Below are 376,628 nucleotides of genomic sequence, written 5' to 3'. Positions count from 1 at the left end.
ACCTTCTCATCAGCGGGAGGCGCATTCTACAGCGATCAAACTCGCTGTCAACCACCTCGGCGATCTTCTTTTCAGCTCGCTGCCGGAGCAGCTAATGAAGAGCGGCAAGTGAATCACCTGCCTGACCACCACTCTCAACTTCAAATCTCTGTAAGTACTTGATTTTCAAGTTCTTTCAGCGCTTCGTCGCTGGGAGTGGTGCGCATTATAGGGAGTTTAAATCGGCCGTCAACGACTAATTTAAACTTTCTTCAGTTAGCCGCCAGGCGGCCCCGCAGCAGCGGTAGACGCCGGGCCACTGGCGGCATCCGCAAGAGCAGCAGGACCAAGCCTATGGCTGCATAGATCGCCCAGCGCTCCAGATCGGAGCGTACGACCCACAGCATATGCAGTAATCCCAGACCGAGGATGACATATATCAGGCGATGCAGTTTCTTCCAGCCCGCCCCCAGCCTCCGCATGCTGTAGCGGTTGGAAGTGATCGCCAGGGAGAGCAAGCCGAGGAAGGCAACGACCCCGACGATGATATAGGGACGCTTGCGCAGTTCGACGCCCAACTGCGCCCAGTCCAGCCCCAGAATGAAGACGGCATAGGCGCCCAGGTGCAGCACTATATAGGTGAAGCACCACAGCCCCAGTTGTCGACGGACCTGCACCCAGCCTCCCCAGCGGGTGATCTTCTGCAGGGGAGTCATGGTCAGAGTTATGAGCAATAGGATCAGACCGCCCTGCCCCAGCCGGTCTACCAATGCCTTGCCCGGGTCCGGGCCAAGATCGAAGATCCACGCCTGGTACAGCCAATAAAGCGGCGGCAGCATCGCAGCCAGAAACACCCCGGCCCGCCAGAACGGATAGCGCATCAGTAATCCTTCCTCAGGTCCATGCCTGCATAAAGCGAAGCGACCTCATCGGCGTAGCCGTTGAACATGAGGGTAGGACGAACATTGGGGCTGAATAGTCCACTGGGCAGGCGCCGCTCGCGCGCCTGACTCCAGCGAGGATGGTCCACGGTCGGATTGACGTTGGCATAGAAACCGTACTCATCAGCCGCCAGGCTTTGCCAGGTGGTCTTGGGCCGCTCTTCCACGAAGCTGATCCGCACGATGGACTTGGCCCCCTTGAACCCGTACTTCCACGGCACCACCAGGCGAAGCGGTGCTCCGTTCTGGTTCGCCAGCACCCGGCCATACATGCCGACTGCCAATATCGCCAACGGATGCATGGCTTCGTCCATACGCAACCCTTCCACATAGGGCCAGTCGATCAGGGCGAAGTTGGACTGCACACCCGGCATGTCCTTGCGATCCACCAGCGTTTCGAAGCGTACGTATTTCGCCTTGCTGGTCGGCTCCACTCGCTTGATCAGGTCGGATATCGGGAAGCCAATCCAGGGAATGACCATTGACCAGGCTTCGACACAGCGCAGCCGGTAGATTCGCTCCTCCAACTGATAGGGCTTGATGAAGTCTTCGAGCCCATACTTGCCCGGCTTGCCCACCTCCCCATCAATCACCACTGACCACGGCTCGGTGTTCAGCGCGCCGGCATTGGCGGCAGGATCGCCCTTGTCGGGACCGAACTCGTAGAAGTTGTTGTAGGTGGTCGCGTCCTTGAATGGCGTGATGGCTTCATCTTTCACCGTCACGGCATCCCAGCGGGTAGCCGACAGCTTCTCCGCCAACCAGGAAGGAGCAGCCGCTTCAGCCACATCGGCATAGCGACCGCCATCGGCAAGGCTCAGACGAGGCAGTCCGGACAGTGCGGCAGCCGCCATCGCACCACCGAGAAAGTGACGACGGGAAAGATAGAGGGATTCAGGAGTGACTTCCGATTCGTGGCAATCGGAAAGACGGGACGACTTGATCAGCATGACGGGCTCCGCAACGACTGGCTGTATGCGCCAGTAGACTGCGGAGCCCGCTGGAAATTACACGGCAGGCGGCTGCTTGCGACGGCGCAATTGCAACAAGTATTGCACCGGGCCGGAGGTGGCGTAAGCAAGGAACAGCAGGAGCAGGATGCGCGGCGGGTCGGTGAAGACCACGGCGAATGCCAGCACCACCACCAGGATCGCCATGAACGGCACGCGACCACGCAGGTCGAGGTCCTTGAAGCTGTAGTACTTGATGTTGCTGACCATCAGCATGCCGGCGGCAGCGACCATCAGGGCAACCAGCAGGGAAACCTTGGCACCCTGCACGTCGAAGTCGGCGAACGCCCACACCGTACCGGCAACCAGCGCCGCGGCAGCCGGGCTGGCCAGACCGATGAAGTAGCGCTTGTCGGCCTTGCCCACCTGAGTGTTGAAGCGTGCCAGGCGCAGCGCCGCACCCGCGACATAGATGAAGGCAACCATCCAGCCGACCTTGCCCAGGCTGCTCAGCGCCCATTCGAAGGCGACTAGTGCCGGCGCGACACCAAAGGCGACCATGTCGGACAGCGAGTCGTACTCGGCGCCGAAGGCACTCTGGGTATTGGTCAGGCGGGCCACGCGACCGTCGAGGCCGTCAAGGACCATGGCGACGAAGATGGCGATGGCGGCGTTGGAGAAGTCGCCATTCATGGCATTGATGATGGCGTAGAGGCCGGTGAACAGTGCCGCGGTGGTGAACAGGTTGGGCAGCAGGTAGATGCCGCGATGACGAACCTTGCGACCTTCGGCGTCATGCCCCTCTTCGATGTGTTCATCGATGGGCAGCAGACTTTCTTCGGTGTCGGAAGCCTTGTTCGGCTCCTCGTGACCTTCACTCATGGACGATTCCTTGAGAACTCGTTGAGGCTGAGATTCGCCGGGGCACGCTACCGCGCAGACTCACCCGACGCCCCCGCTTTATACCAGATCACCGCCCTTAAACGAAAAAACGCGGCAAGCGCCGCGTTTCTTCGTTCGTCGAATGGACCTTAGTTCTTGGTCTTGTCGACGATCTTGTTGGCAGCGATCCACGGCATCATGGCGCGCAGCTGCTCGCCGATGACTTCGATGCCGTGAGCGGCGTTGTTACGGCGCTTGGCGGTCATCGACGGGTAGTTGGTGGCGCCTTCGGAGATGAACATCTTGGCGTATTCGCCGTCCTGGATGCGCTTCAGAGCGTTGCGCATGGCCTGGCGGGATTCGGCGTTGATGACTTCCGGACCGGTCACGTACTCGCCGTATTCGGCGTTGTTCGAGATCGAGTAGTTCATGTTGGCGATGCCGCCTTCGTACATGAGGTCAACGATCAGCTTCAGTTCGTGCAGGCACTCGAAGTAGGCCATTTCCGGAGCGTAACCGGCTTCGACCAGGGTTTCGAAACCGGCTTTCACCAGCTCGACGCAACCGCCGCACAGAACAGCCTGCTCGCCGAACAGGTCGGTTTCGGTCTCGTCCTTGAAGGTGGTTTCGATGATGCCGGTACGGCCGCCGCCGACGCCGCAGGCGTAGGACAGAGCGACGTTCTTGGCATTGCCCGAAGCGTCCTGGTAGATGGCGATCAGGTCAGGGATGCCGCCGCCCTTGACGAACTCGGAGCGCACGGTGTGGCCCGGGGCTTTCGGCGCGATCATGATCACGTCGAGGTCAGCGCGCGGTACAACCTGGTTGTAGTGGATGGAGAAGCCGTGAGCGAAGGCCAGGGTAGCGCCCTTCTTCAGGTTCGGCTCGATCTCGTCCTTGTACAGGCGGCCCTGGAACTCGTCCGGAGTCAGGATCATGACCAGGTCGGCAGCGGCAACGGCTTCGGCCACTTCGGCGACTTTCAGGCCATGGTTCTGGGCCTTGGCAACGGAGGAAGAACCCGCACGCAGGCCGACGGTGACGTCGACGCCGGAGTCTTTCAGGTTGCAGGCGTGGGCGTGGCCTTGGGATCCGTAACCGATGATGGCAACTTTCTTGCCCTGAACGATGGAGAGGTCACAGTCTTTATCGTAGAAAACGCGCATTTGGGTAATCCCCTGTCAGTTGGCCTCGTGGGCCGTATTTCAAATCAGATGCTGAGAGTCTTGTCGCCACGGGCAATGCCGGTGACGCCACTGCGGACAACTTCGAGGATCGACGCGGTGCCGACGGCCTGGATGAAGCTGTCCAGCTTGTCGCTGGTACCGGCCAGCTGCACGGTGTAGACGCTGCTGGTGACGTCGACGATCTGGCCGCGGAAAATGTCGGTGGTGCGCTTGACCTCGGCGCGCTGGGCGCCGGTGGCCTTCACTTTCACCAACATCAGCTCGCGCTCGATGTGCGCGCTCTCCGAGAGGTTCACCAGTTTTACCACCTCGATGAGCTTGTTGAGGTTTTTGGTGATCTGCTCGATGACCTCATCCTGACCGGCGGTGGTCAGGGTCAGGCGCGACAGCGTCGGGTCCTCGGTCGGGGCGACGGTCAGGCTTTCGATGTTGTAGTTGCGCTGGGAGAACAGGCCAACCACGCGGGAGAGCGCGCCGGGTTCGTTTTCCAGCAGCAGGGAAATGATGTGTCGCATGATCAGGTACGCTCCGTCTTGCTCAGCCACATGTCGCGCATCGCACCACCGCGGATCTGCATCGGGTAGACGTGCTCGCTGGTATCGACCTGGATGTCGAGGAAGACCAGGCGATTCTTCATCGCGAAGGCTTCTTCCATCATCGGTTTCAGGTCCTTCAGGTCGGTGATGCGCATGCCGACGTGGCCATACGCTTCAGCCAGCTTGACGAAGTCCGGCAGCGATTCCATGTAGGAGTGCGAATAACGGCTGTTGTACTGCATGTCCTGCCATTGGCGGACCATGCCCAGCGCACCGTTGTTCAGGTTGACGATCTTCACCGGCAGGTCGTACTGCAGGCAGGTGGACAGCTCCTGGATGTTCATCTGGATGCTGCCCTCACCGGTCACGCAGGCGACGTCGGCTTCGGGGAAGTTCAGCTTCACGCCCATGGCGGCCGGGAAGCCGAAGCCCATGGTGCCCAGGCCACCGGAGTTGATCCAGCGATTGGGTTTGTTGAAGCGGTAGTACTGCGCCGCGAACATCTGGTGCTGGCCCACGTCGGAAGCGACGAAAGCATCACCGTTGGTGACTTCGCAGAGGGTCTCGATCACGGTCTGCGGCTTGATGATGCTGCCGTCGCCCATGTTGTACGGGAACAGGCCGCGGGTGCCGCGCCATTCCTCGATCTGCTTCCACCAGGCAGCCTGGGCTTCCTTGTTCGGGGTCTCGCCGATTTCCTTGAGGATCGCGACCATTTCGGTCAGGACGCTGTCCACCGGGCCGACGATCGGGATGTCGGCCTTGACCGTCTTGGAGATCGAGGCCGGGTCGATGTCGACGTGGATGATCTTGGCGTTCGGGCAGAACTTGGCAGCGGTCTCGCCGTTGATCACGCGGTCGTCGAAGCGTGCGCCGACAGCGAAGATCACGTCAGCGTGGTGCATCGCGAGGTTCGCGGTGTAGCTGCCGTGCATGCCGAGCATGCCGACAAACTGGCGATCGGTACCCGGATAGCCACCCAGACCCATCAGGGTGTTGGTGACCGGCACATTGAGCATGCGCGCGACTTCGGTCAGCGGCTCGGCGGCATTGCCCATGATCACGCCACCACCGGCGTAGATGATCGGGCGCTTGGCAGCCAGCATCATCTCGGCAGCCTTGCGGATCTGGCCGGAGTGGCCACGGACCGCCGGGCTGTAGGAGCGCAGCTTGACCTTCTTCGGGTAGTTGTACTCGAACTTCTGGGTCGGATCGCCCATGTCCTTCGGAATATCGATCACCACCGGGCCGGGACGGCCGGACTGGGCGATGTAGAAGGCCTTCTTGATGACCTCGGGGATTTCCGACGGGTGCTTGATGATGAAGCTGTGCTTCACGATCGGGCGGGAGATACCGACCATGTCGGTTTCCTGGAACGCGTCGGTACCGACCATGTTGCTCGCCACCTGGCCGGAGATCACCACCATCGGGATGGAGTCCATGTAGGCGGTAGCGATGCCGGTGACGGCATTGGTCGCGCCGGGACCGGAGGTCACCAGCACCACGCCCGGCTTGCCGGTGGCGCGCGCATAGCCGTCGGCCATGTGGGTAGCGGCCTGCTCGTGGCGAACCAGGATGTGGGTTACTTCGTTCTCTTTGAAGAGAGCGTCGTAGATATGCAGGAGGGCACCGCCCGGGTACCCGTAGATGTACTTAACGCCTTCGTCACGCAGGGAGCGGACGACCATTTCAGCGCCGGATAAAAGTTCCACGTTGTCACCTCTAGAACGCTATATACGGAAACCCCCAACGTGGGGGACCGACTTGGATGGCTGCCCGGCAGACATGGGCGAATGTAATCGCCGGCTACGTCGACTGCCGATTGAGCAGAACCTGGAGACGCTCCTGTTTGTGTTACGGAGAGCCTCCACCCAGCGCGAGGTAACGCGAAACAGGGTGAAACTTTGCGGCGCGGGTAGCACCTCTTGTCTGCCGAGTAAAACCAGCTTGCGGCCGGCCCACTGCAGCGAACCTTGGATTCTTCTGAAACGAAGCGGCCAAGTCAAGCCATATATGGCTTTGAATGAAGCGGGGATGTGAACTTTCTCAGAGTGAATAAGCGCACGATTTGGTTATAGTTACCGACAGACTCCGCATCCCAAGGATCGACAAAGCATGCGACGGACGATTTTCCTGGGCAGCCTGCTGCTCGCACTGGCCCCGACCGTGATGGCCGCGCAGGTCTACAAGTGGGTCGATGCCCAGGGCATCACCCATTTCGGCGCTCAGCCGCCGGAAGGCACCGATGCCGCCACGGTGAACACCAATACAGCGCCGCCCAAGGCCAGCAGCAATTTCCCGCCGCCTGCCGCCGCCAAGCCGGTGCTGCCGCCCAGCGCAGACGAAAAGCAGAAGGCCGCCGACGAGAAGGTGCGTCAGGAAGTGGCGCAGCAGGAAGCCGAGCGAGTCCAGCAATGCGAGAGGCTGCGCGCCGATGTGGCACAACTGAAGAACAACCCGCGCGTTCGCGTGGACGACGGCAATGGTGACCTGCGCCGGATCACCGAAGAGGAACGTCAGGGACGCATCGCGGCCAGCGAAAAGAGCATTCGCGAGAACTGCAACTGACGCCCGCTCAGGGCGCCGGGCTGATCAGCTGATCGAAGGCGCCGAGCGCATCCAGCAGCGCCGCAACGCGCGCGCCTTCATTGGCATAAGCCATTTCCGCGATGGCGCGGATGCCAGAAGCACTGGGCAGATCCGCGCCGCTCTCGATGATCAGTTTCATCCGCGGCAGGAAAATCCACTGCAGCCACTCCTCCAGCGCCAATGTGTCCACGCAGAAGGGCTCGATGCTGGAAAGCCTGTCCGTCGACGGGCTCTCGGCTCCCCACATCCCGATCGCACGCAGCTCCCGCTCGATCAGCAGCAACTGATCGGCAACGGCCAGCACGCGGGCGTCCATTACAGGGTCACCTTGGCTTTCTGACGCGCTTCGGCAGCGCCGGCAGCGTTGCCCTGCTGGTCACGGCACTTGGCGATCAAATCCCACAGACTGGCCTGCATGGTCGGGCGACCGTTGGCCAGCGACAGGCCACGCAGCGCTACCTGTTCGGCTTGCGCGGCATCGCCCTGGGCCAGGCGAACCTGGGCCAGCTTGTAGAGCACCTGCGGCTCGCGCGGCGCGATGCGCTGGGCACGCTCCAGGCTCGCGGCAGCGCCGTTCAGATCACCACCACCCTGCTGCTGCGAAGCGGAGGTCAGCAGCGCCAGCACCGGACCATCCAGTTGCTCGTCCGCCGACAGGCCGGAGTTGCTCCGCGGAATCCCCGACGGGCCCTGGTAGGTGCTGCCCTGGCTCGACGGCGCGGCCTGCTGGGTCTGGTACGCCGGCTGCTGGTAGGTCTGCGACTGGAAACCACCATTGGAGGTGATACCACCACTGGTGGAAATCGGCTGCTGCGAAGAATAGGTCGAGCCGGCAGCACCCGGAGACGTGGTCATCGGCGCGGTGCTGATCGGCGCGGCGCCGGTCTGTGCCGGGAAGGTCTGGATCGGTGCCATGCCGGCATCCTGCGGGACCATTACGGTAACGCCGGAGTCACCCTGCGGGATGCTCTGGCCGGCTCCGGCACGTACCGGCGCCTGGGTGTTGCCACCGCTGCGACCGACGCGCTCCGAGTTGGAGACGGAGGTACCGGAGTCCTGCACGGGAATTGCGCCGTGCTGCGGGGACGCACAACCGGACAGAAGCGCCAGAGTCGCCGACGCTGCAAACCAAGCTTTTCTCACTTCCAATCCTCTTGCATCAGTTCAACCAGCCGCGCACCCAGTCCATGACTTCGCCGGCCGGCGTCTGGTTTCCGCAACCTGCGCCCAGCGCAGGCTCGCTTCCTCGAATATAAGGCATCTGTACTGCACCGGGGCAGTTGGCGTCAGTGCCCTGCCCGGTATGCGGATCGACCCAGGCCTGCACCACATTGTCCGGCATCGGCATGTCCAGCGGCGCCGGATTGGCCTTGCGCATGAAGCTGGTCCAGATCTGCAACGCACCGGTGGCGCCGGTGAGCGGCGTCTTGCCGTTGTCATCGCGACCGATCCACACCACCGCGAGCAGGTCCTGACCGAAGCCGGAGAACCAGCTATCGCGGGAGTCGTTGGTGGTGCCGGTCTTGCCCGCCAGGGTCAGGGACGCCGGCAGCTGGTTGTAGACGGAGCGGCCGGTGCCCTCGCGCATCACGCGCTGCATGGCGCTCTGCAGCAGGTAGATGGCGCCCGGATCGAAGCGCTGCTGGACCTGGAACGGATAACGCTTGAGCGGCTGCCCGTCGGCCGCCAGCACGCTGCGAATACTGCGCAGCGGCGTGTTGAAGCCGCCGCTGGCGATGGTCTGGTACATGGTCGCCACCTGCATCGGGCTCAGCGCACCGGCGCCCAGCAGCATCGACGGATAGGCCGGCCAGTTCGGCGAAACGCCCAGGCGCTCCAGCGTCTTCAGAACGTTCGGCACGCCCAGGTCAAGACCCAGCCTGGCAGTGGACAGGTTCAGCGAACGAGCCAGCCCCTGGTAGAGGAAGATCGTGCCGTTGGCGGTGCCTTCATAGTTCTTCGGCGTCCAGACCTGACCATCCTTGCCCTTCACCTGGAACGGCTGGTCCTGGATGTAGCTGGTCAGGGTGTACTGGCTCGGCTTTTCCAGCGCGGTCAGATAGACCGCCGGTTTGACCAGCGAACCGATCGGCCGCACCGCATCGACGGCGCGGTTGAAGCCGGCGAAGCGCGGGTCGCGGCTGCCGAGCAACGCCTGGATCTCACCGGTTTCCGGGTTGGTCACGACCATCGCGGTTTCGGTTTCGGCGACGCCCTTGCGGCCTTCGAGACGCTTGAAGGTTTCGCTGACGGCGGACTCGGCCTTCATCTGCAGGATGGGGTCGAAGCTGGTGAAGATGCGCAGACCTTCTTCGGTGAGGTCCTCGTCGCGGTAATCCTCGCGCAGTTGGCGTTTCACCAGGTCAAGGAAGGCCGGGTAGGAACTGTTGGCCATGCTGCCCTGGCGAGTCACGCCGAGCGGCGTCTGCTTGGCGGCAGCGGCTTCGTCGGCAGCGATCACACCCTGCTCGGCGAGCACGTCGAGCACCACGTTGCGGCGCTCCAGCGCACGTTCGGGATTGCGGCGCGGGTTGTAATAGGAGGGCCCTTTCACCATGCCGACCAACAGAGCCACCTGCGGCAGCTTGAGCTCCGACAGCGGCTGGCTGAAGAAGTACTGGCTGGCGAGGCCGAAGCCGTTCACCGAGCGCTGGCCGTCCTGACCGAGGAATACCTCGTTGAGGTAGCCTTCGAGGATTTCACGCTTGTCGTAATGCAACTCAAGCAGCACCGCCATCATGGCTTCGGTGAGCTTGCGCGACAGGCTGCGTTCGTTGGTCAGGAAGAAGTTCTTCACCAACTGCTGAGTCAGCGTACTGCCACCCTGGCGCAACTGGCCGGCGCTGGCGTTAACCCAGACGGCGCGGGCGATGGACTTGATCGAAACCCCGTGGTGGGTCCAGAAGTCACGGTCTTCCACGGCGACCAGGGTATCGATCAGGTACGGCGGCACCTGGTCGAGCTTGATCAGGATGCGGTCTTCATTGTGCGCCGGGTACAGGCCGCCGATCAGCAGCGGCTCCATTCGCGCGACAGCAAGGTCGCCACCGTTGGCGCGACTCAGGCCGGCCACATAGTCGCCGGAGAAGCGCACGCGAATGCGCTGCGCCGGCTCGGCACCTTCATAGAACTGGAAGCCGCGTGTGTTCAGGTCGACGGCATTGCCGGCCACCGACACCGCGCCCGGCCCTGCGACCGAAGTCTCGCGCCGATAGCCCAGGGCATCCAGCTCGCGCAGGAAGTCGTCCTTGCCCAGTTTCAGGCCGACGAACAGTTCCAGCGGCCGGGCATAGACCTTGGCGGGAATGGTCCAGCGTTTGCCGGAGAACTTCTCCTGGACAACCGCATCGAGGTACACGGCAAAACCGGCCAGCACCACCACGCCAACCAGACCGAGCTTGAGAGCCCAGCCCAGCCACTTGCGCATGGCAGGCGACCATTTGCCGCTTTTTTTACGAGGTTTGGAAGATCGGGGACGCGTCATGGCGGCGCATTATACGTACTTTATCCACAGGAGACAGACGCCGCTCCAGCGGGCGTCCGGGCTTGATGCGAACTGCCGCGCATCTCGCGATTACGGCAGTCGCCGAGCTATGACCCCACGATGGCCATTTGGTTGCCGGTCGGCCGCAGAGTTTGCAGCTACCGACCCAGCCGCCATAATGCCTGCCTTCAGATATTCGACCGGAAAGGACATCACGTGAGCCAGACCTTACTCGCAGCCCTGCAGAACCCCACCCTCTTCCCTCATCCGGTCGACGGGTTCCGGGTCATCGAAACCCACATTTCCTGGGTGCTGCTCACTGGCTCCTATGTCTACAAGATCAAGAAGCCGGTGAACTTCGGTTTCCTCGACTTCACCGACCTCGCCCAGCGCAAGCACTTCTGCGAGGAGGAGCTGCGCCTGAACCAGCGCCTGACCGAAGGCCTGTACCTCGACGTGATTGCCATCACCGGCAGCGAGACCGCACCGCAGCTGAACGGTGAAGGCCCGGCCATCGAGTACATGCTCCAGTGCCGCGAATTCCCGCAAACCCAACTGCTCAGCGAAGTGCAGGCCCGCGGCGAACTGGGCGCCGAGCACATCGACGGCCTGGCAAGGCAGATCGCCGACTTCCACCTGCGCACCCCCATCGTGCCTACCGAGCACCCGCTGGGTACCCCGGAAGCCTGCATGGCGCCCGTGCGGCAGAACTTCGAGCAGATTCGCCCGATGCTCTCCGACAAGGTCGACCTGCAACAGCTCGACGCCCTGGAAGCCTGGGCAGAATCCAGCTTCGAACGCCTGCACAGCGTGTTCGAGCAGCGCAAGGCGAACGGTTTCATCCGCGAATGCCATGGCGACATTCACCTGGGTAACGCCGCGATCATCGACGGCAAGGCCGTACTGTTCGACTGCATCGAGTTCAACGAGCCGTTCCGTTTCACCGACGTCACTGCCGACTACGCCTTCCTCGCCATGGACCTGGAAGACCGTGGCCTGAAATGCCTGTCGCGGCGCTTCGTCAGCCAGTACCTGGAATACACCGGCGACTACCAGTCCCTGGCCCTGCTGAACTTCTACAAGGCCTACCGCGCCCTGGTCCGCGCCAAGATCGCGCTGTTCAGCCTGGCGCACCAGACCGACGCCGTGCAGAAGGCCGCGACCCTGCGCCAGTACCGCAACTACGCCAACCTGGCGGAAAGCTACAGCGCCATCCCCTCGCGTTTCCTGGCCGTCACCGTCGGCGTTTCCGCGGTCGGCAAGAGCCAGGTTGCCCTGCGCCTGGTGGAAGCGCTGGGCGCCGTTCGCCTGCGCTCGGACGTGGAGCGCAAGCGCCTGTTCGGTGAACAGAAGACCGATCAGCAGGGCCAGCTCAAGAGCGGCATCTATGACGCCGACTCCACCGCCGCGACCTACCAGCGCCTCAACGAACTGGCCGTGGACATTCTCCGCGCCGGCTACCCGGTCGTGCTGGACGCCACCTTCCTCAAGCGCGAGCAGCGCGCCGCCGCGTGGGAAATCGCCGAGGAAACCGGCGTGCCCTTCCTGATCCTCGACTGTCACGCACCGGAGGCCGTGATCGCCGGCTGGTTGGCCCAGCGCCAGAACGACGGCAACGATCCGTCCGACGCCACCCTGGAAGTCGTCCAGGCGCAACTGGCCAGCCGCGACGACCTCAGCGCCGAGGAGCAGCAGCACAGCAAGCGCGTCAACACCCCGGAAGCCGCCAGCCTCGACGCCCTGGTCGCCAGCATCCGCCAGCGCCTGCCCGGCCTCTGATCCACCGCCTGTCGGCCGGAGAACGCCCCGAGTGGCGTTCTCCGGCTAGCGGCGACGCCGCACGACCAGCCTTCGACGACGACAACGCCCTGCCCCGCATTCATGGCGATGTCACAAAGCCACGTTTTTCCCAGTCACCGCTACACTTCCTTCTGAGTGTCCGGCCGCTACGAGCAGTTCTCGGCCCCTTCAAGACCTGACACCCATCGCGCCCATCGCAAGGACAGACGATGAACGACGAACTGCTGCACCTGAAGAACCTAGGCAAGACCTCCGCCCAATGGCTGCATGCCGTGGGCATTCACAGCGCCAGCGACCTGCGCCGTCTGGGGGCGGTCGGCGCCTATCGGGCCGTGCGCGCAAGGGGCTTCCGCGCCTCGAAAGTGCTGCTCTATGCCATCGAGGGCGCCCTGCTGGATGTGCACTGGAATGACCTGCCACCCGCACACAAGGCTGCTCTTCTTGGCGAGCTTGAGACATTTCCCACACGTAACAAGAGCTAGCTCACAAGCTCTGTGTGAAAATGTTTACGCAAGGTACCTGTCCGCTTATGGTTTCAGGGCCCTTCGTGCGCCCTCGACCGTCGCCATATCAAGGAATTACGGCCATGTACCTACTCGGTGAACAACCCGCCTATGCCGATCGACTGATCAATCGGCTGCAGGGCATTCCGGCGCAATTGCTCGCCGGCCTTGAGCCCGCAGGCGAAGCCATTCGCCTGGAGCGCTCCGACGATCTGGAAGGCGAGCTGCCCGGCAAGCATCTGTTCCTCATCGAGAACGGCCTGGTCCATGCCCTGGTGGATGAACGCCCGCTGTTCTACCTGCAGGAAGGCGACCTGGTCGGCCTGCGCCAGGGCATCGAGCTGCCACCCTGCCGCTATGTCAGCGAAGAGCCGCTGTGCCTGATTCCCTATTCGCGCAGCGAAGTGTTCCGCCATATCCACAGCCACGAGCAGCGTCAGGAGCAGTTCCTGCACTACCTGATCGGCCATACCGCGCTGCTGTCGGATGCCCTGGCGCACCTCAAGCAGCCGGAGATTCGCCCAGCCACCGGCTTCCAGCACTTCGCCGCCGGCGCCCAGCTGATCCAGCAGGGTGACGACGCCGAGCACGTGTTCATCATCATCGAGGGCCACGCCGAAGCCTTCGTCGACGGGCAAAAGGTCGGTGATGTGCAGAAAGACGAGATCTTCGGCGCCATGGCCGTGTTCACCCGCGAGAAACGCAGCGCCTCGGTGATCGCCAGCGAGCCGTGCACCGTGATGGTGATCCCCAAGGACCAGTTCCTCAGCCTGATGCAGAGCAACCCGCGCATCGCCCACAGCCTCATCGAAGGCATGGCGCGGCGCATTGACCTGCTGAACAAGGAAGTCACCCAGCTGCGTCTGCAACGCCAGGCCGACTGATCCGCTTCCACCTGAGAAAGCCCGGCCCAGCGCCGGGCTTTTTCGTTGCGCCGGCGGAATTTCGCGGGCGAGAAAAAATCTGCAGAAAAGAGGTTGACTCTCAAATGATAATGATTATTATTGAGTCATCTGGTCGCGAGGCCAGATCGATAACCTCAAGAGACCACGCAGTCGGACTCTTCAGATTATCTCCTCATCAGGCTAATCACGGTTTCGACCCGGCACTTTGCCGGGTCTTTTTTTTGCCTCGATTTTTTCCTTCGCGCGGCGCATTCACGTCCACCAGAAAAACTTCGGATCGGTCGAAGAAAAGGTGTTGACTCTCAAATGATAATGGTTATTATTACAACCACTGGCTGCGAGGCCAGTTGGATAAGCTCGAGAGACCACGCAGTCGGACTCTTCAGATTATCTCCTCATCAGGCTAATCACGGTTTGGACCCGGCACTTTGCCGGGTCTTTTTTTGCCCGCGATTTCTGCCACGACCATCCTTCATCCACTCATGAAAAAGGGCCTTTTCGGCCCCTTCACATATTGCCGCGCATCTGCGCGCAGTAATCCGTCGGCGGCTGTGCCGGTGTGTACCAGGCGAAGTCCGCCTGAGCCGGCTCCACCACCCTGCCAACTTCCGCCAGCATCACCACCTCCAACCCTTGAGCGGCGTCCAGGTCCTGCAGGTGCAGCGGAACGCCCAGATCACGGCGCGCATGGAAACCACCGGCAATCAGCAGGGAAGGTTCGGGCGCCGCCTTGAAACGTTCGGCCAGGCGCCGATCGCGTTGCTGCTGCACCGCCAGCATCGCCGGCAGCTGACTGTCCGGCAGCAGGCCACAGTGGGACTCGCGGATGTCCTGCAGCAGCGCATCGCGCACCGAGGTCGCCGTGGAGGCTGAACCCTGCAATTCGGGCTTGTTCCGGTAGATGGCCATGATCTCGCTGCGATCCAGGTTGGCCGCCAGCAGCGGCGCCGGCTGTTTCACCAGCCAGGTCACCAGCGGGCCATACTGTGACCAGTCCCAGCCCGGTTGCCAGCGCAGCGCACCGATCAGGTCTTCCGGCGTATCGCCCCTCGCTGCCGAGGACTGGGCAGCGCTCACGGCGCTCTGCTGATCGGAGTTGAGCATCTCCAGCAGCACGCTGCCAGTCGGGCGGCGCTCGGCCAGAGCGCGCGCCAGCCAGAGCTCGAGTGCATGGTGATCGGGGTTGTCGTGCTGCTCGCCGACTATCACCCGCGGTGCAGCAGCCAGTCGGTCGAGCAGTTGCGCTGGCGACAGCTCTTCACCGCTACGCAGATCGCGGATTACCCCCAGTTCGGTGCTGTCGCGCCCTTCCGGGCTCTGCCAGACCGGCAGCGGCGGCACGCTCACCTGAGCCTGGCAGGCGGTGAGCATCGCCAGCAGCGGAACGAGCAGGACTTTCTTCATGGCGACTCCCTTCAGCGCGCGATGATCAGCGGATGACCGCGTTCCGGGTGCTCCCGCACCAGCACATCGAGGCCGAAGACAGTGCGCAGCGGCTCGGCCTGCAGCACTTCGCGAGGGGGGCCGAGCAGATGCGCGCGCGCCTCGTGCAGCAACAACAGGCGATCACAGTAACGCGCCGCGAGATTCAGGTCGTGCAGGATCACCAGCACCGCCGCACCGCGCCCGGCGAAATCGCGCACGGCTTGCAGCGTGGTGTGCTGGTGCAGTGGGTCGAGCGCCGAGGTCGGCTCATCCAGCAGCAGCACCTGTTCCGCCCCGCCCGGCCACAACTGCGCCAGCACTCGGGCAAGGTGCACCCGCTGGCGCTCGCCGCCGGAGAGCGCCAGGTAGCTGCGCCCGGCCAGGTGCGAGGCATCGGCAGCGGCCATGGCTTCGCGGATGATCTCCTCGTCGCGCTGCCGGCCACTGTCGTGGGGCAAGCGTCCGAAGCCAACCACCGCCTCGACGGGGAATGCGAAGTTCAGCGAAGACGATTGCGGCAGCACCGCCAACCGGCGTGCGCGCTCGGTACCTTGCCAGGAGTCCAGCGGGCGGCCGTCGAGACTCACTGATCCACCGGCCAGCGGCAGTTCCCCGTTCATGGCGCCAAGCAGGGTGCTCTTGCCCGCACCGTTGGGGCCGAGAACGCCGAGCACTTCGCCCGGCTGCAGCGCCACGCTCACCTCCTGCAGAACGGTCAGGGCGCCGCGCTTCACCAGCAGCTTGTCTGCGCACAGCATCAGGAACGCCCCCGGATCAGCAGATAAAGGAAGAACGGCGCACCGATCAGCGCGGTAACGATGCCGATCGGCAGTTCCGCCGGCGCCAGCGCCAGCCGCGCGATCAGGTCGGCGAGCAGAAGCAGGATCGCACCGCCGAACATTGAGGCGGGCAGCAGCACGCGGTGATCCGGGCCGACGATCAGGCGCAGCAGGTGCGGCACCACCAGGCCGATGAAACCGATCATCCCGGCGGCAGCCACAGCCGCGCCGACGCCCAGCGCGGTGCAGAGGATCAGTTCGAGTTTCAGCCGCTCCACATTGAAGCCCAGGTGACGCGCTTCGGATTCGCCCAGCAGCAGCGCATTCAAGGCATTCACCCGGCGCGGCAGCCAGCAGGCCACCAGCAGGGTGATCAGCAGCAGCGGCCACAGGCGCGGATAGCTCGCGCCGTTGAGGCTGCCGAGGTTCCAGAACGTCAGGGTGCGCAGCGTGGCGTCATCGGCGAGGTAGGTGAACAGGCCGATCAGCGCGCCCGCCAGCGCGGTCAGCGCGATGCCGGCGAGCAGCATGGTCGCCACACTCGTCTGGCCGTTATGGCGCCCCAGCCGGTAGACCAACGCCGTCACCGACAGGCCGCCGGCAAAAGCGCAGGCGGACAGTAGATAAGGACCGAAGGCCTCGGGCAACCCACCGATGGACGCACCAAAAACGATGGCAATGGCCGCCCCCAGCGCAGCACCGCTGGAAACACCGATCAGGCCGGGATCGGCCAGCGGGTTGCGGAACAGCCCCTGCATGGCCACGCCGGCCAGCGCCAGCACGCCGCCGGTCGCAATGCCCAGCAAGGTCCGCGGCAGGCGAATCTGCCCGACGATCAGTTCGGCCTGGCCGAGGCCATCGGCGGACACCGGCAGCCCGACCATGTGCGCCAGCGCGCGCAGGGTATCGCCCAGCGGCAGGCTCACCGGCCCGAGAGCCAGTGAGAGCCAGACGACCAGCAACAGGAGAAAACCGAGGAGCAGGAACAGCGGTCGAGCGGTAACGATCCGGGTCAAGGACGACTTTCCGTGTTCAGGGCCTGCGCGGAAGGATAAAAGGCCTGGGAGAGGCTAGCCAGCCCGTCCGGGATGCGCGGGCCGAGACCGCCCACCAGCAGGGTCTGATCGAGCACCAGAACACGACCTTCACGCAGCGCGCTGGTCGCGGCGAGTCCGGGGTTCTGCTGGGTCAGTGCGGCGCGGGCCTTGTCGCCATCCAGGGAGCGATCGCTGAGCACCACCACCTGCGGATTCAGCGCAGTGAGGGCTTCGGTCGACAGCGTCTTGTAGCCGGTATGGGTCGCCAGGTTGCGGCCACCGGCGTGCTGGATCAGCCAGTCGCCGGAAGTGTCCTGCCCGGCCACCAGCAGGTTGCCGCCAGCGTGCCCGACCAGCAGGACGACACCGGGCGCGGCTTGCGCGGACTGGGCTTTCTTTACCCACGCGTTCTGCGCGGCGAGACGCGCATCGAAGTCCGCCACGGCATGCCTGGCCTTGTCCGGCGCACCAAGCAGTTCGCCCAGACGCTGAATGGTGTCGCGCACGTTCTTCTCGTCAGCCTTGGCCGAGAGCGTCTCGATCCGCACACCAGCGGCACGCAGTTGCTGCAGTACCGGCGGCGGGCCCATCTCTTCGCTGCCCAGCAGGATGTCCGGCTTCAGCGCGAGGATGCCTTCGGCGGCGAGCTGCCGCTGATAGCCGATCTTCGGCAGCGCGTGGAGCGATGCGGGGTGCAGGCTGGTGGTGTCGACGCCCACCAGCTTGGCCTCGCCGCCCAGGGCGACGACCCATTCGCTCAGCGACCCACCGGCGCTCACCCAGCGCTGCGGCAACGCGTCGGCCAACGCGCTGGTGGCAGTCAGGCAAAGCCCGGCGAACAGCGCGCGTGCAGTCATGGAAATCTTCATGTGTCGTCCCTCAGAGTGCCGGGAAGGATTCGGCGAGTTCGCGCCAGCTCTGCAGTTCCGGAACGCCGGGCTTGCGCGCACCGAACACCTGCAGCACCAACTCGCCATGGGCATCGAAGGCTTCCCAGCTGGTGACCACGCCATCGCTGCTGGGCTTGCGCACGCGCCACAGTTCAACCACGCCCGGGGTCTTCAGGTGCAGGTTGAACAGCGGGTCGAGGACGTTGAACCAGTCGTCCATCCACTTGAGATTCTGCACGGTGCCGGTGTGAATCTGGATGCAGTGGGCGTTGCCGACGAAGATCATGATCGGCAACTGGTTGGCCCCGGCCGCTTCCAGCAGGCGCGGCAGTTCGGCGGTGGCCAGCGGCTCGGCCCACTCGCGGCCGGCAAGGCGCAGCGCCTGGGTGCGCTGGACCTTGTGCTTCTTCAGCAGGGCGAAGAAGTGGTGGGTGTCCTTCAATGCCGACCAGCCTTCGCGCAGGGCGGCGACATCGATTTCGCCGTCGGCCAGCGGCGCGGCCTTGGGCTCCAGCGGAGCCAGGTCAAGCGCTGCGCTCTGCTCGGCGGCGGTGAAGCTGCGCACCAGCGGGTCCCAGGCCGCGAGGTCGCTCTGCTCGGTGAGGAAGACCTTGTGCACGGCGGTGCCCTGGCGGTCGAATACCTGGATGCTGCGCTGGGTGCCGTGGGCGGTCTCCTCGCTGATGGCGAAGGCGCTGGCCCAGCCGCCGAGGAACAGGCGCAGGTCGATGTCCGGAGACACCACCAGGCCCATCAGGCCATTGGCGGAGACGGTGACGTCACGGTACGGCCCCTTGCGCTCATGCACGCAATGCTCGTTGCGGGTCAGCGCCATGATCTGGCCCAGCTCCCCCAGCGCCGGCAGCAGCTCGGCCCAATCGCTGCGCAGGCGCACGGCGTCCACACCCAGGCGACTGGCAGTCAGCTCGGCTTCGCTCACGGCCAGGTGTTGCGCGGCATCGCGGGCGCGCAGGCGCGGTTTCTCGGCGCGCAGGGCTTGCCAGGCGCGGTACAGCTCAGAGGCCGGCGCAGTCAGGGTCGTCATCGCAGAATTCCTCGTTCGAAAGGTGGCCTGCCGCGGCGCGGCAGCATGGACGAACCTTGCCACAGGAAAATTAGGAAATCTATTTGATAATTATTTGCATTAAATATCAGAGAGGCTTAAGGTCGGCGCCGCTTTCGCTGGCAAGGCGCCAGCTCAGCCCTTCTTCAGCACACGGAAGTGCACCCTCTTCCGGTATCGCCCTGCGGGCGCGGATAATGCCCGCCTCGTGATGCCGTACCTGGATGGAAGCCCCGGATGATCCTGCTCTGCGCCCCGCATGACCTGGCCGAAGGCCAGAGCCGGGGCTTCAAGGCCGCTGGCCTGAACCTCTTTGCCGTACGCCGCCAGGGCCGCGTCTACGCCTACCGCAACAGCTGCCCGCACCGGGAAATCCCGCTGGGCTACGACGCCGAGCGGTACCTCGATGCCAGTGGCCGCCTGCTGCAGTGCGGCCACCATGGCGCGCTGTTCCTCATCGAAACCGGCGAGTGCATCCAGGGACCATGCCTGGGGGAGGTGCTGGAGGCGCTGCCCTGCCGGGAGGATGAGCAGGGCATCTGGCTGGAAATGTAGGAGCGGGCCAGGCCGGCGATCGCGCCCATGGGGCGCTCCTACAACAACACCTGCAACGGCCGCTCGAGCCGAATCTCCTGCGTATCAATCTGCGCCCCATACGCCAGCACCTCCACGCCGGCGTTGCGCGCCTCCGCCAGCGCCGCGGCGTAGCCCGGGTCGATTTCCACCGCCGGGCGAACCGCCTCGATACCCGACAGGTTCACCGCGTACAGCAGCACCGCACGCATACCCTCGCGCGCCAGCACCGCCAGCTCGCGCAGGTGCTTGGCACCACGCTGGGTAACGGCATCGGGGAAGGCGGCGACCGTGGTGTCGTCGAAGCCCAGGGTTACGCTCTTCACTTCCACGTACACCGGCTTGCCGGCGTACATCAGGCGAAAGTCCGCGCGGCTGTTCTCCTGCCCGTAGGCCACCTCGCGGCGCAGTTCGTCGAAGCCGGCCAGCTCCGTCACCGTACCGGCCAGCAGCGCCTCTTCCACCAGACGGTTGGCCCGCCCGGTGTTCACGCAGGCCAACCGGCCCTGCGGGGTTTCCACCAGCTCCCAGGTCCCCGGCAGCTTGCGCTTGGGGTCATCGGAGCGGCTGAACCAGAGACGGCAACCTTCGCTCATGCAGTTGAGCATCGAACCGGTGTTCGGGCAGTGGATGGTGAGCCGCTCACCACTGGCGGTCTCGATGTCCGCCAGGAAGCGCTTGTAGCGTTTGATCAGGTGCGCCTGTTCCAGCGCCGGTTCGAAGCGCATCAGGGACGCCAGGTCTTCAAGCCGCGCGCGATGCGCTCCACCGCCTGCTGCAAGCGTTCGACGCTCTGGGTGTAGGCGAAACGCACGTGGTGCGAAGCCTGGTAACGCCCGAAGTCGATGCCGGGCGTGAAGGCCACGTGTTCGGTCTCGATGAAGTGCTGGCAGAAGGCGTAGGCGTCGCCACCGAAGGCGCTGATATCTGCATACAGATAAAAGGCACCCTCCGGCTCCACGGCGATACCGAAGCCCAGTTCGCGCAGCGCCGGCAACAGGTAGTCGCGGCGGCGGCGGAATTCTTCGCGGCGCTCTTCGAGGATCGCCAGGGTCGCTGGCTCGAAACAGGCCAACGCCGCGTGCTGAGCCATGCTCGGCGCACTGATGTAGAGGTTCTGCGCGAGCTTCTCCAGTTCGCCGACCGCTTCGGGCGGCGCCACCAGCCAACCCAGGCGCCAGCCGGTCATGCCGAAATATTTGGAGAAACTGTTGAGGACGAAGGCGTCGTCATCCACTTCCAGGACGCTGGGCGCATCCAGGCCGTACGTCAGGCCGTGGTAGATCTCGTCCACCACCAGATGCCCGCCGCGCGCCTTCAGGGCGCCAGACAGCGCGACGAGTTCGTCCTTGTGCAACAGGGTGCCGGTAGGATTCGCCGGCGATGCGGCCAGAGCGCCTACACTGTCCTGATCCCAGTGCCGTTCGATGAGTTCCGGGGTGAGCTGGTAACGGCTCTCCGGCCCCACCGGCACCAGTTGCGCGGCGCCTTCCACCAGGCGCAGGAAGTGGCGGTTGCACGGGTAGCCCGGATCGGCCAGCAGCCAGTGCTTGCCCGGATCCACCAGCAGGCTGCTGGCGAGCAGCAGGGCACCGGAGCCGCCAGGCGTGACGAGAATGCGTTGCGGGTCGATCGACAGCCCGTAGCGCTGGGCGTAGAAGCCGGCGATGGCTTCGCGCAGGGCCGGCAGGCCACGTGCGGCGGTATAGCGCGTGTGACCATTTGCCAGGGCCTTCTGCCCGGCCTCGACGATGGGCGCGGCGGTGGTGAAGTCCGGCTCGCCGATTTCCAGGTGGATGACGTCGTGACCCGCGGCCTGCAGCTCGTTGGCCCGCGCCAGCAGCGCCATGACGTGAAAGGGTTCGATGGCGCGGCTGCGCGCACTGAAGGTGGTGGCCATGGAATATTCCGAACTTTGCGACAGAGCCGGGATTCTAACAGGCCACTGATGAATTCTGGGCGGCCGCGCCTGTGATGTGCGGCTTCCGGGAACTTGCAGGCTTCGTCTGGCGAACGCCGACGATTCTGCTCAGGTTTGCAGAAAAACCCACTGGCGATGACCGGTGGGTCGCCGACCTGGCGATCAGGTCATGTGCGGGCACTGGCAGGCTCGATAACCGGGAGTAGCATCGCGGTTATCGTTCTGGTAAGTTCGCCCGCTGCGAGCGCGGGGCCGGCGGTGCCGGAGAGGGACCATCCGCGAGAGGATTAGCGAGAGTGAGAGGCGGTCATCCATGCCCACCAAAGCAAAGCAACAGAGCAGCCAACTGATTCGTGGCTTCGAGCCCTACCAGGAAACCAAGGGCGAGGAGTACATGAGTGATCGCATGCGCGCGCACTTCACCTCCATCCTCAACAAGTGGAAAGTTGAGCTGATGGAAGAAGTGGACCGCACCGTGCACCACATGCAGGACGAAGCGGCCAACTTCCCCGACCCGGCCGACCGTGCCAGCCAGGAAGAAGAGTTCAGCCTCGAGCTGCGCGCCCGCGACCGCGAGCGCAAGCTGATCAAGAAGATCGACGAGACCCTGCAGCTGATCGAAGACAACGATTACGGCTGGTGCGACTCCTGCGGCGTCGAGATCGGCATTCGCCGTCTGGAAGCCCGCCCCACCGCCACCCTTTGCATCGACTGCAAGACCCTGGCGGAAATCAAGGAAAAGCAGCTGGGCTCCTGAGCCTGGTTGATCCCGGACGGGGCGCTGCGGCGCCCCGTTTCGTTTCTGCGTTTTATAGATGGTCTTCCAGCAGCAGAGAGTTCCCATGCCCGCCTCCCGCTACGTCGGACGCTTTGCCCCCACGCCCAGCGGCTACCTGCACTTCGGTTCGCTGGTGGCGGCAGTGGCCTCCTACCTGGACGCGCGCGCCGTGGGGGGAAAGTGGCTGGTGCGCATGGAGGACCTCGACCCACCGCGCGAAATGCCCGGCGCCCAGACCGCCATCCTGGAGACCCTCGAGCGCTATGGCTTCGAGTGGGACGGCCCGGTCGAGCGCCAGAGCGAGCGCGGCAACGCCTATGCAGCCCAGGTCGAGCAATGGCTGCGCAGCGGCCTGGCCTACGCCTGCACCTGTTCGCGCAAGCAGCTCGAAGGCAGCCACGGCATCTATCCCGGCACCTGCCGCGACGCCCAGCATGACTGGCACGGCGACGTCGCCATCCGCATCCGCGTGCCGGAGCTGGACTACCGCTTCACCGATCGGCTGCAGGGCGAATTCCACCAGCACCTGGGCCGCGAAGTAGGCGACTTTGTCATCCGCCGCCGCGACGGGCTGTTCGCCTATCAACTGGCGGTAGTGCTGGACGATGCCTGGCAGGGTATTACCGACATCGTTCGCGGCGCCGACCTGCTGGACAACACCCCGCGCCAGCTCTACCTGCAGGAACTGCTGGGCATCGCCGCCCCGCGCTACCTGCATGTGCCGCTGATCATCCAGCCCGACGGCCACAAGCTCGGCAAGTCCTACCGATCGCCACCACTGGAAGCCGACCAGGCCGCCCCGCTGCTGGTGCGCGCCTTGAAGGCACTGGGACAGAAGCCGCCCACTGAGCTGCTGCAGGCCACGCCCCACGAGGTGCTCGCCTGGGGCATCGCGCACTGGGATGCCGATGCGATCCCCCACAGCCTGACGCTGGAAGATGCGCGGCTCTAGACTTGTACCCGTCCCCACCGGCGGCCGGCTTGCCGGCGACTGTGCGCACAGGTAGCCTGCCCGCCGAACCAAGAGAGAGACGACATGTACATCTACCGACTGGTGTTGCTCCTGGTCGTGGGCATCTACCTGTTCTCACCGGCCATCATGGACTGGTGGATCGATCCCCACGGCGCCTGGTACCGCCCGTATCTGCTGTGGCTGATCCTGATCGTCGTCACCTTCATCCTGCAGAGCCAGCGCGATGCTGACGAGCTTTAGCCTCACCCAGCTGATCCTGATCAGCGCCTCCTACCTGATGGTCCTCTTCGGTGTCGCCTGGATCACCGAGCGCGGCTTCATTCCGCGCCGGCTGGTGCGCCATCCGCTGATCTACACCCTGTCGCTGGGCGTGTACGCCAGCGCCTGGGCCTTCTATGGCACGGTCGGGCTGGCCTACCAGTACGGCTACGGCTTCCTGGCGATCTACCTGGGCGTCTCCGGCGCCTTCCTGCTCGCGCCGGTGCTGCTCTACCCGATCCTGCGGATCACCCGGGCCTACCAGCTGTCGTCGCTGGCCGACCTGTTCGCCTTCCGCTTCCGTAGCACCTGGGCCGGCGCGCTGACCACACTGTTCATGCTGATCGGCGTGCTGCCGATGCTGGCCTTGCAGATCCAGGCGGTGACCGACTCGATCAGCATCCTCACCCGCGAATCCGAACCCAACCGCGCGGCGCTGGCGTTCTGCGCGCTGATCACGCTGTTCGCCATCCTCTTCGGCGCGCGCCACATTGCGACCCGCGAGCGTCATGAAGGGCTGGTGATGGCCATCGCCTTCGAGTCGCTGGTGAAGCTGGTGGCGCTCTGCTCCATCGGCCTGTTCGCCCTCTATGGCGTGTTCGGCGGGCCGGACGGCCTGGAAGTGTGGCTGCTGCAGAACCAGGAAGCCCTGAGCACCCTGCACACGCCGCTGGCCGAAGGGCCGTGGCGCACGCTGCTGCTGGTGTTCTTCGCCGCGGCCATCGTGATGCCGCACATGTTCCACATGACCTTCACCGAGAACCTCAACCCGCGCTCACTGCTGAGCGCCAGCTGGGGCCTGCCGTTGTTCCTGCTGCCGATGAGCCTCGCAGTACCACCGATCCTCTGGGCCGGCCTGCACCTGGGCGCCTCGACCAACCCGGAATACTTCACCCTCGGCCTGGGCATCTCGGTGGACAGCCCGGCCCTGGCGCTGACCGCGTTCGTCGGCGGCATCTCCGCCGCCAGCGGCCTGATCATCGTGATGACCCTGGCGCTCTCGGGCATGGTGCTCAACCACCTGGTGCTGCCGCTCTACCAGCCGCCGGCCGAAGGCAACATCTACCGCTGGCTGAAATGGACCCGCCGCGCGCTGATCGCCGCGATCATCATGGCCGGCTATGCCTTCTACCTGCTGCTGGGCGCGGAGCAGGACCTGTCCAACCTGGGCATTGTCTCCTTCGTCGCCACCCTGCAGTTCCTCCCCGGCGCGCTGGCCGTGCTCTACTGGCCGACCGCCAACCGCCGCGGCTTCATCGCAGGTCTCGTGGCGGGCATGCTGGTGTGGGGCGCGACCATGCTCACCCCGCTGGTGGCGAACATGCAGAGCATCTATCTGCCGCTGTTCAACTCGCTCTATGTACTCGACGACACCACCTGGCACCTCGCAGCGCTCGCTTCGCTGGCCGCCAACGTGCTGGTGTTCACCCTGGTCTCGCTGTTCACCGAAGCCAGCGATGAAGAGAAAGGCGCCGCCGAAGCCTGCGCCGTGGACAACGTACGCCGCCCGCAGCGCCGCGAGCTGATCGCCGTCTCCCCGCAGGAATTCGCCAGCCAGCTGGCCAAGCCGCTGGGCGCGAAGACTGCCCAGCGCGAGGTGGAACAGGCCCTGCGCGACCTGCACCTGCCCTTCGACGAACGCCGCCCCTATGCCCTGCGCCGCCTGCGCGACCGCATCGAGGCGAACCTCTCCGGCCTGATGGGCCCGAGCGTGGCGCAGGACATGGTGGAGACCTTCCTGCCCTACAAGGCCAGCAGCGAAGCCTACGTCACCGAGGACATCCACTTCATCGAGAGCCGCCTGGAGGACTACCACTCCCGGCTAACTGGCCTGGCCGCCGAACTCGACACCCTGCGCCGCTACCACCGCCAGACCCTGCAGGATCTGCCGATGGGCGTGTGCTCGCTGGCCAAGGACCAGGAAATCCTCATGTGGAACCGCGCCATCGAAGACCTCACCGGGGTCAGCGCGCAGCGCGTGGTCGGCTCGCGCCTGGCCGCCCTGCCCGATCCGTGGCGCGGCCTGCTGGAAGGCTTCATCGACGCCCCCGACGAGCACCTGCACAAGCAGCGCCTGACCATCGAGGGCCAGACCCGCTGGCTGAACCTGCACAAGGCGGCGATCGAGGAACCCCTTGCGCCCGGTAACAGTGGCCTGGTGCTGCTGGTCGAAGACCTCACCGAAACCCAGTCGCTGGAAGACAAGCTGATCCACTCCGAGCGCCTGGCCTCCATCGGCCGCCTCGCCGCCGGCGTGGCCCACGAGATCGGCAACCCGATCACCGGCATCGCCTGCCTGGCGCAGAACCTGCGCGAAGAGCGTGAAGGCGACGGCGAGCTGACCGAGATCAGCGGGCAGATCCTCGAACAGACCAAGCGCGTCTCGCGCATCGTGCAATCGCTGATGAGCTTCGCCCACGCGGGCGGCAAGCAGGTCGCGGCCGAGCCGGTGTGCCTGGCGGACGTCGCCCAGGAAGCCATCGGCCTGCTGTCGCTCAATAAGCGCAGCGTCGACGTGCAGTTCTTCAACCTGTGCGATCCGGAACACTGGGTGGAAGGCGACTCCCAGCGTCTGGCCCAGGTGCTGATCAACCTGCTGTCCAACGCCCGCGACGCCTCCCCGCCCAACGGCGCGATCCGCGTGCGCAGCGAAGCTTCCGAGCAGACCATCGACCTGATCGTCGAGGACGAAGGCAGCGGAATACCCAAGTCGATCATCGACCGCCTGTTCGAGCCCTTCTTCACCACCAAGGACCCTGGTAAAGGGACCGGCCTGGGGCTCGCTCTGGTCTATTCGATCGTGGAAGAGCATTATGGGCAAATCACCATAGACAGCCCGGCTGACCCCGAACGCGAATGCGGAACCCGCATCAGCGTCACCTTGCCGCGGCATCCTGGCCCGACGGCCGAGCAGTAAACGAGCACGTCGAGAGAGCTGAATACATGGCACATATCCTCATCGTCGAAGACGAAACCATCATCCGTTCCGCCCTGCGACGATTGCTCGAGCGCAACCAGTACCAGGTCAGCGAAGCTGGCTCGGTGCAGGAGGCGCAGGAGCGCTACAGCATCCCGTCGTTCGACATGATCGTCAGCGACCTGCGCCTGCCCGGCGCACCCGGCACCGAACTGATAAAGCTGGCCCAGGGCACTCCGGTGCTGATCATGACCAGCTATGCCAGCCTGCGCTCGGCAGTGGATTCGATGAAGATGGGCGCGGTGGACTACATCGCCAAACCATTCGACCACGACGAGATGCTCCAGGCCGTGGCGCGTATCCTCAAGGATCGCCAGGAGAACCGTAACGCTCCCGCCGAAGCCCGCGGTAACGCCAAGGCCGCCGACCGTAGCAGCGGTAACACCGCCCCCGCGGACGGCGAGATCGGCATCATCGGCTCCTGCGCCCCCATGCAGGAGCTCTACACCAAGATCCGCAAGGTGGCGCCCACCGACTCCAATGTGCTGATCCAGGGTGAATCGGGTACCGGTAAGGAACTGGTCGCCCGCGCGCTGCACAACCTGTCCAAGCGCACCAAGGCGCCGCTGATCTCGGTGAACTGCGCCGCGATCCCGGAAACCCTGATCGAATCCGAACTGTTCGGCCATGAGAAAGGTGCGTTCACCGGTGCCAGCGCCGGCCGTGCGGGCCTGGTGGAAGCGGCCGATGGGGGCACCCTGTTCCTCGACGAGATCGGCGAGCTGCCGCTCGAGGCCCAGGCGCGCCTGCTGCGCGTGCTGCAGGAAGGCGAGATCCGCCGCGTCGGCTCGGTACAGTCGCAGAAGGTCGACGTGCGCCTGATCGCCGCCACCCACCGCGACCTGAAGATGCTGGCCAAGACCGGCCAGTTCCGCGAAGACCTCTACTACCGCCTCCACGTCATCTCGCTGAAACTGCCGCCCCTGCGCGAGCGCGGCCCTGACGTGATGGAGATCGCCCGCTCCTTCCTGGCGCGCCAGTGCTCCCAGATGGGGCGTCCGTCGCTGACCTTCTCCCACGAGGCCGAGCAGGCCATTCGTCACTACCCGTGGCCGGGTAACGTGCGCGAGCTGGAGAACGCCATCGAGCGCGCGGTGATCCTCAGCGAAAGCCAGGAAATCCCTGCCGACCTGCTGGGCATCGACATCGAGCTGGATGATCTGGAAGACGACTTCGGCGATGACGGCGACCTGCGCCCGACCAACGGCAGCGCCAGCAACCACGAGCCCACCGAGGACCTGTCGCTGGAGGACTACTTCCAGCACTTCGTCCTCGAGCACCAGGACCACATGACCGAGACCGAGCTGGCCCGCAAGCTGGGTATCAGCCGCAAATGCCTGTGGGAACGCCGCCAGCGCCTGGGTATCCCGCGCCGCAAATCCGGCGCATCGGCTGACTCGTAAGACGTTTCACACTGTTACCGGAGACAAGCTCCGTAACAAAAGCCGGGTTCATCGGTAACGGGAACCCGGCTTTTTTGTGCCTGCCGCCCGGGGGTGAATCCTCGCAAACCCTTGAAAAATAAGGATTCGCAAAAGTTGGCACGGCATCTGCTTTGTTATTGGTACAACAACAATAACAAGCACGACCACTCACAATAAGAACAAGACGAAACGACTCCAGCACAACAAAAACAAGATCGCGGAGGCGCAGCTAACTGATTCTTTTGGAGAAGGGTAGCCGTCGGGACCAGTCCCGCAACCAGTCAAGAAGAATAAAACTGTCTTGAGACAGCACGCAAAACTGGTTGGATCGAAAGATCATTGCTCACTCAGCGACCAAAGCAATCCGTTTGCTATTGAACACCTTCCAAGTGTGGAAGGTTCCCCGAAGCAGGTAGCTTCGAGGGTCGGGTCTACAAACAAAAACAACAAGCCCGGTAATCATAATAAAAACAAAGCACGCACCTATTTGGGGGGGAGCCTCGGCTCCCCCAGTAGCTTTCGCTACACCCTCCCGCTCTCTCCCCGCAAGTCCCTTTCTTCAGTTTTCTTCATCATCCCACCCCACGATGCTAGAATCGCCGCGGCGCAGACGGCATTCGATTTGCTGCCATTTGTTTCAAGGCAGCGGCAGACACCCGCTATCCTCCAGGAAACGCCGTAATCAGGCGGCTTGCCGAGACCTGCGTATGCCATCCATACACCTATTCCCGATAGTGCACACATGCTGAAAAAGCTGATCCAGTCCATCCGATCCCCACTGCGCCGTCCGCGCGCTGTCCGCACTACTCCGGAAGTCGTTGGCAATCATCAGCACTCGCTGCGGCGGGAACAGTTCAGCAGGAACGCGGTGAACGTCGTGGAGCGCCTGACCAAGGCCGGCTACCAGGCGTACATCGTCGGCGGTGGCGTACGTGACCCGCTGCTGGGCATTCCGCCCAAGGACTTCGACGTGGCCACCAGCGCCACCCCCGAGCAGGTGCGCGCCGAATTCCGCAATGCGCGGGTGATCGGTCGCCGCTTCAAGCTGGTCCATGTCCATTTCGGCCGCGAGATCATCGAGGTCGCCACCTTCCGCGCGAACCATCCGGTCAGCGAAGACGACGACAGCAACAACGCCCACGCCTCCCGCAACGAGGCCGGCCGCATCCTGCGTGACAACGTCTACGGCACCCTGGAAGACGACGCCCAGCGCCGCGACTTCACCATCAACGCTCTGTACTTCGACGTCACCGGCGAGCGCATCCTCGACTACGCCCACGGCGTGCGCGACATCCGCAACCGCCTGATCCGCCTGATCGGCGACCCGGAGCAGCGCTACCTCGAAGACCCGGTCCGGATGCTGCGCGCCGTGCGCTTCGCTGCCAAGCTGGACTTCGAGATCGAGAAGCACAGCGCCGCGCCGATTCGCCGACTGGCGCCGCTGCTCAACGAGATTCCTTCGGCGCGCCTGTTCGACGAAATCCTCAAGCTGTTCCTCAGCGGCAAGGCCGAACGCACCTTCGAACTGCTCAACGAGTACGAGTTGTTCGCCCCGCTGTTCCCGGCGAGCGCCAAGGCGCTGAAGGACGACCCGGAGTACGCCGGCAAGCTGATGCGCCAGGCCCTGGCCAACACCGACGAGCGCATCCGCATGGGCAAGCCGGTCACTCCGGCCTTCCTGTTCGCCGCGCTGCTCTGGCCGGCCCTGCCCGCCCGCGTGCTGAAACTGCAGGACCGCGGCATGCCGCCGATCCCCGCGATGCAGGAAGCCGCCCACGAGCTGATCCTCGAGCAGTGCCGCCGCACCGCGGTGCCCAAGCGCTTCACCATCCCGATCCGCGAGATCTGGGACATGCAGGAGCGCCTGCCGCGCCGCCAGGGCAAGAAGGCCGACCTGCTCCTGGAGAACCCGCGCTTCCGCGCCGGCTACGATTTCCTCCTTCTGCGCGAGAGCGCCGGCGAGGAAACCGGTGGCCTCGGCGACTGGTGGACCGACTACCAGGAAGCCAGCGACGGCGAACGCCGCGGCATGATCCGCAACCTGGCCAGCCAGCAGGAAGAAGGCGGCGCCGCCGCACCGCGCAAACGCCGCCGTGGCGGCAGCAATCGTCGTCGTCGCGGCCCGCGCACCGAAGGCGCCAGCAGCGAATGAGCGAGCGCGTGTACATCGGGCTCGGCAGCAATCTCGCCGAGCCGCGCCAGCAGCTGGAAGCCGCGCTGAAGGCGCTGTCGCAGGTCCCCGCCACCAAGGTGGCGGTGGTCTCCCCGCTCTACGCCAGCGATCCGCTGGGCCCGCCGGACCAGCCGCGCTACGTCAACGCCGTGGCCGCCCTGGATACCGACCTGGAGCCGCTCGCGCTGCTCGACGCCCTGCAGACCATCGAGCTGGAACAAGGCCGCGTACGCAAGGACGAGCGCTGGGGACCGCGTACCCTCGACCTCGATATCCTGCTGTTCGGCGAGCGCCTGATCGACGAGCCGCGCCTGACCGTACCGCACTACCACATGCACGCCCGCGCCTTCGTGCTCTACCCGCTGGCGGACCTCGCTCCGCAACTGCGTTTCCCCGACGGGCGCACCCTGGCCGAGCTGCTCGCCGCCTGTCCGTTCAGCGGCCTCGAGCGCCTGTCCTGATGCATGCTGCGCCCCAGGCGTGGGGCGCACTGGCAGTAACGCCGTAACAGTCCGGTAACACCTGCAATTGACTTAGCCTTTTTCGATCCGGACTATAGGGCCCCGTTTGCCCCTGCCCGGCGCAGAACCGAGGACACTTTCATGCCTGATGTCACCCTGACCACCCTGCAAGGTCTCAAGCAAAGCGGCGAAAAGATCGCGATGCTGACCTCCTACGATGCCACTTTCGCCCATACGGCCAGTCTGGCCGGTGCCGAAATGCTGCTGATCGGTGACTCCCTGGGTATGGTGCTGCAAGGTCACGACAGCACGCTGCCGGTGACCGTAGAGGACATGGCCTACCACACCGCTGCCGTGAAACGCGGTAACAAGGGCGCGCTGATCGTCACCGATCTGCCGTTCGAATCCGGCACCTCGCTGGACCAGCTGCTGCGCGACTCGGTGAAGGTCATGCAGGCCGGCGCCCACATGGTCAAGCTCGAAGGCGGCGCCTGGCTCGCCGAGCCGATCATTCGCCTGGCCCAGATGGGCATCCCGGTGTGCGCGCACCTGGGCCTCACCCCGCAGGCCGTCAACCTGTTCGGCGGTTTCAAGGTCCAGGGCCGCCAGGAAAACCAGGCGCGCCAGCTGCGCGCCGACGCCATCGCCCTGGAGCAGGCCGGCGCTGCCGTGCTGCTGCTGGAGTGCGTGCCGTCCGCGCTGGCGAAGGAAATCACCGAAGCCGTGAAGATCCCGGTCATCGGCATCGGCGCTGGCGCCGGCACCGACGGCCAGGTGCTGGTGATGCACGACATGCTCGGCCTGTCGCTGTCCGGCCGTTCGCCGAAGTTCGTGAAGAACTTCCTCGAAGGCCAGCCCGACATCCAGTCCGCCTTCGCCGCCTACGTGAAGGCAGTGAAGGACGGCACCTTCCCCGGCCCGGAGCACGGTTTCGCCTGATGAATACAGTCAAGACAGTCCGCGAGCTGCGCGCCGCCGTGGCGCGCGCCCGTAGCGAAGGCAAGCGCATTGCGCTGGTCCCGACCATGGGCAACCTGCACGCCGGCCACGCCGCGCTGGTGACCAAGGCCAGCCAGCGTGCCGACTTCGTGGTGGCGAGCATCTTCGTCAACCCGCTGCAGTTCGGCCCCAGCGAAGACCTGGACAAGTACCCGCGCACCCTGGCGGCGGACCAGGAGAAACTGCTCGATGCCGGCTGCCACCTGCTGTTCGCACCCACCGTCGAGGAGATGTATCCCGACGGCATGGAAGGCCAGACCAAACTGCATGTCACCGGAGTCTCCGAGGGCCTGTGCGGCGGCAGCCGTCCGGGTCACTTCGATGGCGTCGCCACGGTGGTCTGCAAGCTGTTCAACATGGTCCAGCCCGATATGGCGCTGTTCGGCGAGAAGGATTTCCAGCAGCTGGCGGTCATCCGCAAGCTGGTGCGCGACCTGAACCTGCCGATCCAGATCTTCGGCGAGCCCACTGTGCGCGCCGAGGACGGCCTGGCCCTGTCATCGCGCAACGGTTACCTCACCGAGGAGCAGCGCGCCCTCGCACCGGTTCTGCAGCGCACCCTGAAGCAACTGGCCGAGCGTATCCGCCAGGGCGAGCGTGACTTCCCCGCGTTGCTGTCCGAAGGCCGCCAGCAGATCGAAGCGGCCGGCCTGCGCATCGACTACCTCGAGGCCCGCGAGTCCGCCGGCCTGCGCACGGCCACGGCGCAAGACCATCAGCTGGTGATCCTGGTCGCCGCCTTCCTGGGCACCACCCGGCTGATCGACAACCTCGCCTTCCACATCGACTGATTCCCCGTCCGATACCCGAATTTTCGCCTCGAAGCCGCGCCACTCGCGGCCTTGAGCGACTTCGGGTGCTCGGGCATACTCGCCCCGCTCTCCTCGACCAGAAGAAAAACAGGAGCCACGCCATGCAGAGCATCATGCTCAAAGCCAAACTGCACCGCGCCGAAGTCACCCACGCCGTGCTCGACTATGAAGGCTCCTGCGCCATCGACGGCGAATGGCTCGATCTCGCCGGCATCCGCGAGTACGAACAGATCCAGATCTACAACGTCGACAATGGCGAACGCTTCACCACCTACGCCATCCGTGGCGAGGAAGGTTCGCGGATGATTTCCGTCAACGGCGCCGCCGCCCACAAGGCCAAGGTGGGTGACCGGGTGATCATCTGCGCGTACGCTCAGTTCAGCGACGCCGAGCTGGAAGGCTACCAGCCGCGCATGCTGTACATGGCGCCCGGCAACGAACTCAGCCACACCAGCAACGCCATCCCGGTTCAGCTCGCCTGAGCCACGGAAAGGCCCGGAACCACCGGGCCTTCCCAGGTTCCAAAGCCTCGTTCAAACACGCCCGTCTTACCCGAAGGTACGTCATGGAACACCACCTCAACCCGCTGGATGCCACCAAACTGGCAAGCTGGCAGGCATTGGCCGCACACCGCCAGGATCTGCAGAACTTCACCATGCGCGAGGCGTTCGCCGAGGACCCGGAGCGCTTCAAGCGTTTCTCCCTCGCCGCCTGCGGCCTGTTCCTCGACTTCTCGAAGAACCTGATCCGCCAGGACACCCTCGATCTGCTGGTGAAGCTCGCCGAGGAAGCCAAGCTGGGCGAGGCAATCGGGTCGATGTTCCGTGGCGAGGTGATCAACGCCTCCGAACGCCGCCCGGTGCTGCATACCGCACTGCGCCGCCCCATCGGCGACAAGGTGCTGGTCGACGGCGTCGACGTGATGCCCGAGGTGCACCGCGTACTGCATCAGATGACCGAACTGGTCGCCGCCGTGCACAACGGCCTGTGGCGCGGCTACACCGAGAAGCCGATCACCGACGTGGTGAACATCGGCATCGGTGGTTCCTTCCTTGGCCCGCAGCTGGTCTCCGAAGCGCTGCTGCCTTTCGCCCAGAAAGGCGTGCGTTGCCACTACCTGGCGAACATCGACGGCAGCGAATTCCGCGAGATGACCGCCAAGCTCAACGCCGAAACCACGCTGTTCATCGTCTCGTCGAAGTCCTTCGGCACCCTGGAAACCCTGAAGAACGCTCAGGCCGCCCGCGCCTGGTACCTGGCCCAGGGCGGCAGCGAGGCAGAGCTGTACCGCCACTTCATCGCCGTTTCCAGCAACAAGGAAGCGGCATCGGCCTTCGGCATCCGTCCGGAAAACGTCTTCCCGATGTGGGACTGGGTCGGCGGTCGTTACTCGCTGTGGTCGGCTATCGGCCTGCCGATCGCCATGTCGGTGGGTATCAACAACTTCAAGGAACTGCTGTCCGGCGCCTACAACATGGACCAGCACTTCCTCACTTCGCCGTTCGAGAAGAACATCCCGGTGCTGCTGGGCCTGCTCGGCGTCTGGTACGGCGACTTCTGGGGCGCACGCAGCCACGCGATCCTGCCCTACGACTACTACCTGCGGAACATCACCGACCACTTGCAGCAGCTGGACATGGAGTCCAACGGCAAGAGCGTGCGCCAGGACGGCACCCCGGTGTCCGCCGGCACCGGCCCGGTGATCTGGGGCGGCGTGGGCTGCAACGGCCAGCACGCGTACCACCAGCTGCTGCACCAGGGCACCCACCTGATCCCGGCCGACTTCATCGTCCCGGTGTCCAGCTACAACCCGGTGGCCGATCACCACCAGTGGCTGTACGCCAACTGCCTGTCGCAGAGCCAGGCTCTGATGGTCGGCAAGAGCCGCGCCGAGGCCGAGGCCGAGCTGCGCGCCAAGGGCGTCGACGAAGCTGAAGTGCAGCGCCTGGCGCCGCACAAGGTGATCCCGGGCAACCGCCCGAGCAACACCCTGGTGATGGAGCGCATCAGCGCCCGCCGCCTGGGCGCGCTGATTGCCATGTACGAGCACAAGGTCTACGTGCAGAGCATCCTCTGGGGCATCAACGCCTTCGACCAGTGGGGCGTGGAACTGGGCAAGGAGCTGGGCAAGGCTGTCTACGGCCGCCTGGTCGGCAGCGAGGAAAGCGCCGCCGAGGACGGTTCCACCCAGGGCCTGATCGACTTCTTCCGCGGCCGTCACCGCGGCTGATGGCGAACGGACGGATGCGCGCCTGCGCATCCGTCCCGCTCCTGGCGGCAGAAGCGCTGTCGATACTCCCCTGGCGTCACGCCCAGCGCCTGCACGAAGGCGCGCCGCAAGTTGTACTCGTTGCCAAATCCTGCGTGCTGTGCCACGCGCTTGAGCGACGATTCTCCCGCCTCCAGCAGTTGGCTCGCTTTCTCCAGACGCAACTCCAACAGCAGCTTCGCCGGCGTCATGCCCATCTCCGCCTGGCAATGCCGATGCAGGGTGCGCGCTGACATGGCCATCTGCGTCGCCATTTCCTCGACATCCAGGGCCTCAGCCAGCCGTTCCCGCAGCCACGCCACCAGACGCTCCATCTGCCCGTCCGGCGGCGCCTGCTGCGCCAGCAGCTCGGCGCTGAACTGACGCTGGCCGCCAGGTCGACGCAGGTACATCACCAGCCCGCGAGCAACCCGCAGCGACAGGTCGCGGCCATGGTCCTCCTCCACCAGGCTCAGGCACAGGTCCATCCCGGCCGACACACCGGCGGAGCTGTAGAACTTCGCGTCGCGCACGAACAGGGCATCGTGCATCACCCGCAAGCCAGGAAACAGCCGCTGTAGCAGTTCGGCGTAACGCCAGTGGGTAACGACCGGGCGCCCCTCCAGAAGCCCAGCCTGCGCCAGCAGAAAGGCCCCGGTACAGACCGACCCGCAGCGCGCGGCGTGGGGTTCAGCCTGCGCCACCCAACGCACTACCTCGCCTTTCTGCAGGGCCGCTTGCACCCCATGGCCGCCCGCGACCAGCAAGGTACAGCCGGCCACCTGCTGCGGCTCCGGCAAGGCTCTAGTCGCCAGCTCCAGCCCGGTGCTGGAGCGAACCAGGCCGCCACCGGGCGATATCGCCTCAAGCTGGTAGGCGGGGCGGGCAGCGACCGGCAGGTGCTCGTCCACTGCCGCGAATACATCGGCCGGCCCGCTGGCATCGAGCAACTGGAAATCCGGGAAGACCAGCAACAGAACGCGGTGAGTAGCATTCATCGGGGCGAATCCCTGGCGGCGATTGGCAGATATTCACTCATCGGCGTCAGAAGCGACAGACGAATCCGCGCCAGGATCGAAATCCCCACCCGGAGACGGCCATGCACGCTTTCCTGCTGTTCCTCATCCTGCTGCTCTGCACCCACGCCGCCCAGGCAGACGACGACGCGCTTGCGCCCTATCAACCGCGCTTCGGCCGCGAGCGCCCGGTCATCGCCCTCGTCGCACAGAATCGCATGACCGAACTCGCGGACTACGTCGTCCCGCTCGGCGTGCTGCGCCGCTCGGGCGCAGCGGAAGTGCTCGCGCTTGCGTCGGAGCCTGGACCGGTGCAACTGATGCCAGCCCTGCGACTTCAGCCGCAGGCCACGCTGGAGGAGTTCACGCAACGTTATCCACAGGGCGCCGACTACCTGATCGTGCCCGCCGTGCATGACAGCCAGGACCCCGCCCTGCTGGCTTTCGTCCAGGCTCAGGCGGCGCGGGGCGCGACTGTCGTCGGCGTCTGCGATGGCGTCCTGGTGCTGGGCAACGCGGGGCTGTTGCACGGTCGACGCGCCACCGGCCATTGGTACTCGCGCAAGCAACGCCTGGAGGAGTACCCCGATGCGCACTGGGAGGAGAATCGTCGCTATGTGGCGGATGGCAGGGTGATCACCACCTCCGGTGTTACCGCTGCGCTACCGCTGTCGCTTGCGCTGGTGGAGGCCATCGCCGGAAAGCCCAGAGCCGCCACGCTCGCTCGGGAGTTCGGCGTGCAGGACTGGTCGCCGCGGCACGACAGCCAGCGCTTCCGCCTCGGCGCCAGTGGCTACCTGACCGCCGCCGGCAACTACCTCGCCCTCTGGAACCACGAGGTCTTCAGCGTCCCGCTGAAGCAGGGTTTCGATGAAGTCAGCCTGGCGCTGGCCGTGGACGCCTGGGCGCGGACCTTCAAAACAGAAGTACAGGGCAACGCCGCACACCCCGTCAGCAGTGCCGGCGGCCTGTTGTTCCTGCCGGACTCGCCCGATGACCACCCAGCATTGCCGGGGGCCGGCACCACGGCGATCGCAACACTCGACAACGCACTCGATGCGATAGCCCGGCGCTACGGCGAATCGACCCGGCGCCTGGTCACCGCCCAGCTGGAATACGCCCCGCCTGAACGATCCGACCGCCTGGCGCGTCGAAACAACATGGACAACCCTTGAACCCGCCTGGCCTTGGATGCACCCTTGGGGGCATCTCGGCTCAACAACAACAAGGACTTCCCATGTACGAGATCAGCCTTCACCCCGTGCCGGAGGCCGTACGCAAGCGTGCCTACCTCGACAACGACGCGTACCAGCGCCTCTACAAGCAGTCGGTAGACGACCCGGAAGCCTTCTGGGGCGAGCAGGCCAAGGCCTTCCTCGACTGGTTCAAGCCCTGGCACTCGGTCCACCACGGCGACCTGGCGAAGGGCCAGGCCACCTGGTTCAAGGGCGGCCAGCTCAACGTCACCTACAACTGCATCGACCGCCACCTGGAACAGCGTGCCGAGCAGGTCGCGATTATCTGGGAAGGCGACAACCCCAGCGAATCCGCCAACATCACCTACCGCAAGCTGCACAGCCATGTCTGCCGCCTGGCCAACGTGCTCAAGAGCCGCGGCGTAGGGAAGGGCGACCGGGTCTGCATCTACATGCCGATGATCCCCGAGGCGGCCTACGCCATGCTCGCCTGCGCGCGGATCGGCGCGATCCACTCGGTGGTGTTCGGCGGCTTCTCCCCGGACGCCCTGCGTGACCGCATCAACGATGCCGACTGCCGGACCGTGATCACCGCCGACGAAGGCGTGCGCGGCGGCAAGTACGTCCCGCTGAAGAAGAACGTGGAAAAGGCCCTGGCCGACTGCCCGAACGTCTCCACCGTGGTGGTGGTCGAGCGCACCCAGGGCGAGATCCCATGGGTCGAAGGCCGTGACATCTGGTACCACGAGGCGCTGGGCGAGGTCAGCGAAGACTGCGCCCCCGAGCCGATGGACTCCGAGGACCCGTTGTTCATCCTCTACACCTCCGGCTCCACCGGCAAACCCAAGGGCGTGCTGCACACCACCGGTGGCTACCTGCTGGGCGCGGCAATGACCCACAAGTACGTGTTCGACTACCACGACGGCGACATCTACTGGTGCACCGCGGACGTGGGCTGGGTCACCGGCCACAGCTACATCGTCTACGGCCCGCTGGCCAACGGCGCCACCACCCTGATGTTCGAGGGCGTGCCGAACTACCCCGACGCCTCGCGCTTCTGGCAGGTGATCGACAAGCACCAGGTGAACATCTTCTACACCGCGCCGACCGCGATCCGCGCCCTGATGCGCGAGGGCGAAGCCCCGGTGCAGAAGACCGACCGCAGCAGCCTGCGCCTGCTCGGCTCGGTTGGCGAGCCGATCAACCCGGAAGCCTGGGAGTGGTACTACAACGTGGTAGGCGAAAAGCGCTGCCCCATCGTCGACACCTGGTGGCAGACCGAAACCGGCAGCATCCTGATCACCCCGCTGCCCGGCGCCACCGACCTCAAGCCCGGCTCCGCCACCCGCCCCTTCTTCGGTGTGCAACCGGTGCTGCTGGATGAGCAGGGCAAGGAAATCGACGGCCCCGGCTCAGGCGTCCTGGCGATCAAGGCCAGCTGGCCGAGCCAGATCCGCAGCGTCTACGGCGACCACCAGCGGATGATCGACACCTACTTCAAGCCCTACCCTGGCTACTACTTCACCGGCGACGGCGCGCGCCGCGACGAGGATGGCTACTACTGGATCACCGGCCGCGTGGACGACGTGATCAACGTCTCCGGCCACCGCATTGGCACCGCCGAGGTGGAGAGTGCGCTGGTACTGCACGACTCCGTCGCCGAGGCCGCCGTCGTCGGCTACCCGCACGACCTCAAGGGCCAGGGCATCTACGCCTTCGTCACCACCATGAACGGCATCGAGCCCAGTGATGCGCTCAAGCAGGAACTGCTGGCCCTGGTGAGCAAGGAGATCGGCAGCTTCGCCAAGCCGGAAATGCTGCAGTGGGCACCGGGCCTGCCCAAGACCCGTTCGGGCAAGATCATGCGACGCATCCTGCGCAAGATCGCCTGCAACGAGCTGGAAAACCTCGGCGATACCTCGACCCTGGCCGATCCCAGTGTGGTCCAGGGACTGATCGACAACCGCCTCAACCATTGATGTGCGCTACAGGCCAAGGGTGCAAAGATGCTAGGTTTAGAGAACAGACCTGTCGTCCTTGCCCCGAGGCCTGTCCGCCACAATGGAAACCGTCCGCCGTCATATCGAAAGCCAGGTACTCAGCCTGACCGGCCTCGCCCTGGGCGGGGTCGATTTCGAGTCGCCCAAGGGCGACCCCGGCCTGTTCGGGCCGGACTCCGTGAGCTGGAAAGTCCACGGTGACTTCAGCTCGATGCTGATTGGCGGCATCAGCGCCCTGCTCCTGCAGATGCTGCATCCGGCCGCCCTCGGCGGCGTCTGGGACCACTCCAACTTCCGCGCCGACATGCTCGGTCGCCTGCGCCGCACCGGGCAGTTCATCTCCGCCACCACCTATGGCTCGCGCGGTGACGCCGAGAAGCTGATCGAACGTGTACGGCGCATTCACGACAACGTGCACGGCACGCTGCCGGACGGCACAGCCTATGCGGCCAGCGACCCGGACCTGCTGACCTGGGTGCACGTCGCCGAAGTCAGCTGCTTCCTCGCCTCACACCTGCGCTACCTGAACCCGGACCTTTCCGGCGAAGATCATGACCGTTACTACGACGAGATCGCCCTGATCGCCGAACGACTCGGCGCGCGGGATGTGCCACGCTCACGCGCGGAAGTAGCCACCTACCTGCAACGCATGCGACCGCAGCTTCGCTACGATGAACGCACCCGCGAGGTGGTCAGCGTACTGTTCAACGCCCCCGCCCCGAGCTTCCTCGCCAAGCCCTTCGGCATGCTGATGATGCGCGCCGGCATCGACCTGCTGCCGGACTGGGCCACGGATCAGCTCGGCCTCAGCCTGGGCAGCCTGCAACGGCAACTGATCCGCTCCAGTGTGAGGCGCAGCGTGCCACTGCTGCGCTGGGCGGTACGCAACGGCTCGTTGCACCGCGCACGCCGCCGCATGGGTTTACCACCTCTGCGCTGAAGCGTGACCACCCGGTTCGGAGGGTGGTGAGCCGGCGGCGGGCATGCAACCATGACCGTTCGCTGCGGCCTCGCCGCTTCCGACAGAGGATTCGTGTCATGCAAGAAGTCGTCATCGTCGCTGCCACCCGTACCGCCATCGGCAGCTTCCAGGGTTCGCTTTCCGCACTGCCGGCCCATGAACTGGGCGCCGCAGTCATTCGCAGCCTGCTGCAACAGACCGGCCTGGACCCTGCCCGGGTCGACGAGGTGATCCTCGGCCAGACCCTGACCGCCGGCGCTGGCCAGAACCCGGCACGCCAGGCCTCCATCGCCGCCGGCCTGCCCAACAGCGTACCGGCGATGACGGTGAACAAGGTCTGCGGCTCGGGCCTCAAGGCACTGCATCTGGCGACCCAGGCGATTCGCTGCGGCGACGCCGACATCATCATTGCCGGCGGCCAGGAAAGCATGAGCCTCGCCCCCTACGTCATGCCCGGAGCCCGCACCGGCCTGCGCATGGGCCACGCGAAGCTGATCGACAGCATGATCCAGGATGGTCTTTGGGACGCTTTCAACGACTACCACATGGGCATCACCGCCGAGAACCTGGTGGAGAAGTACGGTATCAGCCGCGAGGAACAGGACGCCTTCGCCGCCGACTCGCAGCGCAAGGCGACCGCGGCCATCGAAGCAGGCCGTTTCAAGGCCGAGATCACCGCCATCGAGATTCCCCAGCGCAAGGGCGAACCGCTGCGCTTCGAAACCGACGAGCAGCCGCGCGCCGGCACCACCGCCGAGTCCCTAGCCAAGCTCAAGCCGGCGTTCAGGAAGGACGGTAGCGTGACCGCCGGCAACGCTTCGACCCTCAATGACGGCGCCGCCGCCGTCCTGCTGATGAGCGCTGCCAAGGCCGCCGAACTGGGCCTGCCGATCCTGGCCCGCATTGCCGCCTACGCCAACGCGGGTGTCGACCCGGCCATCATGGGTATTGGCCCGGTCTCGGCCACCCGCCGCTGCCTGGAGAAGGCCGGCTGGCAACTCGCCGACCTGGACCTCATCGAAGCCAACGAGGCGTTCGCCGCCCAGGCGCTGTCCGTGGGCAAGGAGCTGGGCTGGGATGCTTCGAAGGTGAATGTGAACGGCGGCGCCATCGCCCTTGGCCATCCCATCGGCGCATCGGGCTGCCGCGTGCTGGTCACCCTGTTGCACGAGATGCTCCGCCGCGACGCGAAAAAAGGCCTCGCGACGCTCTGCATCGGGGGCGGGCAAGGCGTGGCGCTGGCTCTAGCGCGCTGATAGCCACTGACTTGCTGTGCAGAATTCACTCTGCGCAGCAAGTCTCCGCGCACGCTGGCAAGAAATCCCCTCTCAACTTGACTCCCCGCATGCTTTCGGTCCTACGCATAGGAATATTCCGTAGGTGCTTGAACAACTGGTCTATCTTCAAGATCAATGCGCGCAAATCATTTGGACTCAGGGAGTTGACTATGAAAAAGCGTGTGGTGCTGATCGAAGATCACCCCGCGATGCGTCTGGCGATCCGCTCATTGCTCGAGCAGGATTCGCAGTTCGAAGTGGTCCGTGAAGCCGCCGATGGCCATGGCGGGCTGGATGCCGTACGCAAGGAGCGCCCCGACCTGGTGATACTCGATCTCAACCTGCCCGGCATGGATGGCCTCGACCTGCTGGCGCGCATCCATATCTTCGACGAGAACATCCGCCTGCTGGTGTTGAGCTCGCAGGATGAACGCCTGTACTCGAGCAAGGTCGAAGCGGCGGGTGCGCATGGATTCGTCAGCAAGAACAAGGACACCAGCGCCATTCTCAACGCCGCGCGCATGCTGGTTTCGGGCTATCGCTGCTTCCCGGAAAAGGCCCTGAGCATCGACAAGAATACCGACCCGGTGGCCAGCCTCACGCCACGGGAACTGGTCGTGTTGCGCAGCCTGGTGAGAGGCATGAGCAACAAGGACATCGCCGAGGAGCTGTTCCTCAGCCAGAAGACCGTCAGTACCTACAAGACGCGCATTCTTGAGAAGCTGAACCTGGAAAGCCTCGTGGACCTGGTCGAATTCGCCCGCACCCATCGCCTGAATGACTGACAGAGATCACTGAAAACCTCGTCCGAAGGCGACTATCGAATCGAAGAATCACAGCCGTGCCATACTCCTGTGGCACGTCACGACGGAAACGACTCTCGCCATGCCCAAAGGATTGAAACGCGCCATCGGCGCGGTAGTGCTGTTAGTCCTCTTCTATTGCCTGCTGGGTTTTCTCATCCTGCCCGGCGTTGGACTGCGGATAGCCAACCAGCAACTGGCTCACTATTCGACCGTTCCGGCACGCCTGGAACGCATCGAGTTCAACCCGTTCAGTCTCGAACTCACCCTCTGGGGCCTGCATCTGGGTGACGACGGGCAGGAACAGGTCCGCTTCCGTCGACTCTATGCCAACCTCGAACTCGACAGCCTGTGGAAACGCAGGCTGCACCTCGCCGACGTTGAACTGGACGCACCGCACACCGAACTGCTGTTCGCCGAGAACGGCACGCTGAACCTGAGCCAACTGTTCAAGGTACCGCCCAGTGAGCCGGCCCCCGCACAGGAAGAACCCAGCGATCCCTTCCCGCTGCGCATCGACCGCATCCGCCTGGCCGAAGGCAGCCTGCACTTCCTCGACCGCCGCCCCAGCGAGCCGGTGGAATTCGTCTTCGACCCGATGGGCTTCGAGCTGCACAACCTCAGCACCCTACCTGAGGATGGCGCCGAAATGACCCTGGTCGCCACCGGCCCCCACGGCGGCAAGCTCGACTGGAAGGGCGACCTGAGCATCGTACCCTTCACCTCCAAGGGCAGCTTCACCCTTGACGGCGTGCCGCTGAAGGCCTGGTGGCCCTATGTGCGTGACAACGCACCGCTGAACCTGAACAACGGCATCCTCAGCGTGGCCTCCGACTACCATCTGGACCTCTCGAAGGGGACGCAACTCCTGCTGGACAAGGCCGCCATCAAGCTCCGCGACCTGGACCTCAGCTCCCCCGAAGGCAAACCACTGGCCAAGCTCGCCACCCTGGATGTCGCCGAAACCACCCTCGACCTCGTCAAGCAGGAAGTGGTGGTCGGCCAGATCCGCAGCCAGGGCCTGGAGGCCTGGGCGGCGCGGGAGAAGGACGGCCAGCTGGACTGGCAGAAACTCTTCGCCAACTTCAAACCCTACAAGCGCCCCGAGGAGCCCACACCGCAAGCGCAGGCCACTTCCGAGCCAGCGCCTGCCACCGAGACGGCAGCTGCAGCCGGCAAGGAGCAGAAGGCCCCGACTGACCAACCGGAAGCCCAGCCCAGCGCCCCCGCCACAACAGCCCAGGCCGAGCCAGCCAAACCGGCCGCTCCGTCCCAGCCGGAAACCAAGCTGGAAGCCAAGCCCGCCGAGGCTGACAAGCCTGCCCAGACGGCCGAGCAGAGCAAACCGGCCGAGCCGCAGAAGCCATGGCATGTAGTTTTGCGCGACACCCAGCTGCGCGGCTACAAGGCGCACCTTGCCGATCGCGCACCGGGAAAACCGGTGGCCCTGGAAATCGGCCCGCTGGACCTGGACCTGCAAAACGTCGACAGCGGCCTGACCTCGCCACTGCAGCTCAAGCTCAAGACCGGCCTCGGCCCGCGCGGGCAGATCGAAGCCAGCGGCCAGGTCATCCCCAGCCCGGTCAGCGCCAAGCTGAAGGTTTCGACCCGCGACATCGACCTGCGCGTCGCCCAGGCCTACATCGATCCGTTCATTCGTCTGGAGCTGCGCAGCGGCCTGCTGTCCAGCGACCTGGACGTCGACCTCAAGGGCACCGATCCGCTGGCCTTCAGCGTCACCGGCAGCGCTCAAGTCACCCAGCTGCACACCCTGGACACCCTCAAGAGCCGCGACTTCGTCAAATGGACCAAGCTGACCCTCGACGGCCTGGCCTACAAGCATGGCGATAGCCTGGTGATCCAGACCGTTTCGCTGGAAGAGCCCTACGCGCGCTTCATCATCAACGAAGACCGCAGCACCAACGTCAGCGAGCTGATCATTGCGCAACCGGAGTCCGCCTCGTCCACGGCGAGCAAGGGCAGCGCCTCGGGCAGTAACAGCAAGCCGCTGGGCATCCGTATCGGCGGCGTGAAGATCAACAACGGTTCGGCCAACTTCGCCGACCTGACGCTGCGCCCCGACTTCGCCACGGCCATCCAGCAACTGGGCGGTGAGATCGGCACCATCGACAACCGCAATCCGGCGCCGGCCTCGGTGGACGTCAAGGGCAAGGTCGACAAGTACGCGCCGGTCACCATCAAGGGCAGCCTCAACCCGTTCTCGCCGCTGGAGAAGCTGGACATCGCCACCAGCTTCAAACGCGTCGAGCTGACCACCCTGACGCCCTACTCCGGCAAGTTCGCCGGTTACCGCATCCGCAAGGGCCGGCTGAACCTGGACCTGCACTACCAGATCACCCAGGGCAAGCTCAAAGCCGACAACAAGGTACTGGTGGAACATCTGCAACTGGGCGAGAAGGTCGACAGCCCGGACGCCGTGGACCTGCCGGTGAAACTGGCGATCGCCCTGCTCAAGGACGCCAACGGCAACATCGACATCCAGCTACCGGTGGAAGGCGACCTGAACAACCCGCAGTTCAGCGTCATGCCCATCGTCTGGCAGACCCTGCGCAATCTGGTCGTGCGCGCCGTGCAGGCGCCGTTCAACTTCATCGCCGGCCTGGCCGGTGGCGGTGGTGGGCCTGACCTGAGCAACGTGGTGTTCGCCCCCGGTTCCAGCGAGCTGGACGCCAGCGCCCAGGGCAATCTCGACAAGCTGGCCGAAGCCCTCAAGCAGCGTCCGGCGCTGAAGCTGGAAGTCGAAGGCGTCGCCGCCGCCTCGAGTGACGGCCCGCTGCTGGCCGACAAGCGCCTGAAGCAGGAATACCAGAAGAACTACTACAGCATGTTGCAGCGCCGCGGCGACAAAGTGCCCAGCGACGCGAGCCAGTTGGAAGTGCCGGAAGATCTGCAGCCGGTCCTGCTCGAAGGCGTTTACCGCGCACGCCTGAAGAAGCAGCCGCCAGCGGAATGGCAGGACCTGAGCAAGGACGAGCGTTCGGCGAAGATGCGCCAGGCCGTGCTCGATTCCTGGAGCGACAGCCAGTTGCTGCTGCGCAAGCTCGGTCAGGAGCGCGCAACCCAGATCAAGGACTACCTGGTCGCCAAGGGTGGCCTGGGTGACGACCGCATCTACCTCATCGACGTCAGCTTCGGCGAAGCGGAGAATGGTGGCAGTGTGGCCACCCAGCTTCACCTTGATAGCGAATAAGGAGTCGTTCGATGAAAGCCCTGACCTGGATGTCCTGCGCCCTGCTGCTTTGCGCGGCGGGCGCCCAGGCGGAAAGCATGCGTTGCGGAAGCGCCCTGATCAACGCCGGCGACCGCGCCTGGGAAGTCGAGCAGAAGTGCGGTGCGCCGGATCACCGTGACGAAGTCGGTTACACCCTCGGTGGTTACGATCGCCGCGAGTACCGGGTGGAGGAGTGGGTCTACGGCCCGCGCAATGGCACCAGCTACATCCTCACCTTCGAAGCCAACAAGCTCAAAAGCATCGAGTTCAAACGCAATTGAAGACGCCCCTCGTACTGCGCCTGGCAGCCCTGCTGCTGCCCCTCGCCTTCACGCCCCTTGAGGCACAGGCCGCCAGCCTGCGTTGCAGCAGCAAGCTGATCAGCACCGGCGATGTCACCAGCGACGTACTGAGCCGGTGCGGCGAGCCGGTCAGCCGCTCCTTCCTCGGCTACAAGCAGGTACCCGGTCCGCGTTATGGCGAGTCGATGGAAGTAGCCGTAGAGGAATGGATCTACGGCCCCTGGAGCGGCATGCTGTATTTCGTCCGCTTCGAGGGCAACCGCCTGAGCGACATCCAGAGCAAGCGCAGCGGCAACTGACAGCCGTGCTGGCGGGATGCTAGTCTCGCCGCCACTCAAGCACTTACGCCATTCGGGCCAAGGACCGGTCGCCATGGTAATCGTCCCCGCCGAGCACCCGCTGGACTGGAAGAAACCTCCCGTCATCACGCTGCTGCTGATCGTCATCAACGTCCTGATCTACTTCGGCTACCAGGGCAGTGACAGCACCCGGCGCGAAGAAGCCGTGCGCATCTACCTCGAACAGGACCTGCTCAGCCATGAGCGGCCGTTGTTCAGCGCCTCGCTGGAACGCCGCGACCGACTGGAAGCCGACCAGCAGCGCGTCCTCGAAGCCCTTCCCCGCCAGCGATTGGCCTGGCTGGTACTCTCGGACCTGGAGTTCGGCCACGAACTGCGCGCCCTGCCTGCCTTCCAGCAGGACGCCGCCTGGCAGGCCTCGCGTCTCAGGGCCGAAACAGCGCGCGACCAGACCAGCAGCCTGCGCTTCGGCTTCATCCCCGAGCGCTTCACCGTGCAGGGCCTGTTCGGCTCGATGTTCCTGCATGGCAGCTTCTGGCACCTGGCCGGCAACATGGTGTTCCTGTTCATCTTCGGCTTCGCCCTCGAAGCGGCGCTGGGACGGGCCCTTTATCTGGGCCTCTACCTGTTCAGCGGTCTGTGCTCCGGCCTGCTGTGGTGGGCGCTCGATCCTTCCTGGGTTCCTGGCATCGGCGCCTCCGGCGCGATCTCCGGCTTGATGGGCATGTACATCGGCGTGTACGGCCTGAGGCGCATCCAGTTCTTCTACTGGCTCGGCCCCCTGATGGGCTACCTCAAGGCGCCGGCACTGTGGATCCTGCCGCTGTGGCTGGGCAAGGAGCTCTTCGGGCTGGTACGCGCCGCCGACCACGTGAACTACTACGCACACATTGGCGGTCTGGTGTCGGGTTTTCTCGCCGTCTGGCTACCGCGCAAGCTGGGGCGGATGCCGGTGGACGAGGCTTACCTGAGCAAAGAAGACCCGGACGCCCCCTTCAAGCGCGCCCTGGCGTCGCTGGACGAACAGATCGGCCGCTTTGCCCTCGACCAGGCTGCTGCACGCGGCCCGGAGCTGCTGCGGCAGTTTCCCGGCCAGCCGGTACTGGTCGAACGCCTGTACGGCGTCGCCAAGGGGCGGCAGGACCGCGCCCTGATGAGTGAAACCCTCAAGCAATTGTTCGCCCTGCCACCTTCCGCGGCAGCCGATGCGCTACTGCGCCGCCTCGCCGAGGAAAGTGCCGCCGCCGACGCCGGACTGCTGGCCCACCCGGCGATTCAGTTGCACCTGTTGCGCAAGCTGCTCCAGCGCAATGAGTCCTCACAGGCATTGCAATGCTGGCGTCGCCTGTCACGCTCGGGCCAACTGCCCGAACCGCTACCCGGCCTGACCCTGCAACTAGCCAAGCAGATGGGGCAAAAAGGCGACCTGCAGGCCGTGCGCGAACTCTCGCGCTTCCTCCGCCAGCACTACCCGGAAGCTGATCCAACCCGGCAGCTGACGATCTACCAGCAACACCTCGCCCCCTGATCTGCCCATGAAAAAGCCCCGCCGGCGAACCGGCGGGGCTTGGGTCATCCCTTTGCTGGGTGCTACAGACGGCTGCTGAAGTCGCGAACTTCCTCTTCCGCTTTCTCTTTGGTCCAGCCGTAGCGTTCCTGCAGTTTGCCTACCAGGTACTCGGCGTGTCCGTCTGCCGCTTGTACATCGTCGTCGGTCAGCTTGCCCCACTTTTCCTTCATAGTGCCGGACAACTGCTTCCACTTGCCTTTGATCACGTCAGTGTTCATGGCGATCCTCCTATTCGAGGTTGGATGGGGTGAGAAGCTGTGGTTCTTACTCGACCGATTTCAGGCCATCGGCGGAGACAGCGGTCACGCCCTTGATGCCTTTGGTGGTCTGAATGGCCAGTTCCTTCTCGGCGTCGGTCTTGACGTTACCCGAGAGGGAAACCACGCCCTTGTTGGTTTCGACCTTGATGTTGGTGCCGCTGATGTCCTTGTTGGCGATCAGCGAAGACTTCACTTTGCTGGTGATCCAAGTATCGGAAACCGCCTCTTCGGTTTTCTGAACTGTCTCGTTGGCGGCCAGAGTCGTCGGCTGGGCGAACACCGAGTTGGCGAACGAGAAGCTCAGGGCGGTTGCAGTGGCAGCGGCGAGAGCCAGTTTATTGAAACGTTTCATGGCGGTTTCTCCTGAATTATTGGAAAACTGCGGCCCGTGCCTGGCAGCAGTTGCACAAGTACTATCGCAAGCCCTGTGCCAGTTTTTCCTATTCAGTAAAACCCTTAAAAATCAAAACGTTATACAAAAAACACAAACACCCTTCACTTGCAGTTTGCAAAATCCGCCGCTGCGCTTCATGCAGGTTGCACGATCAGGTTCCGGAGCTTCGCCCCAGCTTCGCGAGCACGGCCTCGAGTTGCACCACCTCGCCCATCTGCTCGAACGCCGGATAGCGCTGGCGAATAAAGGCCAGCAGTTGCTGCGCGGGCTCCACCTGCCCCAGCTGTTCGGAGAACGCCCGCGCCGCCATCAGGTAGGCGCGAGGAATCCCGGGGTACTCCGGGAAACGCTTGTGCAGGTTTCGCAGCAGGCTCAGCCCCTCGCGGGCCTTGTGGCGCTCGATCAGGACCTCGGCAATGCGCTCGCACACGCTCGGGTCTTCCGGCAGGTAATCCGCCTGCAACTGCCGGGCATTGAGGAAGGCACTGGCAGCCAGCTGCGGATTGAGCCGGGTGGCCAGACCCAGATAGTGCGGCAGGTGATTCAGGCACTCGGCGCGCTCGTTCAGGGCGAAGAGCAGCTGGTGATAACGCTCGTTCAGCTTGAGGTCCTGGCGGCCTTCGCGCAGGGCCGCGACCAGTATCTCCAGGGCGGCGCCGGTCTGCCCCTCCTTGACCCGCACCTCCGCCTCGGCCAGCGCCTTGCGGCGGTGCCATTCCGGCGCGGCAAAGCCGGCTGGGGCGTCTTCCCCGGCGGAAACGTAGCCCAGCTCACCCTGATACTGGAACACGGCGTAACCCATCATGGCGCACATCACCACGGCGAAATAACCCGTCAGCCCCGCTACCACCGGGACCATCACCACTCGAGGCAAGCCGTTGGAGAGCAGCCAGCCGACATAGGTGGGGGATTGCCAGAGAATGAACAGGAACACGCAGAGAATCAGGTAACGCCAGCCCATGGCTGCAATGACCTGCCCCACTTCACTAGGGCTGAGCGCGGCGCCCAGGCTCTTGTCCAGGGACAACCGGATGATGCTCGCCGGCAGCACCAGCATGAGGCCGATGTTGGCGGCCCAGTAGACGGCCTCACTGTGGAAGTCGGCCGCCAGCCAGAGCAGGACGAGGGCTATCAGGAACACCGCCAGTTGCTGGAAAAAGGTCCGCAGGCTGTCGGCGCTGAAGGCCTCGATCAAGCCTGGGGCGTCCTGGCCACCAAAGCTCGCCGCCTCGATCACGCTGTGCAGGTACTTGGTTGCCACGCTGAGCAACGCAACCCAGAGCACGATCATCGCCGGCATGAACACGCAGGCCAGTGCCAGCAAGGCGCAGAAGGCCAGCGGCCCGGCCTGGAAGCCGTAGGCGAAGAATTTCGGCAGTCGCTCCCAGAAGGGTTGCGCGGTATTGGCCGCGCCGAGGAAGCGCAGATGGCCACGGCACAAAGGGCACGCCGGCGCGTACTCCGGGGCGTCGGCGTTGAGGGGAATACAGCAGTCGCCGTAATGACGCTCGCAGGGCTGGCAATGCCAGGTCGCGGGCTGGGCACTGTGGTAGTGACAGTAACGCTTGTCCATCTCGGGGCATCCTTGGAGCGAGATCGGCGAATAGCGCATTTTCAAGGCAAAAAAAGAGGGCCCGCAAGGGGCCCTCTTTCATTTCGCCGATTGCTTAAACGCCAGAGGCTTCAGCAGCGGCTACGTCCTTGATGGACAGCTTGATGCGGCCGCGGTTGTCCACGTCGAGAACCAGGACTTTGACTTCCTGGCCTTCCTGCAGAACGTCGGTGACCTTGTCGATGCGCTTGTCGCTGATCTGCGAGATGTGCACCAGACCATCCTTGCCCGGCAGGATGTTGACGAAGGCACCGAAGTCCACGATGCGCTCGACCTTGCCGACGTAGATCTTGCCGATCTCGGCTTCCGCGGTGATACCCAGGACGCGCTGCTTGGCGGCCTCGGCAGCTTCCTTGGTTTCGCCGTAGATCTTCACACTGCCGTCGTCCTCGATGTCGATCGAGGCCTTGGTCTCTTCGCAGATGCTGCGAATGGTGGCGCCGCCCTTGCCGATGACGTCGCGGATCTTGTCGGTGTCGATCTTCATCTGGATCATGGTCGGAGCGTTTTCCGACAGCTCGGCGCGCGGAGCGGCGATGATCTGGTTCATCTGGCCGAGGATGTTCAGGCGAGCTTCCAGGGCCTGGCCCAGGGCGATCTCCATGATCTCTTCGGTGATGCCGTTGATCTTGATGTCCATCTGCAGGGCGGTAACGCCCTTGTCGGTACCGGCGACCTTGAAGTCCATGTCGCCCAGGTGGTCTTCGTCACCCAGGATGTCGGTCAGGATGGCGAACTTGTCACCTTCCTTCACCAGGCCCATGGCGATACCGGCAACCGGCGCCTTGACCGGAACACCGGCGTCCATCAGAGCCAGGGAAGCACCGCAAACGGAAGCCATGGAGCTGGAACCGTTGGATTCGGTGATCTCGGAAACGACGCGGATGGTGTAGGGGAACTCGTCCTGGGTCGGCAGCATGGCAGCGACGCTGCGGCGTGCCAGACGGCCGTGGCCGATTTCACGACGGCCCGCGCTGCCCATACGGCCACACTCGCCTACCGAGAACGGCGGGAAGTTGTAGTGCAGCATGAAGGGGTCTTTGCGCTCGCCTTCGAGGGTGTCGAGCAGCTGCGCGTCACGGGCGGTACCGAGGGTGGCAACGACCAGGGCCTGGGTTTCGCCACGGGTGAACAGCGCCGAGCCGTGGGTCTTGCCCAGTACGCCGACTTCGATACGCAGCGGGCGAACGGTGCGGGTGTCGCGGCCGTCGATACGCGGTTTGCCGTTGACGATGTTTTCGCGAACGGTGCGGTATTCCAGCAGGCCGAAGACTTCTTTGACTTCACCTGCGGAGAACTGGCCTTCGCCTTCGCCGGCGAACTTGGCGACGATCTGCTCGCGCAGGGCGTCCAGGGCCGCGTAACGGTCCTGCTTGACGGTAACGGTGTAAGCCTCGGAGATGGCGGCACCGAACTCGGCCTTGATGGTGTTGACCAGGGTAGTGTTCTCGACCGGAGCGGACCAGTTCCAGGTCGGCTTGCCAGCTTCGGTTGCCAGTTCGGCAACGGCGCGGATGACCGCCTGGAATTCTTCGTGGGCGAACAGAACGGCGCCCAGCATCTGGTCTTCGGTCAGCTCGTCGGCTTCGGACTCAACCATCAGCACGGCGTCGGAGGTACCGGCCACGACCATGTCGAGGCTGGAGCTCTGCTGCTGCTCATAGGTCGGGTTGAGGATGTAGCCGATTTCCGGGTGGAAGCCAACACGGGCAGCGCCGATCGGGCCGGCGAACGGAATGCCGGAGATCGCCAGGGCGGCGGAGGTGCCGATCATGGCAGCGATGTCCGGATCGGACTTCTTGTTGGTGGAAACGACGGTGCAGACAACCTGCACTTCGTTCATGAAACCTTCCGGGAACAGCGGACGGATCGGACGGTCGATCAGGCGCGAGGTCAGGGTTTCCTTCTCGGAAGGACGGCCTTCACGCTTGAAGAAACCACCGGGGATACGGCCGGCTGCGTAGGTCTTCTCCTGGTAGTGCACGGAGAGCGGGAAGAAGCTCTTGCTCGGGTCGGCCTGCTTGGCGCCGACAACGGTGCAGAGCACGGTGACGTCGTCCATGGTGACCAGGACGGCACCGGTGGCCTGGCGGGCGATGCGGCCAGTCTCGAGGGTTACGGTCGACTGACCGAACTGGAATTTCTTGGTTACCGGGTTCACGGTTTTTCTACCTTCGCTTTAGTTGCCTTGGGGGAAATTGTGGAAATGCCGGGAGTCGGACCCGATTTCATTCCCTGTAAAAGCGAGAAAGCCGGGAGCCAGAGCCGATGGGCGGTTTACACCGCCCATCGACCCCGGACTCCCAGCTTCCCACTTCAGGCTTGCCGTCTTAGCGACGCAGGCCCAGGCGACCGATCAGGGCGCTGTAACGAGAGGTGTCCTTGCTCTTCAGGTAGTCCAGCAGCTTACGACGCTGGTTAACCATACGGATCAGGCCACGACGGGAGTGGTGGTCTTTGCCGTTGGCCTTGAAGTGGTCCTGCAGCTTGTTGATGTTGGCGGACAGCAGTGCAACCTGCACTTCCGGGGAACCGGTGTCGCCTTCAGCTTGCTTGTACTCGTTAACGATCTGGGCTTTTTCTTGGACGCTCAGTGCCATGATGGGGCTTCCTCTGAGGTAACAGGCCAGGGACTTATCCCTGTGTTCATAGTAAGAGGAGTGACCGTGCCTGCTGACAGCCACCCTCGGTTTCGGTCTTAAGACCGAATCAGTCGACGCGGCGCCAGGCGCCCGTCTTCGACCACTTCACCGATACCGATGAAGCGGCCTTCATGATCCTGCACCCGCAGCATGCCGAACTTCGGCATATCGGGGGCGCGTACCGGCTGACCATGCAGCCAGTAATAGGCGCTGTGCTCCGACAACTGCAGCAGCGGCCAGTGTTCCAGGCCGGCATCCACCGGCAGCAGGAAGCGGTCGAGGGCTTCGTTGCCACCCTCGGCATGGACTTTCTCGAGCTCCTCCAGCGTCACCGACTGGTTCAGCTGAAACGGACCTGCCTGTGTCCGGCGCAGAGCGGCGACGTGTGCGCCACAACCAAGTTCGCGGCCGAGGTCTTCGACCAGGGTGCGAATGTAGGTGCCCTTGCTGCAGGAAACCGCCAGGGTCGCACAGGGCGACTCGAACGCGAGCATTTCCAGGCGCGCAATAGTAACAGAACGCGCCTCGCGCTCCACTACCTCTCCGGCACGGGCCAGCTTGTACAACGGCTGGCCGTCCTTCTTCAGCGCCGAGTACATCGGCGGCACCTGCTCTATGTCGCCACGGAAGCGTGGCAGCAAGGCCTCGATGGCTTCCCGACCAGCGGTCACTTCGCGCTGCTCGACCACCTCACCCTCGGCATCGGCGGTGGTGGTAGTGACGCCGAGCTTGGCAATCGTCTCGTAGGCCTTGTCGGCGTCGAGCAGGTACTGGGAGAACTTGGTCGCCTCGCCGAAACACAGCGGCAGCACGCCAGTGGCCAGCGGATCGAGGCTGCCGGTGTGCCCGGCCTTCTCGGCATTGAGCAGCCAGCGCACCTTCTGCAGCGCCTGGTTGGAGCTCATGCCCAGCGGCTTGTCGAGAATCAGCACACCGTTGACCGCACGGCGAATGCGTTTCACCTGGGCCACGCGTTACTCCTCGGAATCGCCGCCGCGACGATCGGCGGCCACCGCGCGCTCGATCAACGCCGACAGTTCGGCACCGCGACGGATGCTGGCGTCGTAGCTGAAGTGCAGTTGCGGCACGGTGCGCAGCTTCATCGCCTTGCCCAGCTGCATGCGCAGGAAGCCTGCGGCATCGTTGAGGATGCTGGTGTTCTGTTTCACCACTTCGGCGTTGTCATCCTGCCCCATCACGGTGACGTACACCTTGGCATGGGACAGGTCACGGGCCACGTCGACGCCGGTGATGGTCACCAGGCCGAGACGCGGGTCCTTGATTTCACGCTGGATCAGCAGCGCCAGTTCGCGCTGCATCTGGTCGCCGATACGCTGGGTACGGCTGTACTCTTTAGCCATTTTTCTAACCTGCTTACCCGAGCCGCGAGGCTCCGGGTCTGAAAGCGGCAAACGCCCGGGGCAGCAATTCAGCTGGCCCGGGCGCTGCGTTCACGCTCGAATACCCTTACAGAGTACGAGCGACTTCGACCTTCTCGAACACTTCGATCTTGTCGCCGACGCGGACGTCGTTGTAGCTCTTCACGCCAATGCCGCATTCCATGCCGGCACGGACTTCGGAGACGTCATCCTTGAAGCGACGCAGGGATTCCAGCTCGCCTTCGAAGATGACCACGTCGTCGCGCAGTACGCGGATCGGACGGTTGCGGTGCACCAGACCCTCGGTGACCATGCAGCCGGCGACCGCGCCGAACTTCGGCGAACGGAACACGTCACGCACTTCGGCGATACCCAGGATGTTCTCGCGAACATCGCTGCCGAGCATGCCGGTCAGGGCTTTCTTGACATCTTCGATGATGTCGTAGATCACGTTGTAGTAACGCATGTCGAGGCCTTCGGACTCGACGATCTTGCGCGCACCGGCGTCGGCACGGACGTTGAAGCCGAACAGCACCGCGTTGGAGGCCAGCGCCAGGTTGGCATCGGATTCGGTGATACCACCGACGCCGCCACCGACCACGCGAACCTGCACTTCGTCGTTGCCCAGGCCACTGAGCGAGCCCTGCAGGGCTTCCAGCGAACCACGGACATCGGACTTGAGCACGATGTTGAGGGTCTTCTTCTCTTCCTGGCCCATGTTCTCGAAGATGTTTTCCAGCTTGCCGGCATGGGCACGAGCCAGTTTCACTTCGCGGAACTTGCCCTGGCGGAACAGAGCAACTTCGCGGGCCTTCTTCTCGTCGGCAACCACGGTCATCTCGTCGCCGGCGTCCGGGGTACCATCGAGGCCGAGGATCTCGACCGGAATGGACGGGCCCGCTTCCTTGATCGGCTTGCCGTTCTCGTCGAGCATCGCACGGACGCGGCCGTAGTTGACGCCGACCAGGACCATGTCGCCCTGACGCAGGGTACCGTCCTGGACCAGCACGGTGGCTACCGGGCCACGGCCCTTGTCCAGACGGGACTCGACCACCACGCCACGGCCCGGGGCCGACGGAGTGGCTTTGAGTTCGAGTACTTCAGCCTGCAGCAGCACGGCTTCGAGCAGCTCGTCGACACCGGTACCCAGCTTGGCGGAAACGTGAACGTACGGAGCATCGCCGCCCCACTCTTCCGGGATCACGTCCAGAGCGGCCAGGCCATTCTTGATGTTGTCCGGGTTGGCGTCGGGCTTGTCGATCTTGTTCACCGCGACCACGATCGGCACGCCAGCCGCTTTCGCGTGCTGTACGGCTTCCTGGGTCTGCGGCATCACGCCGTCATCCGCTGCCACCACCAGGATGACGATGTCGGTCGCCTGGGCACCACGGGCACGCATCGCGGTGAACGCGGCGTGGCCAGGGGTGTCGAGGAAGGTGACCATGCCGCGGTCGGTTTCCACGTGGTAGGCACCGATGTGCTGGGTGATGCCGCCGGCTTCGCCAGCTGCAACCTTCGCACGACGGATGTAGTCGAGCAGCGAGGTCTTGCCGTGGTCGACGTGGCCCATGACGGTCACGACCGGCGCGCGGGAAACCGCTTCACCTTCGAACTTCAGGGATTCGGCCAGTTGCTCTTCCAGGGCGTTCTCGCTGACCAGCTTGACCTTGTGGCCGAGTTCTTCGGCGATCAGCTGGGCGGTTTCCTGGTCGAGGACCTGGTTGATGGTCACCGGGGTGCCCATCTTGAACATGAACTTGACGACCTCGGCACCCTTCACCGACATCTGGGCAGCGAGATCGCCCACGGTGATGGTCTCGCCGATATTCACTTCACGCACAATCGGTCCTGTCGGGCTCTGGAACCCGTGCTGGTTACGCTTCTTCAGCTTGCCTTTGCCACGGCCACCGCCGCGACGGCCAAAGCTGTCGTCGTCGTCGCCACCACCGCTGCGTACAACGCGCGGGGCAGTGGTCTTTTCCTTTTCCTTGATCGACGGGCGATGCTGGGCATGCTTGCGATCACGGCGCTCGTCCTCTTCGTCGCGCTTGGGCGCGCGGCGCACTTCGTCCTTCTTGCGGTCGTCCGCAGCAGGAGCGGCAGCGGCCGGGGCAGCAGGAGCGACAGCAGGAGCTGCGGCGCGCGGCGCCTCGGCAGCGGCCGGAGCGGTGGCAGCAGGAGCGACATCAGCGGTCTGCCGAGCGGCGTCCGCCTGACGGCGAGCCTCTTCCGCAGCGGCGCGCTGGCGAGCCTCTTCCTCGGCCTTCACACGTACGGCTTCTTCAGCGGCACGCTGCTCTTCCAGCTCGCGCTGGCGCTCGGCCTCAAGCTCTTCAGGATCGCGCTTGACGTAGGTCTTCTTCTTGCGAACCTCGACGCTGACGGTCTTGCTGCCAGCGACCCGAATGGTCGAGGTGGTCTTGCGTTGCAGGGTGATCTTGCGCGGCTCATCCGCGCGATCACCATGGCTGCCTTTCAAGTGGGCCAGCAGCGCCTGTTTCTCGCTGTCGGTCACCACCTGCTCGGCGTTGTTATGCGGCAGACCCGCTTCGCGCATCTGCTGCAGCAGGCGCTCTACCGGCGTATCGACCGTCTTGGCCAGTTCTTTCACCGTGACTTGCGTCATGCACTTCTCTCCTCAGGCCGCGAATGCTTACTCGAACCAATGGGCCCGGGCGGCCATGATCAACTTGCCGGCACGCTCTTCGTCCATGCCGTCGATGTCGAGCAGGTCGTCAATAGACTGCTCGGCAAGATCTTCACGGGTGGTTACGCCACGCAGCGCCAGGTCCACGGCCAGCTCTTTGGTCATACCATCGAGGCTGAGCAGGTCTTCGGCAGGTTGTGCGTCGGCGAGTTTCTCTTCAGTGGCGATGGCTTTGGTCAGCAGGCGGTCCTTGGCACGCGAGCGCAGCTCGTTGACGATGTCTTCGTCGAAGCCGTCGATGCTGAGCATCTCTTCCATCGGTACGTAGGCAATCTCTTCCAGGGTGGTGAAACCTTCTTCAACCAGAACCTGGGCGAGTTCTTCATCGACATCCAGCTCGTCGACGAAGCGCTGCAGGATGTCGCCAGTTTCAGCCTGCTGTTTGGCCTGGATATCGGCCTCGGTCATCACGTTCAGGGTCCAGCCGGTGAGCTGGCTGGCCAGACGGACGTTCTGGCCACTGCGGCCGATGGCCTGTGCCAGGTTGTCCTCGGCGACGGCGATATCCATGGTGTGGGTATCTTCGTCGACGATGATCGCTGCCACTTCGGCCGGGGCCATGGCGTTGATCACGAACTGCGCAGGATTGTCGTCCCAGAGGACGATGTCCACACGCTCGCCGCCCAGTTCGCCGGAGACGGCCTGGACGCGGGAACCACGCATACCGATGCAGGCGCCCTGCGGGTCGATACGCTTGTCCTTGGAGCGAACGGCGATCTTGGCGCGCGAACCCGGGTCACGGGCAGCGGCCATCACGTCGATCAGTTGCTCGGCGATTTCCGGTACTTCGATGCGGAACAGTTCGATCAGCATTTCCGGCGCGGTACGCGACAGGATCAGCTGAGGGCCACGGTTCTCGCTGCGGATTTCCTTCAGCAGGGCACGCACGCGGGTGCCGACGCGGAAGGTTTCACGCGGGATGATCTGGTCGCGGGCCAGCAGCGCTTCGGCGTTGTTGCCCAGATCGACGATGACGTTGTCGCGGGTGACCTTCTTGACGGTGCCGGAGATGATCTCGTTGACCTTCTCGCGGTAGGCGTCGACCACCTGGGCGCGCTCGGCTTCGCGAACCTTCTGCACGATGACCTGCTTGGCGGTCTGTGCGGCGATACGGCCGAACTCGATGGACTCGATCTTCTCTTCAATGACCTCGCCGGCTTTCATGCCGGGGTGCTCTTCCTGCACGTCTTCGACGGTCAGTTCCGATGCCGGATTGGAGTAGTCCTCGTCTTCGACGATGGTCCAGCGACGGAAGGTTTCGTAGTTGCCGTTGGCGCGGTTGATTTCCACGCGCAGGTCAACCTCGTCCTCGAAACGCTTTTTGGTCGCGGTCGCCAGAGCGAGCTCCAGCGCTTCGAAAATCACGCCAGGCGGTACACCCTTCTCGTTGGATACCGACTCAACAACCAGCAGTACTTCTTTGCTCATCGTACGCCTCGCCTTTCAATCCATTGGAATCCGCGCTCTGGCGGCTCACTCAAATCGGGGAATGATGTTGGCCTTGTCGATCGAGTCGACCGGCAGCAGGTATTCATGGTCATCCACCAGGACCACCACATCCTGCTCCTCCACACCACGGAGAATGCCCTGGAAATTGCGACGCCTTTCGAAAGGCGTGCGCAGCTTGATCTTCACCTGCTCGCCGACGTAACGGGCGAACTGTTCGAGTGTGAAGAGCGGCCGATCCATACCGGGCGAAGACACCTCCAGGGTGTACTCGCCACTGATCGGGTCTTCCACGTCGAGGATGCCACTGATCTGACGACTGACAATTTCGCAGTCATCGACCAGGATGCCTTCGGCACGATCGATATAAACCCGGAGCAGGGAATGGCGACCTTGGGAAATGTACTCCAGGCCCCAGCACTCATAGCCGAGCGCTTCTACTACAGGGGCCAACAAGGCCTGCAACTGTTCTAGCTTGCTCGACACCTGATCGCCTCGCGTATGCTGTAGAAACAAAAAATGGGCGAAACGCCCATCCCTTAAGGACCGCCCTGATCTGGCGGCGCGGACTGTCCAGCTAGCAAAAAGCCCCTGAAAAGGGGCTCTGCCAAACTGGTTGCGGGAGCAGGATTTGAACCTACGACCTTCGGGTTATGAGCCCGACGAGCTACCAGACTGCTCCATCCCGCGTCAAAGCTGGTGCGAAATTATACGGTCGAGCCCCTTGAAGGTCAACCGAAACTCCGGAACGACAAGGCCCGCACTGCGGGCCTTTTCGTAATATGGTACCGAGGAGGGGACTCGAACCCCTACAGCCTATGGCCACTACCACCTCAAGGTAGCGTGTCTACCAATTCCACCACCTCGGCAAAAACTCTTGCCTGCTTACTTCTGCTCAGGAGCCGCCGGAACGTCGCCGTTACCGCCTGCAGGGGCTTGAGGTTGCCCTTGCGCGCCCGGCACATCGCTAGCTGCCGGAGCTTGTTCCTGCTTCTGCTCCATCACTGCCGGATCAGGAAGCCCAGCGTGACGAATCATATCAGCTTTTTCTTTAGCAAAATACGCTAAACCCAAGCTGGTAATAAAAAAAACTGCGGCCAGCACAGCAGTGAAGCGACTCAGGAAGGTAGCAGAACCCTGGCTACCGAAAACAGTACCCGAAGCGCCAGCACCAAACGACGCACCTGCGTCGGCACCCTTGCCTTGCTGAAGCAGGACCAGCACAACCAGACCCAGCGCCATCAGCAGGTGAATCACGATTACAACTGTTTCCAGCATCTTCAGTTTCCTGCGGCGCGACAGATCGCACCGAACTCATCTGCATTCAGGGAAGCTCCACCAATGAGCCCCCCATCGATATCCGGCATGCCGAAAAGCTCGACAGCGTTGGCGGCCTTGACACTACCGCCGTACAGGAGACGAAGGCCGCGAGCCACCTCTGCGTTCTCCGCCGAGATCTGCGCGCGAATCGCCGCATGTACTTCCTGGGCTTGCTCGGGAGAAGCGGTCAGCCCCGTCCCAATTGCCCACACCGGCTCGTAAGCCACAACGGCGCGGGAGAAAGCCCCGACACCGAGATCTTCGATCACCGAGCCCAACTGGCGCCCGACAACCTCAAGAGTCTTGCCCGCCTCACGCTGCTCGCGGGTCTCACCCACGCACAGGATCGGAATCAGGCCACACGACTGAACCGCCGCAAACTTGCGACTGATCACGCCATCGCTCTCACCCAGGATCAGGCGACGCTCGGAGTGACCGACCAGCACCAGCGAGCAACTCGCATCCGCCAACTGGCTGGCTGCGATCTCGCCCGTCAAGGCGCCCTGCATCGGCTCAACCGCGCAATTCTGCGCACCGACGGCAACCGCCTTTCCATCCAGGCCTTGTACGACCTGATTGATGTACAGACAGGGCGGAAACACCGCCACATCGACACCCGTGGGAAGAGCCAGTTGACGCAGGCCTTTGATCAGCTCCGTTACGCTGGAGCGGGTACCGTGCATTTTCCAATTACCGGCCACCAAGGGTCGACGCATGCTGTACCTCGCTGAGCAAAGTGGGCGCAGATATTACTCGACGGTTTGGGAACTGACAAGAGAAATCAAGCACATACCTCTGTAACGACTTTTGCCAGCTGCTCGGCATAGCCGCGAACGCGAGCCTCTTCGTCACCCTCGACCATCACCCGAACCAGCGGCTCGGTACCGGACTTGCGCAGCAGAACGCGGCCGCGCCCGGCCATTTCCTCGGTCACCTTGGCGCAAGCTTCCTTGACCGCCGGATGTTCCAGAGGATCGACGCCACCGCCAGCGAAACGCACGTTGATCAGCACCTGCGGGCACTTGCGAATGCCCATGCGCGCCTCGGCCAGGTTCTGCCCGCGGGTCTTGAGCGCCATCAGCACCTGCAGCGCCGCAATGATCGCATCGCCCGTGGTGGTGTGCTGGTAGCACACGACATGGCCGGAATTCTCGCCACCCAGTTGCCAGTTGCGCGACTGCAGCTCGGACATCACGTAACGGTCGCCCACCTTGGCGCGGGCGAAGGGAATATGCAGTTCCTGCAGAGCCAATTCGAGCCCCAGGTTGCTCATCAGGGTCCCGACCACGCCGCCATGCAGCTTGCCGCGATCGAGCATGTCACGGGCGATCAGGTAGAGAATCTCGTCGCCGTCGACGATGGTGCCGGTATGGTCGACCATCATCACCCGGTCGCCGTCGCCGTCGAAGGCGATACCGATATCCGCATGATTAGCCAGAACAGCTTCCTGCAGCGCCCCCATGTGGGTGGAACCGCAATTGTGGTTGATGTTCAGGCCGTTGGGCTCGGCGCCGATGACAAATACCTCGGCACCCAGCTCACGGAATACGTTGGGTGCGATCTTGTAGGTCGCGCCATGGGCGCAATCCAGCGCGATGCGCAGGCCGGCAAAACTGGTGTTCGAAGGCACGCTGCTCTTGCAGAACTCGATGTAGCGGCCGGCCGCGTCATTGATGCGCGAGACCTTGCCCAGACGGGCAGACTCGACCACGGTCATCGGCGCGTCGAGGAGCTCCTCGATGATCAGCTCGACCTCGTCGGGCAGCTTGGTGCCCTGGCCGGAGAAGAACTTGATGCCGTTGTCGTCATGGGGATTGTGCGAGGCACTGATGACGATGCCGGCTTCAGCATGGAAAGTGCGGGTCAGATAGGCGATGCCGGGCGTCGGCATAGGGCCCAGCAGCATCACGTCGGCGCCGGCGGCAGACAAGCCAGCCTCCAGCGCGGATTCGAACATGTAGCCGGAAATCCGCGTGTCCTTGCCGACGAGCACGCGGCATTTACCCTGCTGACGGAAGGCCATGCCCACCGCCCAGCCCAATTTGAGCACGAAGTCCGGCGTGATCGGCGGAGTGCCTACGCGCCCGCGAATTCCATCGGTGCCAAAATACTTCCTGCTCATGCGGGCATCCCCTCTTCCGTTGCACTTTCCACTGCGTGAATCATTCGAACCACATCCACGGTCTCGGCGACATCGTGGACGCGGATAATGCTGGCTCCCCTGGTGACTGCAAGGGCGGCCAGCGCCAGGCTGCCATAGAGACGCTCGCCCACCTCAAGGCCAAGCGCGCGCCCGACCATGCTCTTGCGCGAGACACCGACCAGCATCGGGCACCCCATGTCCATCAACCTGTCCATCTGTCGGAACAGATTCAGGTTGTGGCTCTGGGTCTTGGCGAAACCGAAGCCAGGATCGATGACGATCCGCTCGCGAGCAATGCCCACGGCTTCGCACAGCGCGATGCGTTCCTCAAGGAAGCCACGGACTTCCTGAAGGATATCCGGGTAACGCGGGTCATCCTGCATGTTTCCCGGCTCACCGCGCATGTGCATCAGGCACACCGGGAGCCCGGTATCGACGGCAGCATCCAGGGCGCCGTCGCGCTGCAGTGAGCGCACGTCGTTGATCAGCCCGGCACCAAGGCGCGCGGTCTCGCGCATGACGGCCGGAGTGGAGGTATCCACCGAAATCACCACATCCAGCTCGCGGGCAATGGCCTCGACCACCGGAGCGACACGTTCCAGCTCCTCGGTGGGCGAAACCACGCGAGCGCCCGGACGCGTCGACTCGCCGCCGATATCGATCAGCGTGGCGCCGGCCGCGACCATCTCCGCTGCGTGGCGCAAGGCAGCATCGTGCTGGTTGAAGCGCCCGCCGTCGGAGAAGGAATCAGGGGTGACGTTGAGTATGCCCATGACGTGCGGGCGGCTTAAATCAAGAACCCGGTTGCCGCAAGGCAACCGGGTCGGGTGGTACAACGAACTCATTCAGTGCTCTCAGTGTTCGCCGGCGGGCCCGCCAATCGGGTTTTCCTGGCGACCTTCGTCGCGCGGCGAGGCAGCATTGCCGGAGGAACCGGAGTTGCCACCCTGCCAGTCACGCGGTTCGCGCGGAGTACGACCAGCCATGATGTCGTCGATCTGATCGGCATCGATGGTTTCGTACTTCATCAGCGCGTCGGCCATCATGTCGAGCTTGTCGCGGTTCTCTTCCAGCAGGCGCTTGGCGATGCCGTAGCAGTCGTCGATGATGCGACGCACTTCCTGGTCGATCAGCTTGGCGGTCTCACCCGAGATATTCGAGTGCTGGCCACCAGCGCTGCGGCCGAGGAAGACCTCGCCCTCCTCTTCCGCGTACATCAGCGGACCGAGCTTCTCCGACAGGCCCCACTTGGTCACCATGTTCCGCGCCAGCTGGGTGGCACGCATGATGTCGTTGGAAGCGCCGGTGGTCACACCTTCGAAGCCCAGGGTCATCTCCTCGGCGATACGGCCACCGAACAGCGAGCAGATCTGGCTTTCCAGGGCGCGCTTGGACAGGCTGTAGCGGTCCTCTTCCGGCAGGAACATGGTCACGCCCAGGGCGCGACCGCGCGGAATGATGGAAACCTTGTAGACCGGGTCGTGTTCCGGCACCAGGCGACCAACGATGGCGTGGCCGGCTTCGTGGAACGCGGTGTTCTTCTTCTCCTTCTCGGACATGACCATGGTCTTGCGCTCAGCGCCCATCATGATCTTGTCCTTGGCCAGCTCGAACTCACGCATGTCGACGATGCGCTTGTTGGAGCGGGCGGCGAACAGCGAAGCCTCGTTGACCAGGTTGGCCAGGTCGGCACCGGAGAAGCCGGGGGTACCGCGCGCGATCACGGCGGGGTCGACGTTGTCGCCCAGCGGGACCTTGCGCATGTGCACTTTCAGAATCTGCTCGCGACCACGGATGTCCGGCAAGCCGACCACCACCTGGCGGTCGAAGCGGCCCGGACGCAGCAGCGCGGGGTCGAGCACGTCCGGACGGTTGGTCGCGGCGATGACGATGATGCCGTCATTCATCTCGAAGCCATCCATCTCCACCAGCAACTGGTTGAGGGTCTGTTCGCGCTCGTCGTGACCGCCACCCAGGCCGGCGCCACGATGGCGACCGACGGCGTCGATCTCGTCGATGAAGATGATGCAGGGTGCGTGCTTCTTGGCCTGGTCGAACATGTCGCGAACGCGCGAGGCGCCTACGCCGACGAACATTTCCACGAAGTCCGAACCGGAAATGGTGAAGAACGGCACCTTGGCTTCGCCGGCGATCGCCTTGGCGAGCAGGGTCTTACCGGTACCGGGCGGGCCGACCATCAGCACGCCGCGCGGGATGCGACCGCCCAGGCGCTGGAACTTGCCGGGATCGCGGAGGAACTCCACCAGCTCGCTGACCTCTTCCTTGGCCTCGTCGCAACCGGCGACGTCGGCAAAGGTGGTCTTCACCTGGTCTTCCGACAACAGGCGGGCCTTGCTCTTGCCGAAGCTCATCGGGCCGCCGCGTCCACCGCCGCCGCCCTGCATCTGGCGCATGAAGAACATGAAGACCGCGATGATCACCAGGATCGGGAAGCTCGCGACCAGCAACTGAGTCCAGATGCTCTGCTGCTCGGGCTGCTTGCCCTCAACAACGACATTGTTGTTGACCAGGTCGCCGATCAGGCCATTGTCCTGGATCGCCGGGCGGATGGTCTTGAAGGTGTCACCATCCTGGCGCTTGCCGGTGATGACATAGCCGTCGACGGTCACTCGCTCGACCTTGCCGTCCTTCACCTGCTGGATGAAGTCGGAATAGTTGAGCGTCTGCGGCTCGCTCGGGCTGGAGAAGTTGTTCATCACGGTGACGAGTACCGCCGCAATGATCAGCCACAGAATCAGGTTCTTTGCCATGTCGTTCAATTGACTACCCTCTGAAGCCGGCTCCGCCCTGGAAACCGCTTCTCACGACGGCCAGACTCCTTCCGGCCAAAATTACTACACAACGCCCGCCGCCAGGCAGGCGCCGTCTGTAACCCTTTATGAACCCCGGCTTTCACCGGTACAAGCAAAACCTGCAAGGCATAGACCAGAAGCCTGCCCAATCATTCCAGTCTAGGCGCCGCGAAAGCCCCGTGCGAGCAGATACTGCTCCCGCGAACGGTCGCGGGACGACAGCGGTTTGCGCATCTGCACCTTCTCGAAGTTCTCGCGAACCATCTTGTGGTAAGCGTCGAAACCCTCACCCTGGAAAATCTTGATCAGGAAATCACCGCCCGGACGCAGTACACGGGTGCACAGGTCCAGGGCCAGCTCGCAGAGGAACATCGCACGAGGCATGTCCACGGCGGGCAGTCCACTCATATTGGGGGCCATATCGGAAATCACAAGGTCTACCGGATTTTCTCCGATGGCCTCGAGCAACTGGGCAAAGACCTCGTCCTCGGTGAAGTCACCCTGGATGAAGGTGACGTCCGGGATACTGTCCATCGGCAGGATGTCCGACGCGATCAGGGTGCCCTTGTCGCCAATCACCCGGCTGGTGACCTGCGACCAGCCGCCCGGCGCCGCGCCGAGGTCGACCACGGTCATGCCGGGGCGCAGGATGCGATCCTTCTCCTGGATTTCCAGCAGTTTGTAGCTGGCACGCGAGCGATAGCCGTCGCGCTGTGCCATCTTCACGTAAGGATCGTCGAAATGTTCTTTCAGCCAGCGATGGCTAGTCTTGGAACGGGCCACGTATTACCTCGTCTGAGCGGCATCCCGGTATAACCGAAACTCGGGTAGAATATCCGCCTTTTTTCCCAGGGGTCAGATTATGGCGCTCTCTCAGGAGCAGAAAAAGCAGTTCAAATCTATCGGGCATCACCTGAAACCCGTATTGACCGTTGCTGAAAACGGTCTTTCGGAAGGTGTGATGGCCGAGCTTGAGCGTGCGCTCAACGATCATGAACTGATCAAGGTGCAGTTCCGCATCACCGAACGCGACGATCGTCGTGCGCTGATCGACGAACTCTGCCAGAACGGCAGCTGCGAACTGGTTCAGTCCATCGGCAAGATGGCGCTGATCTATCGTCGCAATCCCAAGCCGAACAAGAACCTGTCGAACATCAGCCGCTTCAGCGGCCTCTGACAGTCAAGACCGGCAACGCGGAGCCGGCAAGGCTCCGCCGCGTCAGTTCCGCTCGTCCCGCCCGGGCGCCGGCTGCAACACCAGCAGCAAGCCACACAGCGCCACCACCAGGTAGTTGAACAGCAGCCAGCGCTGAGCATCCGGCGCTACCTGGCGCACCACGAAATAAGCCGCCGCCATCACCAGCACGGTCAGCAGCAACTGCCCCCGCGCTTCACGGGTGAAGGCAGCGAACCCGCGCGCCTGCCAGAGCACCAGAGCCTGGAGCAGCACGCAGAAACCGGCGAAGCCCAGCAGCAATGGCTTCAGCGCGTCGGCGACGGCTTCCACCAGCAGTGGCGCCAGGCCGATCTTGTCCAGTGCCGGCAACACCACGAACTGAAGCAGCCATAGGCCGCCGACCCAGAATGTCTGGGCCAGCAGCCAACTGATGGTGCCTGCGCTCAGGGATTGCCGATCAGGCGTGGCGGACTTCAACGATCTCGTACTCGACGTCGCCGCCCGGAGTCTTGACCAGAACAGCGTCGCCTTCAGTCTTGCCGATCAGCGCACGGGCGATCGGCGAGTTGACCGAGATCTTGCTGTTCTTGATGTCCGCCTCGTCGTCGCCGACGATCTGGTAGGTCACCGTCTCGTCGGTCTCGACGTTGGCGATATCGACGGTGGTGCCGAAGATCACCTTGCCGCTGTGCGGAATGGTGGTCACGTCGATGATCTGCGCGTTGGACAGCTTGGCCTCGATGTCGCGGATGCGAGCTTCGGACATGCCCTGCTGTTCACGGGCCGCATGGTATTCGGCGTTTTCCTTGAGGTCGCCCAGTTCACGCGCTTCGGCGATGGCCTGGGTGATCTGCGGGCGCAGAACGGTCTTCAGGTACTTCAGTTCTTCTTCCAGGGCGCGAGAGCCCTGGACGGTCATTGGAAATTTGCTCATGCGTTGATTCCTGCATGGAGATCCTGCAGACGGCGAACGGTCTTCTCGGGACCGAACTTGAGCGCCTCACAGATCGCTTGCCCCGCCGCAATGGTGGTGGTGCAGTAGATCTTGTGCTGCAGGGCGTTACGACGGATGGAATAGGAGTCAGCGATGGACTGGCGGCCTTCGGTGGTGTTGATGATCAGGGTGACCTCGTCATTCTTGATCATGTCGACCACGTGAGGACGGCCCTCGGTCACCTTGTTCACGCGACGTACCGGCAGACCGGCAGCCTCGATCACCTTGGCGGTGCCAGCAGTGGCAACCACCTCGAAGCCCAGTGCGACCAGGTCGCGGGCGACCTGAACGGCTTGCGGCTTGTCGTCCTCGCGGACGCTGATGAAGGCGCAACCGGCATTCGGCAGGATTTCACTGGCGCCCAACTGGGCCTTGGCGAATGCCTCACCGAAGCTGTCGCCGACACCCATCACCTCGCCAGTGGATTTCATCTCTGGGCCGAGGATCGGGTCGACGCCGGGGAACTTGGCGAACGGGAACACCGCTTCCTTGACGCTATAGTACGGCGGGATCACCTCCTGGGTGAAGCCGACTTCGGCCAGGGACTTGCCAGCCATGACGCGGGCCGCAACCTTGGCCAGCGATTCGCCGATGCACTTGGAGACGAACGGCACGGTACGCGATGCGCGCGGGTTCACCTCGATCACATAGATGTCTTCGCCCTGCACGGCCATCTGCACGTTCATCAGGCCGACCACGCCGAGCTCCAGGGCCATCTTCTTGACCTGCTCGCGGATCTCGTCCTGGATGTGCTGCGGCAGCGAGTACGGCGGCAGCGAGCAGGCGGAGTCACCGGAGTGCACGCCGGCCTGTTCGATGTGCTGCATGATCGCGCCGATCACCACGGTCTCGCCGTCGCACACCGCATCGATGTCGACCTCGATGGCGCAGTTGAGGAAGCGGTCCAGCAGCACCGGGCTGTCGTTGGAAACCTTCACGGCCTCGCGCATGTAGCGCTTGAGCTCTTCTTCCTGGTAGACGATTTCCATCGCGCGGCCGCCCAGTACGTAGGACGGGCGCACCACCATCGGGTAGCCGATGTTCTTCGACAGCTCCAGGGCCTGGTCTTCGCTGCGCGCGGTGGCGTTGGCCGGCTGGCGCAGGTTCAGGCGCTGCACCATGTGCTGGAAGCGCTCGCGGTCTTCGGCGCGGTCGATGGCGTCCGGGCTGGTGCCGATGATCGGCACGCCGGCTTCTTCCAGGGCGCGGCAGAGTTTCAGCGGGGTCTGGCCGCCGTACTGTACGATCACGCCCTTGGGTTGCTCGACGCGGACGATTTCCAGCACGTCTTCCAGGGTCACCGGCTCGAAGTACAGGCGATCGGACGTGTCGTAGTCGGTGGAGACGGTCTCCGGGTTGCAGTTGACCATGATGGTCTCGTAACCGTCTTCACGCATGGCCAGCGCGGCATGTACGCAGCAGTAGTCGAACTCGATGCCCTGGCCGATACGGTTCGGACCGCCGCCCAGGATCATGATCTTGTCGCGAGTCGACGGATTGGCTTCGCACTCTTCCTCGTAGGTCGAGTACATGTAGGCGGTGTCGGTGGCGAATTCGGCGGCGCAGGTGTCCACGCGCTTGTACACCGGCAGCACCTTCAGCTTGTGGCGATGGTTGCGCAGGTTCTTCTCGGTCACACCCAGCAGGGTGGCCAGGCGGGCGTCAGAGAAGCCCTTGCGCTTGAGCTTGTACATCAGCTCGCGGTCGATGGCGGACAGACCCAGGGTCTTGACGCGCTCTTCATCCTTGACCAGGTCTTCGATCTGCACCAGGAACCACTCGTCGATGCGGGTCAGGTCGAAGACTTCGGCGATGCTCTTGCCAGCACGGAAGGCGTCGGCGACGTACCAGATGCGGTCGGCATTGGGCACGGTCAGCTCGCGCTTGAGGATGCTCTCGGCTTCCGGGTTGCTCAGGTCGAGCTTCGGATCGAAACCGGTGGCGCCGACTTCCAGGCCGCGCAGGGCTTTCTGCACGGACTCCTGGAAGGTACGACCGATGGCCATGACTTCACCCACGGACTTCATCTGGGTGGTCAGGCGGGCGTCGGCTTTCGGGAATTTCTCGAAGGCGAAACGCGGGATCTTGGTGACGACGTAGTCGATCGCCGGCTCGAAGGACGCCGGGGTGCGGCCGCCGGTGATGTCGTTCTGCAGTTCGTCGAGGGTGTAGCCGACCGCCAGCTTGGCGGCGATCTTGGCGATCGGGAAGCCGGTGGCCTTGGAGGCCAGCGCCGAGGAACGCGATACACGCGGGTTCATCTCGATCACGACCATGCGGCCGGTGTTCGGGCAGATGCCGAACTGCACGTTCGAACCGCCGGTTTCCACGCCGATCTCACGCAGCACCGCCAGGGAGGCGTTGCGCATGATCTGGTATTCCTTGTCGGTCAGGGTCTGTGCCGGCGCCACGGTGATCGAGTCACCGGTGTGCACGCCCATCGGGTCGAAGTTCTCGATGGCGCAGACGATGATGCAGTTGTCCTTCTTGTCGCGGACAACCTCCATCTCGTATTCCTTCCAGCCAATCAGCGATTCGTCGATCAGCAGCTCGTTGGTCGGCGACAGGTCCAGACCACGGGTGCAGATTTCCTCGAATTCTTCGCGGTTGTAGGCGATGCCGCCGCCGGTGCCGCCCATGGTGAAGGACGGACGGATGATGCACGGGAAGTTGACCTTCTCCAGCACGCCGTAGGCTTCTTCCATGGTGTGGGCGATGCCCGAGCGCGGGCAGGCCAGGCCGATGTCGCGCATGGCCTTGTCGAAGCGCGAACGGTCTTCGGCCTTGTCGATGGTGTCGGCGTTGGCGCCGATCATTTCCACGCCGAACTGCTCGAGCACACCGTGGCGCTCCAGGTCCAGGGCGCAGTTCAGAGCGGTCTGGCCGCCCATGGTCGGCAGCAGCGCGTCAGGGCGCTCCTTCTCGATGATCTTGGCGACGGTCTGCCACTTGATCGGCTCGATGTAGGTGGCGTCGGCCATGGCCGGGTCGGTCATGATGGTGGCCGGGTTGGAGTTCACCAGGATGACACGGAAGCCTTCTTCCTTCAGGGCCTTGCAGGCCTGTGCGCCGGAGTAGTCGAACTCGCAGGCCTGGCCGATGACGATCGGGCCGGCGCCGAGGATCAGGATGCTCTTGATGTCTGTACGCTTGGGCATGGGACTCTCGTTGCAATATTCAGGAAAGGGTTGCGCTGGCCAGCTTCACGCCAAAGCCGACGAACAGGGCGCCGACGCCACTCGAGGCGCCGGCAGCCAGCCGTTGCCGCCGACGGAACCAGGCCGCCAGACGCACACCGGAGAAAATCAGGAAACTCAGGTACAGGGCGCTGATGATCTCGAGGATCGTACCCAGCACCAGGAACGACAGGCCGGGGTAGGCGTAACCCGGGTCGACGAACTGGATGAAGAAGGAAATGAAGAAGAGGATCGCCTTGGGGTTGGACAGGCTCAGCAGCAGCGCCTTGCGGAACGGCTGGTTGACGTCCACTTCCTTCGCCGGCGCGGCGGCTGCCTCCAGCGGGTGGCGCAGCTTCTGCCAACCACCGCGGAGCATGCCGATCCCCAGATAGAACAGGTACGCGGCGCCGACGTACTTCAGGCCCAGGAACAGCATCGGCTCAGCCTTGAGGACCGAGGCAATACCCAGCGCCGACAGGAACATCAGGATCGCATCACCGAGGAACACCGCACTCGCCGCCCGGTAGCCCGACGCCACGCCGCGCTGGGCGGCGGTGGCGAGGACGAACAGCGAGTTCGGCCCCGGCAGCAGGACAATGAACAACGTACCCAGGACGTAGGTCCAGAGATCGGTGATTCCCAGGGTCGGCATCATCTTCTTCTACCTCTTCGAGCTCGTACTCAGCGGCGCTCGGCCATCGCCGCGATGAAGCGGTCGAACAGCGGAGCCACGTCGTGCGGGCCTGGGCTGGCTTCCGGGTGACCCTGGAAGCTGAAGGCCACCTTGTCGGTGCGCTCGATGCCCTGCAGGGTACCGTCGAACAGCGACTTGTGGGTGGCGCGCAGGTTGGCCGGCATGCTGCCTTCATCGACCGCGAAACCGTGGTTCTGGCTGGTGATCATGACCACGCCCGAGTCCAGATCCTGCACCGGGTGGTTGGCACCGTGGTGGCCGTGGCCCATCTTCAGGGTCTTGGCGCCGGAGGCCAGGGCCAGCAGCTGGTGGCCGAGGCAGATGCCGAAGACCGGGATCTCGGTATCAAGGAACTCGCGGATGGCCTGGATGGCGTAGTCGCACGGCTCGGGGTCGCCAGGGCCGTTGGAGAGGAAGATGCCGTCCGGGTTCAGGGCGAGCACTTCGCTGGCCGGAGTCTGTGCCGGTACCACGGTCAGGCGGCAGCCACGGGCAACCAGCATGCGCAGGATGTTCAGCTTGACGCCGAAATCGTAGGCCACCACGTGGTAAGACAGGTCGGCAGCGGCGATTTCCGGATGACTGTCGGTTTCCAGGTTCCACACGCTGGAGCGCCACTCGTAGCGCTCGGTGGAGGACACGACCTTGGCCAGGTCCATGCCTTTCAGGCCCGGGAAGCCGCGCGCCAGTTCGAGGGCTTTTTCCTCGGTGGCGTCGTCGCCAGCCAGGATGCAGCCGTTCTGCGAACCTTTCTCGCGCAGGATACGGGTCAGACGGCGGGTATCGATGCCGGCGATGGCAACGGTGCCGTTCTCTTTCAGGTAGTCCGGCAGGGACTGCTTGTCGCGCCAGCTGCTGGAGAGCAGCGGCAGGTCACGAATGATCAGGCCGGCGGCCCAGACCTTGTTCGACTCGGCGTCTTCAGGCGTAGTGCCGGTGTTGCCGATGTGCGGGTAGGTCAGGGTGACGATCTGTTGGGCGTAGGAAGGATCGGTGAGGATTTCCTGGTAGCCGGTCATGGCGGTGTTGAACACCACCTCTCCGACGGTCTGGCCGTCGGCGCCGATGGCTTCACCGCGAAAAACGCTGCCGTCGGCAAGTGCAAGTATGGCTGGCTTAGTCAAGAAGACCTCCCGTAGTTCAAGCCTGGCTGGGCGTGCGCAGATTGTAAAAAAGCGGGATGACATCAGAAGAAGTCATCCCGCTTTTTATGTGATCATGCTGCGCTACTTTTAGTGGACACACTAAAGCTGTAGTTTACAGAAATGCGACATCATGGTCCACCTTTTGCACGACGTACGGCCATGCCACTCAGCGCAGGCCGAGAACATCCTGCATGTCGTACAGGCCGTTGGCCTGCCCATCCAGCCACTGCGCAGCACGCACGGCACCACGAGCGAAGGTCATGCGGCTCGAAGCCTTGTGGGTGATTTCCACGCGCTCGCCGTCGGCAGCGAACAGCACGGTGTGATCGCCCACCACGTCGCCGGCACGCACGGTGGCGAAGCCGATGGTCTCGCGCGGACGCGCACCGGTCTGGCCTTCGCGACCATACACGGCCACTTTCTCCAGATCACGACCCAGCGCATTGGCAACTACTTCGCCCATGCGCAGCGCGGTACCGGACGGCGCGTCGACCTTGTGGCGGTGGTGCGCTTCGAGGATCTCGATATCCACGTCATCACCCAGAACACGGGCGGCCGTGTCGAGCAGCTTCAGGCAGAGGTTCACGCCGACGCTGTAGTTGGCCGCAAAGACGATCGGGATGTCCTTCGCCGCCTCGCTCAGCAGCTCCTTCTCCGCCGCTGAGAAACCGGTGGTGCCGATGACCATGGCCTTGCCGGCCTTGCGGCAGACTTCCAGGTTCTTCAGGGTCACGGTCGGATGGGTGAAGTCGATCAGCACGTCGAACTCGTCGACCACCTTGGCCAGGTCGCCCGACAGCGGCACACCGATGCGGCCCAGGCCGGCCAGCTCACCCGCATCGGCGCCCACCAGGGTGCTGTCCGGACGGTCGACCGCCGCAGTCAGGCCGGCACTGCCATTGGTCTGCTGGACCGCTTCGATCAGGGTCTTGCCCATGCGCCCGGCGGCGCCCATTACGGCTATACGTCGCATAAAAACAGCTCCAGGCTGTAGGCCGCAGGCGACAGGCGGGAAGCTCATGGAGCCTGCAGCCTGCGGCCTGCCGCTGAGGTTATAGATCGTCGAAGAAGCGCTTCATGCCTTCGAACCAGCCACTGGCCTTCGGCGAGTGGGAAGAGTTGCCCTGCAGGGTATTGCGGAACTCTTCGAGCAGCTCGCGCTGGCGCTTGTCCAGATTGACCGGAGTCTCGACCACGACGCGGCACATCAGGTCGCCAGCACCACCACCGCGCACCGGGGCAACGCCCTTGCCGCGCAGGCGGAACAGCTTGCCGGTCTGGGTGCCCTCGGGGATCTTCAGCTTCACACGGCCATCCAGGGTCGGCACTTCCAGCTCGCCACCCAGGGCCGCGTCGGCGAAGCTGATCGGCACTTCGCAGTACAGGTGCTTGCCGTCGCGCTGGAAGATGTCGTGCTCGCGCACGTTCACCACCACATACAGGTCGCCCGCCGGGCCACCATGGGCGCCGGCTTCGCCTTCGCCAGTCAGGCGGATGCGGTCACCGGTATCGACGCCCGCCGGCACTTTCACCGACAGGGTCTTGTGCTCTTCCACACGCCCCTGACCGTGGCACGAGCCACAGGGGTCGGTGATCATCTTGCCGCTGCCATGGCAACGCGGACAGGTCTGCTGCACCGAGAAGAAGCCCTGCTGCATGCGCACCTGACCGATACCGCCGCAGGTGGTACAGGTGACCGGCGTGGTGCCGGGCTTGGCGCCGCTGCCGCTGCAGGTCTTGCAACCGACCAGGGTGGGAACGCGGATGGTCACGGTGGTACCGCGAACCGCGTCTTCCAGGTCCAGGTCGAGGGTGTAGCGCAGGTCGGCGCCACGCGCCGGGCCGCCACGGGAGCCGCCACGGCCGCCGCTGCCACCGAAGAAGTCGCTGAAGACATCACCGAAGATGTCCGAGAAGCTCGCGCCACCGAAGCCCGCACCGCCGCCACCCATCTGCGGGTCGACGCCGGCATGGCCGTACTGATCGTAAGCCGCGCGCTTGCTGGCGTCGGACAGGACCTCGTAAGCCTCGTTGGCCTCCTTGAATTTGTCCTCGGCTTCCTTGTCGCCGGGATTGCGGTCCGGGTGGAACTTCATGGCGAGCCGGCGATAGGCCTTCTTCAGGTCCGCTTCGCTGGCGCCGCGCTCGACACCCAGTACCTCGTAAAAATCACGTTTGGCCATAAATTCTTTGCACCTTGAAAACCTTTCCCCCAGACACGCCAACGCGGGAGCAAGCCCCCGCGTGACGTTTCATGCGCACCGACACGCTGGTCGGTGCGCCGGGGCGGAAGTAAGCACGCGGCTTACTTGTTCTCCTTGACCTCTTCGAACTCGGCGTCGACGACATCGTCGCCAGCCTTGTCGTCAGCGGTTTCGCCCTGAGCGGCAGCACCCGGCTGCGGCTGTTCGGCGTACATCTTCTGCGCCAGCGGAGTGGATGCCTGGGACAGCGCATTCATCTTCGCTTCGATCTCGGCCTTGTCGTCGCCCTTCACGGCAACTTCCAGCTCGCCCAGCGCCTTGTCGATGGCAGCCTTCTCTTCGGCAGTGGCCTTGTCGCCAGCCTCGGTGACCATCTTGCGAGTCGCGTGGACCAGCGCATCACCCTGGTTGCGGGCAGCGGCCAGTTCCTCGAACTTGCGGTCTTCCTCGGCATTCGCCTCGGCGTCGCGGACCATCTGCTGGATCTCGTCTTCGGACAGACCCGAAGAAGCCTTGATCACGATGGACTGCTGCTTGCCGGTGGCCTTGTCTTTCGCACCAACGTGCAGGATGCCGTTGGCGTCAATGTCGAAGGTCACTTCGATCTGCGGCACACCGCGCGGAGCCGGCGGGATGTCGGCCAGGTCGAATTTGCCCAGCGACTTGTTCTGGCCGGCTTGCTTGCGCTCGCCTTGCAGCACATGGATGGTCACAGCGCCCTGGTTGTCATCGGCAGTGGAGAACACCTGCGACTTCTTGGTCGGGATGGTGGTGTTCTTGTCGATCAGTGCGGTCATCACGCCACCGAGGGTTTCGATACCCAGGGTCAGCGGGGTGACGTCGAGCAGCAGCACGTCCTTCACGTCACCGGCCAGAACGGCGCCCTGGATCGCAGCACCCATGGCAACGGCTTCGTCCGGGTTGACGTCCTTGCGCGCTTCCTTGCCGAAGAACTCGGCAACGGTCTTCTGCACCAGCGGCATGCGGGTCTGGCCGCCGACCAGGATCACTTCGTCGATCTTCGACACGTCCAGGCCTGCGTCCTTCAGCGCAACGCGGCACGGCTCGATGGTACGGGTGACCAGGTCCTCCACCAGGGACTCCAGCTTGGCGCGGGAAACCTTGACGTTCAGGTGTTTCGGGCCGGAAGCGTCAGCGGTGACGTACGGCAGGTTGACGTCGGTCTGCTGGGTCGAGGACAGCTCGATCTTGGCCTTCTCGGCAGCTTCCTTCAGGCGCTGCATGGCCAGCGGGTCGCCCTTGAGGTCCATGCCGGATTCTTTCTTGAATTCTTCGACGAGGTAGTCGATCAGGCGCAGGTCGAAGTCTTCACCACCCAGGAAGGTGTCACCGTTGGTGGCCAGCACTTCGAACTGGTGCTCGCCATCGACTTCGGCGATTTCGATCACGGAAACGTCGAAGGTGCCGCCGCCCAGGTCGTAGACGATGATGGTGTGGTCGCCCTTGGCCTTGTCCAGGCCATAGGCCAGCGCAGCTGCGGTCGGCTCGTTGATGATGCGCTTGACGTCCAGACCGGCGATGCGACCGGCGTCCTTGGTGGCCTGACGCTGGCTGTCGTTGAAGTAGGCCGGAACGGTGATGACCGCTTCGGTGACCGGCTCGCCCAGGTAGTCCTCGGCGGTCTTCTTCATCTTCTTCAGGACTTCGGCGGAGACCTGCGGCGGAGCCATCTTCTGGCCCTTGGCCTCGACCCACGCATCGCCGTTGTCAGCCTTGACGATCTTGTAAGGCACCATCTTGATGTCTTTCTGCACGACGTCTTCTTCGAAGCGACGGCCGATCAGGCGCTTTACGGCGTACAGGGTGTTGGTCGGGTTGGTCACGGCCTGGCGCTTCGCCGGCTGACCTACCAGGATTTCGCCGTCGTTGGCGTAGCCGATGATCGACGGGGTGGTACGAGCGCCTTCGGCGTTCTCGATGACCTTGACGTTACCGTTCTCCAGGATGGACACACAGGAGTTGGTGGTCCCCAGGTCGATACCAATGATTTTGCCCATATTTCACTCTCCAGAAATTAGATTCCGCGCTGACCCTGTTGCGGGTCTTTGGCTCGGTTGATTACCCAGATGGGGACCGGGTGGTGGATTTCAAGCCTTCTCGTCGATCGAAGGCGGAGTTTGTTCCGGTGCCTTGCTGACCACGACCATGGCCGGACGCAGCAGGCGACCGTTGAGCAGGTAGCCCTTCTGGAACACCTTGACCACGCTGCCCGGCTCGAGACGAATGCTCTCTTCCATGGCCATGGCCTGGTGGTGTTCGGGGTTGAACGGCTCGCCGTGCGGGTCGACCGGCTCGAGGTTGTAGCGCTTCAGCGTGTCGTGGAACATCTTCAGCGTCAGTTCGATGCCTTCACGCATCGGCTTGATCACTTCGTCTTCCGGGTTCGACATCTCCAGCGCGCGCTCGAGGGTATCGACGATCGGCAGCAGGTCGCCGGCGAATTTCTCCAGGGCGAACTTGTGCGCCTTCTCCACGTCCTGCTCGGCACGGCGGCGGACGTTCTGCAGTTCGGCGACGGCGCGCAGGCTCTGGTCCTTCGCCGCGGCTACCTGTTCTTCCAGTTCCAGCACGCGGGCGTTCAGATCCCCGGTAGCGCCGGTGTCCGGCTGCTCGTTGAACTGGGAATCCTGAGTCTGTTGTTCGTCAGACATGCCACTCTCCTAAAAAAGAAAATAAGCCTTTGAAAACAAGGCGAACCCTATGGTCCGCGGCTCTGCCGTGTATATGGGGCGGAAATCCCCGAGTTCAAGGGCACCCACTTCAGGAGCTCCTCCGGGTGACGAGAGAAAATTGCCAGCGCCTGAAAATACTGTATAAATAACCAGACCTTTCTGCGGAGCCGCCGCCATGCTGGTTCATCTGTCCGTGCACAACTACGCCATCGTCGAGCACCTCGATCTCGAGCTCGCCGCCGGCATGACCGTGATCACCGGCGAAACCGGCGCCGGCAAGTCGATCATGCTCGACGCCCTCGGCCTGGCCCTGGGCGACCGCGCCGACAGCGGCGTAGTCCGCCCAGGCTCGGACAAGGCCGACATTCTCGCCAGCTTCGATGTCAGCGCGATTGCCGAAGCCCGTGACTGGCTCGCCGAGCGCGATCTGGAGCAGGACGGCCCGTGCATCCTGCGCCGGGTGATCACCGCCGAAGGCCGCTCCCGCGCCTACATCAATGGCACGCCCTGCCCGCTGGGCGACCTCAAGCACCTGGGCGAGCTGCTGATCGACATCCACAGCCAGCACGAGCACCAGTCACTGCTAAAGGCCGACACCCACCGCCGCCTGCTCGACGAATTCGCCGGCAGCCAGGACCTGGCGCGCCAGGTGCACCTCGCCGCCCAGCGCTGGAAGCAGACCCGCCAGGAGCTGGACCGCCTGTCGCGTAATGGCGACGAGCAACGCGCCCGCCACCAGTTGCTCAGCTACCAGCTGGAAGAGCTGGAAAACCTCGGCCTGGGTGACAACGAACTGGAGTCGCTGGAAGCCGAACACAAGACCCAGAGCAACGCCGGCAGCCTGATCGCCGCCTGCCGCCAGGTCGTCGAGTTGTGCAGCGAAAGCGATGCCGGCAACGTGCTGTCGGCGCTGACCTCCAGCCTCAACCGCCTCACCGCTTTCCCGAGCCAGCCGACCGCACTGGGCGAAGCGGTGAACCTGCTGTCCAGCGCGCAGATCCAGGTGGAAGAAGCCATCGGCGAGCTGAACCGCTTCGTCGACCACTTCGACGCCGACCCGATGCGCCTGCAGCAACTCGAAGAACGCATGGACGCCATCTATAGCCTCGCGCGCAAACACCGCGTGCAGCCCCACGAGCTGCAGGACCTGCAGCAGCGCCTGCTGGACGAACTGGAAGCGCTGAACGCCGACGACGAAGCCGTGGAGCGCCTGGGCGACGAACTGGCCGCCTACGCCCGCCACTATCAGGACAAAGCCGACGAACTCAGCCGCATCCGCCAGGATGCCGCACCGAAGCTGGCCAAGGCCGTGGAAGTGGAGATGCAGCGCCTGGGCATGCCTGGCGGGCGCTTCGCCATCGAACTGCGCCAGTCCAGCTCGGATGAGCCGCAGGCCAGCGGCCTGGAGCAGTTGGAGTTCCTGGTCAGCGCCAACCCCGGCCAGCCGATGAAGGGCTTGGCCAAGGTCGCTTCGGGCGGCGAATTGTCACGCATCAGCCTGGCGATCCAGGTGATCACCGCGCAGACCTCGCGCATTCCCACGCTGGTCTTCGACGAAGTGGACGTCGGCATCGGCGGCCCCACCGCCGAAGTGGTCGGCCAGTTGCTGCGCCGCCTCGGCGATCGCGGCCAGGTGCTGACCGTCACCCACCTGCCGCAGGTTGCTGCCCAGGGTCACCAGCACCTGTTCGTGCACAAGGACCGCGACACCAGCGAAACCCGCACCGCCGTGGCCAACCTGAAGAAGGCCGAGCGCATCGAGGAAATCGCCCGCATGCTCGGTGGTGTCGATCTGACCAAGGAATCCCTGGCCCACGCCCGCAAGATGGTGGATTCGGCCGTACAAGGCTGACGCATGCCCCCTTGAAAGCCGCACAAACGAAAACGGCGACCCGAGGGTCGCCGTTTCTGCATCCACGTACGCTTACTTCTTCTTGCGTACGTAGAGCACCAGGTTGTGATCGACGAGCTCGAAGCCGCGCTCCTTGACGATCTCCTTCTGGCGTTTCTCGATTTCCGAGTCCATGAACTCGATGACTTCGCCGGTATCGACGCAGACCATGTGGTCATGGTGACCGCTGTCGGCCAGTTCGAAGACGGCATGGCCGCCATCGAAGTTGTGGCGCACCACCAGGCCGGCGGCTTCGAACTGGGTCAGGACGCGGTAGACGGTGGCCAGACCGACGTCTTCACCCGCCTCCATCAGCGCTTTGTAAACATCCTCTGCGCTCATGTGGCGCTGCTCGGCGGAATCGAGCATCTGGAGGATCTTGACGCGCGGCAGTGTGACCTTAAGTCCGGCTTTGCGCAGTTCGCTATTTTCAACCATGTGTGCTTTCTCGGCGCGGAATGCTTCGCAGCATCTCTCAATACAGGTATGATCGGGATTTCGTCGCTCAGCCAAGATAGTGGAAGTCACCCCTTGATGCAAAACGCCAAGCTCATGCTGACCAGTCTCGCTTTCGGGCTGGGACTCGCCGCACTCGCCGGTTGCTCGTTCCCGGGGGTCTACAAGATCGACATCCAGCAGGGCAACGTTGTAACGCAGGATATGATAGACCAGTTGAAGCCCGGAATGACCCGGCGCCAAGTGCGGTTTATCATGGGCAACCCCCTGATCGTGGACACCTTCCACCCCAATCGCTGGGACTACCTCTACAGCATCCAGCCCGGCGGCGGTCAGCGCCAGCAGGAGCGCATGAGCCTGTACTTCGGCGAGAACGACCAGCTGGTCGGTCTGAATGGCGACTTCATGCCCGGCGTCAGCCGCGACGAGTCGATCCTCGGCAAGGAAGGCACCCCGGCAACTTCGCCGTCGCAGCCGACCCAGCAGCAGCCCGAACAGCCCAAGGAAGAACCGGCCAAGCCCGGCTCCGTGGAAGAGCAGATCCAGAAGGAAGTCGACCAGGTGGAAACCGTGCCGGTCCCGACTCCGGAACCGCTGGACAAGAATCCGCAGTAAAGGATTCGCGCCAACGAAAAAGCCCGGCCAATGCCGGGCTTTTTGTTGCCTGCGATTTCAGCACACAAGAATCAGCAGCGCAGAAGATTCAGCCGCGCGCTGCCTTGGCCCGCGCAGCCCGCTGCTTGCGTACTTCCTTGGGATCGACGATCAGCGGGCGGTAGATTTCCACTCGCTCGCCCTCCTCCAGCACACGCTCCTCGGGCCGGGCCACCGCCTTGCCGAAGATACCCAGCGGGCAATCCTGTACATCCAGGCCAGGAAATTGCGCAGCGATGCCCGACAACAACACCGCTTCGCGCATCCGCGTGCCGCGCGGAACACTCAGGCGCAGCAGCGCCTGCTTCTCCGGCAACGCGTAGACGACCTCGATGGCGATGCTCGCGGATTCAGCCATGCAGCTGCTTGGCGCGCTGGCAGAAGGCGTCGACCATGGTGTTCGCCGCCTGGGTGAACAGCGGGCCGAGGGTGGCTTTCACCAGGGCGCCGGCGTAGTCGAAGGTCAGGTCGAGGGAAATCTTGCAGGCCTTGTCGCCCAGCGCCTTGAAGGTCCACACGCCGTGCAGCTGGGAAAACGGGCCTTCCTCGAGATTCATCTCGATGCTCTGCCCCGGCACCAGCGCATTACGCGTGGTGAAGCGCTGGGTGATGCTGCCCTTGGCCACGGTCAGCTCAGCGCGCATGGCCGTATCGCTGGCCTCCAGCACGGTGGAGGCGGAACACCAGGGCAGGAACTCCGGGTAGCGCGCCACATCGTTGACCAGGTCGTACAGCGCCTTCGCCGGATAGGGCAGCAGCGCCGAACGCTGGATATGCGTGCTCATAGACGTCTCGCTTGGTTGTGGGGCGTTTCATACGCCCGCTGCTCAAAAAAACAGCGCGCATTGTCCGAGATTAGCCACACACCCTCAAGCTTGCATGCCGTCGCACGTTGTCCCGATAGCGGCGCGGCGAGCGACTCCCTATAATGCGCGGCCTATGGCTAAACAGAAGAAACACCCTTCGGGGACCATCGCGCAGAACAAGAAGGCTCTGCACGACTACTTCATCGAGCAGCGCTTCGAGGCAGGCGTCGCCCTGGCCGGCTGGGAAGTGAAAAGCCTGCGCGCCGGCAAGGCGCAGCTGGTGGACAGCTACGTGCTGCTCAAGGATGGCGAAGCCTGGCTGCTGGGCAGCCACATCACGCCGCTGACCACTGCCAGCACCCACGTCATCGCCGACCCGGTGCGCACGCGCAAGCTGCTGCTGCACAAGCGCGAGCTGGGCAAGCTGTTCGGTGCCGTGCAGCAGAAAGGCTACGCCTGCGTCGCGCTGTCGATGTACTGGAAGAAGCACTTGATCAAGTGCGAGATCGCACTGGCCAAGGGCAAGAAAGAGTACGACAAGCGCGGCACCGAGAAGGAGCGCGACTCCGACCGGGAAATCCAGCGCGCCATTCGTCACGGCAAGGACGACTGAGCCCGTTCGCGCCCTCCTGCGAGGGCGCGTTGCCGGTCAGGCGTCCACCGCGCCCTGGCGTCGCTGTGCCCGTTGCAGGCGCAATTCCTTCGCCTGCACCTCGGCCAGCACTTCCTGCACGTAGTCGATATGCCGCTGGGAAATCTCCCGCGCCGCTTCCGCGTGCCCGCCGATAATCGCCTCGTACAACTCGCGGTGCTGACGCATCAGCTGCTCGCGGGTCTCGTCACGCTGCGCGTACATCCCGCCAATGTTGGTCACCACGTTGCGCTTGAGCAGGTCGAACAGGCCGCGAATGGTGTGCAGCAACACGGCATTGTGGCTGGCCTCGGCGATGGCCAGGTGGAAGGCCGCATCCGCCGCGCCCTCTTCCGCACGACTGACCTTCCCCACCCGCTGATAGCAATCCTGCAGCGCATCGAACGCCTGTTTCAGGCGCTGGTGATCCACCTCGGTCGCGCGTTGCGCCGCGTAGAAGGCGCAGGAGCCTTCCAGGGTATGGCGAAATTCCAGCAGGTCGCGCTGGGCCTCCGGGTTGCTCTCCAGCAGGTGCAGTAGCGGATCGCTGAACATCGAGCCCAACCCCTCGCTGACGTAGTTGCCACCGCCCTGACGACTGACCAGCAGACCCTTGGCGCCGAGCTTCTGGATCGCCTCGCGCAGTGACGGCCGCGAGACGCCGAACTGTTCGGCCAGCACGCGCTCGGCAGGCAGTCGCTCGCCAGCCTTGAGAGTGCCCTCGAGGATCATCGCCTCCAGCCGCTCGACGATATCGTCCGACAGACGGCGCTGCTTGACCTGACCAAAACTCATGCGGGTGAACTCCTTCGCTCTCTCACTCTGGGCCGCGACCTGCGCGGCGCGCGGCAGCCTAACCAGTGCCGCCGCCGGCAACAAGGCCAGCGCAACTTTCCGACCACGCGCGACAAAAGTCGCAGGGCAGCAAATTGACACGCCGCCAGCAGGGCTTTTACCCTGAGCGCTCGGCTTTGTAAATTGGTCATACCAATTTACCGAAAGTCGGATTGCACGACAACACATGCACGAAAAACAACAAGCCGCGATCAGTCGACCGTCTGCCCAACGCGCCACAAGCGCATCGGAATCGCCCGACCGGCAACCAGGCCCTCCACCCAAAAACAATTAGGGAGCCAACCAGATGCAAACCTGGCAGCAGATCTACACCCCGCTCGGCAGCCTCGGCCTGTCCGCGCTGGTCGCCGTCATTCCGATCGTGTTCTTCTTCCTCGCCCTCGCCGTGTTCCGCCTCAAGGGCCACGTCGCCGGCAGCATTACCCTCGCCCTCTCGATCATCATCGCCATCGCCGCCTTCGGCATGCCCGCCGACATGGCCATCGCCGCCGCCGGTTATGGCTTCGCCTACGGCCTGTGGCCAATCGCCTGGATCATCGTCGCGGCGGTGTTCCTCTACAAACTCACGGTCAAGAGCGGCCAGTTCGAGGTGATCCGCAGCTCGGTGCTGTCGATCACCGGCGACCAGCGCCTGCAGGTGCTTCTGATCGGCTTCTCCTTCGGCGCCTTCCTCGAAGGTGCGGCGGGCTTCGGCGCGCCGGTGGCCATCACCGCCGCCCTGCTGGTCGGCCTGGGCTTCAATCCGCTGTATGCCGCGGGCCTGTGCCTGATCGCCAACACCGCGCCGGTCGCCTTCGGCGCCCTGGGCATCCCGATCATCGTGGCGGGCCAGGTCACCGGCATCGACGCGTTCAAGATCGGCGCAATGACCGGCCGCCAGCTGCCGTTCCTGTCGATCCTCGTGCCGTTCTGGCTGGTGTTCATGATGGACGGCCTCAAGGGCGTGAAGGAAACCTGGCCGGCCGCCCTGGTCGCTGGCGGCAGCTTCGCCATCACCCAGTACTTCACCTCCAACTTCATCGGCCCGGAACTGCCGGACATCACCTCCGCCCTGGTCAGCCTGATTTCCCTGACCCTGTTCCTGAAAGTCTGGCAACCCGCCAGCGAGCGCGAAGTGGTCGCCACCGCCGGCGGCGCCGCCGTCATGGGCGGCAACGGCCCGCGCAGCGCCGAGCCCACCCCCTACAGCTTCGGCGAAATCCTCAAGGCCTGGTCGCCCTTCCTGGTGCTGACCGTCCTGGTCACCATCTGGACCCTGAAGCCGTTCAAGGCGCTCTTCGCTCCGGGCGGCGCGCTGTACAACCTGGTGTTCAACTTCGCCATCCCGCACCTCGACCAGCTGGTGGTGAAGACCGCGCCCATCGTCGCCAACCCGACGCCGATCGCCGCCGTGTTCAAACTGGACCCGGTCTCGGCCACCGGCACCGCGATCTTCCTCTCCGCCGTGATCTCGATGTTCGTCCTGCGCATCAGCGCGAAAACTGGTCTGACCACCTTCAAGGAGACCCTGGTCGAGCTGAAGTGGCCGATCCTCTCCATCGGCATGGTCCTGGCCTTCGCCTTCGTCACCAACTACTCGGGCATGTCCACCACCCTGGCGCTGGTCCTGGCCGGCACCGGTGCGGCGTTCCCGTTCTTCTCGCCGTTCCTCGGCTGGCTGGGCGTGTTCCTGACCGGTTCGGATACCTCCTCCAACGCCCTGTTCAGCTCGCTGCAGTCCACCACCGCACACCAGATCGGGGTCAATGACACCCTGCTGGTGGCCGCCAACACCAGCGGCGGCGTGACCGGCAAGATGATCTCGCCGCAATCCATCGCCGTGGCCTGCGCCGCCACCGGCATGGTCGGCAAGGAATCCGATCTGTTCCGCTTCACCCTCAAGCACAGCCTGATGTTCGCCGCCATTGTGGGTCTGATCACCCTGGCCCAGGCCTACATCTTCACTGGCATGCTGGTTCACTAAGGCAAGACCCGACTCCGCGCCTGCGCGCGGAGATCCGTCCAAAGCAGCTAAGGTCTTTCGAGGTCACCCGCGCCAGCGCGGTGGCCTCGACAAGCCCCACAACGATGAGACGCCCATGATCATCTCTGCCTCTACCGACTACCGCGCAGCGGCCCAACGCAAGCTGCCGCCGTTCCTCTTCCACTACGCCGACGGCGGTGCCTACGCCGAGCGCACCTTGCGCAACAACGTCGACGACCTGGCCAACATCGCCCTGCGCCAGCGCGTGCTGAAGAACATGTCCGAGCTGAGCCTTGAGGCGAAGCTGTTCGACGAGACGTTGAGCATGCCCATCGCCCTGGCCCCCGTCGGCCTGACCGGCATGTATGCCCGGCGCGGAGAAGTACAGGCAGCCCGCGCGGCCGCCGCGAAGGGCATCCCCTTCACGATGTCCACGGTCTCGGTCTGCCCCATCGAGGAAGTCGCCCCGGCCATCGACCGGCCCATGTGGTTCCAGCTCTATGTGCTCAAGGATCGCGGCTTCATGCGCAACGCCCTGGAGCGTGCCAAGGCCGCCGGCGTGAAGACCCTGGTGTTCACCGTCGACATGCCGGTGCCCGGCGCCCGCTACCGAGACGCCCACTCCGGCATGAGCGGCCCGAACGCACCGCTGCGCCGCGTCTGGCAGGCCATGACCCACCCGTCCTGGGCCCTCGACGTCGGCCTGCTGGGCAAGCCCCACGACCTGGGCAACATCTCCAAGTACCGCGGCAACCCGACCGGCCTTGCCGATTACATCGGCTGGCTGGGCGCCAACTTCGACCCGTCGATCTCCTGGAAGGACCTGGAGTGGATCCGCGAGTTCTGGGATGGCCCGATGATCATCAAGGGCATCCTCGACCCGGAAGACGCAAAGGATGCAGTGAAATTCGGTGCCGACGGCATCGTCGTCTCCAACCACGGCGGCCGCCAGCTCGACGGCGTGCTCTCCAGCGCCCGCGCCCTGCCGGCCATCGCCGATGCGGTGAAAGGCGACCTGAAGATCCTCGCCGACTCCGGCATCCGCAACGGCCTGGACGTCGTGCGCATGATCGCCCTGGGCGCGGACACCGTGCTCATCGGCCGCGCCTTCCTCTACGCCCTGGCGACCCACGGCGAAGCCGGCGTGAAGAACCTGCTGGACCTGTTCGAGAAGGAAATGCGCGTGGCCATGGTGCTCACCGGCGCCAAGACCATCGGCGAGATCACTCGCGATTCGCTGGTGCGCGAACTGGGCGCGTGATCCATACGCCCACACGAAATACAGCCTGATTGACCGGGGTACGTGGCGCGCCAGACGCCACGGCCCCGCGAGGAGATTGCATGAGCCTGCCCGCCGCGTTCCTCGACACGGTAGAACACCTGATCCCCCGCGAGCGCCGCTTCGACGACGCGCTCTCGACCCTGGCCTTCGGCACCGACGCCAGCTTCTACCGGCTGATCCCCAAGCTGGTGATCCGCGTCGAGAGCGAAGACGAAGTCGCCAGCCTGCTCAAGTCCGCCCACACCAACAAGGTCGCGGTGACCTTCCGCGCCGCCGGTACCAGCCTCTCCGGCCAGGCCGTGAGCGACTCGGTGCTGCTGGTGCTGGGTGACAACTGGAACGGCCGCGACATCCGCGACGGCGGCACGCAGATTCGCCTGCAGCCTGGCGTCATCGGCGCCCAGGCCAACGCCTGGCTGGCTCCGTTCGGCCGCAAGATCGGCCCGGACCCGGCGTCGATCAACGCCTGCAAGATCGGCGGCATCGTCGCCAACAACGCCAGCGGCATGTGCTGCGGCACCGCGCAGAACAGCTACCACACCCTGGCCGGCATGCGCCTGCTGCTGGCCGACGGTACGCTGCTGGACAGCGAGTTGCCCGACAGCCTCGCGGCCTTCCGCGAAAGCCACGGCACACTGCTCGACCAGCTCGCCGAGCTGGGCCGGCAGACCCGTGCCAACACCGAGCTGGCCGCGAAGATTCGCCACAAGTACCGCCTGAAGAACACCACCGGCCTGTCGCTGAATGCGCTGGTCGACTACGACGAGCCGCTGGATATCCTCACCCACCTGATGGTCGGCTCCGAAGGCACCCTGGGCTTCATCAGCGCGGTCACCTACGACACCGTGCCCGACCACCCGAACAAGGCCAGCGCGCTGATCGTCTTCCCCGACGTGGAGACCTGCTGCAAGGCCGTGACCGTGCTCAAGCAGCAACCGGTCTCCGCCGTGGAACTGCTGGACCGCCGCAGCCTGCGCTCGGTGGAGAACATGCAGGGCATGCCGACGTGGGTGAAGAGCCTCTCCGAAGGCGCCTGCGCGCTGCTCATCGAATCCCGCGCAGCGACCCAGTCGCTGCTGCATGAACAACTCGCGCAGATCAGCGCCTCCATCGCCGGTTACCCGGTGGAGAAACAGGTCGACTTCAGCGAAGACCCGGCGGTCTACAACCAGCTCTGGCGCATCCGCAAGGACACCTTCCCGGCCGTCGGCGCAGTGCGCGAGACTGGCACCACAGTGATCATCGAGGACGTCACCTTCCCCGTCGAACAGCTGGCCGAGGGCGTGAACCGCCTGATCGAGCTGTTCGACAAGCACGGCTACGACGAAGCCATCCTGTTCGGCCACGCGCTGGAAGGGAACCTGCACTTCGTCTTCACCCAGGGTTTCGAATCGCCTGAGCAGATCGCGCGCTACTCGGCCTTCATGGACGACGTCGCGCACCTGGTCGCCGTGGAATACGGCGGCTCGCTCAAGGCCGAGCACGGCACCGGGCGCAACATGGCGCCCTTCGTCGAGCTGGAATGGGGCCACGACGCCTACCAACTGATGTGGCAGCTGAAGCGCCTGCTCGACCCCACCGGCATCCTCAGCCCCGGCGTGGTGCTGACCGACGACCCGCAGCTGCACCTGAAGAACCTCAAACCGCTGCCGGCCGCCGACGAGATCGTCGACAAGTGCATCGAGTGCGGCTTCTGCGAGCCGGTCTGCCCGTCCAAGGGGCTGACCCTCAGCCCGCGCCAGCGCATCGTCATGTGGCGCGACATCCAGGCCAAGCGCCGCGCCGGCGTCGACACCACCGAGCTTGAGCGCGACTACCAGTACCAGGGCATCGATACCTGCGCCGCCACCGGCCTGTGCGCCCAACGCTGCCCGGTGAACATCAACACCGGCGAGCTGGTCCGCAAGCTGCGCGGTGAAGAAGCGCACCACGCCGGCACCGCCACCTGGCTGGCACGCAACTTCGCCACCGCACTCAAGGGTGCGAAGTTCATGCTGCACGCTGCCAACGGTGCGCGCATGGTGCTCGGCGCGCCGCGCCTGGCCCGCCTCAGCGCTTCCATCAGTCACGCCAGCAAGGGCCGCGTGCCGCAGTGGACGCCGTCCATGCCGCAGCCCGTGCGCCTGGCTGCCGCTTCGCAGCCTGTGGATAACGGCAAGCCGCGCGTCGTCTACCTCACCGCCTGCGTGTCCCGCGCCATGGGCCCGGCGGCGGCGGACGAAGAACAGATGCCACTGATCGACAAGACCCGCCAGTTGCTGGAGAAGGCCGGCTACCAGGTGGTCTTCCCGGACAACGCCGACAACCTCTGCTGCGGCCAGCCGTTCGCCTCCAAGGGCTACAAGAGCCAAGCCGACGCCAAGCGCGACGAACTGCTCGCCGAATTGCTGCGCGCTAGCCGTGGCGGTCTCGACCCAATCTACTGCGACACCAGCCCCTGCACCCTGCGCCTGGTGCAGGAACTGGCGGACGACCGGCTGAAAATCTACGACCCGGTGAAGTTCATCCGCACCCATCTGGTCGAGCGTCTGGACTTCCAGCCGCAGGACAAGCCGGTGGCCGTGCACGTCACCTGCAGCACCCAGCACCTGGGCGAAAGCCAGGCACTGATCGACCTGGTCAAGCGCTGCACCCGCGAAGTGGTGATCCCCGAGGGCATCCACTGCTGTGGTTTCGCCGGCGACAAGGGCTTCACCACGCCCGAGCTGAACGCGCATTCGCTGCGCACGCTCAAGGACGCGGTGCAGTATTGCGAGGAAGGCGTCTCCACCAGCCGCACCTGCGAGATCGGTCTGTCCGCCCATGGCGGTATCGACTATCGCGGCGTGGTCTATCTGGTGGATCGCGTGACTCGCGCGCGTTCGTCCACTGTCCAGGCGTAGGGCGCACAACGTCTCCAGCGTTATCCGCCGTCCCCACGGGCGGCGGATAATCGGTCCGGATTCTTCGCCCTGCTTTCTCCGTCAACGGCGCAGAAAGCCTTAACACCTCGTTAAGCGAGCGCTGTCACCCTCTGCCCTAACCGGATCACGCCAGCTATCCTGCTGCACAGGCCGGTAGAGGGGACCAAGATGAGAATCCTGTTGGCAGAAGACGACCAGCTGCTGGGCGATGGCATTCGCGCGGGGCTCGGTCTGGAAGGCGACACCGTGGACTGGGTGAGCGATGGCGTGGCCGCCGACCAGGCGCTGGCCACCGATGAGTTCGACCTGCTGGTCCTCGATCTCGGGCTGCCGCGCAAGGACGGCCTGGAAGTGCTGCGCGGCCTGCGCCGCCGCGGTGACCTGACGCCCGTGCTGATCCTCACCGCCCGCGACAAGGTGGCCGACCGCGTCGCCGGCCTGGACGCAGGCGCCGACGACTACCTGACCAAACCCTTCGACCTCGACGAACTGCTCGCCCGCGTCCGCGCCCTGACCCGCCGCCACACCGGCCGCGCCGCGCCGCTGCTGCAACACGGCGAACTGGCACTGGACCCGGCCACCCACAAGGTCAGCCTCAGCGGCGAACCGGTTGACCTGGCACCGCGCGAATACGCCCTGCTGCGCCTGCTACTGGAACAGCGCGGCAAGGTGCTGTCCCGCGCCCGACTGGTGGAAGCCCTCTACGGTTGGGACGGGGACCTGGAAAGCAACGCCATCGAAGTACACATCCACCACCTGCGGCGCAAGCTGGGCAATAGCCTGATCCGCACCGTGCGCGGCATCGGCTACGGCATCGACCGCCCCGACGGCGCCGCGCGAGCTTGAGCGGTACGCCACGCCGCGCAGGCTCCATCAGTCGCCGCCTGCTGCTGACCCTGATCGGCGGCGTCTCCCTGCTCTGGCTGGTCGCCGGTCTGTTCACCTACCACCTGACCCGCCAACAGGTGAACCACCTCTACGACCAGGACATGATCGATTTCGGCCAGGCGGCCCTGAGCCTGGTTGACATCGCCGACTCCATCGATGCCGACCCTACGCCGCCGGGGGAAATCCTCTCGCGCAGCCGCAAGGCCATCGAAGGCCTGCCGCTGATCCACCGCGAAGCGACCCTGGGTTATTCAATCTGGTACCTGGGCGAACCGCTGCTGACTACCGAACGCCCGCCCGCGGGCCTGGACGACCAGCCTCTGGGCTTCTCCGACCTGCAACAGGGCGGCGTGAACTACCGGGTGCTGCAGATCGAATCCTCCGGCGCCGACCAGATCCGCATCTGGGTCTACGAGGACCTGCACTTCCGCTCCAAAACCCTGCGCCTGCTGCTGTTCAGCGCGCTCTTCCCCCTGCTGCTGGCGCTGCCGCTGTTCGCCGTGCTGGTCTGGTTCGGCGTACGCCAGGGCCTCGCGCCGCTGCGCAGCCTGATCGAGCAGGTGCACCACCGCAGCGCCCACAGCCTGCATCCGCTGGCGTTGAACCGGGCCCCCGTGGAAGTGCACAGCCTGGTGAGCGAACTGAACCTGCTGCTGGAGCGCCTGAATACCGCGATGGAGGCCGAGCGCCGCCTGACCAGCGACGCCGCCCATGAAATCCGCACGCCGCTGGCCAGCCTGCGCACCCATGCCCAGGTCGCGCTGCGCTCCTCCGACCCGGCCGCCCATGCCCATGGACTGCAGCAGGTCAGCCGCAGTGTCGAGCGCATCAGTGCACTGATGGAGCAGATCCTGCTGCTGGCGCGCCTGGATGCCGAGGAGCTGCACGAAATATTCCGCCCGGTGAACCTCGGCCTGCTGGCCGAAGACACCATCGCCGAGCTGGCGCCGCAGGCCATCGACAAGGGCATCGACCTGACCTTCGATAGCCAGGGAGGGAGCCTGCAGGGCGTCGCGCCCTGGCTGGAGCTGATGCTGACCAACCTGGTCGGCAACGCCCTGCGCTACACCCCCGAAGGCGGCCGCGTGGCCGTCAGCCTGGAAAGCGCGAGCGACCGACTGATCCTCTGGGTGCGCGACAACGGTCCCGGCGTGGCGGCGGCCGAACAGGCAGCGATCTTCACCCGCTTCTACCGCAGCCCAAGCGTCGCCAGCAGCCACGGCAGCGGGCTGGGCCTGCCCATCGTCAAGCGCATCGTGGAAATCCACCACGGGCGCATTTCCCTGCACGAAGGGCTGGACGGCGCCGGCCTGGGCGTCTGCGTCGAACTCCCGACAACCGCCGGGCCGATTCTCTGAACCCCGCGTGAATCGTGGCAGTCCACCCTGTACGGCCCGCTCGTTCGGTCCGCGACAACGGTCAAGTTGACAGGAGTACTGCCATGAAACGTGCCGCCCTGCTCATTACAGCCGCCCTGCTGGCGTCGCCGGCTTTTGCCGCCGACCTGTGCAGCGACAATCTGCAGAAAGTCGATGACGCGGTGAAAACCGTCACCAACAACACCCAGGCCCAGGAACAGGCCATGCGCCTGCAGGAAAAGGCCGCCCAGGCCCAGGCCGCGGGTGACACCAAGGCCTGCATTGCGCAGACCGAAAAAGCCCTGCAGCTGCTGAAGAAGAACGCCGGCGACGGCGGAGCCAACGGGTGATTCCGCACGCGGTGGCCGGCTCCAGGCCGGTCACCGCTCATAAGGCCCACTAAGCCTGCGCCATTCGCGACGCCGTACTTGATTCCCCACCCTCCTCACCCGCCTAAGATGGTGCGATTGCCGACCACAAGAACCACAACCGGAATCGCCATGCCCGTCACCCGCCTGCTCATCGCCAACCGTGGCGAGATCGCCATCCGCATTGCCCGCGCCGCCGCCGAGCTGGGTATCCAGACGCTGGCGATCTTCGCCGAGGACGACGCCGCCTCGCTGCACACTCGCCAGGCCGACCAGGCCACGGCCCTGAAAGGGCGTGGCGCCAGCGCCTACCTCGACCAGCAGCAGATCATCGACATCGCCCTGGCCCAGGGCTGCGACGCGGTGCATCCGGGCTATGGCTTCCTTTCCGAGAACGCCGGCTTCGCCCGCCGCTGCGAAAGCGCCGGGCTCACCTTCGTCGGCCCCTCAGCGGAGGTGCTCGACGTCTTCGGTGACAAGGCCCGCGCCCGCGACCTCGCCCGCGATCACGGCGTGGCGCTGGCCGCCGGCAGCAACCGCGCGACCTCACTGGAAGACGCCGAACGCTTCTTCCGCGAACTGCCCGCCGGAGCCGGCATGATGATCAAGGCCCTCGCTGGCGGCGGTGGGCGCGGCATGCGCGCGGTGCGCAGCGTCGAGGAGATCGCCGACGCCTACGCCCGCTGCCAGGCAGAGGCCCGCGCGGCCTTCGGCGATGACCGGCTCTACGTCGAACGCCTGATCCAGCGCGCCCGCCACATCGAAGTGCAGGTGATCGGCGACGGCCGCGTCGTCAGCCACCTTGGGGAGCGCGACTGCACCCTGCAGCGGCGCAACCAGAAGCTGCTGGAGATCGCCCCGAGCCCCAACCTGCATCCTCGGCTGCGTGGTGCCATTCTCGCCGCCGCCGTAAGGCTGGCCGAAGCCGTGAACTATCGCGGCCTGGGCACCTTCGAGTTCCTGCTCGACGAGGACAGCGGCGATTTCGTGTTCATGGAAGCCAACCCGCGCCTGCAGGTGGAACACACCATCACCGAAGCAGTGACCGGCGTCGACCTCGTCCAGGCGCAACTGCGCATTGCCGCCGGCGCCAGCCTCGCCGAGCTGAACCTGACCCAGGCGGAGATCCCCGCGCCACGCGGCCACGCCCTGCAACTGCGGATCAACCTGGAAACACTTTCCAGCGACGGCACGCCCCACCTCGCCTGCGGCACCCTCAGCGCCTACGAGCCGCCCAGCGGCCCCGGCCTGCGCGTGGATGGCTACGGCTACGCCGGTTACCGCAACAGTGCCGGCTACGACTCGCTGCTGGCCAAGCTGATCGTCCACGGCATCGGCAGTTATCCACAGCTGGTGCAGCGCGCCTATCGCGCGCTCTGCGAATTCCGTCTCGAAGGCGTGGCGAGCAACATTCCGCTGCTGCTCAATCTGCTGCGCCAGAGCGCGGTGGCGGACAACCAGGTCACCACCCGCTACATCGAAGAACACCTGCCCACGCTGCTGGGCGCACAGGATCACGCGCACCCGCATCGCTTCTTCAGCCATGCCGGTGCCACCGCACAAGCCCAGCGCAGCAGCGAAGTGCCGGCCGGCTGCCTCCCTCTCGCCACGCCCAGCGCGGGTGTGCTGGTCAGCCTGAACGTGGCCGCAGGCGATGCCGTTGCCCAGGGCCAGACCATCGCCGTGGTCGAGGCGATGAAGATGGAATTCGAGGTAAAAGCCAGCGCCAGTGGCATCGTCCACAGTCTCGCCGCCACCCCCGGCGACAGCCTCGGCGAGGGCGACGCATTGCTGTTCGTCGAGCCGGCGGACATCGAAGCGCAGCACCATGAAAGCAGCGCCGCCATCGATCTCGACGCCATCCGCGCCGACCTCGCCGAAGTGCTCGAACGCCACGCCATCGGCTTCGACGAGCGCCGCCCGGACGCCGTCGCCAAGCGCCACAGGATCGGCAAGCGCACCACCCGCGAGAACCTCGCCGATCTGCTCGATGACGGTAGCTTCATCGAGTACGGCGCACTGGCCATCGCGGCCCAGCGCCGTCGCCGCAGCGTCGAGGAACTGATCGCCAGCAGCCCTGCCGACGGCCTGGTCAGCGGGCTGGGCAGCATCAACGCTGCGCAGTTCGGCGACGAGAAGGCACGCTGCCTGGTGCTGGCCTACGACTACACGGTGTTCGCCGGCACCCAGGGCGTGATGAACCACAAGAAGACCGACCGCATGCTGCACCTCGCCGAGCAGTGGCGCATCCCGCTGGTGCTCTACGCGGAAGGCGGCGGCGGGCGGCCGGGCGACACCGATTTCGTCGGCGTGGCCGGGCTGGACAACATGAGCTTTGTCGGCCTCGCGCGGCTCTCCGGGTTGGTGCCGCTGGTGGGCGTGGTCTCCGGCCGCTGCTTCGCCGGAAACGCCGCGCTGCTGGGTTGCTGCGACGTGATTATCGCCACCCGCGATACCAGCCTGGGGATGGCCGGCCCGGCAATGATCGAGGGCGGCGGCCTGGGCAGATTCGCCCCCGAGGAAGTCGGCCCCAGCGACGTGCAGAGCGCCAATGGCGTGATCGACGTACTGGTGGAAGACGAGGCCGAAGCCACCCGCATCGCCCGCCAGTACCTCGCCTACTTCCAGGGCGACAGCACCGACTGGCAGTGCGCCGACCAGCGCCTGTTGCGCCACGCGGTGCCGGAGAATCGCCTTCGGGTCTACGACATCCGCCAGGTCATCGAGCAACTGGCCGACAGCGGCTCGGTGCTGGAACTGCGCCGGCACTTCGCCGCCGGGATGGTCACCGCGCTGGTGCGCATCGAAGGCAAGCCGTTCGGCCTGATCGCCAACAACCCCATGCACCTGGGCGGCGCCATCGACGCCGAGGCCGGCGACAAGGCCGCGCGCTTCATGCAGCTGTGCGACGCCTTCGACCTGCCGATCATTTCGCTGTGCGACACCCCCGGCTTCATGGTCGGCCCGGAAGCGGAGAAGACCGGCACCGTGCGCCACGTCTCGCGCATGTTCGTCACCGCCGCCAGCCTCAGCGTGCCGTTCTTCACCGTGGTCCTGCGCAAGGGTTATGGACTCGGCGCGCAGGCCATGGCCGCCGGCAGCTTCCACGCCGCGCTGTTCACGGTCGCATGGCCCAGCGGCGAGTTCGGCGCGATGGGGCTGGAGGGAGCGATCCGCCTCGGCTACGCCAAGGAGCTTGCCGCGATTGAAGACCCGCAGGAGCGGCAGAAGCTGTTCGACAAACTGGTCGCCGCCGCTTACCGCAACGGCAAGGGGCTGAACATGGCGAGCTACCTGGAAATCGACGACGTCATCGACCCGGCCGATACCCGTCGCTGGTTGTTGCGCGGCCTGGCATCGACGCCGAAGCCCGTACCGCGCCAGGGGAAAAAGCGTCCACTGATCGATACCTGGTAACCCATGGGTTGAGCTGCTCGCCCGATCCGCTAGAATGCGCGGCGTCATTGGGGAGTAGCCGACCGTTCGACGAACGGGGGCGACGTCAACACACTTGGCCCGCAGGCCATGGCGTCGTCAGCAGTTTTGCCTGGCAAGACCTTTGACCACGTGATCTCCGCAACGGCCGGGGAGATGCGTGGTCATGGGTACTTACACCGGCCGGGAGCTTCACCGTGATGCACCACCCCACCCTTCGCTCCATCCCTCTGGAGCTGCGCGCATGCTGACCTTCATCCTCGAACTGCTCGGCATGCTGCTGGTGATCCTGATCGCCGCCGAACTCTTCACCAACGCGCTGGAACATTTCGGCGAGCGCCTGGGCATCTCCGAAGGTGTCACCGGTTCGCTCTTCGCCGCCATCGGCACCGCCCTGCCGGAAACCCTGATCCCGCTACTGGCGCTGTTTGCCGGTACCAGCAACGTCAACCTCAACGAGGAAGTCGGCGTCGGCGCGATCCTCGGCGCACCGCTGATGCTCTCCACCTTGTCCACCTGCCTGATGGCGCTCGCCGCCTGGCGCGCTCGTGGACTGTTCGGACGCATCCGCCCCGAGCGCACGGGCATGCAGCGCGACCTGAACTTCTTCCTGGCCGCCTTCAGCTTCGCCACCATCGCCATGTTCGTCCCGGCTGAACTGCACTCCGTGCGCGTCGCCCTCAGCGTACTGCTGGTGCTCACCTACATCGGCTACATCACGCTGACCATCCGCGCCTCGCAAAGCCTGGTGGAAGACGGCCACGGCACCGAGGCCGACCACCGCATGTACCTGTCGCGCATCGGCCTGCCGACCAACCTCGCCACCATCCTGCTGCAACTGCTGCTGGGCCTGGCGCTGCTGGTGCTGGGCGCCAAGGGCTTCATCCATGGTGTGGAAGGCCTGTCGCACATCCTGGGTATTTCCGCGCTGCTGCTGTCGCTGCTGATCATCCCCATCGCCACCGAACTGCCGGAGAAGATCAACAGCATCCTCTGGGTACGCCGCGGCAAGGATACCCTGGCCTTCGGCAACATCAGCGGCGCCATGGTCTTCCAGGGCACCCTGCTGCCCGCGATCGGCATCCTGCTCACGCCCTGGCAGCCGCGTATCGAAGTGCTCACCGGCGTGCTGGTGACCCTCGGCGCAGCGCTCTGGCTACGAATCAACGCCCAGCGCGGCGGCGGCCTGCCGATCTGGGTACTGATGCTCAACGGCGTGCTGTACGCCGCCTATCTGGCTATCACCCTGTCGCGCTGACGCAGACGGCTCATTGCCTACACTGACAGTCCGGGCTGCCGTTTCGGCGGCAGCCGCACGACTAGCGATACGCCGAAGGAGTGAGCATGAAAATCCTGGTAGTCCTGACCTCCCACGACCAGCTCGGCAGCACCGGCAAGAAAACCGGCTTCTGGCTCGAGGAGTTCGCCGCGCCCTACTACGTGTTCAAGGATGCCGGCGCCAGCCTGACCCTGGCCTCGCCCAAGGGCGGCCAGCCGCCGCTCGACCCCAAGAGCGACGAGGAAGGCGCCCAGACCCCGGCCACCCTGCGCTTCCGCCAGGACAGCGACGCCCAGGCCGCGCTGGCCAGCACCGTGAAGCTCAGCGAAGTGAAGGCCGACGACTACGACGCCGTGTTCTACCCTGGCGGCCACGGCCCGCTCTGGGACCTGGCCGAGGACCGCACCTCCGTGGCGCTGATCGAAGCCTTCCACTCCAGCGGCAAGACCGTCTCCGCGGTCTGCCACGCCCCGGCCGTGTTCCGTCACCCGCGCGGACTCGACGGCCGGCCGCTGGTACAGGGTCGGCACGTCACCGGCTTCTCCAACAGCGAAGAGGACGCTGTCGGCCTCACCGACGTGGTGCCCTTCCTCGTCCAGGACATGCTCAAGGCCAACGGCGCCCGCTACAGCAAGGGCCCGGACTGGCAGAGCCACGTCGAGGTGGACCGCGGCCTGATCACCGGGCAGAACCCCGCGTCCTCCGAGGCCGTGGCCGAAGCCGTGCTGAAATTCCTGAGCTGACAACACCTTGCGCCGCCCCGGGTGGCTATCGGGGCGGCTTTCCCGTACAATCGCCAACGACCTTTCAAGGTTTTGGGGCCGATTAGGATTCGACGCCGGTAACAAAACTCGAGGGGCATGCCGAGTAGGTGACAGTTCTCGTAAATCAGCTGCCACAACTTTATAGTTGCCAACGACGACAACTACGCCCTAGCAGCCTAAGTGCCGCTAGCAGACCCTAGGGGATGCCTGTAAACCCGAAGATTAGGTCTGTCATATAGAACAGGATCGCCGCCAAGTTCGCTGTAGACGTAACGGCTAAAACTCATACAGCTCGCTCCAAGCGCCCTGCCACTCGGGCCGCAAGGAGTTAACCTAATAGAGATGGCTAAGCATGTAGAACCGACAGCGGAGAACTGGCGGACGGGGGTTCAAATCCCCCCGGCTCCACCAAACACAAACGATAAGCCCCTGATTTTCCTAGCGAATTTCAGGGGCTTTTTCGTTTCTGCTGCAAACTGTCGAAGAAGTGTCGAAAATGCCTCAATTGCACCTCTAAGCAGCCACAAACCCTGCTCGGCGGACGATGAATGACTGAACGCAGCCTAAAGGATTAGCCATCTATGAGCGTCAGAGTTTTCTTGAGCCACAATCACCATGACAAACCTTTTGTCCGGAAGCTCGCGGCAGATCTAGAAGCGCACAATGTTACATGCTGGCTGGACGAGGCAGAGATGAAGATCGGAGACTCCCTGATCCAAAAAATTAGAGAGGGGATCGATAACTCTGATTACTTTGCAGTTGTCGTTTCGCCACACTCAGTCATCGCTCCTTGGGTTCAAAATGAGCTTGACGTAGCAATGAGCTTCCAGATAGGCGGAAAGAAAATTAAGGTTCTTCCACTAGTGGTCGCAGAATGCGAATTACCTGGATTACTCCCAGGAAAACTCTATGGCGATTTTAAGGACGAGAACCAATACGAAGCGTCTTTCAAAAAGCTTTTAGCTTCAATGGAAATCGTATACAACGCGAACATCTTAAATCCGAAGAAAACCAAAGATAGCTTGGCCACAGCTACCGATAAGGCTAGTGCTTATAGCCTACGCGTAATGAGTCGACCGTTCCATCGCCCCTTTCAATACATGGGACTAACTATTGAGCGTGCGGAGATAGCCACCGGCGCATCAGTCAACGAATTCGGCAACATTGTAGTTGAAAATGAAGACTGCAAAATGACTCTTCAGACAGAGGGAAATTTTGTTAGCTTCATCGAGGTAGACTTTGTAAGAACAGCACCTCATTCCGAAAATCAGGAATTTGACTCAGAAGCCCTGCTTGGAGCGCTGAGCATCAGCTTATCCGAGCTGGAGTTAATCAGAAAGAAAATTAACTTTCACACGTATTACGACCACAAGAGAAAAATCAAACTAACCGCGAGCTGTCTTTATGATGGAGCGCCACTTTCCATAGCTTTCAGTTCAAAATACTACAACATGTAAGACTCACAGAATTTCGAGCCATACTATCTCTTGAAGATGATCTAGCGAGCGGTGCGGCACATGATTATTATCAGACCAGGAGCTGATTAATGGAACGTCCAAATTACACCGGAAAGCCGACTGTTTATCTAGATCATAACATTCTTGATTTTTTTATAAAATTCCCAAATAACGCACTTGAAAATGAAATTCTAGACAAATACCAAGTCGTTTACTCAGATGAAACCTTGCGAGAAGTAAAGCGAACAGGAGAGCGCGGGCAGCAATTCCTTGATCTTTTGAGAAAACTTTCTGCGATGCACATAAGCATCGAAATCAGCCCATCCTTCGACTCGACAGGCAAAGCGATTGTAAAAGAAATAGATCCAAATACAGCATATCAATCTTACATAGAAAACTTAGAAAGTGTTTATGAGTCTATAATCCACAGCACATCGCAATCACTTCTCAAGTTCTATGGAGGCCGAAAAGAATCAACCTTGGAGCAGATAAGTAATGAGCAATTAGACTCATTCTTTTCACTAATGGATCACATACTGGAACAGGCGACTGAAATACAGGACAGCCACCCATCAATTCACCAAGCAATAATCTCTCAGGTCGAAAACTTCAAGCGCCAATACACAGGAGCACAACGTGAATCACTCAGAGTAATGCAAGAGCACGAAACTGAAGACGGAGCGCCAACTATCCAGACGCTAAGAGACTGCACCGGCTTAGGACCAAAGCAGCTAAACAACATCACCGCACCAAACGTAATTGAGAAAATTTGGAGCCTGCACCAAGTTGCCCCAGGCTACCGAGAATACAACTTTAGCATTGAGCAATTCCTAGGAATATCAAGGACAGACTTTCAGCATCGCGACATGCATTTACACGAAAAAATCACAGCATGCTACAACGTGTTAAATGTCGTCGGCTTTCATCAAGACAGCAACCTTAAAAGTGAGAAGCGATTTACTGCGGCAACGAGTGATGCCGGACATGCAGCGATAGCATCTTTTGCAAACCATGTATTTTCTAACGACAGTGCTTTCATAAAAAAAACGCAAGCAGTGTACGACTATCTAGGCGTAACTACCAAAGTAACAGAAGTCATTATCAACCGAGCACCCAGCTAGAGTTAGCCATTGGACCAAACCTAATTGCGTCCTGAAGATGATCAGGTGATAGATGCGCATATCGCATTGTCATGGTCAGAGTAGAGTGACCAAGGATTTTCTGTAGGGTGAGGATATTGCCGCCATTCATCATGAAGTGACTGGCAAAAGTATGCCGGAGCGCGTGGCTAGCCTGCCCTTGCGGTAGTTGAATCGTGGTGCGCTCCAAAGCACGGCGAAAAGATGTGATGCAGGACGTGAAGGGCCCATGCATGCGCCAATGCACCCTTACCCGGTCAGCCAGCGCTGTTGGAATTGGCACGTGGCGTACTCTGCCGGACTTAGTTTCTGCATAGGTCACGACGTTGCCCTGTAGTCGCTGCGCGGGGAGCTTTTCAGCCTCTGACCATCGAGCACCGGTAGTCAGGCAGAGCAATGTCACCAACTCGGTGTGTGGGTTGTCGCAACGGTTGCGGATGGAGTCGAGAAGCTCGCCGATCTGCTCAGTCGTCAGCCAAGACAATTCCCGTTCTTGTAGCCTCAGCAACTTCACTCCAGCCAGTGGATTGGCGTAATCAATCTCCCCCAAGGCTTTCAACTCGTTGAACACCGCCCTCACGTATCCCAACTCATTGTTGAGCGTCTTCCCCGAGATACCACCCTCCAAGCGTTTCCTACGAAGCTGCGCGTATGACGTCGCATCAAAGGTGGTCGCAATTGGATCGCCCAGCCGAACGGCCATTTGCTGGAGCTTCGAATAACGCCGCTCACCATCTCGCAGAGCGTGCCCGTGAAGGTCGTACCAAAGAGTCACCAGCTCCAGGAGACGACGACGGTCCTTTGGCTTAGCGCTCCATGTTGGGTTATCAATGCACTTCTGCCGCACCGTGGCTTCGAATCGCTGGGCCTCACCCTTGGTGTTGAACCGCTTTCGAAAACGCTTTCCCTTGATCGGTTCGACATCGACTAGCCAACGCCCGTCTTCCAGCTTGGTAATGGACATTAGATCGCGTACCCCCGCCTGATGTACCTATCGGCGATGAGCTTCGAAACGTGCCGCTCGAACTCATGCAAGGTCCAGCCCTTGGCGATGTAGTGGTCTTCCACGACGTGCCAGAATTCGAGCTTACGGGCGGACTGGAGGGCCTTTTTTGGGGGGATTCGCTCACGTGCAATCAGACTCACGAACTGCCCGAGAAACATCTCGCAGTTGCGCCCGGAGAAGCCTTTCGCAGTCTTGTAGTAACGGCGGTATTCGGTGCGTTCAATGAGTGGGTCTGCCTCTACTTGCACCCGCGCGTCCTGAGAAATCAGCGTCCAGAAGGGATCGAATACACCCTCTCGGGACATCACCCGGAAACTCTCACAAGCGTACTGCCAGAGCCCTTGCAGGTGAGGACAAAGACCTTCATAGGTACGGCAGCCGATCACCTCGCCAGAGGACATCTTGGAGCCTTCGGAGAACTGCTGGATAACCGAGTGATGGAAGCGGAATTCGATGCGCCACACCGTTTCCAACGGGTTGTAGGCGGGGTCGCCATCGCCGAAGGGATCGCCGTTGAGCGAGGCCCACACGTTTTCCCAATAGTCGAGCTTGTCCACGCTCCGAGCCTGGAGCGTCTTGTTATAGATCGCCATCTGTAGGCCAGAGGCAGAGCCGAAAAGGTACGACTGCCCCCGCCCGTACACGGTCGCTTCACCATCAAACTCTATACGATCAATGCCACTGATCTGGCGGACACGCCGGGACCGGCAATGCATGCGATCCATCAGGTCAGCAGGAGGCGTCCAGCCCTGCACATCGAGCGCGATATGTACCGCACATTGGTTTACCTCGCAGAGCGATAGCACGCCCGCCGCAAGGTCATCGAGAACGCCCTGAAGCACACTCGGATCGGCTCCATCCAGCGCATGCGGAGATACCTCAATCTTGAGGTGCGGCCCGATGCTTTCGAGCTTCACGTTGTGATTCTTGATCAGCAGGATCAGCCCCATATCGGCGTTCTGTAGGCGGTACTGATAGCCAGAGTCACGGCCGATGCGCCCCTTGACCCACTGGTAGCCGGCGAACTCAACGTGGTCATCCTTTTCCGAGAAAAGCGCCATGACTTCAGGACGGATCATGCCGCTGTAAAGCTGACGGACCGTATCCACGCCGCAACGCAGCAGGCGGACGCCGGAGAGGTCAGTGAACTCGACCGTCTTAGGATCAACAAACAAACGCCCTTCGGGCGACTCGAAAAACTGACCGTCCGGCTGGAGTACTGCGCGGAGCTGGTGGATTGCTTTGCTCTTCATCTGGTCTTCCTAATCTATCCAACGCTAACCAATTGGAAGGGGTGTTATCCGACGTGCTACAGGGTCGTCGGCCGCGCCTTCGGCCTACCGCTCGTGCCTGGCGCTCCCGGCCGGCGGCGCGGCTCGCCGACTCAAAACGGAAACGCCGACACCGGCTGCATCACCTGCAATGCCGTGAGAAAGCCGAGCGCATACGCGAGCGCGAGCAGCCCAAGGGCGTTGATGAGGCCGTGCAAGGTCATTGGGTCCTCCAGGGGCGTGCGGGGTATTCGGAATCGGGGACGATGGTCAGCGTTGGCCCTGGGGGCACTGCTGGGGCGGCTACGAGTTCTACGGGCGTTGCTGCGGGTGGTTGTGCTTGTCTGGGGAAGGCTCCGGCGCACACGATGGTTTCGTGGTACTCGCCGTAGGACAGCTCGGCCACGCATTCCGAGCGGGCCTTCACGCCGTAGCCGGATTCGCCCATCTGCCAGGAATTGAGCATCAGCCGGCGTCCTTCGGAGTCGGTGATGACGAACATGTACATCTCGCGCTGCATGCCCTTCACCAGCCCTTTCACGCGGGCCGCCACGGCGATCTGCCGGCCCGCGAAGGGATGCTCAGCTAGTGGAAGAGTCGGAACACCTGATTGGCCAAAAACAGCACCAGCAGGAAGAGTGCTACGCGCAGCAGCAGGCGCTTGAGCAGGTAGAGCAGCCCCTTGAGGATGAGGCTCGCTAGCTGGCTGAGAATGGGCAGGATTAGGGTTTTGCTGAGCGCCACCGCCGACGACCTTGAGAGGTCCCATATAGCTGACAAAGCCAATAGTGCCGGCCAGCAGTGCCAGTAGAAGAACCAACTTAGGCGACCGGAGCAGGCTTTTCCCTGCCTTGGTGTCCTGGGTTTTGCCGGTGGCGGTGGACTGGTAGAGGCGGAAGGTCTGCTTTTTGATTCGCTTGTATTCGACGATGGTGCCGTCAGCGGGTGGTCGATTGAGCTGGGCGTCATGCTGGGCCTCCTTGTACCGGCCGGGGATGCCGATCACTGCGAGGTTGGAATGCTTGTAGGCCATCTCGCAGGTCATGCGGATGTCGTCGCGGATGTAGCTGATGTTGGGCGTGGTCAGGACGATGTCCCAGTTGAAGTGCCGGTGCCGGGTCCAGGCATCGAGCCAGCCCATGGGCCGGTCAGCTTCATGCGCCGCCTCAGGACCGCCGGGGAAGTCAAACTTCTCCAGATCGCGTTCGCGCCAGGACTTGGGGAACAGCAGCTGGGTTTCGTCGAAGATCAGGAACGCGCCCCGCGGTGCCCACTGAAACCACGTGCGCATCTTTTCGAGGTCGGCCAGCGATTCGAGATCGAGGTTGATGATCTGCGCCGTGTTGGGCAGATCGGGGAAGACGGTGTAGGCCCGCTCGAGGGTGAAGCCCCGGACGTTGGTGATGATGACGCGGCCTTCCTTCAGCGCGGGTACGGCATCGTCTTGAATCGCGCCGGAGGTTTTGTAGGAGCCGTTGGGGCCGTGGTGAATCTTGATCGACACGACTCACCTCCCTATGAACGGCACGAAGCGCATGCAGAAGCGCGTGGCCAGGGCGGAGAACATGATGTTGAGGGCCTGCGGTACGCCGAGAAATTGCAGCGCCGCAGCCAGCGGGCCGGGCAGCGTGGCGTACATGGAGCGGACCATATTGGACACGCCGAGGCTGTCGATCAGCTCGCGTGCCACGGTGTAGCTGACGTCGAGCAGGAACAGGAACGACTGGAGCGCGCTGTACATGGCCCACTGGGTGGCGACCACAAAGCCGTCCTTGATGAAGTCGTAGATACCCTGGGTGAGGAAGTCCCAGATCCACTGAAGGAACAGGACGATCTGGTCAAAGAAGCTGGATAGCCATTCCATGTGATCACTCCTTCAGGATGACGAACGCCGCCAGCACCGATGCCATGAACATCAGCGCGTAGCGCAGGTAGGAGAGTTTTTCTTCGTAGGGGGTGAAGCAGAGGCTGACGGTCTTTTTCCACACCACGAAGGTGTCGCAGGGAAGCTTCCCGCCGCCCTCGCCCAGGTTCAGATCGAACACCCCTTTCAGCTGGTCGGCGTTCTCTTTGATCTTCTCGGAGAACTCTTTCTTGGCTTCTGCGACCTTGGCTTCCCAGGTACTGAGCGCGTCATCCCAGTTACCTTGCTTGGGCTGCGCCAGGGACTCTTTGGGGCCGTCGCCGCCATTGGTGCCGCCATCCCCACCGCCCGTGCCACCACCCGTGGAGCCGCTGCCGTCACCGTTACCCGTGCCGGGGTTACTGCCGCCGTCGCCATTGTTTCCGCCATCGCCGCCACCGGTATTGCCGCCAGGGTTGTCCGGGTTTTCGTTGCCACCACCCGTGGTGGGGAAACAGGCGCTGCCCGACCACGAATAGCCATCGGGGCATTTGTCGTCGGGGTCGATATCAGGAGGGGTGGTTTGCGCCCCGGTGCAGCCGACCGTGCCATTGGCGGTTTTGGTGCACTCGAACTTCTTCGCCAGTTCGTCGAGGTAGTCCTGCAACTGCTGATCCGGGTTTTCGGGGTTATCCGACATGTCGTTGTTACCGACCGGGGTCATATCGACGGTGCAGACGTTGTCGTTGCAGTTCTCCGGCGAGCCCGGCTCGTACACGCAGCCGTCTTTGATTTCTGGATCGAGGTCGAGCACCGCGCCGCCATCGGTGAAGACGAACTGCACGGCCTTGGTGTATTTGTCGCGGGTCTTGCACTCGGCGTCAGAAGGGGGCGTGCAGATACCGGTGTTGGTGTCGTAGCTGCCGGAGCAGGTATCACCACCCCGAGATAGCGGCAGGCGACCATAGTTTTCGCCAAGCTGGTTGTAGAAGTGGCAGCGGAAGGAAATCTTGGTATCCATCGGCAGCACGTAGGCTTCGGCCACCGCGTTACGAAGTCCGGCAGTGGGATAGCCCTTGGCGACATACCCATCGCACGCCGCCTGCGGAGAGGGATATCGATCCCCGTTCACCATGTACCAGTAGTACTCTTCGGCGAAGGCGGACGACGAGAAGCCGGCCAGCAGCGCGAGCAGTAGAAGTGCCTGCCTCATGTGAACTCCAAGCAACAAAAAAGCCCCTGCGGACGAACCGGAGGGGCTTCCGCTTTGGATCAGCGCGTTAGAAGAATTCGCCGCAGCGGTACCCGGTGATGAAGGCGCCGGCGAAGAACGCCCCCAACCACACCGACCAGAGCACTTACGCCTTGCGCAACATGCTGTAGATCAGGCCGGCGACCGCGAGGATGACCAGGGCACCGACGATGTAGCCGCCGATGTTGGACATGTCGGACTTACCGTCGGTGATGGCCTGTTCCACCGCGCTGGTGTCGATGACGCTGGCGGCCCACACCGGCATCGAGGACGCGGCGGTGACGGTGCCAGCGATGCACAGATTGCGGAACGAGCGGACCGGGTTGAACTTGGCGATCTGTTGTTTCATGGCGTTCATGGTGTTTCCTCTCTACTTGGCTTTACGAAGAAGTGACGCGACCCAGCCAGTTAAAAGCCCCGTCACGAATGCCCCGAGAACGCCCGCAGCACCGATGCTGAAGGCCTCCAGGGAGAACCCGCCGTTGACCAGAATTTCAATTGCTCCAGCGGCCTCGGGCGGAATCAGATAGGCCTGTTGCCATTCGATGCGCTGGCACTGCATGAGGCCGTCCGCTGTGGACGCCCAGCTGGTGCAGACCTGAATGGCAACAACGCCTGACATGTCAGCGAGCCTCCTTGCGGGGGCGGTCGCACCAGCTCCAGAAGGAGCGCAGGACGAACCACCACAGGGCGAAGAAGGCGAGCGCAGCCGCGACAACAGCGATCACGGAATCCAGCGGGTAGGGTTCGAGGAATTCGCGCACCGCGCGCACGGCAGGCGATACGGCGCAGAGAATGGCCACGTACAGAACCCAGCCGAAGGCGAAACGGAGCGGCGCTTTCATCTACCTACCCTCCCGTCAGGACTTGCTGCTGTCGGAGGGTTTCTCAGCGGCGGGCTGAGTCGGGCGCTGAGCCTGCGGAGCAGCCGGGCGGGCAGGAACCGGCGCGGCGGCGTCTTTGCCAGTGGCGAGCAGTTCGGTCAGCACCTGGGTGTTCTTGGTGTTGCCGAAGCGGTCTTTGGTCGGGCGCACCACGGTGGCGAACTTGCAGAGCACTGGAGAGCCTTCGAAGACGACGCCATCGAGCAGAGTTGGCTCAATGTCGTACTGGGTGATTTCGAAGCCACGAGCATTGCCGCGAGCGCCGTCCGGGATCGGCGAAATGGCCTGGACGCTGGCGTAGATTTCGCCGGAGGTTTTCGAGGTGAAGGTGTCGGTCTGGATGACCCACAGCTCAACGACTCCGCCAGTGGTTGCAAACATGTTCATCTGAAGCTCCTTTGCCTTTTTCGGGCATGAGTTGGCCCGCTGCTGCAAATTGGGCGCGTTGGTGGCCGTCTTTCAGCGGGTGTGGTGGTGCCTGGGTTTTGCGGTGGTGCATGCGGTGGGAGGTAAGAACACCAAGGGCTCTGCCCTTGTCATCCCGCTCTCGCCGCCGAGGGCTCAGGAGCGCGGGGCGGTGGTGCTGCCCCTCACTCCCGAGCGGAGGCTATTCAGGGAGGGGGACGGTCAAGGGTGCGCTTCGCCCGGCGCTCCGTTTGTCCGAACGGGAAAGCGGGTTCGGACAAGCCGGTGCGGCGGCCCTGGACCGACTTGACCTGGGTGCGGCTGTTGCGGTTAGCCCACTTCGAAATTTCGTGGGCCACGCACATCAGGGGAAAGCCAACACAGGTGAGAAGAGCGAACAGCAAACTTACGCAGAAGGTGGCGTCAGTGGGCATGGCTCAGCCCTCCAGCTCGAAGGGCTCGCGTACGGGGACGAAGGGTGTCGGCCTGCCGCTGTCGTAGATAACGTGCCAGTACTGCGGGGGGCGGCGTCCGGGCTGGTGCTTCTCGCAAGTAAATCCCCGCTCCACACGATAGGTACTGGAGACCTGCCTCCAGGCACCGGATACCAGATTCATGGTCCCAACGACCGTGAACACTCGTGTAGGGCGGCACTCGGTGCAATGTGTGTACCGGCTGGAGACGACCGGAGGTTCCACCGGTAGAGCGTGGGCCACGCATACAGAGCAGGTACACGACTCGGGGTGGAGTTGATGCAGGTACTTCGACAGAACCGACATGGGCTACCCCCAGCTTGCGAGCGGACATCAGATGCTCTCCGACTCAAGCAGGCGCTTATTCAGGAGCGCCACATTGACCATGACGCGGGTGCCAATCTTGATGCGGGGGATATAGCCCTGGCGTATCCAGTTTTGAACGATCCACTCTTTCGTGCCGATCCAAGACGCGAAATCCTTCCACGGCATCAGTATCGGAGCACCTTTGACTGCCTCAATAGAAAGCTTGCTTCCTTCAAGTTCCATGACCCTACCTGCGGTATGATTCAGAGTTAATTGGATAGCGCTGCTAGCAATACAAGGAAGTTATTTCCCTAAGGAAATTATTTCCCCATCGCAGACTGAAAGCAATAGTTTCCTTTTGGCTGGGCAGAATTTTTATCTATATGGAACGGTCGGCAGATAGAACGAGACTATTGATCAAGAAGATCGGGCCCAAGAAATTGAGCACGATGAGCGAGATCGACCACGCAAGATGGCTAAGCGTCAGCAAAGGTGCAGTGCGCGTCAGTAGCGAAGAGATTGACGTAGTGGTGAATATCTTTCCCCAATACGCCCTCTGGATCGCGAGCGGAAAAATCGCACCAGAATCAGGACAGACAAGCCCTGACTACGACGAGGCGGAAGCTCACTTAAGAGACACCCACGCGGGATAGAGCTGACAAGGAAAGCAGCCCTGCGATGGTTCAGAAAAAAGGGATAACGCCTACCTGGCGTGTTGCTGCGTGCACATCATCAAACTCGTATGGGTCAGTAGTGACCTCTCGCCAGAGGCAGCAATCGGCCCCCAGGCTGTGTGAAAACTCTCGCTCAACTTTGAGGTTCGCGTTGCTACGTGAAATCTGCGGAAATTTTCTCTGTTTGTTCGGCAGGATTTCGCGAGAAACCGCTAAATTTGTTCATTTCCTGAGCAGAGCTCATTCTCGAAAACGTTTTCACACAGCCTCGGCCAGAAACGGACATCGATTTGGTTTGGTTCCACTCTCTGGTCTTGGTCCAGCTACCAGCAAGTCGAGCTCATTTAGAGCAAGACACGTAAGAAGCCGCTCTAACGCCGAATAACGCCGATCAGAATCAGCCCTCCCCCTGAGCCCCTTCCCATCCCTCTGCATGCGATCAATCGCAACCTCCCCGATAACGCATCCTCTTCTTCCGTTTGTTGCTCCCATGTTGACCGTACATTACCTACATATTGCAGCGTGTTTACGCACTTAGGTTGTTCAGTTGGGAATCAAGGGATATAAATTACTCAAACTGAACAAAGAAGCATCCAGATACTGAACTTCTAAGAATCCGGCCATGTGCCGGATTTTTTACGCGCAAAAAAATGCCAATCAACTTATTACACATGAGAAAACCATGAACGCCAATTCTCAAAATAAACACACTTATCAATTAAAACTCGGACACACTTATAAAAAACCAATCAAAAGAATCATCCCCTATGCGGTATTAGCGCTATTTTCAGGGAACTCACTCGCAGAAGATTATGCTTGGTTCTATCCCTTTGACCCAAATGCACGAATTCCAGATATGGAATCCGCTTGCATTGCCGCCACTCAGAAATTCTCTACCTTGAATGGTTATACATGGGTTAGCGGTGCGGTCTATGGATACTATCAGTCATATTACCCAACTCCAGTACAGTGCATTTCAACCTGGGTTAACAAGTCCGGGCAAATTGTTACCAGCCATGGATATAACGCATTTATAATCTATCGCACCGGAACAGGATGCTCAGAAGGAAAAACATTCAATCCCTCAACTGGCGCTTGCGGATTCGACGAGCAAAAAGGGGCTCCCTCGCCTATGTCATGCGCAGGAAATCCAGTTAATTTGACAATTGGAAATAAGTACGAGAGGGTCCAAGATTATTCCTCGACCGGTCAGGATCTTGGATTTTCGCGCGTATATAATAGCCTAGATGGATACTGGCGGCACAATTTCTCTACACACTTGAGAATTGTTGGCGAAAAATCCATATCGCTAATTCACGCCGACGGCAAAGAAGAGCACTTCACTTTTATCAACAACATCATCACCCCTGGATTGAACTCTCTCGGCAGCCTCATTAAAACCACATCGGGCTGGGAGTATACTTCCATTGATAATGAGCGACTTAAATTCGACCAATCAGGCAAGCTTTCGGAGCAAACCAGCACAAAGGGATATACATCCCACATCATCTATACCGCTGAAAAAATTACTGTCACTGACAATATTGGCAACTCCCTCAACTTTACGGAGGATTCCCGGAACCAGCCGTTAACAATGAGCTCTCAGGGCTTTTCGATTACCTATGGGTATGACTCAGAAAACCGGCTTCTTACCGTTAGCAGAATTTCGGGTACCACCATCGAACATACCACCATGGTCTATGAAGATTCTCGTGATAGTAAATTATTGACCGGAATAACGGACACGAACGGGGTTCGCATTGCCACTTGGGAATATGACGCTCAGGGTAGAGCTACATCGAGCGCTCACGTCAACGGCACGGACAAGGTCAGCTTGGTATACAACACGGATGGGTCTACTGCTGTAACCAACGAATATGGCAAGAAAACTATTTATAAATTCCAAATCATCCAAGGGATCAAGCGAATTACGGCCATCGAAGGGGAACCCACCCCTAACTGCCCTAGCAGCAACTCGAAGTTCACCTATGACACTCGGGGCCTGCTGAAAACCAAGGCCGACGCCAAGGGCAATCTAACCACCTACGAGTACAACGACCGCGCCTTGGAAACCAGCCGCACCGAAGCATCCGGCAGCGCGCAGGCACGCACCATTACCACCGAATGGCACCCAACACTGTTCCTAAAAACCAAGGTCACCGAACCTAACCGCATCATCACCTATCAGTACGACACCCAGGGCCGCCAGACTGGCCAAACTATCACCCCCCGCTAATACCAAGGAGTCATCAGTAGGTACATCCCATGACAGGCTGGGTGCACTAGTCTCGCCAGCGCCCTCGCTTTCCTCGTGACAACGGTTGCGCGCAGCTCAACCTATAGCCATCAAGACTTTTTGGCGAAACGATGATGTTGAAGTGCATTGCGATCAATTTTCTATTAAATCTTGGGGCCTTCAGCCCAGGAATTGAATAAATGGAATTAAAACTTGCTAATTACACGGGAAACGACATGACTAGAACCAGAAAAACCAATCACAACCACGCAGCCCGCGCGAGTTCAAGTAAAAAAACAACGCTCAAAGAAATTATGCTCTACGTATCCTTATCTATAATTTCCGCGCCTGCCGTTGCTGATGATTATTACTGGCAATACCCATTTGATCAAAGCACTAAATTTCCCGACATGGAATCTGCCTGTTTGGCAGCCACCAAATACTACTCCAGCGCAAACGGCTACACGTGGCTAAGCGGAGGCGTCTACGGATACGTCTATTACCCAGTACAAGCTCAATGTACTTCCACCGTTGTTAATCAGTCGGGCCAGGTGGTTATCAAATATCTACTTAACGCTCTTAAGATCAACCGCTATGGTAACGAATGTGCAACGGGGAAAACTTACGACCCTACAACAGGCACTTGTAGCTTTGGCGAACAAAAAGGCAAGCCTGTACTAAAAACCTGCTCCAGCAGTCAAGTTACGCCATCAATTGGCAATAGATTTTATGAGGTTGCGGAGTATGCTCAAAAAAACTCCAGCATTGACTTCACACATAGCTACAATAGCGTGGACGGCTACTGGCGGCACACTTACTCGTCGCATCTACGCATTCTTAATGGGCAATTAATTACTGTCATTCTCGCAGATGGAAGTGAAGCGTACTTCACTCTTTTCAACAACGTTATAACTCCTATTTCTAGCTCGCGAGGGAGTCTAATAAAAACTTCCGTCGGATGGGAATTCTCAACCCCCAATAACGAATATTTTACATTTAATGAAAATGGAAACCTCCTAGAGCAAAAGAACAGTCTAGGCAAGGTAGTTCATATCACCTACAGCAATGGCCAATTCACAGCAACAGACGAATCTGGCAATAGTCTAATTTTCACTGAGGACAGCAAGCATCAACCATTGACACTGAGAGCACCGGGCCTTTCTGTAACTTACAATTACGACAGCATCAACCGCCTATTGGCGATTAAAAGCACCTCTGGCGAAATTTCTCAGCAGCAACAGATGCTTTATGAGAACTCTAATAACGAGAGACTATTGACGGGCGTTCTGGATCAGAGTGGTAATCGAATAGATAGCTGGACCTATGATGACCAAGGCCGCGCGACTTCAAGCGAAGGAGCCAGTGGATCGAAAAAAATTAGCTATACCTACAACGCTGACGGCTCCACTACTGTCATCAACGAATATGGCAAAGGTAGCACTTACCGATTCCAATTGATCAAGGGAATTCAAAAGGTATCTTCAATTGAAGGCGAGCCGACGCCCAATTGTCCATACAGCAAAACCAGCTTTACATACAATTCCAGTGGCCTACTCCAAACTGATAAGGATGCCAAAGGCAACCTCACCACCTACGACTACAACGACCGCGGCCTCGAAACCAGCCGCACCGAAGCCTCCGGCACCCCGCAGGCACGCACCATCACCACCGAGTGGCACCCAACGCTGTTCCTGAAAACCAAAGTCACCGAACCGGACCGCATCACCACCTACCAGTACGACGCCCAAGGCCGCCAGACCGGTCAGATCGTCACCCCCCGCTAAATATCAAGGAAGTCATCATGCAGGTACATCCCATGTACAGGCTGGGCGCGCTCGCCCTTGCCTGCGGCCTCGCTATGTCCGCGACAGCGGCAGAGCGTAGCTGGAACTACACCTACACCGCCCAAGGACTGATCGAAACAGCCGACGGCCCACGCACCGACGTGCAGGACGTCACCCATTACACCTACGACGCCAAGGGCAACCTCACCAAGGTCACCAATGCTCTGGGTCAGGAAACCCTGCTGGGCAATTACGATGATCGTGGCAACCCCGGCACCATCACCGATGCCAACGGTGTGGTCAGCACCCTGACCTACAACGGCGTCGATCCCAAACTTGCGAGTATCACCACCGCCGGCAGCACCACCAGCTTCGAGCACGATGCCGTCGGGCAACTGACCAAGATCACCCGTGCTGACGGTAGTTGGCTGCAGTACACCTACGACCCGGCGCGTCGACTGACCGCGATCACCAACAACCTTGGCGAGCGAGTGGAATACGACGTCGACGTGGCCGGCAAGCGCACTGCGCAGCGCCTGAAAGACGCCACCGGCACACTGAAGCAGCAACAGAGCTGGGTCTACGACGAACTGGGCCGCCTGCTGCGTTCGGTCGGCGCCGGCGCGCAAACCGATCGCTACCAGTACGACCTGAACGACAACCCCACTGGCCATACCAACCCACGCCAGTTCAGCAACTCCAGCAGCTTCGACGCCCTGGATCGACTGGTTAGCCAGACCGATGCCCTGAATGGCGTCACCCAACTGGGCTATGACGCTCAGGACAACCTGACCAAGGTGCAGGATCCGCGCGGCGTCACCACGCGCTACGAATATGACGGCCTGGGTAACCTGACCAAGCTGATCAGCCCGGACAGCGGTACCAGCACCTTCGAGTACGATGCCGCCGGCAACATCACCAAACAGACAGATGCTCGTGGTGTAGTCGTGACCTTCAGCTACGACGCGCTGAACCGACTGACAGCCCGTCACTATCCGGCCACACCGGCACTGGATGCCACCTACAGCTACGACGCCACAGCGGGTGGCAACGTTGGTATCGGCCGCTTGACCGCGATCCAGGACGGTAGCGGCACCCTCGCCTACCGCTATGACGCTCGCGGCAACCTGATTGAGCAGGCACGTAGCCTGAGCATCAACGGTCAGACGCTGGCAGACACCGTGACCTTCCAGTACGACGCCGCTGACCAACTGGTGGGCATCGGGTATCCAGGCGCTGTGCAAGTGGGTTATCCACGCAACGCGGGCGGACAGGTCGCCAGCGTGACCCTTACCCTCGATGGCGGCAGCACCACCAATGTGGCCAGCGGCATCAGCTACCTGCCCTTCGGCCCGCTACAGCAACTGACCTGGGCCAATGGCATCCAGCTCAACCGCCAGTACGACCAGGACTACCAACTCGCCCGCCAGGACGTCGGCATTTGGCGTAACGACTACCAGCGTGATGCCAACGGCAACATCACTGAAATGGCCACCAACATCTGGGGCACGCTGAGCTACGGCTACGACGCGCTAGATCGCCTGACCAGTGAGAACGCTGCCAGCAAGCAAGGCAGCTACAGCTACGATGGCGTAGGGAACCGCACACAGCGCCAAGTCACCGAGAACGGCGCAACAGCGACCACGGCCTATCAGTACGCCAGCGACAGCAACCGCTTGACCGCCATCGATGGTCAGCCCATCAGCACCGATGCCGCCGGCAACCTGACCCAGGACCGCTCTAGCCGGCTACTGGGTTACGACGCACAGAACCGTCTGGCTACCGTGAAGATCAACGGACAGCAGGTGGCGGAGTATCGTTACAACAGCCTCGGCCAGCGTGTGGCCAAGCTCACCGGGCAGGGCTTCACCACCTACCTGTACGGACCGGACGGTCAACTACTAGCTGAAAACGACCACAGCAGCACCGGAGCCCAACAGCGTAGCCAGGGCTATCTATGGCTGGACACTATGCCGCTGGCCAAGGTTGAAAAACAGGGTAGCGCCGCAGCACGCGTGATTTATCTGCACAGCGACCATCTAGATACCCCGCGACTGGCAACCTCAGAGACTCGGGATCTCGTTTGGCAGTGGCAGTCGGATGTCTTCGGCAACGGCGCACCGAATCAGGATCCGCTGGGGAGTGGGCAGCAAACGGTGTTAAATCTCCGCTTTGCCGGTCAGTACTACGACACCGAGAGCGGACTGCACTACAACTACTTCCGAGACTACGATCCGGAAACCGGCCGGTATGTGCAGAGCGATCCCATTGGCCTTGATGGCGGCCCAAATACCTACGGGTATGTGGAAGGAAATCCAATCAACCGTTTTGACCTACGAGGCCTCAGCTCTCTTATCGCCTGTGCAAACCCCGCGAACGCTGCGGCGTGTGCGACAGCTGGAATCATTCCAGAAGGCTCGGTGGGTGCTTCCGGCCCGGTGAACGCGGTGGGAGTCGCCATTGGAGCGAGTGTTAACCCTCCGGCTGAGATGGCGAAAGGCGGTAAGGAGTCAGGGATAAATTGGGCTACGGAGAACGCCAAGATTGAAGCTCAAGCCCGAAAGGTTGATCCTTGCGATGTGCTGAAGGAGTGGTTAGAGGAAGCGAGGGCGAATCGAGATCGGAAGCAGATCAGAGACATTGAGAAGGCAGAAAAGTACCTCGACTGCCGCAACAAGGCCAAACGTAAAGAAAAATATAGGTGCAAATGATGACCTGGTATGCCGCACATATCGTTATGCAGATAGCCGTGAATGGACGCAAAGACGTCGTTGCTTGGGAGAACATTGTCCTTGTTCAAGCTTCGACAGTTGAGGAGGCCTATGACAAAGCAGACGAAATCGGCCGCGAGGGAGAAGGCGACTCCAATGGGACTCTAGAGCTGGAAGGCGACCCAGCTCGAATGATTTATCGCGGAACTCGACGCCTGGTAACTCTTTCAAGCCCAACAGATAACGAAAACAATCCAACCGACGGGTGCGAAATCACGTACCTTCAAATTAAGCTCGACAGCCAGGATGCGCTTCGGGACTACCTTGAAGGTGACGGGGACGCCAGATTGGTCGAATAGCCCATCTGCTCCCGTCCCTCAAAACGCAAATTTGTGCCAGCACTATTTCCTAGGTTTACCTAGGTCAACTAGGGCTCAATGCACGCGAGGGAGCCACTGATCAGGGGCACAGCTCCCGTGATGGGCGGAGCGAGAACGGACGCCGTAGGCGGACATCCTTTAATCTACTCGTTTTATTTGAACGTGCTGGTGTCCGCTATAGGTCGGCAGCTGCCTCTCACCTGGGGCAGCAATCGGCCAGAAGCGGACGTTCCATTGTGATCGAGTGAGTGAGCTATCGAAACTGCCGACGAGAAGCCCAAATCAACTTCCGCGACAGATGAGTGAAAGCCAGCGCCAAGAGCAGCAAATTCTGCGTCGCCAAAGCCATCTGCGCCCCATAGGCAGTGTCGAAAAAGTGTCGAAATCTCTCACAGACACTCACTAGCGCTAACCACTCCCACACCGCCGGAAGGCCCGAAATCACTGGGGCTCACAAACGCTCACAAGCCGTGACCAATACTTTTAATGGGTTCAAATCCCCCCGGCTCCACCAAACGCAGAAGATAAGCCCCTGATTTTCTCAAAGAATTTCAGGGGCTTTTTCGTTATGGCGCGAAAGATGTCGAGCAGCGAGGACTTCGCGATCGCTGTCGCTCCTGTATTTGCCACATTGACCGGGGCGCGAAGAAAAAACTGCCGGGCCGCGCATGCCCGAGCCAACGCCTAGGCTGGACTACCGCCAACAACCCTACTTGCTCGTCGTCGACCCCACCCGCTTGCGCTCACACGTCGGCCGATGAGCGAGGGATGCGGTTCAAGCCGACGATCATCAAGCTGCTGAGCAAAACCCCCGCCACTTGCAAGCTTTCAGTGAGCGCCCCAATCATCAAGGGGACAGTGCAGAGTGTCAGCGCGAATACCTTCGCTGCGGCGTTCATAGCGATACCTGGCGGCTAATTAATAGCCAAATGATATCAGCCCTACATTTTGGTTCCCTTAAGGCGCCTCTAATCCTGCCCAAGGTGCCGCCTCCATTTACGCTTCGCAGCCGGAGTATCTTGAGTCAGAAGCTTGGGCATGACAGGTTGCCGCGCCCCCGCTGTATCCTCAAAGAAAAAGGCGCGGAGCCTCAAGCCCAGCGCCTTTTTCTTGCCCGCGATTTGCCTAGAGCGTCAGGAATCCCAGCCGCGGCATTAGAGGTTCGGCCTGCTCATTCACCACCCTTTCCACACAAGGTTTGCGCAGGCGCAGGCGTTCGGCGTTGCACAGCAGCGGGCCGTCCTCGTCTGCAACGCCAAAGGGATCGTCGATCAGTACGCCCTTGATCAGCCCTTGGCGGAACAGTTCGCGGATGGCGAAGAGATTGGCTTCGCGGGGGCCGGCAAGATCGCCGATGGATTTGAAGTCGGTTTCCGTGAGCTGGCTGAGCACGGCGCTCAACTGGGCCTGGGAGGGTTTGCGACTCATGGGGTACTCCGGGGTAGAGCGGGGGCAAGCATGACTATCGGGGACAAATGTTAACGCTGTATTAGCAAGCGAGCAGGCCGACCTTGGTCGGCCTGTCGTAGGAATCTTCCGCCTCAGTCTCGGGAGATGCCCATTTCCAGTAGCGCGAGGCGCTCTTCGAGGGCCGCAATACGGCCTTCCAGTTCGACCAGACGGCCCTCGTCATGACCACCGCCGTCGCTGCGCTCGCTGGAGGTGCGGCTGCCGCTGGCGGCGATGGCGGCCTCGCGGTCTTCCTCGGTGCCCAGCAGGTGCATGTAGCGGTCTTCACGCTGGCCGCTCAGGCGCTCCAGCTGAAGGGCCATGCCACGGCCAGCGAGGCGCTCGAGCTGATGGCGGACTTCCTCGGTATCGTCGAAGTCGTGCATCCGCTGGCTGCGGGTGAGCAGTTCGTTGAGCGTCTGCGGGCCGCGCAGGAACAGCAGGCCGAGCAGGATGACCTGCGGCTTGACCAGTTCCAGCGCCTTGTCCAGCCGCTGCTCCCAGCGGTCGGCACGGCTGCCCATGACCAGGCGGGTCATTTCGCGCCCTTCCAGGTGCCGCAGGGACTGGCCGACCTGGCCAGGAGTGAGGTTCATCACCGGGTCGCGGCTGGTCTTCTGGTTGCACGCAGTGACCAGCGCATTGAGGGTCAGCGGGTAGGCTTCGGGGGTGGTGAGCTGCTTTTCGATCAGGCACCCGAGAACGCGGGCATCCGTTGCACTCAGGGGTTCGAAGTCGGAGAGGGTGTCGAGCGACTGGCTCATGGCGGTATCCGTCGATGAGGGAACCGCCCTAGCCTAGCCGTTTACGCAGCGTTTGGCAGCCTCAGGCGGCGCCGGCGAGACGGCGGTTCAGCGGTCGCTCGATGACCGCCCAGTGCGAGAAGGACGCCGCCAGCTCCTGCTCGCGCCCCTGCGCATCACGTCCCAGCGTACGCCGGGCGAGGTCGCCGGTGAACCAGTTGGCGGTATTGGCTGCGACAACTCGCCCCTCGCCATTCACCACCAGGGCTTCGTGGCCCATCTGCATCAGGCTGCCCAGCAGCACGCCCTCGAACTCGTGCAGGGCGATGTCGGCGGCGGCGACGCCGATGAAGCGCCCGTCCACCTGGATCGGCACGGAGAAGGCAAGGATGTACAGGTCGGTGCCGTAAAGGTCGACGAAGGGCCCGACCACCGAGGGCTGGCCGCTGGCGCGCGGGCGGGAGAACCACGGCATGTTGAGGTAGTTGTAGAAGCTCTCGCTGCGCCGGTTGAAGTTCAGGCTCATGGGCACGACCTTGTCGCCGCGGCCGTGATACCACCACTCCAGGTACATCTCCTGGTCGGCCAGCTCGCCCGGCTCGATCACCACGCCGGTGCCGTGCAGGCGCGTGCCGTCATCGGTGAGGTCATGCTGGATGCGCGGGCGCAGCGCACCGAGGTCCTTCGAGGACGGGCGCTTGCCCTCCTCCGCCAGCGTGCGCCAGATTGCCACGACCTCGCCGGCCAGCTCGTCGAGACGCTGGAAAACGTTACGGATGGAAGCGTCGATGCGCTGGGCGCAGCGCTGGAGTTCATCCGAGGGTTGTTCGCTGGACATGACCGGGGCCTCGCTGTTCTTGTTATCGCGCAGGCCAGAGAGGTCTGCGGTGAGTCGTTGCCTGCGCCCTTCCGGACGCGTCGGGAAAGCAGCAAGCGCTGTGCCAGTCAGCCGTCTTCGGCCAGCAGGCTCAGGCGCAGGTTGATCAGGCGCTTGATGCCACGGGTGACGTGGGCCTCGGCCAGCGCACCGGCCAGGTTCGAATCACCGGCACTGATCGCTTCAAGGATCGCGCGGTGCTCCTGCTCGATGGCTGCGGCGCCCGGGAAGCCGTCTACCGGCAGCCACAGCCATTCGCCGATCTCCGCCTGCAGGCGCGTCTCCGCGTGGGTCAGGCGCACGGACTGGGCGGCGACGGCGATCTCGATATGGAAGCGCGCATCGGCGCGGCGCTGTTCCTGCCGGGTGGTGGCGCTCGCCAGCGCATCGAGGTACTGGGCGATGCGCGCCTGCTCATCGGACGTGGAGCGCTGCGCGGCGAGGCGCGCGGCCGCGCCGGCGATGGCGACGTGTTCGTCGCCCAGATCGCGCAGTTCCAGTGCACTCATCTGGCGCAGTTGCCCCAGCAGAGCGTCCTCGGAGGCGTGCTGCGGCGAGCAGACGAAACTGCCACCGTTGCGCCCGCGCCGGGTCTCGATCACGCCGCGTTCGCGCAGCTCCGCCAGCGCATCGCGCAGGGTCACGGTGGCAACGCCGAACTGCATCGCCAGCTCGCTTTCGCTGGGCAGCTGCTCGCCTTCGGCGTAGAGGCCGAGGTCGACCATTTCCATCAGCCGGCGCGCAACCTCCTCGGTGCGCCCTTCCTGGCGCAGGCGCATGAAACTGGCGGGGCGGACTTTCCTGAATTCGTTCATAGGCAGCAGCGCGATGGGCGCGGAATATTCCTGTTCTGGCGTTCTGTTCTGGCGTCGAGGGAGAAGTCTACCGGTAAGCCCGGCTGCGGCTCCGCGCAAAACTATGTCTCCATATTTTTAAATCGCTTTCCGGACTTTCAGCAAGGTCTTTTGCCACAAAAACCCCTTTCAAGTGCTCATTTTTCGACCTGTATTGGCAACCGACAAAACATAAGATATGGTTTCAAATGTATTTGCCAGCGACGGTCCGCAGGCCGTCTCCGCCAACAACAGCAAGAACGAGGAGCGATACGCATGAGCCAGCCAACCCGCGCCGAATGGGAAGCCCGCGCCAAGGCCCTGAAGATCGAGGGCCGCGCCTTCATCCAGGGCGAGTACCTTGCCGCCGCCTCCGGCGAAACCTTCGATTGCATCAGCCCGGTGGACGGCCGCCTGCTGGCCAAGGTCGCCAGCTGCGACGCCGCCGATGCCGAGCGCGCCGTGCAGAGCGCCCGCAACACCTTCGACTCCGGCGTCTGGTCGCGTGAAGCGCCGGCCACCCGCAAGGCTGTGATGATCCGCTTCGCCGCCCTGCTGGAAGAGCACGCCGAGGAGCTGGCGCTGCTGGAAACCCTGGACATGGGCAAGCCCATCGGCGATTCGCTGAACGTCGACCTGCCGGACGCCGCCGACTCCCTGCGCTGGAGCGGCGAGGCCATCGACAAGGTCTACGACGAAGTGGCCGCCACCTCCCACGATCAGCTCGGCCTGGTCACCCGCGAGCCGGTGGGCGTGGTCGCCGCCATCGTGCCGTGGAACTTCCCGCTGATGATGGCCGCCTGGAAACTCGGCCCCGCACTGGCCACCGGCAACTCGGTGATACTCAAGCCCTCCGAGCGCTCGCCGCTGACCGCCATCCGCATCGCCCAGCTGGCCATCGAAGCGGGCATTCCCGCCGGCGTGCTGAACGTGCTGCCGGGCTACGGCCACACCGTCGGCAAGGCCCTGGCGCTGCACATGGACGTGGACACCGCGGTGTTCACAGGCTCTACAAAAATTGCCAAGCAACTGATGGTCTACGCCGGCGAATCGAACATGAAGCGTGTCTGGCTGGAGGCCGGCGGCAAGAGCCCGAACATCGTCTTCGAGGACGCACCGGACCTGCAGGCCGCCGCTGAGTCCGCCGCCGCCGCCATCGCCTTCAACCAGGGCGAAGTGTGCACCGCCGGCTCGCGCCTGCTGGTGCAGAAATCGATCAAGGCGAAGTTCCTGCCGCTGGTGGTCGAGGCCCTCAAGGGCTGGAAAGCCGGCCACCCGCTGGACCCGGAAACCAACGTCGGCGCACTGGTCGACGGCCGCCAGCTGGAGCAGGTACTGGGCTATATCCAGGCCGGCCAGGACGAAGGCGCGAAGATCCTCGCCGGCGGCAAGCGCGTACTGGAGGAAACCGGCGGCACCTATGTCGAGCCGACCCTGTTCGACGGCGTGAGCAACGCGATGAAGATCGCCCGCGAGGAAATCTTCGGCCCGGTGCTCTCGGTCATCGAGTTCGAAGACGCCGAGGAAGCCATCCGCATCGCCAACGACACCCCCTACGGGCTGGCGGCGGCGGTCTGGACCCGCGACATCTCCAAGGCCCACCTCACTGCCCGCGCCCTGCGCGCCGGCAGCGTGTGGGTGAACATGTACGACGGCGGCGACATGACCGCGCCCTTCGGCGGCTTCAAGCAGTCGGGCAACGGCCGTGACAAGTCGCTGCACGCCTTCGACAAGTACACCGAGCTGAAGGCGACCTGGATCAAGCTGTAACGCGATCCGGAAAACGAGAGGTTTGGAGCAAGACGGCGCGTGGCTCAAGCCGCGCGCCGAACAATAACAACAACGCTTTCCGTTGCACCCGATTGGCTGCCGACGCGAAAACCTCAGACAGGACACCCACGATGAACAGCTCGATCCAGCCAGGCGCCGCCCTGGACCGCGACGCGGAGCAACTCCGCGCGCTGGGCTACACCTCCAATTTCGAACGCAGCATGACCCTCTGGCAGAACTTCGCCCTGGGCTTCACCTACCTCTCGCCGGTGGTCGGCGTGTACACCCTGTTCGGCCTGTGCCTGGCCGCCGGCGGCCCGCCGATGTTCTGGTCCTACCTGCTGGTGGGCATCGGGCAGATGCTGGTGTGCCTGATCTTCTGCGAGGTCGTCTCGCAGTTCCCCATTTCCGGCGGCGTCTATCCCTGGGCCCGGCGCCTGGTCGGCAAGCGCTGGGCCTGGATGGTCGGCTGGATCTACTCGGTGTCGCTGTGCGTGACCATCGCCGCCGTCGCCCTGGGCGCCGGCCCGTACATCGCCACCCTGCTCGGCTTCGAGTCGACACCGGTGACCAACACCTTCGTCGCCCTCGCGCTGACGGTGATCGCCACCCTGCTCAACCTGTCCGGCACCAAGTTGCTGGCGCGCGTGGCGATGTTCGGTTTCATCTGCGAGCTGCTCGGCGCGCTGGTAATCGGCACCTACCTGCTGATCTTCGAACGCCACCAGCCGTTCTCGGTGCTGTTCAATACCTTCGACATCCGCATCGACGGCAGCTACTGGCCGGCGTTCCTCACCGCCTCGCTGGCCGGCATGTTCCTCTACTACGGCTTCGAGGCCTGCGGCGACGTCGCCGAGGAAACCCCGAACCCCAGCCGCCGCATTCCTAAGGCCATGCGCATGACCATCTGGATCGGCGGCGGCGCGGCCATCTTCGCTGCCCTGGCGCTGATCCTCGCGGTACCGGACATGGCCGCGGTGATCTCCGGCGCCGACAAGGACCCGATGACCACCATCCTCGACAACGCCTTCGGCGTGACCGGCGCGCGCCTGGTGATGGCGGTGATCATCGTCTCGTTTGTCTCCTGCGTGCTCAGCCTGCAGGCCGCCGCCAGCCGCCTGCTGTACTCCTACGCCCGCGACGAGATGGTGATGGGCAGCGGCCTGCTCAAGCGCCTGTCGCCCAACACCCACGTGCCGGTGGCCGCGCTGATCGCCTGCGGGGTGATCCCGTCCGTGATCGTCTGCGCCGGCTTCTACCTGCAGAACGCCATCGCCATGGTGGTGAGCTTCGCCGCCATCGGTATCTACCTGTCGTTCCAGATGATCGTCGGCGGCGCCCTGTTCGCCCGTCTGCGCGGCTGGAAACCGAGCGGCGCCTTCACCCTGGGCAACTGGGGCTGGATCGTGAACATCCTGGCACTGACCTACGGCGTACTGGCGATCATCAACATGTCCTGGCCGCGCACGCCGGACGCGCCCTGGTACCTGAACTACGGGATCATCCTGGTAGGTGGCATCGTGATCCTGTTGGGCCTGGCCTACATGACCCTGTTCCGCCCGTACGACAAGGGCACCGCTCCCCACGGGGATGCGTGGAAGCTGCGTCAGCAGTAGTCGGCAGTGCGAAACGAAAACGCCCGGCAAGGATGCCGGGCGTTTTTTTCGTAGGGACCGATGGGCGGGGCCCGGAATCTGGCGTGAATGGCCTGTCGGGGTCGACTTGGCCGCTCAACGAACCGGCACGCGCCCGGACAACCTACAGAGGCTGTCCGGGCTCACGTCATCTTGCCTGTGAATTACACGACGGCTTCACTTAAATGCTCACGAATTTCCGTCGAGGAGATACCGCTGGTACGCGCCAAATAAACGACCTCGCAATGAGGCTTTAGAAAATCAAAGTGTCCCTTCCAATCATCGCCAATGACGAAAACATCTACCGAGTATTTGCTGACATCATGAACTTTTTGCTCCCAGTCCGCCTCTTCCACGACCAGATCAACATAGCGAATCGACTCCAGCACAGCTTTACGGTTGCTATAATCCAGCAATGCGCTTTTGTGCTTGCCTGCATTAAACTCGTCATTGGATAACGCTACGATCAGGCGGTCGCCCAGCGCCCGAGCGCGTTGCAGCAATCGAATATGTCCAGCATGAAGGACATCGAAAGTTCCGTAGGTAATAACAGTTTTCATACGCTCCCCCTCTCCATTTCTCTTGCAACATGCTCGAGCACACGCTGAGTATTGCCATCATCAACATGGTCAAAGAAAATCTTGCGTTTAAACTCGTACGAAATTTTGCTTTCAAGTTGCTGCCCGGCCAAAATTTCATCCAGCGACTGCAGCAATGCACGGAAGTCATGGCAAACCGGACCAGGGAAAACATCCGTCAATTCGTAGAATAATCCCCGCTCTGAGCCTGCGTAGGACTCGTAATCATAGGCAAAGCAAATCTCCGGCTTGCCCGTCAGCATGAAGTCAATAAAACAACTTGAGTAGTCGGTGATCAGCAGATCTGACTCTCGATAAAGAAGTTCGATATCCGCAAAGTAACGCCGATCAAGACTGATGACAGGCATGTCGACGCCACTCAACGCCTGCGAATAGCTATTAGCCTTGTCCGCCATATGCTCACGAACGCCCAATACCGCATTGTGCTTGCGCAGGCATTCGGCCAGTGCCTGACGCTCTGATTCGCTGAACACGTAATAGCCTTCGGCCTGCGCATTGCGGAAAGTGGGTGCGAACAGTACCAGTCGGCGACCACCCAACGTCTGGCGAAGGCGCACCAATTGCTCCTGAAAGTCGACAGGCAGCAATGTTTCTTCACGCAAAATGACGTCATTGCGCGGCAAACCGGTCAACCAGATATTGTGGAAGTTCAGTGGATAGAACGCTGATGCCATGGCCATTCGATCGATTTTCGAAGAAGCGATGACCGAATGACAGCGAGCATGCTCCGCGGAAATGGACTGCAGTTTGTCCTGCAGATCGAGCGATGCGTAACCGATACGTTTTAATGGAATGCCGTGCCAGAGGTTAATGAATCGATGCTGCTTGGCATCCAACGGGAATATCGTATTGATACGTGGCGCGTGCTTCACGAATATGTAGCGTGATTGCATCAGTAGACGCTGGCCGGCCAAACTCTTAAGCGGAACGATATCGACATTAACGCCTTCCGCCTGTACGCACTTGCTGCGAGTCAAAATTACCTTGCGTATATTCGGGTCATTTTTCACTGACTCGAACACCATTCGATCGTTACCACCCAGCAAGTGATCATAGGCACACACGGGGAATGCCCAGCAGCGATCATCCTTGACCGTTACAGCATCTTCCTTGACAAACTGCGAGTCGCTCAACAAGGGTTCGGGCCACTGCCTGCCATCTGCCGGAATATTCAGGCTGCGGTAGAGTTTGTCGGCATTCCCGATACGCAACAAGTTTCTTTCTGCCGCACGCAGGTCGGCGCCGGGCAAAACTTCATTGACCCATTGTTTCCAGCGCCACAGTTCTGGCACATAGTAGTGATTCTCGGTAAGGAAGAACCGCTTGAACAGTGGGAAGCCTTCAGCAATCAGATCGTAGTGATACTTCGTATAGATCGGATGGAACGGGTACAGATGGTCGATAAAGGTTGCGGGCTTGTGACCAGCCAACAGCAACCTTCGAGTCATGCCAATTTCATAGCGCAGGACAATGTTCTTCTTACTCCGCTCCTTTCGAACGCTATCCAGCAACTGCTGCAAAACACCATTCTCTTCCAGTACAGGCGCACGGAAAGCGAGGAAGTACGAACCGATATGGAAGTCGTAGCATTCGTCCTTTTCGTAACTTGGCACGAGGCGACGAAGCACGGTCTCCATGGCAATCTTTTCATCAAAACGGTTGCTCGCTACATCCCGGGTAGCGGTTAGCCCCTTGGTTGCCTGAAGCCCCCACCAGTCGCAACTCTTCGCATCCATCTTGTCGAAGACTGGCTTAAGGCTGCTGAGTAGGTAGCTACTGTCATTAACCAGAAGCATTTCGTCGTAAGTCCGAATCACCTCCCAGCCGACCAGGTCCCGGGCCAAACGAGAGTATGAGCCGAAGTCATATTCACCATGACGGAAAGCCCAGGCACCTTTGGTTATTGGCGCCAGCTTCTGCAACTCGCCGGGCTGCAAATCGCCATCCGCAAGGTAATAAACGTCGGCGTACTTCTGCAGCTCTTCGATGAAGTCCAGAACATACTGGTCAATCAAACCATCGGGGTCGTAACCCGCGAACAGGCATACACGCCTGGCTTTGCGCTCTGTCGGCAGTCGATGCCCGGACGACATATCCAGCATCTTTCGCGCAGGGCGACGCAGCAGACTCTGGCGCTGTTGGCATATTGCATAGTGCACCAACGGGTTGATCGGGCTGCGCCACTGCTCAAGGTACTCGGAGGCGTACCAGATGGCATCGAAGCCGCTGCCGAGTGCAGGCTGCCGCAGTTCCCGCCAACCGAACTGGCTGTAATGCCTCAGCGGCTCAATCTTGGCCCGCGCGACATCAGGATTGGCCTGCAGATAGGCCTTACCATCGAAATGACCTGTCGCGCTGACCAGGGCCATGAGCGCCGTGATGTTTTCAGCGGCAGGGAAACAGCTACGCCCCTCCTTGACACCGTGTTGCAGATAGTGAATCAAGGGGTTGCAACGGTTATTCAACGTGTCCTTATTTTCGTCCCAGTACCATGCCGAATCAAAATTCGGGTTAGGGTTGCAACGCTCATACACCCCATATCGCAGGTAATGGACAACGGCATCCATAGCCAGCGTACGCACGTGCGGATAGGCATCCAGATAAAACTGCTGGCTGAACTCAGCGCGCTCCCGAAGAAACTCGACGTTTTTCTTCAGGTTGATATAGCCGGCTAGAGATGCACCAACAGAGTAAGGGCTGCCGCTTTCGAGAGAGCTTTTGTGCACCAGCATGACTCGGGTCGTCTCCCCCGTATCGTCCGCACTGTAAACGAGTGCAGTGTGCTGGCCATTCAGCGAAGGGAGCAGGCCCATCACTCGCTCCAGAGCATGCCAGGCAGAACTGATACTCCCGGTCTGCTCCTTGGTTGCAACGACCTGTTGTTCGAGCGCCGGAATCAGGTCAACCAGCCCCTTGAGCAACGCCGGTCGGGACCAGAATATGCTGCCAGCAAAAAAGCCCCAGCGCTGTCCCGGATCTGCCGACGGCTGCAGCAGTTGAACGAAGCGGGAAACCTCCACTTCGTTGCCATACATCAGATGGCGTACAGATTTGTAGAAATCGGCCGATCCCAACATCCCCAAGTCCGGCTGGGTGGCGAAGGCATGTAACACCTGACGAACAGCTTCCTCACTGCCCATGAGAGGATTGAGCAGCAAGTCCAACCAGGCATTGCCCGCTTCCGGATACAGTTTTTCGAGATTGGCCAGTCCCTTCTTCGTGTGCAGCTTGCACACCAAGTCATACTTGCCTTCGATAACGCGAGGCAGCATCTTGATGAAGGGCAGTATGTCGTAGCCGCCATTATCGACCTGTACGATCTCAACGCTGCGCCGATCAAGAGACGATTCAGCCATCCACGCGCGGAGGGCCTCGTGCTTGTCAGGCGCCACAGTCATGAACACATCGTGCTCGACCTTGATGTTATCCAGGCGTCCAAGCAACTCAGGTAGAACATCCAGATGGAACACGTGAATGACGACCGCGATGCGCATCTGGGCGTCGGCCTGCGTGAACAGCTCGCTGGCCACCTGGACTTCCGGCGAAATCGACTGGGCAAGGAAAGCACGCCGTTCCAAAGGCAGGTTGGCTGCCCGCTGGGCAGGCTTGAGCGCTACACCGCTGAGTTTATGAGTGGCAAGAACCGACTGATCGGAGGCGTGGCGACGTAATCGCGAGCGGATGCCGCTCCAACCTTCCCGCCGGTAAACTTCCAGAGCCTTGCGCACGCTCTGCTTCAACCCACCACCGCGGGTAAACAGAGAGGTGATCGTGGCCTTCAGCAAACGGGCGCGCCGGGTCAGCACACCAAATTTGCGAACAGGTCGGGTGAGCCTCCAACTGGTGGACTCCTGGAATTCCTTGCGCAACGCTGAATACTTTCGCTCGCGAGCAGCGATCTGCTGACGCAGTCGAATGACTTCATCATCTACCTGCTTTTTCTGCAGGCGCATCTTCTCGCGCTCAGCCTTGATACTCTCCTCGGATTCGAGCACCTGGGCTTCCAGCAGAGCATTTTCCTTCCTCCGCTCTGCAAGTTCGTCGTGCAGCAGCATATTCAGGCTGACTATCGGGTCGCTGTCGGCCACGGCATCTCGGTTCCGTAATACAGCGAGGCCATTTAGCTCCGACGGCCTGACTTGCTTTTTCCTTGCACTCTTTTTCATGCTGGTCTAACTCAACCTGAAATTACAAAATATGTAGCGCTCAGCCAGATAATCGATCCTGCAAGCCGGGCATTCAGACAGCTCCGCGCGCCCTGCGTGTATCAAATGGCTCTTACTTGAACGAGGCGTCCTCTCCGCCCCCGCCACAAACTGGCGGAAACACGCCCCCGTCCAAAAGCGAAAATCGTTAAATGATGCGCACTGCCTTCTTGGTAGAGCAGATGATCGCCCCATGTTTCACAGGCATCTGCAGCGAAACTCCGTATGTACCTTTTGCCAACCCACTCAGGTCTATGTTGGCCTTGAAGCCGGACTTGAGAAGCGTTGGCTGATTGAAGTACTTGACGACATCCGGGCGATCCAAGCGGCCGGATACCTTGTAGGAGGTGCGGACGTTGCTGTTCAAATCAGTGATCAGAATATCCAGCGCCGCAGGGACAGTACTGCTATTACTGTCCGCCGCCCATCCGCTGAAGCTGATAACACCCGGTTTCATCCAGACGACGTCTCGTTTTTCACCCGCAATAACATCGACCGCGCACTTACTGCTAATCAACACAGCAGCCTTGCGATCAACGTCCTGACCACACCCCGCGAGGATCGTCAAAACAAACAAAGAAATCAGAAAACCTACCCTCTTGCCGAACATCCAACTGCTCCTTGACTATTGCATTTGCATCATCTGGTCGTATTTCTTCAATGTTTCGTCGACCGAGGCACATTCAATCAACGTCCCTTGATGCAAGATCACACAACGGTCACAGAGATTGGCTACCTGGGTTCTGGAGTGAGAGACCAAAACCACGGTCTGGCCAGCTGCGATCTTCTGCATCATGGTTCGCTCAGCCTTCTTCTTGAAATGTGCGTCACCAACACTAAGGACCTCATCCACCAGCAGCACTTCAGGGCTTATGATGGTGCTGATTGCAAATCCCAGTCTTGACGCCATACCACTGGAGTACTTTCGCAATGGCTCATCGAAAAAGTCCCCCAACTCCGAATAGGCCTTGACCTCCTCGAGGCGGGTCAGTACTTCCTGCCGCTTGTAACCCAGCAACATGCCGCCGAACAGCGCGTTGTCACGTCCACTCAGGTTCAGGTCGAAACCAGCCTGCAATGCGAGCAGCGAAACCGTGGCACCATGGTTAATCACTTCTCCTCGATCAGGACGAAGAGCTCCCGACATCACCTTGAGCAAGGTCGACTTGCCGGCACCATTCCCGCCCAATATGCCCAGTGTCTCTCCGCGGTAAACATCCAGCGTTATGTCTTTCAATGGCTCGACAAAACCATTTCGATTAATTTTCCCACTGAGCGCAAAACGCACACCGACGTTACGTAACGAAAGAAATCTGTTAGCCATCAGCGCATGCACCGACGCACGAACGTCCGCCGATGATGGCGATACAGCACATAATCAAAAACCATCACGATCAACGCTACAAACCCCACATAAATCAAACCAGTCCACTCCGGGGGCCGACCTTCCAGCACCACTTCGCGATAACAGGCGATCAGCACAGCCATGGGGTTGTACTCGAGTATCTTGGCGACGCCCCCAGGTATATGCCGGTAATCGTAAATAACCCCAGACAAGAACATCAGCAGCGTCAGGCCTGTTGCGACCAGATTGGCCAAGTCCCGTAAAAACGGGATAATCGCCGCCAGCAACAATCCCAAGGCAAGAGTCAGAAGAAACTGAACAAGTAAAATTCCGGGCAGCCACAGAATATTCAGGCTCAGACTTTTTTCATCAACAACAAGCCCCAACGCCAGGAGGAAGAGCAACGCCGGCAATTGTTTCATTGTCGCTTGTACTATCGCGACCAGCGGAAAGAACGAGGGCATGATTCCGGTATTCAACATCAGACCCTGGCCGGAAATGATGCTGTTCGCACTCATGGAAATGGCCTTAGAGAACCACATCCAGGGCACCAGGCCACACAGTAAAAACAGCCCGTAGTTGTCACCACCGCTGTTGAGAACCTGAGAGAACAACAGGTAATAGATGATCAGGTGCAGCAGTGGCTCAATGATTACCCATGCATAGTTCAGATGATTTCGTGATGACTCGGACTTCAGGTTGAGCAGCGCTTTGATCAGGACAAGCTGAATGAAGTGCTCTCCACCCTGCGACGTCTGGCTCTTGCGTTCCATCGTCTGCACGGTCGCGGGAGAGCTCACGCTATCGACACCGTACAGAGCGGCCAGGCGATATTTCTTCGCCTCCGCCAGTTTTCCCTGCTGCTTGCAGGCATTCGAAAGCTGCGTATAACCACGCGAGTATTCAGGTTTGGCCTCTACGACCCGGCGCCAGCGAGATTCGGCCTGCTCCCAGTCTTCAGAGTGTTCTGCAATTTCTGCATGCTGCAACAAGGGCTCGATTCGACCCTGGGCATGCTCGCGAGCCCGACTATTGAAGTTCTCGGCCTCTCGAGTGTTGCCGGTACGCAGTTCAAGATCAGCAGATTTGCCGAGCAGCTCCCAGTGTTCAGGACATTGCTCGCAACCTTGCGCCAGCAGCTCCCGCTCCAGAGTCGGATTCTTCTGCAGGCGGGCGCATTCCGCACTGCTCAGCCAGGTACTGGAATGCTTGGGGAAATGCTCGCGCGCGAACGCCAGCAAGTCGCCAGCGGCGCCGATGTCGCCTTGGCGCATCAGGCTGATCGCACCTTGTATCCAGGGCGCCGGATGTCCTCGGTACTGTTCGCGGAATACTTTCCAGAGAGCAGAGGCGTCAGCCCAGCGCTTTTCTCGCATGGGCTTGAGCGCCAGCTCGAAGGCATCAGCGGCGGCAAGGGGCTCGATGCCGGATAAAGTGCTGGTGGTCATTTGAAAACTTCGGCATGTGCCAGACTGGCACCGGCACTGTCCTTAACCGACAACTGCGGCTCCCCCTCTAACGGCCACTCGATACCAATCTGCGGGTCGTTCCAGGCAATGCAGCGCTCATGCGCGGGGGCGTAGTAGTCGGTGGTCTTGTAAAGGAACTCCGCGGTCTCGGAGAGAACAACGAATCCATGGGCGAAACCTTCCGGCACCCACAGCTGATGCTTGTTCTCGGCAGACAGGTGCACACCGACCCACTGGCCGAAAGTCGGCGAGCCGCGGCGGATATCCACGGCCACGTCGAATACCTCGCCCAGGACCACTCGTACCAGCTTGCCCTGGGACTGCTGCACCTGATAATGGAGGCCGCGGAGCACGCCTTTGATCGACCGCGAGTGATTGTCCTGAACGAAAGTCACAGGGCGTCCGACCACCTCGTCGAAGACCTTCTGGTTGAAGCTCTCGAAGAAGAAGCCGCGCTCGTCGCCAAACACCCGGGGCTCGAACAGCACCACGTCCGGGATGGCCATCTTGCTCGCTTTCATCCGTAGATCGTCTCTTGGAGCAGGCGCTTGAGGTACTGGCCGTAACCGTTCTTCAGCATCGGCGCGGCAAGCTCTTCCAGTTGCTGGGACGTGATCCACTGCTGACGGAAGGCCACTTCCTCGGGGCAGGCCACTTTCAGGCCCTGGCGGTGCTCGATAGTCGCGATGTAGTGGCTTGCTTCGAGCAGCGAGTCATGGGTACCGGTGTCCAGCCAGGCATAACCGCGCCCCATGATTTCCACCGACAGGTTCCCCTGCTCCAGGTAGATCCGGTTGACGTCAGTGATCTCCAGCTCGCCGCGGGCGGAGGGCTTGATGCTCTTGGCGATGTCCACAACCTGCTGGTCGTAGAAGTACAAGCCGGTAACGGCGTAATTGGACTTTGGCTGCAGCGGCTTTTCTTCCAGGCTGATGGCCTTGCCCTGAGCATCGAACTCAACCACGCCGTAACGCTCGGGATCGTTCACGTGGTAGGCGAACACGGAGGCGCCCTGCTCACGCTCGGATGCGCTGTCGAGCAGCTCGCTGAACTGGTGGCCGTAGAAGATGTTGTCGCCGAGCACCAGTGCCGAGAGGTCGTTGCCGATGAACTGCTCGCCAATCAGAAACGCCTGGGCCAGGCCGTCCGGCGAGGCCTGCACTGCGTAGGAGATGTTCACCCCCCAGCGGTGGCCATCGCCCAGAAGCTGTTCGAAGCGCGGAGTGTCCTGCGGCGTGGAAATGATCAGGATGTCGCGGATACCCGCCAGCATCAGGGTGGTGAGCGGGTAGTAGATCATCGGTTTGTCGTACACCGGCAGCAGCTGCTTGGAGATCGACAGCGTTGCCGGATGAAGTCGAGTGCCTGACCCGCCGGCCAGGATGATTCCTTTACGTTTGCTCATCATTACTTCTCGATAATTTCCGTCAGCATCCGTGCTACCCCATGTTGCCAATGGGGGAGATTCAGCAGGAAGGCCTTCTGCAGCTTTTCGGTATTCAGGCGGGAATTCGCAGGGCGCTTGGCGGGCAACGGGTAGGCATCCGTCGTCAGCGCTCCGATGGCCTGGGCCGACACGCTCAACTCGACGCCGGCCGCGGTGGCCTGCTCAAGGACAAAACGGGCATACCCACACCAACTGATTTCGCCGCCAGCTGCCAGGTGGTAGAGGCCGCACAGCTCGGGCGAACGCACGGCCGCCGTGATGGCGTGAGCGGTGACATCGGCGATCAGGTCCGCACCGGTGGGTGCTCCGAACTGATCATCGATCACGCCCAGACTGTCGCGCTCTCGCGCCAGGCGCAGCATGGTCCTGGCGAAATTGTTGCCGCGCGCGGCATAAACCCAGCAGGTGCGAAAGATCAGGTGCCGACAGCCAGAGGCCTGGATCGCCTGCTCGCCGGCCAACTTGCTCTGGCCGTAGACGTTCAGGGGGCCGACATCGTCGACCTCACGCCAGGGCGTCTGGCCGTGGCCGGGGAACACGTAGTCGGTCGAGTAATACACCAGCAGCGCACCGTGGCGTGCCGCGGCCTCGGCCATCACGCCCAGCGCCTGGGCATTCACTCGCCGTGCCTGTTCCGGCTCCGACTCGGCCTTGTCCACCGCGGTGTACGCCGCGGCATTGACGATCACGTCCGGCGCAAAGCGCTCCAGCGTCGCGGCCAGCCCGTCGAGGTCAGCCAGATCGCCACAATAGTCGGTACTGCGGGAATCCAGCGCCAGCAACTCGCCCAGGGGGGCCAGGCTGCGCTGCAGCTCCCAACCCACCTGGCCGTTCCTACCCAGCAGGAGAATCTTCACGAACTGCGCCCCGCGTAGTTCCTCTCCAGCCATTCGCGGTAGTTGCCGGACTGTACGCTTTCGACCCAGCCCTGGTTCGCCAGATACCACTCGACCGTCTTGCGAATACCGGTTTCAAAGGTTTCGGCCGGTTTCCAGCCCAGTTCGCGCTCAAGCTTGCGAGCGTCGATTGCGTAGCGACGGTCATGGCCGGGGCGGTCGGCGACATAGCTGATCTGCTCGCCATAGCCCTTGCCATCGGCTCGCGGGCGCAGCTCATCGAGCAGGGCGCAGACGCGGTTGACGATCTCCAGGTTGGGCTTTTCATTCCAGCCGCCAACGTTGTAGACCTCGCCCAGAGTGCCCGCCTCGAGCACTCGGCGGATGGCGCTGCAATGGTCCTTCACGTACAGCCAGTCACGAATCTGCTGACCATCGCCATACACCGGCAGTGCCTTGCCTGCCAGGGCATTGACGATCATCAGCGGGATGAGTTTTTCCGGGAAGTGATAGGGGCCGTAGTTGTTCGAGCAATTGGTGGTGAGCACCGGCAGGCCGTACGTGTGGTGATAGGCCCGGACCAGATGATCGCTCGCTGCCTTGCTCGCCGAGTACGGGCTGTTCGGCTCGTACTGGTGTTCTTCAGTGAAGGCCGGGGCGTCGCTGGTCAACGATCCGTACACTTCATCGGTCGAAACATGCAGGAAGCGGAACTTTTCCTTCTCACTGCCTTCCAATCCATTCCAATAGGCACGTATCGCCTCGAGCAGGCGGAATGTCCCAACAATATTGGTCTGGATGAAATCTTCCGGGCCATGGATGGAACGATCGACATGCGACTCAGCCGCGAAATTGACGACCGCCCGCGGACGATACTTGCCCAGCAATGCCTGCAGCAGCTCGCCGTCGGCAATGTCGCCGCGCACGAAAACGTGCCTGTCATCACCGTCCAGGCTGGCAAGGTTTTCCAGATTGCCGGCGTAAGTCAGCTTGTCCAGATTGATGACGGTTTCATCCGACTGGGCAACCCAGTCGAGCACGAAGTTGGCGCCGATGAAACCGGCGCCACCAGTTACCAGAATTGTCATGTGATCAGATCTTTTTCAGTAGTGTCGCGAGAGCCAGTCCAAGATTCCCTAAGAGGGTCTGCCGGTGCAGTCCAGCCTTGAGGATGCAAGCAACCCGGCCGGGCAGTCGTCGCTTGCGTGCCGCCTTGAAAAGCTTGAGGGTCTTGTGATGGTCCGTGCTCAAGCGATGACTCAGCGACTCGAGAGCACGAATGTTCTGGGCACTCCACTCGTAGAAGCGCCCCTGGAGAACAACGGCCAGACGCCGGAGGCGAGCGCACCAATCGGAGTTGGCACCTATCACGCTCCCATCGCGCTGGCGGTAGAACACGTGCGGTTGCGGATCGTAATGAACGACCCCTCCCGCACCGGTGATCAGCTGGTAGCACCACCAGTCGTGGGACGGCACCTTCAACTCGGCACCGGCCTGCGCAATCAGCGCCCACGCAGCCCGGTTGAACACCATGGCGTTGCCACCCCCGATGCTCTGCACCAGGGGATTCTTGAAATGCGGCGGCAACGAGAAATTCGCCGACACCCCCAGAGGGGTTTCCGCTTCACCGATGATCTGGGTGCGCCCGCAGTAAACCGCAGGGACTTCGGCAGGAATGCCGCGTAGCCAGTCGACGGCGACCTGCAGCTTTTCGGCGCTCCAGATATCGTCCTGATCGGACCAGGTGAAGTAGTCGGCCTCGATATCGGCTCGACACGTCAGCGATAGGAAGTTACGGGCCAAGCCTGCCCGCGGACCGCCAACCACTCTCAGCCTGCGCGCGCCCCACCGCTCGGCATAAGCCTGGAGCACCTCGTGCGTGCCGTCTTCCGAACAATCGTCGGAAACATGCAGCGACCAGTGCCGGTAGACCAGCTGTTCGAATGAATCGAATTGCCGGGCGAAGAATTCAGCACCGTTATGGGCGCACATGAGGATGGCAACAAAGGGAGCACCCGGGAGACTGAAGTCTCGGGAAAACGCCTGGTTGCACAGCATGTCGACGCCAGGAGGCTGGAGAAGCAACGCCACTGAATCTTCGTCCCTGAATAACCCTCGCCACTGCGAGGCGGCCTTAAAGATGCACCATCAAAAAGCCATTACAAAAAACGTGGGTAGGGTATCACGGCTCCAGAAAATTCTTAAGAATTCGTTAAGGAATCGTGAAAACAGAAAATTAATCCTCTCTAGCCCTGAGCGCGAGCACTCAAATTTTCCATTGAAAATCGTCGATAATTACAAAAAAATCACTAAAATCTGCCATTTACAAATAACATCAAAAACTAGACCGCCTATAATCACCCATCCGATTTTCCCGGAACGATGCTTAGCGGTCATATCCTGTGACAATGCATCCGAGCGCTACCCCACCCCTGGGCACGTAATTGAAGGCCTATGGCCATCAGCACGTACCGCGCTCAAACCGAACGTGGGCAGAAACTGAATCGCCAAAACGCCCATAAGATCGGCCAGCGCGGCAGAGACAGAGCTTCCCGACGAGGTCAAGCCGACGAGCTCGATCTACGCCGGGTTCTGTGGCATCAATTCGTCGCGCCCTGCTGCGCGCACTAACGCACCGGCCTGCCCCGGAGAGGTGCGGAATGAAGCCGGAACGGGTAGCCGATTCGAAGGCGGGGTAACGGGCGGCGGATACTCTCTGTGCGGGAACTCACCCGGCATACACGACCAGCAGAACAGGGTCCGCACTCAGCCGGCTATTGTGCCCTGAGCCCTGCTGGCAGAGTCAGGCCAACTCCTCTGCTCCACCCCAGAGGCGCCCCCCTGCGCCGGGCGTTTCCATCCACTGCTTCAACGACCGCGTCGGCAGGTCGAAGTACTCCCTCGTGCGTGCATAACCATGTCCGCCCATGCGCCCAATGGCGTCGAGGCCGAGCTGGTCGATGTAGAGCGTCGCCGGGTCGATCAGGTCGTCCCGCACGTGGGCCATCAGCACTTCGCCGAGGATGATTTCCCGTGACTGGCCGATGGACAGCGCCATCATCCGCCGACACTCCAGCGCCACCGGCGCCTCGCCGATGCGCGGGCAGCCGACACGGGTGCCGGGGATGGCGGTGAGTCCGGCGGCGACCAACTCGTCGAAGCCCGGCTCGAAGGGCACGGCGCAGACGTTCATGGCTTCCACCAGCGCGTCGGAGACGATGTTCACGGTGAACTCCTGGTTCTGCCGGATGTTCAGCGTGGTGTCCTTGGGACTCAGATCGCTGTAGTTCTCCACGCCCAGGGCGAGGATCGGCGGGTCGGCAGAGAGGGCGTTGAAGAAGCTGAAGGGCGCCGCGTTCACGCGCCCCTCGGCGTCGATGGTGGTGACCAGGGCGATGGGCCGGGGTACCACACTGCCAATGAGGATCTTGTATTTCTCGCGGGCGGAGAGCTGCTGGAAGTCGAAGCTGAGCATGGGGTGATCCTTCACGGGGCCGTTGGTGCGTGCGCGTCGAGTAGCGGTGCGGCGGCGCTGTACGAGTCGGCAAAGGGAATCGCGGAACGGAACAGCGTGCGCCATGGCGGGTTGTCGAAAGCGCGGTCGGCGTGGTGCTGCATCTGCTTCTGGAACAGCGCGTCGGCGCGGCGTTGCAGGTCGGCGTAATCGACACCGATCACCTGGCCGCCCTGCATCACGCTGCGACCGTCGATGAAGCTGGCGATGCAGTCATCGCCGCGGCCGGCGGTGAACAGGTTCTTCAGCGGATCGAAGAACGGGCCCTGATGGAAGTCGCCAAGGCGGAACACCGTGATGTCTGCCCGGGCGCCGACGGCAAGACGGCCGAGGTCGTCGCGGCCCAGCGCCTGGGCGCCGCCGAGGGTGGCGGCGTTATAGAGATCGAGCATGCGCGTGTGTTCGGCGTCGCCCTCCTTCACCCGCGCGATGTTCAGGCCCTGGCGCAGGTTGTCGAGCATATCCGCCGGGAAGGTGTCGGTGCCCATGGCGAGGTTGATACCGCGTGCGCGGTAAGCGCCGAAGGAATCCAGCGCGTCGCCTTCGCGGGCGAACACCACCGGGCAATGCACCAGGCTCGCGCCGGTATCCGCGAGGCGCTGCAAATCATGCTCGCCGCTGTGCAGGATACCGTGGGGCAGAACGCTGCGCGGGTTGAGCAGGCCGTAGCCGTCGAGCCACTGCAGCGAGGACGTGTCGCGCAGGCGACGCACCAGCTCCACCTCGTAGCGCGACTGGCAGCAGTGCAGGCGCAGCGGCGCGCTCAGTTCGCGCTGTACAGCGGCGGTGCGCTCCAGCAGCACAGGCGTACAGGTTTCGATGCGGTCCGGCAGCAGCGCACCGCGCACCAGGCCGTGGTGGGCGCCGTCGAAGTCATGGAAGAAGCGCTCGGCTTCCTTCAGTCCGGCGAGGCCGGCAGCTTCGTCCCAGTGCTGCGCAGGGCTGCCGTCGGCGCGGGCATAGGTCATGCCGCTCATGTAGCAGGGGCCGAGGTAAGTGCGCAGGCCGAGCTCGCCGGACAGCGCGGCGATCCCGGCGAATTCGTCGTAGTGCTCGGCCCAGCGCCGGTAGTACATCGAGGTGATCGGCATGGCGGTGGTGATGCCGTTGCGGATCAGCTGGGTGAAGGCGTAGCGGTACTTGAACAGTTCCTCGTCCGGGCTGTAGCACTCGCTCGGCCCGGCACGCAGGTAGTCTTCGGACCACACGCGGCCCATGTTCCACTCGGCGCCGTTGTCCAGGGTGAGCACGGTGGAGTCGAGGTCGCCGAGGGCATCGAGGTCGATGAAGCCGGGTCCGATCAGCGCGTGACCGTAGTCGATCCACTGGCTGACGTCGCCGGGAAAGCCACGGCCAACGAAGACGATCCTGCCGCTCTCGAACACTACTTCGCCGTGGCGCCACAGCACGTGCTGCGCGCCGTCGAAGCCGACCACGAAGCTGGCTTTCAGGCCGATGCGTGGCGTGCTCACAGACGCGACTCCACCAGGCGACCGTGCTCGGCGATCAGCTTGCCGGCCTTGAATACCCGGCGCTGCGCCGGGCGCGCGACCACGGCTTCGCCGAGGGTTTCCACCGGCAGCAGGAGGAAGTCCGCCGGCGCACCGACTTCAAGGCGCGCTGGCTCGCGCCCCAGTGCACGAGCGCCGTTGTCGGTAGCGGCGGCGAAGGCGGCGGCGAGATCGTCGTCCTTGCACAGGTCAAAGCGGAAGGCGAGGAACATGGCGCGTTCGAGCATGTCGCCGTTGCCCATGGGCGACCAGGCATCGCGGATGCCGTCGCTGCCCAGGCACAGGTTCACGCCGGCCTCGCGCAGGGCGAGGAACGGCGGTACCGGGGTGTCGGCCGGCGCGGAGCTCATCAGGGAAATGCCCAGTTCGGAGAGTCGCTCGGCCAGCGGCTCGACCTGCTCCCAGGGCGCCATGCCCAGGCAGTAGGCGTGGCTGATCATCACCTTGCCCTGCAGGCCGTGGCGCTCGGTGTAGTCGGCGATGCGGGCGATCTGCCAGAGGCCCAGTTCGCCCTTGTCGTGCAGGTGGATATCCACGCCACGGCCAAATTCCACGGCCAGGCCGAAGACGATATCGAGCTGGGCAATGGGGTCGTCGTCGATACCGCAGGGGTCGAGGCCGCCGACATTTTCCACACCCAGCGCCAGCGCTTCGCGCATCAGTTCGGCGGTGCCGGGACGACTGACGAGGCCGGTCTGCGGGAAGACCACGAACTCCATGTCGACCAGGTCCGCATAGCGCTCGCGCAGCGCCTGCATCGCTACCACGTGGCGCAGGCCCAGTTCGGGGTCGATATCCACGTGGCAGCGGAAGGTCAGTGAGCCACGGGCGATGCACTGCTCCAGCAGCGCGCCGGCGCGTGCGGCGATGGGCGCCTCGATCTCACGCAGTACGCGGCGTTCGTTGGCGATGTAGTCCTTGAGCGTGGGCCCGGCGCTGTTGGGGCGCCAGGGTTGACCCCAGAGGGTCTTGTCCAGGTGGCAGTGGCTTTCCACCAGCGGCGGCAGCAGGAGCTGGCCGCCGCCGTCGATGTCGCCGGCCTGCGGCGCGGTGTTGCCGGCCGGACGGCGTTCGGCGATGCGGCCGTCACGGATGAGGAAGTCTTCCGCTGCATTGCCCAGCGGACGGATGTTGCGCAGCCAGTAGCTGTCGGTCATGGGGACCTCGAATCCAGAGAAGAACGTAGGGCGAATAACTGCTTGCAGTTATCCGCCGATGAACTCGGCGGCGGACGAGGCGTTCCGCCTCATGCGCCCTACGGGTTTACGGAGAACGGCGCGTCAGCCCTTGAGCTTGGACCAGATGCGATCCTGCAGCTCGCGGGACTTGTTGCTGCACTCCTTTTCCAGGCGCAGGCGCTGCGCGTATTCCTCGGGCATGTTGATGGCGTCCATGACCTTCCACTTGGCGTCCAGCAGGTGGTCGGTCTGGATGCCGTTGGAATAGGCAATGGCGTTGGTCACCGCGGCGGCGTTCTCCGGCTTCATCATCCAGTTGATGAAGACCTTGGCGTTCTCCGGGTGCGGCGCGCTTTTCGGCACGGCGAAGTTGTCCTGGAAAGAGGCCACACCTTCGCGCGGGTAGACGTACTTGATGGTGCTCTTCTGCAGCGTGGCGCGGGCGGTGGAGCCGTTCCAGTTCTGCATCAGCACGACTTCGCCGGAGGCCATGCGGTCCACGGTGTTGTCGGAGCTGTACATCTTCAGGAAGGGCTTCTGCTTCTGCAGCAACTCGAGAATCTTCTTGGCGTCCTGCGGGTTCTCGGTGCACTCGTCGACGTTGAGGTAGTGCGCGGCGGCGTTGATCAGGCTGCTCGGGGTATCCAGCGCAGCGACCTGGCCCTGCAGTTCCGGACGCGGCTCGAAGAATTCCTTCCAGGAGTCATCCAGCTTGCCGCCCGGCACCCGTGCGCTGTCGTAGGAGAAACCGGTGGTGCCCCACAGGTAGGGCGCCGAGTACTTGCGGCCAGGGTCGAAGCCCGGGTCGCGGAACGCTGGCTTGACGAACTGGAAGTTGGCCAGCTTGGGCGTGTCGATTTCCAGCAGCAGGTCCTGGTTGATCAGCGTCTGCATGATCGAGTGCGACGGCACGATCACGTCGTATGCCGCGCCGCCGGCCTGCAGCTTGGCCAGCAGGGTCTCGTTGCTGTCGTAGCCGTCCATGGTGACCTTGATGCCGGTCTCCTTCTCGAACTTGGCCAGCAGTTCCACCGGGTAGTAGTCGGTCCAGTTGTAGAAGAAAAGCTGCTTGGGCTCCTCGGCCTGGGCGACGCCCGCAGCCAGCAGGGCGAGGGACAAACCGGCAAGGCCGTGACGCAGGGCATTCAACTTCATGTTGCTCTCCGAAACGTAAGGTCAGAAAACGAAAGGTTGGCAGTCTTGATCAGGCGTCCGGTTTGCCGCGCTGGCCGAGCCAGTACGACAGCACCACGAGGACGATGGAAATCACCAGCATGAGGGTCGAGATTGCGTTGATCTCGGGGGTCACCCCGGCCTTGATGGCCGAGAAGATGTAGACCGGCAGCGTCGTCGAGCCGGGGCCGGCGACGAAGAAGGTCATGATGAAGTCGTCGAGGCTGACCACGAACGCCAGTACCGCGCCGGACAGCACCGCCGGCCACAGCAGCGGCAAAGTCACCCGGCGGAACACCTGGTAGGGGCTGGCGTAGAGGTCGCCGGCGGCTTCCAGCAGGCTCTTGTCCAGGTCGTTCAGGCGTGCACGGATCGGCAGGTAGGCGAAGGGAATGCAGAAGCCGACGTGGGCGACTATCACCGTCATCAGGCCCAGCTTGATGCCCAGCGACATGAACAGCAGCAGCGTGGCCACCGCAATGACGATCTCCGGCAGGATCAGCGGCAGGTTGATGCCGCCCTCCACCAACCGCCGTCCGTAGAACGGCCGCGAGGTCGCCAGCGCCGCCGCCAGGGCGATCGCCGTGGACAGCACGGTGGCAAAGCCGGCGACCACCAGCGAGTTGAACGCCGCCGCCTGAATCGAGGGGTTGGCGACTATCTTGCCGTACCAGGCGAAGGAGAATTCGGTCCACACCGTGGCCGAGCGGTTGGCGTTGAAGCTGTAGCCGATCAGCACGAAGATCGGCAGGTACAGGTAGGCCAGGACCAGCAGGCTGGTTTCGCGGGTGCCGGGCAGTTTCTTCAGGTGCTGGGCGATCATGCGTTGGCTCCTCCCAGGTGGACGGCCTTGGCGGCGCGGCGGCTATACAGGGCGAACGCGATCAGGGCGAGCAGCATGATCGCCAGCAGCAGGAACGACAGCGAACCGCCCAGCGGCCAGTTGCGCGCGGTACCGAACTGCTGCTGGATCAGGTTGCCGATCATCAGGGTCTTGCCGCCGCCGAGGATCGCCGGAGTGATGAAGGCGCCCAGGCTCGGGACGAACACCAGCAGGGAGCCGGCGATCACACCGGGCATGGACAGCGGCAGGATTACCCGCTGCAACGCCTTCCAGCGGTTCGCACCCAGGTCATAGGCGGCCTCGACCAGGCGCCAGTCGAGCTTCTCCAGGGTCGAGTAGATCGGCAGGATCATGAACGGCAGGAAGCTGTAGACCAGGCCGACGCAGACCGCAAAGTCGTTGTACAGCAGGGTGATGCCGCCGGCCTGGGGGAACAGCGCGTTGACCGACTGAGCGACCCAGCCGTGCTCGCGCAGGATGATCAGCCAGGCGTAGTTGCGGATCAGCAGGTTGGTCCAGAACGGGATGGTGATCAGCAGCACCATCAGGTTGCGCGAGCGCTCGCTGAGGCTGGTCATCCACAGCGCCACCGGGAAGCCGAATAGGAAGCACAACAGCGTGGTGCCGCCGGCCTGGAACAGCGAGCGCAGCAGCGCCTGGGCATAGACCCAGTTCAGCTCGAGGTTGCCGTCGAAGTCTTCCTGGAAGAACAGCTGCACGTAGCTCTGGATCTGCCAGTCGGCGTGCCAGTCGACGCCGCCGTAGAGGTTGCGCGGCAGCAGGCTGATGTAACCCATGATCGCCAGCGGGATGGCGATCAGCCCGAGCAGCGTCAGCGCCACCGGGCTGAGCAGCAACAGGCGGCGAGTGGTGGGCGACTCGTTCATTTCAGGCCTCCATCAGCAGGCAGGCCTGGGGCGGCAGGTGCACCGCCACGGCCTCGCCGACGTCGCGGGCGCGACCGCCCTCGTTGCTCTCGCGCAGGGTGATCTGCGAAGCATCCGGCAAGCGGCAGCGGTACAGCGTGGCGGTGCCGACGTACATCACCGTCTCGATCACCGCGCGCAGGTGGTGCGGCTGCGACGGGTCGACCAGCTTCGAGCGCTCCGGGCGAAAGGCCAGTTGGACACTGGCGCTGCTCAGGCCCGCCGGCAGTTCGCAGGGGATTTCCGCGGCCATGGCGTTGGGGTGGAACCCGCCCTGGCGCATCTGCCCGGGAAGGAAGTTGATGTCGCCGATGAACTGCGCGACGAAACGGTGCGTCGGGCGCTCGTAGATTTCGTTGGGTGTGCCGATCTGCATGATGTTGCCGTGGGACATCACGGCGATGCGGTCGGACAGGGTCAACGCTTCTTCCTGGTCGTGGGTGACGAAGATGAAGGTGATGCCCGCCTCTTCCTGCACGCGCTTGAGCTCGACCTGCATCTCCTTGCGCAGCTTCAGGTCCAGCGCGGACAGCGGTTCATCGAGCAGCAGTACCGAAGGCTTGGGCGCCAGCGCGCGGGCCAGGGCCACGCGCTGCTGCTGGCCACCGGAGAGCTCGGCCGGCTTGCGGCGCGCCAGGTGTTCCATCTGCACCAGCGCCAGCATTTCCTTCACCCGGCCGGGAATTTCGCCGCGCGCCAGGCCCTGCATCTCCAGGCCGAAGGCGATGTTCTCGCTCACCGACATGTGCGGGAACAGGGCGTAGCTCTGGAACACGGTATTGATGCGGCGACGGTACGGCGGCAGGTCGTTGACCCGCTCGCCGCCGACGAGGATGTCGCCGGAGGTGACGTTCTCGAAACCGGCGATGCTGCGCAGCAGCGTGGTCTTGCCGCAGCCGGAAGGCCCCAGCAAGGTGAAGAACTCATTATGGGCAATGTCGACCGACACTTCGTTGAGGGCGGGAGCGACGTTGGGATCATCGGTGTAGCGCTTGCTGACCCGACGCACCTCGACTGACGACGAGTGATTCATTTTGGTGCATTCCTCTTGTTTTTGTATGCAATATTTGAATGCAATCTAGAAATAGCTGATGTATTTTTCTTCTGCAACTGGTTTTGCACGGACGGTTTTGCGGCATCCTTTGAAGGGTCAAGCAAGAGGCGGAGTCGCTCATGGCGGAGAATCACCCCGAGTCCACGGTGGAACGCGTCTACCAAGGGGTTTACGAGGCAATCAGCAAGCGCACCCTGCGCCCCGGCATGAAGCTGGGCGAGGCGGCATTGGCGGAATTGTTCAAGGTCAGCCGCACTTCGGTACGCGCGGCGCTGAAACATCTGGAAGCGGATGGACTGGTTTCCAGCGCGCTCAACAAGGGGGCGTGGGTGTCTTTACCCAGCGACGAGGAGATCCGCTCGCTGTTCGAAACGCGGCGGTTGATCGAGATCGGCATCGTCAGTGAACTCTGTCGCCGCGCGGACAGCGCGATCATCCAGGACCTGCGCGACCACGTGGCGCTGGAAGAGGCGACCCACGACCACGACCACGCGCGGTTCGTCCACCTGCTGGGCGAGTTCCACCTGAAGCTGGCAGCGGCGCTGAACAACCCGGTGCTGCTGGACTTCTTCCGCAAGCTGATCGAGCGCGCCTCGCTCTACGCCACCACCCTGGACGACGACCAGCACGAGACCTGCCGCGGCAACGAGCACCAGCGACTGATCGAGTACATCGAGTCGGGCAACCAGGCGGCGGCCATCGAGCTGACCTGCATGCACCTCAATGCGATCGAGCAGGCGATCCTCAAGGCGGCGGGGAACCTGAAGGCGGATTATCATCCGCTCAAGCATCTGATCGGTGGCTGAGCCGCTGCCAACCAACGTGGAACGTAGGGCGCATAACCTGGAACAGGTTATCCGCCAGCACGCCTGCGGCGGATAACGCTGACGCGTTATGCGCCCTACGCAAGCGTGCAGAGAAAAACGCCCGGCACGGCCGGGCGTTTTTCATTCAGGCGGTCGGGCCGCCCGTGATGCGATCGAAGCCACGACGAATCTCTTCTTCGGGCAGGTTGTCGCCGATGAAGACGATCACGCTCTCGCGCTGCTCGTTGCCCTTCCACGGCGTATCCCAGTCGAAGCCATACAACCGCAGCACGCCCTGGAACACCAGGCGACGCTCCTCGCCGGCGATGTTCAGCACGCCCTTGTAGCGCAGCAGCGAGTTGCCGTGCCACTGCAGCAGGTCGTCCATGAATTCGCTGAGGCGCTCGATATCCAGCGGGTTGTCGCTGCGCAGCACCAGGGTGGTGATGCGGTCGGTCGTATCCGCCGCCGGGCGCACGGGGCGCAGCAGCGGGCGTAGGCCGAGGTCGGCGTTGAGGTTGAAGCCGCGTACGTCGAGCAGGCGCTCCAGCTCGATGGCGCCGTGCTCCACGGCATGGATCTCGGCGCGGCGGTTGATGCGCTGCAGGCGCTCGACCAGGGCCTCGTACTGCGCAGGAGAAACGAGGTCACTCTTGCTCACCAGGATGCGGTCGCCAAAGCCGACCTGGGCCTGGGCGATGGCTTCCTGCAGGTGGCGCTCGGCGTTGGCGGCGTCCACCAGGGTGATGATGCCGTCGAGCAGGTAGCGCTCGCGCAGGGTTTCGTCGACGAAGAAGGTCTGCGCGACCGGGGCCGGGTCGGCCAGGCCGGTGCACTCGATCACCACGCGGTCGAAGTCCAGCTCGCCGTTGTCGCGGCGCTCCAGCAGGACGTAGAGCGCGCGCTCCAGGTCGCTATTGATGGTGCAGCAGACGCAGCCGTTGGAGAGCGTCGTCACCTGAACCGCGTCGTCGCCGAGCAACTGAGCGTCAATCGGCGTCTCGCTGAATTCGTTCTCGATCACGGCGATCTTCAGGCCGTGCTCTGCCTTGAGGATGTGCTTGAGCAGGGTGGTCTTGCCGGCCCCGAGGAAGCCGGTGAGGACGGTCACCGGAATCTGCGGCGCGCTTGCGGAATCGGTCATGGAAACTTCCAGGCAATCAGAATGAAAAACGGGCGGAAATGAAAACGGGCCGCGATCGCTCGCGGCCCGTCCGTTATACACCCATCCGCGGACTCAACAGCAGCGGATCGGCCTTCCCTTGCCGCCACCGTAGCGCGCCTCCTGGCGCTCGCGGAAGAACTCCTCGTACGTCATCGGAGTCTTGTCCGGGTGCTTGTTCTGCATGTGCTGAACGTAGGTGTCGTAATCGGGCATGCCGACCAGCATGCGTGCGGCCTGCCCGAGATACTTACCCATGCGGCTGAGGTCGTTGAACATGATGCTCCTCCGTCAGGCGTCCGGAATCGGCTGGAACGGAGCTTCCTTGTCGGTGCGCTCCTTCTTGGTCCAGGCGCTGGCGCCTACCTTGATCGCGTACACCAGCACGCTGAACACCACCAGCAGGAACAGCACGGTGAGGCCGGCGTTGATGTAAGCGTTCATCATCACATGCTGCATCTGGCCGATGTCCTTGGCCGGAGCGATGATCTGACCGGCGTCCAGGCCGGCGGAGTATTTCTTGCCCAGGGCAATGAAGCCCACGGCCGGGTTGCTGTCGAACAGCTTGATCAGGCCGGCGGTGGTGGTGCAGATCAGCAGCCAGGCGGCCGGCAGGGCGGTCACCCAGACGTACTGCTGGCGCTTCATCTTGATCAGTACGACGGTGGAGAGCATCAGCGCGATGCCGGCGAGCATCTGGTTGGAGATGCCGAACAGCGGCCACAGCGTGTTGATGCCACCCAGCGGATCGACCACGCCCTGGTACAGCAGCCAGCCCCACAGCGCGACGCAGCCGCCGGTGCCGATGATGTTGGCGGTCCAGGATTCGGTCTTCTTCAGCGCCGGGACGAAGTTGCCCAGCAGGTCCTGCAGCATGAAGCGCCCGGCACGGGTGCCGGCGTCCACCGCGGTGAGGATGAACAGCGCCTCGAAGAGAATCGCGAAGTGGTACCAGAAGGCCATGGTGTTCTCACCCGGCAGCACCTGGTGAAGGATGTGCGCGATGCCCACGGCGAGGGTCGGCGCACCACCGGCACGGGCCAGGATGGTGGTCTCGCCGATGTCCTTGGCGGTCTGGGTCAGAATTTCCGGGGTGATGGTGAAGCCCCAGCTGCTGACGGTCGCGGCCACCGCGGTAACGTCGGTGCCGACCACGGCCGGCGGGCTGTTCATGGCGAAGTAGATGCCCGGTTCGATGACCGAGGCGGCGACCATCGCCATGATGGCCACGAAGGACTCCATCAGCATGCCGCCGTAGCCGATGTAGCGGGCGTCGGGCTCGCGGTTGAGCAGCTTGGGCGTGGTGCCCGAGGAGATCAGCGCGTGGAAGCCGGAGACGGCGCCACAGGCGATGGTGATGAACAGGAACGGGAACAGGCCGCCCTTCCACACCGGGCCGGTGCCGTCGGTGAACTGGGTCAGGGCCGGCATCTTCAGCTCCGGCGAAACGATCACGATGCCGATGGCCAGGGCGATGATGGTGCCGATCTTGAGGAAGGTCGACAGGTAGTCACGCGGCGCCAGCAGCAGCCACACTGGCAGGACCGAGGCGATCGCGCCGTAGGCGATCAGCATCCAGACGATCTGCACGCCATGGAAGGTGAACACCGGGGCCCACTCGGGGCTGGCGGCGATCTGGCCACCGAGCCAGATGCTGCCCAGCAGCAGGATGATGCCGACCACGGAAATCTCGCCGATGCGGCCCGGGCGGATGTAGCGCATGTACACGCCCATGAACAGCGCGATCGGGATCGTCGCCAGCACGGTGAACATGCCCCAAGGGCTTTCGGCCAGGGCCTTCACCACGATGAGCGCGAGCACCGCGAGGATGATGATCATGATCAGGAACGCGCCGAACAGAGCGATGGTCCCCGCCACCTGCCCCATTTCCTCGCGTACCAGTTCACCCAGCGAACGCCCGTTGCGGCGGCTGGAGATGAACAGGACCATGAAGTCCTGCACGGCACCGGCCAGCACCACGCCGGCGATCAGCCAGAGCGTGCCGGGCAGGTAACCCATCTGCGCGGCCAGTACGGGACCGACCAGCGGGCCGGCGCCGGCGATGGCAGCGAAGTGGTGACCGAAGAGGATGTGCTTGTTGGTCGGGACGTAGTCCAGACCGTCGTTGTTGAGGACCGCAGGGGTCGCTCGGTTGGGGTCCAGTTGCATCACCCTGGTGGCGATGAACAGGCTGTAGTAGCGGTAGGCGACCAGGTAGATGGCAACCGCCGCGACGACGATCCACAGTGCGTTGATGGCTTCGCCGCGACGTAGTGCCACGACTCCCAAGGCAAATGCACCGACTATCGCCACCGCCAGCCAGGCGAGGTGACGTAGCAGGCTGTTGTTATTGTTCATAGCGAGGCTTCCGACAGTTTGAAGGCGAGAATTCGCAGAAAAATTCTAGTCTTTTCCGGCGACCCATTCATACGACCTTAGTCTAGGGCGGTTACGCGCTTATTGCCGGAGGTCAACGCGCTCGACCGCAGGGTCAGGAAATGAAAAGGCCCGCCTGGGGCGGGCCTTTTGCGGCGTAGCGGTCGTCAGGCCGGCTGCTTGGCGTACTGCGCCAGGGTCTGGTCACGGCTCATCACCGCCAGGGTGTTGTTGAGCACCTGCTCGCCGGTGGCGTCCTTGGACGTGAAGATCTCACCGAAGTGCTGCTGGGTGACCTGGGCGAAGTGCGCGCGGTCCTGGGTCGGGATGCCGAGCAGGACGGCGTAGGCGTCCAGCGCTTCGCCGTGGCCCTGGGCCATGTTCTCGGCGATGTTGTCGAGCATGCCGTTCATGGCGAAGATCGAGCGGCCGCCGTAGGAAATGCGCTGGCTGGCGTCACAGCCATTGGTGCCGGAGGTCAGGCCGAAGGTGGCGTTGCCCGAGGTGCCGTTGGTGGTGGTGGCCAGCAGGTGCGGGAACAGGCCGCGCTGACCGTCGAAGACCATGTTGCCCCAACCGCAGCCCTTGCCGCTCTGCCCGGCTTCATCTGCGTGCGCCGCCAGACTGGCAACGCTGATAACCCCAAAAATCAGACCCTTGATCACTTTATTGTCCATGCTCTGCACTCCGCAGTTGTAGTGGTTAAACGCACATGGAGCTTTGGCGAGGGTCTGCAGGCTGTCAAACCCGCGCGGGCTGTGTCTGACGGACGAAACATCAGCAATCGGTGTACGACGCGTCGGCAATGGCTTGCGTCTATAGTGAGGCGAAGCAGAAACGGCCGGAGAGCCACGACATGACTGACGATCACGACGAGCGCCGGCGCTTCCAGCGCATCGCCTTCGACGCCGGCACCGAGATCAGCCAGGGCGACCAGCGCTGGAAGGTGACGCTGCTCGACCTGTCCCTGCAGGGCCTGCTGGTGCAGCGGCCGGAACACTGGAGCATCGTCGCGCAGGAACCGGTGCAGGTGCGCATCTACCTGGGCTTCGACGTCAACGTCTATATGGAGGCCGACCTCGCCTGGGAGCGCGAAGGCCTGCTGGGCTTCAACTGCCGGCACATCGACCTGGATTCCATCAGCCACCTGCGGCGCCTGGTGGAGCTGAACCTGGGTGACGAGTCACTGCTGGAGCGGGAGCTGACGCTGCTCAGCGAGCATTGAGATCACGTCTCGACGCGGGCCAATCGCGGACGGAGTCCGCTCCTACGCCCAGGTTGGCATTTTCGTAGGAGCGGACTCCGTCCGCGATCGCTCACCCGCAACGCTGAAATCAACCTATTCGAACAACGCATCCAGCGCCTGCTCCAGGCGCGTCACGGCGATCACCTGCAGGCCGGGCGGCGACTCCTTCGGCGCATTGCCCTTGGGCACGATGGCGCGTTTGAAGCCGTGCTTGGCCGCTTCCTTCAGACGTTCCTGGCCGCTGGGCACCGGCCGCACCTCGCCGGACAGGCCGACTTCGCCGAACACCAGCAACTGGTGATCCAGCGGGCGGTTGCGCAGGCTGGACATCACCGCCGCCATCAGCGCCAGGTCCGACGCCGTCTCCAGAACCTTCACACCGCCGACCACGTTGAGGAACACATCCTGGTCGTAGGTCGGGATGCCGCCGTGGCGGTGCAGCACCGCCAGCAGCATGGCCAGGCGGTTCTGGTCCAGGCCCAGGGTCACGCGGCGCGGGTTGGCCAGGTGGCTGGTGTCCACCAGCGCCTGCACCTCCACCAGCATCGGCCGCGAGCCTTCCCAGGTGGCCATGACCACACTGCCCGGCACTGATTCCTGGGCGCGGGTGAGGAAGATGGCCGACGGGTTGGAAACCTCCTTCAGACCACGGTCGGTCATGGCGAACACGCCCAGCTCGTTCACCGCGCCGAAGCGGTTTTTCACCGCCCGCAGCAGGCGCAGGCGGCCGTCGGATTCACCCTCGAAATACAGCACGGTGTCGACCATGTGCTCCAGCACACGCGGGCCGGCCAGGGAGCCTTCCTTGGTGACGTGGCCGACCAGGAAGATTGCCGTGCCGCTCTGCTTGGCGAAACGCACCAGCAGCGCCGCACTCTCGCGCACCTGAGCGACGCCGCCGGGTGCGGATTGCAGCTGTTCGGTGAAGATGGTCTGGATCGAGTCGATCACCATTACCTTGGGCTGCTCCTGGCGCGCCGTGGCGATGATGGTCTCGATGCAGGTCTCGGTCATGACCTTGAGCTTGTCCTCCGGCAGGCCCAGGCGGCGGGCGCGCATGGCGACCTGCTGCTGGGATTCCTCACCCGTGACATAGAGCGCCGGCAGGCGCGTCGCGATGTTGCAGAGGGTCTGCAGGAGGATGGTGGACTTGCCGATGCCGGGGTCGCCGCCGATCAGCACCACCGAGCCGTCGACCAGGCCGCCGCCCAGGGCGCGGTCCAGCTCCGCCGAGGCGGTGGAGAAGCGCGGCATTTCCTCGACGCTGACTTCGGCGAGGGTCTTGATGTTGGCCTGCTGGCCGGCCCAGCCGCCACGGCCGGAGGAGCTGCTGGCCGAGCCGCCGGTGGGGGTGGTGTCGATGACGGTTTCGACGAGAGTGTTCCAGGCGCCGCAATCAGGGCATTGACCGGCCCATTTCGGGTAGGTGGCGCCGCACTCGGTGCAGCCGTACATGCGCTTGGCCTTGGCCATGGGGGACTTCCGTCGAATGCAAAGTCCCCATCATAAGCCAATCGGGTGGAGCGGTTCAGAACCTATTTACGGTCTCGCGAGCTAGAGCAGACGTGCGCTGAAATCGGTTGAGGGAGCGGAGTTTACACGCAGTAAATGAGCCCCCGAGGCCGATTTCAGCGCGGTTCTGCCGACGCGCAGCAGACCGTAGACAGGTTCTTAGCTCGCCAGGCGGCGATACTGACTTTCCATATCGTGCTTGAGGCTTTCGCGGCGCATCAGCAGCGAGGCCAGAGTGCAGTCGGGGCGTTCGATGCCCTCTTCCACACGACCGATGCGCTGGTCCAGCAGCTCGTACTGCAGCTTCAGGCGGACCAGGCGCTCCTGGGCGCGCAGGGCTTCGGCGTTGCGTTTGGGGAGCTTGGTGACGGACTTGCCAGAGGACGAAAGGGCTTTACGCATGGCGGTGGCACCGGTTGGAAAGAGATGACGGGAGCCTACGCCTCGCGCAGGCGGCCACCCTTGACTCTGGTCAAGCTCAACCGGATCGCTTGAGCAGGTCGGAAATCTCGTCCTTCAGCGCCACGCGCTGCAGCTTGAGGGAGTTGAGGGCGAGGTCGTCCATCGCCTGGCGGCCGTCCTCGATGTCGTAGATCTTCTTGTCCAGCTCCTCGTAGCTGGCGGCCATGCGGGTGAAGTTCGCGTCCTTCCCGTGCAAGCGGGTCATCAGGGCCTTCTGGTCGGGGAATTCGCGGGACAGGGGATGATGCTCGAGCGGCATGGCGGGCCTCCTTGTTGGATGCGTTGGAGTGGATGGCTTGCCCGATAAGCCTAGACCACGGCGCGATGCCGCCCACCGCCGCCGGTCATACCGTTGGAATTGACCGCGCACGGGGTGTTCAGACGGCGACGGGCCGCTAAACTGCGCCTGTCCCCTCTTTTTGCGTAACAAGGAGTCTGTGCATGAGTCTGCTCAACGAATTCAAGGCCTTCGCGGTCAAGGGCAACGTGGTCGACATGGCCGTCGGTATCATCATCGGCGCGGCGTTCGGCAAGATCGTCTCGTCCTTCGTCGGTGACGTGATCATGCCGCCCATTGGCCTGCTGATCGGTGGCATGGACTTCTCCGACCTGGCGATCACGCTCAAGGCCGCCGAGGGCCAGACGCCGGCGGTGATGCTGGCCTACGGCAAATTCATTCAGACCTGCCTGGACTTCATCATCGTGGCCTTCGCCATCTTCATGGGCGTGAAGGCCATCAACAAACTCAAGCGTGAAGAGGCCGTGGAGCCCAGCGCCCCGCCGGTGCCGAGCGCTGAAGAAACCCTGCTGACCGAGATCCGCGACCTGCTCAAGCAGCAGAACAACCGCGCTCCTTGAGCAGATCGCTGACCGGGCCGGGGGCGGCCCCTGACGTCAGTCCGGCGGCGTCAGCAGCACGCGGCCAATGCGCCGCTCGCTGACGTCCGTCACTTCCAGGCGCCAGCCGCCCAGCTCCAGCGTGTCACCCTTGGCCGGCAAGCGGCCAAGGTGCTTGAGCGCCAGCCCGCCGAGGGTCTGGTACTCCGCCGTCGGGCGGGCGTGGAAGCCGACCCGCTCGGCCAGCGCCGACAGCGTTACGGCACCGTCCACCCGATAAGCGCCCTCCTCCGCCTCGATGTCCGTACCGGACACCTCGCTGGCGTCCGGCAGTTCACCGGCAATCGCCTCCAGCACGTCGGTCATGCTCAGCATGCCCTCGAAGCCACCGAACTCGTTGACCACGAAGGCCAGGTGGGTCGAGGCCTCGCGCATCAGCTCCAGCGCGCCCAGCACCGTACTGCTGTCCGGCAGGCTCAGCGGCTCGCGCAGCAGCGGCAGGATGTCCAGCTCACGGCCCTGCAGCAGGGCAGAGAACAGCTCCTTCTTGTGCACATAGCCCAGCGGCTCGTCGATGTTGCCTTCGCGGATCACCAGCAGGCGCGAGTAAGGCGACTCCAGCAGCGCGCGGCGGATGTTCTCCGGGCTGTCGGCTACGTCCACGCGGTGTACGCGCTGGCGGTCGATCATCACGGCCTTGACCGGACGCTCGGCCAGGCCCAGCACACCGCTGATCATCACCCGCTCACGGCGGTGGAACGGCGCGTCGCCGCCATCGTCCGGGCCCACCAGGTCGGCGATGTCTTCGCCCACTTCGTCGGCATCAACCTTGCCGCCCATCAGACGCAGCACGGCGTGGGCGGTCCGCTGGCGCAGGCCACGCTGGCCGCGCTGGCTCTTCTGGCGCTTCCAGCGCACCAGTTGGTTGGCCATCTCGATCAGCAGGCTGAAGCCGATGGCGGCATACAGGTAGCCTTTCGGAATGTGGAAGCCCAGGCCTTCGGCCGTCAGGCTGAAACCGATCATCAACAGGAAGCCCAGGCACAGCATGATCACCGTCGGGTGTTCGTTGACGAAGCGGGTCAGCGGCTTGCTGGCCACCATCATCAGGCCGATGGAGAAGATGACCGCGATCATCATCACTTCCAACTGCTCGACCATGCCCACGGCGGTGATCACCGCGTCGAGGGAGAACACCGCGTCCAGCACCACGATCTGCGCGACCACCGGCCAGAAGGCGGCGTAGACACGCTTGCCGTTGGAGGTGTGCACGCGGCCTTCGAGGCGTTCATGCAGCTCCAGCGTCGCCTTGAACAACAGGAACAGACCACCGAACAGCATGATCAGGTCGCGGCCGGAGAAGGACTTGCCAAACACCTCGATCAGCGGCTCGGTGAGCGTGACCAGCCAGGAAATGCTCGCCAGCAGGCCCAGGCGCATCAGCAGCGCCAGCGACAGGCCGATCAGCCGCGCGCGGTCGCGCAGGTGCGGCGGCAGCTTGTCCGCGAGGATCGCGATGAAGACCAGGTTATCGATGCCGAGCACCAGCTCGAGCAGGATCAGGGTGAGCAGGCCGAGCCAGGCCGTGGGGTCCATCAACCATTCCATGTCGAACGACCTCGCTGGGCGCGCGCCATGGCAGGCTGGGAAGGCTTATCCGCGAACGCGGGTGCCGGGGGAGGTTCGCCGAACGCCGGCTCTACAGGGGTAGCGACCGGGGCCGGCGTTGTACTTTGACTGTCCATAAGGTCCGAAAAAAGGGAAACGGACGCTTATCCTAAGGGCAAAGCCCTGCGGCCCTAAGGGGACAATCTTTTCAAAATCTATCGGGCCGAACTTACCAATAGTTTTCCACGGCGATCTGGCCGGGCTTGCGCGTCAGCGCCAGGCTCATGCCACGTGCCTTCAGCACGGCACGGGTGTCCTCGATCATCTGCGGGTTGCCGCAGAGCATCACCCGCGAATGTTCCGGGGTGAGCTCCAGACCGGCGGCGCGCTCCAGCTCGCCGTTCTCGATCAGCGTGGTGATCCGCGCGTTCAGGCAACCGGGCACCTGTTCGCGGGTGACCACCGGGATGAACTGCAGCTTGTGGATATGTTCGGCCAGATGCTCCATCGCGCCGAAGCTGGCAATCAGCTCGCGGTAGGCCAGTTCCTTTTCCTCGCGGGCGCTGTAGACCAGCTTGATGGTCTCGAAGCGCTCCCACACCTCGAAGTCCTGCAGGATCGACAGGAACGGCGCCAGGCCGGTGCCGGTGGAGAGCAGCCAGAGGTCGCGGCCATCGGGGAAACGGTCGAGGGTGAGGAAGCCGAAGGCCTGGCGATCCACCAGCAACTGGTCGCCGACGCGCAGGCGGCTGAGCTCGCTGGTGAATTCACCGCCGGGAACGACGATGGAGAAGAACTCGAGGAAGTCGTCGTGGGGCGCCGAAACCATCGAGTAGGCGCGCCAGACGATGCTGCCGCTGGGCTTGTACACGCCCAGGCGGGCGAACTGCCCGGCGCGGAAGCGGTAGCCGCTGTCGCGGGTGGTGCGCAGGGTGAACAGGCTCGGGGTGAGCGTCTGCACCTCCACCAGGGTCTGGCGGGTGAACTTCTCTTCGCTGGCGGTCATCGTCCGCTCCTTTGCAGGCAACGACCCATTTTCCCGTATTCCCGGCGCGAGAAACACCCGCAAGGCTTGTGGCTATCCGGTGAGATCGCCACAAGCCTGCTCTGGATCAGTCCCTGTGGATCAATGCTTGCGGTTCACCACCTGGGCGGCGCGCAGCACGTCGGAGCCGATCTCACCCTCGAACTGCTTCCACAGCGGCTGCATGGCGGTGCGCCAGGCTTCGCGCTCGGCCGGGGTCAGGGCGACGATGCGCGCCTTGCCGTTGGCGACGACGTGCTCGCGCTCCTTCTGGTTCAGCGCTTCGGCGTCCTTGTTCACCTCGACGGTGACTTCTTCGATGATGCTTTCCAGCTGGGTGCGCACCGGGTAGGGCATGCTGTTCCAGAACTTCTGGTTGCTGATCACCATGTAGCTGAGCACACCGTGGTTGGTCTCGGTGATGAACGGCTGGGCGCTGTCGAGCTTCTGGCTGCCGATGTTCGACCAGGTGTTCTCGGTGCCCTGCACCTTGCCGTCCTGCAGCGCCTTGAGGGTCTCGGCGAAGGGCATCTTCACCGCCGTGGCATCGAGCAGGCCGAACTGGGCGTTGATCACCGAAGACGGCTGGATGCGGAAGGCCAGGCCCTTGGCATCGGCCGGCGCGCGCAGTTCGCGGTTGGCCGAGAGCTGCTTCATGCCATTGTTCCAGTAGGCCAGGCCGTAGATGCCCGAGCGCGCCATGGAGTGCAGCAGTTCGCGGCTCTTGTCGCGCTTCTGGAAGCGCTTCACCGCTTCCAGGTCGTCGAACAGGAACGGCAGGTCGAAGACTTCCAGCTGCTTGGTGTAGCCCTCGAACTTCGACAGCGACGGCGCCAGCATCTGCACCTTGCCGTCCTGCAGCGCCTGCAGTTCGTCGGCATCGCCGAACAGCGTGGAGTTGGGGAACACCTCGACCTTCACCTGGCCGGCCAGGCGCTCTTCCACCAGTTTCTTGAACAGCAGCGCGCCACGGCCCTTGGGCGTTTCATCGGCGACGACGTGGGAGAACTTGATGACGATGGGCTCTTCGGCGAAGGCCGGTTGAGCCACGAGGAAAAGGGCGGACAAGGCCACCCCGAGCAACGACTGGTACATCGATATCCTTATGCAATGGCAATAGCCCGGCGCGCGAACGACTGTCGCGGGTCGAGGATTCGTGAAGACTTGGAAGAGTGGCCGTCGGTCGGCGGAGCGCAGCTCCGGGATCGGGCCCTACCGGGTCGCATGGACCGCCCGGTTATTATTGGGAAGCCGCCGCGCAGACGAAGGCGGGGCGGATAGGTCATAATTTTTCGGTATAACGCTGGCCCGCACAAGCCATTGCGAGTCAACCACGTCTCAATTTAATGACAAAATCGTTGCAATAGGCCACTACTCATTGCCAACGAAGCAGCACCTCTATCTCAGCCATTTCCGTCGTTTCGAGAGTCCCATGCCCGTCCTCGCCAGCCCCTTCGCCCAGCTCGACCTGGTCCGCCACCCCGAACAGCGCGAAGACCCGCTGCAAGCCTTCGATGCGGCCGACGAGTACCTGCTCGCGCATCTCCACGAGCAAGGCGTCGGCGCGGACAGCCGCGTGCTGGTGCTCAACGACAGCTTCGGCGCCCTCGCCGCCAGCCTCGTGCACCATGTGCGCCTGACCAGCAGCGGCGACTCGCACCTGGGCTTTATCGCCCTCGAGCGCAACCTCGAACGCAACGGCCTCACCGACGCGCCGCTGAGCTTCGTGCCCGCCAGCGAGACGCCGCAAGGCCCGTTCGATCACGTACTGATCCGCGTGCCCAAGACCCTCGCCCTGCTGGAGGAACAGCTGATCCGTCTGCACGACCAGCTCGCGCCGGGCGCCAAAGTCGTCGCCGCCGGCATGATCAAGCACCTGCCGCGTGCCGCCGGCGACCTGCTGGAAAAGTACATCGGCCCGATGCAGGCTTCGCTCGCCGTGAAGAAAGCCCGTCTGCTGGTGGCGACCGCCGAAGCGCGCCCCACGCCCTCCTCGCCCTACCCGAGTCGCTACCGCCTGGACAAACCGGCGCTGACGCTGCTGAACCACGCCAACGTGTTCTGCCGTGAAGGCCTGGACATCGGCACCCGCGCCTTCCTCCCGCACCTGCCGCAAGTGCACCACGCCGTGCGCGCGGCAGACCTGGGCTGCGGCAACGGCGTGCTGGGCATCGCCTTCGCGCTGCTCAATCCGCAGGCCGAACTGACGCTGGTGGACGAGTCGTATATGGCCGTGCAGTCCGCGCGGGAGAACTGGCAGGCCGCCCTGGGCGACCGCTCGGTGGACATCCACCCCGACGATGGCCTCGCCAGCCAGGCCGCCGACTCTCTGGACCTGATCCTGTGCAACCCGCCCTTCCACCAGCAGCAGGTGGTCGGCGACTTCCTCGCCTGGCGCATGTTCCAGCAGGCCCGCGCCGCGCTGGTCACCGGCGGCGAGCTGTGGATCGTCGGCAACCGCCACCTGGGCTACCACGCCAAGCTCAAGCGCCTGTTCCGCGGCGTCGAGCAGGTGGCGGAAAATCCGAAATTCGTGGTGCTGAAAGCGACCAAATAAGCGCTTGGGATTGCTCCGGCCGTCGTGCCGGAGCAGCATGGTTCGCCCCCACCCGGATGCGCGCCATGACCGCACAAGAAGCCGCCCTCCCTGAATTGATCCGTACCGCCGACGGCGTCGATCTCGCCCTGCGCCGCGTAGGCCCGGCGGACGGCGTACCGGTGGTGCTGACCCACGGCACCTTCTCCAACCACCGCAGCTGCCTGGGGCTCGCCAATTACCTGGGCAGCCAGGGCTTCGCCTGCTGGCTGTTCGACTGGCGCGGCCATGGCGATAGCGGGCGCAATGACTTCCTGCACAGCTTCGACGACGTGGCCGAGCAGGACGTGCCGGCAATTCTCGATGCCGTGAGCCAGTGCACCGGGCAAACCGCGCTGCACTGGGTCGGCCACTCCGGCGGCGGGCTGATCGTCTCGATGTGGGCGGCACACCATCCTGAGCTGGCGCAGCGCCGCCTGCGCTCACTGGTGCTGATCGGTTCCCAGGCCACGGCGGCCGGCGCCAGCCCGCGGCATTGGCTGGCGCTCCAGGCTTTCGACTGGATGCTGCGCTGGCGGCGCATCGCACCCAGCCGGGCGAAGAGCGTCGGCCCCGAAGCGGAGAGCGCCCGTTTGATGCGCCAGTGGTGCCAGTGGAATTTCCGGCGGCGCTTCGACTCGCTGGAAGGCTTCGACTATCTGGCCGGGCTGGGCGCTGTCGAGCTACCGGTGCTGGGCGTGGCGGGCAGCGGCGATACCTTTATCGCGCCGGTCGCCGGGTGCGAGGCGCTGGTTAAGGCCTTTGGTGGAGCGCAGGCGAAGCTGGAGCTGTTCGGGCTGGCGACGGGGGCGCGAGAGGACTACAACCACAACCGCCTGTTGCTGTCACGCAATGCCAGCCTGGAAGTCTGGCCGCGCATTGTTCAGTGGCTGGCGCAGCATTGATCCTTGTAGGGCGCATAACCTGGAACAGGTTATCCGCCGTTGGCCTATGCGGCGGATAACGCTGCGTGTTATTCGCCCTGCGCGGCTGAATCCTTGCGCCTTGGTGCCGCCGAGGTTCGCGAGCAATGACGATGGCGTCCCCCTCGCTGCTACAAGGGGAGCGCCGACGCTTGGCTGTAAACCCGATCAGGAACGGAGGGCGGCGGGGGTATCGACGTCGCGCAGCACGCCGGCATCGGCGACCTCCAGGGTGATACAGCGATCACGGTGCGCCTGCACCACCGTGCGGGCGCCTTCGTCGCCGGTGAGCTGTGTCAGCGCCGGCCAGAACTTGCGGCCGAACAGCACGGGGTGGCCACGCTGGCCTTCGTGAAGCGGGAAGAGAATGGTCGAGGCGCTCGCCGCGTCGGATAACGCCCGCAACGTTTGCGCGGCAATCCACGGCATGTCGCCGAGCAGGATGGCCACGGCCTCAGCCTGAGAGTCGCTCAGCGATGCCGCCCCAGCCGCCAGACTGTGCCCCATGCCGAGCGCCGCTTCCGGGCTGTGGATAACCCGGCAGCCGGCGGGCAGGCCGAAATCCTCCGCCCGCTCGCCGTCACGCAGCACCACCCGTACTTCATCGAACACCACCTGCGCGCGTTCGACGCTATGCGCCAGCAGGCTGCGCCCGTCGGGCAAGGTCGCGCGGCGCTTGTCCGCGCCGAAGCGCGAGCCCTGGCCGGCGGCCAGGACCAGCGCCACGAGCGTCACAGCGCCTCGCGGGCGATGCCGCTGCGGGTGCGCAGGATGTCGGCGAGCACGGCCAGGGCGATTTCCGCCGGGGTCTTGCTGCCGAGGTTGAGGCCGATGGGGGCATGCACGCGCGCCAGGTCAGCGTCGTTCAGGCCACCGATGCGGTGCAGGCGCTCGCGGCGCTTGTCGGACGTGGTGCGCGAGCCCATTACGCCGATGTAGAAGGCCTCGGTGCGCACGGCTTCGAGCATCGCCAGATCGTCGATCTTCGGGTCATGGGTCAGGGCGACCACCGCGGTGTCCGCGTGGCAGCCGCCGTTGGCGATGAAGATCGACGGCAGCTCGCGGCGGATTTCGATGCCGTCCAGCACCACGCCATCCAGCGCCTCTTCGCGGGGATCACAGAGAATCACCTCGAAGCCCAGGCCCTTGCCGAATTCCGCGCAGAAGTGCGCGACGCTGGAGTAACCCGCCAGCAGCAAGCGCTGCGCAGCACCGACGCGCAGACGCACGCGGGCTTCGTCGCGTTCGACCCGCGGGCCGTGCTCGTGGTCGTCGCTCAGGCGGCGACTGCCGTCCTGCAGGTTCACTTCGCGCAGCAGGCGGCGCTGGCCGAGCAGCGCCGATTCCAGTTCGCGCAGGTGGGCCTGCACGTCGCAATCGGGCGCGAGGTTCTCCACCAGTACGTCGAGAATGCCGCCGCAGGGCAGGCGGATGTTCGTGCGGGTATCGGTGCCGTCGCCGTAGCGCACGACGACTACCGGCTCGCTGAACTCGCCCTCGGCGACGCGTTCGAGGAAGTCATCCTCGACGCAGCCCCCGGAGAGCGAACCCACCCACTGGCCGCTGGCGTTGACCGCCAGCAGCGAGCCCGGGGCGCGGGGCGCCGAGCCGTAGGTGAAGAGCACGCTGCACAGCCACACGCGCTGCCCGGCGTTGGACCACTGGAGCGCCTGCCGGACTACTTGCAGATCGAGATGCTGCACGACTCACTCCGCCTTGAGTTGAGCGACCTGTTGTACGCCCATGTCACCCGGCAAGCCACCCCAGGCCTGACGCAGGTAGTTGATCAGGTCGGTGAGCTGCTCGTCATTGAGCTTGTCAGCGAAGCCCGGCATTGGTTGCATGCGCTCGAAGCCGGTGAACTGCTGCTCGCGGATGCCCTCGACAATGACCTTGGCCAGGTTGCGCGAATCGGCCAGGCGCAGGGTGGTGTTGCCCTGCATGGCCACGGCGATGTGCGGCTTGCCCTCGCCGTCGTTGCCGTGACAGCCGGCGCAGACGTTGAGGTACTGCTGGCGGCCGCGCTTGGCGCTGTCGCTGAGCTTGTCCTCGGTCACGGCCTGGACCACCTTGGCCTGCGGCGGCTGTTCGCCGAGCAGGTAGGTGGACATGGCAGCGAGGTCCTCGTCAGCCAGGTGCTGGGTGCTCAGGTGCATCACCGGGAACATCTCGTTGAACATGCTGCCCTGCGGGCTCATGCCGTGCTTGAGGAAGCCGGTGAGGTCGGCACTGGTCCAGCCGCGCTCGGCCAGGTCCTGGGCCAGCAGGCTCGGGGCGCTGTAGCCGTTGAGCAGGCCGCCGGTGAGGCGCTTGTCCTGCTGCAGGGCGCCGATCTGGTTACGCGGGGTGTGGCACTCGCCACAGTGGCCGAGCACTTCCACCAGGTATTGCCCGCGCTGGTACGCCGCGCTCTTGCCCTCGGCATTCTCCAGCTGGACGCTCTTGCCGTAGAGCATGTTCCAGCCCAACAGCCCCATGCGCACGTTGAACGGGAAGCTCAGGCTGGTTTCGGGCGCGGCGCGGTGCACTGGCGTCTGGCTCATCAGGTAGGCATAGAGGGCATCGCTGTCCTCGCGCTTGATGAGGTGGTACGAGGTGTAGGGCATGGCCGGGTAGAGATTGGCCCCATCCTTGCGCTTGCCTTGGGTGACGGCGGCGAAGAAGTCGTCGGCGCTGTAGTTGCCGATGCCGAACTCCTTGTCCGGGGTGATGTTGCTGCCGTAGATGGTGCCGAACGGTGAGTGGATCGGCAGGCCGCCGGCGAACGGCGCGCCGCCCTCGGCGGTGTGGCAGGCCATGCAGTCGGCGGCGCGGGAGACGTACTCGCCGCGCTTGATCAGGTCCTGGTCGGCCGCCTGGGCAGCGACCGCAAGACCGAGGCCGGCAGCCAGCGTGAGGCCGGAAAGAATGCGCTGCATGCTTAGCCCTCCTTGACCAGGCCGAGATCGGTCAGCACTTCACGGGTAGCGTCGTAGTAACGCACGTACCCGGTGCAGCGACAGATGTGGTGGCCGAGGCTCGCCTCGATGGTCGATTCCAGTTCGCTCTTCTTCAGCGGCTGGCGCTGGGCCTTTTCCACCAGCACGGTGGCGGCGTTGACGAAGCCCGGTGCGCAGTAGCTGCACTGGAAGGCGAAGCGGTCGACGAACTTCTGCTGGATCGGGTTCAGTTCCTTCACCGAACCGTCTTCCTCACGCTTGGCGTGGCCCTCGATGGTGCGCACCTTCTTGCCTTCGAAGTAGTGCGCGCCGGTGATGCAGGTGCGCACTTCCTCGCTGGTGCCGTCGGGGTTGTCGACGATCACCACGCAGGCATGGCAGATGCCCTGGCCGCAGCCCAGGCGCGAACCGGTGAGGTTCTGGTATTCGTGCAGGTAGTCGATCATCGGCAGGTCCTCGGGAACCTCGACCGGGCCGACGGTTTGACCATTCAAGGTCAGGTTGAGCGGACGGTTAGCCATGGAGGGCCTCCTTGATGCGAGCGGGGGTGATGGGCAGGTCGCGGACACGCTTGCCGATGGCGTGGGCCACGGCGTTGCTGATGGCGCCGACCACCGGGATCATCACCACTTCGGCGATGCCCTTGGACGGGTCGCTGGGCGAGAGCGGCGGAAGGATTTCCGAGCTCTGCTGCCAGACGGCCACGTCCTTCGCCTTCGGGAGACGGTAGCGGTTGAAGTTCCAGTCGCCCTCGCCCGGGCCACCTTCGTACAGCGGCATGTCTTCGAGCAGCGCATGGCCGATGCCCATGGCGGTGCCGCCTTCGATCTGCCCTTTCACCAGTTCCGGCACCAGCACGCGGCCGCACTCGATCCAGCTGTGGTGGTTGAGCACGCTGACTTCGCCGTTGCCCTTATTCACCTTCAGTTCGACGATGGTCGCCACCGGGCTGTAGTAGGTCACCGCGGCGTTGTTCAACTGCACCGGCGGATAGGCCACGTTCTGGCGGTCCAGCAGGTGGAAGCCGGCGCTGTTCATCTGCGCCTTCTTCACGCCGGGAGCGCCGTCGCCGTATTTCACGGCCAGGGCGTCCAGCGGCAGGCGGTCGCGCACGCCGTCGATGACATAGTCGCACTCTGCCCAGCTCCAGCGGTTGAAGCCGTGGACGGTGGCACCGGTGACCAGGCCCTTGTCGTGGGCCACCTGGGCCAGTTCGGCGAACGACAGCGGCTGCAGGCCGTTGGCGGTGAGCTTGCCGTCGACCCAGTGGGCGTCTTCGCGGCGCACCACCAGCGGGTTGGCCGCGCCGTTGAACGGGCCGCGACGCCAGATTTCCAGGGCCGCCGGCCACAGGCCGTGGTTGAACAGCACGCGCGCCGCTTCACGGGTGGCGTGGCTGAAGTAGTAGGCCGAGTTGGTCGCCGACGACGCCGAAGCGTACTTGCCGACCCAGCGCGGGTTGCGCAGCTTCTCGTCCTGGGTGGGCTGGCTCATGGTGTAGGGATCTTCGCCGCTGAGCAGCTGAAGTTCCGGCCACTCGGTCTCGGCGGTCTTCATCTCGTCCGCCGGTTTGCCGAGGAAGTCGGCCACCACCAGCGCCTGGGAGGTGGACATGCCGGTGCCGATCTCGATGCCGATATGGCGCATGTGCACCTTGCCCTCGGCATCGAACTCGATGCTCGCCATGGGCGCTTCGGAACCGGTGCCGAAGTCCTTCTGGCAGATGGCGAAGCCAACGCCGTACCAGTGATCCGGGTCTTTGGCGTCCATCTCTTTCTTGCGCGCGTCGCGAGTCTTCCACCACTCGTGGGCGGCAGCCTTGTCGAGGATCTCGTGCAGGCGCAGGGCGCCGGCAGGAATCGCGCCCTGGGTGTTCTTCATGCCGGACTTGAGCGCGTTGACGCGGCGCAGCTCGATGGCGTCTACGCCCAGGCGACCGGCGATCTCGTCCACCATCATCTCGGTGGCGGCCATGCTCTGCAGGGTGCCGTAGCCACGCATGGAACCGGCCTCGACGGCGCGGGAATGGTAGGCGGTCACCTGCAGGTCGTTCTGCGGCATGTAGTAGATCGACTGCGCAGCGGTGGCGCCTACGGCGGCCACGGACGGGCTGTAGTTGGTGCGGCCGCCGCCGTCCACGCTCATCTCGGTGCGGAAGATCTTGAAGGTCATGTCCTTCTTGTCCACCGCCAGCTGGTAGCGAATGTCGAACGGGTGACGCTTGATGCCGCTCTGGAACTGCTCGTAGCGGTCATTGGCCAGGCGCACCGGTACACCGTTGCCGTACAGCGCAGCCAGGGCCGCGTAGTAGACGAAGATGTTGTGGTCCTTGGAACCGTAACCCACGGTGTAGCCGGGGTGCATGTTCAGCTTGGCCAGGCCGAAGCGCGACGGGGCGATCATGTGCGCCGTCTCGAAGGCGGCTTCGAACGGGCACTGGGTGGCGACCACGAAGTGCAGCGTTTTGCTCGCCGGGTCGTACCAGCCGTTGCCGTTGTCCGGCTCCATGGCGGCCGGCTCGATGGAGGGGGTCTTGTAGCGTTCGTCGAAGACCAGCCAGTTCTCCGGCGGGTTGTCGATCTGCTCCTTGATCTTCTGCGCGTAGAACAGGCCCTGCTCGGTGAGATCACCGTGCTGGTTGGGCTGCTGGTTCCACACCGGTTTGCGCTCGCGGATCATCGGGAAGAGGATCGAGTCCTTGAGGCTGGAGAACTCGTCCGGATCGGCCGAGGTTGCGCCGCCGACGCGCACATAGCGGAAGCTGCCGTAGGGATCGCCCTGGTACAGCGGGGCCTGCGCGCCGTAGCGGATCGCCTTGTCGTTGAACTTCATCTTCAGCTTGGCCTGACGGAAGCGCTCGAAGTCATTCCAGATCAGGATGGCCACCGGGTGGCCGATGAACATCGGCACCTTGCCGCGCGGCAGCAGCGGGTCCGGGGCGTGGGCTTCGGGGAAGACGATGCCGTCCTTGTCCAGGTCCTCGGCGGTGACGATGCGGTCGGGCTGCAGCTCGGCGCCCAGCCAGGCAAGGTCAATGCCGTCGAAGATGCGGTCGGCCTTGATGGTCTTGAGCAGCATGGCGTGGCCCTGCTGCTGCGGCCAGCCGGGCATGTCCTTGGAACGGATGTCGCGGGCGAACACCTTGTTTCCGCAGACCTTGGACAGCGCGTCGTTACGGAAACGCGCCTTGCCGTCGTGGCCCATCCACTGCTGGGGGGAGACGGTGACGGAGTTTTCCATCAGGGCAGCGAAAGCCCGGCTGCCGAGCGGCGCCATGGTCACGCTGACACCGGCAATCAGCCCGCCTTGGAGGAAGGCGCGCCGGGAAATATCACGGTTGGACATGGTTCATCCTCTGGACGGTGAAGGCCCGCCCATGTCGTTTTTTCTGTGCTGGAGAGAGTTCGGAGGGCGCGGAATCGCGGGCGCCTCGGGGATGGCGCCGAAGGAAAGATCCTGCAGGAAAACCTGACTCTTCTGTCAACTTTAACGCACCTCAATAGTGCGAAGCAAAGTCAATCGGGCGGCTTGTCGCGGCGATGAAAATTTTAGTCGACCGGTCGAGACTATTCGCCAATTGCGGGTTTCGCCGACGACAGGCGCAAAAGTGTTACAGCGTGCTACGCTGCGCAGCCCTTGCTTAGCCCCCTAACGAAAGCACTTTCCATGACCGCCGAAGCCACGTCCCTGCTGCGTCACCGCCCCTTCCTCGCCTTCTGGCTCGCGCGCGTCTGCACCGCCAGCGCCTTCCAGATGATCACCGTGGCCATCGGCTGGCACATCTACGAGCTGACCCACAACGTGCTTGACCTGGGCCTGGTGGGCTTGGTGGAGTTCACCCCGCGCGTGCTGTTCATGCTGCACACCGGCCACGTCGCCGACCGCTACGACCGCCGGCGCATCGCCTCGCTGTGCCAGATCGGCCAGGGCCTGATCGCTGTCGCGCTGGTGATTGGCGCCAGCACCGACAACGTGACCCGCGAGATGATCTTCGTGATGGCCTTCCTGCTGGGCACCGCACGGGCCTTCGAGATGCCGACCACCCAGGCGCTGCTGCCGAACATCGTGCCCACTGCGCTGTTCCCCCGCGCCGTGGCGGCGTCCGCCTCGGCGATGCAGGCGGCGACCATTGCGGCGCCGGCCTTCGGCGGTTTCCTTTATGCCTTCGGCGCCTTCTGGGTCTACACGCCCACCGCGGTGCTGTACTTCATCGCCTGCGCCCTGGTGCTCACCCTGCCCAAGCGCCAGGCGCCGGCAGCGCAGGGCAAGGCGACCCTGGAATCGCTGCTGGCCGGCATTCGCTTCATCCGCAGCCGCCCGGACATCTTTGGTGCCATCTCCCTGGACCTGTTCGCCGTGCTGCTGGGCGGCGCCACCGCGCTGCTACCGGTGTTTGCCAAGGACATCCTGCTCACCGGTCCCTGGGGCCTGGGCCTGTTGCGTTCGGCCCCGGCGGTGGGCGCGCTGCTGATGTCGTTCTGGCTGGCGCGCTTCCCCATCGAGCGCAATGTCGGGCGGATCATGTTCCTCGCCGTCGGTATCTTCGGCGTCGCCACCATCGCCTTCGGCCTGTCGACCTCCTTCTGGTTCTCCCTGGCGGTGCTGGTAGTGCTGGGTGCGGCGGACATGATCAGCATGGTCATCCGGGGCGCCTTCGTGCAGCTGGAAACCCCGGACGAGATGCGCGGTCGGGTCAGCGCGGTAAACGGCCTGTTCATCGGTGCCTCGAACCAACTGGGCGAGTTCGAGTCCGGCCTCACCGCCCACTGGCTCGGCACCGTGCCGGCGGTGGTGCTCGGCGGCGTCGGCACGCTGGTCGTCACTGGCGCATGGATGAAACTGTTCCCCACCCTGGCCAAGCGCGACAAATTGCACTGAAAAAAATCCCCCGCTGGAAGCACCAGCGAGGGATGTGGGAACGGGCGCTGCGAGCAGCGCCCGGATGGGATCGATTGCGCGAACTAGTGCGGTGTGCCCAGCCCCGCCGCGCTCATGAACAGGCGCATCAGCCAGGCCGCGATACCCAGGCCGGTGACGCTCAGCGCCCAGATCAGCACCAGCCAGCCCAGCCGCTTGCGCAGCGGCGCCTTCTGCTGTTCCTCGTGAGTCATGCTGCGCACCTCTAGTGGTAGCCGTCGCCGTGCTTCACCTTGCCGCGGAACACGTAGTAGCTCCACGCGGTGTAGACGAGGATGAAGGGGATGATGAACAACGCGCCCACCAGCATGAAGCCCAGGCTCTGCGGCGGCGCCGCGGCGTCCCAGATCGACATCGACGGCGGGATGATGTTCGGCCACAGGCTGATGCCCAGCCCGCTGTAGCCGAGGAAGATCAGCGCCAGGGTGAGCAGGAACGGCTTCACGTGGTCATTGCGCGCCACCGAGCGCAGCAGGCCGTAGAAGGTCAGCAGCACCAGCAGCGGCACCGGCAGGAACCAGAACAGGTTCGGCAGGCTGAACCAGCGATGGGCGATGTCCTCGTGGGCCAGCGGGGTCCACAGGCTGACGATGCCGATCACTGCCAGCAGCACCAGCGCCAGTGGCCTGGCCAGGTCATGCATGCGTTCCTGCAGGCGGCCTTCGGTCTTCATGATCAGCCAGGTGCAGCCCAGCAGGCTGTAGGCGACCACCAGGCCGAGGCCACAGAACAGCGGGAACGGCGCCAGCCAGTCCAGCGAGCCGCCGGCGAAGGCACGGTTTTCCACCGGGATACCTTCGATGAAAGCACCCAGCGCCACGCCCTGGAAGAAGGTCGCCACCAGCGAGCCGATGATGAACGACTTGTCCCACAGGTGACGCTTGTTCGCCCGCGCCTTGAAGCGGAACTCGAAGGCCACGCCGCGGAAGATCAGCCCGACGAGCATCAGGATCAGCGGCAGGTACAGCGCCGAGAGCACGGCCGAATAGGCCACCGGGAAGGCGCCGAACAACGCCGCGCCGCCCAGCACCAGCCAGGTCTCGTTGCCGTCCCAGACCGGCGCGACGGTGTTCATCATCACGTCGCGGTCGCCTTCGTCCTTGAAGAACGGGTAGAGCATGCCTATCCCCAGGTCGAACCCGTCCATCACCACGTACATCATCACGCCGAAGATGATGATGATCGCCCAGATCAGCGGAAGATCGATTCCCATGGCTCAGTTCCTCCCCGCGTCAGTGCTGTCATCGTCGTCAAACCCCTCTTCGGTGGCCGACAGCGGCCGCGCAGCGGTACGTTTCTGGCCGGCGCCGCCATGGCTGGTCTCGCGGCCTTCGTGGGTGACCGGGCCCTTGCGCACCAGGCGCATCATGTAGCCGATGCCCACGCCGAACAGGCTGAAGTACACCAGCACGAACATCACCAGGGTCAGGCTCATCTGCGCGACGCTGTGGTTGGACACCGCGTCCGAGGTGCGCATCAGCCCGTAGACGACCCAAGGCTGACGACCAATCTCGGTGGTGAACCAGCCGGCGAGGATCGCGATCAGGCCGGACGGTCCCATCCACAACACCAGATGGAGGAACGCGCGGTTCTCGAACAGCCGCTTGCGCCAGCGCAGCCAGACGCTCCACAGGCCCACCAGGATCATCAGCAGCCCCAGGCCGACCATGATGCGGAACGACCAGAAGATGATGGTGGAGTTGGGCCGGTCGGCTTTCGGGAAGTCCTTCAGCGCCGGGATCGGCTCGGTCAGGCTGTGGTTCAGGATCAGGCTGCCGAGGACCGGGATTTCGATCTTGAAGCGGGTTTCCTCGCGCTCCATGTCCGGCCAGCCGACCAGTATCAGCGGCGTCGGGCCGCCTTCGCTGTTGTCCCAGTGGCCTTCGATGGCGGCGATCTTCGCCGGCTGGTGCTTGAGGGTGTTCAGACCGTGGGCGTCACCCACCATGGCCTGGATCGGCGCGACGATCAGCGCCATCCACATAGCCATCGAAAGCATCTTGCGGATCGCCGGGTTGTCGCGGCCGCGCAGCAGGTGCCAGGCCGCCGAGGCGCCGACGAAGAAGGCGGTGGCGACGAACGAGGCGATCGCCATGTGCAGCAGGCGATAGGGGAACGACGGGTTGAAGATGATCGCCAGCCAGTCCACCGGCACCACGATGCCGTTGACGATCTCGTGGCCCTGCGGGGTCTGCATCCAGCTGTTGGAGGCGAGAATCCAGAAGGTGGAGATCAGCGTGCCGATCGCCACCATCACCGTGGCGAAGAAGTGCAGGCCCGGGCCGACGCGGTGCCAGCCGAAGAGCATGACGCCGAGGAAGCCGGCTTCGAGGAAGAACGCCGTGAGCACCTCATAGGTCAGCAGCGGGCCGGTGACGCTCCCGGCGAAGGCCGAGAAGGCGCTCCAGTTGGTGCCGAACTGGTAGGCCATGACGAGGCCGGAGACCACGCCCATGCCGAAATTGACGGCGAAGATCTTCGACCAGAAGTGATAGAGGTCGCGGTAGACCTCCTCGTTGGTCTTCAGCCACAGGCCCTCGAGCACCGCCAGGTAGCTGGCGAGGCCGATGGTGATGGCGGGGAAGATGATGTGGAAGGACACGGTAAAGGCGAACTGGATCCGGGCCAGGTCGAGCGCCTCTAATCCGAACATGACGATTCCTCTTCAGGCTGACGCCAACCCCACGGAAGGGTCGGGCACCGTACCTTGCGCATGCGCAGGGCGTTCTTGCGTGATGTCTGTGTTTCCAATGACTCAGTTTCGAGCCACCGATCTGGCGTCGGTTCGGGTTCTTTTTGCCGCTCAATCAGAATGGACCACCATCTGCATTGACGCCGCTCAAGAAACTGCATCGATCTTACGCGCCCGGCGGACGGTGGCTGGAGTGGTGGGTTGCCGCGCGACGGGGTGTCGCGCGACAGCTTGTCTCAGGCCTCACCCGCACAAGCCGTATGAACAAAATCGAATATGAAAATGAAAAATTAATATTTTATTGGAATAACAAGACCGGGTAACTTTCGCTGCAACCGCTGCCGAGTGAGCCGCGGAAAAAGAATCCACCGCCCGTACGAAGGCCCCATCCCGGCCGGCCCGGACGCCAGCGGTCATCTGCCCCACAAGGACATCGCAATGAAAAAGCTGCTGCTTCTGACCGCCCTCGCCGCTGCCTTCAGCACCACTGCCTTCGCCAACGAAAAGCTGGTTGTCGCTGCAACGCCGATCCCCCACGCCGAGATCCTCGAGCTGATCAAGCCGACCCTGGCCAAGGAAGGCGTGGACCTGGAGATCAAGGTCTTCACCGACTACGTACAGCCCAACGTGCAGGTTGCCGAGAAGCGCCTGGACGCCAACTACTTCCAGACCAAGCCGTACCTGGACAACTTCAACTCCGGCAAGGGCACCAACCTGGTCACCGTGACCGGCGTGCACGTCGAGCCCTTCGGCGGCTACTCGAAGAAGTACAAGTCCATCGACCAGCTGCCTGACGGCGCGACCGTCGCCATCCCCAACGAAGGCAGCAACAGCGGCCGCGCCCTGCTCCTGCTGCAGAAGGCCGGCGTGATCAAGCTCAAGGACCCGAGCAACGCCCTGGCCACCCCGAAAGACATCGCCGAGAACCCCAAGCACCTGAAGTTCAAGGAACTGGAATCGGCCCTGCTGCCGCGCGTGCTGGACCAGGTCGACCTGGACCTGATCAACACCAACTACGCGCTGGAAGCCAAGCTCAACCCGGTGAAGGACGCGCTGATCCTCGAAGACCGCAACTCGCCCTACGTGAACTACCTGGTGGCGCGCCCGGACAACAAGGACAGCGATGCCCTGAAGAAACTCTCCGCCGCCCTGACCAGCCCGGAAGTCAAAGCCTTCATCGAGAAGAAGTACAACGGCGCCGTGGTGCCGGCCTTCTGATCCGTCGCCCGGCCGCTGGCCGGGCGCAACGACTCCCACGCTGGGCGCGCCTTGAGCGCACCCGCTTCGACGCCGGTGGGCAGGTTCCACCGGCGTTTTTCTTATCCCAGGACTTGCCATGAGCGACCACGCCAAAGGCCCCTCCACCCGCGCCGTGCATGCCGGCCACGATGCCGACCGGCGCATGGTCACCCGCGCCAAGAGCCAGCCGATCTACCAGAGCTCGGTGTTCGTCTACGACTCGCTGGAACAGGTCGACGACTTCCTCGCCGGCAACCCCGACAACTACATGTACACGCGCATCGGCAACCCCAACCACAGCGCCGTGGAAGAGCTGCTGCGCGAACTGGAAGGCGGCGAGGACGCGCTGTTCTCCGCTTCCGGCATGGCGGCCATCTCCGCCGCGCTGCTGGGCGTGCTCGGCGCCGGCGATCACCTGATCGCCAGCCGCGAGCTGTACGGCACCACCCAGAGCCTGATCGAGAAGGAGCTGACGCGCTTCGGCATCGCCTCCAGCCTGCTCGACCTCAATGACCTGGCGGCAGTGGAAGCGGCGATCACCCCGACCACGAAGCTGATCTACACCGAAACCGCCTCCAACCCGCTGGTACGCGTCAGCAACATCCCGGCGCTGGCCGAGCTTGCCCACCGCCACGGTCTCAAGCTGCTGGTGGACAACACCTTCCTCTCGCCAGTGCTCTACCAGCCGCTGCGCGATGGCGCCGACCTGGTGATCCACAGCACCACCAAGTACCTCAATGGCCACAGCGACGCCATGGGCGGCGCACTGGTCGGCGATGCGCAGTGGATCGCCGCCGCGCGACGCTTCCAGATCAACGCCGGCGGCAGCGCCAGCCCCTTCGAGAGCTGGCTGAATTTCCGCGGTGCCAAGACCCTGGCCCTGCGCATGAAGGCCCACTCGCAGAACGCCCAGGCGCTGGCCGAAGCCCTCGAAGCGCACCCGCAGGTGGCCCGCGTGTTCTATCCCGGCCTGCCCTCGCATCCGGACTTCGAGCTGGCGCAGAGGCTGTTCCACAAGGGCCACTCGGGCATGTTGAGCTTCACCCTGAAGGGCGGTCTCGACCAGGTCGACACATTGATCGGCGAGCTGCGCCTGGCCGCTTTCGCGCCGTCGCTGGCCGGCGTCGCCAGCAGCATCACCCACCCCGGCAAGACCTCGCACCGCGCGCTGTCCGCCGAGGCCCTGACCGCGCTGGACATCCACGACGGCACCATCCGTGTGTCGGTCGGCATCGAGGACAGCGAGGACATCGTCCGTGACTTCCTGCAGGCGCTGGACGCGCTGTAAGAGCAGAAGGAGATACCCCATGAATGCACCCCACGCGCCGCTGCCGCTGCTGACCTTCCCCGACGCCGACAAGAGCCCGCTGAGCATCCGCGCCAAGGCGCTGGTGTTCTTCGACCCGCGCTCCCATGAAGTGCGCGACGAGGTGGAGCGCCTGGCGCCGTTGCCGCAACCGGTGCTGATCCACGGCGAGACCGGCACCGGCAAGGAGCTGCTGGCCCGCCACATCCACCGCGCCAGCGAACGGCCCGGGCTGTTCGTCGCGGTAAGTTGCAGCGCGCTGAGCCGCAACTACGCCGACGCCGAGCTGTTCGGCTACGCGCCGGGCGCGCACAACGGTCCGGTGGGCAGCCGCGCCGGCTGGTTCGGCTCGGCCAACGGCGGCACGCTGTACCTGGACGAGATCGCCGACCTGCCGCTGTCGCTGCAACAGAAACTGCTGCGCGTGCTGCAGGAGCGCGAAGTGCTGCGCGTCGGCGCGCGCGAGCCGGTGCCAGTGGACGTGCGCCTGGTCGCCGCCACCAGCATCGACCTGGGGCAGGCGGTGAAAGCGGGGAAATTCCTCGAAGGGCTGCAGCAGTACCTGCACGACGGCAACCTCACGCTGCCGCCGTTGCGCGAACGCATCGGCGATATCCAGCCGCTGGCCGAGTACTTCCTCGGCGTGCATGCGCAACGTCTGGAACTGCCGGTGCCGCAGATCGCCACGGATACGCAGCGGGCACTGGAAGGTTATTCGTGGCCGGGGAATATCCGCGAACTGGAGAACGTCATCCACTTCGCCCTGCTGGTCAGCCCGGACGAGGAGATACGCCCGGAGCACCTGAACTTTTCAGGCGGCGTGGCGGGGTCAGGCGGCGTAGCAGGGTCAGGCGGCGCGGCCGGAACTGGCGGGGAAACGCAGGTAAGCGAAGAGGCGCTGGGGCGTCTGCTGCGCCAGCCCGGCGTCGAAGCGCAGCTGCGTGCGCTATTGCAACGCCTGGAGCACGAGCGCGGCTGAGTCACCGCGCTGTAGTCGCCAGCGCGACCCGAAGGGCCGCGCACGGGCGACTGCATGCAACTGGGGTGTTACTTGGTAGCGGTGTTCGAGTGAGCGACCACCGGGGTGCACGACGGGTTGGTCAGCTTGGCCGGATCGGTCAGCAGGCCCGGCATCATGCGCGAGGTGCAGTTGAACACGCGGCCTTTGGTGGTGGTGGCGACGTAGGAGAGTTCCTGGCCACCCAGAGCGTCCGGCTGACCGGCTTTGACGTCGCTGACAACCAGCTCGTCGGAGGAAGCCAGACCGATCATCTGGGCGGTAGCGGCTTGCAGCGGAACGATGGCCTGGTTGGTGGTCATGGTCTGGCAACCGGCCAGCGAAGCGAAGAGTGCAGTGGCAATGGCGATGCGTTTGAAGTCCATCTCGAGATGCTCCCTGTTGGTGGTTTTTTGTCCTGCCGGGGGAGACTAACGGAATCAGCAAGTCAATCGCCATAGCCGTTTCACATGTTTTTCACGAAAAATTGCACACCCGTTCAAGTTTCCGGACTGGAACCCGCTCTATTCCGGTAACTGTGCTATGCGGAGAACTGTTTCACCGGCCTGACAGCCGGTAAACGTGGCAAAGCCACGAGTGGCGCTGAACCGTTTCACCTTTCGCGACGAACGGTCGCAGTGAAAGGCTTTGCCGAGTTGCAGGTCGGCAGGAGGGAATCCTGAGCAAAGAGTCAAAATAAGGTCGATTCCCCGCAAATATCGAAAAAATCAGTCCCATCGACCAGATCAATACCCCTCATCAAGACCATTCACTTCTTTTCGTCACAATCTTCAGGGAAAATGGCTATCAGGCGGTCGGGACCCATTTTCCCCGGCGCCATTGGAGACTATCGTGACCAGCTTTGCCGCTCTTGCTAACTTCTTCGCCGCCACCGCATTCCTGACCGCGCCCGCGAAGGCCGACCCGGAACGCCGTGAGATCCGTGAGGCGAAAAAGAACCGCCGCAAGTAAAGCAGTACCCGCTCCGCTCGGCCCTCGACCAGGGCCGGCGGCGGGACCACCGGTCCCGCTGATTGGCCTTTTCGGGCTCAATCGTGTTTTCATTGAATGCTTGTTCAAGGAAAATTTCGAGGGACCCCGCCCGTTTTGTCCGTTGCACAATCCTCCCCGTCCGTAACGCCCTCCCCCGCCATGCGCATGAACCCACCGGTCTTCTACGGTGCGGCCGCGCTGATCCTCATCTTCGCCCTCACCGTCATCGCCCAGCCACAACGGGCCGGTGAATGGCTGCTCGCCGCGCAGTCCTGGGCCGCCGACAGCGTCGGCTGGTACTACCTGCTGGCGATGACGCTGTACCTGATCTTCGTGGTGGTCACCGCGCTTTCCGGCTACGGAAAGATCAAGCTCGGTGCCGACCACGACGAGCCGGAATTCAGCTACCTGTCCTGGGCCGGCATGCTGTTCGCCGCCGGCATCAGCATCACCCTGTTCTTCTTCTGCGTGTCCGAGCCGCTGACCCACTTCGCCCAGCCGCCCCAGGGCGAGGCCGGCACGCCGGAAGCGGCGCGCCAGGCCATGCAGCTGCTGTTCCTGCACTGGGGCCTGCACGGCTGGGGCGTGTTCGCCCTGGTAGCAATGGCGCTGGCCTACTTCGCCTACCGTCACAACCTGCCGCTGGCGCTGCGTTCCGCGCTCTACCCGCTGATCGGCAAGCGCATCAATGGCCCCATCGGCTACACCGTGGATTGCTTCGGCATCATCGCCACGGTATTCGGCCTGGGTGCGGACATGGGCTTCGGCGTGCTGCAGCTCAACGCCGGCCTCGACTTCCTTTTCGGCATCGCCCACAGCCATCCGGTGCAGATGACGCTGATCGCGCTGATGATGGGCGCAGCCATCCTGGTCGCCGTGTCGGGCGTCGACAAGGGCATCCGCCTGCTGTCGGACATCAACATGCTGCTGGCCTGCGCGCTGCTGCTCTTCGTGCTGTTCGCCGGCCCTACGCAACACCTGCTCAACACCCTGGTGCAGAACATCGGCGACTACCTCGGCGCCCTGCCGACCAAGAGCTTCGACCTCTACGCCTACGGCAAGGATGGCAGCGACTGGCTGGGTGGCTGGACGGTGTTCTACTGGGCCTGGTGGATCGCCTGGGCGCCCTTCGTCGGCCTGTTCATCGCGCGCATCTCGCGTGGGCGGACGATTCGCGAGTTCGTCTTCGGCGTGCTGTTCATTCCGCTGGGTTTCACCCTGGCGTGGATGTCGATCTTCGGCAACAGCGCCCTGGACCAGGTGCTCAACCATGGCTTCAGCGAGCTGGGCCGCGTTGCCATCAGCGATCCGTCCATGGCGCTCTACCAGATGCTGCAGAATTATCCGGCCAGCCGCGTGGTGATCGCGGTGACGGTGCTGGTCAGCTTCGTCTTCTTTGTCACCTCGGCGGACTCCGGCACCGTGGTGCTCTCCACCCTCTCCGCCCACGGCGGCAGCGCCGACGACGACGGCCCGAAGTGGCTGCGGGTGTTCTGGGGCGTGGCCACCGCGCTGGTGACCGGCGGCCTGCTGTTCGCCGGCAGCATCGATGCGCTCAAGTCAGCGGTGGTACTGACCTCGCTGCCCTTCTCGCTGATCCTGCTGCTGATGATGTGGGGCCTGCACAAGGCCTTCTACCTGGAGTCCCAGCGCCAGCGCGCGCGCACCCATTCTCTGGCACCGCCGCCCTCGGCCAAGCCCGGCGGCTGGAAGCGGCGCATCTCCCAGGCTGTGCACTTCCCCACCCGCGACGAGGTGTACCGCTACATGGTCGACGTGGTCAGCCCGGCGATCGCCGAAGTTTCCGAAGTGTTCCGCGAGAAGGGCCTGCAGGTCGATTCCGACCTGGACCTGAGCAACCTGGAAATTGGCCTGGAGATCGGCCACGGCGCGCAGCATCCGTTCCTCTACCAGGTCTCGATGCGCGGCTACTTCACCCCGTCCTTCGCCCGCGCCGGCATGGGCGGCCTGCACCTGAAGAACCGCCGCTATTTCCGCGCCGAAGTGCACCTTTCCGAAGGCAGCCAGGACTACGACCTGATGGGCTACAGCAAGGAGCAGATCATCAACGACATGCTCGACCAGTACGAGCGGCACCTGCAGTTCCTGCACCTGGTGCGCTGAACTCGGAGCCCCCTGCAGGAGCGGGCCATGCCCGCGATCGCGCCCATGGGGCGCTCCTACGGGGGGGCTCGTTACAACTGATAAGGCAACCGCACTCCCGGCTCACGCTCGTCGAAATCCTTCACGTTACGCGTCACCAGCAGCCGGCCTTCGACTTCCGCCGAGGCCTTGATGACCGCGTCCGGCAGCTTCACCCGCAGACGCTGGCGCACCTCCACCGCCCGCTGGGCGATGCGCTCGTCCAGCGCCAGCAGCGTGAAGCTGGAGAGAAAGGCGCGGGTGGCCGCTTCGGTCTGCGGCGTGGCGCCGATCAGTACTTCCATCCAGGTGATGATGCTGATGGCGCGGTCGCTGTAGAGCGCCAGCTCATCGCGGGCCTGCACATGGCCGTTGAGATAGTCGATAAGGATGTTGGTGTCGAACAGGACCTTCACCATTCCTCGCGCACCTTCTCCTGATACGCCAGGCCGTCCACCTGATTCTCCTGCCACAGACCGAAAGCCGCGTCAGCGTCCGCCTGCGCGTGGTTGACCAGGTACTCGGCGATGGCCTCGCGAATGACCGAGGCACGGGATTGCTGCTGGCGTTCGCTGATGTCATTCAGGCGTTCCAGGTATTCAACGGGGATATCCACCAGGGTGCGCATGAGAGCCTCCGAAATCTGATATCGGCATCATATATCATCCGACCAAACGAGATGCCGTCCGGCGACGAACAAGCGAAAGCTCCGACAACGAAAAAGGCGCCCGCAGGCGCCTTTTTCGCATCATGGCGAAGGATCAGCCGCGGGTGCCGGTCAACACCTTGCGGTAGAACAGCACGCAGATCGCCACGAACACCACCAGGCCCAGCCACTGCGCAGTGTCCTCGAAGCCGTCGCCGACCAGCGCCAGCGGCGTGGCCGAGCCGGTGGTGCCGATGATGGCGGCGAGCAGGATGCCCATCAGGCTCTCGCCGACGATCAGGCCCGAAGCCAGCAGTACACCCCGGCGCTTGGGCTCGTCGGAGAACTCCTCCACATCCTTGCCGGCGGCTACCGCGCGCTTGGCCAGGGCAGTTTCCAGCAACCAGCCGATCACGGCGCCGACCACCAGGGTCATGCCGATGGTCGGCGGCAGGTAGATGCCCAGGCCAACGGCGAGCACCGGCAGGCTGGCCTTGCCGGTGCGGCGCAGCAGCACGTCCACCAGGATCAGCGCGATGCCCAGCGCCACGCCGATGAGGATCATGTTCCAGTTCAGCGCATTGTGGAAAATGCCGCTGGCAATCGCCGTCATCAGCGTCGCCTGCGGCGCGGCCAGCGCGGCGTTCGGGTCCATGCCCTCGCGCGGCAGGGCGCCGGTGAAGCCGTAGGCGTTGAACAGCAGCTCCAGCACCGGCGGGATCACCAGGGCGCCGACCAGACAGCCGACGATCAGCGCCACCTGCTGGCGCCACGGGGTCGCGCCGACCAGGTAACCGGTCTTCAGGTCCTGCAGGTTGTCGTTGGAAATCGCCGCGATGGCGATCACCACCGAGGTGGTGAACAGCGCCAGGGCGATGGCCAGCTTGCCGCCCTGCTGGTCGAGGAAGCCGGTTTCCAGCGAGCCAACGCCGAGGATCAGCAACGACACCAGGATCACCGCGATGATGCCGATACCGGAGATCGGGCTGCTCGACGAGCCCACCAGGCCGGCCATGTAGCCGCAGGCAGCGGCAATCAGGAAGCCGAAGAAGAAGGCGAAGATCACGCAGACCGCCACCAGGCCCCAGAAGCCGAAGCCGTGCAGGTCCGGCGCGGCCTCGCCGAGGAAGTAGGAGAACACCACGAACAGCGCCAGCAACAGCACACCGGCGATGGTAACGATCCACTTCGCCGACAGGTCCTGCTCGGTGCGCAGGTCGCTCACCTCACCACGCCCGCGCACGGCACTGAGCGACGACCAGACGCCCTGCACCATGGGCTTGAACAGCGTGGCCAGGGTCCACAGCGCGGCAATACCGATGGTGCCGGCGCCGAGGAAGCGCACCTGGCTGCTCCACAGTTTGGTGGCCAGCTCCGGCAGGCTCTGCCCGGCGGCCAGCACGCTGTTCACCGAGAGCAGCGGCACGGCCACACCCCAGGCGATGACCACGCCAATCAGGATGGCGATGCCGGCGGTGATGCCCATCAGGTAGCCGGCGCCCACCAGCGCGAGCGAGAAGCCAGTGGACAGGCGGAACGCCGCCTGCCCGGCGGTGAGCCAGAAGCTGAAGCCTTCGGCGAGCACCTTGAAACCACTGCTGAGCAGGCTGAACGCGGCAGCGACCACGCCACCGGCGAGGATGTCACGCAGGCCCGGGCCACCGGCTTTCGCGGGCTTGCCAGCCTTTTCCTCTTCCTCGTCCTGGCTGCCGACGCGCAGGATCTCCGCCGCCGCCACGCCCTCGGGGTACGGCAGGTTGCTCTGCACTACCATCACCCGACGCAGCGGGATGGTGTAGAGCACGCCGAGGATGCCGCCGATGGAGCAGATGGCGGCGGTCTGCCAGAACGGGAAGCCGCTCCAGTAGCCGATCATCAAGAGGCCGGGAAGTATGAAGATGATCGAGGACAGGGTGCCGGCCGCCGAGGCCTGGGTCTGCACCATGTTGTTCTCGAGAATGTTGGAGCCGGAGAAGTAGCGCAGCACGGCCATGGAAATGACCGCCGCAGGGATCGACGAGGCGAAGGTCAGGCCGACCTTGAGGCCGAGGTACACATTGGAAGCGGTGAACACCACGGTAATCAGCGCGCCGAGGATCAGGCCTCGAACCGTCAGCTCGGCGAGGTTGGACTCGTCCGGAATCCGTTCTTGCATGTAGGCAATCTCTTTATGAAGCGAAACTGCCAAAGCGTAGGACAGTGCGCCATCCACCGCGACCCAGAATGGCGACGAATGCGGTCTGCGGTGCGGCTTTGTTGCCGCAAGTCACGGGGATGGCAGGAAATTCGCCGCCGTAGGAGCGCCCTGTAGGAGCGAGCTTGCGCGCGAACGGACTCCCCGATGAATTCCGAGTTATGCAGCTCACGAGCAAGCTAGCTCCTACAGAAATCTCTCGCAGACCGTAGGGCGCATAACGCCTACAGCGTTATCCGCCATTGCGGCGGATAACCCGCTCCGGGTTATTCGCCCTACCGGAACAAAGTCCGTCAGAACGGCTTGTCGCCGAGAATCGTCGCGCGGTGCATCACCCGGCGCTGCGGGCGGTAGTCGTCCACCGCGTAATGCTGAGTCACGCGGTTGTCCCAGAAGGCCACGTCGTTCTCCTTCCAGCGCCAGCGCACGGTGAACTCCGGGCGGGCGAAGTGGGCGAACAGCAGGTCGAGAATGGCGCGGCTTTCCGCCGGCTCCAGCTCGTTGATGCGGGTGGTGAAGCCATCGCTGACGAACAGCGCCTTGCGCCCGGTGACCGGATGCGTGCGGATCACCGGGTGGCTGCGCGGCGGGTTCTTCTTGCGCGCTTCTTCCAGGCGAGCCAGGTCCGCGTCGGTGGCGCCGAAGCGCTCCTGGGGGAAGGACTTGCTGATGTCATGAGTCGCGGTGAGGCCGTCGAGCAACTGCTGCAGCGGCTTGGACAGCGCTTCGAACGCCGCGATGCCGCTGGCCCACAGGGTGTCGCCACCGTAGGGCGGCAGCTGCTTGGCGGCCAGTACGGCGCCCAGCGCCGGAGTCTCCAGGAAGGTCACGTCGGTGTGCCAGATGGCGTTGTCGCGCACGTCGGTGACAGCGGTGTCGAGGACGATGACTTCGCGCTGTTCGGGCGAGCTGGGGTAGATCGGGTGGATGTGCAGGTCGCCGAAGCGCGCGGCGAAGTTCGCCTGCTGGGTTGGCGTCAGCGGCTGGTCGCGGAAGAACAGCACGTGATGATCGAGCAGGGCCTGCTCGATCTGGCGCTGCGCCGCGTCCCCCAGCGGGTCGGCCAGGCGTACGCCGGAAACGATGGCGCCCAGGGCCGGGCTGATGGGTTCGATACTCAGGGTGGTCATGTTCGTGTTCTCTCGTGAGGTTCACGGGAAGAGCCACGCTCTCCCCTGCCCCTCGCCGGCATGGCGAGGGTGTCGAATCGGTTTGTTATTCCCAGGAAGCGAAGCGCTTCTGCAGCCAGCGCAGGCCCAGTTCGAAGCTCAGCGCGATGGCAGCGATCAGCAGGATTCCCAGCACCACCACATCGGTGGCGAGGAACTGCGCGGCGGACTGCACCATGAAGCCCAGGCCGCGATTGGCAGCGATCAGCTCGGCGGCGACCAGGGTCGACCAGCCCACGCCCAGGGCGATGCGCAGGCCGGTGAGGACATCCGGCAGCGCGCTGGGCAGGATCACGTGGCGCACCACCTGCAGGCGGCTGGCGCCCAGGCAGCGCACGGCCTGGATGCGCGACTTGTCCACGCGGCGCACGCCAGCGGCGGTGGCGATCAGCAACGGTGCGAACAGCGCGAGGTAGATCAGCAGCACCTTGGACAGCTCGCCGATGCCGAACCAGATGACGATCAGCGGCAGGTAGGCCAGCGGCGGCACCGGGCGGTAGAACTCCACCAGCGGATCGAACGCCGCGCCCACCAGCGGGTTGAGGCCCATCAGGATGCCCAGTGGAATGGCCGTCAGCACCGCCGCGCCCAGCGCCAGCAGTACGCGCAGCAGGCTGGTGCCGATGTGCTGCCACAGCGACGCATCGACGTAGCCCTCGGCGAGCAGGCGCTGGAAGGCTTCCACCAGTTGCTCCGGCGCAGGCAGGAACAGCGTGTCGACCCAGACCAGATGCGTGGCCAGCCACCAGAGCACGAAGATCGAACCGACGCTGCCGGCGGCGGCCCAGCGGCGGTAGTCGCGCGGCACACTGCGGGCATTAGGCACGGCGGCGGGGAGTTTGCCAGCGAGGGTATCAGTGGGCATGTTCGGCCTCCGGTTCCTCAAGCGTCTCTTCCAAAAAAAGATCCAGAAGGAGTTGGCGCAAGCGCGCGAATTCCGGGTCGGACTTGATCGAGCGCACCGCCTCGCCAGCGGCGTAGCGGCGGGCGAAGTCCAGCGGCAAGCGCTTGACGATGCGCGCCGGCGGGCCGTCCATCACCACCAGGTCGGTGGCGAGGAACAGCGCTTCGTCGACGCTGTGGGTAATCAGGAACAGGCCCTTGCCGGTCTTGCGCCACAGGTCGAGGGTCAGCACCTGCATGCGCTCGCGGGTCAGCGCGTCGAGAGCGCCGAAGGGTTCGTCGAGCAGCAGGAAATCCGGCTCCACCGCCAGCGCGCGGGCCAAACCCAGGCGTTGCCGCTGGCCACCGGAAAGCTGCGAGATGCGGTAGTCCGCGTGCTCGCCCAGGCCCACCAGCTTGAGGACTTCATGGGCGCGGGCGTTGCGCTCGGCAGCGCCAACGCCACGGATACGCAGACCCAGCGCGACGTTATCCAGCGCGCTCAGCCAGGGCATCAGCGCGTCGTCCTGGAACACCACGCCGCGCTCGCCGCCGGGGCCGCTGAGGGTGCGGCCGTCGATCTGCACGCGGCCGTTGTCCGGCGCCTGGAAGCCCGCCAGCACGTTGAGCAGGCTGGACTTGCCGCAGCCGGACGGGCCGAGCACCACCAGGGATTCGCCCTTGGCCAGGCTGAGAGTGAGGTCCTGCAGCACGACGCGCTCGCGCCCGCGCTGATGGAAAGTGAGGCTGACTGCCTCGGCCGTCAGACGGCTCATGTTCTGCCCTCCGTAGGGTGAGAAGGATTACGTAGAAGCTCCCTGTAGGAGCGGGCCATGCCCGCGATTCGCGCGCGTGGCGGCCTCCTACAGGTTGAGTCTGTCGTTGCGCCTCAGCGCTGCCCCACCTGCACGCTCTCCGCCTGGCGCACGTAATCGGCGCTGACGTAGGGCGAGTAGTCCTTGAGCACCGAGGGCACGCGCTTCTGCTCTTTCAGGAAGGCGGCGGTGCCGGCGATGTCCTTGGCTGTACCGCCCCCCAGCAGGGCGGACGACAGCTGCGCCTGGGATTCGGGGAAGGCAGAACCGGCCAGCAGCTCGGGCACGTCCTTCGGATCGGCGCCGGTCAGCCGGGCGATCTTCTTCACCTGCTCGGAATCGGCGGTCCACTGCGCCTTGTGCGCGTTGTAGTCAGCGAAGGAGTCCAGGCTCACACGGGCGAACTTGGCGATGACTTCCGGGTGCTTCTCGGCGAAGTCCTTGCGGGCCACCCAGACCTCGAAGGTCGGTGCACCCCACTGGCCGACTTCGGCGGCGTCGGTCAAGACCTTGCCGGACTTCTTGATCTCGCCCAGGGCGGGTGACCAGACGAAGGCGCCATCGATGTCGCCACGGCGCCAGGCGGCGGCGATCTCGGTGGGGTTGAGGTTGACGATCTTCACCTTGGTCGGGTCGATCTGCCAGTGCTTGAGCGCGCCCAGCAGGCTGTAGTGCGAGGTGGAAACGAAGGGCGTGGCGATGGTCTTGCCGATCAGGTCTTCGGGTTTCTCGATCTTGCTGCCGTTGCGCACCACCAGGGCCTCGGCGGCATTGATCTGCGCGGAGACGATGAAGGCCACGATCGGCAGGCCGCGCGAAGTGGCGGCGGCCAGCGGGCTGGAACCGAGATTGCCCAGTTGCACATCGCCCGAGGCGATGGCGGCGACCACTTCCGGGCCGCTGTTGAAACGGCGCCAGTCGAGCTTCTCGCCGATGACCTTTTCATAGGTGCCATCGGCTTGCGGAACCTTGGTCGGGTCGATACCGGTCTGGTAGCCCAGGACGATGTCGGCGAACGCGGCGCTCTGGAAGGACAAGGCAGCCGCAACAGCGACGCCGGCCACGGCACGGCGTACGAAACGAGGTTTGTTCATGGTGTTTCCTCTGAAGGTAACGGCGGTGCCGGCCTCACAGAGGGGACGGACCACGGGACGGGATTCGATGGATGAAACAGGTGTCCGGCGGTCCGGTGGAGCTAGATTACCGATATAAAAAACTTCGAATAAATACTTTTTAGTTCTTAACTTATGAGCACCAGCGCTTGTCTCGATTCGGCTACAGGCCCCGTGCTACGGCGCCTCAGGTAGCGCCGGCGAGCACACGGGCGCGAGTGCCCTCCTGGCGCAAGCCGACCTGCACCGCGTGCTGCGCCACTGCTGCGGTTTCCGCGACCAGGGTCGCGAGCGCCGCGCTGCGGCTGAAGCTCAGGCCGTTGCCCGCCGCCTGGGCGGACTCGAAGGCCACTGCCGACTGCTCGGACAGCCGCAGCCCCAGCGCCAGCAGCCGCTGCAATCCCCCCGCCGCCGCCCGCGCCGGCAGGTTCTCGAAGGCCTGCACGGCAAGGCCCAGGGCAATGTTCGCCTGCAACAATGCGGAGAGGCTGCCGCGCAGTTGCGCACGGGGCGTCCACGGCAGGCCGGGCGGCAGCAGGATGTCCTCGGGATGCAGGCGCACCTCGTGGCAATGCAGCAGTCCGCCGCCGCTGGGTTCGAAACGATCCAGCCCGCTGCGATCCGCTGGCAGCGCGGCGATCAGCAAACCCTCGCTGGGCGCATGGCGCGCCGAGATCAGCAGCCAGTCCACCGCCTCGGCGCCGAAGCAGTCATGGCGCCCGCCCTGCAACAGGAAACCACCGCGCCGATGCTCGCGCGCCAGCAGGCGGCTTTCCTGGTGATCCACCGCCTCGCCCCACAGCCATTCGCGCTCCACGCTGAGCGGCAGCAGGCGCTCGCGCTGCTCGGCGCTGCCCAGCAGCAACACGCTGGCCAGTTGCAGGTGATGCAGGGCGAACAGCCGCGCCAGGGTGCCGTCGCGCTCGGAAAGATCACGCAGGGTCTGCAGCACCTCGTCCCAGCCGGCACCACGGCCGCCGTACTCGCGCGGCACGGACAGGGCCAGCAGGCTGGACGCGCGCAGGGCATCGCTCCAGCGCTGGGTGGGAGGCAATTCGGAAAGCGTGGAAAACGGCACCACCAGGCTCATGCACACCTCGGCTCGAAGGGTGGATCAGTGGCCTGGGCGTATGGCGCGCGGGTGTACTGAAAGGGAGGAAAGAAACAAAGAAGAACGGCCTCCGAATGGAGGCCGTTGCATACCCTAGCGAATCGCGCGAGACGCGCGAAATAACCTTTCGGGCTTAGCTCATGCCGCGAGTCAGACGGCTTCCTTGCGCCGCCACTGCGGCAGGCCGATCAGCACCACCGCGCTGATGATCACCGCCATTGCCAGGGATTCCGCCAGGCCGATGTGCTCGCCGGCGAATACCACGCCGAGCATCACTGCCACCGCCGGGTTGACGTAGGCGTAGCTGGTGGCAGCCGCCGGGCGCACGTTGGCCAGCAGGTACATGTAGGCGCTGAAGGCAATGATCGAGCCGAACACCACCAGGTAAGCCAGCGCGCCCCAGCCGGCAGCGGTGGGCATCTGCTCCATGCGCTCGCCAGTGAGGAAGCTGCCCAGCAGCAGCACGCCGCCGCCCACCAGCATTTCCACCGCGCTGGCCATGGCGCCGCCGGGCAGGTCCAGGCGCCGGCTCCACACCGAACCGAAGGCCCAGGTCGCCGCCGCGAAGAGGATCAGCGCCGCGCCCGCCGGGCTGCCCTGCAGGTTCGAGCCGAGGTTGAGCAGCACGATACCGAACAGGCCCAGAGCGATGCCGGCCCATTCCAGCGCGTTGGTGCGGTTGCCGAAGAAACGCCCGAACACCAGGGTGAACAGCGGCACGGTCGCCACCGCCAGCGCCGCCACGCCCGAGGCCACGCCCCAGTGCTCGGCCACCGTCACCCCACCATTGCCGCAGCTGAGCAGGAGGATGCCAATGGCGCCCGCCGACAGGCACTGCCTGAGCGTCGGCAAGGGTGCGCCGCGGGTGAGCATCCAGACGAACAGGATCGCCCCGGCGATGATGAAGCGGCAGCCGGCCATCAGCATCGGCGGCCAGGATTCGACGCCGATGCGGATCACCAGGTAGGTCGAGCCCCAGATGAAGTAGAGGGCGAAGAAGGCAGCAATCAGGGTCAGTGAGACGCGGGCTCTGGGCATGGGCATCGTGGTCATGGGTGGGGCTCGACAAGGCAGGCGGAGCGCTTCATTTTATGCAGGTCAACCGCCCCGGATAAGGCACAGACAACGCCATTACGGGCATAACACTTTTCATTCGATGGATTTTCGCGAGCCTTGCCGTCGAATCAAAACCGGAGTCTACGCATGGACAAGTATGACCGCGCCCTGCTCGCCGCCCTGCTGGAAGACGGCCGCCTGTCCTTCGCCGAACTGGCCCGGCGGATCAACCTCTCCCCGCCCGCCGTGGCCGATCGCGTGGCGCGCCTGGAGGCCGAAGGAGTGATTACCGGGTACCACGCCAGCGTAGACCTGTCGAAGATGGGCCGCTCGATCCAGTGCCTGATCGAGATGCGCCTGAACGACCACCGCAGCAAGAGCATGCTCGACCCGCTGCTGGAAATCCCGCAGATCATCGACTGCTACCGCATCACCGGCGAGGCCTGCGTGATGCTCAAGGTGGCGGTCAGTTGCACCCAGGAGCTGGAAGAGCTGATCGACCGCCTCGCCCAGTTCGGCACCAGCAAGACCTCGCTGGTGCTTTCCACCCCGTTCTCGCGGCGAATCCATCCGGGAATGTTGCAGGGCGGCTGAGGTGCGCATCTAGAAGAAAATTGCGCCCGCCCCCAAACGAGGGCGGCCCCTTGCCGGAGCGGACTTTGTCCGCGACCGCGGGCATGGCCCGCTCCTACGGGTAACGCCCGCAATCACGGATAAAAAAAGGCGGCGCCGCTCGCGCGGTGCCGCCTGAAGTCACGGAGTTGCTACATCGCGGGACCGAAAAACATCGGTCCCGCTGTATTGGATTACCGTTCGATGATCGCGGTCACACCTTGACCGCCTGCCGCACAGATGGAGATCAGCCCGCGCCCCTTGCCAGCGCCATCCAGCAGCTTGGCGAGGTTGGCGACGATGCGCCCACCGGTGGCCGCGAACGGGTGGCCGGCGGCCAGCGAGCTGCCCTTCACGTTGAGCTTGCTTCGATCGATCGAGCCCAATGGTGCGTCGAGGCCGAGGCGGGTCTTGCAGTAGTCCGCGTCCTCCCAGGCCTTGAGGGTGCACAGCACCTGCGCGGCAAAGGCTTCGTGGATTTCGTAGAAGTCGAAGTCCTGCAGGGTCAGGCCGTTGCGCGCCAGCAGGTGCGGCACCGCGTAGACCGGCGCCATCAGCAGGCCCTCGTGTCCGCCGACGAAATCCACCGCCGCCGCTTCGCCATCCTTGAAGTACGCCAGGATCGGCAGGCCGCGCTCCTTCGCCCACTCCTCGCTGGCCAGCAGCACTACCGAGGCGCCATCGGTCAGCGGCGTGGAATTGGCCGCCGTCAGGGTACCGCGCGAGCCGCGCTCGAACACCGGCTTCAAGGTGCCGATCTTCTCCAGGTTGATGTCCGGGCGCAGATTCTGGTCGCGCACCAGGCCACGGAAGGGCGTCATCAGGTCGTTCTGCCAGCCTTCGTCGTAGGCAGCAGCCAGCTTGTGATGACTCTCGAAGGCCAGCTTGTCCTGCTCATCGCGCGGGATGGCCCAGGTCTGCGCCATCAGTTCGCAGTGCTCGCCCATCGACAGCCCGGTACGCGGCTCGCCGTTTTTCGGGATGTGCGGCATCAGGTGGCGCGGGCGAATCTTCAGCAGGCTCCTGATCTTCTCGCCGTTGGACTTGCCGCGGTTGGCTTCCAGCAGGATCTTGCGCAGCCCTTCGTTGACGCCGATGGGCGCATCGGAGGTGGTGTCCACGCCGCCGGCAATGCCGCAGTCGATCTGCCCGAGGGCGATCTTGTTGGCCACCAGGATCGCCGCTTCCAGGCCGGTGCCGCAGGCCTGCTGGATGTCATAGGCCGGGGTTTCCGGCGCCAGGCGCGTGCCCAGCACGCACTCGCGGGTCAGGTTGAAGTCGCGCGAATGCTTGAGCACTGCGCCGGCGACGACCTCGCCCAGGCGCTCGCCGTGCAGCTTGTAGCGCTCGATCAGCCCGTCCAGCGCGGAGGTCAGCATCTCCTGGTTGCTCGCCGTGGCATACACGGTGTTGGAGCGGGCGAAGGGAATACGGTTGCCGCCGACGATGGCGACCCGGCGCAGTTGGGTCATGCAGGGCTCCTGAGAATGAGCGTTGAAGTGCGGTCAAGGCTAACCTTAGCCGCTTGTGTCGCATTGGCCGCCCCGCCGTTGCGCAGGTCAGCGCGGTCAATTGCGCCGAACCCGCCGCTGCGTAGAGTGGTCAGCACTTTAGAGACCCTGTGCAGGAGCCCGTTCCATGACCGATCGCTACATCGCCTTCGCCAACTCCAACGTCGGCCGCCGCCTGGTCGGAGCCCTCGGCCTGCCTGCGCCGGTCCGCCTGGAGCGCTGGAGCGCCGGGCGCACGCGGCCGGTGGACGGGGCGCTGCTGCTCGGCGGCGAGGGCAACCTGAACGAGGCGGTGCTGCCCTTCGCCGAGCGCCTGACCGATGCGGTGCTCTCCTTCAGCGACGGCCAGTACGGCCTGCCACGCTGGACTGCCGAGCATGGGCCGAAGCTCAAGGCTATCGTCTTCGACGCCAGCGGCCTGACCCGTTTCGAGCAGACCCTCGAGCTGCGCACCTTCTTCCAGGGCGCCCTCAAGGGCCTGGACAAATGCCCGCATGTGGTGATCCTCGGCCGCGCGCCGGAGTCGGTCAAAGACCCCATCGCCGCCAGCGTGCAGCGCAGCCTGGAAGGCTTCAGCCGCTCGCTGGGCAAGGAAATCCGCCGCGGCGGCAACGTCCAGCTGGTGTACGTCGGCAAGGGCGCCGAGGACCAGCTCGAAGGCGCGCTGCGCTTCTTCCTCTCGCCCAAGAGCGCCTATGTGTCGGGGCAGGTGGTGCGCCTGTCCGCCTACGACAAGCAGGTACAGGACTGGAGCCGCCCGCTGGTGGGCAAGCGCGCGCTGGTAACCGGCGCCGCCCGTGGCATCGGCGCAGCCATCGCCGAGACCCTCGCCCGTGATGGCGCCGACGTGGTGCTGCTGGACGTACCGCCGGCCAAGGATGCCCTCGACGCGCTGGCCGCGCGCCTGGGCGGGCGAGGCGTGGCACTGGACATCTGCGCCGCCGACGCTGGTGCACAGCTGGTGGCAGCACTGCCCGAGGGCGTGGACATCGTGGTGCACAACGCCGGCATCACCCGTGACAAGACCGTCGCCAAGATGAGCGAAGCCTTCTGGAATTCGGTGATCGACGTGAACCTCAAGGCCCCGCAGGTGCTGACCCAGGCCCTGCTGGACGCCGGCAAGCTGCACGACGACGGCCGCGTGGTGCTGCTCGCCTCCATCAGCGGCATCGCCGGCAACATGGGTCAGACCAACTATGCGGTGAGCAAGGCCGGCCTGATCGGCCTGGCGCAGGCCTGGGCGCCGACGCTGGGCAAGAAGGGCATCAGCATCAACGCGGTGGCGCCGGGCTTCATCGAAACCCAGATGACCGCCGCCATCCCGCTGACCATCCGCGAGGCTGGCCGACGCATGAACTCCATGGGCCAGGGCGGCCTGCCGCAGGACGTTGCCGAAGCCGTGGCGTGGTTCGCCCAGCCGGGTTCAGGCGCGGTAAGCGGGCAAGTGCTGCGGGTTTGTGGGCAGAGCCTGTTGGGCGCCTGATCCGGCATGGCCAGCTTGTACAACAGCTCCGTACCTCGATCTTCGGTGTAGGGCGCATAACGCCTGCGGCGTTATCCGCCGTCTTGGCGGATAACCCGTTCCGGGTTATTCGCCCTACGGGTGCCAGCGCTCAATCACCCCCGCGCCGCCACCAGTTCGCGAAACTCTTCCGCACTCACCCGGTGATCGCCATCGCGGTCCGCGCGCACGATCAGCGCCGGCTCCTGGGTCATGAACTCCGCCTGGCTGACCTTGCCGTCGCCATCCCGGTCCGGCCAGGCAATGGCGTTGGGGGAGACGTTCACGCTGGGGTTGGGTGGGGTCACTTCCTCGCGGGTGAGCAGTCCGTCCTGGTTGCGATCCAGCCGGTGGAACATGCGCACGCGCATGGCGGACAGGTCATCGGCCTCGATGAAACCGCTGCCGTCGCGGTCCAGGCGGGCGAACGCCGTCTGCTCCATTTCCCCCGCCATGGCGTGCTCAGCGCTCAGCAGCAGGACGGTGGACAGCAGCAGGGTCTGGCGGATTCGGCTTTGCATCGGGCGTACCTTGGCGGGATTTGACCGGCAAAGCCTAGCCAGAGGCGGACTCGAAACGGTTCGATCACTCCGCCGGCGGTTGCGGGCGACCACGGCGGCGGAACTCCACCGGGGTCTCGCCGACCCAGCGCTTGAAGGCGCGGTAGAAGGTGCTCGGCTCGGAGAAGCCGGTGCGTTCGACGATCACCTCGATGCGCTCGTCGGTCTTGAGCAGCAGCTCCTTGGCCAGGCGGCAGCGGTAGTCGGTGACCAGGTCGTTGAAGCGCACCCCGGCCATGGCCAGGCGCTCACGCAGACGGCGGGCGGGCATGTCGAGACGGGCGGCGACCTGCTCCAGCGTCGCGCCGCCATCCACCAGCAGCACGCCGATCAGTTCGCGCACCTTGCGCACCAGGTCCAGCCGCTCCACTTCCGCCAGTTGCCGGCGCGCCAGGGACTCGTGCATGCGCAGCAGTTCCGGCGCGGCATGGCGTGAGGGCTTCTCCAGCACTTCGGCGTCGAACACCAGCGCATAGCGATCAGCGCCCAGCACCGCCGGGCAGCCGTAGACCTCGCGGTAACGCTCGGCGGGCGCGCCTTCCTCGTGCATCAGTTGCACTTGCTGGGGCTTGAAGTCGCCCTCGGTGAGCGCGTGGAACAGGCGAACCACCGCACCGGCGAGCATTTCGGGGAAGTGCCGGTTGGTCCCGGCGGTGTGGCCGAGCAGCAGCACGGCCTTCTCGCCCTCTACTTCCAGGCGGGCGTTGAGGGTGTCGGAGAGCAGGCGCACGTAACGCAGGGCATGACGCAGGCCTTCGCCGAAGGTGGCGCTGGAAAGGAACAGGTATTCCAGCAGCAGGCCATGGAACGCGGGCAGGTGGCCGGCCAGATAGAGGCCGACGTGCTCTTCGCCGCACTCTTCGGCGGCCGCCTTCCAGAACAGGTTCTGTGCGCTGTGGGGGAATCGTCCGGCAGGCAGGCTGCCGGCAGGCAGGCCGACGCGAGCCAGCACGCGGTCGGGGTCGGTACCGCTGGCGCGCAGGGCGTCGATCACCGGGCGCATCAGCGCCACATCGTCGGTCAGATCACGCATGGTGTTTTTTCTAGTTATCCATGAGGCGGGCCCATCTTAGGCAGCTTTCCTATCGCCCCTCAAGAGAATCAGGAACAAGCGTGCGGGAAATATCCGGGCAATCGGACGGTCACATTGACTTGCCTGCCGCGCGCCGCGTTGCCACGGCCAATGCCCGCCGGTGACCGGCGGCTAAGCTGAGTGAATATTCGTCAGGAGATACCCGATGCCCCGCGATTGGCTTGACCTGTCCGCCCCACCCGCCCTCACCGGCCTGTTCGCCCGCGCCGCCGTGCGCCGCGGCGTGCGTGGCCGCAGCCTGCCGACCCGCGGCTTGCGCTGCCAGGTCACGGTCGACCCGAAGCACCTGGAGCGTTATCGCAAGGTCTGTGGCTTCGCCGACAACCACCTGCTGCCGCCCACCTACCCGCACATCCTCGCCTTCGGCCTGCAGATGGGCCTGCTGACGGACGCGCGCTTCCCCTTCCCGCTGCTGGGCCTGGTGCACCTGGAAAACCGTATCAGCGTGTTGCGTCCGCTCGGCGGCCTGGGGCCGTTCAACGTCAGCGTGCGGGTGGACGACCTGCAGCCCCACGAGAAAGGCGTGACCTTCAGCATCATCACCCAACTGCACGACCAGCTCGGGCTGCTCTGGGAGGGTGACAGTCGCATCCTGTTCCGCGGCATGCGCCTGGACGGCACGCCGCCGGCTCGCGAAGAGGTGGCCGAGCTTCCGCTGGAGCAGATCGACGCCTGGAACTGCCCGGCGGACATCGGCCGGCGCTACGCCCGCGTGGCCGGCGACTACAACCCGATCCACCTGTCCGCCGCCAGCGCCAAGCTGTTCGGCTTCCCCCGCGCCATCGCCCATGGTCTGTGGAACAAGGCGCGCAGTCTGGCCGCCCTGGGCGAGCGCCTGCCGATGGCCGGCTATCGGGTCGACGTGCGCTTCCAGAAGCCGGTGCTGCTGCCGTCCCAGGTCAACCTGCTGGCCAGCGAGCCGGCGCCTTCCGGGCAGTTCAGCCTGCGCGGCAAGGACGGCCTGCCGCACATGGCCGGCAGCTGGAGCCCGCTGGACGTTTGACGCGCCAGGCTTGAAGCTATGGGGCTCACGTTGGAGCCCCATCTGCATGAACCTCGAAGCCATCACCGCGCGCCTGCACGCCATCCGCGACCACAACGACTGGAGTCGCTTCCACAGCCCGAAGAACCTGGCCATGGCGGCCAGTGTGGAAATGGCCGAGCTGGTGGAAATCTTCCAGTGGCTGCGCGAGGACGAATCGCGCCAGCTGCCGCCGGAGAAACTCGCCCACGCCGGGCAGGAAGTCGGTGACATCGTCCTTTACCTGCTGCTGATGTGCGCGGAACTGGGCATCGACATGGACCAGGCCGTGCTCGCCAAGCTGGCCGACAGCGAGCGGCGCTTCATCGAGGGGGGCGCCAAGTGAGCGATTCCCCGAAGACCGGCGACCGCCATTTCGACGAACTGGCCACGCGCTTCGCCGAAAAGATCTATGGCGGCGCCAAGGGTGCCATTCGCCTTGCCGTGCTGCAGGCCGACCTCGCCGAGGCGCTGCCCGACCGCCCGCTGCGCGTGCTGGATATCGGCGCAGGGCTGGGCCACATGTCGCTGTGGCTGGCCGGACGCGGCCACGACGTCACCCTCGCCGAGCCCGCCGCGCCGATGCTCGAAGGCGCACGCCAGCGCTTCGACGAAGCCGGCCTGCAGGCCACCTTCATCGCCGCGCCCTGGCAGGACCTGCTCGGCCAGCTCAATGAACCCTATGACCTGGTGATCTGCCACGCCGTGCTGGAATGGCTGGCCGAACCGCTGGCGATCCTGCCGGTGCTGCACCAGCTGACCCGTACCGATGGCTGGCTGTCCCTGGCCTTCTACAACCGCGACGCGCTGATCTACCGCAACCTGCTCAAGGGCCACTTCCGCAAGCTGCGCAAGAACCGTTTCTCCGGCGAGGGCCAGAGCCTGACCCCGCAGGAACCGCTCGACCCGCGCGTACTCGAAGCCGCCATGGCCGGGCACTGGAGCATCGAGGCGCGCAGCGGCGTGCGGGTGTTCCACGACTACATGCCGGTGGAGTTCCAGCACAAGGCCGAGCCTTTGGACCTGGTGGAGATGGAACTGCAATACCGTCGACATCCCGCCTTCGCCGGCCTTGGCCGCTACCTGCACTGGCTGTGCCGGCCGCAGGATTAGGTGCATAGTTGCCACTGCGCACGCCTTACCAAACCGGTGTGCCGGAGTCCGTCATGCCGCGTTACCTGTTGATCCTGCCGCTGCTCAGCGCCCTGGCTGCCTGCCAGGGCCAGAACCCCTACAGCAACACCTCGCTGCCGATCCCGCCCGCCCCCGCGCAGGCCGCCAACCCCGGCCTCGACCCCGGCAGCTACCCGGCCCCGCCGCTGGACTACGGGCGCTACCGCTCGTGGAGCTGGATGGACGGCAGCGGTTTCGGTGGCCCGCTGCAGGACGCCGTCAGCGAAGCCCTCGACCAGCGCGGCCTGCGCCCGGCACGCTCGAATACCCCGGCGGACCTGAGCGTCAGCGCGCACCTGTCCAGCGAGCAACGCACCCGGCAGACCACCGACTATTACGGCGGCGGCTACTACGGCGGCTGGAACGACCCCTGGTACGGCGGCGCTTCCTACCCCGTCACCCGCACCTACGTGGTCACCGTCAGCGTGGTGCGCATCGCCCTGTACGACGCCCATAACCACCAGGAAATCTGGAGTGGCAGCGCCGAATACGAAAACGCCAGCAGCCAGACCGACCAGGCCCGCGCCCTGCGCGAAGCCGCGCGCAAGGCCATGGACGGTTACCCGCCGGGCTGAAGCCCGGCGCGCCGGTAGGCAGGCACGCTCGCCGGCGAGTCCACCATCACCGCATCCGCTCCCAATTCGCGCGCCGCGCCATAGGCGGCTGCGGAATTGATGCCGAACATCACCACCTTCGTCCCCTTGGCGCGGCGCACGCAGGCCATCGCCTGCGGCGTCCACAGCCGCGCAGGCTTCACCGGGTAGGACGACGAGCCCAGGGTGAATTGCTCCGTCACCGTCAGATCGCGCTCCAGCTCGATGCCCATCCAGGTGCCATCGGCCGGTGGCGAACAACGGCCGGCCAGCGCCAGATCGACCAGCCGGTTACGCGTGGCGTCGCGGCTCTCGAAGCGCCGCGCGCGGTCGCCGTAGTGCTGTGCCAGGTAATCGCTGGCATCACGCTCGGTGGAGTAGAAACGCACCCGCGACCACGCCTGTTGCTGATCCAGCGTGCGGGCCACCGCGTCGATGACCTCGCCCACCGGTTGCGCCTTGATATCGAGGAACACCGGCACTGTCGGTGCAATGGCCTGCAGTGCCTCGGCCAGTGTCGGGATCGCCTGCGGCTGCGCGCGGTACGGGTAATTGCCCGCCGCATCCTTGAACTGATAACCCGCATTCACCCGGCGCAGCTGTTCCTGCGACTTCGAACCCACGGCGCCCTGGGCATCGGTCAATGCCGCGAGGTCCGCCGGCCGGTACAGCATCGCAACACCATCGGCGGACACCTGCACCGACAGCCAGAGCACATCGCTGTGGTTGGCCAGCGCCTTGCCTATCGCCAGCAGCGTGTTCTCTGGTGCATCCGCCGTGCCGGCTCGATGCGCCACCACCTCGGGTTGTGGCAGCGCCGGCCGCACGCTGTCGAAGCTGCATCCCGCAAGCAGCAGCATCCCCAGTGTCGTCACGGGCAGCCCATGCTTCATGTCCTTCTCCATTCCTTGAACGAGCGACGACTCTAGCAACCGGAAGCACCGCGCTAGACGCGGAACATTCCCCGCTTGCCAATCCTTCTGCCTTGCGCTTGGATGGAATTCTCTGACAGGAGTATTGCGATCATGATCCGCCGTTTGCTGTCCCGTTCACTGCTGCTGAGCCTGATGCTCGGCCTCGCCGCCTGCGAAACCACCAGCGTCAGCCGCGACTACGACACCACCCGCGACTTTTCCCGCTACCTGACCTGGAGCTGGGCGCAGCCGGCCTTCGAGTACCGCCCGGATGATCCGCGCATCAAGAGCGACCTCACCGAGCAGCGCATCAGCGATGCGATTGCCGGCGAGTTCGACCAGCGTGGCCTGCGCCAGGCACAGGGCGGCAACCCCGGCGACGTGAAACTGCGCGCCTACCTGATCGTCGACCAGCGCCAGGACCAGGTCACCACCTACAGCGGCGGCTACTGGGGCGGTTACTGGGGAGGCTACTGGGGCCCGCCACCCATGGCCGAGAGCCGCACCGTGACCTACAAGGTCGCCACCATCCAGGTCGATATGTTCGACGGCAAGGACGGCAAGCTGGTCTGGCGCGGCAGCGGCGAGCAGATCATGCGCAGCAGCCCGCCGACGCCCGCCGAGCGCGAAGCGGCGATCCGCGAGACGGTGCAGAAGATCATCGCCCAGTACCCGCCGCACTGATCGGCCCGACCATGACACGGGAGACCGCGTGAACCAGCCCGCCCTGCAACACCGCCCCGCCCTCGCCGACGACCTCGGCGAGGTGGTCGGCTTTCCCCAGGACGCCGACGAACTCTTCTACTGCTACCCCAAGGCGAGCTGGCCGCTGACCATCGGCCAACTCGCCGCCGCCATCGCCGAACGGCGCGGCAGCACCGTGGCGCTGCAGGGTGGCCGGGTCGCGGGCTTCGCCAACTTCTACCAGTGGCAACCCCACGAATTCTGCGCGCTGGGCAACATGATGGTCGCGCCCTGGGCGCGGCGGCACGGCGTCGCGCAGTACCTGATCGAGGTCATGGAGAATCTCGCCCGCGACCAGTACAAGGCGCAGGTCATGAAGGTGTCCTGCTTCAACGCCAACGCCGCCGGCCTGCTGCTTTATGCACGCCTGGGCTACAAGCCGCAGGGCATCGTCGAGCGCGCCGACCCGCAGGGCCGGCGCATCGCCCTGGTCCAACTGGAGAAAGCCCTTGTCCACGCCTGAGCCCCAGCGTGTGCTGATCATCGTCAGCAGCGGCCCGAGCACCCCGGCGCGCTGCGCCGCGCCCTTCTACACCGCCACCCTGCTGGCGTGCATGGATGCCAAGGTCACCCTCTTCCTCAGCGGCGAAGGCACACGCCTGGCCTTCCAGGACATCGCCGACACGCTCTACGCCGCCGAAGACGGAGAGCCCATCAGCCACTTCATCCAGCAGGCCAAGGAAGCCGGCGCCCGCCTGCTGATGTGCCGCGCACCGGGCGTGGCCATCGACGAAAGCCGGCTGATCGAGGAAGTCGACGAGATCGCCAGCGGCGGCGAGCTGGCGCGCATGATCCTCGAGTACGACCGGGTGCTGACGCTGTGAAGCTGCACGGCCTGGAGTTCCCGGACGACCTGCTCTACGCGCCCGACTACAACCTCTGGCTGCGCGAGGAAGAAGGCGGCGCCGTCACCCTCGGGCTCACCGCCTACGGCTGCGCGGTCTACGGGCAGATATTCGCCTTCACCCCCAAGCGCGACGGCTGGCACATCGACTGCGACCGCAGCTTCGGCGTGGTGGAATTCGCCAAGGCCGCCTCGTCGGCGCGCAGCCCGCTGGACGGCACCGTCCTGGCCAGCAACGAAGCCGTGGTGCGCAGGCCAGGGCTGATCAACCAGGACTGCTACGGCGAAGGCTGGATGGTGCGCCTGAAGCCCGACGACTGGAGCGCCGCCCGCGCTCGCTTCCTCCAGGGCGAAGCCGCACTGGAGGCCTTCGCCCAGCGCATGCACCTGGACAACTTCGACCCCGACGACGACGGGGTCCAGGCCCTGCGCCCATGAGCCGGGCAGGCGCGCAGTTCACGCTGCTGCTCTGCCTGCTCATCAGCCCGCCGCTACGCGCCGACCAGCCAACCCAGGAAGGCTTCGTCTATCTCGACCAGGTGCTGAAGACCGCGCGCTATGACGTGCGCTACGCCGGCACCGAAAACTTCGTCGGCGAGCCCATCGACGGTTACCAGAAGGCGCGGATCATCCTCACCCGCGAAGCCGCCACCGCCTTGGCTGCCGTGGAAAAGGACGTTGCCCTGAGCGGCCTGGCGCTGAAGATCTTCGATGGCTATCGCCCGCAGCGCGCAGTGGAAGACTTCCGCCGCTGGGCCGCCGACCCGCAGGACATCCGCCAGAAGGCCCGCTACTACCCACAGCTGGACAAGCCCGCGCTGTTCCGCGACGGCTACATCGCCAAGCACTCCGGGCACTCGCGCGGCAGTACTGTCGACCTCACGCTGGTGGATTCGAAAACCGGAGAGGAGGTGGACATGGGGAGCCCGTTCGACTTCTTCGGGCCCATATCCCATCACGGCACGGCGCTGGTCAGCGTGCAGCAGACGCGCAACCGCGAGACGCTGCGCCAGGCCATGCTGCGGCACGGCTTCGAGCCTTACAGCGCAGAGTGGTGGCACTACACCCTGAAGACCGAGCCTTACCCGCAGACCTACTTCGACTTCCCGGTGCAGTGAAGGACAGCGGCCGTCCCTGGCCGTGGTGGATCAATTGTCGTGCTGGGTGTTCTTGTGGGCCGGCTTGGTGGCGGAGATCGCCGTAGCCTTGGTCTTGCCCTGGGTATCCCTGGAGTGCGCCACGGCGGATGTCGCCTGCCCATGGCCCTTGCTGTCGTTCTTCTCGCTGCCGTAGTGATTGCCGCTCAGGCCATGGTCGCGGGTGGCCTTGCCGGCGTGCTCGCCACCGTCGTTCGCGCCATTGCTGTTGCTGCCGTGGTTACCACCGGCATCGCCCTTGCCACCGCCGTGGCCACCGCCGTTTCCGCCGCCATTACCACCACCGTGACCGCCACCATCGCCCTTGGCATAGGCCGAACTGATCGGCGAGAAGTCGGCAGGCAGCAAGGCTGTCGTGCCGAGTGCGACTGCACAGGCTACTGCAACAACCAGGGACATTTTCATCTTGTTATCGCCTCCACGGGCGGGGGGGTTGAGATACTTCTATGACTCGCTGCAGGCCCCGCCGTTCGCGGCCTGCCGACGAAGTGCCAGCACGCATGTGCCAACTTGGCCGCCACCGGAGTGTTGCGGCAACGGCTACGCTCACCGGCACAGGAGTCTCACCATGGAGGCAACACGGACATGTCCAGAATCAACCCCCTTCTGGCGGCAGTCATCGGCGTCACCCTGCTGGGCACCAGCCCCCTGCTGATGGCCGATCCGGGCAAGAACAAAGGACACGACAAAGGCGGCCAGCACGGCAATCAGGGCAACAACTGGCAAGGCGGCCCGAGCATCGACATCGGCGGCGTGCAGGTCATCCTCAACGACAATCGCAACTACTGGAGCCCCGGCGCGGCGCTGCCGTCTGGCATCCAGAAGAACCTGGCCCGCGGCAAGCCGCTGCCGCCGGGCATCGCCAAAAAGCTCGACGGCCGCCTAGTCGGCCGTCTCCCCCACTACGACGGCTACGAATGGCAGCAGGCCGGCACCGACCTGCTGCTGGTGACCATCGCCACCGGCGTCATCTACGAAGTGCTGCAGAACGTGCTGGATTGACGCTGCTTCCCCTGTAGGAGCAACTGTCTTTTCTCGGTGCTTGACCGCTGGCACCCGTAGGGCGAATAACCCGGAACGGGTTATCCGCCAGGGCGGCGGATAACGCCATAGGCGTTATGCGCCCTACATGGGATAGCGAGGCATGGAGCTGTTGCAGGAGCGGGCCATGCCCGCGATCGCGCCCATGGGGCGCTCCTACAGGATTACTCGGAACTCCGCCCACCGGATCAACCTCCAACCCTCGCCCCCACCGCCCCACCGCTGGAGTTACCGCATGACCCCGCAAGCCCCCGAATTCGACGGCCAGCGCTGGAGCAACGCCGAAGAAGACCGCATCGAAGTTGTCGCCGCCGATCCCCGCTGGCCCCAGCGCTTCGCCGAAGAAGCCGACGCCATCGCCCGTGCCGCCGACCTTCCCGGCCTCGGCATCGAGCACATCGGCAGCACCGCCGTGCCGGGGCTGGACGCCAAGCCGATCATCGACATCCTCCTGCTGCCGCCACCGGGCAGCGACCCGCACCAACTGATCGAACCGCTGCAAGAGCTGGGCTACCAGTACTGGGCCGAAAACCCCGACACCTCGCGGATGTTCTTCGTCAAAGGCATGCCGCCGCTGGGCAGCGGACGCAGCCACCACGTCCACGTCATGGACCTGAGCGACGCCTCGCGCCGCCTGCTGTTCCGCGACTGGCTGCGCACCCACCCCGACGACGCGCAGCTCTACGCCCAGGTGAAGCACGAACTGGCGAAGCGCTTCCCCACCGACCGCGACGCCTACACCGAAGGCAAGGACGAAGTCGTCGCGCAGATACTCGGCCGCGCGCTCAACCCACCCGAGCACCACCGCGACGGCGAAGCAGCCCACGGCGGCGAAATCCAGGGGCCGGACAGCCACTGAAGAACGCCACGCGTTAATCAGCCGTTAATCCAGCCGGCCGAAGCTCGGGGCTCCCCTCAGGAGGAAGTCCCATGCTCAAGCTCTCCGTGGTCACCTTCGCCTGCTTCACCCTGGTCGGCTGCGCCGACTCCCCGCACTTCAGCCACTTCAGCGCCATCGAATCGCCGGTGCGCGAATCCTTCGGCGAAGACAACCTCGAACGCCAGCCCACCCGCGTGCGCCTGCAAAGCGACGATTACTCGGCGCAGCAACAGCGGATGATGTGGGGCCAGTGACGCCGCAACACCTCGGCAGACCGCGCCAGCGGCTGCCGATTGCGCTATAACGGGTGCTCCCCCAAGGCACAGGAACGGACACCATGGCCTTCGACTGGCACAGCGACCCGATCACCCGCCAGACCCCGCTCGACGCCCACTACCGCAACACCCAGAACGTCCGCCGCTTCATGACCGAGCACTGCGGCGACGGCTTCCACTTCGACCGCGCCTTCATGGCCTGGATACGCAGCGGCGCGCCAGCGGACATGGGCGCAGTGGTGGATGAGTGGCGCCGCCGGAAAGGCCTCGCCATTGGCTGAACCCGCCGCTTGCTGCCGATGGCGCTCGGCCCAGGGCGCCCGCTAGACTCCGCAGAGCACTCACCTTGGACCACCGCCATGAAGAAAGGGATCTTCCTCGCCGTTCTTGCGCTGCTCGCCTGGCAGTACATGGACAACCCCAACTGGCAGTCGCGCTTCTTCCGCGCGGCGCCATCGTCCGTCAGCGCCCCCGCTGCGCCCAGCGAACCTGCCGCAGAACCCGTCGCAGCACTTGAAAGCAAGCCGGAGCCCACGCTCAGCGTGCGTTGCGACGGCCGTCAACACTGCTCGCAGATGACATCCTGCGCGGAGGCCAAGGCGTTTTTGCGCAGCTGTCCGGGCATGAAAATGGATGGCGACCACGACGGTATTCCCTGCGAAGACCAGCTGTGCCGCATGTAAGGGTTGGCAGCGCTACAAGCCACCACTCAGCCACAGCGTGAACTGACCGTCGCGCACGGCCAACGCCTGCCGCACCACGCTGTAGCGCAGCGGCAGCACACCGCCGGTGCTGACCTTCAAACGGTCAGCCAATGCCAGCACCTCCTCGAAGGAAGCCTCCGGCAGGTACTTGTTGAAGGAATAGCTGTCGCGGCCAATCAGCACCTGCACCGCGTACACGTCCTGCCCGAGCGGATCGTAGACCAGCAGCCCCTGCAACTCGATGCCCGCCGGCAACCGGAACAGCGCCCGCACCAGCAGCAACGAAACACCGGGCGCCACCTCCGCCGCCGTGGCCAGCGGCACCAGGAACGCATCCTCGCGAACGCCGTCCTGCCAGCGCCACAGGTCGCTCAGTTCCAGATGGTCCTCGGTGAACTGGTCCAGTCTGACCATGGCTCGCCTCATCCTTGCGGGAATGCCTGCCGCGACCTCAGGACAGCGTGTTTACTAGGGCCCTAGCTATCCACGTCCGGGGCTATTTGCCCACGCGCAGCGTCCGTTTCGCCCTTCCACAGCCAAAGCTCGTATTCCGGAAACGCGGCGATCACTTGCTCGAGGTCTTCCACTCGCGTTTTGGTCTTCAGGTCCGTGGCGACCGTCTGCCAGCGGCGACGGTTGCTGTTGGCAGATTCAGCTGCCAAACGCGCAGCCCCCAAGTGTCGGACAAGAACCCTAAGGCGTTCGTCGATCATAAAAGCGCTCGCAGAAACTGACGAAATATTTGACTGACGAATAGTTCGTCTATAGCCTCAATTGAAATGACGAAATATTCGTCACTCATGCTTGCCGTTTGGATGGTCCGGCTTGAAGCGTTGCTCGACCGACTCAGGGTCTGGCCCAACCGCCTACCTTGGCTTAGCCGCTTTCAGCTGCCATCCAAAGCACGCAAGGAACCACCGTGGTCCATCGATGCGCATAGTGAATCAACGGATATAGAACTGGAAGTCTCGTGCAGGCGGCTCGATTAGACCGGGCGAAAAGTGCCAATCAAGGGCCTTCCTAGGAGCCGTGCATGGCTGACTACGACTTTTCCACCGCAATAGCACTGATAGGGAAATTCGCCCTGGTAGAAACGGCCCACGGCGAAGGCTCCGCACCTGGCTGGTACTGCGTGCAAATCTTGGGAGTTGTACCGCCATTGGCAGAGGTTTTTGCCCACCCCTATTTCTTGGTACGAGACATTCCGTTCGAGTCCGACCTGCCAGAAGAGCTGTTCTGGGAAGAGATCAGGTCTCTTCAAGTATTGGATTCTGTGGAAGTACAAGCGTGGAAGAACAGCGGTTTGCCCTCAGGAGTATCCCCATGACCCGCTATGGCACAGCGAACCCCGTCTCCCTGCTCGGCCAGTACGCCTTGGTATCCACCACCTGCGATGCTGACCCCACCCCGGAACTGCACTGCATCCAGATCGTCGGCGTGGTGCCTCCGCTGGATCAGATCATCAGCCGCCCCTACTTCCTGGTGATGGACCAAACGCTCCGCCGCCCCTACCCGCAGGAGATGTTCTGGCACAACATCCAGTCGCTGAAGGTGCTCGAACCGGAAGAGGTCGAAGCCTGCAAAGACCTGATTCCCCAGGACGGGATCATGATGTGCTGAAGCGGCCTGCCAGAGACCTTTTGATAGCGGGCGTAACATCGGCGCCTGCGGCACCCGCAGACAAAAAGTACTTTGAATCGCTCCGCAATCGAGTACGAGCGCGACAAACCGCGCGGACCGAAGCAAAGGAAATTGGCGGAAGGCAGTGAGAGTCGAACTCACCCAGGAACGGCTGCCGTCCCCCACCGGGTTTGAAGCCCGGCCACGCCACCGGGCGTGATTGCCTTCCATATTGATTTACAAGGCTTTTTCTCCAGCTTCCGTGGCCGACTCCGGTGAGGTGTCGAAGAAGTGTCGAAAATCTCTACTGGGACCGAACGCTAGCACGTCCTGCATGTGCCCTGGAGCGAGGTGCGCATAGCGCATGGTCATCGCCAGGGTCGAATGGCCGAGTATCTTTTGCAGGGACAGGATGTTGCCACCGTTCGCCATGAAGTGGCTAGCGAAGGTATGTCGCAGGACGTGTGCTTTCTGACCTGGCGGTAACTCTAGACCAGCCTTGGTGACAGCTTCATCAAACGCGTTGCGACAGTTGGTGAACGGTCCGAAGCGTTTGAAGTGATCGAGAATTCTGCTCTCCAGTTCGGGTGAAATCGGTATCGAGCGTCGACGCTTGGATTTGGTGTTGATGAAGTGCACGGCAGCTCCCTTCACCCTGGATGGCACAAGCCCCTGCGCCTCTCCCCATCGGCAACCCGTGGCAAGGCAAATGGCTGATATCAGCTCTACGTGGACGTGCGGCATCTGGCGTAGCGTGTCGAACAACGCCGCGATCTGGTCATGATCCAGATAGGCCAACTCATTCTCTTGCAGCTTCAGCGGCTTCAGTGTCGCCAGCGGGTTCGGGTAGTCCACCTCACCAAACTGGATCAGGCAATTGAACATCGCGCGCAGGTACGACAGCTCATTGTTGAGAGTCTTTCGACTGTAGCCATCCGCAAGGCGCTTGGCTCGATACTCCGCAAACCGAATGGCCGTGAAGGCCCGCCCGATAGGGTTCTTGAGCCGTTCCATCATTCGCCGCATCAGCAGTTCACGTCCGTCGTAATCGCTCAGCGCGTGACCATGCAGAACACCCCAGCGGTTGAGCAATTCCAGGAGCCGTCGCCGATCCTTCGGCGTGGGATTCCAACCAGGGCTATCGATGCACTTCTGACGCACAGTAGCTTCGAAGCGTTGAGCCTCACCCTTGGTCTTGAATCGCTTGCGGAAACGCTTGCCCTTGATCGGCTCTACATCGACGAACCAGCGACCATCAGGGAGCTTGGTGATGCTCACTAGATGGAGTACCCCCGTCGCAAATACCGGTCGTTCAGCAGCTTGCGCATGTGCTTTTCGAGGTCGACAGTCGTGAAGCCTTTGGCCTTGTAGTGATCCTCGATCACGTGCCAGAACGGCAGCGTCTTGCCGACCTCAATAGCCTTTTTTATGTTCACGCGCTCCCGTGCGATCAGGCTGACAAACTGGCCCAGGAACATCTCGCAGTTCTTCCCGGAGAAGCCCTGTGCAGTCTTGTAGTAGCGACGGTACTCGGTGCGATCAATCAGCGGATCGGCCTCCACTTGGACCTTTGCGTCCTGGAAGATCAGGGTCCAGAACGGATCAAGGCGGGACTTCGATTTGAACAGGCGGAAGTTGTCGCAGGCATAGCGCCAGAGGCCTTGCAGGTGCGGGCATAGGCCGGCATAGGTGCGGCATCCGATCACCTCACCAGAGGACAGCGTGGAACCTTCGGAGAACTGCTGAATCACCGAGTGGTGGAAACGGAACTCAAGGCGCCAAACGTCTTCTTCAGGCTTGTACGCAGGGTCACCATCACCGAACGGATCGCCGTTGAGGGATGCCCACACGTTGCTCCAGTAATCGAGCTTGTCGGTGGCGCGTGCCTGGATGGTTTTGTTGTAGATGCACAGTTGCAGGCCACTGGCGGAGCCGAACATGTACGTCTCGCCGCGACCGTAGACGGAGGCGCTGCTGTCGAACTCAATGCGCTCAATCCCGGTGATCTGGCGCACCCGATGCGACCGGCAATGCATGTGCTCCACGATGTCACGAGGTGGCTCCCAACCCTGCACGTCCAGGGCGAGGTGCACCGCACACTGATTGGTTTCGCAGTGCATCAGCACAGCCCGCGCCAGGTCATCCATCAGGCGTTGAAGTGATTGCGGATCCGCCCCATCCAGGGCGTGAGGGGATATCTCGAACTTGAGGTGAGCGCCGATGTTCTCGAGCTTCACGTTGTGGTTTTTGATCAGCAAGATCACGCCCATGTCGGCGTTCTGCAGGCGGTACTGGTACCCAGAGTCGCGCCCCACCCTGCCCTTGGCCCACTGGTGGCCCGCAAATTTAACGAACTCTTCAGGCTGCTCGAACAGCGCCATGACTTCAGGGCGAATCATGCCGTTGTACAACTGACGAACCGTGTCGACGCCGCAACGCAGCAACCGAACGTTGGACAGGTCAATGAATCGCTTGCGCTGGTCATCGAAGAACAAGCGACCGCTCTCCGACTCCACGAACTCGCCATTGGGCTTCAGGGTAATGCGCAGCATGTGATAGGGCTTTGCCATGTTAAACACTCCAAATAGCTACGAATTGAAACGTTGGTAGTTGGGCTTTCCGACGTGTTACAGGGGTCGTCGGCCGCGCCTTCGGCCTACCGCTCGTGCCTTGCGCTCCCGGCCGGCGTCGCGGCCCACGCCCGGCTCATGCACCTCAGTAGGGAAACGCCACCGCTGGCGAGGAAGAACCCAGGGCCGAGAGCGCGCCCAGCAGGTAGGCCAGCGCCACCAGCACAAGGTCGTAAGTCCAATCAGGAAGTTGCATCGCGCTGCCTCCGTTGCCTTTTCGCAGGCATGAGTTGGCCCGGCACGGATTAACTGGCGCGCTCGCCGGTTCATCTGCGCTATCGAGGTTTTGCAGTGGGATATGGGTATTGAATCAAACAGCCGGCGGCGCGACTAATCGTTTGATTTGATGGCTAGAAGCCCGTCCTAGACGCATTGGAACGAATAGCAACGTATTGGCACTCGACGCCAAAAGCTCGTCCTACGGGCCATCAATTCCATTGATGGCTGACGCCACAAACACACACCAAGGGCGCTGCCCTTGTCATCCCGCTCTTGCCGCCGAGGGCTCGGGAGCGCGGGGCGGAGAAGCTGCCCCACGCTCACCGGCCGAGGCTGATGAAGGGCATGCGTTCAAGGGTTCGCTCCGCCCGTGCTTCCGTTCGACGGAACGGTGGGGCTGTTCCGACGATCCGGGAGCGCGGCCCTTGAGCGCGAGTCGTCAGGGTGGGTGACGCGGCCCAGTACGTTGCCGGAACCGTGCCGGTCGCGGTACCGCATCACCCGAATCGTGCGCACGTTTGACCAGAACATCTCGTTGGGAAATGGCTCGTCACCAGCGACATGTTTGACCAGGAAATACGGCTCTTCCTGGATACCGGCCAGCGGCAGGACGATGCCCACGATGTGCATACAGCACCAGAGCGATTCGGGGTCCTGTTCCCAGGCCAACTCAACGAGCACGGTCTTCCCCAAGTAAGGCAGGGCGCTTTCGGCATCGAGGACGGGACATTGGCTATTCATTGCTGTAGTCCCCCGCACCGAAGGTGGCCTTGCCGCGCTCCATGTCATCGCGGAAGCGTGCGAGGTTGATCATGCGGAAGCACCCCATCTGGATGCTCGGAACAGTGCCGTCTTCCGCCCACTGGGCTGCCTCGTCGTAGGACACGCTGCACATCTCCGCGAAGGTGGCGATGCCGCACAGGTCCAGACTCCATTTCTCCTTGCTCACAGTCGTTCTCCCATTCGGTCGTTCATGCCGTCCACTCCTGCTCCAGCAACCAGCTCCGGAGCAAAGCGCTGTTGACCATGCGGAACTTGCCGAACTTCACGGAAGGCAGAACGCCCCGATACACCCAGGCTCGGGCGATGCCATAAGCGATACCGTTGCGCTCAGCCCAATGCTCTATCGACTCCACGTCCTGCTGCGGCCCTACCAGGGCGCCGGGGTTCAGCTCTTCCAGTTCCATGCTCGTTCCGTCACTATTCGTGTCATTAGCCATGCGCGGCCAGGGGAATAATTGCTCGGAGGAATTATTACCCCATGAGATGCGGTGGAGCAACTATTTCTCTGGAAAAATTTCTATATGAGCACGTCTGCCGATAGAGCTCGGCTATTGATCAAGCAGATTGGCCCGAAGAAAGTCAGTCTCCACGGAGGCGACTACGAACGCTGGAAGAGCGTCAGCAAAGGGGCAATTCGGGTAAGCACGGAGGAAATTGACGTACTGGTGAAAATCTATCCCCAATACGCACTGTGGCTTGCTAGCGGCAACACCGCCCCGGAGATCGGGCAGACAAGCCCCGACTACGAGGATGTCGCTGCCAAATTAGCCAAACCCAGCGCGGGATAGAGCTAACCAGGAAGGTGGCACTGCGCTGGTTCAGCAAAGGGCGGGGCTAAACGGCAATCCTATAGACGACGATTGCCTTTAACTCCCTTAGCCAGCGCCGCCCCAAACGCCGAAAAGACATATAAATTGCGTTGGCGTCCATCTTGCTGCTCAATCACCTATCACTGGCCCGCACCGAGGAACCAGCTTCGCGTTGAAGGCATAGCAATAAATTTGGTTCACTATCCGAAGCAACAATACCCACCCAAAGCCATATACCATCAACTAAGAAAATTACTAAGTATTTGCGCAAAACCACGCACTTCCGCCGGAAAACTATCACACAGATACTTAATTATATCCGCTTCAGTTGCATGTCGATCTCGACCTATTGCCGAGCAAAAATTCTTGGGCGTATCAAAGCGAGGATCATTTTCCACTCCCGGCAAAAATCTCCCAGCCCTGTACTCTTCAAAAATTGCTTTCTCAACGCTCAAGAATGGAATGCAATGCACATTCGGCCGTCTAGCATGCCGAAATTCCGCTTGGTCCCCATCTAGCACCGAAATGACATTTTCGGGCGCCGAAAAAAATCCTTCGATGGAGTTTTGGCGCATCAGATCAACCACATTACTCCCACCACCAACATGGATAATCTGATAAGAAAAGAACAGGCCGGAACAATAATTCGTCAGAACATACTCCAACAGAGACTTCAACATAGCATCCTCTGTCAGAATATATTTATCCCAACCTTTAAACCCAAAAAGAACACTTTTAATATAATTATAGGACGAGGGAACGATATCAACCCTCCCTCCATCATCCCTCATATAGAACAATTCGCCGCCCTTCAAAGTCCTCATCAGTGCTAGCGAGTGAGTAGTGAAAACAACCTTTACCTGCTCTGCTGCGCAAAAGCGCCGCAGCCAATCAATTAGATGGGCCTGCGCCGCAGCATCAAGGGAAATATCAATTTCATCAATAACAATAAGTTTGCTACGACTTTTAATCTTCCTATATAAACTAATTAAGAAGAACTCCCCCGAACTGAGATGATCCTCACGAACATATCGATCATCATCCAATGGTATGCAGTAATAACTTCCACCCTTTGCAGCCACCTCTACCAGCCCATCAAACTTATTAGACTGATAAATATCATTCAAGAAGCCAATCAACTCCACCGGAACTTCATACTCACCCAATATCAGCGCAGTCCTTATATCCATATCTGCGCTCATGATATTTTGAAAATTATTAAACCGCTGACCAAAAGGCATGGGCAACTCAACATCAATTGCAGCCTTTAACTCTTCAGGAATAGGCGACCGACTATTCAGGTCATTTATATTCGAGTCAAAAGAAAACTCATATGCATCGCCCCCATAGGTACAGCGCATTGAACTATCAGCCTTAAATATTCCAGGCGAAGCGGTCCTAGAAAATGTGTCGGCAGACTTCAAATTCAAGATAGCCTTAATCAGAGTGGTCTTACCCACCCCATTCTTCCCGACTATACAAGTAATCCCACTTGCATTTAAGTCAACATCAAGACTGGCATAACCAATATGCTGAATATTATTTATCTCTATTTGAAGATTCATATCTAGAGCTTCGGTGATTTATGAATAAACATATCGACGATTGTTGATCCATATTTTTTACGCAGCTTATCAAGGTAAGCAGGATCAACCGTATTTACGTAATTTATTAAACCAGAAAACTTCTTGATAGCTTTTTCATCATCCGCCGCGTCCATGATCTTCAAAAATCTAGCCCTGTCTTTTACGTAATAAAAAAGACGGACCTCGATATCCTTTTTATACCGCATATCCACAGTAACTCTTCCATTCGGAAGAACATTAAGCCCCAACAGCTTAATTTTTCCGCCCTTCCTTGTATATTTTGTCTTCCCTGTATTTATACCCAGCCGTCCAAAAAACTCAGACTCCAGGGTACGACACACGACGCCGAACAAAGGATCAAGGGCCTGCTCGTTGGACGAGGAAAAAATCAGGTCATCTGCGTAGCGGGTATATATAACGCCATTATCCAGACAATGCGCAGTCAAAATCAGATCCAGAGAGTACAGGCATGCATTGCTAATAGCTGGGGAAGTAGAGAACCCCATCGGCAACGAATCACCAATAGTAACCAACTCCAGAATTCTCTCAATCCAAATATCTAAATCTGAAACGACACAGGTATCTACTGCCCAACCTAGGGTCCGCCTAACATCAGACCTATTCAGACTGCCAAAAAAATCCTTCAAATCAGTTTGGAAGTAAAACTTACTTTCCGCATGTTTCTCGACAGCATCAACAGCATTAACACCCTTCCGGTAAGAAAACACAACATCATCAACAACCGGAAGTCTTTCGAACAAAAATTTATTCAGAAACCTGTGATACGCACGCAGTTCTTTATCGGCTTTATATACGACCCGCCCGTTCACCGTCGCCGACTCATATAAACTTCCTACAGAGCCATTAGCAAAGTGCTCGAAACTCTGTTTCCCCCTGTACATTGCAAAAAAAAGATCTTCTAAAGGTCTCTTCTTCATATTTCATCTACCGAAAAAATCCATGACTCCATCGTATATGGAACCTAGTCCGTAGCCAACAGCAACGAATGGACGTCGGTTAAGGCGCCGCAGATAGTAGGTTCAAAGAAAAGGAATGAGGGCGAAGACACGATTGCCCCATACGGGTGATACCAGAACGGAATAAAAGGACGTGTGTGAGGAGGTAAGACGAAACAAGGCGGCGAGCGGCGACGAACGGGAGGCATAGGAAATGAGTAAACGAGCGAGAGCGGGGAGCGGGGAGCGGGGAGCGGGGAGGAGGTTTTACTATTTGTGAAGCCCTTTAGACATCAGGCCTAAAGGGCAACACAAACGTAAACAGGAGACTAGACGACTGTAGAGGCCATTTGTGACTGGAGCTGCTCCTAGTCTTGGCATGAGTTGATCATAAAGCAGCCAGCATACCAATGCAATGCTAGTGCGTGGACTGTCGAAAATGTGTCGAAATCAGTGGCACGAAAAGCTACGGAATGGGACATCAAATCGGCGAAAACAGTGGCATTGGAACGTATAGCAACGCTTCAAAGCACTGTTTTAGAGGGTTTGAAGCCCGGCCACGCCACCGGGCGTGATTGCCTTCCCTGGTCAGAAGCCGGCTGCACGAAGGCAGCGGCGAAAGCGGGAGCCCGGATGTTGCCATCATTGCCATGACCGATGCCAGCGCAGCGATGCCGCAGCAGCCAATCCATCACCCAGCCCCACCCGCCACCGAGCAAGTGAGTCCTCATGGGAAACCTGCTGTTGAGCCGCAACATCTTCGAAGCCATTCACCTCTTCGTCGACCCGGAATGCTCCGACGAAGAACTCATCCGCCAACTGCGCAGCCAAAAGCTGGTGATCCGAATCGGCAGAGTGCAGGACCAGCAAGTGCGACTCGTCATCGCCGCGCCGCCCTGCGTCCGAGTTCTGCGCGAAGAACTGCTGCCGGACGACGCGCATCAGTAATGCCGCCCGCAAATACATCCCGTGAGGGGCCGAGTGCTCTCCTGAACACCCACCTTCGACGTAGCGTCTTTACCTGTAGAAAGCGAAGATCCAGACAGGAATGACACTAGCTTTCTTTCCGCGAAAGCCGCTCATACGAGCACATCGCGACGCTCCGAAAAAATAGTATCAAGGGTTCGACTCTATCTGCCTGGAAGGTCAACACCAATCCTAAGTGGACCGCAACCTCGGGCAGCTATCGACCCATAGCGGACGTTTCACATGGACGCTCAGCGCTTGTCTGGATAGCTGGCGGTGCTGCCAGTCAACTCCATTAGCACCTTGAGCTGGGCGGCCTTTATCGGAACGGTGAGATGTTCTGCGCCGGCAATGATGGCTGTCTGCATATCCGGAGATAAGCCGCTCAGGATCAACTCACAGAGCTTGCGCACTTCATCGAGGGTTGCGTGCTCGGCGGCCAAAATGTGTTTGCCCGGATGGTCGTCATGCGAAGCTCCTAAAGCCAAAGGCTCCCGCACATGAAGGCCACTGGCCTGTCCCTTCTCCAACGAGTCCAACGAGTAAGCAGGTAGAGCAAAAGCGATCTCGATCTGCCTGGCCAAGTCCTCATCGATCCGTCTGAAACCCTGCTTGGACGTTGGCCATAAGCATCGTGATATCAGGGTCGGATTTTTGCCGAGCTTTTCAGCAGCTCGGCTCTGCGCACCTGGGGCGTTTACCCCGTAGGTGCGATCCAGGAGGTGACGGAAGTTGAGCCGGCGAATCTCGTAGTCAACCATGCTGCGCATTACTCACGTAGATGACCCTGAAGCGCATTACTGTTCACCAGTTGCGCTATCAACACAGATACTCAATCCAGCACGTTGTGCAGCACTTCATAGATGACGCCGGTGGCAATGGTCACCAGAAGCAGGTCGGTACCCGCCTGCTGCCATTCATAGCCGTCGTAATGAGGTAGGCGACCGACCAGTCGGCCGTCGAGTTTCTTCGCGATACCTGGTGGTAACGGCTTGCCACGGGCGAGGTTCTTCTGGATTCCCGGCGGTAGCGATGCGCCAGGATTCCAGTAGTTGCGGTTGTCGTTGAGGATGACCTGTACGCCGCCGATGTCGATCGAAGGGCCCCCTTGCCAGTTGTTCCCGCCACCTTGCCCTTGGTTGCCATGCTGTCCACCCTGGCCATGCCCTTTCCCCTTGCCAGGGTCAGCCAACAAAGCAGGGGCCGAGCTGATCAGCGCAACGCCCAGGGCGGCCGAAAGCAGCGTGTTGAGCTTGAACATTTGCACAACTCCTTGTGGTGCATTCAGTAGAGGTTGAGCGTAGCCGTTCAGATGTGAAACCGAAGTGAACAAGCCGGCACCTCAGTGCCAGCATTTCGTCGGGAGGCTACGAACCACGGGGGCTGCAGTGTTGTCTCAGAACTAACTCAACATCACCCCTGGAGGCGTCTCTACTATGAAGAAATCCCTGGTTGTTGCAGCAGTCTGTGCCTTCGCACTGGGTGCCACAGCAATGCTGCCCGCCGACCTCTCTCCGGTTGGTTCGGTCTATGCCAAGGGCAACGGTGGTGGCGGTGGTAATGGTGGTGGCAACGGCGGAGGAAACGGTGGCGGCCACGGTGGTGGCAACAGCGCCGGTCATTCGGGTGGTAAGTCTGATGGCAATTCTGGTGTGCACGGCGCCAAGAGCAATGGTGCGAACGACGGTGGCGAGCACGCTGGTAAGGCCACTCGTGATCATGGCCTGAGCGGCAACCATTACGGCAGCGCCCGCAATGACGATAGCGGCCATGGCTCGACTACCTCGGGTGTCGCGCACTCCAAGGACACTCGTGGTCTTTCCAAGGCGACAGCCATCTCTTCCACGACGCCTGGCACCCACAACAACAAAGGTCTGAGTAACGCAGTGGATTCGTCCACGAAGAATGATGACTGATTGCTTTTATAGCGACGCCCAAAGGGCCGGCTCTTAGAGGCCGGCCCTCACGTAGTGGGGCAGGATTGCACGCCCAGTGCTGTTACTTCCCCACAACGTCGCAGTATCGACGCGGATTCTCGGGCGAGTTGCCCGGTTCACCAAGCTCCAGTCGCCAATAGCCAACGTCGTGCCATTGGCCCAGCTTGAAGCCTACCTGCGGGAAGGTGCCGATGTGCCGGAATCCGAGCCGCTCATGCAGGCCCACGCTACCGGCGTTGGGTAGCGCAATACCGGCATAGGCCGCGTTGAATCCCTGCTTGGCGAGCAGGGGAAGCAGCCCGGCATAGAGGCTGCGGCCCACTCCAGCACGACGCTCACCCTCTGCGATGTAGACGGTCACATCCACTGCCCATCGGTATGCGGCACGCGCTCTGTGCTGGCTGGCGTAGGCGTAGCCAACCAGGCGTCCATCACGCATCGCGACGAGGTAAGGGTACGTCTGCAAGGTCGTGACGATGCGCTGCCGCATCTCCTCGATGGTCGGCGGCATCTCCTCGAAGGAGATTGCCGTATTCGCCACTATGGGGGAGTAGATGAGCTGGATTGCCGGCGCGTCTTCAGGGCGTGCCTGTCTGATTTCGATGGGCATGGCGACCTCAGATCGAACGCTGATTCACGCGGGCGGAAAGCTGCTCGGCGCTCTCCTTGCGCTCCGAATAACGATCCACCAGGAAGTCCTGGCGATCGCGCAGCAGCAGGGTGAACTTCACCAGTTCCTCCATCACGTCCACCACACGGTCGTAATACGCCGAAGGCTTCATGCGCCCCGCGTCGTCGAACTCCAGGTAGGCCTTGGGCACCGAGGACTGGTTGGGGATGGTGAACATGCGCATCCAGCGGCCGAGTACGCGCAGCTGGTTGACTACGTTGAACGACTGCGAGCCGCCGCAGACCTGCATCACAGCGAGCGTCTTGCCCTGGGTGGGGCGCACGGCGCCGAGCGCCAGGGGAATCCAGTCGATCTGCGCCTTGAACACCGCAGACAGGGCGCCATGGCGTTCCGGCGAGCACCACACCTGGCCTTCCGACCACTGCACCAGATCGCGCAGCTCCTGCACCTTGGGGTGCTCTACCGGCACATCGTCAGGTAGCGGCAGGCCCGAAGGATTGAAGATGCGCGTCTCGGCGCCGAAGTGCTCCAGCAGGCGCGCGGCTTCCTCCACCAGCAGGCGGCTGAAGGAGCGTTCGCGCGTAGATCCATAGAGCAGCAGGATGCGTGGCTTGTGCTCACTGGTGCGGGTTGCCGCTGGCGGCAGGTCGAACAGCGAAAGGTCGAGGTTGGGCAGTTGCTCGGACATGGTTCCTCCTGCTCAGAGAGCACCGATGCGATCCAGCTCGCGCTTGAGCTCGTCGCGACCGAGGGTGGCAAAAGAAAGGGCGAAGAAAGCCCGGCAGCGCTGTTCGATGCGAGCCAGCGTGGCGCGGAAGGCGGCGTCGATTGCAGCTTCTTCCCCCACCACATCAGATGGGTCTTCCAGCCCCCAGTGGGATTTCAGCGCCGGGCCGAAGTACACCGGGCAGGCTTCGCCGGCGGCCTTGTCGCAGACGGTGATGACGATGTCCGGCGGATTGCCTTCGAACGCGTCATTACCTTTGCTGCTCAAGCCCGAGATGGAAATGCCAGCCTGCTGCAGGGTGGTGAGGCTGCGCGGCAGCACCTGGCCTTTGGGGAAGCTGCCGGAGCTGACCGCCTCGAAGCCGTCCGGCGCCAGGTGGTTGAACAGCGCTTCAGAGAGGATGCTGCGGCAGCTGTTGGCCGTGCACATGAACAGGACTCGCATGGAGGTCTCCTCCGCTCAACGCGGACGTCAGAGGCTCAGGCGCAGCGCCAGGGCCGAAAGGGTGATCAGCAGGACGGGCAGGGTCAGCAGGATGCCGACCTTGAAGTAGTAGCCCCAGGTGATGCGCATGCCTTTACGCTCCAGCACATGCAGCCAGAGCAGCGTGGCGAGGCTGCCGATGGGGGTGATCTTCGGGCCGAGGTCACAGCCGATCACGTTGGCGTAGATCATCGCCTCGCGCACCAGGCCTTCCGCACCGCTGGCCTGGATCGACAGCGCGCCGACCAGCACGCTGGGCATGTTGTTCATCACCGATGACAGCAGCGCCGAGAGCAGGCCGGTACCGATGGCAGCGCTCCACAAGCCCTGTTCGGCAAGGCGGTCGAGCAGGTGGGTGAGAAAGTCCGTGAGGCCGGCATTCTTCAGGCCGTACACAACCAGGTACATGCCGAGGGAGAAGATCACAACCTGCCAGGGCGCTTCGCGCAGCACGCGGCGGGTGGAGATGCGGTGCCCGCGAGCGGCGACGGCAAACAGGATGGCCGCACAGACAGCAGCCACGGCACTCACCGGGATGCCCAGCGGCTCCAGGGCGAACAGGCCGACCAGCAGCACCAGCAACGTCCACCAGCCGACGATGAAGGTGGCGCGGTCGTGGATCGCCGCCTTTGGCTCCTTCAGCGCATCGAGCGCGTATTGCCTCGGGATGTCGCGACGGAAGAACAGGAACAGCACCAGCAGGGTGGCGGCGACACTGGCGAGGTTCACCGGCACCATCACCGAAGCGTACTCGGCGAAGCCCAGGCCGAAGTAATCGGCCGAGACGATGTTTACCAGGTTGGAGACTACCAGCGGCAGGCTCGCTGTGTCGGCGATGAAACCGGCAGCCATGACGAAGGCCAGGGTCGCTGCGGGCGAGAAGCGCAGGGCGAGCAGCATCGACATGACGATGGGGGTGAGGATCAGCGCTGCGCCATCGTTGGCGAATAGCGCCGAGACAGCAGCGCCGAGCAGTATGCAGAAGGCAAACAGCCGGTAGCCGCTGCCATTCGCCCAGCGCGCCACGTGCAAAGCGGCCCACTCGAAGAAGCCGGCCTCGTCCAGCAGCAGGCTGATGATGATGACGGCGATGAAGGTGGCGGTGGCGTTCCAGACGATGGCCCACACGGTCGGGATGTCGTGCAGCGAAACCGCGCCGGCGGCCAGGGCGATGATCGCTCCCAGCGCGGCACTCCAGCCGACACCTAGGCCCTTGGGTTGCCAGATGACCAGAACGAGGGTGAAGACGAAGACAGCAACAGCGACCAGCATGGAGGACTCGCTCGAAGGGATCAGCAGCAGGCGGCGTCACGGACGGGGCGGCCATCCATGTTCTGCAGGCGGAGGGTGTTGTCGGCCAACCATTGCGCGTTGGCCTGCAGGGTGACCTGCAGCATCTCATGCACCCAGGCAGGCAGCTCGGGGTTGAGGCGGTAATACACCCACTGGCCTTGGCGGCGATCCAGCAGCAGACCACTGCTGCGCAATTGCGCCAGGTGGCGACTTATCTTCGGCTGGCTGTCGTCCAGCGCGCACATCAGCTCGCAGACGCAGAGCTCGCCCAGGCTGGCGATGAGCAGGGTGGCGCGAACACGGGTCTCGTCGGCCAGGCTCTTGAAGACTTCGGGAGGAGTGATCATGGCTTCACCTTACATATGGAAAATCGAATATACGAATTTCCATATGTAAGGTGCAAGCATCCTGGATTTGATTGCCCGCTAATCGCCGCTTGCCGCCTCTGGAGAGAGCCAGCTTCCGACCAATCGCAGTCTAGGATGCAGGTATGAGTCTTAGCGTTGCCCGAAGCCCGCCGGAGGGTAGATTGCTCAACTGCACACTGCCCCCAAGCCGCTCCATGATCATCGCCACAATGGACAGGCCCAGTCCGGCGCCGTTTTCAGAGCCTTTGCTGTAAAAACGCTCGAAGACACGGTCGAGGTCGTCTTTGTCGATGCCAGGGCCCTGATCTTCGACATTGAATACGATGGCGTTGCCTTTACGGTGCAGCGTGACGTTGATTCGACCGCCAGTTGGTGAGTGATTCACTGCGTTGGCCACTAGGTTTTGCAGGGCAATGCCGAGGGCTCCTGCATCACTTTGAAGCTGATAGTTGCCCTCGGTGATCTCCAGAGACGGCTCTTGGCCCTGATCCAATATCCAGGGTGTCATCTCCGCCAATGTTTCCGTCGCCACTGCGGCGGCATCCACTGCCACCCAGTTGCGTTGCCCTAGTCGCGGCTCGATCCTCGCCATGGTCAGTAGCTGATTGACCACTCGACTGAGACGATCCACACCGCCGACCAGAAACTCCAGGGCATTATCTCGCTCAGCATCGCTTCTGGCTTCAAGCGCGTTCTGCGCATGCAGGCGAAGGATTGCCAGAGGAGTCCGCATCTCATGGGCAGCGTCGGCAATGAATCGGTGTTCTCGACGCAGCAATTCATCGATTTGCCCGAGCAGACGATTAAGCGCCGCCTGCATGGGTTCCAGCTCCCGGGGCAGAGGCACGAGTTGCAGTGGCTCCAGCGACTCTGCGTGCCGCGCTCGGATGACACGTGCCATGTTCTGCAGCGGTTGCAGCCCCCAGCCGATGGCCAGCCACACCAGCAGCGCTAACGCGAGACTGCCGATCAGGAAGGGAAACAGGGTGTGGCGGACGATGCGACCGATCAGATCGTCGCGCACATCGTTGCGCTCACCGACCCAGATCACCAACTGGCGCTCTGGCACGGGAAGCACGAAGCTGCGCCATTGCTGCTCCCCCACCATGATGTTGGAAAAGCCGGGCTTGGACAGAGGACGAGTGAAGCTCGGGGCACTGACCGTATGTACCAGGACTTCACCGTTGATGCGCCACACCTGGAAGGCGAGCTTGCTTTCGTAGGGATGACCGACGCGATGCTTGCCCGCCTGACTCAGGGCTTCATTGAATGCCAGGTACAACGCATGGCGATCCTTGTCGTCCAGCGGCATGCTCATGACGCCTTGCAAGAGGCGCGCGTTTTGCGCCAGATGGGCGTCGTAGATCTCGTCGATCTCGTGGCTGCTGTCGTGATAGTTGTAGAGCGCAAGCAGACTGGTACCGACCAGCAACAGCAGCATGACTCGCCAAAGCGTGCGTTGGCGCAACGAGCTCATGCTTTTCCTTCCACCAGATAACCGATGCCGCGAACGGTGCGGATCAGATCGTTGAAGAGTTTCTTGCGCAGGTGGTAGATGTTCACTTCCAGTGTGTTGCTCTCGGGCTCTTCATCCCATCCGTAGAGGAGCTGAGTGAGCCGCTCGCGGGTGAAGACCTTGCCGGGTTGGGACAGCAGTTCATGGAGCAGCCGGTACTCTTTCGGGGTCAGCACGACTGGATGTCCCTGGTAGCTGACTTGCCGAGTGGCCGGGTCGAGTGTCACCCCTGCATGCTCAATCAGCACCTTGGCGCGACCTGCGCTACGTCGAAGGAGCGCACGCAGACGAGCTTTCAGCTCGTTGAGGTCGAAAGGTTTGACCAGGTAGTCGTCGGCGCCGGCATCGAGACCCGCGATGCGATCATCGGTCGCGTCACGGGCAGTCAGGATCAACACGGGCACCGCATCGCCCCCAGCACGCAACCGGCGCAGCACCTCGATGCCATCCAGGCGCGGAAGTCCCAGATCCAGCACGACGAGATCGAAAGTCTCCTGCTGCAAGGCGTGCAATGCACTCACCCCGTCCTGCAGCCAGTCGATGGTGTAACCCTCCTGACGCAATCCGTTGCAGATACCTTCCCCCAGAGCGGGATCGTCTTCGACTACCAGCAGCCGCATGCTTAGTCCTGCTTGTCCTTGATCGTCTTGAGTAAAGCATCGATTTCGCCGCGCCGGCCCTGGTCGGCCAGCTCACGGCCGGGCCGTGGCTCTGCCTGCAGTGCTTTCTGCAAAGCCGCACGCGCTTCGACGTAATGCCCTTGGCGATAAAGATGATCACCCCAGAAGTAATTGCTGTCGATGCCTTCCGGATTCAACCGCAGCGCCTTGCGCAGCAGCTCATCTGCCTTGTCCGAGTCACCGAACCCGATGGGCCAGCCAGGCACTCGGTCATACAGTGCGCCGAGGCTGGTATAAGCCGACCCCTGCAGAGCGTTTGGATCGAGAGTCAGGGCCTTCTCCAGGCTCGCCCGGGCAGCCTTGACCTTGCCCAGCGCGCCAAGCCCGCCTGTGGCGCCGGCCCAACTGCTGGTGACGATCCCGTTCCAGATCCAGGCTTCCGCAGCCTGGGGCTGCTCGCGGGTGAAGGCCTCTGCGTCGCCCGCCAGCTTTTCGAAAGCGGCTGCGCGTTGCGCCTCAGGCATCTGGTACTGGATTTGCGCCCAACGTTGCTGGATCGCGCTGAGGTGCTGGCTGCCAGCCTGATCGAGCGCCCAGGTAAGCGGAGAGAAGGCAATGAGGCTGGCGAGTATCAGGCGTTTCATTTGCTGTGCTCCTTGGCGTTGGCATCGCTGTAACGGCGGATCAGTGGGAGCTGCTTGCGCAACGCGCGGTCGACCACGCCGGGCAGCATGCCGTTGAGGCGCACGAAGAGTTTTTCCGGCCATCCCAGGTACAGCTCGTTGCGTTGGTGTTGCACCGCATCAAGTACTGCCCGCGCGACATCGACCGGATCATCCATCCCTACTTTCAGCGCCTGGTTGAGCGCAGTGGCGGCTGAAGTGTTCATCGATGTACGGGTGGCACGTGGCGCCGCGTAGAGAACGTCGACCGTGGTATCTGCCAATTCGCGTCGAAGCGCCTCGGAGAATCCGCGCAGGGCGAACTTGCTGGCGCTATAGGTCGCGTAGCCGGGATAGCCGATGGAGCCGTAGATGGAGCCGACGTTGACCACCAACGCATGAGGCTGCTCGCGCAACAATGGCAGCAGCAGGCGGGTCAGCTGCAGGGGGGCCTTGATGTTGAGATCCAGCAGGTCGTCCAGGGTGTCCTCATCGATCTGCTCAAGCAGGGCGAAGCGGTTCACACCTGCAGCATTGATCAGCACGTTCACCCCGCCCATGGCCCAGGCCGCGGTGGCGACCTCCTGCCGGCCACTCCTGGTACGAAGGTCAGCAGAGTGCCAGCGCAACTGATGGGGATAGCGGTTCATGAGCACCGCCAGACCGCCAAGGTGTCGGCTGATGGCCAGCACTCGTGCGCCGCCAGCACACAGCTGGCTGGCCAGTTCCAGACCAATGCCGCCGCTGGCACCGGTCAATACCACCACCGACTCACGCAAGCGCATGCTGCACCTCTGGCTGGTGGGCTCGCGGCAGGCCTTGGAACATCTCGGTGTACAGCTGGTAGACGACCTTGGCGGAATGAATCACCGCCTCTTGATCTTCCGGACGATCCAGGCGGTTCATCAACTCGCGATAGGTCGCCATGTGATCCTGGTCGAGCGCGCCGTGGGAGCTCAGGTAGCTGAATGCCGTCGGCGGTAGACCAAGTCCTTGCTGGATGCTGCCGGCGGCCTGCGTGGCGAGGGCAATGCTGGTGCCTTCGAGGACGTTGACCATGCCGAACAGACCGACAGGATTGTCGCGGGCAATCAGGTCATAGAGGAAGGCCACCATCAGCTCGATCGGCAGACTGGGGCGGCTGTTGCGCACCAGCTCCGCGTCACCACCGCAGGCTGCAATGTCATTGAGAATCCATTGCTCGTGGCCGTACTCCTCCTCGATGTATTCGCAGACTGCACTGCGCAACCATTCAAGACGGCTGGGAAGGCGAGCGCCGCACGCCATCATCAGTGGAACGGTATGGCGAACGTGGTGATAGGCCTGGGTGAGGAAGGCGATGTAACCCTCCAGGCTGACAACGCCACCCAGGGCGTCGCGAATGACGGGAACGCTGAAAAGTGCCTGGCGTTCCTGCGGGGTGGCTGATTGGAGAGTGTCGAAGAAGTTCATGGCAGACCTCAGGATTGCGAGAGTTCAGTGATGAGGGGCTGGTGGCGACGGAGGATTTCCTGGCGGCGCGGTCGGCCGTTACTGGTAAGGGTTCCGTCAGCACCGCTAAACGGGCTGGGTAGGCGTCTCCAGGCATGAACCTGTGCGTAATCGGGTAAGCCGACGTTGCATTGCTGCACGGCTTGCTCGATGACTTCGTCGCTGATGCTGGGGTCGATGGGCCAGAGCAATGCGAAGTTGCGTGGCAGCCCCTCGCCGTGGACGAAGGCCTGGAGGATCACGCCTGTCTGGGAAAGCTCGGCCTCGATCCACTCGGGATTCACGTTGCGACCGAAGCTGGTGATGAACTGGTTCTTTTTGCGGCCCGCCAGGTAGAGGAAGCCAGCAGCGTCGAAATGGCCGAGATCGCCGGTTGGCCACCATTCCCCGTCGAAAGAAGGTTCGCCTAGGTAGCCCAGCAGGGGCGAACCTCGAACCAACACTTCCCCGTCATCCGCGATACGCACCTGGACGTGCGGCAGGGGACGGCCAACGCTGCCTGGATGTTTATCGCCAGGGCGGTTCAGGCAAACCACGGAGGCGCATTCTGAGAGCCCGTAACCTTCGAAGACCGGAAGGCCCACTGCTTCGGCGCGCTCCAGCAAGCTGCTCGCAACTTTGGCACCCCCCACTGCGACGAAACGCAGGGGGCCGACCTTCATCATTCCGCGCTCGATGGCTGTGACCAGACCAAGCAGGAGCTGTGGCACCAGAATCAGGCTCTCGGCGCCGCTGAGTGCAATGGTGCCGAGGAAGCGTTTCCAGTCGACCTGACTGGCGCCACCGATACCCATCTGCGCTTGCGGATAGAGCGTGATGCTGGCCCCCGCCAGGAGGGCGGCATAAATACCGAGGTTCTCCAGCAGGACGGCCAGCGGAAGCACTGCGAGGTACTTCGTGGGCTCAGCGGCACGGCTCGCTGCTTCCAGCTCCTGTGCAACGCACAGCAGTGAAGAGGCGCTCAGGCATACGCCCTTGGGCGACCCGGTGCTACCGGAGGTATAGGTGATCTTGGCAGTGCCTGCCGGCAAGTCGGCGTCGACAACGGCCGGCCGCTCCCAGAAGCGCTCGCCGGGTGTGAAGCCGGCTGCTCGCAGAGCTTCCACGAAGGAGTCGTTGGCAACGGCAAGCGTCGCCTGGGTCTGCATCAAGCAATGCAGGCGCTGTGCGGCACTGAAAAAGGGCGGCAGGATGACGCAAGGGCGCTCAGCGAAGAGGGCGGCCAGATCCCAGAGTAGTGCGTCAGGGCCGTTCTCCAATGCGAGGGCAAATGGCCCTTCGGGTTGCTCTCGCAGCCATGCTTCGCGACGTTCAACTTCACCCAAAAGCTGGGCATAGGTGACATTGCCAGTGATTCCGCGTACAGCTGCTTTCGAGGCATTCTCCGTGGCATGCGTTTGCAGCACCTCACGAAAGGCGTTCAGTTCATGCGGCATGGCCGGCCTCCTGTAGCAGCATTGGGAAACCCATGCGCTTGTACACACCCGCGCGCTCCAGCTCGTCATGGCCGTAACCGATGTTTCCTGCGTAGACCAGGGGGTGCTGCGCGTAATAGCTGCCCCAGCTGGCTAGCTCGCCGTTCAGGCGACTGGGGTCAGCTTCGGCGATCACGGTTGGCTCCAGTCCCAATCGGTGGAAGCTGTTGACCAGGGTGGAGGCACCGGTAAAGGCGACCCACTGCAGGTCACGCGCAGCCAGCAACCAGGTCACGGCGGTGATGATCACGCGCGCACTACCCGCGCTCAGGGCGGCAAGGTTGCCTACCTCGACCAACTGCTCACGCCCGACGGCACGACCTGCAAGCCGCGACACAACACTTTCCAGCGGCTCGTCCAGGTAGTGCTCAAGAAACAGCGGCCCGTGACTGGCCGGACGAATGCCCGCGGCTGCGATCAAGCGCCCGTGGCTGTCCTGAAGCCCGATGAGCTCCGGCAGATAGTGGTGGACGTCAGCGTGGTGGATGGACTCGAAACGCGCATGGATGAAGGTCTCAAGCTCCTCGCGGTCGGAGTCGCCCTCGCGGCGCAAGGTCAGTCGAGCTTGTCGCTCGGCGATGGAGCCAAAGTGGAATGGAAACAGGCCGCTCCATTCTTGCTGGGTCATGGTGATCCCCCCAGGGGTCTTTCGATGAGGGGAGTATCAGCGGCGAATCTGAAAGTAGTCTGAAGTCGCTGAGAGTCAGCGGCGGTGGGAACGAAATATCCGGCACGCGTGTTTTAAGAGCATCTCCGACCATAGGGCTTGGCCGAAGCCTCCTGGAGCTAGAAGCGATGCACCCTATTCCCTTCACTCATGTGGAGGACGAATCATGGTCGCACACACAACGAAAGCTCACGAACCTTGGAACAAAGGCAAACTGGTCGGCCAGAAAGCTCCGCTGAGACTCAGGGACATTTGGGCTATCAGAGTGCGACTGGAAATCGCAAACAAGGATCGTGATCTGGCGCTGTTCAACCTCGCCATCGACAGCAAGCTACGAGCCTGCGATTTAACGAAGCTGCGCGTCAGAGACATTGCTCACGGTGATCATGTATCGACGCGCGCAATCGTCATGCAACAGAAGACCCAGCGGCCGGTGCAGTTCGAAATCACCGCTCAGACGAGAGCATCAGTTGAAGCTTGGATCCATGCCGCTCGCCGTCGCAACGACGATTTCCTTTTTCCCAGTCGTTCTCGACACTCAGCGCACATATCCACGAGGCAGTACGCCCGCATAGTGAAAGCTTGGGTAACGACAATCGGTCTCGACCCCACGCTCTACGGAACCCATACGCTTCGTAGAACCAAAGCATCGCTGATCTATCGCAGAACGAAAAACCTGCGGGCGGTGCAACTGCTGCTAGGCCATACGAAACTGGAGAGCACTGTTCGATACCTCGGGATTGAGGTGGACGACGCTCTAGAAATGGCGGAACAGACTGAGGTTTGACCTTTTCTCTACGTTGGCGCCGGGTTTCGAACCGGCGCCTCTTTGAGTCGGCTAGCGACCCATAGCGGACATTATTCGAGCTAGGGACAGACACCATTGGTTGGGTCGCCATCCGCCACCATTTCCCGCAAGCGAGCTCGCTCATTTTCTCCGGGAAGCACACCGGTGGTTTCTGCTTGCAGCACGACTTCGCCGTCCGGGTTGGTGATCTGAATGGATGCACGAGCGCGGCCGCGCTCGTCGATATCCGTGATTTCCCAGACGCAGGTGATTTGCTCACCAGCGTAAACCGGGCGTTTGAACTGGAAGCTCATGCCCGTCGCCAGCCAGCCGATCTGCCCGCCAATTTCCGTGAGCAGGCTTGCCGTCAGCAAACCGTGAGAGATGGGCGCGCGAAAGCTCCTCAACTGGGCATAAGGCAGGTCGACGTGTACTGGGTTGTAGTCACGGGAGATGTCCGCGAAACGCTGTATGTCCTCCACGGAGAATGTCCGCACGACGGTGAACCGATCACCCTTACTCAATCCATCGATCGCTCGTTGCCTGGCGTTCCGCATCGTTGCTCCCGCTTCTCTTGGTGTCAGAAGGTATGTTCCGGCCCTGGGAAGGTGCCTGCTTCCACATCCGCCGCGAACGCCTTTGCCGCCTCGCTGAGCACTCCGCGCATGCCCGCATACTGTTTGACGAAGCGAGGAAGGCGCCCAGTGCGCAGGCCCGCCATATCCTGCCAGACCAGCACCTGGGCGTCGCATTGGTTGCCCGCGCCGATGCCTACAGTGGGGATTGTGGCCGCCTGCGTAATAGCGGCGGCAACTTCGCCGGGCACCATTTCGATCAGCAGTGCAAAGGCGCCGGCAGCCTCGAATGCCTTTGCCGTTTCAAGCAGATGTTCCGCTTGCTCACCTCGACCCTGGACTCGATAACCGCCAATCTGATGCTCATGCTGCGGAGTGAAGCCGATGTGTGCCATGACTGGAATTCCGGCACGAGACAGGGCTTGAACCTGCGGCACCATTTCGAGGCCACCCTCCAGCTTGACGGCCTGCGCACCACCTTCCTTCATGAAGCGAACAGCGGTGTGGAAACACTGTTCCGCAGATGCCTGGTAAGAGCCGAAAGGCAGGTCGGCGATGACAAGCGACCTGCGAGTAGCGTTGGTGACTGCGCGTACCAGGGGAAGCAACTCTTCGACTGTCACCGTCAGAGTCGACTCATATCCGAAGACGGTATTTGCAGCTGAATCGCCGACCAGAAGCACCGGTATGCCTGCGGCTTCGAAAATCTCTGCGCTGTACAGGTCGTAAGCGGTGAGCATCGCCCATTTGCGTCCCTGTGCCTTCATTTCCTGAAGGTGGGGAATACGCACTCGCGCGGCAACGGGAGACGAAGAATACGGAGAAGGAGTCTGTTTACTCATGGGCTACTCGCTTGGGGTTCCATTCAGGGGCTGGCCTGCTCGAAAAGCAGGACGGCCGCGATGATGATCATCGCGACTCCAGAGAAGCGGCTGACGAATCGAGCGGCAATCGGCCGAGTTTTAAGCACGGCCTGGGCGCTGAAGCCCACGGCAAGGTAAATCGTCGTGCAGCTCACGATATGCACTGCCCCAAGGACGAGTATCTGCAGTGACACTGGCCAGCCACCTTGGGGATCGGTGAATTGAGGCATCAACGCCAAAAACAGGAGAAAGAGCTTCGGATTGAGGCCGCTGATGCCAAACCCCTTGAAGGCCCAACTCGTCCAGGAGTCCTCCTGATCGATAGAGTCTGACTGCGGAACCGGAGGGTGTCGCACCATGTTGAAGCCCAGCCATAGAAGGTAGGCAGCGCCGACCATGGTGATGGCGGAGAGCGTTCCTGGGCTGCGCGACAGTAACCCGCCAACGCCGGCAGCAACGACAAGCGTCGCTGCAAAATGGCCCGACAAGAGCCCCGTTGCGGCGGCCATGACTCTGCGGCCACGCATTCCGGCAGAGATCATGTAGGCCCAGTCCATTCCTGGGGTGATCACAAACAGGAATGACACTGCCCAGAAGGCTGCCAGCAAGCTAAGGCTCACGATTGCCGACCTGTGGGCAGATTGTCGGAGGTCAGGTGTTGCATAGCGTCGTCTCTCGCCTTGAGGATATTCAGATCAGGGAGAGAGGAAGAATAGAGAGATGCTGGTAGAATTTTCTTTCGAATCTTCCAGCAACTAAGGTGAAATTAGGGAGCTTCTTCCAGGTGGATCGCATTGATCGCAAGATTCTTGCCGAGCTTCAAACAGATGGGCGGCTATCTGTAACTGAGCTTGCCGAACGAGTAGGGCTAAGCCTCTCTCCCTGCCATCGTCGATTGCGAGCCATGGAGGATGCCGGGGTTATCCAGGGCTACCGCGCGCATCTGGCACCGGATGCTCTTGGCCTGAACTTCTCAGCACTGGTATTCGTCACCATGCGCGAAGGCACCAGCCGTGCAGTCAGCGAGTTCGAGGCGGCGGTTCAGGGAATTCCCCAGGTGATTGAGGCGCAGAGACTGTTCGGTGATCCTGACTATCTTCTGCATGTGATCACTCGCGACCTGCCGGCCTTTCAGCAACTTTACGATCAGCAGTTGTCAGCCTTACCTAATGTCCAGCGTCTGACCTCCACGTTGGTGATGAAGCGCATCGTCACTGACCGGGTTTTGCCGTTGTAGATGTTCGTCCGCTATTGGCCGATTGCTGCCCCTGGCGGGGCATCTAGCGAACCCAAGCATGCGTGAGGTGTTTAGCCACGTATGCGAAAAGAGGACAGACTTATTTTCCACATGCCGCAGTGGGCACCGGGTCGCCCGATAACCCCCACGGAACCCGGCAATGACATTCTGGCCAATCAACATCAAAAGGCCACTTATTGGCCAGAAAAAGGCAGCGAACTGGCTGCCCGTGCTCTACCCTCGCTAGCAGTACCCAGGGAGCTCCACGGCATGAAGCCCACTCTACCCATCCTCGATATTTCCCCACGCCTGGGCATTGGCCCGGTCTGCCTTGGCGACACGCGGGCCATGGCGCGGGACGCACTGGCCGCCGTGGGTTTCCCGCTGGAATCGTCCAACGGGCAGACGGATTACTTCTGCCAGGCGGCGATCCAGACCGAGTGCGACGAGCAGGGATTCATCTGGTTCATCGGTCTGTCCCAGTGCGAGCACTACCTCGCGCGCTACCAGGGTGTGGATGTATTTGCGCTGGCGGCTGGCGAGCTGTTCTCGCTGATCGCTGCGGCGGACGACTCCGGCGCGCACGAATTCAACGACTGCGAGTACCTGTTTCCGGGGCAGATCATCACGCTGTGGGACGCAGACGAGCAGTACGACCGCCAGGGCAACGAGACACGCCCGGTCTGGGCTCAGGTCGGCATCGGCAACCCCGGTTACGTCGAGGCGGTCTCGGCCCTTTGACCCGTGAGCGGACTTTGTAGCGCCAGGGGCTCTATGCTTGTCCTGCACGCTGACAAGGGAACTCCATGCTGAACGCGAAACTCACCAGGGCGCTGCTCTGGCTGGTCATCCTCATCCTCGCCATCGCCGTGCTGGCGCTGGGACTGCGGGTCGCCGCGCTGCGCAACATCCCGCCGCTGGAGCCCTGGCACACCTGGGTGCCCGAGGACCTGCACAGCGACGCCATCGACCGCACCGACTGGGCCGGCTACCTGGCCGCCGAGGACAAGCTGATGCAGGCCATGCGCAAGGAGATGGCGGCCAGCCTGCAACCCTTCGAGCGCGTCGCCTACAACCGCTACTTCGACCAGAGCCAGGTCTACCCCGGCCACTTCGCCACCGACTGGAATCGCTCCTATGAGATGCGCCCTGCTGGCGAAGTGCGCGGCGCGGCGGTGCTGCTGCACGGGCTGACCGATTCGCCCTACAGCCTGCGCCACCTGGGCGAGCACCTGCGGCAGCAGGGTTTCGTGGTGATCGCGATCCGCATGCCGGGCCACGGCACCGTACCGGCCGGGCTCACCGACGCGGACTGGGAAGACTGGATGGCCGCCACCCGGCTGGCCGTGCGCGAGGCCTCTGCACAATTGCCCAAGGGCGCGCCGCTGCTGATGGTGGGCTTCTCCAATGGCGGCGCGCTGGCGATGAAGTACAGCCTGGATGCACTGGGCGACCCGAGCCTGGCGATGCCGAAACAGGTGGTGCTGATCTCGCCGATGATCGGCGTCACCCGCTATGCGCAGTTCGCCGGGTTGGCGGGCTTTCCCGCGTTGCTGCCGGCCTTCGCCAAGGCGGCCTGGTTGAGCGTGCTGCCGGAGTTCAACCCGTTCAAGTACAACTCCTTCCCCATCGCGGCGGCGCGCCAGACGGTGGAGCTGACCGACGCCGTGCAGGGCAGCCTGGAGAGCGCCAGCCGCAGCGGCAGCCTTGCACGCCTGCCGCCGATCCTCACCTTCCAGTCGCTTGCCGACAGCACCGTCAGCACCCCGGCGGTGATCAGCAACCTGTACGACCGGCTGCCGGACAACGGCAGCCAGCTGGTGCTGTTCGACCTCAATCGCTCGCTGAACTACGGCCCGCTGCTGCGCCCGGAAATGGCCACGCTCGGCGACCGCCTGCTACCCGAGCGTCAGCGCAACTATGACCTGACGGTGATCTCCAACAGCCCGCAGAGCAGCCAGACTAGCGCCCTGCACACGCCGGCCCACAGCCAGCGACAGGAGAGCCAGCCGCTGGCAGCCAGCTACCCGCCGGACCTGTTCTCACTCTCCCACGTGGCACTGCCCTTCCCGCCCGACGACGCACTCTACGGCCAGCATCCGGCGGCCGGCGAAGACTTCGGCATCCACCTGGGCACACTCACGCCGCGCGGTGAACGCGGCGTACTGATCGTCGGGCTGGACCTGTTCCAGCGGGTGACCTCCAACCCGTTCTACGACTACCTCGTGCAACGGGTCGATCGGGTGTTGCCGTCGCGCTAGCGCTTGCCCACGTCGAGCACGACGGCAATCAGGGTGACGGCGATGAACAGCAGAATCAGCCAGGAACTCATTGGACCCACTCCCCGGTAGTGAACAGGGCTATCGAGGGGCGTGGGGAGGGGGAGTTCAGAAAGTTTCTTCAACGGTCGACTGCGCCAACGCGGAATCCTCTCTGATCCGCCGCTCATTGCCAAAGCGGCGGGTGAAGCCGATGCGGTCGAAGTACTCCAGCAACTGGATGCAGCGCTTGCGGCCGATGCCGATGCGGTCGCGGAAGGCGGCGGCGCGGATGATGCCGGCTTCGTCACGCAGGTGCAGCGCGTGGCCGGCAAGCTGGCGGACGGTCTGCTCCGGGTAGAACAGGTCTTTCACCACCTGGTGCAGCTGGCCAAGGCGGCCGAGTTTGCGCAGCAGCAGGCGCACGTCGCCCTCTTCCGCCTTCAGTTCGCGGGCGAGGTCGCGTACCCAGGGCGGGTCGAAGGCGCCGGCCAGCAGCAAGGGCCAGAGGCGTTCGCGCAGTTGTTCGTCGGCTTCGCCCAGCCGCACGCGGTGGTCAGGCAGGTGCAGCCAGGGGCCGCTGCTGTCGACTTGCCCCGGCGCCAGCAGGCTTTCCAGCAGGGCGATGAACACCGGTCGCTCCAGCTGCGAGAAGGCATAGCGGCGCAGGCGGTCGCGGTCGGGGCCAAGCTCGTCGGGAGCTTCGGCGTGGAAGCGTTGCAGCGCATCGAGCAATTGCTGTTGCAGCGCAGACCAGCGTTCGGCGGAGAGCAGTCGCGCGCCGAGCCGGGTGTGGATTTCGACCGTTTCGCCGGGCAGCTGCCAGCCCTCGCGCGGGCGGTTGAACTGGCGCGCCAGCAGCGCGGGATCGAGGCCGTTGCTGGCGTGGGCCAGCAGGGTTGGCAAGGCGCTTTCCAGGCCTTCGCCCTGCAGGGCACGAAGTTGCTCCAGGCGCTCTGGGCTGCGCCGGTTGCGCGCGGGCGCGAAGGGGTCGAGCACGCGCCCGCCGCCGAGGGTGCGTTGCGCGGACTGGTCGCGCAGCACCAGGTGGTCGCCATGCACGGCATGGCTGGGCGCATTCAGCACCAGTTGCGCGAAGGCACGCTCGCCGGGTTGCAGGCGTTCGCCTTCGAGCAGTGCGACGCGGCCGGTGACATCCTGCGCGCCGAGGTGCACATGCACCGGCGTCCAGTGGGCGAAGGTGCGGGTTTCGCTGGGCAGCAGGTTCAGGTCGATATCGATGCGCGTGGTGGGCGCATGCAGTTCGCCGGCGATCAGCCAGTCGCCCCGGTGAATCTGTTCGAGGCTCAGGCGCTCGCCAGCGATGTTTACCGCCACGCGCTGGCCCGCGTGGGCCTGCTGCGCTTCGCGATTCTGTGCGTGCAAACCGCGCACGCGAGCGCGGCGGCCAGCGCTGCCCAGCAGCAATTCGTCGCCGACATTCACGGTGCCGGCAAAGGCTGTTCCGGTGACGACGACGCCGGCGCCGCTGACGCTGAAGGCGCGGTCCACGGCGAGACGGAAGCCACCGGTTGCGGTGCGCTCGCGGGTCTCGCGGGCGGCAGCGGCAAGAGCGCCACGCAATGCATCGACGCCCTCTCCGCTGACGCTGGACAGCGGGAAGATCGGCGCGCCGGCGAGCGGTCCTGATGCCAACAGTTCGCGCACTTGCGCGGCAGCCTGTGCTACCCGTTCGCCCGAGACGCGGTCGGCCTTGGTCAGCGCGACCATGGCGCGACGGATGCCGAGCAGCTGGACGATGGCGAGGTGTTCGCGGGTCTGCGGCATCACGCCGTCGTCGGCGGCCACCACCAGTAGCACCAGGTCGATGCCGCTGGCGCCGGCGAGCATGTTGTGGACGAAGCGCTCGTGGCCCGGCACGTCGATGAAACCAGTGAGCGCGCCGTCGCCAAGGTCGGAATAGACGTAGCCGAGGTCGATGGTGATGCCGCGCTCGCGCTCGGCCGGGCGGCGGTCGCCCTCGATGCCGGTGAGCGCGCGCAGCAGTGAGGTCTTGCCGTGGTCGATGTGGCCGGCGGTTCCGACTATCACGCCTCGTCCTCGGCCAGCAGCGGCAGTTGTGCGACGAAGCCGGGCTCGTCGTCGAGCTGGCGCAGGTCGAGCCAAAGCGCGTCGTCATCGATGCGACCGAGCACCGGAACCGGGAGGCAGCGCAGGCGCTCCTCCAGGTCCAGCAGCGCGCGACCGCGCTGGCGCTTGGGCTGGTTCGGGCGCAGGCACAGCGCGGCGCTGGGCAAGCGCGCGACCGGTTGGGCGCCGCTGCCGATCATGCCCAAGGCATCCACGGCACTGACGCTCCAGCGCTCGCCCAGCAGCGCTGCCAAAGCAGGCGCCAGGCGCTGGGCCTGGACGCGGATGTCGGCCTGCGGACGGCTGAGCAGGCGCAGGCTGGTGAGGCGTTCGGCGAGGCGGTCCGGATCGCGGTAGAGGTTGAGCACGGCCTCCAACGCGGCGAGGGTCAGCTTGTCCACGCGCAGGGCGCGCTTGAGCGGGTTCTTCTTGATCCGCCCGATCAGTTCCTTGCTGCCGAGGATCAGCCCGGCCTGCGGGCCGCCGAGCAGTTTGTCGCCGCTGAAGGTGACGATGTCGGCGCCGTCGCGCAGGGCTTCCTGCACGGTGGGCTCCTTGGGCAGGCCCCAGCGGGTGAGGTCGACCAGGGTGCCGCTGCCCAGGTCCTCCAGCAGCGGCAGGCCGTGGGCGTGGGCGATCTGCGCCAGCTGCGGGGTGGCGACGCTGGCGGTGAAGCCCTGCACGCTGTAGTTGCTGGTATGCACGCGCATCAGCAGGCCGGAGCGCGGGCCGATCACGGCTTCGTAGTCCTTGGCGTGGGTGCGGTTGGTGGTGCCGACCTCGACCAGCTTCACGCCGGCGCGGGACATGATGTCGGGGATGCGGAAGGCGCCGCCGATCTCGATCAGTTCGCCGCGGGAGATGATGCCTTCCTTGCGCGCGCCCAGGCTGTTGAGCGCCAGCAGCACGGCGGCGGCGTTGTTGTTGACCACGGTGACGGCTTCGGCGCCGGTCAGCTCGCGGATCAGCCCGGTGATGAGGTCGTCGCGGTCGCCGCGCTTGCCGGTGGCCAGGTCGAACTCGAGGTTGAGCGGGTAGCGCGCAGCCAGCGTGATCGCTTCGATGGCTTCCTCGGGCAGCAAGGCGCGGCCGAGGTTGGTGTGCAGCACGGTGCCGGTGAGGTTGAACACCCGCCGCACGCGGCTGGCGTGGTGCGCGGCGAGGCGCTCGCCAGCGCGGCCGGCGAGCACCGACTCTTCCAGTTCGATGGCGGCCAGCTGGCCGTGACGGGCGGGATCGCGCAGTTCGTCGAGCAGGTCGCGCAGGGTCTTGAGCAGGGCCTCGCGGCCGTAGCGTTGCTGCAGCGGCTGGCAGGCCGGGCTGCGCAGCAGGCGGTCGATGGAGGGCAAACGTACCGAGGTCATGGACGAACCTTCTGCTAGGAACAATGTGCTGGAGGCGATGGCTGGAGTCAGTGTAGGAGACCAGGGTGGCAGCGGAAGTGCTGCATTCGTAGGGCGCATAACCGCTTGCGGTTATCCGCCGGCTGCATCGGCGCGAAGCCAACGGCGGATAACGCGTGCCGCGTTATGCGCCCTACGAAGGCCAGATTCAGCCGCCGCCACCGGGTGCGAGCAGGAGGTTCGGTGCGGTGCGCAGGTAGCCGTCCTCGGCGAGACGGATATCCAGCGCGAGGCTGGCCAGGTCGTCCGCCTGGGCCTCGGCGTGCTTGTCGTGCTGCAGGTAGAACTGCTTGAGGTAGGACTGGCAGCCGGGGCAGGTCTCGGCCTTGAGCGGCGCCTGGTCGCTGGCCACGCCTTCGCGCTGCAGCGAGTAGTAGGCCAGGCCCTTGCTCTCGGCGCAGTGGCTGCATTTCACGCGCACGTAGTGCCATTCGCAGGAGCACAGCGAGCAGGACAGGTAACGCAGCCCGGCATGCTTGCCCTGGCTGCGGACCATCCCCGCCACTGGCGGCGCGCCGCAGGCCGGGCAGAGGGTCTGGCTGTCGGTTTCCGCCAGGGTGTCGTCGGGCAGTTGCAGCAGCCACTGGCTGAAGGCGACCTGCAGCACGGCACCGAGGAAAGGCACCAGCGCCGGCGGCAACAGGTCGAACTGGCCGTTGAGCAGGCCCAGTGCCCAGGCCTTGCGCTGGCCGGAATCGGCGCTGCGCAGGACCTTCAGTGCCTCGAACACGGCCGGGTTGGCGGTGGCTTCATAGGCGTCGAGGAAGGCGTCCAGCAATGGCAGCCACGCGCCTTCGCGCACCAGCACTTCGTAGGCCAGCGGCGGCATGCGGTGCTCGCGGCTGCGGGCCAGCGCGGCGGCGTCCGGCGATTGCAGGAACAGCTTGCGGTCGAGCAGCGCCTGCTGGGCTTCGCAGACGCCGGCGATCAGTTCGAGGTAGCCCTGCAGGGGATTGCCCGGTGCCAGTTCACGCAGGCGCGCGGCGCGGCGGGAGAACAGATCGGGGGACGGCAGGTTGAACAGCGGGGGGATGTTGGCGGCAGCTTCGATCTGCCCGGGTTCGAGAATTCGGCCTGACACGCAGGACTCCTTGTTGATGGAGGTTCGAGGCCTTGAGAGCCCCTCACCCTAGCCCTCTCCCAGAGGGAGAGGGAACTGTCCGTGCCGGCTGGCAGGTCAGTGCGAGCCGGCGATTACGTCGGGCGTCAGTGCCCCTTGCCCTTGTCCACGTCCTTGAGCCAGGCCGCATGGTGCTTGCGCGCCCAGCCGCGGCTGACCCAGCCGTAGAGCATGGCGCCCATCGAGCCCTTCACCCAGATGCCGGCGTAGATGTGCACCAGGATGCTGCAGATGAGCACGAAAGCGGCAAAGGCATGCAGCAGCGAAGCGATGCGGATGATGTCGATGCCGAAGAAGTGGCTGAAGTAGGCACGCCACATCACGAAACCGGTCACCAGCAGCACCAGCATGCACAGCAGCAGGGTCCAGAACAGCAGCTTCTGCCCGGCGTTGTAGCGGCCGACTTCCGGGAGGTTTTCCTCGCGGTTGGTGACCACGTCTTTCCATTGCTTGAGCCACTGCACGTCGCGCTTCTCCACCAGGTTGTGGTGGGCGAAGCGGATCACCAGGCCGAGGAAGAACAGGAACATCGCCACCCCGAGGAAGGGGTGGAGGATGCGCGTCCACGGCCCGCCGCCAAACAGGTTGGTCAGCCAGAACATGGCCGGGTGGAACAGCGCCAGCCCCGAGAGGCCGGCGAGGAAGAACAGAATGGCCACCATCCAGTGGTTGCTCCGTTCGTTGGCGTTGTAGCGCTGGATATCTTTTTTCATGTCGTCGGGCTCCTTGCTGCCCTTTTCCGCCCTCCCCGCGAGGAGGGCGGAAGTCAGTCAGCGGGGATCACGCGGATCGTAGCCATGCACCGAAGGGTCAACCTTGTGCACCGGCGCCTGCGGGTCTGGTCCGTCTTCCTCGTCCTCTTCGACCCGGTTGGGGCCGATGCGGGTGTAGTGGAAGAACCCGGCCAGCACCACGCCCGCCATGGCCAGCAGGCCCAGCGGTTTGGTGAGGCCTTTCCACAGGCTGACCATCGGGCTGATGGCCGGCTTGTCGGGCAGGCCGGCGTACAGCGAGGGCTGGTCGTTGTGGTGCAGCACGTACATGACGTGGGTGCCGCCCACACCTTGCGGGTCATACAGGCCGGCGTTCTCGAAGCCGCGGGACTTCAGGTCCTCGATGCGCTCGGCGGCGTGTTCCTTCATGTCCTCCTTGGTGCCGAAGACGATGGCGCCGGTCGGGCAGGTCTTCACGCAGGCCGGCTCCATGCCCACCGCCACGCGGTCGGAACACAGGGTGCACTTGTATGCCTTGTGGTCCTTCTGCGAGATGCGCGGGATGTTGAACGGGCAGCCGGTGATGCAGTAGCCGCAACCGATGCAGTGGTCCTGGTTGAAGTCGACGATGCCGTTGGCGTACTTCACGATCGCGCCGGGGCTCGGGCAGGCCTTCAGGCAGCCGGGCTCCTCGCAGTGCATGCAGCCGTCCTTGCGGATCAGCCACTCCAGGTTGCCGGCCGGGTTCTCATGCTCGGTGAAGCGCATGACCGTCCAGGACTGGTCCGTGAGGTCGATCGGGTTGTCGTAGGTGCCGTGGTTGTGGCCCACCTCGTCGCGCAGCTCGTTCCATTCCGAGCAGGCGACCTGGCAGGCCTTGCAGCCGATGCACTTGGACACGTCGATCAGCTTGGCCACTTCCTGCTCGTGCCGCACCGAGGGTGACGGCAAGGTCGTGGCGGAGCGGGCGTAGATGTCTTGACTACTCATGCTTCACCTCACGCCTTTTCCACGTTGACGAGGAAGGACTTGAACTCCGGCGTCTGCGTATTCCCGTCGCCCACGAAGGGGGTCAGGGTGTTGGTCAGGTAGCCGTTGCGCGCAACCCCGGAGAAGCCCCAGTGCAGGGGGATGCCCACGTGGTGCACGGTCTTGCCGTTGACCTGCAGCGGACGGATGCGCTTGGTCACCACCGCCACCGCCTTGATGAAGCCACGGTTGGAGGAGACCTTCACGCGGTCGCCGGCCTTGATCCCGAGCTCCTTGGCCAGCGCCTCGCCGATCTCGACGAACTGTTCCGGCTGGACGATGGCATTCAGACGGCAATGCTTGGTCCAGAAGTGGAAGTGCTCGGTGAGCCGGTAGGTGGTCGCGGCGTAGGGGAACTCGTCGGCCTTGCCGAACAGCTCCATGTCGTTCTTGAACACCCGCGCCGCCGGGCTGCTGATCGCCTGCGGGTTCTTGTGCAGCGGGTTGACGCCAATCGGCGTCTCGAACGGCTCGTAGTGCTCGGGGAACGGGCCCTCGGCCATCTTGTCGACGGCGAAGAAGCGCGCCACACCTTCGGGGTTCATGATGAACGGATTCATTCCCGCCTCCGGCGGTACGTCGGCCTTGTAGTCGGGCACGTCGGTGCCGCCCCAGGCCTTGCCGTTCCACCACACCAGGCGTTTCTTCACCGGGTCCCAGGGCTTGCCGCTGACGTCTGCGGAGGCGCGGTTGTAGAGGATCCGCCGGTTGGCCGGCCACGCCCAGGCCCAGCCCAGGGTCTGGCCCATGGCGTACGGGTCGCTGTTGTCGCGGCGGGCCATCTGGTTGCCCAGTTGCGTCCAGGAACCGGCGAAGATCCAGCAGCCGCTGGCGGTGCTGCCGTCGTCGCGCAGCAGCGCGAAGGCCGGTAGCTGCTCGCCGGCTTTCGCCAGGACCATGCCGTTGTTCGGGTCGACGAGATCCGCCAGTGCCTTGCCGTTGTACTCCTTGGCCACCTCTTCCGGGCTCGGTTCGTCCGGCCGCAGGTATGGCCAGTCCAGACCCAGGATCGGGTCGGGGAAGGCGCCGCCATCCTTGCGATAGGCTGCCTGCAGGCGATGCAGCAGGCCGCTCATGATGGCGATGTCGGTACGCGCTTCACCCGGCGGCTCGGCGCCCTTCCAGTGCCACTGCAGCCAGCGCCCGGAGTTGACGATGGAGCCGTCTTCCTCGGCGAAGCAGCTGGTGGGCAGGCGGAACACCGTGGTCTGGATGGCCTTGGTGTCGACGTCGTTGTGCTCGCCGGCATTGCGCCAGAACTCCGAGGTCTCGGTGGCCAGCGGGTCCATCACCACCATCCACTTCAGCTTGGCCAGCGCGGCGCTGACCTTGGCCTTGTTGGGGAAGGAGGCGATGGGGTTGAAGCCCTGGCAGAAGTAACCGTTGACCTTGCCCTGGTACATCATGTCGAAGTAGCGCAGCACGTCGTATCCGGCGCCGGGCATGTCCAGCTTCGGCAGCCAGTCGTAGCACCAGTTGTTCTCCTTGGTCGCGGCCTTGCCGAACCAGGATTTCATCAGGCTGACGTGGAACTTGGGATAGTTCTGCCAGTAGGACAACTGCCCCGGACGCAGCGGCTTGCTGGTGCGCTTGGTGATGAAGGCGTTGTAGTCCTGCTCCGCATCCATGCCCAGGGTCAGGTAGCCGGGCAGCGAGTTGGACAGCAGCCCCAGGTCGGTCAGGCCCTGGATGTTGGAGTGGCCGCGCAGGGCGTTCATGCCGCCGCCGGGCATGCCGATGTTGCCCAGCAGCAGCTGGACCATCGCGCCGGTACGGATCATCTGGGCGCCCACCGAGTGCTGGGTCCAGCCCAGGGCGTACATGATGGTCATGACCTTGGTCGGCGCCGCGGTGGTGGAAATCTCTTCCCACACCTTGAGCATCATGTCCTTGGGCGTGCCACAGATGTTGCTCACCACGTCCGGCGTATAGCGGCTGTAGTGCTGCTTCATCAGGTTGAACACGCAGCGCGGGTGCGTCAGGGTCGGGTCGACCTTGGCGAAACCATCCTCGCCCAGCTCGTACTGCCAGGAGGACTTGTCCGGGTAGGTGCGCTTCTCCGCGTCGTAGCCGTTGAACAGCCCGTCGTCGAAGCCGAAGCCTTCCTTCACGATGAAGGAGACGTCGGTGTAGTTGTGCACGTATTCCTTCTGGTACTTGTCGTTTTCCAGCAGGTAGTTGATCAGACCGCCGAGGAAGGCGATGTCCGTGCCGGTACGGATGGGCGCGTAGTAGTCGGCCACCGAAGCGGAACGGGTAAATCGCGGGTCGACCACCAGCAGGCGCGCCTTGTTGTGCGCCTTGGCTTCGGTCACCCACTTGAAGCCGCACGGGTGCGCTTCAGCGGCGTTTCCGCCCATGATCAGAATCAGATCGGCATTCTTGATGTCGGTCCAATGGTTGGTCATGGCTCCACGGCCAAACGTCGGGGCAAGACTTGCCACCGTCGGGCCGTGTCAGACACGCGCTTGGTTGTCGAACGCCAGTACGCCGAGAGAACGAACCACCTTGTGGGTGATGTAGCCCGCTTCGTTGGAAGACGCCGACGCGGCCAGGAAGCCGGTGGTCAGCCAGCGGTTCACCGTCTGGCCCTGGGCGTTCTTCTCGATGAAGTTGGCGTCGCGGTCTTCCTTCACCAGCTTGGCGATGCGGTCGAGCGCCTCGTCCCAGCCGATGCGCTTCCACTCGCTGGAGCCCGCCTCGCGGATTTCCGGATACTTCAGGCGGTTGGGGCTGTGGACGAAGTCCAGGAGGCCTGCGCCTTTGGGACAGAGCGTGCCGCGGTTGACCGGGTGATCGGAATCACCCTCGATGTGGATGATGTTCTGCGCGACGTTCTTGGCCGCGTCACCCTGGCTGTACAGCAGGATGCCGCAACCGACCGAGCAGTACGGGCAGGTGTTGCGGGTCTCTACGGTGCGCGCAAGCTTGAAGTGGCGGATCTGGTCGGCGAATGCATCCGGGGGTGCCATCCCGAGTGCCGCCAGGCTCGATCCTCCAAGGCCCACGGCGCAGACCTTGAAAAATTGCCGACGGTTCATATCCATCGTGCGTCTCCTGATCAGGCAGCGTACGTCCGGGACATGGCCGGACCCTTGCTGCTTAAAAGATAGCCAAGCAGGCGCAATGCGCCAGCTTTGAGCGGGGCAGACCATGCACGCCGTGGATTTGCGGCGCATTGACGCGCGTCAGTGCGTCACTCAGAACGCACTGCCGAGTACCCCCAAATGGGCAACGGGCGGGTAGGCACAGGAGATACTCTCACCGTCGGGGCGGCAGGCGGATTGCGCGCGATCCGGCTGGAGGGATTCGTGCAGCCCGAGCAGGGCCACGCCGATCAGGGCAGCGAGCAGGTAATGGCGCGCGTGTCTTGTTCTTATCGCTTTCATGACGACCTCCGTCACTTCAGCCTGCGATCGGGGCTTTGCAGCCCTGCCATGGGTTTGAGTCTGGAACCTGTGGCCAGTCTGTCAACCGAAGCGCTTGACCGAAATGCCCGAACGGTACGGCAGCCGGGCCGTTAACCAGCCCATCGCCGGCCCGTTAGGGTGGCAGGACCTGATTGCCCAAGAGCGCTTCCATGTCGTCCGCCGCCTCGCCCTACCCTCACCTGCTCGCCCCGCTCGACCTGGGCCCGATTCAACTGCGCAACCGCGTGGTGATGGGCTCGATGCACACCGGCCTGGAAGACCGCCTGTGGGACTTCGGCAAGCTTGCCGCCTATTACCGCGAGCGGGCGCGCGGCGGTGTCGGGCTGATCATCACCGGCGGCTTTGCGCCCAACCGCGAAGGCTGGCTGCTGCCGCTGGGCAGCAGCCTCACCAGCGGCCTGCAGGTGCCGGCGCACCGGCGCCTGACCCAGGCGGTGCACCGCGAGGGCGGGCGCATCCTGCTGCAGATCCTCCACGCCGGGCGCTACGGCTATCACCCGCTGGTGGTCTCGGCCTCGCCGGTGAAATCGCCGATCAGCTGGTTCGCCCCGCGCGAGCTGTCCGAGCGCGGCATCCTGCGCACCATCGCCGCCTTCGTGCGTTGCGCGAAGCTCGCCCACGCCGCCGGCTACGACGGCGTGGAGATCATGGGCAGCGAAGGCTACCTGCTGAACCAGTTCCTCTGCCCGCGCACCAACCAGCGCGAAGACCGCTGGGGCGGCGACCTGGGCAACCGCATGCGCCTGCCGCTGGAAATCGTCCGCCGCACCCGTCGTGCGCTGGGCGAGCGCTTCGTCATCAGCTACCGCCTGTCACTGCTCGACCTGGTGGAAGGCGGCAACACCTGGGACGAGGTACGCACTGTGGCACGAGCCCTCGAAGGCGCCGGCATCGACCTGCTGAATACCGGCGTCGGCTGGCACGAATCGCGGGTGCCGACCATCGTCACCTCGGTGCCGCGCGCGGCCTTCGCCGAGGTCACCGCGCGCCTGCGTCGCGAACTGCGCGTGCCGGTAATCGCCAGCAACCGCATCAACACGCCGGAAGTCGCCGAGCGTTTGCTCGCCGAAGGCCACGCCGACCTCGTTTCCATGGCCCGGCCGCTGCTGGCCGATCCGCAGTTCGTGGAAAAGGCCGCCGCCGGCCGCGCTACCTCGATTAACACCTGCATCGCCTGCAACCAGGCCTGCCTGGACCACGCCTTCGCCAACCGCCGCGCCAGCTGCCTGGTCAACCCGCGTGCGGCGTTCGAGACCGAACTGCGCTACCGCAAGGCGCGCGTCCACAAGCGCATTGCGGTTATCGGTGCCGGACCGGCCGGGCTGTCCGCCGCCTGCGTCGCCGCCGAACGCGGCCACCGGGTGACGCTGTTCGAAGCTGCCGGGGAGATCGGCGGGCAGTTCAACCTGGCCAAGCGCGTGCCGGGCAAGGAGGAATTCCACGAGACGCTGCGCTACTTCGCCGTACGCCTGGGCGAACTGGGCGTCGAGGTGCAGCTGGGCCGGCGCATCCGGCGCGGCGAACTGAGCGGCGAGTACGACGAGGTGATAGTCGCCACCGGCATCCAGCCGCGCACGCCGTCGATTCCGGGAATCGGCCACGCCAAGGTGCTCAGCTACCTCGATGTGCTGCGCGGCACTGCGGTGGGCGAGAAGGTCGCGCTGATCGGCGCCGGCGGCATCGGCTTCGACGTTGCCAGCTTCCTGCTGAGCGAACGCAACGGCCCGCAGCCGCTGGGCGAGTGGCTTGGCCAGTGGGGCATCGACCTGGACAACACCACCGGCGGCGGGCTGATCCCACCGGTCGCCGCCAACCCACACCGGCAGCTCTGGCTGCTGCAACGCAAGGCCGGCCAACCCGGCGCCGGGCTGGGCAAGACCAGCGGCTGGGTGCACCGCGCGCACCTCAAACATCACGGCGTGCGGATGATCGGTGGCGTGGAATATTTGCGCATCGACGACGGCGGGCTGCACCTGCGCATCGACGGCCAGGAGCAATGCCTGGCGGTGGACAACGTGGTGATCTGCGCCGGCCAGGAACCGCTGCTGGACCTGCAGCCGACGCTGGCGGCGCAGAACCTGCGCTACCACATCATCGGCGGCGCCAGCGTGGCGCGGGAACTCGATGCCAAGCGGGCGATCCGCGAGGGTGCTGAGCTGGCCGCACGCCTTTGACGGTTTCTGTAGGGGCTAGGGGGACGCCTAGTTCTTGCTCGCGAACCGCCCAGCGCCGCAACTGCCTGGAAACTGTTCGCGAGCCAGCTCGCTCCTACAAGCTGAACACTGTGCGGAGAACCTTCTGACAAGCGTCTCGGCTAGGGCGACTGTAATCTGTTAGATTACAGTCCGGCGATGATCAGAAGCTTCCGTCACAAGGGGCTGCGCGCCCTTTACCAGCAAGGTGATCCTCGTGGAGTGAGGGCCGATCACGTGCCCCGGCTCAAACGCATCCTTGCCGCGCTGGAAAGCGCCAACGGCCCGCGAGACATGGACCTGCCCGGTTACCGCCTGCACGGCCTGAAAGGTTCGCTGTCCGGCTGCTGGGCCGTCAGCGTCTCGGGCAACTGGCGCGTTACCTTCCGTTTCGTCGACAGCGACGTGGAGCTGCTGGACTATCTCGACTACCACTGACTGGAGCACCCAGCATGGCGATGCACAACCCGCCCCACCCCGGCGAAATCCTCCGTGAGGATGTACTACCGGAGCTTCGCCTTTCCGTGACTGCTCTGGCGACCCATCTCGGCGTAAGCCGCCCGCACCTGTCCAAAGTGCTCCACGGCCGAGCGCCCATCAGCGCGGACCTAGCCTGGCGCCTGGAGCAGGCCGGCCTGGGCACGGCCCGCCACTGGTTGGCGATGCAGGCGGCTTACGATCTGTGGCAGGTCAGTCAGCAGGCGCACCCGCCCATTGCCCGGCTGCAAGCGGTGGCATAAGTCCCACGAGTCACCCCTCCAGCAACACCTTGATCGCCTGCAGGTCACGCTCCACCCACTGCGCGTCGCGCTCGAAGGTGGCGTCGTCCATCTGTGGCTGGCGCAACAGCGTGAGTTGCAGCTCGCAGCCCTCGGCATTGGCGATCAGTCGCAACGGGATGTGGATGGCCGGCGCCTGCTCGGGCAGCACGTCATGGTCGAGCACGCCGAACGCGTTGCGCGGCGAGAAGCGCACGCGCAGGGGGCCCTGGGGTGTCTGCGCCAGCCAGAGATCACCTTCCAGCGGCTCGATGGAGCTGCACAAGCCTGAAGCCCAGTAAGGGAAGTTCGTCGGGTCGGCGAGGAACTCGTAGGCGGTGTCGCGCGGCCGCTCGATGCGGACGCTCAGCACGCGGGAAGCACGGGTGGCCATGGTCGGGACCTCCATCGGGGCGGGAGCGATGCTCCAGTCTGGTGCATACTACGCGGCTGACTATTCTCGATCGACCGCTGGCCAGCCCTTCGCTGCCCAGCTTTGCGACCCTTTCCGGAGTTTCCCATGCCTACGCCACCCTGGTGGTTGTTCGTCCTTCCGCTGATCGCCGGCGCCTGCCTGCCCCTTCAGGCCGGCATCAACGGCCAACTGGCCAAGCAGGTATCCAGCGTGCTGGCCGCCGCGCTGATTTCCTTCTTCGTCGGCATGCTCGGCCTGCTCGCGCTGACCCTGGCCAACCGCGAATTCCCCAGCCTCGCAGCGATGCGCGGGATGCCCTGGTGGCAGTGGTGCGGCGGCTTCCTGGGGATGTTCTTCATCTTCATCGCCGCCTTCGCCGCACCGCGCGTCGGCGCGCTGATGTTCATGGTGCTGGTGCTCGCCGGCCAGCTGGGCATGGCACTGGCGCTGGACCACTTCGGCTGGGCCGGTTTCAAGGAAGCGCCGGTGAGCACCCTGAAGATCGCCGGCATGGCCGCCATCGCGGTGGGCATCTGGATGATCCGCAAGGGCTGAAAACCATCCGTCTACTCTGAGCACGGATGGCTCGCCCGCAGGAGATTTCCATGACCGATATCCAGGTGATCCTGGTCGACGAACACGACAACCCGACCGGCACGATGGAAAAACACCAGGCCCATCATCTCGGGCTGCGCCACCGTGCCATTTCGGTCTACGTGTTCAACCGCGCCGGTGAACTGCTGCTGCAGCGCCGCGCGGCGGGCAAGTATCACTGTGGCGGACTGTGGAGCAATACCTGCTGCGGCCACCCTTACCCCGATGAGTCCGCGAAGCACGCCGCCGAACGCCGGCTGCGCGAGGAGATGGGCGTACAGGTCGAGCTGCGCAAGCTGTTCGAGTTCAGCTATCGCCTGGCGTTGGCCAACGGCATGACCGAGCACGAGTACGGCCACCTGTTCGGTGCCGTCGATGAGCAGCCACCGCACCCCGATCCACAGGAGGCCGACGACTTCCGCTACGTCGCCCTGCCCGATCTGGAAGCTGAGATGGCCGCGCACCCGGAGCGTTTCACGCCCTGGTTCCTCATCTGCTACCCGACCTTCAGGGACTATCTGCGCGATAACGGCGGAATCGACGCTCTGTAGAACGCCGCTCTGTTCGTCGAAAGGCCAAGCAAATCTGCGCGCCGACCACTATGATGCGCGCCTTCGCGCCACCGCTACCGACTTGCCGCCATGAGAAAACCACCGCTGATTGCCAACGCCGAACTGGACCGCCTGGAAACCTGGGCGAAGTACACCTCGGGCCTGTGCAAGGACTGCAACGCCACCTGCTGCACCATGCCGGCGGAAGTGAACGTCAACGACCTGATCCGGATCGGCGTGGTCGACGAATTCGAGCGCGACGAACCGGCGAAGAACATCGCCAAGCGACTGCTCAAGGAAGGCGTCGTCGAGCGTTTCAACCAGAAGAGCGGCATCTTCACCCTGACCCGCACCAGCAACGGCGACTGCTACTTCCTCGACCGCAAGACGCGCCTCTGCAGCGTCTACGCCAAGCGCCCGGACACCTGCCGCAACCACCCACAGGTCGGCCCGCGCCCCGGCTACTGCGCCTACCGCAAGAAGACGGCCTGATCACGGCCGGCTGAAAGCACGGGGCTCCCGGCTCGCTATACTGCGCGCCAGCTCAGGAGCCCCTCATGAATTCCCTGCTCGAAGCCTGGCGACATTCGCCGACCCACCGTCGTGTCTGGGCGCTCGCCGCGCCGATGATCCTCTCCAACGTTTCCGTGCCGCTGGTCACCCTGGTGGACAGCGCGGTCATCGGCCACCTGCCGCATGCGCACCAGTTGGGCGCCGTCGCGGTTGGCGGCGGGCTCTATACCCTGCTGGTCGGCGTGCTGGGCTTCCTGCGCATGGGTACCACCGGCTTCGCCGCCCAGGCGGCCGGGCGTGAAGACGGCGGAGCCTTGCGGCGGATTCTCGGCCAGGGCCTGCTGCTGGCGCTGGGCCTCGCGCTGCTGCTCAGCCTGCTGGCGGTGCCGCTGACCGGCCCCGCGCTTGCACTGATGCGCCCGTCCCCGGAGCTGGATGTGCTGGCCCGCGAGTTCTTCCACATCCGCCTGTTCGGCCTGCCGGCGGCGCTGGCCACCTATGCGCTGGTCGGCTGGTTCCTCGGCACGCAGAACGCCCGCGCACCGTTGGCGATCCTGCTGACCACCAACCTCATCAATATCGTCCTCAGCCTGTGGTTCGTGCTGGGCCTGGGCTGGGGCGTGGCCGGCGCGGCAAAGGCCGCGGTAACCGCGGAATGGGGCGGCGCGCTGCTCGGCCTGGCGCTGACCCGTGGCGCGCTCAGGCGCTTCCCCGGCCTGCCGGACTGGTCGCGCCTGCGCGCCTGGGCCAGCTGGCGGCCGCTGCTGATGGTCAACCGCGACATCTTCATCCGCAGCCTGGCGCTGCAGGGCGTGTTCTTCCTGCTCACGGTGCAGGGCACGCGCTTGGGCGACGCCACGGTGGCGGCCAACGCGCTGCTGCTCAACGGCCTGATGGTCACCGCCTACGCCCTCGACGGCCTCGCCCACGCCGTGGAGGCGCTGTGCGGCCATGCCATCGGCGGCCGCGACCGCACCGCGCTGCGCCGCTCGCTGGTGGTCGCCTGCGGCTGGTCGCTGATCGCCAGCCTGCTGTTCGTCGTCTTCTTCACCTTCTTCGGGCACCTGTTCATCGCCCTGCAGAGCGACATCCCGGAGGTGCGCGCCACCGCCGACCAGTACCTGCCCTACCTCGCCTGCCTGCCACTCATCGGCATGTGGAGCTACCTGCTCGACGGCCTGTTCATCGGCGCCACCCGTGCCCGCGAGATGCGCAACGCCATGCTGCTGGCCTGCGCCGCCAGTCTGCCGCTGGGATTCGCCCTGCAGGGCTGGGGAAATCACGGATTGTGGCTAACCTTCCTATGCTTCATGTTGCTGCGTGCGCTGGTCCTCGCCGGCTACGCGTGGAAGCTGACACGCCAAGATGCCTGGCAGGCGCCTGCCAGCCCCTGACCTGTTGAGGAGACGCCATGCCGGCTTGTCCCATTCCCGTTGACGAAACCCTGCGTCAGCAGACCCTGGATGAGATGAACCTGCTCGACACCCCGGCCGAGCACTACCTGGATACCCTCGTCCAGCTGACCCAGGACCTGGTGAAGGTCGACACCGTGCTGATCAGCCTGATCGACCAGGATCGCCAGTGGTTCAAGGCCCGCGTCGGCCTGGACGCCACCGAGACCACGCGCGACGTGTCCTTCTGCGGCTACGCGATCCTCGGCGAGGACACCCTGCTGGTGCCCGATGCCACCCTCGACGAACGCTTCGCCGACAACCCGCTGGTGCTCGGCCCGCCCTACATCCGTTTCTACGCCGGTCGCCCGCTGCGCGCCGGCAATGGCCAGGCCATCGGCACCCTGTGCATGGTCGACCCGCGGCCGCGCAGCATGACCGAGGCGCAGCAGGCCAACTTCCGCGACCTTGCCACCCTCGCCGAGGGCTACCTGCAATTGCGCACACTGATCCAGAGCAACCGCGACCTGCGCGTGGAAATGGACCGCGAGCAGCGCAAGGCCCTGCTCGACCCACTGACCCAGTTGTGGAACCGCGGTGGCCTGCTCGCCTTCCAGGACCGCGAGTGCCGCCTGGCGCGGCAAAACCACGTGCAGTTGGGCGTGATCTACGCCGACCTCGACCACTTCAAGGCGATCAACGACCAGCACGGCCACGCCGCCGGCGACCAGGTGCTCTGCGAATGCGCCCGCCGCCTGCGCGCCGCGCTGCGGCCGGACGACCTGCTGGTGCGCCAGGGCGGCGAGGAGTTCGTCGCCCTGCTCAAGGTGAAGGACGGCGAGGAACTGCAGCGCGTCGCCGAGCGCGTGCGCGAGCTGATCGGCCACGAGCCGGTGCAACTCCCCTGCGGGCCGCTGCCGGTCAGCCTGAGCATTGGCTGCACCCTGCTGGCAGGTGAAGAGCCTGTCGACCAGGCGCTGGAACGCGCCGACGGCGCGCTTTACAGTGCCAAGCAGGCCGGGCGCAACCGGGTGAACTTCAGCGCGCCGCCGGCCTCAGCCTGATCAGAAGCAAGGCCCCAGCAGAGGACCCACTCATGGCCCAAGCCATCGCCGCGTACCTGCACTACCTGTCGATCTTCATCCTGTTCGCCCTGCTGGTGCTGGAGCACCAGCTGTTCCGCCTGCCGCTGGACCTGTCGCGGGCGCGCAGCCTGGTGATAGTCGACCTGGCCTACGGCGCCTGTGCCGGCGTGGTACTGCTGACCGGCGCGGCACGTGTCGTCTGGTTCGCCAAGGGCACGGATTACTATCTGCACAACAGTCTGTTCCACGCCAAGATCGGCCTCTTCGTGCTGGTGGCGCTGCTGTCGATCCTGCCGACCATGACCTTCCTCAACTGGCGCAACGAGCTCAAGGCTGGCCGCGTTCCAGTGCCCAGCGAGCGCCAGGCGAAGCTGGTGATCATGACCATCCGCGTGGAGCTGCTGGCGCTGCTGACCCTGCCGCTGCTGGCGACCCTGATGGCGCGTGGTTTTGGGATGATCGGCTGAGCCGCCGGACTGACTGGCCGCTTTCCTACAACCAGTACCGAGCAATCCGATACAGTCGCTCCGCTGATCCGTGGATGCTCCTGCGCAGCTTCGACTGCCGCAGGACCTCCACATGCCTTCCCGCCCCTCCAGCCGCCCACTGTGGCGGTGGCTCCCCTCGCTGGCAGCCCTCGTCCTGAGCGGCTGCGCGAGCGACGAATTCACTTTCGAAGCCGACCTGCCAGGCGATTTCAGCCTGGTGGGTAATGCGCGCTATTCGCCACCCGAGGGCAGCCACTGCAATTCCCCGGCGAAAGACGACCTCACGCAACGCCTCTTCGCCACGCCCGGCCACGGTGAACGCCCCTACCGGGTCAGTTACCAGGTGCCGCTGAGCCTGAGCAGCGACGGTTGCAGGCGCGAGCTCCGGCACATCCTCATCGAAATGGACGGCGAATCGGCCACCCACCCCCTGGACGCCGTGCAACCCGATATCAGCTTCGCCAACCTGGCTGTCCGCAGCCAGCTCTCCGCCGGCAGCGCCGGAATGCCGAAAAAGGGCGCACGCATCTTCGACGGGCGCTGCCGCTGGCTGTTGCCGGACTCACCCGACGGCGAGCGCCAGTTGCAGTGCCGCGCCTCGGACATCGACGGCAACTGGCTCGCCGGCAGGCCCGGCGGCGAACTACTGCGCGACGAACTGCCCGGCCGCATCGTCCGGCTGGCCATCGGCGTGGCGCCGGACATTGCCGCCTCCGCCGAGCCTCGCGGCACTCAGGCGCTGACGGCCGACTCCAGCAACTGAGCCAGCCTGCGGCGCAGGGCCGGCAAGTCCGGCGCCGCCGGTTGCAGGTGGAAACGCTCGCGCAGCACGTCCAGCAGCTCATCGGCACTCTCGATGCTGTGCTGCTCGACTTCGCCGTCCGCACCACGCCGGCTGAATTGCCCGTTGAACAGCGACAGCCGCGCACCGTCCTCGCTGAGCGCCACGCGCAGGGAGTTGCGGAACACGCTCTGCGGGTAGGTCGAGGTGTACCAGTTGCGCATGCCGTAGTCGGTCCAATGCTGCGGCTCGAGGGTGAAGCGGTACAGCGTCTGCCAGCCGGATGCCGAGCGCGTTGCCATCTCCAGTTCCTCATCGGTCGAACCACTGACACGCCAGCCTCCTGGCAGCTCTTCGTTCACCCTTAGCGGCAGGGCTCTCGGCGAGGCAGGGCCGCCGAAGCCGATATCCACCAGGTGCGGCCCTTCGGGCAGATCGATGCGCAGCAGCAGGTGCGTCTGCGGCGTCAGCGGCGCATCCGCCGGCAGGCCCCAGCGCACCCGCGCCACCAGCAGGGTCACACGGTAATCCAGGCTGGCCAGCAGGCGGGCGAACAGGCTGTTCAACTCGAAGCAGTAACCGCCGCGCTGGCGCTCGACGACCTTGGCGAACACCGCCTCCGGCTCGATCAGGATGGGCTGGTCCAGCAGCACGTCGAGGTTCTCGAAAGGCAGGTGATGCAGCGCGGCGACGATCAGCCGGTCGAGGTTTTCCAGCGTCGGCGCTGGGCGCTCCGGCGACAGGCCGAGGCGGGCCAGGGTCGCGTCGAGCTGGGCAGCGCTGAAGGGGGTGAGTGGGGTCATGCGAATCTCCTTTCGCGAAGCATCAATGGCGGTGGGCGGCGGTCGGTTCGGGGATCACCAGCGGGCCGCAATGCTCGTCGCTGACAATCACTGCCAGCAGGCGCGCAGGCTCGCTGGCGCTGGGGTTCTCGGCGAACAGGTGCAGCTCGCGGCTGGGCTCGAACCAGGTCTGGCCCGCGCGGTAAGTCTGCGCCGGCAGGCCCTGCATCTGCGAGCGCACCTGACCACTGAGCACGATGGCGGTCACCGCGCCGGGATGGCGGTGCGCCGGGGTGTAGCCGTTGGGCGGGAAGTCCACCTGCAGCGTGGTCACGACCTTGCCGGGCATGTCGGCCAGCGGCTCGCAGGACAGGCGCTTCACCTGAGTGCTCGGCCGCGCGCCAGCTGAAGCCCCGGCATGGCTTTGCGCCAGGCTCACCAGCGGCCGCGACCAGGGCTGCCAGAGCAGTGCGCCAGCGCTGAGGGCAATGACCAGCACCAGACCGGTCCGAGCCTCATGCCCGGACGCGCGGTTCACGCCGGTCCACCGGTCAGGCGAAAGCCCGACTGCCAGCCCAGGCGATGGCGCGCCTTGGCCGAGCTGACTTCGATGTCCTGTTCGGCGATGTTGTAGGCGCCGTGCGCGCCCCACTCCAGCGCCAACAGGGCGGCGCGGGCGGCATCGTCCACATGCACGGCCAGCCTCGGGTCTGCCGCATCGGCTCCCGTACCCGGCCCGTAGAGTCGGCCGTAACGCAACACGATGCCCTCCATCGGCCGCGCACCGAGCACCGCCTGTTCGAGCGCGGCGACGCCGCCGACGCTGATGGCGCGCGGGCCTTCGGCCCCCAGGTCCAGCGGTTGTTCCTCGTGCAGCGGCAGCTCACCTGGCGCGTAGGCCCAGGCGATGCTCTGCGCCACCATGCGCTCGACGCCAGCGGCGCGAGCTGCTGCCACGAGGTTGGCAGTACCTTCGCGGCGAACCCGCGCGTTGCGCGGTTGGGCGGCGGGCATCAGGGCAGGGTCGAGGCCGGCGGGCAGGTCGGTGAGCTGGTGGATCACCCAGCGCGGCTGGAACTGCCGCATGGCGGCACTCAGGGCTTGCGCGTCATAGACATCCAGCACCAGCGCCCGCGCTCCCGCGGCCTCCAGAGCGGCGGCTCGCTGCGCGCAGCGACTGATTGCCAGCACCTGATAACCACGCTCCAGCAGCATCGGCAGCAGGCGCTGGCCGATGGCACCGCTGGCTCCGGCGAAGAAGACTTTCATGCACATGGGGACCTCGAATCGGGCGGCTGGGACATGTCGCCACTCTAGTGATGCAATGCCCCACCCCACAGAGCCAAGATCATTCAGAACAACTGGGACATGATTGCCGAACCTTGATCCATGTCCACGCAATGTCACGCTCATCGTCTATAACAAACGGCTCACTACCCCGATCCCTAGGAGTCGCCATGAGCCAAGTCTTCGATGTTGCCGTTGTCGTCGGCAGCCTGCGCAAGGAATCCCTGAACCGCAAGATCGCCAAGGCATTCGCCGCATTGGCGCCGGCCAACCTGAAGCTGGAAATCGTGGAGATCGGCGACCTGCCGCTGTACAACGAAGAGCTCGACGTGGGCACCCCGCCCGCCAGCTACACCGCCTTCCGCGAGCGCATCGCCCGCGCCGATGCGGTGCTCTTCGTCACCCCCGAGTACAACCGCTCGGTGCCCGGCGTGCTGAAGAACGCCATCGACGTCGGCTCGCGCCCCTACGGCAAGAGCGCCTGGAATGCCAAGCCCTGCGCCGTGGTCAGTGCCTCGCCGGGCGCCATCGGCGGCTTCGGCGCCAACCACCACCTGCGCCAGTCGCTGGTGTTCCTCAACATGCCCGTGCTGCAGCAGCCCGAAGCCTACCTGGGCGGCGCCGGCGGCTTCTTCGATGAATCCGGCAAGCTGTCGGAGAAGACCGAGCCCTTCCTGAAGAGCATCATCGATGCCTTCTCCGGCTGGATCGTGCAGAACCAGCCACGCTGATCTGCCCACGCGCCGGCATCCGCCGGCGCTTTCCCCCCGCCATTCTGAGCAGCCCGTCGCAGGCCGCTACGACACCCGGCGTTGGCCATCATTGCGGCTGGCTCCACGCCCCTTCTCACGCCAAGGTTCAGGCCCGCTTCCCGCGCCCGGACCGTCGATGCTGCGCCACCTTCTGTTGCACTTCCTTGCCCTCACCCTGCTCGCCGGCTGTACTTCGCCGCCGGTGAAGAAGGACGTCGACGGTGTGGGCTTCAGCTCCGGGCAGATGCTGCAGAACGACGCCAACCGCGCCGCCAACCTGGCCATGCGCGATAACCTGGACAGCCTGTCGCTGCTGCTCGACAAGCTCTACAAGCGCAACCCGCGGGAATGGAAGAAAACCGGCGCTGCCTCACGCGATGCAGCCCACCAGCAGGTGATGGACGCCATCCGCAACCAGCAGCCGCTGCCCGGCCTGGGCGGCAGGCAATCGGTGGCTGCCCTGCCCCTGGCCTTTGACGCGGAGTTCCAGGGCGACCGTGCCGGAGCGCTGATCTACGGGCTCGGCAGCATGCTCTACGAACTGTATGGCGACACCGATACCCAGCACCTGCTCAGCGGGCTGAACTCGCAGATGACCGCCAATGCGGCCTGGAACATCGAGGTAGCGGCCTGGCTGCTGGCCAGCCGCACCGACGAGCAGGGCCAGCCGCTGCTGTTGTCCAACGAGATCAGCGCCGCCGGCCGCAACCTGTACTTCGAGCGCGAGTTCGGCCGCATGATCGGCCGGCTGGAGTTGCTGGCACAGATGACCCACGAGAGCCTGCGACGCAGCGGGATCAACTACGTGCAGGGCATACTCGCCGCACCGCTGCTGGGCCTGTTCCAGTTCATCCCGCTGAACGCCGCTACTGCGGCGACCAGCGCCCAGTAACTCAGCAGCTCAGTCCTCCAGCAGGCGCGCCAGGCGCTGGCGCAGGTAACGGTTCTCCGCGCGCAGTTCGTCCACCTCGTCCAGCAGGCGCAGCGCCAGGGCGATGCCCGGCCAGTCCAGCTCGAACTCGCGGCGCAATCGGACCGCACGGCGCACCACGCTGACCGCCTGGTAATCGAAGACCCAGTGCCCGGCGCGCTGTTCGCGGGGCTCCACGATACCCACCTCGACGATCTCGACGAGCACGTCGCGGGGGAGATTCACCGACTGGCAGAGCTCGTCGAGGTCCACCACCATCACTGTCGTCGTCATGCGCGTTTACCCCAATCGGCACGGGGGTCGAAGGCCGCCTTGGCAGCCAGTTCTTCCCAGAGTTTGCGGGTCGCTTCGTCTGCCGTCTTCGGCATCACCACCTTGAGCACCGCATAGAGATCGCCAGCGGCGGCCTCTCCCTTGTTCGGCAGGCCCTTGCCCTTGATGCGCAGGCGCTGGCCGGCCTGGCTGTTGGCCGGGATGCCGAGGTTGATCCGCCCGCCCAGCGTGGGCACTTCCACCTTGGCGCCGAGCGCCGCTTCCCACGGCGCCACCGGCACGGTGACGACGAGGTCGCGGCCGTCGACGTCGAACACCGGGTGCGGCACCAGGCGGATAGCCAGGTACAGGTCGCCCGCCGGCCCGCCGTTGATACCCGGCGCGCCCTGCCCCTTGAGGCGGATGCGTTCGCCGTCGGCGGTGCCCACGGGGATCTTCACGTTCAGCGTCTTGTTCTGCGGCGGCAGCTTGCGGCCGTATTCGTCGTAGCTGGGCAGGCTGAAGCTGATCGGCCGGCTGTCCCCGGAAAGGGTTTCCTCGAGGAACAGCGGGACCTCCATCTCCACGTCCTGGCCACGGTGGGCCTGTGGCTGGCGCGCACCGCCGAAGCCACCGTGGGAGCCGCCGGCGCGGCCGCCGAAGATCTGCTCGAAGAAGTCACTGAAGTCCTGCTCGTGCCCCGGCGACGGGCCGTCGAAACCACCGCGCGGCTGCCAGCCGGGCGGCGCCTCGAACTGCGGCCCCTGCGCGCCGTACTTGCGCAGTTCATCGTACTCGGCGCGCTTCTCCGGGCTCTTCAGCACTTCGTAGGCCTCGGAGACTTCCTTGAAGTGCGTCTCGGCGTCCGGCTCCTTGCTGACGTCCGGGTGGTACTTGCGCGCGAGCTTGCGGTAGGCGGTCTTGATCGCCTTCTCGTCGGCGTCGGGCTCGACCCCGAGCGCGGCGTAATAGTCCTTGAATTCCATCGGTAACGGTCACTCCTCACATGCGTTGGACCTGTCGGCGCCTGGGACACGGGGAATTCGCGCGGGCAGCCGGAGCCGCTGCGCGCACTGCGAGGCGAACAGGTGGAAAAAACGGGCTTCTGCGACAACAGATGGAGTCGCGGCGCCGGCTTTTCAACACTGCCTGCAAGCCTAGACGCTGATCGTGCATCGCGGCCGCCGGGACGCCTTGATACCGGTCATGGCATAGTCGTCTTCCGGATTAATCGCCTACTCGGACAGGCCATGACCGCGCCCTTCGATTCGTTCCGCCAACCGCTGGACCCGAGCCATGAACTGCCGATCTACCGCCAGCTCTACGAGCGCTTCCGCGATGCCATCAGCCGTGGTGCGCTACGCCCGGGCGAGCGCGTGCCGCCGGTGCGGGGGCTGGCCGGCGAACTGGGCGTGGCGCGCGGCACGGTGGAGCTGGCCTACCAGTTGCTGACCAGCGAGGGCTACCTGCTGGCGCGCGGACCGGCGGGCACCGTGGTCTCGCCTCAGCTGGCGGGACGCACCAGCTCCGCACCACCGGTGCCGGTCGAGCCCGCGACGGTGGAACGCAGCCTGCCCGGCCTGATCGCCCACGGCCCGACCCTGCGACCGTTCCAGCTCGGCGTGCCGGCGCTGGATGCCTTCCCCCGCGCACTCTGGGCGCGCCTGTGTGCGCGACGTCTGCGCCAGCAGAGCGCGTCCATGCTGGCCTACCCGGAGCCCTGCGGTTACGGGCCGTTGCGCGAGGCCGTCGCCGGCTACCTGGGGATTTCCCGCGGCATCGTCTGCGCCCCGGAGCAGGTATTCATCTGCGCCGGCTACCAGGGCGCGCTGGACCTGATCAGCCGCACCCTGCTCGAACCCGGCCAGCGCTTCTGGCACGAAGATCCCGGCTACCCGCGCGGCCGCGAACTGCTGCGCCGGGCCGGCGGCGTGCCAGTGCCCATCGCGGTGGACGCCGATGGCCTGCGCGTGGAAGACGGCATCACCCGCGCGCCGGAGGCGCGCTTTGCGCTGGTCACGCCGTCGCAACAGAGTCCCACCGGCGTTGCGCTCAGCCTGCCGCGCCGCCTGGCCCTGCTGGACTGGGCGGCCAGCAACGGCGCCTGGATAGTCGAGGACGACTACGACAGCGAGTACCGCTACGCCGGCTTCCCGCTGCCGGCGCTGAAGAGCCTCGACCGCGCCGGCCACGTGCTCTACACCGGCACCTTCAGCAAGGTGCTCTACCCCGCCCTGCGCCTGGGCTATCTGGTGGTGCCAGCGCATCTGGTGGAGGACTTCGTGCGCACCCAGCAGGTGTTTTCCTCCGGCTGCGCGGAGCTGCTGCAGGCGACCCTGTGCGACTTCATGCAGGAAGGCCACTTCGCCCGCCACCTCAAGCGCACCCGCACGCTCTACGCCCAGCGCCGCCAGTGGCTGCGCAGCGCGCTGGAGGAGCGCCTCGGCGAGCGCCTGCGCTTCGCCGACACGCCCGGGGGCCTGCACCTGATCGGCGCGCTGGACCAGGACGACCTCGCCGTCGCCCGCCGTGCCCATGCCGAGGGGCTCGGCCTGCAGGCGCTGAACGCCTGGTGCGTGGAGGCCAGGCGCGAACCGGCGCTGATCATGAGTTTCACCAATGTCACCGACGAGCACCTTGCCGGGCGTCTGGCAGAGCGGCTGGCGACCTTGCTCGGCTGATTCCGGGAGGTGTGCCGGTCAATACCTCCGATGGCAAAAATTGACTGACGCTCGACGTTGACCGAGGTCAATTTTCCTACGGGCAATGCCGTTAGATTCCCACAACATCTTGTTGTCTTGAATAACTCGGGACACAGCATGTTGTGGAATCAAGCCAATGCCCCTGACACGGACCGCCACTCTTCCCGCCAGCCTGCGCAAGCGTAACGGCAGCTCCGCCGCCTTCGACCCGAGCAAGATCGAACGCGCCATCGCCGCCGCTGGCGAGGCCAGCGGCGAGTTCACCGCGCCCCACGCCGGAGAGCTGACCCGTCGCGTGCTGGCCCGCCTGCCGGCCCGGAACGACCTGGACGTGGAGCAGGTGCAGGACGTCGTCGAGCGCGCCCTGATGGAAGCCGGACACTACCCCACCGCCCGCGCCTACATCGTCTACCGCGAACGCCACGGCCGCCTGCGCCGCGAGCGCAAGACACTGGTGGACGTCGCCGCGTCGATGAACGAATACCTCTCGCGGGAGGACTGGCGGGTACGCGCCAACGCCAACCAGGGCTATTCCCTGGGCGGGCTGATCCTCAACGTGTCCGGCAAGGTCACCGCCAACTACTGGCTGGACGAGGTGTACAGCGAAGGCATCGCCGTCGCCCACCGCGAGGCCGACCTGCACATCCATGACCTCGACATGCTCGCCGGCTACTGCGCCGGCTGGTCGCTGCGAACCCTGCTCAGCGAAGGCCTGAACGGCGTGCCGGGGCGGGTCGAGGCCGGGCCGCCGAAGCACCTGTCCAGCGCGCTGGGGCAGATGGTCAACTTCCTCGGCACCCTGCAGAACGAATGGGCCGGCGCCCAGGCCTTCAGCTCCTTCGATACCTACCTGGCGCCCTACGTGCGCAACGACAGCCTGAGTTATCAACAGGTGCGCCAGGCGCTGCAGGAGTTCATCTACAACCTCAACGTGCCCTCGCGCTGGGGCACCCAGACGCCCTTCACCAACCTGACCTTCGACTGGGTCTGCCCGGAAGACCTGCGCGAGCAGATTCCCTACGTCGGCGGCGTGGAAATGCCCTTCGCCTATGGCGAGCTGCAGGCCGAGATGGACCTGATCAACCGCGCCTACATCGAAGTGATGCAGGCCGGCGACGCCCACGGCCGGGTGTTCACCTTCCCGATCCCGACCTACAACATCACCCACGACTTCCCCTGGGACAGCGACAACGCCACGCGCCTCTTCGAGATGACCGCGCGCTATGGCCTGCCGTACTTCCAGAACTTCCTCAACTCGGACATGCAGCCCAACCAGGTGCGCTCCATGTGCTGCCGCCTGCAACTGGACGTGCGCGAGTTGCTCAAGCGCGGCAACGGACTGTTCGGTTCGGCGGAGCAGACCGGTTCGCTGGGTGTGGTGACCATCAACTGCGCGCGCCTGGGCTACCGCCATCGCGGTGACGCAGCCGGCCTCTACGCTCAGCTCGACTACCTGCTGGAGCTGGCCTTCGACAGCCTGGAGGTCAAGCGCAAGGTCATCCAGCAGCACATGGATGCCGGGCTCTACCCCTACACCAAGCGCTACCTGGGCACCCTGCGCAACCACTTCTCCACCATCGGTGTGAACGGCCTGCACGAGATGCTGCGCAACTTCACCGACGACCGCGAAGGCCTGCACACCGAGGTCGGTCGGCAGATGGCGCTGGCGCTGCTGGACCATGTGCGGGCGCGTCTGGTGCGCTTCCAGGAAGACAGCGGGCACCTCTACAACCTGGAAGCCACGCCGGCCGAAGGCACCACCTACCGCTTCGCCCGTGAGGACCAGAAGCGCCACCCGGACATCCTCCAGGCCGGCACGCCGGACGCGCCCTACTACACCAACTCCTCGCAGCTGCCGGTGGGCCTCACCGATGATCCGTTCGAGGCGCTGGAACTGCAGGACGCCCTGCAACGCAAATACACCGGCGGCACCGTGCTGCACCTGTACATGGCCGAGCGCATCTCCAGCGCCGAGGCCTGCAAGACCCTGGTGCGCACCGCCCTCGGACGCTTCCGCCTGCCTTACCTGACGGTGACGCCGACCTTCTCCATCTGCCCGGTACACGGCTACCTCGCCGGCGAACACGAGTTCTGTCCGCGCTGCGACGAAGCCGCGCTGCAGAAAGCCGCCAGCAGGAACTGCTGCAGCAGCTGAGCCCCTTCTCTTTCATCCCCGAAAATTCATCCCCGCAAAAAAAGGAGCACCACGATGACCGCGAACCAACTGCCCGAAAGCCAGCGCCAGCGCTGCGAGGTGTGGACCCGCGTGATGGGCTATCACCGCCCGGTGACGGCGTTCAACGCCGGCAAGCAATCCGAGCACCGCGAGCGCCGTCACTTCCGCGAGACGCGATGAGCAGTGCGCTCAGGGTCGGGGGCCTGGTGCCCCTGACCACCCTCGACTACCCCGGCCTGCTCGCCTGCGTGCTGTTCTGTCAGGGCTGCGCGTGGCGCTGCCGGTATTGCCACAACCCGGAACTGATTCCGCCGCGTGGCGAAGCGGAGATCCCCTGGGACGCCATTCTCGCCTTCCTCCGGCGACGCCAGGGCCTGCTGCAGGCCGTGGTGTTCAGCGGCGGCGAGGCGACGCTGCAGAACGCGCTACCGGAGGCCATGGCCAGCGTGCGCGAGATGGGTTTCCGCAGCGGGCTGCACAGCGCCGGCATCCGCCCGGAGGCCTTCGCCCGCGCGCTGCCCCATGCCGACTGGATCGGCTTCGACGTGAAGGGGCTGGCCGAGGACATGGACGCTACAACCTGCGTGAAACGCAGCGGGCAGGCCAACTGGCGCAGCCTGGAGCTGTTGCTGGGGAGCGGCGTGGGCCATGAGTGCCGCACGACTGTGCACTGGCAATTGTTCGACCTGGAGCGCCTGCGTCAGCTGGCCACGCGGTTGCGCGGGATGGGTGTGGATAACTTCGTGGTGCAGTTGGCCCGCAGCGGCCGGCAGCTCGATCCCCAACTGATCGCCACACCCGCGCCCCATGGCGCGCCCGATCTGTGGCGGGAGCTGCATGCGCTGTTCCCTTCATTCGAACTGCGCGATGCCTGAACGAAGCCGGACCATCCCCGCCGGAAACTCCAGCGCATCCCTGTAGGGGCGAGGGGGACGCCATCGTTATTGCTCGCGAACAGACTCAGACCGTAGGGCGCATAACCCGGAACGGGTTATCCGCCGATTGCCTCACGGCGGATAACGCTGGCGCGTTATCCGCCCTACGATCCGAACAACCCCAGGCATCCCCGCAGGAACGAGCTTGCTCTCTCCTGCGAAAAGCAAAAAGCCCCGCCGAAGCGGGGCTTTTCATCACGCAGCCAGCCGCCCGATCAGGACGACAGGTACGCCGAGCGGGTCAGCCCCAGGCGCAGCGCGTCGAGGAACTGCGTACGCTCGCGCGCGGTGAGCTTGGCCCCGGCGACCTTGTCGCGGTAGTGGGTCATCAGCTCCTCGGGCGACAGGTGCACGTAGCGCAGCATGTCCTCGATGGTGTCGTGGGTCTCGATGCCGGCGTGGTAGTAGCTGCCGTCGGCGTTCTGGTAGACGTTCACCGAGTCGGTGTCGCCGAACAGGTTGTGCATGTCACCGAGGATTTCCTGGTAGGCGCCGACCAGGAAGGTGCCGATCAGGTAGTCCTCGCCTTCCTTCACGTCGTGCACCGGCATGCTGGTCTCGATGCTCTGCTCGTCGACGTACTGGGTGATCTTGCCGTCGGAGTCGCAGGTCAGGTCCTGCAGCACTGCGCGGCGGGTCGGCTCCTCGCCCAGGCGATGGATCGGCAGGATCGGCAACACCTGGCCGATGGCCCAGGTGTCGGGCAGGCTCTGGAATACCGAGAAGTTGCAGATGTACTTGTCGGCCAGCTTGTCGTTCAGCTCGTCGAGCACCTGGCGATGCGAACGCTGGTGCGCCTTGAGCTGGTTGTGCAGGCGACGGCAGATGGCGAAGTAGCACTGCTCGGCCAGGGCCTTCTGCGCCAGGCTGATCTTGCCCTCGGCGTACTGCGCGGCGGCATCGCTCATGTAGTGGGTCGCGCGCCAGTAGGTCTCGGTGACCATCTCGGCCTCGGTCGGGCCGAGCAGGTCGGCCAGCCACTGGACGATCTCCGGCTGTTCGGCGAGGTCGGTGATCTTCGGCACTTCGTCGTTGTGGCGCTCGACATCGGTGACCTGGGTGATCAGCACCGCGTGGTGCGCGGTCAGCGCGCGGCCGCTCTCGGAGAAGATGTGCGGATGCGGCAGGCCCTGCGCGTCGCAGAACTCCTTGAGCATGCCCACCACCACACCGGCGTAGTCGTCGATGTCGTAGTTGATCGAGCTGGCGTTGCGCGAGTGGGTGCCGTCGTAGTCCACGCCCAGGCCGCCGCCGACGTCCACATGGTCCACCGGCAGGCCGAGGGCGCGCAGTTCGCCGTAGTAGCGGATGGCTTCCTTGAAGCCGTGCTGGTAGTCAGCCAGGTTGGCGATCTGCGACCCCATGTGGAAGTGCAGCAGGCGCACGCCCTGGTCCAGGCCAGCGGCGCGGAAGCGGTCAACCACCGACAGCAGCTGCGCGGCGGACAGGCCGAACTTGGCCTTCTCGCCACCGGTGTCCGCCCACTTGGACGAAGCCAGCGAGGACAGGCGCACGCGCAGGCCGACCTGGGGCAGCACGCCCACGTTGGCGGCCTCCTCGATCACCAGCTGCACCTCGGATTCCTTCTCGATCACGATGAACACGTTGTGGCCGAGCTTCTGTCCCATCAGCGCCAGCTTGATGAACTCGCGGTCCTTGTAGCCGTTGCAGACGATGGTGCCGCCCTTGGGCGCCAGCGCCAGCACGGCCATCAGCTCGGGCTTGGAGCCGGCTTCCAGGCCGATGGAGACGTTCTGGGTGGCGATGATGCTTTCCACCACCGCTTCCTGCTGGTTCACCTTGATCGGGTACAGCGCGGTGTAGCGGCTGGTGTACTCCAGGCGCGCGATGTTGGCGTCGAAGGCGCCGGTGAGCTTGCGCACGCGGTCCTGGAGGATATCCGGGAAGCGCACCAGCAGCGGCAGCGACAGGCCCGCCTCGCGCAGCTGCTCGACCAGCGCATGCAGATCGATCGGCTGGGCATCGGCGCCCTGCGGGCGAACTTCCACGTTACCGGCGTCGTTGATGGCGTAGTAGCCAGCACCCCAGTGGCGAATTCCGTAGATGCTGCGGCTGTCTGCCACGGTCCAGTTGCTGCCGTCGTCTTTGCGGGTCCGTCTAGCGGCCATGCGGGGTGGTCTCCTCAGATTGCGCGAATGTGTGCAGGCGCCCGCCCGGCGTGCGGGTGAGTCGTCAAGGCCTGGTGGAGTAAACCTAGCCGGGCCTCGTGACGTTGCCGTGTTGACCGCCGGGCTTGGCGGTAAGTTTAGGAAAATCCGACGACACGCCCAGGGCGCGCCGATAAATCTCCCATCTAGGGAAAGGGCTTGCCGGCGAAGCGCTGCGCGCGCATCGCCTGGAACCCGTTCTCGACAGGGGAGAGTCGCCTGTCAGTTGAGACAGACGGCGGAGGACGGCTCAGCCGCCGGATTTCTTCGCCTTGAGGCCGCGTTTGGTCAGCTCTTCGAGCAGCAGGTCGACGTGGTCGCCCTGGATCTCGATGATGCCGTCCTTCAACGCGCCACCCGTGCCACAGCGCTTCTTCAGCGCGGTGGCCAGGTCCTTCAGCGCATCGGCCGCCAGCGGCACGCCGGTCACCGTGGTCACGGTCTTGCCACCGCGGCCCTTGGTTTCCCGACGCACGCGAGCGATGCCATCGCCGGCCGGAATCTCGGCCTGCTTGCAGATGCACGCGCCAATGGGCTGATTGCAGTCCGGGCAATGCCGGCCGGAATCAGTGGAGTAGACGAGCCCGCCGAGGGCGGACAGGGAGGATGCTTTCTTGACCACCGGGCGTTTCCCCAGGATTGGCCTCTTCGGGCCAGGTCAACGAATGGCCGGCTGGCGCCGACCGCGACGCCCCACTCAGGCAGGGGCTGCGCAATTCCCGGCGGAGGACCCTGCCGGAAAGGTCGCGCAATTTAGCAGCATTGAAGGCAAATGCTAAGAGCGAAAATGCGTCATTGATCGGCAGTTTGGCGACATGCGCGCTCTGGATGGCATCTGGAAGTCGGATCAAGCGATCGCGGACGGAGTCCGCTCCTACGCCAGGGCCAGCATCCGCGTAGGAGCGGACTCCGTCCGCGATGTCTCGAGGCCCGCTCCGGGCCCCTCAGAAACTCACCAGATACTTGCGCAGCGCCGCCAGCGAATCCGGGCAGTACGGCGTGCCCGCCTTGGCCTCGGCCAGCGCCTGGTGCGGGTCGATGAACTTCGCTTCCAGCACCTCTTCGGGCTGCAACTTCAGCGGCGCATCGGACACGGCGGAGAACACCGCGCACCACAGGCGATTGTCCGGCTGGTCGAAGAAGAAGGTGCCGTGGGCGCGCAATTCGACGCCAGCGATGCCCAGTTCCTCTTCCAGCTCGCGAGCGGCGGACTCCGCGTAGCTCTCGTCGGCCTGCACCATGCCGCCGGCGGCCGGGTCCCAGTAGCCGGGATAGACCGCCTTGCTCAGGGTGCGGCGGTGCACGCACAGCTCACCGGCAGAGTTGAACAGCAGGATGAAGGTGCCGCGGCCGATCAGCCCGCGCGCGCGCAGTTCGGCGCGCGGCAGGCTGCCCAGCAGCTGGTCGTCTTCGTCGACCCAGGCGATCTTCTCGGCGTCCGAAGCCGCCCGGTGGGCGGCTTCCTTGTCGCTGATGGCGGCCATGGATCAGCCCTGGGCCAGCAGCTGACGCAGGTCGATGATCGCGGCGTTGGCGCGGGAGATGTAGTTGGCCATCACCAGCGAGTGGTTGGCCAGCACGCCGAAGCCGCTGCCGTTGAGGACCATCGGGCTCCACAGCGGCGCCTCGGCGGCTTCCAGCTCGCGGATGATCTGGCGCACGCTGACAGTGGCGTTCTTCTTCGCCAGCACGTCGGCGAAGTCCACCTCGATGGCGCGCAGGATGTGCGACAGCGCCCAGGCCTGGCCGCGGGCTTCGTAGAACACGTTGTCGATCTGCATCCAGGGGGTTTCCTGGATCACTTCCTCGACTTCCGGCGCCTGGCCAGGGGTGACCGGCTGCATCGGCGTGATGTTGGTGTTCAGTTTGACCCGGCCGACGCTGGCCGAGAGGCGCTGGGACAGCGAGCCCAGGCGGGTGGAGACGTCACCCAGCCAGTTGTTCAGGCTGTCGGCGCGGGCATAGAACTGCGCGCCGGCCGGGTCGGCGGAGAGACGGCCCAGGTAGCGGTCCAGGGACTTGATGCCCTCGGCGTATTCCGACTCGGAGGACGGCAGCGCCCAGCTCTTGTTGTCGAAGTTGAAGCGCGGCTCGGCGCGTGCCAGATCGGCGTCCTCGGTGGACTGCGACTGGGAGCGGGCGAAGTCCTTGCGCAGCGCGCGGGACAGGTCGCGCACCTGGACCAGGGCGCCGTATTCCCAGCTGGGCATGTTGTCCAGCCAGACGCCCGGCGGGAAGATGTCGTTGGAGAGATAGCCGCCCGGCTTGTTCAGCAGCGTGGCGACCACTTCCTTGAGGGTTTCCACCGTGGTGTAGCCCACCACCATCTGCCGGCCGGCACGCTCGGCGGCGGCCTGGGCGTTCTGCTGCACGGGGAAGAGGTCCGGCTCCTGGCTCCAGTACCAGCCGATCGCGCCGCAGATCACCAGGTAGACGCCCAGCAGACCGCCGAGCACGCGGCCCAGCCAGGGGCCGCCGAAGTAGGCGCGCGCGTCGTCCACCGAGTCGTTCACGCGGTCACGCACGGAGCCGCGTTTCTTCCAGTTCCACATGGCAAGTTCCTTGATGTCCCGAATTCGAAGATAGCTTGGACCCGCAACCGGCCCCAGGGTGCCGGGATTTTAGGCCGCTGTGCGCAAGCATGCCGCACGCAGGCGGGTCGGCGCAGCCTACCCTGCGCATGGTGCTGGTTAATGCTGCGAAATACAAAGCTTCGGATGTTTGACCGAAGGCACTGTTATTGCCATCAAGGATTGGTAGCATAGGGCCATCACTGTGTATCACGGCGGAAACATTTTCGCCCCGCAGGCCGCCGGTACGGCTCTATAAAGAAGCGCGCGATGACCGAGCTCGACGATCCATCCCTCGACCGCCTCAAGCATCATTTCGCCCAGCGGGTGATCCACCAGGCCCGGCACCTGCTGGAAGTCTGGCAGCGCCTGTCGCGCTCGGAGTGGAACAGCGCCGGCACGGCCGAGCTGGCCGAAGCCTGCCTGCGCCTGCAACGCTATGCCGAACGCTTCGAACAGGCCGAGCATGCGGACCTGGCCAAGGCCATCGACCAGTGTCTGCGCGCTGTGCAGGACAACCGCGGGCGTCTTTCCAGCGAGCTGATCACCGAACTCAACCGCCTGATGCAGCGCCTGTCGCGCACCGGCCTGCGCCACGGCGACCAGTTCGAGCAGACCAACCTGCCACCGCTGCGCAAGCCGGTCTACCTCGCCCTGCAGGACCAGGAACGCGCCGAGCGACTGGCCCAGCAGCTGGAATTCTTCGGCATGGCCGCGCAGCCCTGCGAGCACGCCAATGCCTTCCGCGCCGCCATGGCCGACCGCCATCCGGCGGCCATCGTGATGGAAATCGACTTCGCCAACGGCCAGGGCCTGGCGCTGGCCGACGAGGCCCAGGCCGGTCTCAAGCAGAAGCTGCCGGTGCTGTTCTTCAGCCACGAAGAAACCGACACCCCGACCCGCCTGGCCGCTGCCCGCGCCGGTGGCCAGGACTTCTTCAGTGGCGCGCTGGACGCCTCCGGCCTGCTGGAGAAGATCGAGACGCTGACCCGCGTGGCCCATTACGAGCCGTTCCGCGTGCTGATCGTCGACGACTCCCGCGCCCAGGCCGCGCATACCGAGATGGTCCTCAACAGCGCCGGCATCGTCACCCGCGCCCTCACCGCGCCGCTGTCGGTGATGACCGAGCTGGCCGAGTTCCAGCCGGACCTGATCATCCTCGACATGTACATGCCCGAGTGCCTGGGCACCGAGCTGGCCAAGGTGATCCGCCAGCACGAGCGCTATGTGAGCGTGCCGATCATCTACCTGTCCGCCGAGGACGACCTGGACAAGCAGCTCGACGCCATGAGCGAAGGCGGCGACGACTTCCTCACCAAGCCGATCAAGCCGCGCCACCTGATCGCCACCGTGCGCAACCGCGCCGCCCGCGCGCGCAGCCTGAAGGCGCGGATGGTGCGCGACAGCCTCACGGGCCTGTACAACCACACGCATACCCTGCAGCTGCTCGACGATGCCCGCTTCCGCGCGCGCCGCGAGGAGCGCCCGCTGACCTTCGCGATGCTCGACATCGACCACTTCAAGCGGGTCAACGACACCTACGGCCACCCCATGGGCGACCGGGTGATCAAGAGCCTCGCGCTGTTCCTCAAGCAGCGCCTGCGCAAGACCGACCACATCGGCCGTTACGGCGGCGAAGAGTTTGCCGTGGTGCTGCCGGACACCGACGCCGCCTCGGCGCACAAGGTGCTGGAGGAAATCCGCCAGCGCTTCGCCGAGATCCACTACCCGGCGCAGCCCCACGACCTGTCCTGCACCTTCAGCTGCGGCATCGCCGAGCTGGGCGAAGAGATGGACATCAAGACCCTCGCCAAGCAGGCCGACGAGGCGCTGTACACCGCCAAGCACGGCGGCCGCAACCGCGTCGAGGTCTACAAGTAACTCCCGCCGCCGGTCCGGCGCGGCGCTCTGCCGCGCCATTTCCCGACCGGATGCTGGCACCGTGTCATCAGCCAGTAACGAAACTGCAATAGGTTCAGGGCTCGCCGTTTTTTCGCTGTCGGTCGAGACCTGCCATGCGCCTCAAGCTGCTCACCAACCTCAACACCTTCCTGCTCCTGCTCGTCTGCCTCGCGCTGGGCGCCACCCTGTGGTGGTCGCAACGCGCCCTGGAGCGCCCGTTCACGCTGATGGACCGCTACCTGGAGCTCTCCCAGGGCTTCGAGCGCAAGGTCGCGCAGAACATCCAGGCGTACCTCGCCAGCGGCGACGCGCTCAAGCAGAAAGCCGCCCAGCAGGGCCTGGACGAACTCGCCCAGGAGCTGCCGCAACTGCCGGACAGCCTCAGCCAACTGCTCGGCCAGAGCCTCGACGAACTGCGCCAGTTCAGCGGCAACCAGTTGCTCGCCGCCGGCAAACTGGCCGGCGACCCACAGGGCCTGCTGCTGCAGGCCGAGCGTGACCTGCTGGCCGCGCTGGACCAGCTCGGCACTTACGCCGACGCCAGCCAGAACCCTGCCGCCGCCGAGTACCGCACCCCGCTGCTGCAAGCCGGCCTGCACCTGACGCGCCTGGCCCACGCCCGCGCCAAGCTGGTGGAGAGCGGCAACCCGGCGCTGGCCGAAGACATCCAGCGCGAGCTGGAAACCCTGCGCCAGCTGGCCGAGCGCATCGACGCCCTGCCCCTTCTCGGCGTGCTGGAGCAACAGGCCTCCGCCTCCGACGACTTCGCCGCCATGATGGGCCTGGAATCCCAGCCGGCCGCCCAGGCGCAGAGCGAGGACCGTGGCGTCACCCTGAAGCGCGACCTCGCCAGCGTGCTGCGCCGCTACCCGGACGAACTGAATCGCACCCGCCAGCTGATCGCCCAGCGCCAGGAGCTGGCCAACGCCACCGCCCAGCGCCTGGGCGCCGTGCAGCAGGCGCTGGCGACCCTGGAGCCGCAGGTGCGCGAGGAGCGCTCGAAGATCCAGACCCAGGTGCGCATCATCCAGGGCGCGCTGATCGCCCTGATCCTCGCCACCGCGCTGCTCATCGACACCCTGCAACGCCGCCTGGCGCGCGTGCTTGGCCAACTGGTCCCGGCGCTCTCCACCTGGGCCCGTGGCGACTTCGCCAGGCCCATCGCCCTGGCCACCCGCACCCGCGACCTGGTGGAACTGCAGGAATCGCTGAACCGCCTGCGCGACTTCCTCGGCACCCTGGTCGGCACCATCCACCAGCGCGCCGAGGAAGTCGCCGGCAGCAGCCGCGCCCTGGCCGAGCTCAGCGGCGGCCTGCACGCCGGAGCCGAGCGCCAGGCCAGCGATACCGGGGAAATCCGCGACGCGCTGGGCAACATGGAAGCGGCGATCCAGCAGGTGGCCGGCGACGCCAGCCAGGCCGCTTCGGCCAGCCACGCGGCCGGTACGGCCGTCGAGCAGGGCCAGCAGGTGATCGGCAACAGCCTGAGCGGCATGCGCGCGCTGGTGGACGAAGTGCAGAGCAACGCCCAGGCCATCGAGAACCTCGCCGAGGAGTCGGCCACGATCGGCAACGTGCTGGGGGTGATCCGCTCCATTGCCGACCAGACCAACCTGCTGGCGCTCAACGCCGCCATCGAGGCCGCGCGGGCTGGCGAACAGGGCCGCGGGTTTGCCGTGGTCGCCGAGGAAGTGCGCTCGCTGGCCCTGCGCACCACCGGCGCCACCGAGGAAATCCAGCAGCTCACCGCCCGCCTGCAACAAGCTGCGCGGCAGTCGGTGGAGGCGATGCGCAGCCAGGTCGAGCACGCGGAAGTCACCGCCAACCAGGCCGGCGCCGCCGAGGGCGCGCTGGACGAAGTGGTCGGCGCCATCCGCACCATCGCCAGCATGGCCGAGCGCATCGCCGAAAGCTCCGCCCAGCAGAGCGGCGCAGTGAGCGAAATCCGCTCGCACAGCGAACGCATCCACGAACTGGGCAGCGAGAACCTGCGCCTGATCGGCCAGGGACGCAGCCAGGGCGAACAACTGCAGGAACTGGGCGGTGCGTTGCACACCGCCGTGCGGGCGTTCCGTGTCTGACGACGTCATACGCCCGACGCCTGGGATCAGGCATTTGTAGGATGGGTGGAGCGCAGCGATACCCATCAATCGCCGTGCGCAGGCAGCATGGGTATCGCTGCGCTCCACGCCATCCTACGTCCGGTTTTTCCTGTACGCGCAGGCGCTGGGGCAGTTCAAGGCGGAGTCAGCGCTCGCCAAGCTTGTGCCGCGCCGCGTACAGGCAAACCATCTCCATCGCCAGGGTCGCTCCGGCCAGCGCGGTGATTTCGGCGTTGTCATAGGGCGGCGCGACTTCCACCACGTCCATCCCCACCAGGTTGATGCCACGCAGCGCGCGGAGGATTTCCAGCGCCTGGTGCGAGCTCAGCCCGCCACAGACCGGCGTACCGGTGCCCGGTGCGAAAGCCGGGTCGAGGCAGTCGATGTCGAAAGTCAGGTACACCGGGTTGTCGCCCACCCGTGCGCGAATACGCTCGGCGATGGCCTGCGGCGTGTTGCGATGCACCTCGCGGGCGTCCAGCACCTGGAAGCCCATCACATCGTCGTTGGTGGTGCGCAGGCCGACCTGCACCGAGCGCGCCGGGTCGACCAGACCTTCGCGGGCGGCGTGATAGAACATGGTGCCGTGGTCGATGCGCTGGCAATCCTCGTCCGGCCAGGTGTCACTGTGGGCGTCGAAGTGGATCAGCGACAGCGGCCCGTGCTTCTTCGCGTGGGCCTTGAGCAGCGGGTAGCTGATGAAGTGGTCGCCGCCCAGGGTCAGCAGCGCGCAGCCGGCGTCGAGAATGCGCGCGGCGTGGGCTTCGATGACGTCCGGGGTTTCCTGCGGCACGCCGTGGTCGAAGGAACAATCGCCGTAGTCGATCACCGCCAGGTGGTCGAAGGGGTCGAATTCCCAGGGGAAGTGCCGGGCCCAGGCCATCTGTACCGAGGCGGCGCGGATCGCCCGCGGTCCGAAGCGGCTGCCGGGGCGGTTGGTGGTGGCGGTGTCGAAGGGCACGCCGCTGACCACCAGGTCGACGCCGCGCAGGTCACGGCTGTAGCGGCGGCGCATGAAGCTGGTGATGCCGGCGTAGGTGGACTCGGCGGCGGTGCCGTAAAGGCTGTCGCGGGTGATGGCCTGGTCGTTGTCTTGGGCGAGATCCATGGCTTCCTCATTTTTTAGTTATCGGTTGGTCACGGTGATTCAGGGAACGTCCGCTACGTAGGGCGCATAACCTGGAACAGGTTATGCGCCGGCTCTGGCGCGACTCGGCGGATAACGCTGGCGCGTTATGCGCCCTACAAAAAACGGCTCCTCAGCTACGGGTACGGAACGCCGACCACAGCCGGGTGCGCTCGCGCTGCTGCTTCAAGGTCAGCAACTGCTCGCCGAACAGCTTCTGACGCATGGCCGGCGCCGGGTAGATGTCCGGGTCGCCAGCGACATCGGCATTCAGCAGCGGCGTGGCCTTCAGGTTGGCGTTGGCGAAATAGAGCGTGTTGGTCAGCTCGGCGATGGAATCCGGGCGCAGCATGAAGTCGATGAAGGCGCGGGCTTCCTGCGGGTGTGGCGCGTCCACTGGGATGGCCATGGTGTCGAACCAGATCAGCGTGCCCTCCTTCGGAATCCGGTAGATCACCTCGAACGGCTTGCTCGCCTGCTTCGCCTGTGCAGCGCCCATCAGCGCGTCGCCGGTGTAGGTCAGGGCGACGCACAGCGTGCCGTTGGCCAGGTCGTTGATGTGCTTGCCGCTGGCGATGTAGCGCACGCTGGGCTGCAGCTTCTCCAGCAACTGACGGACTTCGGCCAGGTCGGCCGCGTCGGTGCTGTAGGGCGACTTGCCCAGGTAATTCAGCGCGACGCTGATGACTTCCTGCGGCGAGTCGATCAACGAGATGCCGCAGTCGGCCAGGCGGCTGGCGTACTCGGGATTGAACAGCAGGTCGAGGCTGTCCAGCGGTGCGTCGGGGATGCGCTTGAGCACCTCGTCCTTGTTGATCGCCAGGCCCACGGTGCCCCAGGTGTAGGGCACGCCGAAGCGGTTGCCGGGGTCGATGGCGGCCAGCTTGGCGAGCAGGTCCGGGTCGAGGTTGGCGAAGTTCTTCAATTGCGCGTCGTTCACCGGCTGCACGGCCTTGGCCTGGATGGCGCGGGCCAGCCCGCTGCTGGCGGGGAACACAACGTCGTAGCCGCTGCGGCCGGTCATCAGCTTGCTGTCGAGCACCTCGGCGCTGTCGAAGGTGTCGTATTTGACGCGGATGCCGGTTTCCTTCTGGAAGCGTTGCAGGGCATCGGCGCCGACGTAATCCGCCCAGTTGTAGAGGTTGAGCACCCGCTCCTGCGCCTGCAGGGGCATGGCCAGGGCCACGGCCAGCGCCGTGAGAGAAGCCCGGAAGAACGCACGCATGATCATCGCCTCAGGTTGTTGTGGCTATGCGGTGAGCATGGGGCGGGCTTTACTTTGTAAAAATACAAAGTTAATTACTTTGGCATTTCACCATGACAATGTTTGGAGACGACCATGCTCAGCCAATTGCGCGACCTCGACCTGCAACTGCTGCGGCTGTTCGTCACCGTGGTGGAGTGCGGCGGCTTCAGCGCCGCTCAAGGCGAGCTGGGGCTGAGCCAGCCGAGCATCAGCATCCAGATGGCCAAGCTGGAGACGCGCCTGGGCTACCGCCTGTGCGAGCGCGGCAAGGGCGGCTTTCGCCTGACGCCCAAGGGCGAGCACCTGCTGCAATCGACGCGGCGCCTGTTCCTCGCCATCGAGGGCTTCCGCGACGAGGCCCGCGGTGTCGCCGACAAGCTGCTCGGCGAGGTACGCATCGGGCTTTCCGAAGGGCTGGACGTGGAAGTACTGGCGCAGCTGTCCGGGGCCATCCGGCGCTTCCGCCAGCGCAATGAAGCCGTCAGCCTGGAACTGATCACCGCCACGCCCGCCGAGCTGGAGCGCCTGCTACTGCAGGACCGCCTGCACCTGGCAGTCGGCTATTTCGCCGGGACCCAGGCGGCGCTGGAACATGTCGAGCTGTTCAGCGAACCCCAGGGCCTCTACTGCGGCGCCGGGCACCCGGCCTTCAGCAAGAAGAAACCGACCCGCGACTCCCTCGCCGACGCCGACCAGGTCCTGCACCCCTACCGCTTCATCGCCGCCGACGAGCCGCTGCAAACCAGCCGCAGCAGCGCGCGCTGCGAGCAGGTGGACGGCAGCCTGGCCTTCATCCTCTCCGGCGCGCACATCGGCTACCTACCCAGACATGTCGCCCAGCCGTGGATCGAGCGTGGCCAGCTGCGCGAACTGCTGCCCGGCGAACTGGGCTTCGACGTGGCCTTCAGCCTGACCCGCCACCGCGGCCGCCACCCCGGTGACGCCGAGCAGGCCTTCGTCAGCGATCTGTTGACAGCCTTCGGCCAGCACGCGGCCGATTGACGCAACGGCGTCACGGGAACCGGGACTCGTAGGCGCAGTCCCACAGCGTCTATCACTTCTTGTGACAGCTGATCCGGCAACGCCTCGGGCCGCGCCGGAAGCTTTCCGCTATCATGCCCGCCACCCTGTAGTCCGCGAGATCTCCATGCGCCGCCTGCTCACCCTGCTTCTGCTCCTGGTCGCCCTGCCTGCTTCCGCCGGCCTGTTCGACAAACCCGCCGACAAGGGCGGCTTCGCCGTCGGGCAACCGGCCAAGGGCGACTTCCTGCCGGTGGCCGAAGCCTTCCGCGTCAGCGTCGAGGACAGCGACAGCCAGCAGGTGAAGCTGCGCTTCATCAACGCCGATGGCTACTACCTCTATCAGCACCGTTTCAGCTTCAAGGTCGAGCCCACCGACAGCGGCGTGAGCGTCGGCGAAGTGAAGCTGCCGCCAGGCAAGCAGCACCACGACGACTACTTCGGCGACACGGTGGTCTACTACGCCATCACCGATATCGACGTACCGCTGGTGAACCCCCAGCACAAGCCCTTCACCCTGGTCGTCAGCTACCAGGGCTGCGCCGACAAGGGCCTGTGCTATGCGCCGGAAACCACCCGCCTGCAGATCGCCGACGGCCAGGCCGCCAGCGTGGTGACCGGCCCCGCGCCTTCCGCCGCTGCCAAGTCCTCCGCCACTTCAGCCAACCCGCTGGCCAGCCTGCTGGGCGACCACGAACCGGGCAAGATCAAGAAACTCGGCCGCGCGCTGGCGATCTTCTTCCTGCTGGGCCTGGCGCTGACCTTTACCCCCTGCGTACTGCCGATGCTGCCGATCCTCTCCGGCGTCGTGCTGCGTGGTCGTCCGGGCGGCATGCGCGGCCTGGCGCTGTCGCTCGCCTATGTGCTGCCGATGGCCGCCTGCTATGCGGTGCTCGGCACCCTGATGGGCCTGTTCGGCGCCAAGCTCAACCTGCAGGCAATGCTGCAGTCGCCCTGGGTGCTGATCCCCTTCGCGGCGTTCTTCGTGGTCTTCGCCATCGCCATGTTCGGTGCCTTCGAGCTGCGCCTGCCGGGCTTCGTGCGCGAGCGTCTGGACAAGATGGCCAACAACACCCGCGGCGGTTCGATCGCCGGCGCGGCGACCCTGGGAGTGCTCTCCAGCCTGCTGGTATCGCCCTGCGTCACCGCCCCGTTGGCCGGCCTGCTGCTGTACATCAGCAGCACCGGCGATGCGGTGGGCGGCGGCCTGCTGCTGTTCTCCCTGGGCCTGGGCATGGGCACGCCGCTGGTGATCTTCGCCGTCGGCGGCGGCGCGCTGCTGCCCAAGAGCGGCGCCTGGATGAACGGCGTGCGCAACGTCTTCGGCGTGATGCTGCTGGCCGTGGCCATCTGGATGCTCGACCGCATCGTCTCCGGCCCGGTCTCACTGACCCTCTGGGGCACCCTGGCCGGCGGCATCGCCCTGGCCATCGGCACCCTCGAACTGGGGCCGAAGAAGCCCCTGCAGCGCCTCGGTCAATTGCTCGGCCTGATGCTGCTGGTTTACGCCGTGGCCGCCTGGACCGGCGCCCTGCGCGGCGAATCCGACCCGCTGCACCCGCTGGGCCGCAGCGGCCCCGGCCTGCATGCGGGCCCGCCCACGTCCACCCCCGGCGACTGGCAGAACATCACCACTCCGGCGCAGCTCAACGCGGCGCTGGCCAGCGCCCAGGCCGCCGGCCGGCCGGTGCTGCTGGACTGGTACGCCGACTGGTGCATCAGCTGCAAGATCATCGAGCGCCAGGTACTGCCGGCGCCGGAAGTGCAGTCGCAACTGCCCGGCTTCGTCCTGCTGCGCTTCGACATGACCGCCAGCACCGAGGAGCAGCGCGCCCTGCTCGACCGCTACAACCTGTTCGGCCCGCCCGCGCTGCTGTTCTTTTCGGCAAAAGGCGACGAATGGAGCGACCTGCGCATCATCGGCGAGACCGACGCCGCCACCCTCGCCGACCGCCTGAAACAGGCTGGAACGCGCTCCTGATCACAGTTTGATTGCAATGGTTTTGCCGTAATCGGCTGGCAACATGCTGACATCTACGGCAAAACCCGCATGACTGGACAGTCACGCCGGCTTTCCGGCATAGTCCCGCCCTATCTTTTCCCGCCAAGAACAAGGACTACCGCATCCAGATGGCGACCTTACTGGTACTGCACGGGCCCAACCTCAATCTGCTGGGCACCCGCGAGCCCGACAAGTACGGCTCCGTCACCCTCGAGCAGATCAACCAGGACCTGGAGCGCCGCGCCCGCGAGGCCGGCCACCACCTGATGCACCTGCAGAGCAATGCCGAGTACGAACTGATCGACCGGATTCACGCCGCGCGCAACGAAGGCGTGGACTTCATCCTCATCAATCCGGCCGCTTTCACGCATACAAGTGTCGCTCTACGTGACGCATTGCTCGCAGTGAGCATCCCATTCATCGAAGTGCACCTCTCCAACGTGCACAAACGTGAACCTTTCCGGCATCACTCCTACTTTTCCGACGTGGCGGTAGGGGTGATCTGCGGTCTGGGAGCCACAGGCTACCGCCTGGCCCTGGAATCCGCCCTCGAACAACTTGAACGCCCGTGACCTCACCTGGGAGAGCGAACACTGATGGACATCCGTAAAGTCAAGAAACTGATCGAACTGCTCGAAGAATCCGGTATCGACGAACTGGAGATCAAAGAGGGCGAAGAGTCCGTACGCATCAGCCGTCACAGCAAGACCGCCGCCCAGCCGATCTACGCTGCCGCCCCGGCCTACGCTCCGGCCCCGGCCGCAGCTCCCGTCGCCGCTGCCGCTGCTGCCCCGGCCGCTGAAGCCGCCCCGGCTGCCCAGAACCTCGCCGGCGCCGTGCGCTCGCCGATGGTCGGCACCTTCTACCGCGCAGCCTCGCCGACTTCCGCCAACTTCGTCGAAGTCGGCCAGAGCGTGAAGAAAGGCGACATCCTCTGCATCGTCGAAGCCATGAAGATGATGAACCACATCGAGGCCGAGACCAGCGGCGTGATCGGTCAGATCCTCGTGGAGAACGGCCAGCCGGTCGAATTCGACCAGCCCCTGTTCACCATCGTTTAAACCGCGGGGAACCTGCGATGTTGGAAAAAGTACTGATCGCCAACCGCGGCGAAATCGCGCTGCGCATCTTGCGCGCGTGCAAGGAGCTGGGCATCAAGACGGTGGCCGTGCACTCGACCGCCGACCGCGAGCTGATGCACCTGTCGCTGGCCGACGAAGCGGTCTGCATCGGTCCGGCCCCGGCCGCGCAGTCCTACCTGCACATCCCGGCGATCATCGCCGCGGCCGAGGTTACCGGCGCCGTGGGCATCCACCCCGGCTACGGCTTCCTCGCCGAGAACGCCGACTTTGCCGAGCAGGTCGAGCGTTCGGGCTTCACCTTCATCGGCCCGAGCGCCGACGTCATCCGCCTGATGGGTGACAAGGTGTCCGCCAAGGACGCCATGAAGAAAGCCGGCGTGCCGACCGTACCGGGCTCCGACGGCCCGCTGCCCGAGGACGAAGAAACCGCGCTGGCCATCGCCCGCGAGGTGGGCTACCCGGTGATCATCAAGGCCGCCGGTGGCGGTGGTGGTCGCGGCATGCGCGTCGTGCACAAGGAAGAAGACCTGATCAAGTCCGCCAAGCTGACCCGCACCGAAGCGGGCGCGGCCTTCGGCAACTCGATGGTCTACCTGGAGAAGTTCCTGACCAACCCGCGTCACGTGGAAGTCCAGGTCCTCTCCGACGGCCAGGGCAACGCCATCCACCTGGGCGACCGCGACTGCTCCCTGCAGCGTCGTCACCAGAAGGTGCTGGAAGAAGCCCCAGCCCCGGGCATCGACGAGAAGGCCCGCGCCGAAGTACTGGCCCGCTGCGTCCAGGCCTGCGTGGAAATCGGCTACCGTGGCGCCGGCACCTTCGAGTTCCTCTACGAGAACGGCCGCTTCTACTTCATCGAGATGAACACCCGCGTGCAGGTGGAGCATCCGGTGTCGGAGATGGTCACCGGTATCGACATCGTCAAGGAAATGCTCAGCATCGCCTCGGGCAACAAGCTGTCGATCAAGCAGGAAGACGTGGTCATCCGTGGCCATGCGCTGGAATGCCGGATCAACGCCGAAGACCCGAAGACCTTCATGCCGAGTCCCGGCAAGGTGAAGCACTTCCACGCACCAGGCGGCAACGGCGTGCGTGTGGATTCGCACCTGTACAGCGGCTACGCCGTACCGCCGAACTACGACTCGCTGGTGGGCAAGATCATCACCTACGGCAAGGACCGCGATGAAGCCATGGCGCGCATGCGTAATGCGCTGGACGAGCTGATCGTCGATGGCATCAAGACCAACACCGAGCTGCACAAGGAGCTGGTCCGCGATAAAGAGTTCTGCAAGGGTGGCGTGAACATCCACTACCTGGAGAAGAAGCTGGGCATGGACAAGCACTAAGCCTGCCCTGCTCCGCCTCGCTCCACCACAAGGGCTGCCTCCGGGCGGCCCTTGTGCTTTGCGGCCCCTGCACGCTGGCATGGCAGGGTGCCGTGCAGTAAGCTTGCCGCCTTTATCTGCGGGCCGCCCAGGCGGTCCGTTGTCTTTTCCAGCTCCATCCCGGCACGATCGAGGTACCGCCCCATGCCCTGGCTTCAAGTCCGACTCGCCATCACCCCGGATCAGGCGGAAACCTATGAAGATGCGCTGCTGGAAGTCGGCGCCGTCTCCGTGACCTTCATGGACGCCGAAGACCAGCCGATCTTCGAGCCGGACCTGGGCACCACCCCGCTGTGGAGCCACACCCACCTGCTCGCACTGTTCGAGGCCGACACCGACGAAACTTCGCTGATCGCCCACCTGACCCTGCTTACCGGCGGCGAACTGCCAGAGCACCAGATCGAGCGCATCGAGGACCAGGACTGGGAACGCAGCTGGATGGACAACTTCAAGCCGATGCGCTTCGGCCGCCGCCTGTGGATCGTCCCCAGCTGGCACGAGGCTCCGGAGCCGGAAGCGGTGAACCTGCTGCTCGACCCGGGCCTGGCCTTCGGCACCGGCACCCACCCGACTACCGCGCTGTGCCTGGAATGGCTCGACGGCCAGGAGCTGGCCGGCCAGCAGGTGCTGGATTTCGGCTGCGGCTCGGGCATCCTCGCCATCGCCGCGCTGCTGCTGGGTGCTGAGCAGGCGGTCGGCACCGACATCGACCCGCAGGCGCTGGAAGCCTCCCGCGACAACGCCTCGCGCAACGGCATCGACCCGGCGAAATTCCCCGTCTACCTGCCCGCTGATCTGCCCAAAGCGCAGGCGGACGTGCTGGTGGCGAACATTCTGGCCGGTCCGCTGGTCACATTGGCAGAGCAGCTCACCGGGCTGGTGAAGTCCGGTGGCCTGCTGGCCCTTTCGGGCATCCTCGCCGAGCAGGCCGAGGAAGTACGCGCCGCCTACGCCGACGCCTTCGACCTCGACCCGACCGCCGAACGCGATGGCTGGATCCGCATCAGCGGCCGCCGCCGCTGAGTGCCCGCCGTACGGGGCTTGAGTTAGACTAACCGCCAGATTTTTCCGCCGGACCGCCGCATGAGCGAAAGCTTCATCACACAGTGCCCCCATTGCCAGACCCGTTTCCGCGTCAACTCGGCGCAACTGGGCGCGGCCAGCGGTGCTGTGCGCTGCGGAACCTGCCTGAAGGTCTTCAGTGCGCCGCAGAACATGGTCGGCGAGCCGACCCAGATTCCGGCGCCGGCTGTCACGACGATACCGCCCGCTGCAGCCCCGAAACCTGCCCCGGCAGCGGAGCCGGTCGCGCCGCCTGCGCCATCGAAAGCCCCGGAGCCGATCGCAGCCGCGCCCGTTCCCGCGCCGGCCTTCAACACCTTCACTCCCGAAAAGCCCGCCGCACCGAGCGCTCCTGGCACCGCCACCCTCGGCTGGCCGCTGGCACCCCACGCCGCGCGGCACTCCAGCGATGTGGCGGAAAAGCCCGCCGTCGCCGAGCAGAAGGTAGAAGCAAAACCGGCACCGGTTACCGAACCTGCCTCGGCCGTCGCCGCGACCACGGTGATCGCCCCGGCAGCGACCGTAACCAGCGAGCCACCCAAGCCTGCTCCTGCACCGGCCGCCGGAAAAAAAGACGAGACGCTGTGGATCCACGACGATCTCGATCTGGATAGCCTCAACCTCGACGAGGAACTGGCCAAGCTCGACGAGTTCGAGCTGTCCCAGGAATTCCTCAGCATCGACCGTGCGCCGCGCCCCAGCGAAGCCCTGCAGACTCGCCAGGAAGAGAAGCGCGACCCGCACGACGAGCGCTGGGCCGAAGCCCTGATCGAAGAGGAACAGAACGGCGCAAGTCGCACTTCCCGTCAGGAGCCCAGCTTCGGCCGGCTGCCCATCGAAGAACCGGAGGAGCCGCCCGCCAGCGCGCGTCTGGTGGCCGACAAGGAATCCGAGCCGGAGGAGCCCGAGGAAGAGCCGGAGCACGAACCGCGCATCGACCCGCCCCCCCTTCGCGTCGAGAGCGACGACGAGAAACTTCCAGCCTTCAGCGCCCGCCGTGATGACGATGAGCCTGACGATGAAGACGAGGAGCCGCCGCTGGCCGACCAGCGCGGCGACCATCGGCGCGCCGATCCGGGCCTTGGCAATGATGGCCTGAACGACCTCAGCGACGAACCCCTGCAGCTCGACTGGCAGAAGCCGAAGAGCCGCTGGGGCCGCCGACTGTTCTGGCTGCTGCTGGTATTGCTGGCCCTGGCCGGTCTCGCCGGCCAGTACATCGCCTATCACTTCGACGAACTGGCCCGCCAGGACCAGTACCGCCCCTGGTTCGCCCAGGCCTGCCCGGAACTGGGTTGCACACTGCCCTCCAAGGTCGACGTGGAGCAGATCCGCAGCAGCAACCTGGTGGTGCGCAGCCACCCGGACTTCAGCGGTGCGCTGGTAGTGGATGCGATCATCTACAACCGCGCCAACTTCTCCCAGCCCTTCCCGCTGCTGGAGATGCGCTTCGCCGACCTGAACGGCCAGCTGATCGCCAGCCGCCGCTTCAAGCCCAGCGAGTACCTCTCGGGCGAGCTGGCCGGGCAGAGCGAGATGCCGCCGCAGACGCCGATCCACATCTCCCTGGACATCCTCGATCCGGGTCCCAAAGCGGTGAACTACAGCCTGAGCTTCCACTCGCCGGAATGACCCGGCGAGTAGCTCAAAGCGCCTGAGAGCGCCAGTTCCGCTCGTCTTCCAACCTGGGGTACTAAGCCCGGGATTGTTCAGAATTTATCCAAAATCGCCTTTATCCGGTCATCGAGAGCGGGTATCATGCCCTCCCTTTTTTGCTAGCACCGGTGGCAGGCCCCGAAAGCACCCGCGAGTCTCGTAACGCGCGGCGGCTCGGTGTTCCCGCCCCATTGACCATGGAAAACCAGTCGGTGGTACGCATCGGCTCCTACACACTGCCCAACAGACTGATCCTGGCCCCGATGGCCGGCGTCACCGATCGTCCGTTCCGCCAGCTTTGTCGCCGCCTCGGCGCCGGCATGGTGGTATCGGAGATGGTCACCAGCGACGTCCGCCTGTGGAACAGCCGCAAGTCGCGCCTGCGCCTGCAGCACGACCACGAGGATCAACCGCGTTCGGTGCAGATCGCCGGCGGCGACCCGCAGATGCTCGCGGAAGCCGCACGGTGCAACGTGGAGCTCGGTGCCCAGATCATCGACATCAACATGGGCTGTCCGGCGAAGAAGGTTTGCAACAAGGCCGCGGGTTCCGCGCTGATGAAGGATGAACGGCTGGTGGCCGACATCCTCGAGGCGGTGGTCGCGGCGGTAGAGGTTCCCGTCACCCTGAAGATTCGCACCGGTTGGGACCGGTCGAACAAGAACGGTGTGACGGTGGCGCGGATCGCCGAGCAGTCGGGCATCCAGGCGCTGGCGGTACACGGCAGGACCCGTGCCGACCTCTACACCGGCGAAGCGGAGTACGAAACCATCGCGGCGATCAAGCAGGCGGTTTCGATTCCGGTCTTTGCCAATGGTGATATCGATTCACCGCGCAAGGCACGGCAGGTGTTCGAGCAGACGGGCGTGGATGCCCTGCTGATCGGCCGCGCCGCCCAGGGCAATCCCTGGATCTTCCGCGAGATCGATCATTACCTGAGCACCGGCGAGCTGTTGCCGGCGCCGAGTCTGCACGAGGTACAGAGCATCCTGCTCGAGCACCTCGCTGCATTGCATGCGTTTTATGGGGAGGAAATGGGTGTGCGAATTGCCCGCAAGCATGTGGGCTGGTACCTCGCAACCCTACCGGGAGCGGCGGAGTTCCGTTCCCAGTTCAATCGTTTGCAGGACACGGATGCACAGAGCGCCAGCGTCAGGCAGTTCTTCGCCGAGCGCCACAATAACGGAGAAGGGGTGGCCGCATGACAACGATGACCGAGACATTAGTGAGTGGAATGACACCCGTGAGCGACAACGCCAACCTTAAACAGCACCTGACCACTCCGACGCAGGAGGGCCAGACCCTCCGCGACAGCGTGGAAAAGGCACTGCACAACTATTTCGCCCATCTCGAAGGGCAGCCGGTCACGGACGTATACAACATGGTGCTTTGCGAAGTCGAAGCGCCGCTGCTGGAAACCGTCATGAACCACGTGAAGGGTAACCAGACCAAAGCCTCCGAACTGCTGGGGCTGAACCGCGGGACCCTGCGCAAGAAACTCAAGCAGTACGATCTTCTCTGACAGGTGGCAGGCGCGGGCCCGCGACCTCGAGGTCAGCCGGGCCCGCGCCTGACACGCGAAAAGCCCGAAGCCTTTGTGGAAGCCGTTATGACCGACCAAACCACCCGCCTGCCCGTCCGCCGTGCGCTGATCAGCGTTTCCGACAAGACCGGCGTCGTCGATTTCGCCCGTGAGCTGGCAGCCCTTGGCGTGGAGATCCTTTCCACCGGCGGCACCTACAAGCTGCTCAAGGACAACGCCATCGCCGCCGTGGAAGTGGCCGACTACACCGGCTTCCCGGAAATGATGGACGGCCGCGTGAAGACCCTGCACCCGAAGATCCACGGTGGCATCCTCGGACGTCGTGACCTCGACGGCGCAGTGATGGAAGAGCACGGCATCAAGCCGATCGACCTGGTGGCGGTCAACCTGTACCCGTTCGAAGCGACCGTGGCCAAGGCCGACTGCGACCTGCCGACCGCCATCGAGAACATCGACATCGGCGGCCCGACCATGGTCCGCAGCGCGGCGAAGAACCACAAGGACGTTGCCATCGTGGTCAACACCGGTGACTACGCCAGCATCGTCGGCGCCCTGAAGGCCGGTGGCCTGACCTACGCCCAGCGCTTCGACCTGGCCCTGAAGGCCTTCGAGCACACTTCGGCCTACGACGGCATGATCGCCAACTACCTGGGCACCATCGACCAGGCGCGCGACACCCTGTCCACCGAAGACCGCGGCGCCTTCCCGCGCACCTTCAACAGCCAGTTCATCAAGGCGCAGGAAATGCGCTACGGCGAGAACCCGCACCAGAGCGCGGCCTTCTACGTCGAGGCGAAGAAGGGCGAAGCCAGCGTCTCCACCGCCATCCAGCTGCAGGGCAAGGAACTGTCGTTCAACAACGTGGCCGACACCGACGCCGCGCTGGAGTGCGTGAAGAGCTTCGTCAAGCCGGCCTGCGTCATCGTCAAGCACGCCAACCCGTGCGGCGTGGCCGTGGTTCCGGAAAATGAAGGCGGCATCCGCAAGGCCTACGACCTGGCCTACGCCACCGATACCGAGTCGGCCTTCGGCGGCATCATCGCCTTCAACCGCGAGCTGGACGGCGAGACCGCCCAGGCCATCGTCGAGCGCCAGTTCGTCGAAGTCATCATCGCCCCGAAAATCTCCGAAGCTGCCCGTGCCGTGGTCGCTGCCAAGGCCAACGTGCGCCTGCTGGAGTGCGGCGAGTGGCCGGCCGAGCGTACGCCGGGCTGGGACTTCAAGCGCGTCAACGGCGGCCTGCTGGTGCAGAGCCGCGACATCGGCATGATCACCGCCGATGACCTGAAGATCGTCACCCAGCGCGCCCCCAGCGAGCAGGAAATCCACGACCTGATCTTCGCCTGGAAAGTCGCCAAGTTCGTGAAGTCCAACGCCATCGTCTACGCCAAGGCGCGCCAGACCGTCGGCGTCGGCGCCGGCCAGATGAGCCGCGTGAACTCCGCCCGCATCGCCGCCATCAAGGCCGAGCATGCCGGCCTGGAAGTGAAGGGGGCGGTCATGGCTTCCGACGCCTTCTTCCCGTTCCGCGACGGCATCGACAACGCTGCCAAGGCCGGTATCACCGCGGTGATCCAGCCGGGTGGTTCGATGCGCGACAACGAGGTGATCGCCGCCGCTGACGAAGCCGGCATTGCAATGGTCTTCACCGGCATGCGCCACTTTAGGCATTAACCGGGACGGCCGCACTGTAGCGGCCGTCTGCTGCGTTGCGGACGACTTCGCCAATGCTCATTGCCAATAGGCAACTCCGCTTGTCGAAGCCGTCCGCGCCTTGCATCCAGCCACTCCATTGCGCCCTCGCACAGGCTGGAAAAAAGCTCTCGTAGGTTGGGTGGAGCGAAGCGATACCCAACAATCCGGCAAAGCCGGAACTGTTCAGGAGAACTCCAATGAACGTACTCATCATCGGCAGCGGCGGTCGCGAGCACGCGCTGGCCTGGAAGGTCGCGCAGGATTCGCGCGTGCAGAAGGTCTTCGTCGCGCCGGGCAACGCCGGCACCGCCACCGAAGCCAAGTGCGAGAACGTCGCCATCGACGTGCTGGCCCTGGAAGAACTGGCCGATTTCGCAGCGAAGAACGTGCAGCTGACCATCGTCGGCCCCGAGGCGCCGCTGGTCAAAGGCGTGGTGGACCTGTTCCGCTCGCGCGGCCTGGACATCTTCGGCCCCACCGCCGGCGCTGCCCAGCTGGAAGGTTCCAAGGCCTTCACCAAGGACTTCCTCGCACGCCACCAGATCCCCACCGCCGACTACCAGAACTTCACCGAAGTCGAGCCGGCGCTGGCCTATCTGAAAGAGAAAGGCGCGCCCATCGTGATCAAGGCCGACGGCCTGGCCGCGGGCAAGGGCGTGATCGTCGCCATGACCCTGGCCGAAGCCGAGGAAGCCGTGCGCGACATGCTCGCCGGCAACGCCTTCGGTGACGCCGGATCGCGCGTGGTGATCGAAGAGTTCCTCGACGGCGAGGAAGCCAGCTTCATCGTCATGGTCGACGGCCAGAACGTGCTGCCCATGGCCACCAGCCAGGACCACAAGCGCGTCGGCGACGGCGACACCGGCCCGAACACCGGCGGCATGGGCGCCTACTCCCCCGCCCCGGTGGTAACTGCCGACGTGCACCAGCGCGTGATGGACGAAGTGATCTACCCGACCGTGCGCGGCATGGCCGAGGAAGGCAACGTCTACACCGGCTTCCTCTACGCCGGCCTGATGATCGACAAGAGCGGCAAGCCCAAGGTCATCGAGTTCAACTGCCGCTTCGGCGATCCGGAAACCCAGCCGATCATGGTCCGCCTGGAATCGTCCCTGGTCCTGCTGGTCGAGGCCGCCCTGGCCAAAGCGCTGGACAAGGTCGAAGCCACCTGGGACCCGCGTCCCACCGTAGGCGTGGTGATCGCCGCCGGCGGCTACCCGGGCGACTACGCCAAGGGTGACGCTATCTTCGGCCTGGACGATGCCGCCCAGCTCGACGGCAAGGTCTTCCACGCCGGCACCGCGCTCAAGGACGGCCAGATCGTCACCGCCGGCGGCCGCGTACTGTGCGCCACTGCCATCGGCCCGACCGTCTCCTCGGCCCAGGAACAGGCTTACCGTCTGGCCGAGAAGGTCCGCTGGAACGGCAGCTTCTACCGCAAGGACATCGGTTATCGCGCCATCGCCCGCGAGCGCGGCGAGGGCTGATCCGACGGGTGGAGGCGTCCCCCGTCGGACGCCTCCTCCACACCGGTCCCGGCGTGCACGGGTGGATTACGGCCTTCAGCACACTTGGCTATAATCCGCCCACTCACTACCGAAGGGACTTCGCCGTGCGTCGGCTCTGGACTGCCACAGGACTCCTCGTCAGCTTGCTGCTGGCCGCTCTGGTCTGTCTTCCGACCTATGCGGCAAGCCAGGAACCCGGCTGGTCCCAGCTCCACGACAGTGACGCCCGCCTGCAGCTGCAGGACGTGATCTCCCCGCGCTACCGCACCCTCTTCAGCCCCCTCGACATCAGCGACCTGCACGCCCCCGCCGGCCCCGGCGCGACCTGGCTGCACTTCCGCCTGCCCGCCAACGACGAGCCCCAGCAGCTGCGCCTGTTCGCGCCTAGCCTGGACAGCTTCGAGATGTTCATCCTCGACGGGCAGAAAGTCCTCGAACAGAAGAGCGCCGGCAACCTCTCCCCGGTGCAGCGCCCCCTGCTCAACAGTGATCTGGTGATCCCCCTGCGCACGGCCGCCGAGCCGCTGGATCTCTACCTGCGCCTCGCCTCGACTCTGCCGCTGCGCCCGAACATCAGCATCGAGGCCGCCGGCCAGCCGAGCAACGACCAGCGCCCGCTGCACTTCGGCGTGCTGATCGGCTGCCTGGCCATGCTGCTGCTCTACAACCTCGTGCGCTTCGCCTACACCCGCGTCGCCAGCGGCCTGTGGCTGGCCGGCGTGCATGCGAGCCTGCTGCTGGCCTGCCTCAACCTGTTCGGCCTGCTCAGCCCCTGGTACGGCAACAGCCAGTCGCTGCAGCCGATGATTGCGCTGGGCTGCCTGGTGGTGACGCTGATCTGCGGTCTTGGCTATACCGCCAGCTTCTTCCGTGACCTCACCCCGCGCCTGCCGCTCAAGCGCCTGCTGCTGGGTGGCACCGCCGGGTTGGTGGTGCTGTGCGTGGCGCTCAACCTGGTACTCGACCTGTCCATCAGCAGCCTGGTCTACGGGCTGATCACCCTGGTAACCCTGAGCATTCTCGGCGTGGCGGTCTACTACTGGATTCACGCTTACCGCCCGGCGCGCCTGTTCGCCATCGGCATGGGCCTCTTCGTGGTGGTCTGGTGCCTGAGCCTGCCGTCGCTGCTGGGCTACGTGGCGACCCGGGCGGAATGGCTCGGCAGCGGCCTGCTCGGCCTCTCGGCAGTGGTCGGCTTCCTGCTCAGCCTGGCGCTCGCCGAGCGCCAGCGGAAAATCCAGAACGACCAGTTCGCCGCCAGCCGCCAGCGCGCCGCCAACGTCGCCGAGCTGAAGGCCAAGGGCGACTTCCTGGCCAAGATCAGCCACGAGATCCGCACCCCCATGAACGGCGTGCTGGGCATGACCGAGCTGCTGCTCGGCACCCCGCTCTCGGCCAAGCAGCGCGACTATGTGCAGACCATCCACAGCGCGGGCAACGAGCTGCTCTCGCTGATCAACGAGATTCTCGACATCTCCAAGCTGGAGTCCGGGCAGATCGAGCTGGACGAGGTGCAGTTCGACCTCGGCGCGCTGATCGAGGACTGTCTGGCGATCTTCCGTGCCAAGGCCGAGCAGCAGAAGGTCGAGCTGATCAGCTTCACCCAGCCGCAGGTGCCGCGCATCGTCAGTGGCGACCCGACGCGCCTGCGCCAGGCCGTGTTGAGCCTGCTGGACAACGCCTTCAAGCAGACCGACGAGGGCGAGATTCTCCTCGTCGTCGCCCTCGACGGCCCGCCCGAGCGTCCGCGCCTGCGCATCGCCGTGCAGGACAGCGGCCGCCCGCTGGACAGCGCCGACCGCCAGGCCCTGCTTACCGCCGAACTGCACAGCCGCGACTTCCTCTCCGCCACCCGCATCAGCAGCCGCCTCGGCCTGATCATTGCGCGCCAGCTGATCCGCCTGATGTCGGGGGAGTTTGGAATAGAGAGCGGCATCGAGAGTGGCCACAGCGCCGATGGCGCAGGCAACCTGCTGTGGCTCAGCCTGCCGCTGGACCCGCAGCAGATCGACCAGGCCGGCGCCGACCTCGACAGCCCGCTGCAGGGCGCGCGCCTGCTGGTGGTGGACGACAACCAGACCTGCCGCAAGGTGGTGGTGCAGCAATGCAGCGCCTGGGGCATGAACGTCAGTGCGGTGTCTTCGGGCAAGGAAGCGCTGGCCCAGCTGCGCACCAAGGCGCACCTGCGCGAATACTTCGACGTGGTCCTGCTGGACCAGGACATGCCCGGCATGACCGGCATGCAGCTGGCGACCAAGATCCAGGAAGACCCGAACCTCAACCACGACATCCTGCTGATCATGCTCACCGGCATCAGCAACGCGCCGAGCAAGATCATCGCGCGCAACGCCGGGATCAAGCGCATCCTCGCCAAGCCGGTGGCCGGCTACACGCTCAAGGCGACCCTCGCCGAGGAACTCTCCCGCCGTGGCCCGAGCGGCGTGAGCAACTACCTTTCGCCAGCCAGCGAGCCGGCTTTAAACGTGCCGCCCAGCGACTTCCGCATCCTCGTCGCCGAGGACAACAACATCTCCACCAAGGTCATCCGCGGCATGCTGAGCAAGCTCAACCTGCAGCCCGATACCGCCAGCAACGGCGAGGAAGCCCTCGCCGCGATGAAGTCCACCCAGTACGACCTGGTGCTGATGGACTGCGAAATGCCGGTGCTCGACGGCTTCTCCGCCACCGAGCGCCTGCGCGCCTGGGAGGCCAGCGAACACCGCCCGCACACCCCGGTGGTGGCGCTCACCGCGCACATCCTCAGCGAACACAAGGAACGCGCGCGACTGGTCGGCATGGACGGCCACATGGCCAAGCCGGTGGAGTTGTCGCAACTGCGCGAACTGGTGGCCTACTGGGTCGGCGAACGCGAGCGCCGCCTGCGCCAGCAGAGCGACGCGCTGCCTTCCTGATTCCTGATGAGCGATCCGGACGGCACCAACTCCATGGGCGAAAAGCAACACGCCGAGTACATCGACGACGTCATGATCGACTTCAGTCAGAGCAGCTACTGGCGAATAAAACTGTTCCGGGCGCAGTACGGCGAGCAATTCCTCATCAGCAACGAATCCGCAGAAACGCTACCTGAGCCTCTTCGGGAAGCCTTTCGTAAACACAATCTGCGGTACTACGTATCCAAAGTGGCAGACTGCCCTGACACGTTTCTTGAAGGGTCCGTCATATTCAAGTTCGAAGCATCGGAGCATCCGGCCCTGGTCCGCTACTCCGGCAACTTCCAGACTCGCTCCGATATCCTGCACTGACGCAAACCCGTTCTGGCATTTGCCCCGCCGCAATGCCACCCGCCGCCCCAGCCGCTATGCTTTGCCCTGCCGCGCCCTCTCAATCCGGACGAGTCGTTCCCATGCAAGTGATGTTCAGCGTGTACCTGAAGATGCTGGTGCTCTATAGCCCCTTCTTCGTCCTGTCCTGTTTCATCAGCCTCAATCGCGGCTTCGCCCCGCGCGACCGCAAGCGCATGGCCTGGCGCGTGGCCCTGGCGGCGCTGATCGCCAGCGTGCTGCTGTACCTGTTCGGGCGCTACATCTTCACCCTGTTCGGCATCACCGCCGACGCCTTCCGCATCGGCGCGGGCAGCGTGCTGTTCATCTCTGCGCTGGGCATGGCCCAGGGGCGCTCGGCGGTGCAGGCGGACAACGTGCAGCAGGACGTCACCATCGTCCCGCTGACCATCCCCATCACCGTCGGCCCCGGCACCATCGGTGCGCTGCTGGTGATGGGTGTGAACCAGGACTGGGAGCACAAGCTTTCGGCCCTGGCGGCAATCTTCCTCGCCTGCCTGACCGTCGGCGTCACGCTCTACCTCTCGGACAAGATCGAGAAGGTCCTCGGCGAACAGGGCCTGATGATCGTCAGTCGCCTGATGGGGCTGTTCGTCTGCGCCCTTGCCGCGCAGATCATCATGACCGGCGTGCGCGGCTACTTCCTCCCGCAATGACGCGCTCCTTTGGGGAGCGCCGCGCACCAAAGGGCGTTCGGCGCACCAAAGCTGCGCACTGAAAAACCTCACCATTACGACAGAAAATCGCGTGCAGCCCATCTGCGCCAAGGCTTTTGCCTGTTTGGCACGGATGCTGCGATGGCAGCTTCGATCCCGCGCGGGATCGCCCCATTTCCGGGGAAGCTGCCGCACCGGCAACTCCCCGCCCCTGGATAGCCAAGGAGGCTGCCGCGATGAAACGTCGTCCGCTGTTGAAAAGTACGCTAGCCATGAGCGCCCTGCTGCTCACCGGTCTGTTCCCGTTCAGCTCCCAGGCCGCCGAGACCATCAAGGTCGGCATCCTGCACTCGCTGTCCGGCACCATGGCGATCTCCGAGACCTCGCTCAAGGACATGGCGCTGATGACCATCGACGAGATCAACGCCAAGGGCGGGGTGAACGGCAAGAAGCTCGAAGCGGTGGTGGTCGACCCGGCCTCGAACTGGCCGCTGTTCGCCGAGAAGGCGCGCCAGCTGCTGACCCAGGACAAGGTCGCGGTAGTCTTCGGCTGCTGGACCAGCGTGTCGCGCAAATCCGTGCTGCCGGTGTTCGAGGAGCTCAACGGCCTGCTGTTCTACCCGGTGCAGTACGAGGGTGAGGAAATGTCGCCCAACGTCTTCTACACCGGTGCTGCGCCGAACCAGCAGGCCATCCCGGCGGTGGAATACCTGATGAGCGAGGACGGCGGCGGTGCCAAGCGCTTCTTCCTGCTGGGCACCGACTACGTCTACCCGCGCACCACCAACAAGATCCTGCGCGCCTTCCTGCACAGCAAGGGCGTGGCCGACAAGGACATCCAGGAGGTCTACACGCCGTTCGGCCACAGCGACTATCAAACCATCGTCGCCGACATCAAGAAGTTCTCCGCCGGCGGCAAGACCGCGGTGATCTCCACCGTCAACGGCGACTCCAACGTGCCGTTCTACAAGGAGCTGGCCAACCAGGGCCTGGAAGCCACCGAAGTGCCGGTGGTGGCCTTCTCCGTGGGTGAGGAGGAACTGCGCGGCATCGATACCAAGCCGCTGGTGGGCAACCTTGCCGCGTGGAACTACTTCGAATCGGTGAAGAATCCGGAGAACAGCAAGTTCGTCGCTGACTGGAAGGCCTACGCCAAGGCCAAGAACCTGCCCAACTACAGCACTGCGGTGACCAACGACCCGATGGAGGCCACCTACGTCGGCATCCACATGTGGGCGCAGGCCGCGCAGAAAGCCGGCAGCACCGATGTCGACAAGGTCCGCGAGGCCATGGGCGGGCAGACCTTCAAGGCACCGTCGGGCTTCACCCTGACCATGGACAAGACCAACCACCACCTGCACAAGCCGGTGATGATCGGCGAGATCGAGGACAACGGTCAGTTCAACGTGGTCTGGAAGACTCCCGAGCCGATCCGCGCCCAGCCGTGGAGCCCGTTCATTCCGGGCAACGACAAGAAGCCGGATTACGCGGTGCGCAGTAACTGAGTACCCGTCTGTAAAGCCCCTCTCCCCAGCCCTGGCTACGCGCCCCGCTCCGAAGGGAGAGGGAGCCGTTCGGCGCGTAGCCGATGGCACGGCGCAATCGACCACTCCCGAGGTCGGCTGAACGTCCCCTCTCCCTTCAGGGAGAGGGACAGGGAGAGGGCAAACCGCCCCACACGGCTGCCCAGGGAACTCCGAAGATGCCCACTGCCTTGCTCCACCTGCTCCGCCTCTGCGCCATGACGCTAGTCGCGCTGCTGCCGCAGCTCGCCTTCGCCGGCCCCGCGCAGGACTTCGCCAGCGCCGACAACGACGCCCGCGCCAGACTGCTCGAACAATGGGCCGCCGCGCCTGATGCCGATCGCCTGCCGTTGCTGGAAGCTATCCAGTCCGGCCGTCTCGCCGTCGATGCGCAGGGCCGTGCCTTCCTCCTCGGTGACGCAGGGCAATACCAGCCCGCGGATGGCGGCGCCGCGCCGGTCGGCGAGCCCGACAAGCTGCGCCTGAACAACCGCCTGCGCGGCCTGGTGAACACCGCCATGGCCAGCCACCAGCTGGTCGCCGACAGCGTCGAAGTGCGTCTTGAAGCCGCCCGCCAGCTGCAGAAGAGCGCCCGCCCGGCGCAACGCACGCTGCTCGAATATCGCCTCAACGAAGAATCCGACGACGGCGTAAAAGCCGCCCTGCAACTGGCCCTGGCCAACCTGCAGCTGGCCGACCCGGCTCCGGCGGTGCGCCTCTCCGCCGTGCGCCTGCTGGGCGAGTCCGGCGACCCGCAGGCACGCACTCGCCTGGAGAATCTGCTCGATCCCGCCGTCGAACCCGACGATTCGGTACGCACCGCCGCCGCCACCAGCCTCGGCCAGGTCAAGCGCCGGCTGCTGATGGGCGACCTGCTCGGCCAGGCCTTCAGCGGCCTGTCGCTGGGCTCGATCCTGCTGCTCGCCGCCCTCGGCCTGGCGATCACCTACGGCCTGCTCGGGGTGATCAACATGGCCCACGGCGAGATGCTGATGCTCGGCGCCTACTCCACCTATGTGGTGCAACTGCTCTGCCAGCGCTACGCGCCCGGCCTGCTGGAGCTGTACCCGCTGCTCGCCCTGCCGGTGGCCTTCCTGGTCACCGCGTGCATCGGCATGGCGCTGGAGCGCACGGTGATCCGCCATCTCTATGGGCGCCCGCTGGAAACCCTGCTCGCCACCTGGGGCATCAGCCTGGTGCTGATCCAATTGGTGCGCGTGCTGTTCGGCGCGCAGAACGTCGAGGTGGCCAACCCGGCGTGGCTGTCCGGCGGCATCCAGGTGCTGCCCAACCTCGTGCTGCCGTGGAACCGTATCGTCATCATCGGCTTCGCACTGTTCGTGCTGGCACTCACCTGGCTGCTGCTCAACCGTACACGGCTGGGCCTGAACGTCCGCGCCGTCACCCAGAACCGCAACATGGCCGCCTGCTGCGGCGTGCCCACCGGCCGCGTGGACATGCTCGCCTTCGGCCTCGGCTCGGGCATCGCCGGCCTCGGTGGCGTGGCGCTGTCGCAGGTTGGCAACGTCGGCCCGGACCTGGGCCAGAGCTACATCATCGACTCCTTCCTGGTGGTGGTGCTCGGCGGTGTCGGCCAGCTCGCCGGCAGCGTGTTCGCCGCCTTCGGCCTGGGCGTGGCGAACAAGATCCTCGAACCGCAGATCGGCGCGGTGCTGGGCAAGATCCTGATCCTCGCGCTGATCATCCTGTTCATCCAGAAACGTCCGCAGGGGCTCTTCGCTCTGAAAGGGAGGGTCATCGATTGAACCAGCCACTTACCGTGACGGCCGCGCAGAAGGCCGGCCCGAAACTCACCGCCGGGCTCGTCGGCGCCGCCCTCGTCGTGCTGCTGATCCTGCCGCTGCTGCACCTGCTGCCGGAGAACCACGCGCTGCACCTCTCCGCCTACGGGCTGACGCTCACCGGCAAGATCCTCTGCTACGCCATAGTCGCGCTGGCCCTGGACCTGGTCTGGGGCTACGCCGGCCTGCTGTCGCTGGGCCACGGGCTGTTCTTCGCCCTCGGCGGCTACGCCATGGGCATGTATCTGATGCGCGAGGCTGCCGGCGACCAGTTGCCGGCGTTCATGACCTTCCTCTCCTGGACGGAGCTGCCCTGGTACTGGGCCGGCACCCAGCATTTCCTCTGGGCACTGTGCCTGGTGGTGCTGGCGCCCGGCCTGCTGGCGCTGGTATTCGGCTTCTTCGCCTTCCGCTCGCGGATCAAGGGCGTGTACTTCTCGATCATGACCCAGGCGCTGACCTTCGCCGGCATGCTGCTGTTCTTCCGCAACGAGACGGGCTTCGGCGGCAACAACGGCTTCACCAACTTCCGCAGCATCCTCGGCTTTCCGATCACCGCGCCGGGCACCCGCGCGGCGCTGTTCATCGCCATCGTCCTGCTGCTGGCGGCGAGCCTGGCCATCGGCTTCGCCCTGGCGCGCAGCAAGTTCGGCCGGGTGCTCACCGCCCTGCGCGACGCCGAGAACCGCCTGATGTTCTGCGGCTATGACCCGCGCGGCTACAAGCTCTTCGTCTGGACCCTGAGCGCCGTGCTCTGCGGTCTCGCCGGCGCGTTGTTCGTGCCGCTGGTGGGCATCATCAATCCCAGCGAAATGTCGCCGACCAACTCCATCGAGGCCGCCGTCTGGGTCGCCCTCGGCGGGCGCGGCACGCTGATCGGCCCGCTGCTCGGCGCAGGCGTGGTGAACGGCGCGAAGAGCTGGTTCACGGTGGCCTTCCCCGAGTACTGGCTGTTCTTCCTCGGCGCGCTGTTCATCATCGTCACCCTGTACCTGCCGCGCGGCATCCTCGGCCTGATCAAGCGGGAGAAAGAGCAATGAGAGCAGTCCCCCACCTGATGCTGGAACCGGCCTACGATCCCAACCGCGACCCGGGCGCCAGCCGCGATGCCATCGGCATCGGCTCGAGCGCCAGCGGCCAGCTGGACGTGCGCCACGGCACCATCCTCACCCTGGAAGACATCAACGTCAGCTTCGACGGCTTCCGCGCCCTGCGCGACCTCACGCTGTACATCGGCGTCGGCGAGCTGCGCTGCATCATCGGCCCCAACGGCGCGGGCAAGACCACGCTGATGGACGTCATCACCGGCAAGACCCGTCCGGACAACGGCAAGGCCTACTTCGGCGAAACCCTCGACCTCACCCGCATGAGCGAGGTGGAGATCGCCCAGGCCGGCATCGGTCGCAAGTTCCAGAAGCCCACGGTGTTCGAGGCGCTCTCGGTGTTCGAGAACCTGGAGCTCGCGCAGAAGACCGACAAGTCGGTGTGGGCCAGCCTGCGGGCGAAGCTCTCCGGCGAGCAGAAGGACCGCATCGAGCAAGTGCTCACCACCATCCGCCTGCGCGAGTCGCGTAACCGCCCCGCCGGGCTGCTCTCCCACGGGCAGAAGCAGTTCCTGGAGATCGGCATGCTGCTGGTGCAGGAGCCGCAACTGCTGTTGCTGGACGAGCCGGTGGCAGGCATGACCGACGCCGAGACCGAGTTCACCGCTGAGCTGTTCAAGTCCCTCGCCGGCCAGCACTCGCTGATGGTGGTGGAGCACGACATGGGCTTCGTCGGCAGCATCGCCGACCACGTCAGCGTGCTGCACCAGGGGCACGTGCTGGCCGAGGGTTCGCTGGAGGAAGTGCAGGCGAACGAGCAGGTCATAGAGGTCTATCTCGGCCGCTGACGTTCACTCCACAGCATGGGTATCGCTGCGCTCCACCCATCCTACGCACGCATTTCGCCGGGAGGCACGGCGTAGGTTGGCGTGGAGCGAAGCGATACCCAACAGCGCTCGAGGCACGGCAGCCGTAAAGGCATATCAAGACTCTCCACAGGGGCAACTCCCATGCTGCAAGTCGACAAACTGCACCAGTACTACGGCGGCAGCCACATCCTGCGTGGCCTGTCGTTCGACGCGAAGATCGGCGAGGTCACCTGCCTGCTCGGGCGCAACGGCGTGGGCAAGACCACCCTGCTGCGCTGCCTGATGGGCCTGGTGCCGGCCAAGGACGGCAAGGTCAGCTGGGAGGGCAAGCCGATCACCGGTTTCAAGCCGCACCAGCGCGTGCATGCCGGTATCGCCTACGTGCCACAGGGGCGGGAAATCTTTCCGCGCCTGACGGTGGAGGAAAACCTGCTGATGGGCCTGTCGCGCTTCAGCGCCGGCGAAGCCAAGGCCGTGCCGGCGTTCATCTACGAGTTGTTCCCGGTGCTGCGGGAGATGAAGCAGCGTCGCGGCGGCGATCTTTCCGGCGGCCAGCAGCAACAGCTCGCCATCGGCCGCGCGCTGGCCAGCCGGCCGCGCCTGCTGATCCTCGACGAGCCCACCGAAGGCATCCAGCCCTCGGTGATCAAGGAGATCGGCGCGGTGATCCGCAAGCTCGCCGAACGGGGCGACATGGCCATCCTGCTGGTGGAGCAGTTCTACGATTTCGCCGCCGAACTGGCCGACCAGTACCTGGTGATGTCCCGTGGCGAGATCGTCCAGCAGGGCCGTGGCGCAGACATGGAAAGCGACGGCGTGCGCGGGTTGGTGACCATCTGAGACGACCTGTCACTGGCGGATGACGGCGGCGGGTGGCAAGCTGCCAGGCCCCGTATTCGTTTTTCCTGGAGCCTGCCATGCCGATCACCCTGCGCCCCGCCGTCAACGACGACGCCGGATTCGCCGCGGTCTGCGTGGCGGCGGCCTACGCCCAGTGGATTCCCAAGCTGGGTCGCAAGCCTGGGCCGATGCTCGACGACTACCACGCGGTGATCGCCGAGGACCGCGTGCTGATCGCCGAACAGGACGGCGCACCGGTCGGCCTGCTGGTGATGCGCGAGACCGACGAGGGCTTCCTGCTCGATAACATCGCCGTGCTGCCCGAGTGCGCTGGCCAAGGTGTCGGCCGCGTGCTGCTGGTGCATGCCGAAGAGGCCGCCGTGCAATTGGGCTACCAGTCGCTGTACCTCTACACCAACGAGCGCATGGTGGAGAACATCGAGCTGTACGCGAAGAACGGCTACCAGGAATACGCGCGCCGGCTGGAGAACGGCTTCCGCCGCGTGTACATGCGCAAGCAGCTGGGCTGAGCGATTCCACGGCCTGGCGGTCCTACAGGAAAACTCCGCACCAATGCGGTGCGCCGAACCCCTCAATGCACCGCAACCGCGCCCATATCTGACCGATCGGACAATCGTCTCGACCTTCGTCGAACCCGCGCCGACGCTGTCTTGTCGCACGTCTGAAGAGCACCACGCACTATCCTGGCGCATCCCGGCACGCTGATTGCTCTGTCCTGAGCATCCCTGGTTTCGCAGCTGCCCATGAACGCACCGGCCACCCTCTTCCACCCCGCCTGGCACGCCGAGCTGGAGCTGGCCTATGCCCGCGTCGGCGACAGCACGCGGCCGATCACCCGGCGTCACCTCGGGCCGTTACGGGTGCAGAAGCACCTGTACGCGGAAGGGCCGCAGGTCTGCCAGCACATCGTCGTGCACCCGCCCGGCGGCATCGCCGGCGGCGATACGCTGAACCTCGATATCCACGCCGGCCAGGACAGCTGGGCGCAGCTCACCAGTCCCGGCGCGGCCAAGTGGTACCGCGCCGGCTGCCCGGCGAAGCAGCAGCTGAACGTGCGCGTCGACCCCGGCGCCACGCTGGAATGGCTGCCGCAGGAAACCATCGTCTACTCCGGCGCGCAGGCCGAGCTGACGACGCGTATCGACCTCGAAGCGGATGCCCGGCTGTTCTACTGGGACGTCGTCGCCCTCGGCCGCCCGGCCAGCGGCGAGCGCTTCGAAGATGGCCACTTCGCCGCCGCCCTGGACATCCGCCGCGACGGCCAGCGCCTGTGGCACGAACGCCAGCGCGTGACCGGCAACGACCGCCTGCTCGACTCGCCCATCGGCCTGGCCGGCCACCCGGTGATGGCCACGCTGATCGCCAGCGGGCAGATCGACGCGGCGCTGATCGGAGCCTGTCGCGCCATCCCCTGCCAAGGGCGCGGCAACCTCACCCAACTGCCCGGCCTGGTGGTCGCCCGCTGCCTCGCCCACGAGGCGCTGCACGCCCGCGCCTGGCTCATCGAACTCTGGCGCCGGCTGCGGCCGGCGCTGATCGGCCGCGAGGCCGTTCCTCCCCGAATCTGGAGCACCTGACATGGACCTGACCCCCCGCGAGAAGGACAAGCTGCTGATCTTCACCGCCGGCCTGGTCGCCGAGCGCCGCCTCGCCCGTGGTGTAAAACTCAACTACCCGGAGGCCGTGGCGCTGATCTCCGCCGCGCTGCTCGAAGGCGCGCGGGATGGCCAGACGGTCGCCGACCTGATGCACTACGGCACCACGCTGCTGAGCCGTGAACAGGTGATGGAAGGCGTACCGGAAATGATCCCGGAGATCCAGGTGGAAGCCACCTTCCCGGACGGCACCAAGCTGGTCACCGTGCACCAGCCCATCGCCTGATCGCACAGCGGTGCAAAGACAATGGCAAATGAAGCGTACCGATTCATTTGCCCGACGAACCTGAGGAACCAACATGCTCATCCGCGACGCCAGCCAAGCCGACCTCGGCAGTCTGCGCGACATCTACAACGACGCCGTGCTCAACACCACCGCCATCTGGAACGAGGTCGCCATCGACCTGGAGAACCGCCGCGCCTGGCTGGAAGTGCGCGCGCAGCAAGGCTTCCCGGTACTGGTTGCCGAAGACGGCGGCGAAGTGGTGGGCTACGCCAGCTACGGCCCGTGGCGCGCCTTCGACGGCTTCCGCGAGACGGTCGAACACTCGGTCTACGTGCGTGCCGACCAGCGCGGCAAGGGCCTCGGCCCGCTGCTGATGCAGGCGCTGATCGAGCGCGCCCGCGCCCAGGGCCTGCACGTGATGGTCGCGGCCATCGAGAGCGGCAACATCGCGTCGATCCGTCTGCACGAACGCCTGGGCTTCATCACCAGCGGGCAGATGCCGCAGGTGGGACAGAAGTTCGGCCGCTGGCTGGACCTGACCTTCATGCAACTGATCCTCGACCCACGGAGCTCCCCATGATCCCTGGCGAATACGACATCCAGCCCGGCGAGATCGAACTCAACGCCGGCCGCCGCACCCACGCCCTGACGGTGGCCAACAGCGGCGACCGGCCGATCCAGGTCGGCTCGCACTACCACTTCTTCGAAACCAACGACGCACTGCTGTTCGACCGTGACGCGGCGCGCGGCATGCGCCTGAATATTCCCGCCGGAACGGCCGTGCGCTTCGAGCCGGGGCAGAGCCGCGAAGTGGAGCTGGTCGAACTGGCCGGCGAGCGCAAGGTTTATGGATTTGCGGGACGGGTGATGGGCAGCCTCTGAGCGCCCGCAGGACAACAGCCAAGGAGCGCTGGATGAAGATCAGCAGACAAGCCTACGCCGACATGTTCGGCCCCACTGTCGGCGACCGCGTGCGCCTGGCCGATACCGGTCTGTGGATCGAGGTGGAGCAGGACTTCACTGTCTACGGCGAGGAAGTGAAGTTCGGCGGCGGCAAGGTCATTCGCGACGGCATGGGCCAGAGCCAGCTGTGCGCCGCGCAGGTCGTCGACACGGTGATCACCAACGCGCTGATCCTCGACCACTGGGGCATCGTCAAGGCCGACGTAGGCCTCAAGCACGGGCGCATCGCCGCCATCGGCAAGGCCGGCAACCCGGACATCCAGCCCGGCGTGACCATCGCCCTGGGCGCCAGCACCGAAGTGATCGCCGGCGAAGGCATGATCCTCACCGCCGGCGGCATCGACACGCACATCCACTTCATCTGCCCGCAGCAGATCGAAGAGGCGCTGATGAGCGGAGTCACCACCATGATCGGTGGCGGCACCGGCCCGGCCACCGGCACCAACGCCACTACCTGCACCTCCGGCCCGTGGCACATGGCGCGCATGCTCCAGGCCGCGGACGCCTTCCCGATGAACATCGGCTTTACCGGCAAGGGCAACGCCAGCCTGCCGCTGCCGCTGGAGGAACAGGTACGCGCCGGCGCCATCGGCCTGAAGCTGCACGAGGACTGGGGCACCACCCCGGCGGCCATCGACAACTGCCTGACCGTGGCCGATCGCCTCGACGTGCAGGTGGCGATCCATACCGACACCCTCAACGAATCCGGCTTCGTCGAAACCACCCTCGCCGCGTTCAAGGGCCGCACCATCCACACCTACCACACCGAGGGCGCCGGTGGCGGCCACGCGCCGGACATCATCAAGGCCTGCGGCTTCGCCAACGTGCTGCCCAGTTCGACCAACCCGACCCGGCCCTTCACCCGCAACACCATCGACGAACACCTGGACATGCTCATGGTCTGCCATCACCTGGACCCGAGCATCGCCGAGGACGTGGCCTTCGCCGAATCGCGCATCCGCCGCGAGACCATCGCCGCCGAGGACATCCTCCACGACCTCGGCGCCTTCAGCATGATCAGCTCCGACAGCCAGGCCATGGGCCGCGTCGGCGAAGTGATCACGCGCACCTGGCAGACCGCCGACAAGATGAAAAAGCAGCGCGGCGCACTGGACGGCGACGGCGCGCGCAACGACAACTTCCGCGCCAAGCGCTACATCGCCAAGTACACCATCAACCCGGCGATCACCCACGGCGTCGCCCATGAAGTGGGCAGCATCGAAGTGGGCAAGCTGGCCGACCTGGTGCTCTGGCGCCCGGCCTTCTTCGGCGTGAAGCCGAGCCTGATTCTCAAGGGCGGCGCCATTGCCGCGAGCCTGATGGGCGACGCCAACGCGTCGATTCCGACGCCGCAGCCGGTGCACTACCGGCCCATGTTCGCCAGCTTCGGCGGCAGCCGCCACGCCACCTGTCTGACCTTCCTCAGCCAGGCCGCGTTCGACCTCGGCGTGCACCACGAACTGGGCCTGCGCAAGGCCATCGGCGTGGTGAAGGGCTGCCGCAGCGTGCAGAAGACCGACCTGATCCACAACGCCTACCTGCCGCACATCGAGGTCGATGCGCAGAACTACCAGGTACGCGCGGACGGCCAGTTGCTGTGGTGCGAACCGGCGGAGGTGCTACCGATGGCGCAGCGGTACTTCCTCTTCTGAAGAGCGCCCCCCGTGAGACGCGACACATCGCCTGCTTCCGCCACAGCGCAATGATGGCTACCCTGCGCTCCCCCTGGGAAAGAGTCCCGGGGGTTGTATCTCAGGAGAGTCATGTGAAGTTTTCCCGTATCGCCGCCACCCTGCTGGCCACCGCCGCCATCGCCGGCTGCACCGGCACCCCGATGAAGACCCAGAACTACAGCCCCGAGCAGTACACCGTGATTGGTCACGGTGAAGGAAAGGCCACCGGGATCATGCTGTTCGGCGTCATTCCGATCCAGCAGAACAACCGCTTCGTGCGCGCCCAGGATGCCGCCGTCAAAGCCAAGGGCGGCGACGCGCTGATCAACACCCAGGTCCAGGAAAACTGGTTCTGGGCCTGGGTCCTGAGCGGCTACACCACCACCGTTTCCGGTGACGTGGTCAAGCTGAACAAGTAAGCGCCCTGCGCTTTTCCGGACTGGTGCGCAATGCCCGGTCCGGCTTCCACCCTTGCCATAAATCAAGCTTTTTCCCATCCCCCGCCCCGCTGCCCGCCGATTGAGATTCGTCTTATTCGGCAACCTGAACGCGCGCTGAACAATGTGCCCACTGATCCGCCAGAGCCCTTACCGGCCGCGGGTCCGGCGTGGCGCAAACACTCGCGACCGCGCCTCCCCAAAGCAACTTCCAGCGAAAGCAGGACCCCGATCCGGAACCCTCCGATCTCCCGCCAGGACAGGCTCACACAGGCGCTGGAAACCCGCCCCGCATCGCCCCACGGCGAGCGGTGCAAGGAGGTTTGCAATGCGCTTTACCAAGACCCTACTGGCCTCGCACATCGCGTTGGCCATCGCCCTGGCGGGGCAGGCCGGCATGGCCAGCGCCACCTGCAGTACCAGCGGCGACGGCAAGACCTACACCTGTGACGAAACCGTGTGGTGGGGCCTTCCCGCTGGCGTGGAAAATGTTCACATCGACACCGGCAACACCCGTGGCGGCATGGCTCCCATGGGCGGCTTCGGCATCTATGGCAACAACGGCCAATACACCATCAAGGAAGCGACAATCCTGACCGGCTCCGTCTCGGGCCTGCTCAGCGGCTACAAGGCCGATGCCATCCAGGCCAATATCGGCACCAACAACATCTCCATCGACAAGCTGACCATCATCACCAAGGGCTCATCGGCCGATGGCATCAACGTCACCGAAAACTCGATCAATTCCACGGTCACCATCGGCGACAATGCCAGTATCACCACGTCCGGCATGGGCGTGCGGGCCAATACCTCGAAGAATGGCGGCACCAACCGCATTCTCCTGGGCAAGGGCGCGGTGATCAGCACCAGCGGCAGCGGCAGCAATGGCAGTGACGGCAACGGCTATGCGGTCTATGCCGGCAACCGTGACAGCGAAGCACTGCTCTACAAGGGCGATGCCGAAGTGCGCATCGACGATGGCAGCACCATCAGCACCTCGGGCTCCAGTGCTCACGCGGTATTCGCCAACCGCGGCGGCGAGATCCACCTGGGCAGCACCGCCATCACCACCGGGAAGGCCAATGCCTACGGCATCTACGTGCAGACCCTTGAGGACTTCAACGGCATGCGTGGCGGCAAGGTGCATCTGTACGGCGACACCCAGGTCACCGTCACCGACGGCAACCGCGCCATGGCCGCCAATGGCGCAGACTCCAGCATCGTCTCGGAGAACGCCGCGATCTACGTGCTCGACAGCAGCGCCGCAGACGACCTCGCCAACCGCAAGGGCGTCGCGCTCTATGCCGAGAACCAGGGCAGGCTCGACCTGAAGATGGCCGCCGGCTCCTACCTCAACGGCACCACCAGCACCGCCACCGACGGGGTGATCGACCTCGCCATGGACGGAGCCGCCAGCCAGTGGTTCATGACCGGCAACTCCAACCTCACCAACCTCTCGCTGACCGACGGCGCACAGCTGATCTACGACCGCCACGACGATCACGGCGAGTACGCCTACAAGACCCTGACGGTGGATGGCGACTTCACCGGCGGCGGCCACCTGGTGATGAACACCTACCTGGGCGACGACAGCTCCGACACCGACAAGCTGGCCGTCACCGGCAGCACCTCGGGCGAGACGCTGGTGACAGTCAACAACACCGGCGGCCCCGGCGCGCAGACCCTGGAGGGCATCCAGATGATCACCGTCGGCGGCACCTCCGCCGGCGAGTTCACCTCCAGCCGGGTAACCGAGGGCGGCTACGAGTACATGCTCCGCCGTGGCGGCAGCTTCGTCGGTTCCACCGGCGCGGACAGCGACTGGTACCTGACCTCCTACAAGCCGACCGAACCGGAAGATCCGGACCCGATCGATCCGGGCCCCGGCCCTGGGCCCGATCCGGAGCCGGAAGATCCCGATCCTGTCGATCCCGGTCCTGAAGATCCGGGCCCCGTCGATCCCGGCCCCGAAGAGCCAGGCCCCGTCGATCCGGGCCCGACCGACCCGGTGCCGGAGCAACCCGCGCCCAGCGACAAGGACCGCGTGCGCCAGCCCGAAGGCGGCAGCTACACCGCCAACCTCGCGGCAGCCAACACGATGTTTCTGCACCGCCTGCACGACCGCACCGGCAACCTGACCTACGTCGATCCGGACACCGGCAAGCAGGTCACCTCGATGCTCTGGATGCGCAACGTCGACGGCTCCAGCCGCTGGGAAGACAGCACCGGGCAGCTGAAGACCGAATCCAACCGCTACGTGCTGCAACTGGGCAGCGACCTGTACCGCAAGCAGACCGACAACGGCGACTGGGTCGTCGGCGTGATGGCCGGCTACGCCAACGGCAACTCCACGACCAGATCGCGCATTACCGGCTACCGCTCGCGCGGCGAGATCGACGGCTACAGCCTCGGCGTCTATGGCACCTGGTACGAGAACAAGGACGACGAGAACGGCGCCTACGTCGACAGCTGGGTCCTGTGGAATGACTTCGATGCTGAAGTGCGCGGCGAGCAACTGGCCAAGGAGAAATACGACGCCAAGGGCATCACCGCCTCCCTCGAGGCCGGCAAGACCTTCACCGTGGCGAAGACCGAAAGCGCCAGCTACTACGTCCAGCCGCAGGCGCAGATCGTCTACATGGGCGTGAAGGCCGACACCCACCGCGAGGCCAATGGCACCAAGGTCACCGGCCAGGGCGACGGCAACATCATGACCCGCCTGGGTGCCCGCGCCGCCGTGCGCAGCAACCAGCAAGGCGGCTTCGCCAACACCTACGGCGTGGAGCCCTACGTGGAAACCAACTGGATCCACAACACCGACGACTTCGGCGCGAAGATGGGCAGCACGAAGTTCGAAATGGACGGCGCCAGCGACATCTTCGAAGTCAAGCTCGGCGCCACCAGCAAGGTGAACAGCCGGGTCAACGTCTGGGGTGAAGTGGGCAAGCAGTTCGGCGACAACGGCTACCGCGACCAGGCGGTGACGCTGGGTCTGAAGGTCAACTTCTGACCCCGCCGTGAACCGGGCCGCCGCAGGCAACTGCGGCGGCCTTTTTCTGCGGACGATTCCCTGTACGAGCACGAGCATGGCACGCCTCTGCAATGAGACATCGGCGTTGGGCAGTTCGCGAGCAAGCTCGCTCCTGCAGGAACAGCACTGCTCTGGCTCTGGCTCTGGCTCTGGCTCTGGCTCTGGCTCTGGCTCTGGCTTTGATGAGGCTTCCAGGGAAACATCCGCACGCGCCGAATGCCCCGTTCAGGAGGCCTCGTTGAATTGGAGTTTCAGGGGTTGAGCGACATGGATGTCGCGAGAGCTGCGATGGGCCAGGGATGGCCCTTCGCAGCGTGCCCCTGAAACTCCAATTCAACGAGGGAATTTTTCGCCCCAAGCGAAAAACCGGATGTCCGGGGCAAGCCTTCTTGGTTACTTCTTCGGCGTTTGGAAGAAGTGACTCGCCCGAGGGGGCGAAACCCAACACATCCGCGCACTCCAATGCGGCGCAAAAATAACCAAGCCAATGCAGTGGACCTGCAACATCAGAGAGAAAGAGAACGCCGGCCCGGCCGGCGGATCGCGGGCATGGCCCGCTCCTGCAGGGAGACTTCTGCGCCCCTCGAAAACCCTGACATTTCGATCAACTTTTCCCCTATCGCCCCGGTCGTACAACCCGAACTGCTATGCTCTGCAGCTCGAAGAAAAAGGTGGACCCGCGATGAAGGCGATGACTTCGCAACCGAACGAACGCCCGGGCATCTCGCCTGCGCTGGCCGCTTTGCGCGCCGCTACCCATGAGCTGCATGCCGACCTCGACAGTCGCTCCCCGCTCACTGCCGCACTGACCCAGGCCGACTACCTCGACCACGCCGCCCGCGTGCTGGGCTGGATGCGCCCGCTGGAGCAAGCCCTCTGGCCGCTCTGGCCCGACGCAGAAGATGCACGGCTGCGACGCGGCAAGAGCCAATGGCTGGAAGCCGATCTGCAGGCCGGCTCGCAGGCCACCGCCGACCTGCCCGACTGTCCCGCCGCCCCGGTCGCGATCAACCTCGCCGAAGCCTTCGGCATCGCCTACGTCGCCGAGGGCGCGACCCTGGGCGGAAGGGTGCTCTACAAGCGCCTCAAGGCCTCGCTCGAACCGCTGCCGCTGCGCTGGCTGCAGGGCTACGGCGAACACACCGGCGAACGCTGGAGCGCTTTCCAGCGCCTGCTGGCCGAGCATGTCACCACTGCCGAGGACATCTCCCGCGCCCAGGCTGCCGCCGTGTGCGCCTTCACTTCGTTCCGCGACTGGGTGCTGGACGTCGCCCCGAACCGGGCGGTCCCGGCATGAGCGAGCAGACGGTCACCCTCGCCAACTGCGAGGACGAACCCATCCATGTGCCGGGCGCGATCCAGCCCCACGGCGCGCTGATCGCCCTCGACGAACAGGGCCGCGTGCTCGGCTTCAGCGACAACCTCGGCACCCTGCTGGGCATCGCCCCGACGCTGGGCGAGCCACTGGCCGAGGCGGACGTCGGCCCCGGCGTGCTGGCGATGCTCGCTGAAGGGCTCAATGAAGCAGGCCCCTGGGTCAACAGCGTGGAAACGCGGATCAACCGGCGCTTCTTCGACGTGATCGGCCACAGCCATGACGACGTGCGCTACCTGGAATTCGAGAGGCGCGCTGCCGGGACCGCGTCCTTCACCACCTTCGCCCTCAACGCCCAGCGCCTGGTCAGCCAGCTGCAGTTGCGCAACGACGTCGAGAGCCTGCTGGTCAGCGTCACCGAGGAAGTGCGGCGGATGACCGGCTACGACCGCGTCATGGCCTATCGCTTCAACGAGGACGACTCCGGCGAGGTGGTCGCCGAATCTCGCCGCGAGGACCTGGAAAGCTACCTCGGCCAGCGCTACCCGGCCTCGGACATTCCCGCCCAGGCGCGGCGCCTGTACCTGCAGAACCCGGTGCGGCTGATCGGCGACGCGGCCTACCAGCCGGTCGCCGTGCGCCCCACGCTGAACCCGGGCAGCGGCAAACCGTTCGACCTGAGTTTCAGCACCCTGCGCAGCGTCTCGCCGATCCATTGCGAGTACCTCGCCAACATGGGCGTGCGCGCGTCGATGAGCATTTCCATCGTGGTCGGCGGGCGCCTGTGGGGGCTGTTCTCCTGCCACCACATGAGCCCGAAGGTGGTGCCCTACCCGATCCGCATGTCGTTCCAGGTGTTTTCCCAGGTGTGCAGCGCCATGGTCGAACGCCTGGAGCAGAGCCGCGTCAGCGAACTCCTGCGCCAGGCCTCCGAGCGCCAGCAGGCGCTGCTGCGCCGCACCCGCGACTCCGACGACCTGCTCAGCGCGCTGTCACGCCCCGGCGCCAGCATCGCCGACCTGCTGCCGTGCGACGGCGCGGTGGTGATGCTCGGCGGGCGCGCCAGCAGCATCGGCGGTGACTTCGACGACCTGGCGGTGGCCATGGTCGCCCAGCTGCAGCAGGACGAGGAGCTGGACCTGTTCCACAGCGACCAGCGCCTGGAACTGCCCGATGGCCCGCACGACCCGCGCTACTGCGGCGTCATGGCGATCCGTTTCCATCGCCAGGAGTCGGGCTGGATCGTCTGGCTGCGCCTGGAGCAGGTGCACCGTATTCGCTGGGGCGGCAAGCCGGAGAAGATCATCAAGACCGGCCCCTCCGGCGCGCGCCTGACCCCGCGCGGCTCGTTCGAAGCCTGGGAAGAAGTCGTGCGCGGGCGCTCCATGCCCTGGACCGGCATCGACCTCTCCATCGCCGAGAAGCTGCGCACCGAACTGGTGGAGCTGTGCCTGAACCGCGCCGGCGAGATCGACCGCATGCGCCAGCGCCTGATCGCCGTGCTCGGCCACGACCTGCGCAACCCGTTGCAGTCGATCTCCATGGCGGCGGCCATGCTTTCCTCCAGCGACGTGCGCAACGCCGAGCTGCGCCAGCACATCACCTACTCCAGCAGCCGCATGGAACGCCTGATCAGCCAGATCCTCGAGATGAGCCGGCTGCAGAGCGGCGCGGGAATGACCGTGAAGCCGGTGGGCGCAGACCTCTCGCGGCTGGTGCGCGATATCGTCCAGGAAACCGACGTGGCCTATCCGGGCCTGTCCATCGAGACCGCCATCGAGGAGGGCGTGCAGGCGCAAGTCGACCCGGACCGCTACCTGCAGGTGATCGCCAACCTGCTGAGCAATGCCCGTCACCATGGTCGCCCCGGCCGCCCGGTGCTGGTGGAACTGCGCCGCCAGGGCGAGCTGGCGCGGCTGAGCATCCTCAACGAAGCCGAAGCGCTGGATGAGGCGCGCCTCGCGAACCTCTTCGAGCCGTTCAAGCAGGACGCCGGCGGTCATGGCCGCAACAAGAGCGGGCTGGGCATCGGGCTGTACATCTCCCAGGCCATCGTCAGCGCCCACGGCGGCCGCATCGAAGTCGAGCAGGCCGACGGCATCATCACCTTCAGCGTGCTGGTGCCGCTGAAGCCCTGACCCCTGGCGCCGATAATTGCCCACGAAAAACGGCGCCCCATGGGCGCCGTTTTCATGTCGTGCGACAGCCACTCAGCGCAACTGGCTGTCCTTGCTGCCGCGGCGGTTGTAGCCGGCGTAGGCCGCCTGCTCCTTGTCGTGCTCGGCCTGGCAGTTCACGCACAGGCGCACGCCGGGGATGGCCTTGCGTCGCGCCTCGGGGATTGGCGCGTCGCACTCTTCGCAATGGGTCAGGCTCTCGCCCTTGGGCATCTGGTTGCGTGCCCGTGCAATGGCGTCCTCGATGGTGCTGTCGATCTGCTCCTGAACCGCTCCGTCGTTTGCCCAGCCGCTGGCCATGGCGACCTCCGTCAATTGATCAGTATCTGTACAGATATGAAGGGTGTCCGGAGCAATTGCAAGGGGCGGTCGCCCTGGAGCAAAAGCGGCGCTTTACGTCAGCAGTATCAGATTCACCTTACAGGCAAGACGGACCGTGAAACTGAGAATGGCGACCTTTCCATTGCCATCGAAGGAACCCGTCATGCGCTCCATTCCCGTCCTGCTCGCCGGCCTGCTGCTGTCCGGTGCGCTGTCCTGCACCGCGCTGACCGCCCAAGCGAGCGCCCGGCGGACCGATCCGTTGCTGCAGGACATCGAGCGCTACCTGCTGCTCTACGCCGCTACCGGTGATGATCGCTTCCTGGTCCGGCTGGACAGTCTGGGCGTGGTGTTCGAAAGCCAGCTCGAAGGGCAGAAGCAAGCCAAGGCGCTGAAGGACATCTGGCAGCTGCATCAACAGACCTTGCTGAAGGTGCGCGAGGCCTACAGCAGGAAGGGCATCAACCTGCAGCAGGCGCTGCAGCAGACCCGGGAGGTCGCCGAACTCTTCGACAGCTTCCTGGCCAGCAGCTCGGACAGTGCTCCCTCGATGATCGGTGAACTGCGCGAACTGGCGCTGCTGGAAGCCCGGGGAGCCAATCGCAAGCTGCTGGGCGAACCGTCCGCGACGGACAGCCAGCGCATCGAGGCTCTGCGCACGAGCCTGCAATCACACCTCGAGGCGTTGCCGGACACCCCGGAGCGCAATCGCCTGCTGGCGCACTGGGCGTACCTGCGCAAGAGCCAGGCGGCCGGCGGCACGCTGCTCTACCCGTTCAACGCGCAGATCGAGTACCTCACCACCCACGCACCGCAGAGCTGATGCTCCGGGGTAGGCAGGGATGTCTTACTCTTTCACTTCCATGTATTCGCGTGCCCAGATCTGGTACTCCTCGGGCAGCGTGTACTTCTTCGCCAGCTCCGAAGCGGTCAGGTCGGAGGCATGCACGCCGCGCTGCTCGCGCAGGCAGTCGTAGGTGGCCTTGATCGCGGCGAAGTAGGCAGCGTGGCCATCGACCACGATGCGCACACCCAGCTCGGCCAGGCGGGCGTCGTCGCGCAGCTCCGGGTTGCCATAGGACACCAGCATCAGCGGCACGGACAGGTGGCGGGAGATGGCTTCCAGGTGGTCGAAGTCGCGGATGCCGACCATGCAGATGCCGTCGGCACCAGCGGCCTGGTAGGCCAGGGTGCGGCGGATCACGTCGTCCACTTCCAGCACTTCGGCGTTGGTGCGGGCGATGATCGCCATTTCCGAGTCGATGCGCGCTTCCAGTGCCGCGCGGATCTTGCCGACGCCTTCCTCGACCGGGATCAGGTCGGTGGACTTGCGGCCGAACTGCGCGGGCAGCAGGGTGTCCTCAATGGTCAGCGCAGCCACACCGGCGCGTTCCAGCTCGACGATGGTACGCATGGTGTTCAGCGCGTTGCCGTAGCCGTGGTCGGCGTCAGCAATCACCGGCAGGCGGGCGACACGACCGATGCGGGTGGCCTGCTCAGTGAATTCGCTCAGGGTGATCAGCGCGAAGTCCGGCGCCGCCAGAACTTGTAGTGAAGCTACAGAACCGCCCAGGATGCCTACTTCGAAACCCAGGTCACCGGCGATGCGCGCGGACATGGGGTCGAACACCGAAGCGGTGTGATAGCAGGCTGAAGAATTCAGTAAGGCGCGGAAATCCTTGCGCAATTCGTGGAAGGAGGCTCTGTGCATGGTGGGATCCAACTGCTTGTACGGGGTGGGAGAACGGAAATCAGATAGTGGAAAACTCTTGTAGGAAAACTACAGGAACACAATGTAGCAAAACTACAAGCTACTCCCCAAGCCCTGTTTGCCACCATCGCTTCCCGACGGATACCCTGATTTTCCTACAGCGCTCGCGTACACTGCGCGGCCGTTTTTTCTCCGGACATCCTGCACCATGTTCCCGACCACTGCGGCCCGCGCCCTGGGCATCGACTTCGGTACCTCCAACTCCACCGTCGGCTGGTGGCGTCCGGACAGCGAACCGCTGATCGCCCTGGAAGACGACAAGATCACCCTGCCCTCGGTGATCTTCTTCAACGTCGAGGAACGCCGCCCGGTGTACGGCCGCCTGGCCCTGCACGAATACCTGGAAGGCTACGAAGGCCGCCTGATGCGCTCGCTGAAAAGCCTGCTGGGCTCCTCGCTGCTGAAAAGCGAGACCACCGTGCTGGGCAGCGCCATGCCGTTCAAGGACCTGCTGGGGCTGTTCATCGGCGAGCTGAAGAAGCGCGCCGAAGCGGTTGCCGGGCGCGAGTTCGATTCCGTGGTGCTGGGCCGCCCGGTGTTCTTCGTCGACGATGACCCCAAGGCCGACCAGGAAGCCCAGGACACCCTGGTCGCCGTTGCGCAGAAACTCGGCTTCAAGGACGTGTCCTTCCAGTACGAACCGCTGGCCGCGGCCTTCGACTATGAGCGCAGCATCGAGCGTGAAGAGCTGGTGCTGATCGTCGACATCGGCGGCGGTACCTCCGACTTCTCGCTGGTGCGCCTGTCGCCGGAACGCCGCGAAGTGGCCGACCGCCAGGGCGATATCCTCGCCACCGGCGGCGTGCACATCGGCGGTACCGACTTCGACAAGCAGCTGAGCATCCAGGGCGTGATGCCGCTGTTCGGCTACGGCAGCAAGATGAAGAGCGACGCCTTCATGCCGACCAGCTACCACCTCAACCTCGCCACCTGGCACACCATCAACGCGGTGTACGCGCAGAAGTCCCAGCTGGCGCTGCAGAACATGCGCTACGACATCGTCGACGCCACCGGCATCGACCGCCTGTTCAAGCTCATCGAGCAGCGCGCCGGCCACTGGCTGGCGATGCAGGTGGAAGCCAGCAAGATCGAGTTGTCCGACACCGAGCGCCGCGACATTGACCTCGCCCGCATCGAAGCCGGCCTGGTCGCGGAACTGAGCCGCGAGCTGTTCGAAGGCGCCATCGGCCCGCTGCTGGAGCGCGTGCGTGGCAGCATCAGCGAACTGCTCAACTCCGCCGACGTGGACCCGGCACGAGTCGACACCGTGTTCTTCACCGGCGGCTCCTCCGGCGTGCCGGCCCTGCGCCAGAGCGTGGCGGCGATGCTGCCCAATGCCCGCCACATCGACGGCGACCGTTTCGGTGGGATCGGCAACGGCCTGGCCATCGAAGCGATGAAGCGCTACGGCTGAGCAGCCGCTCACTGACGCGAATGCCGCCATGCGCTAGTGTGGCGGTATACCCCTCGCGCCCGGAGTCCGCCATGCGCCCCCTCCAACTGCCCCTCCTGCTGCTCCTGGCTGCCGCGCTCTCCGCCTGCGGCCTGGGCGAGACTGCCGCCACGGCGGCCACCACTGCCAACCTGCAGGCCCAGCAGGCGCAACAGGCCCAGCAGCAGATGCAGCAACTCAAGCAGCAGATCGATGCGGCCAACGTGCAGAACCAGCAACGCCTGGACGATGCCCTGAAAGAAGCCCAGTGAGGCCTGCGTCCCACAGATTTCTTGAACGCCGGATCATGACCTAGGCTCCAAGTTGAGCGAGTGAGTTGCTCAACCAAGGAGAACACCATGTACAAGCGATCACTGCTGGCGCTGTTGGTACTGGCCTCGGTGGCGGGCTGCGCCTCCACCAAGGTGCAGAACCCGGTCAACTACATCACCTACCGCGACGAGCCGCTGGTGCGCAATGTCGAGAAGGGGATGAGCCAGGAAGAAGTCCTGAAGATCGGCGGCACCCCGTCGGCGACCCAGAAGCGCCTGATGAAGCCGGGCAGCTGCAACAGCTACATCCTCAGCAAGGACGGGCAGCAACAGCCCTTCTACGTGAGCTTCGACGGCAGTGGCCGGGTGGACGGGTCGGGGTTCATGACCTGTTCCGAGCTGGACCGCCACGAGCGTGATTACCAGCCGTAACCAAGGCCTGAGCGGTGAAGAAAATGCCCTCGCCCGCTGGCGGGGGCTTTTTCGTCTGGCACCTTCATCGGCAACGCGTCGCAGGCGCGCGGGGTTGTTCCCTTCGGGCCTTGACGACGGTCTATCATCCCCGCAGCCATCTCAGGAGCCGCCCATGAAATACCGCATCATCGAACTGCCCGCCTTCGACGTGGTGGGCATGGACTACCGCGGCAGTGCGCCGGGCGACAGCATCGGCCAGCTGTGGCAACGCTTCCTGCCGCGCGAGCAGGAGGTCACGGCCAGCGCGGCGGACAAGACGGCCTATGGCGTCTGCACTCAACTGCCGGGCGGTGAGTTCCACTACATCGCCGGCCTGCCGGTGGATGCCGGCGCGGCCGTGCCCGAGGGCATGGTCAGCTTCGCGGTGCCCGCGCAGAAGTACGCGGTGTTCACCCACATCGGCCCGGTCAGTGCCATCGCCGACAGCTTCCAGGCCATCTATTCCAGCCTGCTGGCCCGCCACGGGCTGGAGCCGAAGAAAGGCGTGGACCTGGAGCGCTACACCGAACGCTTCCTCGGCCCGCAGGACCCGGCGTCGGAAACCGATCTGTACGTCCCGATCTACTGATCCGCCGGTAGGGCGCATAACGCCTAAGGCGTTATCCGCCTGAATGGCGGATAACCCGTACCGGGTTATGCGCCCTACGCACTGGCGTCACCGGCAGGAGCTCATTTGCCCTTCGTGGGCGCTTTCGCCGGCTGCTTCATCTGCTCCAGCAACGCGGTGCACTGGTTGTCGTCCTGCTTGCTCGGGGCGACAAGTGCCAGCAGCGCTGCCGCCGGGGCGACTGCCACACCCAGGGCTACCATCCCCGCACCGCGCGCAGCCAGCGGCAGGACATGCACACCCGCCTTCGGGTTCTTGAAGGTGCCCTGCACATAGAGCGGCGAGCGCAGAGAGAAGATGCGCACGCCCTTGCTCTGCGGAGTGATGTCCAGGTCCAGCTGCTCAGTGGCGAAGTTGGCCGTGCCGTCCACCGTGATGATCGCGTTCTCGGTGTCGAAGGCGAACACCCGCGGCTTGGCCAGGCCATGGGTGATGCCCACGTCGGCAGCGGCGCAGTTGATCTTCACTTCGTCATCGCCGAACAGCTTGTTCACCACGTAGTTGCCCACGTTGAGCCCGGCGATCTCCATCAGGCTGCGGCTGATGCGCCCGTCGTTGATCAGCAGCTTCATCTCGCCGTTGGCGCCGGCGAGGATGGTTGCCACCGAATTGCCGGTGCCGCTGATGGCCGCGTCGCCATTCAGCTCGCCGAAGCTCGACTGCATCGGCGCGAAGCTGGGGAACAGCTCCTTGAGCTTGAAGCTGCGCGCCTGCAGCTGGACCTTGCTCTGCAACGGCGTCTTGCTGCCGTCCAGGCGGATGTGCGAGTCCAGCGTGCCGCCGGCCACGCCGAAGCGCAGCGGCTCCAGGGTCAGCAGGCCATCGTTGAGCACCAGGTGGGTGTAGAGATCGCTGATCGGCAGCTTGTCGCTGTGCACGATGCGCTTGCCGGTGAACTCCACGTCGGCGTCCATGGCGCGCCAGCGGTCGGTGCGGAACTCTTCCACCGGCAACACCTTGTCCGCCGGCTGGCGGGTGCTCTGGCCGCGCGCCTGCTTCTCCTTGTTGGAGTCGGCGCCGATCAGCGGACCGAGGTCGGCCATGCGCAACTGGTCCGAGCGCAGCTTGCCGGAAAGCTTGGGCCGCGGCTGGCGATTGACGAACACCAGGTCGCCATGCAGATCGCTGTCGCCGACCTTGCCGTTGAAGTTCTCGTAATGGAACTGCGCGCCGGCCGAATCGTGCAGCTCGGCTTTCAGGCGGCCGTCGGTCTCGTAGGCCGGCGTATCGGGCAGGGTCACGCCGGTGAGCGGGAAGAGGTTGGCCATGCTGGTGCCAGCCAGCTTCAGGCGCAGGTCCAGCGCGCCGAGGTTCAGCGGGTCGACCAGCGTGCCGACGATGCTCGCGCGGGTGCTGCCGGCGGAGACGTCGGCCTGCACCGGGAAGGGTTTGGCGGCATCCTGCAGGGCGAGCATGCCGCCGACCTTGCCCGAGCCGTTGAGCGGCAGACCCTTGTACTGGCCCTTGAGCTTCCAGCCGAACACGTAGTCCTGGGTTTCGGCCTTGTCGCCGCCGGCCAGCGCCTTGCCCGCCAGTTCGCCGAACGGCACCGGCTTGCCGAGCGGGTCCACCAGCAATTCCAGGCGAGTCTTCAGGCGCTGGTCATCGAGGGTGACACTGCCCTTGTCGAAGCCGATCTCGCCGATATCCAGCTTCCACGAAGACTGCTCGGGCGGGGCGTTGGGGTCTTCTTCCTTCTTCGGCAGCTCGAAGGTCCAGGTCGCCCGCCCATCCGCGAGCCGTAGCAGATCGGCGCTGGGGCGGGTGAGGACGATCTGCGGGATGTTCACGGTCTGCCACAGCAGCGGCAGCGGGGCGAGGCGGAACTCCACCTTCTCCAGGCTGGCAAAGTTCGTCGAACGCGTCTTGCCGGCCGCCCAGTCGGGGTTGCCCAGGGTGATGTCCGCGGCGCTGAAATGCGGCCACGGCACATAGGCGCGCCAGCCGCCTTCGTCCGGCTCGGTGCGCCAGAACACCTGCAGGTCGCCATTGATGGCGAAGGGGCGGCCCAGCTCGGCCGAGACCTTCTCGTTGATGGTCGGCTTCACCCGGTTCCAGTCGAAGGTGGCGATGAACACCACCAGCGCGGCGATTACCGCGATGAAACCCTTGAAGCTCCAGAGGCAGATTCGTTTCCCGCGCGTCATACCTGAACTCCCTGCTTGCCGCGTCGGTGGAAGCAGCGACGTCCCCACGTCGCTGCCGGTCATCATCGGCCGCCTGAGCATGCCGGGCCGGCATTCTCCCTTGGCCTGTCGTCTTGGACCAGCATAGCGAGGTGATGGCTCCCGCAATCTGCGCGGCAATTGTGCGCGACGGCGCTGCCGGGCAAAAAAACCAAACTTTCAAGGCGGCCCGCGACTCACACCCTTGAGACCCGAACCAAGCCGCGCGCCACCGCAGCGCCGGCCCGCCGTTAAGGAGATACCTGATGAACCAGGCACAACTGACCGACGTCCAGACCCTGCGCCAGAGGGCGCGCCAGAACATCGAGGACGGCGCAGTGACCGAGGGCTACCATGCCGACCGCAAGACCGTGCTGCGTCTGCTCAATGAGTCGCTGGCCACCGAACTGGTCTGTTACCTGCGCTACAAGCGCCACTACTTCATGGCCACCGGACTGAAAGCCAGCGTGGCCGCCGCCGAATTCCTCGAGCACGCCACCCAGGAACTGCAGCACGCCGACCTGCTGGCCGAGCGCATCATGCAGCTGGGCGGCGAGCCGGACTTCAATCCCCACGGGCTGACCGAGCGCTCCCACGCCGAATACGTGGCCGGCGCCAACCTGCGCGAGATGATCACCGAGAACCTGGTCGCCGAACGCATCGCCATCGACAGCTACCGCGAAATCGTCGTCTACCTGGGCGACGACGACCCGACCACGCGCCGCCTGTTCGAGGAGATCCTCGCCCAGGAGGAAGAGCACGCCGACGACATGGCCGACCTGCTCCAGGACCTGAAGTAACCCCGCCATCGCCCGCATCGATGCCCGACTCCGGCCGGGCTTCGTGCTTGCGCGCCCTGCCATTCGGCGAAGACCCGCATCCCAGAGCCGTTGAGCCAGACCTGCCCCACAAATACATCGAATAATCAGATACTACCAATCACGCCGATATCGCCCATCGAAGGCGTTGATAGAAGTCAATTTTCACAACCAAGTATCTGATTTTAAAGATACTATTCAACAATCATCGACATCGATAGCGACTATCTTTCGGCATCGTTTTCTAATCGATAATCCAGAACAGATACTGAGTCCGTGTCCAACGAACTCCCCACTCTTTCTGGAGCCGCATCATGAAACGCACCCTCGTACTTGGCTTTGCCCTCTCCGTACTTGCTGCCAATGCCGCTTTCGCCGGCTCCCAGCAGGAATCCCCTGTCATCAACGCCAGCCAGACCCAGATCCTGGTTCAGGAAGGCGCCGAACGCAGCCTGGGTCAGCAGCAGAAACAACTGGACGCGGCCAAGGCCCGTATCGCCGAAAACGGTTCCAGCCAGTCGGTTGATCGCCTGATCCAGAAAATGAACGTGGCCGAGAACGGCTCCAGCCAGACCGTCGACCGCCTGCACAAGCAACTGGGCGTGGCTGAAAACGGCTCGAGCAAAACCATCGACCGCCTGCACCAGGCCATGAACGTCGCCGAGAATGGCTCCAGCCAGACCGTCGACCGCCTGCACAAGCAACTGGGCGTGGCTGAAAACGGTTCGAGCAAAACCATCGACCGTCTGCACAGCGAAATGAGTGTTGCCGAAAACGGTTCGAGCCAGTCGGTTGACCGCCTGCACCAGGCCATGAACGTCGCCGAGAATGGCTCCAGCCAGACCGTCGACCGCCTGCACAAGCAACTGGGCGTGGCTGAAAACGGTTCGAGCAAAACCATCGACCGCCTGCACAGCGAGATGAGCGTTGCCGAAAACGGTTCCGAGCACACCGTCGACCAACTGCACAGCAACATGGTCGCCGAGTCCGGTGGCGATACCGTCTTCGATGCCCACCTGAAGGCCTGACGCCCAAGGCAGTACACCGCAAGGTGAGAGAAAAGCCCGGCCCCGCCGGGCTTTCTTATCGCTCGAAGTTCACGAAACCCCGCCATCGATAACAGGCCAGCCGTGATTTGTAACGGCGCCTTGCCTGAAACCTCCTGAAACGCACCTGAAAACACCGCCCTAGAGCGGTTTTCGTCGTTACATCATTAACGGCGATAGTAGAAATTAGCCGGCTAAATAATCGACATCGCTGATGCTCTGTATTACCCGGCATCGTTTTTAAATCGATTTATCCGAAGGGAAAATAACCCCGTAGCCAAAACAAACCGCCCCCCTTTCGGAGCCACACAACATGAAACGCCAGATCGCCCTCAGCCTTGCACTCACTTCCCTGATGTCCGCCAGCGCCGTCTTCGCCGCCCCGGCCATCCTCAACAACGGCCCGCGCTCCCTTCCGCAACACGAACACCAGCTGCAGCAGAAGAGCGCTGAAGCCCGTGTCGCCGAAAACGGCTCCGACCGCACCATCGACCGCCTGCACAAGCAGATGGATGACGTCCGCGTAGCCGAGAACGGCTCCGAGCACACCATCGACAAGCTGCACAGCAACATGGTCGCCGAGTCCGGTGGTGACACCGTGTTCGATGCCCACCTCAAGCGTGTTTCCTGATCCAGACGAAATACGCCTGACAGGCGAAAGAAAAGCCCGGCATCTGCCGGGCTTTCTCATTTCTGCGTTAGCGCAATTCGATCAGAGCTTCGTCTCGCCAGCATCCGGCTCGCCATCGGAGCGACCAATGCTCGCCGGCGCTTCCACCACCAGTTCCTCCGGCACTTCCTCGACACGCGGGTCCAGCGCGGCGGCCATCGGGCTGACGGTGTCGGGCATGGCCACGTGGTGCAGCGGCGCCTCGTCGACGCGGTGCACACCGGTGACGCGCTTGGGTTGCACCCAGAAGATCAGGATCAGCGCATAGGCCGAGACCAGCATGTAGAACATTCCCGGCCCGAAGTGACGCATCATCGCGCCGGCGAACAGCGGGCCGATGCAGGCGCCGACGCCGTAGGTCGTCAGCAGCATGGCCGACAGCGCCACCCGGCGCGATTGCTCGACGTGGTCATTGCCCAGCGCCACCGCCAGTGGATAGAGGGTGAACAGCAGCATGCCGGTGACGAATCCGTTCGCCAGCAGCAGCGTATAGGGCAGTTCGATCAGCCCCCACATCGGCACTGCGGCCAGGCACAGCAGCAAGGCGTTGGCGCGGATCAGCCAGCTGCGGTTGACCCGGTCCGACAACCAGCCCAGCGGCCACTGCGCGCAGAAGCCGGCGACGATGCACATGCCGACGAAGAAGCTCGACTGCGCGGTGTCCAGGCCGTTGCGCGCCGCATACACCGGCGCCAGGCCGTAGAACGCGCCGACCATCAGGCCGGCGACGAAGATGGTGCCCAGCGATTGCGGCACGCGCTTCCAGAAGAAGCCGATCTCCAGCGGCGCCGCCACCAGCTTGGCCGGGTGGACGCGACGGGTCAGCGCCAGCGGGATCAGGCACGACGAGAAGCACATGGCGACCAGCAGCAGCGGCTTGTAATCCAGCGCCGGGCTAAGCGCCAGCAAGCCCTGGCCAACGACCAGGCCGGCGTCCACCGCCACCATGTAGCCGGCGAACACCTTGCCGCGCTGGTGCCCTTCGGCCTGCTCGTTGAGCCAGCTCTCGATCACCATGTACTGGTTCATCATGACCGCGCCCATCACGAAGCGCAGGACGATCCACACCTCCAGCTGCGAAACCAGCGCGTGGATCAGCACGATCACCGTGGCCATGCCGGCGCAGGCGACGTAGGAGCGGATGTGGCCGAAGCCGGCGATCAGCTTGTGGCCGAACTTGCCACCACAGACCAGGCCGAAGTAGTACGCCGCCATCAGACCGCCGACCCAGAGGTCGCTGACGCCTTCCTGGGTCAGGCGCAGGCCCATGTAGGTGGTGAACAGGCCGGAGCCGGCGAGCATCAACAGCGTGGCGGTGTAGAGCGCGGGAAACGTGACGAGCGGGCTGAACATGGCAAGTCCGGCAGGAAAATGAGGAAGGTGGGTGTCAGGGCAAGGTTAGCCGTCCGCACATCGGACAGCGGTCATGCGGCAAAGATCACATGGTTTGCAGCAGGTGCGCATTATGGCCGGCGGCCAGTGCGCCGGCTATCGGACGCGCGCCCGCCGGCAAACCGGTGAAACCCTGCGCCCGGCGGCTACTCCAATGCAGTATGTGGCCGGAGAATCCTCATGCCGCTCCTGGACCTGAAACCCTTCCTGCTCTACTGCACCCTGATCAACTACGTCATCCTGCTGGTCTGGTTCGCCGCCTTCACCCTCGCCCACGACTTCGTCTACCGCCTGCATTCGCGCTGGTTCACCCTGCCAGTCGAGCAGTTCGACGCGATTCATTACGGCGGCATGGCCGTCTACAAGATCGGCGTCCTGCTGCTCAACCTGGTGCCACTGCTGGCGCTGTGCATGCTTTCCTGAATCGATCTGCCACCGATGCGACATCATGACCGCCGATCGGAAAGCAACTTGTTGAAATTTATTGGAAATACTCAGGTCGTAGGGTGCACGCAGTTTTCAGGAGATCACCAACGTGCACCACGCAACCCGCAGCCTGCGAAAGACTCTCGACGCCGTCGCCGCCAACAACGAGGCCACGGCCCTGGAAGTCATGCGGGCGGTCGAACAGGTCCAGGATGACCTGCTCCGACAGAAGCTGCTGAAGTCCATCCATCACCTCAACCAGGACGCCGCCGACCTGCGCGCCCTGCGTGAGGACATCGCCTCGCCGCTGACCCGCCGCGCCTGATCTGCCTCAGGCGATCGCTGGCTGTGTCGGTCGGCGATGGATCCAGATGCGTTTGAGCACCGTGGCGAACTGCGCCGACAGGCGGCCGCTGTTGTAGGTCTGGCCGTAGCGCGCGGCAATCGCCTGCACCTCCTTCGACAGCTGCGCATAGCGGCGCGCCGGCAGGTCCGGATAGAGGTGGTGCTCGATCTGGTGGCTGAGGTTGCCGGTGAGGATATGGAACAGCGGGCCGCCTTCCAGGTTGCTCGACCCGCGCAGCTGGCGCAGGTACCAGTGGCCACGCGTCTCGCCCTGCACCACCTCGGGCGGGAATACCGCCGCCTTCTCGGTGAAGTGGCCGCAGAAGATCACGGTGAAGGTCCACAGGTTGCGCATCAGATTGGCGATGACGTTGCCCAGCAGCACCGCGCCGAAGGCGCCGGTGAACAGGCCGAGCAGCGGGAACACCAGGTAATCCTTCACCCACTGGCGCCCGACCTTGGCGTTGAACTGGCGCAGCAGCGGGCGCAACTCTTCCTTGCTCATCCGCCCCTTCACGTACTTGTCCAGGCGCAGATGCTGCACCGCCACGGCGTACTGGAACAGCAGCGCCTGCAGCGTCACCCAGAGCGGCTGCCAGCGGTAGAACGGCTTCCACTTCTGCTCGGGGAACAGCCGCACCACGCCATAGCCGACGTCGTCGTCCATACCCAGCACGTTGGTGTAGGTGTGGTGCACGTGGTTGTGCGTGTGCCGCCAGAAGTCCGCGGGGCCGACGATGTCCCACTCGTAGTTGCGCCCGGAGAATTCCGGATCGTTCATCCAGTCGTACTGGCCGTGCATGACGTTATGGCCCAGCTCCATGTTCTCCAGGATCTTGCCCAGCCCGAGCAGGAAGGTGCCCAGCAGCCAGGTCGGCGGGAACCAGCCGGCCATCAGCAGCACGCGGCCGCTCCAGCAGCAGAAGCGCACCGCCGCGCGGATGCGACGGATGTAGCGGGCGTCTTTTTCGCCCAGGTCATGCAGGGTGCGCTGGCGCAGGGCGTCCAGCTCGGCACCGAAGGCCGCCAGTTCGGCGGCGCTGAGGTCGCGATCTTCGCGCATGGACATTCTCCTGAAGATCAGAGATCGACGGTCAGGTCGCCCTGGGGCGCGCTGACGCAGATACGGATGGGCTGGCCCGGTTCGCTGAACAGCTCGCCGCTGCGCAAGTCGCGCACGCAGCCGCTGACCAGCGTGCAGGTGCAACTGGTGCAAACGCCCTGGCGGCAGCCGTGCAGCGGGCGCAGGCCGTGGGATTCGGCCTGCTCCAACAGGCTGCGGCGGCTATCGCCAGCCACCTGCAACGCGCTGCGGGCGAAGCTCAGACTCACGGCCTTTGCCGGCTCTTGCCCGTCCCAGGCCGGCGGGCTGAAGCTTTCCACCTGCAGGCTGCGGCTGCTCGCGCCCAGCGCCTGGCGTACCGTTTCGACGAAGCCGCCAGGGCCGCAGGCCAGCACGTGGCGGCCATCCAGGTCGGCCACATGATCGCGCTGGAAGCGTCCGGACAACTCGCCGTCCCGCGCGGCATCGCCGCTCAACGCCCAGCGCAGTTCGAGATTCGGGTACTGCCGCGCCAGCGCCTGAAGCCCATCGACGAAGGCCTTCTGACCGCGCTGACGAACGTAATGCAGCAGCGTTACCGGGCCGCCGTAGCCGCGCGCCAGCGCCTCGCGCAGCAGGCCGAGCAAGGGTGTCAGGCCACTGCCCGCGGCCAGCAGCAGCACGCCCTGGTCACCGGCCGGCCAGCTCAGGTCGCCGTCCGGCAGGCCCAGCTCCAGCACTTCACCGACGCACAATTGCTGCAGCAGGAAGGTGGATATGCGCCCGCCCGGCTGCAGCTTCACGGCGAACTCCAGGCAGCCGTCCTCGGCGACGCGGGTCAGGCTGTAGCTGCGGCTGTGACGCACACCGTCGCGCTCGACGAACAACTGCAGGTGCTGGCCGGGCCGCGCGCCACGCCAGTGCGCATTGGGGCGCAGGCGCAGTTCGAGCATGTCGTCCGCCACCCACTGCCGCGCCTCGACCCGCGCGAACACGCGGCGCAGCGACCAGCCACGGTTGCAGGCGCGCAACGCGGCATCGACATCCGACTCGCGCAGCCACTGGCCGCGCACCAGGGCGCGCAGCGGCGACAACAGCGGCGAGAGGAAACGCAGGCCGGCAAAGGGAAGCAGGGACATGGGCGAACACCGAACAGTAAACATATGTTCACTTAAAATCTCACGAGCAGGAGATTTCAGTCAACACTCGTTCACTATTTTCCACAGGAACTTCCCCCGCGCCGACCGGCATTTGCTAGAGTGCCTGCGCCTTTGCCCTGGATAGCACTGCCGTATGGCCACTCCCCGCGCTGAACAGAAACAACAGACCCGCCTGGCCCTGATGGATGCCGCGCGCGGCCTGATGGACAGCGGCCGCGGCTTCGGCAGCCTGAGCCTGCGGGAAGTGGCGAAGACGGCGGGCATCGTGCCGGCGGGCTTCTATCGGCACTTCACCGACATGGACCAGCTCGGCCTCGCCCTGGTCGCCGATGTCGACGAGACCTTCCGCGAGACCCTGCGCGTGGTGCGTCGCAACGAATTCGAGCTGGGCGGCGTGATCGAGGCCTCGGTGCGCATCTTCCTCGACGCCGTCACCGCCAACCGCACCCAGTTCCTCTTCCTCGCCCGCGAGCAGTACGGCGGCTCGCACCCGATTCGTCAGGCCGTGGGCGCCCTGCGCCAGCGCATCACCGACGACCTCGCCGCCGACCTTGCACTGCTCAACAAGCTGCCGCACCTCACCACCCAGGACATCGACGTGATCGCCGACCTCGTGGTGAAGACGGTGTTCGCCACCCTGCCCGAGCTGATCGACCCACCGGCCGACAGCCTGCCGACGCACCTCTCGCCCCAGGCGAAGATCACCCAGCAGCTGCGCTTCATCATGATCGGCGCCAAGCACTGGACCGGGATCGGCTCGCGGCCCTGACGAACCCACGCGCGCGCGCTCCTACGAAAAGCACTACTGCCCCGCCTTGGTGCGCACCGTTTTCGTGCGCACCATCCTTGCGCGCACGCACCATTGCTGACCACTCGGACAAGGGCTGCAGCCCGCGCCAGAACTGACGCGCGCCCGCACTGGCAAGCCCCTTGCTGTAGCACCGCCATTGCTACTGCCGGACACTGCCATGCTGGTCATCCACCAACGAATCGAACCCCGCGAACACTGGGACGCCGAGCTTCGCCTGAATTACGAGGCGCGCAGCAAGAGTCGCCTGCGCTGCTTCACCAGCACCGGTGAAGACGTCGGCCTGTTCCTCGAACGCGGCCAGTCGCCACTGACCGATGGCGAGTGCCTGTTGGCCAACGATGGCCGCGTGGTGCGCGTCTGCGCGGCGCCGGAAAAACTCCTCCACGTCACCTGCGCCAACGCCCGTGAGCTGAACCGCGCGGCCTATCACCTGGGCAATCGCCACGTTGCCCTGCAGGTCGGCGATGGCTGGCTGCGCCTGCTCGACGACTACGTGCTCAAGGCCATGCTCGACCAACTCGGCGCCACGGTGGAAACCATCGACGCGCCCTTCCAGCCCGAACACGGCGCCTACGGCGGCGGCCATCACCACTCGCACCACGGCGAGGAGGAATTCAACTACGCACCGAAGCTGCACCAGTTCGGAGTGCGGCGGTGAGCGCCATCTGGTCGCTGTTGCGCCTGGCCAGTCCACAGTTGCCCATCGGCGGCTACAGCTATTCCCAAGGCCTGGAAAGCGCCATCGACCAGGGCCAGGTGAGGGATGTCGACGGTGCCCGTACCTGGCTCGCCGACCAGTTGCACCTGAACCTCGCGCGCTTCGAAGGCCCGCTGCTGGCCGAGCTGCTGCGTGCCGCGCAAGACGCTGACTGGGACGCCCTGCGCGACGCCGCCGAGCGTCATCGCGCCAGCCGCGAAACCCGTGAGCTGGGCCTGGAGAACCGGCAGATGGGCTTCTCCCTCGGCCAGTTGCTCGAGGCCCTGCCCGAGCTGGACGAGCCCGCTCGCCAGTGGCTTGCCGGGCAAGGCGAGCCCTCCTTCGCCGCCGCCTGGGCCCTGGCCGCCCGCGCCTGGGGGCTCTCCCCGGAGCAGGCACTCGGCGCCTGGCTGTGGAGCTGGCTGGAGAACCAGCTGGCGGTGCTGATGAAGACCCTGCCGCTGGGCCAGATGGCTGCGCAGAAGCTCACCTCGCAACTGCTCCCCGACCTCGACGCCGCCTGCCGGGCCGCGCTGGAAAACGATCCCCACGGCGGCGCGCCCTTCGGGCTCGCGCTGGCCTGCATGACCCACGAAACCCAATACAGCCGTCTGTTCCGCTCCTAGGAGAACTGCCATGAACTCTCAACCTCTTCGCGTCGGCATCGGCGGCCCGGTGGGCTCCGGCAAGACCGCCCTGACCCTGGCGCTGTGCCGCGCCCTGCGCCAGCGCTACAACATCGCCGTGGTCACCAACGACATCTACACCCAGGAGGACGCGCAGTTCCTGGTGCGCAACGAAGCACTGGAGCCGGAGCGGATCATCGGCGTGGAAACCGGCGGCTGCCCGCACACGGCGATCCGCGAGGACGCCTCAATCAACCTCGAGGCCGTGGACCAGCTCAACCGCCGCTTCCCCGGCCTCGACCTGATCCTGGTGGAGTCCGGCGGCGACAACCTCTCGGCCACCTTCAGCCCCGAGCTGTCGGACCTGACCCTCTACGTGATCGACGTGTCCGCCGGCGACAAGATCCCGCGCAAGGGCGGGCCGGGCATCTGCAAGTCCGACCTGCTGGTGATCAACAAGATCGACCTCGCCCCGCTGGTGGGCGCCTCGCTGGAAGTGATGGACCAGGACGCCTCGCGCATGCGCGGCGACAAGCCCTTCGTCTTCAGCAACCAGAAGACCGGCCAGGGCCTGGCCGAGATCATCACCTTCATCGAGCGCCAGGGCCTGCTGAGCGCAGCCTGATGCCTTCTTCGCGGCCGCGGATGCCGGCCGTTCCATGACCAGACGCTCCATCACAAGAACCAGGGAGTTTTCCATGCAGCTGCGCAAAGCCCTCTACAGCCTGGCGCTGTTCCTCACTCCGGCCGTGGCCTTCGCCCATCCGGGCCACGGCGACCACGGCCTGATCGCCGGCATCGCCCATCCCCTCACCGGCCTCGACCACCTGTTGGCAATGTTTGCCGTCGGGCTCTGGGCCGCGCAGCAGAAAGGCGCGGCGCGGCTGGCGCTGCCGTGCACCTTCGTCGTGACCATGCTGATCGGCGGGCTGCTGGGCTTCGAGGGGCTGGAGATGCCGTTCATGGAGACCGGCATCGCCGCTTCCGTGCTGGCGCTGGGCCTGTGCGTTGCACTGGCGGTGCGTCCGCCGCTGTTCCTGGCGATGGGCGCGACTGCACTGTTCGCCCTCGCCCACGGCGTGGCCCACGGGCTGGAACTGCCGGAGCTGAGCAGCCCGTGGCTGTATGCCGCCGGCTTCGTCGGCGCGACTGCGGCGCTGCATACGGCGGGTTACGGGATCGTTCGCCTGCTGCCGCAGGCGGCTGCACCGCTGGTGCGTTTCGCCGGGCTGGCTTCGGCGGGTGCCGGTGCCTGGCTGCTCGCGGGCTGACCTGCTCGTTTCTACAAGATCAACAGCCCCTCACCCTAACCCTCTCCCGCAAGCGGGAGAGGGGATCGTTCGGTGCGAGTTGAAGCCTCGGCGTCAGCCGGTACGGACGGCTCCTCTCCCAGAGGGAGAGAAGGCAGTTTGGTGCAGGATGAAGCCTCGATGTCAGCCGGCTCGGACGGCCCCCTCTCCCTCTGGGAGAGGGCTGGGGTGAGGGAGAAGTCCCGGCACGGACACCCCGGAGTACGACGGTTAGCCGACCGCACATCACCCCTTGCGATGCACCGCAAACCCTGCCCACGCCTGGCTCACCGGCATGATTTCCAGGGTGTTGATGTTGATGTGCGGCGGCTGGTTCATGATCCAGTGGATGGTCTCGGCAATGTCCGCGGACTGGATCGGCTCGGCGCCCGCGTAGGTCTTGTCGTACTTCGCCTGGTCACCGCCGAAGCGCACCAGGGAGAATTCGCTCTCGCACATGCCCGGCTCGAGGTTGGTGACGCGCACGCCGGTGCCCTGCAGGTCGCAACGCAGGTTCAGCGAGAACTGCTCGACGAAGGCCTTGGTCGCGCCATACACGTGACCGCCCGGATAGGGCCAGTGGCCGGCCACCGAACCCAGGTTGAGGATGCTCGCGCCCGGGCCATGGGCGATCAGGCGCGGCAGCAGCAGGCGGGTGGCGTACATCAGGCCCTTGATGTTGGTGTCCACCATGGTGTCCCAGTCATCCAGCTCGCAGTTCTGCGCAGGGTCGGTACCCAGGGCGAGGCCGGCGTTGTTGATCAGGCCACGCAGCTTGGCGAACTTCTCCGGCAGGCTGTCCACCGCAGCGGTCATCGCCGCGCGGTCGCGCACGTCGAGCACCAGCGGCAGTACCTCGGTCTCGGCGGAAAGCTCCTGGGCCAGCGCATTCAGGCGCTCCTCGCGACGGCCGGTGATCACCAGCGACCACCCGTCACGGGCGAAACGCCGCGCGCAGGCTTCGCCGAAGCCGGAAGTGGCGCCGGTAATGAACAGAGTGGGAGTAGTCATCACAGATATCCTCTTGCTGGGCACTGCCGTCGCCGATGCATGCCGGGGAATCGTACGGTGCGCGTTCTTGTCGGTCGGCCGAGCATAACAGCCCGAACCCGCCGCGTTGCGTTACAGCCGCGCTGGATAAAACCCGAACAGCCGCCTGAAAGCCCCATGGCCACGGGCCTGCCGCGAGTTGCGCCCACCTTTTCCACAGGCTGCTCCACGGATTCTGTGGGCAAGCGGAATGCCGATTTCCCCCTGGACGATTTTCGAGCGCCCCGCCGCACGCCCCGCCGTCGCTGCGCTGGAGAAGTTCTTCCCAAGGTTATCCACAGGTCTTTCAACGGCTGACGGGGACAACTATCGGAGGCGCGGAACTTTTCCGCGAAGCCGTACCTGTCCATCCATACAGGGGTTGCGGGATGATCGAGCAGAAATCGACCGCCTCGGGCGGCACCTGCTGCCATGGGGCCTGGCGAGGTTCTCCCAGACGTTATCCACAGGCCGGCCCACAGATTTTCTGGATTAATTCACGGCAAGCAGCAGGCGCGCGGCGATCAGGTCTTCCAGTGCATAACCCACGGACTTGAACAGGGTGATCTCGCTGTCGTCCTTGCGTGCGCCGCGACCGCTCAGGAGGTCGGCCAACTGGCAGTGGATAGCACTCTCGTCGATCACGCCTTCGCTTACCGGGATCAGCAGGTCGCCCGCCTCTTCCAGCGCACCCTCGCGGGTATCGACCACAATGCGCGCGCGGCGCACGGCTTCGCTGTCGGTCTCGCGCATGGACGGCAGAAAGGCGCCGACCAGGTCGAGGTGGCAGCCCGAGCGCAGCCAGGCGCCGTGGACGATGGGTTCGCGCGAGGTGGTGACACAGCTGATGCAGTCCGCCGCCGCCACGCCTCCGCGCAGATCGACGCAGGCATGGACGGGATAGCCTTCGTCCTGCAGCTGCTTCACCAGCGCATGCACCTTGTCTTCGTGTCGGCCCCAGACGGCGACGTCCTCGTATTCGCGCACCGAGCAGTGGGCGCGGACCATGTGCGGTGCCAGGGTGCCGCTGCCGACCACCAGCAGCCGTCGCGCATCGCGGCGCACCAGGTAATCGGCGGCCAGCGCGGAGGTGCAGGCAGTGCGCCGGGCGGTCATTTCCGAGGCTTCGAGCATCGCCAGCGGGCGCCCCGTCTCGCCGTCGAACAGGCAGAACAGCGCGGCCACGGCTGGCAGGTTCTTCGCGCCGTTGCCGGGGAAGACGGTGACCAGCTTGACGCCGATGTCCTGCCCCGGCCGCCACACCGGCATGGTCAACAGTGAGGCATTGCCGGGCAATTCATGGCAGCCGCGAACCGGGGCTTCGCAAGGTCCGGCGAGGCCGATGCGCAGGGCTTCGATCAGTTGGGGATAACTCAGGCGCTCGGCGACGTCGGCGTTGGTGAGAAAGCGGAGGTCTTGCATGGAAACCCCTCTTGGAGAGAACGGTGGGTAGTGCGCTCCGAAGATCAAGAGCCCCTCACCCTAACCCTCTCCCGCAAGCGGGAGAGGGGACCGTTCGGAGCAGGATGAAACCACGGAGTCAGCCGGCACGATCTGCCCCCTCTCCCTCCGGAGCGGGGCGCGCAGCCAGGGTTGGGGTGAGGGCAGGAGGCCGCACCGACCCTCCATAGAAAGACAGCTACGAAAGGTGGCGCGTCAGTGCCCGCCCAGATACGCGTTGCGAACCTCCTGGTTACCCAGCAGCTCAGCGCCGGTGCCGCTCAGGCGAATCTCGCCGTTGACCATCACGTAGCCACGGTCGGACAGCTTCAGCGCGTGGTTGGCGTTCTGCTCCACAAGGAACAGCGTCATCCCGCTCTTGGCCAGCTCGCGCAGGGTCTGGAAGATCTGCTTGACCACGATGGGCGCGAGGCCCAGCGAGGGTTCGTCGAGCAGCAGCAGCTTGGGTCGGCTCATCAGCGCGCGAGCGATGGCGAGCATCTGCTGCTCGCCGCCGGACATGGTCATGGCGCGCTGATTGCGCCGCTCCTTCAGGCGCGGGAAGAGGTCGAACATGCGCTGCATGTCCTCCTGGGCGTGGTCCATGCCGACGGGAATGGTGCCCATCAGCAGGTTCTCCTCCACCGTCATGTCGGGGAACACCCGGCGCCCCTCCGGCGACTGCGCGATGCCGTTGGAGGCCACGTAGTGCGCCGACTTGTGGCGGATGTCCTGGCCCTTGTAGAGGATCGCGCCACCGGCTGCGCGCGGCTGGCCGAAGATCGACATCAGCAGCGTCGACTTGCCCGCGCCGTTGGCGCCGATCAGCGCCACGGTTTCCCCTTCGTTGACGGTCAGCGAGACTTTCTTCAGCGCCTGGATCGGCCCGTAGAACACATCGACCTCACGGAATTCCAACATCGGCGCCGTCATGCCAGCTCCTCTTCGTCTGCGCCGAGATAGGCGGCGATCACTTTCTCGTTGTGGCGGATCTCGTCCGGCGCGCCACGGGCAATGACCACGCCGTGGTCGAGCACGATGATGTGGTCGGAGATGTTCATCACCATGCCCATGTCGTGTTCGATCAGCAGCACGGTGATGCCGTGGTGGTCGCGAAGGTAGCGCACGATGCGCGCCAGCGCCTGGGTTTCGGCCGGGTTCAGGCCGGCGGCGGGTTCGTCGAGGCAGATCAGCTCGGGCCGGGTGCACATGGCACGGGCGATCTCCAGGCGGCGCTGCTGCCCGTAGGACATCTCGCCGGCCAGGCGGTTGGCGCAGTCCACCAGGTCCACCACTTCCAGCCAGTAGAAGGCGTGGTCCAGCGCCTCGCTTTCCGCGCGGCGGTAGCCGGGGGTGTTGAGCACGCCGGCGATGAGGTTGCGGTTGACGAACATGTGCTGGGCCACCAGCAGGTTCTCCACCACCGACATCTCGCGGAACAGCCGGATGTTCTGGAAGGTGCGCGCCAGCCCGGCGCGGTTCACCAGGTGGGTGCCGCCGAACATCTTGTAGTACAGGCGGTTGCCGAACTGTGCCGGGTTGACGAAATCGCCGCCCTGGAACGGCTGGCCGAGCACCTTGATGACGTCGGTGGTGCCGCCCTGGGTGTTGAGCAGGATGTTGCCGCCGGTGGCCTTGTAGAAGCCGGTGAGGCAGTTGAACACCGTGGTCTTGCCGGCGCCGTTGGGACCGATCAGCGCGGTGATGGAGCCGCGCTCCACGTCTAGGTTGACGTCGTTGAGCGCCTTGATGCCGCCGAAGTGCATCATCAGGTGCTCGACGCTGAGGATCTTGTCACCGCTCATGGCGCCACCCCCTTGCGGACGGCGAAGCCCGAGCGGCTGATGCGGATCAGCCCACGCGGACGCCAGATCATCATCAGCACCATGAGGATGCCGAACAGCAGCACGCGGTAGTCGGCGAAGCTGCGCAGCAGTTCCGGCGCCACGGTGAGGACGAAGGCGGCGATCACCACGCCCACCGTCGAGCCCATGCCGCCCAGCACCACGATGGCGAGGATCAGCGCGGACTCGAAGAAGGTGAACGACGACGGGTTGACGAAGCCCTGGTAGCTGGCGAAGAACACCCCGGCCAGGCCTGCGGTGGAGGCGCCGAGCATGAACGCCGAGAGCTTCACCAGCACGTGGTTCAGGCCCATGGCGCGGCAGGCGATCTCGTCCTCGCGCAGCGCCTCCCAGGCGCGGCCGACCGGCATGCGGGTCAGCCGGTGCTTGATGTAGAGCACCAGCAGCACCACCAGGAAGAGCACCACGTAGATGAACAGGAACTTGAAGTTCTGGTTGTAATCGATGCCGAGGAACTCGTGGATCGGTGTGCCGCCCTCCTTCGCCCGGCGACCGAATTCGAGGCCGAAGAAGGTCGGCGACGGCACCGGCATGCCGTTCGGGCCGCCGGTGAAGGACAGCCAGTTGTTGAGGATCAGGCGGATGATCTCGCCGAAGCCCAGGGTCACGATGGCCAGGTAGTCACCGTGCATCCGCAATACCGGGAAGCCCAGCAGCGCCCCCGCCAGCGCGGCGACGATGGCCGCCAGCGGCAGCACCGTCCAGAAGCCCAGGCCCAGGTACTGGTAACCCAGCGCGAGGCCGTAGGCGCCGATGGCGTAGAAGGCCACGTAGCCGAGGTCGAGCAGGCCGGCGAGGCCGACCACGATGTTCAGTCCCAGGCCCAGCAGCACATAGATCAGCCCGAGGATGATCACGGTGAGCAGGTACTTGCTGGCGAAGAACGGGAAGATCACCGCGGCGAGGATCACCAGCGGGACTATCCAGCGCAGGCGCGTCTTGTAGCCCGGCGGCAGGACGCTGATGCCCGAGTCGGAGCTTTCGAAGCGGTCCATGATGCGGCTGCCGGCCGGGGTCTGCAGATACAGGCTGAGCAGCAGGCGGCCGAGCATCACCGCGCCGATCATCCAGGCGAGGCGCACCGGTTCGAGCTTGAAGCTGTAGCCGTCGAGCACGATGCCGACGATGGGGCCGAAGACGATCAGGGCAATGAGACCGGCGAGCACGGTGTCAACCAGGCTCTTCTTGATATCGATGCGCGCAGTCTTGGGCGCGGCTGAAGTCTGGGAGGCGGACATCATGCTTACACCTTCGACACCTGGGGACGACCCAGGAGCCCTTGCGGCCGGAAGATCAGGATGGTCACCAGCAGGCCGAAGGCGAACACGTCCTTGAAGTCGGTATTCACCATGCCCGAGAACTGCGCCTCGGCCACGCCCAGGATCAGCCCGCCGAGCATCGCACCGGGCAGCGAGCCGATGCCGCCGAGCACGGCGGCGGTGAACGCCTTGATGCCGATGATGAAGCCCGCGTAGAAGTCGAAGGTGCCGTAGTTCATGGTGATCAGCACGCCGGCCAGCGCGGCCATGGCGGCGCCGATGATGAACACGTAGGAGATCACCCGGTCGGTGTTGATCCCCAGGATCGAGGCCATCTTGCGGTCCTGCTGGGTGGCGCGGCACATGCGCCCGAGCTTGGTGTACTGGATCACGTAGGTCAGCACCGCCATGCCGACGAAGGCGGCGATGAGGATGAACACCTTGGTGTAGGTCAGCTGCACGAAGCCTTCGCCGATGTGGAACTTGAAGGCGCCGTCGAGCAGGGTCGGCACGCCTTGCTGGCGCGGGCCCTGGGCCAGCTGCACGTAGTTCTGCAGGATCAGCGACATGCCGATGGCGGAGATCAGCGGGGCCAGGCGCGTGGAGTTACGCAGCGGCTTGTAGGCGATGCGCTCGATCACCCAGCCATAGACGCCGGTGACGAAGATGGTGAAGACCAGCGTGCCGAGGATCAGCAGCGGGAAGGACTGCAAGCCGAAGAAGGCCAGCAGTGCCAGGCCGACGGCGGAGAGGTAGGCGGAGATCATGTACACCTCGCCATGGGCGAAGTTGATCATGCCGATGATGCCGTAGACCATCGTGTAGCCGATGGCGATCAGGCCGTAGACCGACCCCAGGGTCAGCCCGTTGATCATTTGCTGGAGGAAAATACCGTCCACGATTGGGTACTCACACAGACAGGGCAGGGAAGGCTGGCGGCAAGCGGGCTGAACGGCTCGTGACCGTCGCCGGGCAAGCGCCGACCTGCGGGGATACCGGCACCGCTCGTGGCGGCGCCGGCAGATCGCACGGGGTGCGCAATCGCTGCGCGGGGCACCGCGTCACCGGCCAGGCGGGCCTGGCCGGTGAAGCTCGGGAGCCTCGACAGGAGCCGGCCCCTTACTTCTGTTTCTCCAACTGGTGGTACTTGCCCTTGTCGTCCCACTGGTAGACGACATAGTCGGAGACCTTCAGGTCGCCCTTCTCATCCCACTCCTTCTTGCCCATGACGGTGTCGACCGGGTGGGTGTGCAGCCACTTGCTGGCCGCCTGGGGATCGTTCTTGCCAGCGCCGTTGAAGGCGGCGGCCAGTGCCTGAACCGAGGCGTAGGCGTACAGGGTGTAGCCTTCGGGCTCGAAGCCGCTGGCGCGGAACTTGTCCACCACGGCCTTGCCTTCGGGAATCAGGCGCGGGTCGGCGCCGAAGGTCATCAGCACACCCTTGGTGTACTGCGGGCCGCCGGCGGTGGTGACCAGTTCGTCGGTGACGATGCCGTCGTCGGAGAAGAACACGGTGGTCAGGCCCTGCTCGCGCATCTGCCGGACCAGCGGACCGGCCTCCGGGTGCAGGCCGCCGAAGAACACCACTTCCGCGCCCGAGGAACGGATCTTGGTGACCAGGGCATTGAAGTCCTTCTCACCGCGGGTCAGGCCCTCGTAGAGCACTTCGGTGACGCCCAGCTTGTTAAGTTGCGCCTTGGTCGCGTCCGCCAGGCCCTGGCCGTAGGTGTCCTTGTCGTGGATAACCGCGACCTTCTTGGCCTTCAGCACGTTAACGATGTAGTTGCCTGCGACCACGCCCTGCTGATCGTCGCGTCCGCACATGCGGAACATGCCGGCAAGGCCACGCTCGGTGACTTTCGGGTTGGTCGAGCCGGGGGTGATGGTGATGAGACCGGCCTCGTCATAGACCTCGGAGGCGGGAATGGTGTTGGAGGAACAGAAGTGGCCGACGACACCCACGGCCTTGTCCTGGTCAACCAGACGGTTGGCAACGGCCACGGCCTGCTTCGGCTCACAGGCGTCGTCGGCCTTCACCAGCTTGATCTTTTCCCCGTTGACGCCACCGGCGGCGTTGATTGCGTCGGCGGCCATATTGGCGCCGCGCCAGTACTGTTCACCGAACGAGGCGTTCGCCCCGGTATGCGGACCCGCGACCCCGATAACGACATCGGCCTGTACTACGGAAGACACGCCCAGTGCGGTGGTTACCGCCAGAGCCAGAAAGCCTTTTCTGAAAATCTTCTGCGACATGGAGTTTTGCTCCTGAGGGTTTTTGTAATGGCGCGTTGTATTTCTTGTTGGCGATTTCTCGTGTAGCTATTCAGCGACTTAGCGATCAATCAACAGCAAGCGGCGTGCCATTCGTTTTTGTTATTAACCAAGTCCTACAGCGAAAACAGCCCGAGCTGGCAGACATCAAGCGCTAGACACGTGCAACCCATTGAAAGCATAAGGTGCAACCCGGCAGGCAAAAGGGCGCAACCCGACTTCCCGTGAGCTGGCTTTTTCCAGCCACCACAGGCGCAACCCCAACCGTAACCATCGCTGTCACCGAACTGCACATCCGCGGTGCAGACCCGTCGGGGTAACGCACCATAAGAGGCTAGACCAAAGTGCAGCGAGCGTTGGCGGGTCAAACCGGGGCGGCCCTCGCCCCGCCTTGAGCAGCGTCAGATCACCACCCGCAGGCATTGCCCGGCGTGGTAGAGGGAGAAGCCGGCTTCGTACAGACAGCTGCGCAGGCCCACCGCGGAGATTTCCTCCATGGGCCTGAGCGGCATCGGCAAGGCGCTGGCGTCACCGTCCAGTAGGAAGTCGGCGAAGGCCTTGCCCACCACCGTGCCGGTGGTAACGCCACGGCCGTTGTAGCCGCTCATGGCGACCAGCCCCGGCGCCGGCTCGAACAGGCGCATGAGGTGATCGGGGGTGAAGTCGATGCAACCGGTCCAGGTGAACTCCCAGTCCACCTTGCCCAGCCTGGGGAAGTAGTGCTGCTGGATGCGGTCGGCCCAGCTTTTCAGGAACCATGCCGGCTTGCCGGTACCCTTGCCGAGGCTGCCGAGCAGCAGGCGCCCGTCGGCGTCACGGCGGATGCTGCTGAGTACCTGGCGGGTATCCCAGGAGCCCTGCCCGCCCGGCAGGATGCGCGCCGCTTCCGCGCCCTCGAGCGGGCGCGAGGCAACCTGGTAGTAGTAACCGGGGAAGAACGTGCGGCGCAGCTGCGTCCACTCGCCTTCGGTGTAGGCGCTGGAGGCGATCACCACCTTGTCGGCGGTGACCACGCCGCCGGCTGTGATCACGTTCCACGCACTGCCCACGCGCACCAGGCCAACCACCGGGGAATGGTGGTACAGCTCGCCACCCAGGCCGACCACCGCGCGGGCCAGGCCGCTGACGTAGCCCATGGGATTGAGCGTGCCGGCGCGGCGGTCGAGCAGCGCGCCAGCAATCTTGTCGGTGCCGCAAGCCTGTTCGCAGTCGGCGCCGGTGAGCAGTTCCACCGGCGCCCCGCGGCGGCCCCATTGTTCGCAGCGGCTGCGCAGGTCCGCCAGGCCACGGGCGTTGTGCGCCATGTGCAGCGTGCCTTCGCGGCGCGCCTGGCAATCGATGGCGTACTTGTCGATCAGCGAGAACACCAGCGAGGGCGCGTCGCCGAGCATGCGGTTGACCCGCTGCCCGATCTCCGCGCCCATGCCGGCTTCGATCTCGTCCGGGGGAATCCACAGGCCGGCGTTGACCAGCCCGACGTTGCGCCCCGAGCCACCATGCCCGGTGGTGTGGGCTTCCAGCACGCAGACCTTCTGGCCGCGCTCCAGCAGATGCAGCGCGGCGGACAGGCCGGTGAAGCCCGCGCCGATGACACACACGTCGACCTTGCGATCCCCGCGCAGCTCCGGGGCTTCCGGGCGGTCGGGAGTCAGGTGTTCCCACAGACACTCTTGGCGAAGCGACATCCAGCGATCCTTCTACGCGAACCTTTGTGAATGACTCTGTACTGCGTGTTTTTCGTAGGGCGCATAACGCGGAGCGCGTTATCCGCCGCACACCGGCGCTGAAAGCCGGCGGATAACCGCAAGCGGTTATTCGCCCTACGTTGAGCGCGCGGAAACTCGGCCTCAGTCGAAGACTATGCCCTGGGCCAGCGGCAGTTCCCGCGAGTAGTTCACGGTGTTGGTCTGCCTGCGCATGTAGCCCTTCCAGGCGTCGGAGCCGGACTCGCGGCCGCCGCCGGTTTCCTTCTCGCCACCGAAGGCGCCGCCGATCTCCGCGCCGCTGGGGCCGATGTTGACGTTGGCGATGCCGCAGTCGCTGCCCACCGCCGAGATGAAGGCTTCCGCCTCGCGCAGGTCCGTGGTGAAGATGCACGACGACAGGCCCTGGGGCACGCCGTTGTTCAGCGCCACCGCATCGTTGAAGTCCTGGTAGGGCACCACGTAGAGGATCGGCGCGAAAGTCTCGCTGCGCACTACATCGCTCTGCTCGAGCATCTCGACGATGGCCGGCGACACGTAGTAGGCCTCGGGGAATTTCTCGGCCAGCTGGCGCTCGCCGCCGAACACCACGCCGCCCTCACCACGCGCCTGCTCCAGCGCGCCCTGCATGGCGAGGAAACTGCGCTCGTCGATCAGCGGGCCGACCAGGTTGCCTTCCAGCGGATGGCCGATGCGCACCTTGGCGTAGGCGGTCTTCAGGCGGCTGACGAACTCGTCCTTCACCGACTCGTGTGCAATCAACCGGCGCAGGGTGGTGCAGCGCTGCCCGGCGGTGCCGACGGCGCTGAACAGCACGGCGCGCACGGCCATGTCGAGGTCGGCGCTGGGCGCCAGGACCATCGCGTTGTTGCCACCCAGCTCGAGGATGCTGCGGCCGAAACGGGCCGCCACGCGCGGGCCGACTTCGCGGCCCATACGGGTGCTGCCCGTGGCGCTGACCAGGGCGACGCGCACGTCGTCCACCAGCGCTTCGCCGGCGCTGCGATCACCGATCACCACCTGACTCAGGTACGCCGGGGCGTCACCGAACTTGCTCAGTGCGCGCTCGAACAGCGCCTGGCAGGCCAGCGCGGTGAGCGGGGTCTTCTCCGATGGCTTCCACACCACCGAGTTACCGCAGACCAGCGCCAGCGCGGTGTTCCACGACCACACGGCGACCGGGAAATTGAAGGCGCTGATCACCCCGACCACGCCCAGTGGATGCCAGGTCTCGCGCATGTGGTGGCCGGGGCGCTCGGAGGCGATGGTCAGGCCGTAGAGCTGGCGCGACAGGCCGACGGCGAAGTCGCAGATGTCGATCATCTCCTGCACTTCGCCCAGGCCTTCCTGGGTGATCTTGCCGGCCTCCCAGGACACCAGCTCGCCGAGAGCCGCCTTGCTCGCACGAAGCTCCTCGCCGAACAGTCGCACCAGTTCGCCACGGCGCGGCGCCGGCACCTTGCGCCAGGCGTCGAAGGCGTGGGCGGCGCGGCCGATCTTCTGCTCCACCTCGGCGGCGCTTTCCAGGCGCACCGCGCCCAGGCGGCTGCCGTCGATGGGAGAGTGGATGACCTGATCGCCACCGGTGACCAGGCGGGCATCGACGCCGAGGGATTCGAGCAGTGCGGAAATCATTCGGACTCCAGTTCTTTTCAGATGACCTGACGGAATGCCAGCAGTAATAAACGGCTTGCCGAGGCACAACAAACGACGTTTCCTATGCACATCATTCCGTAAATTCATGAACTGCCCGCCATGCTGAGCAAACGCCACCTGCCGTCCATGACCGCCCTGCAATGCTTCGAAGCGGTGGCGCGGCACCTGAGTTTTACCCGTGCCTCCGAAGAGCTGAACCTGACCCAGAGCGCGGTCAGCAAGCAGGTGGCGCAGCTGGAGGAAATGCTCCAGCACCTGCTGTTCCGCCGTGTGCGCCGCCGCCTGCAACTGACCCCGGCGGGCGATCTGTACCTGGTGGAGGTACGCAAGATCCTCACGCAGGTGGAGATGTCCACCCACTACCTGCTGTCCTACGGCGGCGAAACCGAGGTGCTGCGCGTGGCGACGCCGCCGACCTTCGGCGCGCGCTGGCTGATCCCGCGGCTGAACGGCTGGCGCCATCGCCACCCGAACATCCACCTGGACCTGCGCCAGGAACTGGAACCCGGCGACCTGCTGCAATCACGCTGCGATATCGCGTTCTTCTTCGGCGCCGCCACCCTGCCCGGCGCGGAGTGCGTGGCGCTGTTCGGCGAGGAGATGGTGCCGGTGTGCTCACCGGCGATCCTGCCGGCGCAGCCGCTGAGCGACCCGACCCAGCTGGCGGACCTGGTCCTGCTGCAGAACGCCACGCGCCAGGAAGCCTGGCACGAGTGGTTCCTCAGCCTCGGCCAGCACAGCGAGCACAGCTACCACGGGCCGCGTTTCGACACCTTCTACATGTGCATCCGCGCAGCGCAAGCCGGCTGCGGCGTGGCGCTGCTGCCGCGCTTCCTGGTGGAAGAGGAGCTGAGCGAAGGCAAGCTGGTGATCGCCTGGCAGCACGGCCTGCAGAGCCGCAGCGGCTATTACCTGGCGTACCCCGAGCATGCGGCGGCGGTGCCCAAGGTCAGGGCGTTTGTCGAGTGGATCGGGGAGCGGATGGAGGGCTAGCGCCGGGCGTTCAGACCAGTAGACTCCGATCAAACACAAACGCCCCATCCCCCTGCGGCGTAAAACGCAGCACGTGTTGTGGCCGGCCCATCGGCGGCTGGTGCCGCTCGCCGGTGTCTTCCACCCAGCCCGCCGCCTTCATCCGCTCCAGTCGGCCGCGCAGGCTGGAATGCTGGACTTCCTCGCCGATGGACCACTCGAAGGCCTTCAGCGCCTCGGCCACGGTGAAGCGCTCCGGCAGCAGGTACAGCGGCAGCGCGCTGTACACCGACTTGCCCGCCAGCCGCTCGCAGGCCTGCTGCACGAGCTGGGTGTGGTCGAAGGGCAAGGGGAAACGCTCGTTGCGTACGGACTCCAGCGGCACGAAGTCCAGGTCGTCGGCGGCCAGCTCGATGTCTGGCGCCACCAGCACGAGGTAGAACACGCTCAGCGACCAGCCGCGCGGGTCACGCACCGCATTGCCCACGGTCGCCACCTGCTCCATGTACGCCGGCTTCACCCGCGCCTTTTCACGCAGTGCGCGCAGGGCGGCATCATCCAGGCCATGGTCGGCGCAGCGGCCGTTGATCAGCACGCCGGGCAGCGCCCACTGGCCTTCGAACGGCGCCTTGGCGCGGCGGATCAGCAGCAGTTCCAGCCCGCGCTCGGCGTGCAGGCGCAACGCCACGATATCCACGGTGGCCAGCACTTCAGCGGTACTCATCGATGCTCCTCCCATGCTTCCTCACCGGAAGAAGCCCTGCGACTTATTTCACCATGTACAGAAATCATCTTCCACCTCTGGGCATTTTTCATCTTTCTGCTTGACGACTTATTTCACGTCGTGAATTATGTAGCCACGACAGACCACCAACGGTCAAGCGGAGGCTTCCATGAACCTGATCGCCAGCTTCGATGTAGACGCCCAGAAGAGCTTCACCCCGCTCTGCCCCAACGAGCTGCCGGTGCCCGGCGGTGACACCATCGGCGGCGCCCTCAACCTGATGGCCGAGCGCGCCAGCCTGCGCCTGGGCAGCAAGGACGCCCACAGCCCGCAAGCGCCCTGGGTGGTGAGCGAGCCGGCACAGATGCTGCAACCGCTCGCCCTGCCCAACGCCGACCTCACCTGGGTCAGCCACTGCGTGCCGGGCACGCCGGGCTTCGAGCTGCTGGACGAGTTGCCCAGGCCGATGGACTACGACTTCTTCATCTGGAAGGGCGTGGAGCCGGACCTGCACCCCTACGGTGCGTGCTACCACGACCTGGCGGAGCGACGCAGCACCGGGGTGATCGAATACCTGCGGCAGAACGCGGTCAGCCACGTGCTGGTGGGCGGCCTGGCGCTGGACTACTGCGTGAAGACCACCGCACTGCAACTGCGCCGCGCCGGCTTCCAGGTGCTGCTGTACCTGCCGGCCTGCCGCGCCATCGCGGAGGACACCGCGAAGGCCGCCTGCAATGAAATGCGCAGCGCCGGGGTCATCCTCTGCGCCAACGAGAACGAACTGGACGAGGCCCTCTGGGGCATCAGGGAGAATTGATCATGGCCGAGAGCGTGTTTGCCGACAGCATCGTGCAGAACCTGCTGGACACCGACTTCTACAAGCTGACGATGATGCAGGCGGTGCTGCACAACTACCCCAACGCCGAGGTGGAGTGGGAGTTCCGCTGCCGCAACGCCGAGGACCTGCGCCCATACCTCGCGGAAATCCGCTACCAGATCGAGCGCCTGGCCGAACTGGAAGCCACGCCGGACCAGTTGGCCTTCCTCGAACGCATCCCGTTCATCAAGCCGGACTTCATCCGCTTCCTCAGCCTGTTCCGCTTCAACCTGCGCTATGTGCACACCAGCATCGAGGACGGCCAACTGGCCATCCGCCTGCGCGGGCCGTGGCTGCACGTAATCCTCTTCGAGGTGCCGCTGCTGGCCATCGTCAGCGAAGTGCGCAACCGCTATCGCTACCGCGAGGTGGTGCTGGAGCAGGTCGGTGAGCAGCTCTATCGCAAGCTCGACTGGCTCGCCGGCAACGCCAGCGCGGAGGAGCTGAAGGAATTCCAGGTGGCCGACTTCGGTACCCGCCGGCGCTTCTCCTACCGCACCCAGGAAGAAGTCGTGCACATCCTCAAGCGCGACTTCCCCGGCCGCTTCGTCGGTACCAGCAACGTGCACCTGGCCCGCGAATTCGACGTCAAGCCGATCGGCACCATGGCCCACGAATGGCTGATGGCGCACCAGCAGCTCGGTCCGCGGCTGATCGACAGCCAGATCGCCGCGCTGGACTGCTGGGTGCGTGAATACCGCGGCCAGCTGGGCATCGCGCTGACCGACTGCATTACCATGGACGCTTTCCTGGGCGACTTCGACCTGTACTTCGCCAAGCTCTTCGATGGCCTGCGCCACGACTCGGGCGACCCGCTGGTCTGGGCCGAAAAGGCCATCGCCCACTACCGCCGGCTGGGAATCGACCCGCTGACCAAGACCCTGGTGTTCTCCGACGGCCTCGACATGCCCAAGGCGTTGCAGCTCTTCCGCGCATTGCGTGGCAAGATCAACGTCAGTTTCGGCATCGGTACCAACCTGACCTGCGACATCCCCGGGGTGGAACCGATGAACATCGTGATCAAGATGACGGCCTGCAACGGCCACCCCGTGGCGAAGATTTCCGACACCCCGGGCAAGACCCAATGCCGCGACGAGAACTTCGTCGCCTACCTGCGCCACGTGTTCAAGGTGCCGGTGTAACCCATTTTCCGCTTTCCACAGGAGCCCTCCAGATGAAAGACAGACAGGCCGCCATCGCCAGAGAACTCAACGTGCAGCCGCCCTTCCAGTCCGACGCCGAGCTGCTGGCCGAGATCCAGCGGCGCGTGCGCTTCATCCAGGACTGCCTGCAGGGTTCGGGGATGAAGACCCTGGTGCTGGGCATCAGCGGCGGCGTCGACTCGCTCACCGCCGGCATGCTCTGCCAGCGTGCCGTGGAGGGCCTGCGCGCCGAGACCGGCAACCAGGACTACCGCTTCCTCGCCGTGCGCCTGCCGTACAACGTGCAGGGCGACGAGCAGGATGCCCAGGATTCGGTGGACGTCATCGCCCCCGACGAGCGCCATACCGTGAACATCGGCCCGTCCGTGCAGGCGCTGGCCGCCGAGACCCAGGCACTGGAAGGCCTGGCACCGGCCACCCGCGACTTCGCCCTGGGCAACACCAAGGCACGCATCCGCATGGTCGCCCAGTACACCATCGCCAACGCCCGCGCCGGCCTGGTGGTCGGCACCGACCACGCCGCCGAGGCGGTGATGGGCTTCTTCACCAAGTTCGGCGACGGCGCCTGCGACCTCGCCCCGCTCACCGGCCTGGTGAAGAACCAGGTGCGCAGCATCGCCCGCCGCCTCGGCGCGCCGGAGCATCTGGTGGAGAAGGTGCCGACCGCCGACCTCGAGGACCTCGCCCCCGGCAAGCCGGACGAGCACGCTCACGGCGTGACCTACAAGGAGATCGATGCCTTCCTGCACGGCCAGGACGTTGGCCAGGAGGCCTTCGACATCATCGTCCGTACCTTCGAGAAGACCCGTCACAAGCGCGCACTGCCCACCGCGCCGTAAGCGAACGGCAGCCGTTGGCGCGGGAGAAGTCCCGCGCCAGCGAGTTCAGGGGTTCAGTGCTGGGGAATGACGTAGCGCCAGATGGCGATGAAGTGCAGCAGGCTGCCGGCGATCACGAACAGGTGCCAGATGCCATGCCAGTGGCGGAAGCGGCTGTCGTAGGCGAAGAAGATGATGCCGATGGTGTAGAAAGCCCCGCCGCCCACCAACCAGGCGAAACCTGCGCCGCCCAGCGCACGGTACAGCGGGCCCACCGCGATCAGCACGATCCAGCCCATCACCGCGTAGATGATGATCGACAGCACCCGCGCCTCGGAGCGCGGCTTGATCTCCTGCAGCATGCCGATCACTGCCATCGACCAGACGATGCCGAACAGCGTCCAGCCCCAGGGCCCCTTCAGCGTCACCAGGCAGAACGGCGTGTAGCTCCCGGCGATCAGCAGGTAGATCGACAGATGGTCGAGCTTGCGCAGAATGACTTTCGCCCGTCCCTGAACGCTGTGGTAGAGCGTGGAGATGCTGTAGAGCAGGGTCAGCGTCGTGCCGTATACCGCCACACTGACGATGCGCAGCGGCTCGCCCACCAGGCTGGTGGCCACCAGCAGCCAGATGCCGCCCACCAGCGCCAGCACGGCGCCAATCAGGTGAGTCCAGGCGTTGAAGCGTTCACCGTGGTACATGAGTCCCCCGTTGCAATTTCAACCACGCCCACACCCTACCCTGCTTGCGTGAAATAAAAAGCCCGACCATGGGTCGGGCTTTTCGGATCACACGCTTTCGAGCGAAAGCGGGATCACTTCACCGCCAGGGTGCCCTTCATCATGGCCGAGTGGCCCGGGAAGGAGCAGAAGAAGGCGTATTCATCGCCAGCCTTCAGCTTGGAGACGTCGAAGGTCACCGAATCCTTCTCGCCGGAGCCGATGATCTTGGTGTGGGCGATCACGCGGGTGTCGCCGTCCTTGACGTAGTTCTTGTCCAGACCGGCGGCCATGCCGTCGGTCACTACGCCCTGCATGTCGGCGGCAGTGGTCAGGACCCAGTTATGGCCCATCACGTTCTTCGGCAGGCTGCCCGGGTGGGACAGGTTCACGGTGAAGGTCTTGCAGCTCTTGTCGACGCTGATGGCGTTGGTGCTGAACTGCATCTGGTCGTTGCCCTGGATGTCCACGGAGCATTCGGCGGCCAGCAGCGGGGCACTGAACAGGCCAAGCAGGGATACAGCGGCGAGTTTACGGAACATGACATGCCTCCTAGGCAGGTTGGGCGGAGAATCCTGAAGGGGAAGACTGCCCGAACGCGATCGGGGTTCCCCTGATCTGCATCAATGGCCTTCGGCCACGAGCGAAGCTTGGAACTGTCTATCAGGTCGATCAGCAGGATCAACGAGGCAGATCAGCGCACCCCGCCTAGCATAGACGCCATCCCCCGGCCCCACAGGAGTTCGCGCCATGCACCGTCTTGCACTGTTACAAAGCCCGCTGCTACAGAACCTGCTCGCCTGCTACGCACTCGGCGCAACCGCCGGTGGCTGCCTGGACGACTGAATTCGGCTTGGTCGCTTTCCTCGCAGTCGGTAACCTGACGGCCTGCAAAACCAGGCCAGCAAAACGAGGACAGCTCCATGACCTTGCGTTCCATCTGCGTATTCTGCGGCGCCAGCCCCGGCGCCACCCCGATCTACCAGGAAGCCGCCGAAGCCCTCGGCCGACATCTCGCTGAAAACGGTATCCAGCTGGTCTATGGCGGCGGCGCCGTGGGCCTGATGGGCATGGTCGCCAATGCCGCGCTGGCCGCTGGCGGCGAAGTCATCGGCATCATCCCGCAGAGCCTGAAAGACGCCGAAGTCGGCCACAGCGGCCTGACCCGCCTGGAAGTGGTGGACGGCATGCACGCGCGCAAGGCCCGCATGGCCGAGCTGAGCGACGCCTTCATCGCCCTGCCGGGCGGCCTGGGTACCCTGGAAGAGCTGTTCGAGGTCTGGACCTGGGGCCAGCTGGGCTACCACGCCAAGCCGCTGGGACTGCTGGAAGTGAACGGCTTCTTCGACCCGCTGCTGACCTTCCTCGACCATCTGGTGCAGGAGCGCTTCGTGCGCCAGCCGCACCGCGACATGCTGCAGCGTGCCGCCTCGCCCGCCGAGCTGGTCAGCGCCCTGGCCGCCTGGAAGCCCCTGGCCGCGCCCAAGTGGGTCGACCGCACGCCGACCTGACGTACGCCTACCAGCAGCGCTCCGTGGCCGCGCCACGGAGCCCGCTGCTGGCCAGCGTCAGCACTCCGCAGGCATCCCCCGCCATCGCCCCGAGCGGCTCGGCCTGCAGGACATAACCCGACTCCTCCGGACCACTGGCGAAACTCAGGCGGTAGAAGGCCTTCCCTGCATCGCGTGGCGACTGGTCGAACGGCAGCGTTACGCCGACGTAGGTGCCGCGGCTGGTGTAGAAGCGCTCCAGCGACTGCGCCAGCTCCACCAGCGACTTCTGCGCGTCCACCCGGCGCACCCGTTGGATATGATCCTGGTACGCCGGCAGGGCAATACCCAGCAGGATACCGATCAGGGCCAGGCAGACCAGCAGCTCCACCAGCGTGAAACCGCCGGCGCGCCTGTTCGGCGATGTCATTTCAACGAGACTCCCACCAGGCCTTGCGCCCGAAGTCACGGAGCAGATCCAGCGCCTGCCCCTGCGGACGGCCATCGCGATCCACACCCAGGATGTGCAGGCCACCGGCCGGATCGGATTGCAGCAGCGCGCCGCTGGACTGCTGCGCTGTGTCGCTGCCCGCCATGACGGCGCTCGGCAGACCGCCCACCAGCCGCTCGCCGCTGCCGCTATCCAGCACGACCCAAGCGTGAGCGAGCGGATCGCTGCAGGGGTCCTCTCCCGGTGCGATCAGGTTGAACAACACCAGCCTGCCGTCACGAACCTGCGGCTGCTCCACCACGCGCCAACCAACGGCCGACAGGTCGAGATACCAGCCACGACCACCGTCCTTTCCGGGCACCGGCAGGAGCTCTGACCGCCCAACCAAGACCCGCCCGTCGTCGAGCACGCCATAAAGACTTTCAGTCCTCGCCGTGGGCTCGTCGTCACCCACACGGTAGAAGCGCCCGGTGCCGAGCAACACTCGCACCTGTCCACTGCGGTCCAGAGCTGCCGCAACAGGCGCAGTGATTGCCTGCGAATTCCCGTCCGGCGCCAGCGTCCGGAACAACGGTTTGCCGGCCAGCGACGATGGAATCGCCGAGTCGCCACCCGCATCGCCCGCCAGATCCACACGCCAGAGATTCCCGAGGCTGTCGCCCACATAGAGGCGGTTGGCGGTCACCCCGCCCACACTGCTGATCGCCGTCACCGGCCCCAGGTCACCGGCCTCGGGCAGGTGGATGCGCTTGAGCACACGACCATCCGCGGCATCGAGCAGCCAGATGTCCCCGCCACGGTATTCCGGGTCCCTGGCGCCGGAGGAAACCGCCACGACGAACCTTCCCGATCCGAGCGCCATGAGTGCTGGCCGCCCCAGCGTGTAGCCGAGGTCGGGGTGGCTGAACTCCCAGAGCACGCTGCTCGACTGGACGTGTTCTGGGTCGGTCACGTCCAGCGCGAACAGGCCGTTGCCGCCTGCTCCGGTGCTGCCCACCAACAGGGTTCGCCACTCTCCGCCGATCCAGGCATTGCCCACCATGGGCGACCCATCGACGTAAAAGCGATGGGCATAGCCGGGGTCGGCCAACTCGCGAAGGTGGCCCAGCACCGCCGCCGGCACATAGGCGAACAACTCACGCCCATCGCGCGCATCGAAGCCATGCAGCATGCCGTCATTCGCGCCCACCGCCACCAGCGGCGCACGCCGCTGGTATTGCTCGCTGGCAAGGAACTCCCGGTAGCCAGTACCCAGCGGCTTGGGCAGCTCGCCGTAAGGCTGCGGGTCGTGCCAGGAATAGACCGGGCGCGAGCCAACGATGTCGCCCAGCCGGCTGCTGCGCAGGCGGAAAGGCAACGCACTGCGGGGCTCGCTCCGCTCCTGCAGGCGCGACCCGCGAAGGTAGTCGACCAGCGACTCGCCCTGCTCGCCCCCCAGCCTGCGGCGCTGTTCGTCATCCAGGGCACTCCAGGCGAAGAGCATGCCTGCGCGCGCGATCAGCGATCCGTCTGCCCCTGCCCCGGCGGGCCGCACAGTGAGAATGTTCCGTCCGGCCACTTGCGCTTCGCTCTGCTCGTCCAGCTTCCGGGCGGCCGACCACCGCGGCAGCCGCTCGCCTTCGCGCCATAGTTGCAGGTCGCCGCTCCAGCGCCGCCCGGCCAGCAGGGTACTGAACCACTCGCCGGAGTTCGGGCCGCCACTGAAGTTGCCGGTGCTCCTCGGCTCATCGTCGGCTGCTTGGGCGAACGCCTGTTTCAGCTCATCGCGCAGCGGGTCAGGGTCGGCGAGTTTCAGCAGGTTGAGCGGCCAGCCGTCCACGCCCTGCCACGCGCTTTCCGGCAGTGGTGATGCGCGCACAAAGGAATAGCCGCGCGGGATGGCAAAGCCGCCGTACTGGGTCGCCAGCCACAGGGAGCTGCCCGGCCCGGCCACTTCGCGGGAAGACGCCAGCCAGTAGGTGGCAGCGCTCTGCCGGCCGGGGAGGTCCGGGCGCAAATCGCGCACATGGGCGTCATAGGCCAGGCCTGCCAGTGCGAGCGAAGCGGCGGAGCCTGCGCCGCCCTGCATGGCCGTCACCTGCTGCGTCGCCTGGGCAATCGCTGGATCGCCAAAACGCGGCAAACTCACGCCGGCCTCGCCCTCACCCGCGCCGCCAATCCCGAGCACGACGTTGCGCTGGCAGGCGTAGGTGAGCGGGTCCGCATGATCTCCCTGATGGCGCAGGTAGCCTGTGGCGGCTTGGAGCAGCTCGCCCAGGTCATCGAATGGCAGGAACGACGAGGACTCGCCGAAACGGTTGAGAGCGGCGATCACTCCAGCCGGCCGGTCGATGAAGATTCCGGACTGCGCCGACCACTCTTTCAGCGGGTTATCCCGTCCATCATCCAGCCACGGCCCGACGAATTTCTGCGGCGCGCGCAGCACCACTCCCGTTTCGCGATCAGACCGGCCGAAGAGGCTGAAGCGCAGGCGACCGGCATATTCCTGCAGTACGCCCTCAGGCTTGGAATGCTCGCCATAAGGCCGGCAATTACGCTCCAACTGGCCGGCAACGCAGACCTGTACGCGCACCGCGATCCGGTAGGTCGTCGCAGGCAAAAGCGGCTCTGCGGGCGGCAGCTCCTGCGGCTCGCCGGGAAAGTCCGGGCTGCGACTCAGCAAAAGGCCGCGCTCCTCTCCCGCAACACGCAGGTACAGCGTTACGCCGGAGAATGGCGTGGCACCCGCGACGCTGTCGAAAGGCAGAAGGCGATCCGGGAAGGCGCCGTCCCGTTGCAGATTCCGCCCCTTCTGCAACACCGTCAGTCCGGCACTGTCGATAAGGCGATCGCCGCCGGTCAGCACGGCGCGATACACATCGATGGCCTGTGCCGTCGCCCAGTTGAGGAAGTTGCCGCTCCAGGCCCGCCGGCAGACATGGGCCAGCGCCGGGCCGACGGGCTGGAAATAGCGCTCCGTCTCGTCTTTGCCAGCACGGTAGGCGTAGCACTTGTCCGGGTCGAAGTAACCGAAGTACCTCTCGCCGGTGACATAGACCGGGCTTGGATTAGCTGCCGCCGCCGTCGCCCCGTGGGCCGAAGATGGCAACAACAGGATATTGCCCGGAGCACCACTGGCGACCTGCAGCGGCACCTGACTGACCGGCGCAGCCGACAGTACGCCCGCCAGCATGGCGCCCAGCATCAGGGAACAGAGTCTTCCGAGCCTCACTAGCACCTCCTTGCTGCGCGCTAACGGATGAAAAAGATGCTGCTCAGCCGGACGCTGGAAACCGGCTCCCCCGAAGGCTGGCGACGCGCACCAAAGCCTTCGGCGCGCACCTCGATGGCTACACCATTGGCCGCGCCGCCCTTGCCGACTTCCAGCCCCTCGCTGGACAGCCAGCGCAGGAAGCGCAGCCGATAAACCGGCTGCGCCGCACTGCCGGAAAAACCGCCAGCCACTCCTTCGGCAGCCTCGACAGAGGCCATAGGGCCGTCGTGCCGATAGCGCTCCAGCGCAGCCGCTTCGCCCGCGCGCAGCGCCGCTTCTGCTGCCTGGAAGGCCATCTGCCGGTCACGCAGGTTGCCGGCCATGCGTTCTTCCAACTGCACCATGCGCATGCTCGCCAGGCCGATGAGGGTGAGCAGCAACAACATGACCAGCGAGACCAGCAGCACCGCCCCGCGCTCGAACTCATGACGCATCGACGAGCCCCCGTTCATGGCGAGGGATTGCGTAGCGCGATGGTGCTGCTCATCACCAGCCGCAGCCTTCGCTCCGCGTTCGGCGGGAGGGTGCGGCCGTCGAACTGCAGCGCCTTGGGTGCCTCGTCGACCTCACGGGTCTGACTCTGCAGCAGCAGGCTGATGCGTACCGTGCGTACCCGACGCCAGTCGCTGGCGGTCATTTCCCGCGCCGCCTTGTAGGCCGCCACCACTTCGCTGCCCACTCCCGCCACGCCGTAGCGCAGGCTCATGCCGGCGACGCCGTTCACCAGTTCTTCGGTATTCGATTTGCTTGAGGTCTGGCTGTTGTCCGTCACGAACAACCCCGGCGTCCCATCATCGTTCCGGCGAATCGAGTAGATGACATAGCGGTATCGATAGACCCGCGTCGCCGCAGCCAGGAAGTGCTCCAGCGAACGATCCGCCAACAGGCTCGCCGCGTCCCCGGCATTGCGCAGCAGCAGGCAGGACTGCTGATCGCTGAGCAGATAGAAGGCCCCGGAAACTGCACCCGAAGAAGCCAGGAACAGCCGGTTGCCGCTGATCGAGCGAGCCTCGAGAACAGGCTCGGATGCATAACGCAGCAACACCGCATCGGTGTTGGCCAAGCGCTCGGAGGGCATCCAGGCCGGAGCCGACATCCCGGCTCCGAACCCTTCGATTGCCGAGGCATCGATCGCGTACTTTGCCCCTTCCGCACCAGCGGTGTTGACCAGTCCGCCCGCGCAGGCGCCTGAGAACCCGGCGTTGCGCAGGTCCCGCGCCATGGCCTCCAGCGCGAAGCGGCCAGTCTCCTGCAGCTCGGCCAGCGCGACGCTGCTCTGATAGCTGCGCTTGCTGCCGAGGACGACCTGGATGACGCCCGCCAGGAGCAGCAGCCCGAGCGCCATGGCCACCAGCAGCTCGACCAGCGAAAGTCCGCGCTGGCGCATGTCAGAGGCCTATCCGGTAGGTGAAGGTTTCCCAGGCATTGCCAGCCTCCCCCAGACGCTCGCGCGCCCCTCGGTCGTCCCAACGCACGGCGATCACCGCGCTGTACTGGTCACCGCTGTGGACCACCTGCACGGAACCGCTACCCGACCCACGGAGCGTCTCGCAGACATCTGCCTGCCACTGGCCGAGATCGAGTTGCGCCCGCGTCGAGCCAGCGCTTTTCGGGCATCCGGCGGCCACGTCGAGGAAGTTCGTGTCGTAGGCGCCCGCGCGGGCGGCGTCTGAATTCGCGCGCAGCAGGTCGGCCATCTCGCTGGCCAGCCAGGACGCCTGGGAACGTTGCAGCGCGCTGTAGCCGGCGCGAATAGCGACGTTCTGCAGACCCGCCAGCCCCAGCAGTCCAATCCCGAGGACAAGCACCGAGACCAGCACTTCCACCAGGGTGAATCCTTCGCTGCGCTTGCCGCCAGCCATGTCGATCACCTTGCCGCCGAGGAGTGAGCTTCAAGGGTGCAAGGCACAGCGCGGGGCGGTCAGCCAGACATTTGCTGGGAGATCGAAGGGAAAAGTCCGCCAGCCGGAGAGGATCAGGCGTGCAGCTAGGAAGGCGTCCGAAGTACCGCGCCACTCATCCGTGCCGGGGAGCCATCGGTCCCGGCGAGGTTGTTCGCGCCGGGATTCTCGCTGGGAAAAGAAAAGGCCACCTTGCGGTGGCCCTTGTAGGAGCGGGAGCCGTCAGCTGTTCGCCGACTGCTGCACGATCACCGTCTGCGCCGGCATCGGTGCCGGGAAGTCGGTGCCCAGGGCTTCCTTGATGGTGCGGTTGGTGTCGAAGTAGACCTGCCAGTAGTTGTCGTTGTGGCAGTACGGACGCACTGCCAGCACCGGGCCGACGAGGTTGAACTCGAGGATTTCCACATCCACCGGCGGGTCGGTCAGCACATTCGGGATCGCCGCGATGCGCTGTTTGAGCACCGCGACAGCAGCTGCATAGTCGGCGGCGCCGGAGAGCTGCGTCTTGAGTTCCACGCGGCGGAAGGTGTTGTGGCTGAAGTTCTGGATGGTGTCGCTGAAGATCTTGTTGTTGCCCACCAGGGTCAGGACGTTGTCCGGGGTGTTGATGGCGGTGGCGAACAGGCCGATCTCCTTCACGGTGCCGGTCACGCCGCCGGCGGAGACGAAGTCGCCGACCTTGAACGGCCGCAGCACGATGATGAAGCCACCGGCCGCGAGGTTCGCCAGCAGGCCCGACCAGGCCATGCCGATGGCCAGGCCGATGGCGGCGATCAGTGCGGCGAGGCTGGTGGTCTGCACGCCGAAGTAGCCGAGGATGCCGACGACCAGAAGGATGTTCAGAGTGACGGTGATGAAGGAGCCGACGTAGCGCAGCACCGTCGGATCGACGCTCTGCCTGGCCAGGGCCTTCTCCACCAACCCGACGGCGAAGCCAATCAGCCAGCGGCCGAGTACCCAGAAGAGGATGGCGACGATGATCTTCACACCGAATGCGAGCGCGTACTGCGAAACCGTCGCCCACAGTGCGTTGATCTTCTCCGTACCCACATTGATGATGTTCGTATCTTCCATGGAAGCGCACCTGCGAGAGAAAGGGACCAGATGAACGCTAGCACGGCCCCAGCCGTTTGCTCGTCGCAGCGCGCAGCCCAGAGCCCTGGCGGGCTCCGGGCGCTATTGCACTAGCAGTCGCCGGGCAGCGAGGCGATCCAGCGATTGAGCATTTCCAGCCCCTCGCGGTGCACCAGGGTACGACCCAGCTCGGGCATCATGTCGCCCGGCTTGTCGCTGCCGACCCGGTAGCTGAGCACGGACTTCTCCGGGCTGCCAGGGTGGATGTCTTCCAGTCGCCCGCCCGTGCCGCCGCCCGCTGCCACCGGCGGCTTGCAGATGCCGTAGGCGATTGAGACCGGCGTGTGCGGGTCGAGGTAGAGGCCCGAAGTGCGCGCCGCGCCCTTGGGGTTGTGGCAGTGCGAGCAGTTGGCGTCGAGGTAGCTGCGCGCCTGTTTCTCCAGGTCTTCGCCGGGGCGCGGATGCCCCCACAGCGCGTTCTGCGGCACTTGCGCCAGCGCCGGCAGGCCCTTGAGGAAGCCGCGCGCCTGCCAGTGCTGCAACTGGTTGTCGCTGCCTTCGGCGTAGGCGAAGTCCTTGTTCAGGTGCCGCGCCTTGGGCCCCAGCGGGGCGATGCCGCCGCCCTTCTGCTCGGCGTGGCATTCGGAGCACTGGTTGGCGTCCGGCACCATATAGGTGAAGGCGATCTTCTTGCCGTCCTCGGCGGTCACCTCCAGCGCCGGGCTGTCGCCAGCGACCTCCAGGGTCGCTTCGCTCTGCTCAGTATTCCACACGTAGGGCAGTGCCGCCCAGCCGTCCTTCTGCCGCACCAGCACGCGGGTCTCCACCAGATGAACCTTGGCCATGTCGAGCCCGGCCTTCGGATCACGGTCGTCCTGGCTGTTCTGCAGCAGGTTGCCCTGGGCGTCCTTGGGGTAATAGAAGGTCTTGGTCAGGACGGTACCGACGGGGTAGTCGAAGCGGTCCTCGGCGTACTGCGCCGACTGTCCTTCGGGCATCCATACGGTGCGCAGTTTGTGTGCGTAGTCGGTGAACAGCGAGGTGTTCAGGTCATAGGGCAGCACCTCGGCGGCCGGCGCCAGGTGGCCGTCCGCCAGGTGCAGCATGCCCCAGCCGCTGAGCTTTTCCGGGTAGTCGTCGCCTTCGGGCTGGTAACGCGGCTTGCTCTCCTTCCCGCACCCGGCCACCAAGGTGGCCAGGGCGAGCGACAACAGGAACGAAGCGGGTTTCATCATGCCTTGTTGCCCTTTTCACCCAGGCCGGCCTGCTCGATCTTCGGCAGCGGCTTGAGCTTGCACTGGTGCGAGCTGATGTCGGTGCTGATGTTCTTGTAGCCGTTGGGGCCGTCGACGTTGACGATGCCGGCGCTGCCGTTGTCGATGCAGATGGCCAGGGCTTCGGGCAGCTTGCCGTCGACCAGTTTCTTCTCGTTGAAGTAGCCGTCCCAGAGGATGTCCGGCAGGCGCCCGGTGAGGCCGAACTTGGCGACCTTGAGCGCTTTCAGCTCCAGGTGGTCGGGGCTGTCGCCACCGGGGCCGAAGGTGTTGCCGTGGATGAAGATGCCCTCGGGATAGGGGTCGAAGTTCGGCTGGGTGGCCTTCTCCGAATAGTTGGTGCTGAAGTAGCTGCTGATGATGACGTTGGCGGTTTTGTGGTTGCCGATCTTGTTGTTGAAGATCTCCACGTCGTCGTTGGAATTCACCACCACGCCCGAGCCCGCCGGCACGCTGGCCACCGGCGTGCCCTTGTGGCCGAAGTTCTCGTGGTTGTTGCCCTGCACGTCGTTGTCGAAGACGCGGGTGCCGCGCCCCGGCTGCTGCAGGTTGGGCATGTTGAAGACGAGGATGCCGCCGGTGTTGTCGGTGGCGACGTTGTTGTAGACGTCGGCGCCGATGGTGTTCTCGATCTCGATGCCGGCGACGTTGCGCTCGGCGCGGTTGTTGCGCACTACCACGTTACGCGACTGGCCGACGTAGATGCCCGAGTCGGAGGCGCCGATGGCGACGTTGCCTTCGAGCAGGGTGTTCTCGGTCTGAACCGGGTAGATGCCGTAGCCGCCGTTCTCGGTGGAGGCGCCGTTGGTCCACTCGGTGCGGATGTTGCGGATGACGATGTTCTTGCCGCCGATGACCTTCAGGCCGTCGCCCTTGGTGTCCTCGATGGCGAGATTCTCCAGGGTGAAGTCGGAGGCGTCGACGAACAGCCCTTCGGCGCCGGCCTTCTGGTTCTTGAAGCTCAAGATGGTCTTGTCCATCCCGGCGCCGCGGATGGTCACGCCGTCCACTTTCAGGCTGAGGCTGCGGTCCAGGTGGTAGGTGCCGGCGGGAATGTCGATGACATCGCCAGCTTTGGCCTTGATCAGGCGGGCCTGCAAGTCCTTCTGGAAGTCGCTGCTGACGGCGGCGGTAGGCTTGTCGCCTTCGCCGCAGGCGGCCAGGGCAACGGAGAAAGCGAGAAGGGAGAGAGTGGCGAGACGCATGGCGGGCTCCGGTCTTGTTCTTATGATATGGAACTATCGTACCAACTGATCCGGAGAATACTCCTACATCCCGCGCCACGCCAGCCCTTCAGACACATCGCACTTTGATTGATTGGCGTCACGGTTTCGTGGTGGCGGATCGGGATGATCTGCGCTTCCACCCCAAGGAGTACACGGATGAGCTTCATGCCCTGGAACGACGAGTTCGTGATCGGAATCGAGCGGATCGATGAACAGCACCGCTGGCTGGTCGACCTCACCAACGCGCTGTACGACAGCCTCAACGGCGCCGACGGCGAGGGCCAGCCCATCGGCGAGCTGCTGGAGCAACTGGTGGAGTACACGATGAACCACTTCATCGTCGAGGAGGTGCTGTTCCAGCGCCTGGGCTACCCGGACGAGGAAGCGCACCGCGCCGAGCACGACCGCTTCAATCGGCAGATCATCGACCTGCTGTACCGTCACGAGGATGGCGAGGTGGTCTCGGTCGAGGCGCTGGAGCTGCTCAAGGCCTGGCTGATCCACCACATTCTCAAGGTGGACAAGGCTTACGTGAGCTTCTTCCAGCAAAAAGGCGTGACCGCATAGCGGGCACGCCTTTTTTCACAGCACGGGCAGACGGATCAGCGCGGGATATTCGGCTGCCGCTTGGTCGTGCGTTTCTTGCCCTTGGCGTAGCCGGTGGCCTTGCCTTCCTCGGTCTTGTTCCACGGCTTGGAGCCATTGCTGGCGCGCGGCGGCAGGCCGGTGTGCTGGGTCAGCAGCGGCTGGCCGGCCTTCTTGCTGCCGGCCGGGGTGGAGTTCTTGCGGCGCGCGCTCTGGTACTCGTCGGTCTGCGGCTGGTAGGTCGGGATCAGATGGTGCTTGCCGTTGCCGATCAGGTCCGCGCGGCCCATGCGCTCCAGCGCTTCGCGCAACATCGGCCAACCCTTCGGGTCGTGGTAGCGCAGGAAGGCCTTGTGCAGGCGGCGCTGCTGGTCGCTCTTGACGATGGTCACGCTGTCGCTCTTGTAGGTGACCTTGCGCAGCGGGTTCTTGCCCGAGTGGTACATGGCGGTCGCGCTGGCCATGGGTGAGGGATAGAACGCCTGCACCTGGTCCGCGCGGAAGCCGTTGCGCTTGAGCCACAGGGCGAGGTTCATCATGTCCTCGTCGGTGGTGCCCGGGTGCGCGGCGATGAAGTACGGGATCAGGTACTGCTCCTTTCCCGCCTCCTTGGAGAACTTCTCGAACATGCGCTTGAAGGTGTCGTAGGTGCCGATGCCCGGCTTCATCATCTTCGACAGCGGGCCTTCCTCGGTGTGCTCCGGGGCGATCTTCAGGTAGCCGCCGACGTGGTGCGTCACCAGTTCCTTGACGTACTCGGGCGACTGCACGGCGAGGTCGTAGCGCAGGCCGGAAGCGATCAGGATCTTCTTCACGCCCGGCAGGGCGCGGGCCTTGCGGTACAGCTCGATGAGCGAGGAGTGGTCGGTGTTGAGGTTCTCGCAGATGCCCGGCCACACGCAGGACGGCTTGCGGCAGTGACGCTCGATCTCCGGGTCCTTGCAGGCGATGCGGTACATGTTGGCAGTCGGGCCGCCGAGGTCGGAGACCACACCGGTGAAGCCCGGCACCTTACGCATCTCCTCGATCTCGGCGAGGATCGATTCGTGGGAGCGGTTCTGGATGATCCGCCCCTCGTGCTCGGTGATCGAGCAGAAGGTGCAGCCACCGAAGCAGCCCCGCATGATGTTCACCGAGAAACGGATCATCTCGTAGGCCGGGATCTTCTCCTTGCCGTACAGCGGGTGCGGCACGCGCGCATAGGGCATGCCGAACACGTAGTCCATTTCCTCGGTGCTCATCGGGATGGGCGGCGGGTTGAACCACACGTCCACCTCGCCATGCTTCTGCACCAGGGCGCGGGCGTTGCCCGGGTTGGTCTCCAGGTGCAGCACGCGGTTGGCGTGGGCATAGAGCACCGCGTCGCTGCGCACCTTCTCGAACGATGGCAGGCGGATCACCGTGCGATCGCGCTCCAGGCGCGGGTGTGCCAGCAGTTGCACGACCTTGGCTTCGTTCGGGTCTTCCTGCTCGCCCTTCTCCTGCTCGATGGCGCAGGCGGCGGTGTCCTGGGTGTTCACGTACGGGTTGATGATCTTGTCGACCTTGCCCGGACGGTCAATGCGGGTGGAGTCCACCTCGAACCAGCCTTCGGGGGTGTCGCGGCGCACGAAGGCGGTGCCGCGCACGTCGGTGATCTGCTCGACCGTCTCGCCGGAGGCCAGGCGCTGGGCGATCTCCACCACGGCGCGTTCGGCGTTGCCGTACAGCAGGATGTCGGCGGTGGCGTCCATCAGGATGGAGCGACGCACCTTGTCCTGCCAGTAGTCGTAGTGGGCGATGCGGCGAAGCGAAGCCTCGATGCCGCCGAGGATCACCGGGGTCTCGCTGTAGGCCTCCTTGCAGCGCTGGCTGTAGACCAGGCTGGCGCGATCAGGGCGCTTGCCGGCCAGGCCGCCCGGCGTATAGGCGTCATCGCTGCGGATCTTCTTGTCCGCGGTGTAGCGGTTGATCATCGAGTCCATGTTGCCTGCCGCCACGCCGAAGAACAGGTTCGGCTGGCCGAGCTTCATGAAGTCGTCTTTCGAGCGCCAGTCCGGCTGGGCAATGATGCCCACGCGGAAGCCCTGGGCCTCCAGCAGACGGCCGATGATGGCCATGCCGAACGACGGATGGTCAACGTAGGCATCCCCGGTGACGATGATGATGTCGCAGGAATCCCAACCCAGCTGATCCATCTCTTCCTTGCTCATGGGCAGGAACGGCGCCGGGCCGAAACACTCGGCCCAGAACTTGGGATAGTCGAACAACGGCTTGGCGGCTTGCATCACGGGCACCGGGGTATCTCTAAGTAGGTATCGCGGAAAAACGCGGGCGCGGAATATAGCACAAAAAGTGTACAACACCCGACCAGTGAGCTCAGATTTAACTGGGATTTAGCCGGCGCACGGTAGATTGCAAGTGCCATCATCTGGCTATACTCCAGCCACTATCCGCAGTACGCCTGGCCATCCCACCCAGGCCAGGGAGTACCTGTCGTGCGTCGTGCCTTCGTGCTGTTGCTTACCCTGCTGTTCTGCCACACGGCGCTAGCCTTCGAACTGGACGACAAGGCCAGCGGCGCCTGGCTCAACGATCACCTCGAACTGCTGCAGGAACGTGATGGCCCGCTGTCGCTGGAAGCCGTGCAGGCCAGCCGCGATTTCGTGCCTGCCAACGGCCGCACCAGCGTCGGCCAGAGCCCGGACGGCTGGTGGCTGCGCCTGGACCTCGACCGCCGCACCACCCCGCAGGGCGGCTGGTGGCTGGAAGTGGACGCGGTCAACCTCAAGGATTTTCGTCTCTACGTACCCGACGAACGGGGCATCTACCGGGAAACGCTGTCCGGTGAGGCCGTGCCCTTCGCCCAGGGCCGCGACCGCGACTACCGCCGCCCGGTCTTCCATCTGCCCGAAGGCAGCGGTCCGGTGCGCCTCTACGCCCGCGTCTACGACCCGGCGGGCAACTCCTTCCCGCTGCGCATCTGGTCGCTGAACGACCTGCAGGACCATCGCGCCGATACCAGCCTGTTTCTCGGTTTCATCTACGGCCTGATCGCCGCGCTGCTGCTGTACAACCTGTTCATCCTGCTGACCCTGCGCGACCCGGCGTACTTCTGGTACGTACTGACCACCGCCAGCGCGCTGCTGTTCAGCCTGGGGATGAGCGGGCACGGCTTCGAGTACTTCTGGCCGGACCACCCGGTGCCCTGGTGGCTGGACCGCATCACCCTGCCCTCGCTCTGGGGCCTGTGCGTGCATCGCTTCACCATCACCCTGCTGCAGACCCGCCGTCATGTGCGCTGGTCGCACTGGCTGCTGAACCTGAACTGCGCGCTGTATGTGCTGACCATCGTCCTCGGCGCCCTGCACCTGCGTGGCGTGGCCGGCTGGATGCTGGTGGCGATCACCCTGATCGGCGTACCGGCGGCGCTCGGCGGCGCCCTGGTGCGCTGGCGCCAGGGCTCGTTCCCGGCGTTCCTCTACCTGCTCGGCTTCGGCCTGGTGCTGACCAGCGTGAGCATTTCAGTGATGCGCGCCACCGGCGTGGTGCAACCTTCGCCGCTGACCTCGTACATCTTCCCCATTGCCGTGGCCATGGAGTCGGTGCTGTTTTCCTTCGCCCTCACCTCGCGCATCCAGGGCCTCAAGCGCGAGCGCGCCCAGGCGCTGGAACAGGCCGACCGGGAGAAAAGCGCGCGCCTGACGCTGATGCAAAGCGCCCAGCAGGACCTGGCGACCGCCGTGGCCGAGCGCACCGCCGAACTCACCCAGAGCAACCAACTGCTGCGCGAGCGTGAAGTACAGCTGCAGCACGCCGCGCACTACGACCCGCTGACCGGCCTGCCGAACCGCCGCTACCTGGTGGAGCACGCCGAACACGCCCTGGCCAGCGCCCAGCAGAACGGCGAGACACTGGCGCTGATGCTGATCGACCTGGACCACTTCAAGCCGATCAACGACAGCTACGGCCATGACGCCGGGGACTTCATGCTGCAGAACGTCGGCAATCGCCTGCGCCAGTGCGTGCGCGGCAGCGACTGCGTGGCGCGCCTGGGCGGCGACGAATTCGCGGCGCTGATCTCCGGCCCGGATGCCGAGAGCCACGCCAAGGAGATCGCCTGCCGCATCCTCAACGAACTGGCGCGCCCGGTGAGGTTCGAAACGCTGGAACTGCGCGTCACGCCGAGCATCGGCGTGGCCATCTACCCCAGCCATGCGATGCAGTTCAGCAAGCTCTACAAGGCCGCCGACCAGGCGCTCTACGAAGTGAAGGGCAACGGGCGCGCAGCCTATGCCATGGCCAGCGAAGCCGCTGGCGAAACCAGCGAGCTCTGGCCGGAAAAAGAATGGCTGGAAAGCGAATGGCTGGAGAGCGAAGACCGCGCCTGATCAGTTGCGGTAGCGGCGCGGCACGCGAGCAGTGACCTTGGTCAGCAGCTCGTAGCCGATGGTCCCGGCGTGGGCCGCCACTTCATCCACTGGCAGGTTGGCGCCCCACAGCTCGACGCGGTCGCCCACGGCGGCATTGGGCAGGTCGGTCAGGTCCACCGCCAGCATGTCCATGGACACGCGCCCGGCCAGCACCGTGCGCTGGCCATCCACCAGCACCGGCGTACCGCTCGGCGCGTGGCGCGGATAACCATCGGCATACCCGCAGCTCACGGTGCCGATGCGCGAAGGCCGCTCGGCCACCCAGGTTGCCCCGTAACCAACACTCTCACCGACCGCCACTTCGCGCACAGCAATCAGCTGCGCCTCGAAGCTCATGGCCGGGCGCAGGCCCAGCTCGGCAGCACCGATATCGGCGAAGGGCGTGGCGCCGTAGAGCATGATGCCGGGGCGAATCCAGTCCATGTGCGCGGCGGGAATGGTCAGCACCGCGGCGGAGTTGGCCAGCGAGCGCAGGTCGAAATCCAGGTCCAGCACACTGAGGAAGCAGGCCACCTGATCTTCGGTCAGCTCGTCGCCGCGCAGGTCGGCGTTGGCGAAGTGGCTCATCAGGTTCAGCTCGGCCACCTGCGGCACCTGGCGCAGGCGCGGATGCCAGTCGCGCAGCTCTTCGGGCGAGAAGCCCAGGCGGTGCATGCCGGTATCCAGCTTCATCCACACATTGAGCGCGCTGGGCAACTGCGCGGCGAGCAATGCCTGGGCCTGCTCGGGGCCTTGCACCGCCACGTCCAGGCGTAGCTGGGCGGCGATCAGGTATTCCGAGGGTTCGAAGCAGCCCTCCAGCAGCAGGATGCGGGCGCCGGCGTGCAGCGCGCGCACCTCGGCGGCCTCTTCCAGGCAGGCCACCGCAAAGCCGTCGGCCTCGTCGTGCAGGCAGCTCACCACCTCCCGCGCGCCATGCCCGTAGGCATTCGCCTTGACCACCGCGAAGGCTTCACGCCCGGGCGCGCAGCGCTTGGCGACGGCGTAGTTGTGGCGAATGGCGGCTAGATCGACGTGGGCGACGAGCGGGCGCATGGCTGTCTCTGCAATGAAAACGGGCGCCTATCTTAAGGCGCCCGTCGGTCACGCGGAATGCGGCATCGTTACTCGTCTTCGAAGTTGTACATGCCGGGGGCGAGGTTCTCGAAGCGGCTGTAGCGGCCGAGGAAGGCCACCCGCACGGTGCCGATGGGGCCGTTACGCTGCTTGCCGAGGATGATCTCGGCGACGCCCTTGAACTCGGTCTCGGGGTGATACACCTCGTCGCGGTAGACGAACATGATCACGTCGGCGTCCTGCTCGATCGCTCCGGATTCACGCAGGTCGGAGTTCACCGGGCGCTTGTTGGGGCGCTGTTCCAGCGAGCGGTTGAGCTGGGAGAGCGCTACCACCGGGCAGTTGAATTCCTTCGCCAGCGCCTTCAGCGAGCGGGAAATCTCGGAAATCTCGTTGGTCCGGTTGTCGCCAGCGGAACCGGGGATCTGCATCAGCTGCAGGTAGTCGACCATGATCATGCCGATCTCGCCGTGCTCGCGGGAGAGGCGGCGGGTACGCGCACGCATTTCCGAGGGCGAGATGCCGGCGGTGTCATCGATGAACAGCTTGCGGTCGCTGAGCAGGTTCACCGCCGAGGTCAGGCGCGGCCAATCCTCGTCGTCCAGCTTGCCGGTACGCACCTTGGTCTGGTCGATGCGGCCGAGCGAGGCGAGCATACGCATCACGATGGAATCGGAGGGCATCTCCAGGGAGTACACCAGGATCGCCTTGTCGCTGCGCATCAGGGCGTTCTCCACCAGGTTCATGGCGAAGGTGGTCTTGCCCATCGACGGACGGCCGGCAACGATGATCAGGTCGGACGGCTGCAGGCCGCTGGTCTTCTCGTCGAGGTCGGTGAAGCCGGTGGTGATGCCGGTCAGCGCATCCGAGGTGTTGAACAGGTGGTCGATGCGGTCGATGGTCTTGACCAGGATGTCGCCGATGCCCACCGGGCCGCCGGTCTTGGGGCGCGCTTCGGCGATCTCGAAGATCCGCCGCTCGGCTTCGTCGAGCACTTCGTTGGCGCTGCGCCCCTCGGGGTTGAAGGCACTGTCGGCGATATCGCTGCTGATGCCGATCAGCTGCCGCAACGTGGCGCGCTCGCGGATGATGTTCGCGTAGGCCTTGATGTTCGCTACCGAGGGCGTGTTCTTCGCCAGCTCGGCGAGGTACGCGAGGCCGCCCACCTGGGACAGCTGCCCTTCGCGCTCGAGCATCTCGGACAGGGTCACCACGTCGATCGGCTGGTTGGCTTCGGCGAGCTTGTAGACGGCGCGGAAGATCAGGCGATGGTCATGGCGGTAGAAGTCGCCATCGGACACGGCGTCGGAGACGCGCTCCCATGCATTGTTGTCGAGCATCAGGCCACCCAGCACCGCCTGTTCGGCTTCGATCGAGTGCGGCGGCACCTTGAGGGAAGCGGTCTGCAGGTCGTATTGCTCGGGGATGGTGATGTCGTTCATGGGCTCTTCGTGTTGTGTGAAACGGCGGAAAAACAAAGGGCACGGACCGAGGATCGGTACCGTGCCCATTGTTATTGGACTGATTCACCCAGGCAAGCCGTGTGAATCGTCCTAGCGACGGATCGCTTACTCGGCGACTACAACCACGTGCAGGGTTGCATCAACATCCATGTGCAGTTGCACTTCGATGTTGTATTCGCCTACAGCGCGCAGGGCGCCGTCGGGCAGGCGAACTTCGCTCTTTTCCAGCGGGTAGCCGGCAGCCGAAACGGCGTCGGCGATGTCGCGGGTGCCGATCGAACCGAACAGCTTGCCTTCGTCGCCAGCGTGGGCGCCGATGGTCACGATCAGTTCGGCCAGTTGGGCAGCACGAGCTTCAGCAGCAGCTTTTTTCTCAGCAGCGGCTTTTTCCAGCTCTGCACGGCGCTCTTCGAAAGCAGCGACGTTGGCAGCGGTGGCAGCGGTGGCTTTGCCCTGCGGCAACAGGTAGTTACGAGCGTAACCGCCCTTTACGTTCAGCTTGTCGCCCAGGTTGCCCAGTTTGGCGATCTTTTCCAGCAGGATGACTTCCATTTGAGTCTTACCTCTTAACTTTTAACCTTCACCGTTCGCAGCTTTCTGGCGCTTGGCCAGGCGACCGCGAAAATCAAACAGACTGTCGACTACGGCGACAAGACAGATCACATTGCCCAGTACGAATACCAGCAGGTACAGCGGTGCCAGCCAGAAGCCCGGAAGCTTCTTCAGCGCGGCCAGGCCGTGCCCCAGTGCGATCCCGGCGAACAGCAGCGGGATCATGCACAGCGGCGCCAGCATGGTGGCCGCGGGACCTGCGAAGGGCAGAGCCACAACGCCGACCAGCAGCGCCAAAGCCGTGCCCGGCGACAAGCGCAGTGCGCGGAACTCGCGGCCAAACCCTTCCGGGTTGAACAGTACTGCTTGCCAATAACGCGCCAGCATCAGGCACAACAGGCTGATCGTCTGCAGCGAGGCTGCCATCAGGCCGGTGATGGTCGGGACCATCTCCGCCTGCAGGGCGGCCATCTGTTCCGGCGAAAGCTTGGCTTCGGCCAGAACCTGCGGCAGGGCCTTGCCGAATGCATCGGCCAGACCTGCGACCAACCCGGCCGACACCGTGCTGAGCAGCAGCACGAACACCGCACCGAGCACAACGCTCGCCAGCATCACCTGATTCCAGGACACCTTGCTGCGCAGAACCTGCGCCAGCACGGCACTACCCACCAGAACCAGACTCACGCTGGGGTCACCCAGGTACCACCAGGCCAGTGCCGGAAGCAGCGCCCAGGCCAGGATGCCAAAGGCATCGCTGGGACCACGGCGCAACAGCACCAGACTGCCTGCTGCGGCACCGAGCCAGAACAAAGGCTGCAGTACCGCGGCTGCGACGACCACCAGGGTCGCCTGCATGCGGCCTCGCATGACAAATTCAGCCAATGCGCGCATGCGATCTATCCATCAATTCCAGTCGACTGCCCGATCAACGGCCGTGGCTGTCGGTGTAGGGAAGCAGGGCCAGGTAGCGGGCGCGCTTGATAGCGGTCGCCAGCTGACGCTGGTACTTGGCCTTGGTGCCGGTGATACGGCTCGGAACGATCTTGCCAGTTTCGGAAACGTAGGCCTTCAGGGTGTTGAGATCCTTGTAATCGATCTCTTTCACGCCTTCAGCGGTGAAACGGCAGAACTTACGACGACGGAAGAAACGTGCCATGTGTGTGGCTCCTCAATACTGGTCCGGGATTACTCGTCAGCGCTGTCGCGGCTATCTTCGCCGTCAGCGGACTCGCCCTCGTTCGATTCGGGACGCTCACGGCGCTCGCGGCGCTCGTTGCGGCTCTCTTCGGCCTTCAGCATTTCGGACTGGCCGGTGACGGCTTCGTCGCGACGGATGACCATGTTACGGATCACGGCGTCGTTGTAACGGAAGTTGTCTTCCATTTCTGCCAGGGCCTTGGCGGTGCACTCGACGTTCATCAGAACGTAGTGAGCCTTGTGCACGTTGTTGATGGCGTAAGCCAGCTGACGACGGCCCCAGTCTTCCAGACGGTGGACTTTGCCGCCGTCTTCTTCGATGGCCTTGGTGTAACGCTCGACCATGCCACCGACTTGTTCGCTCTGGTCCGGGTGAACCAGGAACACGATTTCGTAATGACGCATAAATGCTCCTTACGGATTGCAGCCTGCCGACAAAGCGGTCAGACAAGGAGTGAATGATTTTTTCCTTGCCGCTCGGAAGCACGCGCGAACGCCTGCCCGGACGACAAGGGCCGACATTCTAGAGAAGCGCGCCGGGGGGCGCAAGGAAAACTGGTGAAACTTTGAACAGCGCGAGGCGGCAGGGGCCGCCTCGCGTGGGGACGTCAGGCGCCTGTCTTGAGCTGGCGCTGGCGGACGATCTCGAACAGGCACACACCGGTAGCCACCGAGACGTTCAGGCTGCTGACGCTGCCCTGCATCGGCAGCTTGGCCAGGTAGTCACAGTGATCGCGGGTCAGACGGCGCATGCCCTTGCCCTCGGCGCCCATCACCAGCACGGTCGGCCCGGTGAGGTCGAGTTCATAGAGCATCTGAGTCGCCTCGCCGGCAGTGCCGACGATCCACAGGCCGCGCTGCTGGAGCTTCTCCAGGGTGCGCGCGAGGTTGGTCACGGCCACCAGCGGGATGACTTCGGCTGCGCCGCAGGCCACTTTACGCACGGTGGCGTTGAGGGTGGCGGACTTGTCCTTCGGCACGATCACCGCCAGCGCACCCGCCGCATCGGCGGTGCGCAGGCAGGCGCCGAGGTTGTGCGGGTCGGTCACGCCGTCCAGCACCAGCAGCAGCGCCGGGCCGGCGGAGCGCTCCAGCAGCTCCTCCAGCATGTTCTCGCCCCACACCTGGCTCGGGCTGACCTCGGCGACCACGCCCTGGTGTACGCCCTCGGCCCACTCATCCAGCTCCTTGCGGTCGCGCGTGCCCACCGGCACGCGCGCCTGCCCGGCCAGCTCGACCAACGCCTGCACGCGCGGGTCCTGACGGCCTTCGGCCAGCCACAGCTGCTTGACCCGTTTCGGGTGATGGCGCAGCAGCGCTTCTACGGCATGGACTCCGTAGACCTGTTCCCATTGACTCATTTCTTCGCCTTACGCTTGCTGGCCGGCGCGCCGCCAGTGGCTCCCGCCTTGGGCGCAGCAGAGCCCTTGCGGTGCTTGGAGGACTTGGCGGACCGGGCTTTCTGTTTCGAAGGATTGCGCGGCTTGCCCGCAGCGGGGGCGCCCTTGCCTTTACCGGCCGCCGGCTTGTTGCCGCCGACCTTGGCCTCTTCGAGCAGGGCCTTCTTCACTTCGCGACTCTTGCGCACATCGGTATTGCCGAGCATTTCGTCGGCCTTGGCGAGCATTTCAGGGGCTACCGACGGCAGCGCCTGGACCACGCCGACCTTGCGCTTGCGCGGCTGCACGGCAACATCCGGCGCGAGGTACGGATCGTCCGCCACCGCACGCGGAGCCCGGGCCGGCTTGTCTTTCGCCGCCACAGCCTTGGGCGCCCGGCCCTTGGCCGCTTTACCCTTGGCGACCGGTTCGGCCTTCTCGCCACGCTTCTTCCGGCCGATGGGCGCGCTGAGCACGTTGTCGGAGAGTTCGAAGTCGATCTTGCGCTCGTCCAGGTCGACACGCGCAACGACTACCTCGACGGTATCGCCAAGACGGAAGCTGCGGCCGGTGCGCTCGCCACTCAGGCGATGATGCACGGCATCGAAGTGGTAGTAGTCGCCGGGCAGTGCAGTGACATGCACCAGGCCTTCCACATAGATGTCGCTCAGCTCGACGAAGATGCCGAAGCCAGTCACCGCAGTGATCACGCCGGGGAAGGTCTCGCCCACGCGCTCGCGCATGAACTCGCACTTCAGCCAGTTGGTGACGTCACGGGTCGCCTCGTCGGCGCGGCGCTCGGTCAACGAACACTGCTCGCCCAGCTGGGCCAGACGGGCTTCGTCGTACGGATAGATGCGCGCTTTCGGCATGCTGGCGGCGCCAACGCGTTGCACGTGCTCGGATGCCGCCTTGGAGCGGATCAGGCCACGGATGGCGCGGTGGGTCAGCAGGTCCGGGTAACGGCGGATCGGCGAGGTGAAGTGGGTGTAGGCCTCGTAGTTCAGGCCGAAGTGGCCGGCGTTCTCGGGGCTGTACACCGCCTGGCTCAAGGAGCGCAGCATCACGGTCTGGATCAGTTGCAGGTCCGGGCGGCCCTGGATGGACTCCAGCAGCTTCTGGTAGTCCGCCGGGGTCGGGTCGCCCTTGCCGCGATAGAGCGTCAGGCCCAGTTCGCCGAGGAACTGGCGCAGGTTGTTCAGCTTTTCCTGCGGCGGGCCGTCGTGGACGCGGTACAGCGCCGGGATGGCGTGCTTCTCGAGGAACTTGGCGGTGGCGACGTTGGCCGCCAGCATGCATTCCTCGATCAGCTTGTGCGCATCGTTGCGCTGGGTCGGGCGGATTTCCGAGATCTTGCGGTCCGCGCCGAAGACGATGCGGGTTTCCTGGGTCTCGAAATCGATCGCCCCACGCACGTGACGCGCGCCGACGAGGACCTTGTACAGGTCATAAAGGGTATTGAGGTGCGGTACCACCGCCGGCAGCTGTTCCTTCAGGCGCTGGCCTTCGGGGCTGTCCGGGGTTTCCAGGTACTGACTGACCTTGGTGTAGGTCAGGCGCGCATGGGAATGGATGACCGCCTCGTAGAACTGGTAGTCGGTCATCTTGCCGGCCTTGGAGAGATTCATCTCGCAGACCATGGCCAGACGATCGACCAGCGGATTCAGGGAGCACAGGCCGTTGGAAAGAATCTCCGGCAGCATCGGGATCACGCGCTCGGGGAAGTACACCGAGTTGCCGCGCTTGGCCGCCTCTTCATCCAGGGCCGAACCGACCTTCACATAATGAGAGACGTCGGCGATGGCGACGAACAGCTTCCAGCCGCCACCCTTGCGCTTCTCGGCGTAGACCGCGTCGTCGAAGTCGCGGGCGTCCTCGCCGTCGATGGTGACGAAAGGCAGGGCGCGCAGGTCGACGCGCTTTTCCTTGTCCTTCTCCAGCACTTCAGGCTTGAGCTTGGCGGCTTCCTTCTCCACGGCCTCGGGCCAGGTATGGGGAATGTCGTAGCTGCGCAGGGCGACTTCGATTTCCATGCCCGGCGCCATGTAGTCGCCGAGCACTTCCACCACTTCACCCTGGGCCTGGCGATGCACGCTCGGCCACACGTCGATGCGCACCTGGACGAACTGGTTGTGCTTGGCCTTGCCAGCCTTGCCCGGCGGGATCAGCACTTCCTGCTGGATTTTCGGATTGTCCGCCACGACCGTGCCGATGCCGCTCTCGTCGAAGTAGCGACCAACGATGGTCTCGTGGGCGCGCTCGACCACTTCTACTATCGCGCCTTCGCGGCGACCACGGCGGTCGAAGCCCGACACGCGCGCCAGGGCGCGGTCGCCGTCGAACACCAGGCGCATCTGCGTCGGGCTGAGGAACAGGTCGTCGCTGCCGTCATCGGGGATCAGGAAGCCGAAGCCGTCGCGGTGGCCGGCGATGCGGCCAAGGATCAGGTCGAGCTTGTCCACCGGGGCATAGGCGCCACGGCGGGTATAGATAAGCTGGCCGTCGCGCTCCATGGCGCGCAACCGGCGACGCAGTGCTTCTTCGGGCTCTTCGCCGGAGAGGCCGAGCTCGTCCATCAACTGGGACCGCGTCGCGGGGGCGCCGCGCTCGGCGAGGTGCGCCAGGATGAGTTCACGGCTGGGGATGGGGTTGTCGTATTTTTCCGCCTCGCGGGCGGCCTCGGGATCGAGGTTTTGCCAATCGGCCATTAAAGTGCGGTCACCTTATATATAGGGATATGGATCGCCATGTGCTTATTGAAGCGCGAAACCCGCCCGTCGGTCAGCTTCGGGCAAGAATAAATTTTTTATCGCATCAGGGGTTTACAAGCGAAAACGCTCTCCGTATAGTTCGCGCCCACAGCGTCAGACAGATGTTGTAACACGGAAACGATGAGTAATCATCGACTCCAGTGCCCAGGTGGCGGAATTGGTAGACGCACTAGGTTCAGGTCCTAGCGGTGGCAACACCGTGGAAGTTCGAGTCTTCTCCTGGGCACCACTTATTCAAGGATAAAGTCAGTCTCTGACAGGCTTTATCAGGCGGGTTCGGAACCCTGATAACCGAACAATAGACCGTCAGATGCAACCAAGGGTTGCATCACCGCAAGACGATGAGCGATCATCGCACCCCATGCTGAAAAGCATGCCCAGGTGGCGGAATTGGTAGACGCACTAGGTTCAGGTCCTAGCGGTGGCAACACCGTGGAAGTTCGAGTCTTCTCCTGGGCACCATCTTCAAACGAAAAAGCCGAGCATAGCTCGGCTTTTTTGTTTTCGGCTTTCCGTCTTTTACCTCGCCAGGCGCGAACGCCCGGCGAGGTCTACCAACCTCAAGCCTTGAACTGCCCCAGACTGGCGCGCAGCTGACCGGCCAAGCCATCGAGCACCCGCCCGCTGCTGGCCGTCGCACTCACCGCTTCCGCCGCGCGACTCGCCTCGGCATGGATCACCTCGACCCGCCCACGCACCGCCGCGGCGCCGGCCGCCTGCTGTTGCGCCGAATGAGTCGCCGCCTCGATGGCGCCGTGCACCTCCTCCACCGCGCTCTGCACTTCGCGCTGCAGGCGCTCGCTGTCCTGCAGCGCAGCCAAACCCTGCACCGCCTGCTCGCGAGCCTGCCCGATAGCGGATACCGCCTCGCGCGCACCCTCCTGCAACGCCCCGATGTGCGACTGGATATCACCCGTGGATTGCTGGGTCTTGCTGGCCAATGCACGCACCTCGTCCGCCACCACGGCGAACCCGCGCCCACTCTCGCCAGCACGCGCCGCCTCGATGGCCGCGTTCAGCGCCAAAAGATTCGTCTGCTCGGCGATGCCATGGATTACCGAGAGCACCACTTCGATCTGCTCGCTCTGCCGCGCCAGGCGCTCGATCACGCCGGCGCCATTCTGCACGCGGGATTCCAGGGTTTCGATCAGGCCACCCACCTTGCGAGCGATGGCCGCATTGTCCTGCGCTGCCTTGCGTATCTCGCCGATACGCGCCAACGCCGCTTGCATGGAGCGACTCTCCATTTCCGCCTCCGCCGCCATGCCCGAGAGCGCCTCCAGGCTACCGGCCACCTCATTGCGCTGCCGGTCCGCCGCCGCCTCGGCACTGGCGCTGCGACTGGCCAGCGCGGTGATTTCACTGCCGGTCTGCTGCGCCACCTGCCCCGCCTCACGCACGATGGGCTGGAGCTTATCGACGAAGCGGTTCACCGCCGTCGCCATCTCACCCAGCTCGTCACGACTATCCAGGCGCACGCGCCGAGTCAGGTCACCCTCCCCGGCCGCCAGGTCATTCAGCGCATCGATCAGCAAGCGCAGGCGATTCACCACACGCCGACCGAGCACGACAGCCAGGCAGAGCAATACACCAAGCCCTACCAGCAGCAGCCCCATACCGATGCGCCAGCGCAGCGTTCCCGCCGCCTCTTCGATGGAAGCCTTCGCCCCCTGACTCATGCCGTCCGCCGCCTGCTTCGCCGATTGCAGACGCGCGGTAAGCGCCCTGGTGCTGTCCGCCGCAGCGCCTGCAAGGCTGTCGCCCACGAGCTGATCGCCACTGGCGACCAGGGCGGAGAAGCGCTGGTCCAGTGCGGCGATCTGCTTCTCGATGGCATCAGTGGAAACGCCCAGACGCACCGTACCGATGACCACGCCATTGGGACTGATCGGCGCCTCGACGAGAAACACCGAGCTGTCGTGGCTTGCCGCCTCCAGCGCCTTGTCCAGGGCGCGCTCGCCCTTGCCCTTCTCCAGCAGCGCCTGCACCCGCGCATCCTCTCGATTGAGGTAGCGGGTCAGGTGCTGGCCCTGCGGATCGTCGTAGACCACAAAGAGCACATTGGGGTTGGCCTGGGCGCGCCGGGCATAGTCGGAGAGCACCGGCACGTCGTTGTCCCACATGGCCTTGGGCGCCACGGCGGCGAGCAACTGCGCCAATTCCGTGGCGGACTGGCGCAGGTTCTGCTCCAGCCCCTCACGCAACTGGCCCTGCTCTTCCTCCAGCCGCGCAGAGAGCGCAGAGCCCAGACGCTCGCGAGTGCGCGCGGAAAGATCGTTCAGCCCGGAAGTCACTTCCTTGCCGGCCTGCTCCAGCTCGCCGGCCAGGCGTTGCGATTCGTTACTCAGGTGCGCCCCCAGGTCGCTGACCAGACCATCGACGGTGCTACGGGTAAGCCAGAGGGCAATCGCCAGCTGCACCAGCAGCGCGACTCCCAGGGCGATGAAAGCGGGGCGCAGCAAGCGACTGCGCAATAAAGACAGGACGGCGGACACGGCGGGCTTCCTCCGGACGTAACGGATGTCTGGCGCGAAAGGCGCCAATCCGTTTCACCAGCAAAGCGCGTGCCGCTGCGAAAAACCAAACCTCGGAAACGACAACGGGCCGCATGAGCGGCCCGCTGCAGTGTGCAGCTGAGGATCAGCCGAACGGATGGCGCAGGACGATGGTCTCGGCGCGGTCCGGGCCGGTGGAGATGATGTCGATGGGCGCACCGACCAGCTCCTCGATGCGCTTGATGTAAGCACGCGCATTGGCCGGCAGGCCTTCCAGGGTCTGAACACCGACGGTGGATTCGCTCCAGCCCGGCAGGTCTTCGTAGATCGGCTGCAGGCCGATGTAGCTGTCGGCGTCGGTCGGCGCGTCGGTCAGCAGTTCGCCGGCGGCGTTCTTGTAGCCGGTGCAGATGCGCACGACTTCCAGGCCGTCGAGGACGTCCAGCTTGGTCAGGCACAGGCCGGACAGGCTGTTGATCTCGATGGCGCGACGCAGGATGACGGCATCGAACCAGCCGCAACGACGGGCACGGCCGGTGGTGGCGCCGAACTCGTGACCGACCTTGGCCAGGCGTGCACCAACGTCATCGAACAGCTCGGTCGGGAACGGGCCGGAACCCACGCGAGTGGTGTAGGCCTTGGTGATACCCAGGATGTAGTCCAGGTACAGCGGACCGAAGCCCGAGCCGGTGGCGGTGCCGCCAGCGGTGGTGTTGGAGCTGGTGACGAACGGGTAGGTGCCGTGGTCGATGTCCAGCAGCGAACCCTGGGCACCTTCGAACATGATGTTCTCGTTGGCGCGGCGCAGGTCGTGCAGGGTCGAGGTCACGTCGGCCATCAGCGGCTTCAGTTCTTCGGCGTAGGCCATGCACTCGTCCAGAGTCTTCTGGAAATCGACGGCCGGCTCCTTGTAATAGTGCTGCAGGACGAAGTTGTGGTAGTCCAGAACCTCACCCAGCTTGGCGGCGAAACGCTCACGGTGGAACAGGTCGCCCACGCGCAGGCCGCGACGGGCCACTTTGTCTTCGTAAGCCGGGCCGATGCCGCGACCGGTGGTGCCGATCTTCGCGTCGCCACGGGCCTTCTCGCGAGCCTGGTCCAGGGCCACGTGGAAGGACAGGATCAGCGGGCAGGACGGGCTGATGCGCAGGCGCTCGCGCACCGGTACGCCCTTTTCTTCCAGCTTGGCGATCTCGCGCATCAGCGCGTCGGGTGCCAGCACCACGCCATTACCGATCAGACACTGCACGCCTTCGCGCAGGATGCCCGACGGAATCAGGTGCAGCACGGTCTTCTCGCCAGCGACCACCAGGGTATGACCAGCGTTGTGGCCGCCCTGGTAACGCACCACGGCAGCAGCCTGGTCGGTCAGCAGGTCGACGATCTTGCCTTTGCCCTCATCACCCCACTGGGTGCCCAGGACTACGACATTCTTACCCATAACTCTTGTCCCCATCGTGGATGTTCGGTGCCGGCCGCGGCCGGCAGAAACTCGAAGTGGCGCGCCTCAGAGCGCAGCCACCTGCCAATTGCCATCGCGAGCCAGCAATTGCTGGTCGCAGCCCGCTTCGGAAGCCGAAGCCGCATCCTGCCCGGGCAGCGCCTGGACGACGCGCACGCCCTGACGGCGCAACTGCTGCACCGCCTGCCACAAGCCAGCCCCATCGGCCGGCGCCCAGACTCCGGTGCGCGGCTCGTCGAGCTGGGCGCGGCCGAGAGTGACCAGGGTCTTGAGGTCGGTAGAGAAACCGGTGGCCGGACGCGCACGGCCGAAATCGGCGCCGATGTCGTCGTAACGGCCGCCCTGGGCGATGGACTCGCCAACCCCAGGCACGAACGCGGCAAACACCACGCCCGTGTGATAGTGATAGCCACGCAGCTCGCCGAGGTCGAAGTACAACGGCAGTTGCGGGAAGCGCGCCGCCAGCGAGTCGGCGATGGCGGAGAGATCAGCCAGCGCCGCCTGGACGTTGGCCGGAGCACCAGCGAGCACTTCGCGCGCCTGTTCCAGCACCTCACGATTGCCGCACAGCTCGGCGAGCGCACGAAGCATGCCGGCGAGCTCGCTCGGCAGGCCTTCGGTCAGCGCCGCGACTTCGTCCACGGCCTTGCGCTGCAGGGCGTCGAACAGCAGCTGCTCGACTTCGCCAGACAGCCCGGCAGCCTGGGCCAGGCCGCGGTAGATGCCGACATGACCGAGATCCATGTGCACGTCCGGCACCCGGGCCATCTCGAGCATGTCGAGCAGCAGACTGATCACTTCGACGTCACCGGCCGAGCCGGTGTTGCCATAAAGCTCGGCGCCCAGCTGGATCGGACTGCGCGAAGTGGCCAGCGCACGCGGACGGGCATGCAGCACGCTGCCGGCGTAGCACAGCCGGTTCGGGCCCTCGCGACGCAGACTATGGGCGTCCATGCGCGCCACTTGCGGCGTGATGTCCGCACGGAAGCCCATCAGGCGGCCGGAAGCCGGATCGGTGACCTTGAAGGTACGCAGGTCCAGATCCTGGCCGGCACCGGTCAGCAGGGATTCCAGGTATTCGATATGCGGAGTGACGACGAACTCGTAACCCCAGCGCTGGAACAGGTCCAGCACCTGACGGCGGGCTGCTTCAACGCGGGCCGCCTCCGGTGGCAGCACTTCTTCGATTCCATCTGGCAGCAGCCAGCGGTCTACCGTTGCCATGTCGCCTCTCTCCTTTTTTAGGCCGGGCGGCACTTCAATGAATGCAGTAAAGAAGGACGGTACCGAGCAGCATGCTGCCCAGCCCGATGAGTCTCAGACTGCGGTCGCCAAGGCGCCCGAGCCCGCTCACGGCGTCGCGCCAACCACGCGGATACAGGAATGGAAGGATGCCTTCCAGCACCAGCAACAGACAGAACGCCTTGCCGAATTCCTGCCACATGGCTCTCGTACATCATTCTCGCGGACGCAAAAAAGCCGGGATTTCCCGGCTGACCCATGATAACACGATTTCTCCGGCGGGCGTTGCCGCCCGCCGGAGACTTTGACTCAGGGTTTAGCTTTTTCGAGGTAGCGGAAGAACTCGTTGCTCGGATCGAGCACCAGTACGTCCTTCTTGTCGGCAAAGCTCTCGCGGTAGGCCTTGAGGCTGCGAGTGAAGGCGTAGAACTCCGGATCGGCGGTGTAGGCCTTGGCGTAGATCGCCGCCGCCTTCGCATCGCCGTCACCGCGAGTCTCTTCCGACTCACGATAAGCCTCGGCCAGCAGTACGCGACGCTGACGATCGGCATCCGCACGGATACCTTCGGCCAGCTCGCGACCCTTGGCGCGGTGCTCGCGGGCTTCGCGCTCACGCTCGGTGCTCATGCGCTCGAACACGCTGCGGTTCACTTCCTTGGGCAGGTCGATGGCCTTGACGCGAACGTCGACCACCTCGATACCCAGCTCCTTCTGCGCCATGCGGTTCAGCGAAGCGGTGATATCGCCCATCAGCGCATCACGCTCACCCGACACCACTTCGTGCAGGGTGCGCTTGCCGAACTGGTCGCGCAGACCGGCTTCCAGACGGCGGGACAGACGTTCGTCGGCGATCTGCTTCATGCCGGAAGTCGCGGTGTAGAAGCGCTCGGCATCGGAGACGCGCCACTTGGCGTAGGCGTCGACCATTACCGCTTTCTTCTCCAACGTCAGGAAGCGCTGGGTCGGCGAATCCAGGGTCAGCAGGCGGCCATCGAACTTGCGCACCGTGTTGACGTACGGAATCTTGAAGTGCAGGCCGGGCTTCACGTCCGGCTCGACCACGCGACCGAAGCGCAGCATGACGGCGCGTTCGGTCTGCTGCACCACGTAGACGCTGCTCCAGACGGCAACAGCAACCACCACACCCGCGATGAGGGCGATCAGGGACTTGTTACTCATCAGCGGCTCTCCCGGGTACGCGTGTCACGCTGCTGCAGATCGTTGGCGACCCGCGAACCGATATCCGGCGTGCTGCTGCTCGTGCTCGGCGTGGAGCTCGGAGCTGCCGAACCACGGCCATCCATCATCTTGTCCAGCGGCAGGTAGATCAGGTTGTTCTGACCCTGCTGGCCGGTCACCAGCACCTTGCTGGTCTGACTCAGGACGTCCTGCATGGTGTCCAGGTACAGGCGCTGACGGGTGACGTCCGGCGACTTGTGGTACTCGCTGGCCAGCTTGGTGAAGCGATCCGCCTCACCCTGGGCGCGGGAGACCACTTCATCGCGGTAGCCGTTGGCTTCCTCGATGATGCGCTGGGCCTGACCACGGGCTTCGGGCACCACGCCGTTGGCGTAGGCTTCGGCCTGGTTCTTCTCGCGCTGCTCGTCCTCGCGGGCACGGATCACGTCGTCGAACGCTTCCTGTACTTCACGCGGCGCGGCGGCGCTCTGAATGTTCACCTGGGTCACCGTGATACCGGTCTTGTAGGTATCGAGGAAACGCTGCAGGCGATCACGCACCTCGGTGGCCATCTGTTCACGGCCCTCGGTGAGGATCTTATCCATGGTGGTGGAGCCGGCCACGTGGCGCAGGGCGCTTTCGGTGGCGTGCTGCAGGCTCACTTCCGGCTGGTCGACGTTGAGCACGAAGTCCTTCAGGTTGCTGACCTTGTACTGCACGGTCAGCGGAACCTCGACGATGTTCTCGTCCTCGGTGAGCATCTGACCCTGCTTGCTGTAGGCACGCTCGCGGGTGACGTTCTCCTGGAACTTCTTGTCGATCGGCGGGAAGTAGATATTCAGGCCGGGGCCCACAGTCTCGTGGTACTGGCCGAAGCGCAGGATCACTGCCTGCTCCTGCTCATCCACCACGTAGATGGCGTTGTACAGCCACAGCACGGCGAGGATTGCCAGGCCGATACCGAACAGACCGAGGCTGCCGCCCCGACCACTGCCGCCACCGCCCGAACCACTGCCGCGCTTGGGTTTGCCGAAAATTCCGTTCAGGCTGTCTTGCAGCTTGCGGAAGGCCTCATCCAGATCAGGCGGGCCCTGGCGACCACCACCACGGCGTCCACCCCAGGGGTCCTGGTCGTTCTTGTTCGAGTTGTCACCCGGCTCATTCCAAGCCATAGCGCTCTCCATCTGATAACGCGAAAACGCGCCTACGGCGCGCCCACCTATGCTACCGAATGCCCCTTACGCTGCCAAAAACAGTGTGCCGGGCTTTATTGCAAAGTGTGTTGCGCAATGAACTCCGCCGGCTGCCAGCCTTCGCGGCTCACCATGCGGTTCAACTCGACACGCGGCAGGCGGACCTGCAAAACGGCGCGTCCTTGTTCGTCGTGATTCTCCGACTGTACCGCACCCAGCTCGAAGAACTGAGCCCGGAGTCGTCCCAGCCGCTGTGGCAGGCAGAGCGTTCCAACGAACATGTCCTCCCCCAGCAGCTCGGAGATCGCCTGTTCCAGCAACTCCAGCCCGCGCGATTCCCGCGCCGACAGCCAGACGCGGACCGGCTTGCCCAGCTCGTCGCGCTGGATCATCGGCTGCAAATCCGGCAGCAGGTCGATCTTGTTGTACACCTCGAGCATCGGCAACTCGTTCGCGCCGATTTCCTTCAGCACCGCCAGCACCTGTTCGATCTGCGCATCGCGATCCGGCTCGTGGGAGTCGATCACATGCAGCAGCAGATCGGAGTTGCTGGATTCTTCCAAGGTAGCCCGAAACGCCTCCACCAGCTTGTGCGGCAGGTGGCGAATGAAGCCCACGGTGTCAGCCAGCACGATCGGACCGACGTCATCCAGCTCCAGACGGCGCAGGGTCGGGTCGAGGGTGGCGAACAACTGGTCGGCCGCATAGACCTCGGAAGTGGTCAGCGCATTGAACAGCGTGGACTTGCCGGCGTTGGTGTAGCCCACCAGGGATACCGCCGGAATCTCCGCACGGCGACGGCCGCGACGAGCCTGCTCGCGCTGGCTGCGGACCTTCTCCAGGCGTGACTTGATCTGACGGATGCGCCCACGCAGCAGGCGGCGGTCGGTTTCCAGCTGGGTTTCACCCGGGCCACGCAGGCCGATACCGCCCTTCTGGCGCTCAAGGTGAGTCCAGCCGCGTACCAGACGCGTGCTCATGTGTTCCAGCTGGGCGAGTTCCACCTGCAGCTTGCCCTCGTGAGTCCGGGCGCGCTGGGCGAAGATATCGAGGATCAGACCCGTACGATCGAGCACGCGGCATTCGAGCGCTCGCTCGAGGTTGCGCTCCTGGCTCGGCGTGAGGGTGTGATTGAAGATGATCAGCTCGACCTTCTCGGCGTGGACGAGGTCGTGCAACTCTTCGACCTTGCCGCTGCCGATCAGGTACTTGGCTGAGGGCTGATGGCGCGAAATGCTGACGAAAGCGACCGCTTCCGCGCCTGCCGAACGGGCCAGCTCCTGGAATTCCTGCGGGTCTTCGCGCGCCTCGGGGTCCTGACCTTCCAGATGGACCAGAATGGCCCGTTCCCCACCACCCGGGCGCTCAAAGAACAAGGCGGACTCCCGTCAAACGTTGCCCGGCTCGGCCGGTTGATCACCGGTGGGCAGGCGCACGGGGCGGCTGGGAACCACGGTGGAAATAGCGTGCTTGTAGACCATCTGGCTGACAGTGTTCTTCAGCAGGATGACGAACTGGTCGAAGGATTCGATCTGACCCTGCAGCTTGATGCCGTTGACGAGGTAGATGGAAACCGGAACGCGTTCTTTGCGCAGAGTATTGAGGTAAGGGTCTTGTAGCGAATGCCCTTTTGACATATGCCGCACTCCTTGTAAGGGTAAAAAACTGATTTAGTAGTAGTCGAATTTGGCTTAACGCCGTCCTGAACCCCAAGGATAGACGGCCGGAATTAAGGTCTCGAACCTATATGGAGACCGCCTCAAAGTATTTCAAGGCACGCGGCAAATTGTCGCTTGCCTGACTGTCCAACCAGTGTAGATCGCTCCAGCTGCGGAGCCAGGTGAACTGGCGCTTGGCCAGCTGCCGCGTGGCAATGACGCCGCGCTCCACCATCTCAGCGTAGGACAGTTTGCCCTCGAGGTAATCCCATACCTGTCGGTAACCCACCGCTCTTACGGACGGCAGCCCCACGTGCAAGTCATTCCTTGCGCGAAGGCGTTCGACCTCGGCGATGAAGCCCTGTTCCAGCATCTGGTCAAAACGTTGCGCGATACGCTCGTGCAACACCTGGCGCTGCAGAGGCGCGATCGCCAGATGAGCCACAGTATACGGTAATTGTCCACCGCCTTGCGCGCCGAGACCCGCATTTTCACTCGCCTGGCGAAGGCGGTGTGCAGTCATGGACATACCGCTCACGCGGTATACCTCGAGGGCCCGGACAAGTCGCTGAGGATCATTGGGATGGATGCGCGCGGCCGACTCCGGGTCAATGCGCGCCAGCTCTTCATGCAGGGCGCCCCAGCCTTCGGCGGCGGCCCAGGTTTCAAGTTCGGCACGCACCGCAGCGTCGGCGCCGGGCATATCGGCCAGGCCTTCCAGCAACGCCTTGAAATACAACATGGTGCCGCCGACCAGCAGCGGGATCTTCCCGGCCGCGGTGATCTCGGCCATGGCCGCCAGCGCATCGGCACGGAATTCCGCCGCCGAATAAGCTTCGCTGGGGTCACGGATATCGATCAGGCGGTGCGGGAATTCCTCCAGCACCTCGCGCGGCGGCTTGGCGGTGCCGATATCCATACCGCGATAGATCAGCGCCGAATCCACGCTGACCAGCTCCACCGGCAGCAGGCGCGCCAGCTCCAGCGCCAGGTCGGTCTTGCCGGCGGCGGTGGGGCCCATGAGGAATATCGCGGGAGGCAGGGACATCGGGGACTCGTTCTTACGCACTACTGGATAGGCGCACTGCGGGTTATTGCGAGCTGCTGAATCGATTGGCGTGCAGTTTACTGCACTTTCCTGAACGCAAGCTTACGAAAATCAACGTCCCCGCAGGAACAGCTTGTCCAGTTCGTCGAGCCCCAGCTGGGTCCAGGTCGGTCGGCCGTGGTTGCACTGGCCGCTGCGCTCGGTCACTTCCATGTCGCGCAGCAGGCCGTTCATCTCCGGCAGGGTCAGCCGGCGGTTGGCGCGCACGGCGCCGTGGCAGGCCATGGTGCCGAGCAGCTCGTTGAGGTGCGCCTGGATGCGGTCGCTGGTGCCGTATTCCAGCAGGTCGGCAAGCACGTCGCGCACCAGCTGGGTGGCCTCGGCCTGCTTGAGCAGCGCCGGAATCTGACGGATCGCCAGGGTTTCCGGGCCGAGGCGCTGCAGTTCGAAGCCGAGCCGGGAGAACCAGGCCCCGTGTTCCTCCGCGCAGTCCGCCTCGCGCTCGCTGACCGCGATGGATTCGGGCACCAGCAGCGGCTGGCCACGCAAGCCTTCGCTGGCCATGGCGGTCTTCAGGCGCTCGTACATGATCCGCTCGTGGGCGGCGTGCATATCCACCAGAACCAGGCCGTGGGCATTCTCCGAGAGGATGTAGATGCCCTTGAGCTGCGCCAGTGCATAACCCAGCGGCGGTACGTCCTGGCTGCTTTCCGGCAGAGCCTGTGGCACCTGGTCGGGCAGCGGGGCGAAATAGGCCTTGTAGGCGCCCTGCGCCTCCTGAATCGGTGGCATTTCCGGGCGATTCGGCTGGTAACTGTAGCCACCGCCACCGCCACTGGAACCGCCGGAAGCCGGGCTCGGCTGCCAAGCACGCGCGGCGGCCGGGGCCTCCAGAACGGTCTCGGACAGGCGCATCTCACCCTGCGGGCCGAATTCGCCGGCTTCCGCGCCGGTCGGGCGCGGCACGGTCAGGGTGGTCGCTCCCGGTGGTGCCAGTTGGTCGTCCGGACGCACTTCCGCCAGCGCCCGGTGCAGGGTGCCGTAGAGGAAGTCGTGGACCATGCGGCTGTCGCGGAAACGCACTTCGTGCTTGGTCGGGTGGACGTTGACGTCTACCACCGACGGGTCGACCTCGAAGAACAGCACGAAGGTCGGATGCCGGCCGTTGTACAGCACGTCGCGATAAGCCTGGCGCACGGCGTGGGCGACCAGCTTGTCGCGCACCATGCGGCCGTTCACGTAGAAGTACTGCAGGTCCGGCTGGCTGCGGGAGAAGGTCGGCAGGCCGACCCAGCCCCACAGGTGCAGGCCGTTGCGCTCCACCTCGATGGGCAGTGCCTGCTCGAGGAACCCGGTGCTGCAGACGGCACCCACGCGGCGGGCGCGGGACGCTTCGTCCTTCGCCTCGTGCAGAGAAAGGATGGTCTTGCCGTTGTGGCGCAGATGGAAAGCCACGTCGAAGCGCGCGAGCGCCAGACGCTTGATGACTTCCTGCAAGTGATCGAATTCGGTCTTCTCGGCACGCAGGAACTTGCGTCGCGCCGGTGTATTGAAGAACAGGTCGCGCACTTCGATGCTGGTGCCCACCGGGTGAGCCGCCGGCTTCACGGTGGATTCCATGTCGCGGCCCTCGACCTCCACCTGCCAGGCCTGTTCGGCGTCGGCGGTACGCGAGGTCAGAGTCAGGCGCGAGACGGAGCTGATCGAGGCCAGCGCTTCGCCCCGGAAACCCAGGCTCATCACCCGCTCGAGGTCTTCCAGTTCGCGGATCTTGCTGGTGGCATGGCGCGCCAGGGCCAGCGGCAGGTCGTCTGCCGGGATGCCACTACCATCGTCGCGCACGCGCAGCAGCTTGACGCCGCCCTGCTCGACCTCGACGTCGATGCGCTTGGCACCGGCATCCAGGCAGTTTTCCAGCAGCTCCTTGATGACCGACGCGGGGCGCTCGACCACTTCGCCAGCAGCAATCTGGTTCGCCAGCCGCGGGGTGAGCAGCTGGATTCGGCGCACGTCACTCATTGCTGCGACGCCAGGGAGGTGCCCGGAATCTTCAGCACCTGGCCAATCTTCAGCTCGTCGCTCTTGAGCGAGTTGGCGCTGCGGATCGAGGCGGTGCTGACGTCAAAGCGGCTGGCAACCATCGCCAGGCTGTCGCCACTACGCACCACGTATTCACGCGGACCGGAAGCCAGTTGGCCGCCATCCCGCAGCGAGGCGATGTAAGTGCCCGGTGGCGGGGTCTGCACGAAGTACTGGCGCACTCCAGCGGCGATGGAGCGCGCCAGCGCCTGCTGGTGCGAGCCGCTGGCCAGCTTGGCGGATTCGTTCGGGTTGGAGATGAAGCCGGTTTCCACCAGGATCGACGGGATGTCCGGGGACTTCAGCACCATGAAGCCGGCCTGTTCCACGCGGCGCTTGTGCAGCGGAGTGACACGGCCAACGCTGGTCAGCACCTTGTGGCCGACATCCAGGCTGGAGGACATGGTGGCGGTCATCGACAGGTCGAGCAGCACACCGGCGAGCATCTTGTCCTTGTCGTCGAGGTTCACGCCGCCGTCGCCGCCGATGAGGTCGGAACGGTTTTCCGTGTCGGCCAACCAGCGCGCGGTCTCGGAGGTGGCGCCACGGTCGGACAGGGCGAACACCGAGGCGCCAAAGGCGCTGCGGCTGGGCGCGGCGTCGGCGTGGATGGAGACGAACAGGTCCGCGCCCTTCTTGCGGGCGATCACGGTGCGATTGCGCAGCGGGATGAAGTAGTCGCCGGTCCGCGTCAGCTCAGCGCGGAAGCCTTTCATCTGGTTGATCTGCCGCTGCAGTTCGCGGGCGATCGACAGGGTGATGTTCTTCTCGTGCAGCCCGTTCGGGCCGAGAGCGCCGGGGTCTTCGCCGCCGTGGCCGGCGTCGATGGCGATCACCACGTCGCGCTTGCCGCCGCTGCTGGGCGCGGGAATCTTCGCCACCGACTGCGCCGGGCTGACCGGCGTGGCGGGCACACTGGGCGTCGGGGTCGCAGGGACGTCCGGGGCGATATCGGCACCCTGGTCATACAGGTCGACGACCAGGCGATTGCCGTATTGCTGGTTCGGCGGCAGCACGAAGCTCTTGGGCGTGACCGCATTCTTCAGGTCCAGCACCAGGCGCAGGTCGGTGGGCGAGCGCTGGGCAGAGCGCATCGCGGTGATCGGCGTGTTGTTCAGCTTGAGCTTGTCGAGGGCGGCGGACATCTGCGCGCCGTTGATGTCGACGACGATGCGATTGGGCGCACTCAGGGTGAACAGACTGTGCTGCACGGGGCCGGACAGATCGAACACCAGGCGTGTGTTGTCCGGCGCGCGCCAGATGCGCACGCTCTTGATTTGCGTGGCGGCAGAAACCTCGCCGGCAAAGAATGCCAGCAGAACGGACACCCCGATAAACAACGCCCGAAGGCGCAACCCCCAACCCATCTTTTTTCTATGCTCCCGTGGCCAGGGCGGCACACCAGGCTTCGCCCCGTGTTCCGTGCGGGTCGAGGCGCAGCATGCGTCCGCCCGCATGCGGAACAATGGTAATGTCCATGTCGGCCTTTGGCAAAATGCCTTTGCCACGCTCTGCCCATTCGATCAGGCACAACGCATCGCCTTCGAAGTAGTCACGGATGCCCAGGAACTCCAGTTCCTCCGGGTCGGCAAGGCGGTAGAGGTCGAAGTGGAAGGCGCGCAAGTCGCCGATTTCGTAGTGTTCGACCAGGGTAAATGTCGGACTTTTTACCGATCCGCCATGGCCCAATCCCCGCAGGATGCCGCGCGACAGCGTGGTCTTGCCCGCCCCCAGGTCGCCATGCAGGTAGATCACCCCGTGCCCGCCGGTCGCTTCGGCAATCCGGCGACCGAGATCGACCATGGCCTCTTCGCCGTCGGCGAACAGATTCAGTTCAGGCATGGGGACAGCTCCTCGAGCAACTGACGAACGGCAGGAATCAGATCAGCGGCAGCCAGGCCGCGGCCTTGGGAGCCCAGCGACTCGCCAGCAAGGGCATGCAGCCAGACGGCCAGGCACGCGGCATCGAAACCGGACAGCCCCTGCGCCAGCAAAGCACCAAGGATGCCAGAGAGCACGTCGCCCAGCCCCGCCCCCGCCATCGCCGGGTGCCCATGACTGCACAGCGCCAGCCGACCATCCGGGGAAGCGATCAGACTGCCGACGCCCTTGAGCACGACCACCGCCTGATAATGCTGTGCCAGAGCAAGCGCGGCTTTCGGCCGATCGGCCTGGACCGCGGCAGTGGAAATACCCAGCAGACGCGCCGCCTCGGCCGGATGGGGCGTAATCACCCAGTCGCTGGACGGCCGTGCGACCAGGCCTTCAGCCAGCAGATTGAGCGCATCGGCATCCCACACCTGCCGACGCTCCAGGCTCGCGGCGGCGCTGACCAGCACGCGCCCCCAGGCTTCGCGGCCGACACCGGGGCCGACCACCAGCACATCGGCGCGCTCGGCAAGGCGCAGCAGCTCAGCGGAAGAGGAGACGCCGCGCGCCATCAATTCAGGCCGGCGAGCCAGTGCAGCAGGTACGTGGGCGACACGGGTCGCCAGGGACACCAGCCCAGCGCCACAGCGCAGCGCGCTCTCGGCGGCCAGCAGCACGGCGCCGCCCATGCTGGTATCGCCACCGATCACCAGGGCATGGCCGAACAGCCCCTTGTGCGCGGCTTTCGGGCGCGCGGCCAGGCGAGCCAGCGATGCCGGGGCGAGACGGCGCGCCACGCCATCCGCAGAAATCAGCGCAGGATCGGCATCGAGCCCGTCGAACACCAGCTCACCGCATTGATCGGGGCCATTGCCGGTGAACAAGCCGAGCTTGAGGCCGATGAACGTCACGGTCAGGTCGGCATTCACCGCACAACCCAGCACTTGCCCGGTGTCGGCGCTGAGACCGGAAGGAATGTCCACGGCCAACACCGGCAGGCCGCTGGCGTTGATCGCAGCGATGGCCGAGGCGTAGGGCTCGCGCACCTCGCCGCCGAGACCGGTGCCCAGCAGCGCGTCCACCAGCACACCGCGCAGCTCGGCGCGATCGCTCCAGGCGTCGATATCCACGCCAACCGAACGCGCTTCGCCATGGGCCGAGGCGGCATCGCCGGACAGGCGGGAGGCATCGCCGACCGCCAGCACGCGCACGCGCCAGCCGGCGCGCAGCGCCAGTGCGGCGATCAGGTAGCCATCGCCGGCGTTGTTGCCGTGACCGGCCAGCACGGTGATCTCGCCGGCATCCGGCCATTGGCGACGCAGGGCGCGCCAGGCGGCATGCGCGGCACGGCGCATCAGTTCGAAGCCGGGCGTGCCGGCGGCGATCAGGCGTGCGTCGAGGTCGCGCACCTGCTGGGCGCTGTACAGATTCAGGGGCAGATCGTCGTGGGCAGTCATCGCTGTTCCGGGCGGCAGAATGTGTCGCCTTGGCGTACGGACGGGCCGACGCCGGCAAGGTCTGGCAGAATTATACGCACCCGGACTTCGCTTTCTCGCCTTCCATGCACGATTCGACACTCGACTATGCCGACCTCGCCCTCTCCATCAAGGACTGGGGGCGCGAACTCGGCTTCCAGCAGGTAGGCATCAGCGGGCTCGATCTCGAGGCCCACGGCGAACACCTGCAACGCTGGCTGGAGGCGGGCTACCACGGCGAGATGGACTACATGGGCGCCCACGGCAGCAAGCGCTGGCGGCCGGACGAACTGGTGCCCGGCACCCTGCGGGTGGTGTCGCTGCGCATGGATTACCTGCCCGGCGACACGCGCATGGCGCAGGTGCTGGGTGATCCGCAGAAGGCTTATGTCTCGCGCTACGCCCTGGGCCGCGACTACCACAAGCTGATCCGCAAGCGCCTGCAGCAATTGGCCGAACGCATCCAGCAGCGGGTCGGGCCGTTCGGTTTCCGCGCCTTCGTCGACAGCGCGCCGGTGCTGGAGAAGGCCATCGCCGAGCAATCGGGACTGGGCTGGATCGGCAAGAACACCCTGGTGCTCAACCGCAAGGCCGGCAGCTACTTCTTCCTCGGCGAGCTGTTCACCGACCTGCCGCTGCCGGTGGACCAACCCCACGGCACGGAGCACTGCGGGCGCTGCTCGGCCTGCATGGACATCTGCCCCACCGCCGCCTTCGTGGCGCCCTATGTGCTGGATGCGCGGCGCTGCATTTCCTACCTGACCATCGAATTGAAGGGCCCGATTCCCGAAGACCTGCGCCCGCTGATCGGCAACCGCGTGTTCGGCTGCGACGATTGCCAGATGGTCTGCCCGTGGAACCGCTTCGCCCGCGCCACCGACCAGGGCGACTTCCAGCCGCGCCACAGCCTGGACAACGCCGCACTGGCGGAGCTGTTCCTGTGGACGGAAGAGGAATTCCTCAGCCGCACCGAGGGCTCGCCACTGCGGCGCGCCGGTTACGAGCGCTGGCTGCGCAACCTGGCCGTGGGGCTGGGCAATGCACCATCGACCATCCCTGTGATCGAGGCGCTGCGCGCGCGGCGGGAGTTCCCGTCGGAACTGGTGCGCGAGCATGTGGAGTGGGCGCTGAGGCGCCACGGGCTCTAGGCTACAGGCTACAGGCGAGCCTGCTCTTGCCTGCAGCCTATGGCCTGCCGCCTGCAGCCGCCCTCATGCCTTGATGAAGTGCTCGCGGTAGTAGCGCAGTTCGGCGATGGACTCGCGGATGTCGTCCAGCGCAAGGTGGGTGTTGCCTTTCTTGAAGCCGTCACGCACCGCCGGCGCCCAGCGCGCAGCCAGCTCCTTGAGGGTGGAGACGTCCAGGTTGCGGTAGTGGAAGTAGCCTTCCAGCTTCGGCATGTGGCGGTAGAGGAAGCGGCGATCCTGGCAGATGCTGTTGCCACAGATCGGCGAGCTGCGCTTGGGCACCCACTTTTCCAGGAAGGCGATGGTCATCGCCTCGGCTTCGGCCGCCGAGATGGTGCTTTCGCGCACCCTCTGGGTCAGGCCGGACTGGCCGTGCTGGCGGGTGTTCCACTCATCCATGCCGGCGAGCAGCTCCTCGCTCTGGTGCACGGCGATCACCGGGCCTTCCTCGAGGATGTTCAGGTCGCTGTCGGTGACGATGGTCGCCATCTCGATGATGACGTCCTTGTCCGGGTCCAGCCCGGTCATTTCCAGGTCGATCCAGATCAGGTTCTGCGGGTTCTGCATGATGGGGCTCCTCAGCTCAGCCCTCTAGTTTAGCGGGAAGCACGCCGTCGCATGCTAAACTCCGCCGCGATTTTCCCTGTGGATACCCTATGGCCAAGCGTCACCTCACCCGCCGGCAGAGCTGGCGGATCGAAAAAGTCCAGGAAGAACGCGCCGCGCGCGCGGCGAAGCGCGAATCGCGCGCCCTGGAAGAACTGGAAGGCGGCGACCTCGGCCCGGAACAGACCGGCCAGGTGATCGCCCACTTCGGTGTGCAGGTGGAAGTCGAGGCCCAGGACGGCGACGCCGCCGGCCAGGTGTTCCGCTGCCACCTGCGCGCCAACCTGCCGCCGCTGGTGACAGGCGACCAGGTGGTCTGGCGCCCCGGCAACCAGGGCATCGGCGTGATCGTCGCGCAGCTGCCGCGCACCTCCGAGCTGCGCCGCCCGGACATGCGCGGCGTGCTCAAGCCGGTGGCGGCCAACGTCGATCGCATCGTCATTGTCTTCGCACCGCGCCCCGAGCCCCACGCCAACCTGATCGACCGCTACCTGGTGGCTGCCGAGCACGCGGGCATCAAGCCATTGCTGCTGCTGAACAAGGCTGACCTGATCGACGAGGAAAATGCCCCCTTCCTCGACTCGCTGCTGGGCACCTACCGCGAGCTGGGCTACCCGCTGCTGGAGGTCTCGGCCGCCAATGGCCTGGCGCTGGACGCCCTGCGCGCCGCGCTGAACGAGCACGTCAGCGTGTTCGTCGGGCAGTCCGGCGTGGGCAAGTCGTCGCTGGTGAATGCACTGCTGCCGGGCGTCGACACCCGCGTCGGCGACCTCTCGGAAGTCACCGGCAAGGGCACCCACACCACTACCACAGCACGGCTGTTCCACTTCCCCGCCGGCGGCGACCTGATCGACTCCCCCGGCATCCGCGAATTCGGCCTCGGCCATGTCAGCCGCGATGACGTGGAAGCGGGCTTCATCGAGTTCCACGACCTGCTCGGCCACTGCCGCTTCCGCGACTGCAAGCATGACCGCGAACCGGGCTGCGCGCTGCTCAAGGCGCTGGAAGACGGGCGCATCTCGCCGCAGCGGATGGCCAGCTACCGGCACATCCTCGCGAGCCTGCCGGAAGACGAGTACTAGCCCTTCCGACCTGTAGGAGCGGGCCATGCCCGCTCCTACAAATGCACGCAGGGTGCAACGAAGAAGGCCAGCTTTTCAGCTGGCCTTCTGGTTTCTCACTGCTGCTTGTTCAGCTCGTCGAGCTTCAGCGTGCCGCCGTCGTCGAACAGATTGAGCTTCTGCTTGAGCTGGTCAGGCGGCAGCGGATCACCCGGCCCGGCCGCCGGCTTGGCCGGCGCACCGTTGGGTGCCGCCGCGCCCGGAGCTGCCGGAGCGGCGCCATCGACAGGCTTGTCAGCCCCGCCATCCTGGCCTTCGATGGCGCGCTGGGCCTTCTTGGTCAGGACGATGATGTCGATGCGGCGGTTCACCGGGTTGAGCGGCTTGTCGCGATCGAACAGCGCCGAGGAGGCGTAACCGACCACGCGGGCGATCTGGTCTTCCGGGTAACCGCCGGCTTCCAGCGCACGGCGCGCGGCGTTGGCGCGGTTGGCCGAGAGCTCCCAGTTGCCGAAATCGCCATTGCCCGCGTAGGGCTTGGCGTCGGTGTGGCCGCTGATGCTGATCTTGTTCGGCACTTGCTTGATGGTCTCGGCCAGCGCCAGCAGGATGTCCTCGAAGTACGGCTGCAGGCGCGCGCTGCCCAGGTCGAACATCGGCCGGTTGTCCGAGTCGACGATCTGGATGCGCAGGCCGTCCTGGGTGATTTCGAAGAGGATCTGGTCTTTGAAGCGCTTGAGGGTCGGGTTCTCGTCGACCTTGTTCTGCAGCTCCTGCAACAGCAGCTCCAGGCGCTCCTTCTCGACCTGCTCGGCGACGTCCTGGGCCTGTTGCTCGGTGATCTTGGCGTTCTCGTCCGGGTTGATCCGCGTCTCGTCGGCATCCGGCTGGGCCTGGATCTGCGGGTTCAGGGTCTTGTCCGGCGCCGGCGTCGGCGTGCCGCCCAGGTCGATGACGTAAGGACTAGCGCTCTCGGTGAAACCGATGGGGTCCTGGAAATAGCCGGAGATGGCCTTCTTCTGCTCCGGCGTGGCCGAAGACAGCAGCCAGAGTACGAGGAAGAACGCCATCATGGCGGTGGCGAAGTCGGCGAAGGCGATCTTCCAGCCACCGCCATGGTGGCCGGCGGCGTAGCGCTTGATGCGCTTGACGATGATCGGCTGGTTGTTATCCATGCGTCAGACGACCTATCAGCGACCGCGAACGGCCTGCTCCAGCTCGCTGAAGCTCGGGCGATGCGCCGGCAGCAGCACCTTGCGGCCGAATTCGACGGCCAGCGACGGCGGCATGCCGGAGGCGGAAGCCACCAGGCAGGCCTTGATCGATTCGTAGAGGTTCAGCTCTTCCTTGGCATCGTGCTCCAGGGCGTTGGCCAGCGGGCCGACGAAGCCGTAGGCAGCGAGAATACCGAGGAAGGTACCCACCAGCGCCGCGGCGACGTGGTGGCCGATCTCGGCCTGGCTGCCCTGGCCGAGCAGGGCCATGGTGATCACGATGCCCAGTACCGCCGCGACGATACCGAAGCCCGGCAGGGCGTCGGCGACGCGGGTCACCGCATGGGCCGGGTGTTCGAGGTCTTCCTTGAGGCTGCCCAGTTCCATGTCGAACAGGCCTTCCAGCTCGTGGGGGGCCATGTTGCCGGAGGACATGATGCGCAGGTAATCGCAGACGTACGCGGTCATGCGTTCGTCCTTGAGCACCGCCGGGTACTTGCTGAAGATCGGGCTCGCCGCCGGGTCCTCGACGTCGGCTTCGATGGCCATCATGCCTTCGCGACGGCTCTTGTTGAGCACTTCGTAGAGCATGCCCAGCACTTCCAGGTAGAAGGTGTGGGTGAAGCGGTTGCCGAACATCTTCGGCGCCTTCTTCAGCACGGTCATGAAGGTGCTGCCAGGGTTGGCCTGGAGGAACGCGCCCAGCGCGGCGCCGCCGATGATCAGCACCTCGAACGGCTGGATGATGGCCGCGATCTTGCCGCCGGAGAGCATGTAGCCGCCGAGCACGCTGGCCATGAGAACGATGATGCCGATGATTTTTGCCATGGGGACCGGACTGAAACGGTGAACAGAAAGGGAGGCAAGTTTCCCGCCTCCCTGTTGTTATCGGAGATTTCGGGCAAGACTATAGGCCGAAAACACTAAAAACCAGTTCGGCGCCTCACGCATGCCCAAGCAAATGCTTCATCCAGAGCGTCTCAAGGCCTGGCTCACCCAGCTGGAAGACCTGCCTTTGCCGGTTCCGCTGGAGCAGCGCGATGATATTCGCCGTGCGTTGAACGATAGCCGGCGCTCGATCCGTGACATCGCCGATCTGCTGCAGGACGCGCCGACACTGGCTTTCGCCATCCTGCGCGAAGCCAACCGCGCGCAGAGCGCCCGGGACAATCCGGCGGAAAGCCTGGAGGTCGCGCTTAACCGCCTGGGCCTGAGTCGCGCCAGCCAGTTGCTCGACAGCCTGCCCGCGGTGCCCGAAGCGCAGATGCCGCGCGCGCTGAGCCAGCTGCTGCTGATCAGCCGCCACGCCATGCAGCAGGCCAGCGGGCTGTTCGCCAACCGCCTGGCGCGGCTCTGGCAGGAAATCCACTGGGGCAGCCTGTTCACCCTGGCGCCGCTGTGGGCGCTGGCCACCGCCCGACCGGAGCTGATGGAGAACTGGCAGCGCCAGGTCTACGGTCTGGGCCGCTGCAGCAGCGAGGTCGAGGAAGAACTGCTCGGCACCCGCCTGCTACCACTGTGTCGCGCACTGGCCGACAGCTGGCGACTGCCGGACTGGGTCGGCCAGGGCTACGCCCTGCTCAGCGACGACAAGCGCCTGCTGGTGCGCGCCCTGCACGTCGCCCACACCGAACACGATGCACTGGGCCAGCAGC

General features: G+C 64.3%; 360 protein-coding genes, 5 tRNA genes, 1 other RNA gene, 2 pseudogenes and 1 riboswitch (1 of these 369 running past the window's edge). Of the genes and pseudogenes, 157 read left to right on the top strand and 211 right to left on the bottom strand.

The window, feature by feature from the left end:
• Nucleotides 1-251 precede the first annotated feature (251 nt).
• The 6 genes from msrQ to IB273_RS26340 form a co-directional block, all read right to left on the bottom strand.
• Entirely contained in the window at nucleotides 252-860 is a 609-nt protein-coding gene (gene msrQ, locus IB273_RS26365) for a protein-methionine-sulfoxide reductase heme-binding subunit MsrQ (RefSeq protein ID WP_192225391.1), read from the bottom strand.
• Complete coding sequence (gene msrP, locus IB273_RS26360) at nucleotides 860-1,870, bottom strand: protein-methionine-sulfoxide reductase catalytic subunit MsrP (RefSeq protein WP_192225390.1); 1,011 nt, start codon at nucleotides 1,868-1,870, stop codon at nucleotides 860-862. The genes msrQ and msrP overlap by 1 nt, the downstream gene beginning before the upstream one ends.
• Before the next feature lie 57 nt (nucleotides 1,871-1,927).
• On the bottom strand, nucleotides 1,928-2,752 hold the full coding sequence (gene pssA / locus IB273_RS26355) for a CDP-diacylglycerol--serine O-phosphatidyltransferase (RefSeq protein ID WP_017516328.1): 825 nt from the start codon (nucleotides 2,750-2,752) through the stop codon (nucleotides 1,928-1,930).
• A 149-nt stretch (nucleotides 2,753-2,901) separates the two neighbouring features.
• Nucleotides 2,902-3,918, bottom strand: coding sequence for a ketol-acid reductoisomerase (gene ilvC, locus IB273_RS26350; protein ID WP_017516327.1), 1,017 nt, complete (start codon nucleotides 3,916-3,918; stop codon nucleotides 2,902-2,904).
• Nucleotides 3,919-3,962: 44 nt separating this feature from the next.
• Nucleotides 3,963-4,454, bottom strand: coding sequence for an acetolactate synthase small subunit (ilvN, locus tag IB273_RS26345; RefSeq protein ID WP_081520739.1), 492 nt, complete (start codon nucleotides 4,452-4,454; stop codon nucleotides 3,963-3,965).
• A gap of 2 nt (nucleotides 4,455-4,456) precedes the next feature.
• A complete protein-coding gene (locus IB273_RS26340; protein ID WP_081520738.1) occupies nucleotides 4,457-6,187 on the bottom strand; it encodes an acetolactate synthase 3 large subunit in 1,731 nt (576 codons plus the stop codon).
• Nucleotides 6,188-6,590: 403 nt separating this feature from the next.
• On the opposite strand from IB273_RS26340, the gene IB273_RS26335 reads away from it, so the two are divergent.
• Complete coding sequence (locus tag IB273_RS26335; RefSeq protein ID WP_081520737.1) at nucleotides 6,591-7,043, top strand: DUF4124 domain-containing protein; 453 nt, start codon at nucleotides 6,591-6,593, stop codon at nucleotides 7,041-7,043.
• A 7-nt stretch (nucleotides 7,044-7,050) separates the two neighbouring features.
• Here IB273_RS26335 and IB273_RS26330 read toward each other — a convergent pair whose 3' ends face one another.
• The 3 genes from IB273_RS26330 to mrcB are packed head-to-tail and all read right to left on the bottom strand — an operon-like array spanning nucleotide 7,051 to nucleotide 10,548.
• Complete coding sequence (locus IB273_RS26330) at nucleotides 7,051-7,380, bottom strand: YqcC family protein (RefSeq protein WP_192225389.1); 330 nt, start codon at nucleotides 7,378-7,380, stop codon at nucleotides 7,051-7,053.
• Nucleotides 7,380-8,207: a tetratricopeptide repeat protein gene (locus IB273_RS26325; protein ID WP_081520735.1), complete on the bottom strand. Its 828-nt coding sequence runs from the start codon at nucleotides 8,205-8,207 to the stop codon at nucleotides 7,380-7,382. Before IB273_RS26325 ends, IB273_RS26330 begins: the two co-directional genes overlap by 1 nt.
• A gap of 16 nt (nucleotides 8,208-8,223) precedes the next feature.
• Nucleotides 8,224-10,548: a penicillin-binding protein 1B gene (gene mrcB / locus IB273_RS26320; RefSeq protein WP_192225388.1), complete on the bottom strand. Its 2,325-nt coding sequence runs from the start codon at nucleotides 10,546-10,548 to the stop codon at nucleotides 8,224-8,226.
• Nucleotides 10,549-10,764: 216 nt separating this feature from the next.
• Between mrcB and IB273_RS26315 the strand changes: the two genes are divergently transcribed.
• The 3 genes from IB273_RS26315 to IB273_RS26305 all read left to right on the top strand — a co-directional run bounded on the left by IB273_RS26315 (nucleotide 10,765) and on the right by IB273_RS26305 (nucleotide 13,735).
• On the top strand, nucleotides 10,765-12,327 hold the full coding sequence (locus tag IB273_RS26315; RefSeq protein WP_192225387.1) for an AAA family ATPase: 1,563 nt from the start codon (nucleotides 10,765-10,767) through the stop codon (nucleotides 12,325-12,327).
• 230 nt (nucleotides 12,328-12,557) lie between these two features.
• Nucleotides 12,558-12,830: a TfoX/Sxy family protein gene (locus IB273_RS26310; protein WP_138214260.1), complete on the top strand. Its 273-nt coding sequence runs from the start codon at nucleotides 12,558-12,560 to the stop codon at nucleotides 12,828-12,830.
• Nucleotides 12,831-12,934: 104 nt separating this feature from the next.
• Complete coding sequence (locus IB273_RS26305) at nucleotides 12,935-13,735, top strand: cyclic nucleotide-binding domain-containing protein (RefSeq protein WP_045216845.1); 801 nt, start codon at nucleotides 12,935-12,937, stop codon at nucleotides 13,733-13,735.
• A 528-nt stretch (nucleotides 13,736-14,263) separates the two neighbouring features.
• On the opposite strand, the gene IB273_RS26300 is transcribed toward IB273_RS26305, so the two are convergent.
• From IB273_RS26300 to IB273_RS26280, 5 genes are read right to left on the bottom strand one after another with little or no spacing between them, the layout of a single operon-like run.
• Entirely contained in the window at nucleotides 14,264-15,160 is an 897-nt protein-coding gene (locus IB273_RS26300; RefSeq protein WP_192225386.1) for a ChaN family lipoprotein, read from the bottom strand.
• 11 nt (nucleotides 15,161-15,171) lie between these two features.
• On the bottom strand, nucleotides 15,172-15,939 hold the full coding sequence (locus IB273_RS26295) for a heme ABC transporter ATP-binding protein (protein ID WP_192225385.1): 768 nt from the start codon (nucleotides 15,937-15,939) through the stop codon (nucleotides 15,172-15,174).
• Nucleotides 15,939-16,922: a FecCD family ABC transporter permease gene (locus IB273_RS26290; RefSeq protein ID WP_192225406.1), complete on the bottom strand. Its 984-nt coding sequence runs from the start codon at nucleotides 16,920-16,922 to the stop codon at nucleotides 15,939-15,941. Before IB273_RS26290 ends, IB273_RS26295 begins: the two co-directional genes overlap by 1 nt.
• A 50-nt stretch (nucleotides 16,923-16,972) precedes the next feature.
• Nucleotides 16,973-17,866, bottom strand: coding sequence for a heme/hemin ABC transporter substrate-binding protein (locus IB273_RS26285; protein WP_192225384.1), 894 nt, complete (start codon nucleotides 17,864-17,866; stop codon nucleotides 16,973-16,975).
• A gap of 10 nt (nucleotides 17,867-17,876) precedes the next feature.
• Nucleotides 17,877-18,932 (bottom strand): hemin-degrading factor, encoded by a 1,056-nt coding sequence (locus IB273_RS26280; protein WP_192225383.1) that lies wholly within the window; start codon nucleotides 18,930-18,932, stop codon nucleotides 17,877-17,879.
• 255 nt (nucleotides 18,933-19,187) lie between these two features.
• Between IB273_RS26280 and IB273_RS26275 the strand changes: the two genes are divergently transcribed.
• Entirely contained in the window at nucleotides 19,188-19,505 is a 318-nt protein-coding gene (locus tag IB273_RS26275) for a Rieske (2Fe-2S) protein (protein WP_081520727.1), read from the top strand.
• 38 nt (nucleotides 19,506-19,543) lie between these two features.
• On the opposite strand, the gene sfsA is transcribed toward IB273_RS26275, so the two are convergent.
• Together sfsA and IB273_RS26265 are read right to left on the bottom strand one after the other, a co-directional pair.
• Nucleotides 19,544-20,251 (bottom strand): DNA/RNA nuclease SfsA, encoded by a 708-nt coding sequence (sfsA, locus tag IB273_RS26270; RefSeq protein WP_192225382.1) that lies wholly within the window; start codon nucleotides 20,249-20,251, stop codon nucleotides 19,544-19,546.
• Nucleotides 20,251-21,423, bottom strand: a complete 1,173-nt coding sequence (locus tag IB273_RS26265) for a pyridoxal phosphate-dependent aminotransferase (protein WP_081520725.1) — start codon at nucleotides 21,421-21,423, stop codon at nucleotides 20,251-20,253. The genes sfsA and IB273_RS26265 overlap by 1 nt, the downstream gene beginning before the upstream one ends.
• A 334-nt stretch (nucleotides 21,424-21,757) precedes the next feature.
• On the opposite strand from IB273_RS26265, the gene dksA reads away from it, so the two are divergent.
• The 11 genes from dksA (at nucleotide 21,758) to pgi (ending at nucleotide 34,529) form a co-directional block, all read left to right on the top strand.
• Nucleotides 21,758-22,201, top strand: a complete 444-nt coding sequence (gene dksA, locus IB273_RS26260; RefSeq protein WP_015478905.1) for an RNA polymerase-binding protein DksA — start codon at nucleotides 21,758-21,760, stop codon at nucleotides 22,199-22,201.
• 85 nt (nucleotides 22,202-22,286) lie between these two features.
• Nucleotides 22,287-23,174, top strand: coding sequence for a tRNA glutamyl-Q(34) synthetase GluQRS (gene gluQRS / locus IB273_RS26255; RefSeq protein WP_192225381.1), 888 nt, complete (start codon nucleotides 22,287-22,289; stop codon nucleotides 23,172-23,174).
• Between the two features lie 84 nt (nucleotides 23,175-23,258).
• The gene (locus tag IB273_RS26250; RefSeq protein ID WP_015478907.1) at nucleotides 23,259-23,435 is read left to right on the top strand and encodes a hypothetical protein; all 177 of its coding nucleotides are present in this window, start codon (nucleotides 23,259-23,261) and stop codon (nucleotides 23,433-23,435) included.
• On the top strand, nucleotides 23,419-26,370 hold the full coding sequence (locus tag IB273_RS26245) for a sensor histidine kinase (protein ID WP_192225380.1): 2,952 nt from the start codon (nucleotides 23,419-23,421) through the stop codon (nucleotides 26,368-26,370). The genes IB273_RS26250 and IB273_RS26245 overlap by 17 nt, the downstream gene beginning before the upstream one ends.
• 26 nt (nucleotides 26,371-26,396) lie before the next feature.
• On the top strand, nucleotides 26,397-27,833 hold the full coding sequence (locus IB273_RS26240) for a sigma-54-dependent transcriptional regulator (RefSeq protein WP_081520722.1): 1,437 nt from the start codon (nucleotides 26,397-26,399) through the stop codon (nucleotides 27,831-27,833).
• Nucleotides 27,834-28,596: 763 nt separating this feature from the next.
• Nucleotides 28,597-30,006 (top strand): polynucleotide adenylyltransferase PcnB, encoded by a 1,410-nt coding sequence (locus IB273_RS26235; RefSeq protein WP_081520721.1) that lies wholly within the window; start codon nucleotides 28,597-28,599, stop codon nucleotides 30,004-30,006.
• Nucleotides 30,003-30,488: a 2-amino-4-hydroxy-6-hydroxymethyldihydropteridine diphosphokinase gene (gene folK, locus IB273_RS26230; RefSeq protein WP_081520720.1), complete on the top strand. Its 486-nt coding sequence runs from the start codon at nucleotides 30,003-30,005 to the stop codon at nucleotides 30,486-30,488. Before IB273_RS26235 ends, folK begins: the two co-directional genes overlap by 4 nt.
• A 141-nt stretch (nucleotides 30,489-30,629) precedes the next feature.
• Nucleotides 30,630-31,427 (top strand): 3-methyl-2-oxobutanoate hydroxymethyltransferase, encoded by a 798-nt coding sequence (panB, locus tag IB273_RS26225; RefSeq protein WP_081520719.1) that lies wholly within the window; start codon nucleotides 30,630-30,632, stop codon nucleotides 31,425-31,427.
• Nucleotides 31,427-32,278, top strand: coding sequence for a pantoate--beta-alanine ligase (gene panC / locus IB273_RS26220; protein ID WP_081520718.1), 852 nt, complete (start codon nucleotides 31,427-31,429; stop codon nucleotides 32,276-32,278). Before panB (IB273_RS26225) ends, panC begins: the two co-directional genes overlap by 1 nt.
• A gap of 122 nt (nucleotides 32,279-32,400) precedes the next feature.
• Nucleotides 32,401-32,781, top strand: a complete 381-nt coding sequence (gene panD, locus IB273_RS26215) for an aspartate 1-decarboxylase (protein ID WP_017518923.1) — start codon at nucleotides 32,401-32,403, stop codon at nucleotides 32,779-32,781.
• An 83-nt stretch (nucleotides 32,782-32,864) separates the two neighbouring features.
• Nucleotides 32,865-34,529 carry a glucose-6-phosphate isomerase gene (gene pgi / locus IB273_RS26210; protein WP_081520716.1) on the top strand — a complete coding sequence of 555 codons (1,665 nt, stop codon included), beginning with the start codon at nucleotides 32,865-32,867 and terminating at the stop codon, nucleotides 34,527-34,529.
• Here pgi and IB273_RS26205 read toward each other — a convergent pair.
• The gene (locus tag IB273_RS26205) at nucleotides 34,517-35,545 is read right to left on the bottom strand and encodes a GlxA family transcriptional regulator (RefSeq protein WP_192225379.1); all 1,029 of its coding nucleotides are present in this window, start codon (nucleotides 35,543-35,545) and stop codon (nucleotides 34,517-34,519) included. The two genes, pgi and IB273_RS26205, sit on opposite strands and share 13 nt — an antisense overlap.
• Before the next feature lie 101 nt (nucleotides 35,546-35,646).
• Here IB273_RS26205 and IB273_RS26200 point away from each other — a divergent pair, with 101 nt between their 5' ends.
• The 9 genes from IB273_RS26200 (at nucleotide 35,647) to IB273_RS26160 (ending at nucleotide 47,161) form a co-directional block, all read left to right on the top strand.
• Nucleotides 35,647-36,738 (top strand): DJ-1/PfpI family protein, encoded by a 1,092-nt coding sequence (locus IB273_RS26200; protein ID WP_192225378.1) that lies wholly within the window; start codon nucleotides 35,647-35,649, stop codon nucleotides 36,736-36,738.
• A 62-nt stretch (nucleotides 36,739-36,800) separates the two neighbouring features.
• Nucleotides 36,801-38,738: an acetate--CoA ligase gene (acs, locus tag IB273_RS26195; protein WP_081520713.1), complete on the top strand. Its 1,938-nt coding sequence runs from the start codon at nucleotides 36,801-36,803 to the stop codon at nucleotides 38,736-38,738.
• Between the two features lie 82 nt (nucleotides 38,739-38,820).
• Nucleotides 38,821-39,699 (top strand): oxygenase MpaB family protein, encoded by an 879-nt coding sequence (locus IB273_RS26190; RefSeq protein WP_192225377.1) that lies wholly within the window; start codon nucleotides 38,821-38,823, stop codon nucleotides 39,697-39,699.
• Between the two features lie 98 nt (nucleotides 39,700-39,797).
• Nucleotides 39,798-40,976, top strand: a complete 1,179-nt coding sequence (locus IB273_RS26185; RefSeq protein WP_192225376.1) for an acetyl-CoA C-acetyltransferase — start codon at nucleotides 39,798-39,800, stop codon at nucleotides 40,974-40,976.
• Between the two features lie 191 nt (nucleotides 40,977-41,167).
• The gene (locus IB273_RS26180) at nucleotides 41,168-41,782 is read left to right on the top strand and encodes a response regulator transcription factor (RefSeq protein WP_081520710.1); all 615 of its coding nucleotides are present in this window, start codon (nucleotides 41,168-41,170) and stop codon (nucleotides 41,780-41,782) included.
• A gap of 100 nt (nucleotides 41,783-41,882) precedes the next feature.
• On the top strand, nucleotides 41,883-45,011 hold the full coding sequence (locus IB273_RS26175) for a DUF748 domain-containing protein (protein WP_192225375.1): 3,129 nt from the start codon (nucleotides 41,883-41,885) through the stop codon (nucleotides 45,009-45,011).
• A gap of 11 nt (nucleotides 45,012-45,022) precedes the next feature.
• On the top strand, nucleotides 45,023-45,313 hold the full coding sequence (locus IB273_RS26170) for a DUF2845 domain-containing protein (protein ID WP_139791700.1): 291 nt from the start codon (nucleotides 45,023-45,025) through the stop codon (nucleotides 45,311-45,313).
• Nucleotides 45,310-45,633 (top strand): DUF2845 domain-containing protein, encoded by a 324-nt coding sequence (locus tag IB273_RS26165; RefSeq protein WP_139791699.1) that lies wholly within the window; start codon nucleotides 45,310-45,312, stop codon nucleotides 45,631-45,633. The genes IB273_RS26170 and IB273_RS26165 overlap by 4 nt, the downstream gene beginning before the upstream one ends.
• Nucleotides 45,634-45,706: 73 nt before the next feature.
• Nucleotides 45,707-47,161, top strand: coding sequence for a rhomboid family intramembrane serine protease (locus tag IB273_RS26160; RefSeq protein ID WP_192225374.1), 1,455 nt, complete (start codon nucleotides 45,707-45,709; stop codon nucleotides 47,159-47,161).
• Between the two features lie 62 nt (nucleotides 47,162-47,223).
• Here IB273_RS26160 and IB273_RS26155 read toward each other — a convergent pair whose 3' ends face one another.
• The 18 genes from IB273_RS26155 to rlmE form a co-directional block, all read right to left on the bottom strand.
• Nucleotides 47,224-47,421, bottom strand: coding sequence for a CsbD family protein (locus tag IB273_RS26155; protein WP_081520707.1), 198 nt, complete (start codon nucleotides 47,419-47,421; stop codon nucleotides 47,224-47,226).
• Between the two features lie 46 nt (nucleotides 47,422-47,467).
• Complete coding sequence (locus tag IB273_RS26150; protein ID WP_081520706.1) at nucleotides 47,468-47,815, bottom strand: BON domain-containing protein; 348 nt, start codon at nucleotides 47,813-47,815, stop codon at nucleotides 47,468-47,470.
• A 193-nt stretch (nucleotides 47,816-48,008) separates the two neighbouring features.
• Complete coding sequence (locus IB273_RS26145) at nucleotides 48,009-49,430, bottom strand: DUF4013 domain-containing protein (protein WP_192225373.1); 1,422 nt, start codon at nucleotides 49,428-49,430, stop codon at nucleotides 48,009-48,011.
• Between the two features lie 94 nt (nucleotides 49,431-49,524).
• Nucleotides 49,525-51,630: a polyribonucleotide nucleotidyltransferase gene (pnp, locus tag IB273_RS26140; RefSeq protein WP_081520704.1), complete on the bottom strand. Its 2,106-nt coding sequence runs from the start codon at nucleotides 51,628-51,630 to the stop codon at nucleotides 49,525-49,527.
• Nucleotides 51,631-51,799: 169 nt separating this feature from the next.
• Nucleotides 51,800-52,069, bottom strand: a complete 270-nt coding sequence (rpsO, locus tag IB273_RS26135) for a 30S ribosomal protein S15 (protein ID WP_017518939.1) — start codon at nucleotides 52,067-52,069, stop codon at nucleotides 51,800-51,802.
• A gap of 98 nt (nucleotides 52,070-52,167) precedes the next feature.
• Nucleotides 52,168-53,082, bottom strand: coding sequence for a tRNA pseudouridine(55) synthase TruB (truB, locus tag IB273_RS26130; RefSeq protein WP_081520703.1), 915 nt, complete (start codon nucleotides 53,080-53,082; stop codon nucleotides 52,168-52,170).
• A 3-nt stretch (nucleotides 53,083-53,085) separates the two neighbouring features.
• Complete coding sequence (rbfA, locus tag IB273_RS26125) at nucleotides 53,086-53,472, bottom strand: 30S ribosome-binding factor RbfA (protein ID WP_045216758.1); 387 nt, start codon at nucleotides 53,470-53,472, stop codon at nucleotides 53,086-53,088.
• A gap of 106 nt (nucleotides 53,473-53,578) precedes the next feature.
• Nucleotides 53,579-56,116 (bottom strand): translation initiation factor IF-2, encoded by a 2,538-nt coding sequence (gene infB / locus IB273_RS26120; protein ID WP_192225372.1) that lies wholly within the window; start codon nucleotides 56,114-56,116, stop codon nucleotides 53,579-53,581.
• 27 nt (nucleotides 56,117-56,143) lie between these two features.
• Nucleotides 56,144-57,625 (bottom strand): transcription termination factor NusA, encoded by a 1,482-nt coding sequence (gene nusA, locus IB273_RS26115; RefSeq protein WP_017518943.1) that lies wholly within the window; start codon nucleotides 57,623-57,625, stop codon nucleotides 56,144-56,146.
• 45 nt (nucleotides 57,626-57,670) lie between these two features.
• Complete coding sequence (gene rimP / locus IB273_RS26110; RefSeq protein ID WP_045216751.1) at nucleotides 57,671-58,129, bottom strand: ribosome maturation factor RimP; 459 nt, start codon at nucleotides 58,127-58,129, stop codon at nucleotides 57,671-57,673.
• Nucleotides 58,130-58,256: 127 nt separating this feature from the next.
• A tRNA-Met gene (locus IB273_RS26105) sits at nucleotides 58,257-58,333 on the bottom strand.
• 93 nt (nucleotides 58,334-58,426) lie between these two features.
• Nucleotides 58,427-58,512 (bottom strand) — tRNA-Leu (locus IB273_RS26100).
• A gap of 16 nt (nucleotides 58,513-58,528) precedes the next feature.
• Nucleotides 58,529-58,921, bottom strand: a complete 393-nt coding sequence (gene secG, locus IB273_RS26095) for a preprotein translocase subunit SecG (RefSeq protein WP_081520701.1) — start codon at nucleotides 58,919-58,921, stop codon at nucleotides 58,529-58,531.
• 2 nt (nucleotides 58,922-58,923) lie between these two features.
• Nucleotides 58,924-59,679 (bottom strand): triose-phosphate isomerase, encoded by a 756-nt coding sequence (gene tpiA / locus IB273_RS26090; protein WP_192225371.1) that lies wholly within the window; start codon nucleotides 59,677-59,679, stop codon nucleotides 58,924-58,926.
• Nucleotides 59,680-59,744: 65 nt separating this feature from the next.
• Nucleotides 59,745-61,085, bottom strand: coding sequence for a phosphoglucosamine mutase (glmM, locus tag IB273_RS26085; protein ID WP_081520699.1), 1,341 nt, complete (start codon nucleotides 61,083-61,085; stop codon nucleotides 59,745-59,747).
• Nucleotides 61,082-61,951, bottom strand: coding sequence for a dihydropteroate synthase (folP, locus tag IB273_RS26080; protein WP_151188367.1), 870 nt, complete (start codon nucleotides 61,949-61,951; stop codon nucleotides 61,082-61,084). The genes glmM and folP overlap by 4 nt, the downstream gene beginning before the upstream one ends.
• A gap of 9 nt (nucleotides 61,952-61,960) precedes the next feature.
• Entirely contained in the window at nucleotides 61,961-63,877 is a 1,917-nt protein-coding gene (gene ftsH, locus IB273_RS26075) for an ATP-dependent zinc metalloprotease FtsH (protein WP_081520697.1), read from the bottom strand.
• A 201-nt stretch (nucleotides 63,878-64,078) separates the two neighbouring features.
• Nucleotides 64,079-64,702, bottom strand: coding sequence for a 23S rRNA (uridine(2552)-2'-O)-methyltransferase RlmE (rlmE, locus tag IB273_RS26070; RefSeq protein ID WP_045216738.1), 624 nt, complete (start codon nucleotides 64,700-64,702; stop codon nucleotides 64,079-64,081).
• 79 nt (nucleotides 64,703-64,781) lie between these two features.
• Between rlmE and IB273_RS26065 the strand changes: the two genes are divergently transcribed.
• Entirely contained in the window at nucleotides 64,782-65,096 is a 315-nt protein-coding gene (locus IB273_RS26065) for a YhbY family RNA-binding protein (RefSeq protein ID WP_015478938.1), read from the top strand.
• A 42-nt stretch (nucleotides 65,097-65,138) separates the two neighbouring features.
• Here the strand turns inward: IB273_RS26065 and IB273_RS26060 are convergent, their stop codons facing one another.
• The 9 genes from IB273_RS26060 to grpE form a co-directional block, all read right to left on the bottom strand.
• Nucleotides 65,139-65,543: a DUF4149 domain-containing protein gene (locus IB273_RS26060; RefSeq protein ID WP_192225405.1), complete on the bottom strand. Its 405-nt coding sequence runs from the start codon at nucleotides 65,541-65,543 to the stop codon at nucleotides 65,139-65,141.
• A 10-nt stretch (nucleotides 65,544-65,553) separates the two neighbouring features.
• Nucleotides 65,554-66,030: a transcription elongation factor GreA gene (gene greA, locus IB273_RS26055; RefSeq protein ID WP_081520695.1), complete on the bottom strand. Its 477-nt coding sequence runs from the start codon at nucleotides 66,028-66,030 to the stop codon at nucleotides 65,554-65,556.
• Nucleotides 66,027-69,248: a carbamoyl-phosphate synthase large subunit gene (carB, locus tag IB273_RS26050; protein ID WP_081520694.1), complete on the bottom strand. Its 3,222-nt coding sequence runs from the start codon at nucleotides 69,246-69,248 to the stop codon at nucleotides 66,027-66,029. Before carB ends, greA begins: the two co-directional genes overlap by 4 nt.
• Before the next feature lie 19 nt (nucleotides 69,249-69,267).
• Entirely contained in the window at nucleotides 69,268-69,921 is a 654-nt protein-coding gene (leuE, locus tag IB273_RS26045) for a leucine efflux protein LeuE (RefSeq protein ID WP_026079047.1), read from the bottom strand.
• A gap of 29 nt (nucleotides 69,922-69,950) precedes the next feature.
• Complete coding sequence (carA, locus tag IB273_RS26040; RefSeq protein WP_192225370.1) at nucleotides 69,951-71,087, bottom strand: glutamine-hydrolyzing carbamoyl-phosphate synthase small subunit; 1,137 nt, start codon at nucleotides 71,085-71,087, stop codon at nucleotides 69,951-69,953.
• A gap of 187 nt (nucleotides 71,088-71,274) precedes the next feature.
• The gene (gene dapB / locus IB273_RS26035; protein WP_081520692.1) at nucleotides 71,275-72,081 is read right to left on the bottom strand and encodes a 4-hydroxy-tetrahydrodipicolinate reductase; all 807 of its coding nucleotides are present in this window, start codon (nucleotides 72,079-72,081) and stop codon (nucleotides 71,275-71,277) included.
• Nucleotides 72,082-72,160: 79 nt separating this feature from the next.
• Nucleotides 72,161-73,291, bottom strand: a complete 1,131-nt coding sequence (gene dnaJ, locus IB273_RS26030; protein WP_081520691.1) for a molecular chaperone DnaJ — start codon at nucleotides 73,289-73,291, stop codon at nucleotides 72,161-72,163.
• Between the two features lie 122 nt (nucleotides 73,292-73,413).
• Nucleotides 73,414-75,330, bottom strand: a complete 1,917-nt coding sequence (gene dnaK, locus IB273_RS26025) for a molecular chaperone DnaK (protein WP_081520690.1) — start codon at nucleotides 75,328-75,330, stop codon at nucleotides 73,414-73,416.
• Nucleotides 75,331-75,420: 90 nt separating this feature from the next.
• Nucleotides 75,421-75,984 (bottom strand): nucleotide exchange factor GrpE, encoded by a 564-nt coding sequence (grpE, locus tag IB273_RS26020; protein ID WP_081520689.1) that lies wholly within the window; start codon nucleotides 75,982-75,984, stop codon nucleotides 75,421-75,423.
• A 196-nt stretch (nucleotides 75,985-76,180) separates the two neighbouring features.
• Here grpE and recN point away from each other — a divergent pair, with 196 nt between their 5' ends.
• Nucleotides 76,181-77,857, top strand: a complete 1,677-nt coding sequence (gene recN, locus IB273_RS26015) for a DNA repair protein RecN (RefSeq protein WP_192225369.1) — start codon at nucleotides 76,181-76,183, stop codon at nucleotides 77,855-77,857.
• A 72-nt stretch (nucleotides 77,858-77,929) separates the two neighbouring features.
• On the opposite strand, the gene fur is transcribed toward recN, so the two are convergent.
• Nucleotides 77,930-78,334 (bottom strand): ferric iron uptake transcriptional regulator, encoded by a 405-nt coding sequence (gene fur, locus IB273_RS26010; RefSeq protein ID WP_009613072.1) that lies wholly within the window; start codon nucleotides 78,332-78,334, stop codon nucleotides 77,930-77,932.
• A gap of 96 nt (nucleotides 78,335-78,430) precedes the next feature.
• On the opposite strand from fur, the gene IB273_RS26005 reads away from it, so the two are divergent.
• Nucleotides 78,431-78,967: an outer membrane protein assembly factor BamE gene (locus IB273_RS26005; protein ID WP_081520687.1), complete on the top strand. Its 537-nt coding sequence runs from the start codon at nucleotides 78,431-78,433 to the stop codon at nucleotides 78,965-78,967.
• Between the two features lie 88 nt (nucleotides 78,968-79,055).
• Here the strand turns inward: IB273_RS26005 and IB273_RS26000 are convergent, their stop codons facing one another.
• Complete coding sequence (locus IB273_RS26000; protein WP_081520686.1) at nucleotides 79,056-79,364, bottom strand: RnfH family protein; 309 nt, start codon at nucleotides 79,362-79,364, stop codon at nucleotides 79,056-79,058.
• A complete protein-coding gene (locus IB273_RS25995) occupies nucleotides 79,357-79,791 on the bottom strand; it encodes a type II toxin-antitoxin system RatA family toxin (protein ID WP_081520685.1) in 435 nt (144 codons plus the stop codon). Before IB273_RS25995 ends, IB273_RS26000 begins: the two co-directional genes overlap by 8 nt.
• Before the next feature lie 154 nt (nucleotides 79,792-79,945).
• Between IB273_RS25995 and smpB the strand changes: the two genes are divergently transcribed.
• Nucleotides 79,946-80,425: an SsrA-binding protein SmpB gene (smpB, locus tag IB273_RS25990; RefSeq protein WP_017518965.1), complete on the top strand. Its 480-nt coding sequence runs from the start codon at nucleotides 79,946-79,948 to the stop codon at nucleotides 80,423-80,425.
• 36 nt (nucleotides 80,426-80,461) lie between these two features.
• Here the strand turns inward: smpB and IB273_RS25985 are convergent, their stop codons facing one another.
• A complete protein-coding gene (locus IB273_RS25985; RefSeq protein WP_151188372.1) occupies nucleotides 80,462-81,238 on the bottom strand; it encodes an FCD domain-containing protein in 777 nt (258 codons plus the stop codon).
• A gap of 346 nt (nucleotides 81,239-81,584) precedes the next feature.
• Between IB273_RS25985 and IB273_RS25980 the strand changes: the two genes are divergently transcribed.
• The 12 genes from IB273_RS25980 to IB273_RS25925 all read left to right on the top strand — a co-directional run bounded on the left by IB273_RS25980 (nucleotide 81,585) and on the right by IB273_RS25925 (nucleotide 98,116).
• A complete protein-coding gene (locus tag IB273_RS25980) occupies nucleotides 81,585-83,261 on the top strand; it encodes a lactate permease LctP family transporter (protein WP_192225368.1) in 1,677 nt (558 codons plus the stop codon).
• 115 nt (nucleotides 83,262-83,376) lie between these two features.
• On the top strand, nucleotides 83,377-84,522 hold the full coding sequence (lldD, locus tag IB273_RS25975) for an FMN-dependent L-lactate dehydrogenase LldD (RefSeq protein ID WP_192225367.1): 1,146 nt from the start codon (nucleotides 83,377-83,379) through the stop codon (nucleotides 84,520-84,522).
• Between the two features lie 80 nt (nucleotides 84,523-84,602).
• On the top strand, nucleotides 84,603-87,425 hold the full coding sequence (locus tag IB273_RS25970; RefSeq protein ID WP_192225366.1) for an FAD-binding and (Fe-S)-binding domain-containing protein: 2,823 nt from the start codon (nucleotides 84,603-84,605) through the stop codon (nucleotides 87,423-87,425).
• A gap of 189 nt (nucleotides 87,426-87,614) precedes the next feature.
• A complete protein-coding gene (locus IB273_RS25965; RefSeq protein ID WP_192225365.1) occupies nucleotides 87,615-88,292 on the top strand; it encodes a response regulator in 678 nt (225 codons plus the stop codon).
• The gene (locus IB273_RS25960) at nucleotides 88,289-89,692 is read left to right on the top strand and encodes a sensor histidine kinase (protein ID WP_151188376.1); all 1,404 of its coding nucleotides are present in this window, start codon (nucleotides 88,289-88,291) and stop codon (nucleotides 89,690-89,692) included. The genes IB273_RS25965 and IB273_RS25960 overlap by 4 nt, the downstream gene beginning before the upstream one ends.
• Nucleotides 89,693-89,775: 83 nt before the next feature.
• Nucleotides 89,776-90,042, top strand: coding sequence for a hypothetical protein (locus IB273_RS25955; RefSeq protein ID WP_081520678.1), 267 nt, complete (start codon nucleotides 89,776-89,778; stop codon nucleotides 90,040-90,042).
• A 150-nt stretch (nucleotides 90,043-90,192) separates the two neighbouring features.
• A complete protein-coding gene (locus IB273_RS25950) occupies nucleotides 90,193-93,477 on the top strand; it encodes an acetyl-CoA carboxylase family protein (protein WP_192225364.1) in 3,285 nt (1,094 codons plus the stop codon).
• Nucleotides 93,478-93,514: 37 nt separating this feature from the next.
• A riboswitch (yybP-ykoY riboswitch) is annotated at nucleotides 93,515-93,683 on the top strand.
• Nucleotides 93,684-93,739: 56 nt separating this feature from the next.
• Complete coding sequence (locus tag IB273_RS25945) at nucleotides 93,740-94,753, top strand: sodium:calcium antiporter (protein ID WP_192225363.1); 1,014 nt, start codon at nucleotides 93,740-93,742, stop codon at nucleotides 94,751-94,753.
• Nucleotides 94,754-94,839: 86 nt separating this feature from the next.
• The gene (locus tag IB273_RS25940) at nucleotides 94,840-95,517 is read left to right on the top strand and encodes a type 1 glutamine amidotransferase domain-containing protein (protein ID WP_081520675.1); all 678 of its coding nucleotides are present in this window, start codon (nucleotides 94,840-94,842) and stop codon (nucleotides 95,515-95,517) included.
• Between the two features lie 74 nt (nucleotides 95,518-95,591).
• Nucleotides 95,592-95,949, top strand: a transfer-messenger RNA (tmRNA) gene (gene ssrA, locus IB273_RS25935).
• A gap of 170 nt (nucleotides 95,950-96,119) precedes the next feature.
• Complete coding sequence (locus tag IB273_RS25930; protein WP_192225362.1) at nucleotides 96,120-96,995, top strand: toll/interleukin-1 receptor domain-containing protein; 876 nt, start codon at nucleotides 96,120-96,122, stop codon at nucleotides 96,993-96,995.
• A gap of 89 nt (nucleotides 96,996-97,084) precedes the next feature.
• Entirely contained in the window at nucleotides 97,085-98,116 is a 1,032-nt protein-coding gene (locus tag IB273_RS25925; protein ID WP_192225361.1) for a hypothetical protein, read from the top strand.
• Here the strand turns inward: IB273_RS25925 and IB273_RS25920 are convergent.
• From IB273_RS25920 to IB273_RS25870, 11 genes are all read right to left on the bottom strand, one after another.
• Entirely contained in the window at nucleotides 98,097-99,098 is a 1,002-nt protein-coding gene (locus tag IB273_RS25920; RefSeq protein WP_192225360.1) for a tyrosine-type recombinase/integrase, read from the bottom strand. The two genes, IB273_RS25925 and IB273_RS25920, sit on opposite strands and share 20 nt — an antisense overlap.
• Nucleotides 99,098-100,393: a hypothetical protein gene (locus IB273_RS25915; RefSeq protein WP_192225359.1), complete on the bottom strand. Its 1,296-nt coding sequence runs from the start codon at nucleotides 100,391-100,393 to the stop codon at nucleotides 99,098-99,100. Before IB273_RS25915 ends, IB273_RS25920 begins: the two co-directional genes overlap by 1 nt.
• Before the next feature lie 238 nt (nucleotides 100,394-100,631).
• Nucleotides 100,632-101,915, bottom strand: coding sequence for a zonular occludens toxin domain-containing protein (locus tag IB273_RS25910; protein ID WP_192225358.1), 1,284 nt, complete (start codon nucleotides 101,913-101,915; stop codon nucleotides 100,632-100,634).
• Nucleotides 101,916-101,918: 3 nt separating this feature from the next.
• Nucleotides 101,919-102,275 carry a DUF2523 family protein gene (locus tag IB273_RS25905; RefSeq protein WP_081520099.1) on the bottom strand — a complete coding sequence of 119 codons (357 nt, stop codon included), beginning with the start codon at nucleotides 102,273-102,275 and terminating at the stop codon, nucleotides 101,919-101,921.
• Between the two features lie 4 nt (nucleotides 102,276-102,279).
• Nucleotides 102,280-103,467, bottom strand: a complete 1,188-nt coding sequence (locus IB273_RS25900; protein ID WP_192225357.1) for a hypothetical protein — start codon at nucleotides 103,465-103,467, stop codon at nucleotides 102,280-102,282.
• A gap of 145 nt (nucleotides 103,468-103,612) precedes the next feature.
• Nucleotides 103,613-103,864 (bottom strand): major capsid protein, encoded by a 252-nt coding sequence (locus tag IB273_RS25895; protein ID WP_192224048.1) that lies wholly within the window; start codon nucleotides 103,862-103,864, stop codon nucleotides 103,613-103,615.
• 12 nt (nucleotides 103,865-103,876) lie between these two features.
• Complete coding sequence (locus IB273_RS25890) at nucleotides 103,877-104,128, bottom strand: hypothetical protein (RefSeq protein WP_081515803.1); 252 nt, start codon at nucleotides 104,126-104,128, stop codon at nucleotides 103,877-103,879.
• 1 nt (nucleotide 104,129) lies between these two features.
• Nucleotides 104,130-104,351 carry a hypothetical protein gene (locus IB273_RS25885; protein ID WP_192225356.1) on the bottom strand — a complete coding sequence of 74 codons (222 nt, stop codon included), beginning with the start codon at nucleotides 104,349-104,351 and terminating at the stop codon, nucleotides 104,130-104,132.
• Nucleotides 104,352-104,366: 15 nt separating this feature from the next.
• Nucleotides 104,367-104,777 (bottom strand): DNA-binding protein, encoded by a 411-nt coding sequence (locus tag IB273_RS25880; protein ID WP_192225355.1) that lies wholly within the window; start codon nucleotides 104,775-104,777, stop codon nucleotides 104,367-104,369.
• A 455-nt stretch (nucleotides 104,778-105,232) separates the two neighbouring features.
• On the bottom strand, nucleotides 105,233-105,574 hold the full coding sequence (gene pflM / locus IB273_RS25875; protein WP_192225354.1) for a lysogeny maintenance protein PflM: 342 nt from the start codon (nucleotides 105,572-105,574) through the stop codon (nucleotides 105,233-105,235).
• A 27-nt stretch (nucleotides 105,575-105,601) separates the two neighbouring features.
• On the bottom strand, nucleotides 105,602-105,817 hold the full coding sequence (locus IB273_RS25870) for a hypothetical protein (RefSeq protein WP_081520090.1): 216 nt from the start codon (nucleotides 105,815-105,817) through the stop codon (nucleotides 105,602-105,604).
• A 170-nt stretch (nucleotides 105,818-105,987) separates the two neighbouring features.
• On the opposite strand from IB273_RS25870, the gene IB273_RS25865 reads away from it, so the two are divergent.
• The 5 genes from IB273_RS25865 (at nucleotide 105,988) to IB273_RS25845 (ending at nucleotide 113,338) form a co-directional block, all read left to right on the top strand.
• Nucleotides 105,988-106,227 (top strand): DNA-binding protein, encoded by a 240-nt coding sequence (locus tag IB273_RS25865; RefSeq protein WP_192225353.1) that lies wholly within the window; start codon nucleotides 105,988-105,990, stop codon nucleotides 106,225-106,227.
• Between the two features lie 703 nt (nucleotides 106,228-106,930).
• Nucleotides 106,931-108,484, top strand: coding sequence for a DUF6531 domain-containing protein (locus tag IB273_RS25860; RefSeq protein WP_192225352.1), 1,554 nt, complete (start codon nucleotides 106,931-106,933; stop codon nucleotides 108,482-108,484).
• Between the two features lie 200 nt (nucleotides 108,485-108,684).
• Nucleotides 108,685-110,268 (top strand): RHS repeat protein, encoded by a 1,584-nt coding sequence (locus IB273_RS25855; RefSeq protein ID WP_192225351.1) that lies wholly within the window; start codon nucleotides 108,685-108,687, stop codon nucleotides 110,266-110,268.
• A 17-nt stretch (nucleotides 110,269-110,285) separates the two neighbouring features.
• Nucleotides 110,286-112,979 carry an RHS repeat protein gene (locus IB273_RS25850; protein ID WP_192225350.1) on the top strand — a complete coding sequence of 898 codons (2,694 nt, stop codon included), beginning with the start codon at nucleotides 110,286-110,288 and terminating at the stop codon, nucleotides 112,977-112,979.
• Nucleotides 112,979-113,338, top strand: a complete 360-nt coding sequence (locus IB273_RS25845) for a DUF4288 domain-containing protein (protein WP_192225349.1) — start codon at nucleotides 112,979-112,981, stop codon at nucleotides 113,336-113,338. The genes IB273_RS25850 and IB273_RS25845 overlap by 1 nt, the downstream gene beginning before the upstream one ends.
• A gap of 1,146 nt (nucleotides 113,339-114,484) precedes the next feature.
• Here IB273_RS25845 and IB273_RS25840 read toward each other — a convergent pair.
• The 4 genes from IB273_RS25840 to IB273_RS25825 form a co-directional block, all read right to left on the bottom strand.
• Complete coding sequence (locus tag IB273_RS25840; RefSeq protein ID WP_151188378.1) at nucleotides 114,485-114,787, bottom strand: hypothetical protein; 303 nt, start codon at nucleotides 114,785-114,787, stop codon at nucleotides 114,485-114,487.
• Between the two features lie 113 nt (nucleotides 114,788-114,900).
• Nucleotides 114,901-115,572 carry a YceH family protein gene (locus tag IB273_RS25835; RefSeq protein WP_151188379.1) on the bottom strand — a complete coding sequence of 224 codons (672 nt, stop codon included), beginning with the start codon at nucleotides 115,570-115,572 and terminating at the stop codon, nucleotides 114,901-114,903.
• Between the two features lie 61 nt (nucleotides 115,573-115,633).
• Nucleotides 115,634-116,389: a cache domain-containing protein gene (locus IB273_RS25830; RefSeq protein WP_151188380.1), complete on the bottom strand. Its 756-nt coding sequence runs from the start codon at nucleotides 116,387-116,389 to the stop codon at nucleotides 115,634-115,636.
• A 107-nt stretch (nucleotides 116,390-116,496) separates the two neighbouring features.
• Nucleotides 116,497-117,243, bottom strand: coding sequence for a FadR/GntR family transcriptional regulator (locus tag IB273_RS25825; protein WP_225610275.1), 747 nt, complete (start codon nucleotides 117,241-117,243; stop codon nucleotides 116,497-116,499).
• 294 nt (nucleotides 117,244-117,537) lie between these two features.
• On the opposite strand from IB273_RS25825, the gene IB273_RS25820 reads away from it, so the two are divergent.
• The gene (locus tag IB273_RS25820) at nucleotides 117,538-119,031 is read left to right on the top strand and encodes an aldehyde dehydrogenase (protein ID WP_192225348.1); all 1,494 of its coding nucleotides are present in this window, start codon (nucleotides 117,538-117,540) and stop codon (nucleotides 119,029-119,031) included.
• A gap of 131 nt (nucleotides 119,032-119,162) precedes the next feature.
• Nucleotides 119,163-120,647 (top strand): APC family permease, encoded by a 1,485-nt coding sequence (locus tag IB273_RS25815; RefSeq protein ID WP_192225347.1) that lies wholly within the window; start codon nucleotides 119,163-119,165, stop codon nucleotides 120,645-120,647.
• Nucleotides 120,648-120,829: 182 nt separating this feature from the next.
• On the opposite strand, the gene tagD is transcribed toward IB273_RS25815, so the two are convergent.
• The 17 genes from tagD to IB273_RS25730 form a co-directional block, all read right to left on the bottom strand.
• The gene (gene tagD / locus IB273_RS25810) at nucleotides 120,830-121,225 is read right to left on the bottom strand and encodes a glycerol-3-phosphate cytidylyltransferase (protein ID WP_151188382.1); all 396 of its coding nucleotides are present in this window, start codon (nucleotides 121,223-121,225) and stop codon (nucleotides 120,830-120,832) included.
• Complete coding sequence (locus IB273_RS25805) at nucleotides 121,222-125,352, bottom strand: CDP-glycerol glycerophosphotransferase family protein (protein WP_192225346.1); 4,131 nt, start codon at nucleotides 125,350-125,352, stop codon at nucleotides 121,222-121,224. Before IB273_RS25805 ends, tagD begins: the two co-directional genes overlap by 4 nt.
• Before the next feature lie 265 nt (nucleotides 125,353-125,617).
• Nucleotides 125,618-126,079: a hypothetical protein gene (locus tag IB273_RS25800; protein WP_151188385.1), complete on the bottom strand. Its 462-nt coding sequence runs from the start codon at nucleotides 126,077-126,079 to the stop codon at nucleotides 125,618-125,620.
• A gap of 15 nt (nucleotides 126,080-126,094) precedes the next feature.
• Complete coding sequence (locus IB273_RS25795) at nucleotides 126,095-126,793, bottom strand: ABC transporter ATP-binding protein (protein ID WP_151188386.1); 699 nt, start codon at nucleotides 126,791-126,793, stop codon at nucleotides 126,095-126,097.
• The gene (locus IB273_RS25790) at nucleotides 126,793-128,262 is read right to left on the bottom strand and encodes an ABC transporter permease (RefSeq protein WP_192225345.1); all 1,470 of its coding nucleotides are present in this window, start codon (nucleotides 128,260-128,262) and stop codon (nucleotides 126,793-126,795) included. The genes IB273_RS25795 and IB273_RS25790 overlap by 1 nt, the downstream gene beginning before the upstream one ends.
• A complete protein-coding gene (gene rfbC / locus IB273_RS25785; protein ID WP_151188388.1) occupies nucleotides 128,259-128,804 on the bottom strand; it encodes a dTDP-4-dehydrorhamnose 3,5-epimerase in 546 nt (181 codons plus the stop codon). Before rfbC ends, IB273_RS25790 begins: the two co-directional genes overlap by 4 nt.
• On the bottom strand, nucleotides 128,801-129,688 hold the full coding sequence (rfbA, locus tag IB273_RS25780; RefSeq protein ID WP_192225344.1) for a glucose-1-phosphate thymidylyltransferase RfbA: 888 nt from the start codon (nucleotides 129,686-129,688) through the stop codon (nucleotides 128,801-128,803). Before rfbA ends, rfbC begins: the two co-directional genes overlap by 4 nt.
• Nucleotides 129,689-129,690: 2 nt before the next feature.
• The gene (gene rfbD, locus IB273_RS25775) at nucleotides 129,691-130,587 is read right to left on the bottom strand and encodes a dTDP-4-dehydrorhamnose reductase (protein WP_192225343.1); all 897 of its coding nucleotides are present in this window, start codon (nucleotides 130,585-130,587) and stop codon (nucleotides 129,691-129,693) included.
• The gene (rfbB, locus tag IB273_RS25770; RefSeq protein WP_151188390.1) at nucleotides 130,584-131,654 is read right to left on the bottom strand and encodes a dTDP-glucose 4,6-dehydratase; all 1,071 of its coding nucleotides are present in this window, start codon (nucleotides 131,652-131,654) and stop codon (nucleotides 130,584-130,586) included. The genes rfbD and rfbB overlap by 4 nt, the downstream gene beginning before the upstream one ends.
• 4 nt (nucleotides 131,655-131,658) lie before the next feature.
• Nucleotides 131,659-132,657: a glycosyltransferase gene (locus tag IB273_RS25765; RefSeq protein WP_318652503.1), complete on the bottom strand. Its 999-nt coding sequence runs from the start codon at nucleotides 132,655-132,657 to the stop codon at nucleotides 131,659-131,661.
• Nucleotides 132,658-133,369: 712 nt separating this feature from the next.
• Nucleotides 133,370-134,041, bottom strand: coding sequence for a flavin reductase family protein (locus tag IB273_RS25760; protein WP_151188391.1), 672 nt, complete (start codon nucleotides 134,039-134,041; stop codon nucleotides 133,370-133,372).
• An 11-nt stretch (nucleotides 134,042-134,052) separates the two neighbouring features.
• Nucleotides 134,053-135,552 carry an amidohydrolase family protein gene (locus IB273_RS25755; protein WP_192225342.1) on the bottom strand — a complete coding sequence of 500 codons (1,500 nt, stop codon included), beginning with the start codon at nucleotides 135,550-135,552 and terminating at the stop codon, nucleotides 134,053-134,055.
• Nucleotides 135,549-136,748: an amidohydrolase family protein gene (locus IB273_RS25750; protein ID WP_192225341.1), complete on the bottom strand. Its 1,200-nt coding sequence runs from the start codon at nucleotides 136,746-136,748 to the stop codon at nucleotides 135,549-135,551. The genes IB273_RS25755 and IB273_RS25750 overlap by 4 nt, the downstream gene beginning before the upstream one ends.
• 123 nt (nucleotides 136,749-136,871) lie before the next feature.
• Nucleotides 136,872-137,924 carry an extracellular solute-binding protein gene (locus IB273_RS25745; RefSeq protein ID WP_192225340.1) on the bottom strand — a complete coding sequence of 351 codons (1,053 nt, stop codon included), beginning with the start codon at nucleotides 137,922-137,924 and terminating at the stop codon, nucleotides 136,872-136,874.
• A gap of 49 nt (nucleotides 137,925-137,973) precedes the next feature.
• Nucleotides 137,974-138,765, bottom strand: a complete 792-nt coding sequence (locus tag IB273_RS25740) for an ABC transporter permease (protein WP_151188395.1) — start codon at nucleotides 138,763-138,765, stop codon at nucleotides 137,974-137,976.
• A complete protein-coding gene (locus IB273_RS25735) occupies nucleotides 138,762-139,673 on the bottom strand; it encodes an ABC transporter permease (RefSeq protein WP_081520077.1) in 912 nt (303 codons plus the stop codon). Before IB273_RS25735 ends, IB273_RS25740 begins: the two co-directional genes overlap by 4 nt.
• 1 nt (nucleotide 139,674) lies before the next feature.
• Entirely contained in the window at nucleotides 139,675-140,745 is a 1,071-nt protein-coding gene (locus IB273_RS25730; protein ID WP_017516843.1) for an ABC transporter ATP-binding protein, read from the bottom strand.
• Nucleotides 140,746-140,885: 140 nt separating this feature from the next.
• Here IB273_RS25730 and IB273_RS25725 point away from each other — a divergent pair, with 140 nt between their 5' ends.
• A complete protein-coding gene (locus IB273_RS25725; protein ID WP_081520076.1) occupies nucleotides 140,886-141,572 on the top strand; it encodes a GntR family transcriptional regulator in 687 nt (228 codons plus the stop codon).
• Nucleotides 141,573-141,717: 145 nt separating this feature from the next.
• On the opposite strand, the gene yjiA is transcribed toward IB273_RS25725, so the two are convergent.
• From yjiA to IB273_RS25705, 4 genes are all read right to left on the bottom strand, one after another.
• The gene (yjiA, locus tag IB273_RS25720; protein WP_192225339.1) at nucleotides 141,718-142,716 is read right to left on the bottom strand and encodes a GTPase; all 999 of its coding nucleotides are present in this window, start codon (nucleotides 142,714-142,716) and stop codon (nucleotides 141,718-141,720) included.
• 93 nt (nucleotides 142,717-142,809) lie between these two features.
• On the bottom strand, nucleotides 142,810-143,013 hold the full coding sequence (locus IB273_RS25715; protein ID WP_015478970.1) for a YbdD/YjiX family protein: 204 nt from the start codon (nucleotides 143,011-143,013) through the stop codon (nucleotides 142,810-142,812).
• Between the two features lie 12 nt (nucleotides 143,014-143,025).
• Nucleotides 143,026-145,092, bottom strand: coding sequence for a carbon starvation CstA family protein (locus IB273_RS25710; RefSeq protein ID WP_081520074.1), 2,067 nt, complete (start codon nucleotides 145,090-145,092; stop codon nucleotides 143,026-143,028).
• Between the two features lie 185 nt (nucleotides 145,093-145,277).
• Nucleotides 145,278-145,787, bottom strand: coding sequence for a DUF3015 domain-containing protein (locus IB273_RS25705; protein WP_081520073.1), 510 nt, complete (start codon nucleotides 145,785-145,787; stop codon nucleotides 145,278-145,280).
• 179 nt (nucleotides 145,788-145,966) lie between these two features.
• On the opposite strand from IB273_RS25705, the gene IB273_RS25700 reads away from it, so the two are divergent.
• Nucleotides 145,967-146,335 (top strand): PilZ domain-containing protein, encoded by a 369-nt coding sequence (locus IB273_RS25700; protein WP_081520072.1) that lies wholly within the window; start codon nucleotides 145,967-145,969, stop codon nucleotides 146,333-146,335.
• Nucleotides 146,336-146,449: 114 nt separating this feature from the next.
• On the opposite strand, the gene radA is transcribed toward IB273_RS25700, so the two are convergent.
• The 3 genes from radA to IB273_RS25685 form a co-directional block, all read right to left on the bottom strand.
• Nucleotides 146,450-147,829: a DNA repair protein RadA gene (gene radA, locus IB273_RS25695; RefSeq protein WP_081520071.1), complete on the bottom strand. Its 1,380-nt coding sequence runs from the start codon at nucleotides 147,827-147,829 to the stop codon at nucleotides 146,450-146,452.
• Between the two features lie 198 nt (nucleotides 147,830-148,027).
• A complete protein-coding gene (locus IB273_RS25690) occupies nucleotides 148,028-148,270 on the bottom strand; it encodes a hypothetical protein (protein WP_081520070.1) in 243 nt (80 codons plus the stop codon).
• Nucleotides 148,271-148,346: 76 nt separating this feature from the next.
• Nucleotides 148,347-148,589 (bottom strand): YdcH family protein, encoded by a 243-nt coding sequence (locus IB273_RS25685; RefSeq protein WP_081520069.1) that lies wholly within the window; start codon nucleotides 148,587-148,589, stop codon nucleotides 148,347-148,349.
• Nucleotides 148,590-148,771: 182 nt separating this feature from the next.
• Here IB273_RS25685 and mscL point away from each other — a divergent pair, with 182 nt between their 5' ends.
• Nucleotides 148,772-149,188 (top strand): large-conductance mechanosensitive channel protein MscL, encoded by a 417-nt coding sequence (gene mscL, locus IB273_RS25680; RefSeq protein ID WP_045216609.1) that lies wholly within the window; start codon nucleotides 148,772-148,774, stop codon nucleotides 149,186-149,188.
• 36 nt (nucleotides 149,189-149,224) lie between these two features.
• Here mscL and IB273_RS25675 read toward each other — a convergent pair whose 3' ends face one another.
• The 3 genes from IB273_RS25675 to IB273_RS25665 all read right to left on the bottom strand — a co-directional run bounded on the left by IB273_RS25675 (nucleotide 149,225) and on the right by IB273_RS25665 (nucleotide 152,894).
• The gene (locus IB273_RS25675) at nucleotides 149,225-150,775 is read right to left on the bottom strand and encodes a TerC family protein (protein WP_192225338.1); all 1,551 of its coding nucleotides are present in this window, start codon (nucleotides 150,773-150,775) and stop codon (nucleotides 149,225-149,227) included.
• A 229-nt stretch (nucleotides 150,776-151,004) separates the two neighbouring features.
• Nucleotides 151,005-151,781 (bottom strand): ferredoxin--NADP reductase, encoded by a 777-nt coding sequence (locus IB273_RS25670; protein WP_081520067.1) that lies wholly within the window; start codon nucleotides 151,779-151,781, stop codon nucleotides 151,005-151,007.
• Nucleotides 151,782-151,901: 120 nt separating this feature from the next.
• Nucleotides 151,902-152,894, bottom strand: coding sequence for a TRAP transporter substrate-binding protein (locus tag IB273_RS25665; RefSeq protein WP_192225337.1), 993 nt, complete (start codon nucleotides 152,892-152,894; stop codon nucleotides 151,902-151,904).
• Nucleotides 152,895-153,231: 337 nt separating this feature from the next.
• On the opposite strand from IB273_RS25665, the gene IB273_RS25660 reads away from it, so the two are divergent.
• Complete coding sequence (locus IB273_RS25660; protein ID WP_192225336.1) at nucleotides 153,232-154,356, top strand: methyltransferase; 1,125 nt, start codon at nucleotides 153,232-153,234, stop codon at nucleotides 154,354-154,356.
• A 65-nt stretch (nucleotides 154,357-154,421) separates the two neighbouring features.
• Entirely contained in the window at nucleotides 154,422-155,279 is an 858-nt protein-coding gene (locus IB273_RS25655) for an alpha/beta fold hydrolase (RefSeq protein ID WP_225610273.1), read from the top strand.
• 186 nt (nucleotides 155,280-155,465) lie between these two features.
• Here the strand turns inward: IB273_RS25655 and IB273_RS25650 are convergent, their stop codons facing one another.
• Genes IB273_RS25650 through IB273_RS25630 form a run of 5 tightly spaced genes read right to left on the bottom strand, consistent with a single transcriptional unit; the run spans nucleotide 155,466 to nucleotide 161,581 of the window.
• Entirely contained in the window at nucleotides 155,466-156,032 is a 567-nt protein-coding gene (locus IB273_RS25650; protein ID WP_192225334.1) for an NTP transferase domain-containing protein, read from the bottom strand.
• Nucleotides 156,029-157,000, bottom strand: a complete 972-nt coding sequence (locus IB273_RS25645) for an XdhC family protein (protein ID WP_151188404.1) — start codon at nucleotides 156,998-157,000, stop codon at nucleotides 156,029-156,031. Before IB273_RS25645 ends, IB273_RS25650 begins: the two co-directional genes overlap by 4 nt.
• 3 nt (nucleotides 157,001-157,003) lie before the next feature.
• A complete protein-coding gene (locus IB273_RS25640; protein ID WP_192225333.1) occupies nucleotides 157,004-158,215 on the bottom strand; it encodes a cytochrome c in 1,212 nt (403 codons plus the stop codon).
• Nucleotides 158,216-158,217: 2 nt separating this feature from the next.
• Nucleotides 158,218-158,757, bottom strand: a complete 540-nt coding sequence (locus IB273_RS25635) for a (2Fe-2S)-binding protein (RefSeq protein ID WP_024764769.1) — start codon at nucleotides 158,755-158,757, stop codon at nucleotides 158,218-158,220.
• Nucleotides 158,750-161,581, bottom strand: a complete 2,832-nt coding sequence (locus IB273_RS25630; RefSeq protein WP_192225332.1) for a xanthine dehydrogenase family protein molybdopterin-binding subunit — start codon at nucleotides 161,579-161,581, stop codon at nucleotides 158,750-158,752. Before IB273_RS25630 ends, IB273_RS25635 begins: the two co-directional genes overlap by 8 nt.
• 321 nt (nucleotides 161,582-161,902) lie before the next feature.
• On the opposite strand from IB273_RS25630, the gene IB273_RS25625 reads away from it, so the two are divergent.
• Nucleotides 161,903-163,114, top strand: coding sequence for an MFS transporter (locus tag IB273_RS25625; RefSeq protein WP_192225331.1), 1,212 nt, complete (start codon nucleotides 161,903-161,905; stop codon nucleotides 163,112-163,114).
• Between the two features lie 83 nt (nucleotides 163,115-163,197).
• On the opposite strand, the gene IB273_RS25620 is transcribed toward IB273_RS25625, so the two are convergent.
• Genes IB273_RS25620 through IB273_RS25610 form a run of 3 tightly spaced genes read right to left on the bottom strand, consistent with a single transcriptional unit; the run spans nucleotide 163,198 to nucleotide 165,806 of the window.
• A complete protein-coding gene (locus IB273_RS25620) occupies nucleotides 163,198-163,347 on the bottom strand; it encodes a DUF2474 domain-containing protein (RefSeq protein WP_192225330.1) in 150 nt (49 codons plus the stop codon).
• 11 nt (nucleotides 163,348-163,358) lie between these two features.
• Nucleotides 163,359-164,366: a cytochrome d ubiquinol oxidase subunit II gene (gene cydB, locus IB273_RS25615; protein ID WP_192225329.1), complete on the bottom strand. Its 1,008-nt coding sequence runs from the start codon at nucleotides 164,364-164,366 to the stop codon at nucleotides 163,359-163,361.
• A gap of 3 nt (nucleotides 164,367-164,369) precedes the next feature.
• Nucleotides 164,370-165,806 carry a cytochrome ubiquinol oxidase subunit I gene (locus tag IB273_RS25610; RefSeq protein WP_081520056.1) on the bottom strand — a complete coding sequence of 479 codons (1,437 nt, stop codon included), beginning with the start codon at nucleotides 165,804-165,806 and terminating at the stop codon, nucleotides 164,370-164,372.
• A gap of 477 nt (nucleotides 165,807-166,283) precedes the next feature.
• On the opposite strand from IB273_RS25610, the gene IB273_RS25605 reads away from it, so the two are divergent.
• The 3 genes from IB273_RS25605 (at nucleotide 166,284) to IB273_RS25595 (ending at nucleotide 169,369) form a co-directional block, all read left to right on the top strand.
• On the top strand, nucleotides 166,284-167,063 hold the full coding sequence (locus tag IB273_RS25605; RefSeq protein WP_081520055.1) for a MetQ/NlpA family ABC transporter substrate-binding protein: 780 nt from the start codon (nucleotides 166,284-166,286) through the stop codon (nucleotides 167,061-167,063).
• Nucleotides 167,064-167,181: 118 nt separating this feature from the next.
• Nucleotides 167,182-168,372, top strand: coding sequence for a trans-sulfuration enzyme family protein (locus tag IB273_RS25600; protein WP_192225328.1), 1,191 nt, complete (start codon nucleotides 167,182-167,184; stop codon nucleotides 168,370-168,372).
• 19 nt (nucleotides 168,373-168,391) lie between these two features.
• Nucleotides 168,392-169,369, top strand: coding sequence for a sigma 54-interacting transcriptional regulator (locus IB273_RS25595; protein WP_192211213.1), 978 nt, complete (start codon nucleotides 168,392-168,394; stop codon nucleotides 169,367-169,369).
• 68 nt (nucleotides 169,370-169,437) lie between these two features.
• Here the strand turns inward: IB273_RS25595 and IB273_RS25590 are convergent, their stop codons facing one another.
• Nucleotides 169,438-169,773 (bottom strand): hypothetical protein, encoded by a 336-nt coding sequence (locus IB273_RS25590; protein ID WP_015478994.1) that lies wholly within the window; start codon nucleotides 169,771-169,773, stop codon nucleotides 169,438-169,440.
• A 772-nt stretch (nucleotides 169,774-170,545) separates the two neighbouring features.
• Between IB273_RS25590 and betT the strand changes: the two genes are divergently transcribed.
• Complete coding sequence (gene betT / locus IB273_RS25585) at nucleotides 170,546-172,504, top strand: choline BCCT transporter BetT (protein ID WP_139791660.1); 1,959 nt, start codon at nucleotides 170,546-170,548, stop codon at nucleotides 172,502-172,504.
• A 71-nt stretch (nucleotides 172,505-172,575) separates the two neighbouring features.
• Here the strand turns inward: betT and IB273_RS25580 are convergent, their stop codons facing one another.
• From IB273_RS25580 to yedA, 9 genes are all read right to left on the bottom strand, one after another.
• Nucleotides 172,576-172,941: a type II toxin-antitoxin system VapC family toxin gene (locus IB273_RS25580; RefSeq protein ID WP_081520051.1), complete on the bottom strand. Its 366-nt coding sequence runs from the start codon at nucleotides 172,939-172,941 to the stop codon at nucleotides 172,576-172,578.
• Entirely contained in the window at nucleotides 172,935-173,150 is a 216-nt protein-coding gene (locus tag IB273_RS25575; protein ID WP_151188412.1) for a ribbon-helix-helix protein, CopG family, read from the bottom strand. Before IB273_RS25575 ends, IB273_RS25580 begins: the two co-directional genes overlap by 7 nt.
• 133 nt (nucleotides 173,151-173,283) lie before the next feature.
• Complete coding sequence (locus IB273_RS25570) at nucleotides 173,284-175,323, bottom strand: OPT family oligopeptide transporter (protein ID WP_192225327.1); 2,040 nt, start codon at nucleotides 175,321-175,323, stop codon at nucleotides 173,284-173,286.
• A 332-nt stretch (nucleotides 175,324-175,655) separates the two neighbouring features.
• A complete protein-coding gene (gene tauD, locus IB273_RS25565; protein ID WP_081520049.1) occupies nucleotides 175,656-176,492 on the bottom strand; it encodes a taurine dioxygenase in 837 nt (278 codons plus the stop codon).
• An 85-nt stretch (nucleotides 176,493-176,577) separates the two neighbouring features.
• A complete protein-coding gene (locus tag IB273_RS25560) occupies nucleotides 176,578-177,396 on the bottom strand; it encodes an ABC transporter permease subunit (protein WP_192225326.1) in 819 nt (272 codons plus the stop codon).
• Nucleotides 177,386-178,189, bottom strand: a complete 804-nt coding sequence (locus IB273_RS25555; RefSeq protein ID WP_192225325.1) for a taurine ABC transporter ATP-binding protein — start codon at nucleotides 178,187-178,189, stop codon at nucleotides 177,386-177,388. The genes IB273_RS25560 and IB273_RS25555 overlap by 11 nt, the downstream gene beginning before the upstream one ends.
• Nucleotides 178,190-178,302: 113 nt before the next feature.
• A complete protein-coding gene (tauA, locus tag IB273_RS25550; RefSeq protein ID WP_138214168.1) occupies nucleotides 178,303-179,322 on the bottom strand; it encodes a taurine ABC transporter substrate-binding protein in 1,020 nt (339 codons plus the stop codon).
• A gap of 205 nt (nucleotides 179,323-179,527) precedes the next feature.
• A complete protein-coding gene (locus IB273_RS25545) occupies nucleotides 179,528-180,430 on the bottom strand; it encodes an acyl-CoA dehydrogenase family protein (RefSeq protein WP_151188416.1) in 903 nt (300 codons plus the stop codon).
• A 171-nt stretch (nucleotides 180,431-180,601) separates the two neighbouring features.
• Nucleotides 180,602-181,489 (bottom strand): drug/metabolite exporter YedA, encoded by an 888-nt coding sequence (yedA, locus tag IB273_RS25540; protein WP_151189744.1) that lies wholly within the window; start codon nucleotides 181,487-181,489, stop codon nucleotides 180,602-180,604.
• A 165-nt stretch (nucleotides 181,490-181,654) separates the two neighbouring features.
• On the opposite strand from yedA, the gene IB273_RS25535 reads away from it, so the two are divergent.
• Nucleotides 181,655-182,101: an Lrp/AsnC family transcriptional regulator gene (locus IB273_RS25535; protein ID WP_081520044.1), complete on the top strand. Its 447-nt coding sequence runs from the start codon at nucleotides 181,655-181,657 to the stop codon at nucleotides 182,099-182,101.
• 212 nt (nucleotides 182,102-182,313) lie between these two features.
• On the opposite strand, the gene IB273_RS25530 is transcribed toward IB273_RS25535, so the two are convergent.
• The gene (locus tag IB273_RS25530) at nucleotides 182,314-183,591 is read right to left on the bottom strand and encodes an acetyl-CoA C-acetyltransferase (RefSeq protein WP_192225324.1); all 1,278 of its coding nucleotides are present in this window, start codon (nucleotides 183,589-183,591) and stop codon (nucleotides 182,314-182,316) included.
• Between the two features lie 166 nt (nucleotides 183,592-183,757).
• Between IB273_RS25530 and IB273_RS25525 the strand changes: the two genes are divergently transcribed.
• Complete coding sequence (locus IB273_RS25525; RefSeq protein WP_192225323.1) at nucleotides 183,758-185,113, top strand: 3-oxoacyl-ACP reductase; 1,356 nt, start codon at nucleotides 183,758-183,760, stop codon at nucleotides 185,111-185,113.
• A gap of 134 nt (nucleotides 185,114-185,247) precedes the next feature.
• On the opposite strand, the gene IB273_RS25520 is transcribed toward IB273_RS25525, so the two are convergent.
• Together IB273_RS25520 and IB273_RS25515 are read right to left on the bottom strand one after the other, a co-directional pair.
• Nucleotides 185,248-185,652 carry an EF-hand domain-containing protein gene (locus tag IB273_RS25520; protein ID WP_081520041.1) on the bottom strand — a complete coding sequence of 135 codons (405 nt, stop codon included), beginning with the start codon at nucleotides 185,650-185,652 and terminating at the stop codon, nucleotides 185,248-185,250.
• Between the two features lie 64 nt (nucleotides 185,653-185,716).
• On the bottom strand, nucleotides 185,717-186,724 hold the full coding sequence (locus IB273_RS25515; RefSeq protein WP_081520040.1) for an AraC family transcriptional regulator: 1,008 nt from the start codon (nucleotides 186,722-186,724) through the stop codon (nucleotides 185,717-185,719).
• Nucleotides 186,725-186,929: 205 nt separating this feature from the next.
• Here IB273_RS25515 and IB273_RS25510 point away from each other — a divergent pair, with 205 nt between their 5' ends.
• Genes IB273_RS25510 through IB273_RS25495 form a run of 4 tightly spaced genes read left to right on the top strand, consistent with a single transcriptional unit; the run spans nucleotide 186,930 to nucleotide 189,553 of the window.
• Entirely contained in the window at nucleotides 186,930-187,787 is an 858-nt protein-coding gene (locus IB273_RS25510; RefSeq protein ID WP_192225322.1) for a MaoC family dehydratase, read from the top strand.
• A 46-nt stretch (nucleotides 187,788-187,833) separates the two neighbouring features.
• Nucleotides 187,834-188,151: a nucleotide pyrophosphohydrolase gene (locus IB273_RS25505; RefSeq protein WP_017520638.1), complete on the top strand. Its 318-nt coding sequence runs from the start codon at nucleotides 187,834-187,836 to the stop codon at nucleotides 188,149-188,151.
• The gene (locus IB273_RS25500; protein WP_192225321.1) at nucleotides 188,148-188,918 is read left to right on the top strand and encodes a methyltransferase domain-containing protein; all 771 of its coding nucleotides are present in this window, start codon (nucleotides 188,148-188,150) and stop codon (nucleotides 188,916-188,918) included. Before IB273_RS25505 ends, IB273_RS25500 begins: the two co-directional genes overlap by 4 nt.
• 53 nt (nucleotides 188,919-188,971) lie before the next feature.
• Nucleotides 188,972-189,553, top strand: a complete 582-nt coding sequence (locus tag IB273_RS25495; protein ID WP_192225320.1) for a DUF4136 domain-containing protein — start codon at nucleotides 188,972-188,974, stop codon at nucleotides 189,551-189,553.
• Here the strand turns inward: IB273_RS25495 and IB273_RS25490 are convergent.
• Nucleotides 189,538-190,464, bottom strand: coding sequence for a glycerophosphodiester phosphodiesterase family protein (locus IB273_RS25490; RefSeq protein WP_192225319.1), 927 nt, complete (start codon nucleotides 190,462-190,464; stop codon nucleotides 189,538-189,540). The two genes, IB273_RS25495 and IB273_RS25490, sit on opposite strands and share 16 nt — an antisense overlap.
• A gap of 144 nt (nucleotides 190,465-190,608) precedes the next feature.
• Here IB273_RS25490 and IB273_RS25485 point away from each other — a divergent pair, with 144 nt between their 5' ends.
• From IB273_RS25485 to IB273_RS25465, 5 genes are read left to right on the top strand one after another with little or no spacing between them, the layout of a single operon-like run.
• Nucleotides 190,609-191,169 carry a DUF4136 domain-containing protein gene (locus IB273_RS25485; protein ID WP_412548099.1) on the top strand — a complete coding sequence of 187 codons (561 nt, stop codon included), beginning with the start codon at nucleotides 190,609-190,611 and terminating at the stop codon, nucleotides 191,167-191,169.
• A gap of 28 nt (nucleotides 191,170-191,197) precedes the next feature.
• On the top strand, nucleotides 191,198-191,692 hold the full coding sequence (locus IB273_RS25480; RefSeq protein WP_081515753.1) for a GNAT family N-acetyltransferase: 495 nt from the start codon (nucleotides 191,198-191,200) through the stop codon (nucleotides 191,690-191,692).
• Entirely contained in the window at nucleotides 191,679-192,053 is a 375-nt protein-coding gene (locus IB273_RS25475) for a DsrE family protein (RefSeq protein WP_081515751.1), read from the top strand. Before IB273_RS25480 ends, IB273_RS25475 begins: the two co-directional genes overlap by 14 nt.
• On the top strand, nucleotides 192,050-192,511 hold the full coding sequence (locus IB273_RS25470) for a glycine cleavage system protein H (RefSeq protein ID WP_151188423.1): 462 nt from the start codon (nucleotides 192,050-192,052) through the stop codon (nucleotides 192,509-192,511). Before IB273_RS25475 ends, IB273_RS25470 begins: the two co-directional genes overlap by 4 nt.
• On the top strand, nucleotides 192,508-193,191 hold the full coding sequence (locus IB273_RS25465; RefSeq protein ID WP_192225318.1) for a M15 family metallopeptidase: 684 nt from the start codon (nucleotides 192,508-192,510) through the stop codon (nucleotides 193,189-193,191). Before IB273_RS25470 ends, IB273_RS25465 begins: the two co-directional genes overlap by 4 nt.
• Before the next feature lie 30 nt (nucleotides 193,192-193,221).
• On the opposite strand, the gene IB273_RS25460 is transcribed toward IB273_RS25465, so the two are convergent.
• Nucleotides 193,222-193,635 (bottom strand): hypothetical protein, encoded by a 414-nt coding sequence (locus IB273_RS25460; protein ID WP_192225317.1) that lies wholly within the window; start codon nucleotides 193,633-193,635, stop codon nucleotides 193,222-193,224.
• Between the two features lie 180 nt (nucleotides 193,636-193,815).
• Here IB273_RS25460 and IB273_RS25455 point away from each other — a divergent pair, with 180 nt between their 5' ends.
• From IB273_RS25455 to IB273_RS25435, 5 genes are all read left to right on the top strand, one after another.
• Nucleotides 193,816-194,232: an anti-virulence regulator CigR family protein gene (locus IB273_RS25455; RefSeq protein ID WP_192225316.1), complete on the top strand. Its 417-nt coding sequence runs from the start codon at nucleotides 193,816-193,818 to the stop codon at nucleotides 194,230-194,232.
• 274 nt (nucleotides 194,233-194,506) lie between these two features.
• A complete protein-coding gene (locus tag IB273_RS25450; RefSeq protein ID WP_192225315.1) occupies nucleotides 194,507-195,130 on the top strand; it encodes a GrpB family protein in 624 nt (207 codons plus the stop codon).
• A gap of 71 nt (nucleotides 195,131-195,201) precedes the next feature.
• Nucleotides 195,202-195,405: a hypothetical protein gene (locus IB273_RS25445; RefSeq protein ID WP_045216516.1), complete on the top strand. Its 204-nt coding sequence runs from the start codon at nucleotides 195,202-195,204 to the stop codon at nucleotides 195,403-195,405.
• Nucleotides 195,406-195,488: 83 nt separating this feature from the next.
• Entirely contained in the window at nucleotides 195,489-195,707 is a 219-nt protein-coding gene (locus IB273_RS25440) for a DUF6434 domain-containing protein (protein WP_151188427.1), read from the top strand.
• A gap of 78 nt (nucleotides 195,708-195,785) precedes the next feature.
• Entirely contained in the window at nucleotides 195,786-196,109 is a 324-nt protein-coding gene (locus IB273_RS25435; RefSeq protein ID WP_192225314.1) for an excalibur calcium-binding domain-containing protein, read from the top strand.
• Between the two features lie 12 nt (nucleotides 196,110-196,121).
• Here IB273_RS25435 and IB273_RS25430 read toward each other — a convergent pair whose 3' ends face one another.
• Together IB273_RS25430 and IB273_RS25425 are read right to left on the bottom strand one after the other, a co-directional pair.
• Entirely contained in the window at nucleotides 196,122-196,544 is a 423-nt protein-coding gene (locus IB273_RS25430; protein WP_192225313.1) for a hypothetical protein, read from the bottom strand.
• Between the two features lie 62 nt (nucleotides 196,545-196,606).
• Nucleotides 196,607-196,843 carry a DNA-binding protein gene (locus IB273_RS25425; RefSeq protein WP_081515731.1) on the bottom strand — a complete coding sequence of 79 codons (237 nt, stop codon included), beginning with the start codon at nucleotides 196,841-196,843 and terminating at the stop codon, nucleotides 196,607-196,609.
• Nucleotides 196,844-197,163: 320 nt separating this feature from the next.
• Between IB273_RS25425 and IB273_RS25420 the strand changes: the two genes are divergently transcribed.
• Nucleotides 197,164-197,457, top strand: a complete 294-nt coding sequence (locus IB273_RS25420; protein WP_192225312.1) for a hypothetical protein — start codon at nucleotides 197,164-197,166, stop codon at nucleotides 197,455-197,457.
• Nucleotides 197,454-197,750, top strand: coding sequence for a hypothetical protein (locus IB273_RS25415; RefSeq protein WP_192225311.1), 297 nt, complete (start codon nucleotides 197,454-197,456; stop codon nucleotides 197,748-197,750). The genes IB273_RS25420 and IB273_RS25415 overlap by 4 nt, the downstream gene beginning before the upstream one ends.
• Before the next feature lie 133 nt (nucleotides 197,751-197,883).
• Here IB273_RS25415 and IB273_RS25410 read toward each other — a convergent pair.
• The 6 genes from IB273_RS25410 to IB273_RS25385 all read right to left on the bottom strand — a co-directional run bounded on the left by IB273_RS25410 (nucleotide 197,884) and on the right by IB273_RS25385 (nucleotide 201,786).
• Nucleotides 197,884-197,979, bottom strand: a tRNA-Sec gene (locus IB273_RS25410).
• An 8-nt stretch (nucleotides 197,980-197,987) separates the two neighbouring features.
• Complete coding sequence (locus IB273_RS25405) at nucleotides 197,988-199,028, bottom strand: tyrosine-type recombinase/integrase (RefSeq protein WP_192225310.1); 1,041 nt, start codon at nucleotides 199,026-199,028, stop codon at nucleotides 197,988-197,990.
• Complete coding sequence (locus IB273_RS25400) at nucleotides 199,028-200,320, bottom strand: hypothetical protein (RefSeq protein WP_169936338.1); 1,293 nt, start codon at nucleotides 200,318-200,320, stop codon at nucleotides 199,028-199,030. Before IB273_RS25400 ends, IB273_RS25405 begins: the two co-directional genes overlap by 1 nt.
• Nucleotides 200,321-200,950: 630 nt before the next feature.
• Complete coding sequence (locus IB273_RS25395; protein ID WP_089034871.1) at nucleotides 200,951-201,340, bottom strand: hypothetical protein; 390 nt, start codon at nucleotides 201,338-201,340, stop codon at nucleotides 200,951-200,953.
• The gene (locus tag IB273_RS25390) at nucleotides 201,333-201,548 is read right to left on the bottom strand and encodes a hypothetical protein (RefSeq protein WP_192225309.1); all 216 of its coding nucleotides are present in this window, start codon (nucleotides 201,546-201,548) and stop codon (nucleotides 201,333-201,335) included. Before IB273_RS25390 ends, IB273_RS25395 begins: the two co-directional genes overlap by 8 nt.
• Nucleotides 201,549-201,570: 22 nt before the next feature.
• A complete protein-coding gene (locus tag IB273_RS25385) occupies nucleotides 201,571-201,786 on the bottom strand; it encodes a DNA-binding protein (RefSeq protein ID WP_138212403.1) in 216 nt (71 codons plus the stop codon).
• A gap of 147 nt (nucleotides 201,787-201,933) precedes the next feature.
• Between IB273_RS25385 and IB273_RS25380 the strand changes: the two genes are divergently transcribed.
• Nucleotides 201,934-202,170 carry a DNA-binding protein gene (locus IB273_RS25380; protein WP_412548097.1) on the top strand — a complete coding sequence of 79 codons (237 nt, stop codon included), beginning with the start codon at nucleotides 201,934-201,936 and terminating at the stop codon, nucleotides 202,168-202,170.
• A gap of 260 nt (nucleotides 202,171-202,430) precedes the next feature.
• Here the strand turns inward: IB273_RS25380 and IB273_RS25375 are convergent, their stop codons facing one another.
• Entirely contained in the window at nucleotides 202,431-203,756 is a 1,326-nt protein-coding gene (locus IB273_RS25375; protein ID WP_192225307.1) for an ATP-dependent nuclease, read from the bottom strand.
• Nucleotides 203,757-203,758: 2 nt separating this feature from the next.
• On the bottom strand, nucleotides 203,759-204,715 hold the full coding sequence (locus IB273_RS25370; RefSeq protein WP_192225306.1) for a reverse transcriptase domain-containing protein: 957 nt from the start codon (nucleotides 204,713-204,715) through the stop codon (nucleotides 203,759-203,761).
• Nucleotides 204,716-205,462: 747 nt separating this feature from the next.
• Here IB273_RS25370 and IB273_RS25365 point away from each other — a divergent pair.
• Nucleotides 205,463-205,681, top strand: coding sequence for a carbon storage regulator (locus IB273_RS25365; protein WP_192225305.1), 219 nt, complete (start codon nucleotides 205,463-205,465; stop codon nucleotides 205,679-205,681).
• Between the two features lie 269 nt (nucleotides 205,682-205,950).
• On the opposite strand, the gene IB273_RS25360 is transcribed toward IB273_RS25365, so the two are convergent.
• Nucleotides 205,951-206,460 (bottom strand): hypothetical protein, encoded by a 510-nt coding sequence (locus IB273_RS25360; protein WP_192225304.1) that lies wholly within the window; start codon nucleotides 206,458-206,460, stop codon nucleotides 205,951-205,953.
• Between the two features lie 71 nt (nucleotides 206,461-206,531).
• Nucleotides 206,532-206,960, bottom strand: coding sequence for an anti-virulence regulator CigR family protein (locus IB273_RS25355; RefSeq protein ID WP_192225303.1), 429 nt, complete (start codon nucleotides 206,958-206,960; stop codon nucleotides 206,532-206,534).
• A 505-nt stretch (nucleotides 206,961-207,465) separates the two neighbouring features.
• On the opposite strand from IB273_RS25355, the pseudogene IB273_RS32015 reads away from it, so the two are divergent.
• A pseudogene (locus tag IB273_RS32015) lies at nucleotides 207,466-207,615 on the top strand (hypothetical protein); the annotation flags it as partial.
• Nucleotides 207,616-207,697: 82 nt separating this feature from the next.
• On the opposite strand, the gene IB273_RS25345 reads toward IB273_RS32015, so the two are convergent.
• The 12 genes from IB273_RS25345 to IB273_RS25290 all read right to left on the bottom strand — a co-directional run bounded on the left by IB273_RS25345 (nucleotide 207,698) and on the right by IB273_RS25290 (nucleotide 217,530).
• Nucleotides 207,698-208,246: an arsinothricin resistance N-acetyltransferase ArsN1 family B gene (locus tag IB273_RS25345; RefSeq protein ID WP_192225301.1), complete on the bottom strand. Its 549-nt coding sequence runs from the start codon at nucleotides 208,244-208,246 to the stop codon at nucleotides 207,698-207,700.
• 7 nt (nucleotides 208,247-208,253) lie between these two features.
• A complete protein-coding gene (gene arsH / locus IB273_RS25340; protein WP_192225300.1) occupies nucleotides 208,254-208,955 on the bottom strand; it encodes an arsenical resistance protein ArsH in 702 nt (233 codons plus the stop codon).
• A gap of 12 nt (nucleotides 208,956-208,967) precedes the next feature.
• Nucleotides 208,968-209,438, bottom strand: a complete 471-nt coding sequence (locus tag IB273_RS25335; protein ID WP_192225299.1) for an arsenate reductase ArsC — start codon at nucleotides 209,436-209,438, stop codon at nucleotides 208,968-208,970.
• Between the two features lie 27 nt (nucleotides 209,439-209,465).
• Nucleotides 209,466-210,749, bottom strand: coding sequence for an arsenic transporter (locus IB273_RS25330; RefSeq protein ID WP_192225298.1), 1,284 nt, complete (start codon nucleotides 210,747-210,749; stop codon nucleotides 209,466-209,468).
• Between the two features lie 20 nt (nucleotides 210,750-210,769).
• On the bottom strand, nucleotides 210,770-211,117 hold the full coding sequence (locus IB273_RS25325; RefSeq protein WP_192225297.1) for a metalloregulator ArsR/SmtB family transcription factor: 348 nt from the start codon (nucleotides 211,115-211,117) through the stop codon (nucleotides 210,770-210,772).
• Between the two features lie 130 nt (nucleotides 211,118-211,247).
• Complete coding sequence (locus tag IB273_RS25320) at nucleotides 211,248-212,615, bottom strand: ATP-binding protein (RefSeq protein ID WP_192225296.1); 1,368 nt, start codon at nucleotides 212,613-212,615, stop codon at nucleotides 211,248-211,250.
• A complete protein-coding gene (locus IB273_RS25315; RefSeq protein WP_192225295.1) occupies nucleotides 212,612-213,274 on the bottom strand; it encodes a response regulator transcription factor in 663 nt (220 codons plus the stop codon). The genes IB273_RS25320 and IB273_RS25315 overlap by 4 nt, the downstream gene beginning before the upstream one ends.
• A 2-nt stretch (nucleotides 213,275-213,276) precedes the next feature.
• A complete protein-coding gene (locus IB273_RS25310; protein ID WP_192225294.1) occupies nucleotides 213,277-213,918 on the bottom strand; it encodes a tetratricopeptide repeat protein in 642 nt (213 codons plus the stop codon).
• Nucleotides 213,915-214,721, bottom strand: coding sequence for an SDR family oxidoreductase (locus tag IB273_RS25305; RefSeq protein WP_192225293.1), 807 nt, complete (start codon nucleotides 214,719-214,721; stop codon nucleotides 213,915-213,917). The genes IB273_RS25310 and IB273_RS25305 overlap by 4 nt, the downstream gene beginning before the upstream one ends.
• Nucleotides 214,708-215,388 carry a TenA family transcriptional regulator gene (locus IB273_RS25300; protein WP_192225292.1) on the bottom strand — a complete coding sequence of 227 codons (681 nt, stop codon included), beginning with the start codon at nucleotides 215,386-215,388 and terminating at the stop codon, nucleotides 214,708-214,710. Before IB273_RS25300 ends, IB273_RS25305 begins: the two co-directional genes overlap by 14 nt.
• Nucleotides 215,389-215,396: 8 nt before the next feature.
• Nucleotides 215,397-216,863 carry an AMP-binding protein gene (locus IB273_RS25295; RefSeq protein WP_192225291.1) on the bottom strand — a complete coding sequence of 489 codons (1,467 nt, stop codon included), beginning with the start codon at nucleotides 216,861-216,863 and terminating at the stop codon, nucleotides 215,397-215,399.
• Complete coding sequence (locus IB273_RS25290; RefSeq protein WP_192225290.1) at nucleotides 216,853-217,530, bottom strand: thermostable hemolysin; 678 nt, start codon at nucleotides 217,528-217,530, stop codon at nucleotides 216,853-216,855. The genes IB273_RS25295 and IB273_RS25290 overlap by 11 nt, the downstream gene beginning before the upstream one ends.
• Before the next feature lie 205 nt (nucleotides 217,531-217,735).
• Between IB273_RS25290 and IB273_RS25285 the strand changes: the two genes are divergently transcribed.
• Complete coding sequence (locus IB273_RS25285) at nucleotides 217,736-218,356, top strand: tyrosine-type recombinase/integrase (RefSeq protein ID WP_192225289.1); 621 nt, start codon at nucleotides 217,736-217,738, stop codon at nucleotides 218,354-218,356.
• Nucleotides 218,357-218,436: 80 nt separating this feature from the next.
• Here the strand turns inward: IB273_RS25285 and IB273_RS25280 are convergent, their stop codons facing one another.
• The 3 genes from IB273_RS25280 to IB273_RS25270 are packed head-to-tail and all read right to left on the bottom strand — an operon-like array spanning nucleotide 218,437 to nucleotide 220,414.
• Nucleotides 218,437-218,913 (bottom strand): MaoC family dehydratase, encoded by a 477-nt coding sequence (locus tag IB273_RS25280; protein ID WP_192209996.1) that lies wholly within the window; start codon nucleotides 218,911-218,913, stop codon nucleotides 218,437-218,439.
• Nucleotides 218,914-218,936: 23 nt separating this feature from the next.
• On the bottom strand, nucleotides 218,937-219,773 hold the full coding sequence (panB, locus tag IB273_RS25275) for a 3-methyl-2-oxobutanoate hydroxymethyltransferase (protein WP_192209997.1): 837 nt from the start codon (nucleotides 219,771-219,773) through the stop codon (nucleotides 218,937-218,939).
• A 23-nt stretch (nucleotides 219,774-219,796) separates the two neighbouring features.
• Nucleotides 219,797-220,414 carry a LysE family translocator gene (locus IB273_RS25270; protein WP_192209998.1) on the bottom strand — a complete coding sequence of 206 codons (618 nt, stop codon included), beginning with the start codon at nucleotides 220,412-220,414 and terminating at the stop codon, nucleotides 219,797-219,799.
• A 164-nt stretch (nucleotides 220,415-220,578) separates the two neighbouring features.
• On the opposite strand from IB273_RS25270, the gene IB273_RS25265 reads away from it, so the two are divergent.
• The 3 genes from IB273_RS25265 to IB273_RS25255 all read left to right on the top strand — a co-directional run bounded on the left by IB273_RS25265 (nucleotide 220,579) and on the right by IB273_RS25255 (nucleotide 223,292).
• Nucleotides 220,579-221,031 (top strand): Lrp/AsnC family transcriptional regulator, encoded by a 453-nt coding sequence (locus IB273_RS25265; protein WP_192225288.1) that lies wholly within the window; start codon nucleotides 220,579-220,581, stop codon nucleotides 221,029-221,031.
• A 270-nt stretch (nucleotides 221,032-221,301) separates the two neighbouring features.
• Complete coding sequence (locus IB273_RS25260; RefSeq protein WP_081515723.1) at nucleotides 221,302-221,772, top strand: hypothetical protein; 471 nt, start codon at nucleotides 221,302-221,304, stop codon at nucleotides 221,770-221,772.
• Between the two features lie 65 nt (nucleotides 221,773-221,837).
• On the top strand, nucleotides 221,838-223,292 hold the full coding sequence (locus IB273_RS25255) for an alpha/beta hydrolase (protein ID WP_192225287.1): 1,455 nt from the start codon (nucleotides 221,838-221,840) through the stop codon (nucleotides 223,290-223,292).
• A gap of 126 nt (nucleotides 223,293-223,418) precedes the next feature.
• Here IB273_RS25255 and selB read toward each other — a convergent pair whose 3' ends face one another.
• The 7 genes from selB to IB273_RS25220 all read right to left on the bottom strand — a co-directional run bounded on the left by selB (nucleotide 223,419) and on the right by IB273_RS25220 (nucleotide 233,034).
• Nucleotides 223,419-225,341: a selenocysteine-specific translation elongation factor gene (gene selB / locus IB273_RS25250; RefSeq protein ID WP_192225286.1), complete on the bottom strand. Its 1,923-nt coding sequence runs from the start codon at nucleotides 225,339-225,341 to the stop codon at nucleotides 223,419-223,421.
• Nucleotides 225,338-226,744, bottom strand: a complete 1,407-nt coding sequence (gene selA / locus IB273_RS25245; protein ID WP_192225285.1) for an L-seryl-tRNA(Sec) selenium transferase — start codon at nucleotides 226,742-226,744, stop codon at nucleotides 225,338-225,340. The genes selB and selA overlap by 4 nt, the downstream gene beginning before the upstream one ends.
• Before the next feature lie 187 nt (nucleotides 226,745-226,931).
• Nucleotides 226,932-227,864 carry a formate dehydrogenase accessory protein FdhE gene (gene fdhE, locus IB273_RS25240; protein ID WP_192225284.1) on the bottom strand — a complete coding sequence of 311 codons (933 nt, stop codon included), beginning with the start codon at nucleotides 227,862-227,864 and terminating at the stop codon, nucleotides 226,932-226,934.
• 125 nt (nucleotides 227,865-227,989) lie between these two features.
• On the bottom strand, nucleotides 227,990-228,616 hold the full coding sequence (locus IB273_RS25235; protein WP_081515662.1) for a formate dehydrogenase subunit gamma: 627 nt from the start codon (nucleotides 228,614-228,616) through the stop codon (nucleotides 227,990-227,992).
• A gap of 57 nt (nucleotides 228,617-228,673) precedes the next feature.
• The gene (gene fdxH / locus IB273_RS25230) at nucleotides 228,674-229,606 is read right to left on the bottom strand and encodes a formate dehydrogenase subunit beta (protein WP_081515660.1); all 933 of its coding nucleotides are present in this window, start codon (nucleotides 229,604-229,606) and stop codon (nucleotides 228,674-228,676) included.
• Nucleotides 229,607-229,614: 8 nt separating this feature from the next.
• Nucleotides 229,615-232,692 carry a formate dehydrogenase-N subunit alpha gene (gene fdnG / locus IB273_RS25225; protein WP_139791455.1) on the bottom strand — a complete coding sequence of 1,026 codons (3,078 nt, stop codon included), beginning with the start codon at nucleotides 232,690-232,692 and terminating at the stop codon, nucleotides 229,615-229,617.
• Nucleotides 232,693-232,845: 153 nt separating this feature from the next.
• Complete coding sequence (locus tag IB273_RS25220; protein ID WP_081515654.1) at nucleotides 232,846-233,034, bottom strand: hypothetical protein; 189 nt, start codon at nucleotides 233,032-233,034, stop codon at nucleotides 232,846-232,848.
• Between the two features lie 191 nt (nucleotides 233,035-233,225).
• Here IB273_RS25220 and IB273_RS25215 point away from each other — a divergent pair, with 191 nt between their 5' ends.
• From IB273_RS25215 to IB273_RS25205, 3 genes are all read left to right on the top strand, one after another.
• On the top strand, nucleotides 233,226-235,250 hold the full coding sequence (locus IB273_RS25215) for an NADPH-dependent 2,4-dienoyl-CoA reductase (protein ID WP_192225283.1): 2,025 nt from the start codon (nucleotides 233,226-233,228) through the stop codon (nucleotides 235,248-235,250).
• 177 nt (nucleotides 235,251-235,427) lie between these two features.
• Entirely contained in the window at nucleotides 235,428-235,706 is a 279-nt protein-coding gene (locus IB273_RS25210) for a type II toxin-antitoxin system RelE/ParE family toxin (RefSeq protein WP_081515650.1), read from the top strand.
• Nucleotides 235,707-235,720: 14 nt separating this feature from the next.
• Nucleotides 235,721-236,008 carry a HigA family addiction module antitoxin gene (locus tag IB273_RS25205; RefSeq protein WP_081515648.1) on the top strand — a complete coding sequence of 96 codons (288 nt, stop codon included), beginning with the start codon at nucleotides 235,721-235,723 and terminating at the stop codon, nucleotides 236,006-236,008.
• Nucleotides 236,009-236,018: 10 nt separating this feature from the next.
• Here IB273_RS25205 and IB273_RS25200 read toward each other — a convergent pair whose 3' ends face one another.
• On the bottom strand, nucleotides 236,019-236,420 hold the full coding sequence (locus tag IB273_RS25200; protein ID WP_192225282.1) for an SRPBCC family protein: 402 nt from the start codon (nucleotides 236,418-236,420) through the stop codon (nucleotides 236,019-236,021).
• 126 nt (nucleotides 236,421-236,546) lie between these two features.
• On the opposite strand from IB273_RS25200, the gene IB273_RS25195 reads away from it, so the two are divergent.
• From IB273_RS25195 to IB273_RS25165, 7 genes are all read left to right on the top strand, one after another.
• Nucleotides 236,547-236,996, top strand: a complete 450-nt coding sequence (locus tag IB273_RS25195) for a DMT family transporter (protein WP_081515646.1) — start codon at nucleotides 236,547-236,549, stop codon at nucleotides 236,994-236,996.
• 50 nt (nucleotides 236,997-237,046) lie between these two features.
• On the top strand, nucleotides 237,047-237,586 hold the full coding sequence (gene idi, locus IB273_RS25190; protein WP_081515644.1) for an isopentenyl-diphosphate Delta-isomerase: 540 nt from the start codon (nucleotides 237,047-237,049) through the stop codon (nucleotides 237,584-237,586).
• A 90-nt stretch (nucleotides 237,587-237,676) separates the two neighbouring features.
• Nucleotides 237,677-238,078, top strand: a complete 402-nt coding sequence (locus IB273_RS25185; protein ID WP_081515642.1) for a YkgJ family cysteine cluster protein — start codon at nucleotides 237,677-237,679, stop codon at nucleotides 238,076-238,078.
• A gap of 65 nt (nucleotides 238,079-238,143) precedes the next feature.
• Nucleotides 238,144-239,493 (top strand): MATE family efflux transporter, encoded by a 1,350-nt coding sequence (locus IB273_RS25180; protein ID WP_192225281.1) that lies wholly within the window; start codon nucleotides 238,144-238,146, stop codon nucleotides 239,491-239,493.
• A gap of 17 nt (nucleotides 239,494-239,510) precedes the next feature.
• Nucleotides 239,511-240,554 carry a sensor domain-containing diguanylate cyclase gene (locus IB273_RS25175; protein WP_081515638.1) on the top strand — a complete coding sequence of 348 codons (1,044 nt, stop codon included), beginning with the start codon at nucleotides 239,511-239,513 and terminating at the stop codon, nucleotides 240,552-240,554.
• 32 nt (nucleotides 240,555-240,586) lie between these two features.
• The gene (locus IB273_RS25170; protein WP_192225280.1) at nucleotides 240,587-241,042 is read left to right on the top strand and encodes a DUF2214 family protein; all 456 of its coding nucleotides are present in this window, start codon (nucleotides 240,587-240,589) and stop codon (nucleotides 241,040-241,042) included.
• 112 nt (nucleotides 241,043-241,154) lie between these two features.
• On the top strand, nucleotides 241,155-241,826 hold the full coding sequence (locus IB273_RS25165) for a hypothetical protein (protein WP_151188442.1): 672 nt from the start codon (nucleotides 241,155-241,157) through the stop codon (nucleotides 241,824-241,826).
• Here IB273_RS25165 and IB273_RS25160 read toward each other — a convergent pair.
• From IB273_RS25160 to IB273_RS25150, 3 genes are read right to left on the bottom strand one after another with little or no spacing between them, the layout of a single operon-like run.
• Complete coding sequence (locus IB273_RS25160) at nucleotides 241,796-242,647, bottom strand: arylamine N-acetyltransferase family protein (protein ID WP_192225279.1); 852 nt, start codon at nucleotides 242,645-242,647, stop codon at nucleotides 241,796-241,798. The genes IB273_RS25165 and IB273_RS25160 overlap by 31 nt on opposite strands.
• Nucleotides 242,648-242,669: 22 nt before the next feature.
• A complete protein-coding gene (locus tag IB273_RS25155) occupies nucleotides 242,670-243,164 on the bottom strand; it encodes a cupin domain-containing protein (protein ID WP_192225278.1) in 495 nt (164 codons plus the stop codon).
• On the bottom strand, nucleotides 243,161-243,901 hold the full coding sequence (locus tag IB273_RS25150; RefSeq protein WP_192225277.1) for an NAD-dependent epimerase/dehydratase family protein: 741 nt from the start codon (nucleotides 243,899-243,901) through the stop codon (nucleotides 243,161-243,163). Before IB273_RS25150 ends, IB273_RS25155 begins: the two co-directional genes overlap by 4 nt.
• Before the next feature lie 182 nt (nucleotides 243,902-244,083).
• On the opposite strand from IB273_RS25150, the gene IB273_RS25145 reads away from it, so the two are divergent.
• A complete protein-coding gene (locus tag IB273_RS25145; RefSeq protein ID WP_081515628.1) occupies nucleotides 244,084-244,644 on the top strand; it encodes an NADPH-dependent FMN reductase in 561 nt (186 codons plus the stop codon).
• A gap of 157 nt (nucleotides 244,645-244,801) precedes the next feature.
• Nucleotides 244,802-245,557 carry a hypothetical protein gene (locus tag IB273_RS25140; protein ID WP_192225276.1) on the top strand — a complete coding sequence of 252 codons (756 nt, stop codon included), beginning with the start codon at nucleotides 244,802-244,804 and terminating at the stop codon, nucleotides 245,555-245,557.
• Between the two features lie 9 nt (nucleotides 245,558-245,566).
• On the opposite strand, the gene IB273_RS25135 is transcribed toward IB273_RS25140, so the two are convergent.
• Nucleotides 245,567-245,869, bottom strand: a complete 303-nt coding sequence (locus IB273_RS25135; RefSeq protein ID WP_225594885.1) for a chaperone modulator CbpM — start codon at nucleotides 245,867-245,869, stop codon at nucleotides 245,567-245,569.
• Nucleotides 245,866-246,834: a curved DNA-binding protein gene (gene cbpA / locus IB273_RS25130; RefSeq protein ID WP_192225275.1), complete on the bottom strand. Its 969-nt coding sequence runs from the start codon at nucleotides 246,832-246,834 to the stop codon at nucleotides 245,866-245,868. The genes IB273_RS25135 and cbpA overlap by 4 nt, the downstream gene beginning before the upstream one ends.
• Nucleotides 246,835-247,098: 264 nt before the next feature.
• On the opposite strand from cbpA, the gene IB273_RS25125 reads away from it, so the two are divergent.
• The 4 genes from IB273_RS25125 (at nucleotide 247,099) to IB273_RS25110 (ending at nucleotide 251,601) form a co-directional block, all read left to right on the top strand.
• Nucleotides 247,099-248,529 carry a PLP-dependent aminotransferase family protein gene (locus tag IB273_RS25125; RefSeq protein ID WP_192225274.1) on the top strand — a complete coding sequence of 477 codons (1,431 nt, stop codon included), beginning with the start codon at nucleotides 247,099-247,101 and terminating at the stop codon, nucleotides 248,527-248,529.
• Nucleotides 248,530-248,686: 157 nt separating this feature from the next.
• Nucleotides 248,687-250,705, top strand: a complete 2,019-nt coding sequence (locus tag IB273_RS25120) for a ribonucleoside triphosphate reductase (RefSeq protein ID WP_192225273.1) — start codon at nucleotides 248,687-248,689, stop codon at nucleotides 250,703-250,705.
• A 54-nt stretch (nucleotides 250,706-250,759) separates the two neighbouring features.
• Nucleotides 250,760-250,906 carry an anaerobic ribonucleoside-triphosphate reductase gene (nrdD, locus tag IB273_RS32010; RefSeq protein ID WP_015479043.1) on the top strand — a complete coding sequence of 49 codons (147 nt, stop codon included), beginning with the start codon at nucleotides 250,760-250,762 and terminating at the stop codon, nucleotides 250,904-250,906.
• Nucleotides 250,903-251,601, top strand: a complete 699-nt coding sequence (locus IB273_RS25110; protein WP_192225272.1) for an anaerobic ribonucleoside-triphosphate reductase activating protein — start codon at nucleotides 250,903-250,905, stop codon at nucleotides 251,599-251,601. The genes nrdD and IB273_RS25110 overlap by 4 nt, the downstream gene beginning before the upstream one ends.
• 275 nt (nucleotides 251,602-251,876) lie before the next feature.
• On the opposite strand, the gene speA is transcribed toward IB273_RS25110, so the two are convergent.
• The 4 genes from speA to IB273_RS25090 form a co-directional block, all read right to left on the bottom strand.
• On the bottom strand, nucleotides 251,877-253,790 hold the full coding sequence (speA, locus tag IB273_RS25105; protein WP_192225271.1) for an arginine decarboxylase: 1,914 nt from the start codon (nucleotides 253,788-253,790) through the stop codon (nucleotides 251,877-251,879).
• 289 nt (nucleotides 253,791-254,079) lie between these two features.
• Nucleotides 254,080-254,451 carry a translation initiation factor Sui1 gene (locus IB273_RS25100; protein ID WP_015479046.1) on the bottom strand — a complete coding sequence of 124 codons (372 nt, stop codon included), beginning with the start codon at nucleotides 254,449-254,451 and terminating at the stop codon, nucleotides 254,080-254,082.
• A gap of 322 nt (nucleotides 254,452-254,773) precedes the next feature.
• Entirely contained in the window at nucleotides 254,774-255,313 is a 540-nt protein-coding gene (locus IB273_RS25095) for an NUDIX hydrolase (protein WP_081515616.1), read from the bottom strand.
• A 3-nt stretch (nucleotides 255,314-255,316) separates the two neighbouring features.
• Entirely contained in the window at nucleotides 255,317-256,381 is a 1,065-nt protein-coding gene (locus tag IB273_RS25090) for a DUF2333 family protein (protein WP_045216423.1), read from the bottom strand.
• Nucleotides 256,382-256,669: 288 nt separating this feature from the next.
• Here IB273_RS25090 and IB273_RS25085 point away from each other — a divergent pair, with 288 nt between their 5' ends.
• Complete coding sequence (locus tag IB273_RS25085) at nucleotides 256,670-258,280, top strand: response regulator (protein WP_081515615.1); 1,611 nt, start codon at nucleotides 256,670-256,672, stop codon at nucleotides 258,278-258,280.
• A gap of 134 nt (nucleotides 258,281-258,414) precedes the next feature.
• Nucleotides 258,415-260,382, top strand: a complete 1,968-nt coding sequence (locus IB273_RS25080) for a methyl-accepting chemotaxis protein (protein WP_081515614.1) — start codon at nucleotides 258,415-258,417, stop codon at nucleotides 260,380-260,382.
• 166 nt (nucleotides 260,383-260,548) lie between these two features.
• On the opposite strand, the gene speB is transcribed toward IB273_RS25080, so the two are convergent.
• Both speB and IB273_RS25070 read right to left on the bottom strand, forming a co-directional pair.
• The gene (gene speB / locus IB273_RS25075) at nucleotides 260,549-261,511 is read right to left on the bottom strand and encodes an agmatinase (protein ID WP_081515613.1); all 963 of its coding nucleotides are present in this window, start codon (nucleotides 261,509-261,511) and stop codon (nucleotides 260,549-260,551) included.
• A gap of 151 nt (nucleotides 261,512-261,662) precedes the next feature.
• Nucleotides 261,663-262,754, bottom strand: a complete 1,092-nt coding sequence (locus IB273_RS25070) for a polyamine ABC transporter substrate-binding protein (protein WP_192225270.1) — start codon at nucleotides 262,752-262,754, stop codon at nucleotides 261,663-261,665.
• 114 nt (nucleotides 262,755-262,868) lie between these two features.
• On the opposite strand from IB273_RS25070, the gene IB273_RS25065 reads away from it, so the two are divergent.
• The 29 genes from IB273_RS25065 to IB273_RS24925 all read left to right on the top strand — a co-directional run bounded on the left by IB273_RS25065 (nucleotide 262,869) and on the right by IB273_RS24925 (nucleotide 297,222).
• The gene (locus IB273_RS25065) at nucleotides 262,869-263,777 is read left to right on the top strand and encodes a LysR family transcriptional regulator (RefSeq protein ID WP_192225269.1); all 909 of its coding nucleotides are present in this window, start codon (nucleotides 262,869-262,871) and stop codon (nucleotides 263,775-263,777) included.
• A gap of 145 nt (nucleotides 263,778-263,922) precedes the next feature.
• Nucleotides 263,923-265,776: a protein-disulfide reductase DsbD gene (locus IB273_RS25060; protein WP_192225268.1), complete on the top strand. Its 1,854-nt coding sequence runs from the start codon at nucleotides 263,923-263,925 to the stop codon at nucleotides 265,774-265,776.
• Nucleotides 265,777-265,925: 149 nt separating this feature from the next.
• Complete coding sequence (aroQ, locus tag IB273_RS25055; RefSeq protein ID WP_015479055.1) at nucleotides 265,926-266,369, top strand: type II 3-dehydroquinate dehydratase; 444 nt, start codon at nucleotides 265,926-265,928, stop codon at nucleotides 266,367-266,369.
• Between the two features lie 24 nt (nucleotides 266,370-266,393).
• On the top strand, nucleotides 266,394-266,858 hold the full coding sequence (gene accB / locus IB273_RS25050; RefSeq protein ID WP_081515610.1) for an acetyl-CoA carboxylase biotin carboxyl carrier protein: 465 nt from the start codon (nucleotides 266,394-266,396) through the stop codon (nucleotides 266,856-266,858).
• A 17-nt stretch (nucleotides 266,859-266,875) separates the two neighbouring features.
• On the top strand, nucleotides 266,876-268,225 hold the full coding sequence (gene accC / locus IB273_RS25045) for an acetyl-CoA carboxylase biotin carboxylase subunit (RefSeq protein ID WP_045216407.1): 1,350 nt from the start codon (nucleotides 266,876-266,878) through the stop codon (nucleotides 268,223-268,225).
• A gap of 183 nt (nucleotides 268,226-268,408) precedes the next feature.
• The gene (gene prmA / locus IB273_RS25040; protein WP_081515608.1) at nucleotides 268,409-269,287 is read left to right on the top strand and encodes a 50S ribosomal protein L11 methyltransferase; all 879 of its coding nucleotides are present in this window, start codon (nucleotides 268,409-268,411) and stop codon (nucleotides 269,285-269,287) included.
• A 60-nt stretch (nucleotides 269,288-269,347) separates the two neighbouring features.
• A complete protein-coding gene (locus IB273_RS25035; protein WP_192225267.1) occupies nucleotides 269,348-270,958 on the top strand; it encodes a DUF3426 domain-containing protein in 1,611 nt (536 codons plus the stop codon).
• A gap of 221 nt (nucleotides 270,959-271,179) precedes the next feature.
• Nucleotides 271,180-272,187 (top strand): tRNA dihydrouridine synthase DusB, encoded by a 1,008-nt coding sequence (gene dusB / locus IB273_RS25030; protein ID WP_081515606.1) that lies wholly within the window; start codon nucleotides 271,180-271,182, stop codon nucleotides 272,185-272,187.
• Nucleotides 272,184-272,504, top strand: a complete 321-nt coding sequence (fis, locus tag IB273_RS25025; RefSeq protein WP_024766365.1) for a DNA-binding transcriptional regulator Fis — start codon at nucleotides 272,184-272,186, stop codon at nucleotides 272,502-272,504. The genes dusB and fis overlap by 4 nt, the downstream gene beginning before the upstream one ends.
• An 87-nt stretch (nucleotides 272,505-272,591) precedes the next feature.
• Nucleotides 272,592-274,199: a bifunctional phosphoribosylaminoimidazolecarboxamide formyltransferase/IMP cyclohydrolase gene (purH, locus tag IB273_RS25020; protein WP_192225266.1), complete on the top strand. Its 1,608-nt coding sequence runs from the start codon at nucleotides 272,592-272,594 to the stop codon at nucleotides 274,197-274,199.
• A gap of 218 nt (nucleotides 274,200-274,417) precedes the next feature.
• Complete coding sequence (gene purD, locus IB273_RS25015) at nucleotides 274,418-275,707, top strand: phosphoribosylamine--glycine ligase (protein WP_081515604.1); 1,290 nt, start codon at nucleotides 274,418-274,420, stop codon at nucleotides 275,705-275,707.
• A 125-nt stretch (nucleotides 275,708-275,832) separates the two neighbouring features.
• Nucleotides 275,833-278,640 (top strand): hybrid sensor histidine kinase/response regulator, encoded by a 2,808-nt coding sequence (locus IB273_RS25010; RefSeq protein WP_192225265.1) that lies wholly within the window; start codon nucleotides 275,833-275,835, stop codon nucleotides 278,638-278,640.
• 6 nt (nucleotides 278,641-278,646) lie between these two features.
• The gene (locus tag IB273_RS25005) at nucleotides 278,647-278,991 is read left to right on the top strand and encodes a hypothetical protein (protein ID WP_192225264.1); all 345 of its coding nucleotides are present in this window, start codon (nucleotides 278,647-278,649) and stop codon (nucleotides 278,989-278,991) included.
• Between the two features lie 101 nt (nucleotides 278,992-279,092).
• Complete coding sequence (locus tag IB273_RS25000) at nucleotides 279,093-279,686, top strand: MarC family protein (RefSeq protein WP_081515602.1); 594 nt, start codon at nucleotides 279,093-279,095, stop codon at nucleotides 279,684-279,686.
• Nucleotides 279,687-279,922: 236 nt separating this feature from the next.
• Nucleotides 279,923-281,191, top strand: a complete 1,269-nt coding sequence (gene urtA / locus IB273_RS24995) for an urea ABC transporter substrate-binding protein (RefSeq protein WP_192225263.1) — start codon at nucleotides 279,923-279,925, stop codon at nucleotides 281,189-281,191.
• A 197-nt stretch (nucleotides 281,192-281,388) separates the two neighbouring features.
• On the top strand, nucleotides 281,389-282,975 hold the full coding sequence (gene urtB / locus IB273_RS24990) for an urea ABC transporter permease subunit UrtB (RefSeq protein WP_192225262.1): 1,587 nt from the start codon (nucleotides 281,389-281,391) through the stop codon (nucleotides 282,973-282,975).
• Entirely contained in the window at nucleotides 282,972-284,051 is a 1,080-nt protein-coding gene (gene urtC, locus IB273_RS24985; protein ID WP_151188459.1) for an urea ABC transporter permease subunit UrtC, read from the top strand. The genes urtB and urtC overlap by 4 nt, the downstream gene beginning before the upstream one ends.
• A complete protein-coding gene (gene urtD / locus IB273_RS24980; RefSeq protein WP_151188460.1) occupies nucleotides 284,048-284,902 on the top strand; it encodes an urea ABC transporter ATP-binding protein UrtD in 855 nt (284 codons plus the stop codon). The genes urtC and urtD overlap by 4 nt, the downstream gene beginning before the upstream one ends.
• Before the next feature lie 162 nt (nucleotides 284,903-285,064).
• On the top strand, nucleotides 285,065-285,763 hold the full coding sequence (gene urtE, locus IB273_RS24975) for an urea ABC transporter ATP-binding subunit UrtE (protein ID WP_081515597.1): 699 nt from the start codon (nucleotides 285,065-285,067) through the stop codon (nucleotides 285,761-285,763).
• 77 nt (nucleotides 285,764-285,840) lie between these two features.
• On the top strand, nucleotides 285,841-286,293 hold the full coding sequence (locus tag IB273_RS24970; protein ID WP_081515596.1) for a GNAT family N-acetyltransferase: 453 nt from the start codon (nucleotides 285,841-285,843) through the stop codon (nucleotides 286,291-286,293).
• A gap of 234 nt (nucleotides 286,294-286,527) precedes the next feature.
• A complete protein-coding gene (locus IB273_RS24965; RefSeq protein WP_192225261.1) occupies nucleotides 286,528-287,361 on the top strand; it encodes an urease accessory protein UreD in 834 nt (277 codons plus the stop codon).
• 1 nt (nucleotide 287,362) lies between these two features.
• Complete coding sequence (locus IB273_RS24960) at nucleotides 287,363-287,665, top strand: urease subunit gamma (RefSeq protein WP_017518207.1); 303 nt, start codon at nucleotides 287,363-287,365, stop codon at nucleotides 287,663-287,665.
• Nucleotides 287,666-287,738: 73 nt separating this feature from the next.
• The gene (locus IB273_RS24955; protein ID WP_151188462.1) at nucleotides 287,739-288,245 is read left to right on the top strand and encodes a GNAT family N-acetyltransferase; all 507 of its coding nucleotides are present in this window, start codon (nucleotides 287,739-287,741) and stop codon (nucleotides 288,243-288,245) included.
• Complete coding sequence (locus tag IB273_RS24950; RefSeq protein ID WP_081515593.1) at nucleotides 288,242-288,547, top strand: urease subunit beta; 306 nt, start codon at nucleotides 288,242-288,244, stop codon at nucleotides 288,545-288,547. Before IB273_RS24955 ends, IB273_RS24950 begins: the two co-directional genes overlap by 4 nt.
• A gap of 32 nt (nucleotides 288,548-288,579) precedes the next feature.
• Complete coding sequence (gene ureC / locus IB273_RS24945) at nucleotides 288,580-290,280, top strand: urease subunit alpha (RefSeq protein WP_192225260.1); 1,701 nt, start codon at nucleotides 288,580-288,582, stop codon at nucleotides 290,278-290,280.
• Between the two features lie 113 nt (nucleotides 290,281-290,393).
• The gene (locus tag IB273_RS24940) at nucleotides 290,394-290,720 is read left to right on the top strand and encodes a hypothetical protein (RefSeq protein WP_081515591.1); all 327 of its coding nucleotides are present in this window, start codon (nucleotides 290,394-290,396) and stop codon (nucleotides 290,718-290,720) included.
• Nucleotides 290,721-291,066: 346 nt separating this feature from the next.
• Entirely contained in the window at nucleotides 291,067-293,748 is a 2,682-nt protein-coding gene (locus IB273_RS24935; protein ID WP_192225259.1) for an autotransporter outer membrane beta-barrel domain-containing protein, read from the top strand.
• Between the two features lie 712 nt (nucleotides 293,749-294,460).
• A complete protein-coding gene (locus tag IB273_RS24930; RefSeq protein WP_192225258.1) occupies nucleotides 294,461-295,066 on the top strand; it encodes a biliverdin-producing heme oxygenase in 606 nt (201 codons plus the stop codon).
• Nucleotides 295,063-297,222 (top strand): GAF domain-containing protein, encoded by a 2,160-nt coding sequence (locus tag IB273_RS24925; RefSeq protein ID WP_192225257.1) that lies wholly within the window; start codon nucleotides 295,063-295,065, stop codon nucleotides 297,220-297,222. The genes IB273_RS24930 and IB273_RS24925 overlap by 4 nt, the downstream gene beginning before the upstream one ends.
• Nucleotides 297,223-297,294: 72 nt before the next feature.
• Here IB273_RS24925 and IB273_RS24920 read toward each other — a convergent pair whose 3' ends face one another.
• Entirely contained in the window at nucleotides 297,295-297,561 is a 267-nt protein-coding gene (locus tag IB273_RS24920; RefSeq protein WP_081515587.1) for a DksA/TraR family C4-type zinc finger protein, read from the bottom strand.
• 184 nt (nucleotides 297,562-297,745) lie between these two features.
• On the opposite strand from IB273_RS24920, the gene IB273_RS24915 reads away from it, so the two are divergent.
• Nucleotides 297,746-298,405, top strand: coding sequence for a hypothetical protein (locus IB273_RS24915; protein WP_151188467.1), 660 nt, complete (start codon nucleotides 297,746-297,748; stop codon nucleotides 298,403-298,405).
• A 24-nt stretch (nucleotides 298,406-298,429) separates the two neighbouring features.
• On the opposite strand, the gene IB273_RS24910 is transcribed toward IB273_RS24915, so the two are convergent.
• The gene (locus IB273_RS24910) at nucleotides 298,430-299,293 is read right to left on the bottom strand and encodes an isocitrate lyase/PEP mutase family protein (RefSeq protein ID WP_017518216.1); all 864 of its coding nucleotides are present in this window, start codon (nucleotides 299,291-299,293) and stop codon (nucleotides 298,430-298,432) included.
• A 208-nt stretch (nucleotides 299,294-299,501) separates the two neighbouring features.
• On the opposite strand from IB273_RS24910, the gene IB273_RS24905 reads away from it, so the two are divergent.
• From IB273_RS24905 to IB273_RS24890, 4 genes are all read left to right on the top strand, one after another.
• A complete protein-coding gene (locus IB273_RS24905) occupies nucleotides 299,502-300,767 on the top strand; it encodes an Hsp70 family protein (protein WP_192225256.1) in 1,266 nt (421 codons plus the stop codon).
• Nucleotides 300,768-300,838: 71 nt separating this feature from the next.
• The gene (locus IB273_RS24900; RefSeq protein ID WP_151188469.1) at nucleotides 300,839-301,057 is read left to right on the top strand and encodes a hypothetical protein; all 219 of its coding nucleotides are present in this window, start codon (nucleotides 300,839-300,841) and stop codon (nucleotides 301,055-301,057) included.
• A gap of 87 nt (nucleotides 301,058-301,144) precedes the next feature.
• Entirely contained in the window at nucleotides 301,145-301,489 is a 345-nt protein-coding gene (gene osmE / locus IB273_RS24895; RefSeq protein ID WP_151188470.1) for an osmotically-inducible lipoprotein OsmE, read from the top strand.
• A 154-nt stretch (nucleotides 301,490-301,643) separates the two neighbouring features.
• Entirely contained in the window at nucleotides 301,644-302,099 is a 456-nt protein-coding gene (locus IB273_RS24890) for a GyrI-like domain-containing protein (protein ID WP_192225255.1), read from the top strand.
• A 101-nt stretch (nucleotides 302,100-302,200) separates the two neighbouring features.
• On the opposite strand, the gene IB273_RS24885 is transcribed toward IB273_RS24890, so the two are convergent.
• Nucleotides 302,201-304,285 (bottom strand): AsmA family protein, encoded by a 2,085-nt coding sequence (locus IB273_RS24885; protein WP_192225254.1) that lies wholly within the window; start codon nucleotides 304,283-304,285, stop codon nucleotides 302,201-302,203.
• Nucleotides 304,286-304,569: 284 nt separating this feature from the next.
• Between IB273_RS24885 and IB273_RS24880 the strand changes: the two genes are divergently transcribed.
• The 3 genes from IB273_RS24880 to IB273_RS24870 all read left to right on the top strand — a co-directional run bounded on the left by IB273_RS24880 (nucleotide 304,570) and on the right by IB273_RS24870 (nucleotide 306,798).
• The gene (locus IB273_RS24880) at nucleotides 304,570-305,103 is read left to right on the top strand and encodes a ferritin-like domain-containing protein (RefSeq protein WP_045216340.1); all 534 of its coding nucleotides are present in this window, start codon (nucleotides 304,570-304,572) and stop codon (nucleotides 305,101-305,103) included.
• Nucleotides 305,104-305,435: 332 nt separating this feature from the next.
• Nucleotides 305,436-306,149: a hypothetical protein gene (locus tag IB273_RS32005; protein ID WP_192225253.1), complete on the top strand. Its 714-nt coding sequence runs from the start codon at nucleotides 305,436-305,438 to the stop codon at nucleotides 306,147-306,149.
• Between the two features lie 331 nt (nucleotides 306,150-306,480).
• Nucleotides 306,481-306,798: a phage infection protein gene (locus IB273_RS24870; protein ID WP_192225252.1), complete on the top strand. Its 318-nt coding sequence runs from the start codon at nucleotides 306,481-306,483 to the stop codon at nucleotides 306,796-306,798.
• Between the two features lie 81 nt (nucleotides 306,799-306,879).
• Here the strand turns inward: IB273_RS24870 and IB273_RS24865 are convergent, their stop codons facing one another.
• The gene (locus IB273_RS24865) at nucleotides 306,880-308,190 is read right to left on the bottom strand and encodes an MFS transporter (RefSeq protein ID WP_081515578.1); all 1,311 of its coding nucleotides are present in this window, start codon (nucleotides 308,188-308,190) and stop codon (nucleotides 306,880-306,882) included.
• Nucleotides 308,191-308,409: 219 nt separating this feature from the next.
• Here IB273_RS24865 and IB273_RS24860 point away from each other — a divergent pair, with 219 nt between their 5' ends.
• Nucleotides 308,410-308,652, top strand: coding sequence for a DUF6868 family protein (locus IB273_RS24860; RefSeq protein WP_081515577.1), 243 nt, complete (start codon nucleotides 308,410-308,412; stop codon nucleotides 308,650-308,652).
• Nucleotides 308,653-308,764: 112 nt separating this feature from the next.
• Nucleotides 308,765-308,980 (top strand): hypothetical protein, encoded by a 216-nt coding sequence (locus IB273_RS24855; RefSeq protein ID WP_192225251.1) that lies wholly within the window; start codon nucleotides 308,765-308,767, stop codon nucleotides 308,978-308,980.
• A gap of 6 nt (nucleotides 308,981-308,986) precedes the next feature.
• Here the strand turns inward: IB273_RS24855 and IB273_RS24850 are convergent, their stop codons facing one another.
• Together IB273_RS24850 and IB273_RS24845 are read right to left on the bottom strand one after the other, a co-directional pair.
• Nucleotides 308,987-310,069 carry a fatty acid desaturase family protein gene (locus tag IB273_RS24850; protein ID WP_192225250.1) on the bottom strand — a complete coding sequence of 361 codons (1,083 nt, stop codon included), beginning with the start codon at nucleotides 310,067-310,069 and terminating at the stop codon, nucleotides 308,987-308,989.
• A gap of 11 nt (nucleotides 310,070-310,080) precedes the next feature.
• On the bottom strand, nucleotides 310,081-311,181 hold the full coding sequence (locus IB273_RS24845; RefSeq protein ID WP_192225249.1) for a flavin reductase family protein: 1,101 nt from the start codon (nucleotides 311,179-311,181) through the stop codon (nucleotides 310,081-310,083).
• A 154-nt stretch (nucleotides 311,182-311,335) separates the two neighbouring features.
• On the opposite strand from IB273_RS24845, the gene IB273_RS24840 reads away from it, so the two are divergent.
• From IB273_RS24840 to IB273_RS24820, 5 genes are all read left to right on the top strand, one after another.
• The gene (locus IB273_RS24840) at nucleotides 311,336-311,971 is read left to right on the top strand and encodes a TetR family transcriptional regulator (RefSeq protein WP_081515573.1); all 636 of its coding nucleotides are present in this window, start codon (nucleotides 311,336-311,338) and stop codon (nucleotides 311,969-311,971) included.
• A gap of 199 nt (nucleotides 311,972-312,170) precedes the next feature.
• The gene (ureE, locus tag IB273_RS24835) at nucleotides 312,171-312,671 is read left to right on the top strand and encodes an urease accessory protein UreE (RefSeq protein WP_081515572.1); all 501 of its coding nucleotides are present in this window, start codon (nucleotides 312,171-312,173) and stop codon (nucleotides 312,669-312,671) included.
• Nucleotides 312,668-313,336 (top strand): urease accessory protein UreF, encoded by a 669-nt coding sequence (locus IB273_RS24830; RefSeq protein ID WP_192225248.1) that lies wholly within the window; start codon nucleotides 312,668-312,670, stop codon nucleotides 313,334-313,336. Before ureE ends, IB273_RS24830 begins: the two co-directional genes overlap by 4 nt.
• 10 nt (nucleotides 313,337-313,346) lie before the next feature.
• Nucleotides 313,347-313,961, top strand: a complete 615-nt coding sequence (gene ureG / locus IB273_RS24825; RefSeq protein ID WP_045216312.1) for an urease accessory protein UreG — start codon at nucleotides 313,347-313,349, stop codon at nucleotides 313,959-313,961.
• Nucleotides 313,962-314,034: 73 nt separating this feature from the next.
• Nucleotides 314,035-314,607, top strand: a complete 573-nt coding sequence (locus IB273_RS24820) for a HupE/UreJ family protein (protein ID WP_081515569.1) — start codon at nucleotides 314,035-314,037, stop codon at nucleotides 314,605-314,607.
• A 264-nt stretch (nucleotides 314,608-314,871) separates the two neighbouring features.
• Here the strand turns inward: IB273_RS24820 and IB273_RS24815 are convergent, their stop codons facing one another.
• The 9 genes from IB273_RS24815 to IB273_RS24775 all read right to left on the bottom strand — a co-directional run bounded on the left by IB273_RS24815 (nucleotide 314,872) and on the right by IB273_RS24775 (nucleotide 325,827).
• Nucleotides 314,872-315,636: an SDR family oxidoreductase gene (locus tag IB273_RS24815; RefSeq protein ID WP_081515568.1), complete on the bottom strand. Its 765-nt coding sequence runs from the start codon at nucleotides 315,634-315,636 to the stop codon at nucleotides 314,872-314,874.
• Between the two features lie 510 nt (nucleotides 315,637-316,146).
• Entirely contained in the window at nucleotides 316,147-317,076 is a 930-nt protein-coding gene (locus IB273_RS24810) for an ornithine cyclodeaminase family protein (RefSeq protein ID WP_192225247.1), read from the bottom strand.
• 234 nt (nucleotides 317,077-317,310) lie between these two features.
• On the bottom strand, nucleotides 317,311-318,027 hold the full coding sequence (locus IB273_RS24805; RefSeq protein ID WP_192225246.1) for an ABC transporter ATP-binding protein: 717 nt from the start codon (nucleotides 318,025-318,027) through the stop codon (nucleotides 317,311-317,313).
• Nucleotides 318,024-318,899 carry an ABC transporter ATP-binding protein gene (locus IB273_RS24800; protein WP_138524199.1) on the bottom strand — a complete coding sequence of 292 codons (876 nt, stop codon included), beginning with the start codon at nucleotides 318,897-318,899 and terminating at the stop codon, nucleotides 318,024-318,026. Before IB273_RS24800 ends, IB273_RS24805 begins: the two co-directional genes overlap by 4 nt.
• On the bottom strand, nucleotides 318,896-320,197 hold the full coding sequence (livM, locus tag IB273_RS24795; RefSeq protein WP_081515793.1) for a high-affinity branched-chain amino acid ABC transporter permease LivM: 1,302 nt from the start codon (nucleotides 320,195-320,197) through the stop codon (nucleotides 318,896-318,898). The genes IB273_RS24800 and livM overlap by 4 nt, the downstream gene beginning before the upstream one ends.
• A 5-nt stretch (nucleotides 320,198-320,202) precedes the next feature.
• A complete protein-coding gene (locus IB273_RS24790; protein ID WP_081515564.1) occupies nucleotides 320,203-321,117 on the bottom strand; it encodes an ABC transporter permease subunit in 915 nt (304 codons plus the stop codon).
• A 220-nt stretch (nucleotides 321,118-321,337) separates the two neighbouring features.
• On the bottom strand, nucleotides 321,338-322,471 hold the full coding sequence (locus tag IB273_RS24785) for a branched-chain amino acid ABC transporter substrate-binding protein (RefSeq protein WP_081515563.1): 1,134 nt from the start codon (nucleotides 322,469-322,471) through the stop codon (nucleotides 321,338-321,340).
• Between the two features lie 419 nt (nucleotides 322,472-322,890).
• On the bottom strand, nucleotides 322,891-324,174 hold the full coding sequence (locus IB273_RS24780) for an NAD(P)/FAD-dependent oxidoreductase (RefSeq protein ID WP_192225245.1): 1,284 nt from the start codon (nucleotides 324,172-324,174) through the stop codon (nucleotides 322,891-322,893).
• Nucleotides 324,175-324,336: 162 nt separating this feature from the next.
• Nucleotides 324,337-325,827: an aldehyde dehydrogenase family protein gene (locus IB273_RS24775; protein ID WP_318652502.1), complete on the bottom strand. Its 1,491-nt coding sequence runs from the start codon at nucleotides 325,825-325,827 to the stop codon at nucleotides 324,337-324,339.
• A gap of 120 nt (nucleotides 325,828-325,947) precedes the next feature.
• On the opposite strand from IB273_RS24775, the gene IB273_RS24770 reads away from it, so the two are divergent.
• Nucleotides 325,948-326,841: a LysR family transcriptional regulator gene (locus IB273_RS24770; RefSeq protein ID WP_081515560.1), complete on the top strand. Its 894-nt coding sequence runs from the start codon at nucleotides 325,948-325,950 to the stop codon at nucleotides 326,839-326,841.
• 10 nt (nucleotides 326,842-326,851) lie between these two features.
• Here the strand turns inward: IB273_RS24770 and IB273_RS24765 are convergent, their stop codons facing one another.
• Entirely contained in the window at nucleotides 326,852-327,544 is a 693-nt protein-coding gene (locus IB273_RS24765) for an NrtR DNA-binding winged helix domain-containing protein (RefSeq protein ID WP_192225243.1), read from the bottom strand.
• Between the two features lie 169 nt (nucleotides 327,545-327,713).
• On the opposite strand from IB273_RS24765, the gene IB273_RS24760 reads away from it, so the two are divergent.
• Genes IB273_RS24760 through nadE form a run of 3 tightly spaced genes read left to right on the top strand, consistent with a single transcriptional unit; the run spans nucleotide 327,714 to nucleotide 330,423 of the window.
• Entirely contained in the window at nucleotides 327,714-328,361 is a 648-nt protein-coding gene (locus tag IB273_RS24760; protein ID WP_081515558.1) for a nicotinamidase, read from the top strand.
• Between the two features lie 2 nt (nucleotides 328,362-328,363).
• Nucleotides 328,364-329,563, top strand: a complete 1,200-nt coding sequence (pncB, locus tag IB273_RS24755) for a nicotinate phosphoribosyltransferase (protein ID WP_081515557.1) — start codon at nucleotides 328,364-328,366, stop codon at nucleotides 329,561-329,563.
• A gap of 32 nt (nucleotides 329,564-329,595) precedes the next feature.
• Nucleotides 329,596-330,423, top strand: a complete 828-nt coding sequence (gene nadE / locus IB273_RS24750) for an ammonia-dependent NAD(+) synthetase (RefSeq protein ID WP_192225242.1) — start codon at nucleotides 329,596-329,598, stop codon at nucleotides 330,421-330,423.
• Between the two features lie 53 nt (nucleotides 330,424-330,476).
• Here the strand turns inward: nadE and trhA are convergent, their stop codons facing one another.
• Nucleotides 330,477-331,103: a PAQR family membrane homeostasis protein TrhA gene (trhA, locus tag IB273_RS24745; protein ID WP_081515555.1), complete on the bottom strand. Its 627-nt coding sequence runs from the start codon at nucleotides 331,101-331,103 to the stop codon at nucleotides 330,477-330,479.
• A 113-nt stretch (nucleotides 331,104-331,216) separates the two neighbouring features.
• A complete protein-coding gene (azu, locus tag IB273_RS24740) occupies nucleotides 331,217-331,663 on the bottom strand; it encodes an azurin (RefSeq protein ID WP_081515554.1) in 447 nt (148 codons plus the stop codon).
• 381 nt (nucleotides 331,664-332,044) lie between these two features.
• Between azu and IB273_RS24735 the strand changes: the two genes are divergently transcribed.
• On the top strand, nucleotides 332,045-332,632 hold the full coding sequence (locus IB273_RS24735) for a TIGR00730 family Rossman fold protein (protein WP_192225241.1): 588 nt from the start codon (nucleotides 332,045-332,047) through the stop codon (nucleotides 332,630-332,632).
• Nucleotides 332,633-332,639: 7 nt separating this feature from the next.
• On the opposite strand, the gene IB273_RS31665 is transcribed toward IB273_RS24735, so the two are convergent.
• The 8 genes from IB273_RS31665 to IB273_RS24695 all read right to left on the bottom strand — a co-directional run bounded on the left by IB273_RS31665 (nucleotide 332,640) and on the right by IB273_RS24695 (nucleotide 341,769).
• Nucleotides 332,640-333,041, bottom strand: coding sequence for a type IV pilin protein (locus IB273_RS31665; RefSeq protein WP_192225240.1), 402 nt, complete (start codon nucleotides 333,039-333,041; stop codon nucleotides 332,640-332,642).
• Nucleotide 333,042: 1 nt separating this feature from the next.
• Nucleotides 333,043-336,246 carry a pilus assembly protein gene (locus IB273_RS24725; protein WP_192225239.1) on the bottom strand — a complete coding sequence of 1,068 codons (3,204 nt, stop codon included), beginning with the start codon at nucleotides 336,244-336,246 and terminating at the stop codon, nucleotides 333,043-333,045.
• Nucleotides 336,247-336,293: 47 nt separating this feature from the next.
• Entirely contained in the window at nucleotides 336,294-336,749 is a 456-nt protein-coding gene (locus IB273_RS24720; protein WP_192225238.1) for a PilX N-terminal domain-containing pilus assembly protein, read from the bottom strand.
• Between the two features lie 14 nt (nucleotides 336,750-336,763).
• Complete coding sequence (locus IB273_RS24715; protein ID WP_192225237.1) at nucleotides 336,764-337,702, bottom strand: PilW family protein; 939 nt, start codon at nucleotides 337,700-337,702, stop codon at nucleotides 336,764-336,766.
• Nucleotide 337,703: 1 nt separating this feature from the next.
• Entirely contained in the window at nucleotides 337,704-338,177 is a 474-nt protein-coding gene (gene pilV / locus IB273_RS24710) for a type IV pilus modification protein PilV (protein WP_192225236.1), read from the bottom strand.
• 261 nt (nucleotides 338,178-338,438) lie between these two features.
• Nucleotides 338,439-339,290: a mechanosensitive ion channel family protein gene (locus tag IB273_RS24705; protein ID WP_192225235.1), complete on the bottom strand. Its 852-nt coding sequence runs from the start codon at nucleotides 339,288-339,290 to the stop codon at nucleotides 338,439-338,441.
• A gap of 110 nt (nucleotides 339,291-339,400) precedes the next feature.
• Complete coding sequence (locus IB273_RS24700) at nucleotides 339,401-340,525, bottom strand: SO2930 family diheme c-type cytochrome (protein ID WP_412548096.1); 1,125 nt, start codon at nucleotides 340,523-340,525, stop codon at nucleotides 339,401-339,403.
• A complete protein-coding gene (locus tag IB273_RS24695; protein WP_081515546.1) occupies nucleotides 340,522-341,769 on the bottom strand; it encodes a parallel beta-helix domain-containing protein in 1,248 nt (415 codons plus the stop codon). Before IB273_RS24695 ends, IB273_RS24700 begins: the two co-directional genes overlap by 4 nt.
• Nucleotides 341,770-341,946: 177 nt before the next feature.
• Between IB273_RS24695 and IB273_RS24690 the strand changes: the two genes are divergently transcribed.
• Nucleotides 341,947-342,357: a bacteriohemerythrin gene (locus IB273_RS24690; RefSeq protein ID WP_192225234.1), complete on the top strand. Its 411-nt coding sequence runs from the start codon at nucleotides 341,947-341,949 to the stop codon at nucleotides 342,355-342,357.
• 35 nt (nucleotides 342,358-342,392) lie between these two features.
• Here the strand turns inward: IB273_RS24690 and IB273_RS24685 are convergent, their stop codons facing one another.
• Nucleotides 342,393-344,642 carry a YgiQ family radical SAM protein gene (locus tag IB273_RS24685; protein WP_192225233.1) on the bottom strand — a complete coding sequence of 750 codons (2,250 nt, stop codon included), beginning with the start codon at nucleotides 344,640-344,642 and terminating at the stop codon, nucleotides 342,393-342,395.
• A gap of 210 nt (nucleotides 344,643-344,852) precedes the next feature.
• On the opposite strand from IB273_RS24685, the gene IB273_RS24680 reads away from it, so the two are divergent.
• The gene (locus IB273_RS24680) at nucleotides 344,853-346,745 is read left to right on the top strand and encodes a GGDEF domain-containing protein (RefSeq protein ID WP_151188489.1); all 1,893 of its coding nucleotides are present in this window, start codon (nucleotides 344,853-344,855) and stop codon (nucleotides 346,743-346,745) included.
• Here the strand turns inward: IB273_RS24680 and alr are convergent, their stop codons facing one another.
• The 8 genes from alr to rnr all read right to left on the bottom strand — a co-directional run bounded on the left by alr (nucleotide 346,746) and on the right by rnr (nucleotide 355,142).
• On the bottom strand, nucleotides 346,746-347,822 hold the full coding sequence (gene alr / locus IB273_RS24675; RefSeq protein ID WP_192225232.1) for an alanine racemase: 1,077 nt from the start codon (nucleotides 347,820-347,822) through the stop codon (nucleotides 346,746-346,748).
• Between the two features lie 68 nt (nucleotides 347,823-347,890).
• On the bottom strand, nucleotides 347,891-349,285 hold the full coding sequence (gene dnaB, locus IB273_RS24670; protein ID WP_081515541.1) for a replicative DNA helicase: 1,395 nt from the start codon (nucleotides 349,283-349,285) through the stop codon (nucleotides 347,891-347,893).
• A gap of 126 nt (nucleotides 349,286-349,411) precedes the next feature.
• The gene (gene rplI, locus IB273_RS24665; protein WP_015479134.1) at nucleotides 349,412-349,858 is read right to left on the bottom strand and encodes a 50S ribosomal protein L9; all 447 of its coding nucleotides are present in this window, start codon (nucleotides 349,856-349,858) and stop codon (nucleotides 349,412-349,414) included.
• 21 nt (nucleotides 349,859-349,879) lie between these two features.
• Nucleotides 349,880-350,749: a hypothetical protein gene (locus tag IB273_RS24660; protein WP_151188491.1), complete on the bottom strand. Its 870-nt coding sequence runs from the start codon at nucleotides 350,747-350,749 to the stop codon at nucleotides 349,880-349,882.
• 34 nt (nucleotides 350,750-350,783) lie between these two features.
• On the bottom strand, nucleotides 350,784-351,014 hold the full coding sequence (gene rpsR, locus IB273_RS24655) for a 30S ribosomal protein S18 (RefSeq protein WP_003095634.1): 231 nt from the start codon (nucleotides 351,012-351,014) through the stop codon (nucleotides 350,784-350,786).
• A 29-nt stretch (nucleotides 351,015-351,043) separates the two neighbouring features.
• Complete coding sequence (gene rpsF / locus IB273_RS24650) at nucleotides 351,044-351,460, bottom strand: 30S ribosomal protein S6 (RefSeq protein ID WP_015479136.1); 417 nt, start codon at nucleotides 351,458-351,460, stop codon at nucleotides 351,044-351,046.
• Nucleotides 351,461-351,663: 203 nt separating this feature from the next.
• A complete protein-coding gene (gene rlmB, locus IB273_RS24645; protein ID WP_081515539.1) occupies nucleotides 351,664-352,416 on the bottom strand; it encodes a 23S rRNA (guanosine(2251)-2'-O)-methyltransferase RlmB in 753 nt (250 codons plus the stop codon).
• On the bottom strand, nucleotides 352,413-355,142 hold the full coding sequence (gene rnr, locus IB273_RS24640) for a ribonuclease R (RefSeq protein WP_081515538.1): 2,730 nt from the start codon (nucleotides 355,140-355,142) through the stop codon (nucleotides 352,413-352,415). Before rnr ends, rlmB begins: the two co-directional genes overlap by 4 nt.
• A gap of 205 nt (nucleotides 355,143-355,347) precedes the next feature.
• Between rnr and IB273_RS24635 the strand changes: the two genes are divergently transcribed.
• Both IB273_RS24635 and IB273_RS24630 read left to right on the top strand, forming a co-directional pair.
• Nucleotides 355,348-355,434 (top strand) — tRNA-Leu (locus IB273_RS24635).
• A 146-nt stretch (nucleotides 355,435-355,580) separates the two neighbouring features.
• Nucleotides 355,581-355,667, top strand: a tRNA-Leu gene (locus tag IB273_RS24630).
• A 98-nt stretch (nucleotides 355,668-355,765) separates the two neighbouring features.
• Here IB273_RS24630 and IB273_RS32000 read toward each other — a convergent pair.
• From IB273_RS32000 to IB273_RS24565, 14 genes and pseudogenes are all read right to left on the bottom strand, one after another.
• A complete protein-coding gene (locus IB273_RS32000; protein WP_412548098.1) occupies nucleotides 355,766-356,650 on the bottom strand; it encodes a methyl-accepting chemotaxis protein in 885 nt (294 codons plus the stop codon).
• Nucleotides 356,624-357,499 (bottom strand): annotated as a pseudogene (locus tag IB273_RS31995) (HAMP domain-containing protein); the annotation flags it as partial. The gene IB273_RS32000 and the pseudogene IB273_RS31995, both read right to left, overlap by 27 nt.
• A 346-nt stretch (nucleotides 357,500-357,845) precedes the next feature.
• Nucleotides 357,846-359,141, bottom strand: coding sequence for an adenylosuccinate synthase (locus IB273_RS24620; protein ID WP_081515536.1), 1,296 nt, complete (start codon nucleotides 359,139-359,141; stop codon nucleotides 357,846-357,848).
• A gap of 66 nt (nucleotides 359,142-359,207) precedes the next feature.
• Entirely contained in the window at nucleotides 359,208-360,386 is a 1,179-nt protein-coding gene (locus IB273_RS24615; RefSeq protein ID WP_192225230.1) for an ATP phosphoribosyltransferase regulatory subunit, read from the bottom strand.
• 34 nt (nucleotides 360,387-360,420) lie between these two features.
• Nucleotides 360,421-360,606, bottom strand: coding sequence for a DUF2065 domain-containing protein (locus IB273_RS24610; protein ID WP_037012084.1), 186 nt, complete (start codon nucleotides 360,604-360,606; stop codon nucleotides 360,421-360,423).
• Between the two features lie 107 nt (nucleotides 360,607-360,713).
• Nucleotides 360,714-361,583, bottom strand: coding sequence for a protease modulator HflC (gene hflC, locus IB273_RS24605; RefSeq protein ID WP_081515534.1), 870 nt, complete (start codon nucleotides 361,581-361,583; stop codon nucleotides 360,714-360,716).
• Entirely contained in the window at nucleotides 361,583-362,755 is a 1,173-nt protein-coding gene (gene hflK, locus IB273_RS24600) for an FtsH protease activity modulator HflK (RefSeq protein ID WP_081515533.1), read from the bottom strand. The genes hflC and hflK overlap by 1 nt, the downstream gene beginning before the upstream one ends.
• 95 nt (nucleotides 362,756-362,850) lie before the next feature.
• Nucleotides 362,851-364,152 carry a ribosome rescue GTPase HflX gene (hflX, locus tag IB273_RS24595; protein WP_081515532.1) on the bottom strand — a complete coding sequence of 434 codons (1,302 nt, stop codon included), beginning with the start codon at nucleotides 364,150-364,152 and terminating at the stop codon, nucleotides 362,851-362,853.
• A gap of 12 nt (nucleotides 364,153-364,164) precedes the next feature.
• The gene (gene hfq / locus IB273_RS24590) at nucleotides 364,165-364,413 is read right to left on the bottom strand and encodes an RNA chaperone Hfq (protein ID WP_017520393.1); all 249 of its coding nucleotides are present in this window, start codon (nucleotides 364,411-364,413) and stop codon (nucleotides 364,165-364,167) included.
• A 106-nt stretch (nucleotides 364,414-364,519) separates the two neighbouring features.
• Nucleotides 364,520-365,482, bottom strand: coding sequence for a tRNA (adenosine(37)-N6)-dimethylallyltransferase MiaA (gene miaA / locus IB273_RS24585; RefSeq protein ID WP_192225229.1), 963 nt, complete (start codon nucleotides 365,480-365,482; stop codon nucleotides 364,520-364,522).
• Nucleotides 365,483-365,593: 111 nt separating this feature from the next.
• Nucleotides 365,594-367,501 (bottom strand): DNA mismatch repair endonuclease MutL, encoded by a 1,908-nt coding sequence (mutL, locus tag IB273_RS24580; protein WP_081515530.1) that lies wholly within the window; start codon nucleotides 367,499-367,501, stop codon nucleotides 365,594-365,596.
• Nucleotides 367,498-368,928 (bottom strand): N-acetylmuramoyl-L-alanine amidase AmiB, encoded by a 1,431-nt coding sequence (amiB, locus tag IB273_RS24575; RefSeq protein WP_081515529.1) that lies wholly within the window; start codon nucleotides 368,926-368,928, stop codon nucleotides 367,498-367,500. The genes mutL and amiB overlap by 4 nt, the downstream gene beginning before the upstream one ends.
• Nucleotides 368,929-368,935: 7 nt before the next feature.
• Nucleotides 368,936-369,403, bottom strand: coding sequence for a tRNA (adenosine(37)-N6)-threonylcarbamoyltransferase complex ATPase subunit type 1 TsaE (gene tsaE / locus IB273_RS24570; RefSeq protein WP_192225228.1), 468 nt, complete (start codon nucleotides 369,401-369,403; stop codon nucleotides 368,936-368,938).
• On the bottom strand, nucleotides 369,391-370,887 hold the full coding sequence (locus IB273_RS24565) for an NAD(P)H-hydrate dehydratase (protein WP_192225227.1): 1,497 nt from the start codon (nucleotides 370,885-370,887) through the stop codon (nucleotides 369,391-369,393). Before IB273_RS24565 ends, tsaE begins: the two co-directional genes overlap by 13 nt.
• A 104-nt stretch (nucleotides 370,888-370,991) precedes the next feature.
• Between IB273_RS24565 and queG the strand changes: the two genes are divergently transcribed.
• Nucleotides 370,992-372,053: a tRNA epoxyqueuosine(34) reductase QueG gene (gene queG / locus IB273_RS24560; protein ID WP_151188497.1), complete on the top strand. Its 1,062-nt coding sequence runs from the start codon at nucleotides 370,992-370,994 to the stop codon at nucleotides 372,051-372,053.
• 63 nt (nucleotides 372,054-372,116) lie between these two features.
• On the opposite strand, the gene orn is transcribed toward queG, so the two are convergent.
• Complete coding sequence (gene orn, locus IB273_RS24555; RefSeq protein WP_151188498.1) at nucleotides 372,117-372,659, bottom strand: oligoribonuclease; 543 nt, start codon at nucleotides 372,657-372,659, stop codon at nucleotides 372,117-372,119.
• A gap of 89 nt (nucleotides 372,660-372,748) precedes the next feature.
• Here orn and rsgA point away from each other — a divergent pair, with 89 nt between their 5' ends.
• On the top strand, nucleotides 372,749-373,780 hold the full coding sequence (rsgA, locus tag IB273_RS24550) for a small ribosomal subunit biogenesis GTPase RsgA (RefSeq protein WP_184595179.1): 1,032 nt from the start codon (nucleotides 372,749-372,751) through the stop codon (nucleotides 373,778-373,780).
• A gap of 95 nt (nucleotides 373,781-373,875) precedes the next feature.
• On the opposite strand, the gene motB is transcribed toward rsgA, so the two are convergent.
• Nucleotides 373,876-374,934, bottom strand: a complete 1,059-nt coding sequence (motB, locus tag IB273_RS24545; protein ID WP_081515524.1) for a flagellar motor protein MotB — start codon at nucleotides 374,932-374,934, stop codon at nucleotides 373,876-373,878.
• Nucleotides 374,935-374,949: 15 nt separating this feature from the next.
• Nucleotides 374,950-375,801 carry a flagellar motor stator protein MotA gene (motA, locus tag IB273_RS24540; RefSeq protein ID WP_081515523.1) on the bottom strand — a complete coding sequence of 284 codons (852 nt, stop codon included), beginning with the start codon at nucleotides 375,799-375,801 and terminating at the stop codon, nucleotides 374,950-374,952.
• A gap of 121 nt (nucleotides 375,802-375,922) precedes the next feature.
• Between motA and IB273_RS24535 the strand changes: the two genes are divergently transcribed.
• Nucleotides 375,923-376,628: the beginning of an HDOD domain-containing protein gene (locus tag IB273_RS24535; protein WP_225610270.1), read on the top strand. Its footprint extends 818 nt past the window's final position; the window shows 706 of its 1,524 coding nt (coding positions 1-706); it begins with the start codon at nucleotides 375,923-375,925; its stop codon lies off the right edge, out of view.

The sequence above is a fragment of the Pseudomonas sp. PDM19 genome, from assembly GCF_014852215.1.
GTDB lineage: Bacteria > Pseudomonadota > Gammaproteobacteria > Pseudomonadales > Pseudomonadaceae > Pseudomonas.
The sequence above is the reverse complement of the archived record's forward strand: the minus strand, read 5'-3'. Positions and strand labels throughout refer to the sequence as shown.

Coding starts and splice junctions, on each gene's coding strand:
- nrdD (WP_015479043.1), top strand. CDS start 250,760: ATGACCGCGAACCAACTGCCCGAAAGCCAGCGCCAGCGCTGCGAGGTG.
- IB273_RS25385 (WP_138212403.1), bottom strand. CDS start 201,786: ATGGAACTGGAAGAGCTGAACCCCGGCGCCCTGGTAGGGCCGCAGCAG.
- ureG (WP_045216312.1), top strand. CDS start 313,347: ATGAACTCTCAACCTCTTCGCGTCGGCATCGGCGGCCCGGTGGGCTCC.
- IB273_RS25465 (WP_192225318.1), top strand. CDS start 192,508: ATGAGCCGGGCAGGCGCGCAGTTCACGCTGCTGCTCTGCCTGCTCATC.
- IB273_RS25740 (WP_151188395.1), bottom strand. CDS start 138,765: ATGATCGCCCAGCACCTGAAGAAACTGCCCGGCACCCGCGAAACCAGC.
- IB273_RS24865 (WP_081515578.1), bottom strand. CDS start 308,190: ATGTTCAGCCCGCTCGTCACGTTTCCCGCGCTCTACACCGCCACGCTG.
- IB273_RS25125 (WP_192225274.1), top strand. CDS start 247,099: ATGACCGCGCCCTTCGATTCGTTCCGCCAACCGCTGGACCCGAGCCAT.
- IB273_RS25065 (WP_192225269.1), top strand. CDS start 262,869: ATGCTCAGCCAATTGCGCGACCTCGACCTGCAACTGCTGCGGCTGTTC.
- msrP (WP_192225390.1), bottom strand. CDS start 1,870: ATGCTGATCAAGTCGTCCCGTCTTTCCGATTGCCACGAATCGGAAGTC.
- IB273_RS25850 (WP_192225350.1), top strand. CDS start 110,286: ATGCAGGTACATCCCATGTACAGGCTGGGCGCGCTCGCCCTTGCCTGC.
- IB273_RS26305 (WP_045216845.1), top strand. CDS start 12,935: ATGTACCTACTCGGTGAACAACCCGCCTATGCCGATCGACTGATCAAT.
- IB273_RS24700 (WP_412548096.1), bottom strand. CDS start 340,525: ATGATGAAACCCGCTTCGTTCCTGTTGTCGCTCGCCCTGGCCACCTTG.
- IB273_RS26170 (WP_139791700.1), top strand. CDS start 45,023: ATGAAAGCCCTGACCTGGATGTCCTGCGCCCTGCTGCTTTGCGCGGCG.
- IB273_RS24660 (WP_151188491.1), bottom strand. CDS start 350,749: ATGCGCGCATTGGCTGAATTTGTCATGCGAGGCCGCATGCAGGCGACC.
- IB273_RS25420 (WP_192225312.1), top strand. CDS start 197,164: ATGGCTGACTACGACTTTTCCACCGCAATAGCACTGATAGGGAAATTC.
- IB273_RS24950 (WP_081515593.1), top strand. CDS start 288,242: ATGATCCCTGGCGAATACGACATCCAGCCCGGCGAGATCGAACTCAAC.
- IB273_RS25430 (WP_192225313.1), bottom strand. CDS start 196,544: ATGGTCAGACTGGACCAGTTCACCGAGGACCATCTGGAACTGAGCGAC.
- IB273_RS25575 (WP_151188412.1), bottom strand. CDS start 173,150: ATGCGCACCCTGGTGGATATCCCCGTTGAATACCTGGAACGCCTGAAT.
- IB273_RS26150 (WP_081520706.1), bottom strand. CDS start 47,815: ATGAAACGTTTCAATAAACTGGCTCTCGCCGCTGCCACTGCAACCGCC.
- tauA (WP_138214168.1), bottom strand. CDS start 179,322: ATGAACAAACCTCGTTTCGTACGCCGTGCCGTGGCCGGCGTCGCTGTT.
- IB273_RS25215 (WP_192225283.1), top strand. CDS start 233,226: ATGTCGTCCGCCGCCTCGCCCTACCCTCACCTGCTCGCCCCGCTCGAC.
- IB273_RS24690 (WP_192225234.1), top strand. CDS start 341,947: ATGAGCTTCATGCCCTGGAACGACGAGTTCGTGATCGGAATCGAGCGG.
- IB273_RS25525 (WP_192225323.1), top strand. CDS start 183,758: ATGACCGATCGCTACATCGCCTTCGCCAACTCCAACGTCGGCCGCCGC.
- IB273_RS25600 (WP_192225328.1), top strand. CDS start 167,182: ATGAGCGACCACGCCAAAGGCCCCTCCACCCGCGCCGTGCATGCCGGC.
- motB (WP_081515524.1), bottom strand. CDS start 374,934: ATGGATAACAACCAGCCGATCATCGTCAAGCGCATCAAGCGCTACGCC.
- osmE (WP_151188470.1), top strand. CDS start 301,145: ATGTACAAGCGATCACTGCTGGCGCTGTTGGTACTGGCCTCGGTGGCG.
- IB273_RS25675 (WP_192225338.1), bottom strand. CDS start 150,775: ATGGAATGGTTGATGGACCCCACGGCCTGGCTCGGCCTGCTCACCCTG.
- IB273_RS25870 (WP_081520090.1), bottom strand. CDS start 105,817: ATGGAACTTGAAGGAAGCAAGCTTTCTATTGAGGCAGTCAAAGGTGCT.
- IB273_RS26250 (WP_015478907.1), top strand. CDS start 23,259: ATGTACATCTACCGACTGGTGTTGCTCCTGGTCGTGGGCATCTACCTG.
- prmA (WP_081515608.1), top strand. CDS start 268,409: ATGCCCTGGCTTCAAGTCCGACTCGCCATCACCCCGGATCAGGCGGAA.
- IB273_RS25595 (WP_192211213.1), top strand. CDS start 168,392: ATGAATGCACCCCACGCGCCGCTGCCGCTGCTGACCTTCCCCGACGCC.
- IB273_RS26065 (WP_015478938.1), top strand. CDS start 64,782: ATGGCGCTCTCTCAGGAGCAGAAAAAGCAGTTCAAATCTATCGGGCAT.
- IB273_RS25840 (WP_151188378.1), bottom strand. CDS start 114,787: ATGAGTCGCAAACCCTCCCAGGCCCAGTTGAGCGCCGTGCTCAGCCAG.
- leuE (WP_026079047.1), bottom strand. CDS start 69,921: ATGCCGACCCTGGGAATCACCGATCTCTGGACCTACGTCCTGGGTACG.
- sfsA (WP_192225382.1), bottom strand. CDS start 20,251: ATGCGCTTCGAACCGGCGCTGGAACAGGCGCACCTGATCAAACGCTAC.
- IB273_RS24765 (WP_192225243.1), bottom strand. CDS start 327,544: ATGAGTACCGCTGAAGTGCTGGCCACCGTGGATATCGTGGCGTTGCGC.
- IB273_RS24720 (WP_192225238.1), bottom strand. CDS start 336,749: ATGCGTCATGAGTTCGAGCGCGGGGCGGTGCTGCTGGTCTCGCTGGTC.
- pflM (WP_192225354.1), bottom strand. CDS start 105,574: ATGTCGGTTCTGTCGAAGTACCTGCATCAACTCCACCCCGAGTCGTGT.
- fdxH (WP_081515660.1), bottom strand. CDS start 229,606: ATGAGTAGTCAAGACATCTACGCCCGCTCCGCCACGACCTTGCCGTCA.
- IB273_RS25625 (WP_192225331.1), top strand. CDS start 161,903: ATGACCGCCGAAGCCACGTCCCTGCTGCGTCACCGCCCCTTCCTCGCC.
- IB273_RS25150 (WP_192225277.1), bottom strand. CDS start 243,901: ATGTGCATGAAAGTCTTCTTCGCCGGAGCCAGCGGTGCCATCGGCCAG.
- IB273_RS24775 (WP_318652502.1), bottom strand. CDS start 325,827: ATGATTTCCGCACTGCTCGAATCCCTCGGCGTCGATGCCCGCCTGGTC.
- IB273_RS25355 (WP_192225303.1), bottom strand. CDS start 206,960: ATGTTCAAGCTCAACACGCTGCTTTCGGCCGCCCTGGGCGTTGCGCTG.
- IB273_RS25905 (WP_081520099.1), bottom strand. CDS start 102,275: ATGGAATGGCTATCCAGCTTCTTTGACCAGATCGTCCTGTTCCTTCAG.
- IB273_RS24760 (WP_081515558.1), top strand. CDS start 327,714: ATGAACCTGATCGCCAGCTTCGATGTAGACGCCCAGAAGAGCTTCACC.
- IB273_RS25685 (WP_081520069.1), bottom strand. CDS start 148,589: ATGCCGCTCGAGCATCATCCCCTGTCCCGCGAATTCCCCGACCAGAAG.
- IB273_RS25330 (WP_192225298.1), bottom strand. CDS start 210,749: ATGCTGGTCGCTGTTGCTGTCTTCGTCTTCACCCTCGTTCTGGTCATC.
- IB273_RS25365 (WP_192225305.1), top strand. CDS start 205,463: ATGGGAAACCTGCTGTTGAGCCGCAACATCTTCGAAGCCATTCACCTC.
- IB273_RS25845 (WP_192225349.1), top strand. CDS start 112,979: ATGACCTGGTATGCCGCACATATCGTTATGCAGATAGCCGTGAATGGA.
- IB273_RS25885 (WP_192225356.1), bottom strand. CDS start 104,351: ATGAAAGCGCCGCTCCGTTTCGCCTTCGGCTGGGTTCTGTACGTGGCC.
- IB273_RS24705 (WP_192225235.1), bottom strand. CDS start 339,290: ATGGAAGATACGAACATCATCAATGTGGGTACGGAGAAGATCAACGCA.
- IB273_RS25070 (WP_192225270.1), bottom strand. CDS start 262,754: ATGCGTGCGTTCTTCCGGGCTTCTCTCACGGCGCTGGCCGTGGCCCTG.
- IB273_RS25460 (WP_192225317.1), bottom strand. CDS start 193,635: ATGAAAATGTCCCTGGTTGTTGCAGTAGCCTGTGCAGTCGCACTCGGC.
- IB273_RS26235 (WP_081520721.1), top strand. CDS start 28,597: ATGCTGAAAAAGCTGATCCAGTCCATCCGATCCCCACTGCGCCGTCCG.
- IB273_RS25095 (WP_081515616.1), bottom strand. CDS start 255,313: ATGGCCGCCATCAGCGACAAGGAAGCCGCCCACCGGGCGGCTTCGGAC.
- IB273_RS25705 (WP_081520073.1), bottom strand. CDS start 145,787: ATGGACAATAAAGTGATCAAGGGTCTGATTTTTGGGGTTATCAGCGTT.
- IB273_RS26295 (WP_192225385.1), bottom strand. CDS start 15,939: ATGCTGTGCGCAGACAAGCTGCTGGTGAAGCGCGGCGCCCTGACCGTT.
- IB273_RS25800 (WP_151188385.1), bottom strand. CDS start 126,079: ATGTTCGGCAAGAGGGTAGGTTTTCTGATTTCTTTGTTTGTTTTGACG.
- secG (WP_081520701.1), bottom strand. CDS start 58,921: ATGCTGGAAACAGTTGTAATCGTGATTCACCTGCTGATGGCGCTGGGT.
- greA (WP_081520695.1), bottom strand. CDS start 66,030: ATGAGCAAATTTCCAATGACCGTCCAGGGCTCTCGCGCCCTGGAAGAA.
- IB273_RS24820 (WP_081515569.1), top strand. CDS start 314,035: ATGCAGCTGCGCAAAGCCCTCTACAGCCTGGCGCTGTTCCTCACTCCG.
- IB273_RS24935 (WP_192225259.1), top strand. CDS start 291,067: ATGCGCTTTACCAAGACCCTACTGGCCTCGCACATCGCGTTGGCCATC.
- urtB (WP_192225262.1), top strand. CDS start 281,389: ATGCCCACTGCCTTGCTCCACCTGCTCCGCCTCTGCGCCATGACGCTA.
- IB273_RS25235 (WP_081515662.1), bottom strand. CDS start 228,616: ATGAAAAAAGATATCCAGCGCTACAACGCCAACGAACGGAGCAACCAC.
- rpsR (WP_003095634.1), bottom strand. CDS start 351,014: ATGGCACGTTTCTTCCGTCGTCGTAAGTTCTGCCGTTTCACCGCTGAA.
- IB273_RS25570 (WP_192225327.1), bottom strand. CDS start 175,323: ATGCAAGAACGGATTCCGGACGAGTCCAACCTCGCCGAGCTGACGGTT.
- IB273_RS24785 (WP_081515563.1), bottom strand. CDS start 322,471: ATGTCGCAGAAGATTTTCAGAAAAGGCTTTCTGGCTCTGGCGGTAACC.
- IB273_RS24870 (WP_192225252.1), top strand. CDS start 306,481: ATGAAACGCCAGATCGCCCTCAGCCTTGCACTCACTTCCCTGATGTCC.
- rpsF (WP_015479136.1), bottom strand. CDS start 351,460: ATGCGTCATTACGAAATCGTGTTCCTGGTTCACCCGGACCAGAGCGAA.
- IB273_RS26145 (WP_192225373.1), bottom strand. CDS start 49,430: ATGGACAAGCGTTACTGTCACTACCACAGTGCCCAGCCCGCGACCTGG.
- IB273_RS25945 (WP_192225363.1), top strand. CDS start 93,740: ATGCTGACCTTCATCCTCGAACTGCTCGGCATGCTGCTGGTGATCCTG.
- IB273_RS25255 (WP_192225287.1), top strand. CDS start 221,838: ATGCTGAACGCGAAACTCACCAGGGCGCTGCTCTGGCTGGTCATCCTC.
- ureC (WP_192225260.1), top strand. CDS start 288,580: ATGAAGATCAGCAGACAAGCCTACGCCGACATGTTCGGCCCCACTGTC.
- IB273_RS26280 (WP_192225383.1), bottom strand. CDS start 18,932: ATGACGACCCTGACTGCGCCGGCCTCTGAGCTGTACCGCGCCTGGCAA.
- IB273_RS25135 (WP_225594885.1), bottom strand. CDS start 245,869: ATGACGACGACAGTGATGGTGGTGGACCTCGACGAGCTCTGCCAGTCG.
- IB273_RS26275 (WP_081520727.1), top strand. CDS start 19,188: ATGATCCTGCTCTGCGCCCCGCATGACCTGGCCGAAGGCCAGAGCCGG.
- IB273_RS25980 (WP_192225368.1), top strand. CDS start 81,585: ATGCAAACCTGGCAGCAGATCTACACCCCGCTCGGCAGCCTCGGCCTG.
- IB273_RS25795 (WP_151188386.1), bottom strand. CDS start 126,793: ATGGCTAACAGATTTCTTTCGTTACGTAACGTCGGTGTGCGTTTTGCG.
- IB273_RS25655 (WP_225610273.1), top strand. CDS start 154,422: ATGACCGCACAAGAAGCCGCCCTCCCTGAATTGATCCGTACCGCCGAC.
- IB273_RS25360 (WP_192225304.1), bottom strand. CDS start 206,460: ATGGTTGACTACGAGATTCGCCGGCTCAACTTCCGTCACCTCCTGGAT.
- mutL (WP_081515530.1), bottom strand. CDS start 367,501: ATGAGTGACGTGCGCCGAATCCAGCTGCTCACCCCGCGGCTGGCGAAC.
- IB273_RS25855 (WP_192225351.1), top strand. CDS start 108,685: ATGGAATTAAAACTTGCTAATTACACGGGAAACGACATGACTAGAACC.
- IB273_RS25505 (WP_017520638.1), top strand. CDS start 187,834: ATGAACCTCGAAGCCATCACCGCGCGCCTGCACGCCATCCGCGACCAC.
- IB273_RS26265 (WP_081520725.1), bottom strand. CDS start 21,423: ATGGCCACCACCTTCAGTGCGCGCAGCCGCGCCATCGAACCCTTTCAC.
- IB273_RS24800 (WP_138524199.1), bottom strand. CDS start 318,899: ATGAGCGGTGACAAGATCCTCAGCGTCGAGCACCTGATGATGCACTTC.
- IB273_RS25510 (WP_192225322.1), top strand. CDS start 186,930: ATGCCCCGCGATTGGCTTGACCTGTCCGCCCCACCCGCCCTCACCGGC.
- IB273_RS25325 (WP_192225297.1), bottom strand. CDS start 211,117: ATGATCACTCCTCCCGAAGTCTTCAAGAGCCTGGCCGACGAGACCCGT.
- IB273_RS25440 (WP_151188427.1), top strand. CDS start 195,489: ATGGCCTTCGACTGGCACAGCGACCCGATCACCCGCCAGACCCCGCTC.
- IB273_RS32000 (WP_412548098.1), bottom strand. CDS start 356,650: ATGGCGACGGCGGTGAACCGCTTCGTCGATAAGCTCCAGCCCATCGTG.
- ftsH (WP_081520697.1), bottom strand. CDS start 63,877: ATGGCAAAGAACCTGATTCTGTGGCTGATCATTGCGGCGGTACTCGTC.
- speA (WP_192225271.1), bottom strand. CDS start 253,790: ATGGCCGCTAGACGGACCCGCAAAGACGACGGCAGCAACTGGACCGTG.
- IB273_RS25660 (WP_192225336.1), top strand. CDS start 153,232: ATGCCCGTCCTCGCCAGCCCCTTCGCCCAGCTCGACCTGGTCCGCCAC.
- IB273_RS26000 (WP_081520686.1), bottom strand. CDS start 79,364: ATGGCTGAATCCGCGAGCATCGCCATCGAGGTCGTCTACGCGTTGCCG.
- cbpA (WP_192225275.1), bottom strand. CDS start 246,834: ATGGAATTCAAGGACTATTACGCCGCGCTCGGGGTCGAGCCCGACGCC.
- accC (WP_045216407.1), top strand. CDS start 266,876: ATGTTGGAAAAAGTACTGATCGCCAACCGCGGCGAAATCGCGCTGCGC.
- IB273_RS26200 (WP_192225378.1), top strand. CDS start 35,647: ATGCACGCTTTCCTGCTGTTCCTCATCCTGCTGCTCTGCACCCACGCC.
- IB273_RS25610 (WP_081520056.1), bottom strand. CDS start 165,806: ATGTTCGGATTAGAGGCGCTCGACCTGGCCCGGATCCAGTTCGCCTTT.
- IB273_RS25640 (WP_192225333.1), bottom strand. CDS start 158,215: ATGCAGCGCATTCTTTCCGGCCTCACGCTGGCTGCCGGCCTCGGTCTT.
- acs (WP_081520713.1), top strand. CDS start 36,801: ATGTACGAGATCAGCCTTCACCCCGTGCCGGAGGCCGTACGCAAGCGT.
- IB273_RS24885 (WP_192225254.1), bottom strand. CDS start 304,285: ATGACGCGCGGGAAACGAATCTGCCTCTGGAGCTTCAAGGGTTTCATC.
- IB273_RS25965 (WP_192225365.1), top strand. CDS start 87,615: ATGAGAATCCTGTTGGCAGAAGACGACCAGCTGCTGGGCGATGGCATT.
- amiB (WP_081515529.1), bottom strand. CDS start 368,928: ATGGGTTGGGGGTTGCGCCTTCGGGCGTTGTTTATCGGGGTGTCCGTT.
- trhA (WP_081515555.1), bottom strand. CDS start 331,103: ATGTACCACGGTGAACGCTTCAACGCCTGGACTCACCTGATTGGCGCC.
- IB273_RS25090 (WP_045216423.1), bottom strand. CDS start 256,381: ATGTGGAACTGGAAGAAACGCGGCTCCGTGCGTGACCGCGTGAACGAC.
- IB273_RS24890 (WP_192225255.1), top strand. CDS start 301,644: ATGAAATACCGCATCATCGAACTGCCCGCCTTCGACGTGGTGGGCATG.
- IB273_RS25175 (WP_081515638.1), top strand. CDS start 239,511: ATGCCGGCTTGTCCCATTCCCGTTGACGAAACCCTGCGTCAGCAGACC.
- IB273_RS25120 (WP_192225273.1), top strand. CDS start 248,687: ATGCCCCTGACACGGACCGCCACTCTTCCCGCCAGCCTGCGCAAGCGT.
- dksA (WP_015478905.1), top strand. CDS start 21,758: ATGCCCACCAAAGCAAAGCAACAGAGCAGCCAACTGATTCGTGGCTTC.
- IB273_RS24930 (WP_192225258.1), top strand. CDS start 294,461: ATGACTTCGCAACCGAACGAACGCCCGGGCATCTCGCCTGCGCTGGCC.
- IB273_RS24860 (WP_081515577.1), top strand. CDS start 308,410: ATGCCGCTCCTGGACCTGAAACCCTTCCTGCTCTACTGCACCCTGATC.
- IB273_RS25400 (WP_169936338.1), bottom strand. CDS start 200,320: ATGGCAAAGCCCTATCACATGCTGCGCATTACCCTGAAGCCCAATGGC.
- IB273_RS24810 (WP_192225247.1), bottom strand. CDS start 317,076: ATGCAAGACCTCCGCTTTCTCACCAACGCCGACGTCGCCGAGCGCCTG.
- IB273_RS24620 (WP_081515536.1), bottom strand. CDS start 359,141: ATGGGTAAGAATGTCGTAGTCCTGGGCACCCAGTGGGGTGATGAGGGC.
- idi (WP_081515644.1), top strand. CDS start 237,047: ATGACCGATATCCAGGTGATCCTGGTCGACGAACACGACAACCCGACC.
- IB273_RS25750 (WP_192225341.1), bottom strand. CDS start 136,748: ATGACCGACAGCTACTGGCTGCGCAACATCCGTCCGCTGGGCAATGCA.
- azu (WP_081515554.1), bottom strand. CDS start 331,663: ATGTTCCGTAAACTCGCCGCTGTATCCCTGCTTGGCCTGTTCAGTGCC.
- folP (WP_151188367.1), bottom strand. CDS start 61,951: ATGAGTTCGTTGTACCACCCGACCCGGTTGCCTTGCGGCAACCGGGTT.
- rpsO (WP_017518939.1), bottom strand. CDS start 52,069: ATGGCACTGAGCGTCCAAGAAAAAGCCCAGATCGTTAACGAGTACAAG.
- IB273_RS25395 (WP_089034871.1), bottom strand. CDS start 201,340: ATGAATAGCCAATGTCCCGTCCTCGATGCCGAAAGCGCCCTGCCTTAC.
- IB273_RS24960 (WP_017518207.1), top strand. CDS start 287,363: ATGGACCTGACCCCCCGCGAGAAGGACAAGCTGCTGATCTTCACCGCC.
- IB273_RS26205 (WP_192225379.1), bottom strand. CDS start 35,545: ATGAATGCTACTCACCGCGTTCTGTTGCTGGTCTTCCCGGATTTCCAG.
- yedA (WP_151189744.1), bottom strand. CDS start 181,489: ATGCCCAGAGCCCGCGTCTCACTGACCCTGATTGCTGCCTTCTTCGCC.
- IB273_RS25790 (WP_192225345.1), bottom strand. CDS start 128,262: ATGACCACCAGCACTTTATCCGGCATCGAGCCCCTTGCCGCCGCTGAT.
- panB (WP_192209997.1), bottom strand. CDS start 219,773: ATGAGTAAACAGACTCCTTCTCCGTATTCTTCGTCTCCCGTTGCCGCG.
- IB273_RS26005 (WP_081520687.1), top strand. CDS start 78,431: ATGCAAAACGCCAAGCTCATGCTGACCAGTCTCGCTTTCGGGCTGGGA.
- IB273_RS26310 (WP_138214260.1), top strand. CDS start 12,558: ATGAACGACGAACTGCTGCACCTGAAGAACCTAGGCAAGACCTCCGCC.
- IB273_RS24725 (WP_192225239.1), bottom strand. CDS start 336,246: ATGCTGGGCGCCATGCTGGCGGGCGTACTGTCGGCTGCGCCGGTCAGT.
- IB273_RS25450 (WP_192225315.1), top strand. CDS start 194,507: ATGACCCCGCAAGCCCCCGAATTCGACGGCCAGCGCTGGAGCAACGCC.
- radA (WP_081520071.1), bottom strand. CDS start 147,829: ATGGCCAAGGCCAAGCGCATGTACGGCTGCACCGAGTGCGGCGCCACC.
- IB273_RS25580 (WP_081520051.1), bottom strand. CDS start 172,941: ATGGTGAAGGTCCTGTTCGACACCAACATCCTTATCGACTATCTCAAC.
- IB273_RS25985 (WP_151188372.1), bottom strand. CDS start 81,238: ATGAGTTTTGGTCAGGTCAAGCAGCGCCGTCTGTCGGACGATATCGTC.
- rnr (WP_081515538.1), bottom strand. CDS start 355,142: ATGGCCGATTGGCAAAACCTCGATCCCGAGGCCGCCCGCGAGGCGGAA.
- IB273_RS25170 (WP_192225280.1), top strand. CDS start 240,587: ATGGCCCAAGCCATCGCCGCGTACCTGCACTACCTGTCGATCTTCATC.
- IB273_RS25715 (WP_015478970.1), bottom strand. CDS start 143,013: ATGTTCAACGACCTCAGCCGCATGGGTAAGTATCTCGGGCAGGCCGCA.
- IB273_RS25555 (WP_192225325.1), bottom strand. CDS start 178,189: ATGAGCCGTCTGACGGCCGAGGCAGTCAGCCTCACTTTCCATCAGCGC.
- IB273_RS26240 (WP_081520722.1), top strand. CDS start 26,397: ATGGCACATATCCTCATCGTCGAAGACGAAACCATCATCCGTTCCGCC.
- IB273_RS24920 (WP_081515587.1), bottom strand. CDS start 297,561: ATGGCCAGCGGCTGGGCAAACGACGGAGCGGTTCAGGAGCAGATCGAC.
- folK (WP_081520720.1), top strand. CDS start 30,003: ATGAGCGAGCGCGTGTACATCGGGCTCGGCAGCAATCTCGCCGAGCCG.
- urtA (WP_192225263.1), top strand. CDS start 279,923: ATGAAACGTCGTCCGCTGTTGAAAAGTACGCTAGCCATGAGCGCCCTG.
- ureE (WP_081515572.1), top strand. CDS start 312,171: ATGCTGGTCATCCACCAACGAATCGAACCCCGCGAACACTGGGACGCC.
- IB273_RS24845 (WP_192225249.1), bottom strand. CDS start 311,181: ATGTCCCTGCTTCCCTTTGCCGGCCTGCGTTTCCTCTCGCCGCTGTTG.
- IB273_RS24900 (WP_151188469.1), top strand. CDS start 300,839: ATGCGCCCCCTCCAACTGCCCCTCCTGCTGCTCCTGGCTGCCGCGCTC.
- IB273_RS25815 (WP_192225347.1), top strand. CDS start 119,163: ATGAACAGCTCGATCCAGCCAGGCGCCGCCCTGGACCGCGACGCGGAG.
- dusB (WP_081515606.1), top strand. CDS start 271,180: ATGGAAAACCAGTCGGTGGTACGCATCGGCTCCTACACACTGCCCAAC.
- IB273_RS25185 (WP_081515642.1), top strand. CDS start 237,677: ATGAGAAAACCACCGCTGATTGCCAACGCCGAACTGGACCGCCTGGAA.
- IB273_RS31665 (WP_192225240.1), bottom strand. CDS start 333,041: ATGACATCGCCGAACAGGCGCGCCGGCGGTTTCACGCTGGTGGAGCTG.
- IB273_RS25210 (WP_081515650.1), top strand. CDS start 235,428: ATGATCAGAAGCTTCCGTCACAAGGGGCTGCGCGCCCTTTACCAGCAA.
- IB273_RS25535 (WP_081520044.1), top strand. CDS start 181,655: ATGGACAAGTATGACCGCGCCCTGCTCGCCGCCCTGCTGGAAGACGGC.
- IB273_RS32005 (WP_192225253.1), top strand. CDS start 305,436: ATGAAACGCACCCTCGTACTTGGCTTTGCCCTCTCCGTACTTGCTGCC.
- rbfA (WP_045216758.1), bottom strand. CDS start 53,472: ATGGCTAAAGAGTACAGCCGTACCCAGCGTATCGGCGACCAGATGCAG.
- IB273_RS25455 (WP_192225316.1), top strand. CDS start 193,816: ATGTCCAGAATCAACCCCCTTCTGGCGGCAGTCATCGGCGTCACCCTG.
- IB273_RS25260 (WP_081515723.1), top strand. CDS start 221,302: ATGAAGCCCACTCTACCCATCCTCGATATTTCCCCACGCCTGGGCATT.
- IB273_RS24965 (WP_192225261.1), top strand. CDS start 286,528: ATGAACGCACCGGCCACCCTCTTCCACCCCGCCTGGCACGCCGAGCTG.
- IB273_RS25005 (WP_192225264.1), top strand. CDS start 278,647: ATGAGCGATCCGGACGGCACCAACTCCATGGGCGAAAAGCAACACGCC.
- urtD (WP_151188460.1), top strand. CDS start 284,048: ATGAGAGCAGTCCCCCACCTGATGCTGGAACCGGCCTACGATCCCAAC.
- IB273_RS25545 (WP_151188416.1), bottom strand. CDS start 180,430: ATGAGCCTGGTGGTGCCGTTTTCCACGCTTTCCGAATTGCCTCCCACC.
- IB273_RS25335 (WP_192225299.1), bottom strand. CDS start 209,438: ATGCGAGTCCTGTTCATGTGCACGGCCAACAGCTGCCGCAGCATCCTC.
- IB273_RS25305 (WP_192225293.1), bottom strand. CDS start 214,721: ATGCGCTTGCGTGAGTCGGTGGTGGTATTGACCGGTGCCAGCGGCGGC.
- IB273_RS25820 (WP_192225348.1), top strand. CDS start 117,538: ATGAGCCAGCCAACCCGCGCCGAATGGGAAGCCCGCGCCAAGGCCCTG.
- rsgA (WP_184595179.1), top strand. CDS start 372,749: ATGGCCAAGCGTCACCTCACCCGCCGGCAGAGCTGGCGGATCGAAAAA.
- IB273_RS25060 (WP_192225268.1), top strand. CDS start 263,923: ATGCGCCGCCTGCTCACCCTGCTTCTGCTCCTGGTCGCCCTGCCTGCT.
- tauD (WP_081520049.1), bottom strand. CDS start 176,492: ATGACCACCCTGAGTATCGAACCCATCAGCCCGGCCCTGGGCGCCATC.
- IB273_RS25925 (WP_192225361.1), top strand. CDS start 97,085: ATGGAACGTCCAAATTACACCGGAAAGCCGACTGTTTATCTAGATCAT.
- purH (WP_192225266.1), top strand. CDS start 272,592: ATGACCGACCAAACCACCCGCCTGCCCGTCCGCCGTGCGCTGATCAGC.
- IB273_RS26185 (WP_192225376.1), top strand. CDS start 39,798: ATGCAAGAAGTCGTCATCGTCGCTGCCACCCGTACCGCCATCGGCAGC.
- pncB (WP_081515557.1), top strand. CDS start 328,364: ATGGCCGAGAGCGTGTTTGCCGACAGCATCGTGCAGAACCTGCTGGAC.
- carB (WP_081520694.1), bottom strand. CDS start 69,248: ATGCCCAAGCGTACAGACATCAAGAGCATCCTGATCCTCGGCGCCGGC.
- IB273_RS24715 (WP_192225237.1), bottom strand. CDS start 337,702: ATGCGCCAGCGCGGACTTTCGCTGGTCGAGCTGCTGGTGGCCATGGCG.
- glmM (WP_081520699.1), bottom strand. CDS start 61,085: ATGAGCAGGAAGTATTTTGGCACCGATGGAATTCGCGGGCGCGTAGGC.
- IB273_RS25890 (WP_081515803.1), bottom strand. CDS start 104,128: ATGTCAGGCGTTGTTGCCATTCAGGTCTGCACCAGCTGGGCGTCCACA.
- IB273_RS25415 (WP_192225311.1), top strand. CDS start 197,454: ATGACCCGCTATGGCACAGCGAACCCCGTCTCCCTGCTCGGCCAGTAC.
- nadE (WP_192225242.1), top strand. CDS start 329,596: ATGAAAGACAGACAGGCCGCCATCGCCAGAGAACTCAACGTGCAGCCG.
- IB273_RS25220 (WP_081515654.1), bottom strand. CDS start 233,034: ATGAAAGCGATAAGAACAAGACACGCGCGCCATTACCTGCTCGCTGCC.
- IB273_RS25310 (WP_192225294.1), bottom strand. CDS start 213,918: ATGAAACGCCTGATACTCGCCAGCCTCATTGCCTTCTCTCCGCTTACC.
- urtE (WP_081515597.1), top strand. CDS start 285,065: ATGCTGCAAGTCGACAAACTGCACCAGTACTACGGCGGCAGCCACATC.
- IB273_RS26175 (WP_192225375.1), top strand. CDS start 41,883: ATGCCCAAAGGATTGAAACGCGCCATCGGCGCGGTAGTGCTGTTAGTC.
- IB273_RS25880 (WP_192225355.1), bottom strand. CDS start 104,777: ATGAACATGTTTGCAACCACTGGCGGAGTCGTTGAGCTGTGGGTCATC.
- IB273_RS25445 (WP_045216516.1), top strand. CDS start 195,202: ATGCTCAAGCTCTCCGTGGTCACCTTCGCCTGCTTCACCCTGGTCGGC.
- IB273_RS25590 (WP_015478994.1), bottom strand. CDS start 169,773: ATGGACTTCAAACGCATCGCCATTGCCACTGCACTCTTCGCTTCGCTG.
- purD (WP_081515604.1), top strand. CDS start 274,418: ATGAACGTACTCATCATCGGCAGCGGCGGTCGCGAGCACGCGCTGGCC.
- IB273_RS26285 (WP_192225384.1), bottom strand. CDS start 17,866: ATGAAGATTTCCATGACTGCACGCGCGCTGTTCGCCGGGCTTTGCCTG.
- IB273_RS24880 (WP_045216340.1), top strand. CDS start 304,570: ATGAACCAGGCACAACTGACCGACGTCCAGACCCTGCGCCAGAGGGCG.
- IB273_RS25320 (WP_192225296.1), bottom strand. CDS start 212,615: ATGAGCTCGTTGCGCCAACGCACGCTTTGGCGAGTCATGCTGCTGTTG.
- IB273_RS26155 (WP_081520707.1), bottom strand. CDS start 47,421: ATGAACACTGACGTGATCAAAGGCAAGTGGAAGCAGTTGTCCGGCACT.
- IB273_RS25080 (WP_081515614.1), top strand. CDS start 258,415: ATGCGCCTCAAGCTGCTCACCAACCTCAACACCTTCCTGCTCCTGCTC.
- accB (WP_081515610.1), top strand. CDS start 266,394: ATGGACATCCGTAAAGTCAAGAAACTGATCGAACTGCTCGAAGAATCC.
- IB273_RS25435 (WP_192225314.1), top strand. CDS start 195,786: ATGAAGAAAGGGATCTTCCTCGCCGTTCTTGCGCTGCTCGCCTGGCAG.
- IB273_RS24610 (WP_037012084.1), bottom strand. CDS start 360,606: ATGTGGCAGGAATTCGGCAAGGCGTTCTGTCTGTTGCTGGTGCTGGAA.
- IB273_RS25515 (WP_081520040.1), bottom strand. CDS start 186,724: ATGCGTGATCTGACCGACGATGTGGCGCTGATGCGCCCGGTGATCGAC.
- IB273_RS25730 (WP_017516843.1), bottom strand. CDS start 140,745: ATGAATCACTCGTCGTCAGTCGAGGTGCGTCGGGTCAGCAAGCGCTAC.
- IB273_RS25700 (WP_081520072.1), top strand. CDS start 145,967: ATGACTGACGATCACGACGAGCGCCGGCGCTTCCAGCGCATCGCCTTC.
- dnaK (WP_081520690.1), bottom strand. CDS start 75,330: ATGGGCAAAATCATTGGTATCGACCTGGGGACCACCAACTCCTGTGTG.
- hfq (WP_017520393.1), bottom strand. CDS start 364,413: ATGTCAAAAGGGCATTCGCTACAAGACCCTTACCTCAATACTCTGCGC.
- IB273_RS25995 (WP_081520685.1), bottom strand. CDS start 79,791: ATGAGCACGCATATCCAGCGTTCGGCGCTGCTGCCCTATCCGGCGAAG.
- IB273_RS25900 (WP_192225357.1), bottom strand. CDS start 103,467: ATGAGGCAGGCACTTCTACTGCTCGCGCTGCTGGCCGGCTTCTCGTCG.
- IB273_RS25605 (WP_081520055.1), top strand. CDS start 166,284: ATGAAAAAGCTGCTGCTTCTGACCGCCCTCGCCGCTGCCTTCAGCACC.
- IB273_RS25520 (WP_081520041.1), bottom strand. CDS start 185,652: ATGCAAAGCCGAATCCGCCAGACCCTGCTGCTGTCCACCGTCCTGCTG.
- IB273_RS25620 (WP_192225330.1), bottom strand. CDS start 163,347: ATGACTCACGAGGAACAGCAGAAGGCGCCGCTGCGCAAGCGGCTGGGC.
- rlmB (WP_081515539.1), bottom strand. CDS start 352,416: ATGAGTCAATGGGAACAGGTCTACGGAGTCCATGCCGTAGAAGCGCTG.
- IB273_RS25920 (WP_192225360.1), bottom strand. CDS start 99,098: ATGTCCATTACCAAGCTGGAAGACGGGCGTTGGCTAGTCGATGTCGAA.
- livM (WP_081515793.1), bottom strand. CDS start 320,197: ATGTCCGCCTCCCAGACTTCAGCCGCGCCCAAGACTGCGCGCATCGAT.
- queG (WP_151188497.1), top strand. CDS start 370,992: ATGCACGATTCGACACTCGACTATGCCGACCTCGCCCTCTCCATCAAG.
- IB273_RS24815 (WP_081515568.1), bottom strand. CDS start 315,636: ATGACTACTCCCACTCTGTTCATTACCGGCGCCACTTCCGGCTTCGGC.
- IB273_RS25825 (WP_225610275.1), bottom strand. CDS start 117,243: ATGAACGAATTCAGGAAAGTCCGCCCCGCCAGTTTCATGCGCCTGCGC.
- IB273_RS26335 (WP_081520737.1), top strand. CDS start 6,591: ATGCGACGGACGATTTTCCTGGGCAGCCTGCTGCTCGCACTGGCCCCG.
- IB273_RS25205 (WP_081515648.1), top strand. CDS start 235,721: ATGGCGATGCACAACCCGCCCCACCCCGGCGAAATCCTCCGTGAGGAT.
- recN (WP_192225369.1), top strand. CDS start 76,181: ATGCTGGTTCATCTGTCCGTGCACAACTACGCCATCGTCGAGCACCTC.
- IB273_RS25665 (WP_192225337.1), bottom strand. CDS start 152,894: ATGTACCAGTCGTTGCTCGGGGTGGCCTTGTCCGCCCTTTTCCTCGTG.
- IB273_RS25370 (WP_192225306.1), bottom strand. CDS start 204,715: ATGAAGAAGAGACCTTTAGAAGATCTTTTTTTTGCAATGTACAGGGGG.
- IB273_RS25670 (WP_081520067.1), bottom strand. CDS start 151,781: ATGACCGCCAGCGAAGAGAAGTTCACCCGCCAGACCCTGGTGGAGGTG.
- hflC (WP_081515534.1), bottom strand. CDS start 361,583: ATGAGTAACAAGTCCCTGATCGCCCTCATCGCGGGTGTGGTGGTTGCT.
- arsH (WP_192225300.1), bottom strand. CDS start 208,955: ATGTCCGAGCAACTGCCCAACCTCGACCTTTCGCTGTTCGACCTGCCG.
- betT (WP_139791660.1), top strand. CDS start 170,546: ATGAACCCACCGGTCTTCTACGGTGCGGCCGCGCTGATCCTCATCTTC.
- nusA (WP_017518943.1), bottom strand. CDS start 57,625: ATGAGCAAAGAAGTACTGCTGGTTGTTGAGTCGGTATCCAACGAGAAG.
- IB273_RS25280 (WP_192209996.1), bottom strand. CDS start 218,913: ATGCGGAACGCCAGGCAACGAGCGATCGATGGATTGAGTAAGGGTGAT.
- IB273_RS25160 (WP_192225279.1), bottom strand. CDS start 242,647: ATGACCCCACTCACCCCCTTCAGCGCTGCCCAGCTCGACGCGACCCTG.
- IB273_RS24840 (WP_081515573.1), top strand. CDS start 311,336: ATGGCCACTCCCCGCGCTGAACAGAAACAACAGACCCGCCTGGCCCTG.
- aroQ (WP_015479055.1), top strand. CDS start 265,926: ATGGCGACCTTACTGGTACTGCACGGGCCCAACCTCAATCTGCTGGGC.
- rplI (WP_015479134.1), bottom strand. CDS start 349,858: ATGGAAGTCATCCTGCTGGAAAAGATCGCCAAACTGGGCAACCTGGGC.
- lldD (WP_192225367.1), top strand. CDS start 83,377: ATGATCATCTCTGCCTCTACCGACTACCGCGCAGCGGCCCAACGCAAG.
- IB273_RS25970 (WP_192225366.1), top strand. CDS start 84,603: ATGAGCCTGCCCGCCGCGTTCCTCGACACGGTAGAACACCTGATCCCC.
- IB273_RS25345 (WP_192225301.1), bottom strand. CDS start 208,246: ATGCCCATCGAAATCAGACAGGCACGCCCTGAAGACGCGCCGGCAATC.
- IB273_RS24780 (WP_192225245.1), bottom strand. CDS start 324,174: ATGTCGCTTCGCCAAGAGTGTCTGTGGGAACACCTGACTCCCGACCGC.
- IB273_RS25915 (WP_192225359.1), bottom strand. CDS start 100,393: ATGAAGAGCAAAGCAATCCACCAGCTCCGCGCAGTACTCCAGCCGGAC.
- IB273_RS25830 (WP_151188380.1), bottom strand. CDS start 116,389: ATGTCCAGCGAACAACCCTCGGATGAACTCCAGCGCTGCGCCCAGCGC.
- mscL (WP_045216609.1), top strand. CDS start 148,772: ATGAGTCTGCTCAACGAATTCAAGGCCTTCGCGGTCAAGGGCAACGTG.
- fis (WP_024766365.1), top strand. CDS start 272,184: ATGACAACGATGACCGAGACATTAGTGAGTGGAATGACACCCGTGAGC.
- msrQ (WP_192225391.1), bottom strand. CDS start 860: ATGCGCTATCCGTTCTGGCGGGCCGGGGTGTTTCTGGCTGCGATGCTG.
- mrcB (WP_192225388.1), bottom strand. CDS start 10,548: ATGACGCGTCCCCGATCTTCCAAACCTCGTAAAAAAAGCGGCAAATGG.
- IB273_RS25425 (WP_081515731.1), bottom strand. CDS start 196,843: ATGATCGACGAACGCCTTAGGGTTCTTGTCCGACACTTGGGGGCTGCG.
- grpE (WP_081520689.1), bottom strand. CDS start 75,984: ATGTCTGACGAACAACAGACTCAGGATTCCCAGTTCAACGAGCAGCCG.
- IB273_RS25760 (WP_151188391.1), bottom strand. CDS start 134,041: ATGCTCAGCTTCGACTTCCAGCAGCTCTCCGCCCGCGAGAAATACAAG.
- panB (WP_081520719.1), top strand. CDS start 30,630: ATGCCTGATGTCACCCTGACCACCCTGCAAGGTCTCAAGCAAAGCGGC.
- IB273_RS25895 (WP_192224048.1), bottom strand. CDS start 103,864: ATGAACGCCATGAAACAACAGATCGCCAAGTTCAACCCGGTCCGCTCG.
- dapB (WP_081520692.1), bottom strand. CDS start 72,081: ATGCGACGTATAGCCGTAATGGGCGCCGCCGGGCGCATGGGCAAGACC.
- IB273_RS24685 (WP_192225233.1), bottom strand. CDS start 344,642: ATGCAAGCCGCCAAGCCGTTGTTCGACTATCCCAAGTTCTGGGCCGAG.
- IB273_RS26160 (WP_192225374.1), top strand. CDS start 45,707: ATGGTAATCGTCCCCGCCGAGCACCCGCTGGACTGGAAGAAACCTCCC.
- fur (WP_009613072.1), bottom strand. CDS start 78,334: ATGGTTGAAAATAGCGAACTGCGCAAAGCCGGACTTAAGGTCACACTG.
- IB273_RS25835 (WP_151188379.1), bottom strand. CDS start 115,572: ATGAGCCAGTCGCTCGACACCCTCTCCGACTTCGAACCCCTGAGTGCA.
- tpiA (WP_192225371.1), bottom strand. CDS start 59,679: ATGCGTCGACCCTTGGTGGCCGGTAATTGGAAAATGCACGGTACCCGC.
- panD (WP_017518923.1), top strand. CDS start 32,401: ATGCAGAGCATCATGCTCAAAGCCAAACTGCACCGCGCCGAAGTCACC.
- infB (WP_192225372.1), bottom strand. CDS start 56,116: ATGACGCAAGTCACGGTGAAAGAACTGGCCAAGACGGTCGATACGCCG.
- IB273_RS24735 (WP_192225241.1), top strand. CDS start 332,045: ATGACCTTGCGTTCCATCTGCGTATTCTGCGGCGCCAGCCCCGGCGCC.
- IB273_RS25295 (WP_192225291.1), bottom strand. CDS start 216,863: ATGCCGCATGAACTGAACGCCTTTCGTGAGGTGCTGCAAACGCATGCC.
- yjiA (WP_192225339.1), bottom strand. CDS start 142,716: ATGACCGATTCCGCAAGCGCGCCGCAGATTCCGGTGACCGTCCTCACC.
- IB273_RS24925 (WP_192225257.1), top strand. CDS start 295,063: ATGAGCGAGCAGACGGTCACCCTCGCCAACTGCGAGGACGAACCCATC.
- rfbC (WP_151188388.1), bottom strand. CDS start 128,804: ATGAAAGCGAGCAAGATGGCCATCCCGGACGTGGTGCTGTTCGAGCCC.
- IB273_RS24770 (WP_081515560.1), top strand. CDS start 325,948: ATGCTGAGCAAACGCCACCTGCCGTCCATGACCGCCCTGCAATGCTTC.
- alr (WP_192225232.1), bottom strand. CDS start 347,822: ATGCGCCCGCTCGTCGCCCACGTCGATCTAGCCGCCATTCGCCACAAC.
- IB273_RS25725 (WP_081520076.1), top strand. CDS start 140,886: ATGGCGGAGAATCACCCCGAGTCCACGGTGGAACGCGTCTACCAAGGG.
- motA (WP_081515523.1), bottom strand. CDS start 375,801: ATGGCAAAAATCATCGGCATCATCGTTCTCATGGCCAGCGTGCTCGGC.
- rfbB (WP_151188390.1), bottom strand. CDS start 131,654: ATGACAATTCTGGTAACTGGTGGCGCCGGTTTCATCGGCGCCAACTTC.
- IB273_RS25145 (WP_081515628.1), top strand. CDS start 244,084: ATGAGCCAAGTCTTCGATGTTGCCGTTGTCGTCGGCAGCCTGCGCAAG.
- IB273_RS25375 (WP_192225307.1), bottom strand. CDS start 203,756: ATGAATCTTCAAATAGAGATAAATAATATTCAGCATATTGGTTATGCC.
- IB273_RS26330 (WP_192225389.1), bottom strand. CDS start 7,380: ATGGACGCCCGCGTGCTGGCCGTTGCCGATCAGTTGCTGCTGATCGAG.
- IB273_RS25530 (WP_192225324.1), bottom strand. CDS start 183,591: ATGACCCAACTGCGCCGGGTCGCCATCGTCGGCGGCAACCGTATTCCC.
- IB273_RS25315 (WP_192225295.1), bottom strand. CDS start 213,274: ATGCGGCTGCTGGTAGTCGAAGACGATCCCGCTCTGGGGGAAGGTATC.
- IB273_RS24915 (WP_151188467.1), top strand. CDS start 297,746: ATGCGCTCCATTCCCGTCCTGCTCGCCGGCCTGCTGCTGTCCGGTGCG.
- ilvC (WP_017516327.1), bottom strand. CDS start 3,918: ATGCGCGTTTTCTACGATAAAGACTGTGACCTCTCCATCGTTCAGGGC.
- IB273_RS24805 (WP_192225246.1), bottom strand. CDS start 318,027: ATGACGGCGCCGATGTTGGAATTCCGTGAGGTCGATGTGTTCTACGGG.
- speB (WP_081515613.1), bottom strand. CDS start 261,511: ATGGATCTCGCCCAAGACAACGACCAGGCCATCACCCGCGACAGCCTT.
- IB273_RS25140 (WP_192225276.1), top strand. CDS start 244,802: ATGCTGCGCCACCTTCTGTTGCACTTCCTTGCCCTCACCCTGCTCGCC.
- IB273_RS25710 (WP_081520074.1), bottom strand. CDS start 145,092: ATGAACAATAACAACAGCCTGCTACGTCACCTCGCCTGGCTGGCGGTG.
- IB273_RS25200 (WP_192225282.1), bottom strand. CDS start 236,420: ATGGCCACCCGTGCTTCCCGCGTGCTGAGCGTCCGCATCGAGCGGCCG.
- IB273_RS25955 (WP_081520678.1), top strand. CDS start 89,776: ATGAAACGTGCCGCCCTGCTCATTACAGCCGCCCTGCTGGCGTCGCCG.
- pilV (WP_192225236.1), bottom strand. CDS start 338,177: ATGGCTGGCGGCAAGCGCAGCGAAGGATTCACCCTGGTGGAAGTGCTG.
- hflK (WP_081515533.1), bottom strand. CDS start 362,755: ATGGCTTGGAATGAGCCGGGTGACAACTCGAACAAGAACGACCAGGAC.
- dnaB (WP_081515541.1), bottom strand. CDS start 349,285: ATGAACGACATCACCATCCCCGAGCAATACGACCTGCAGACCGCTTCC.
- IB273_RS25495 (WP_192225320.1), top strand. CDS start 188,972: ATGCCGCGTTACCTGTTGATCCTGCCGCTGCTCAGCGCCCTGGCTGCC.
- IB273_RS25940 (WP_081520675.1), top strand. CDS start 94,840: ATGAAAATCCTGGTAGTCCTGACCTCCCACGACCAGCTCGGCAGCACC.
- gluQRS (WP_192225381.1), top strand. CDS start 22,287: ATGCCCGCCTCCCGCTACGTCGGACGCTTTGCCCCCACGCCCAGCGGC.
- dnaJ (WP_081520691.1), bottom strand. CDS start 73,291: ATGGCCAAACGTGATTTTTACGAGGTACTGGGTGTCGAGCGCGGCGCC.
- IB273_RS24695 (WP_081515546.1), bottom strand. CDS start 341,769: ATGCGTCTCGCCACTCTCTCCCTTCTCGCTTTCTCCGTTGCCCTGGCC.
- IB273_RS25035 (WP_192225267.1), top strand. CDS start 269,348: ATGAGCGAAAGCTTCATCACACAGTGCCCCCATTGCCAGACCCGTTTC.
- IB273_RS25085 (WP_081515615.1), top strand. CDS start 256,670: ATGACCGAGCTCGACGATCCATCCCTCGACCGCCTCAAGCATCATTTC.
- tagD (WP_151188382.1), bottom strand. CDS start 121,225: ATGAAAACTGTTATTACCTACGGAACTTTCGATGTCCTTCATGCTGGA.
- IB273_RS25165 (WP_151188442.1), top strand. CDS start 241,155: ATGCCTTCCCGCCCCTCCAGCCGCCCACTGTGGCGGTGGCTCCCCTCG.
- IB273_RS24910 (WP_017518216.1), bottom strand. CDS start 299,293: ATGCACAGAGCCTCCTTCCACGAATTGCGCAAGGATTTCCGCGCCTTA.
- IB273_RS25635 (WP_024764769.1), bottom strand. CDS start 158,757: ATGGCTAACCGTCCGCTCAACCTGACCTTGAATGGTCAAACCGTCGGC.
- IB273_RS25000 (WP_081515602.1), top strand. CDS start 279,093: ATGCAAGTGATGTTCAGCGTGTACCTGAAGATGCTGGTGCTCTATAGC.
- miaA (WP_192225229.1), bottom strand. CDS start 365,482: ATGTCCCTGCCTCCCGCGATATTCCTCATGGGCCCCACCGCCGCCGGC.
- IB273_RS25950 (WP_192225364.1), top strand. CDS start 90,193: ATGCCCGTCACCCGCCTGCTCATCGCCAACCGTGGCGAGATCGCCATC.
- pssA (WP_017516328.1), bottom strand. CDS start 2,752: ATGAGTGAAGGTCACGAGGAGCCGAACAAGGCTTCCGACACCGAAGAA.
- IB273_RS26300 (WP_192225386.1), bottom strand. CDS start 15,160: ATGAAGAAAGTCCTGCTCGTTCCGCTGCTGGCGATGCTCACCGCCTGC.
- orn (WP_151188498.1), bottom strand. CDS start 372,659: ATGCAGAACCCGCAGAACCTGATCTGGATCGACCTGGAAATGACCGGG.
- IB273_RS24970 (WP_081515596.1), top strand. CDS start 285,841: ATGCCGATCACCCTGCGCCCCGCCGTCAACGACGACGCCGGATTCGCC.
- IB273_RS25195 (WP_081515646.1), top strand. CDS start 236,547: ATGCCTACGCCACCCTGGTGGTTGTTCGTCCTTCCGCTGATCGCCGGC.
- IB273_RS24905 (WP_192225256.1), top strand. CDS start 299,502: ATGTTCCCGACCACTGCGGCCCGCGCCCTGGGCATCGACTTCGGTACC.
- IB273_RS25930 (WP_192225362.1), top strand. CDS start 96,120: ATGAGCGTCAGAGTTTTCTTGAGCCACAATCACCATGACAAACCTTTT.
- IB273_RS25490 (WP_192225319.1), bottom strand. CDS start 190,464: ATGAAGCATGGGCTGCCCGTGACGACACTGGGGATGCTGCTGCTTGCG.
- IB273_RS25745 (WP_192225340.1), bottom strand. CDS start 137,924: ATGAAGTTGAATGCCCTGCGTCACGGCCTTGCCGGTTTGTCCCTCGCC.
- IB273_RS25690 (WP_081520070.1), bottom strand. CDS start 148,270: ATGCGTAAAGCCCTTTCGTCCTCTGGCAAGTCCGTCACCAAGCTCCCC.
- IB273_RS25300 (WP_192225292.1), bottom strand. CDS start 215,388: ATGAACTTCTTCGACACTCTCCAATCAGCCACCCCGCAGGAACGCCAG.
- IB273_RS24565 (WP_192225227.1), bottom strand. CDS start 370,887: ATGACTGCCCACGACGATCTGCCCCTGAATCTGTACAGCGCCCAGCAG.
- IB273_RS25630 (WP_192225332.1), bottom strand. CDS start 161,581: ATGTCCAACCGTGATATTTCCCGGCGCGCCTTCCTCCAAGGCGGGCTG.
- IB273_RS25560 (WP_192225326.1), bottom strand. CDS start 177,396: ATGCCCACTGATACCCTCGCTGGCAAACTCCCCGCCGCCGTGCCTAAT.
- IB273_RS25290 (WP_192225290.1), bottom strand. CDS start 217,530: ATGACCCAGCAAGAATGGAGCGGCCTGTTTCCATTCCACTTTGGCTCC.
- ilvN (WP_081520739.1), bottom strand. CDS start 4,454: ATGCGACACATCATTTCCCTGCTGCTGGAAAACGAACCCGGCGCGCTC.
- IB273_RS25860 (WP_192225352.1), top strand. CDS start 106,931: ATGAACGCCAATTCTCAAAATAAACACACTTATCAATTAAAACTCGGA.
- rfbA (WP_192225344.1), bottom strand. CDS start 129,688: ATGAGCAAACGTAAAGGAATCATCCTGGCCGGCGGGTCAGGCACTCGA.
- IB273_RS26180 (WP_081520710.1), top strand. CDS start 41,168: ATGAAAAAGCGTGTGGTGCTGATCGAAGATCACCCCGCGATGCGTCTG.
- pgi (WP_081520716.1), top strand. CDS start 32,865: ATGGAACACCACCTCAACCCGCTGGATGCCACCAAACTGGCAAGCTGG.
- IB273_RS24615 (WP_192225230.1), bottom strand. CDS start 360,386: ATGGCAACGGTAGACCGCTGGCTGCTGCCAGATGGAATCGAAGAAGTG.
- IB273_RS25735 (WP_081520077.1), bottom strand. CDS start 139,673: ATGAACGAGTCGCCCACCACTCGCCGCCTGTTGCTGCTCAGCCCGGTG.
- IB273_RS24850 (WP_192225250.1), bottom strand. CDS start 310,069: ATGTCCATGCGCGAAGATCGCGACCTCAGCGCCGCCGAACTGGCGGCC.
- IB273_RS25285 (WP_192225289.1), top strand. CDS start 217,736: ATGGTCGCACACACAACGAAAGCTCACGAACCTTGGAACAAAGGCAAA.
- tsaE (WP_192225228.1), bottom strand. CDS start 369,403: ATGCCTGAACTGAATCTGTTCGCCGACGGCGAAGAGGCCATGGTCGAT.
- IB273_RS24955 (WP_151188462.1), top strand. CDS start 287,739: ATGCTCATCCGCGACGCCAGCCAAGCCGACCTCGGCAGTCTGCGCGAC.
- cydB (WP_192225329.1), bottom strand. CDS start 164,366: ATGGGAATCGATCTTCCGCTGATCTGGGCGATCATCATCATCTTCGGC.
- smpB (WP_017518965.1), top strand. CDS start 79,946: ATGGCTAAACAGAAGAAACACCCTTCGGGGACCATCGCGCAGAACAAG.
- panC (WP_081520718.1), top strand. CDS start 31,427: ATGAATACAGTCAAGACAGTCCGCGAGCTGCGCGCCGCCGTGGCGCGC.
- IB273_RS26245 (WP_192225380.1), top strand. CDS start 23,419: ATGCTGACGAGCTTTAGCCTCACCCAGCTGATCCTGATCAGCGCCTCC.
- IB273_RS25180 (WP_192225281.1), top strand. CDS start 238,144: ATGAATTCCCTGCTCGAAGCCTGGCGACATTCGCCGACCCACCGTCGT.
- IB273_RS25110 (WP_192225272.1), top strand. CDS start 250,903: ATGAGCAGTGCGCTCAGGGTCGGGGGCCTGGTGCCCCTGACCACCCTC.
- selA (WP_192225285.1), bottom strand. CDS start 226,744: ATGACCTCGGTACGTTTGCCCTCCATCGACCGCCTGCTGCGCAGCCCG.
- IB273_RS26190 (WP_192225377.1), top strand. CDS start 38,821: ATGGAAACCGTCCGCCGTCATATCGAAAGCCAGGTACTCAGCCTGACC.